General features: G+C 69.4%; 437 protein-coding genes, 9 tRNA genes, 1 other RNA gene and 3 riboswitches (2 of these 450 running past the window's edge). Of the genes, 256 read left to right on the top strand and 191 right to left on the bottom strand.

Annotated features, from left to right (window positions below):
- The 4 genes from AB0M51_RS30360 to AB0M51_RS30345 all read left to right on the top strand — a co-directional run.
- A protein-coding gene (locus AB0M51_RS30360) for a bifunctional aldolase/short-chain dehydrogenase (protein WP_344188971.1) crosses the window boundary here: on the top strand, window positions 1–951 show its 3' end. The gene continues 1083 nt to the left of window position 1, outside the view; the window shows 951 of its 2034 coding nt (coding positions 1084–2034); its start codon lies beyond the left edge, outside the window; it ends in the stop codon at window positions 949–951.
- Between the two features lie 49 nt (window positions 952–1000).
- Window positions 1001–2449 (top strand): rhamnulokinase family protein, encoded by a 1449-nt coding sequence (locus AB0M51_RS30355; RefSeq protein WP_344188972.1) that lies wholly within the window; start codon window positions 1001–1003, stop codon window positions 2447–2449.
- 6 nt (window positions 2450–2455) lie between these two features.
- Window positions 2456–2698 (top strand): LuxR C-terminal-related transcriptional regulator, encoded by a 243-nt coding sequence (locus tag AB0M51_RS30350; protein WP_325036210.1) that lies wholly within the window; start codon window positions 2456–2458, stop codon window positions 2696–2698.
- 61 nt (window positions 2699–2759) lie between these two features.
- Window positions 2760–3206 (top strand): hypothetical protein, encoded by a 447-nt coding sequence (locus tag AB0M51_RS30345; protein ID WP_344188973.1) that lies wholly within the window; start codon window positions 2760–2762, stop codon window positions 3204–3206.
- Here AB0M51_RS30345 and ilvA read toward each other — a convergent pair.
- A complete protein-coding gene (gene ilvA / locus AB0M51_RS30340; protein WP_344188974.1) occupies window positions 3203–4474 on the bottom strand; it encodes a threonine ammonia-lyase IlvA in 1272 nt (423 codons plus the stop codon). The genes AB0M51_RS30345 and ilvA overlap by 4 nt on opposite strands.
- A gap of 232 nt (window positions 4475–4706) precedes the next feature.
- On the opposite strand from ilvA, the gene AB0M51_RS30335 reads away from it, so the two are divergent.
- Window positions 4707–5573, top strand: a complete 867-nt coding sequence (locus AB0M51_RS30335) for an HIRAN domain-containing protein (RefSeq protein WP_344188975.1) — start codon at window positions 4707–4709, stop codon at window positions 5571–5573.
- Between the two features lie 47 nt (window positions 5574–5620).
- Here AB0M51_RS30335 and AB0M51_RS30330 read toward each other — a convergent pair whose 3' ends face one another.
- Window positions 5621–6442 (bottom strand): NAD(P)H-binding protein, encoded by an 822-nt coding sequence (locus AB0M51_RS30330; protein WP_344188976.1) that lies wholly within the window; start codon window positions 6440–6442, stop codon window positions 5621–5623.
- Window positions 6443–6517: 75 nt separating this feature from the next.
- On the opposite strand from AB0M51_RS30330, the gene AB0M51_RS30325 reads away from it, so the two are divergent.
- From AB0M51_RS30325 to AB0M51_RS30310, 4 genes are read left to right on the top strand one after another with little or no spacing between them, the layout of a single operon-like run.
- Window positions 6518–6937 carry a MarR family transcriptional regulator gene (locus AB0M51_RS30325; RefSeq protein WP_344188977.1) on the top strand — a complete coding sequence of 140 codons (420 nt, stop codon included), beginning with the start codon at window positions 6518–6520 and terminating at the stop codon, window positions 6935–6937.
- A gap of 14 nt (window positions 6938–6951) precedes the next feature.
- Window positions 6952–7182, top strand: a complete 231-nt coding sequence (locus AB0M51_RS30320) for a hypothetical protein (RefSeq protein WP_344188978.1) — start codon at window positions 6952–6954, stop codon at window positions 7180–7182.
- Window positions 7183–7186: 4 nt separating this feature from the next.
- Window positions 7187–7768, top strand: coding sequence for a class I SAM-dependent methyltransferase (locus AB0M51_RS30315; protein ID WP_344188979.1), 582 nt, complete (start codon window positions 7187–7189; stop codon window positions 7766–7768).
- A complete protein-coding gene (locus tag AB0M51_RS30310) occupies window positions 7765–8163 on the top strand; it encodes a GNAT family N-acetyltransferase (protein ID WP_344188980.1) in 399 nt (132 codons plus the stop codon). The genes AB0M51_RS30315 and AB0M51_RS30310 overlap by 4 nt, the downstream gene beginning before the upstream one ends.
- Here AB0M51_RS30310 and AB0M51_RS30305 read toward each other — a convergent pair.
- Genes AB0M51_RS30305 through AB0M51_RS30290 form a run of 4 tightly spaced genes read right to left on the bottom strand, consistent with a single transcriptional unit; the run spans window position 8160 to window position 12078 of the window.
- On the bottom strand, window positions 8160–9119 hold the full coding sequence (locus AB0M51_RS30305) for an alpha/beta fold hydrolase (RefSeq protein ID WP_344188981.1): 960 nt from the start codon (window positions 9117–9119) through the stop codon (window positions 8160–8162). The genes AB0M51_RS30310 and AB0M51_RS30305 overlap by 4 nt on opposite strands.
- Window positions 9120–9123: 4 nt before the next feature.
- Complete coding sequence (locus AB0M51_RS30300) at window positions 9124–9582, bottom strand: hypothetical protein (RefSeq protein WP_344188982.1); 459 nt, start codon at window positions 9580–9582, stop codon at window positions 9124–9126.
- Window positions 9583–9616: 34 nt separating this feature from the next.
- The gene (locus AB0M51_RS30295; RefSeq protein ID WP_344188983.1) at window positions 9617–10591 is read right to left on the bottom strand and encodes a hypothetical protein; all 975 of its coding nucleotides are present in this window, start codon (window positions 10589–10591) and stop codon (window positions 9617–9619) included.
- 56 nt (window positions 10592–10647) lie between these two features.
- Window positions 10648–12078 carry an LCP family protein gene (locus AB0M51_RS30290; RefSeq protein WP_344188984.1) on the bottom strand — a complete coding sequence of 477 codons (1431 nt, stop codon included), beginning with the start codon at window positions 12076–12078 and terminating at the stop codon, window positions 10648–10650.
- Between the two features lie 496 nt (window positions 12079–12574).
- Between AB0M51_RS30290 and AB0M51_RS30285 the strand changes: the two genes are divergently transcribed.
- Window positions 12575–12664 (top strand) — tRNA-Ser (locus AB0M51_RS30285).
- A gap of 126 nt (window positions 12665–12790) precedes the next feature.
- On the opposite strand, the gene AB0M51_RS30280 is transcribed toward AB0M51_RS30285, so the two are convergent.
- Window positions 12791–13735 carry an LLM class flavin-dependent oxidoreductase gene (locus AB0M51_RS30280; RefSeq protein WP_344188985.1) on the bottom strand — a complete coding sequence of 315 codons (945 nt, stop codon included), beginning with the start codon at window positions 13733–13735 and terminating at the stop codon, window positions 12791–12793.
- A gap of 194 nt (window positions 13736–13929) precedes the next feature.
- On the opposite strand from AB0M51_RS30280, the gene AB0M51_RS30275 reads away from it, so the two are divergent.
- Window positions 13930–14580, top strand: coding sequence for a phosphoribosyltransferase family protein (locus tag AB0M51_RS30275; protein ID WP_344188986.1), 651 nt, complete (start codon window positions 13930–13932; stop codon window positions 14578–14580).
- A 55-nt stretch (window positions 14581–14635) separates the two neighbouring features.
- On the opposite strand, the gene AB0M51_RS30270 is transcribed toward AB0M51_RS30275, so the two are convergent.
- From AB0M51_RS30270 to AB0M51_RS30255, 4 genes are all read right to left on the bottom strand, one after another.
- Window positions 14636–16522, bottom strand: a complete 1887-nt coding sequence (locus AB0M51_RS30270; protein WP_344188987.1) for a phosphoenolpyruvate carboxykinase (GTP) — start codon at window positions 16520–16522, stop codon at window positions 14636–14638.
- Window positions 16523–16848: 326 nt separating this feature from the next.
- Window positions 16849–18084, bottom strand: a complete 1236-nt coding sequence (locus AB0M51_RS30265; protein WP_344188988.1) for a hypothetical protein — start codon at window positions 18082–18084, stop codon at window positions 16849–16851.
- Window positions 18081–18671, bottom strand: a complete 591-nt coding sequence (locus AB0M51_RS30260; protein ID WP_363751470.1) for a hypothetical protein — start codon at window positions 18669–18671, stop codon at window positions 18081–18083. The genes AB0M51_RS30265 and AB0M51_RS30260 overlap by 4 nt, the downstream gene beginning before the upstream one ends.
- A 328-nt stretch (window positions 18672–18999) precedes the next feature.
- A complete protein-coding gene (locus AB0M51_RS30255; RefSeq protein WP_363751468.1) occupies window positions 19000–19554 on the bottom strand; it encodes a hypothetical protein in 555 nt (184 codons plus the stop codon).
- A 79-nt stretch (window positions 19555–19633) separates the two neighbouring features.
- Here AB0M51_RS30255 and AB0M51_RS30250 point away from each other — a divergent pair.
- The 4 genes from AB0M51_RS30250 to AB0M51_RS30235 all read left to right on the top strand — a co-directional run bounded on the left by AB0M51_RS30250 (window position 19634) and on the right by AB0M51_RS30235 (window position 22130).
- A tRNA-Arg gene (locus AB0M51_RS30250) sits at window positions 19634–19709 on the top strand.
- A 189-nt stretch (window positions 19710–19898) separates the two neighbouring features.
- A complete protein-coding gene (locus tag AB0M51_RS30245) occupies window positions 19899–20456 on the top strand; it encodes a GNAT family N-acetyltransferase (protein WP_363751466.1) in 558 nt (185 codons plus the stop codon).
- 224 nt (window positions 20457–20680) lie between these two features.
- Window positions 20681–21340, top strand: a complete 660-nt coding sequence (locus tag AB0M51_RS30240; protein ID WP_363751463.1) for a hypothetical protein — start codon at window positions 20681–20683, stop codon at window positions 21338–21340.
- Between the two features lie 235 nt (window positions 21341–21575).
- A complete protein-coding gene (locus AB0M51_RS30235; RefSeq protein WP_363751461.1) occupies window positions 21576–22130 on the top strand; it encodes a suppressor of fused domain protein in 555 nt (184 codons plus the stop codon).
- An 18-nt stretch (window positions 22131–22148) separates the two neighbouring features.
- Here the strand turns inward: AB0M51_RS30235 and AB0M51_RS30230 are convergent, their stop codons facing one another.
- Both AB0M51_RS30230 and AB0M51_RS30225 read right to left on the bottom strand, forming a co-directional pair.
- Window positions 22149–22301, bottom strand: a complete 153-nt coding sequence (locus AB0M51_RS30230) for a hypothetical protein (RefSeq protein ID WP_363751459.1) — start codon at window positions 22299–22301, stop codon at window positions 22149–22151.
- A 265-nt stretch (window positions 22302–22566) separates the two neighbouring features.
- Window positions 22567–23274, bottom strand: coding sequence for an isochorismatase family cysteine hydrolase (locus AB0M51_RS30225; protein ID WP_363751457.1), 708 nt, complete (start codon window positions 23272–23274; stop codon window positions 22567–22569).
- 187 nt (window positions 23275–23461) lie between these two features.
- On the opposite strand from AB0M51_RS30225, the gene AB0M51_RS30220 reads away from it, so the two are divergent.
- Entirely contained in the window at window positions 23462–24088 is a 627-nt protein-coding gene (locus AB0M51_RS30220) for a hypothetical protein (protein ID WP_344188992.1), read from the top strand.
- Between the two features lie 98 nt (window positions 24089–24186).
- On the top strand, window positions 24187–25071 hold the full coding sequence (locus AB0M51_RS30215) for a phosphotransferase (RefSeq protein ID WP_344188994.1): 885 nt from the start codon (window positions 24187–24189) through the stop codon (window positions 25069–25071).
- A gap of 111 nt (window positions 25072–25182) precedes the next feature.
- Here the strand turns inward: AB0M51_RS30215 and AB0M51_RS30210 are convergent, their stop codons facing one another.
- Window positions 25183–25875 carry a hypothetical protein gene (locus AB0M51_RS30210; protein ID WP_363751454.1) on the bottom strand — a complete coding sequence of 231 codons (693 nt, stop codon included), beginning with the start codon at window positions 25873–25875 and terminating at the stop codon, window positions 25183–25185.
- A gap of 222 nt (window positions 25876–26097) precedes the next feature.
- Here AB0M51_RS30210 and AB0M51_RS30205 point away from each other — a divergent pair, with 222 nt between their 5' ends.
- Window positions 26098–27123 (top strand): DUF4241 domain-containing protein, encoded by a 1026-nt coding sequence (locus tag AB0M51_RS30205; protein WP_344188996.1) that lies wholly within the window; start codon window positions 26098–26100, stop codon window positions 27121–27123.
- Here the strand turns inward: AB0M51_RS30205 and AB0M51_RS30200 are convergent.
- From AB0M51_RS30200 to AB0M51_RS30190, 3 genes are all read right to left on the bottom strand, one after another.
- Entirely contained in the window at window positions 27108–27983 is an 876-nt protein-coding gene (locus AB0M51_RS30200) for a hypothetical protein (RefSeq protein ID WP_363751452.1), read from the bottom strand. The genes AB0M51_RS30205 and AB0M51_RS30200 overlap by 16 nt on opposite strands.
- Before the next feature lie 196 nt (window positions 27984–28179).
- Window positions 28180–28368: a hypothetical protein gene (locus AB0M51_RS30195; protein WP_363751450.1), complete on the bottom strand. Its 189-nt coding sequence runs from the start codon at window positions 28366–28368 to the stop codon at window positions 28180–28182.
- Window positions 28365–28946: a helix-turn-helix transcriptional regulator gene (locus AB0M51_RS30190; protein ID WP_363751448.1), complete on the bottom strand. Its 582-nt coding sequence runs from the start codon at window positions 28944–28946 to the stop codon at window positions 28365–28367. The genes AB0M51_RS30195 and AB0M51_RS30190 overlap by 4 nt, the downstream gene beginning before the upstream one ends.
- 62 nt (window positions 28947–29008) lie before the next feature.
- Between AB0M51_RS30190 and AB0M51_RS30185 the strand changes: the two genes are divergently transcribed.
- Window positions 29009–30388 carry a serine hydrolase gene (locus tag AB0M51_RS30185; RefSeq protein ID WP_363751446.1) on the top strand — a complete coding sequence of 460 codons (1380 nt, stop codon included), beginning with the start codon at window positions 29009–29011 and terminating at the stop codon, window positions 30386–30388.
- Here AB0M51_RS30185 and AB0M51_RS30180 read toward each other — a convergent pair.
- Together AB0M51_RS30180 and AB0M51_RS30175 are read right to left on the bottom strand one after the other, a co-directional pair.
- Entirely contained in the window at window positions 30381–31055 is a 675-nt protein-coding gene (locus AB0M51_RS30180) for a hypothetical protein (protein ID WP_344189000.1), read from the bottom strand. The genes AB0M51_RS30185 and AB0M51_RS30180 overlap by 8 nt on opposite strands.
- A gap of 2 nt (window positions 31056–31057) precedes the next feature.
- A complete protein-coding gene (locus tag AB0M51_RS30175) occupies window positions 31058–31492 on the bottom strand; it encodes a VOC family protein (protein WP_344189001.1) in 435 nt (144 codons plus the stop codon).
- 82 nt (window positions 31493–31574) lie between these two features.
- Between AB0M51_RS30175 and AB0M51_RS30170 the strand changes: the two genes are divergently transcribed.
- The 3 genes from AB0M51_RS30170 to AB0M51_RS30160 all read left to right on the top strand — a co-directional run bounded on the left by AB0M51_RS30170 (window position 31575) and on the right by AB0M51_RS30160 (window position 34442).
- Complete coding sequence (locus AB0M51_RS30170) at window positions 31575–32327, top strand: phosphotransferase (protein ID WP_344189002.1); 753 nt, start codon at window positions 31575–31577, stop codon at window positions 32325–32327.
- 84 nt (window positions 32328–32411) lie between these two features.
- Window positions 32412–33203, top strand: a complete 792-nt coding sequence (locus AB0M51_RS30165) for a methyltransferase domain-containing protein (RefSeq protein WP_344189003.1) — start codon at window positions 32412–32414, stop codon at window positions 33201–33203.
- Between the two features lie 27 nt (window positions 33204–33230).
- Window positions 33231–34442: a DUF6652 family protein gene (locus AB0M51_RS30160; RefSeq protein ID WP_344189004.1), complete on the top strand. Its 1212-nt coding sequence runs from the start codon at window positions 33231–33233 to the stop codon at window positions 34440–34442.
- On the opposite strand, the gene AB0M51_RS30155 is transcribed toward AB0M51_RS30160, so the two are convergent.
- The 4 genes from AB0M51_RS30155 to AB0M51_RS30140 form a co-directional block, all read right to left on the bottom strand.
- The gene (locus AB0M51_RS30155; protein ID WP_344189005.1) at window positions 34439–35098 is read right to left on the bottom strand and encodes a nucleotidyltransferase domain-containing protein; all 660 of its coding nucleotides are present in this window, start codon (window positions 35096–35098) and stop codon (window positions 34439–34441) included. The genes AB0M51_RS30160 and AB0M51_RS30155 overlap by 4 nt on opposite strands.
- Window positions 35095–35649, bottom strand: coding sequence for a histidine phosphatase family protein (locus tag AB0M51_RS30150; RefSeq protein ID WP_344189006.1), 555 nt, complete (start codon window positions 35647–35649; stop codon window positions 35095–35097). Before AB0M51_RS30150 ends, AB0M51_RS30155 begins: the two co-directional genes overlap by 4 nt.
- Window positions 35646–35990: a ClpX C4-type zinc finger protein gene (locus tag AB0M51_RS30145; RefSeq protein ID WP_344189007.1), complete on the bottom strand. Its 345-nt coding sequence runs from the start codon at window positions 35988–35990 to the stop codon at window positions 35646–35648. The genes AB0M51_RS30150 and AB0M51_RS30145 overlap by 4 nt, the downstream gene beginning before the upstream one ends.
- Before the next feature lie 72 nt (window positions 35991–36062).
- Window positions 36063–36698 (bottom strand): class I SAM-dependent methyltransferase, encoded by a 636-nt coding sequence (locus AB0M51_RS30140; protein ID WP_344189008.1) that lies wholly within the window; start codon window positions 36696–36698, stop codon window positions 36063–36065.
- A 52-nt stretch (window positions 36699–36750) separates the two neighbouring features.
- Here AB0M51_RS30140 and AB0M51_RS30135 point away from each other — a divergent pair, with 52 nt between their 5' ends.
- From AB0M51_RS30135 to AB0M51_RS30125, 3 genes are read left to right on the top strand one after another with little or no spacing between them, the layout of a single operon-like run.
- Window positions 36751–37161, top strand: a complete 411-nt coding sequence (locus AB0M51_RS30135) for a hypothetical protein (RefSeq protein ID WP_344189009.1) — start codon at window positions 36751–36753, stop codon at window positions 37159–37161.
- Window positions 37161–38159 (top strand): AAA family ATPase, encoded by a 999-nt coding sequence (locus AB0M51_RS30130; protein ID WP_344189010.1) that lies wholly within the window; start codon window positions 37161–37163, stop codon window positions 38157–38159. Before AB0M51_RS30135 ends, AB0M51_RS30130 begins: the two co-directional genes overlap by 1 nt.
- A gap of 41 nt (window positions 38160–38200) precedes the next feature.
- Entirely contained in the window at window positions 38201–38575 is a 375-nt protein-coding gene (locus AB0M51_RS30125; RefSeq protein WP_344189011.1) for a hypothetical protein, read from the top strand.
- Window positions 38576–38578: 3 nt separating this feature from the next.
- Here the strand turns inward: AB0M51_RS30125 and AB0M51_RS30120 are convergent, their stop codons facing one another.
- Window positions 38579–39544: a phosphotransferase gene (locus AB0M51_RS30120; protein WP_344189012.1), complete on the bottom strand. Its 966-nt coding sequence runs from the start codon at window positions 39542–39544 to the stop codon at window positions 38579–38581.
- A 20-nt stretch (window positions 39545–39564) separates the two neighbouring features.
- Between AB0M51_RS30120 and AB0M51_RS30115 the strand changes: the two genes are divergently transcribed.
- Both AB0M51_RS30115 and AB0M51_RS30110 read left to right on the top strand, forming a co-directional pair.
- Entirely contained in the window at window positions 39565–40407 is an 843-nt protein-coding gene (locus AB0M51_RS30115) for a DUF72 domain-containing protein (RefSeq protein WP_344189014.1), read from the top strand.
- Window positions 40408–40426: 19 nt separating this feature from the next.
- Window positions 40427–40876, top strand: a complete 450-nt coding sequence (locus tag AB0M51_RS30110) for a hypothetical protein (RefSeq protein ID WP_344189016.1) — start codon at window positions 40427–40429, stop codon at window positions 40874–40876.
- A gap of 110 nt (window positions 40877–40986) precedes the next feature.
- On the opposite strand, the gene AB0M51_RS30105 is transcribed toward AB0M51_RS30110, so the two are convergent.
- Window positions 40987–41478, bottom strand: coding sequence for a methylated-DNA--[protein]-cysteine S-methyltransferase (locus tag AB0M51_RS30105; RefSeq protein WP_344189018.1), 492 nt, complete (start codon window positions 41476–41478; stop codon window positions 40987–40989).
- A gap of 21 nt (window positions 41479–41499) precedes the next feature.
- Window positions 41500–42030: a helix-turn-helix domain-containing protein gene (locus AB0M51_RS30100; RefSeq protein ID WP_344189020.1), complete on the bottom strand. Its 531-nt coding sequence runs from the start codon at window positions 42028–42030 to the stop codon at window positions 41500–41502.
- Window positions 42031–42101: 71 nt separating this feature from the next.
- On the opposite strand from AB0M51_RS30100, the gene AB0M51_RS30095 reads away from it, so the two are divergent.
- Genes AB0M51_RS30095 through AB0M51_RS30085 form a run of 3 tightly spaced genes read left to right on the top strand, consistent with a single transcriptional unit; the run spans window position 42102 to window position 43935 of the window.
- Window positions 42102–42449 (top strand): hypothetical protein, encoded by a 348-nt coding sequence (locus tag AB0M51_RS30095; RefSeq protein WP_344189022.1) that lies wholly within the window; start codon window positions 42102–42104, stop codon window positions 42447–42449.
- The gene (locus AB0M51_RS30090; RefSeq protein ID WP_344189024.1) at window positions 42446–43153 is read left to right on the top strand and encodes an ATP-binding cassette domain-containing protein; all 708 of its coding nucleotides are present in this window, start codon (window positions 42446–42448) and stop codon (window positions 43151–43153) included. The genes AB0M51_RS30095 and AB0M51_RS30090 overlap by 4 nt, the downstream gene beginning before the upstream one ends.
- Window positions 43150–43935, top strand: a complete 786-nt coding sequence (locus AB0M51_RS30085; protein ID WP_344189026.1) for an ABC transporter permease — start codon at window positions 43150–43152, stop codon at window positions 43933–43935. The genes AB0M51_RS30090 and AB0M51_RS30085 overlap by 4 nt, the downstream gene beginning before the upstream one ends.
- Before the next feature lie 46 nt (window positions 43936–43981).
- Here the strand turns inward: AB0M51_RS30085 and AB0M51_RS30080 are convergent, their stop codons facing one another.
- Window positions 43982–44815, bottom strand: a complete 834-nt coding sequence (locus tag AB0M51_RS30080; protein WP_344189028.1) for a carbon-nitrogen hydrolase family protein — start codon at window positions 44813–44815, stop codon at window positions 43982–43984.
- Between the two features lie 296 nt (window positions 44816–45111).
- Complete coding sequence (locus AB0M51_RS30075) at window positions 45112–45435, bottom strand: hypothetical protein (protein ID WP_344189030.1); 324 nt, start codon at window positions 45433–45435, stop codon at window positions 45112–45114.
- A gap of 89 nt (window positions 45436–45524) precedes the next feature.
- On the opposite strand from AB0M51_RS30075, the gene fgd reads away from it, so the two are divergent.
- From fgd to AB0M51_RS30060, 3 genes are read left to right on the top strand one after another with little or no spacing between them, the layout of a single operon-like run.
- Window positions 45525–46529, top strand: a complete 1005-nt coding sequence (gene fgd / locus AB0M51_RS30070) for a glucose-6-phosphate dehydrogenase (coenzyme-F420) (RefSeq protein WP_344189032.1) — start codon at window positions 45525–45527, stop codon at window positions 46527–46529.
- A gap of 10 nt (window positions 46530–46539) precedes the next feature.
- Window positions 46540–47121 (top strand): GNAT family N-acetyltransferase, encoded by a 582-nt coding sequence (locus AB0M51_RS30065; protein WP_344189034.1) that lies wholly within the window; start codon window positions 46540–46542, stop codon window positions 47119–47121.
- Window positions 47118–47483, top strand: coding sequence for a VOC family protein (locus AB0M51_RS30060; RefSeq protein WP_344189036.1), 366 nt, complete (start codon window positions 47118–47120; stop codon window positions 47481–47483). The genes AB0M51_RS30065 and AB0M51_RS30060 overlap by 4 nt, the downstream gene beginning before the upstream one ends.
- Here the strand turns inward: AB0M51_RS30060 and AB0M51_RS30055 are convergent.
- On the bottom strand, window positions 47480–48241 hold the full coding sequence (locus AB0M51_RS30055) for an IclR family transcriptional regulator (RefSeq protein ID WP_344189038.1): 762 nt from the start codon (window positions 48239–48241) through the stop codon (window positions 47480–47482). The genes AB0M51_RS30060 and AB0M51_RS30055 overlap by 4 nt on opposite strands.
- A 111-nt stretch (window positions 48242–48352) precedes the next feature.
- On the opposite strand from AB0M51_RS30055, the gene AB0M51_RS30050 reads away from it, so the two are divergent.
- From AB0M51_RS30050 to AB0M51_RS30015, 8 genes are all read left to right on the top strand, one after another.
- Entirely contained in the window at window positions 48353–49507 is a 1155-nt protein-coding gene (locus AB0M51_RS30050; RefSeq protein WP_344189040.1) for an aldolase/citrate lyase family protein, read from the top strand.
- 9 nt (window positions 49508–49516) lie between these two features.
- A complete protein-coding gene (locus tag AB0M51_RS30045; protein ID WP_344189042.1) occupies window positions 49517–49756 on the top strand; it encodes a thiamine-binding protein in 240 nt (79 codons plus the stop codon).
- Window positions 49749–50114, top strand: a complete 366-nt coding sequence (locus AB0M51_RS30040) for a helix-turn-helix domain-containing protein (RefSeq protein ID WP_344189044.1) — start codon at window positions 49749–49751, stop codon at window positions 50112–50114. Before AB0M51_RS30045 ends, AB0M51_RS30040 begins: the two co-directional genes overlap by 8 nt.
- A gap of 88 nt (window positions 50115–50202) precedes the next feature.
- Window positions 50203–50697, top strand: a complete 495-nt coding sequence (uraD, locus tag AB0M51_RS30035) for a 2-oxo-4-hydroxy-4-carboxy-5-ureidoimidazoline decarboxylase (protein WP_344189046.1) — start codon at window positions 50203–50205, stop codon at window positions 50695–50697.
- Entirely contained in the window at window positions 50694–51011 is a 318-nt protein-coding gene (uraH, locus tag AB0M51_RS30030) for a hydroxyisourate hydrolase (protein ID WP_344189048.1), read from the top strand. The genes uraD (AB0M51_RS30035) and uraH overlap by 4 nt, the downstream gene beginning before the upstream one ends.
- Window positions 51012–51017: 6 nt before the next feature.
- Window positions 51018–51923 carry a factor-independent urate hydroxylase gene (gene pucL, locus AB0M51_RS30025; RefSeq protein WP_344189051.1) on the top strand — a complete coding sequence of 302 codons (906 nt, stop codon included), beginning with the start codon at window positions 51018–51020 and terminating at the stop codon, window positions 51921–51923.
- Window positions 51923–53260 carry an 8-oxoguanine deaminase gene (locus AB0M51_RS30020; protein ID WP_344189053.1) on the top strand — a complete coding sequence of 446 codons (1338 nt, stop codon included), beginning with the start codon at window positions 51923–51925 and terminating at the stop codon, window positions 53258–53260. Before pucL ends, AB0M51_RS30020 begins: the two co-directional genes overlap by 1 nt.
- Before the next feature lie 112 nt (window positions 53261–53372).
- The gene (locus tag AB0M51_RS30015) at window positions 53373–53771 is read left to right on the top strand and encodes a hypothetical protein (protein ID WP_363751438.1); all 399 of its coding nucleotides are present in this window, start codon (window positions 53373–53375) and stop codon (window positions 53769–53771) included.
- A 27-nt stretch (window positions 53772–53798) separates the two neighbouring features.
- On the opposite strand, the gene guaD is transcribed toward AB0M51_RS30015, so the two are convergent.
- The 6 genes from guaD to AB0M51_RS29985 form a co-directional block, all read right to left on the bottom strand.
- On the bottom strand, window positions 53799–55076 hold the full coding sequence (gene guaD / locus AB0M51_RS30010; RefSeq protein ID WP_344189055.1) for a guanine deaminase: 1278 nt from the start codon (window positions 55074–55076) through the stop codon (window positions 53799–53801).
- A complete protein-coding gene (xdhC, locus tag AB0M51_RS30005; protein WP_344189057.1) occupies window positions 55073–55978 on the bottom strand; it encodes a xanthine dehydrogenase accessory protein XdhC in 906 nt (301 codons plus the stop codon). Before xdhC ends, guaD begins: the two co-directional genes overlap by 4 nt.
- The gene (gene xdhB, locus AB0M51_RS30000) at window positions 55966–58293 is read right to left on the bottom strand and encodes a xanthine dehydrogenase molybdopterin binding subunit (RefSeq protein ID WP_344189059.1); all 2328 of its coding nucleotides are present in this window, start codon (window positions 58291–58293) and stop codon (window positions 55966–55968) included. Before xdhB ends, xdhC begins: the two co-directional genes overlap by 13 nt.
- Complete coding sequence (locus AB0M51_RS29995) at window positions 58290–59774, bottom strand: FAD binding domain-containing protein (RefSeq protein WP_344189061.1); 1485 nt, start codon at window positions 59772–59774, stop codon at window positions 58290–58292. The genes xdhB and AB0M51_RS29995 overlap by 4 nt, the downstream gene beginning before the upstream one ends.
- Window positions 59771–61684, bottom strand: a complete 1914-nt coding sequence (uraD, locus tag AB0M51_RS29990; protein WP_344189063.1) for a 2-oxo-4-hydroxy-4-carboxy-5-ureidoimidazoline decarboxylase — start codon at window positions 61682–61684, stop codon at window positions 59771–59773. Before uraD (AB0M51_RS29990) ends, AB0M51_RS29995 begins: the two co-directional genes overlap by 4 nt.
- Window positions 61685–61826: 142 nt before the next feature.
- A complete protein-coding gene (locus AB0M51_RS29985) occupies window positions 61827–63569 on the bottom strand; it encodes a helix-turn-helix domain-containing protein (RefSeq protein ID WP_363751433.1) in 1743 nt (580 codons plus the stop codon).
- A gap of 153 nt (window positions 63570–63722) precedes the next feature.
- Between AB0M51_RS29985 and AB0M51_RS29980 the strand changes: the two genes are divergently transcribed.
- From AB0M51_RS29980 to AB0M51_RS29955, 6 genes are all read left to right on the top strand, one after another.
- The gene (locus tag AB0M51_RS29980; RefSeq protein WP_344189067.1) at window positions 63723–64535 is read left to right on the top strand and encodes a TIM barrel protein; all 813 of its coding nucleotides are present in this window, start codon (window positions 63723–63725) and stop codon (window positions 64533–64535) included.
- Between the two features lie 18 nt (window positions 64536–64553).
- Window positions 64554–65438 (top strand): 2-hydroxy-3-oxopropionate reductase, encoded by an 885-nt coding sequence (locus tag AB0M51_RS29975; RefSeq protein ID WP_344189069.1) that lies wholly within the window; start codon window positions 64554–64556, stop codon window positions 65436–65438.
- Complete coding sequence (gcl, locus tag AB0M51_RS29970; protein ID WP_344189071.1) at window positions 65438–67207, top strand: glyoxylate carboligase; 1770 nt, start codon at window positions 65438–65440, stop codon at window positions 67205–67207. Before AB0M51_RS29975 ends, gcl begins: the two co-directional genes overlap by 1 nt.
- Complete coding sequence (locus AB0M51_RS29965; RefSeq protein WP_363751430.1) at window positions 67207–68388, top strand: glycerate kinase; 1182 nt, start codon at window positions 67207–67209, stop codon at window positions 68386–68388. The genes gcl and AB0M51_RS29965 overlap by 1 nt, the downstream gene beginning before the upstream one ends.
- Window positions 68389–68464: 76 nt before the next feature.
- The gene (gene allB / locus AB0M51_RS29960; RefSeq protein WP_344189076.1) at window positions 68465–69805 is read left to right on the top strand and encodes an allantoinase AllB; all 1341 of its coding nucleotides are present in this window, start codon (window positions 68465–68467) and stop codon (window positions 69803–69805) included.
- Window positions 69802–70617, top strand: coding sequence for a bifunctional allantoicase/(S)-ureidoglycine aminohydrolase (locus AB0M51_RS29955; protein ID WP_344189079.1), 816 nt, complete (start codon window positions 69802–69804; stop codon window positions 70615–70617). Before allB ends, AB0M51_RS29955 begins: the two co-directional genes overlap by 4 nt.
- Here AB0M51_RS29955 and AB0M51_RS29950 read toward each other — a convergent pair.
- Both AB0M51_RS29950 and AB0M51_RS29945 read right to left on the bottom strand, forming a co-directional pair.
- Window positions 70607–71146 carry a GNAT family N-acetyltransferase gene (locus tag AB0M51_RS29950; protein ID WP_344189081.1) on the bottom strand — a complete coding sequence of 180 codons (540 nt, stop codon included), beginning with the start codon at window positions 71144–71146 and terminating at the stop codon, window positions 70607–70609. The genes AB0M51_RS29955 and AB0M51_RS29950 overlap by 11 nt on opposite strands.
- A gap of 50 nt (window positions 71147–71196) precedes the next feature.
- On the bottom strand, window positions 71197–71556 hold the full coding sequence (locus tag AB0M51_RS29945; RefSeq protein ID WP_344189083.1) for a hypothetical protein: 360 nt from the start codon (window positions 71554–71556) through the stop codon (window positions 71197–71199).
- 18 nt (window positions 71557–71574) lie between these two features.
- Here AB0M51_RS29945 and AB0M51_RS29940 point away from each other — a divergent pair, with 18 nt between their 5' ends.
- Window positions 71575–72342, top strand: coding sequence for an SDR family NAD(P)-dependent oxidoreductase (locus AB0M51_RS29940; RefSeq protein ID WP_344189085.1), 768 nt, complete (start codon window positions 71575–71577; stop codon window positions 72340–72342).
- Between the two features lie 466 nt (window positions 72343–72808).
- The gene (locus AB0M51_RS29935) at window positions 72809–74467 is read left to right on the top strand and encodes an ABC transporter ATP-binding protein (protein ID WP_344189087.1); all 1659 of its coding nucleotides are present in this window, start codon (window positions 72809–72811) and stop codon (window positions 74465–74467) included.
- Between the two features lie 34 nt (window positions 74468–74501).
- On the opposite strand, the gene AB0M51_RS29930 is transcribed toward AB0M51_RS29935, so the two are convergent.
- Together AB0M51_RS29930 and AB0M51_RS29925 are read right to left on the bottom strand one after the other, a co-directional pair.
- Window positions 74502–75278 (bottom strand): ABC transporter permease, encoded by a 777-nt coding sequence (locus AB0M51_RS29930; RefSeq protein WP_344189596.1) that lies wholly within the window; start codon window positions 75276–75278, stop codon window positions 74502–74504.
- Window positions 75278–76225 (bottom strand): ATP-binding cassette domain-containing protein, encoded by a 948-nt coding sequence (locus tag AB0M51_RS29925; protein WP_363751426.1) that lies wholly within the window; start codon window positions 76223–76225, stop codon window positions 75278–75280. Before AB0M51_RS29925 ends, AB0M51_RS29930 begins: the two co-directional genes overlap by 1 nt.
- A gap of 96 nt (window positions 76226–76321) precedes the next feature.
- Between AB0M51_RS29925 and AB0M51_RS29920 the strand changes: the two genes are divergently transcribed.
- Window positions 76322–77083: a TetR/AcrR family transcriptional regulator gene (locus AB0M51_RS29920; RefSeq protein ID WP_344189089.1), complete on the top strand. Its 762-nt coding sequence runs from the start codon at window positions 76322–76324 to the stop codon at window positions 77081–77083.
- A gap of 14 nt (window positions 77084–77097) precedes the next feature.
- On the opposite strand, the gene AB0M51_RS29915 is transcribed toward AB0M51_RS29920, so the two are convergent.
- From AB0M51_RS29915 to AB0M51_RS29895, 5 genes are all read right to left on the bottom strand, one after another.
- Window positions 77098–77700 (bottom strand): FMN reductase, encoded by a 603-nt coding sequence (locus tag AB0M51_RS29915; protein WP_344189091.1) that lies wholly within the window; start codon window positions 77698–77700, stop codon window positions 77098–77100.
- On the bottom strand, window positions 77697–78836 hold the full coding sequence (locus AB0M51_RS29910) for an LLM class flavin-dependent oxidoreductase (protein WP_344189093.1): 1140 nt from the start codon (window positions 78834–78836) through the stop codon (window positions 77697–77699). The genes AB0M51_RS29915 and AB0M51_RS29910 overlap by 4 nt, the downstream gene beginning before the upstream one ends.
- Before the next feature lie 118 nt (window positions 78837–78954).
- The gene (locus AB0M51_RS29905; protein WP_344189095.1) at window positions 78955–79290 is read right to left on the bottom strand and encodes a tetratricopeptide repeat protein; all 336 of its coding nucleotides are present in this window, start codon (window positions 79288–79290) and stop codon (window positions 78955–78957) included.
- 48 nt (window positions 79291–79338) lie between these two features.
- Complete coding sequence (locus AB0M51_RS29900; protein ID WP_344189097.1) at window positions 79339–80214, bottom strand: aldo/keto reductase; 876 nt, start codon at window positions 80212–80214, stop codon at window positions 79339–79341.
- 75 nt (window positions 80215–80289) lie between these two features.
- Window positions 80290–81129, bottom strand: a complete 840-nt coding sequence (locus AB0M51_RS29895) for a helix-turn-helix transcriptional regulator (RefSeq protein ID WP_344189100.1) — start codon at window positions 81127–81129, stop codon at window positions 80290–80292.
- An 86-nt stretch (window positions 81130–81215) separates the two neighbouring features.
- On the opposite strand from AB0M51_RS29895, the gene AB0M51_RS29890 reads away from it, so the two are divergent.
- From AB0M51_RS29890 to AB0M51_RS29870, 5 genes are all read left to right on the top strand, one after another.
- Window positions 81216–81962, top strand: a complete 747-nt coding sequence (locus AB0M51_RS29890) for an SDR family oxidoreductase (protein WP_344189103.1) — start codon at window positions 81216–81218, stop codon at window positions 81960–81962.
- Between the two features lie 71 nt (window positions 81963–82033).
- Complete coding sequence (locus AB0M51_RS29885; protein WP_344189105.1) at window positions 82034–82267, top strand: hypothetical protein; 234 nt, start codon at window positions 82034–82036, stop codon at window positions 82265–82267.
- Between the two features lie 5 nt (window positions 82268–82272).
- Window positions 82273–82755, top strand: coding sequence for a GNAT family N-acetyltransferase (locus AB0M51_RS29880; protein WP_344189107.1), 483 nt, complete (start codon window positions 82273–82275; stop codon window positions 82753–82755).
- A gap of 80 nt (window positions 82756–82835) precedes the next feature.
- Entirely contained in the window at window positions 82836–84491 is a 1656-nt protein-coding gene (locus tag AB0M51_RS29875) for a hypothetical protein (protein WP_344189109.1), read from the top strand.
- Window positions 84488–85435 (top strand): hypothetical protein, encoded by a 948-nt coding sequence (locus AB0M51_RS29870; RefSeq protein ID WP_344189111.1) that lies wholly within the window; start codon window positions 84488–84490, stop codon window positions 85433–85435. Before AB0M51_RS29875 ends, AB0M51_RS29870 begins: the two co-directional genes overlap by 4 nt.
- Here the strand turns inward: AB0M51_RS29870 and AB0M51_RS29865 are convergent.
- The 6 genes from AB0M51_RS29865 to AB0M51_RS29840 all read right to left on the bottom strand — a co-directional run bounded on the left by AB0M51_RS29865 (window position 85428) and on the right by AB0M51_RS29840 (window position 92499).
- Window positions 85428–86873: a diguanylate cyclase gene (locus tag AB0M51_RS29865; protein WP_344189112.1), complete on the bottom strand. Its 1446-nt coding sequence runs from the start codon at window positions 86871–86873 to the stop codon at window positions 85428–85430. The two genes, AB0M51_RS29870 and AB0M51_RS29865, sit on opposite strands and share 8 nt — an antisense overlap.
- Window positions 86874–86954: 81 nt before the next feature.
- Entirely contained in the window at window positions 86955–87710 is a 756-nt protein-coding gene (locus tag AB0M51_RS29860) for a sugar phosphate isomerase/epimerase (protein WP_344189115.1), read from the bottom strand.
- A 15-nt stretch (window positions 87711–87725) separates the two neighbouring features.
- Window positions 87726–88541 carry a sugar phosphate isomerase/epimerase gene (locus AB0M51_RS29855; protein WP_344189117.1) on the bottom strand — a complete coding sequence of 272 codons (816 nt, stop codon included), beginning with the start codon at window positions 88539–88541 and terminating at the stop codon, window positions 87726–87728.
- Window positions 88538–89686: a dihydrodipicolinate synthase family protein gene (locus AB0M51_RS29850; RefSeq protein WP_344189119.1), complete on the bottom strand. Its 1149-nt coding sequence runs from the start codon at window positions 89684–89686 to the stop codon at window positions 88538–88540. Before AB0M51_RS29850 ends, AB0M51_RS29855 begins: the two co-directional genes overlap by 4 nt.
- Complete coding sequence (locus AB0M51_RS29845) at window positions 89686–90846, bottom strand: Gfo/Idh/MocA family oxidoreductase (protein WP_344189121.1); 1161 nt, start codon at window positions 90844–90846, stop codon at window positions 89686–89688. Before AB0M51_RS29845 ends, AB0M51_RS29850 begins: the two co-directional genes overlap by 1 nt.
- A gap of 231 nt (window positions 90847–91077) precedes the next feature.
- The gene (locus AB0M51_RS29840) at window positions 91078–92499 is read right to left on the bottom strand and encodes an FGGY family carbohydrate kinase (RefSeq protein WP_344189123.1); all 1422 of its coding nucleotides are present in this window, start codon (window positions 92497–92499) and stop codon (window positions 91078–91080) included.
- A gap of 167 nt (window positions 92500–92666) precedes the next feature.
- On the opposite strand from AB0M51_RS29840, the gene AB0M51_RS29835 reads away from it, so the two are divergent.
- From AB0M51_RS29835 to AB0M51_RS29820, 4 genes are read left to right on the top strand one after another with little or no spacing between them, the layout of a single operon-like run.
- Window positions 92667–93587 (top strand): nucleoside hydrolase, encoded by a 921-nt coding sequence (locus AB0M51_RS29835; RefSeq protein ID WP_344189126.1) that lies wholly within the window; start codon window positions 92667–92669, stop codon window positions 93585–93587.
- The gene (locus AB0M51_RS29830; RefSeq protein ID WP_363751417.1) at window positions 93584–94579 is read left to right on the top strand and encodes a sugar phosphate isomerase/epimerase family protein; all 996 of its coding nucleotides are present in this window, start codon (window positions 93584–93586) and stop codon (window positions 94577–94579) included. The genes AB0M51_RS29835 and AB0M51_RS29830 overlap by 4 nt, the downstream gene beginning before the upstream one ends.
- Window positions 94576–95454 (top strand): transketolase, encoded by an 879-nt coding sequence (locus AB0M51_RS29825; protein WP_344189130.1) that lies wholly within the window; start codon window positions 94576–94578, stop codon window positions 95452–95454. The genes AB0M51_RS29830 and AB0M51_RS29825 overlap by 4 nt, the downstream gene beginning before the upstream one ends.
- On the top strand, window positions 95451–96419 hold the full coding sequence (locus AB0M51_RS29820) for a transketolase C-terminal domain-containing protein (RefSeq protein WP_344189132.1): 969 nt from the start codon (window positions 95451–95453) through the stop codon (window positions 96417–96419). The genes AB0M51_RS29825 and AB0M51_RS29820 overlap by 4 nt, the downstream gene beginning before the upstream one ends.
- Here AB0M51_RS29820 and ribB read toward each other — a convergent pair.
- Window positions 96403–97017: a 3,4-dihydroxy-2-butanone-4-phosphate synthase gene (gene ribB, locus AB0M51_RS29815; RefSeq protein WP_344189134.1), complete on the bottom strand. Its 615-nt coding sequence runs from the start codon at window positions 97015–97017 to the stop codon at window positions 96403–96405. The two genes, AB0M51_RS29820 and ribB, sit on opposite strands and share 17 nt — an antisense overlap.
- 74 nt (window positions 97018–97091) lie before the next feature.
- Window positions 97092–97225, bottom strand: a riboswitch (FMN riboswitch).
- 194 nt (window positions 97226–97419) lie between these two features.
- Between ribB and AB0M51_RS29810 the strand changes: the two genes are divergently transcribed.
- Together AB0M51_RS29810 and AB0M51_RS29805 are read left to right on the top strand one after the other, a co-directional pair.
- A complete protein-coding gene (locus AB0M51_RS29810; RefSeq protein ID WP_344189136.1) occupies window positions 97420–98397 on the top strand; it encodes a sugar-binding transcriptional regulator in 978 nt (325 codons plus the stop codon).
- Window positions 98387–99739 carry a threonine/serine exporter family protein gene (locus AB0M51_RS29805; RefSeq protein WP_344189138.1) on the top strand — a complete coding sequence of 451 codons (1353 nt, stop codon included), beginning with the start codon at window positions 98387–98389 and terminating at the stop codon, window positions 99737–99739. The genes AB0M51_RS29810 and AB0M51_RS29805 overlap by 11 nt, the downstream gene beginning before the upstream one ends.
- Here AB0M51_RS29805 and AB0M51_RS29800 read toward each other — a convergent pair.
- Window positions 99736–101262: a DUF4185 domain-containing protein gene (locus AB0M51_RS29800; protein WP_344189140.1), complete on the bottom strand. Its 1527-nt coding sequence runs from the start codon at window positions 101260–101262 to the stop codon at window positions 99736–99738. The two genes, AB0M51_RS29805 and AB0M51_RS29800, sit on opposite strands and share 4 nt — an antisense overlap.
- Before the next feature lie 269 nt (window positions 101263–101531).
- Between AB0M51_RS29800 and AB0M51_RS29795 the strand changes: the two genes are divergently transcribed.
- The 9 genes from AB0M51_RS29795 to AB0M51_RS29755 all read left to right on the top strand — a co-directional run bounded on the left by AB0M51_RS29795 (window position 101532) and on the right by AB0M51_RS29755 (window position 108240).
- Entirely contained in the window at window positions 101532–102101 is a 570-nt protein-coding gene (locus AB0M51_RS29795; protein ID WP_344189142.1) for a riboflavin synthase, read from the top strand.
- Window positions 102101–102733: a 3,4-dihydroxy-2-butanone-4-phosphate synthase gene (locus AB0M51_RS29790; RefSeq protein WP_344189144.1), complete on the top strand. Its 633-nt coding sequence runs from the start codon at window positions 102101–102103 to the stop codon at window positions 102731–102733. Before AB0M51_RS29795 ends, AB0M51_RS29790 begins: the two co-directional genes overlap by 1 nt.
- Window positions 102730–103425 carry a class I SAM-dependent methyltransferase gene (locus AB0M51_RS29785; protein WP_344189146.1) on the top strand — a complete coding sequence of 232 codons (696 nt, stop codon included), beginning with the start codon at window positions 102730–102732 and terminating at the stop codon, window positions 103423–103425. Before AB0M51_RS29790 ends, AB0M51_RS29785 begins: the two co-directional genes overlap by 4 nt.
- A 32-nt stretch (window positions 103426–103457) precedes the next feature.
- Window positions 103458–104045, top strand: a complete 588-nt coding sequence (locus AB0M51_RS29780; RefSeq protein WP_344189148.1) for a TetR/AcrR family transcriptional regulator — start codon at window positions 103458–103460, stop codon at window positions 104043–104045.
- 101 nt (window positions 104046–104146) lie between these two features.
- Window positions 104147–104743: a VC0807 family protein gene (locus AB0M51_RS29775; protein WP_344189150.1), complete on the top strand. Its 597-nt coding sequence runs from the start codon at window positions 104147–104149 to the stop codon at window positions 104741–104743.
- Window positions 104740–106092 (top strand): FAD-dependent monooxygenase, encoded by a 1353-nt coding sequence (locus AB0M51_RS29770; RefSeq protein ID WP_344189152.1) that lies wholly within the window; start codon window positions 104740–104742, stop codon window positions 106090–106092. Before AB0M51_RS29775 ends, AB0M51_RS29770 begins: the two co-directional genes overlap by 4 nt.
- 41 nt (window positions 106093–106133) lie before the next feature.
- The gene (locus AB0M51_RS29765) at window positions 106134–106532 is read left to right on the top strand and encodes a cyclic nucleotide-binding domain-containing protein (RefSeq protein ID WP_167203823.1); all 399 of its coding nucleotides are present in this window, start codon (window positions 106134–106136) and stop codon (window positions 106530–106532) included.
- The gene (locus AB0M51_RS29760) at window positions 106522–107502 is read left to right on the top strand and encodes an adenylate/guanylate cyclase domain-containing protein (protein ID WP_344189156.1); all 981 of its coding nucleotides are present in this window, start codon (window positions 106522–106524) and stop codon (window positions 107500–107502) included. Before AB0M51_RS29765 ends, AB0M51_RS29760 begins: the two co-directional genes overlap by 11 nt.
- Before the next feature lie 15 nt (window positions 107503–107517).
- The gene (locus AB0M51_RS29755; RefSeq protein ID WP_344189158.1) at window positions 107518–108240 is read left to right on the top strand and encodes a GNAT family N-acetyltransferase; all 723 of its coding nucleotides are present in this window, start codon (window positions 107518–107520) and stop codon (window positions 108238–108240) included.
- Here AB0M51_RS29755 and AB0M51_RS29750 read toward each other — a convergent pair.
- Window positions 108230–109423 carry a hypothetical protein gene (locus AB0M51_RS29750; RefSeq protein WP_344189160.1) on the bottom strand — a complete coding sequence of 398 codons (1194 nt, stop codon included), beginning with the start codon at window positions 109421–109423 and terminating at the stop codon, window positions 108230–108232. The genes AB0M51_RS29755 and AB0M51_RS29750 overlap by 11 nt on opposite strands.
- Window positions 109420–109749 carry a PadR family transcriptional regulator gene (locus AB0M51_RS29745; RefSeq protein WP_344189162.1) on the bottom strand — a complete coding sequence of 110 codons (330 nt, stop codon included), beginning with the start codon at window positions 109747–109749 and terminating at the stop codon, window positions 109420–109422. The genes AB0M51_RS29750 and AB0M51_RS29745 overlap by 4 nt, the downstream gene beginning before the upstream one ends.
- A 92-nt stretch (window positions 109750–109841) precedes the next feature.
- Here AB0M51_RS29745 and AB0M51_RS29740 point away from each other — a divergent pair, with 92 nt between their 5' ends.
- Window positions 109842–110771: a helix-turn-helix domain-containing protein gene (locus tag AB0M51_RS29740; protein WP_344189164.1), complete on the top strand. Its 930-nt coding sequence runs from the start codon at window positions 109842–109844 to the stop codon at window positions 110769–110771.
- A 37-nt stretch (window positions 110772–110808) separates the two neighbouring features.
- On the opposite strand, the gene AB0M51_RS29735 is transcribed toward AB0M51_RS29740, so the two are convergent.
- Window positions 110809–112740, bottom strand: a complete 1932-nt coding sequence (locus AB0M51_RS29735; protein ID WP_344189166.1) for a Xaa-Pro dipeptidyl-peptidase — start codon at window positions 112738–112740, stop codon at window positions 110809–110811.
- A 144-nt stretch (window positions 112741–112884) separates the two neighbouring features.
- Here AB0M51_RS29735 and AB0M51_RS29730 point away from each other — a divergent pair, with 144 nt between their 5' ends.
- Together AB0M51_RS29730 and AB0M51_RS29725 are read left to right on the top strand one after the other, a co-directional pair.
- The gene (locus AB0M51_RS29730; RefSeq protein ID WP_344189168.1) at window positions 112885–113898 is read left to right on the top strand and encodes a LacI family DNA-binding transcriptional regulator; all 1014 of its coding nucleotides are present in this window, start codon (window positions 112885–112887) and stop codon (window positions 113896–113898) included.
- A 14-nt stretch (window positions 113899–113912) separates the two neighbouring features.
- A complete protein-coding gene (locus AB0M51_RS29725) occupies window positions 113913–114815 on the top strand; it encodes a 1,4-dihydroxy-2-naphthoyl-CoA synthase (protein ID WP_344189170.1) in 903 nt (300 codons plus the stop codon).
- On the opposite strand, the gene AB0M51_RS29720 is transcribed toward AB0M51_RS29725, so the two are convergent.
- The gene (locus AB0M51_RS29720) at window positions 114812–115771 is read right to left on the bottom strand and encodes an RICIN domain-containing protein (RefSeq protein WP_344189172.1); all 960 of its coding nucleotides are present in this window, start codon (window positions 115769–115771) and stop codon (window positions 114812–114814) included. The genes AB0M51_RS29725 and AB0M51_RS29720 overlap by 4 nt on opposite strands.
- Before the next feature lie 225 nt (window positions 115772–115996).
- On the opposite strand from AB0M51_RS29720, the gene AB0M51_RS29715 reads away from it, so the two are divergent.
- The 3 genes from AB0M51_RS29715 to AB0M51_RS29705 are packed head-to-tail and all read left to right on the top strand — an operon-like array spanning window position 115997 to window position 122036.
- Entirely contained in the window at window positions 115997–116530 is a 534-nt protein-coding gene (locus AB0M51_RS29715) for a sigma-70 family RNA polymerase sigma factor (RefSeq protein ID WP_344189174.1), read from the top strand.
- Window positions 116527–117564 carry a hypothetical protein gene (locus AB0M51_RS29710; protein WP_344189176.1) on the top strand — a complete coding sequence of 346 codons (1038 nt, stop codon included), beginning with the start codon at window positions 116527–116529 and terminating at the stop codon, window positions 117562–117564. Before AB0M51_RS29715 ends, AB0M51_RS29710 begins: the two co-directional genes overlap by 4 nt.
- Window positions 117555–122036: an FtsK/SpoIIIE domain-containing protein gene (locus tag AB0M51_RS29705; protein WP_363751406.1), complete on the top strand. Its 4482-nt coding sequence runs from the start codon at window positions 117555–117557 to the stop codon at window positions 122034–122036. The genes AB0M51_RS29710 and AB0M51_RS29705 overlap by 10 nt, the downstream gene beginning before the upstream one ends.
- 42 nt (window positions 122037–122078) lie before the next feature.
- On the opposite strand, the gene AB0M51_RS29700 is transcribed toward AB0M51_RS29705, so the two are convergent.
- Both AB0M51_RS29700 and AB0M51_RS29695 read right to left on the bottom strand, forming a co-directional pair.
- Window positions 122079–122387: a hypothetical protein gene (locus tag AB0M51_RS29700; protein ID WP_344189181.1), complete on the bottom strand. Its 309-nt coding sequence runs from the start codon at window positions 122385–122387 to the stop codon at window positions 122079–122081.
- Between the two features lie 18 nt (window positions 122388–122405).
- A complete protein-coding gene (locus AB0M51_RS29695; RefSeq protein ID WP_344189183.1) occupies window positions 122406–123209 on the bottom strand; it encodes a hypothetical protein in 804 nt (267 codons plus the stop codon).
- 133 nt (window positions 123210–123342) lie between these two features.
- Between AB0M51_RS29695 and AB0M51_RS29690 the strand changes: the two genes are divergently transcribed.
- The 3 genes from AB0M51_RS29690 (at window position 123343) to AB0M51_RS29680 (ending at window position 137371) form a co-directional block, all read left to right on the top strand.
- A complete protein-coding gene (locus AB0M51_RS29690) occupies window positions 123343–133860 on the top strand; it encodes an actin cross-linking domain-containing toxin (RefSeq protein ID WP_344189185.1) in 10518 nt (3505 codons plus the stop codon).
- Window positions 133857–136355, top strand: a complete 2499-nt coding sequence (locus AB0M51_RS29685) for a right-handed parallel beta-helix repeat-containing protein (RefSeq protein ID WP_344189187.1) — start codon at window positions 133857–133859, stop codon at window positions 136353–136355. Before AB0M51_RS29690 ends, AB0M51_RS29685 begins: the two co-directional genes overlap by 4 nt.
- 71 nt (window positions 136356–136426) lie before the next feature.
- Window positions 136427–137371 (top strand): hypothetical protein, encoded by a 945-nt coding sequence (locus tag AB0M51_RS29680; protein WP_344189189.1) that lies wholly within the window; start codon window positions 136427–136429, stop codon window positions 137369–137371.
- Window position 137372: 1 nt separating this feature from the next.
- Here AB0M51_RS29680 and upp read toward each other — a convergent pair whose 3' ends face one another.
- On the bottom strand, window positions 137373–138014 hold the full coding sequence (gene upp / locus AB0M51_RS29675; protein ID WP_344189191.1) for a uracil phosphoribosyltransferase: 642 nt from the start codon (window positions 138012–138014) through the stop codon (window positions 137373–137375).
- A gap of 104 nt (window positions 138015–138118) precedes the next feature.
- Here upp and AB0M51_RS29670 point away from each other — a divergent pair, with 104 nt between their 5' ends.
- From AB0M51_RS29670 to AB0M51_RS29650, 5 genes are all read left to right on the top strand, one after another.
- Entirely contained in the window at window positions 138119–138280 is a 162-nt protein-coding gene (locus AB0M51_RS29670; RefSeq protein WP_344189193.1) for a hypothetical protein, read from the top strand.
- Between the two features lie 132 nt (window positions 138281–138412).
- Window positions 138413–138895: a tRNA adenosine deaminase-associated protein gene (locus AB0M51_RS29665; RefSeq protein ID WP_344189196.1), complete on the top strand. Its 483-nt coding sequence runs from the start codon at window positions 138413–138415 to the stop codon at window positions 138893–138895.
- A 31-nt stretch (window positions 138896–138926) separates the two neighbouring features.
- The gene (locus AB0M51_RS29660) at window positions 138927–139355 is read left to right on the top strand and encodes a nucleoside deaminase (protein ID WP_344189600.1); all 429 of its coding nucleotides are present in this window, start codon (window positions 138927–138929) and stop codon (window positions 139353–139355) included.
- 13 nt (window positions 139356–139368) lie between these two features.
- Window positions 139369–139459: transfer RNA gene (locus AB0M51_RS29655), tRNA-Ser, on the top strand.
- Window positions 139460–139567: 108 nt separating this feature from the next.
- Window positions 139568–141079: a potassium/proton antiporter gene (locus tag AB0M51_RS29650; protein ID WP_344189198.1), complete on the top strand. Its 1512-nt coding sequence runs from the start codon at window positions 139568–139570 to the stop codon at window positions 141077–141079.
- 7 nt (window positions 141080–141086) lie between these two features.
- On the opposite strand, the gene AB0M51_RS29645 is transcribed toward AB0M51_RS29650, so the two are convergent.
- Both AB0M51_RS29645 and AB0M51_RS29640 read right to left on the bottom strand, forming a co-directional pair.
- Window positions 141087–141650, bottom strand: coding sequence for a LytR C-terminal domain-containing protein (locus AB0M51_RS29645; protein WP_344189200.1), 564 nt, complete (start codon window positions 141648–141650; stop codon window positions 141087–141089).
- Window positions 141651–141682: 32 nt separating this feature from the next.
- The gene (locus AB0M51_RS29640) at window positions 141683–141976 is read right to left on the bottom strand and encodes a type II toxin-antitoxin system VapB family antitoxin (protein ID WP_209697067.1); all 294 of its coding nucleotides are present in this window, start codon (window positions 141974–141976) and stop codon (window positions 141683–141685) included.
- A gap of 158 nt (window positions 141977–142134) precedes the next feature.
- Here AB0M51_RS29640 and AB0M51_RS29635 point away from each other — a divergent pair, with 158 nt between their 5' ends.
- The 5 genes from AB0M51_RS29635 to AB0M51_RS29615 all read left to right on the top strand — a co-directional run bounded on the left by AB0M51_RS29635 (window position 142135) and on the right by AB0M51_RS29615 (window position 147509).
- A complete protein-coding gene (locus tag AB0M51_RS29635; RefSeq protein ID WP_344189204.1) occupies window positions 142135–143673 on the top strand; it encodes a helicase HerA-like domain-containing protein in 1539 nt (512 codons plus the stop codon).
- Between the two features lie 98 nt (window positions 143674–143771).
- The gene (locus AB0M51_RS29630) at window positions 143772–145094 is read left to right on the top strand and encodes a GGDEF domain-containing protein (protein WP_344189206.1); all 1323 of its coding nucleotides are present in this window, start codon (window positions 143772–143774) and stop codon (window positions 145092–145094) included.
- 21 nt (window positions 145095–145115) lie between these two features.
- A complete protein-coding gene (locus AB0M51_RS29625; protein WP_344189208.1) occupies window positions 145116–145640 on the top strand; it encodes a SigE family RNA polymerase sigma factor in 525 nt (174 codons plus the stop codon).
- A gap of 307 nt (window positions 145641–145947) precedes the next feature.
- Window positions 145948–146502: a hypothetical protein gene (locus AB0M51_RS29620; protein WP_344189210.1), complete on the top strand. Its 555-nt coding sequence runs from the start codon at window positions 145948–145950 to the stop codon at window positions 146500–146502.
- A gap of 140 nt (window positions 146503–146642) precedes the next feature.
- Window positions 146643–147509 carry a hypothetical protein gene (locus AB0M51_RS29615; RefSeq protein WP_344189212.1) on the top strand — a complete coding sequence of 289 codons (867 nt, stop codon included), beginning with the start codon at window positions 146643–146645 and terminating at the stop codon, window positions 147507–147509.
- Window positions 147510–147788: 279 nt separating this feature from the next.
- On the opposite strand, the gene AB0M51_RS29610 is transcribed toward AB0M51_RS29615, so the two are convergent.
- Window positions 147789–148997, bottom strand: a complete 1209-nt coding sequence (locus AB0M51_RS29610; RefSeq protein WP_344189214.1) for a hypothetical protein — start codon at window positions 148995–148997, stop codon at window positions 147789–147791.
- A gap of 168 nt (window positions 148998–149165) precedes the next feature.
- On the opposite strand from AB0M51_RS29610, the gene AB0M51_RS29605 reads away from it, so the two are divergent.
- Window positions 149166–149681, top strand: coding sequence for a SigE family RNA polymerase sigma factor (locus AB0M51_RS29605; protein WP_344189216.1), 516 nt, complete (start codon window positions 149166–149168; stop codon window positions 149679–149681).
- A complete protein-coding gene (locus tag AB0M51_RS29600; protein ID WP_344189218.1) occupies window positions 149681–150718 on the top strand; it encodes a hypothetical protein in 1038 nt (345 codons plus the stop codon). The genes AB0M51_RS29605 and AB0M51_RS29600 overlap by 1 nt, the downstream gene beginning before the upstream one ends.
- Before the next feature lie 38 nt (window positions 150719–150756).
- Here AB0M51_RS29600 and AB0M51_RS29595 read toward each other — a convergent pair whose 3' ends face one another.
- Window positions 150757–151260, bottom strand: a complete 504-nt coding sequence (locus AB0M51_RS29595; protein ID WP_344189220.1) for a DinB family protein — start codon at window positions 151258–151260, stop codon at window positions 150757–150759.
- Entirely contained in the window at window positions 151257–152051 is a 795-nt protein-coding gene (locus AB0M51_RS29590; RefSeq protein ID WP_344189222.1) for a helix-turn-helix transcriptional regulator, read from the bottom strand. Before AB0M51_RS29590 ends, AB0M51_RS29595 begins: the two co-directional genes overlap by 4 nt.
- Window positions 152052–152167: 116 nt before the next feature.
- Here AB0M51_RS29590 and AB0M51_RS29585 point away from each other — a divergent pair, with 116 nt between their 5' ends.
- The 3 genes from AB0M51_RS29585 to AB0M51_RS29575 all read left to right on the top strand — a co-directional run bounded on the left by AB0M51_RS29585 (window position 152168) and on the right by AB0M51_RS29575 (window position 154800).
- Window positions 152168–152530, top strand: coding sequence for a nuclear transport factor 2 family protein (locus tag AB0M51_RS29585; RefSeq protein WP_363751396.1), 363 nt, complete (start codon window positions 152168–152170; stop codon window positions 152528–152530).
- Window positions 152531–152602: 72 nt separating this feature from the next.
- Entirely contained in the window at window positions 152603–154021 is a 1419-nt protein-coding gene (locus AB0M51_RS29580; protein WP_363751394.1) for an alpha/beta hydrolase, read from the top strand.
- A gap of 41 nt (window positions 154022–154062) precedes the next feature.
- Window positions 154063–154800: a phytanoyl-CoA dioxygenase family protein gene (locus tag AB0M51_RS29575; RefSeq protein ID WP_363751392.1), complete on the top strand. Its 738-nt coding sequence runs from the start codon at window positions 154063–154065 to the stop codon at window positions 154798–154800.
- Here AB0M51_RS29575 and AB0M51_RS29570 read toward each other — a convergent pair.
- The gene (locus AB0M51_RS29570; protein ID WP_363751390.1) at window positions 154781–155638 is read right to left on the bottom strand and encodes an aminoglycoside phosphotransferase family protein; all 858 of its coding nucleotides are present in this window, start codon (window positions 155636–155638) and stop codon (window positions 154781–154783) included. The two genes, AB0M51_RS29575 and AB0M51_RS29570, sit on opposite strands and share 20 nt — an antisense overlap.
- A gap of 88 nt (window positions 155639–155726) precedes the next feature.
- Between AB0M51_RS29570 and AB0M51_RS29565 the strand changes: the two genes are divergently transcribed.
- From AB0M51_RS29565 to AB0M51_RS29555, 3 genes are all read left to right on the top strand, one after another.
- A complete protein-coding gene (locus AB0M51_RS29565) occupies window positions 155727–156518 on the top strand; it encodes a methyltransferase domain-containing protein (protein WP_344189228.1) in 792 nt (263 codons plus the stop codon).
- Between the two features lie 300 nt (window positions 156519–156818).
- A complete protein-coding gene (locus tag AB0M51_RS29560) occupies window positions 156819–156947 on the top strand; it encodes a hypothetical protein (RefSeq protein ID WP_363751387.1) in 129 nt (42 codons plus the stop codon).
- Window positions 156940–157692 carry a hypothetical protein gene (locus AB0M51_RS29555; RefSeq protein ID WP_344189232.1) on the top strand — a complete coding sequence of 251 codons (753 nt, stop codon included), beginning with the start codon at window positions 156940–156942 and terminating at the stop codon, window positions 157690–157692. Before AB0M51_RS29560 ends, AB0M51_RS29555 begins: the two co-directional genes overlap by 8 nt.
- Before the next feature lie 360 nt (window positions 157693–158052).
- Here the strand turns inward: AB0M51_RS29555 and AB0M51_RS29550 are convergent, their stop codons facing one another.
- From AB0M51_RS29550 to AB0M51_RS29540, 3 genes are all read right to left on the bottom strand, one after another.
- Entirely contained in the window at window positions 158053–158376 is a 324-nt protein-coding gene (locus AB0M51_RS29550) for a hypothetical protein (protein ID WP_344189234.1), read from the bottom strand.
- Window positions 158373–158555: a hypothetical protein gene (locus tag AB0M51_RS29545; protein WP_344189236.1), complete on the bottom strand. Its 183-nt coding sequence runs from the start codon at window positions 158553–158555 to the stop codon at window positions 158373–158375. Before AB0M51_RS29545 ends, AB0M51_RS29550 begins: the two co-directional genes overlap by 4 nt.
- A gap of 277 nt (window positions 158556–158832) precedes the next feature.
- A complete protein-coding gene (locus tag AB0M51_RS29540; RefSeq protein ID WP_344189238.1) occupies window positions 158833–160035 on the bottom strand; it encodes an MFS transporter in 1203 nt (400 codons plus the stop codon).
- Between the two features lie 62 nt (window positions 160036–160097).
- Between AB0M51_RS29540 and AB0M51_RS29535 the strand changes: the two genes are divergently transcribed.
- The 4 genes from AB0M51_RS29535 (at window position 160098) to AB0M51_RS29520 (ending at window position 162942) form a co-directional block, all read left to right on the top strand.
- Window positions 160098–160499: a helix-turn-helix transcriptional regulator gene (locus AB0M51_RS29535; RefSeq protein WP_344189240.1), complete on the top strand. Its 402-nt coding sequence runs from the start codon at window positions 160098–160100 to the stop codon at window positions 160497–160499.
- 69 nt (window positions 160500–160568) lie between these two features.
- A complete protein-coding gene (locus AB0M51_RS29530) occupies window positions 160569–161345 on the top strand; it encodes a GNAT family N-acetyltransferase (protein WP_344189242.1) in 777 nt (258 codons plus the stop codon).
- Between the two features lie 71 nt (window positions 161346–161416).
- On the top strand, window positions 161417–161926 hold the full coding sequence (locus AB0M51_RS29525) for a SigE family RNA polymerase sigma factor (RefSeq protein ID WP_344189244.1): 510 nt from the start codon (window positions 161417–161419) through the stop codon (window positions 161924–161926).
- A gap of 11 nt (window positions 161927–161937) precedes the next feature.
- On the top strand, window positions 161938–162942 hold the full coding sequence (locus AB0M51_RS29520; protein WP_344189246.1) for a hypothetical protein: 1005 nt from the start codon (window positions 161938–161940) through the stop codon (window positions 162940–162942).
- Here the strand turns inward: AB0M51_RS29520 and AB0M51_RS29515 are convergent.
- Genes AB0M51_RS29515 through AB0M51_RS29505 form a run of 3 tightly spaced genes read right to left on the bottom strand, consistent with a single transcriptional unit; the run spans window position 162939 to window position 166614 of the window.
- Window positions 162939–163505 (bottom strand): helix-turn-helix domain-containing protein, encoded by a 567-nt coding sequence (locus AB0M51_RS29515; protein WP_344189249.1) that lies wholly within the window; start codon window positions 163503–163505, stop codon window positions 162939–162941. The genes AB0M51_RS29520 and AB0M51_RS29515 overlap by 4 nt on opposite strands.
- A 24-nt stretch (window positions 163506–163529) precedes the next feature.
- Complete coding sequence (locus AB0M51_RS29510; RefSeq protein WP_344189251.1) at window positions 163530–164063, bottom strand: dihydrofolate reductase family protein; 534 nt, start codon at window positions 164061–164063, stop codon at window positions 163530–163532.
- A gap of 58 nt (window positions 164064–164121) precedes the next feature.
- Window positions 164122–166614 (bottom strand): Tex family protein, encoded by a 2493-nt coding sequence (locus tag AB0M51_RS29505; protein ID WP_363751381.1) that lies wholly within the window; start codon window positions 166612–166614, stop codon window positions 164122–164124.
- Window positions 166615–166765: 151 nt separating this feature from the next.
- On the opposite strand from AB0M51_RS29505, the gene AB0M51_RS29500 reads away from it, so the two are divergent.
- The 3 genes from AB0M51_RS29500 to AB0M51_RS29490 are packed head-to-tail and all read left to right on the top strand — an operon-like array spanning window position 166766 to window position 167985.
- Window positions 166766–167164 carry a hypothetical protein gene (locus tag AB0M51_RS29500; protein ID WP_363751379.1) on the top strand — a complete coding sequence of 133 codons (399 nt, stop codon included), beginning with the start codon at window positions 166766–166768 and terminating at the stop codon, window positions 167162–167164.
- A complete protein-coding gene (locus tag AB0M51_RS29495) occupies window positions 167161–167595 on the top strand; it encodes a hypothetical protein (protein ID WP_363751377.1) in 435 nt (144 codons plus the stop codon). The genes AB0M51_RS29500 and AB0M51_RS29495 overlap by 4 nt, the downstream gene beginning before the upstream one ends.
- Window positions 167596–167604: 9 nt before the next feature.
- Window positions 167605–167985, top strand: a complete 381-nt coding sequence (locus AB0M51_RS29490; protein ID WP_344189257.1) for a hypothetical protein — start codon at window positions 167605–167607, stop codon at window positions 167983–167985.
- Window positions 167986–168169: 184 nt separating this feature from the next.
- On the opposite strand, the gene AB0M51_RS29485 is transcribed toward AB0M51_RS29490, so the two are convergent.
- On the bottom strand, window positions 168170–169651 hold the full coding sequence (locus AB0M51_RS29485; RefSeq protein WP_344189259.1) for a DHA2 family efflux MFS transporter permease subunit: 1482 nt from the start codon (window positions 169649–169651) through the stop codon (window positions 168170–168172).
- Between the two features lie 60 nt (window positions 169652–169711).
- Window positions 169712–170329, bottom strand: a complete 618-nt coding sequence (locus AB0M51_RS29480) for a DUF624 domain-containing protein (protein ID WP_344189261.1) — start codon at window positions 170327–170329, stop codon at window positions 169712–169714.
- 76 nt (window positions 170330–170405) lie between these two features.
- Between AB0M51_RS29480 and AB0M51_RS29475 the strand changes: the two genes are divergently transcribed.
- From AB0M51_RS29475 to AB0M51_RS29425, 11 genes are all read left to right on the top strand, one after another.
- Window positions 170406–171473: a substrate-binding domain-containing protein gene (locus AB0M51_RS29475; RefSeq protein WP_344189263.1), complete on the top strand. Its 1068-nt coding sequence runs from the start codon at window positions 170406–170408 to the stop codon at window positions 171471–171473.
- A 37-nt stretch (window positions 171474–171510) separates the two neighbouring features.
- Entirely contained in the window at window positions 171511–171918 is a 408-nt protein-coding gene (locus AB0M51_RS29470) for a hypothetical protein (RefSeq protein WP_344189265.1), read from the top strand.
- Window positions 171915–173033, top strand: a complete 1119-nt coding sequence (locus AB0M51_RS29465; RefSeq protein WP_344189267.1) for a hypothetical protein — start codon at window positions 171915–171917, stop codon at window positions 173031–173033. Before AB0M51_RS29470 ends, AB0M51_RS29465 begins: the two co-directional genes overlap by 4 nt.
- A gap of 19 nt (window positions 173034–173052) precedes the next feature.
- Window positions 173053–173193, top strand: a complete 141-nt coding sequence (locus tag AB0M51_RS29460) for a hypothetical protein (RefSeq protein WP_344189269.1) — start codon at window positions 173053–173055, stop codon at window positions 173191–173193.
- Between the two features lie 104 nt (window positions 173194–173297).
- On the top strand, window positions 173298–173711 hold the full coding sequence (locus tag AB0M51_RS29455) for a hypothetical protein (RefSeq protein ID WP_344189271.1): 414 nt from the start codon (window positions 173298–173300) through the stop codon (window positions 173709–173711).
- Between the two features lie 23 nt (window positions 173712–173734).
- Window positions 173735–174826 (top strand): hypothetical protein, encoded by a 1092-nt coding sequence (locus AB0M51_RS29450; RefSeq protein WP_363751372.1) that lies wholly within the window; start codon window positions 173735–173737, stop codon window positions 174824–174826.
- A 150-nt stretch (window positions 174827–174976) separates the two neighbouring features.
- Window positions 174977–176251, top strand: a complete 1275-nt coding sequence (locus AB0M51_RS29445; RefSeq protein WP_344189281.1) for an extracellular solute-binding protein — start codon at window positions 174977–174979, stop codon at window positions 176249–176251.
- Window positions 176248–177183, top strand: coding sequence for a sugar ABC transporter permease (locus AB0M51_RS29440; RefSeq protein ID WP_344189283.1), 936 nt, complete (start codon window positions 176248–176250; stop codon window positions 177181–177183). Before AB0M51_RS29445 ends, AB0M51_RS29440 begins: the two co-directional genes overlap by 4 nt.
- On the top strand, window positions 177176–178078 hold the full coding sequence (locus AB0M51_RS29435; protein ID WP_344189286.1) for a carbohydrate ABC transporter permease: 903 nt from the start codon (window positions 177176–177178) through the stop codon (window positions 178076–178078). The genes AB0M51_RS29440 and AB0M51_RS29435 overlap by 8 nt, the downstream gene beginning before the upstream one ends.
- Window positions 178078–178638, top strand: a complete 561-nt coding sequence (locus AB0M51_RS29430) for a hypothetical protein (protein ID WP_363751369.1) — start codon at window positions 178078–178080, stop codon at window positions 178636–178638. Before AB0M51_RS29435 ends, AB0M51_RS29430 begins: the two co-directional genes overlap by 1 nt.
- A gap of 273 nt (window positions 178639–178911) precedes the next feature.
- A complete protein-coding gene (locus AB0M51_RS29425; RefSeq protein ID WP_363751367.1) occupies window positions 178912–179697 on the top strand; it encodes an endonuclease/exonuclease/phosphatase family protein in 786 nt (261 codons plus the stop codon).
- Here the strand turns inward: AB0M51_RS29425 and AB0M51_RS29420 are convergent.
- Window positions 179684–180226: a TetR/AcrR family transcriptional regulator gene (locus tag AB0M51_RS29420; protein ID WP_363751365.1), complete on the bottom strand. Its 543-nt coding sequence runs from the start codon at window positions 180224–180226 to the stop codon at window positions 179684–179686. The genes AB0M51_RS29425 and AB0M51_RS29420 overlap by 14 nt on opposite strands.
- 170 nt (window positions 180227–180396) lie before the next feature.
- Here AB0M51_RS29420 and AB0M51_RS29415 point away from each other — a divergent pair, with 170 nt between their 5' ends.
- Entirely contained in the window at window positions 180397–181188 is a 792-nt protein-coding gene (locus tag AB0M51_RS29415) for a nitroreductase/quinone reductase family protein (RefSeq protein WP_363751515.1), read from the top strand.
- Here the strand turns inward: AB0M51_RS29415 and AB0M51_RS29410 are convergent.
- Genes AB0M51_RS29410 through AB0M51_RS29395 form a run of 4 tightly spaced genes read right to left on the bottom strand, consistent with a single transcriptional unit; the run spans window position 181183 to window position 185431 of the window.
- Entirely contained in the window at window positions 181183–181923 is a 741-nt protein-coding gene (locus AB0M51_RS29410) for a class I SAM-dependent methyltransferase (RefSeq protein ID WP_363751363.1), read from the bottom strand. The two genes, AB0M51_RS29415 and AB0M51_RS29410, sit on opposite strands and share 6 nt — an antisense overlap.
- Before the next feature lie 9 nt (window positions 181924–181932).
- Window positions 181933–182403, bottom strand: a complete 471-nt coding sequence (locus AB0M51_RS29405) for a hypothetical protein (protein ID WP_363751361.1) — start codon at window positions 182401–182403, stop codon at window positions 181933–181935.
- Between the two features lie 32 nt (window positions 182404–182435).
- Window positions 182436–184739 carry an FtsX-like permease family protein gene (locus tag AB0M51_RS29400; RefSeq protein ID WP_363751359.1) on the bottom strand — a complete coding sequence of 768 codons (2304 nt, stop codon included), beginning with the start codon at window positions 184737–184739 and terminating at the stop codon, window positions 182436–182438.
- Window positions 184736–185431 carry an ABC transporter ATP-binding protein gene (locus tag AB0M51_RS29395; protein WP_344189302.1) on the bottom strand — a complete coding sequence of 232 codons (696 nt, stop codon included), beginning with the start codon at window positions 185429–185431 and terminating at the stop codon, window positions 184736–184738. Before AB0M51_RS29395 ends, AB0M51_RS29400 begins: the two co-directional genes overlap by 4 nt.
- Before the next feature lie 141 nt (window positions 185432–185572).
- On the opposite strand from AB0M51_RS29395, the gene AB0M51_RS29390 reads away from it, so the two are divergent.
- The 3 genes from AB0M51_RS29390 to AB0M51_RS29380 are packed head-to-tail and all read left to right on the top strand — an operon-like array spanning window position 185573 to window position 187820.
- On the top strand, window positions 185573–186349 hold the full coding sequence (locus tag AB0M51_RS29390; protein WP_363751513.1) for a histidine kinase: 777 nt from the start codon (window positions 185573–185575) through the stop codon (window positions 186347–186349).
- Entirely contained in the window at window positions 186346–186996 is a 651-nt protein-coding gene (locus tag AB0M51_RS29385; RefSeq protein ID WP_344189305.1) for a response regulator transcription factor, read from the top strand. Before AB0M51_RS29390 ends, AB0M51_RS29385 begins: the two co-directional genes overlap by 4 nt.
- A gap of 8 nt (window positions 186997–187004) precedes the next feature.
- Window positions 187005–187820 carry a phosphotransferase gene (locus tag AB0M51_RS29380; protein WP_363751355.1) on the top strand — a complete coding sequence of 272 codons (816 nt, stop codon included), beginning with the start codon at window positions 187005–187007 and terminating at the stop codon, window positions 187818–187820.
- A gap of 45 nt (window positions 187821–187865) precedes the next feature.
- Here the strand turns inward: AB0M51_RS29380 and AB0M51_RS29375 are convergent.
- Window positions 187866–187953: transfer RNA gene (locus AB0M51_RS29375), tRNA-Ser, on the bottom strand.
- 70 nt (window positions 187954–188023) lie between these two features.
- Between AB0M51_RS29375 and AB0M51_RS29370 the strand changes: the two genes are divergently transcribed.
- A complete protein-coding gene (locus AB0M51_RS29370) occupies window positions 188024–188536 on the top strand; it encodes a GNAT family N-acetyltransferase (RefSeq protein WP_363751353.1) in 513 nt (170 codons plus the stop codon).
- On the opposite strand, the gene AB0M51_RS29365 is transcribed toward AB0M51_RS29370, so the two are convergent.
- On the bottom strand, window positions 188525–189340 hold the full coding sequence (locus tag AB0M51_RS29365; RefSeq protein WP_363751351.1) for a TIGR03620 family F420-dependent LLM class oxidoreductase: 816 nt from the start codon (window positions 189338–189340) through the stop codon (window positions 188525–188527). The genes AB0M51_RS29370 and AB0M51_RS29365 overlap by 12 nt on opposite strands.
- A gap of 116 nt (window positions 189341–189456) precedes the next feature.
- On the opposite strand from AB0M51_RS29365, the gene ffs reads away from it, so the two are divergent.
- Both ffs and nadE read left to right on the top strand, forming a co-directional pair.
- Window positions 189457–189553, top strand: an RNA gene (gene ffs / locus AB0M51_RS29360) — signal recognition particle sRNA small type.
- Between the two features lie 35 nt (window positions 189554–189588).
- Complete coding sequence (gene nadE / locus AB0M51_RS29355) at window positions 189589–190407, top strand: ammonia-dependent NAD(+) synthetase (RefSeq protein ID WP_363751349.1); 819 nt, start codon at window positions 189589–189591, stop codon at window positions 190405–190407.
- Here nadE and AB0M51_RS29350 read toward each other — a convergent pair.
- From AB0M51_RS29350 to AB0M51_RS29340, 3 genes are read right to left on the bottom strand one after another with little or no spacing between them, the layout of a single operon-like run.
- On the bottom strand, window positions 190400–191248 hold the full coding sequence (locus AB0M51_RS29350; protein ID WP_363751347.1) for an alpha/beta hydrolase: 849 nt from the start codon (window positions 191246–191248) through the stop codon (window positions 190400–190402). The genes nadE and AB0M51_RS29350 overlap by 8 nt on opposite strands.
- Before the next feature lie 9 nt (window positions 191249–191257).
- Complete coding sequence (locus tag AB0M51_RS29345) at window positions 191258–191662, bottom strand: SRPBCC family protein (RefSeq protein WP_344189317.1); 405 nt, start codon at window positions 191660–191662, stop codon at window positions 191258–191260.
- 2 nt (window positions 191663–191664) lie between these two features.
- Complete coding sequence (locus AB0M51_RS29340; protein ID WP_363751344.1) at window positions 191665–192141, bottom strand: MarR family transcriptional regulator; 477 nt, start codon at window positions 192139–192141, stop codon at window positions 191665–191667.
- A 153-nt stretch (window positions 192142–192294) separates the two neighbouring features.
- Between AB0M51_RS29340 and AB0M51_RS29335 the strand changes: the two genes are divergently transcribed.
- The gene (locus AB0M51_RS29335; protein ID WP_363751342.1) at window positions 192295–193923 is read left to right on the top strand and encodes a long-chain fatty acid--CoA ligase; all 1629 of its coding nucleotides are present in this window, start codon (window positions 192295–192297) and stop codon (window positions 193921–193923) included.
- Window positions 193924–193930: 7 nt separating this feature from the next.
- Here the strand turns inward: AB0M51_RS29335 and AB0M51_RS29330 are convergent, their stop codons facing one another.
- The gene (locus tag AB0M51_RS29330; protein WP_363751340.1) at window positions 193931–194746 is read right to left on the bottom strand and encodes a nucleotidyltransferase domain-containing protein; all 816 of its coding nucleotides are present in this window, start codon (window positions 194744–194746) and stop codon (window positions 193931–193933) included.
- Window positions 194747–194911: 165 nt separating this feature from the next.
- Between AB0M51_RS29330 and AB0M51_RS29325 the strand changes: the two genes are divergently transcribed.
- The 5 genes from AB0M51_RS29325 (at window position 194912) to AB0M51_RS29305 (ending at window position 201253) form a co-directional block, all read left to right on the top strand.
- The gene (locus tag AB0M51_RS29325) at window positions 194912–198484 is read left to right on the top strand and encodes a DNA polymerase III subunit gamma and tau (RefSeq protein ID WP_363751338.1); all 3573 of its coding nucleotides are present in this window, start codon (window positions 194912–194914) and stop codon (window positions 198482–198484) included.
- 248 nt (window positions 198485–198732) lie between these two features.
- Window positions 198733–199362, top strand: a complete 630-nt coding sequence (locus tag AB0M51_RS29320) for a YbaB/EbfC family nucleoid-associated protein (protein ID WP_363751336.1) — start codon at window positions 198733–198735, stop codon at window positions 199360–199362.
- A gap of 1 nt (window position 199363) precedes the next feature.
- A complete protein-coding gene (recR, locus tag AB0M51_RS29315) occupies window positions 199364–199963 on the top strand; it encodes a recombination mediator RecR (protein WP_344189327.1) in 600 nt (199 codons plus the stop codon).
- Entirely contained in the window at window positions 199956–200600 is a 645-nt protein-coding gene (locus AB0M51_RS29310) for a DUF5063 domain-containing protein (RefSeq protein ID WP_344189329.1), read from the top strand. Before recR ends, AB0M51_RS29310 begins: the two co-directional genes overlap by 8 nt.
- 2 nt (window positions 200601–200602) lie before the next feature.
- Window positions 200603–201253, top strand: a complete 651-nt coding sequence (locus tag AB0M51_RS29305) for a hypothetical protein (protein ID WP_363751333.1) — start codon at window positions 200603–200605, stop codon at window positions 201251–201253.
- Between the two features lie 161 nt (window positions 201254–201414).
- On the opposite strand, the gene dinB is transcribed toward AB0M51_RS29305, so the two are convergent.
- Window positions 201415–202617, bottom strand: a complete 1203-nt coding sequence (gene dinB, locus AB0M51_RS29300; RefSeq protein ID WP_363751331.1) for a DNA polymerase IV — start codon at window positions 202615–202617, stop codon at window positions 201415–201417.
- 84 nt (window positions 202618–202701) lie between these two features.
- Here dinB and AB0M51_RS29295 point away from each other — a divergent pair, with 84 nt between their 5' ends.
- On the top strand, window positions 202702–203913 hold the full coding sequence (locus AB0M51_RS29295; RefSeq protein WP_363751329.1) for an MFS transporter: 1212 nt from the start codon (window positions 202702–202704) through the stop codon (window positions 203911–203913).
- Here the strand turns inward: AB0M51_RS29295 and AB0M51_RS29290 are convergent.
- The gene (locus AB0M51_RS29290) at window positions 203796–204383 is read right to left on the bottom strand and encodes a dihydrofolate reductase family protein (RefSeq protein ID WP_363751327.1); all 588 of its coding nucleotides are present in this window, start codon (window positions 204381–204383) and stop codon (window positions 203796–203798) included. The two genes, AB0M51_RS29295 and AB0M51_RS29290, sit on opposite strands and share 118 nt — an antisense overlap.
- Window positions 204384–204414: 31 nt before the next feature.
- Window positions 204415–204735 carry a metalloregulator ArsR/SmtB family transcription factor gene (locus AB0M51_RS29285; protein ID WP_344189339.1) on the bottom strand — a complete coding sequence of 107 codons (321 nt, stop codon included), beginning with the start codon at window positions 204733–204735 and terminating at the stop codon, window positions 204415–204417.
- Between the two features lie 217 nt (window positions 204736–204952).
- Between AB0M51_RS29285 and AB0M51_RS29280 the strand changes: the two genes are divergently transcribed.
- Window positions 204953–206224: an aspartate kinase gene (locus AB0M51_RS29280; RefSeq protein ID WP_344189341.1), complete on the top strand. Its 1272-nt coding sequence runs from the start codon at window positions 204953–204955 to the stop codon at window positions 206222–206224.
- A 5-nt stretch (window positions 206225–206229) separates the two neighbouring features.
- A complete protein-coding gene (locus AB0M51_RS29275) occupies window positions 206230–207327 on the top strand; it encodes an aspartate-semialdehyde dehydrogenase (protein WP_363751324.1) in 1098 nt (365 codons plus the stop codon).
- A gap of 31 nt (window positions 207328–207358) precedes the next feature.
- On the opposite strand, the gene AB0M51_RS29270 is transcribed toward AB0M51_RS29275, so the two are convergent.
- Entirely contained in the window at window positions 207359–208348 is a 990-nt protein-coding gene (locus AB0M51_RS29270; protein ID WP_344189344.1) for a helix-turn-helix domain-containing protein, read from the bottom strand.
- Between the two features lie 1090 nt (window positions 208349–209438).
- On the opposite strand from AB0M51_RS29270, the gene AB0M51_RS29265 reads away from it, so the two are divergent.
- The 15 genes from AB0M51_RS29265 (at window position 209439) to AB0M51_RS29195 (ending at window position 226519) form a co-directional block, all read left to right on the top strand.
- Complete coding sequence (locus tag AB0M51_RS29265) at window positions 209439–210305, top strand: ABC transporter permease (RefSeq protein ID WP_344189346.1); 867 nt, start codon at window positions 209439–209441, stop codon at window positions 210303–210305.
- Complete coding sequence (locus tag AB0M51_RS29260; protein WP_344189348.1) at window positions 210292–211110, top strand: ABC transporter ATP-binding protein; 819 nt, start codon at window positions 210292–210294, stop codon at window positions 211108–211110. The genes AB0M51_RS29265 and AB0M51_RS29260 overlap by 14 nt, the downstream gene beginning before the upstream one ends.
- A gap of 4 nt (window positions 211111–211114) precedes the next feature.
- The gene (locus tag AB0M51_RS29255; RefSeq protein WP_344189350.1) at window positions 211115–212209 is read left to right on the top strand and encodes a glycosyltransferase; all 1095 of its coding nucleotides are present in this window, start codon (window positions 211115–211117) and stop codon (window positions 212207–212209) included.
- Window positions 212206–213528: a glycosyltransferase gene (locus tag AB0M51_RS29250; protein ID WP_344189352.1), complete on the top strand. Its 1323-nt coding sequence runs from the start codon at window positions 212206–212208 to the stop codon at window positions 213526–213528. Before AB0M51_RS29255 ends, AB0M51_RS29250 begins: the two co-directional genes overlap by 4 nt.
- Window positions 213525–214271, top strand: a complete 747-nt coding sequence (locus tag AB0M51_RS29245; protein WP_344189354.1) for a hypothetical protein — start codon at window positions 213525–213527, stop codon at window positions 214269–214271. Before AB0M51_RS29250 ends, AB0M51_RS29245 begins: the two co-directional genes overlap by 4 nt.
- A gap of 4 nt (window positions 214272–214275) precedes the next feature.
- The gene (locus AB0M51_RS29240; RefSeq protein WP_344189356.1) at window positions 214276–215460 is read left to right on the top strand and encodes a hypothetical protein; all 1185 of its coding nucleotides are present in this window, start codon (window positions 214276–214278) and stop codon (window positions 215458–215460) included.
- On the top strand, window positions 215433–216068 hold the full coding sequence (locus tag AB0M51_RS29235) for an acyltransferase (RefSeq protein WP_344189358.1): 636 nt from the start codon (window positions 215433–215435) through the stop codon (window positions 216066–216068). The genes AB0M51_RS29240 and AB0M51_RS29235 overlap by 28 nt, the downstream gene beginning before the upstream one ends.
- Window positions 216065–217156, top strand: a complete 1092-nt coding sequence (locus tag AB0M51_RS29230; protein WP_344189604.1) for a DegT/DnrJ/EryC1/StrS family aminotransferase — start codon at window positions 216065–216067, stop codon at window positions 217154–217156. The genes AB0M51_RS29235 and AB0M51_RS29230 overlap by 4 nt, the downstream gene beginning before the upstream one ends.
- 2 nt (window positions 217157–217158) lie before the next feature.
- Complete coding sequence (locus AB0M51_RS29225; RefSeq protein ID WP_344189360.1) at window positions 217159–218157, top strand: Gfo/Idh/MocA family oxidoreductase; 999 nt, start codon at window positions 217159–217161, stop codon at window positions 218155–218157.
- A 3-nt stretch (window positions 218158–218160) separates the two neighbouring features.
- Window positions 218161–219213: a UDP-N-acetylglucosamine 2-epimerase (non-hydrolyzing) gene (gene wecB / locus AB0M51_RS29220; protein ID WP_344189362.1), complete on the top strand. Its 1053-nt coding sequence runs from the start codon at window positions 218161–218163 to the stop codon at window positions 219211–219213.
- Between the two features lie 4 nt (window positions 219214–219217).
- A complete protein-coding gene (locus AB0M51_RS29215; RefSeq protein WP_344189364.1) occupies window positions 219218–220420 on the top strand; it encodes an acyltransferase in 1203 nt (400 codons plus the stop codon).
- 25 nt (window positions 220421–220445) lie between these two features.
- Window positions 220446–221747 carry a nucleotide sugar dehydrogenase gene (locus AB0M51_RS29210; protein WP_344189366.1) on the top strand — a complete coding sequence of 434 codons (1302 nt, stop codon included), beginning with the start codon at window positions 220446–220448 and terminating at the stop codon, window positions 221745–221747.
- Entirely contained in the window at window positions 221744–224374 is a 2631-nt protein-coding gene (locus AB0M51_RS29205) for a glycosyltransferase (protein ID WP_344189368.1), read from the top strand. Before AB0M51_RS29210 ends, AB0M51_RS29205 begins: the two co-directional genes overlap by 4 nt.
- Window positions 224375–225532 (top strand): glycosyltransferase, encoded by a 1158-nt coding sequence (locus tag AB0M51_RS29200; RefSeq protein ID WP_344189370.1) that lies wholly within the window; start codon window positions 224375–224377, stop codon window positions 225530–225532. It abuts the gene before it with no gap.
- 75 nt (window positions 225533–225607) lie between these two features.
- Window positions 225608–226519 (top strand): hypothetical protein, encoded by a 912-nt coding sequence (locus tag AB0M51_RS29195; protein WP_344189372.1) that lies wholly within the window; start codon window positions 225608–225610, stop codon window positions 226517–226519.
- Here AB0M51_RS29195 and AB0M51_RS29190 read toward each other — a convergent pair.
- Window positions 226439–227296: a helix-turn-helix transcriptional regulator gene (locus AB0M51_RS29190; protein WP_344189374.1), complete on the bottom strand. Its 858-nt coding sequence runs from the start codon at window positions 227294–227296 to the stop codon at window positions 226439–226441. The two genes, AB0M51_RS29195 and AB0M51_RS29190, sit on opposite strands and share 81 nt — an antisense overlap.
- A gap of 92 nt (window positions 227297–227388) precedes the next feature.
- Between AB0M51_RS29190 and AB0M51_RS29185 the strand changes: the two genes are divergently transcribed.
- Complete coding sequence (locus AB0M51_RS29185; protein WP_344189376.1) at window positions 227389–228132, top strand: SDR family oxidoreductase; 744 nt, start codon at window positions 227389–227391, stop codon at window positions 228130–228132.
- 34 nt (window positions 228133–228166) lie between these two features.
- Window positions 228167–229216 carry a hypothetical protein gene (locus AB0M51_RS29180; RefSeq protein WP_344189378.1) on the top strand — a complete coding sequence of 350 codons (1050 nt, stop codon included), beginning with the start codon at window positions 228167–228169 and terminating at the stop codon, window positions 229214–229216.
- Here AB0M51_RS29180 and AB0M51_RS29175 read toward each other — a convergent pair.
- Both AB0M51_RS29175 and AB0M51_RS29170 read right to left on the bottom strand, forming a co-directional pair.
- Window positions 229165–230040 (bottom strand): hypothetical protein, encoded by an 876-nt coding sequence (locus tag AB0M51_RS29175; protein WP_344189380.1) that lies wholly within the window; start codon window positions 230038–230040, stop codon window positions 229165–229167. The genes AB0M51_RS29180 and AB0M51_RS29175 overlap by 52 nt on opposite strands.
- A complete protein-coding gene (locus tag AB0M51_RS29170; RefSeq protein WP_344189382.1) occupies window positions 230037–231029 on the bottom strand; it encodes an SPFH domain-containing protein in 993 nt (330 codons plus the stop codon). The genes AB0M51_RS29175 and AB0M51_RS29170 overlap by 4 nt, the downstream gene beginning before the upstream one ends.
- Window positions 231030–231107: 78 nt before the next feature.
- Between AB0M51_RS29170 and AB0M51_RS29165 the strand changes: the two genes are divergently transcribed.
- On the top strand, window positions 231108–231779 hold the full coding sequence (locus AB0M51_RS29165) for an NUDIX domain-containing protein (protein WP_344189384.1): 672 nt from the start codon (window positions 231108–231110) through the stop codon (window positions 231777–231779).
- A gap of 10 nt (window positions 231780–231789) precedes the next feature.
- Here AB0M51_RS29165 and AB0M51_RS29160 read toward each other — a convergent pair whose 3' ends face one another.
- Window positions 231790–232683, bottom strand: a complete 894-nt coding sequence (locus tag AB0M51_RS29160; RefSeq protein WP_344189386.1) for a carbohydrate kinase family protein — start codon at window positions 232681–232683, stop codon at window positions 231790–231792.
- Window positions 232684–232770: 87 nt separating this feature from the next.
- Here AB0M51_RS29160 and AB0M51_RS29155 point away from each other — a divergent pair, with 87 nt between their 5' ends.
- Window positions 232771–234009: a hypothetical protein gene (locus tag AB0M51_RS29155; protein ID WP_344189388.1), complete on the top strand. Its 1239-nt coding sequence runs from the start codon at window positions 232771–232773 to the stop codon at window positions 234007–234009.
- Here AB0M51_RS29155 and AB0M51_RS29150 read toward each other — a convergent pair.
- The 9 genes from AB0M51_RS29150 to AB0M51_RS29110 form a co-directional block, all read right to left on the bottom strand.
- Window positions 233999–234628: a CoA transferase subunit B gene (locus tag AB0M51_RS29150; RefSeq protein WP_344189392.1), complete on the bottom strand. Its 630-nt coding sequence runs from the start codon at window positions 234626–234628 to the stop codon at window positions 233999–234001. The two genes, AB0M51_RS29155 and AB0M51_RS29150, sit on opposite strands and share 11 nt — an antisense overlap.
- A 1-nt stretch (window position 234629) precedes the next feature.
- On the bottom strand, window positions 234630–235391 hold the full coding sequence (locus AB0M51_RS29145; RefSeq protein ID WP_344189395.1) for a CoA transferase subunit A: 762 nt from the start codon (window positions 235389–235391) through the stop codon (window positions 234630–234632).
- A gap of 109 nt (window positions 235392–235500) precedes the next feature.
- On the bottom strand, window positions 235501–236436 hold the full coding sequence (locus tag AB0M51_RS29140) for a tetratricopeptide repeat protein (protein WP_344189397.1): 936 nt from the start codon (window positions 236434–236436) through the stop codon (window positions 235501–235503).
- Between the two features lie 24 nt (window positions 236437–236460).
- A complete protein-coding gene (locus AB0M51_RS29135) occupies window positions 236461–237180 on the bottom strand; it encodes a carbohydrate-binding family 9-like protein (RefSeq protein ID WP_344189399.1) in 720 nt (239 codons plus the stop codon).
- Window positions 237173–237613 carry a hypothetical protein gene (locus AB0M51_RS29130; RefSeq protein ID WP_344189401.1) on the bottom strand — a complete coding sequence of 147 codons (441 nt, stop codon included), beginning with the start codon at window positions 237611–237613 and terminating at the stop codon, window positions 237173–237175. Before AB0M51_RS29130 ends, AB0M51_RS29135 begins: the two co-directional genes overlap by 8 nt.
- 9 nt (window positions 237614–237622) lie before the next feature.
- Window positions 237623–238252, bottom strand: a complete 630-nt coding sequence (lipB, locus tag AB0M51_RS29125) for a lipoyl(octanoyl) transferase LipB (protein WP_344189403.1) — start codon at window positions 238250–238252, stop codon at window positions 237623–237625.
- A gap of 4 nt (window positions 238253–238256) precedes the next feature.
- Window positions 238257–239546, bottom strand: coding sequence for a J domain-containing protein (locus tag AB0M51_RS29120; protein WP_344189405.1), 1290 nt, complete (start codon window positions 239544–239546; stop codon window positions 238257–238259).
- Window positions 239547–239613: 67 nt separating this feature from the next.
- Window positions 239614–239690: transfer RNA gene (locus tag AB0M51_RS29115), tRNA-Pro, on the bottom strand.
- A 24-nt stretch (window positions 239691–239714) separates the two neighbouring features.
- Complete coding sequence (locus tag AB0M51_RS29110; RefSeq protein ID WP_344189407.1) at window positions 239715–240650, bottom strand: metallophosphoesterase; 936 nt, start codon at window positions 240648–240650, stop codon at window positions 239715–239717.
- 26 nt (window positions 240651–240676) lie between these two features.
- On the opposite strand from AB0M51_RS29110, the gene AB0M51_RS29105 reads away from it, so the two are divergent.
- A complete protein-coding gene (locus tag AB0M51_RS29105) occupies window positions 240677–241144 on the top strand; it encodes a GatB/YqeY domain-containing protein (RefSeq protein ID WP_344189408.1) in 468 nt (155 codons plus the stop codon).
- Between the two features lie 39 nt (window positions 241145–241183).
- Here the strand turns inward: AB0M51_RS29105 and AB0M51_RS29100 are convergent, their stop codons facing one another.
- Together AB0M51_RS29100 and lon are read right to left on the bottom strand one after the other, a co-directional pair.
- Window positions 241184–243595: a transglycosylase domain-containing protein gene (locus AB0M51_RS29100; protein WP_344189410.1), complete on the bottom strand. Its 2412-nt coding sequence runs from the start codon at window positions 243593–243595 to the stop codon at window positions 241184–241186.
- 132 nt (window positions 243596–243727) lie between these two features.
- Window positions 243728–246079, bottom strand: coding sequence for an endopeptidase La (gene lon, locus AB0M51_RS29095; RefSeq protein ID WP_344189412.1), 2352 nt, complete (start codon window positions 246077–246079; stop codon window positions 243728–243730).
- Between the two features lie 186 nt (window positions 246080–246265).
- On the opposite strand from lon, the gene AB0M51_RS29090 reads away from it, so the two are divergent.
- Window positions 246266–246607, top strand: coding sequence for a YciI family protein (locus AB0M51_RS29090; RefSeq protein ID WP_344189414.1), 342 nt, complete (start codon window positions 246266–246268; stop codon window positions 246605–246607).
- An 8-nt stretch (window positions 246608–246615) separates the two neighbouring features.
- On the opposite strand, the gene AB0M51_RS29085 is transcribed toward AB0M51_RS29090, so the two are convergent.
- A complete protein-coding gene (locus AB0M51_RS29085) occupies window positions 246616–247737 on the bottom strand; it encodes an ArsA family ATPase (RefSeq protein WP_344189416.1) in 1122 nt (373 codons plus the stop codon).
- Window positions 247734–248684, bottom strand: coding sequence for an ArsA-related P-loop ATPase (locus AB0M51_RS29080; RefSeq protein ID WP_344189418.1), 951 nt, complete (start codon window positions 248682–248684; stop codon window positions 247734–247736). The genes AB0M51_RS29085 and AB0M51_RS29080 overlap by 4 nt, the downstream gene beginning before the upstream one ends.
- Before the next feature lie 50 nt (window positions 248685–248734).
- Between AB0M51_RS29080 and AB0M51_RS29075 the strand changes: the two genes are divergently transcribed.
- The 4 genes from AB0M51_RS29075 to AB0M51_RS29060 are packed head-to-tail and all read left to right on the top strand — an operon-like array spanning window position 248735 to window position 251034.
- A complete protein-coding gene (locus tag AB0M51_RS29075) occupies window positions 248735–248896 on the top strand; it encodes a DUF4177 domain-containing protein (protein ID WP_130386959.1) in 162 nt (53 codons plus the stop codon).
- Window positions 248893–249354: a RidA family protein gene (locus AB0M51_RS29070; RefSeq protein ID WP_344189420.1), complete on the top strand. Its 462-nt coding sequence runs from the start codon at window positions 248893–248895 to the stop codon at window positions 249352–249354. The genes AB0M51_RS29075 and AB0M51_RS29070 overlap by 4 nt, the downstream gene beginning before the upstream one ends.
- Window positions 249355–249397: 43 nt before the next feature.
- On the top strand, window positions 249398–250273 hold the full coding sequence (locus AB0M51_RS29065; protein WP_344189423.1) for an NUDIX hydrolase: 876 nt from the start codon (window positions 249398–249400) through the stop codon (window positions 250271–250273).
- Window positions 250270–251034 (top strand): MBL fold metallo-hydrolase, encoded by a 765-nt coding sequence (locus AB0M51_RS29060; protein ID WP_344189425.1) that lies wholly within the window; start codon window positions 250270–250272, stop codon window positions 251032–251034. Before AB0M51_RS29065 ends, AB0M51_RS29060 begins: the two co-directional genes overlap by 4 nt.
- Window positions 251035–251137: 103 nt before the next feature.
- Here AB0M51_RS29060 and AB0M51_RS29055 read toward each other — a convergent pair whose 3' ends face one another.
- Window positions 251138–251815: a Crp/Fnr family transcriptional regulator gene (locus AB0M51_RS29055; protein WP_141857382.1), complete on the bottom strand. Its 678-nt coding sequence runs from the start codon at window positions 251813–251815 to the stop codon at window positions 251138–251140.
- Window positions 251816–251949: 134 nt separating this feature from the next.
- Between AB0M51_RS29055 and nth the strand changes: the two genes are divergently transcribed.
- The 6 genes from nth to AB0M51_RS29025 all read left to right on the top strand — a co-directional run bounded on the left by nth (window position 251950) and on the right by AB0M51_RS29025 (window position 256715).
- Window positions 251950–252714 carry an endonuclease III gene (gene nth / locus AB0M51_RS29050; protein ID WP_344189427.1) on the top strand — a complete coding sequence of 255 codons (765 nt, stop codon included), beginning with the start codon at window positions 251950–251952 and terminating at the stop codon, window positions 252712–252714.
- The gene (locus AB0M51_RS29045) at window positions 252711–253406 is read left to right on the top strand and encodes a TlpA disulfide reductase family protein (RefSeq protein WP_344189429.1); all 696 of its coding nucleotides are present in this window, start codon (window positions 252711–252713) and stop codon (window positions 253404–253406) included. The genes nth and AB0M51_RS29045 overlap by 4 nt, the downstream gene beginning before the upstream one ends.
- 115 nt (window positions 253407–253521) lie before the next feature.
- Complete coding sequence (locus AB0M51_RS29040; RefSeq protein WP_344189431.1) at window positions 253522–254283, top strand: CoA pyrophosphatase; 762 nt, start codon at window positions 253522–253524, stop codon at window positions 254281–254283.
- Window positions 254280–255452, top strand: coding sequence for a MarP family serine protease (locus AB0M51_RS29035; RefSeq protein WP_344189433.1), 1173 nt, complete (start codon window positions 254280–254282; stop codon window positions 255450–255452). Before AB0M51_RS29040 ends, AB0M51_RS29035 begins: the two co-directional genes overlap by 4 nt.
- 56 nt (window positions 255453–255508) lie before the next feature.
- Window positions 255509–256012, top strand: a complete 504-nt coding sequence (locus AB0M51_RS29030) for a SigE family RNA polymerase sigma factor (protein ID WP_344189435.1) — start codon at window positions 255509–255511, stop codon at window positions 256010–256012.
- A 1-nt stretch (window position 256013) separates the two neighbouring features.
- Entirely contained in the window at window positions 256014–256715 is a 702-nt protein-coding gene (locus AB0M51_RS29025; RefSeq protein ID WP_344189438.1) for a hypothetical protein, read from the top strand.
- On the opposite strand, the gene AB0M51_RS29020 is transcribed toward AB0M51_RS29025, so the two are convergent.
- From AB0M51_RS29020 to nhaA, 3 genes are all read right to left on the bottom strand, one after another.
- Window positions 256716–257504 (bottom strand): alpha/beta hydrolase, encoded by a 789-nt coding sequence (locus AB0M51_RS29020; RefSeq protein ID WP_344189440.1) that lies wholly within the window; start codon window positions 257502–257504, stop codon window positions 256716–256718.
- Between the two features lie 113 nt (window positions 257505–257617).
- Window positions 257618–258064, bottom strand: a complete 447-nt coding sequence (locus AB0M51_RS29015) for a phage holin family protein (protein WP_344189442.1) — start codon at window positions 258062–258064, stop codon at window positions 257618–257620.
- A gap of 46 nt (window positions 258065–258110) precedes the next feature.
- Window positions 258111–259322 carry a Na+/H+ antiporter NhaA gene (nhaA, locus tag AB0M51_RS29010; RefSeq protein ID WP_344189444.1) on the bottom strand — a complete coding sequence of 404 codons (1212 nt, stop codon included), beginning with the start codon at window positions 259320–259322 and terminating at the stop codon, window positions 258111–258113.
- A gap of 262 nt (window positions 259323–259584) precedes the next feature.
- Between nhaA and AB0M51_RS29005 the strand changes: the two genes are divergently transcribed.
- Together AB0M51_RS29005 and AB0M51_RS29000 are read left to right on the top strand one after the other, a co-directional pair.
- Window positions 259585–260031, top strand: a complete 447-nt coding sequence (locus AB0M51_RS29005; protein WP_344189446.1) for a CBS domain-containing protein — start codon at window positions 259585–259587, stop codon at window positions 260029–260031.
- 25 nt (window positions 260032–260056) lie between these two features.
- Window positions 260057–261346, top strand: a complete 1290-nt coding sequence (locus AB0M51_RS29000) for an ArsB/NhaD family transporter (protein ID WP_344189448.1) — start codon at window positions 260057–260059, stop codon at window positions 261344–261346.
- On the opposite strand, the gene AB0M51_RS28995 is transcribed toward AB0M51_RS29000, so the two are convergent.
- Complete coding sequence (locus tag AB0M51_RS28995; RefSeq protein WP_344189450.1) at window positions 261328–261993, bottom strand: haloacid dehalogenase type II; 666 nt, start codon at window positions 261991–261993, stop codon at window positions 261328–261330. The two genes, AB0M51_RS29000 and AB0M51_RS28995, sit on opposite strands and share 19 nt — an antisense overlap.
- A 49-nt stretch (window positions 261994–262042) precedes the next feature.
- On the opposite strand from AB0M51_RS28995, the gene AB0M51_RS28990 reads away from it, so the two are divergent.
- A complete protein-coding gene (locus tag AB0M51_RS28990) occupies window positions 262043–262624 on the top strand; it encodes a helix-turn-helix domain-containing protein (RefSeq protein WP_344189452.1) in 582 nt (193 codons plus the stop codon).
- On the opposite strand, the gene AB0M51_RS28985 is transcribed toward AB0M51_RS28990, so the two are convergent.
- Entirely contained in the window at window positions 262621–263568 is a 948-nt protein-coding gene (locus AB0M51_RS28985; RefSeq protein ID WP_344189454.1) for a glutathione S-transferase C-terminal domain-containing protein, read from the bottom strand. The two genes, AB0M51_RS28990 and AB0M51_RS28985, sit on opposite strands and share 4 nt — an antisense overlap.
- Before the next feature lie 199 nt (window positions 263569–263767).
- Between AB0M51_RS28985 and AB0M51_RS28980 the strand changes: the two genes are divergently transcribed.
- A complete protein-coding gene (locus AB0M51_RS28980) occupies window positions 263768–264526 on the top strand; it encodes a GntR family transcriptional regulator (protein WP_344189457.1) in 759 nt (252 codons plus the stop codon).
- Window positions 264527–264584: 58 nt separating this feature from the next.
- Here AB0M51_RS28980 and AB0M51_RS28975 read toward each other — a convergent pair whose 3' ends face one another.
- Both AB0M51_RS28975 and AB0M51_RS28970 read right to left on the bottom strand, forming a co-directional pair.
- Entirely contained in the window at window positions 264585–265259 is a 675-nt protein-coding gene (locus AB0M51_RS28975) for an SIS domain-containing protein (protein ID WP_344189459.1), read from the bottom strand.
- Between the two features lie 44 nt (window positions 265260–265303).
- On the bottom strand, window positions 265304–265951 hold the full coding sequence (locus tag AB0M51_RS28970) for an NAD(P)H-binding protein (protein WP_344189461.1): 648 nt from the start codon (window positions 265949–265951) through the stop codon (window positions 265304–265306).
- A 75-nt stretch (window positions 265952–266026) separates the two neighbouring features.
- Here AB0M51_RS28970 and AB0M51_RS28965 point away from each other — a divergent pair, with 75 nt between their 5' ends.
- Window positions 266027–266407: a helix-turn-helix domain-containing protein gene (locus AB0M51_RS28965; protein WP_344189463.1), complete on the top strand. Its 381-nt coding sequence runs from the start codon at window positions 266027–266029 to the stop codon at window positions 266405–266407.
- Between the two features lie 39 nt (window positions 266408–266446).
- On the top strand, window positions 266447–266887 hold the full coding sequence (locus tag AB0M51_RS28960) for a MarR family transcriptional regulator (protein ID WP_344189465.1): 441 nt from the start codon (window positions 266447–266449) through the stop codon (window positions 266885–266887).
- A gap of 3 nt (window positions 266888–266890) precedes the next feature.
- Here the strand turns inward: AB0M51_RS28960 and AB0M51_RS28955 are convergent, their stop codons facing one another.
- Window positions 266891–267031 (bottom strand): hypothetical protein, encoded by a 141-nt coding sequence (locus tag AB0M51_RS28955; RefSeq protein ID WP_344189467.1) that lies wholly within the window; start codon window positions 267029–267031, stop codon window positions 266891–266893.
- 249 nt (window positions 267032–267280) lie between these two features.
- On the opposite strand from AB0M51_RS28955, the gene acs reads away from it, so the two are divergent.
- Window positions 267281–269215, top strand: coding sequence for an acetate--CoA ligase (acs, locus tag AB0M51_RS28950; protein WP_344189606.1), 1935 nt, complete (start codon window positions 267281–267283; stop codon window positions 269213–269215).
- A 54-nt stretch (window positions 269216–269269) separates the two neighbouring features.
- On the opposite strand, the gene AB0M51_RS28945 is transcribed toward acs, so the two are convergent.
- Window positions 269270–269479, bottom strand: coding sequence for a hypothetical protein (locus AB0M51_RS28945; RefSeq protein ID WP_363751297.1), 210 nt, complete (start codon window positions 269477–269479; stop codon window positions 269270–269272).
- A gap of 63 nt (window positions 269480–269542) precedes the next feature.
- Here AB0M51_RS28945 and AB0M51_RS28940 point away from each other — a divergent pair, with 63 nt between their 5' ends.
- The 4 genes from AB0M51_RS28940 to AB0M51_RS28925 all read left to right on the top strand — a co-directional run bounded on the left by AB0M51_RS28940 (window position 269543) and on the right by AB0M51_RS28925 (window position 273013).
- Window positions 269543–270184, top strand: a complete 642-nt coding sequence (locus AB0M51_RS28940) for a hypothetical protein (RefSeq protein ID WP_344189471.1) — start codon at window positions 269543–269545, stop codon at window positions 270182–270184.
- A complete protein-coding gene (locus AB0M51_RS28935) occupies window positions 270181–270624 on the top strand; it encodes a hypothetical protein (protein WP_344189473.1) in 444 nt (147 codons plus the stop codon). The genes AB0M51_RS28940 and AB0M51_RS28935 overlap by 4 nt, the downstream gene beginning before the upstream one ends.
- Window positions 270625–270713: 89 nt before the next feature.
- Window positions 270714–272543, top strand: coding sequence for an asparagine synthase (glutamine-hydrolyzing) (gene asnB / locus AB0M51_RS28930; RefSeq protein ID WP_344189475.1), 1830 nt, complete (start codon window positions 270714–270716; stop codon window positions 272541–272543).
- An 11-nt stretch (window positions 272544–272554) separates the two neighbouring features.
- Complete coding sequence (locus AB0M51_RS28925; protein WP_344189477.1) at window positions 272555–273013, top strand: MarR family transcriptional regulator; 459 nt, start codon at window positions 272555–272557, stop codon at window positions 273011–273013.
- Here AB0M51_RS28925 and AB0M51_RS28920 read toward each other — a convergent pair.
- Window positions 273010–273918 carry a superoxide dismutase gene (locus tag AB0M51_RS28920; RefSeq protein WP_344189479.1) on the bottom strand — a complete coding sequence of 303 codons (909 nt, stop codon included), beginning with the start codon at window positions 273916–273918 and terminating at the stop codon, window positions 273010–273012. The two genes, AB0M51_RS28925 and AB0M51_RS28920, sit on opposite strands and share 4 nt — an antisense overlap.
- A gap of 98 nt (window positions 273919–274016) precedes the next feature.
- Here AB0M51_RS28920 and AB0M51_RS28915 point away from each other — a divergent pair, with 98 nt between their 5' ends.
- On the top strand, window positions 274017–275006 hold the full coding sequence (locus tag AB0M51_RS28915) for a winged helix-turn-helix domain-containing protein (RefSeq protein ID WP_363751293.1): 990 nt from the start codon (window positions 274017–274019) through the stop codon (window positions 275004–275006).
- A gap of 46 nt (window positions 275007–275052) precedes the next feature.
- Here AB0M51_RS28915 and AB0M51_RS28910 read toward each other — a convergent pair whose 3' ends face one another.
- The 9 genes from AB0M51_RS28910 to pseB all read right to left on the bottom strand — a co-directional run bounded on the left by AB0M51_RS28910 (window position 275053) and on the right by pseB (window position 286777).
- The gene (locus AB0M51_RS28910; RefSeq protein ID WP_363751291.1) at window positions 275053–278613 is read right to left on the bottom strand and encodes a discoidin domain-containing protein; all 3561 of its coding nucleotides are present in this window, start codon (window positions 278611–278613) and stop codon (window positions 275053–275055) included.
- A gap of 175 nt (window positions 278614–278788) precedes the next feature.
- Window positions 278789–280429 carry a cation acetate symporter gene (locus AB0M51_RS28905; RefSeq protein ID WP_363751289.1) on the bottom strand — a complete coding sequence of 547 codons (1641 nt, stop codon included), beginning with the start codon at window positions 280427–280429 and terminating at the stop codon, window positions 278789–278791.
- A complete protein-coding gene (locus AB0M51_RS28900) occupies window positions 280426–280770 on the bottom strand; it encodes a DUF485 domain-containing protein (RefSeq protein WP_344189489.1) in 345 nt (114 codons plus the stop codon). Before AB0M51_RS28900 ends, AB0M51_RS28905 begins: the two co-directional genes overlap by 4 nt.
- 42 nt (window positions 280771–280812) lie before the next feature.
- The gene (locus AB0M51_RS28895) at window positions 280813–281637 is read right to left on the bottom strand and encodes a class I SAM-dependent methyltransferase (RefSeq protein ID WP_344189491.1); all 825 of its coding nucleotides are present in this window, start codon (window positions 281635–281637) and stop codon (window positions 280813–280815) included.
- Window positions 281638–281674: 37 nt separating this feature from the next.
- Entirely contained in the window at window positions 281675–282412 is a 738-nt protein-coding gene (locus AB0M51_RS28890; RefSeq protein ID WP_344189493.1) for a glycosyltransferase family protein, read from the bottom strand.
- The gene (locus AB0M51_RS28885) at window positions 282400–283215 is read right to left on the bottom strand and encodes a hypothetical protein (protein WP_344189495.1); all 816 of its coding nucleotides are present in this window, start codon (window positions 283213–283215) and stop codon (window positions 282400–282402) included. The genes AB0M51_RS28890 and AB0M51_RS28885 overlap by 13 nt, the downstream gene beginning before the upstream one ends.
- Window positions 283215–284654 carry a hypothetical protein gene (locus AB0M51_RS28880; protein WP_363751285.1) on the bottom strand — a complete coding sequence of 480 codons (1440 nt, stop codon included), beginning with the start codon at window positions 284652–284654 and terminating at the stop codon, window positions 283215–283217. Before AB0M51_RS28880 ends, AB0M51_RS28885 begins: the two co-directional genes overlap by 1 nt.
- Before the next feature lie 10 nt (window positions 284655–284664).
- Window positions 284665–285789 carry an aminotransferase class V-fold PLP-dependent enzyme gene (locus tag AB0M51_RS28875; protein ID WP_344189499.1) on the bottom strand — a complete coding sequence of 375 codons (1125 nt, stop codon included), beginning with the start codon at window positions 285787–285789 and terminating at the stop codon, window positions 284665–284667.
- A gap of 4 nt (window positions 285790–285793) precedes the next feature.
- On the bottom strand, window positions 285794–286777 hold the full coding sequence (gene pseB / locus AB0M51_RS28870; RefSeq protein ID WP_344189502.1) for a UDP-N-acetylglucosamine 4,6-dehydratase (inverting): 984 nt from the start codon (window positions 286775–286777) through the stop codon (window positions 285794–285796).
- 169 nt (window positions 286778–286946) lie between these two features.
- Here pseB and AB0M51_RS28865 point away from each other — a divergent pair, with 169 nt between their 5' ends.
- Window positions 286947–287969, top strand: a complete 1023-nt coding sequence (locus AB0M51_RS28865; protein WP_344189504.1) for a spore coat protein — start codon at window positions 286947–286949, stop codon at window positions 287967–287969.
- On the opposite strand, the gene AB0M51_RS28860 is transcribed toward AB0M51_RS28865, so the two are convergent.
- Window positions 287962–290190: a hypothetical protein gene (locus tag AB0M51_RS28860; RefSeq protein WP_344189506.1), complete on the bottom strand. Its 2229-nt coding sequence runs from the start codon at window positions 290188–290190 to the stop codon at window positions 287962–287964. The two genes, AB0M51_RS28865 and AB0M51_RS28860, sit on opposite strands and share 8 nt — an antisense overlap.
- 70 nt (window positions 290191–290260) lie before the next feature.
- Between AB0M51_RS28860 and AB0M51_RS28855 the strand changes: the two genes are divergently transcribed.
- From AB0M51_RS28855 to AB0M51_RS28835, 5 genes are read left to right on the top strand one after another with little or no spacing between them, the layout of a single operon-like run.
- Window positions 290261–291013, top strand: coding sequence for an N-acetyltransferase (locus AB0M51_RS28855; RefSeq protein WP_344189508.1), 753 nt, complete (start codon window positions 290261–290263; stop codon window positions 291011–291013).
- 33 nt (window positions 291014–291046) lie between these two features.
- Complete coding sequence (locus AB0M51_RS28850) at window positions 291047–293317, top strand: glycosyltransferase (RefSeq protein WP_344189510.1); 2271 nt, start codon at window positions 291047–291049, stop codon at window positions 293315–293317.
- Window positions 293317–294141 carry a hypothetical protein gene (locus AB0M51_RS28845; RefSeq protein WP_344189512.1) on the top strand — a complete coding sequence of 275 codons (825 nt, stop codon included), beginning with the start codon at window positions 293317–293319 and terminating at the stop codon, window positions 294139–294141. The genes AB0M51_RS28850 and AB0M51_RS28845 overlap by 1 nt, the downstream gene beginning before the upstream one ends.
- Window positions 294134–295810: a hypothetical protein gene (locus AB0M51_RS28840; protein WP_344189514.1), complete on the top strand. Its 1677-nt coding sequence runs from the start codon at window positions 294134–294136 to the stop codon at window positions 295808–295810. The genes AB0M51_RS28845 and AB0M51_RS28840 overlap by 8 nt, the downstream gene beginning before the upstream one ends.
- Window positions 295807–297954: a glycosyltransferase family 2 protein gene (locus AB0M51_RS28835; RefSeq protein ID WP_344189516.1), complete on the top strand. Its 2148-nt coding sequence runs from the start codon at window positions 295807–295809 to the stop codon at window positions 297952–297954. The genes AB0M51_RS28840 and AB0M51_RS28835 overlap by 4 nt, the downstream gene beginning before the upstream one ends.
- Here the strand turns inward: AB0M51_RS28835 and AB0M51_RS28830 are convergent.
- From AB0M51_RS28830 to AB0M51_RS28820, 3 genes are all read right to left on the bottom strand, one after another.
- Window positions 297951–299342 (bottom strand): class I SAM-dependent methyltransferase, encoded by a 1392-nt coding sequence (locus AB0M51_RS28830; RefSeq protein ID WP_344189518.1) that lies wholly within the window; start codon window positions 299340–299342, stop codon window positions 297951–297953. The two genes, AB0M51_RS28835 and AB0M51_RS28830, sit on opposite strands and share 4 nt — an antisense overlap.
- Before the next feature lie 92 nt (window positions 299343–299434).
- Entirely contained in the window at window positions 299435–300484 is a 1050-nt protein-coding gene (gene pseI / locus AB0M51_RS28825) for a pseudaminic acid synthase (protein ID WP_344189520.1), read from the bottom strand.
- Window positions 300481–300987, bottom strand: a complete 507-nt coding sequence (locus tag AB0M51_RS28820) for a GNAT family N-acetyltransferase (protein ID WP_344189522.1) — start codon at window positions 300985–300987, stop codon at window positions 300481–300483. Before AB0M51_RS28820 ends, pseI begins: the two co-directional genes overlap by 4 nt.
- 84 nt (window positions 300988–301071) lie before the next feature.
- On the opposite strand from AB0M51_RS28820, the gene AB0M51_RS28815 reads away from it, so the two are divergent.
- Window positions 301072–302637 carry a family 10 glycosylhydrolase gene (locus AB0M51_RS28815; RefSeq protein ID WP_363751278.1) on the top strand — a complete coding sequence of 522 codons (1566 nt, stop codon included), beginning with the start codon at window positions 301072–301074 and terminating at the stop codon, window positions 302635–302637.
- Here AB0M51_RS28815 and AB0M51_RS28810 read toward each other — a convergent pair.
- A complete protein-coding gene (locus AB0M51_RS28810) occupies window positions 302597–305062 on the bottom strand; it encodes a hypothetical protein (protein WP_344189526.1) in 2466 nt (821 codons plus the stop codon). The two genes, AB0M51_RS28815 and AB0M51_RS28810, sit on opposite strands and share 41 nt — an antisense overlap.
- Before the next feature lie 140 nt (window positions 305063–305202).
- Between AB0M51_RS28810 and AB0M51_RS28805 the strand changes: the two genes are divergently transcribed.
- From AB0M51_RS28805 to AB0M51_RS28795, 3 genes are read left to right on the top strand one after another with little or no spacing between them, the layout of a single operon-like run.
- Window positions 305203–305454: an acyl carrier protein gene (locus AB0M51_RS28805; protein WP_344189528.1), complete on the top strand. Its 252-nt coding sequence runs from the start codon at window positions 305203–305205 to the stop codon at window positions 305452–305454.
- Entirely contained in the window at window positions 305451–306692 is a 1242-nt protein-coding gene (locus AB0M51_RS28800) for an AMP-binding protein (protein WP_344189530.1), read from the top strand. The genes AB0M51_RS28805 and AB0M51_RS28800 overlap by 4 nt, the downstream gene beginning before the upstream one ends.
- Complete coding sequence (locus AB0M51_RS28795; RefSeq protein ID WP_344189533.1) at window positions 306685–307428, top strand: SDR family NAD(P)-dependent oxidoreductase; 744 nt, start codon at window positions 306685–306687, stop codon at window positions 307426–307428. The genes AB0M51_RS28800 and AB0M51_RS28795 overlap by 8 nt, the downstream gene beginning before the upstream one ends.
- Before the next feature lie 97 nt (window positions 307429–307525).
- On the opposite strand, the gene AB0M51_RS28790 is transcribed toward AB0M51_RS28795, so the two are convergent.
- Window positions 307526–308992: an MFS transporter gene (locus tag AB0M51_RS28790; RefSeq protein ID WP_344189535.1), complete on the bottom strand. Its 1467-nt coding sequence runs from the start codon at window positions 308990–308992 to the stop codon at window positions 307526–307528.
- Window positions 308993–309139: 147 nt separating this feature from the next.
- Here AB0M51_RS28790 and AB0M51_RS28785 point away from each other — a divergent pair, with 147 nt between their 5' ends.
- Window positions 309140–309730, top strand: a complete 591-nt coding sequence (locus AB0M51_RS28785; RefSeq protein WP_344189537.1) for a helix-turn-helix domain-containing protein — start codon at window positions 309140–309142, stop codon at window positions 309728–309730.
- Here AB0M51_RS28785 and AB0M51_RS28780 read toward each other — a convergent pair.
- A complete protein-coding gene (locus AB0M51_RS28780) occupies window positions 309699–310208 on the bottom strand; it encodes a dTDP-4-dehydrorhamnose 3,5-epimerase family protein (protein WP_344189539.1) in 510 nt (169 codons plus the stop codon). The genes AB0M51_RS28785 and AB0M51_RS28780 overlap by 32 nt on opposite strands.
- Window positions 310205–311398 (bottom strand): DUF2786 domain-containing protein, encoded by a 1194-nt coding sequence (locus tag AB0M51_RS28775; RefSeq protein ID WP_344189541.1) that lies wholly within the window; start codon window positions 311396–311398, stop codon window positions 310205–310207. The genes AB0M51_RS28780 and AB0M51_RS28775 overlap by 4 nt, the downstream gene beginning before the upstream one ends.
- 111 nt (window positions 311399–311509) lie before the next feature.
- On the opposite strand from AB0M51_RS28775, the gene AB0M51_RS28770 reads away from it, so the two are divergent.
- Window positions 311510–312907, top strand: a complete 1398-nt coding sequence (locus AB0M51_RS28770) for an FAD-binding oxidoreductase (protein ID WP_344189543.1) — start codon at window positions 311510–311512, stop codon at window positions 312905–312907.
- Here the strand turns inward: AB0M51_RS28770 and AB0M51_RS28765 are convergent.
- From AB0M51_RS28765 to AB0M51_RS28750, 4 genes are all read right to left on the bottom strand, one after another.
- The gene (locus AB0M51_RS28765) at window positions 312882–313853 is read right to left on the bottom strand and encodes a GNAT family N-acetyltransferase (RefSeq protein ID WP_344189545.1); all 972 of its coding nucleotides are present in this window, start codon (window positions 313851–313853) and stop codon (window positions 312882–312884) included. The genes AB0M51_RS28770 and AB0M51_RS28765 overlap by 26 nt on opposite strands.
- Before the next feature lie 40 nt (window positions 313854–313893).
- Entirely contained in the window at window positions 313894–314922 is a 1029-nt protein-coding gene (locus tag AB0M51_RS28760; protein ID WP_344189547.1) for an alpha/beta hydrolase-fold protein, read from the bottom strand.
- Window positions 314923–314932: 10 nt separating this feature from the next.
- Window positions 314933–316588 (bottom strand): arginine--tRNA ligase, encoded by a 1656-nt coding sequence (gene argS / locus AB0M51_RS28755; RefSeq protein WP_344189549.1) that lies wholly within the window; start codon window positions 316586–316588, stop codon window positions 314933–314935.
- Window positions 316589–316704: 116 nt separating this feature from the next.
- Window positions 316705–318753, bottom strand: a complete 2049-nt coding sequence (locus AB0M51_RS28750; protein ID WP_344189551.1) for a CDP-glycerol glycerophosphotransferase family protein — start codon at window positions 318751–318753, stop codon at window positions 316705–316707.
- A 24-nt stretch (window positions 318754–318777) separates the two neighbouring features.
- Between AB0M51_RS28750 and AB0M51_RS28745 the strand changes: the two genes are divergently transcribed.
- A complete protein-coding gene (locus tag AB0M51_RS28745) occupies window positions 318778–319557 on the top strand; it encodes a cell filamentation protein Fic (RefSeq protein ID WP_344189552.1) in 780 nt (259 codons plus the stop codon).
- Between the two features lie 282 nt (window positions 319558–319839).
- On the opposite strand, the gene AB0M51_RS28740 is transcribed toward AB0M51_RS28745, so the two are convergent.
- The gene (locus AB0M51_RS28740) at window positions 319840–320625 is read right to left on the bottom strand and encodes an HAD family hydrolase (RefSeq protein WP_344189554.1); all 786 of its coding nucleotides are present in this window, start codon (window positions 320623–320625) and stop codon (window positions 319840–319842) included.
- Between the two features lie 416 nt (window positions 320626–321041).
- On the opposite strand from AB0M51_RS28740, the gene AB0M51_RS28735 reads away from it, so the two are divergent.
- Entirely contained in the window at window positions 321042–322718 is a 1677-nt protein-coding gene (locus AB0M51_RS28735) for a glycoside hydrolase family 18 protein (protein WP_344189556.1), read from the top strand.
- A gap of 2 nt (window positions 322719–322720) precedes the next feature.
- Window positions 322721–323617, top strand: coding sequence for a helix-turn-helix domain-containing protein (locus AB0M51_RS28730; RefSeq protein ID WP_344189558.1), 897 nt, complete (start codon window positions 322721–322723; stop codon window positions 323615–323617).
- On the opposite strand, the gene AB0M51_RS28725 is transcribed toward AB0M51_RS28730, so the two are convergent.
- Window positions 323614–324063, bottom strand: a complete 450-nt coding sequence (locus tag AB0M51_RS28725; protein WP_344189560.1) for a YbaK/EbsC family protein — start codon at window positions 324061–324063, stop codon at window positions 323614–323616. The genes AB0M51_RS28730 and AB0M51_RS28725 overlap by 4 nt on opposite strands.
- A gap of 4 nt (window positions 324064–324067) precedes the next feature.
- Complete coding sequence (locus AB0M51_RS28720; RefSeq protein WP_344189562.1) at window positions 324068–325276, bottom strand: MFS transporter; 1209 nt, start codon at window positions 325274–325276, stop codon at window positions 324068–324070.
- A 71-nt stretch (window positions 325277–325347) separates the two neighbouring features.
- On the opposite strand from AB0M51_RS28720, the gene AB0M51_RS28715 reads away from it, so the two are divergent.
- Together AB0M51_RS28715 and AB0M51_RS28710 are read left to right on the top strand one after the other, a co-directional pair.
- Window positions 325348–326235, top strand: a complete 888-nt coding sequence (locus tag AB0M51_RS28715; protein WP_344189564.1) for a LysR family transcriptional regulator — start codon at window positions 325348–325350, stop codon at window positions 326233–326235.
- Between the two features lie 89 nt (window positions 326236–326324).
- Complete coding sequence (locus tag AB0M51_RS28710) at window positions 326325–327071, top strand: hypothetical protein (RefSeq protein WP_344189566.1); 747 nt, start codon at window positions 326325–326327, stop codon at window positions 327069–327071.
- 21 nt (window positions 327072–327092) lie between these two features.
- Here AB0M51_RS28710 and AB0M51_RS28705 read toward each other — a convergent pair whose 3' ends face one another.
- Together AB0M51_RS28705 and AB0M51_RS28700 are read right to left on the bottom strand one after the other, a co-directional pair.
- A complete protein-coding gene (locus AB0M51_RS28705) occupies window positions 327093–328634 on the bottom strand; it encodes a cellulose binding domain-containing protein (protein ID WP_344189568.1) in 1542 nt (513 codons plus the stop codon).
- A 28-nt stretch (window positions 328635–328662) separates the two neighbouring features.
- The gene (locus AB0M51_RS28700) at window positions 328663–330378 is read right to left on the bottom strand and encodes a glycosyl hydrolase family 18 protein (RefSeq protein WP_344189570.1); all 1716 of its coding nucleotides are present in this window, start codon (window positions 330376–330378) and stop codon (window positions 328663–328665) included.
- 204 nt (window positions 330379–330582) lie between these two features.
- Here AB0M51_RS28700 and ssd point away from each other — a divergent pair, with 204 nt between their 5' ends.
- The 7 genes from ssd (at window position 330583) to AB0M51_RS28665 (ending at window position 337611) form a co-directional block, all read left to right on the top strand.
- The gene (gene ssd, locus AB0M51_RS28695; RefSeq protein ID WP_344189572.1) at window positions 330583–331659 is read left to right on the top strand and encodes a septum site-determining protein Ssd; all 1077 of its coding nucleotides are present in this window, start codon (window positions 330583–330585) and stop codon (window positions 331657–331659) included.
- Window positions 331656–332819, top strand: coding sequence for a TadA family conjugal transfer-associated ATPase (locus AB0M51_RS28690; RefSeq protein ID WP_344189574.1), 1164 nt, complete (start codon window positions 331656–331658; stop codon window positions 332817–332819). The genes ssd and AB0M51_RS28690 overlap by 4 nt, the downstream gene beginning before the upstream one ends.
- A gap of 449 nt (window positions 332820–333268) precedes the next feature.
- The gene (locus tag AB0M51_RS28685; protein ID WP_344189576.1) at window positions 333269–333691 is read left to right on the top strand and encodes a hypothetical protein; all 423 of its coding nucleotides are present in this window, start codon (window positions 333269–333271) and stop codon (window positions 333689–333691) included.
- Window positions 333692–333743: 52 nt separating this feature from the next.
- Window positions 333744–334460 carry a type II secretion system F family protein gene (locus AB0M51_RS28680; RefSeq protein WP_344189578.1) on the top strand — a complete coding sequence of 239 codons (717 nt, stop codon included), beginning with the start codon at window positions 333744–333746 and terminating at the stop codon, window positions 334458–334460.
- Between the two features lie 96 nt (window positions 334461–334556).
- Window positions 334557–335405, top strand: a complete 849-nt coding sequence (locus AB0M51_RS28675; protein WP_363751266.1) for a DUF4244 domain-containing protein — start codon at window positions 334557–334559, stop codon at window positions 335403–335405.
- Window positions 335406–335516: 111 nt separating this feature from the next.
- Window positions 335517–335918: a TadE family protein gene (locus AB0M51_RS28670; RefSeq protein WP_344188697.1), complete on the top strand. Its 402-nt coding sequence runs from the start codon at window positions 335517–335519 to the stop codon at window positions 335916–335918.
- Between the two features lie 1072 nt (window positions 335919–336990).
- Window positions 336991–337611 (top strand): response regulator transcription factor, encoded by a 621-nt coding sequence (locus tag AB0M51_RS28665; protein ID WP_344188696.1) that lies wholly within the window; start codon window positions 336991–336993, stop codon window positions 337609–337611.
- Window positions 337612–337660: 49 nt separating this feature from the next.
- On the opposite strand, the gene AB0M51_RS28660 is transcribed toward AB0M51_RS28665, so the two are convergent.
- From AB0M51_RS28660 to AB0M51_RS28620, 9 genes are all read right to left on the bottom strand, one after another.
- Entirely contained in the window at window positions 337661–338089 is a 429-nt protein-coding gene (locus AB0M51_RS28660; RefSeq protein ID WP_344188695.1) for an NYN domain-containing protein, read from the bottom strand.
- Window positions 338090–338144: 55 nt separating this feature from the next.
- A complete protein-coding gene (locus AB0M51_RS28655) occupies window positions 338145–339392 on the bottom strand; it encodes a CehA/McbA family metallohydrolase (protein ID WP_344188694.1) in 1248 nt (415 codons plus the stop codon).
- 47 nt (window positions 339393–339439) lie between these two features.
- A complete protein-coding gene (locus AB0M51_RS28650; protein WP_344188693.1) occupies window positions 339440–340555 on the bottom strand; it encodes an ABC transporter ATP-binding protein in 1116 nt (371 codons plus the stop codon).
- Window positions 340555–341376 (bottom strand): carbohydrate ABC transporter permease, encoded by an 822-nt coding sequence (locus tag AB0M51_RS28645; RefSeq protein ID WP_344188692.1) that lies wholly within the window; start codon window positions 341374–341376, stop codon window positions 340555–340557. The genes AB0M51_RS28650 and AB0M51_RS28645 overlap by 1 nt, the downstream gene beginning before the upstream one ends.
- Window positions 341373–342281 carry a sugar ABC transporter permease gene (locus AB0M51_RS28640; protein WP_344188691.1) on the bottom strand — a complete coding sequence of 303 codons (909 nt, stop codon included), beginning with the start codon at window positions 342279–342281 and terminating at the stop codon, window positions 341373–341375. Before AB0M51_RS28640 ends, AB0M51_RS28645 begins: the two co-directional genes overlap by 4 nt.
- The gene (locus AB0M51_RS28635) at window positions 342281–343714 is read right to left on the bottom strand and encodes an extracellular solute-binding protein (RefSeq protein WP_344188690.1); all 1434 of its coding nucleotides are present in this window, start codon (window positions 343712–343714) and stop codon (window positions 342281–342283) included. Before AB0M51_RS28635 ends, AB0M51_RS28640 begins: the two co-directional genes overlap by 1 nt.
- Before the next feature lie 489 nt (window positions 343715–344203).
- Window positions 344204–344971: a hypothetical protein gene (locus AB0M51_RS28630; protein ID WP_344188689.1), complete on the bottom strand. Its 768-nt coding sequence runs from the start codon at window positions 344969–344971 to the stop codon at window positions 344204–344206.
- A 310-nt stretch (window positions 344972–345281) separates the two neighbouring features.
- Complete coding sequence (locus AB0M51_RS28625) at window positions 345282–345635, bottom strand: hypothetical protein (protein WP_344188688.1); 354 nt, start codon at window positions 345633–345635, stop codon at window positions 345282–345284.
- A 13-nt stretch (window positions 345636–345648) separates the two neighbouring features.
- Window positions 345649–347958 carry a DEAD/DEAH box helicase gene (locus AB0M51_RS28620; protein ID WP_344188687.1) on the bottom strand — a complete coding sequence of 770 codons (2310 nt, stop codon included), beginning with the start codon at window positions 347956–347958 and terminating at the stop codon, window positions 345649–345651.
- Window positions 347959–348149: 191 nt separating this feature from the next.
- Between AB0M51_RS28620 and AB0M51_RS28615 the strand changes: the two genes are divergently transcribed.
- From AB0M51_RS28615 to AB0M51_RS28560, 12 genes are all read left to right on the top strand, one after another.
- Window positions 348150–348479 (top strand): STAS domain-containing protein, encoded by a 330-nt coding sequence (locus AB0M51_RS28615; RefSeq protein ID WP_344188703.1) that lies wholly within the window; start codon window positions 348150–348152, stop codon window positions 348477–348479.
- 237 nt (window positions 348480–348716) lie between these two features.
- Window positions 348717–351023, top strand: coding sequence for a sodium-translocating pyrophosphatase (locus tag AB0M51_RS28610; protein ID WP_344188686.1), 2307 nt, complete (start codon window positions 348717–348719; stop codon window positions 351021–351023).
- Between the two features lie 117 nt (window positions 351024–351140).
- Window positions 351141–352337 (top strand): DUF4142 domain-containing protein, encoded by a 1197-nt coding sequence (locus AB0M51_RS28605; RefSeq protein ID WP_344188685.1) that lies wholly within the window; start codon window positions 351141–351143, stop codon window positions 352335–352337.
- Window positions 352338–352587: 250 nt separating this feature from the next.
- A complete protein-coding gene (locus AB0M51_RS28600; protein WP_344188684.1) occupies window positions 352588–353580 on the top strand; it encodes an ATP-binding cassette domain-containing protein in 993 nt (330 codons plus the stop codon).
- Between the two features lies 1 nt (window position 353581).
- Window positions 353582–354346, top strand: coding sequence for a hypothetical protein (locus AB0M51_RS28595; RefSeq protein ID WP_344188682.1), 765 nt, complete (start codon window positions 353582–353584; stop codon window positions 354344–354346).
- A gap of 158 nt (window positions 354347–354504) precedes the next feature.
- On the top strand, window positions 354505–355296 hold the full coding sequence (locus AB0M51_RS28590) for a DUF2785 domain-containing protein (protein ID WP_344188681.1): 792 nt from the start codon (window positions 354505–354507) through the stop codon (window positions 355294–355296).
- A 268-nt stretch (window positions 355297–355564) separates the two neighbouring features.
- Window positions 355565–356872, top strand: a complete 1308-nt coding sequence (locus AB0M51_RS28585; protein WP_344188680.1) for a cytochrome P450 — start codon at window positions 355565–355567, stop codon at window positions 356870–356872.
- Window positions 356873–356875: 3 nt separating this feature from the next.
- On the top strand, window positions 356876–357352 hold the full coding sequence (locus AB0M51_RS28580) for an NUDIX hydrolase (RefSeq protein WP_344188679.1): 477 nt from the start codon (window positions 356876–356878) through the stop codon (window positions 357350–357352).
- A 63-nt stretch (window positions 357353–357415) separates the two neighbouring features.
- Window positions 357416–357913, top strand: coding sequence for a SigE family RNA polymerase sigma factor (locus AB0M51_RS28575; RefSeq protein WP_344188678.1), 498 nt, complete (start codon window positions 357416–357418; stop codon window positions 357911–357913).
- Entirely contained in the window at window positions 357913–359037 is a 1125-nt protein-coding gene (locus AB0M51_RS28570; RefSeq protein ID WP_344188676.1) for a hypothetical protein, read from the top strand. The genes AB0M51_RS28575 and AB0M51_RS28570 overlap by 1 nt, the downstream gene beginning before the upstream one ends.
- Before the next feature lie 167 nt (window positions 359038–359204).
- Entirely contained in the window at window positions 359205–360785 is a 1581-nt protein-coding gene (locus AB0M51_RS28565) for a GGDEF domain-containing protein (RefSeq protein WP_344188675.1), read from the top strand.
- 14 nt (window positions 360786–360799) lie between these two features.
- Window positions 360800–362362 carry a GGDEF domain-containing protein gene (locus AB0M51_RS28560; protein ID WP_344188674.1) on the top strand — a complete coding sequence of 521 codons (1563 nt, stop codon included), beginning with the start codon at window positions 360800–360802 and terminating at the stop codon, window positions 362360–362362.
- Here the strand turns inward: AB0M51_RS28560 and AB0M51_RS28555 are convergent.
- Both AB0M51_RS28555 and AB0M51_RS28550 read right to left on the bottom strand, forming a co-directional pair.
- Window positions 362356–363792 carry a methyltransferase gene (locus AB0M51_RS28555; RefSeq protein WP_344188673.1) on the bottom strand — a complete coding sequence of 479 codons (1437 nt, stop codon included), beginning with the start codon at window positions 363790–363792 and terminating at the stop codon, window positions 362356–362358. The genes AB0M51_RS28560 and AB0M51_RS28555 overlap by 7 nt on opposite strands.
- A 108-nt stretch (window positions 363793–363900) precedes the next feature.
- Entirely contained in the window at window positions 363901–367536 is a 3636-nt protein-coding gene (locus AB0M51_RS28550) for an NPCBM/NEW2 domain-containing protein (RefSeq protein ID WP_344188672.1), read from the bottom strand.
- Window positions 367537–367692: 156 nt separating this feature from the next.
- Here AB0M51_RS28550 and AB0M51_RS28545 point away from each other — a divergent pair, with 156 nt between their 5' ends.
- Both AB0M51_RS28545 and topA read left to right on the top strand, forming a co-directional pair.
- Complete coding sequence (locus AB0M51_RS28545; RefSeq protein WP_344188670.1) at window positions 367693–369048, top strand: hypothetical protein; 1356 nt, start codon at window positions 367693–367695, stop codon at window positions 369046–369048.
- 289 nt (window positions 369049–369337) lie between these two features.
- Window positions 369338–372037 (top strand): type I DNA topoisomerase, encoded by a 2700-nt coding sequence (topA, locus tag AB0M51_RS28540; RefSeq protein WP_344188669.1) that lies wholly within the window; start codon window positions 369338–369340, stop codon window positions 372035–372037.
- A gap of 4 nt (window positions 372038–372041) precedes the next feature.
- Here the strand turns inward: topA and AB0M51_RS28535 are convergent, their stop codons facing one another.
- Window positions 372042–372440 carry a hypothetical protein gene (locus AB0M51_RS28535; RefSeq protein WP_344188668.1) on the bottom strand — a complete coding sequence of 133 codons (399 nt, stop codon included), beginning with the start codon at window positions 372438–372440 and terminating at the stop codon, window positions 372042–372044.
- 79 nt (window positions 372441–372519) lie between these two features.
- Here AB0M51_RS28535 and AB0M51_RS28530 point away from each other — a divergent pair, with 79 nt between their 5' ends.
- Together AB0M51_RS28530 and AB0M51_RS28525 are read left to right on the top strand one after the other, a co-directional pair.
- Window positions 372520–372951, top strand: coding sequence for a Fur family transcriptional regulator (locus tag AB0M51_RS28530; protein WP_344188667.1), 432 nt, complete (start codon window positions 372520–372522; stop codon window positions 372949–372951).
- A gap of 60 nt (window positions 372952–373011) precedes the next feature.
- Complete coding sequence (locus AB0M51_RS28525; RefSeq protein ID WP_344188666.1) at window positions 373012–375834, top strand: glycoside hydrolase family 2 TIM barrel-domain containing protein; 2823 nt, start codon at window positions 373012–373014, stop codon at window positions 375832–375834.
- Between the two features lie 59 nt (window positions 375835–375893).
- On the opposite strand, the gene AB0M51_RS28520 is transcribed toward AB0M51_RS28525, so the two are convergent.
- The 3 genes from AB0M51_RS28520 to AB0M51_RS28510 are packed head-to-tail and all read right to left on the bottom strand — an operon-like array spanning window position 375894 to window position 378024.
- Window positions 375894–376301, bottom strand: coding sequence for a type II toxin-antitoxin system VapC family toxin (locus AB0M51_RS28520; protein WP_344188665.1), 408 nt, complete (start codon window positions 376299–376301; stop codon window positions 375894–375896).
- Window positions 376298–376573 (bottom strand): type II toxin-antitoxin system prevent-host-death family antitoxin, encoded by a 276-nt coding sequence (locus AB0M51_RS28515; RefSeq protein ID WP_325040415.1) that lies wholly within the window; start codon window positions 376571–376573, stop codon window positions 376298–376300. Before AB0M51_RS28515 ends, AB0M51_RS28520 begins: the two co-directional genes overlap by 4 nt.
- A 38-nt stretch (window positions 376574–376611) precedes the next feature.
- Complete coding sequence (locus AB0M51_RS28510) at window positions 376612–378024, bottom strand: PLP-dependent aminotransferase family protein (protein WP_344188664.1); 1413 nt, start codon at window positions 378022–378024, stop codon at window positions 376612–376614.
- A gap of 63 nt (window positions 378025–378087) precedes the next feature.
- On the opposite strand from AB0M51_RS28510, the gene AB0M51_RS28505 reads away from it, so the two are divergent.
- From AB0M51_RS28505 to AB0M51_RS28470, 8 genes are all read left to right on the top strand, one after another.
- Window positions 378088–379182 (top strand): pyridoxal phosphate-dependent aminotransferase, encoded by a 1095-nt coding sequence (locus AB0M51_RS28505; protein WP_363751252.1) that lies wholly within the window; start codon window positions 378088–378090, stop codon window positions 379180–379182.
- Window positions 379183–379463: 281 nt separating this feature from the next.
- The gene (gene tmk, locus AB0M51_RS28500; protein ID WP_344188662.1) at window positions 379464–381449 is read left to right on the top strand and encodes a dTMP kinase; all 1986 of its coding nucleotides are present in this window, start codon (window positions 379464–379466) and stop codon (window positions 381447–381449) included.
- Entirely contained in the window at window positions 381446–382654 is a 1209-nt protein-coding gene (locus tag AB0M51_RS28495) for a DNA polymerase III subunit delta' (protein WP_363751250.1), read from the top strand. Before tmk ends, AB0M51_RS28495 begins: the two co-directional genes overlap by 4 nt.
- Window positions 382655–382763: 109 nt before the next feature.
- Window positions 382764–383429 (top strand): DUF4190 domain-containing protein, encoded by a 666-nt coding sequence (locus tag AB0M51_RS28490; protein WP_344188660.1) that lies wholly within the window; start codon window positions 382764–382766, stop codon window positions 383427–383429.
- Between the two features lie 25 nt (window positions 383430–383454).
- The gene (locus AB0M51_RS28485) at window positions 383455–384501 is read left to right on the top strand and encodes a DUF4190 domain-containing protein (RefSeq protein ID WP_363751247.1); all 1047 of its coding nucleotides are present in this window, start codon (window positions 383455–383457) and stop codon (window positions 384499–384501) included.
- A 270-nt stretch (window positions 384502–384771) separates the two neighbouring features.
- Window positions 384772–385098 carry a DUF4190 domain-containing protein gene (locus AB0M51_RS28480; RefSeq protein WP_363751245.1) on the top strand — a complete coding sequence of 109 codons (327 nt, stop codon included), beginning with the start codon at window positions 384772–384774 and terminating at the stop codon, window positions 385096–385098.
- A gap of 81 nt (window positions 385099–385179) precedes the next feature.
- The gene (gene ricT, locus AB0M51_RS28475) at window positions 385180–386163 is read left to right on the top strand and encodes a regulatory iron-sulfur-containing complex subunit RicT (RefSeq protein WP_344188702.1); all 984 of its coding nucleotides are present in this window, start codon (window positions 385180–385182) and stop codon (window positions 386161–386163) included.
- A gap of 62 nt (window positions 386164–386225) precedes the next feature.
- Window positions 386226–387737 carry an alpha/beta hydrolase gene (locus tag AB0M51_RS28470; protein WP_344188658.1) on the top strand — a complete coding sequence of 504 codons (1512 nt, stop codon included), beginning with the start codon at window positions 386226–386228 and terminating at the stop codon, window positions 387735–387737.
- On the opposite strand, the gene AB0M51_RS28465 is transcribed toward AB0M51_RS28470, so the two are convergent.
- A complete protein-coding gene (locus AB0M51_RS28465; protein WP_344188657.1) occupies window positions 387734–388363 on the bottom strand; it encodes a hypothetical protein in 630 nt (209 codons plus the stop codon). The two genes, AB0M51_RS28470 and AB0M51_RS28465, sit on opposite strands and share 4 nt — an antisense overlap.
- Window positions 388364–388446: 83 nt before the next feature.
- On the opposite strand from AB0M51_RS28465, the gene AB0M51_RS28460 reads away from it, so the two are divergent.
- Complete coding sequence (locus tag AB0M51_RS28460) at window positions 388447–388797, top strand: sterol carrier family protein (RefSeq protein ID WP_344188656.1); 351 nt, start codon at window positions 388447–388449, stop codon at window positions 388795–388797.
- Between the two features lie 46 nt (window positions 388798–388843).
- Here the strand turns inward: AB0M51_RS28460 and AB0M51_RS28455 are convergent, their stop codons facing one another.
- Entirely contained in the window at window positions 388844–389632 is a 789-nt protein-coding gene (locus tag AB0M51_RS28455; protein WP_344188655.1) for a hypothetical protein, read from the bottom strand.
- 188 nt (window positions 389633–389820) lie between these two features.
- Here AB0M51_RS28455 and AB0M51_RS28450 point away from each other — a divergent pair, with 188 nt between their 5' ends.
- The 5 genes from AB0M51_RS28450 (at window position 389821) to AB0M51_RS28430 (ending at window position 395233) form a co-directional block, all read left to right on the top strand.
- Window positions 389821–391107, top strand: a complete 1287-nt coding sequence (locus AB0M51_RS28450) for an MFS transporter (protein WP_344188654.1) — start codon at window positions 389821–389823, stop codon at window positions 391105–391107.
- A 13-nt stretch (window positions 391108–391120) separates the two neighbouring features.
- Window positions 391121–392083 carry a hypothetical protein gene (locus AB0M51_RS28445; protein WP_344188653.1) on the top strand — a complete coding sequence of 321 codons (963 nt, stop codon included), beginning with the start codon at window positions 391121–391123 and terminating at the stop codon, window positions 392081–392083.
- Between the two features lie 8 nt (window positions 392084–392091).
- A riboswitch (cobalamin riboswitch) is annotated at window positions 392092–392278 on the top strand.
- A 26-nt stretch (window positions 392279–392304) separates the two neighbouring features.
- Window positions 392305–393324 carry an ABC transporter substrate-binding protein gene (locus AB0M51_RS28440; RefSeq protein WP_344188652.1) on the top strand — a complete coding sequence of 340 codons (1020 nt, stop codon included), beginning with the start codon at window positions 392305–392307 and terminating at the stop codon, window positions 393322–393324.
- Window positions 393321–394289 carry an iron ABC transporter permease gene (locus AB0M51_RS28435; protein ID WP_363751241.1) on the top strand — a complete coding sequence of 323 codons (969 nt, stop codon included), beginning with the start codon at window positions 393321–393323 and terminating at the stop codon, window positions 394287–394289. Before AB0M51_RS28440 ends, AB0M51_RS28435 begins: the two co-directional genes overlap by 4 nt.
- Window positions 394286–395233, top strand: a complete 948-nt coding sequence (locus AB0M51_RS28430) for an iron chelate uptake ABC transporter family permease subunit (RefSeq protein ID WP_363751239.1) — start codon at window positions 394286–394288, stop codon at window positions 395231–395233. Before AB0M51_RS28435 ends, AB0M51_RS28430 begins: the two co-directional genes overlap by 4 nt.
- On the opposite strand, the gene AB0M51_RS28425 is transcribed toward AB0M51_RS28430, so the two are convergent.
- Window positions 395226–396731: a PLP-dependent aminotransferase family protein gene (locus tag AB0M51_RS28425; protein WP_363751237.1), complete on the bottom strand. Its 1506-nt coding sequence runs from the start codon at window positions 396729–396731 to the stop codon at window positions 395226–395228. The two genes, AB0M51_RS28430 and AB0M51_RS28425, sit on opposite strands and share 8 nt — an antisense overlap.
- A gap of 28 nt (window positions 396732–396759) precedes the next feature.
- On the opposite strand from AB0M51_RS28425, the gene AB0M51_RS28420 reads away from it, so the two are divergent.
- From AB0M51_RS28420 to AB0M51_RS28410, 3 genes are read left to right on the top strand one after another with little or no spacing between them, the layout of a single operon-like run.
- On the top strand, window positions 396760–397560 hold the full coding sequence (locus AB0M51_RS28420) for a methyltransferase (RefSeq protein WP_363751235.1): 801 nt from the start codon (window positions 396760–396762) through the stop codon (window positions 397558–397560).
- Window positions 397557–397697, top strand: coding sequence for a hypothetical protein (locus AB0M51_RS28415; RefSeq protein ID WP_363751233.1), 141 nt, complete (start codon window positions 397557–397559; stop codon window positions 397695–397697). The genes AB0M51_RS28420 and AB0M51_RS28415 overlap by 4 nt, the downstream gene beginning before the upstream one ends.
- A 20-nt stretch (window positions 397698–397717) precedes the next feature.
- Window positions 397718–399208: a CYTH and CHAD domain-containing protein gene (locus AB0M51_RS28410; protein ID WP_363751231.1), complete on the top strand. Its 1491-nt coding sequence runs from the start codon at window positions 397718–397720 to the stop codon at window positions 399206–399208.
- Window positions 399209–399321: 113 nt separating this feature from the next.
- On the opposite strand, the gene AB0M51_RS28405 is transcribed toward AB0M51_RS28410, so the two are convergent.
- The 10 genes from AB0M51_RS28405 to AB0M51_RS28360 form a co-directional block, all read right to left on the bottom strand.
- Complete coding sequence (locus AB0M51_RS28405; protein ID WP_344188701.1) at window positions 399322–400950, bottom strand: cation acetate symporter; 1629 nt, start codon at window positions 400948–400950, stop codon at window positions 399322–399324.
- 11 nt (window positions 400951–400961) lie between these two features.
- A complete protein-coding gene (locus AB0M51_RS28400; protein ID WP_344188644.1) occupies window positions 400962–401297 on the bottom strand; it encodes a DUF485 domain-containing protein in 336 nt (111 codons plus the stop codon).
- Window positions 401298–401472: 175 nt separating this feature from the next.
- Window positions 401473–403011 carry a cation acetate symporter gene (locus AB0M51_RS28395; RefSeq protein WP_363751229.1) on the bottom strand — a complete coding sequence of 513 codons (1539 nt, stop codon included), beginning with the start codon at window positions 403009–403011 and terminating at the stop codon, window positions 401473–401475.
- Window positions 403012–403392 carry a hypothetical protein gene (locus tag AB0M51_RS28390; RefSeq protein ID WP_363751227.1) on the bottom strand — a complete coding sequence of 127 codons (381 nt, stop codon included), beginning with the start codon at window positions 403390–403392 and terminating at the stop codon, window positions 403012–403014.
- Complete coding sequence (locus AB0M51_RS28385; protein ID WP_363751225.1) at window positions 403389–404123, bottom strand: LytTR family DNA-binding domain-containing protein; 735 nt, start codon at window positions 404121–404123, stop codon at window positions 403389–403391. Before AB0M51_RS28385 ends, AB0M51_RS28390 begins: the two co-directional genes overlap by 4 nt.
- A gap of 17 nt (window positions 404124–404140) precedes the next feature.
- Window positions 404141–404332 (bottom strand): hypothetical protein, encoded by a 192-nt coding sequence (locus AB0M51_RS28380; protein ID WP_344188640.1) that lies wholly within the window; start codon window positions 404330–404332, stop codon window positions 404141–404143.
- Window positions 404333–404402: 70 nt separating this feature from the next.
- Window positions 404403–405617 carry a formaldehyde dehydrogenase, glutathione-independent gene (gene fdhA, locus AB0M51_RS28375; protein WP_363751222.1) on the bottom strand — a complete coding sequence of 405 codons (1215 nt, stop codon included), beginning with the start codon at window positions 405615–405617 and terminating at the stop codon, window positions 404403–404405.
- Between the two features lie 178 nt (window positions 405618–405795).
- The gene (locus AB0M51_RS28370; protein ID WP_344188638.1) at window positions 405796–406926 is read right to left on the bottom strand and encodes a histidine kinase; all 1131 of its coding nucleotides are present in this window, start codon (window positions 406924–406926) and stop codon (window positions 405796–405798) included.
- A gap of 17 nt (window positions 406927–406943) precedes the next feature.
- A complete protein-coding gene (locus AB0M51_RS28365; RefSeq protein ID WP_344188637.1) occupies window positions 406944–407681 on the bottom strand; it encodes a metallophosphoesterase family protein in 738 nt (245 codons plus the stop codon).
- A 57-nt stretch (window positions 407682–407738) separates the two neighbouring features.
- The gene (locus AB0M51_RS28360) at window positions 407739–408899 is read right to left on the bottom strand and encodes a hypothetical protein (RefSeq protein ID WP_344188636.1); all 1161 of its coding nucleotides are present in this window, start codon (window positions 408897–408899) and stop codon (window positions 407739–407741) included.
- A 170-nt stretch (window positions 408900–409069) separates the two neighbouring features.
- Between AB0M51_RS28360 and AB0M51_RS28355 the strand changes: the two genes are divergently transcribed.
- Window positions 409070–410479 carry a serine/threonine-protein kinase gene (locus tag AB0M51_RS28355; RefSeq protein ID WP_344188635.1) on the top strand — a complete coding sequence of 470 codons (1410 nt, stop codon included), beginning with the start codon at window positions 409070–409072 and terminating at the stop codon, window positions 410477–410479.
- Here the strand turns inward: AB0M51_RS28355 and AB0M51_RS28350 are convergent.
- Window positions 410476–411405: a hypothetical protein gene (locus tag AB0M51_RS28350; RefSeq protein WP_344188634.1), complete on the bottom strand. Its 930-nt coding sequence runs from the start codon at window positions 411403–411405 to the stop codon at window positions 410476–410478. The two genes, AB0M51_RS28355 and AB0M51_RS28350, sit on opposite strands and share 4 nt — an antisense overlap.
- A gap of 116 nt (window positions 411406–411521) precedes the next feature.
- On the opposite strand from AB0M51_RS28350, the gene AB0M51_RS28345 reads away from it, so the two are divergent.
- From AB0M51_RS28345 to AB0M51_RS28330, 4 genes are read left to right on the top strand one after another with little or no spacing between them, the layout of a single operon-like run.
- On the top strand, window positions 411522–412856 hold the full coding sequence (locus AB0M51_RS28345; RefSeq protein WP_344188633.1) for a dipeptidase: 1335 nt from the start codon (window positions 411522–411524) through the stop codon (window positions 412854–412856).
- Between the two features lie 43 nt (window positions 412857–412899).
- Window positions 412900–414024 carry an NAD(P) transhydrogenase subunit alpha gene (locus AB0M51_RS28340; RefSeq protein ID WP_344188632.1) on the top strand — a complete coding sequence of 375 codons (1125 nt, stop codon included), beginning with the start codon at window positions 412900–412902 and terminating at the stop codon, window positions 414022–414024.
- Window positions 414021–414326 carry an NAD(P) transhydrogenase subunit alpha gene (locus AB0M51_RS28335; protein WP_344188631.1) on the top strand — a complete coding sequence of 102 codons (306 nt, stop codon included), beginning with the start codon at window positions 414021–414023 and terminating at the stop codon, window positions 414324–414326. Before AB0M51_RS28340 ends, AB0M51_RS28335 begins: the two co-directional genes overlap by 4 nt.
- A complete protein-coding gene (locus AB0M51_RS28330; protein WP_344188630.1) occupies window positions 414323–415693 on the top strand; it encodes an NAD(P)(+) transhydrogenase (Re/Si-specific) subunit beta in 1371 nt (456 codons plus the stop codon). Before AB0M51_RS28335 ends, AB0M51_RS28330 begins: the two co-directional genes overlap by 4 nt.
- 361 nt (window positions 415694–416054) lie before the next feature.
- Here AB0M51_RS28330 and AB0M51_RS28325 read toward each other — a convergent pair whose 3' ends face one another.
- Complete coding sequence (locus AB0M51_RS28325; protein WP_363751217.1) at window positions 416055–417035, bottom strand: helix-turn-helix transcriptional regulator; 981 nt, start codon at window positions 417033–417035, stop codon at window positions 416055–416057.
- 23 nt (window positions 417036–417058) lie between these two features.
- Window positions 417059–418042 (bottom strand): LuxR C-terminal-related transcriptional regulator, encoded by a 984-nt coding sequence (locus AB0M51_RS28320; protein ID WP_363751215.1) that lies wholly within the window; start codon window positions 418040–418042, stop codon window positions 417059–417061.
- Between the two features lie 259 nt (window positions 418043–418301).
- Here AB0M51_RS28320 and purF point away from each other — a divergent pair, with 259 nt between their 5' ends.
- On the top strand, window positions 418302–419864 hold the full coding sequence (gene purF / locus AB0M51_RS28315) for an amidophosphoribosyltransferase (RefSeq protein WP_344188627.1): 1563 nt from the start codon (window positions 418302–418304) through the stop codon (window positions 419862–419864).
- 46 nt (window positions 419865–419910) lie between these two features.
- Window positions 419911–420984 (top strand): phosphoribosylformylglycinamidine cyclo-ligase, encoded by a 1074-nt coding sequence (purM, locus tag AB0M51_RS28310; protein WP_344188626.1) that lies wholly within the window; start codon window positions 419911–419913, stop codon window positions 420982–420984.
- 168 nt (window positions 420985–421152) lie between these two features.
- On the opposite strand, the gene AB0M51_RS28305 is transcribed toward purM, so the two are convergent.
- The 3 genes from AB0M51_RS28305 to AB0M51_RS28295 all read right to left on the bottom strand — a co-directional run bounded on the left by AB0M51_RS28305 (window position 421153) and on the right by AB0M51_RS28295 (window position 423260).
- Window positions 421153–421338, bottom strand: coding sequence for a DUF3073 domain-containing protein (locus tag AB0M51_RS28305; RefSeq protein ID WP_131293116.1), 186 nt, complete (start codon window positions 421336–421338; stop codon window positions 421153–421155).
- Between the two features lie 205 nt (window positions 421339–421543).
- Window positions 421544–422350 (bottom strand): ABC transporter permease, encoded by an 807-nt coding sequence (locus AB0M51_RS28300; RefSeq protein ID WP_344188625.1) that lies wholly within the window; start codon window positions 422348–422350, stop codon window positions 421544–421546.
- 25 nt (window positions 422351–422375) lie between these two features.
- Window positions 422376–423260 carry an ABC transporter ATP-binding protein gene (locus AB0M51_RS28295; protein ID WP_344188624.1) on the bottom strand — a complete coding sequence of 295 codons (885 nt, stop codon included), beginning with the start codon at window positions 423258–423260 and terminating at the stop codon, window positions 422376–422378.
- A 142-nt stretch (window positions 423261–423402) separates the two neighbouring features.
- Here AB0M51_RS28295 and AB0M51_RS28290 point away from each other — a divergent pair, with 142 nt between their 5' ends.
- Both AB0M51_RS28290 and AB0M51_RS28285 read left to right on the top strand, forming a co-directional pair.
- Window positions 423403–424593 (top strand): histidine kinase, encoded by a 1191-nt coding sequence (locus AB0M51_RS28290; protein ID WP_344188623.1) that lies wholly within the window; start codon window positions 423403–423405, stop codon window positions 424591–424593.
- Entirely contained in the window at window positions 424590–425246 is a 657-nt protein-coding gene (locus AB0M51_RS28285; RefSeq protein WP_344188622.1) for a response regulator transcription factor, read from the top strand. The genes AB0M51_RS28290 and AB0M51_RS28285 overlap by 4 nt, the downstream gene beginning before the upstream one ends.
- Before the next feature lie 148 nt (window positions 425247–425394).
- On the opposite strand, the gene AB0M51_RS28280 is transcribed toward AB0M51_RS28285, so the two are convergent.
- Complete coding sequence (locus AB0M51_RS28280; RefSeq protein WP_344188621.1) at window positions 425395–426246, bottom strand: NlpC/P60 family protein; 852 nt, start codon at window positions 426244–426246, stop codon at window positions 425395–425397.
- A riboswitch (cyclic di-AMP (ydaO/yuaA leader) is annotated at window positions 426246–426437 on the bottom strand. It overlaps the preceding gene by 1 nt.
- Before the next feature lie 271 nt (window positions 426438–426708).
- Window positions 426709–427671 carry a pyridoxal-phosphate dependent enzyme gene (locus AB0M51_RS28275; protein ID WP_344188620.1) on the bottom strand — a complete coding sequence of 321 codons (963 nt, stop codon included), beginning with the start codon at window positions 427669–427671 and terminating at the stop codon, window positions 426709–426711.
- Between the two features lie 95 nt (window positions 427672–427766).
- On the opposite strand from AB0M51_RS28275, the gene AB0M51_RS28270 reads away from it, so the two are divergent.
- Complete coding sequence (locus AB0M51_RS28270; RefSeq protein ID WP_344188619.1) at window positions 427767–428129, top strand: YciI family protein; 363 nt, start codon at window positions 427767–427769, stop codon at window positions 428127–428129.
- 57 nt (window positions 428130–428186) lie between these two features.
- Here the strand turns inward: AB0M51_RS28270 and AB0M51_RS28265 are convergent, their stop codons facing one another.
- Both AB0M51_RS28265 and AB0M51_RS28260 read right to left on the bottom strand, forming a co-directional pair.
- Window positions 428187–428387: a YegP family protein gene (locus AB0M51_RS28265; RefSeq protein ID WP_363751209.1), complete on the bottom strand. Its 201-nt coding sequence runs from the start codon at window positions 428385–428387 to the stop codon at window positions 428187–428189.
- A gap of 66 nt (window positions 428388–428453) precedes the next feature.
- Window positions 428454–429119: a TetR/AcrR family transcriptional regulator gene (locus tag AB0M51_RS28260; RefSeq protein ID WP_344188617.1), complete on the bottom strand. Its 666-nt coding sequence runs from the start codon at window positions 429117–429119 to the stop codon at window positions 428454–428456.
- Between the two features lie 95 nt (window positions 429120–429214).
- Between AB0M51_RS28260 and AB0M51_RS28255 the strand changes: the two genes are divergently transcribed.
- The 3 genes from AB0M51_RS28255 (at window position 429215) to AB0M51_RS28245 (ending at window position 432422) form a co-directional block, all read left to right on the top strand.
- Window positions 429215–430639 carry an MFS transporter gene (locus AB0M51_RS28255; RefSeq protein WP_344188616.1) on the top strand — a complete coding sequence of 475 codons (1425 nt, stop codon included), beginning with the start codon at window positions 429215–429217 and terminating at the stop codon, window positions 430637–430639.
- Between the two features lie 238 nt (window positions 430640–430877).
- Window positions 430878–431828 (top strand): serine hydrolase domain-containing protein, encoded by a 951-nt coding sequence (locus AB0M51_RS28250; protein WP_363751206.1) that lies wholly within the window; start codon window positions 430878–430880, stop codon window positions 431826–431828.
- A gap of 84 nt (window positions 431829–431912) precedes the next feature.
- Window positions 431913–432422 (top strand): GNAT family N-acetyltransferase, encoded by a 510-nt coding sequence (locus AB0M51_RS28245; RefSeq protein ID WP_344188613.1) that lies wholly within the window; start codon window positions 431913–431915, stop codon window positions 432420–432422.
- On the opposite strand, the gene AB0M51_RS28240 is transcribed toward AB0M51_RS28245, so the two are convergent.
- On the bottom strand, window positions 432372–433568 hold the full coding sequence (locus tag AB0M51_RS28240; RefSeq protein ID WP_344188612.1) for a hypothetical protein: 1197 nt from the start codon (window positions 433566–433568) through the stop codon (window positions 432372–432374). The genes AB0M51_RS28245 and AB0M51_RS28240 overlap by 51 nt on opposite strands.
- A complete protein-coding gene (locus tag AB0M51_RS28235) occupies window positions 433565–434698 on the bottom strand; it encodes a hypothetical protein (RefSeq protein WP_344188611.1) in 1134 nt (377 codons plus the stop codon). The genes AB0M51_RS28240 and AB0M51_RS28235 overlap by 4 nt, the downstream gene beginning before the upstream one ends.
- 326 nt (window positions 434699–435024) lie before the next feature.
- Between AB0M51_RS28235 and AB0M51_RS28230 the strand changes: the two genes are divergently transcribed.
- From AB0M51_RS28230 to AB0M51_RS28215, 4 genes are all read left to right on the top strand, one after another.
- Window positions 435025–435783, top strand: a complete 759-nt coding sequence (locus tag AB0M51_RS28230) for a hypothetical protein (protein WP_344188610.1) — start codon at window positions 435025–435027, stop codon at window positions 435781–435783.
- Window positions 435784–435891: 108 nt separating this feature from the next.
- Complete coding sequence (locus AB0M51_RS28225) at window positions 435892–437220, top strand: hypothetical protein (protein WP_344188609.1); 1329 nt, start codon at window positions 435892–435894, stop codon at window positions 437218–437220.
- 95 nt (window positions 437221–437315) lie between these two features.
- Window positions 437316–437840 carry a hypothetical protein gene (locus AB0M51_RS28220; protein WP_344188608.1) on the top strand — a complete coding sequence of 175 codons (525 nt, stop codon included), beginning with the start codon at window positions 437316–437318 and terminating at the stop codon, window positions 437838–437840.
- 29 nt (window positions 437841–437869) lie between these two features.
- Complete coding sequence (locus tag AB0M51_RS28215) at window positions 437870–438616, top strand: phosphotransferase (protein WP_363751202.1); 747 nt, start codon at window positions 437870–437872, stop codon at window positions 438614–438616.
- Here AB0M51_RS28215 and AB0M51_RS28210 read toward each other — a convergent pair.
- Together AB0M51_RS28210 and AB0M51_RS28205 are read right to left on the bottom strand one after the other, a co-directional pair.
- Window positions 438599–439228, bottom strand: a complete 630-nt coding sequence (locus AB0M51_RS28210) for a hypothetical protein (protein ID WP_363751200.1) — start codon at window positions 439226–439228, stop codon at window positions 438599–438601. The genes AB0M51_RS28215 and AB0M51_RS28210 overlap by 18 nt on opposite strands.
- A 110-nt stretch (window positions 439229–439338) precedes the next feature.
- On the bottom strand, window positions 439339–440253 hold the full coding sequence (locus AB0M51_RS28205) for a phytanoyl-CoA dioxygenase family protein (protein ID WP_363751198.1): 915 nt from the start codon (window positions 440251–440253) through the stop codon (window positions 439339–439341).
- A gap of 508 nt (window positions 440254–440761) precedes the next feature.
- Here AB0M51_RS28205 and AB0M51_RS28200 point away from each other — a divergent pair.
- Together AB0M51_RS28200 and AB0M51_RS28195 are read left to right on the top strand one after the other, a co-directional pair.
- Window positions 440762–441022, top strand: a complete 261-nt coding sequence (locus tag AB0M51_RS28200) for a hypothetical protein (protein ID WP_344188604.1) — start codon at window positions 440762–440764, stop codon at window positions 441020–441022.
- A 460-nt stretch (window positions 441023–441482) separates the two neighbouring features.
- Window positions 441483–441779, top strand: a complete 297-nt coding sequence (locus AB0M51_RS28195) for a hypothetical protein (RefSeq protein WP_344188603.1) — start codon at window positions 441483–441485, stop codon at window positions 441777–441779.
- A gap of 153 nt (window positions 441780–441932) precedes the next feature.
- On the opposite strand, the gene AB0M51_RS28190 is transcribed toward AB0M51_RS28195, so the two are convergent.
- Both AB0M51_RS28190 and AB0M51_RS28185 read right to left on the bottom strand, forming a co-directional pair.
- Window positions 441933–442004 (bottom strand) — tRNA-Ser (locus AB0M51_RS28190).
- 899 nt (window positions 442005–442903) lie between these two features.
- Window positions 442904–443074 carry a hypothetical protein gene (locus AB0M51_RS28185; protein WP_344188602.1) on the bottom strand — a complete coding sequence of 57 codons (171 nt, stop codon included), beginning with the start codon at window positions 443072–443074 and terminating at the stop codon, window positions 442904–442906.
- On the opposite strand from AB0M51_RS28185, the gene AB0M51_RS28180 reads away from it, so the two are divergent.
- A complete protein-coding gene (locus tag AB0M51_RS28180; RefSeq protein WP_344188601.1) occupies window positions 443073–443549 on the top strand; it encodes a DUF4265 domain-containing protein in 477 nt (158 codons plus the stop codon). The two genes, AB0M51_RS28185 and AB0M51_RS28180, sit on opposite strands and share 2 nt — an antisense overlap.
- Window positions 443550–443957: 408 nt before the next feature.
- Here the strand turns inward: AB0M51_RS28180 and AB0M51_RS28175 are convergent.
- The 3 genes from AB0M51_RS28175 to AB0M51_RS28165 form a co-directional block, all read right to left on the bottom strand.
- A tRNA-Phe gene (locus AB0M51_RS28175) sits at window positions 443958–444030 on the bottom strand.
- Window positions 444031–444075: 45 nt separating this feature from the next.
- A tRNA-Asp gene (locus tag AB0M51_RS28170) sits at window positions 444076–444152 on the bottom strand.
- A gap of 59 nt (window positions 444153–444211) precedes the next feature.
- A tRNA-Glu gene (locus tag AB0M51_RS28165) sits at window positions 444212–444284 on the bottom strand.
- 84 nt (window positions 444285–444368) lie between these two features.
- Between AB0M51_RS28165 and AB0M51_RS28160 the strand changes: the two genes are divergently transcribed.
- The 3 genes from AB0M51_RS28160 (at window position 444369) to AB0M51_RS28150 (ending at window position 446429) form a co-directional block, all read left to right on the top strand.
- Entirely contained in the window at window positions 444369–444719 is a 351-nt protein-coding gene (locus AB0M51_RS28160) for a metallopeptidase family protein (protein WP_344188598.1), read from the top strand.
- Window positions 444720–444807: 88 nt separating this feature from the next.
- Window positions 444808–445794 carry a hypothetical protein gene (locus AB0M51_RS28155; RefSeq protein ID WP_363751195.1) on the top strand — a complete coding sequence of 329 codons (987 nt, stop codon included), beginning with the start codon at window positions 444808–444810 and terminating at the stop codon, window positions 445792–445794.
- A complete protein-coding gene (locus AB0M51_RS28150; RefSeq protein ID WP_344188596.1) occupies window positions 445794–446429 on the top strand; it encodes a hypothetical protein in 636 nt (211 codons plus the stop codon). Before AB0M51_RS28155 ends, AB0M51_RS28150 begins: the two co-directional genes overlap by 1 nt.
- On the opposite strand, the gene AB0M51_RS28145 is transcribed toward AB0M51_RS28150, so the two are convergent.
- Both AB0M51_RS28145 and AB0M51_RS28140 read right to left on the bottom strand, forming a co-directional pair.
- Complete coding sequence (locus tag AB0M51_RS28145) at window positions 446426–447154, bottom strand: polyprenol monophosphomannose synthase (protein ID WP_344188595.1); 729 nt, start codon at window positions 447152–447154, stop codon at window positions 446426–446428. The genes AB0M51_RS28150 and AB0M51_RS28145 overlap by 4 nt on opposite strands.
- A 63-nt stretch (window positions 447155–447217) precedes the next feature.
- Window positions 447218–447601, bottom strand: a complete 384-nt coding sequence (locus AB0M51_RS28140; RefSeq protein WP_344188594.1) for an STAS domain-containing protein — start codon at window positions 447599–447601, stop codon at window positions 447218–447220.
- A gap of 158 nt (window positions 447602–447759) precedes the next feature.
- Between AB0M51_RS28140 and AB0M51_RS28135 the strand changes: the two genes are divergently transcribed.
- Window positions 447760–448503 (top strand): SDR family oxidoreductase, encoded by a 744-nt coding sequence (locus tag AB0M51_RS28135; RefSeq protein WP_344188593.1) that lies wholly within the window; start codon window positions 447760–447762, stop codon window positions 448501–448503.
- An 11-nt stretch (window positions 448504–448514) separates the two neighbouring features.
- Window positions 448515–449143 carry the 5' portion of a DNA alkylation repair protein gene (locus AB0M51_RS28130; RefSeq protein ID WP_344188592.1) on the top strand. Its footprint extends 94 nt past the window's final position, so 629 of the gene's 723 nt are visible here — the first part of the coding sequence; the start codon lies at window positions 448515–448517; its stop codon lies off the right edge, out of view.

Below are 449143 nucleotides of genomic sequence, written 5' to 3'. Positions count from 1 at the left end.
ACCGCGCGGGTGGCCGGCGAGTTCTACGTGAACGCGATCAACGTGATGCGCGGCGCCGAGGCGGTCTCGACGTACGCGCCGATCGACGAGCGGGAGAAGTTCCGGATCGAGTACTGGGCGCTGGAAGAGGCGAAGCTGCAGCGGATGCCTCGCCCCAAGCCGCTGGCTACCCGGGTGGCGTTCGTCACCGGTGGCGGGTCGGGCATCGGCAAGGCGATCGCACAGCGGCTGGCCGCCGAGGGTGCGTGCGTCGTGGTCGCGGACCTCGACCAGGCGGCGGCCGAGGCGGTCGCGAAGGAGATCGGCTCGACCGACGTGGCGGTCGCGGTGGCCGCGGACGTGTCCTCGGCGGACGCGGTCGAGGCTGCGCTGCGGGAGGCCGTGCTCGCGTTCGGCGGCGTCGACCTGATCGTCAACAACGCCGGCCTGTCGATCTCGAAGTCGTTGCTGGAGACAACCGAACGCGACTGGGACCTGCAGCACGACGTGATGGCGAAGGGCTCGTTCCTGGTGTCGCGGGCGGCCGCGAAGATCCTGATCGAGCAGGGCCTGGGCGGCGACATCGTCTACATCTCCAGCAAGAACTCGGTCTTCGCCGGCCCGAACAACGTCGCGTACGGCGCCGCGAAGGCCGACCAGGCGCACCAGGTCCGGCTGCTCGCCGCCGAGCTCGGTGAACACGGCATCCGGGTCAACGGCGTGAATCCCGACGGCGTCGTCCGCGGCTCCGGGATCTTCGCCGGCGGCTGGGGCGCCAAGCGGGCCGCGGTGTACGGCGTACCGGAGGAGGAGCTCGGTGCGTACTACGCGCAGCGGACCCTGCTGAAGCGCGAGGTGCTGCCGGAGAACGTCGCGGCCGCGGTGTTCGCGCTGACCGGTGGGGAGCTCACGCACACGACCGGTCTGCACGTGCCAGTCGACGCCGGCGTGGCTGCCGCGTTCCTGCGTTAGGAGCCGTCCGGATGACCCAGCTGCAGCTCGACCTGACGGTGGTGTCACCGTGAAGCGGGTCGCGGCCGTCGACCTCGGCGCCTCGAGCGGACGGGTGATGCTCGGCGAGGTCGGTGCCGACGTACTGCGGTTGCGCGAGGTGCACCGATTCTGGAACGGTCCGGTCGAGGCCGACGGCACGCTGCACTGGGACATCCACACGCTCTACCGCGAGATCGTCCGCGGGCTGCATCAGGCGGGACCGGTCGACAGCGTGGGGATCGACTCCTGGGCCGTCGACTACGGGTTGCTCGATCGGTCGGGTCGGCTGCTCGGCAATCCCGTTCACTACCGGGACTCGCGGACGGACGGCGTGATGGAGCGGGTGCTCGCACAGGTGCCGGCGGCCGAGTTGTACGCCGTCACCGGGCTTCAGCAGCTTCCGTTCAACACGATCTACCAACTGTCCGCCGAGCCGTTGCTCGGTGAGGCGGCAACGTTCCTGATGATCCCGGACCTGATCGCGTACTGGTTGACGGGTGAGGTCGGGGTGGAGCGGACGAACGCCTCTACTACCCAGCTGTACGACGTGCTGGCCCGGGACTGGAGTGATGAGCTGATCGCTCGACTGGGTGCGGGCGCGGGCGGCTGTGCGCCGGCGGGCGTGCGGGGGATCTTTCCGGCGTTGCGTGAGCCGGGGGACGTGATCGGGGACATGCTGCCGGATCAGACCGGCTTGGCGTCCGGGATCCCGGTGATAGCGGTGGGGTCGCATGACACCGCGTCGGCCGTGGTGGCGGTGCCCGCTGACGGGGAGCGGTTCGCGTACATCTCGTCGGGGACCTGGTCGCTGGTCGGGCTCGAGCTCGACTCGCCGGTGCTGACCGACGAAGCACGCGAGGCGAACTTCACCAACGAGGGTGGTGTCGACGGCCGGATCAGGTTCCTGCGGAACGTGATGGGCCTCTGGATCCTGCAGGAGTGCCAACGGGTCTGGGGCGACGACCTCGACAACCTCCTCCGCGCGGCGGTCGAGGCCCCGCCGTTCGCGGTGCTGATCGACCCCGACGCCCCCGAATTCCTTGCTCCCGGCAACATGCCGGAGCGGCTCGACGAGCACTGCGTACGGACCGGGCAGGAGCCGCCGCGGACCCGGGGCGCCGCGGTACGGTGCATCCTGGAGAGCCTGGCGCTCGCGTACCGCCGTACCGTCCGGTCCGCGCAGACGATCGCCGACCGCGACGTCGACGTACTGCACGTGATCGGGGGCGGTTCGCAGAACGAGCTGCTCTGCCAGTTGACCGCCGACGCGTGCGGCGTACCGGTCCTCGCCGGACCGGTCGAGGCGTCCGCGCTCGGCAACGTACTCGTCCAGGCTCGCGCCCTCGGCGAGCCCCTCCCGGACCTGGCCGCGATGCGCGCCCTGGTCCGGTCCACCCATTCTCTGCGGCGCTACGACCCGCAGGGCAAACCGGCCGACTGGGACGCCGCCGAGTCCCGGCTCTTCGGAACCAGGTGATCAGCAATGACCGTCCTCCCCCAGGAACTTCGACCGGTAGCGCGCCGGGTGCCGCCGCGGGAGATCAGCCACGACGACCTGCAACTGCTCCGGCTGCTCGCCACCGGGCTGCCGGTCGACGGTGTCGCCCGGCGCCTCGACCTGTCCGAGCGCACTGTCCGCCGCCGGACGCGCCTGATCTGTGACCGCCTCGGCTTCAGTACCGCGATCGAAGCCATCGTCTGGGCCGCCCGCCGCGGTCTCGTCTGAGAGGTGTCGGGCGACGACGACCGGGTACCGGTGGTTCTGATCATCGAACCGAGGAGTACCGATGAACGGAATGACCATTGTCTGGATCGTCGTCGCCGTGGCGGTGCTGGTAATCCTGGCCGCCCTGGTGGCCGTCGCCGTGTCGCGGCGTTCGGAGCGTCGCGCCGAACAGGAGGCGTACGAACACGAGGAGCAGGCGCGGGCCGGCGCCGCGCAGGCCGAGAAGCAGGCCGCGATCGCCGACGAGGTGGAAGCCCGGGCGCGGAAGGCGCAGGCGGACGCCGACGAGCAGGCGGCCAAGGCACATCGGCTGGCCGCCGGCGCGACCGAACGCCGGGACGCCGCTGAGCAGGCGCGTGCCGTGTCCGAGGAGCACCGCAGCCAGGCCCAGAACCTCTGGCCCGACGACGGGTCCAGGAACCGTGAGGGCCAGCCGGTCGACCCGAACTGGGACGACGGCACGCACCCGCACGACCCGCGGCACGCGCGGCACTCCAAGCACGACTAGATCAGGTACCTGAACTCCGGGGAGTTCGGGTTGATGCGTTCGATGTCGAGCGGGGCGGCTTCCATCCGGCCGAGCAGGCCGGGGAGGTCGTCTCGGGCGCCGATCTCGATACCTACCAGTGCGACGCCGGTCTCCCGGTTGTTGCGCTTCACGTACTCGAACAGCGTGATGTCGTCGTCCGGCCCGAGCGTCTCGTCGAGGAACGTCCGCAGCGCGCCGGGCTCCTGCGGGAACGTCACCAGGAAGTAGTGCTTCAGCCCTTCGTACACGAGCGATCGCTCGAGGATCTCGCCGTACCGGCTGACGTCGTTGTTCCCGCCGGAGAGCAGGCAGACCACGGTCTCCCCGGGCCGTACGTCGAGACCGTTGCCCAGGGCGCTTGTCGACAAAGCGCCCGCCGGCTCGGCGATCAGCCCGTCCGTCTGGTAGAGCGCGAGCATCTCCGAGCACACCAGGCCCTCGGGCACGGACCTCAGCTCGACGCCGGCCTCCCGCACGAGCGGGAGCGTGACGTCGCCGACCCGGCGTACGGCGGCACCGTCGACGAAGCTGTCCAGCTGCGGCAGCGTCACCGGCGTACCGGCCTCGAAGGCCGCGGCCATACTCGCCGCGCCGCCCGGCTCGACGCCGACGATGCGGACGCCGGGATGCCGCTCCTTGATCCACGTTGCAACCCCTGCAACGAGACCGCCGCCGCCGACCGGAACCACGAGTACGTCGGGCGCGTGGCCGAGTTGGTCGACCAGCTCGACGGCCACGGTCCCCTGCCCCGCAACGGTTCTCGGGTCGTCGAAGGCCGGCACCATCGTCGCGCCGGTGGCCTCGCCTTCGGCGGCGGCTGCCGCGGCGGCGTCGTCGTACGTGTCGCCGGTGACGATCACCGTGATCTGCTTGCCGCCGAGTGCGGCGATCCGGTCCCGCTTCTGCCGCGGTGTCGTCCGCGGAACGTAGACCTTGCCCCGGACGCCGAGGATGTGGCACGAATACGCCAGCCCCTGACCGTGATTGCCTGCGCTCGCGCACACGACACCGGCCGCCTTCGCCGTGTCGTCGAGCTGCGCGATCAGGTTGTAGGCGCCACGAAGCTTGTAGGAGCGGCCGATCTGCAGGTCCTCGCGCTTCAGCCACACCTCGGCGCCGGTACGCTCCGACAGGCGCAGATTGCGTTGTAGCGGGGTCCGGACGGCGACACCGTCCAAGCGCTTGACCGCGGCCTCGATCGCGTCGGCGTCAACCGTCGGTCGAGCGACTGAACTACTGCCCTGCATGACGTTCCTTCCCGTGCATCTGCACGATTCTCGCCGATTCGCTCGCTGCCCAAGACGATCCGCGTCCAGAGTCCGGACGACGGGATTCCTTTTGCGTTTCAGACTCTTGCACCATGCGTGAAACGGCTCTTCACGGGGCAGTCTAGTTTTCATACGCTCACGCGGTGTAACGGCCAGGCCCCTGGATCGGATGAGCCGGGTGAAGCGGGTCAGTGAGGACTGGAGGGCACAGATGGGACTGATTCCGTTCAGTCTGTGGGGAGACGCCCTGTGGTGTGGTCAGGAGGTCGTGCGGGAAGCCCCGCACGAGCAGGCGATCCGTAGCCTGTTCCCGGACCCCATCCCGGCGCGTGGCGCAGATCTGGACACCGAGGCGGACCTCGTCCCGGAACCGCACAACCGTTTCGACCCGCGGTCGATCGCCGTTCGGGTCGAGGGCAAGGTTGTCGGCTATCTGCCGAGGGACGACGCGCACCGGTACCACCCGGTGCTGTCGGAGTTGGTGGCGCAAGGCCTGCAACCGCGGGTGCCGTGCCACCTGTGGGTGAGTGAGTGGGAGCCGGCGGACTGGGAAGGCAGAGGCACCCAGGGCACCGCGTTCCATGCCAGCGTGGCGATCGCCCTCGGGCAGCCGCACATGCTGGTGCCGGTGAACCTGCCCCCGCCAGGCAGTTTTCACCTGCTGCCGCCCGGGAGCGGCATCGTGGTCCCGGGCAGCGAGGTGCATCCCGACGTACTGGCACCGTTCTTCCGTCCGGAGGGCGAGTGCTGGGCGTATGCCACCATGCACGCGATCGAGGAGGAGGACAGCATCCAGGACCGGCACCGGATCGTGGTCGAGATCCGGCTCGACGACGAACCGGTCGGCCGGCTCAGCGCACGGCTGAGCGCCGAGTTCCTGCCGGCGATCCACTACCTCGCCGACATGCGTGCCGAGACCGCCGCCCGGGTGGCCGTCCGCGGCGACCGTTCCGCATCGGAGGTGATCCTGTACGCGGCGCGGAGTCACGACCTGCCGGCCACCTGGCCGGACGGCCTGGCCCGCTCCCCAGTCGCGTCCCCGCAATGGCACTACTGGGCAACGAAAGAAGCCAACTAGGCGGCTGCGCAGTACTGACCATGCCTCACCAGGCCGGTACTGCGGAGCTACTTCAACAACCGCAGGTTGTCGTCGCACCAGGCCGCGAACGTTCGCGCTTCGCGGCCGGTGAGACGGCGTACGACGTCTGTCCGCAGGCCGACCGTGTCCGCTCGCATCAACTGCAGGCCCTCGACGATCGCGGCCGCGAGTTCCGGTGGCGCCCCGTCGGGGTAGCGGAAGCGGACCGCGTCCTCGGGGGTCTCGATCGGTCGTACTTCGAGGGGACGACCAATCGCTCTGCCGAGGATCGCGACCTGTTCGGCGAGCGTGAGCGCCTCCGGGCCGGTGACCGTGTATGCCGGATCGTGGCCGTCCTCCAGCAGTACGGCGGCCGCGACCGCGGCGATGTCCACAGGGTCGACCGGTGCCGCCCGCCCCGGGCCGATCGGGTCGAGGACGTAGCCGCCGGCGTGGATCGTCGGGAGCCAGTCGGCGGTGTTCGTCATGAACCCGGTCGGCCGGAGGAATGTCGCCGGGATCCCCGATGCGCGGATCAGTTGCTCGCGTTCGTGATGCCAGCGGCCCATCGCGGGCACCGGGTCGCCGAGGACGGCGTACGACGAGAGGTACACGATCCGCTGGACGCCGGCTGCCCGGGCCGCGGCGACGGCGTTCGTGGTGTGCGTGAGGCCGGTGCCGGGGACGAGCAGGAACAGCCTCTCGACACCGCGCAGGTCGAGCGGCCCGTCGAGGTCGCCGACCTGTTGCTCGGCGGGCAGGTCCGGGCGGGTGGTGCGGACCAGGGCGCGGAACGCGGCGCCGCGCCGGTTGAGCTCGTCGACGAGGGCCCGGCCGACGTGTCCGGTGGCGCCGGTGACCAGCAGCATGGCAAACTCCTTTACCGGTTAATGATTTCGAAGAACGTTAACCGGTAAACGATCGACTGGTCAAGGAGTACGCCGGTGCCCGAGTTCCTGGAGCTGCACAGCAAGACGTCCAAGCTGCTGCGTGCCGCCGCCGACAACGCCGTACAACGGCACGGCCTGCGACTCGGGCAGGACCATCTGCTCGCCGCGCTGTGGGCGGAGGACGGCCGTACGCCGGGGGAGATCGCCGCCGCGGTGAACGTGACCACGCCCGCGGTCACCAAGCTCGCCACCCGTCTCGCGGAGATGGGACTGCTCGAACGGCGTCCTGACCTCCACGACAACCGGCTCGTCCGGCTCTGGCTGACGCCGGCCGGACGGGCGCTCCAAGCTCCGATCGAGGCCGAGCGCCAGCAGCTCGAGGATCGCATCACCGCGACCCTCACGAAGACCGAACGCGCCCAGCTGATGAAGGCGCTGACGAAGATCAACCAGGCTCTGCTGGACGGTGTGTGACGTAGGTTGGCGGTATGGCGAACACACCGGTGTGCCCGACCTGTGGAGAACCCGGCGTTCCGATCGTGTACGGCCTGCCGACGCGGGGCGCGCGGGCCGCGGCGTCCGCGGGCAAGCTGCGGCTGATGGGTTGCAAGGTGCCATTGGAGCCGGACCGATGGGCTTGTCCGCAGCGCCACACCTGGCGGTCTGGCGACGACGGACAGCTGAGGGCCGCGATCGACGCCGCACTGCGTGAGGACTAGGTGGATGCGCCAACGATGGAACCACAACATCCACTACCATCCGCGGATCCTGCAGACCGTCCCGCCCGGCGCTGAGCGGGCGCTCGACATCGGCTGCGGTGAAGGGATGCTCAGCCGCGAACTGCGCGCCGTCGTACCGCACGTCACCGGGATCGACCTCGACACCCCCAGCCTGGAACTGGCCCGCGGGTACGGCGACGACATCGACTACGTGTGCGGCGACTTCCTCGAGTACCCGCTCGAGTCGTACGACGTGATCGGGTCCGTCGCCACGCTCCATCACGTCGACGCCCGCGCCGGGTTGCTCCGGATGCGCGACCTGCTCCGCCCGGGCGGGGTGATGGTGGTGGTCGGGCTTGCGCGCCCGGTGCTCCCGAAGGACCTCCCGCGCGAGTTGGCCGGCGTCGCCGCGAACTGGGCACACCGCGCGGTCAAGGGCCACTGGGAACACCCGTCACCCGTGGTGTGGCCGCCGCCGGTCACGTACGACGAGATGCGCGCGCTGGCGGCCGAGCTGCTCCTGGGAGCGACGTACCGCCGGCATCTTCTGTTCCGCTACTCGATCACCTGGAAGAAGCCCGCATGATCACGGCCCCGGACGCCGACCTGCTCACCCGCGCCGTTCGCACCTTCATGGACGCCGAGCCCGGCCCCGAGTACCTCGAAACCCCTGGAACACTGGTGTTCGTGGCCACCGACGGCGACGAGGTCACGGGCTGGTGCTGGGGCTCCCAGCTCGCCCGCCCGGACGGTACGTCGATGCTGTATCTCCATCAACTGGAGGTCAGCGACGCACACCGACGGAAGGGCATCGGGCGCGAGCTCGTCAGTGCGTTCATGACCGCCGGTCGCGCGGCGGGAGCGACCAAGATGTTCCTCACCACCGGCGCCCACAACACCCCGGCCCGCAACCTCTACACGTCCTTGGGCGGCGGCCTCGCCACCCAAGGAGCAACCGAGAACTACTGGTTCCTGCTCTAGAGTTTCGCGCCGATGAGTTGGTAGATGTCGTCGTGGGCGCCCGGCAGGTCGTCGTGGCCGAAGTCGGGGTACGCACGGACTTCCTTCGGCGACTGGATCTTGTTGTAGGCGGCGAACTGGGTGGACGGTGGGCAGACCTGGTCCTCGAGGCCGGTGAAGAGGGTTACTTCGGCCTGGATGCGGGGAGCGAGGTGCTGCACGTCGATGTAGCCGAGAGTCGTGAACACCTCGTCCTGGCGCAGATGCCGCGGGTCGCGCTTGCGGAACCAGGTGACGATCTCGTCGTACGGCGCTGTGTCGAGGTTCAGGTCCCACGTGCGCTGGTAGTCGCAGAGGAACGGGTACACGCTCGCGGCGTACTTGATCGTTGGCGTCAGCGCCGCCGCGACCAGCGACAGCCCGCCGCCCTGGCTCCAGCCGGTCGACGCGATCCGGGCCGCGTCGACGTCCGGCAGCGCGCCGATCATGTCGGCCAGCCGCCGCGTGTCCAGGAAGACGTGCTTGTACAGCAGCCCGTCCGGCCCGTCGTCCAGGCCGTGGACCAGGTGGTTGTGCAGCGAGAAACTGTTCGGCGCCTGGGACGGCGTACGGAACCCGACCTGCTCGCGGACGTCGAGCGCCGCGACCGTGAACCCGCGTGCGGCGTACGGCAGCAGATCGACCCACTTCGGCTGCTCGCCGCCGTACCCGTGGAACAGCAACACGGCCGGCCCGGTCGGCTCGGCCGGACGCACAACCTTCGCGTGCACCCGGTACCCGCCGGTGCCGTTGAAGTACAGGTGCTGAGCCTTCGCGGTGGTCAGCGGGAAGTCGTCGGCGTCGACGAACTCGGCATCCGCCGGCACCTCGTCGAGGGCGAGCAGGGCCTTGTCCCAGAACGCGTCGAAGTCCGCGGGCCGCGGGTTCGTGCCCTGGTAGGTCAGGAGTTCGTCGTACGACAGGTCGAAGGAGAGCACCGGATCATTCTGCGCTGTCGGCGTCCTCGGGGGCAGTGCCGTCCCAGATGGTGTACCCGTGCGCCGCGTTCAGCTTGTCGCGGAGCACGGTCTCCAGCGTGCCGACCTGCTTCGGCGGCAGCCAGGAGACCGGTAGCAGGATCGGCTGGTCGGCGTGTTTGGTGCGCAGCACGATCGCCTCGCCGTGCGTGGTCTCGACCCGGCCCACCTCGGTAACGTCGGTCCACGCCGTCCGGACGCCCCGCACGTCGATCTCGTGGTCCCGCAGTTGCGCGACCTTCGGCGGCCGGGCCAGGATCCACAGCCCGGCGAGCGTGATCAGCCCGCCGAGCGTGAGGAACACCGACACCGCGACGGACGGCAGGCCGAACGCCCAGAGCACGGCGGCCACCCCGAGAATGATCACCCCGGCGGCCGGGATCCCGAGGAATCGTCCCGCCCGCATCCGGTACGTCGTCCGCATCGACACAGGATCTCATCCGCTCCGGGCAGCCGGATCAGAAGGCGTCGGTCTCGGACGACGGCGCGTTGCCGAGCGGGGACTTCGTCAGGCTGACCGTCCACGCGTACTGACCGTCGAAGATGTCGTCGAACTTCTGGTAGGCGCAGTTCTCGGTGAACCGGTGGTTCTTCGCGTCCCAGTTCGTCCCGGACTTGAAGTACACGTAGTAGTCCTGGTTCCGGACCCCGCTCAGGGTCGCGGACTTGTTGGCCCGCACGTAGATCGAGGCCTGCGGCTTCCGCGGGTTGCTGGTCGCGACGACGACCACGACGTCGTCACCGGCGTTCCGGATCGTCAGCCGCCCCGAACCGCGCGACCCCGACCGCTGGAACACGTCGCCGTTCTCGCCGCGGCCGCCGATCACGGCCGGCGCGGCCGGCTTGGCCGGTACCGACAACGCGCCGAACTTCACGCCCTTGCCGATCGACTGCTGCACGCTCTGCGCCAGCCCGGCGAACGCGGTCCGGATCCCGGTCTTCGCCTCGTACAGCCGCACGTCGGCCGCCTTCGGCAACCCGCAGCTGGTCTTCGTGTCCCCGGCCTTGCTCAGCTGTGTGGCCGCGTCCCCGGCGTACGCGTCGAATGCATCCAGTACGGCGGGATGCGCGGTCACCAGGCCGCTCGGCGGCGTGATCTTCGCGAGCTCGTTCCGCTCGATCACCACAGCGGCGGCGAGCTGCTTGCGGCCGGCGTCGAACGCCGCGACCGACTGGGCGTTCATCACCCGCGCCACCGACGGCTTGAGGACCTTCTCGACGTTCGTCAACGCCCGCTGGTACATCGGCACCGAGAGCGCTACCGCGGTCGGCGTCGGCTTCGGTGCGGGCTTGGGCGCTGCCGATGTCGGCGGCGTACTGCTGCTCGTCGTGCCGCCGGCCGACGGCGTGCTGCCGCTGTCCGGCTTGGTGTTGCTGCAACCCGCAACGGCCAGGACCGAGATCCCGACCACAACCGCGAACGAACGCCTCACGTCACCCCCAGGTGTGACCAATTTTCATTTTGGTCAATTCTCCCCCGGGGAGGGGTTCAGTTTCCGGTACCGGTCTCGTTCGGGTTGTACGCGCACGCGTCGTTCAGGTTCTGCGCCGTACCCGGGGTCGGTGTGGTCTTCGTCGGCGACGGCTTCTTCGTGGTGCCGGCGGTCGGCTTCTTGGTCGGCTTCGCGGTCGGCGTCGTCGCGACCGGGTTCAGCGACTTCTGGATGATCTGCTGCATCGCCGCGTAGTCCGGGTTCTTGCCGCTCGGGAAGTTCTTGTCCTTGTCCAGGTCGATGTTGGTGACCTTGGCGCTCTTCACCTTCAGCGCCAGCTGGATGAACGCCGGCAGGATCTCCTGCGGGATGTCGGTGCGCAGCAGTTCCTTGCTGGCCTTCGCGATCTCCTGGTAGCTCGTCACCAGAGCCTGCGGGCTCGCGCTGTTCACCAGCGCGTGGATCGTGCAGCGCTGCCGCTCCTGCCGCGACGGGTCGCTCAGCCCGTACCGCCCGCGGGCGAACCAGAGCGCGTGGTAGCCGTCGAGCTTCTGGTTCGGGCCCGGCTCGATGTAGCCGCTCGGCAACTTGTGCCCGTTCGTACCAGGACCCTGGCCGTAGTCGCCGCCGATCGGGACCCGGTAGTTGACGTTCACGGTGATGCCGCCGAGCGCGTCGATGATCTGCTTGAAGCCGGCCAGGTTGACCTGCATGTAGTAGTCGATGTTCAGCCCGAGCGCGGCGCTCGCGGCCAGCTTGACCGCGTCCGCGCCCTCGTTGTCGGTCTGACCGAGGATCCCCGGGTGCTGCTTCGGGATGTTGTCGTACATCGCGTCGAGGTAGTACTCCGGCTGCTCGACGTTGCCCTTGCTCGGGTCCCAGAAGCCGTCTGGGTACACCTTGTGCAGCGGCGAGTTCTCCGGGAACGGCATCCGCATCCAGTTCCGGCTGAGCGAGATCAGCGAGGTGTTACCGGTTTTGGTGTCGATGCTGGCCACGATCACCGTGTCGGTCCGGACGCCGGTCCGGCCGATGCCGTCGTCGGCGCCGAGCAGCAGCAGGTTCAGCCGCGGGGTCTTCTCCCACGGGTCCTTCGCGTTCGTCACCTTCGGCCGGGTCGCACTCTTCGAGTTGCCCTCGGACTGGAACACGCTGCCGACCAGGTCGCGCTGCGCCATCACGGTCTGCGCCGCGACGGTCGTCGGTACGGCGATCGCGAAGCACAGCAGTCCGACCACCATCGAGCCCGCCAGCCGGCCGGTGTAGGTCATGCTGACCGGACGGATCAGCTTGTGCGAGGCCACCACGACCCAGATCCAGCAGGCACCCAGCACGACGACGGCACAGGTCGCGATCAGCAGTTGCCGCGGGGACACCGCGAGTGCGAGCACCGAGTCGCGGTGCGTGAGACCGACGTACGCGCCGATCAGCAGCAGGCCGATGCTGATCGTGAGGACGAACGCGCCGAGCTTCTTCCGGCCGCCCATCAACAGCCCGGACCCGGGGATCAGGGCGCTGAGCAGTGTCAGCCCGATCGCCTTCGAAGCCGTGCGGGCCCGATGAGAGCGAGGCCGGGATCGACCGGCGCGAGGCGCCGACCTCCGGCCGGCTGCGCGAGTACTCCGCGACATAGCTCCGTTTCCCTGATCGACGACGTCACGACCTGCCGTCGGCCGCCGGAGCGACCCACGGTACTTCTGACGCCCACGACACCGATTTGGTTGACGTGATGCTGGCGACCCCCGTCGATGCCCGCCAGCGTACACATCCACCGGCCGACACACCCAAGGTGCCGCCACCGCCACCCAGCGTGGCGCCCGGGTCCCGGCGACTCCTCCCGACCGGCCGCGCGCCTGCCGTGGGCGGCCGCGCGCCGAGGCAGGCCGGTGGGGAGCCGCGTGCCGGGGGGAGCCCGTTTTGGCAGCGGACCGGTCGAGCGGATAGTCTTGGCCGTCGTCGCGTCCCCGGTTGGGGACCGTCGGAGGAGGCGTCGCCTAGTCCGGTCGATGGCGCCCGCCTGCTAAGCGGGTTGAGGGTAACCCCCTCTCGCGGGTTCAAATCCCGCCGCCTCCGCTCTCGTGACCTGTGTCCGCGGAAAGCGCGGACCAGGTCGCGTCGGGTGCTTTCTGGGGGTGCAACCCCCAGACCCCGCCCGGCGGGGCTCCGCCCCCGGACCCCCGGTTGGGGCGCGTGGCTGGGTCAGTCGGGTAACGGCCGCTTTGCTTCTGCGATGCGTTCTACCGTGCGTGGGGTCATCGGGTCCGGGGAGATGATCAGGTGGCTGACGCCCAGGTTCTCGTACGCGGTGATGGCTGCTGGTAGGTCGGCCACCGGGATCGCGTTCGGATTCGGGTCTGTGGATGGTTGGTCCGGGTCGCGGACGAGGATGCCGGCCGTCGTGGTCATCGTGTCGGCCGGGCGGTTCGCCGCCTGGAGGGCTTCGTGGAGGGTCTGCAGGCGTTCCTCGACCGTCGCGGACGGCATGCCGTACCAGGCGGTGTTCCAGGCGTCGGCCCATCGGGCGATCAGGCCGAGCATGCGGGGCCGGTGGCCGGCCACCAGGATCGGGATGCGGTGCGGCGGGGCCGGGTCCAGGGCGGCGTCGGAGACCTTGTAATAGGTCCCGTCGTACGTGACGGTCTCGCCGCGGATCAGGCGGGCCACGATCTCCAGCCACTCGGTGAAGCGGCCGACGCGGTGGTCGGTGGGCAGGCCGAAGGTCTCGTACTCCGGGTCGTGCCAGCCGGCGCCGACGCCAAGGGTCAGGCGGCCGCCGGAGACCTCGTCCAGGGTGACCGCCATCTTGGCCGTCAGCCCGGGATCCCGGAACGAGGCGCAGAGCACCATGTTGCCCAGCTCGACCCGTTCGGTGACCGCGGCGACCGCGCTCAGCAGGGTCCAGCTGTCGTGCATCCCGAAGACCTGGCCGTCGCCGTCGCGGTACAGGAAGTGGTCCGCGATCCAGACCGAGTCCAGCCCGCCCTGCTCGGCCGCCTCGGCGACCGCGCGGACGTCCCGCCACCCCGGCATCCCGCCACCCGGCCCGTCCCCGGCACCGAGCGGAAGCATCACCCCGACCTTCATGTCCGCTGCCCCGAGGGCGTTCGACTCGTGCACGGCCTGTGCGCTCTCCGGGATTCGCATGCGGCCAACCTAGGGCATGTCTGACAATCCAGCGCCTACTGCGGGGCACTCGGCACGGCACCTCGCCGCACGGGGGCAAAGGCCACGATGCTCCGCATCGAGACCTTCGCCCCCGCGCGCCGATGCACCGCACCGAGCACCTCCTCGCTACGGCGCTGGATTGTCAGACATGCCCTAGTTGGATCATGGGGCCTATGAGGAGGCCGTACCCGGATCGGGCGGCCGCGGGTCGTGCAGTGGCCGAGGAGCTCGGCCCGGTCGCCGGGTCCGTCCTGGTACTCGGGCTGGCGCGTGGCGGCGTACCCGTCGCGGCCCCGGTCGCGGACGCCCTCGACGCGGAGCTCGATGTACTCGTCGTTCGCAAGCTCGGCGTCCCATGGCAGCCGGAGCTGGCGATGGGCGCGATCGCCGGCGTCGGCGAGGACCTGTACGTGGTCCGCAACGAGCCGATCGCCACCGGCGTCGACCCGGACGCGATGGAAGCGGTACGCCGGGACGAGGAGGCCGAGCTGCGCCGGCGTGAGCGGACGTACCGCGGCGACCGCCCGCCGATCGACGTGCGGGACCGCGTCGTCGTCCTGGTCGACGACGGACTCGCGACCGGTACGACGATGCGCGCCGCGGTGGAGGCGGTACGCCGGCAACGCCCGGCGCAGGTGATCGTCGCCGTACCCGTCGGCAGTGCGGCCAGCTGTCGTGGACTCGGGGCGGACCGGGTGGTGTGCGCGTGGTTCCCGCAGTACTTCACCGCGGTCGGGCAGGCGTACCGCGACTTCTCCGAGGTCAGCGACGACGAAGTACGACAGGTACTCGCGGAAAGCACAGCGCGGCGCCCCGGGAGGTGATCCGGGGCGCCGCGCTGATCCAGCCGCCGGCTTCCGACTCGGCGGCTGGTGCTTGTCAGCCCAGGCGGGCCTTCAGGTTGTCCAGCTCGACCTTCAGCGAGGCCGGCACGGTGTCGCCGAGCTTCGCGAACCACTCCTCGATCAGCGGGAGCTCGGCCTTCCACTCGTCCGCGTCGACGTTCAGCGCGATCTCGAGGTCCTGCTCGGTCAGGTCCAGCCCGGTGACGTCCAGCGCGCCGGCGGCCGGCACCCGGCCGATCGGCGTCTCGACCGCGTCGGCCTGACCCTCGATCCGCTCGATGACCCACTTCAGCACGCGGCTGTTCTCACCGAAGCCCGGCCAGACGAACTTGCCCGCCTCGTCCTTGCGGAACCAGTTCACGTAGAAGATCTTCGGCAGCTGGGCCGCGTCGTGCTGCTTGCCGACGGTCAGCCAGTGGTCGAAGTACTGCCCCGCGTCGTACCCGAGGAACGGCAGCATCGCCATCGGGTCGCGGCGTACGACGCCGACCTGGCCGACGGCCGCCGCCGTCGTCTCGGACGACAGGGTCGCGCCCATGAAGACACCGTGAGCCCAGTCCCGCGACTCGGTCACCAGCGGTACGGTCGTCGCCCGGCGGCCGCCGAAGATGATCGCGGAGATCGGGACCCCGTTCGGGTCGTCGTACTCGTCGGCGATGATCGGGCACTGCTTGATCGGCGTGCAGAACCGGCTGTTCGGGTGGCTCGACAGCTCACCGCTGTTCGGCGTCCACTCGCGGCCCTTCCAGTCGGTCAGGTGGTCCGGCGGCGTCGGCGAGTAGCCCTCCCACCAGACGTCACCGTCGTCGGTGAGCGCCACGTTCGTGAAGACCGAGTTGCCCTTCTCGATCGTGCGCATCGCGTTCGGGTTGGTCTTCCACCCCGTGCCGGGAGCGACGCCGAACAGCCCGAACTCCGGGTTCACGGCGTACAGCCGGCCGTCCTTGCCGAACCGCATCCAGGCGATGTCGTCGCCGAGCGTCTCGACCTCCCAGCCTTCCAGCGTCGGGTCGAGCATCGCCAGGTTGGTCTTGCCGCAGGCGCTCGGGAACGCCGCCGCGACGTAATGCACCTGCTTCTCCGGCGAGATCAGCTTGAGGATCAGCATGTGCTCGGCGAGCCAGCCCTCGTCGCGCGCCATCGCGGACGCGATCCGCAGCGAGTAGCACTTCTTGCCGAGCAGCGAGTTGCCGCCGTACCCGGAGCCGTACGACCAGATCGCCCGCTCCTCCGGGAACTGCACGATGTACTTCTCGTCGTTGCACGGCCACGGCACGTCCGCCTCGCCCGGCTGCAGCGGTGCGCCGACGGAGTGCAGACAGGGCACGTACGGCGCGTTGTCGCCCATCGTGGCGAGTACCTCGGCACCGGTGCGGCACATGATCCGCATCGAGGCGACGACGTACGCCGAGTCCGTGATCTCGACACCGAACATCGGCTTCTCGGCGGTCAGCGGGCCCATGCAGAACGGGACGACGTACATCGTCCGGCCGCGCATCGAGCCGCGGTACAGCTCGGTCAGCGTCGCCTTCATCTCGCTCGGCTCGACCCAGTTGTTGGTCGGACCCGCGTCCTTCTCCTCGACCGAGCAGATGAACGTGCGCTGCTCGACCCGGGCGACGTCCGAGGGGTCGGTGCGGACCCAGAACGAGTTCGGCTTCTTCTCGTCGTTCAGCCGGACCATGGTGCCGGCCGCGATCAGCCCGTCGGTGAGCTCGGCGTACTCCGTGTCCGAACCGTCGACCCAGTGGATCCGGTCCGGCTGGGTGAGGGCGGCGACCTCGGCCACCCAGGCCAGCAGGCCCGCGTGCCGGGTCGGCGCGCCGCTCAGGTCGTACTGCCGGTCGTTCGCCGGGAGGGGGGCGGTGGTGTCGGCTCGGTGGTCGGCTTTGGTCCGGGTCGGATTGGCGATCGTCGTCATTCGCGGCTCATTCCCTCTCGGCTGCCGGGTCCGGAGACGTCCCGGCGCTCGACGCTGAGCGGCGGGTACGGCGTCCGGCCGCCGGGGTCTCCGGCGGTTCGGTGTAGCTGGCTGGCGGTGTGATCTCTCGCAGACCAGTAAATCCAGTGGATACATACCAGTGTGCAAGTGGTACTAACGTTACGCGACCTCGCCGGGGTCTGAGAACCCCTAGAACGTGAACCCGGTCACAAAGTTTTCGCGACAATCGCTTTCCGGTGTCGCTTGTGAAAATGAGAACGGCCCGCGCGGAATGCGCGGGCCGTTCCAGGAGATTTTCCGGTACTTCAGCTGGTCTGCCGCCAGATGTCGTTGACCAGCCGCTGCACGTCCGGTGCCTCGGCGGTCTGGCCGTAGGCCATCACCCCGACCAGCCACCAGTGACCGCCGCTCTGGAACGCGCGCGTCATCGTGATCGTGTACGGCGTCGCGGTCGACACCGTCAGCCAGGTCCGCGCGTCCTTCGCGGTGGCCGGCACGGTCGTCTTGAAGATCGCCGTCCACTGTTCGTCGAAGGCTGGCCGGTCGGCCAGGCACTTCGCGAGCGTCGCGCACGGGTGCAGCGCGAACTGGGCCCGCATCGCGTTCTTCAGCCCGCCCGGCGCGTAGTCGTTCTTGGTCACGACCCGGCGCAGGATCAGCTGCGACGACTCACCCAGGAACGCCACCTCCGGCGGCCGCGGCCAGCCGAACGCGAACGGCAGCTCGGCGTCCGCGACCACCTGTACGTCGGCGTTCGCCGGGTAGGTCGCGCCGAAGACACCGGCCGAACCGTCCGGGCGCTTGTACGCCGCGGTCGTCGGCCGCTCGATCGGCGGGATCAGCACCCGCGACGGGTACGGCTCCGGGCTGACCGCGGGCGCGGCGGCTGCGGGATCGGTGGGCTTGTCCTTGACGGCGCTGCCGATCGCGGTGCCGACGGAGTACGCGATCGTGAACACGATCAGTACCGCGACGGCGACCACGGCGTACACCCAGGGGCCGATCTTGCGGCGGTACTGCCGGGCGATCTCGATCCTGGACGGCTGCGGCTCCTGCTGCGGCTCCTGCTGTGGCGACTGTTGTGCGTCCGCGGGGCGGTCGACGTACGTCGGGATGCTGCTGGCTGGTGCTGGTGCCGGGGTCGGTGCTTGTGCCGGCGCGACGGCGCCGTACCGGCTGAGCTGTTCACGGACCGCGCGCAGGGACTCCTCGTCGTTGCCGACGATGCCGTCGAGTGGGTCGATGAGTCGCTCGGCGCCGGTCCGGCCCGGGATCAGCTGGGTGATCGCGTACGGGCGTTCGGCGTTGAAGCTGGCGGCCCACAGCGGGGTCTCCTGCTGCCCGGGTACCAGCGCGGCGTCGCGGCTCGCGGCGGCCAGCCGGTCGACGACGGTCTGGTTCCGGGCGCCGTCCTCGCTCAGGACGAGCGCGACGATCTCCATCCCGGTGAACGTCCGTCCGTGCCACAGCTCCGCCAGCGGGTGCTGGAGGATCCGCTGGTCCAGTTGGTAGCCGGGGATCTCCGGTGTGCCGTTGCTCACTTGCTCTCCCAGATCGCGCGGTCCGCGAGCGCCAGCGCCGCCTTCTGCGCGGAGTCCCCGTCGATCGGGTTCGCCGTGTACTCCACCAGTACGACGATGTCGGCGTGCTGCACCAGCGCGCGCACCTTCCACGACTCGCCCGCCAGACCGCTCTCGGTCCGGCTGACCTTCGTCGGGTACGGGCGGTCCTTGTCGTACGACTTCAGCGGCGAACGGGTGAACGTCCGCTTCGCGACCTGCGCCGGCGTGAACGGCGTGTTGCCCGCGCCGGCGTCCTGCCCGCCGTACGGCGTGACCGTGACCGACACACTCGCCGACGTGTACGCCCTGACCTTGGCGCGCGACGTGCCTGCCTGACAGGTGACGTCCGACGTACCGCCCTGGATCATCGCCACCGGCCCGGCCGATGCCTTGGGCAACAGGCTGGACACGTCGCCGATCTTCGCGCAGAGGTCCTTCGGCAGCGTCCTGGGCGGCGGGATGTCCGCCTGCGTCACCGGCTCGCCGACCGCGAACCCGACCCCGCCGCCGACCAGCGCGGCCACACCGCACCCGATCGCCGTACCCCGCACCAGCCGACTAGCCATGCCCGCGACCTTAGCCACGCGGAGGTCCTCCCTCACCCGACGAACACCCCGCGTTAGACGAACGTCACCGAACTCCGGTTCCCCGAACCAGCAACGTCACCCGGCAACAAGCAACGTCACCCGGCAACAAGCAATGGTGCCGGGCAACAGGCGACGGTGTCGGGCGACAGGCGATGGTGTCGGGCGACAGGCGATGGTGTCGGGCGACAGGCGATGGTGTCGGGCGACAGGCGATGGTGCCGGGCGACAGGCAATTGCCTGTCCCACGACACCACGACCTGTCCCCGGTCCCGCTGTTCTTCCCGGTGTGCCGGGTCGGCCTGAGGCGTCAGCCGAGAAGAGTCCGGACCGAGCCGCCGGACTCCGTGAGCTTGGCGCCGAGTCCGTTGAGCGCCTCGCCGACCGTCGCGAGGATCCCGGACAGGTCCTGCAGGTTCCCGGCCAGGCTCTCGATCTCCGTCGCGACCCCGCCGATCTGCCCGCTGCCGTCGTTCAGCTTCTTCGCCGCCGCGTCCCCGATCCCCGGGATCTTGTCCAGCTCCCCCGCCAGCCCCGCCAACATCCCCGCCGCGTCCTGCAGCCGGTCCTTGGCCGCGTGCATCGTCCCCGCACTCCCGCTCAGCGCCTTCCGCGCCCCGCCCTCCCCGTCCTCCCCGACCAGTGCCCCCGCCGCCTTGGCCGCCTGCTCCCCGGCCTCCGCCAACCCCGCCCCGACCGTCTTCAGCAACTCCGGCAACTTCCCGAGGAACCCCACCGCGTCGTCCGGCAACCCCCGCACCAGATTCAGCACCTTCTGGAAGTCGTCCGAGTTCTCCATCACGAACCCGACCGCCTTCTTCACGTCCCCCAGATCCCGCCCACCAAGCAACTCGTCAAGTCCCATCCGCGGATCGTAGAGGCCCCTCGACAGGCCGATTGGCAAACATCCGCCCCCTCCATGTATCGTTACTCGACGTTGTCCAGCGCTCGTAGCTCAACGGATAGAGCATCTGACTACGGATCAGAAGGTTGGGGGTTCGAATCCCTCCGAGCGCGCCACCTGAAAGCCCAGGATCAGCCCGCTGACCTGGGCTTTTGTGTTCGGGAAACAACTGCAGAGAGGGCAAGCTGTCATGCTCGCCGCTCTCTTGGCCCCGGCCCATCACCCCTTCGGCTCCTCGAACAGGAACCCACCCGGTCCCCGAAACTGGAGTGCGTTGAGGCCGCTGTCGCCGGGAGGCTGCGAGCATGGATAGTGCCCGCTTGGTGGTCCCGCATTTGGCTGCTGGTGACAGGTTGGTGCTCCGCGCGTGGGATTTCGATGACCTGCCTCTCGTTCGGGAGGCATCGAGCGACAGCTACATCCCGCTGATCACGACGATTCCCTCGCCGTACTCACAGGAGGCGGGCGAAGCCTTCGTCCGCCGACAGTGGGAGCGGGCATCTACTGGGGCCGGGTACCCGTTCGTCATCGCGCGGGTGGAGGACGGGCGTCCGCTGGGAATGGTCGGCCTCTGGCTGAACGAGCGGGACGAGGGACGGGCATCGTTGGGCTACTGGCTTGCGGGGTCGGCCCGTGGCCAAGGGATTGCGGCGGAAGCCCTCGGGGCGGTCGTCCGTTGGGCCCTCGGTGGCCTGCGGATTCCGCGTCTTGAGTTGTATGTCGAGCCATGGAATGCGGCGTCACAGCGGACGGCTGAGCGAGTCGGCTTTGAGCGAGAGGGTCTCCTCCGCAGTTGGCAGCAGGTGGGGGAGGAACGTCGAGACATGCTCGTGTACTCGATGCTGGGCGTTGACCTGTCCTGACTGGCCCGCTGAGTTCGGTGATGCCGGTGGAGACCCAGGGCGCCGGTGAGGCAATTGCCAGCCGAGGAGCGTTTCCGAGCAACGCACGAAATTGACGAACTGAGTTGCGTCCGGCCAAGGCTCTACCGGCATAGGAGCCCATGGTAGTTAGTGCTCGCTGAGTGGGGGGCGGCAACGCGATTAAGTCAGTGGATCGAGACTGGGGGACCACGGATGATGGCCGGATGACTGAGCCCGGAGAGGTGACGCTGGGAGACCCGGCGGCGGTGGCACGGTTGGAGATAGCCGTTGGCAGGATCGCCGAACTGACTCGCGACCGGGTGGTCACCGGTGCGTCTCATGTGGATGCGGATGGCATCGTCGGCACCATCGGTACCGACGACGCGATCGGGTTTGATCCATTTCCGCTCTTGCGCGCACTGCACCGGTCGGGCGTTCGGGTCGCGGTGATCGGCCAGGTGGCCGGCATCATGCACGGATCGGTCGACCTCACGGGCGATCTTGACCTGCTGTGGGACGGCGATCCTGCCCACGCCGCCGCGCTCGCCTCGGCTTTCGCCCAGGTTGAAGGAGGTCCCGCCGTCCTGGAGGACAAGGACGGTCGGCCCGTGCCTTGCGAGGCCGCCTCTTTCCTCGGCTCCAAGGTGTTGTTCTCCACTGCCACCGCAAGCGGAGACTGTTGCACTCCCGCGCTTCCCTGGGGCGCGATCCCCGTCGCCGACTACCTCGCCCGCAGCTTGCGGACAGTCGCGGACGACGGCCTGGAGATCCACTACCTCCGCCTCGACGACCTGATCAGCATGCGCCGAGCCGCAGGCCGCCCCAAGGACCACCGCCGAGCCGACGAGCTCGATCTCCTGGCTGCGGGCGATGCCACGACATGAACGGATGACCGCCTGAGCAGCATGCACGCAGTGCCTCGACCCGTGGCCTTCCGCTGCCGCAGATCACCTGGCCGACAGGCGCCGCGCATCTGGCAACGGCGACAAGCGAGTCTCGCCCTTGTGATGCCCAACAGATCTGCGACACACAGCGGCACCGGCCAACGCACGGATCTGCCGATGACCGCGCTTCTCAACTGGTCGAGTTGGGTGCCTTCGGAGGCGGCAGAATAACGGCGTGAGTACACGCGTCGAGAGATTCCTCGCACACCTGGACGGACTGAGCGGGGGTGTTGAGCCGCAGTTCTGGCCGATCGAGTCGACCGCACCCGGCCATCATGGCGTGACCGCAATCGGCTACCAGGACATGCTCGAGGAGGGGCTGCTGATCGGCGTCACCTACGGGCTGTCTCTGGCCCGCCAGGAGTTGTGGCGTTTGGGCCGTCCGGAGCTGTCCATCAGCGTGAGGTCTGATGATCCCGCCTGGGTCCTCGCGATCGCATACCTCGCCGAGCAACTGCGGCACGACTGTCCGTTCAGGTACGGCGACACGATCAATTTTGGGGAGCCCGTGGCCGCGGGCTCGGCACTTGACGGCTTCGTTGTGTTCGCTCCTCTTGCATTTGACCCAGACGACGCACGAGTGGACGTTGGAGACGATCTCCCGATCGTGATCGTCGGCATGTACCCGACCTACGCGATCGAGCGGGAGTACATCGCGGAGAACGGGCTGGAAGCCTTCTGGAAACTCGAATGGGACCCGTACGACATTGCTCGGCGCCCAGCGGTCTAGCTCGTTTCCGCGGCAGTGCTAGGTGACTGGCAAGTTCGCAACGAGTTCCCGGATCTTCGGCAGCCCCGTCGCGAGGCCCTTCCAGTGGACATATCGCTCCGCCTCAGAGATGGCTTCGTCGAGCAGCCCCAACAGAAGCGCTTGGCGGTCGCCGACGATCGTCCTCGTCACAGCGGCCGGCCTAACCAGTCGTTGGGAACGCTTGTCAAACCTCCCAGTTCTGACGCCCTCAAAGTCAGTGGGCGCTGATCCACGTCATCGCCTCCCGCACGATCGCTCGCCGCGCCAACGAAGCCGCGACACAGTCGGAGCGGGAAGTGTACGGACATCAGCCGCGGTCCGAGCGTTCGTACCGTCGCAGATCACCTGGCGGGCGACTGTCGCACATCAGTTGACGGAGGACAGACCAGGGCAGCGCAGCTCTACCGGAGTGCGCTTATGGATCAAGCCGTGCCTGATGCGTGGGGTTTGAGGAAGTGAGGAGGTTGAGTACTTCGGTGGTGGGGCGGACGTCGCCGAAGGTGCGGTAGACGGTATGGAGGGTGGCGTTGAGGTCTTGGTCGCGGCGGGCGGCGTTTGCGTCGGCGACCATCAGGACGCGGTAGCCGAGGGTGCTGGCGTCGCGGGCGGTTGACTCGCAGCAGACGTTCGCCACTGTGCCTGTAATCAGGACGGTGTCGACGCCACGCGCCTCGAGCAGGTCGGACAGGTCGCAGCGGCCTGGGAAGAAGGCGCTCGCGGCCGTCTTTTCTACGATCAGGTCTTCGTCTTGTACGTCGAACTCGCGCCAGACTCGGTCCCGCAGCGGACCAGTGCCGCCCGATTCGCTGAACATCTTCGCAATGTCGGCCCCGAGGAACTCCTCTGTCACCGCGGTGATCTCCGTTCGTCCGGGCAAGACCCACGCGACTGTCCCACCCAGGTCACGCAGGGTGCCGGCGAGCTCCTGGATGTTCGGCACGATGCCGCGTGCGTAGTCCCCTTCCGCGACGAAGAACGGCACCATGTCGACCACCACCAGCGCAGTACGCTCCGGTACGAGCTCCTGGTAGGCATGCCGTCTCCCGCGCCGTGCCTCCTGCCGTTCGTACTCACGCGTCTCGATCATCCACTGGTGCAGTCTGGGGACCACCGTCTCTGTCACGTGGATCACCTTGCCAGTCCCCACCGACATTGCCTCCCGCGAGCGCCTCACGACGGGAAGGAGCTCCCTCCGGGCGCCGAACGAGGAGCGCGCCCGGGCCGGCGTTCCCGGCAGGGTGCGGGCATGTTTGCTGCCCTTGCAGCAAATGGGGTGCCTCGGGCGGCCTTCGGCTGACAGAGTTGATGAGATGTTGCTGGTACTGACTGGTTCGAGTTGCTCGGGTAAGACGACCCTGGCGCGCGCGTTGGGCGACCGAGTGGCGGGCGTCGTGATCCATGACCACGACGAGATCGGCGTACCGGAGGACGCGGACACGCAGTGGCGAAATCGGACGACAGAACAGTGGATCGTCCGTGCCTTGGAGTATCAGGCCCGAGGACTGGATGTTCTGCTGACTGGGCAGTCCCCGCTCGGTGAGATTCTGGCCTCGCCCTCCGCGCCTCAACTCGACGGCATCGCGGTGTGTCTGGTGCGCGTCGCAGACGAGGAGCGACGGCGGCGTCTCGAGCGACGTGACGACGGTCGGTGGCCGCCAGCAGCCGTCGACGCTTTCGTCGGTTGGAGTGACTGGCACCTTGGACACGCCGCAGACCCTCGCTATCGGCCTGAGGTGATCATCGACGGTAGCTGGCCGGAGATGGCCTGGGGTCGATGGTCAGCGTGGACCAAGGAAGATCCCCGATGGGACACCTACGTGCTCGATACCACGAGACGATCCATCGTCGAATCTGTGGACGACCTGGAGCGGTGGGTCATGGCGCAGCGAGCCGGCCAACTCGCGCTCTCCAAAGGCTGGGCCTGCACCGGAGCCTGATTGCTGCCGGTACATGCCAAGGTAGGTGGGTGGAGGTCTTTGACGAGTTCGGACGGGTACGACGTACTCCCGACGCTGTCGCGTACCTGCACGACCTGGTGAACAGCGAGCCGGCGCTCGCCGAACTCGCCGCGCCGGTTCCGGAGCTGATCCCCTGGGGAACGTCGGGCATGTACTTCACGGGACAGTGGTCGAACGACGTCGACGTACTGCTGAAGGTCGGCGTCTCGGAGACACAGCGGTTCTGGACCACGATCATCCCGGAGCGGGCGCCTGACCTGGCCCCGCGAGTCTTCGCGGTAGGCGATCGGCTGGCCGGGACCGAGGTCGGCTGGGTTGTGATGGAGCGTCTGCCGAGCGGTCTCCACGACGGTTGGGGTGGTCTGGAATTCAACCTGCTGATGGATGCCGGCGTACGTTTCCAGCGCCTCGCACGCACGGTTGCGGTTGCGCCGTACGCCGACCTGACCGGCGACGCTGTTCACGACTGGCTCGTGCTGGGCAGGGAGCGGAACGCCCCCGGTCCCGTCGATGCTGTACTTGAGCGCTTCGAGGAAGACTGGCATTTCGTCAACCGTGTCTGTGAGCCAGAGATCTGCCACGGCGACCTGCACATGGGGAACGTGCTGATGCGAACTCTGGCACCTGAGGTCAGCCCGGCGCTGCTCATCGACTTCGAGCCCTGCCGGATGCCCTGGGTTTTCGACGCGGCGTACCCCCAGGTGTTGAACTCCGATCCTGCCCGGACGGGATGGCGGGGCATGCCCGAACAGATGGCGGACCACCGTCGCGTACAAGGCCTCCCAGTTTGCGCAGACGAAGACTTGGCCCGAGCCGCCACCATCGCGCTGGCCTGGTATGCGCTGCGGATGTGGGGCATGCTCGGCCCGATTCCGGATCCCGCCTGGCGGGAGACCGCGGTCTGGCGGGAACAGAACAGGGGCTACATCGAGGCCGGCGCTTACGCAGTTCGGCGTACTTGAAGGAGGCGACGGAGGGTGCAGGACTCCGGCGACGTGGCGGCGTTTCGGGGAACGTGGTGGTTGGGCGCCCGCGAAGCCCGTCAACAGCCGACAGACCGAGATCCGCACAGGCTAAGGATCATGCTGGACCCAGCGGGACATCCCTTCTGCCTCTGGACCTGAGGCGTGGACCAAAGACTCTCGCAGCGCCGGGCCGGAGCGGTCCCGTGGTGATCCGGACACGACGAGCTTGGTTCCGTCGTCGGCGAAGGTGTACTCCCGGGCGGTGTCGGACCACTCGCGCCGGTGGATCGGCCGCCGTACCAACTGGTCCAACCAATCGGCAACACACACGGCCTGCTCCGAGACCGGGCCACCAAACGTGGACGGAGACAGCCGTATGTCGTCCCGCTCCAGTTCGAACAGCTGGCCGTGGAGGCTCCCTACCGTCGTCACCGTGCCGTTGTAGTAGGCCCCGACCGTCAGCACCACGCGGTCGTCCGCGCTGAGATCCACCCAGACCAGACACCGTCCATCGCCCGCCCCCACCTCCATACCGTCGTACCAATCGTCAGGCGCCATCGACGGGGCCCACCCGCGGCCCTCCAGCCGAGGCCGAAGGAACTCGATGAACGTTGCCTCATCCTCCGTGAGCGACGGCGGCGGTACGTCGTTACGCGACATGGACAACAGACTGAAAGGTTCGAGGCCATTCCGGCAAGCTGCCGGATGTTGGGCTGGTACGACGCTGCGGCGGCTGAGTAGTCTCGGGCGGTGAGTGCTGATGCGCGGGGTCGGGTCGAGGCGTTTGTTGCGGACTTCCATGGGTGTTGGGAGCGGTCGGGGAAGGTGCCTGCGGATCGGTCGTTGGCGGCGGCTCAGGCGGATGCGTGGCGGGGCGAGCTCGGGCGGTTGGTCGACGTTCACTGTGTGCCTGGAGCGCAGACGGGTGCGGAAGGTGTCCTGTCCGGTGATCCGGCGCACGACCCGGCGAGCGAGACCATCAGTGAGGTCATTGATCAGGGCAACAATGCAACCGTCCGTTCGGTGACCGAAAGCGGAAGGTACTTCGAGTATCGGCTGGAGCTTCGTGAGGGGGAATGGCGGATCGGGCAGATCCTGTCGTTCCTCGACCCGCCCGGTACGCCGTTGGTCGATGCGGCCGAGGCCGAACGGTTGCTGGCGGCACCGAAGACCGACGTACCCCTCGGGGAGATCGCGGCCGACCTGGAGCTGGACATCCCGAGCCTGTTCGAGGCCGGCCGTGAGGTCGCACCCTTCGACACGCCGGCAGCCCTCGCCGTGCATCGGCTCGGCGACCTCACCTGCGCATCGGGCGTCCTGACCGTCCGCGACTTCGGCTACCTCGACTTCGACCTCGAACCGCTCGCCCGACGCATCCCGCCCGGCACCTACCCCGTCGAGGTGGCGACCGCCGCCGGGACGAACGTCGCGCTGCGCCTCCGGCTCTCGGACCTCCCGGCCGAGACCTGGCATCCCGCTCCCCGGACCAACGGCTCCCACATCGTCGGGGTCGACTACGGCAACGTGGCGATCCTCGACCTCGCGAACCTCGTCCGCTGCGATGCGCAGTACGCCGACGAACTGTTCCTCCGGCAATCCGACGAGGCCAACCCAGGTACGGCGTTCAGCCTGCTGGGCGAGGTGGTCGACGGGGCGATGGTCACCAGCGGGTACGGCGACGGCGCGTATCCGTGCTACTGGGGTGTCGCCGCCGACGGCAGCCTGGCCGCTCTGGTGGTCGACTTCCTCGTGCTCACCGACGACCGGCAGGTGATCCTGACGGCGCCGTGGCGGCCCGGGGTGGTCGATGTCGGCGGCCACGACGTCGAAATCGTCGAGCACGACGGCGGCTACACGATCCGCCACCGCAGCGGCCGCATCCGGAAGCTCCGCGCCGTCGCCCCGGACGGCGCCGTACTGATGGACGGCGACCGCTTAGGCCTCTCCGTCACCGGCGACCTCCACACCCAAACCTGGCAGACCCCCACGCCACCCCCTGTGGGCTCACTCCTCGAACTCACCATCAACGCCGGCTACCGCCACATCTGAGTGATGGCGGTCAGGTAGGTGAGGGGGATTCGGGCGCGGGTGCGGAGTTCGGTGGGGTCGGCGTACGGGATGAGGCGTAGCCAGGAGATCAGGCGGTGGGCGTGGAGCAGGGGTCTCGTTGCCTCGAGGTCTTCGCGGAGTACGGCGGGGTCGGCGTCGAGGTGCCAGGTGGTGAGGTAGGTCGTGAGCAGGTCGGCGTGGTCCTCGGGGGAGAGCGGGGCGCAGGTCCATTCCTCGACCGAGTCGAGGAAGCCGTGCAGGGTGACGAACCGGTGTGCCCACAGGGTGTTGCCGAAGTCGAAGAAGCGCGGGCGGAGTACGCCGGTGGTGCGGTCCGCGAAGATGTTGGCCGGGTAGACGTCGTTCACCTCCAGGTCCAGCGGAACCAGGCTGCTGATGCACGCCCGATCCAGCACGTCGGCCGCCCGCTCGACGCGTTCGTGCAGCTCGCGCGAGATCCGCAGCGGATGTGCTGAAGGCAGTGCGGCCCACTCGCGCGCCACCGCCCGTACCCGCACGCCCGCGGCCGAGGGCGCGAGCTCGATCACCCCGGGAGGCGCAGCGACCCGCCCGTACAGGGCGCACTGCATCCGGGCGAGAGCGCGGACCACGGTACGCCGGGTCGCCTGGTCCGCGACGTCCGCGTGGGTGAGCGTCGGGCCCTGGTCGTCCGTGAGCAGCCAGCTGCGTTCGCGATCCACCGTGATCGGCACGACGACGTACTCCGGCGCGACCTCTGCCATCGCCGCCACCAGCCCGGCCTCGAACCGATGCCCCGGATTGTTCGCCTTGAACCAGACGAGCCCTTCATCGGTCGGATAACACCGCACCACCGACCAGAACCGCGCCCGATAAGTCACCGCTGCTCCGACAACCCGCCGCCCACGCTCACCCAGCCGCTGCCCGACCCACGCATCAACCTCCCGCTCCCACCCCGCCGACCCCCACCGCCGAACCCACTGCCCCTCAGCATCCGGCCCCAACGGCCGCGCCTCCGGCACCTCACACACCATCCGGCGACCTTAAAGGTCGTGCGGATACGGTGCCGCCGCCTGATCAGCCTCGTTCGCGCGCCGCCGGCCGATCCCGGCGTACGGCGGGAGCCCGGTCGGTCGGTACGTCGGGCCCCACCGCGGACCGGTGATTCGCGAGCAGGCGTTCGTCTCGGACCGTCAGCAGGTGGAGCTCGCGGTCGAGGTCGTCCCCCTCGGGGATGAGCTCGAGTGCGTGGCGTGGGTCGCTCATGCGGTCACCAGGTCGCGGGCCGGGACGAAGATGTTGAGTTGCGCGAGGTATTCCGGCGTTTGGGCGACGATCTCGTCGGGATCAAGGAACGGGTGCTCGGGGATCCACGGCTCCGGGAGGGCTTGGATCTTGGTCCACTCCGGCGGTTCCTCACCGGCGGCACGGAACTCTTGGGCGGTCAAAGCGGCCAGCAAGGCATCGAATCCCGGCTGGCCGGTGGTTCCGGGTGCTGCCTCCCAAGCGGCTTCGGAACCGTCGCTGCGGTGCAGCAGCAGACGCAGATGGTCGCGGCCCTGCAGCAGCATCCGCCAGGCCCAGTCCTCGTCGCTCGCCTCGCGAATTGCCGTCGCGGTCGCCGGTGCCGTCATGATCCGATACTCACGTGCCGCATGCAGAGCACGGGCGATCCGCCGAGCCCGCAGAAAGAACTTCGCGGTCGGCTGGGTCTTGCCGGAACGGTAGGTGGAGAGGCGAGACGCAGACGTGCCGAGAGCAGTGGCGAACGCGGCCTGCGACAGGCCGCTCTCGGCGAGAGCGATGTCGAGCAATTCGCTGACCGCTCGTCTGTCCTTGTCCATCACGACGCTCCTACGACGGTTATCTAATGAGATAATAGCGCCGGGATTGTTAACGTGCGGGCATGGAGCTGCTGCCGCGGGGTCGGGTGATGGGGGCGGTTGGGGAGTTGCTCGATCGGCTCGCGGTGCGTGGGGTCGAGTGTCATTCGTTGATGGTGGTGCACCGTGGTGCGGTGGTCGCCGAGGGATGGTGGGCGCCGTACACGGCGGAGCGGCCGCATCTGCTGTATTCGTTGACGAAGTCGTTCACGTCGATTGCCGTCGGGATCGCGATCGGCGACGGGTTGCTGTCGTTGGACGATCGGGTCGTGGACGTGCTGCCGGAGCATGTTCCAGGGGATGCGTCGGAGCAGGCGCGGCGGATCAACGTTCATCAGCTGTTGTCGATGACGGTCGGGCACAGCGTGGACACTCTGGAGGAGGCCTGGCGGTTGGAGCCGGGCGATCTGGTGAAAGGCTTCCTGCGGATCCCGTTCGATCAGCCGGAGGGGGACCGGCACACGTACGACAACTCGACCACCTTCCTGCTGGCGCGGATGGTCGAGCGGGTCACCGGGCGCGGCCTGCCCGAGTACCTCGACGAGCGGCTGTTCGAGCCGATGGGCATCGAGCAGCCAGAATGGGACCGAGTGGCGAGTGGCGCCGCGTTCGGGTTCCACGGGCTGCATCTGACCACCGAGGCGATCGCCGCGTTCGGAGAGCTGTTGCTTCGTGGCGGCCGCTGGGGTGACCGGCAACTCGTGCCGCGCGAATGGGTGGAGCTCGCGACCACGCGCCACGTCGACACGCTGCCGCTCCCGAACTGGTCGCAGAACCCCGATTTCCTGTGTGGGTACGGCTACCAGTTCTGGAGGTCGCGGCACGGATACCACGGGCATGGCTCCTACGGTCAGTACTGCGTCGTCGTACCGTCGCACGAGCTCGTGGTCGCGGTGACCGGCGCGATCGAGCAGGAGGACGCGCTGCCCGGCCTCCTCTGGGAATGCCTGCTGCCTGCGCTGGAATCCACCCCGGACGACGACGCGCTCGCCGACCGCTTGCGGCGGCTGTCGCTCGCGACTGTCGAGGGTACGCCGGGACGCTCCGCCGAGGCGAGGATCGACGCCTCGCCCCAGGGTTCGGCCCTACCCGACGGCACCGCGGTGACCGTCGAGCCCGTGGACGGTGGATGGACGCTACAGCTGGGCGCGTCCTTGACCGTCGAGGTCGGGCACGGCGCATGGCGCGAAAGCTCGCCGCTCGGCCGTCCTGTCGTCGCGGCCGGCGCGTGGCAGGGCGATACATACGTCGCCGACCTGTACGTCATCACGACTCCGCACCGGGTCCGGCTGACCGTGAACGGCGAGGCCGCCACAGCGACCTGGAATGTCCAGCCGCTCACCGGACCTGACCTCGTCCTGCATCTCACGGACCCGCTGATGACCCGCCCCGACGTCAGCTGAACCGGCGGGACCACTCCTCAGGCGGGCAATCCAAGAGCTGCCGCGCCATGTCCGCGGCCGCCCGCGCGGGTGTCGGCTCAGCGCTGACGAGATGCAGCACCTGTTGACGGCGTCCTGGTTGTTCGATGGACAGTTCCACGCCCTCCGCGTTCCACGCCGGGCTTACCCACCGCAGGTACGGAACCGAGGCCAACCGTTCCTTCAGCAGGCGAGCCGTGGCGCGGCGTGGGGTCTCCCACGAGCGGTCGGCGGTGGCCCGGCGTACCTCGGTCAGGTACTGCGTTCGGTCGAAGTGCAGGTCGGGTAGGTCCCACGGTCGGCCTTCCCCCGGGGACAGGTCGGTGAGTGGGTCGTTGAAGACGCCGGTGTAGTCGCGGAAGTCGACCCACGAGATCCACCGGCGGTCCGGGGACTGCACGATGTACGGCGCGATCACGCCGCACCCAGGCTCCCCGCAAGAGCACCGGTACACAGCCACCCGCCGCCCGACGTCATCCGGTACCAGCGGCCCATGAGCCGCGGCGGGATCTGGAGTCGGCGGTCCGAGGATCGCGGCGGGGTCGAAGCCCTGCCACTCAGGAGCGACCTCCGCGAACGGGTTCTCCCCGTCCACGCGGATACTGACGACCGGCCGGTCCGGGCGGTCGTCGCGGACCTCGAAGGCCAAGCTCAGTCGAGACAGAAGTCGTTGCCCTCGACATCGTTCATCCAAATGCAGGACTCGTTGACGCCGTCGGCGCGCTGGAGCAGGACCTCCGTCGCGCCGAGCGCCATCAGCCGGTCCCGCTCGGCCACGAGAGCGGCGAGCCGCTCCTCCCCGACAAGCCCGGTGCCGACGCGCACGTCGAGATGCACACGGTTCTTCACGACCTTGCCTTCAGGCACGCGCTGGAAGAACAGCCGCGGCCCCTCGCCGGTCGGATCGGTGCAGGCGAACCAGCTCCCCGCCTCCTCCGGCGGCAGCGTGGCGTTGTACTCGTCCCACGACGTGAACCCCTCCGGCGGCTCCGGGGCGACGTACCCGAGAACCTCGCACCAGAAGCGCGCGACCCGCTCCGGGTCCGCGCAGTCGAAGGTGATCTGGACCTTCCGCACCGTTGTCACCGGACCACGGTAAAGGCGCCGTCGGCGCGAGGTCCACCGTAAATCCCTACCGCGAGCGCGGTCGGCCCACCATCATGGCGTGATGCACGTCGAGGAAGAGCTGACCGGCGGGAACGTCGCGGACCGCGTCGTCCGGATCGGGGCGACGGTGCGGAAGCCGGCGCTCGCGCACACGGCCGGCGTCGAGGCGGTCCTCGAACACCTGGACGGCAAGCCGTTCGCGCCGCGGACCCTGGGGCGGGACGACCAGGGGCGGCACGTGCTCGAGTACATCCCGGGCACGCTGGCGGACACGATGCCGCCGTTCTCCCTCGACGAGCTACGCCGCCTCGGCGGGATGATCCGCGAACTCCACGACGCGATGGCGACGTTCGACCCGCCGCCGGACGCGGCCTGGCACCCCGTCGTACCGGACCCGGCCGGCGGCGACCTGATCCTGCACGGCGACCTCGCCCCGTGGAACCTGGTCTGCAGCGACGACCGCTGGGCCTTCATCGACTGGGACAATGCCGGACCTTCGACGCGGCTGTGGGATCTCGGGTACGCCGCGCAGACGCTCGTACCGCTGCTGCCGACCGGCGACGTCACGGTCGACGCCCCGCGGTTGCGCGCCTTCGTCGACGGCTACGGACTCGACCATGAGCAGCGCCTCGCGTTCCCGGCGCAGATGGCGGCCCGTACGCGCGGTTCGTACGACCTGCTGGTCCGCGGCCACGAATCCGGCGAGGAACCGTGGGCGACGCACTACGCGACCGGCCACGGCGACTTCTGGGGACCCGCCGCGGAGTACTCCGCGAGGCACCACGACGCCTGGGTGGACGCGCTGATCCACTAATACCAGTGGTCTCTTAAACAGTCCAATGGTATGGCTGGTCCTGCCGTAGGGTCAGCATCAGGAACTCACCTGCAAAGGAGCCTGATGAGCACCCTGGAACCCAATAGCACCCGGAAGGCCGACGGCAGCGCCGGCGACGTGGACTACGGCCGGATCGGCGTGGGCTACACGTCGTACCGGCAACCAGAGCCGGAGTTCGAGGCCGCGATCCGCGCCGCCCTCGGACCTGCCCGGACGGTCCTGAACATCGGCGCCGGCGCCGGTTCGTACGAGCCGCGCGACCTCGACGTGACCGCGGTCGAACCGTCCGCGAAGATGCGCGCCCAGCGCCCGGCGGACCGGGTCGCGGCCATCGACGGGACCGCCGAGGACCTTCCGTTCGACGACGACACGTTCGACGCGGCGATGGCGACGTTCACCGTGCATCAGTGGTCCGACCTGAGCGCCGGGCTGGCCGAAGTACGCCGGGTGACGCGCGGCCCGGTCGTCGTACTGACGTGTGACCCGACCGCGCTGCGGAAGTTCTGGTTGCACGAGTACGCACCCGAGGCGATCGACACCGAGGCCCGGCGGTACCCGACCGTCGACGCCATCCTGGCCGGCCTCGGCGGCGGCAGCGCGACGCCGTTGCCGATCCCGCTGAGGTGCGTCGACGGGTTCGGCGAGGCGTACTACGGGCGGCCCGAGCGGCTGCTCGACCCCGGCGCGCGGAGGGCCAACTCGGCGTGGAGCTTCGTCGCGACCGAGGTCCACGAGCGCTTCGAGACCACCCTCGGCAACGACTTGTCGAGCGGCGCGTGGGACGCGAAGTACGGCGGGCTCCGTACCCAGGAGCACTTCGACGGCTCGCTGGTGCTGATCGTTTCACCGGGCTGACCTGCTCGCCCGCGAGAATGGGCCGCGATGGCCAAAGTACTGAGCGGGATACTCGCCGTGGGCGCGGTCGTGATGGCGATCGTTGCCCTCGGCATCGGGGTGCACTGGCCGTACCGGATCGAGGGGCCGGGCGCGTTGTCGGCCGCCTTCGGTGCGTTCAGCACGTGGTTCGTGGTCTATCTGCTCGCGGCGGTGCTCGTTGTCGTCGACGCGGTTCGGTTGTCGCGGCGGCGCGACCTCGACGCGCTGCAGCGGTCGGCGAACCTGGTCAAGCTGTTCGCCGTTCCGTTCTTCGTGGTGAACTTCGTGGCGTTCGCCGAGTCGGTCCTGGTCGCCGGGGCCCGCGAAGGCGATCACCTCGGCATCGACGGGTTCGTGCTGGCGCTGGTCGTGGTCGTCCTGACGTACCTCGTGATGCTGCCGACGTCGGCGTACGGCATCGCTGCCCTGCTACTGCTCCGCAAGGACGACCGGATCGGGCGGACGTTCTGCGGGGTCAACCTGGTGCTGCACTTCCTGTTCGTGGCCGACGTGCTCAGCTCGATCGTGGTCGTGGAGGTCGCCCACTCCATCCTCGGCCGTCGCCCGACGGCGAGGCTGCGGAACCTGCTGCCCGGCGTACTCGCCGCCGGCTCGGCGGTCGCGGTGGTCTGGCTCGTCCTCGTCGCGATCCTCATCTGGCTGGATCTGCCGAGGGGGTTCCTGACGGACTGCGTCTGGTGGCTCGGGTACGGCGTGATCGTGGAGTTCTTGCTGCTCGTAGTGGTGCCCGTGGTACCGCTGGTCGCGTTCCGCGCGGCGGTCCGCCTCTTCGTGCAGAACGACACCGAAGCACTCGCCCGAACCGCCCGCACCGTGAAGCTCGTGATGATCCCGCTCTTCATCCAGAACTTCGTCCTGTGCGCGCTCTTCGTCTACGGCATGACGATCCTCCCGGTCGTCCTCACCGGCGGCCGCCTCGGCCCGAGCATGACCGCAGCCGTCACCATCATGGGCGCATTCACCTTGACGGCCCTGGTGCCCACCGTCATCAGCACCTACCTGATGCTGCTCCCCACCTCGATCTACAGCCTCACCTACCTCGCCGCACGCCTCCGCAACCACACCATCACCCCCAAGTCCTACCTCCTCCACACCGTCCTACAACTCCTCTTCGTCACCGACATCCTCAGCACCCTCACCCTGACCCGAAACCGGCACGCCAAAGTCCCAGGCCAAGCAGGCGAACTAGCTGGCTAGTTGTCGAGGAGGGTGAGGTAGGTGCGGGCGGCGGTGAGGCTGGGGTGGTTTTCGGGGGTGGTCAGGTCGTCCAGGAGTTGGTGTAGGGCGGCCAGTTGGGTGTGAGGGGTGGTGGTTGGGGGGCCGCCGAGGAATTGGATTGTGTGGGGTGCGTCGGGGGAGCGGCGGGCGACCTGTTTGGCGGCGATGGGGATCAGGGCGATTCGCATCGCGTGCTGCTCGGCGGGCGTCTTCGGGGTTGCGGGCTCGCGCGGGCCTTCGTTCAGGTACGTCGCGAAGGTGGCCGGCGTGCGGCGGATCGGGTGGTGCTCGAAGAGGATCGTGCTGTCCGACGGCCAGCTTGCGAGAGACAGCGGGTGTACGTGCCAGTCGACCCAGAGCGGGAGGCCGTCCACGACGTACTGGGCGCTGGTGGCTCGCGTCCCGGCGGGCCCGTTGTGGCGGGCGTCGATCGCGAACGTGCGGCCGGCGCTCGGGAGCGCCACAGCATCTGGGTCCTCGGCCACGACGAGCAGGTCGACATCGCTCCACTCATCCGCCGTCCCAGCCCCAAGCGAACCAACCAGAGCCGCACCGACGACAGCCGAATCCGCTTGCAGAACGGTGGTCGTTGCATCGAGCCAGCGGGTGCGGAGATCCACGAGAGGATGAGTCATCGGGGGAGGAACACCTCGTCGGTCGGGGTGGTGTCAGGGAGGGTGAAGGGGCGTATGCCGCAGTGTTCGATGCCGCGGGTGCCGGTGAGGGCTTCGATGACGACTGTGTGGCAGACGGCTATGAGCGGGGCGGCGTGGCGGTGGAGGGCGTTGAGAGCTCGGCGGCGGACGGAGGTGTGGGGTTCCCAGGTCCGGGTCTCGCCGGGCGGCCAGACGCCGTTGTGCTTGCTGCAGTCGTCGATGGCGGCCAGTGCTTCGGAGGAGCGCCAGGTGAGGGTGTTGTCGGGAAGCCATTCGCGGAGGTCGACGTCGACGGCGGTGAGGGGGAGGTGGGTTTCGGCGGCGATCAGGGCGGCGGTTTGGAGGGCGCGCGTCATCGGTGAAGCGATGATCCGTTCCGCGCCGCAGTCGCGCAGCCGGCGGCCTGCTTCTTGAGCCTGCTGTACGCCGAGTGCCGATAGCGGTGCGAAGTCGCGTGCGGGGCCCCACCAGCCTTCCGCGTCGAGCTGGCTGCCGTCGGCCTCGCCGTGTCGTACGAGCAGGATCATCATTCCTCGCCGGAGTAGCGTTCCCAGGCTGATTGGCGGCTGATGCCGAGGGCTTCGCCGATTTTTGCCCAGGTGACTGAGCGCGAGCGGAGCCGCTGGACACGATCCTGTACGGCGGCCTCGACCTGGCCGCGGGAGGCGTCGAGGCGGGCCATGTCGGCCAGTAGTTCCTCGTCGGTCTTCCCATCCAGCGGTGGGAACGACGGCAGCGGTTTGTCGCTCATCACGCGTTCGCAGAGCTCGACGCATTCGTTGCAGATGAACACGCCCGGGCCGGCGATCAGGTGCTGTACCTCGTCCCGGGCCTTTCCGCAGAACGAGCATCGCAAGACGTTGTCGGACATCTCGACCTCCCATGCGGTCTGTCAGGCTTGCCCTGACAAGTCCTGTCAGGGTAGGCCTGACAGCCGTGGAGGTCAACCCTTCCGGGCGATCACGTAGGCACGCCGCGTGGTCTCCCCCTCGCCAGGCTCGCGAATCGTTGTCGACCAGGTGTCGAAACCCGCCGCGTCCAACAGCTCCACGATCTCGCCGGGCTGCTGCCGGTACCACTCCAGCGAGATCGGCGTGCCGTACAGCTCGGTCCGCCGACTGCACTCACTGCCGACCTGGAACGCCAGCATCAGCACCCCGCCCGGCGCGAGCACCCGGTGGAACTCGGCGAACACCTGAGCTCGCAGCTCCCACGGCGTGTGGATGATCGAGTAGAACGCGAGTACGCCGCCGAGCTCCGCCTCGGGCAGATCGAGCGCCAGCAGCGAGCCCTCCTCGAAGCGCAGCTCCGGGTAATTACGCCGTGCCAGCGCGACCATCCCCGGCGACAGGTCGATCCCGAACGCGTCCAGCCCGAGCCCCGCCAGTAGGGTCGTCACCCGCCCGGAGCCGCACCCGATGTCCGCGACCGGGCTGTTGCCTTCGGCAAGTATTAGCTCGGCGAAGGTCCTCAGCAGCCCGCGCTCCAGCGGCAGGTCGTCCAACCCGGCGCCGACCACGTCCGCATGTCGCTCCGCGAGAACGTCGTACGACTCTCGCGTCGCCGTCAGATCCACCATGACGCGCGAGCGTAGACGGCCTCGCCGACAAAAACCGTGCAGAATCTCAACCGTGCCGACGTACGTGCGCTACCAAAGCCCAGTGCCCGACCGCCGCGGCCGCCGGATCGGTATCTTCGGCCTCGTCAACATGCTCGCGAACCGCGGCTACCTGACCGCCGACGAGGAACGCTTCCGCCGGACGACGAACGACTGGTACGACGCTGCCTACACGAACCCGTCCTCCGTCTACGAGGACAACCCGCACGCCGCCGCCTGGTTCAAACCCACGGCGACCCACCTGCTCGAACCCATCCCGGGCTACCTGAAGATCCTCACCGCCCACAACCTCCCGTGCGCCCGCTACACCGCCACCACCCCCGGCCGAGTCCTGTACGAGGACGAGCACCAACTCGTCGTCGTCCCGCCTCCGGACGACACCGCCCCGACCACGATCATGTGGCTGCGACCGAAGGCGGGCTGATGGGTCTCGTCTATGTGACCGGCTCGTCCGGGGCGGGGAAGACCGGGGTGGGTGACGAGCTACGGCGGCGTGGGTTCCTCGTGTACGACGTCGACCGGGATCGGCTGGCGCGATGGTTCGACAACGGGACCGGGCAGGAGGTGGTGATGCCGCAGCACCGGCACGACGACTGGTTCGCCGCCAACAGCTACCGCCTGCCGCCCGAGACTCTCCGGGACCTGCCGACCGGCGACCGGCCGACGTTCGTCTGTGGAACGGTCGGCAACGACAACGAGATCTGGGACCTCTTCGACACCGTGATCAGCCTGAGCATCGACGCGCAGACGCTCACACGACGGCTCAGTGCACGTGGTGGATTCGGATCGAGCGCCGCGGAACTGCACCGCGTCCTCGGCTGGCACGCCGACGTCGACGCCGACAACGCGCGGTACGGCGCTGTGCTGGTCGACGCGGGCGGCGCCGTACACGAGGTCGCCGATCGCCTCCTCGGCGTATTGAATGTGCGCATGGCCTGGGAAGAGTCGGACCTGCCCCGCGGAATCGTCGGCCTCCTGGCCGAGCCGCACACGCTGACGGAGCTGGCGGACGCACTCGACGTGACGGACGCGCGCGTGCTCTGGTACCTGGAGAAACTCCGCGACACCGGTCGCGTGCTGGAGGACACCGGGCGCTGGCGGCGTACGGAGGCCGGCGCCGAACTGGCCGCGAGCCCGTCCCCGGAACCCGGGCCACGTACGGCGCTTCCCGGATCGAGCGCGCAGAACTACGTGCAGGCGTACGCCGACGCGGCCGCCGGGATGTACGCCGCCGGCTTCGTCCAGGACAGCGGGGAACACGCCGGGAGGGTCCCGGAGGAACGGGTCGTGGAGTTCCACGAGCGGCTGCTCAGCCTGGTCAACGAGTACTTCGCCCCGGACCGGATCGACCGGTCCGCGAGCCCGAAGTACGGCTTCCGCTGGGTGCTCACACCGGTCGATCTGCACCCGCTGGACGACTGATCGGGATGAACTGACGCGGTGGATCACTTACCGTAATGCTCATGGCGTTTGCGGCGAAGGGGAGTAAGGGCGAGTCGTTCCTTACCGTGGTCGTGGGTGGCGGGGCGGCGTTCGGGCTGATCGTGCTCACCTCGCGGGCGTGGAAGGCGTGCCACGTCGACATCACCGGGAAGGTGCCGAACGGGCTGACCCTGCTGTTCCTCGGCGTGCCGATCGCGCTGATCGTCAACCTGGTGCTGTTCACGATCGTCTTCCGGTACGCCGGGAAGGCGTTCCTGTTCTCGCTGTTCGCCGCCTGTATCGCGCTCGCGATCGCGGACCTCGCCCTGTTCTCCTGGCAGGGCACCCCGGCGGGCTCCCCCGGCACCTGCCCGGGCAACGTCCCGCCGTGGTGGCCGAAGATGATCCCGACCTGACGCCTACAACAACCGCAGCAGGGCAGCGGCGCGTTCGGGGATCCCGAGGTGTGCGGCGTCCGGGAAGAGCCGCGCCCACGAGCCCGCGCGCGTCAGCTGGCTGAGCCGGCGGGCGAGGTCTGCGGCGCGCCGCAGGTCCGGCAGCGCGTGACCGTCGGCAGTCCACACCTCCAGATACGCGTCCTCCAGCCTCCCGACGACCTCCGGCCCGTGCAGCTCGGCCGCGCGATCGAGCGTCACCAGCAGACTGAAGAACGGGTGCCCCACGTTCGCGTCACCCCAGTCGAAGAACGTGTACCGCCCGGCACCCACCAGGATCTGCCCGTCGTGCAGGTCCGCGTGGTCCAGCGAATCCGGTACGCCGATCGCCTGCAACTCCTCGCACCACCCGACCAGCCGCGGCCGGAACTCCCGCAACCGCTGCGCATCCGCCCCGCCTACACACGCAGCGACCGCCGCGTCGAAGATCCCCGGCAACGCCGGAACCCGAGCGTCCGGTACGCCGAGCCGCAACATCTCCTCGGCCCGCCCCACGAGCGCCCGCTGCAGGTCGGCGTACTGCGTCAACGCCTCCGTCCACTCCCGCGGACCGGGCGGCACGCTCCGCAGCAGCTCGCCCCCGGACGGCATCAACGACCACCCGCGCGCGGCGTCCACGGCGTACGGCGTGAGCACGTGGCCCGGCGCCCACCGCGCCAACGCGTCGCCCAGCCCCGCCTCGAACGCGGCCCCGGGCGCGCCGGCCTTGAACCAGACCGGGCCTGCCGCCCGGAGCCCGTTCGGGCCGAGCTCGTCGACGTCCACCCGGACGATCACCGACCACGGCCGTACCCGGACCCGCCGCGGCCCGTTCTCCCGTACGCCGATCCGCGCGAGCGCCGCGTCCAGCCAGCCCAGGGCCTCCGAGCGCCACACAGGATCGTCCCAGGGCGTCCGCGCCTCCGGATACGCACCGCGGTCGATCTGCATGACGGGACCATAATCGAGGGATGACGCGCTGGCCGGACTCGCCGTACCGAGTGGGGATCTCGGGCTGGCGCTACCCGCCGTGGCGCAAGGTGTACTACCCGGACGGCCTTCCGCAGCGCGCCGAGCTCGAGTACGCGTCCTCCCGGCTGAACTCGATCGAGCTCAACGGCTCGTTCTACGCGTTGCAGCGCCCGGAGTCGTACCAGCGCTGGTACGGCGAGACGCCCGACGGGTTCGTGTTCGCCGTCAAGGGCCCGCGCTTCGTCACGCACCTGAAACGGCTCGCCGACGTGGAGGCGCCGCTGGCGAACTTCTTCGCGTCCGGAGTTCTTGCGCTGGGCGACAAACTCGGCCCGGTGCTGTGGCAGCTCCCGCCCAACTTCCGGTACGACGCCGCCCGGTGCGCGGACTTCTTCGCGCGGTTGCCGCGCACAACGGTCGCCGCCGCCGAGGTCGCGAAGGGGCACGACGAGCGGATGGAAGGGCGCGCGCTGCTCGAGGCACGGACGGACCAGCCGCTCCGGCACGCGATCGAAGTACGGCACGACAGCTTCAAGACGAGCGGCTTCGTCGAGCTGGCCCGTGAGCACGACATCGCGGTGGTCTGCGCGGACACGGCCGGCAAGTGGCCGATGTTCGACGACGTCACGGCGGACTTCGCGTACGTCCGGTTGCACGGCGCGGAGGAGTTGTACGTGAGCGGATACGACGACAAGTCCCTCGACCGCTGGGCGCGCAAGGTCCGCTCGTGGAAGTGCGACACCTACGTGTACTTCGACAACGACGTCAAGGTGCACGCGCCGTACGACGCGGAGGGCCTGGCCCGGCGCCTGAAGATCAGTTCGGCGCCCGCCGAAGTATGACGGGCTTAGCGTCGGCGGCATGACACAGAACCCGGGAGAACTCGTCGCCGAAGCGGTCCAGCGGTCGTTGCGGCTGGTTGTCACCTGGCCGGCGTGGGACGGCGTACCGCGGACGTCCGACGACGACCGCACGTTCACACCGCACAAGGCGGTCCGCCGGATCGCGGACCATCTGATCGATCACCTCGCGGAGGTCGAGGCGCTGCTGGCCGGCGTACCGACGCAGCCCGACGAGTGGCACGCGAGCGCGCACACCTCGGCCGCGGACCTCGCACCGTTCACCGCGGAGGACGTCCGCGAGGCCGAACAACGGCTGACCCGGCTCGGGCGCACGTTCGTCCTCCGGTACGCCTCCCTCGACCCGGCCGAGTGGGACAAGGATCGCACGCCGAGCTGGACCCTCCGCCAGATCGCCGAACACCTCACCGAACTCGACTGGTACGCCGACCAGGTCGGCGACCTGAGCTGACGAGCGGACGCCCACCACTCACCAACTCCTCCGCCCCGCGCCTCGGCACGCTCAGCCGCAGCGACGAGACGCCCGCATACGGAGGTTGCTGAGTGCTGCAGGTCCGCCGCTCAGAACAACCGCGCCCCGACCGGTTCCTCCAGATCGAGCAGGAACTGCTTCCGTTTCAACCCGCCGGCGTACCCGGTGAGCGACCCGTCCTTGCCGATCACCCGATGGCACGGCACGACCATCGACACCGGGTTCTGCCCGACGGCCTTCCCGACCGCCTGCGCCGGTTCGCCGAGCCGCGCGCCGATCTCGCCGTACGTCGTGGTCTCGCCGTACGGGATCTCCGCGAGCGCCGCCCACACCCGGCGCTGGAACTCGTCGCCCTCCAGCCGGACCGGCAGGTCGAACGAGACCCGCGAACCGGAGAAGTACGCCTCCAACTGCTCGACGACGACCGCGATCAGCGGGTCGGTCGACTCGACCCGCTCACCCAGCGTCTCCGCCGACGGCTTCACCCAATGGTGCGGAAAGTAGATGCCGACCAGCGCATCCTCCGCCACCACCACCGTCAGCTCACCGATCCGGGTGCTGACCACCGCATGCTTGTTCATGCGGATAGAACGCGTCGATAGCTAGTCCTGTGAGGGGATCAGAGCGGTCGTGAGTGTCACTCGACTGCGGCCCTCCCGCTCGGCCCGGTAAGGCGCGAGGAGTTCCACCAGCCCGGCCTGGATCTGTGCGAGGTCGTCCGGGTTGACGTACAGCATCGTCTGCCCGATCCCGAACAGGTTGCGCAGTTCGGGGTCGTCCGCGGCGACGAACCGGTCGAAGTCCTCGGCGAAGTGCCCGAGGAACGTGAGCACGGAGTCCCGGAGCTGGGCGTCGGTCATCGCGCGCAGTTCGTCGTGGTCGACCTGGGCGACGCGTTCGCCGAGTGCGAGGGTCCGCTCGACCGCGCCGCGTACCTTCCGCTCCGCGACCACGGTCAGGATCCGCGCCTCGACCAACGCGGCGACGTGCCGGTAGAGCGTGGCCGGGGTCACGTCCGGCAGCAGTTCGCGCAAGGCGGCCGTGGTCAGTTCGCGACCGCCGAGCTGCTGGATGATCCGCAGCCGCACCGGGTGCATGACGACGTCGGCGACCGACAGGGGCTTCTCGGGCATCTCGTTTCCCACCATTATTATCACTCTGATAATGTTCTCACTGCTAGACCGATCCTATCCGGAGGTGGACGATGACGGTCCTGCAGTACGACGACCGAAGGCTGCGACTCGACTTCGGGCGCTGGGAGGCGCTCCTGCTACGCCGGTCGCACCTGGAGTTCCCGCTGACCGCGATCGCCCGGATCGAGGTGCTGCCGGGCTGGACGTCGGAGGTGCTCGGACTCCGCTCCGGACTGGTGATCAGCGGCTTCCTGAAGATCGCGACGTTCCGGCACCCGTCGGGCGTCCGCCGCCTGGTGTCGATGCACCGCGGGACGCCGGTGCTGCGTATCGGGCTGGCCGGCGCCGAGTTCGACGAGTTGCTGATCAGCACGCCGACAGCGGTCGCGGTCGCCGACGGCCTGCGGGTCGCCCGATGATCGAGGCGGTCGGCCTGGCCAAACGGTTCGGCCCGGTCGAGGCCGTCAGCGACGTGACGTTCACCGCCGGCGCGGGCCGGGTGACCGGGTTGGTCGGGCCGAACGGTGCCGGGAAGTCGACGACGCTGCGGATGCTGCTCGGGCTGGTCACGCCGGACGCCGGGACGGCGACGTTCGGCGGGACGCCGTACCGGGAGCTGCTCGCGCCGGGGTCGACGGTCGGCGCGGTGCTGGACATCGCGGCGGCCCACCCGGCGTCGACGGCGCGCGGTCATCTGGCGACCGTGGCCGCGCTTGCCGGGCATGCTCGGGTGCGAATCGATCAGGTCATCGACACGGTCGACCTGCGCTCTTTCGCGGACCGCCGGGTGAAGGGGTTCTCGACCGGGATGCGGCAGCGGCTCGCGCTCGCGACGGCGTTGCTCGGTGATCCCGCCGTACTCGTCCTCGACGAACCGTCCAATGGTCTCGACCCGGCGGGCATCGTGTGGTTGCGGACGTTCGTTCGTGACTTCGCCGCGTCCGGGCGGACCGTGCTCGTGTCGAGTCACGTGCTGACCGACCTGGAGCACTCGGTCGACGACCTCGTCCTGATCGACCGCGGCCGGACGACGTGGACCGGATCGCTGGCCGAGTTCACCGCGCACGGCACGACGCTCGAGCAGGCGTTCCTCGCGCTGACCACGAAGGAACTGACGCCATGATCCGGGGCGAGGTGGTCCGGCTGTTCGCCGTACGGCTGCATCGGTGGGCGATGCTGGCCGCGGTGTTGTGTGGTGGCGGCCTGACCGGCCTGCTGAGCATCATCGGGCCGGAGAACGCATCCCCGCCGATGCCGGGTATCGGTACGCCGGAAGGCGCCGCCCTCGTCGTCGGGATCACCGGGGTACTGCTGTTCGTACCGGCGCTGATCGGCGCGATCGGTGCCGCCGGCGAATACCGGCATCGTACGATCGCCACCACGTACCTGGCCGTGCCGCGGCGCGGACGGGTACTCGGAGCGAAGCTGATCGTGTACGCCGGATCAGGGCTGGCGTACGGCGTGATCGCCTCGCTCACGTCGGCGCTCGCCCTCGTCGGTGCCGCGCTGTCGCGTGGGGTCGAGCTGACGATCCCGCCGGGTGATCTCGTCGGCCTGCTTGTCCGGCTGGCCGTCGCGGCGGCGATCTACACGATGCTGGGCGTCGCGATCGGCGCATTGACGAGGAACCAGCTGGTTGCCGTTGGCATCATCATCGGCTACTTCTACTTCTTCGAGTACGTATTGCTCGTCATCCCCGGGATCAACGCCGTCTATCCGCTGCTCCCCGGCGGCGCGACCGCGGCACTCACCGATTTCACCTTCGTCACGAGCACCATCGCCGAACAGACCGCTGCGCCGGGCCCGATCCTGTTGCCGGCAGCAGGAGGCGCGGCAGTTCTCCTCGCCTACGTGACCCTCACCGCGGCAGGAGCCGCTGCCGTCCTCCGTCGCGACATCAGCTGAGCCCGCACGGGGCGCCGCTGCAGTCGGCGCCTCGTGCGGATCGTGCTCACGAGCTGATGCGTACTCGCGTCCGCCGCCGGAAGTCCCGCCCGATCTTCGTCCGTTCGTCGTCCTGCAGTTCAGCGACCGCGACCGACGGGGACCCGTCCTCTCCGCACCGTGCCAGCCACTGGCCGCGCGGGTCAGCGACTCCGGAGGCCAGGACGGCCGCCGGGTTCGCGGCGGCGGCCAGGCTCACCCAACAGGTGTTGTTCGCGGCGGCCCCGCGAACCTGGACCTCGATGTGATCGTGGCGGTCCGGACCGTTGCTGGCGTACGACACGAGCAGGACATCCGCGCCCAGCCGGTCGTACTCGGTGAACAGTTCGGGGAACAGCACGTCCAGCCCGAGTGCGAGGCCGAAGCGGACCCCGTCCACTTCGAACGTCACGGGTTCCTTGCCGGCCGAGTACATCCAGTTCACCTTGGTCGCCGAGAGCGTGCGCTCGTCGTACCGGGCGACGGTCTTTCCCTGGTCGGACACGACGTAGATGCTGTTGTACGGACGCGCGTCGGGCACTTGGTGCACCGACGGGATCACGGTCCAGATCCCGAGCTCACGGGACAGCGCGGCGATCTGGTCGAGCTCGGACTGCAGCGCAGTCCAGTCGGCCCTGGTCCAGTCGGACGGGCCGATCTCGTCCGGGCCGAGCGACGACATCACCCGCTTGCTCGGGAAGCAGATCGCTCCCTCGGTGAGGTGCACCAGGCGGGCGCCCGCGGCGGCCGCCTGCCGCATCAGGAGCCGGACCTCGTCTCCGCTCTCACGGAGCATCGCGGCGTCGGTAGGGTCTTCACGGACCGTCGACTGGGTCGTGGCGATCCGCAGGATTTCCGGCATGTCTTCTCCTGTTGGAGTCGGACGGAAGTGCCGGAGGGCAGTCGTATAGGACTCGCCGGTTTTGGCGGCTCGGGCTCGGACCCGTTGTTTGAAGTTCCTGTGCGCTGTCATCTGGCCTTCCACGCACTCGCACGCGATCCCCCAGCGATCCGTCCGAGGCGGGTGACCAGGACGAGCGGCCCGAGACAGGAAGTCCCTTTGCCTTCTCGGTGTGACCGGGCTGGGGCCGGTCGACGAAGGTGAGGCGCGGGCCGCGCCGGACCCACATCCTGTCCGAAGCCCCCAGCCGGAGTCAATCAACGACGCAGTACGTCGTCCGCCGCGTCCATCGCGACGCCGACCAGCTCGGGGCTGAGGTCGACGACGGTGTTCCCGTCGGCGTCGAGCTTCCCGCTCTCGGTGATCGACAGGCCGATCAGCGCGAGCGCTCCGGCGCGGTGCCGTTGCAGGCGGACGTACGGGTCCTCGGCCGGATCCGGGCTGGTCGTGTCGTCGTACTCCCAGGCGGCGACGGCCCGTTCGGCGAGTGCCGCCGGTACGGTCACCCGGATCGCGGGCAGCGCGGCCGCGCGGAACGTCGTACCGATCAGGCCCAGCACTCGTGCGTCATTCGCATACACGTTCTGGATCGTAGGGCTCACGGGCGGCATAAAGTCGGACCTGGACGCAGTTGTTCCGGAGTACGCGCAGACGACGTTGGGAGCAGAGGGTGAGCATTCGGGTCGGGTACAAGGCCTCGGCGGAGCAGTTCGGGCCGCGGGACCTGGTGGAGTACTCCGTGCGGGCCGAGCAGCTGGGACTCGACAGTGTGACCGTGTCGGACCACTTCCTGCCGTGGCGGCACGAGGGCGGGCACGCTCCGTTCGCGCTCGCCTGGATGGCGGCGGTCGGCGAGCGTACCGAGCGGGTCCAGCTGGGTACGTCGGTGCTGACGCCGACGTTCCGGTACAACCCGGCGGTGATCGCGCAGGCCTTCGCGACGCTCGGGATGCTGTACCCGGGCCGGGTGATGCTCGGCGTCGGCACCGGCGAGGCGCTGAACGAGATCGCCGTGTCGGGGATGGAGTGGCCCGAGTTCAAGGAGCGGTTCGCCCGGCTGCGGGAGGCCGTGCAGCTGATCCGCGATCTGTGGACGAAGGACGGCGTCAGCTCCGAGGGGCCGTACTACAAGACCGTCGACGCGTTCATCTACGACCGTCCCGAGACCCCGCTGAAGGTGTACGTCGCGGCGGGCGGGCCGCTGGTCGCGAAGTACGCCGGGCGCGCCGGTGACGGGTTCATCGCGACGTCCGGCAAGGGCATGGAGCTGTACACGGACAAGCTGATGCCCGCCGTTCGCGAGGGTGCCGAGAAGGCCGGGAAGAAGTTCGAGGACCTGGACCGGATGCTCGAGGTCAAGGTGTCGTACGACCGGGACCCGGCGGCGGCGCTGGAGAACACCCGGTTCTGGGCGCCGCTGTCGCTGACGCCGGAGCAGAAGCACAGCGTGACCAGCGCGACCGAGATGGAGCGACTCGCCGACGAGTTGCCGATCGAGCAGGTCGCGAAGCGCTGGATCGTGGCGTCGGACCCGGAGGAGGTCGTGAAGCAGTTCCAGCCGTACGCCGACGCCGGTTTCAACCACTTCGTCGTCCACGGACCGGGGAACGACCAGGAGCGGTTCCTGACCCAGTTCACCGAAGACGTGCTTCCGTTGTTGCGCAAGCTTGGCTGACAATCACCAGATGGGTGATTACGAGATCGTCCAGGACAGTGACCCGCGGTGCGCCGAGCTGGAAGCGGCCGGGTACCGCGTGGTCGCCGAGTCCTGGGCGGTCCGGCTGTTCGACCCGGACCGGGAGCTGCTGGAGTCCGCGGTACGGCGGGCCACCGTCGGCGGGCTGACCATTCGTGAGCTGGGGCCGGAGTCCGCGGCGGCGCTGTACACGCTCGAGTCGACGAACCAGCCCGACTACCCCGACACGCCCGCGACCCACCACCACGTCGGCGAGCTGGCCGACATCGAGGCACTCTGGCCGGCGAACCGCGTCTTCGGCGCCCTCGACGGCAACCGCCTGGTCGGCGCCACGGTGATCCGCGAACACAACGGGTACGGCGACACCGCCTTCACCTCGGTGCTCGCGCAGTACCGCCGCCGCGGCGTCGGCCAAGCCGTCAAGGCCGCCTCGATCCTCGCGTTCCTCGACATCGGCATCACCCGCTTCAGCACCGGCGGCGCCGCCACCAACGAGGCAAGCCTGCAGGCGAACCGCTCCCTCGGCTACGTCCTCACCGAACGCTGGCGCACGTACGCCCCGGCATCGTGAGGTACTCGCACGGCGAACTGGTCGTCGTGGTCGACGTCGCGGACCTCGAGCGCGCCGCGACGTTCTGGACGGCGGTTCTCGGCTATGTCCGAGCAGGTGAGCCGTCGACGTACCAGACCCTGCTGCCGAGTGACGGCGTCGGCGTCGAGGTGTTGCTGCAGCGCGTCCCCGACCGCAAACAGTCGAAGAACCGCGTCCACCTCGACCTCCGTACGCCGGACCTCGACGCGGAGGTCGCCCGCGTCGTCGCCCTCGGCGCCCGGCGGCTGACGACCACGCCGATTCGCGAGGACGGCTGGACCTGGCATGTCCTGGCCGACCCGGACGGCAACGAGTTCTGCGTCTTGCAGCCGCCTGGTTAGTGGAGGTCCTCCGAGAGGGCCTTGGCGGCTTGGGTGAGGAGGGGGACGGCTTGTTCGACCAGGGGTTCGGTCATCCGGCCGGCGGGGCCGGAGATGGAGATGGCCAGGTGGGACGGGGCGTCGGGAACGGCGACCGCGACGCAGCGGACGCCCAGCTCCTGTTCGCCTTCGTCCATCGCGTAGCCGTTCGCCTCGGCCTGGTGGAGCTGGGCGGTGAACGCGTCGGGGTTGGTGAGCGTGTTGTCGGTGTGCTTCGGCATACCCGTGCGGTGCAGCAGCTCGCGGACCTCGGCGTCCGGGAACTGGGCGAGGATCGCCTTGCCGACCGCGGTGCAGTGCGGGAGCACCCGGCGGCCGACCTCGGTGAACATCCGCATCGAGTGCCGCGACGGCACCTGCGCGAGGTACACGATCTGGTCGCCGTCGAGCATCGCCATGTTCGCGGACTCGCCGAGCTCGTCGACGAGCCGCGCGAGGTGCGGCCGGGCGAACACACTGAGCATGTGCGACGAACTCTCGCCGAGCCGGACCAGCTTCGGGCCGAGCACGTACTGCCGGGACGGCTCCTGCCGCAGGTAGCCGAGGTCGACGAGCGTGCGGACCAGCCGGTGGATCGTCGGCAGCGGCAACCCGGAAGCGGCCGCGAGCTGCGACAGGCCCATCATGCCGCCGGCGTCGGCCATCGTCTCGAGCAGCCCGAAGGCACGCTCGATCGACTGCACGCTGCCGGTCCGGCCCTTGCCGTTCGTCTCTGCCATGTCTCCACCTTTCCGGATCACGGAAGTTTAGCGCCAGATCCCGGAACACCGGATCTTGTGTCTTCCGCAAGGTAGATATTAGTCTCCACAATACGGAAAAAGGAGGCCGGAGTGGATGACCTGATGACCGAGCTCGACCGTCGGCTGGCAGCCGCGGACGCGGCCCTGATCGCCGACTACCGCGGTGACCGCGGCGTCCGGCAGCCCGTCCACACCGTCTACGTCCCGGCCGACCGGTACGACGAGAACACCGTCGCGGACTGGGGTGCCCGGGCGCTGGAGGCACTCGACGAGCACCCGGAGTTCGGGAAGGTCCTGGACCTCCCGGACGAGGTGTACGAGCGGGTCCGCGGCAAGCTCGCACGCGAGCCGATCGAGGATCTCCGGATCGACTTCGAGGACGGCTACGGCAACCGCCCCGACGAGGAGGAGGACGCGGCCGCGATCGCCGCGGCCCGGATCGCCCGGCGGTCGCCGTACTTCGGCCTCCGGATCAAGTCGCTGGAAGCGCCGACCCGGCGCCGGGGCGTCCGGACGCTCGACCTCTTCCTCCAGCACCTGGGTACGGTCGACGACGGCTTCGTCATCACGCTCCCGAAGGTGACGTCGGTCGAGCAGGTCGAGGCGATGGTGTACGTGCTGGAGACGCTGGAGCGCCGGCATCAGCTGCCGCGGTTGACGTTCGAGATCCAGGTCGAGACCCCGCAGGCGATCCTCGGTGCGGACGGTACGGCGCTGATCGCGCGAATGGTCAAGGCCGGCGGCTCGCGCGTCACCGGTCTGCACTACGGCACGTACGACTACTCCGCCTCGCTGGGCGTCGCTGCGGCGTACCAGAGCATGGAGCATCCGGTCGCGGACCACGCGAAGGACGTCATGCAGCTCGCCGCGGCCGGCACCGGCGTCTTCGTATCCGATGGGTCGACCAACGTTCTCCCGGTCGGCGACGCGATCCACGACGCCTGGCGCCTGCACTTCCGGCTGGTACGCCGTTCGCTCGCGCGCGGCATCTACCAGGGCTGGGACATGCATCCCGCGCAACTCCCGACCCGGTTCGCGGCGACGTACCTGTTCTACCGCGAGGGCTTCGACCAGGCCGCGCTCCGGCTGCGCGCGTACCTCGGCCACGGCGAGTCCGGGTACCTCGACGAGCCGGCGACCGCCGTCGCGCTGGCCGGATTCGTACTGCGGGGCATCGAATGCGGTGCGATCGACACCACGGAGTTCGACGTGAAGGACCTCGCGAAACTCGCTCGGCGCGCCTAGCCTCGCGTCATGCGACTTGTAGCGGAGTTCACCACGGAACCCTTCGACGTGGAGGGGGCGCCGCCCGCGCACGCCACCGAGGCGCTGCGGGCGGCGGAGGCGGCCGGGCTCGACTGCGAGTTCGGTCCGCTCGGGACGCAGGTGAGCGGCGAGCAGCACCTGCTGCTGCCCGCGCTGCCGAAGGTCCTCGAGGCGGCGTTCGCCGGCGGCGCGAGCCAGGTGACCCTGCAGGTACGGCGCGATGGCTGACCAGCACCCGCTCGTCGAGGCGATCACCCCGCTGGTCGAGCGGCTGAACGCCGAGCTGATCGCGCCGGCGGACGCCCGCGACGACGACATCCCACTGAAGTGGGAGGGGGAGCCGGTGGTCGCCGTACGCCTGCCCTCTTCGAAGGCTTCGGAGGGTGGCGTGCAGAGCTTGCTGGCAGACGTCGCGGCAGAGCTCGGCGGTCCGCTGCGCGACCTGTCGCGGCACGACAAGCAGCAGGCGGTGCTGCTGCTGGAGTCGCGCGGTGCCTTCGAGTACCGGAAGTCGGCGGAGATCGTGGCCGAGGCGCTCGGCGTCACCCGCTTCACCGTCTACAACTACCTGAACCGCTCCCGCTGAAATTCAACAAACTGTTGACGGCGGGCCCGGCGGATGTCACGCTCTCGTCATACGGAAAGTTGATTTCGGGATTCGAGAAGGTGTGATCGTGAACCTGGAGGAGTTCAACTCCGCTCCGGCCGACCGCGTGCGGCCGGCGCTGGCGGCCTGCTGCGACGTACCGCGGTGGGTCGACGCGATCCTCGCCAAGCGGCCGTACGGCGAGGTCGCCGCACTGACCGCGGTCGCCGACCAGGTACTGCGGGAGCTCGACGACGACGAGGTCGACCGGGCCCTGCAGGCGCACCCGCGGATCGGCGACCGGCCGCAGGGCGCGAGTACCGAGGCGGCCTGGTCGCGGTCCGAGCAGTCCGGGGTCGGCGACGACGCCGGCGTCCGCCAAGAGCTTGCCGAGGGCAACCGTCAGTACGAGGACCGGTTCGGCCGGGTGTTCCTGATCTGCGCCACCGGACTGTCGGCGGCGCAGATGCTGAGCAGCCTGCGGACCCGGCTCACGCACGACGACGCGACCGAGGCGGCAGTTGTCCACGAGGAGCTGCGGAAGATCGCGCTGCTCCGGTTGAGCAAGGTGGTGACGGCATGAGCTCCTTGTCCACGCACGTACTGGACACCGCACTGGGCCGACCGGCTGCCGGCGTTCCGGTGCAGCTGTATCGCGGTGACGTTCCCGAAGCGTCGGGTACGACGGACGCCGACGGCAGGATCGGCGAGCTCGCGCCGAAGCTCGAGCGCGGGACGTACCGGCTGCGGTTCGACGTCACGACGTACGCGGAATCCACCGGCCAGGACATCTTCTTTCCCGAGGTCTCCGTGACCTTCACGGTCGCCGACGAGCGGCACTACCACGTCCCGTTGCTGCTCAGCCCGTTCGCGTTTTCCACCTACCGAGGGAGCTGATCTCAGATGGCCATCCACCTGGGAGCCAACCAGTACGGCAAAGCCGAGAACCGCGTCGTCCGCATCTACCGTGACACGCCCCGCCACCAGATCCGCGACCTGAACGTGTCGACCGCGCTCCGCGGCGACTTCGAGGCCGCGCACACCACCGGCGACCAGGCCGGCGTACTGCCGACCGACACGCAGAAGAACACCGCCTTCGCGTTCGCCAAGGAGAAGGGCATCGGCGCGATCGAGGACTACGCGCTGACCCTCGGCGACCGGTTCCTGGAGGCGTCGCCGGCCGCGTCCGGCGCCCGGATCGCGGTCGAGGAGTACTCCTGGGAGCGGATCCTCGTCGACGGTCAGGAGCACGACCACTCGTTCGTCCGGAGCGGCGCCGGCGTCCGGAACACGGTCGTCAACATCGACGGCCGCGGCGCGGACCGGAAGGCGTACGTGGTCTCCGGGATCAGCGACCTGATCGTCCTGAAGTCCACCGGGTCCGAGTTCCACGGGTTCCTGAAGGACGAGTACACGACGCTGCAGGAGACGGACGACCGGATCCTCGCGACCTCGCTGGTGGCGCGCTGGCGGTACGACCACACGGAAGTCGACTGGGACAAGTCGTACGACGCGGTCAAGGCGCTGCTGCTGTCGCGCTTCGCCACGATCCACAGCCTCGCGTTGCAGCAGACCTTGTACGGCATGGGTTCCGCCGTACTCGAAGAGCATCCGGAAGTTGCCGAGATCAAGTTCTCGGCGCCGAACAAGCACCACTTCCTGGTCGACCTGTCGCCGTTCGGGGTCGAGAACCCGGGCGAGGTCTTCATCGCCGCGGACCGCCCGTACGGCCTGATCGAGGCCACGGTGACCCGCGACGACGCCGGCGACTCGGGCAGTGCCTGGGTCAACATGGCCGGCTTCTGCTGATGTCCCGGATCGTGATCGAGGGCGCCTACGTGGCGACCCTCGATCCGGCCCGGCGCGAGTTCACCGGCCACGTGGTTGCCGAGGGCAATCGCCTGGTGGCGGTCGGGCCCGGGCCCGCTCCGACGTACGACGATGCCCGGGTGGTCGACGGGCGCGGCTGCCTGGTGACGCCGGGGTTCGTGAACACGCACCAGCATCTGTACCAGTGGGTGACGCGCGGGCTCGCTGCCGACGCGACGCTCTTCGAATGGCTGACAACGCTCTACCCGGTCTGGGCGCGGATCACCCCGGACACCGTGAACGTCGCGGCCCGGGCCGCGCTCGCCCAACTGGCGCTCACCGGGTGTACGACGGTCGCCGACCACCACTACGTCTTCCCGGGTGGGGATCTGCTCGCGGCCGAGATCGAGGCGGCCCGCGAGATCGGGCTGCGCTTCCATCCCGCGCGCGGGTCGATGGACCGCGGTCAGAAGGACGGCGGGCTGCCGCCGGATTCGGTGGTCGAGGACCGGGACGCGATCCTGATCGCGACCGAGGACGCCATCGACCGTTGGCACGACCCGGCATCCGACTCGATGCTGCAGATCGTGGTGGCGCCGTGCTCGCCGTTCAGCGTGAGCGGCGAGCTGATGCGCGAATCGGCCGAGCTCGCCCGGCGTCGCGGCGTACGGCTGCACACGCATCTCGCGGAGACGACGGACGAGACGTCGTGGTGCCGGGAGACGTACGGGTGCACGCCGCTCGAGTACGCCGACCGCCTCGGGTGGACCGGGCCGGACGTGTGGTTCGCGCACGGGATCCACTTCGACGACGCGGAGATCAAGCACCTCGGCGGTACCGGCACGGGCGTCGCGCACTGCCCCAGCTCGAACGCCCGCCTCGGCGCCGGTATCGCCCGTACCGCTGATCTCCGCGCCGCCGGATCCCCCGTCGGCCTCGGCGTGGACGGTGCCGCCAGCAACGAATCCGGCAGCCTCGTCGAGGAACTCCGCCACGCGCTGTTGTTCGCCCGAGCCCGCGGCGGCCCCCAGGCGCTGACGGTCCGCGCCGCCCTCGAGATGGCCACCCTCGACGGTGCCCGCATCCTCGGCCGCAGCGACGACATCGGCTCGCTCGAACCCGGCAAACAGGCCGACCTGGCCCTCTGGGACCTCACCGGCCTCCCCCACGCCGGCATCCCCGACCCGATCACGGCCCTCATCCTCTCCACACCCCCACCCCTCGCACTCCTCCTCGCGAACGGCCACCCCGTCGTCGAACACGCCGTACTCCAAACCGCCGACTCGCACACTCTGGCTGCCGAGGTCGCCCGCACCCAGGCCGCGCTTCTGCGCTGACAACGACAACCGCCGGGGTCGTCCACAACTGCGATCTGCCTGTCCGGGTGGGAGCTGAACGCCTGCACCTTCTTGGGCATGAACAGGAGACTGGAAGTCGTCGCGGCCGCCCGTGGCGGGTGGTTCACGCCCGGACGCACGCGCCGCCGCACAGTTCGCCGACGGCCGGAGCGAGTCGGTCGGGGAGTCCCGCTTCCGCGTCCTGATGGCGAACCACGGACTCCCCGCACCGGAGCTTCAGGTCGAGATCCGGGACGACCACGGCCGGCAGATCGCGCGCGTCGACTTCCTGGTCGCGGGCGTGCTGGTGATCGAGTTCGACGGCGCCCTGAAGTACGCCGACGGCCCGGGCGCGGTGGTCGCGGAGAAGTGGCGCGAGGGCCGCCTGCGCGAGCGGGGGGACGGCGTACTCCGCTTCGGCTGGGCGGATCTGAACCGTCCGCACGAGACGGCCGCGCGGATCTGGCGGGGGATCGCGAGACATACGCCGGGGTCGCACGACAAGCAATAGCGTGTCGCGCGACCCCGGCGGGGGTGCTCAGTGGAGCAGGTCGCCGTTGAGCCAGACGGCTTGGATGTCGGCGGGGGTGCCGAGGGTGAAGATTCGGGCTAGGGCCTCGTCCGTGTCTTCGGCGTGGGTGATGGCTACCGAGAGGGGGGAGCCTTCGGCGGGGCGGAGGAGTTGGGCGTCGAAGTACTGGCCGACCGAGAGGTGGCCTACCCGCGGGAGGTCGAGGGCCTCGGCGCCGGCGGTGGTGGCGAGGTAGAGGAGGTGGGCGGCCGTGAGCGGGCGGCCCTGGTCGCCGAGGAGTTGCTGGCAGAAGTACGCCTGCAGGCCTTCCTTGAGGAGGGAGAAGCCGGTGCCGGCGCCGACGTCCGACCCGAGCGCGACGCGTACGCCGTACTGCAGGTGGCGCGTCAGCGGGAACAGTCCGCTGCCGAGTGCGGCGTTGCTTGTGGGGCAATGGGCGACGGTGGCGCCGCTGGTCGCGAGGGTCTTGAGCTCGACGTCCGTCGGGTGCACGTTGTGGGCGAGCACGGTACGCCGGTCCACCAGCCCGTGCCGGTCGTACGTCGTCACGTAGTCGCTGCCGCCGAACAGGTCGGCGACTGTCGCGATCTCGGCCTCGTTCTCGTTCACGTGCGAGGTGAACAGCGCGCCGGGGATCGCGTCCATGAGGTCGCGGCAGGTGGCGAGCAGGTCGTCGGTGCAGGACAACGAGAAGCGCGGCGTGACGGCGTACCGGTTCCTGCCGACGTTGTGCCAGCGGTTCGCGAGCGCGAGCGATTCGGCGTACGCGCGGACCGGGGTGGTGAGCAGCTCCGGCCGCAGCAGCCTGTCGCTCAGGACGAGGCCACTCGTCACCCGCAGGCCGACCTCGGACGCGGCGTTGAAGAGTGCGTCGACGGCGTCGGCGTAATGCGCCCCGAAGACGAGCGCGGACGTCGTACCGGCCGCTGCCAGTCCGCGGACGAACTCCTGCGCGACGCCGGTCGCGTAGGACACGTCGGCCATCCGCGCCTCTTCCGGGAGCGCGTATCGGTCCAGCCACTCGAGCAGCGGCAGGCCGAGGCCGCCGACCGCGCGGATCTGCGGGAAGTGCACGTGGGTGTCGACGAACCCGGGGAGCACGACGCCGTCGCGGAGGTCCACGACCTGCTCGGCGGGGTGTGCCTCGCGGATCTGCAGGTACGGGCCGCGGGCAACGATCAGGCCGTCCTCGACGAGCAGGCCGGCGTCGCTGTCGACCCGCAGCCCGGCGCCCGCGAACGGGCTCTCCGGGGTGTCGATGAACGTGCCACGGTAGAGAGTCATGCTTGTGCCTTACGCTGAGCCGAGGCGGGGCGACGCTCGGCAGATCGAGCCGACACGGGAAGCCGCGCGGCGGACTGCGCCGCGGCGGACGACGCCCCGGCTGTTTGTTCGGTGAAGCGTTCGAGGAGCCAGGCGGCGACGCTGACGGCGATCACGGCCGGCTGCTTGCCGATGATGCTCGGGATGCCGATCGGGGTGGTGATCCGCGCGATCGCCTCGGCCGGGTTGCCGTCGTCGGCGAGCTTGCGCTGGAACCGGGTCCACTTCGCGCTCGACCCGATCAACCCGATGGTGGCGAGCTGGTCGTTCCGGATCGCGGCGTCGCAGAGCGCGGCGTCCTCGGCGTGGTCGTGCGTCATGATCACGACATGTGTACCGGGCGGCAGCTCACCGACGACCAGCTCGGGAAGCACCGGCACGTTGTGCACATGGACCTGCGCGACCGCATCGTCCAGTACGCCGAGCCGCTCGCCCGTCAGCTGGTCCGCGCGCGAGTCGACGAGGTGCAGCTCGATGTCGTGCCGCGCGAGGATCCGCGCCAGCTCGAGGCCCACATGCCCGACCCCGAAGATCGCCACCGACGGCACCACAGGCAACGGCTCCAGCAGCAACCTCACCTCACCACCACAACACTGAACCCCGTGCTGGTACGGCGCTTTGTCCGACAACGCCGCGGTCAATACCTCAGGAGCAGCCGCCCCGCCGGCGATCATCTCCCGGGAGCGCTCGACCCCCAGCGCCTCCAGATTGCCGCCGCCGACCGTCCCCCAGACGTGGTCCACGGCAACAACCATCTTCGCCCCGGCCTCGCGGGGCGCATGTCCACGAACAGACAGCACGGTCACCAGCACCCCGGCCTGACGCCGAGCCCGGAGCCGTTGCACAGCCTTCACCCACTCCATGAGGCACCTCCGCGGGCCCGATCGAGCGCCCAGTAGACCGCTTCCGGTGTTGCGGGGGAGGCGAGGTCGACGCTGGTGCCAGGTGGGCCGAAGGCAGCGGCTGCCTGGCGTAGCGCCTCGCGGACGGAGAAGGCCAGCATCAGCGGCGGTTCGCCTACTGCCTTCGAGCCGTAGACGACACCTTCCTCGTGCGCCTTCTCCAGCAGCGTCACGTTGAAGACCTCCGGCATCTCCGAGAAGCTCGGGAGCTTGTAGGTGCTGGCGGCCTGCGTGGACAGCCGGCCGGTCTTCGTGTCCCAGCGGAGGTCCTCCAGCGTCAACCACCCGGCGCCCTGCACGAACCCGCCCTCGATCTGGCCGATGTCGATCAGCGGGCTGAGGCTGTCGCCGACGTCGTGGACGATGTCGACGCGCCGCAGCGTGTACGAACCGGTGAACCCGTCGACCTCGACCTCCGCCGCGGCCACGCCGTACGCGAAGTACTTGAACGGCTCGCCACGCATCGCGTTCGCGTCCCAGTGCAGCCCTTCGGTCCGGTAGAACCCGGCCGCCCACAGTTGCACCCGCTGGTGATACGCGAGATTGACCAGCTCGTTCCAGTCCACGCCGTCGCCGGACAGCCCGCGGACGACGCCGTCGGCGAAGCGCACATCCAGAGGACTGATCCCGAGCTTCCCGCCGGCGACCTGCGCCAGCCGCTCGCGGATCTGCTCGCACGCGTTCTTGATCGCCGCGCCGTTCAGATCAGCACCCGAAGAGGCGGCGGTCGCGGACGTGTTCGGCACCTTGTCGGTCCGTGTCGGAGCCAGTCGCACCCGGGACAGCGGTACGCCGAGGGTGGTCGCCGCGACCTGCAGCATCTTCGTGTGCAGGCCCTGCCCCATCTCGGTGCCGCCGTGGTTGATCAGCACCGACCCGTCCTTGTAGACGTGCACCAGCGCACCCGCCTGGTTGAACGCGGTCAGGTTGAACGAGATCCCGAACTTCACCGGCGTCATCGCCAACGCACGCTTCACCTGCGAATGCGCAGCGTTGAACTCGGCAATGTCGGCAGCCCGTCGCTCCACGTCCCCGGCAGCGAGCACCTGCGACCAGCAGGACTCCAGCCGATCCGCGTGCCGCACCGGCTGGCCGTACGGCGTGGAGTCGCCCGGCTGGTAGAAGTTCCGCCGGCGCAGCTCCAAGGCGTCGTACCCGAGCAGCGGCGCGCACCGTCCGAGGATGTCCTCGATCACGAGCATCCCCTGCGGCCCGCCGAATCCGCGGAACGCGGTCTGCGACGTCTTGTTGGTCTTCGCGATCTGCCCGTCGACGCGAACGTGCGGGATCTCGTACGCGTTGTCGATGTGGCACATCGCCCGCGCCAGCACCGGCTCGGAGAGGTCGAGGCTCCATCCGCCGTCCGCGGTGATCGTCGCGTCCAACGCCAGCAACCGGCCGTCGGACGAGAAGCCCACCGTCCAGCGGCTGTGGAACCCGTGCCGCTTGCCCGACATCGTCAGGTCCTGCGTCCGGTTCAGCCGCAACCGCACCGGCCGCCCGGTCAGCGTGGCACCGAGCGCCGCGATCGCCGCGAACCCGTGCGGCTGCATCTCCTTGCCGCCGAACCCGCCGCCCATCCGCAGGCACTGCACCGTCACCGAGTGACTGGCCAGCCCGAGCACATGCGCGACGATCTCCTGCGTCTCGGACGGGTGCTGCGTACTCGACTGCACGAAGATCTGCCCGTACTCGTCGACCTGGGCCAACGCCGCGTGCGTCTCCAGGTAGAAGTGCTCCTGGCCCGCGAACTCGAACTCGCCGTTGAATACGTAGGCAGCCTTGCCGAGCGCGTCGGTGACGTCGCCGCGCTCCAGGTGCCGCCCGATGCCCTGGAAACTCCCGGCCGCGATCGCCTCGCGGACGGTCACCAGCGACGGCAGCGGCTCGTACTCGACCTCCACGGCCGCCGCTCCGAGCCGCGCGGCCTCCAACGTCTCCGCGAGTACCCAGCACACTGCATGCCCGTTGAACATCACCTCGTCCGGGAACAGCGGCTCGTCGTGCTTCACGCCCGCGTCGTTGACCCCTGGTACGTCGTCCCCGGTCAGCACCCGGACAACCCCGGGCACGTCGTACGCCGGCTTCACCCGGAGCGCGGTGATGCGTGCGTGCGCGTGCGGCGACTGCACCGGCCATGCGTGCAGTACGTCGCGAGTACGCATCACCAGATCGTCTGTGTACAAGGCGGTTCCGGTCACGTGCAGTGCGGCGCTCTCATGCGGCAGCGGTACGCCGACAACCGCGGCGGCCGGCCGTTCCGACAGCGAGCTCATGCTCCGACCTCCTGGAAGTAGAAGCGCAGTAACGACTGGCCGAGCATCGCGGAGCGGTACGACGAACTCGCGCGGTGGTCGTCCATCGGCGTACCCTCACCGGCCAGCACCGCGGCGGCGGTCCGTACGGTCGTCTCGTTCCATGGCCGGCCGATCAGCGCGGCTTCGGTCGCACCGGCTCGCAGCGGGGTGGCGGCGACACCGCCGAGGCCGATCTTCGCGTCCCGTACAACACCGTCCACGACGTCGACGGCGTACCCGATCGCGACACTGGAGATGTCGTCGAAGCGCCGCTTCGCGATCTTGTGGAACGCGGTAATCGGTGCCAACGGCAACGGAATCACGATCGACTTGATCAGCTCGTCCGGCGCCTTCACCGTCTGGCGGTATCCGGTGAAGTAGTCGGCCAACGGCACCAGCCGCTCGCCGCGGCCGGAGGCGAGAACGAGCTTGGCGTCCAGTGCCAGGAGCGCGGGAGGTGTGTCTCCGATCGGTGATCCGGTCCCGAGGTTCCCGCCGATCGTCGCGCCGTTCCGGATCAACCGCGAGGCGAACTGCGGAAACAGTTGCGCGAGCAACGGCACCCGTCCGTTCAACCGACGCTCGATCTCCGTCAACGTCAGCGCGGCGCCCAGTCGCACCTCGTCGGACCCGAAGCTAAACTCACGGAGTTCTTCGAGCCGGTCGATCGCGATGGTCAACGGCGGGCGTGACCCGAAGATGTTCACCTGGACGCCGAGGTCGGTCGAGCCGGCGACTACCACCGCGTCGTCCCGCTCACCCAGAACCGTCAAGGCAGCTTCCAGCGTGGGCGGCCGGAGGAACTCGCCCTCGGGCGAGACCATCCCGGTCGCCGCCGGAGCCGGGGGCGGCGAGTCGCGGCGTACGGCGAACGCGTCGTCCTCCGCCGGCTGGTCCAACGCATATGCAGCATCCCGAATAGGCCGATACCCCGTGCAACGGCACAAGTTCCCGCTCAGAGCATGAAGGTCGAACCCGTTGGGCCCGTGCTCGTGATCCGGAGCGCCGGCTGCGCCGGCGGGAACGGAGGAGGCGGCTTGTTCATCTGCCGCGGATGCGGCGCGACCCGGGCGGTAGTACTCGGCTGCCATGCTGCAGATGAAGCCGGGGGTGCAGTAGCCGCATTGGGATCCGCCGCGGACGGCCATCTCCTTCTGCACCGGGTGCAACTCGGCGGCCGACCCCAGACCTTCAGAGGTGATGAGCTCCTGGCCGTCCAGCGAGGCGACCGGCAGCAGGCAGGCGTTCACGGCTGTCCACTCGGTCGCCGACGATGTGCCGGGGCGGGCGACCAGCACCGAGCAGGCGCCGCACTCGCCTTCGGCACATCCCTCCTTGGCGCCGGTCAGACCCCGGTTGCGGAGCCAGTCGAGGACGGTGGTGTGGACGGAGACGTCACCGATCGGGGTGACGTCGCCGTTCACGGTCAGAGCGGGTGTGCGCAGGGCTTGCATGGTCATCGGTTGCTGCTCCATCGGGTACGCGCGGAGTGGATCGGGTTGGCGTCGGACACGAAATCGTCGAACCGGTAGCCGGCGATCTTCGCGATCTCGAGCAGGGCGGCCGCGTGCTCCTGGTTCTCGCAGTTCCCGAGCCGTTCGCGGCCCTGCTCGACGATCCGTTCGTACGACTCGGCGTCCCGCACCGAGATCACCAGCGGGAACCCGAAGCGTTCCTCGTACGCCGACGTGATCGCGGTCAGCTCGTCCCGCTCGGGATCGCCGAGGAACGTCAGCCCCTTGTCGGACTGGTCCCGCAGCGACGCCTCGCCGCTCAGCCCGTCGGCGACGAACTGCGACCCGAGCTGCGGGTACGCCTGGATCAGCTCGACCTGCTCGTCCTTCGAGCCGGAGAACAACGCCTCCTGGAACGACCGCCGCAGCGCATGCGTATCGGCGTACGGCCGCATCTCCCACGCCCGCTCGACCGCCCAGCGCGGGCCCTGGAACAGGCCGCCGAAGGTCTCGACGAACTCGGCCTGCGTCATCTTGTTCACCTGGTCCAGCCGGACCGTGTCGCCGGGCTGCCCCGCGACCGCCGGGCCGAAGTTCTTGCCGACGTGGTGGAACAGGATGTTCAGGAAGATCGCGGTCAGGCTGCCGAGCGTGATGCCGCTGCCGAAGATGATCTGGGCCCAGTGCGGCACCGCCTGCGCCACCTGCGGCTGCGCGGTGACGTACATCGCCAGCCCGACGCTGGTCGCGACGATCACCACGTTGCGGTGGTCGTGGAAGTCGACCTTGGCGAGCGTCTGGAACCCGACCACGGCGACCGTCGCGAACATCGCCAGCGCCGCGCCGCCGAGCACCGGATGCGGTACGCCGGCCACGATCGCGCCGGCCTTCGGCAGCAGCCCGATCAGGATCATGATCGCCCCGGCGGTGGCGACCACCCAGCGGCTGCGGATCCGGGTCAGCCGGACCAGTCCGACGTTCTCCGCGAAGCACGTGTACGGGAACGAGTTGAAGACGCCGCCGATCGTGGTCGCCAGGCCGTCGGCGCGCAGCGCCCGGGCGATGTCCTCGCGGCCGATCCGCTTCTCGACGATCTCCCCGGTCGCGAACACGTCACCGGTGGTCTCGACCGCGGTGATCAGCATGACCACGATCATCGAGATGATCGCCGCGACCGAGAACTTCGGCCAGCCGAAGTAGAACGGCTGCGTCACCCCGACCCAGGCCGCGTCGTGCACCGCGCCGAAGTGCGCGTCACCGAACGCCCAGGCGACCAGCGTCCCGGCCACCAGGCCGACCAGCACCGCGATGGTCGCCATGAACCCCTTGAACACGCGCTGGATCAGCACGATCAGCGCCAGCGTGCCGAGCGCGTACGCCATGTTCTTGCCGCTGGTCGGTGCCGCCGTCGGTCCCGCCCCGCCGACCGCGTCCCCGGCCGCGACCGGCAGCAGCGCCAGGCCGATGATCGTGATCACCGAGCCGGTCACCACCGGCGGGAAGAACCGGATCAGCTTGCTGAAGTACGGCGCGATGAAGAAGGTGGCCAGGCCGGCGACCAGGACGGAGCCGTAGATGACGAGCAGACCGTTGGTACCGCCCCCGGCCGCGAGCCCGATCGCGATCATCGGCGAGACCGCGGTGAACGTGACGCCCTGGAGCAGCGGCAACCGGACGCCGACCTTCCAGAAGCCGACGGACTGGATGATCGAGGCGATCCCGCAGGTGAAGAGGTCGGCGTTGATCAGGTGGATCAGCTGCTCGGTGTTCAGGCCGATCGCGCCGGCGAGCAGGATCGGTACGATCACCGCTCCGGCGTAGAACGCCAGCACGTGCTGGGTGCCGTACACCGCGAGCTTTCCAGGGGGCAGCACCTGGTCGACGGGGTGGCGGCTGGGCCGCAGGTTTGCCTTCATCGGGGACACGCTCCTCGGCTGCGTGGGGCGGCGGGGGATTTGAACCTGCCCCTGAGCATCGGCTCAACAGACTGTGGATTGCACCCGGCGAACCTCCGAAGATGAACAGCTGGAGAACGCCCTGTTTTGTGTGATCACACAACTACAGCGATTTGAGCGCCAGGAACACGTCGACCCGGTCCTCGAGGCTTGACAGATCGCGTCCGGTCAGTTGCTCAACGCGTTCGATCCGGTAGCGAACGGTGTTGACATGCAGGTGCAGCGCCTCGGCCGTCCGGGTCCACGAGCACGAGCAGGCCAGGAACGCCTGCAGCGTCGTGAGCAGGTCGGCGTGGGTACGCCGGTCGTGGTCGAGGACCGCCCCGAGGACGCGGTTGCTGTAGGTACGCCGTACGTCGTCGGGCAGCGTGGCGAGCAGCAGGACGTGCGAAGCGACCTCGTCCGACGTGACGACCGAGACCGGTGCGCGGGCCGCGCCGGCCGCACGCTGGGCGAACCGTGCCTCCTCGAGCGCCCCGGCGAGCGCGTCGATCGCCGTCTCGCCGCTGATCCCGACCGCGAGATGCGCCCGGTTCAGCCCGGGAGCGAGCCGGCCGATGGCGCGCCGGAGGTGCTCCGCGAGTTCCGGCGTGTACGGCAGGAAGCCGACGAGCAAACCGTCCCGCCCGGGCGCGACGACCGCGGGACCGACCGTCAGCGCGACGTCCTCGAGCAGCGTCAGCGCGACCTCACTGGGGCCGTGGTCGCTGCCGTCGTCGCGGAGACCGGCGACCGCGACGACCAGCGGTCGCTCCGAGTGTGCGCCGGCCTGCCGCAGGCGCGCGGCGACCTCGGTCTGTGGCGCGCCGGACTCGACGAGCGCCAGCGCGTCCGCGACCAGCGGGCGAAGCGCCCGGCGCCCCTCGTCGCGACGGGCGCGATCGAGGGCGGCGATCGCGCACAGCTCGTGAACCGCCTCGACGTGGTCGTGCGACCAGGTCGTGTGGTCACCGTCGATCGCCAGGAACCACGCCGTCAGCCGGTTCCCGAACCCAGACCCCACCGGAAACAAGCTGTACGCCGCCCCGCCCCCGCTCGCCCCGCCCCCAACCGCCCCGCCCCCGCTCGCGCCGGCCCCGGACGCCCCGGCCCCGGACGCGCCGGCCCCGGTCGCGCCCGCCCCGCCTGCCCTGCCTGCCGCGCCCGCCCCGCCCGTCCTGCCTGCCGCGCGGGCGGCGGGGACGGCACGCGCCGAGCCAGCTGCACTTGTCGTGCCGGTCGCGGCCGGTGGGGCGGCGACTGCCGGCAGTCGGTCCGCGGTCAGGAACCGATGGGTCACTGCGTCGAGCGTGTCGGGGTCGAGCTCACTCGGTCCTGGTACGACGTGCCGCCCGGTCGGCGTCAGCACCCGGCAGTCGTGCCCGATCTCGGCGGAGATCCGGGCCGCGAGCTCGTCCAGGCTGCGCCCGGCGGCGATCGACGACAACAGCTGCCGCTGCCGGACCAGGCTGGCCGACAACCGCGCGCCGGTCTCCGCCGACCCGGCCGCCGCGACGTACTCCGTGACGTCCGCGAACGCGACCTCGATCGGCACCTCGACAAGCGTCATCCGATGCTGCCGGCACGCCGCCAGCAGATCCTCCGGTACGTCGCCCAGTTGCGCCTTGCCCGCGAGGATCGTGGTCGCCCCGCGGGCCGCGACCGACGCCACGAACACCTCGCTGTCCTCCGGCTGCCGCCGCCAGACGAGCCCGGTCAGCACCACCTCGCCACCGCTCAGGTACCGCCCCGGCTCCAGCAGGTCGGTCGTCACCAGCCGCCCGATCGGGCGATCCAGCACGCCGCCCGCGGCGTACAGCAGGCGCAACCCGAGCTCGGGCGCGTCAAGCAGTTCGGCAAGCAGCACGGCGACCTCCTTTAGAGGAACGTACAACGCGCGCGTACGCGGGGGACAGCCCTCATATAGGACGCCCGGGCGCTTGACGGCCCGCACCCGTCGACTTATGGTCATTTCGCAGAACAGAATTCAAGTTCCACAATGCGGAAAGTTGGAGACGGGATGAGTCACCAGTTGCGGTACACGGTGAACTGTTCGTTGTTGTTCACCGAGCTGCCCCTGCTCGAGCGGCCCGCGGCTGCCCGGCGGGCCGGGTTCAGCGCGGTGGAGTTCTGGTGGCCGTTCGTCGAGGCTGTCCCCCCGGACCGCCAGGTCGACGCGTTCGTGACCGCGGTCACCGACGCCGGCGTGCAGTTGACCGGCCTGAACTTCTTCGCCGGCGACATGCCCGGCGGCGACCGCGGCCTGGTGTCCTGGCCGAAGCGGTCCGGCGAGTTCCGCGACAACATCGACGTCACGGTCGGCATCGGCGAACGCCTCGGCACCCAGGGCTTCAACGCCCTGTACGGCAACCGGGTGGACGGCGCGACCGAGCAGGAGCAGGACGAGGTCGCGGTCGAGAACCTCGGGCTCGCCGCGCAGGCCGCCGCGCGGATCGGCGCCACCGTCCTGCTCGAGCCGGTCAGCGGCGCACCGCGGTACCCGCTGAAGCTCGCCGCGGACGCGCTCGCCGTGATCGACCGCGTCCAGGCGGCGTACGACGTACCGAACCTCGGGCTGCTCGCGGACCTGTACCACCTCGCGGTCAACGGCGACGACGTCGACCGGGTGATCGCCGAGCACACCGACCGGATCGCACACGTGCAGATCGCCGACCACCCGGGCCGCAACGAGCCCGGCACCGGCACCCTCCCGCTCGACGCCCAGCTCAGCGCCCTGGAGGCGAACGGCTACGCCGGCTGGGTCGGACTCGAGTACAAGCCGTCCACCACCACAGAAGCAAGCTTCGGCTGGCTGCCGTACGAGCGCCGCTGAATCCTCTAGGAGACGAAAATGACGAACATCGCCTTCATCGGCCTCGGCATCATGGGCAACCCGATGGCCGTCCACCTCGCCAACGCGGGCCACTCCGTGACCGGCGTCGACCGCAGTCCGGAGCGCGCCGCCGCACTCGTCGAGGCCGGCGGCCGCGCCGTCGGTTCGATCGCCGAGGCGGTCAAGGGCGCCGACGTGATCTGCGTGATGGTGCCCGACTCGCCGGACGTCCAGGACGTCCTCGAAGGTGAGAACGGCGTCTTCCAGAACGCCGACACCGGAGCGCTGATCATCGACTTCTCGAGCATCCGCCCGGACGTCACGCAGCAGCTCGCCGAGCAGGCCCGCGCACTTGGCTTCCGGCTGCTCGACGCCCCGGTCTCCGGCGGCGAGGCGGGTGCCAAGAACGCCGTGCTCTCGATCATGGTCGGCGGCGAGGCGGACGACTTCGCGCAGGCCAAGCCGGTGTTCGACGCGGTCGGCAAGACCGTCGTCCACGTCGGCCCGAGCGGCTCCGGCCAGACCGTCAAGGCCGCCAACCAGCTGATCGTCGCCGCGAACATCCAGGCGGTCTCCGAGGCCGTCGTCTTCCTGGAGGCGTACGGCGTCGACACCAAGGCGGCCCTCGAGGTACTGGGTGGCGGTCTCGCGGGCTCGACCGTGCTGAACCAGAAGAAGGAGAACATGCTGTCGCGCTCCTTCGAGCCAGGGTTCCGGATCGACCTGCACCACAAGGACATGGGCATCGTCACCGCGGCCGCCCGCGAGGCCGGTGTCGTCGTACCGCTGGGTGCCCTGGTGGCGCAGCTGGTCGCGTCCGCCCGGGCGAACGGCGACGGCAAGCTCGACCACTCCGCGCTGCTCCGCGGCGTGGAGCGGCTGTCCGGGAAGGACGTCAACTGATGACTCGCATGCGGGCGGTGGACGCCGCCGTACTGATCCTCGAGAAGGAAGGCTCGACGCAGGCCTTCGGGCTGCCGGGGGCCGCGATCAACCCGTTCTACAGCGCGATCCGCGCGCACGGCGGGATCAAGCACGTGCTCGCCCGGCACGTCGAGGCCGCGTCGCACATGGCCGAGGGGTACACCCGGGCCCGGGCCGGCAACATCGGCGTCTGCATCGGGACGTCGGGGCCGGCCGGCACCGACATGATCACCGGGCTGTACTCCGCCGCCGCGGACTCGATCCCGATCCTGTGCATCACCGGGCAGGCGCCGGTCGCGAAGCTGCACAAGGAGGACTTCCAGGCCGTCGACATCTCCGCGATCGCCAAGCCGGTCGCGAAGTGGGCGGTCACCGTGATGGAGGCCGCACAGGTCCCGGGCACCTTCCAGAAGGCGTTCCAGGTGATGCGCGAAGGCCGTCCGGGCCCGGTGCTGATCGACCTGCCGATCGACGTCCAACTGACCGAGATCGACTTCGACATCGACACCTACGAACCGCTGCCCGTCTCCCGGCCCGCGGCCACCCGGGCGCAGGCGGAGAAGGTGCTCGACATGCTCGGGGCCGCAGAGCACCCGCTGATCGTCGCGGGCGGCGGCATCATCAACGCCGACGCGGCCGACCTGCTGGTCTCCTTCGCGGAGCTGACCGGTGTTCCCGTCGTACCGACGCTGATGGGCTGGGGTGCGATCGCGGACGACCACCCGTTGAGTGCGGGCATGGTCGGGTTGCAGACCTCGCACCGGTACGGGAACGCGACGCTGCTGGCGTCCGACCTGGTGCTCGGGATCGGCAACCGGTGGGCGAACCGGCACACCGGCGGGCTGGACGTGTACCGCGGTGAGCGCAAGTTCATCCATGTCGACATCGAGCCGACCCAGATCGGGCGGGTGTTCGCGCCCGACTACGGCGTGGTGTCGGACGCCCGGGCCGCGCTCGAGGTGTTCGTCGAGGTCGCCCGCGAGCGGGCCGGGTCGCTGCCGGACCGTACGGCGTGGGCCGCGGAGTGCCGGGAACGTCGTACGACTCTGCAGCGGAAGACGCACTTCGACGCGGTGCCGATCAAGCCGCAGCGGGTGTACGAGGAGATGAACCGCGCCTTCGGGCCGGACGTCCGGTACGTGTCGACGATCGGGCTGTCGCAGATCCAGGCGGCGCAGATGCTGCACGTGTACCGGCCGCGGCACTGGATCAACGCCGGCCAGGCCGGTCCGCTCGGCTGGACCGTGCCGGCGACTCTGGGTGTTGCCACTGCCGATCCCGAGAGCACGGTCGTGGCGCTGTCGGGCGACTACGACTTCCAGTTCCTGATCGAGGAGCTGGCGGTCGGGGCGCAGTTCAACATCCCGTACATCCACGTCGTGGTGAACAACTCGTACCTCGGCCTGATCCGCCAGGCGCAGCGGAACTTCGACATGGACTACTGCGTGCAGCTGTCGTTCGAGAACATCAACAGCCCCGAGGTCGCGGGGTACGGCGTCGACCACGTGAAGGTCGTCGAGGGCCTCGGCTGCAAGGCGCTGCGGGTGTCCGAGCCGGACGGGATCCTGCCGGCTCTCGAGCAGGCGAAGAAGCTGATGGTCGAGCACCGGGTCCCGGTCGTCGTCGAGGTCATCCTGGAGCGGGTCACGAACGTGTCGATGGGGGTCGAGATCGACAACGTGATCGAGTTCGAGGACCTGGCGATCGCGCCCGAGGACGCGCCCACGGCTCTCGCGTTGCTGGACTGATGGGTACGGCGTCGTTCGAGGGGTTCGGCCTCCGGATGGTGGTCGCCTCGGACAAGTTCAAAGGAACGCTGACCAGCGCCGAGGTCGCGGAGGCGGTCGGCGTCGGGGTACAACGAGTCTGCCCCGACGCCACCGTGATCTCGGTACCAGTAGCCGACGGCGGCGACGGCACCCTGTCGGCCGCCGTCGCCGCCGGCTACACCTTGTTCCCCGTCGCCGCCTCCGGCCCCACGGGCGAACCGGTCCGGAGCGGCTACGCCCGCCTGGGCGACACCGCGGTCGTGGAACTCGCCGACGTCTCGGGCCTGGTCCGCCTTCCCGACGACAGGCCCGCTCCCCTCACGGCAACGTCGTACGGCACAGGAGAGGTCATCGCCGCGGCCGTAGACGCCGGCTGCACCCGGATCATCCTCGGTATCGGCGGCAGCGCCTCCACCGACGGGGGCCGAGGCATGATCAGCGCCCTCGCCGGTGAGCCTCACCCGCACTCCGGAAACAATTCGGCGCTGGGCGACGAAAAACTTCCGGAAACCGGGGCGTCTCTTGCAGCACTTCGTGGACGACTCGAAGGCGTACGGGTGGTCGTCGCGTGCGACGTCGACAACCCGCTGACCGGACCCCGGGGCGCGGCGGCTGTCTACGGGCCGCAGAAGGGTGCGACCCCGGAGCAGGTGGTGCGGTTGGATGCCGCCTTGACCGAGTGGGCGGATCTGGTCGCCCGGGAGACGGGGAGGGATCTGCGGGACGTACCGGGCGCGGGCGCCGCCGGTGGGGTCGGGTTCGCGGCGATCGCGCTGCTGGGGGCGGAGCTGAGGCCCGGGATCGACCTGGTGCTGGAGATGGTGCGGTTCGGCGAGAAGGTTGCCGGTGCGGACCTGGTGGTCACCGGCGAAGGTGCTCTCGACGAACAGACCCTGCACGGAAAAGCCGTCGCCGGGGTAGCGGCCGCCGCAGTCGGATCCACCGCTGGAGGTCTTCCAGTGGTTGCCGTTTGCGGCGTGAACAAGCTGGCGCCGGAGCAGCTCAAGGGGATCGGCGTCGCCGCGGCCTACGCGCTCACCGACATCGAACCCGACGTACGGCGGTGTATCGCCGAACCCCGCCCGCTCCTCGAGGCGCTCGGAGAACGGATCGCGGTGGAGCACCTTACGATGACACGAAGAGAGAAAGGCATCGCATGAACGAGCGAAGCGAGTTCATCATCAAGTACAGAACGCTTCGTGCCTCATCCGCGCCCGCAGCGAAGCGAGGACGTGGATGAGTCTTCTGGATCTCGTGATACGAGCCCGTCGGGTCGTGCGTGGCGGAGGCGAGCAGGCGGCAGCCATCGGGGTGCGGGACGGGCGGATCGCCGTGGTCTCGCCGTACGACGCCGAGCTCGACGCCGCGGCCGATCTCCGCCTTGCCGACGACGAGGTACTGCTGCCAGGGCTCGTCGACTCCCACGTGCACGTGAACGACCCGGGCCGCACCGACTGGGAGGGCTTCACCTCCGCGACCAAGGCCGCCGCGGCGGGCGGTGTCACGACGATCGTCGACATGCCGCTGAACAGCATCCCGCCGACCTGCGACGTCCCGGCGCTCACGCTCAAGCGCAAGACCGCCGAGACCCAGGCGTACGTCGACGTCGGCTTCTGGGGCGGCGCGATCCCGGGCAACGTCCCGGACCTGCGCCCCCTGCACGAGGCCGGCGTGTTCGGGTACAAATGCTTCCTGCTGCACTCCGGCGTGGACGAGTTCCCGCCGCTCGACGCGGATCAACTGGCGGCCGCGATGCGCGAGATCGCGAGCTTCGACGGGCTGCTGATCGTGCACGCCGAGGACGCGCACCGAATCGACGAGGCGACCCAGCCCGACGGCGCGAGCTACCGGGCCTTCCTCAACTCCCGCCCCCGAACGGCGGAGAACGAGGCCGTCCAGCATGTCGTCGACCTCGCCCGCGAGACCGGCTGCCGGGTCCACATCCTGCACGTCTCCAGCGCCGAGGTCCTCCCGCTGCTCGCGAAGGCCCGGGCCGACGGCGTCCGGATCAGTGCGGAGACCTGCCCGCACTACCTCAGCTTCGACGCGGAGGACATCCCGGACGGCGCCACGCAGTACAAGTGCTGTCCGCCGATCCGCGAGGCCGCGAACCGCGAGCTGCTCTGGGACGGCCTCCGCGACGGCACCATCGACCAGATCGTGTCCGACCACTCGCCGTCGACGATCGACCTCAAACACCTGGAGACCGGCGACTTCGGCACCGCGTGGGGCGGGATCGCCTCGCTCCAGCTCGGCCTGTCCGCGATCTGGACCGAGGCCCGTCGTCGCGGGTTCACCCTTCCGGACGTGGTCCGCTGGATGGCGGAGGCACCCGCCGACCAGACGGGCCTGCGGACGAAGGGCCGGATCGAGGTCGGGTACGACGCCGACCTGTGCGTGCTCGCCCCGGACGAGACGTTCACCGTCGACGCGCGCCAGCTCCAGCACAAGAACGCCATCACGCCGTACGACGGCCGCACGCTGACCGGTGTCGTCCGGAGCACCTGGCTGCACGGCGTACCCGTCGACCTCGCCGCCGACCCGCGCGGCCGGCTGCTGACCCGAGGAGAACGATGACCTTCTATGCCCCGAAGGGCGGGCTGCCCCCGCAGACCGACCTGACCACCGACCGCGCGGTCTTCACCGAGGCGTACGCCGTACTGCCGCGCGGGACGATGACGGACATCGTCACCAGCAGGCTGCCGTTCTGGGACGACACCCGGTTGTGGGTGATCGCGCGGCCGCTGTCCGGGTTCGCGGAGACGTTCTCGCAGTACATCGTCGAGGTCGCGCCGGGCGGTGGCAGCGACAAGCCGGAGACCGACCCGGCCGCCGAAGCCGTGCTGTTTGTTGTATCGGGCAACATTGTGCTGACGGTCGCGGGCGAGAAGCACACGCTCAGGTCGGGCGGGTACGCCTACCTTCCGCCGGGCGGCGACTGGACCGTGCGGAACACCAGCGACGCGCCGACGACGTTCCACCTGGTGCGGAAGGCGTACGAGCGGGTCGAGGGGATCGACGTACCGCCGGCGCTGGTCACCAACGAGGCGGACGTCGAGGGCCGGGAGATGCCGGACACGAACGGCGCCTGGCAGACCCAGCGGTTCGTGGACCCGGACGACGTACGTCATGACATGCACGTGAACATCGTGACGTTCGAGCCCGGCGGGGTGATCCCGTTCCCGGAGACGCACGTGATGGAGCACGGGCTGTACGTGCTCGAGGGCAAGGCGATCTACCTGCTGAACAAGGACTGGGTCGAGGTCCGGGAGGGCGACTTCATGTGGCTCCGCGCCTTCTGCCCGCAGGCCTGCTACGCCGGAGGGCCGGGGCGTTTCCGGTACCTGCTCTACAAGGACGTGAACCGGCACCCGAAGCTCACGCTGTGACCCGCACCCGGCGCTGAGGGGCGGGCAGGGGGTCGGTGACCAGGCGGGCGTGTCGTTCGACGTCGTACCGGGTGCCGTCGAAGGCGAGGCGTTGGCGTTCGACGCCTTCGGAGAGGAAGCCGGCACCGGCCGCCACCGCGCAGGAGGCCGGGTTGTCGAGTTGGTGGCCCAGCTCGAGGCGGTAGAGCCCGGCCTCGTGGTGGGCCCAGTTCGCGAGCGCGCGGAGGGCGTCCCGCGCGACGCCGTGGCCGCGGACGTCGGCGAGCGTCCAGTACCAGGTCCAGCCGACCCGGTGCCGGTCGATGTTCGTCACCGCCACGCACCCGATCGGGTGGTCGTCGGCGTCCGCCACGGCGTACACGTGCCCGTTGTCCAGATCCGCGACCCGGCCGATCCAGTCGACCGCGGACGCCCGGTCCACGATGCCACCCTGGCTCACCATCGCCGGATCCTCGTGCGCCGCCGCCAGCCGCAACGCGTCACCAGTCCGCCACCGCCGGAGCCCGAGCTCCCCGAGCGCGTATCCCATCCATCGAAAATACCCCCGCCACCGACTCACCATCCCGGCGCACGGCGCGTTCACCCCCACTTCAGCGAGACGCCGCCGCAGACCGCGACCAGCGCGCTGAGCACCTCGACCAGCCGGTCGCCCCGCGGGATCTTCCCGTCGTACGCCCAGTACGTCGTCTCCGGATCATGCCTGGGCGTCAGTCCGTGCCCGGTGTTCAGGCACATGAAGACTGCGATCAGCCCACCGAGCATCAGGCCCAACGGAACCGCTACCACCGACGGTGTGGCGGTCGTCGCGATCACGAGCGCGATCAGGTACCCGACCCCGGTGAAGACCAGGCAGCGCCCGCGGGCGTGTGCGGTCAGCCGGAGCAGCGCGACGCCGACCGGCCATACGACATACGCGGCGACGAGAACAGTACGCGGCACTGGTAGAGGATAGGGCGCATGGGATATCTGGATTTCAGGGATCAGGTTGTGGTGGTGACCGGGGCCAGTAGTGGGATCGGGGCTGCGGCGGCGGTGGGGTTTGCGGAGGCTGGGGCGACGGTCGCGCTGCATTACCACCGGAACGAGGAGGGGGCGAAGCACACCGTCGGGGCGGTGCAGACCGCGGGTGGTACGGCGTCGTTGCACCAGGCGGATCTCGCCGACCCGAAGGCGGCGGACGCGTTCGTCGGCGAGGTGCTCGCGCAGCACGGGCGGATCGACGTACTCGTGAACAACGCCGGCGACCTCGTGCACCGCTCCCCGATCGCCGACGTACCGGACGAGGAGTTCCACCGGATCCTGGACGTCAACCTGACCTCGGTGTTCGCGCTCAGCCGGCGGATCGTGCCGGTGTTCAGGGAGCAGGGCAACGGGTCGATCGTCAACGTCACGTCGATCGCCGGACGGACCGGTGGTGCGGGTGGTTCGGTGGTCTATGCCACGTCGAAGGGTGCCGTCAGTACGTTCACCCGCGGTCTGGCGAAGGAGTTGGCGCCGGACGGGATCCGGGTGAACGCGATCGCGCCGGGCGTGATCAAGACCCCGTTCCACGACCGGCACACCGGTGACGAGCAGATGCAGGCGATGCTGGCGACCATCCCGATGGGCCGCACCGGCACGCCGCACGAATGCGTCGGGACGATCCTGTTCCTCGCCTCCGAGCGGATGGCGTCGTACGTCACGGGCCAGATCATCGAGATCAACGGTGGACAGTTGACCCCGTAGCAACAAAAGACCGCGCTCCGCGCGGGGTACTGGAGGGGCGGCCACCTGACCCCGTAGCAAAAGAGAAAAGCAGCCGCGCTTCGCGCGGGGTGGTGAGGGGGTGGACAGTTGACCCCGTAGCAACAAAAGACCGCGCTTCGCGCGGGGTAGTGGAGGGGCGGCGCGGGTGGTCTAGGTGTTCCAAGGATCTTGCCAGTCAGGGCTGATGGTTTCGCCAGCCTGGCTGGCTAGCTTCGTGGTTGTCGCAAGCAGTTGACCGCGGCAACAACCAACACGAAGGAGAAGGATCATGAGCCTGAAGAAGATCACCCCGCTCCCGAAGAAGCACCGGGCCCCGAAGCCCGGTGCCTGCCACAAGAAGCCGGCCAAGAAGGCGCCGCGCCGCCGGCCGATCGCACGCTAGTCCTTCGACGGTGGGGCCTGCAGTTCGCGCAGGCCCCACCGGCGTGTCCGACGGGAGACGGCGATGACGATCCGGCAGGCGTTCGCGCGGTTCTGGCCGCTGACTCGCGGCGACCGGCGATGGTACGTCCTGGTGTGTTGCTGCGTGATCGCGGCAGCGGTCTGCGAGACGGTCGCGATCCTGCTCTTCGGCAACCTCACCGATCACGCCCTGGAGCAGGGCTCGCTGGCCGCGTTCTGGAGTCCGGCGGGCGCCTGGCTCGGGGTCGCGGTAGTCGGCGCGATCATCGGGTACTTCGGCAATTCGCTCGCATTCTGGAGCGGTGAACGGTTCGTACGGCGACTGCGCGCCCACGTGTTCGGGCATGTGCAGGAGTTGCCGCCGGACTTCTTCCAGCGGTACCGGCGTGGGGATCTGGTCGAGCGACTGAGCGGCGACGTCGAGGCGATCGAGCAACTGGTCGTGTCCTCGACGATCGGCCTGGTCTCGGCGATGTTCCGCGTCGTACTGTTCTCGGCCGCTGCGTTCTGGCTGCGGTGGGACCTCGCGCTGCTCACGTTCGTACTGGCACCGTTGCTGTGGCTGACGGCGAAGGTGTTCTCCGGGCCGATCCGGCGCTTCGCCCGCTCGGAGCGGGTCGCGGACGGCGCGATCACGTCCGTACTGGAGGAGTCGCTCGGGGCGATCGAGCTCACGCAGGCATACAACCGGACCCCGGCCGAAGAGCAGCGGCTGGACCGCGAGGCGGTCGCGTGGATGCGGGCGTCGGTGGGTGGTGCGCGGCGGAGCGAGCTGTACGAACAGGTCGTCGAAGTGCTGGAAACCCTGTGTGTGCTCGGGGTGATCGGGCTCGGCGTGTGGGAGATCTCGCACGGGCGGATGACGCTCGGGGCGCTGCTGTCCTTCGCCGCGTTCCTCGGGTACCTCTACCCGCCGCTGCGCAGCCTCGGCGAACTCAACCTGACCGCGACCGCCGCCACCGCCGCAACCGAGCGGCTGGAGGAGGTCCTGGCGGCCAGGGCGGCGGTGAGCGATCCGGAACACCCGGTCGAACTCGCACAGGTGCACGGGCGGGTCGAGTTCGACCGGGTCAGCTTCCGCTACCGGGGCGCGGACGTGCTGACGGACTTCGACCTGACCGTGGAGCCGGGGGAGTTCGTCGTACTCACCGGTCCCAGCGGGATCGGCAAGTCGACCGTCGCGAAGCTCCTGCTCCGCTTCTACGACCCGGCGGCCGGCCAGATCCGCCTCGACGGTGTACCCCTCCCGGAACTGGGGGTACACCGCCTCCGCGAATCCATCACCCTGCTACCACAACAAACCCACATCCTTCCCGGCACCGTCCGAACCAACCTCACCTACGGCAATCCGAACGCCACCGAGGAGGAGATCGTCGGCGCCGCACAAGCAGCCCAGGCCCACAGCTTCATCACGTCCCTCCCCGACGGTTACGACACTCGTCTCACCCCGACGACCCTCTCGGGCGGCCAGCTGAAGCGCCTGACCCTGGCCAGAGCCCTCCTCCGCAACACCCCCGTCCTGCTGTTGGACGAGCCAACCACCGGCCTCGACCTGCACACCGCCCACCAGCTGATCCAGTCCCTCCCCACCACCCCCACCAAGATCCTCATCACCCACGACCCAACCCTGCTCCAGTACGCCGACCGCGTCGTAGACCTCACCGCGCCGCTGGAACTGCTGACCGCCGCCCGCGGCCTCTGAACTCGTAGGCGGCCCGCTGTGGCCGCCTTCGTGATCAGCGGGACAGGGTGCGGAAGCGGTGGGCGGACAGGGGGAGGAAGATCGCGGTCAGCAGGAGTGGGGCGATGACTGCCGCGAGGCCTGCGTGGGAGCCGATCCAGGTCGTGGTGGTTGAGGGGTCGGGGTTGCCGAACAGGCCGCGGGCTGCGGTGGCTGTGGCAGACAGGGGGTTCCACTGGGCGATCGTGCCCAGCCAGGCCGGCATGGTCGAGGTGGCGACGAAGGTGCTGGACAGGAAGCCGATCGGCCAGACCAGGACCTGTACGACGGTGACGCTCTGGGCGTTCTTGACCGACAGACCGATGAAGATGCCTACCCAGAGGAGCGCGAAGCGCAGCAGCAACAGCAGTCCGAACGCGGCCAGCGCGGACGGCAGCCCCTCGTGCCAGCGCCAGCCCAGGGCGAGCCCGGTCGCGACGAGCACCGCCAGAGTGACGACCGAGTCGAGCAGGTCCGCGATGCACCGCCCGAGCACCACCGCCGCGGAGCTCATCGGCAGCGACCGGAACCGGTCCGTCACCCCCTTCGACACATCCGTGGCGACCGCCGTCATCGTGCCCTCCAGCCCGAAGAGCATCGCCAGCGCGAAGATCCCGGGCACGAGCAGCTCGTAGTACGACGCGTCCGACGCCATCGCTCCGCCGAGCAGACCGCCGAACAGCAACAGCATCAGCACCGGGAAGAACCACGTGAACACCACCAGCCCGGGCTGCATCCGCCAGTGCAGGAAGGTCCGTCGCGCGATCGTCCAGCTGTCCGCGAACACCCACATCACGCCGCCACCTCCGCCCCGGTCAGGTGCAGGAAGACCTCGTCGAGCGTCGGCCGCCGCAACGTGATGTCCTCCGGCTCGATCTTTGCCTCGTGCAACGAGTTCGCCATCACCACCAGCGCCTTCGTCCGATCCCGCACCGGGATGCTGATCCGTACGTCGGTCACCTGCACCTCCCCGTCCGCCAGCGGCGCGGCCAGCTGCACGACCCGCGGTACCTCGGCCGGATCCGCGAGGACCAGCTCCAGCCGGTCCGATCCGAGCTGCGTCTTCAACTCGTCCGGCGTCCCCTCCGCGACCACCTGTCCCGCCTTGAGCATCGAGATCCGGTTCGCCAGCTGATCCGCCTCCTCGAGGTACTGCGTCGTCAGCAACACCGTCGTACCGCCGTCGACCAGTTGCCGTACGGCGTTCCACACCTCGGTCCGTCCGGCGGGGTCCAGGCCCGTCGTCGGCTCGTCCACGAACAGCACCCGCGGCGCCACGATCAGGCTCGCCGCGAGGTCGAGCCGGCGCCGCATGCCGCCGGAGTACTTGCTCACCGCTTGCCCGGCCGCGCCGACCAGTCCGAACCGCTCGAGCAACTCGTCCGCCCGGGCCTTCGCGTTCCGCAGGTGGTTCAGCCGCCCGAACATCACCAGGTTCTGCCTCCCGGTGAGTACCTCGTCCACGGCGGCGTACTGCCCGACGAGCCCGATCCGCCGTCGTACCTCCGCCCCCTGCCGGCGTACGTCGTACCCGGCGATCGTCGCCGTACCGGAATCCATCTCGAGCAGCGTGGACAGGATCCGCACCGCTGTCGTCTTGCCGGCGCCGTTCGGGCCGAGCAGGCCCGTCACGGTGCCGGCCGTGACCTCCAGGTCGAAGCCGTTCAGCCCGGCGCCGTCCGTGCCGCCGCGGTAGTTCTTCCGTACGCCGGCGGCCTCGATCACTCGCTCCGTTGCCATTCCCACCTCTCGCAGTCGTCGAGCCGTAGAGTGTACCGTACATTGTACGGCTCAGGTACGATTCCTCCAACGACGAGCGCTGGAGGAAGGTTCCGAGTGGCGGGAAGAAAGGCGGCGGCGCCCGATCCGGCGCGCAGTCTGGCGCTGCTCTGGGGCAGCCACACCAAGCCCGGCCGGTCCGGCCTGACGGTCCGCGCGATCGTGGACGCGGCGATCGACCTCGCGGACGTCTCCGGGCTGGACGCGCTGTCGATGCGGATGGTCGCCGACCGGCTGAAGGTCGGCACGATGTCGCTCTACACGCACGTCCCCGGCAAGGGCGAGCTGACCGACCTGATGTTTGACCAGGCGTACGGCGACCTGTACGCCGACGCCGAACCGGCCGACCAACCCGGCGGCTGGCGCGGAGCCCTCGAATTCATCGCCCGCCGAAACTGGGACGTGCTCAGCGCCCACCCCTGGATCCACGACGTCCCGACGGTGCGAACGGCGCTGGGCCCGAACATCACCCGCAAGTACGAGATCGAACTCCGCCCGCTGGACGGCCTGGGCCTCACCGACGTGGAGATGGACTCCGCGCTGGCTCTCGTCCTGACGCACGTCCAGGGCACCGCCCGGGCCGGCGCCGAACAACTCCGCACCCAGCGCGACTCCGGCCTCACCGACCAGGAATGGTGGCGCCAGATCTCCCCCACCCTGACCGCGGTCATGTCCAACACCCACTTCCCCCTGGCCGGCCGCGTAGGCACCGCGGTAGGCGAACACTTCCAGTCCGCCCTCGACCCCGCCCACGCCCTAACCTTCGGCCTCACCACCATCCTCGACGGCCTGGCTCAGCTCATCGAAGGTCGCGGTTGAGGATCTCCAGGCCATCACCCGTTGAGTAGGTCCTCGAAGGGGGTTGGGTTGGCGAAGGGGTCTGTGGTGGCGGGGGTTTCGTGGTGGAGGGCGGCGACGAGTTCGCCGGCGGCTTGGGTGATGCGGGGGCGGAGGGTGGCGGCGTTGGGGCCCCAGTCGGTGGAGGCGGCGTAGACGGCGGTGGGGACCGGGAGGGCCTTCAGGTAGGCGAACAGGGGGCGGAGGGCGAACTCGAGGACCAGGGAGTGGCGTTCGGTGCCGCCGGTCGCGGCCAGCAGGACGGGCTTGCCGGCCAGGGCCTTGTCGTCGAGTACGTCGAAGAACATCTTGAACAGGCCGGAGTACGACGCGCTGAAGGTCGGGCTGACCACGATCAGGGCGTCGGCGGACGCGACGGCATCCAGGACCTCGCGCAGCTTGGCGGGCGGGAACCCGGTCAGCAGGTTGTCGGTCAGTTCGTGGGCGTGGTCGCGGACCTCGACCAGCTCGATCCGCGTGCCGATGCCGCGACCGGACAGCTCGTCGCGGACCGCCTCCGCCAGCTGATCGGCGAGCAGCCGGGACGACGACGGCGTCGTCAGCCCGGCCGTCACCACGGCGATCACCTTGTCCGTCATCGGGTCGGCTCCTCGACCGCCGGGACTGCCGGCGGCTCCTCGATCGTCTCCAGTTCGCGCGCCCGCTCGGCGGCGGCCTTCAGCGACGCGTGCGTCGGTGCGTCCGGTACGTGTGTCGGCTTCAGCGCCGCGAACTCCTTCCGCAGCACCGGCACGACCTCCTCACCCAGAATGTCGAGCTGCTCCAGCACGGTCTTCAACGGCAGTCCGGCGTGGTCGATGAGGAACAGCTGCCGCTGGTAGTCCCCGAAGTGCTCGCGGAACGACAGCGTCCGCTCGATCACCTGCTGCGGGCTGCCGACCGTCAACGGCGTCTCCCGGCTGAAGTCCTCCAGCGTCGGCCCGTGCCCGTACACCGGCGCGTTGTCGAAGTACGGCCGGAACTCGCGTACCGCGTCCTGCGAGTTCTTCCGCATGAAGACCTGACCGCCGAGTCCGACAATCGCCTGGTCCGCCGCGCCGTGCCCGTAGTGCTCGAAGCGCTGCCGGTAGAGCTGGATCATCCGCTTGGTGTGCGTGATCGGCCAGAAGATGTTGTTGTGGAAGAACCCGTCACCGTAGTACGCCGCCTGCTCGGCGATCTCGGGCGACCGGATCGACCCGTGCCAGACGAACGGCGGTACGTCGTCCAGCGGCCGGGGCGTGGCGGTGAACCCCTGCAACGGCGTCCGGAACTTGCCCTCCCAGTCGACGACCTCCTCGCGCCAGAGCCGGCGGAGCAGCGCGTAGTTCTCGATCGCGAGCGCGATCCCGTTCCGGATGTCCTGCCCGAACCACGGGTAGACCGGCCCGGTGTTGCCGCGCCCCATCATCAGGTCCACCCGGCCGTCGGCCAGGTGCTGCAGCATCGCGTAGTCCTCGGCGATCTTCACCGGGTCGTTGGTGGTGATCAGGGTCGTCGAGGTGGACAGGACGATCTTCGACGTCTGCGCGGCGACGTACGCCAGCTGCGTCGTCGGCGAGGACGGCACGAACGGCGGGTTGTGGTGCTCACCCTGCGCGAAGACGTCCAGCCCGACCTCCTCGGCCTTGAGCGCGATCCGCACCATCGCCTTGATCCGCTCACCCTCGGACACGGTGGTCCCGGTGGTGGGGTCCTCGGTTACGTCCCCGACGCTGAAAACGCCGAACTGCATCGGTCCTCCTCCAAGATGATTAACTATTAAACTACGAGAACGCGGGGCAGCCGCAACTCATTCCAGACGCACCGAAGGCCCGCGATCAGCGGATCACGGGCCTTCGGCAAGGTACAGCTCAGACGGTATGTGGCTTCAGCAGCTCGTCGTCGCCGGTGAGCGCGGCGGCGATTCGCCGGTGCTTTCCGGCTTCGTCCGGTCGGGACAGCCGTTCCAGGGTGCGAGCCATCATCAGGTGCGCGTAGTACTCGGTGGGCTCGCGTTCGATGACCGCCAGGAGTTGTTCCTCGGCGGGCTTGAGCAGTGCGGCGTGGTAGTACGCCCGCGCCAGCAGCAACCGGGTGCCGACATCCTCAGGGGTCTCGTCGACAACCGGCTGCAGCGCCCGGATCGCGCCGCGGTAGTCACGATCCTCGAAGTACTGCTGTCCGAGTCCGTAACTCAATGCGCGCATGTCTTCCATGCGCCTCTCAACACCCGCGGCGCGGCGAATATGCCCAGGTCAGGCGGCATCCAGTGCGGCGACCTGGTCCGGCGTGAGCCGGAGGTCGACCGCGGCGTACGAGTCGCGGATGGTTTCCGGGCGGCTGGAGCCGGGGATCGGGATGACGTGGGGGGACTTGGCGAGCATCCAGGCGAGGGTGAGGCGTTGGGGTGAGACGCCGAGCTCGGCGGCGAGGGTGTGGAAGGCGGGGTGCTTGGCGCCGAGGTCGCCGGCGCGGGAGATGCCGCCGAGCGGGGACCAGGGGAGGAAGGCGATGCCGAGCTGGTCGCACAGGTCGAGTTCGGGCTCACTGGAGCGGAAGGCGGGCGAGAACTGGTTCTGCACCGACACCAGCCGGCCGCCGAGGATCTCCTGGGCCTGGGTGATCTGCTCCGGGTTCGCGTTCGAGATACCGGCCATCCGGATCTTGCCGGCGTCGAGCAGGTCGCGGATCGCGCCGATCGAGTCCTCGTACGGCGTCTTGGGGTCCGGCCGGTGGAACTGGTACAGCCCGATCGCCTCGACTCCCAGCCGCTTCAGCGACGCCTCGGCCGCCTCGAACAGGTGCTTGGGGGAGCCGTCCTGCGTCCAGCTTCCGTCGCCGGGCCGCAGGTGGCCGCCCTTGGTGGCGACGAGGACGTTCGACGTGTCGCCGCCGTACGACGCCAGCGCCTTGGCGATCAGGGTCTCGTTGTGGCCGTCGTCGGTCGCGGTCAGGTGGTACGCGTCGGCGGTGTCGATCAGCGTGATCCCGGCGTCCAGCGCGGCGTGGATGGTCGCGATCGACCGGGCCTCGTCGGGCCGGCCCTCGATCGACATCGGCATCCCGCCGAGGCCGATCGCGGACACCTCGACGTCACCGATCCGGCGGGTCTTGTTCGTGTCAGCTGCCATGTCTCCAACCTCCCGCGCAGCTGGCGACAATTCCAACAGGAATATCCGCACACAGTGAGCAGTACGAGTGCTTAATCACCCTGGTACGTCGAGCCGCTGGGTGCCGACGACCGACAGCAGCCGGAGCGCCTCCTCCGACGGTGAGCCGGGTGTCGCGGTGTAGATGACCACCTGCTGGTCGCAGTCCGGGATCGCGAGCGCGTCGCAGTTCACCGTCACCAGGCCGACGAGCGGATGCCGGAACGACTTGCACAGCGTCGGCTCGCCCACGATCTCGTGCGCCTCCCACAGCGCGGTGAACTCCGGACTCGCCGACAGGTCGGCGATCAGTTCCCGCAGCTCCGGGTCGTCCGGGTACCGCGCCGCGACCGCCCGCAGGTGATTCACCGCGCTCCGGGCGAAGCGTTCACCGTCGACCACGGAGTACACATGCTTGTCGCCGCCGAGGAAAGCGCGCCGGAGCAGGTTCCGCTCGGCACGGGAGCGGACGGAGAAGTCCTCCATCAGCGCGGCCGCGAGGTGGTTCCAGGCGATCACCTCGCAGTACGCCGAGAGCACGATCGCGGCCGCGTTCGGCAGCCGGTCGAGCAGGTCGAGGATGCTCTGCCGTACCTCCCGCGGCGGCCCGACCGGCCGGACCGGCGGCACGCCCGCGAGGTGGTGCAGGTGGTTGCGCTCGGCATCGTTCAGCCGGAGCGCGCGGGACAGCCCGGCCAGTACTTCCACGGACGGGTGCGGCGCCCGTGCCTGTTCCAGGCGGGTGTAGTACTCCGTGGAGATGTACGCGAGCTGCGCGACCTCCTCCCGGCGGAGTCCCGGCGTACGACGTCTGCGCCCGGCCTGCAGGCCGACGTCCGCAGGGGCGAGCCGCTCGCGCCGACTGCGCAGGAACACCGCAAGCTCCGCCTTGTCCACGTTCTCCAGTCTGCCCCTTCGCCGGGCGTTAGCCAGGTACAACCGATGCCTGGTTACCGCTCCGGCGGTCGCGAAGGCTCGAAGACATGAGCAAACTTCTCGACAACAAGGTCATCTTCATCACCGGCGCCGGACGCGGGATCGGCGCCGCGGCGGCCCGGCTGTTCGTCGCCGAGGGCGCGCAGGTGATGCTCGCCGCCCGTACCGAATCCGAGATCGCGGCCGTCGCCAAGGAACTCGACGCACGGTACGTCGTCTGCGACCTGGCCGACCCGGACGCGATCCGCGCCGCCGTCGACCGCGCCGTGGCGGAGTACGGCCGCCTGGACGCCGCGTTCAACAACGGCGCCGCCGGCCAGCAACCCGGCCCCATGGACGGGCTCACCCCGGCCGAGTTCGACCAGGTGTACGCCGTGAACCTGCGCGGCGTCTGGTCGTCGATGGTCGCCGAGGTCACCGCGATCCGGGCCACCAGCGGCCACGGCAGCATCGTCAACACGTCGAGCGTCGGCAGCTTCGCGGGCAACCCGGCGCTCCCGGCGTACGGCGCGCTGAAACGGGCCGTGAACAGCCTGACGGAGTCCGCCGCGATCACGTACGCGCCCGAGAACATCCGGGTGAACGCGATCGCGCCCGGCACCACGCTGACCGAGATGCTGCAGGACTGGGACCGCGCGCAGCCCGGCGTGATCGACACGCTGATCGCCCGGGCCCCGATCGGCCGCGGCGCCGAACCGGCCGAGGTCGCCGAGGCCGCCGCCTGGCTGCTCAGCGACCGCGCCTCGTACGTCACCGGTGCCGTACTGCGGGTGGACGGCGGGCTCGGCGTGTGAGCTGAGCTACCCGGCGGCGGGCGACGACTTATGTAGGGTGGTTCGAATTGCTCGCGACCCGGGAGTTACCGATGGCCTACGAACCGTGCCGTTACGCGCAGCGCTGGCCGGAGCTGTTCGAACCGCTCGACGACGACCAGAAGCAGCACGTCAGCGACGCGCTGGCGAACAACCGCCTGGAGAACTGGGAGCCGGACCGCAGCGACGTCTCGGACCTCGTCGACCGGGAGCTCGGCCGGATCGACACCGCCGAGTACATCCGCCGGACGCTGTCCAAGGTCCCGGGCGGCGACACGGCAGGATAAGGCGCATGCAGATCGACGAGCGGATCCGCCGCGCGCGGCCGGACGACGTACCGGCGCTGGTGGAGCTGGTGTACGCGCTGGCGGAGTACGAGCGGGCTCCGGAGGAATGCCACCTGACCGAGGAGCAACTGCGCACCGCGCTCTTCGGCGACAACCCGGCCACTTTCTGCCACGTCGCGGAGCACGAGGGTCAGGTCGTCGGCTGCGCGATCTGGTTCCTCAACTTCTCCACCTGGCGCGGTGTCCACGGCATCTACCTGGAGGACCTGTTCGTCCGCCCGGAGACCCGCGGCACCGGTCTCGGCAAGGCCCTCCTCACCGCCCTCGCCCAGGAATGCGTCCGCAACAACTACGAACGCCTCGAATGGTCCGTCCTCAACTGGAACACCCCCGCCATCGACTTCTACAAGTCCCTCGGCGCCCACCCCCAGGACGAATGGACCGTGTACCGCCTGACCGACGAAGCCCTCACGAAGCTCGGTTCGTAAGAGCCGTGTGCCCGACTGCATGTCAATAGGTGCAAAAGGGGGCGCGGGCGTGCCGTAGATCCGACAGGATGGTGCGCCTTATGAGTGGCGAGTTGCGCGAGACCGAGGTGGACGGTGTTCCCGTCTACTGGGTGCCTGGTGAGCGGCGGATGCGCGGAAGTCTGTGGTTCCGGGCCGGGGTGGCGGACGAGGCGTTGCCGCGGCACGGGTGGTTGCACCTGCTCGAGCATCTGGCGTTGCACGGGCGGGACTCGATCCGGGCGCCGATCAACGGGTCGGTCAGCATGCTGCACACGACCTTCGACGTCGAGGGGGAGCCCAACGATGTGGCGGAGTTCCTGCAGCGGCTGTGCGGCTGGCTGAGTGCGCCGGACTTCTCCGACCTCGAACACGAGCGTCGCGTCCTCCGCGCGGAGAGCGCCACCCGGCGCCCCGGTCAGGTCGACCTGCACATGCTCTGGCGGTACGGCGCCCAGGGCCCGGGCCTGGTCGCGTACGACGAGTACGGGCTGCACACCGCGGAGCCGGATCGCCTGCGTGCGCTCGCCGCGGAGGCCTTCGCGCGCGGGAACGCCGTACTGGCGCTGACGGGTCCGCCGCCGGCCGGGCTGCGGCTGCCGTTGAACGACGGCGCGCGATGGTTGGCCCGACCCGCGGTTCCGTGCGAGCAGCCGCTGCCGGCCGGCTTCGCCGGTCCCTCCGGTGGCGTGGCGCTGTCCGGCGCACTGTCCCGCTCGACGGCCGGCCCGTCGCTGGCGCGTGCCTTGCGGCGCGGCCTGGAGACCGGCTTCCGGCACGGTACGGGCGTCGGGTACTCCGCGTGGGCGTCGTACGAACTGGTCGACCCCGACACCGCGATGCTGACCGCGGGAATGGACATCCTGCCCGAGGCCCGGACGACCGTTGTCGGCGAGACGATGGCCGTACTGCGGGGTCTCCGCGACCGCGGCCCCGACCCGACCGATCTCCGGGACGAGCTCGACGAGGAGGTACGGCGGCTGAAGGCCGAACCGGCCGAGACGTGGATGCCGTACCTCGCGGCCCGGGAGGTGCTGCTCGGCCGTCCGGTGCGGGACCGCGACGACCTGATCGCCGAGGCCGCGGGCACCACAGTCGAGGAGGTCCGGCAGGCAGCGCTGTCGATGTGGGGCAACCTGCTGCTGTCGGTCGACCCGGAGACCGTCGTCGATCCGCAGCTGACCTGGCTCGACGGCCCGAAACCGGCCGTGGGCGCGGAGACCGGGCAGCACTTCCGGCCGGCCGGCTGGCCGGTGACCAAAGGCCGGCTCACGGTCGGACGCGACAGCGCCCGGATCAAGACGCCCACCAGCGAGACGTCGGCGACGTTCGACCAGTTGGCGGTCGTGGTCGCGTACCCGGACGGCGGCCGGCACCTGATCCGGCGGGACGGCTACCAGGTGCCGATCGAGCCGGCGCAGTGGAAGAACGGCCGGCAGGCGACGCTGGCCGTCGACGCGGCGACCTCACCGGCGCTCCGGGTGCCGATGCCGGACCGGGACGCCGCCACGATTCCCCGCAGCTCGGTGACCTGGGCGATGAAGGCGGCGTACTGGCTCAAGCGCCCCGAGCTCTGGGTCCTGACGGCGCTGGTGGCCGTGGTGGTCATCGCGCTCGCGACGTCGACGGAGATCGGCGACCTCCTTCCCCGGGCAGTGGGCGTCGGAGTAGCCACCTGCCTGCTGGTCTTCTTCCAACGCCGTAAGGATTCGCGATGAAGTTCGTACGCCGCAAAGCGTCGCCACCCGCGCCGCCCGCCGACCCGTGCCTCGGCGACCCCACTGCTCGCCGGCTGTACGACGCGCTGGCGAACCGCGAGTGGATCGAGGCGCGTGGCCTGCTGGACGCGGCCGAGCACCCGGACGACCGGACGTTCTACCTGGAGGTGTGCGGCGCCGTGCCCGGCGTACAGAATTGGATCGGGCGGCTCGCGGACGAGGATCCGCTGGCGCAGCTCGTTCGGGGCGCCCATGCGGTGCAGTGGGCGTGGGACGCGCGCGGCGGGTACCAGGCGCAGTACACGGCCGAGCAGCGGTTCGAGGTCTTCTTCGAGCGCCTACGGCTCGCGGAGTCCTGCCTGTACGACGTCGTCGGCAAGAACCCGGACGAGGTCTCCGCCTGGGCGTTCCTGGTCCGGACAGCACGCGGTCTGCAGCTGCCGGTGGCCGACGGCGAGTTCCGGTACCGCGAGGCGGTGCAGCGCTTCCCGCAGCACTGGAAGGCGAACTTCGAGCTGCTGCAGACGCTGTGCGCGAAGTGGTTCGGCAGCCACGAGCAGATGCACGGGTTCGCCCGCCACGTCGCGACCCGGGCGCCGGCCGGCAGCATGCTGCACGCGCTGGTTCCGCTCGCGCACCTGGAGACGGCGATCGAGGCCCCGGCGCAGGTCGCGGCGTACATGACGCGGGCCGACGTACGCTCCGACCTGCGCATCGCGGCGAACCATTCGATCTGGCATCCGGAGGCCGAGCTGCGGCCGGGCTCGCCCAACGTGCTCAACGTGTTCGCGATGGCCTTCTCACTGAGCGAGGACCCGGCGGCGGCCGCGCCGGTCTTCCAGCAGCTCGGCAGCAGGCCCACGCCGGTCCCGTGGTCGTACCTCCCGGGTGACTTCGCCGCGAACTTCCGGACCGCCCGCGACCGGGTGCTCGGCGTCAGCTGAGCCGGCGGTTCTTCTTCGCGACGTACATCGCCTGGTCGGCCTCGTGCAGGAGCACGTCGAGGTCGCTGCTGGTGGGCATGATCGGGACCGTGCCGACGCTGGTGGTGACCCGGATGTCGATGCCCGGCAGCGGCCGGCTGACCGCGTCCTCGAGGCGGGCGATGAGGGTGTCGAGGTCGTCGTCGGTGATGTCCTCGGCGAGTACGGCGAACTCGTCGCCGCCGAGCCGCGCCACGGTGTCGCCGTGCCGGACCGCCGTACTGAGCCGGGTGGCGATCTCGCGCAGCGCGTGGTCGCCGGCCTCGTGCCCGTAGCTGTCGTTGACCAGCTTGAAGTGGTTGAGGTCGCAGAACAGCAGCGCACCCGGCCGGCCGGTGAACCGGGTCTGCTCCAGGACCTTCGCGAACCGCTGCTGCAGGAGCCGCCGGTTCGGCAGGCCGGTGAGCGGGTCGTGCGCGGCGTGGTGCCGGAGCTGGCGTTCGGCGTCCTTGCGGGCCGTGACGTCGTCGATCTGCACCAGCAGGATCCGCGGCTGGCCGGCGCCCTGCTCGACCAGCGACGCCGTACCGCCGAGCCAGATCGCGTTGCCGCTCGGCTGCGTGAAAACCCGCTCGAACCGGTACGCACCGTTGCTGGCGGCAACATCCTCGAGCTCGGCCCGGGTCTGCTCCGGCTCGTCGTCGCGCAGGAAGCTGACCAGTCGCATCCCGACCAGCTGATCCGCGGTGTAACCGGTGATCCGGCAGAACGCGTCGTTCACCCGGAGGACCCGGCCCAGGTCCGGCCCGTCGAACGCGATCGTGGCCATCCCGTTGCCGGCGCCCTCGAAGACCAGCCGGAACGTCGCCTCGCTGGCCTCCAGCCGGGTCTTCTCGGCGAGCAGCTGATCGGTCAGCCGGGCCTTGTCGATCGCCACGCCCGCCTGGGTCGCGAAGATCTCCAGCAGCTCCCGGTGGATCGGCCCCGGTCGCCGCTGGTCCTCGGGCAGGTCGACCGAGAGCATCCCGACCAGCTCGCCCTCGGACGAGTACAGCGGCGCGAACAGCGCGTCCAGCGGATGCCACGCGTCCGGCGCGTCGGACACCGGTACGTCCGGCACCCAGCCGGTCACCTCGCCCTCGGGCAGCCGCTCGTGCGGCACGAACCGGAGCTTGCCCCAGACGTCCGCGATCGCGAACTCGGCGTCGAACAGGTCCGCCGCGCTCACCCGGCCGAGGAGCGCGGCCCGGGCCTCGGGGGACCCGGCCACCGCGATCACCTCGAACTTGCCGTCCGGGTAGCGCAGGTTCAGCACCGCGATGCCGAACCCGAGCCCGTCCACGACACCGTCGACGACAGCTTGCAGCGTCTCGGCAAGGCTGCGCCCGGCGCCCATCCGCGCACTCACCTCGTACAGGCGCCGGACGGCGGACAGCCGGACCGCGGGCTCGTTCTGCACCCGTTGAGAATAGGCCGATTTCACCCGTCGTGAGCAGACGTATCCACAGCTGACCCGGTTAAGCGTTTGTTGTCACAGCTCTCAGTACCGCAGTTCGGTCAGGCCCCGGTAGCTGCGCTCGGCCGACTGCCAGGCGTCCGTCGGCTTGTCGTGCTCGACCAGGTACTGCTGTACGCCGCCGGATTCCGCGTGCGCGAACATCGCGCCGAAGTCCAGCTTGCCCGCGCCGACGTCCTCCCAGGAACCGTCCTCGGCCATGTCCTTCACGTGCAGCGCGGGGAACCGGCCCGGGTGCTCCTGGAACAGCTTCGCCGGGTCGTGCCCGCCGTCCACCGCCCAGTACAGATCCAGCTCGAACCCCAGCAGCTCCGGATCGACGTCCAGCAGGATGTCGTACAGCACCCGCCCGTCGACTTCGTCGAAGTCGTGCCCGTGGTTGTGGAACAGCAGCTTCAGCCCCGCGTCCCGCGCCGCCTTGCCGGCCTCCACGAACGCCGCCGCCGCGGTCTTGAACCCCTCCACCGAGTGCAGCTCCGACGGGATCGACGGTACGACGGCCCACTGCCCGCCGAGCGTCCGTACGTCGGCCAGCGCCCCAGCCCAGTCGTCGCTCATCCGCGCGTACCCGACGTGCTCGAGCACGATCGCCAGACCGGCGTCGTCCGCGAAGCCGCGGATCGCCTCCGCACTGTGCTCGAACCGCCCACTCACCCCCACGGTCCGATACCCGATCTCCGCGAGCCGCTTCAGCGTCCCCGGATAGTCCTGGGCCAGCAGGTCTCGCATCGTGTACAGGTGCATCCCGATACCGTCGGCGGGGATGATCCGGTCAGTCATACAGGTACTCTCCTTTTAGAGGACGTGTTCCTGATACCTCGCGTACGCCAGGTCGAAGACTTCTTGGCCCGGCGCGTCCCACAGTTTCTGGTTGAAGATCTCGACCTCGATCGGGCCGTCGTACCCGGCCGCGTCGCAGGCCTCGCGGAGCCGGCGGAGCTCGATCGCGCCGTCGCCCATCATGCCCCGGCTGAGCAACGTATCGGCCGGCAGCGGCACCACCCAGTCGCTGACCTGGTACGACACGATCCGCGCGCCGGCCCGCTCGATCTGCCGGTACACGTCCGCGTCCCACCACAGGTGGTACGCGTCCACGATCACGCCGACCTGCTCGACCGGGAACTGCTCGGCCAGGTCGAGCGCGCCGCCCAGCGACGACACCACGCAGCGGTCCGAGCAGAACATCGGGTGCAGCGCCTCGACCGCGAGCGTGACCCCGCGTTCGGCGGCGTACGGCGCGAGTTCGGCCAGCCCGTCGCGGACCATCGCGCGGGCGCCGTCGAGGTCCCGCGAGCCGGGCGGCAGGCCGCCGCTGACCAGTACGAGGACCGACGTACCGATAGTCGCGGCTTCGTCGACCGCGCGCCGGTTGTCCTCGATCTTCGCCTGCCGTTCGGCGGCGTCGGTCGAGGTGAAGAACCCGCTGCGGCACAGCGAGGAGACCTTCAGTCCGGCGTCGGCGACCAGCTTCGCCGCCTTGTCCACGCCGTACTCCTGGATCGGCTCGCGCCACAGCCCGACCCACTCCAGCCCGGCCTTCGCGCTGGCCCCGACGACGTCCTCGAGCGGCCAGTACTTCGTGGTTGCCTGGTTCAGGCTGTACCGGTTCATGCGTCGATTCCGCCCACGCGCAGGAGCTGACGGAAGCGGTCGACGGCGAGCTCGGGATTCGTCAGTACGCCGGCCTGGTCCGCCAGCCGGAACGTGTCCGCCAGATGCGGCAACGACCGCCCCGTCTGCAGCCCGCCGACCATCGTGAAGCCGGGCTGGAACCCGTTCAGCCAGGCGAGGAAGGCGATGCCGGTCTTGTAGTAGTACGTCGGCGCGGAGAAGATCTGCCGGGCGAGCGGAACCGTAGGCGCGAACACCCGCTCGTACTCCGTTCTGTCACCACGATCCAGAGCACTCAGAGCGGCCGCTGCCGCCGGGGCGATCGCCGCAAAGATCCCGAGCAGCGCGTCGCTGTGCCGCCCGCCGTCCCCGCGGATCAGCTCCGGGTAGTTGAAGTCGTCGCCCGTGTAGAGCCGGACGCCGTCAGGGAGCTGATTGCGTAGGGCAACTTCCTTCGAGGCGTCGAGCAACGAGATCTTGATCCCGTCGACCTTGTCCACGTTGTCGTTGATCAGCTCGACAACCGTCTGCAGTGCAGCGTCGAACGATCCGCTGCCCCAGTAGCCTTCCAGCGCAGGGTCGAACATGGGGCCGAGCCAGTGCAGGATGACCGGTTTGGTGGACTGTGTGAGGAGCCGGTCGTACACCTTGCGGTAGTCGTCCGGCGATTCCGCGGCCGCACACAACGCCCGGCTGGCCATCATGATCGGCTGTGCGCCGGCGTTCTCCGCCACTGCGAACTGTTCTTCATAAGCTGCCGTGACCGCATCGATCGAATGCTTGCCTTCAGCAAGCTGATCGGTCCCCGCGCCGACGGCGATCCGCCCGTCGGGCGCCTCCGCGGCCGAGCGGCGGATGAGTTCCTGGGTGGCGGCCCAGTCCAGGCCCATGCCGCGCTGCGCGGTGTCCATCGCCTCCGCGACCGACAACCCGAGCGACCACAAGTGCCGCCGGAACTCCAGCGTGTGCTCCCAGTCCACCACCGCCGGCGCTCCCGGCGAGTTGTCCCCCAACGGATCTGCCACTACATGTGCCGCCGCGAACGCCAACCGCGAGGTGGCAGGCGCATAGGTGCCCTGAGCAACCGGTTCGCCGACCAGTTGATAGTTCTTCAACCCACCCTCGGCGGGAAGTTTCAGTTCCATCAGTTCGCCTGCAGATCGAGCGTCGGGACCTCGAGCTTGCGGCCTTCGTGCCAGGACTTCAGGCCGAGCTCGGCCAGCTGGACGCCCTTGGCGGCCTCGACGAAGTCCCAGGTGAACGGGGTGTCGTCGACGACGTGCCGCAGGAACATCTCCCACTGCACCTTGAAGCCGTTGTCCATCACCTCGTTGTCCGGCACGGTCGCCCACTGGTCGCGGAACTTCTCGGTGGCCGGGATGTCCGGGTTCCAGACCGGCTTCGGCGTCGCCGAGCGGTGCTGCACCCGGCAGTTCCGCAGCCCGGCGACCGCCGACCCCTCGGTCCCGTCCACGTGGAACTCGACCAGCTCGTCCCGGAACACCCGGGTCGCCCACGACGAGTTCAGCTGCGCGACGATCCCGCCCTCCAGTTCGAACACGCCGTACGCCGCGTCGTCCGCGGTCGCGGCGTACTCGTTGCCGCTCTCGTCGACCCGGGTCGGGATGTGCGTGGCGCCCTGGCAGTACACGGACTTGACCTCGCCGAACGTCTGGTCGAGCACGTACCGCCAGTGGCAGAACATATCCAGGATGATGCCGCCGCCCTCTTCGGACTTGTAGTTCCAGGACGGCCGCTGCGCCTCCTGCCAGTCGCCCTCGAAGACCCAGTACCCGAACTCGCCGCGCACGGAAAGGATCCGGCCGAAGAACCCGCCGTCGACCAGCCGCTTCAGCTTCCGCAGGCCGGGCAGCGACAGTTTGTCCATCACCACGCCGTTCTTCAGCCCGGAGCCGACGACCAGTTTCGCCAGGTCGACGGCCGCGTCCAGGCTCTCGGCGATCGGCTTCTCGCAGTAGATCGCCTTGCCGGCCTCGACGGCGGCGCGGACGCCCTTCTCACGGAGCTGGGTGAGCTGGGAGTCGAAGTAGATCTCGACGTCCGGCGCGGCCAGCGCCTCGGCGAGGTCGGTGGTCCAGCGCTCCAGCCCGTACTGCTCGGCGATCCTGCGCAGCTTCAACTCGTTCCGGCCGACCAGGATCGGCTCGGGGATGATCATCGTGCCGTCGGCGGCGGGGATCCCGCCCTGCTCGCGGATCGCCACGATGGAACGCTCGAGGTGCTGGCGCAGGCCCATCCGGCCGGTGACGCCGTTCATCACGATGCCGATGCGTCGCTCGTTCACAGTCTGACCTCTCACGTTCGGCCCGTCCCCGCTCGGAAAGGGCTTTCCAAAGATTCTGCCGCAACCATAGGTGGGCCGTCGAGACCCAGTCAACCTCTTGTGGAAAGCGATCTCCGGGGGCTCGTCCGTACGCGCCGACAGGACATGTCCCTCCAAGGTCTCTCGGCCTGAGCCTGATCGAAGCCCACTGCGGGCGCCGATGGGCGTATATGTCCTGTCGTTCTGTACGCGTCAGGCCGTGCGGGTGGTGGTGACGGCGGCGGACCAGCCGGCGCGGCGGTCGGTGCGGGCCTCCGGGGTGAGGTGGGGCTCGAAGCGGCGGTAGGTGCGGGTCTTCGACCAGCCGGTGGTCGCGCCGAGTGTGGACCAGGCCAGCTCGGCCGCGCCGAGGGCGGAGATCTCCGGTACGTCGGCGGCCTGGACCGGCCGGCCGAGGAGATCCGCCTGGGTCTGCATGAGCAGATCCGAGATCGTCGCGCCGCCGTCGGCGCGCAGGGTGCTGAGTCCGCCGGGGATCGTGTCGGTGATGTCGCAGATCTGGTGTGCGACCGCGTCGACCGCGGCCCGCGCGAGGTGGGCGCGCGTCGTGGAGCTGCTCATGCCGGTGAGGGCGGCACGCGCCTCGCGGTCCCAGTGCGGCGCGCCGAGCCCGGCGAAGGCCGGCACGAGTACGACGCCCTCGGCCGCCGCGACGGTTGCCGCGAGCTCCATCAGTGCGCCGACGTCCGGGAGGCCGAGCAGGTCGGCGGTCCAGGCGAGTGCCGCGCCGGAGGAGACGATGTTTCCTTCCAGCGCGTAGACGGGCCGATCGGTCTGCCAGGCGAGCGTGCAACCGCTCGGGACGAACTCCGCGACCGGCGTCATCACCGACGATCCGGTGCCGTACGTCGCCTTCACCATCCCGGTCCGCGTACACCCCTGGCCGTACATCGCGGCGTGCGAGTCCGCGAGGACGGCGACGATCGGGATCCCGTCCGGTAGACCCGGCACGTCCTTCGTGGACCCGAAGCCGGCATCGGACGGCCGCACCTCGGCGAGAGCCGAACGCGGCACACCGAACGCATCCAGCAACTCGGCGGACCAGTCCAGCGTCGTCAGGTCGTACAGCAAGGTGCGTGACGCGTTCCCCGCCTCGGTCAGGTGCTCCCGTCGGCCGGTCAGCCGGTGAATCAACCAGCTGTCGACGGTGCCGACGTACGCGTCGGAACGGTCGAGCAACCAGCGCATCTTCGGTGCCGAGAACATCGCGTCGACCCGGAGCCCGGTACGTCGGCGTACCAGCTCGTCGACCGCTGCGGGCAATTGCGCACACCAGCTACTGGTCCGAACGTCCTGCCAGCCCAGCACCGGCCCGACCGGGCGTCCGGAGCGATCCCACCCCACAACAGACTCCCGCTGAGTGGAAAGTGCAATCCCCACAATCTCCACCCCACCACCGCCCGCGCCCCCGGGGGCGGTGGTGTGTAGGCAGGTGGTGATCGCGTTGAGGGTGCTTTGCCAGACGTCCTCGGCGTCCTGTTCCACCCAGCCGGGTCGGGGGTGGGAGATCCGGACGGGGTGCGAGCCGGTGCCGAGGATCGCGCCGTCCGCGGTGATCAGAGCGGCTTTGGAGTTGGTGGTGCCCTGGTCGATGGCGAGTACGGCCTGGTGCATCGGCGCTCCAAGTTTCAACTGAGGTCTTGACGGGACTCTAGCCTCGTGGCGACACTCAATGCGACAGATTATGCACTAGTGAATATCTATTCAATCTCGCTCCGCTCGCTGAAGGAAAGAGCAGCCGCCTTCGGCGGCGGGGTGATCGGGAGAAGCGGGAGTCAAGGGTGAAGCCGAGCAGACGCCGGGTGATCATCGACACCGATGCCAAGAACGAGGCCGACGACCAGTTCGCGATCGTGCACGCACTGTTGTCGCCGACCTTCGACGTCCGCGGGCTGATTCCCGCGCACTTCGGCACCCACCGGTCGGACCGGAGTATGGAGGAGTCCCGCGAGGAGATCGACCTGCTGCTGGATCTGACGGACCTCACCGGCAAGGTCACCGTCGCGAACGGCGCGACCACCGGCATCCCGGACGAACGGACCCCGCTGGACTCGCCCGGCGCGCGGCTGATCATCGAGGAGTCCGAGCTGGCCTCGAAGAACGACCCGCTGTTCGTGGCGTTCCTCGGCCCGATCACCGACATGGCGTCGGCGATCCTGCTCGAGCCCGACCTGGTGAACCGGGACGTGATCGTGATCTGGATCGGCGGCCGCGGCTACAACGGCTACGCGGCCGACCACCGGATGGAGTTCAACCTGTCGAACGACATCCACGCCGCGAACGTCGTGTTCGGCTCGGGCATCACCGTCTGGCAGGTCCCGAGCGACGTCTACACGATGGTCTCGGTCAGCTATGCGGAGCTCGAGGACAAGATCGGCGACGCCGGCCCGCTCGGTCGCTACCTGATCGACCAGCTGGTCGAGTGGAACGCGACGTACCACGGCGAGCCGATCGAGTCCCGCTCGCTCGGCGACTCGCCCGCGATCTCCCTGATGCTCTACCCGCACAGCGGCAACTTCCGGACCCGTCCGGCGCCCCGCTTCGGTGTCGACGGCTGGTACCTGCCCGGCACCGACAACCCGATCCAGGTCTGCGAACAGGTCGACGTCCGCTTCCTGCTGGAAGACATGTTCGCCAAGATCCGCCGCTTCGCCCGCTCACGGGCTGAATCCGCCCCACACCAAGGAGAATCCAAACCATGACTGAGATGCCGGTCTTCGGCGCAGGTATCTGGCACTTCGCCACCTACAAGGACCGCTACGCCACCGACGGGTACGGCGAGCCCGTCGGTCTGCTGGAGCAGATCGACCGGGCCGGCGCGGTCGGCGACCTGTCCGTCGTCGACCTGAACTGGCCGTTCGCCGGGTACGACGGAACGCTCGACGACGTGAAGGCCGCGCTGCGGCGGAACAACCTGAAGGCGATCGCGATCACCCCGGAGATCTACACCAAGGACTTCGTCAAGGGATCGTTCACCAACCCGGACCCCGCCGTACGCAAGCAGGCGCTGGAACTGTTGCACCAGGCAACCGAGCTGGCGAAGGACCTCGGCTGCTCGTACGTGAAGCTGTGGCCGGGCCAGGACGGCTGGGACTACCCGTTCCAGGTGAACTACCACGACGTCTGGAACCTGGCGCTGGACGGGCTGAAGGAGCTGGTGTCGGCGCATCCCGACATCAACTTCGTGATCGAGTACAAGCCGCGTGAGCCGCGGGTGAAGATCATCTTCCCGAACGTCGCCCGGACCCTGCTCGGCATCGAGAAGATCGGTCTACCGAACCTCGGCATCCTGCTCGACTTCGGCCACTCGCTGTACGGCCTGGAGACGCCGGCGGACGCGGCGCAGCTGGCGATCGACTACGGCCGGCTGTTCGCGATCGACGTGAACGACAACCTGCGCGGCTGGGACGACGACATGGTGGTCGGCTCGGTGCACCTGGTGGAGACGTTCGAGTTCTTCCACACGCTACGGAAGAACAACTGGGACGGCGTCTGGCAGCTCGACCAGTTCCCGTTCCGCGAGGACAGCGTGCAGGCGGCGAAGCAGGCGATCACGTTCCTGAAGGCGATCCACCACGCGCTCGACGTCCTCGACGACGACGCGTTGGCCGCCGCGCAGGCCTCCCACGACGCACTGGCCGCGCAGAAGCTGGTCCAGAAGGTCCTGCTGAGTTCGATGGCGGAAATCGTATGAGTTTGACTGTCGAGCACGCGACACTGCCGGTGCTCGGGCGGTTGCCGGTCCACAGCAGCCGTGCCGAGCAGATCGCGCACATCGCCGAGGCCGCCAAGCAGATCCGGATCCAGGACCTCAAGCTCGTCCACCACGCCGGCGCCGGGCACATCGGTGGCGATTTCTCCGCGATCGACATCCTGGCCACGCTGTACGGCGCGGTCCTGGACATCTCACCGGACACCGTGAACGACCCGGAACGCGACCGCTTCATCCTCAGCAAGGGGCATGTCGCGGGCGCGCTCTACACCACGCTGGCGGCCTTCGGTTTCCTGCCGGTGGAAGAACTTTCCACGTTTCTGAAACCGTTGTCCGCGCTCAACGGGCACCCGAACCGGAACAAGGTGGCCGGCGTCGAGGCGAACACCGGCCCGCTCGGGCACGGCCTCCCGGTCGCGGTCGGGCACGCGCTGTCGGCGAAGCTCGACGTCTCGTTGCGCCGTACGTACGTGCTGGTCGGGGACGGCGAACTGCAGGAGGGCTCGAACTGGGAGGCGATGATGGCGGCCTCGCAGTACCAGCTCGACCGGCTGACCGTGATCGTCGACCGGAACCGGCTGCAGCAGGGCGCGACCACCAAGGAGACCAACGACCTCGACCCGCTGCCGGAGAAGGCGGCGGCGTTCGGGTTCGCGGTCGTCGAGGTGAACGGGCACGACCACGGCGAGCTGCTCGACGTGCTGTCCGCGGTCCCGTTCCGGCCGGGCAAGCCGACCTTCGTGATCGCGCACACGCACAAGGGCCACCCGATCTCGTTCATGAGCAACAACGTCGCCTGGCACCACCGCGTACCCGATGCCGCTGAGTACCAGCAGGCCCTGAAGGAGCTTCGATGACCGTCCTTGAGACCCGGTCGATCGCCGACCAGCCGCGGTACGACTGCCGGGACGCGTACGTCGAGACGCTCGCCGAGCTCGCGCACGCCGACCACCGGATCGTTGGCGTCGTCAACGACTCGGTCGGGTCCAGCAAGTTGACCAGCTTCCGGAAGGCGTTCCCGGACCGGTTGATCAACGTCGGGATCGCCGAGCAGGACATGGTCGGCGTCGCCTCCGGGCTGGCCAACGGCGGCCGGATCCCGTTCGTGTCGGCTGCGTCCTGCTTCCTCACCGGCCGCGCGCTCGAGCAGATCAAGGCCGACGTCGCGTACTCGAACACCAACGTGAAGCTCTGCGGGATGAGCCCCGGCGTCGCGTACGGCGAACTCGGCCCGACGCACCACTCGATCGAGGACATCGCCTGGCTGCGGGCGATCGCGGGGATCCGGATCATCGTCCCGGCGGACCCGATCGAGACGGCGGCGGCGCTCCGCTGGGCGGCCGCGACGGAGGGACCGGTGTTCATCCGGGTCAGCCGGATGAGCGTGCCGAAGGTGTACCCCGAGGACTACACGTTCGAGCTCGGCAAGGCGATCACGGTGCGCGAAGGCAGCGACGTGACCGTGATCAGCAACGGGACCGTGCTGTGGCGGGCGCTGGCCGCCGCCGAGCTGCTGGCCGCGGAGGGGATCTCGGCGCGGGTGCTGTCGATGCCGACGGTGAAGCCGTTGGACGTCGACGCTGTCGTCGCTGCGGCGCGGGAGACGGCCGGCATCGTGACCGCCGAGGAGGCGGTGGCCGGCGGCGGTCTCGGCGGAGCGGTGGCCGAGACCGTCGTACAGCATCATCCGGCGCGGGTGTCGATGCTCGGCTTCACCGAGTTCGCACCGACCGGGTCGGCCGGTTACCTGCTGGACCGGTACGGGCTGTCGGCCGAGGGCATCGCCGGAGCCGCCCGCACGCTGGTCACGACAGGTAGCTGACGAGATCCGCGATCGAGATCATCGCGAAGCCATGAGCGTCGGCGAACGCGCGCAGGTCCGCACCTGTCATCAGCGTGCCGTCGTCGTTCATGAGCTCGCCGATCACACCGACCGGCGGGAGACCGGCCAGCCGGACGAGTTCGACAGTGGCCTCGGTGTGACCGGGCCGCTGCCGGACTCCACCGTCGACGGCCCGCAACGGCAGGATGTGACCGGGCCGGATCAGGTCCGCGGGCCGCGCCGTCGGATCGGCCAGTACGCGGACGGTCCGCGCCCGGTCCGCGGCGGAGATGCCGGTACCGACACCGGTCGCCGCGTCCACGGAGACGGTGTACGCCGTTCGCAGACTGTCCTGGTTGTCCGGGACCATCAGCGGGAGCTCGAGCCGGTCCAGGACCTCGGAGGTGGTCGGCGCGCAGACGTATCCGCTGGTGTGACGGACGAGCAGCGCCATCAGTTCGGTAGTCGCGAGGCTCGCGGCGAAGGTCAGGTCGCCTTCGTTCTCACGGTCCTCGTCGTCGACGACCACGACCGGCCGTCCGGCGGCGATCTCGGTGACGGCGTGTTCGATGGTGTCCAGGCTGGTGATGGTGTTCACGTTCGTTGTCCTCTCGGCCTGGCACTCCGGGGCAACGACAGACCCCACGCCCCGGTTTCAGGGACGTGCGGTTGCCACGTGCGTCTTCCCATCCGGACTTTCACCGTCGGTCCCGGAGTTCCACCAGGTCAACCGCTCCTTCTTGCGAAGTCACGGGTCGCGGACTGTCACCGCCGGCTCGGAATTTCACCGACCCCAGAGCACGTGTGTTCTTCTCCTCCTCAGCTTAACGGCAACCAGCACCCCGGGAGTGTCATGTCCATCTCATCCCCGTCTGGCACGACGCGGCGCGTTCGGGACCGAGCCGCGGGACACGCCGGAGAGTCCATTGCCTGATGTTGGTGGCGCACCGAGGGTCTACATCTGCCTATAGTCCAGTTTGATCGTGTTGAGAGGGGTGTCGTGAACAGCAACCGCGCGGTGCGCCAGCCGGGGCTGGACGAGCTGCGGCTGCTTGCGAAGGTGGCCCGGATGTACCACGAGAAGGGCATCCGGCAACCGCAGATCGCCGCCGAGCTGAACCTGTCCCAGGCGCGCGTCTCGCGGATGCTCAAGCAGGCCGTCGAGGTCGGCATCGTGCACACCGTGGTGACCATGCCGAGCGGGGTGCACAGCGACCTCGAGGACGAACTGCAGGGGCGGTACGGCCTGCGGGACGCGGTCGTCGTGGACACGATCGGCGCCGGCGACGAGGTCCTGCCCGCGCTCGGGTCGGGCGCGGCGGCGTACCTGGACATGACCCTCACCGGCGGGCACGTGGTCGGGATCTCCTCCTGGAGCGAGACGCTGATCTCGGCCGTCGACCGGATGCCGCGCAAGAGCGTGCCGGTGGTCGACAAGGTGGTGCAGATCGTCGGCGGGCTGGGCGACGCGGCGGTGCAGATGCAGGCCACCCGGCTGACCGCGCGGTTCGCCGAGCTGACCGGCGGGATGCCGGTCTACCTGCCCGCGCCCGGCCTGGTCGGGACCCCCGCCGTACGCCGGGCGATGATGAACGACGTGTCAGTTCGCGACGTTCTGGGCACGTGGGGACAACTCACCGATGCCCTGGTCGGGATCGGCAGCCTCGAGCCCTCGCCGCTGCTGCAGCGCAGTGGGAACGCGGTTGCGGAGGCCGACCAGGACGAGCTCCGCAGGCTCGGTGCCGTCGGGGACGTGTGTTTCCGGTTCTTCGACGAAGAGGGAAAGCTCGTGCGCTCAACGTTCGACCAACGGGTCATCGGGGTGACCGCGAAGGAGCTGCTGGCGGTGCCGCGCCGGATCGGCGTGGCCGGCGGCGAACGCAAGTACTCCGCGATCCGCGCCGCCCTGCTCGGCGGCTGGGTGAACATCCTGATCACCGACCTCGCGATGGCCCATCGTTTGATCGATGGAGCCTGACGAGCAGCGGGAGGTCTACGCCACCATCGACCTGGCGTTGCGGGTCGGTGAGGTGCTGCTGTCCAGCGGCGCCGGTACGGCGGACGCGACCGCGACGATCCTCGGTGTCACCGCGGCCGGCGGGTTGCGCGGGTGCGAGGTCGACATCACGTTCACCTCGATGGCCGTCTCGTACCAGGAGGCGCCCGACGTCGCGCCCGAGACCCACATCCGGCTGGTCCGGTACCGCTCGCAGGACTTCTCCCGGCTGACCGACGTCGACCGGCTGGTACGGCGGTTCGCGCGCGGCGACCTGAGTCGCGAGGAGGCGTCTCGCGAGCTGGCCCGGCTGACGTCCGCGGGACCGCCGTACCCGCGGTGGAGTTCGGTGCTGGCCTGGGGCGTGATGGCCGGCGGCGCGACGCTGCTGCTCGGCGGCGGCTGGCTGATCACGCTGGTCGCGGTGCTGACCGCGATCGTCATCGAGATGAACAACCGCTGGTTCAACCGCCAACGGTTGCCCGCGTTCTACCAGCAGGTCGCCGGCGCGTTCGTCGCGACCGCGGTCGCCCTGGTGCTGTACTCCGTCCACGCGCCGGTGAAACCATCGCTGGTCGTTGCCGCGGGCATCATCATGCTGCTGGCCGGGATCGCCCTCACCGGTGCCGTCCAGGACGCGATCACCGGGTACTACGTGACCGCGGCGGCCCGCAGCCTCGAGGCGATGCTGCTCACCGGCGGGATCATCGCGGGCGTCTCGCTCGGACTCGCGCTGGCGCTGCGACTCGGGCTGAAGGTCGGGATCGAGCCGCAGACGATCCAGCTGGCGAACCTCCCGGTGATGGTGATCTCCGGCGCGGTGATGGCGGTCGCGTTCGCGTACGCGTCGTACGCGCCGCTGCGTGCCCTGCTGCCGGTCGCGGTGATGGGTGCGCTGGCCTCGCTGATCTTCACGTTGATGACCAGGGCGTCCTTCGGTCCGGCCTGGTCCACCGCGGCGGCTGCCTTCGTCGTCGGTCTCGGCGGGTACTCCGGCGGCCGGCGGACCGGCGTACCGCCGCTGGTCGTGGTGGTCGCCGGGTCGATCCCGCTGCTGCCGGGACTGACGATCTACAAGGGCCTCTACGAACTGACCGCGGGCGGCCAGCTGATCGGCATCGTCAGTCTCACCACCGCGGTCGCCATCGGCGTCGCGCTGGCGTCCGGGCTGATCCTCGGCGAGTACGTCGCCCAGCCGATCCGCCGCGAAGCCCGCCGCCTGGAAGACCGGTTGGCCGGCCCGCGCCTCGTCGGCCCGCGCCGCCCGGTCCGTCGCCGCACCAACCGCACCGGCCGACGCCGGCGCCGTACCCAGGACAGTTAGGAGACTTCCTCCAGGACAACGTCGTCGAGTTGCAGCCAGACGTCCTGGCTGTGCCCGAAGAAGCCGGCGTACAGCTGGATCAGCGACTGCTGCCCGGAGTTGAAGTCGACGCTGACCTGCGTGTACTGCGGATGGGCGCCGCCGGTCTGCTGCGCGATCGTCCGGCCGCGCAGGGTCCGGACGCCGAGCATCGTCTCGGAGTTGTTCTCCGCGGTCCGGACCCAGGCGGACAGCCGGTACCGGTGATTCGGCCGTACGGCGACCGTCTGCTGGAGCTGGTGGGCTCCGATCGAATCGCGGACGTACGCGTTGTTCGTGCCGCTGTGCGAGAGGTTGCTGCGGTCGATGCCGCCGGTGCCGCTCAGCTGCCAGGGCGCGGACGGCGTACCGCTGGTCTGGGCCTCGAAATCGGGATCACTGACCAGGTTGGTCGTCCGGCCGTCGTCGGTGAGCTTGGTGTGCATCAGGAACACGTTGTACGGATCCCACTGCGCCATCGTGAAGTACAGGTCCGGGCCCTGCGACCACGGATGCATGAAGGATCCGTAGAGCCCGGGGAAATCGGTGCCTTTGACAACGACCTGTTCGCCGCTCCACGGGCCGGTCAGGTCGGTCGCCGAGCGCAGCACGATCGAGGCGCGGTGCTCGTCGAGGTACATCATCAGCCACTTGCCGGTGTAGGCGTTCCACTGCACCGAGACCTCGCCGATCGGACCCGCCGCGACCGGTACGGCGGCGTCCTCCAGTGGTGACCAGGTCCGGCCGTCCCAGTAGCGCCACGCCTTCTTCTGCAGGACCTGCTGCTCGGGAACCCGGGCGAGGTGCGCGCTGCCGAACCGGCCGTTCGGCGTGCCGACCATGTATACGTATCCACCGCTCTTGGTGAGCGCCGTCATCTGGAAGTTGTCGTCCCAGGCCTTGGTGTTCTGCCAGCGGGCGCCGGCGTCCTTGGTCCAGGTCTCGCCGTTGTCGTCGGAGTACGCGAAGCCGGAGTAGTTCGTGAACCAGCTGCCGGCCGGTCCCCAGTAGTTGACCGACATGTACTGCACGTACTGGCGTTTACCGACCGAGATACCGGCGGTCGGGATCACCGTGTGCTCGTCGCGGTCGATCTTCTTGCAGGGCAGGAACTCCTTGGCGTGACCGGGCCGGTCCTCGGCGGCCGAGTCGAACGACATCCCGTCGCTCAGCTCGCGGTCGGTACTGCGGAGCAGCAGGTTGCACCGCCAGTCGATCGTGGCCTGGTCGCCGGCGCCGCCGCCCGGTCCGGTCCAGCCGCTGCCGTAGCTGTCGCCGAACGCGCTCAGGATCTCGCCGGAGCCGTTGTCCCAGAGGATGCCGAGGTCGGTCGCCTTCAACCCGAATCGCGCCTCGGTGTCGTTGATCGACTGCGGCCCGGTCAGCTTGGCGACGCGGTCGACGGGGGACGGTACGGCCGAGGCTTGGGCCGGGGTCGAGCGGTCGGCGGGCACCACGGCGGCCGCGATCAGGGCAGGGACGACCAACAACCATCGCTTCCGCATCAGGGTCTCCTCGGGCGGGTGGAGGTGTAGCCAGAAATCGATTTCCGCCACCGTAACCGGGGCTTTCGGCAGGGGTCAACGGGTGGCGTGTGCTTTACTGTCGATCGGTGCGATTCCACGGTGTGACGGTTGGACATTGTTGTCCGGGCCCGTCGGCTCTGCCGGGAGGCGGAGTGACCCGGATGTGACCGGGGCCATGCGGTGATACCCCGCTCTCAGCTCGGACCCCCTGAGGTCCCTGGCCATCGTTGAGTGATGGAGAGCGAAGCATGTTCACAGGACGTATCGAGAACGTGGGTACGGTCGCCGAGGTAGCCGGCGACGTTCTGCGGGTCGCGTCGGAGGTGCCGGTCGCAGCCGGCGGGGCGGTCTGTCTCGACGGGATCCGGTTCACCGCGGAGCCGGCGCCGCCGGGTGAGCTCCGGGTGGTCGTGACGGACGAGACCCGGCGACGTACGACGCTGGACCGGGTTGCTGCCGGTCTGCGAATGAACGTCGAACTGCCCGTGGCGGTCGGCGACCGCATCGACGGGCACTTGATCCAGGGACACGTCGAGGGCGTCGGCAGGGTGCTGCGCGTCGATGCGGAGCCGGCCGGACATCGGGTGTGGCTCAAGCCGCCGGAGCGGTTGCTGAGCCGGTTGGTGGCGAAGACGTCGATCGCGGTCGACGGCGTGAGTATCACGGTCGCGGAGGTCCTGAAGGATCGGTTCTCCGTCGTACTCGTACCGAACACGCTGACCAAGACCACCCTCGGCGCGCTGGCCGCGGGCGACCGCGTGAACCTCGAGAGCGACCTGCTCGTGCGGATGGCGCGGGACGGCACGGGCCTGAGTTGATGCGCGCCGTTGCGCAACTGCCGTGGGCGGGACAGCTCAGCGGCGAGGCCGGCGTACAGAAGGTGGTTGCCCAGATCGCCGCCGGCGGTGGGGTTGTCGTGTGGGATCCGACCGCCGAGAGCGAAGGGGACGTCGTCTTCGCGGGCGAGCGATTCCGGCCGGAGGCGATGCGGTTCCTGCTCACGCAGGCGTGCGGGCACACGACGGTCCCGTGTGCGCCGGAAGTGCTGCAGCGGTTGAAGATCGGGCCGATTCCGGGCGACGGGGATCGGCAGGGTACGGCGATGCACGTGCCGGTCGACCTGGCGTCGTCGGACGGCACCGGGGTGTCGGCGGCGGAACGGGCCGCGACGATCCGGCGGCTGGCGTCGCCGGATGCGGTGGCCGAGGACTTCCTGCGGCCAGGGCACGTCTTTCCGTTGGCGGCGCGGCCCGGTCTGCTGGCTGAGCGTGGCGGTCATACGGAGGCGACTGTCGCCCTGTGCAAGGCCGCCGGGCTTGCACCCGTCGGCGTTTGCTGCGAGGTGATGCGGACCGACGGGGTGATGGCGGGGCCGGCCGATCTGGAGCAGTTCGCGCTGCGGTGGGAGCTGCCGATGATCGACATCCACGATCTGGCGCGCTGGCTGTGAAGGGCACCGAGCTGTACGACGATCCCGAGTTCCTGCGCGGGTATCGCGAGCTGCGGCAGGCTCGGCTGGGGATCAACGACGCGTTGGAGATTCCGGCGATGGCGGCCGCGCTTCCGCCGGTCGAGGGGTTGCGCGTCGTGGATCTCGGGTGTGGCGAAGGGGATTTGGCGGTTCGGCTGGCTGAAGCGGGCGCTGCCGAGGTGATGGCGGTGGACGCCTCGGCGCAGATGCTCGCGGCGGCCGTACCGCATCCTCGGGTCCAGTACGTGCGGGCCGACCTCGCGCAGTTCAACGTGCCGCGTGGGTTCGCCGACCTGGTGGTGAGCAGTATGGCGTTGCACTACGTCGCGGACTTCGACGCCTTGGCCGGGCGGGTCTTCCGGTGGTTGAGGGACGCCGGGGCGTTCGTGTTCACGATCGAGCACCCGATGGTGACGGCGCCGATGGTGGCGGCTGACTGTGTGGTGGACGACTACGCCGACGAGGGGCGGCGGGAGCGGACGTGGTTCGTCGACGGAGTGGTGAAGTATCACCGGACCATCGGGACGGTGGTCGGCGTCCTGCGGCGGCACGGCTTCCGGCTGGAGCTGCTCGACGAGCCGCTCCCGACGGTGGACCAGGTCGCCGCCCAACCACATCTCGCGCTGCATCGCCGGCGCCCGCCGATCCTGCTGGTGTCGGCGCGGGCTTGACGAAATTTTATCCACGCGGGTAACTTTTACCCATGCGGATAAAACAGGGGACCGATCGAAGCCGTGGTACGGCGGCGCGGCGGGATCAGATCGTCGCGGCGACGATCGCGGTGCTCGCGCGGCGTGGGTACGCCGCGACGTCGTACGACGCGATCTGCGAGCAGGCCGGGCTGAGCAGCAAGCGGCTGATCTCGTACCACTTCACGACCAAGGACGAGCTGCTCGCCGAGGTGCTCCGCCGGGTCACCACCGACGCGGCGGAGCGCATGCGGCCCGCGATCGAGGCGGAACCGCGGCCGGACGGGAAGCTGGCGGCGTACATCCGTTCCAACATCCAGTTCATCGCGGAGCACCCGGAGCACGTTCGGGCGGTCCAGCAGATCGTGTACGCCGCCGTTCCCACGGAGGAGGCGGATTCGGCGGTAGCGCGGCTGGCGGTGCTGTTCGAGGACGGCCAACGCGCCGGGGCCTTCCGTGCGTTCGACCCGACGCTGATGGCGTACACCGTGCGGGCCGCCATCGACGCGTCCGCCGGCCGCCTGATCGCCGGCGCCGACCCCACCCACTACGCCGAGGAACTGACCGAACTGTTCCACCAGGCCACCAGGGCCGCCCGATGAGCCGCTCCGAGAGAAGGGCTGCTGGGGTGGTGGGCGCCGCGCGTCCGACGGAGGCCGATGGGCGAACCGGGGCGGGTGCCGGCAAGGCTCGGTGGGGCGCTGTGTTGGCCCCGGTGCTGGTGGATCTGGTGGTGCCGTTGGTGATCTTCTACGGGCTGCGGCGCGCAGGTGTCGGGGTGGTGGGGGCGACGCTTGCCGGGTCGGTGATTCCGGTGCTGCGGACGGTGTACTCGGTTGTCCGCGGGCGGAAGGTCGACTGGATGGCGGTGTTCGTGATCGTGGCGTTGGCGGTCGGGACCGTCGCGTCGTTGGCGATGCACAGCCCGCGCATGCTGCTCGCGAAGGATGGCGTCATCACTGCGTTGTGCGGCCTGTGGATGCTCGGGACCGTTGCCCTCGGCAAGCCGTTGTTGCTGGCGATCGGCCGCGGGATCGCGGAGGCCAAGCGGGGCAAGGGCGGCGGCGAGGTGTGGGCGAGCCGGTGGGATCGCGAACCGCGTTTCCGGCACGGGATCCGGCTGATCACGATCGTCTGGGGTGTCGGCCTGGTCTTCGACGCGGTCGTCCGCGTGGTGCTCGCGTACGCGCTCCCGCTCGACGCGGTCCCCGGTGTGACGACCGTGCAGTGGATCGTGCTGTTCGTCCTGCTCTACGGCTTCATGATGATCTACTCCCGCAAGAACGACCTGCTCGCATGAACGTACTCGTCGTAGGCGCCGGCCCGACCGGCCTGCTGCTCGCTGCCGAGCTGACCCTCGCCGGGGTGGACGTGCAGATTGTCGACAAGGCGACGAAACGCTCCGGCCAGTCGAAGGCACTCACCCTGCAGCCGCGTTCGATCGAGATCCTGCACTCCCGCGGCCTCTTGAACGACGTGCATGCCCCACAGTTGCCCGCCGGCCACTTCGCCGGCCTTCCCGTCCCTCTCGACTACACAGCCCTCGACACCCGATTCCCTTACCAGCTGGGCATTCCACAGCGCCGCGTGGAGCAACTCCTCGAAACCGGTCTCGACGTACGCCGTGGTCTCGAGCTGACCGGTCTGCAGCAGGACGAGTCCGGCGTCGACGCAACGTTCGCCGACGGTACGACGATCCGCGCGGACTGGGTCGTCGGCTGCGACGGTGCCCACAGCGCCGTACGCACCCTGACCGGCATCGACTTCCCCGGCCGCGACGGCAGATTCACCGCGGTGGTCGCCGACGTCGTCATCTCCGGCGTAGAACCAGGCTGGCAACTCCCCGCCCTCGTTCCCCGCGACGGCGCCGTGATGACGCTCGTCCCGCTCGACGACGGCGTACACCGAGCCCTCTTCACCGGTCCCGAGCAACAGCACCTCCCGAAAGAGCAGCCCGTCACCCGCGACGAGGTCGCGTCCGCGCTGCGGTCCTGGTACGGCGACGACGTCGTACTGCGGGAGCTCCGGCACGCCTCGCGCTTCACCGACGCGGCCCGCCAGGCCGACCGGTACCGGGCCGGCCGGGTGTTCCTCGCCGGCGACGCCGCGCACATCCATTCCCCGACCGGCGGGCAGGGGATGAACCTCGGCCTGCAGGACGCGTTCAACCTCGGCTGGAAGCTCGGCGCGGTGGTACGGCGTGACGCGGACGAGCAGCTGCTCGACAGCTACCACGACGAGCGCCACCCGGCCGGTGCCGCCGTACTGGCGAACACCCGGGCGCAGGGCGTGCTGATGGTGCCGGACGACGACATCGCCTGTCTGCGCGAGACGTTCGTCGACCTGCTCGGCGTACCGGAGGCGAACCGCCGGCTGGCCGGAGTGATCTCCGGCGTCGGCCTCGCCTACGCGCCGGGTGCGCACCCGCTGATCGGCCGCCGGATGCCGGACCTGACGCTGACCGACGGTACGACGGTCGCCGAACGGCTCCGGGCCGGGCGTCACGTGTTGCTGGACGAGCCGGACCTGCCGGCGGCGCGGATACTGGTGCGGCCGGACGGGTACGTGCAGTGGGCAACCGACGACCCGAACGCCGCGCCGCCGCCGACTTTCGGCCACCGGATGACCTCGGCGGCGTCCAGCCGTTAGAGTTACCGACTGGAAACATCGGCGCGACGAGGAGGATCGACGTGGCACTGGGTAGGACGTCCCCACGGGACCTGCCGCTGTTCGCGGATCTGTCCGGACGCGACATCAGGGACATCTTCCGGGCCGGCGAGGAGGTTTCGGTGCCGGCCGGCTGGTCGCTGATCCTGGAGCAGACGCCGCCGGACGCGGCGTACCTGATCCTGAGCGGCACCGCCGCGGTCCGGGAGAAGGGCGAGGAGATCGCCGAGCTCGGGCCGGGCGACATCGCCGGCGAGGTCGCGGTCCGGAAGAACACGTTGCGGACGGCAACCGTCACGGCGAAGTCGCGGCTGCAGCTGCTGCACTTCACCCGGGAGAAGTTCGACGACCTGACGCGGCGGCTGCCCGCGTTCCGGGACGCCATCGACGCCACCATCGCCGAGCGCCGCGGTGGCTCCTGAACCTGATCTCGCCGGGGTGCAGCGCGAGTTCGAGCGCACCCTGCTCGGTGGCGAGCGGAAGTTCACCCGGGTGCAGGTGTCCGAGCGGGCCGGGATCTCGATCGAGCGCGCCGAGCGGATGTGGCACGCGCTCGGGTTCGCCACGGTGCCGGACGACGAGGTCGCCTTCACCGACGACGACGTCGAGGCGCTGCGGGTGGTCGCGGCGCTCGAGGACGACGGGTTCATCGAGCCCGAGATGGAGTCGTCGCTGGCCCGTAAGCTCGGCCAGACCCAGTCCCGGCTGGCGTCCTGGCAGTCGGCGATGTTCCTCGACTTCCTCGGCGGCTCGAAGCTGTCCGCGGACGAGTCGATCGAGGTCGCGGCGCTGCTGCTGCCGGCCATGGAGCGGCTGCAGACGTACGTCTGGCGCCGGCACCTGGCCGCGGCCGCGGGACGCGCGATGGCCGGGTCGGACGAGCTCGCGCGCGGCGTCCGCGCGGTCGGGTTCGCGGACATCGTCAGCTACACGCGCCTGACCCGGCGGCTGACCGAGGTCGAGCTCGGCGAGCTGATCGAGCGCTTCGAGGGCACCGCCGCGGACGTCGTGGCACTGAACGGCGGCCGCGTGATCAAGTCGATCGGCGACGAGGTCCTGTTCGTCACCGACACCGCCGCGCAGGGTGCCGCGGTCGCACTGGCGTTGCAGGACGCGGTCATTGCTGACCCCGACCTGCCCGAACTTCGGATCGGCCTCGCCTACGGCACCATCCTGATCCGGCTCGGCGACGTGTACGGCGAGGTCGTCAACCTGGCCGCCCGCCTCACCGCGGAGTGCAAGCCCGGCCGGGTCCTCGCCGACCGTGAACTCGCCGCCGCCCTCGACGGCCATGCGGCGTACACCGTGCACCGCCTGCGCCGGGTCGCGGTCCGCGGCTACCGCCACCTCGTCCCGTACGCCATCCAGCGTGCGGACGGACCACCGGCATGACATACGGTTTGATCCGTGCGGGAGATCAAGACGCCGGCCGCGCTGAAGCTGGCGAGTGGGGACGACTCGATCGTCGGATGGGCTGCCCAGGGATTCACCACCGGGGCGCGGGCATGGAGCGCCGGATCGGCGGTCGTCGTCGCGTCACCGGACGTGTCGAAACATGACCGCCTCGCAGTGGTCGGACCGGTGGCCGAAGCGGTCCGGCTGGCCGCCGTCGTACTGACCGAGGTCGGTCCGTCGTTCCGGCCGTTCGGCGACGAGGACGTGATCCGTGCGCTGGCGGAATACCTGCCAGGGCTGGAGTTCGCGGCCACGTTCGGCTGGATGGACACGGACCGGGTGCCGGACGTGACGACGACCGCGACCTGGCTGGACGGAGACGCGGGTGTGGAGGCGCTGCTCGAGGCAGCCTCACCGTCGTCGTATGCGTGGCCGGGGCATTCCGGCGTACGGCGCTGGGCCGCGGTGACCGGTGACGACGGCGAGCTGCTGAGTGTCGCGGCGGACGCGTGGAGTGCACCCGGTGCCGGGTTCCTGGCCGGGGTCGCGACCCATCCTGTTGCCCGAGGCAAGGGATTGTCCGGGCAGGTGTGCGGGTTCGTGACCGCCGAGCTGGTGAAGCGGTACGGGCGGTGCTCGTTGATGGTGGACGGCGACAACGCGGCCGCGATCGCGGTGTACCGGCGGCTCGGGTACAGCTACCGCCAGGTGGCCGCGGCCGGGCCTAGCGCGTAGGTTTCACGGTCAGCTTCGAGCCCGGCTCGGTGGGCGTAGGCGTGGGCTTGACGGTGGGCGTCGGTGACGTGGCCGGCGCCGGCGGCGGCGCGAACGGTGCCTTCGTGGTGTCCTTGCAGTTCTCCGAGTCCGTGACGACACCGTTCTCGTCCGGCACGATCACCGCCTGCGGGAACTGGTTGCTCGTACCGCCGCGCTGCCCGTCCCCGTAGGTCGCCGCGCAGTCCTGCCGGTCCAGGTCGATCGGGTTGCCGTCCTGGTCGTATAGCCGGACGTCGACCTGCTTGCCCTGGGCATCGAACGGGTAGATGTTCGTCACCGTGACCCCGTTCAGCCGCAGCCCGTTGTCCGGCGGGTTGTACGCCGAGCTGCCGTGCCGGGCCTGGTAGTTGTTCAGGAACCCGAACGATGTACCCATGTACGCCGCCGCCAGGAACGCCGGCACCGCGACCGCGGCAACCACGTTCAGCGGTACGACGTACCACAGCCAGCGGCCGTCCTGCTGGGTGCGCCGGCCGATCCAGATCGACACCGCCGCGCCCGCGAACGCCCCGACCACGGTTACCGCCGGGGCGCCGAACAGCGCGAAGAACCCGCCCGCGCCGATCATGCCGCGGGCGACCCACCAGATCGGCTGCCCGATCGTCACCAGTTCGTGCCGGATGTTCGGCGGGATCTGGTCGATCCAGCCCCGGATCGCCCTCGCGCCGCGCGTGCCCTGCGGGGTGTCCAGCACCACCCGCGGGTCGTTCCCGCGCAACGCGACCACGCCGAGGAAGGCCGCGGCGAACAGGACGCCGAACCCGAGCAGCCCGAACAACGACGTCTGGCGCCGCGACCACGCGAAGATCGCGACCGCGACGAAGAACGGGCCGACGGTGGCCGCGATCAGGCCCCACCGCAGCGCGTTCCAGCCGGCGTCCAGGCGGTCCTTGTGGCTCTGCCCGACCGGACCGGTCCGTGCGGGGTACCCGGCCGCGGTGCGGAGCTCGTCGGCGTACTGGCGTGGGGTCCCGAGGCGGTCCTGAAGCTGGCCGATCGTCGGCTCGGCGCCGAACTCGCCGGCGACTTCGCTGAGATGGCCGCTGACGTCCTGGAGCACGTCCTCCAGCTCCTCCGGCGGCAGGTCGCTGAGCTCGGATCGCACCTGTGCCAGATAGATCGCCGCCGTCCCGGTGTTCACGCCGCCTCCTTGTCCACTAGCAGCAGCGACATGGTGCCGGCGAAGTGGTTCCAGGTCTCGGTGGAGCGGGCCAGCAGCTCACGGCCGGTCTTGTTCAGCCCGTAGTACTTCCGGTGCGGGCCTTCCTCGCTCGGTTGCACGTACGACGTCAGCGCGCCCGCCTGGAACAGCCGCCGCAGCGTCCCGTACACGGAGGCGTCCGCGACGTCCTCCAGGCCCGCGGCCCGCAGCCGGCGGAGTACGTCGTACCCGTAGCCGTCGGCCTCCCGCAGTACGGCGAGTACTGCGAGATCGAGAACGCCTTTGAGCAACTGACTGCTGTCCATGTCGTCACGCTACTACACAAAGCGGAGTACTCCGCGAACCAGCGCAATTTCGATCAAGTCGGAGTGCGCCGGATGGGGGCACAGTGGTGGACATGGCAGCAGATGTGTTCGAGGAGTTCGTGGCGGTCGTCGCCGCCGGTCTGAGCGGTCCCTGCGACGCGGTGAACGGCCCGGGGCTCGCGGACCGGGTGCATCTGTCGCGGTTCCACTTCGACCGGGTGATCGGCGCGGTGGCCGGGGAATCCCCGTTCGCGTTCCGGCGGCGCGTGCTGCTGGAGCGGGCGGCGTACCGGTTGCTGGCCGAGCCGGTCGCCGTACTGGATGTCGCTGTCGAGGCCGGGTACGGGTCGAACGAGGCGTTCACGCGCGCGTTCGCCCGGGCGTACGGGATGCCGCCGCGGGAGTGGCGGCGGGAGGCGTCGCGGGTGTTCTTCCTGGCGGCGCCGAGCGGAGTGCATTTCCAGCCGCCGGCCGGGCTCCGGCTGCCGGCCCGTAGAAAGGTGAGGGGCATGGACGTACTTGTCAGGATGGTCGAGCACCACGTCTGGTTGACCGGCGAGATGATCGAACGCGGAGCGCGGCTGGACGCCGCCACCCTGGACCGGCCGATCGAGCTGTCCGTCGAGGGGATCGACGACGACATCTCGATCCGCTACCTGCTGGACCGCCTGGTCTGGCAGGAGGAGATGTGGCTGGCCTCGGTCGAGGACCGCCCGTTCCAGGTCCCCGAATGCGGCCGCCAGGTGGTCACCCCGATCCCCGAGCTCCGCACCCGGCACGCCGAGGCCGGCGCCCGCTTCGTCGCCCTGGTCGCCCAGCTCAACGAGGAAGGCCGCTTCGACGAGTCCTTCGTGGACACCACCTGCGAACCCCCGAGAGTCTTCACCTACGGCGGCATGGTCGCCCACGTCCTCACTTTCGCCGCCCACCGCCGCTCCCTCCTGATCGGCGCCTTCCACACCGCCGGCATCACCGACCTGGCCTTCGGCGACCCCATGCACTTCGTAGCCGAGAGCAACTAATCCCCCCGGGCCGGGTGGCACGACTCGGGGCTGGGGGTTAGTTCTTCGGGTCGTGGAGGTTGGGGCGTTGGGTGGGGGTGGTGATCTCGACGTCGATGGGTTGGGGCTTGGTGGGAGCGGTGATCTTGCCGCCGGTTACCGGGATGTTGAGCTTGGTGGCCGAGAGGTCGATGTCGATGGTGGCGCCGGTGTCGTTGGGGGTGGTCCACTCCGTGTCGGAGAGGGTGATCGCGAGGCCTACGACGTGGCCCTTGGGGATGATTTCGTCCTGGGCGCGGAGGGGGACGTTGACCGTGGTCCAGGTGCCGGGCTTCAGCGGGGTCGGGTTCGACAGCGACTTGCTGTGGGCGGCGTCGATCCAGCCGCGGCTGACGATGCCGTGATCGCTTCGCGTGGTGAGCTTCTGCACGGTGAAGTAGCAGCTGTCGTCGTAGTCCGTGCTCTCACCTTCGCAGGTGCTCTGGTCGGTACGGCGGATGCCCGAGTACCGCTGGCCGTCGCCGTACTCGATCAGGCGGGCCGTTACCGGCGTCGTCGCCGAGTCGGACTTCAGCCGCAGCGTGACCGACGGCGTACCGCTGATCCGCAGCGGGGCGGCCAGCGGGGCGGAGAGGAACATCTGCCGGCCCGCGATCACCTCCGACGGATCCGCGACGATGTCGTCCTCGCTGAGGTCCGGGTCGTCCGTGATCGTGACGGTCCCCTTGCCTGCGGCACCTAGTTTGCCGGCCGCCACGGGCACCGACATCGGCCGGTTCACGGCCGGCCAGGTCTTGTAGTCGCGCCACACGTCCGGCGTCGTCTCGACCGAGACCATCGGCTCCTTCATCACGCCGTTCTGCAGGCCCTGCAGCCAGTAGTCGAACCACTGGTGCAGCTCGTCCACCCACTCGTCGCGGCGGAACTCGAACGGGTCCACGTGGTCCTCGAGGCCGAGCCACAGCTTGCGCGGCACGTTGTTGCGGGCCAGCGCCGACCACCACTGCGAGAAGTGGTTCGTCTGCACGTTGTAGTCGCTGAGCCCGTGCGTCATGAACACCGACGCCTTCACCTTCGAGGCGTTCTTCGTGTAGTCACGCGCCGCCCAGAACGACGTGTAGTCGCCGGTGTCGTCATCGTCGTCGTCGCCGAGCTCGCCGCGCACTTCGTCGCACGCCGGGGTGTCGTGGCCGACGTACCCGCCCAGCCAGGGCATGTAGTCGTCCGAGTACGGAACGCCGCCGGAACGGGTGTAGTCGTACCACGAGGAGATCGCCGAGATCGGCACGATCGTCTTCAGGCCCGCGACCCCGGTGGCGGCGACCCCGTTCGCGAGCGTGCCGTCGTACGACTTGCCGATCATCCCGACCGCGCCGGTGGTCCAGGTCGCCTTCACCTGCTGCCCGTCGGCGGTGTGCGCGGTGTTGCGGCCGTTCAGCCAGTCGATCACGTCGACCACGGACTGGATCTCGTCCGGGCCGCCCACGTCGCCGCAGCCGGTCGAGCGGCCGGTGCCGAGCACGTCCACGCCGACCATCGCGTACCCGCGCGGCACGAAGTAGTTGTCGTAGAACAACGGCATCTTCTGGATCACGCCGTCGGCGTCGTACGACTTCTTCTCGTTCTCGTTCCCGCGGCCGCAACAGGTGTAGTACGGCGAGGCGTCCATGATCACCGGGATCTTCGTACCGCTGAGCGCCGGTTCGCTGGGCCGGACGATGTCCACCGCAACCACGTCGTTCTTGCCGTCGGAGTCGGTGTCCATCGTGGTGTCGACGTACACCGACTCGCGGATCGCGTCGGAGTAGTCGTAGACCGGCTGCGTGCTCCTGGTGCGCGCGTCGACGTGCTGCGGCACACTGGGTGCTGCGGGGGCCGGCGTACCGGGCCCGTCCGGCAGCGGGGCAGCCATCGCGGGACCGGTGAGGGTCGTCAGGCTGAGCACGGCGGACGAGACCAGGATCGTCACCCTGGCGCGGACGGTCCTCATGGCTGGGAAGGCTAGTCACTCGGGCGCCGCAACGCCAGGTTCTGCCGAGATTGGCAGCGACCTGCCCGATACTCAGCGTGAGATGGGGTCAGTTCGGTAGGGTGACCGCCACCGCCTCCGGGGGGACGCAAGGAAGGGTAGGCCATGAATCTGCGAGCACCGGTGACACTGCTGGACGTGGCGCAGCGTGCGGGCGTGTCGGTCGCGACCGCCTCCCGCGTGCTGAACGGCGGGGACCGCGTGCCCCGTCCGGAGCTGCAGGAACGGGTCAAGGCCGCGGCCGACGAGCTCGGCTACACGCCGAACGCGCAGGCCCAGGCGCTGGCCAAGTCGTCCACCAACGTGGTCGGCATCCTGGTGCACGACATCGAGGACCCGTACTTCGCCGCGATCGCCAACGGCGTGTTGCGGGCCGCGGACGAGCGCGGCCTGCTGGTGATGATGGCGAGCACGTTCCGCGACTCCGACCGCGAGATCGCCTACCTGTCGTCGCTGCGGGCGCAGCGGGCCCGGGCCGCGGTGATGATCGGCAGCCGGCGGACCGACGCCGACAGCCTGGCGCGGACCGCGACCGAGGTGCAGAGTTTCCTCAACTCCGGCGCGGGTCTGGCGCTGGTCAGCCAGTCCGGGATGCCCGCGCACACCGTTGAGCCGGACAACGTTTCCGGGTCGGCGGACCTGGCCCGCGCGCTGGTCGGGCTCGGCTACCGGAAGTTCGCCGTACTGGGCGGCCCGGAAACCCTCGCCACCGCACGCGATCGGCGGGCCGGGTTCGTGGCGGGGCTGGCCGAGGCGGGGCTGGAGGCCGTACTGGTCGAGGCCGGTGAGTTCACCCGGGACGGCGGGTACGTCGCCGCGGAACAGTTGCTCGACCGGAAGACCGACGTGGACTGCGTGTTCGCGGTGAACGACGTGATGGCGGTCGGCGCGATGTCCGCGTTCCGGGACCGCGGCGTCGACGTACCGGCGGAGCTCGGTGTCGCCGGGTTCGACGACATCGCGACGCTGCGGGACGTCTGGCCGGGGCTGACGACCGTACGGCTGCCGTTGGAGCAGATGGGCCGCCGGGCGCTGGAGCTGGCCGTCGAGGGCGGCGCGCCGACGACCGAGAAGTTCAAGGCCGAAGTAGTACTGCGGGAAAGCACGGCGAGGCGCTGAAATATGCTCGCGGGGTGACTGTCTCCGAGATCTTCGACCCGTCGGCCTGGAAGCAGGTGGACGGCTTCGAGCTGACCGACATCACCTATCACCGGGCGGTCGACGCCGGTGTGGTGCGGATCGCGTTCAACCGGCCGGAGGTGCGGAACGCGTTCCGCCCGCAGACCGTGGACGAGCTGTACCGGGTGCTGGACCACGCGCGGATGTCGTCGGACGTCGGCTGCGTGCTGCTGACCGGCAACGGCCCGTCGCCGAAGGACGGCGGCTGGGCGTTCTGCTCCGGCGGCGACCAGCGGATCCGCGGCAAGGACGGTTACAAGTACGCCGAGGGCACGACGGCGGACAGCATCGACCCCGCGCGGGCCGGCCGGCTGCACATCCTCGAAGTACAACGGCTGATCCGCTTCATGCCGAAGGTCGTGATCTGCGTCGTCCCGGGCTGGGCCGCGGGCGGCGGGCACAGCCTGCACGTGGTCGCGGACCTGACACTGGCGTCCGCGGAGCACGCGCGGTTCAAGCAGACCGACGCGGACGTGGCGTCGTTCGACGGCGGGTTCGGGTCGGCGTACCTGGCCCGGCAGGTCGGGCAGAAGTTCGCGCGGGAGATCTTCTTCCTCGGTGACGAGTACTCGGCCGAGGACGCGTACCGGATGGGCATGGTGAACAAGGCCGTCCCGCACGCTGAGCTGGAGGCGACCGCGCTGGAGTGGGGCAAGAAGATCTGTGCGAAGTCCCCGACCGCGCAGCGGATGCTGAAGTACGCGTTCAACCAGATCGACGACGGCCTGGTCGGGCAGCAACTGTTCGCCGGTGAGGCGACCCGCCTCGCCTACGGCACCGACGAGGCCGCCGAAGGCCGCGACTCCTTCCTCGAGAAGCGCCCCGCCGACTGGTCCAAGTATCCCTACGCTTTCTAGGGTTTGTGCCACTTCTGGTTGGCGGTGCCGCTGCAGGCGCGCAGCGTCAACCGGCCGCCGTTGCCGGGGGCATCGGCTGTCACGCACTTGCCGGCGCTCGGATTGACCAGTTCGTTGTTGTTGCTGAGGGCAAACTTCTGCGCCCAGCCGCCGTTGCAGTTGACCAGCTGCACCTGGGTGCCGTCGGCGGTCGAGGCCCAGGCGAGGTCCATGCACAGGCCCATCGAGCGGACCGTGCCGTCGGGCCGGAAGACCCACTGCTGGTTCGCGGCGCCGGCGCCGCAATCCCAGACCTGCAACGGCGTTCCGTCGTGACCGATGCCGTCGGCGGCGTTCGGTACGTCGATGCAGCGGTTGCTCTGGTCGCTCTGTAACGCGATCGGCGCGGCGGCCGCGGCGGGCGGCCCAGCAGTGTTCGAGTCGGTGGTCCGCACGGGCGGCTTCGCGGTGACGGTCGTGGTCGTTGTCGCGGTTGCGGTCGTCGTGGTCCGCGCCGTCGCGGTCCTGGTCGCCGTGGCAGTCGTGGTGGCGGTCGCGGTGACCGTCGCGGTCGGCGGCGTACCGGCGAGCGGCGGCTTCGCGGTGACCGTGGTCGGCGGCAGCGTGACCGTGACGCCCGGCATGATCACGGTCTTCACGACCTGCCGCGGATCGCCCTTGACCGTCTTCGTCGCCGTCAGGCCCGCCACCTGCTCGGGGTCCGGCGTGACGGTCACGGTCGGCGTCACGGTCGGCCGGCTCTGCGGCACGTACGCGACGTCGGTGGTGTACGCCGGCCCCGAACCGCCGCCGGCGATCGCCGACGCGCCGATCGCGATCCCGCCGATCAGAGCGGCGACCACCGCGGTCGTCGACCAGGCCCGTCGGTCGGGCAGCCGGGTGATCCGGGGCAGCCCCGGACGGCTGGCGAAGGTGTCCGAGAAACGGGACGAACCGGGGGATCGGCGTGACCGCACGTCGGGCTCCTGGGATCTGGGGCGGAAGGGCGAAGGCGTGTCTGCTGCCGAGGATCGCCCGGGTGACCGCCTGTCGTCAAACATTGCGCGAAAAGGTGACTCCGATCACGGCGTGAGATCAGATTGTTGCTGAGTGTTCATCCATTGGCGTTGCCATGAGAGCGTTCTCAACCTATTTTGAGCCGAGCCAGGTTCTCCGCTGCCGTATCGCCCCGAGGGAGATCCATGATCGACGAGCGCGCGTGCCGGACCACCGTCATGGAGCTCTGTCTGGCGGAGCGGGAAAGCCTTCGCCGCTATGTGACCAGCATTCTCGGCCGGGACAGCCACGCCGTCGAGGACGTGGTCCAGGAGACGCTGCTGCGCGCGTGGCAGCTGGCAGACCGGATCGAGTGGCAGGACCGGCCGGTACGGATGTGGCTGTTCCGGGTCGCCCGGAATCTGGTCGTCGACCACCACCGGCGCGCCGGGCGCGCGCTGCCGATGGGGCTGGGCGCGTCCGAGCTCGCGGAGCCGGCCAGCCAGCCGGATCCGGCCGAGCAGGTGATCGACCGGCGGGTGCTGGTCGAGATCCTGCAGCGGCTGTCGCCCGCGCATCGCGAGGTGGTCGCCCGGGTGCACCTGCTCGGTCACGCCGGCGAGGAGGTCGCGGCGGTCCTCGGCGTACCGGTCGGGACGGTGAAGTCGCGGGCGCACAACGCGGTCCGGCAGCTCCGCGCGGAGCTCGCCCGGACAGGCTGGGCCGGAGCCGCCGCATGACGGCGCTCGGCGGTGGCGGCGGGATCCGCGGCTACCTCGGGTACGCCGGTCTGGTCCTGCTCGCCCTGGTGCTGCTGAACCTTCTGGTCCGCCGGCTCGGTGGCTGGCGCAAGCTGCTCGGCTGGATCGGCCGCCAGATCCGTGGCACGGTCCGCGCGTTCACCGAGCCGATCGCGGCCCGCCGCCGGTACCGTCGCCGGCTCCGGCTGCTGATCCAGGTACTGCGGGACACCGCCGGCTGGGACCAGGCCGAGAGCGCGATGGTCGCCGCCGCGGACATCAGCCCGGGAATGGCGCCGTACGCCGTCGCGCTGGCCAAGCGCCGGATCGGCGTACTGGTCGCCGGGGCGTCCGACCTGGAGCCGCCCGCGCCGTGGAGCGCGGACCCGCAGGACCCGCGGCTGTGGTGGATCGACCGGGCCGCCCTGCCGGAGAGCGCCGCGGTGCGCGAGATGCCGCTGCTGGTCTGCGTCGGCACCGACAGCACCGGCGGGTACGTGATCATGCTGGACCTGCTCTCCGGCCCGCGGACGCTGTCCGTGTACGGCGTCGACCGGACCGCGCGCGCGGTCGTGCAGGCGATGGCGGCGCAGCTCGACGTCCGGCTGCCGGTGGGCGCGATCGAGGTTGCCGAGGGCATCCATCCGCGGCACGACGGGATGCCGCTGGAGGAGGCCGCGCGGCGGCTCGGGGCCTGGTTCGTCGTCGGCGCCGGGCCGTTGGCCGGACCGCTGCCGGCGGGCCGCCGGATGCTGACGCTCGGCGTCGCGCGCGGCAGCAGTCGGTTGCTGGAGGCATTGCCGGACCAGAGCCTGCGGCTGCACGGCGGGGCGACCTGGCTGCGGATCGACCCGTTGCCGTTGGCAAAGGCCGTCGCGCGGTCGATCCGCCGGCTGCCACCGCACGAGTTCGAGAGCGGCGTACCGTTCAGCCCGGAGACGGTGCCGGCCGACGACCTGAGCGACCTGGACGTACCGGCCGGCTCGGTCGGGGTGTCCGCGGTGCCGGACGGGAAGGCGGCGTCGTGGAGCTGAACCTGACCACGGTCGACTCGCGCTCCGGTTCCCGCGCGGACCAGCGGGTGAAGATCCCCCGCGGCCTGTCGGTCGGCGGCCTCGCGGACGGTCTCGGCAAACCCGGTACGACGTTGTTCCTGGGCCGCCGGCGCCTCGACCCGGCGCAGCCGCTGGCCCGGTCCGGCGTCCGGGAGGGCGGCGTGCTCGGGTTCGGCGGGCCGGTCGACGTACCGGATCTGCTGCAGGGCACGCCGCCCGGGCACGCACCGGTCGTTGTCGAGTTGCATGCCGTGTCCGGTCCGCAGGCCGGGCGGGTGTGGCGGGTCGGGCCGGGCAGCCACGAGATCGGCTCGGACCCGCAGTGTGCGATCCGGCTGGACGGGACCGACGTACCCGAGCGCGGCCTGTGGGTGACGGTCGGGCCGGGTGGCGATGCGTTCTGGCACCGGACCGAGGAGGTGCCCGGCGATATCGTCAGCCGCCGGATCGGCCCGCCGGAGGACGATGCCGCAACCAGCGCGATCCGGGTGAACGACCCGGAGACGGCGCACGAACCCGTTCCGCTGGCGGCCGAGGACGTACCGGTCGGTGAGGTCCGGGCGTGGCCGCCGGACGAGGACCTCGCGGTCGGGTCGGTGCTGTTGCGGTGCAGCGGTTCGCTGGAGCCGCCGGCCGCCGTACGGCTGGCCGACGACGGGTTCACGCTGGACTACAACCGGCCGCCGCGGCTCGCGCCGCACCTGGACGACGAGAAGGTCCGGCTGCCACCGCCGCCGTCACCGCCGCAGAAACGCCCGTTCCCGTGGCCGGTGGTGCTCGCGCCGGTCGTCCTCGGCCTGGTCATGGTCGGGCTGTTCAACTCGTACTACTTCCTGGTCTTCACCCTGCTCAGCCCGCTGATGATGGGGATGAACTTCTTCACCAGCCGGAAGACCAACCGGGCCGACCACATCGAGGCCCGGCGCAAGTACTTCGCCCGCAAGGCCGCGCTCGAGGAGGAGATCTCCACTGCGGTCACCCGGGAACGCCTGATCCGCAACCTGACCGCGCCGGACCCGGTCCGGATCGCCCAGCTCGCGACCCGCCCGGGCAGCCGGCTGTGGGAACGCCGCCGCAACGACCCGGACTACCTGCTGTTGCGGGTCGGCACCGCCGACCAGCCGTCGCTGAAGGAACTCGACGACCAGGGCCGGGAGGAGAACCACCGGACGATCCGCTGGACGATCCCGGACGCGCCGATCTGCGTCCCGCTGCGCGGGCACGGCGTCCTCGGGATCGCCGGGGCGCCGGCGACCACGCGGGCGTTGGCCCGCTGGCTGACGATCCAGGCCGCCGTACTGCATTCGCCGCAGGCGTTGCGGATCGTCGTACTCGCCGAGGCGGACGACGCGCAGGACTGGGACTGGGTCCGGTGGCTGCCGCACCTGCGGCCGGACAAGACACCCGCCGCGGTGCTGATCGCGAACGACGACGCGACCACCGCGGCGCGGATCGGCGAGCTGGTGTCCCAGGTGCAGGGCCGGCACCGGAAGGCGACGGCGTCCAGTACGCCGGAGCCGGTCGACACCGAGATCGTGGTGATCGCGGACGGCTCGCGCCGGCTGCGGGACGTCCCGGGCTTCGTACAGGTACTGACCGACGGGCCCGCTGTCGGGGTGTACGCGGTCTGCCTGGACAAGGACGAGCGGCTGCTGCCGCAGGAGTGCAGCGCGGTGGTCGCCGCCGGCGAGGAGACGCTGACCGTACGCCGGCCCGGGCTGCCCGACCAACGGACCGTCCGGGCGGACCTGGTGTCGCCGGAGTGGTGCGAGCAGATCGCCCGCGCGCTGGCGCCGGTCCGCGACATCAGCCCGGACCACGACGCCGGCCTGCCGAAGCTGGTGAAGCTGCTCGACGAGCTGGACCTGGAGCCGCCGACGCCCGAGGCGCTGCTGACCCGCTGGATCCGCCGCCCGGCGAGTACGTCGTTCGTGCTCGGCACCGACTTCGACGGGAAGTTCACCGTCGATCTCGTCGCCGACGGCCCGCACGGGCTGATCGCCGGTACGACGGGTTCCGGCAAGTCGGAGTTGCTGCAGACGCTGGTGGCGTCGCTCGCGGTCGCGAACCGGCCGGACGAGCTGACCTTCGTGCTGGTCGACTACAAGGGCGGCAGCGCGTTCAAGGAATGCGCCGGGCTGCCGCACACGCTCGGCATGGTGACCGACCTGGACGCGCACCTGGTCGAGCGGGTGCTGGAGTCGCTGGACGCCGAACTGCGCCGCCGGGAGCGGATCCTGGCGAACGCCGACGCCAAGGACCTCCCGGACTACCAGGCGAAACGGGCGGTCGATCCGGGGCTGGCGCGGTTGCCGCGGCTGCTGCTGGTGATCGGCGAGTTCGCCGCGATGGTGCGGGAGATCCCGGACTTCGTGCCCGGGTTGATCGGGATCGCGCAGCGCGGCCGGTCGCTCGGCATCCACCTGATCCTCGCCACCCAGCGGCCGGCCGGCGTGGTGACCGCGGACATCCGCGCGAACACCAACCTGCGGATCGCACTCCGGGTCACCGACCAGTCCGAGAGCCAGGACGTCGTGGACGTCAACGAGGCGGCGTCGATCAGCTCGGGGATCCCGGGCCGGGCGCTGATCCGGCGCGGACCGCGGCTGGCCGACCTGTTCCAGACGGCCTGGGTCGGCGCGGAGCGGACCGATGACGCGGAGCCGACCGGGCCGGTCGATCCGAAGCGCGTGCAGGTCACCGAGCTGCCGTGGTCCGACCTCGGGCGTACGGTCGAGCGGGACGCCGTACCCGAGCCCGAGGAGGACGCGAAGAACGGGCCGGCGGCAACGGATCTGCAGGTGCTCGTGGAAGCGGTCCGTGCGGCCGCGGGCGAGCTGCCGGACTTCGCCGTACAGCCGAAGCCGTGGCAGCCGGCGCTGGAGCCGCAGATCCTGCTCGAGGAGTTGCCGGAAACCGAGCGGGAGATGTTCGTCCCGTACGCGCTGGAGGACATCCCGGCGTTGCAGCAGCGGCGGGTGGCCGGGATCGACTTCGACACGTTCGGGCATCTGTACGTCATCGGGGCGCCACGGTCCGGCCGGACGCAGGCGCTGCGGACGATGGCCGGCTCGGCCGCGAAACACCTGAGCGTCGCGGACCTGCACATCTACGGCATCGACGCGGCCGGTGGCGGACTCGCGCCGCTGGAGACGCTGCCGCACTGCGGTGCGATCGTCTCGCGCCACGACATGGAACGGATGGCACGGCTGCTCCGGAAGCTCAACCAGGAGCTGAGCGAGCGGCAGGAGCTCGCCGGACAGCACAACGCGACGGGCCTCAACGAGCTCCGCAAGGTGCTGCCGAAGTCCGAGCGTCCGGCCCACGTGCTGGTGTTCATCGACGGCTGGGACGCGCTCTCGGTGCTGCTCGACGACCACGACCACGGGCAGCTGCTGCAGGACGTGATGCGGTTGCTGCGCGAGGGCGGCGGGCTCGGGATCCACCTGATCGCGACGTCCGAGCGCTCGCTCCTCGGTGGCAGGCTGGCCTCGCACAACGACCACAAGCTGCTGCTCCGGCAGGCCGACCGGACGGACTACCAAGCGGCCGGGCTGCGGCTGGCGAAGGTGCCTTCGATGGTCATGCCCGGACGAGGCTGGCACGTACTGACCGCGACCGAGACGCAGGTCGCCGTACTCGCCGCCGGCGGGGGATCCGAGCAGGTGGGCGCGATCCGGGCGATCGCGGCCGAGGCCGTCGAGCGGGACGCCAAGATGCCGGCCGCGCGCCGGCCGTTCAAGGTCGCGGAGCTGCCGTCGTCGGTGGAGTTCGCGCAGGCCTACGAGCGGGTCCCGGCCGCGGAACGACGGCCGCAGTGGGGCCTGATCGGCCTCGGCGGCGACGAGGGCGGCGCGATCGGCGTCGACCTGGCCGGAGTCGGTTCGTCGTACGCCGTCCTGGGACCGCCGGGGTCCGGACGCAGCAACGCGCTGTCCTGTCTGGCGGTGTCGCTGCTGGCCGGCGGGTCGTCGTTGATCGTGATCACGCCCAGGGAGTCGCCGCTGCGGATGCTCGCCCGGCACCCGAACGTCGTCCTGATGAGCCAGGCGGACCCGGCCGAGGACGTACTGCGGGGCACGCTCGACCAGGTCCCGGGCCCGAAGGTGGTCGTGATCGACGACGCGGACCTGGTGATGACGGCGGCCGCGGACAAGGTGCTCAAGGACATCGTGGTGTCCGGCCGCGACCAGGGCACGGCGGTGATCTTCGGCGCCACCACGGACGGCTTCCAGTCCGGGATGAGCGGCTGGGCCTCGGCCGCCCGGCGGGCCCGGCGCGGACTGTTGCTCGAGGCCCGTTCGATCTCCGAGGGCGACCTGATCGGCGTCCGGGTCGGCCCGAACGTCGTCCGCGCCACCCCGCGCCCCGGCCGGGCCTGGACCACCGGCCCGGCGTCGCAGCCGCTGGCGGTCCAGGTGCCGCTGACGGTTCTGCTCCCGGAGCAATAGAAAAGGTGCTCCAGGCAACTGCCTGGAGCACCTTCCCGGGTACTACTTGGCCTGGTTCAGGCTGTTGCTGATGCCCTGGTCGAACTCCTCGGCGTTCTTCTTGATGCTGTTGAACATGTCCGAGAAGTCCTGGATGCCCTTGACCGCGGCCTTCAGGCTGGTGTCGAAGTTGTTGTAGGTGTTCCGGATGACCTCACTCGACTGCTTGAAGACCATGCCGTCGTCGACCAAGGTGTTCACCCGCGTGCGCAGGTTCTCGATCATCGGGGAGATCTGGTCATGGGCGTTGGTCATCAGGGTGGTGACCTCGACGATCTTGCCGTAGTCGAGGTTGATGCCGTCGTACGCCATGCTGCGCTCGCTTTCTGGTCAGTTGTCTTCGTTGTCGGCGTTCGCCGCGACGCTCTCCGGCGTCTCGACCCATTCGGCGGGTGAGCCGTCGGACTTGTTCGGGCCCCGGGTGAACTCGCTCCAGGTGCCGTCGCTGTTGGTGGTCTTCATGGTTCCGCTGCCGTCGGACTTCAGTTGGGTGTCGTTGTGCACCGTGCTGCCGTCCGGGTAGTCGCTGTCGGTGATGATGTGGTGCCGGTCGTCGCCGTACGTCGTGACCGAGTGGTACGTCTTGCCGTCGTACGTGACCGTGGTCTCCTCGCGGGTGACGTTGCCCTTGTCGTCCACGTCGAGATGCGTGTGCACGTTGCCGCGGTCGGTGGTGATGGTCTGGTCCAGCGGTGGGTGGTCACCGGGGTTCGTGGCCTTGCAGAAGTCCGGCTGGTCCGCGACCGGTCCGGTGCACTGGTCCTTGTGGGCCTGGTAGTAGTCCCACTGCGACTTGTCCCGGTAGTAGTTCGACAGCGCCAGGTTGCTGTTGGTCGCGTTCATCCCCTGGGAGATCTCGGCGTCGAACTGCAGGAACGCCTCGCCGACCGAGCCGAACGAGTTCGCGAGCTCCTTCAGGCCCTTCTCGGCCTTGGTCATCGTGCCCTCGGCATTCGAGTGCAGGTCGGTGATCGCCGACGCGATCACGCTGCTGCCGAGGACACTGCCGTCGTCGTACGCCAGCGTGCTGAACAGGCTGTCGTCGAGTGTCGGCTTGATGTTCGACGCGAGTTCTTCCAGATCCGTCTTGGCGTCGTTGAGCAGGTTGTAGTCCATCTTGAGTCGATCCGGCACAACCCCTCCTCGGCGTCGGTTGGTTCCGTACTGACCACGCCGCAGTACGGCTCCGGGTTCATTTCGATCTGAACCTGATCGATGCCTCCGGCGTGGTCGGGGTAGAGGGTCTGGACGAACCGGGAGGGTACGCATGCCACGGCCGAGCGACTGGGACGCCATCGGGCTCGGCGGGGACCCGACGCCGGGTGATCCGGACCAGATCGGTCAGCTGGCCGAGGTACTGCAGAAACTCGGCGGCAAGGCGCGGGAGATCTTCAACGCGATCGAGACCGTGATGAACACGAACAACGACAGCGTGTTCGTCGGTCAGACCGCGGACGCGCTGCGCGGCAAGGTGGACAAGCGGCTGCGCGGGCACGTCGAGGACGTCGCGAACGCGTTCGAGACCTCGGCACAGGCGCTCCGGGACTGGCGCGGGGTGGTCGAGGAGCAGCAGCGCAAGGCCGACGCCGCGCTGAGCGCCGGCCGCGGGCTGGCCGAGGACGACCCGGACCGGGACACCCAGAAGGGCATCGCCGAGCAGGCCGGCCGGGACCAGTCGGACGCGGCCTCGACGTACGCCGGGAAGATCAACGGGGTCTCGGACATCTCGCTGCCGATCTCCGCCTGCGAGGCGTTCTGGGAGGCGTTCAAGTGGCTGGCGATCATCCTGATCATCCCGGCGCTGATCTTCGGCGGTCCGATCGCACTGCTCGCGCTCGGCGTCAACCTGGCGCTGTTCATCAAGACGATCGTCGACGTCGCGAACGGTGACGCCACCTTCCTGGACCTGTTCCTGGCCGGCCTCGGGCTGATCGCGCCGACCACCAAGGCGCTGCCGATCTTCAGCATCCTGAAGGGCATCGCGAAGGGGATCGGGGCCGGCGTCAAGGGCATCGTGAACACCTTCAAGACCGTGTTCAGCAAGGACTTCCTGTTCAACGGGCTGATCGCCGGGCTGAAGGCGATGCCGGTGCTGGCCACGATCGCGATCAAGGAGACCGGCCTGTTCGTGGTCTCGAACATCCGGAACTTCGCGATCACCACTGGGGCCTTCGTCGGCAACTTCGACAAGATCGCGGTGAATGCGTTCAACGCCTTCAAGACCGGGATCAGCACATTCCGGCCGGGCTCGGTCCTGACCGGGTTCAAGTCCGCGTGGAACGGTGTCGCCACCTCGAAGTTCGGCCAGTTCGTCAGCGCGCACCTCGGCGGGCTGCAGTGGACCCGGATGATCCTGCCGGTCGCGGCGGACGAGATCCGCGCGTTCAAGGCGCTCGGGATGAGCGACTTCAAGGCGTTCACGCAGGCGCTGAAGGTCGGCGTGCTCGGCCGCGGTGTGTTCGCCCAGCATGTGTTCGGGCTGCCCACGGTGGGCGCGATCGGCCGCGGGATCGGGGCGATCCCGATCGAGACGGGCGGTGTCGGCGGGGCCGGGAAGACCAGTTTCCTGCAGCAGCTGATCAAGCCCGACATCCGGATCCCGTCGGTACACATCAACAGCATCGGGCTGGCCACCACCGACGGGTTCAAGGGCGGCCAGGTCTTCACCGCGCTCGACGAGCTGCACCTGGCGCCGCTGCAGAACATTGGCAACACCAACATCGGGGTCAGCGTGCACACACCGACCTCGGTCACCACCGGCGGCGTCCACATCCCGGCCACCGCCGGTACGCCGAACGCCGTCAACGTGATCACGAACATCCCGTCGCCGCACGTCGGCACGCCGGCGGTGAACGGGTCCACGTTCGGGCACCTGAACAGCACCCACGTCGCGCAGCCGGTGAACGTGAACATCAGTTCGCTGCACATCTCCACGCCGGGTTCGACGAGTATCAGCGACCTGGTCGGGTCCGGGCTCCGGAACAACCCGCCGACGATCTCGTCGCACTTCGCGAACACGATCGGCGAAGGCACCTCGCACGGCTTCCAGGCGAACCACATCCGGCTGTCGATCGACGAGATCGTCAACCTGCCGACGGCGTCCGCGCACGGCAGCACCCACGTGGTCAGCCCGCCCAGCGTCGACCGGGTGAACGCAGCGCTCGACCTGCTCACCGGCGGCCCAGCGAACCTCAAGGTCGGTACGCCGGGCAGCCTGCACGTCGACACCCCGACCCCGGTCGGCGTCCAGAACGTGTCCGCTCCGCCCGCCGCGCACGTCCAGCCGGTCGGCGTGCCGAAGTCCGACGTACCGATCCAGACCGCGACCGTGCACACCGGCAGCACCCCGGTCGCGCCGAACCTGCCGAACCTGCCGACCGTGCACGGCACCGGTGGGTCCGGCGGGCACTCGTTCACGCCGGGGAAGACCGAGATCCCGTTGACCGGGTTGCCCGATCATCCCGGCGCTGTGGTCAAGGTGGAACGGTTCGAGGGCGGCGTTACCCAGTTCAACCTGCACGGCGGCGGACCGAACGGGCGGCTGGACCCGCTCGGCGGCGGCCACGTCCGGTTCACCGACACCTCGACCGGGGTCACCACCCGCTTCGACAGCAACGGGATCGCGGTCGACCACGGCATCCGGCTGACCAGGGCCGACGGGATGCCACGGATCGACGACCGGGTGCTGGTCAAGCAGCCGGACAGCCAGTTCCACGTCACCAGCCTGGACGGCAAGGTGGTACCGGAGAACCTCAGCGTCCGGCAGCTCGACACCGGCGGCGTGCAGATCCACGGCAAGGACGGCACCGGCTGGCACTACGCCGCGAACGGCAAGCTCGAAGGCCAGAACATCACCGCCTCGTGGAACGGCGACGTCGCCGGGAAGGCCGGCGTGTTCCGCAAGCCCGGCGACACCGACGCCGCGGTGAACGCCCGGATGGACGACTTCACCCAGGTCCAGCGAGCCCAGCAGAACGTCGACATCGCGCACGACAACGTCGCGGTCCACGGCGACCGGGTCGACGGTCCGTCGAACGCGCCGTCGGTCGGCGAGCAGGTCCACCTCGACCTGCACGTCGCGCAGAACGACCTGGACGCGGCCAAGAACGCGTTCGGGGACAAGCACGGGATCAGTGCCGACGGCATCCAGCAGCACCTCGACAAGGTCGTCCTCGACTCGCTCAAGGAGCGCCCGCGACTGCTGGGCGGCGCCGGGCGGACCTACGACCTGCCAGGGAACGCCGGGGTGACCTTCCAGGTCAGTGGCAAGAACGTCGCGATCGACGGACCGGGTGCGGAGAAGTTCCTGCCGGTCGTCGACGGACGATCGCTGACCATCACCGGCGCCGACGGGCACGTCTGGTCGTACCGGCTCGGGTTCGGCGGGAGCGCGAACCTGGTCGGCGAGTCGTTCCCGTTGAAGGGCGGGCTGTTCGGCGGGCACTCCGCGACGCTCGAGGGCAAGCTCGGCAGCCTCGACCACGGGCTGGTGACCGACAGCGCTGGGAAGCAGTGGCCGGCCAAACTGGTCGACGACTCGCTGGTCGTCGGCTCGCCGCAGGGACCGTTGCGGTACGACCTCGACGGGAGCTTCCGGGTCGCCGACCCGACCGCGACCGGGCACCTGCCCGCGCCTGCGACGCCCCCGCACCTCAGCGGTACCGACGCCGTGCGGTGGAACGCTCAGGTCGACCTGAGTCGCACGCATCTGACCGCGGCCGCGTCGGACAAAGCGGTCGAGGCGGTGATGCGGGACGTGGTCGGCGGCTCGTTCACGTCCAAGCGTGGGTTCGAGGGGTACGTGAACCCGAGCGCGCTCGCCGACAACACGCTGATCGCGAACGTCCGGCGCTTCGACACGGTCACGAAGGACCTGCTGTTCCAGGGGCCGACGGACAACATCACCGTGTACCGCGGGGTGTCGATGGATCCGCTCAGCGCGCAGGCCGACACGTTCGTCGAGCGGCTGCCGATCTCCACGTCGAACTCGCTCGAGTTCCAGCACGTGTGGGCGAAGAACGGTGTGCAGTCGAACCGGGTCGTGTTCGAGATCGACGTACCGCCGGCGCACGGGAAGCTCGCGATGGCGTACCCGGAGCACTACGACTTCGCCGGGCAGGCGCGGCCGTGGAACCAGAGCCAGGCGGAGATCACGCTGTCGCCGACCACGCTGGTACGGACCGGTCCGGACAAGCTGGTCGGGGACCTGCGGGTGATCCCGGTGCGGGCCGAGCAGATTCCGGTGGAGCGGCTCGACGAGGTGATCCGGGCGCAGTGGCCGGGGATGTCGTCGGAGGCGGCGTTCGGCGACTTCGTGAAGTCGTTCGACCTCGGGAACCTGCGGCAGTTCGAGGGACTCGAGGACGTGGCCACGCGCACGAACACCAGCGCCGACGGGCTGATGCACACGGTGCACGTCACGAAGCCGCACTTCAGCGGCGAGGTGACGATCACGGTACTGCGGAACGAGCCGGCCGACTCCGTACGGGTGACGGTCGCGGTGAACGGCGCGAACAAGTTCGACGAGACGTGGAGCAAGCAGGCGTTCTCTGCGCTGGCGAGTGACCTGCGCGGCCATGTGCTGCACAACAACGAGCTGTTCGCGAACCTCGCGCGGCCCGCGCACTGGCCGAAGGCGTCGGGCGGCGAGGCGCTGGAGCTCGCGTGGCAGAGCGACCTGGCCGCGAAGGCGGCGGTGTTCCGGGTCGGCGACGACACCGACGCGATCGTGAACGCGAAGATGACCGACTTCGGCCGCATCCAGCAGGCTCAGGCCAAGGTCGACGCGGCTCTCGGGAACGTTGCTCTCAACGGCCACCGCGCCGACGGCCCGTCCACCGGCCCGTCCGTCGGCGAACAGGCCCATCTCGACCTTCACGCCGCCCAAACCGACCTGACCACGGCGAAGCAGTCCTTCGAGTCCAAGTACGCCCTGCAGGTGGACACACTCCAGTCGCACCTGGACGCCCTTACCGCCCAGTCCCTCAAAGACCGCCCCCGCCTCCCCGGCGGCCACAACGGCCCCACCCCACCCCCACCACCCGGCGCGGGGCACCCGCCGGTGGGCGCCGGCCACCCCACGCCAACCCCCGGCGGAGCCCTCCACCCGAACACCCACGCGACCCCGCCGCCACCGCCACCTCCTCCACCGGCGGGACATCATCCAGCCGGCGCCGGCCACCCCACGCCAACCCCCGGCGAAGCCGGGCACACCTTGCCGCACCCGGCGACTCACGCGGCTCCGCCGCCTCCGCCGCCTGCGGTGAGGCACAATCTGCCTGGGACGTCTGCTCACCCGGCGGTGCGGGTGCAGCGGGTGGGGGCTCCGGAGTTTCGGAAGGAGTTCGACGGGGCCTCGTTCGGGAGTGAGAGTGAGCTCGGCGGGTTCGTGGTCGCGATGCCGGAGGGGGCGAACCGGACGTTCGCGTTCGTCCGCGAGACCGGGACCAAGGACCCGCTGGTGATGGTCACCAAGGACATGGGCAACGGCGCGTACCACAACCCGGCCGGCCTCGAGCACGTCAACCGCGGCAACTGGCAGACGCACACCGTCGAGCTGGTCAGCTACCCGGCGAAGGTCGGCGACACCGCCGGGATCGCGCTCCGCGACGACGCCACCCAGTTCCTGCTCGACGTCTTCAAGGGCCGTATCACCAACCAGAACCACCACGCGATGGAGAACGTCACCAGCCTGGACGGCCGCTTCGAGCTGGTGATCACCAACGACCGCCACGTGATTGCCGGTGGCAACGGTATGAGCCTGGACGGGCCGGCCTCGGTGAAGATGCCGCCGGCCGGCCAGCAGATCACCGTCGGCGTGAAAGCCTCCGACTTCGGCACCCCCGCCGCACAGGACCTCCGCCTGCTCGACGACAACCCGTGGTTCAAGCCGGAGTTCGCCGACGACCCCAACCTCCGGTCGGTCCTGCACACCGTCGACAACCCCGACGGCGTTCAGAGCGCGTACACCTACCTGAAGTCGATCGTCACCTTCACCGCCCGCCAGGTCGACAAGCACGGCCTGCCGATCGGCGAGTACGGCGGGCGCCCGCCGTACCGCGGGCTCACCGACCCGGCGGTGAAGAACGACTGGAAGATCCTGCCCCGGACCCGGCCGAACATCGTCCTGGAGTCGCTGTCCGACGCCGACCGGCTCGCCACCCTGAAGCTGATCCGGGACCTCCCGCCGACCGGCGACGCCGAGATCTGGAAGGAGACCCGCCAGTACCTGCTGAACGGCGGCGAGGTCGCCGGCCACGGCATCAACAACGCGACCATCGGCGGCGAGAAGGCCCTGCTCTTCGAGTTCCGCGCCGTACCGGACGGCCTGAAGCACCTGGTCCCGGCGCAGAAGCTGCAGACCGTCGAGGTGACGGACGTCCTGGCCGGCCTCGGCGACCGCCGCGGTCCGGTGGTCCGCCAACTGCCGGACGTCCTCAAACGCCCGGAGAACCGCGACGACTTCGCCGCCTGGTTCACCGAGCTGAAGCCGAACCTGGCCGGCCGCCCGCCGGAGAAGCTGGTCGACTTCGCCAGCGCGACGCAGCGCGCCGAGTGGCTGATGACGCACCGCCCAGAGACCTGGCAGGCCATCGCTCAGGACCCGATCGTCGTCAACACCGTGCACATCGCACCGCCGCCGCCACCGGTACGTCAGCACCGGCTGACCGGTGCCTTCGACAACCACACCGTCGTCCGCCCGACGGGAGCCCAGCCGTACGTAATCGACTCGGCCGGAACCACGGTTCCGAATCTGAGGGTGTTCACCGGCCAGGGCGGTGATCTCCGGGTCGTCGGTCCGCGCGGTCAGATGCAGCGGTACGCCGCCGACGGCACGCAGTTCGGCCGCGGGACGTTGCTGAACGATCCGTTCCGCCTGCAACCGCACCTGTTCGCCGAGGTCGACGGCAACGGCGCCTGGCGCGCGGTCGACGTGAACGGCGCACCGTTGCCGCACACAACCGTCGACCAGTTGCCGAACGGGCAGTTCCGGGTCACGGACACGGTCACCGCCGACGTCCGCTGGCACGGGCAGGACGGCCTGTACCGCGGCTCGGGCTTCCAGGTCGCGGATCCCGCGCACAACGGCCACGTCTTCGTCTACAACCGACCCGGCCACGACCCCGTACTCGTCGACAACGCCGGTAGCCAGCTGCCCGGCACGATCACCCCGTTCGAGGGCGGCTTCCGGGTCACCGAGGCGAACGGTATCGCCCGGACCTTCGACGACGTCGGCAACTACCTCGACCGGCGGATCCCGCTCGGCGGGCCGAACGCGCAGCAAGTCGTCGTCCACGGCGTCGACAACCACCTCACGCTGCACGACCCGACCGGCGCCGGCCGGACGGTCGACCACGTCCAGGGTGGCGGCTACCGGGTCGTTGATGGCGGCAACTACCACGTGTACGACGGCGACGGCGCGCTGCAGGCCAACGGCCACACCGTCAACCTGCCCCGCGAGACCGGCTTCCTGGAGATCGCCGGCAACACCGCGCGCCGGTTGGACGTCAACTACCAGCCGATCCAGGGGCGTATCGTCACGGTCAATGCCGGCGAGATCACGGTCACCCGGGCCGGCGGGCACGACGTCTTCGACCTGCAAGGCGGCGTACTGCGGGAAGTCACCGACCTCGACGGCCACGGCCTCGGCGTCGGCGGTACCCGGGTCACCCGCGACCAGAACGGTGTGGTCACGTTGACCGACCGCGCGGGCGTCCCGGTACCGACCCCGCACCGGGTCACGATCGATCAGCACGGCGGCGTACGGCTGGAGGTCAACGTCCCGGGCAGCCCGCGGAACGGCGAGTTCCACGTGTTCTCCCGCGAAGGCCACCTGACCGAGCAGGGCTTCCCGGTGGTCCGCAACGGCCGCCCGACCGAGTTCACGTACGTCGTGAACCGCACCGACAACACGTGGCGCCGGGTGGATGGCGCGAACCTCGACGGGACCGGCAACTTCCAGCACGGCACGCTCGACGTCGTCGGCCTGGACAACGGCCGGATCCGGCTGCAGAGCACGACCGCGAAACAGGTCGAGGTCTTCGAACGCCGCTGGCTCCCCGACGGCTCGATCCTCGACAGCTTCCGCAAGACCGACACGCTCGGCTACGGGTACTTCGACCGCCGCACGACGTGGGCGACGTACGACGCGAACGGTGCGCTGACCAACTGGGGCAAGCGACACTTCAGCACTGGCGGCTCCGCGTGGCGGGACTACGACCACCACGGCAACGCCGTACGCGACTACCAGCAGGGCCTGCAGAAGTACGCGAATCCGATCGCCGAGCAGCCGACGCCACTGGGCAAGGCCGACAAGGAGATCACCGGCCACGTGCTGGCGATCAAGGACGGCCGCAACTGGACCTGGCACCGCTACGACGCGGACGGCGTCCACATCGCCGAGGGCAACCGAACCCTGGAGGCGATCGGCGAAGGCTGGACCGACACCGTGAAGGTGATGGAGAACGGCGCCGAGGTCGACCGGGTAGCGCAGCAGAAGTGGGGCACCTGGCACGGCCCGGACACGGCCCGGCAGTACCAGGAGTTCAAACTCACCGCCGGCGACGGGCATCCGGTCCGGTCGGGGGAGTTCGAGGTGCAGTCGCCGCAGCTGAAGTCGATCGGCAAGGGCGAACTGCTGGACAGCGGCGCGCTGCTGAAGACGGTCCGGCAGGGCGACCAGCGGCCGCCGGTGTGGGTCCGGAAGAACTTCCTCGACAACCCGCCGACCACCGGCAGCCTCGCGCACATCTCCGGCGACAACCGGTTCCAGATCTTCCGCTGGGACACCTCCGGCGACGGCATCGCCGGCGAGCGCGGCGTCCGGTACGTCGGGACCGACGAGTCGGTCGTCGACGTGAACCTGAACGGCGAGTTCGTCCGCTCGAAGGGGAAGCTGCACGACGGGACCGAGCTGAAGGTCGGCGACCAGGCGACCGCGCCGGGGACCGCGCACCCGAACTCGACGACCCCGTGGACCGCGGGCGACCTGAACGGCTGGCGGGTCTTCGACAACAACAACGGCTGGCAGGACGTCGCGGAGGTCGACGGGCTGCGGGGCTGGACCGTGGTCCGCGAGAGCAGGCCCGGCGGTGTGGTCCGCGAGTACCCGCGGCCGGCAGACCGCAACATCTGGGTGCAGCGCGACGCCCACGGCAACCTGGTCGGCAGCGCCCACCAGACCCCGGCACCAGTCGGCGGGAACCGCCGGTACGTCGTCGCGAACGGGGCCGCCGACTCCGCGCGCTGGCGGTGGCAGGAGCTCGACCACAACGGCGTACCGATCCCCGGCCGGGAGGGCGACCGGTTCCATTTCAAGGGCTCGCCGGACGAGCGGATCAGCTGGGACAACTCGTTCCGCGACTTCCACGACGGCAATCTGGTCCGGGACCGGCACATGCTGGACGAGCGGCGCTTCGTCGAGGCATGGCAGGACGGCAACCAGTGGAAGGTCGCGGAGTTCGACAAGACCGGCCAGGAGGTCGTCGGCACGACCCGGCTGGACCGGCAGTGGCTGGATGCCGACGGCAACTGGCAGCAGAACTGGACGGCCGGCTCGCAGCACTTCCGCGACAGCCTGCCGCAGAACGGGCAGGTCCCGCCGCAGCTCGTCCGCGAGACCCCGACGCACATCGGCGAGGGGCGCCCGATCCGGGTCCGGGAGTACACGCTGGACAACGGGCAGACCGATCTGCGGCAGTGGAAGGAGTTCGACCTCGACAAGGTCGTCCGGGAGCGGGTGAAGTCCGGCGACAACTACCTCGAGACCGACAAGGTGCACGGGCAGTGGAAGCTGTACGACGAGCACGGCGCGGTGATCGGCGAACGGTCCGACAACGGGCTGGTCTTCGAGCTGCGGGACGGCAAGCTGACGCTGACCGGCAACGAGTTCGACTTCCGCGGCGCGATGACGGAGTACCGCGGCTGGAACACCCGGATCGGGGACGCGCAACGGCAGCCGTGGCTGATGCAGTCCGACTGGACGCTGGCCGACAAGACACTGACGCCGGGCGGGAACGTGTTGCGGGAGGCGAACTACGCGCCGTTCTCCCGGCTGCTCACCCAGAAGGTGCTGCTGCAGATCGGTACCGAATTCTTCCTGGACTACGCGGCCGGCCTGATGATCGCGGGGATCGTCGCGGAGGCGCAGAACAAGCCGTTCACCGGGAACGACGCGTTGAAGGCGCTGATGAACGCGGCCGTCGGCGCGACGCTGAAGTCGGTGGCCGGCGCGGCACTCACCGAGACCAGACTCGGCGGCTCGCTGCGGGACCTCAAGCAGAGCATGGGCAACGTCGACGGCGGCAAGTTCGTCACCAAGCGGCCGAACAACAACGACGCCACCTGGGGTGTGGAGTGGGCCGGCAACACCAGCCCGATCCGCTGGCGCGGCGGCATCTTCGACTACAGCCTGAACATGATGCTGCTGCCACTCACCGGCTTCGTGAACGGCGCCATGAACGCGGCGATCTTCGGCGTCCCGAACGCCGACGGCAAGACCGTCAAGCTGTCCGGCTGGGAGGCCGTCGGGGAGGGCGGCATCGCGGTGCTGACCGGGTACGCGATCGGCAACAGCCTCGGCCTGGCCAAGCTGATCGGCGGCAACTTCGCGATCGGCCGGTTCTACCAGAAGGGCGGGCTCGGTGAGATCGTGCTGACGATGCCGCTGCGGCTGTTCGAGAAGGGCATCGGCGGCGTCTTCCTGACCCCGGCCGTCCGGGCCTCGATCAACCCGTCGTGGTATCAAGTTCCGCTGACAGTTCCTCCGGTCGAAGGAGCCCCGTGACGAACCGCTACGTGACCCCGCGCGGCCGGGGCGGCTATCGCCGGATCACCGAGGCGCTGCGGGCCGCGGCGCCCGGCGACGTGATCGTGGTCGGCCCCGGCGAGTACGCCGAGCAGCTCCGGCTCGATCGGTCCGTCGCGATCGTTGCCGAGGGCACCGTCGAGCTGATCGGCGTACCCGGGGAACCGGTCGTGGTCGCCGAGGGGCTGGAGTGTTCGCTGCGCGGGCTGGTGATCCGGTCCGCGGGCGGGGACGGGCCGGCGGTCGGGGTGGCGCCCGGGGCCGGGCTGCTGCTGGACGACTGCACGGTGACCGGCGGCCGGATCCATGCCAGGGGCAACGAAAGTGCCGCCGGCTCCGCGGACCTGACCGGGTACGGCGTGACCACGCTGATGGTGCGCCGGTCGCGGATCGAGAAGGGTCGGCTGGCGGCGCTGCACCTGTCCGGACGGGTCCGCGCGAAGGTCGAGGACTCGGTGATCGACACGATCGACGGGATCGGCGTGGTGCTGTCCGGCAACGCGTTCCTGGACGCCTCCCGGATCCGGCTGACCGCGACCTCCGGATACGGGTTCCGGCTGCGCGGGGCGAGCCGGCTGGAGGCCACCGACGGCGTGGTCCGGCAGACCGGGATGGCCGGCGTACTGCTGGAGGACGCGGCGACGGCGGTGATGACCGACGTACGGATCGAGCAGGCGGGCGGGCCGGGGATCCACGCGGCCGGGACGGCGAAGGTGCAACTGACGGACTGCCGCGTGCGGAACGCGCGGGCCAGCGGTCTGGTCGCGCAGGACCAGTCCGACCTGACGGGGTCCGACTGCCTGGTCGCCGACGCGGGCGCGAACGCGTTGCTGGCGTCGGATTCGTCGACCGCGACGCTGACCGGAACCAGGTTCGACCGGTCCGTGTACAGCGCTGTCCACCTGACCGGTACGGCGGTGGTGCGGCTGACGGACTGCGCGGTCCGGGAAGGCGCCGAGCACGGGGTGCACGCCACCGCGTCGTCGCGGGTCGAGCTGAACCGGTGCGGGATCGCCGACGTCGGGCTGACCGGGCTGTCGGTCGTCGACGGCGCGACCGCGGAGGCCGTGGACTGTCGGATCAGCGGCGGCGGTACCGGCGTACACCTGGAGTCGAGTGCGGCGACCGGGTTGCGTGGGTCGTCGGTGAGCGGGACGGTCGGGACCGCGATCGAGCTGGCGGGCGTGGGGCCGGCGACCGTCGACGCGGTCCGGGTGAGCGGGTCGAAGGCGGCCGGGATCGTCGTCGGCACGGGCGCCGCGGCCGAGGTGTCGGGATCCGCGATCGAGGACTGCGGCGGGTCCGGCCTGGTCGTCTGGGCGTCGGCGGCGCCCGCCGTCCGGGGGTTGCGGATCGCGGGGGTGGCGAAGAACGGGATCTATCTCGCGGAGCAGGCGGCCGGGAAGTACTCCGACTGCGACGTGAACGGGACGAAGTACCCGGCGCTGCATCTGAGCAAGGCCGCCGCTCCGGTGTTCCAGCACCTGCGGATCCGGGACTGCGTCGACGCGATCGGGCAGGACGACGGCGCGCGCCCGACGTTCGAGGACTGCACGGTGGACGGCGTACCGATGGTCACGCCGGCGCCGGCTGTCGCTGCCGGCGCACCGGCCGCCGTACCGACCGTGGCCGGTCTCGACGAGAGCATGCCGCCGGACGACGAGACGCTGGAGGACGTACTCGCCGAGCTGGACGAGCAGGTCGGCCTGGACCGCGTGAAGCGCGACGTCCAGTCGATGGTGAAACTCATGCAGGCGGTCCGGATGCGGCAGGAGGCCGGGCTGCCCGCGCCGCCGCTGTCGCGGCACCTCGTCTTCGCGGGCAACCCCGGCACCGGCAAGACGACCGTCGCCCGGCTGTACGGGCGGGTGCTGAAGGCGCTCGGGCTGCTCCGGAAGGGCCACCTGGTCGAGGTCGACCGTACGGCGCTGGTCGGCGAGTACGTCGGGCACACCGGGCCGAAGACGACCGCGGCGGTGAACCAGGCGCTCGGCGGGGTGCTGTTCATCGACGAGGCCTACTCGCTGTCACCCGTTGGCATCGGCAACGACTTCGGCGCGGAAGCCATTGCCACGCTGGTGAAACTCATGGAGGACCACCGCGACGACCTGGTGGTGATCGTGGCCGGCTACGTGAACGACATGGACCGCTTCATCGGGTCCAACCCCGGCCTGTCGTCCCGCTTCACCCGCACACTGCTCTTCGAGGACTACACCGCCGCGGAACTCGTCGCGATCGTCGAACACCAGGCCGGCGGCCACCAGTACGAGGTCACCGCCGACGCCCGCACCGCGCTCTCCGACCTCTTCGAACGCATGCCCCGCGGCGAAGGCTTCGGCAACGGCCGCTCGGCCCGCCAGATCTTCCAGGCGATGACCGAACGCCAGGCCCACCGCCTTTCCGAACTGACCGCCCCCACCCCCAACCAACTCGTCGCCCTCGAGGCGGCCGACCTTCCACTCTTAACGCCATGAGTTGAGATTTTCACAGAAAGTATCGTTCGAAGTGCTGACAGTTCGCGGTAGATCGCTTACGGTCTGGCGGCATGGAGAAACTGTCGCGTCGTGGGTTGCTGGCTGGGTTCGGTGCGGTTGCAGTGGGTGGGGCGGTAGGACTGCCTGCCTCGGCGGCGGTGTGTGGGTTGCCGCCGTCGCAGCGGTTCGTGTTGGGCGGGGCCGGCGGCGAGGTGTTCCGGAGCAAGCCGTTGGCGGACGTGACCGTGATGCAGTCGGTCGCGTTCGACAACCGGAATCAGCGGCTGTTCGCGGGGCAGCTGCGGGCCGGGTCGCCGTCCAGCAGCGGGGATCTGACATTGACGCAGCTCACGCCAGCGGGTGACGTCGTCGGGCACATGTACCTGAGCGGCTTCGGCCACGCCGTGTCGATCGGGGCGGAGAGCGTCGGAAGTACGACGTACCTGTGGACCGAGACCGACGTCGACACCACGAACGCCCGTGGCCGGCAGGTCGCGCGGTTCCGCTGGCAGGACGGCGCGACGTTGACGAAGGACTCGCCGGGGCTGCGGAGCTGGAAGCCGGTCGCGGACGGTGCGCTGTTCACGCCGTCGGTCGATCAGCAGCACGGGCGGATCGGGATCCGGCAGACGCAGGCGGACGGGTTCCACATCAACGTGTACTCACTGGCCGCTGCCCGGGCCGGCGACTTCTCCCGGGTGCTCGCGTCGTTCAAACAGCCCGCGATGACCGAGGGCATCGACTTCCAGGGCTGGGTGCTCTACGGCTCGTACGTGTACCTCTGGGAGGGCGAGGCGAACACCAGTACCTCGAAGCTGTGGACGTACGACATCAACAAGGGCGAGGTCGTCGAGTCGGTGCAGATCCTCGACGGCGCCGACCTGGTGTACCGGGAGGCCGAGGGCATCGGCGTACAGCACCTGCCGAACGGCCGCCCGCGGCTCTGCTTCGGTTTCGCGTCGGGCGTCGCCGGTGACCGCCGGGCGAACCTCTTCTACCGCGACACCCTCGTGTGACCTACTGGGCGACGCCGTACAGGCGGTCGCCGGCGTCGCCGAGGCCGGGGACGATGTAGCCCCTGTCGTTCAGGTGCGAGTCCATGCCGGCGATCACCAGGTTGCACGGTACGCCGAGGCCGGTCAGCTCGCGTTCGACCCGCTCGACGCCTTCCGGGGCGGCGAGCAGGCAGATGGCGGTGATGTGGTCGGCGCCGCGGTCGACCAGGAACTGGATGGCCGCGGCCAGCGTGCCGCCGGTGGCGAGCATCGGGTCCAGGACGTAGCACTGGCGGCCGGACAGGTCCTCGGGCAGGCGTTCGGCGTACGTCGACGCGGTCAGGGTCTCCTCGTTGCGCACCATGCCGAGGAACCCGACCTCGGCCGTCGGCAGCAGCCGGGTCATGCCCTCGAGCATGCCGAGACCGGCGCGCAGGATCGGCACCACGAGCGGCTTCGGGGCGGCGAGCTTCACGCCCTGCGCCTCCGCGACCGGCGTCCGGACGGTGACCGGACCGGTGCGCACGTCCCGGGTCGCCTCGTAGGCGAGCAGCGTGACGAGTTCCTCGGTCAGCCGGCGGAACGTGGGTGAGTCCGTCTGTTCGTCGCGCAGCGCGGTGAGCTTGTGGGCGACGAGCGGGTGGTCCACGACGAGGATCTGCATAAGGCCGAACGGTACCGTCGGCGATTCGGAGCGGGGAAGCGCGCCCGCTGTCACACTGGAAACTGCATTGGATTCTGCCCTGTCGCCCTCCAGGGAGTGAGCCGATGACCGACAAGTCGCCCGAGCAGCTCGACCGCCTTCGGCGCCGTGCGGCGTTCCTCCGCGAGCGCGAGGAGGCCCGGGCCCTCCGCGACCGGATCGCCCCCCGCCGAGCCCGCGCCCGCCAACTCCGCGAAGCCATGCGCTGGGCGACCTACCACCACTGAGCGGATCGCCAGGCCGTCACAATCCGCACGGCCGGGCCGCTCCCCGGCGGGAGCGGGCCGAAGAGACGCAATTGTGATGGCCTGGACATCCGCAACCCCCCACAACCCCCGCGACTCTGCGACCATGAGTTCGTGTCTGATACGGCTACGGACCTCGACTTCGCGGTCGCTGCCTACACCGAGGACGGGCATTGGACCGTCACTCCGCTGGTTCTGCGTGGTGAGCCGGACCTGGCCACGCTGGTTTCGGCGCTCCGCCGGTTCCCCGGTGACGGAGGGGTGCTCGGGCTGGCTTCGGTGGACGAGGACTTCTTCGTCCTGGTCCGGGTCCAGGGCGGGCGGGCCCGGCTGCTGATCTCCGACGTCACGGCCGCGACCGAGTGGCCGCTGGCCCGGCAGATCGTCGACGAGCTGGACATCCCGCTGGCCGATGACGACGACGAGCAGGTTCCGGCCGGCGACCTGGCGATCGTCGCCGACCTCGGGATGACCGCGATGGACCTCGGCGCGCTCTGCGACGACGTCGACCTCTACCCGGAGGAGATGCTCGAGGAGATCGCCGAGGAGCTCGGGTTCGGCAGCCAGTTCCACGACGCGGTCGAGGCCGTTGGCTAGCCCGCTGCTGCGCCGGGAGTGGTCGCGGTTGATGGCGCTCGCTCTCGAGGAGGGCGAGCGGGCGCTGCCCGACGTACCGATCGGTGCGCTGGTGGTGGCCGAGGACGGCGAGATCATCGGGCGCGGGCACAACGAGCGCGAGGCGACCGGCGACCCGACGGCGCACGCCGAGGTGCTGGCGATCCGTGAAGCCGCCAAGCACGTCGGCGAGTGGCGGCTGACCGGCTGCACGCTGGTGGTCACGCTGGAGCCCTGCACGATGTGCGCCGGAGCGATCGTGCTGTCCCGGCTGGAGCGGCTGGTCTTCGCGGCGTACGACGAGAAGGCCGGTGCGGTGGGGTCGTTGTGGGACGTCGTACGGGACCGGCGGCTGAACCACCGGCCCGAGGTGGTGGGCGGTGTGATGGCCGACGTGGCGGGTGCCCGGCTACGCGATTTCTTCATCGGCCACAGACCTTGATATTGTCCTCGGCGGTGGCGTGTCCGAGCGGCCGAAGGAGCGCGCCTCGAAAGCGCGTGACGGGCAACCCCCGTCCGAGGGTTCAAATCCCTCCGCCACCGCCAACCGCCTTCGGGCGGCAGATAGCCGGAGACCCTGATGCTGTGTGATGCGTCAGGGTTTTCGTCTCTCTGGACCTGACTCGGGACCCGACGCTCGACGAGAGGCCCCCAATGGACGTAGCTGAGCTCGACCGGATCCTTCTCGGGAGCGCGGCTGTCCTCCTGGTGGCCGTGGTCGCGGTTCGGCTGTCCGCCCGGATCGGGCTCCCGTCGCTGCTGATCTACCTCGGTATGGGCCTGCTGCTGGGCGAGTCCGGGCCGGGGCACATCCACTTCGAGAACGCCCAGCTCGCGCACGCGCTCGGCTTCGCGGCGCTGGTCGTGATCCTCACCGAGGGCGGCCTGACCACCCGGTGGAACGAAGTACGGCCGGTGATGCCGCTCGGGCTGGTGCTGGCGACGGTCGGGGTCGCGGTCAGCGTGGCGGTGGTCGCCGGCGTCGCGCACTTCGTCCTCGGGCTGAGCTGGCAGCTGTCCGTGCTGCTCGGTGCGGTGACGTCGCCGACGGACGCGGCGGCCGTGTTCTCGGTGCTGCGACGGGTGCCGATCCGGCCGCGGCTGCGCGGGGCGCTGGAGGCGGAGTCCGGGCTGAACGACGCCCCGACCGTGCTGCTGGTGACGCTCGTCAGCACCGGCGAGGTCGGTGAGAAGGGCCTGCTGGCGTTCTCCGGCCTCGTTCTGTACGAGCTGGTGGTGGGAGCGCTCTTCGGGCTGGCGATCGGCTGGGTGAGCGTCCGTCTGATCCGGCGGATGGCGCTCGGCTCGGCCGGGCTGTACCCGGTCGCGGTGCTCGCGGTGGCGTTCATCTCGTACGCCGGGGGCTCCGTGTTGCTGCACGTGTCCGGATTCGCCGCGGTGTACGTGACGTCGCTGGTGCTCGGGCGCGCGGAGCTGCCGCACCGGATGGCGACCCGGTCGTTCGTCGACGGGATCGCCTGGCTGGCGCAGATCGGGCTGTTCGTGATGCTCGGGCTGCTCGCGTCACCAGGCCAGTTCAAGCTGAACGACGTACTGCTGGCGCTCGTGATCGGGGTCGCGGTGACGGTCGTCGGCCGGTTCGCGTCGGTGGCGATCTCGGCGGCACCGTTCCGGCTGCCGTGGGCGGAGCGGACGTTCATCTCCTGGGCGGGGCTGCGCGGCGCCGTACCGATCGTGCTGGCGACGATCCCGCTCTCCGAGGGAGTGCCGCACGCGGACCGCATCTTCAACGTGGTGTTCGTGCTGGTGCTGCTGTTCACGCTGCTCCAGGGGCCGTCGCTGCCGTGGCTCGCCAAGCGGCTGAACGTCCTCGACGAGAACGCGGCCCACGAGGTCGACATCGACGTGGCGCCGCTGGAGTCACTCGGCGCGGACATGCTGCAGGTCTACGTCCCGAGCGAGTCGCGGCTCGCCGGTGTCGAGATCGGCGAACTACGGCTGCCGCCGGGCGTGTCGGTCTCGCTGGTGATCCGCGCCGACCAGGCCTTCGTCCCGGACCGCCGTACTGTGCTCCGGGCCGGGGACTCGCTACTGATCGTCACCCCCAGCCCGGTCCGCGAACAGGCCGTACGCCGCCTCCGCGCCGTCTCCCGGGCCGGCCGCCTGGCCGGCTGGTTCGGCGAACGCGGCCGCGAGCAGCACTGACTAGGACCTAGTTCGGGTTCTGTCCCGAGGGGATCGGCTGCGGGGTGCGGACGACCGGGAGGCAGACCGTCGTACCGGCCTTGACGGCGACCGACGGGATGCCCTTGAGCTTCACCGAGCCGAAGCCGGCGCCGATCACCAGGTCGACGGTGTGGTCGGTGCGGCCGTCGCCGATCATCTCGGCCTTCTGGTTCAGCTGACCCGCGACCAGCAGCATCTCGGGCGCTGTCGCGCTGGCACCGCGGAGCGCCACCACCTGGGTCTTGTCGCCCTTCGGCTCGTTCGCGATCTTGTCGATGTTGAACCCGCGCTTCTTCAGCACGTCCGCGACCCGGCCGGCCGAGCCCGCGCGGGCGCCGCCGTTGTAGACGTTCAGCACGACCTGCTTGGGCAGGAGCCGGTTGTTGGTGAGCTTCTGCTCGGTGCAGGTCGGGTCGGCGCTGGAGCTCATCAGCGACTTCCAGCCCCACCAGCCGCCACCGGCCAGTATCCCGAGCAGGATCACCATCGTGATCGGCGTACGCCACCGGATCCGCGAGTGCGGTCTCGGTTGCGGATGGATCGCTGTCATTTGCTCCACCCCCCGTGAGCGGCAGCCATAGGTCAGTCCACTACCAGTACCCGTGCGTGAAGGACCTGACGCTGCTGCAGCGCGGCACGCAGTGCGCGGTGCAGGCCGTCCTCGAGGTACATGTCGCCCTTCCACTCCACGACATGCGCGAACAGGTCGCCGTAGAAGGTCGAGTCCTCGTCAAGCAGCGCGGTCAGGTCCAAGGTGCCCTTGGTCGTGACGAGTTCGTCCAGCCGTACCTGCCGCGGAGGCAGGGCGGACCAGTCCTTGGGCCGCAGCCCGTGGTCCGGGTACGGCCGATCGTCCCCGACGCGCTTGAAGATCACCCCCCGGAGTCTAGCCGGGGATCAGGTCCCACGAGGAGGTCGTGAATGTCACCGGAACAGTCCACAGTGATTTTTCAACCTTTTGGAGGAGTACGGCGTCACCGGAGGGCTAGCATTCGAGCTGGTTATTTCCGTCAACCGGGGAAAGGCACGCTGAGATGGCCGAGAAAGCCGACGTCGTCGAGACCGTCAAGCAGGGGTACGCGTTCGAAGGAGCGGCTCTCGAGCTGGGTGCGCTGCTGGTCGACGGCGAGCCGAAACCGGAGGCGGCGGTCCGTATCCCGCTCGGGATGATGAACCGGCACGGCCTGGTCGCGGGTGCCACCGGTACCGGTAAGACGAAGACCCTCCAGCTGATGGCCGAGCAGCTGTCGGCGGCCGGGGTCGCGGTGTTCGCGGCCGATGTGAAGGGCGACCTGTCGGGTATCTCGCAGCCGGGCGCCGGCGGCGACAAGCTGCTCGCCCGGACGAAGGCGATCGGCCAGCAGTGGACCGCGAGCGGCTTCCCGACCGAGTTCTACGCGCTCGGCGGGCAGGGCACCGGTATCCCGATCCGCGCGACGATCACGTCGTTCGGGCCGGTCCTGCTGTCCAAGGTGCTCGGGCTGAACGACGTCCAGGAGTCGTCGCTCGGGCTGATCTTCCACTACGCCGACAAGGCCGGGCTCACGCTGCTCGACCTGAAGGACCTGCGGTCGGTCATCCAGCACCTCACCTCGGACGAGGGCAAGGAGGACCTGAAGGAGCTCGGCGGGCTGTCCGCGGCCACCGCGGGCGTCATCCTGCGGGCGCTCATCGGCTTCGCCGACCAGGGCGCCGAGGCGTTCTTCGGCGAGCCCGAGTTCGACACCGCGGACCTGCTGCAGCAGCGCGACGGCAAGGGCGTCATCTCGCTGCTCGAGCTGCCGAACCTGCAGGACCGGCCGGCGCTGTTCTCCACCTTCCTGATGTGGCTGCTCGCGGACCTGTTCCACGACCTGCCCGAGGTCGGCGACGTGGACAAGCCGAAGCTGGTGTTCTTCTTCGACGAGGCGCACCTGCTGTTCAACGACGCCTCGAAGGCGTTCCTGGACTCGATCGCGCAGACCGTCCGGCTGATCCGGTCGAAGGGCGTCGGCGTGTTCTTCGTGACCCAGACCCCGAAGGACGTGCCGGACGCGGTGCTCGCGCAGCTCGGCTCTCGCGTGCAGCACCAGCTCCGGGCGCACACCCCGAACGACGCGAAGGCGCTGAAGGCGACCGTGTCGACGTTCCCGAGTTCGGCGTACGACCTGGGCGAGGTGCTCACCCAGCTCGGGATCGGCGAGGCGATCGTGACCGTGATGAACGAGTCCGGCGCGCCGACCCCGGTCGCCTGGACCCGGCTCCGGGCGCCGCAGTCGCTGATGGCGCCGGCGACCGCCGAGCAGCTGACGGCGGCGGTGCAGGCCTCGGCGAACAACGCGAAGTACTCCGCGACCGTGGACCGCGAGTCGGCGTACGAGCTCCTCGCCGCGAAGGTCCAGGCCGGCGCGGCCCAGGCCGAAGCGGAGGAGCAGCAGCAGGAGCAGGCCAAGGAGCCGGCGGCGCCGCGGCCGCAGAAGCACGAGAAGTCGATGGTCGAGCAGGTGATCGGGTCGACCGCCTTCAAACAGTTCGCCCGCTCCGCCGGCAAGGAAATCGTCCGCGGGCTCTTCGGCGCCGCCCGCCGTCGCTGACCTGGGACGCAGTACCGCCGATCGTTCTCAACTCGTCATCCGCAGCCGCGCCGTGAGCGATTGGGCCTGGGCGCCCGGTCGTCGTACCGTGTGAGGTGATGGTTGCACAGAGTAGGCAGGCGATCCGGTCCTGGGCGCTCTGGACCCTGACGGTCCCGGCGTTCCTGCTCGTCGTGCTCGTCGACCTCGGTGCCATCGCTTATGGCGGGCACGAGCTCACCGAGCGCCCCGGCTGGCGCGGGCTGGACGTCGTGTTCGCGCTCACCGTCTCGGCGCTGATCGCCGTCGAGGGCGCCCGCCGGGTGGAGAGCCGACGGCGCCGCGGCGGGGCGCTGCACAAGGACCTCGCCCCGGCCTGGATGATCGCCGCGGCCGTCGTCCTGCATCCGACGCTCGCGATCCTGGTCGTCGTACTGCTCCGGAGCTGGTGGCGGATCCGGGCCGGCAAGTGCATCCCGTACCGCTGGGCCTTCTCGACCGCGGTCTGCGTCCTCGCGGTCGGCGCCGCGCACGCGGTGTTCGTCTCCGCGCGGCAGCTGACCGGCGACAGCGGCCTCGGCCTGGTCGTCGCGATGGCCGCCGGCGCCTTCGCGTACGTCGTCACCGACACCCTGCTCTGCGGCCTGGCGATCTCGCTGATCGTCCCGGGCAGCAACCGCCGGGAGACGGTCGGCGACCTCGACGACCTGTGCACCGACGCGACCGCGGCCACGCTCGGCTGCCTGCTCGCGGCGGCCTGCCTGGTCACCCCGTGGTTCGCGTTCGCCGCGATCCCGATCACGCTGACCGCGCAGCGCGCGCTGCTCCTCGGCCAGTTGGAGACCGAGGCGCAGACCGACCCGAAGACCAGCCTGAGCAGGGTCGACTGGTGGCGGCGCCGCACCGAGCAGATGCTGCGTACCGCGCGGAACCAGCGCGAGCCGATGGCCGTGCTGCTGATCGACATTGACCACTTCAAGCACGTCAACGACCGGCACGGCCACCTGGTCGGCGACGAGGCGCTGCGGGCGGTCGCGACCATCCTGCGCAGCGCGATCCGGGCCAAGGACGTGATCGGCCGGTTCGGCGGCGAGGAGTTCGTGATCGCGCTCCCGGACACCGGCATCGACGAGGCCACCGTGACCGCGGACCGGCTGCGGAACGCGGTCGCCAACAGTCCGCTGGCCGCGATGTGCGCCGGCGTGCTCGATGATCCGGACCTGGACCCGGACACGTTCCAGTTGACCGTGAGCATCGGGGTCGCGGTGTACCCGAACGACGGGTCGACCGTCGACGACCTGCTGCTCCGCGCCGACCGGGCGATGTACGCCGCGAAGGCCGCCGGGCGGAACCGGGTCCGGCTGGCCGCCGACACGGTCCTGTTGCACCAATTCCCGGAACCGGCAGAACCTTTGGCTCCTGCCCAGCGTCCTGTGAGGTGAGGACGGCAGGACGGAGCACGCATGGCGGCAACGGGGAGTCGTGACGACGACTTCACGGCATTCGTGCTGGCCAGATCCGCGCGGTTGGTGCACTTCGCGCGGATGCTCTGCGGCGATGCCGGCCTCGCCGAGGACCTGGTCCAGACCGCGCTCGAGAAGGCGTACCTGCGCTGGGACCGGATCGAGATGGCGGATCCGTTCGGGTACGTCCGGCAGGCCGTGGTCAACCAGCATCTGTCGTGGGTACGCCGGCGCCCGTGGCGGGAACGCCCGAGCGGTGACGCGGCCGAACTCGACCTGTTCCTGGAAGCAGAGGCCGACCCGAGTAGCGGCGTCAACCGCCGGGTCGCCGTCCGCGCCGCCCTCCGGACGCTGAGCCGGCGCGAGCGCGCAGTCGTCGTACTGCGTTACGTCGAAGACCTCACCGAACGCGAAACAGCAGCAGCCCTCGGAGTAGCAGTCGGAACAGTAAAGAGCGCCAACGCCCGTGCCCTCCTCAAACTACGCACAGCCCCAGAACTGAGCGAAGCGGGAGAACGCGCATGACCAACAACCTGCGACCAGGGCGGCATGGGGTGCCGCAAGCGGCGTTCGAGGGATCGGGTATGAGGGGCGGCCTGCGGGGCGGACTGGGCTGGGCGATGCGCGCGGTGAGTGGGAGATCGGGTGTGTGGGGCGGCCTGCGGGGCGGACTGGGGTGGGCGGTGCGCGCCGTGAGTGGGGGATTGGGTGTGGGCGGACTGCGGGGCGGAGTGGCGCAGGTGACGTGCGCGGTGAGCGGACGATCTGGTGTGAGGGGACTCTGGTTGGGGCTGGGTGAGGTGCTGTGGGTGCTGTCGGGAAGGAGGCGGGGATGAGCGACGAGCAGGGGAATGCGGTGGAGGAGGAGCTTCGGGTTGCGTTGGCGCCTGATCATTCGATCGCGCCGCTCGATCCGTCGCGGGTGATCGCGGGCGCGCGGCGGCGGCGAGTCCGCGGCCGGGTGACGGCTGCCGCGGCTGCTTCGGTTGCTGTTGCCGGGGCGGTCGTACTCGGAGGTGTCTTGGGCAACGGCTCACCGCGCGGCGACGTACCGCAGCCCGCCGACCCGCCGTCCACCGTGCCCGCCCACCCGACCACGCCGGCCCCCACGCCCCCACCGATCACGCCGACCCCGACCGTACCGCCCACGGAGCCACCGTCCGTCCGCCCGACCGCGACCCGCACCCGCGCCGTACCGGCAACCCCCACCAACCTCCCGACCCCCACCGGCGCCCGCACCAACAGCCCCACCACCCCCCGCACCAACAGCCCCACCGACGCCCCGACCGCAACCCCCACCGGCACCTCGACCGACCTGCCCAGCATGACCACGCCCCCGGCCCCCACCTCCCGCCACCGCTCCACCCCAACCCGCACCCCGAACTGACCACCCCACGGAACCGCCGGCTCACCCCGGCCAACATCCGGGTGGGATCCTCGAACGACTCGCCCGACGCGCAGAACCATTTCGGTTGCCGTCGGCGTCCTTCAGCCCGACCGAACATCACATAGGTGCGGAGGGCAACAATGAACGAGGTAGGCCGGAACCGGCGTACGACCCGAATCATGCTCGGCGGACTCGCCGCCGCGGCGGTGGTCGGCGTCGCCGTCGCCGGTACGGCGATGGCGCGCAGCGACAACGCCGAGACCGACGCGGTGGTCCAGGGCGGCCCCGTAGCCACCCCAGCCCGCCCAACGACCAGCCCCACCGACGCCACCCCCACCTGCTGGACACCCCGCACCTCAGCAACCCCAACCCGCGCCGCGATCCCCACGCCCACAGTGGCCACCCCAACCCGCGCCGCCACCCCACCGACCTCCCACCCGACCCGCCGACCGGCCACCCGCCCGACCCCGACGGATCCAGCCACCGCGAGCCCGACCCGTCGCGCGGTACCTACTCCGACCGAGCCGCCGACGGTGAGCCCGACGCGCCGCGCAGTACCTACTCCGACCGAGCCGCCCACGGTGAGCCCGCGGCACGCCGGGACCCCGACGCAACCGCCGAGCCTGCGCCCGACGCGCGGAACGGTGCCGACAGCAACAGTCTCGCCGAGTGCCGTGCCGAGCGCCCGCCGGGTCGCGACCCCGACCCTCCCGCCGACCGTCGCACCGACCGCGGTACCAAGCGCGGTCCCGAGCTGCGAGCCGTCTGACACACCGACCGCCTCCCCCTCCGCCCCGCCGACCCGCACCCCCGGTCCGCGCCCGACCCCCACCGACGAACCGACCCGCACCCGAGCCCCCCGCCCCACCCCGACCGAACCGCCGACGGTCGCACCGCCCCGCGCCACCCCCACCGGCCCTCCGACCCGCACCCCGGGCCCGCGCCCAACGCCGACCCGCACCTCCGACCCCACCGACCCGCCCACGGTCTCCCCACGCGGGAAGTAGAAGCCGGGCCGGTCAACCAATCCGCCTACGGTCTCGCCGGGCCAGCCGGCGGATGGGTCGGGGGTCGGCGGCTGGTGGGCCGCCGGTACTCGCCAAGCAAGCAGTCGCACCTCCGCTGGGAGGGCAGCGGGGGTGCGGCTGTCTTGTTGCTGCGGTCGTGGTCCGCGGATCTGCAGGCCATCACAATCGATGGCGCGGAGGGGCGTTACGCGGGGGACGGTGGGTTGGTGGGGATTGTGATGGGCTGGGCGTCCGCCTCGCGGGGCCAGGTGGTGGCGGTCAGCAGGTGCCGAAGGTGCCGGCGTTTACCCAGGCCTTGGCTACATACATGCCGGCGTTCACGCGCAGCCACACATTGCTCGTGCCCTGCGAGCCGGTGACGGACTCCCCGGTTGTCTGGCATTCGACGGTGACCTGCGCGGACTTGCCTGCCATGCCGACGACCGCACCGGTCGAGTTCGGCGCGTTGCGTACGTTCAGGTAGCCGGACGAGATCGACACCGTGCCGCGGCCGCCGTCGCCGGTCCACAGGTAGGTAACGTCGACCCACCCGTTGTCGGCGAGCTTCAGTGCGTCCCAGAACACGCCGTCGGCCAGGTCGATCCCCGCCGGGTTCGCGACCGTACGTCCGAACTGGTCCTTCCCGCCGTTGTACCCGTTCTGGTACGCCGCCTGCGCCTCGGGCTTGCCCTGCGGGAGGTCCGTCCACATCTCACGGGTTGAGCTCGGGTTCCAGTAGTCGTCCTTGGTGTTCCACGGGCCGACGTCCCACACGGGCTCGAACGCACAGCGCGTCGCCGTGCAGACCTTGACGGAGTACGTGCCGGATCCGTTGCCGGACAGCCCGCGCCGTGACGGCAGCGCGACGAAGTGGTCCCGGCTCGCGATCACGTGGCCGTTGGCCGTCGTACCGCCGACCAGGCCCTCGCGGGTGGCGTACACGTGCGACGTCAGCGGAGCGGCCTGGATCGTCATCCGTGGCGCGGCGGCCTTGTCGGTCGGCTGGACGGTCACGTCGCCGACCCACGGCTTCGCGCCGGTCGGCGGTGCCAGCACGATGATGCGGAGCTGCACCTGGTCGGATGCCGCAGGCAATGCGGTCGGCGTACCGGACGCGACCGCGGTCCACTCGGACCACCGGTCGTTCGACCACGCCCGTACGTCGACCTCGGCCGACGAACCGGCGGGTGCGCCGCTCGTGTAGCCGACGATCACCGCGGACGTGGGCGAACCGAAGCGGACCGGGGCCAGCTCGGCCAGGCCGGAGCGCTGCTTGATCTCGGCCGCACCGATCGTGGCGGCCGCGTCGCCGAGGATGATCCGGTTGCCGTCGAGCTTGACGTTGCTCGAGACAGCCGGCCGGGCGGAGACGGCGACCGGTGAGGGCGAGGCCGCGGTACTGGGCGGCGCCAGCGTAAAGGTCGCGGCAAGGATGGCCGCGGCAGCCGCGAGACAGGCTGCGGACGTGCTTCTACGGGTGATACGCATGGGCGGAACCTCCGGGGCGGTGAAGGTGTGTGCTCACCCAATGTGACTCATGAACGTCACTCGTGGCTAGCCCGTCAATAAATTTCTTCCAAGGAGTTGGTGACGAAACAGAACCCGATCGGTCGCTCACCGGGTTTGGACCGGTGTGACAGAGGCTGAGGAGAATCGATGACCCGGACCGCGGACGCCGACTTCGAGCGCTTCGTTCAGGCGCAGTCGACCCCCTTGCTCCGCTTCGCGGAGATGCTGTGCGGCGATCGGCACACCGCCGAGGACCTGGTGCAGCAAGCGTTGATGCGGTCCTACCCGAAGTGGCACCGGCTGGAGGGCGACCCGTTGCGGTACGTCCGCCGGGTGCTGGTGAACCGCTTCCTCAGCCAGGCCCGCCGGCGCTGGAACAACGAAGTACCCAGTGATCCGGTGCTCAACGATTGGGACCAGCGAGCGGTGGCGGACTTCGCCGGGGCGGTCCAGACCAGGGAGGCCGTGCTCTCGGCCCTCCAGGGCCTGACCGTCCGGGAGAGAGCCGTGGTCGCGCTGCGCTACTCGCAGGATCTCTCCGAGGCCGAGACCGCCGAGCTGCTCGGCATGGCACCCGGGACCGTGAAGAGCACGGCTTCCCGCGGGCTGGCCAAGTTGCGTCTGGCACCCGACCTGATCGACAGCGGAGTTGGAGGAAACTGATGAGTGACGAGCAGCGGGTACGCGAAGCTCTCACGTACGACCTGGAGCCCTGGCAGCCGGACACCGCCGACCTGATGCGGCGCGGCAAGCGGCTCACCTGGCTGCGCCGCGGGCTGGCCGCGGCGGGTGTCACCGCGCTCGCCGGAACCGTCGCGACGGTGTCCGCGGCGGTGGGCGGACCGGCCCCGGTGAAGAACCTGCTGGCGGGTGGCGGTAAGCCGCCGGTGCCGGCGGTGGTCCCGACCGACACCCCGAAGGCGCCGACGGTCGATCCGACCTGCCTGCCGCAGCCGCCGCAGAAGCCGCAGTTGCCGAAGGTGACGGTGTCGGTGAACAAGACCGTCGATCCGAACACCCCGCCCTCGGTCCCGGCCAAGCCCACGCTGCCGACCAGCAAGCCGAGCCTGCCGTCGAAGCCGAGCCTGCCGTCGAAGCCGAGCCTGCCGAGCAAGCCGGGCCTCCCGACCGCGACGCCGAGCCTGCCGGGCGGCAAGCCGACCTGGCCGACGACCGAGCCGTCGCTGCCGGGCAAGCCTGGTACGCCGACCCTCCCTGGCAAGCCGTCCCTGCCGGGTACGCCGACCCTGCCGGCCAAGCCCACGCTTCCGACCGCGAAGCCGACGCTGCCGAGCATCCCGTCGACCAAGCCGGCGAAGCCGAACCTGCCCACCAAGCCGTCGCTGCCGCCGAAGCCCACGCTCCCGACCGCGAAGCCGACCACGATTCCGTCGGCCAAGCTCCCGGACTGCGTGCACGGCGTACCGACCGAGAAGCCGTCGCTTCCGGAGCCGACCGTACCGGGCAAGCCAACCGACAAGCCCTCGCTGCCGAAGCCGTCCGCTTCCGTCTCGGCCGGCGTCGAGGTGACCGTCGACCCGGGCAAGCCGTCGATCCCGACCGCCAAACCGACGCTTCCGTCCGCGAAGCCGACGCTGCCGAGCCGGCCGACGATCCCGGCGCCGACCGGACAGCCCAGCTTCCCGACCCCCAGCGTCCCGACGTCGTTCCCTACCGGCCACCCCTCCACCGGCCGGTAGGGCTCCCCGCCACCGGCGGGTAGGCCAACCCTGCAGGCCTACTCGCCGGTGGCCCCGTCAATCAGTTCGCGGGCCACGTCCAAGTGGCCCGCGTGCCGGGCGTATTCCTGGAGAACGTGAAACAGGATCCAGTTCAGCGTCGGCCGGTCGTCGGTCCCGAAACGGCCCCCGGCCGGCGCACGCTCCGCCGGATCCCGGCCGCTCACCACCCGGCGGGTGAACTCCCCGCCCGCGTGCAACTGAGCCAGCAACCCGTCGAGGGTGTCCTCCGGTGCGAGTGTCCAGCGGCCGTCCGGGTCGTCGGCCGAGTCGCCCCACGGATGCTCGACCTGCTCGGCGGTGAATCCCCAGCGCAGCCAGCGCCGCTCCATGTAGACCAGGTGTTTCAGCAGTTCGAGCGGCGTCCAGCCGGATGGCAGCCGGCTGCTCCGCAGGTCGGCCTCGCTCAAACCCGTCAGCTTCGCCGAGATGATCCCGCGGTATTGGTCGAGGTACTGCAGATGCAGCTCGATCGTGTCCGCGACCTCGCGGGCCGGCTTCACGACAGCGCCCGCAGGTACTCGGCGGTCGCGTCGTCGGCCGGATAGAACGACTCGATCATCAGCTCCGACACCGTCACATCCAGCGGCGTGCCGAACGTCGCGATCGTGGTCAGCAAGGACAACTCCCGTCCCTCGTGGGTGAGTTCGAACGGTACGACGACATCGGTCGGACCGGGTGCCGCCGGCCGGTCGTGGACGGCGTACCCGCGGAGTTCGTCGTACAGGTCCTGCAACTCGGGATCCGCCGTACTGGCGACCTGGCGTTGCAGGCCAGTGAGGGCCGCGGCGCGGACGTCGGCGATGTTGCCGATCCGCCGGGCCAGGCCGTCCGGGTGCAGGGTCAGCCGGAGCGCGTTGATCGGTGCCTGCAGCAACTTCTCGTCGACGCCCGCGGTGAAGATCGCGATCCCGGCGTTCGCCTCGACGATGTTCCACCAGCGGTCGACGACGAGCGCCGGATACGGCTCGTGGGCCTGTAGCAGGCGGCGCAGCGTCGTACGGATCGCGAGCATCGCGGGCGAGTGCAGCGACGCCTCGCTGTAGATCGGCGCGAACCCGCCGGCCAGGAGCAACTGGTTGCGGTCCCGCAGCGGTACGTCGAGGTGCTCGGCGAGTCGCAGCACCATGTCACGACTGGGCTTCGACCGCCCGGTCTCGACGAAGCTGACGTGCCGCGTGGACACGTCGACCCGGTTCGCCAGCTCGAGCTGACTGAGCCGCCGGCGCTCCCGCCAGCCGCGCAGAAGCTGACCCACCGGGCGCTGGAAGGTCTCCTCGATCGTCGCTGCCATAGCTCTGACGTTATCGGGTCGCGTAGACACTTCCATTACCTGTGAGGTCATCGACGGTACGCCGGGCGCGGCGGCAAGGTTCTGGTCAGCAGAACCCGATCGAGGAGGAGAACACCATGAACGCCAAGGATCTCGCCGACCAGTACTTCACGATGTGGAACGCCGCCGACGCGGACCGCCGGGCCGAGCTGATCGCGGCCGCCTGGACCGCGGACGCCACCTTCCAGGACCCGAGCTTCGAGACCACCGGTCACGACGAGCTGAACAAGCTGGTCGGCGCCGCGCAGCACATGTTCCCGGGGCTGAGCTTCGTCCGGATCGGCGACATCGACGAGCACCATAACTACCTGCGCTGGACCTGGCACCTGAAGGCCGAGGGGCAGGAGCCGGTGGCGGGCGGTACCGACATCGTCGTCCTGGACCCCGACGGCAAGATCCGGAAGCTGATCGGCTTCCACGACTTCGCGCCGGCGCACTGATACCGGGGGATGACGCCGTACTAGCCGAACGGTTGATGTGATCAGCGTGACCCGGCGCATAGGTTGGCGGGCATGTGGAGATCGTTGACAGCGGCATCGATTGCGGGCGCCGTGGTGTTCGCCGTCGTACCGGCAGGTACGGCGGCGGCCGCGGAATCCCTGTCCTGGAAGGAATGTAAGCCCGGTGCGGTCGAGCAGTGCGCGACGCTGACCGTGCCGTTGGACTGGTCGAGACCGTCCGGTCCTACCATGAAGGTCTTCGTCGCCAAGGTGCCGGCGAAGGACCAGAAACACAAGCTCGGTGCGCTGTTCTTCAACCCAGGTGGGCCGGGTGGGGCCGGCGGGTCGATCTTCGCGGCAGGGCTGGCGGATGCGGTGCTGCCGCAGTTCCGGGACCGGTACGACCTGGTCAGTTTCGATCCGCGAGGGACTGGGAGCAGTAGTCAGCTCGACTGCGGCCCGGTGCTGCGCCGCGGCGTACCGGTGTTCCCGAAGTCCAAGGCGCAGTACGACGCTCTCGTGGCGTCGAGCCGGGCGGCGGGTGAGCAGTGCCTGAAGCAGCACGGCGACCTGATGCGGAACCTGGACACCCGGACGGTCGCGCACGACATGGACGCGATCCGCGCGGCGCTCGGCGAGTCGAAGTTCAACTACATCGGGCTGTCGTACGGGTCGTACCTGGGCACGCTGTACGCGCAGCAGTTCCCGCAACGGGTCGGCCGGATGGTGCTCGACGGGATCGTCGACCACAAGCAGGACCCGGCGAAGTTCATGCTCGACGAGGCGAAGGTGATGGAGAACGGCTTCAACCGGTTCGCTGCCTGGTGCACGAAGGACACGTCCTGTGCGCTGCACGGGCAGAACGTCGGCGCAGTCTGGGACCGGACCGTCGCGAAGGCTGACAAGGCCCCGCTGCCCAGCCCGAGAGGCCCGGTGAACGGCGACGTCCTCCGGATGGCGCTGCCGAGTTTGTTGCCTTTGACCTCAATGGTGTCGGACAACTGGCCGGCGCTCGCGACCGCGCTCGCGAAGGCGGTGAAGGGCGACGGCACCGACTTCGCGAACATCAGCTACGTAGGCGATCCGGAGACGGCGTACGCCGCGGTGTCCTGCATGGACCTGCCGGGTGAGCTACGTGGGTACGCCGATGCGCGGGCGCGGCTCGCACTGGCGAAGGCGGTCGCGCCGCGGGTCGGTGCGGCGGTCGAGGGATGGGCGATCACGGCCGCCTGTGCAGGCTGGCCGATCCCGCCGAGCAACCCGTGGCAGGCGACGCCGGTGCACGGCGCGCCGCCGATCCTGATCACGTCGACGCTGCACGACCCTTCGACACCGGTCGTCAACGCCCGCAGCCTGGCGCGGCAGATCGACAACAGCCGGCTGCTCACCGCCGACACGTTCGGGCACACAGCGTACTTCAACTCGGCCTGCGCGCGGGACCGGATCACCGACTACCTCCTGGAGGGCAAGCTGCCTGTGCACAACTGTTAACTGGGTGGCAGGCCTCGTGGCATGAGCGCACGATGGACCGCATGCTCACCACCGAGGAGCTGGAAATCTTCGAGCGGGACGGGATCGTGAAGATCCCGTCCGCGTTCTCCGCCGACGAGGCTGCTGGGATGCGCGACGTGCTGTGGCGCGAGCTCTCCGAGCGGCACGGGATGGAGCGGGACGACCCTACGACGTGGACGGTGTTGCGGCCGACCGGTCTGAAGACGACCAAGTTCGACCGCCGGGCGCACGCGATCCTCGGGCCGCGGGTGCGGTCCGCGCTCGACGGTCTGCTCGGTGAATGGCTGGAGCCGAAGCACCAGGGACAGGTGCTGGTCACGATGCCGGAGGGCGTGCCGTGGGCGGTGCCGCATCGGCAATGGCACACGGACGTTGGCTTCGAGGAGCCGTTGCACGCGGTGAAGATCTGGGCGTTCTACGACTCGGTCGGTCCAGGAGGCGGTGGTACGCCGCAGGTCGCGGGCTCGCACCGGGTGTTCGAGCGGTTCCTGACCACGACCGGCGAGCGCGAGTTCAAGGCGGTGCGTGATCAGCTGCTGCGGTCCGATCCGTGGTTCCGGAACCTCACGTCCGAGCAGCGTACGGTCGACCCGATGGAGCCGGTCGACCTCGACGGTCTGCCGGTGCGGGTCGTCGAGCTGACCGGTCAGGCGGGGGACGTGTACCTGACGCATCCGTGGATCCTGCACTCGATCGCGCCGAACGCGGCCGACATACCGCGGATGATGCGCAGCCGTTTCATCTACCAAGCGCGCTGACCAACCGCGCACAGCGCACCGGGTCCTCGGTCAGGCCCACGTCCAGCCCGTACAACCAGTAGTCGACGGTCCGCCACAGCACCCAGTCACGCGCCCGGTCCCGGTCGAGCGCGGCCTCGGTGACGGCGATGTCGAAGTACCGGACGATGTCGTCCATCTTGTCGAGGTCCCACCACAGCACCCGGCCGAGGTCGTACTCGATGTCCCCGCGGAACAGCACCGGGTCGACGGTCAGCCACTGCTCCCGGTGCCCGGCGAGCACCTGACCGGAATGGAAGTCGCCGTTGACCGCGAGCGTCGAGGTGGTCTCGGACGGGGCGACGGCGAGCGCCTCACGCAGGATCGCGGCGTCGAACGGGCGGCCGAGGCGTTCCCACTGCGGCTCCAGTTCGGCCGATCGCGTCGTGACGATGTCCGCGGTCGAGCGCGCGTCCTCCGGCGCGGGGACAGCGAGCCGGCGCATCAGTTGCCCGAGTACGGCGACGGCCTCGTCGATCGGGCGGGTCGTCAACGGCGTGGACAACCGCTCCAGCAGCATCGCGCCGGCCTCGACGTCCGCGTCGTGTAGTTGGGCCATGCCCCGACCTGCCCACCAGTTCAGCGCCCAGACCTGCTCCGCGACCTCGGAACCCGGCGGCGACATCCGCAGCACGAACTCGTCCGCACCTCGGCTGACCGGGACGACGAGCGCGTTCGACCCGTGTGCAACCGCTCCCACGACGCTCAGATCCCACTCGCGACACTGCCGCTCGACCGCCGCCGGCAGCCCCCGCAACCACTCGCCGCCCTCCGTCCACCACCGCGGCATCGCCAAGAACGACTCCGGCAAACTGATCATCACGTCAACGTATCGGGGCATCTCGGGGCATTTCATCTGATTTCGATCTGCCCTCCCCGGCGGCGGGATCGGGGATCATGATGTGGGGATGGTTGACGTTGACGGGTTGAAGTTCGACGCGCAGGTGTCGCGGCGGATCGAGGCGGTGTACACGACGCCGGACGTGGTCGAGCAGCGGCAGGCGGTGCGGGCGGCGCTGGCGTTGCGGCCGGGTGACCGGGTGCTGGACATCGGCGTCGGGCCGGGGCTGCTGGCCGCGGAGATGGCCGGTGAGGTCGGGCCCGACGGGCGGATCTGCGGGATCGACATCAGCGACAGCATGCTGGCGATCGCGCGCACCCGCGCCGACGTACCGGGCGGACCCGGGATCGAGCTCGAGCAGGCGTCGGTGGACCGGATCCCGTATCCGGCGGAGAGCTTCGACGTGGTGGTCTCCACCCAGGTCTTCGAGTACGTCGAGGACGTGGCCGGCGCGCTCCGCGAGGTACGGCGGGTGCTGCGGCCGGCAGGTCGCGTCGTACTGCTGGACACCGACTGGGGTTCGGTGGTCTGGCGGTCGAACGACGACACACGAATGGCGCGGGTGCTGACCGCGTTCGAGGACCACCTGGCGGATCCGCACCTGCCGCGGACGTTGGCCGACGTACTGGTGAAGACCGGATTCACGCCGACGCACCAGCAGGTCGTCCCGATTCTGAACACCGGGTACGACGAGCGCACGTTCAGTGCCGGGCTGATCGACATCGTGTCGGACTTCGTCCCCGGGCACGGCGACGTGACGGCCGAGGAGACCGCCGCCTGGGCGGACGACCTGCGCGGCCTCGGCGACAGTTACTTCTTCAGCCTCAACCGGTATCTGTTCGTCGCGTCGGCGCTCTGAGACTCACCGGTCTCGGCGGGTGCATCCTGGGAGTGACACACCCGCCGGGCCGGTCGTTCTCCCGCCCCTCAGTGGGAGAACTCGCGGCTCGGTGACCACCACCCATGCCCGAATGGCAATGACCGAACCGCGGGACCACTTACTGGTACCCCAGATTCCGGCCCGACACACCTTCCGGCACGCTGGACGGCCGGAAAACTTCACATTCCTCAAACCTTCGGGGGTCCCTGACCCGGCATCGGCCTACGCTGTACGCCGATTTCGCCGCACCGGGGGTCGGTGCGCGGGGGAGGATCCGCCATGCCGCAAGTGTTCGACGACGAGCTGACCGAGGACCAGCTGGACGAACTGGAGGCGCGCGGCGCGGCCGACGACGCCGACCTCCTGCTCGGGTCCGAACTGCCCGGGTCCGGAGAAATAGATGCCTGAGGCAAGGATCAGCTGGCGCGGGTTCACCGTGAACAAGCGCACCGTGGCGATGGTCGAGGCCGCCGAGCGGCTGTACCACTCGAAGTTCGCGATCCTGCAGGGCTCCTACAACAAGGGCGGCGTCGAGGCGTCCGCCGGCACCCACGACGGCGGCGGCGCGGTCGACGTCGACGTACGGACGAAGAGCGCCGCGCAGCGGGTCGCGGTGGTGAAGGCGCTCCGCGAGGTCGGGTTCGCCGCCTGGCTGCGGACGCCGGCGCAGGGCAACTGGCCGTACCACGTGCACGCGATCGCGGTCGGGGACAAGGACCTGTCCCGGGGCGCTGCCGTGCAGGTGGCGGAGTACCACCGGAAGCTGAACGGGCTGGCGAACCGCGGGAAGGACGACGGGCCGCCCGGGTACTACGGGATGACCTGGGAGCTGTACCTGAAGGCACACCCGCCGAAGCAGCCGGTCCCGGACTCGACGATCTCGCTGGCCGCGATGGCGTACGCGCGGACGCACGACGCGATGACCGGGGTGTGGGGCGCGGACCGGGCGCGGGTGATCGCCTGGGCGGCGCATCCGCGGGTCGGGGCGATCACCAAGGCGGAGACGGTGCCGGCGGCGGGAGTCCCGTGGCACCTGCACTTCCAGCGGGTGATCCGAAAGGTGCAGCTGCACTTCAAGCTCGAGGTCACCGGCATCTTCAACACCGCCGTAGCCGACCAGATGAAGCGCTACGGCTACAAGATAGTCGCGTAACCCCACACCAAGGCCCGCCCCCTCACATCCCGTTCCCACGCGAACGACAAGGCCCCACTCCCTCACATCTCGTTCTCCACGCGAACGACAAGGCCCCACTCCCTCACATCTCGTTCTCCACGCGAACGACAAGGCCTCACCCCCCTCACATCTCGTTCCCCAGGCCAACGACAAGGCCCCACCCCCTCACAACCCTCTTTTCTTTCCTTCCTTAAACCGACGACAAGGCCCCACCGGTAGCAGCCGGTGGGGCCTTGGTGGTCCACTACCGCCCGGGCATCCCCGGTGCAGCTGTGGAGGTGGAGAGCGGAACCGACGCCGATGCAGGGGTCAAGACGTCAGCTCCGCTTGTCTGTGGAGTTATCTCGGATCCACCGCCCAGACATGCGCGTGATGGAACTCGAGGTGCTGCTGCAGTGCGGCCGGAGAGCCGCCGGGGTTCCCGAGGCCGAGGTGGTTCATCGTCGGTACGACGACCGCCCGGACGTCCGAGCGCTTCACCTCGTCGAGCAGTGCGTGGAAAGCCGCGGACTCGGCCGCATCGCGCTCGGTGTAGACGGTCCCGAGGGTGAACCCCTCGGCGCTGGCGAACGCGGCGAGCGAATCAGTCGCCGCGGCCAGCTCCTCCGCGCAGCTCAGCGCGTCGGCCCGTACGTACCCGAGCAGCGTCGGCCGGGTGGTCATCGCTCGGCGTCCACCGCCACCGGCTCGCTCGTCACCCGGAGGGAGGCGAAACGGCGCCGCATGGCTTCCTCGTACTGCACTGCCTGCTCCGCGTAGGCGGTGTGGTCCGCGATGGGATGCGCGCCGAACCAGACCCGCACCCGACGGTGCGTTGCGGGGGCTTCGAGCGTCTCGGTCATCGCGGTTCCTTCGGCAGTCTCGGTCTCACCCCGGACGGCTTTGTCCGGCGTTGAGATAAAGAACACCAAACCTGACAGCCCTTCGGAACACTTCGGAAGGGACCTTTACAGAGCCTTGACGCAGAGTAGGGAAACCTTCGAACGTGCAGGTCAACGCCCTCTCCGGAGTGTCGTCGACCCTGCGGGAAAGGTGTCAAGAATGTTTGCAGCTATTCACCGGTAACGATTCGGAGACGCCCCGGGTTATTCGACCGCAGGCGAAATCTATGACGTCCTGCTAACCCTTTGCGCGCGTCTGCTTACGGACTGGTAGCAAATGGGCCGGATGCCGCGGTACGACGACCAGCGTGACGCCCGCGGCGCAGACCGCGAGCACTGCCAGCAGGTTCAGTGTCAGGTGCAGACCGATGGCGAGCGTGATCGCCGGTGCGACCAGGCCGCCGAGCAGCAGTGCCAGGGAGTCGGCGGCGAAGAAGATCGCTCCGACACTCGCGAGGACCTCAGGCGGTGCCGCGCGCTGGATGGTCGTGCCGGCGGTGATCAGCAGGATGCTGCCAGGGAAGCCGATGAGGCCCGCGGCCGCGACGGCGATCGGGACGCTCGGGGCGTTGAAGAGTGCGAAGTACGCCGCGGCGCTGGCGAGCTGGGTGATCGTCAGGAGCTCGCGCGTGCCCAGGAGGCGGGTGGCGCGAGTGCTGAGGGCGGCGCCGACGAGATACCCGGCGCCGAGGCCGGAGATCAGGTAACCGACGACGTACCCGGGCGCGTGCAGGCGCTCGACGGTGAACGGGACCAACAGCGCGGTGAGGCCGGCGTTCGCGGTGAGGAAGACGGTTTGACCGATCAGGATGCCGCGGAGCGCGCGGTGGTCGACGGCGGCGCGGAGGCCCTCGAGGGGGCGCGGCGGTTCGGCGCTGGTCGCGTGGCGACGGGTGCGGACCGTGGCGATGACGACCGCCGAGAGTACGTAGCTGGCGATGTCGAGCGCCAGTACGAACTCGATTCCAGGGCCGGCGAGAAGCAGAGCGCCGAGTGGTGGCGCGGCTAGGCGGAGGACGCTGCCGGTGACGGCGTTCAGGGCATTGGCCGCGGCGAGTTCGTCGCCGGTGCCGACAACTGCCGGCAGCAGAGCGCGGGCGGCCGGGCGGAACACCGTGGTGGCGGTGTTCTCCAGCAGGATCGCGAGGTAGATCAGCCAGACGTGGTCGCGGTCGGCGAACAGGATCAGCGCGACGGTGGCCGCGCTGACCAGGTCGGCGATCCACATTGCGCGGGCGAGGTCCCAGCGGTCGAGGAGCACGCCGGCCCACGGGCCGATGACCAGCGCCGGGAGCGCCTCCAGGGCGAGGGTCAGGCCGGTGGCGACTGTGGAGCCGGTGAGCGCGAAGACGTACACCGGGATCGCGACCACCAGTAGCCATGATCCGATGCCGGACACGGCTCCGCTGAGCCAGAGTCGCCGGAAGTCTCGATTCCTCACGGCTCGAGAATCTATCTTGAGGAGATAGGCATCGGCAAGACTGTTTTGTGAGAATAGGTTGCATGGAGCTGGGTGACGTACTGCGGGACCGTCGGAAGGCCGCCGGCCGAACCATCGCGTCGGTGGCCGTCGACGCGGGACTGTCGGTGCCGTACATCGCGAACCTGGAGAACGGCCGCGGCAACCCGACTCTCGCCGCCCTGGACCGCCTGGCCACCGCCCTCGGCGCCCGCCTCGAAATCCGCATCGACGACGAGGCACCCGCCCCGCCCCCGTCCGCTGCCACCGACCTCGTCACAGCTTCTGACCGAGCGGACAAAGTCCTCGCGACCCTCGACCGCCCCCGCGCCGCCGCACGGCGCGACCTCATCACCACCCTCGACGCCCTCCAGTCCCTCCTGGGCCGCCCGCCCACCCCCACAGACCTGAACCGTCTCCTCGACCTCCTTCAACTGGCCGACTGACCGCCCCACCGGGGGAGGCCGGAGGGAAGTCGGCTGACGGGGGTGCGAGGGTCGCGTAGGGTCCGGCGTGTGGAGATCGGGGCGCGGGTGGCGCGGGCGCAGGTGGAGGGGCTGGGGCGATCGCGGCGGCAGGTTGTCGCAGGGCCGCTGGCGGGGATGCTGCACGACCGGGACGACTGGTACCTGTCGACGATGGTCGCCGCCGAGCCCGGACAGCCGTTCGGCGTGGACGACCTCCCGTGGGCGCTCGAGACGATCCGCCAGGCCTTCGCCGCCGAGGGGCGCTGGCTGAGCGCGGAGCTGGTTGAGGAGGCGAACCCCGGCCTGGCCGAAGCTCTCGTGGCGAACGGCATGACGATCGCCTCCCGTCTGCCACTCCTCGTCGTCGAGCCCGTCGGCCTCGTCGTGCCCGACCTGCCGAACGACGTCACTGTGCGGGTCGTCGCGACCGAGGCCGACCAGAAGATCGCCGACGCGGTCTCCTCGGAGGCGTACGAGATGCCCGGCTCCGGCTTCGCCTTCAAGCCCGACCCGGCCGACGGCGGCGCGGTCCTGGTGTACGTCGCCGACGTACCGGTCGCCACCGCCGCGTGGACCGCGGTCGCGGACGCGGTGACCGAGGTCGCCGGTGTCGGCACCCTCCACAGTCACCGGCGCCGCGGGTACGGCGGCATCGCAACGGCGTACGCGACCGCGAAGGCCTTCGAGCTCGGCGGCGCGACCCTCGCCTGGCTGACTCCGGGCGACGACGGGGCGGACCGCGTGTACCGCCGCCTCGGCTACGCACCCAAGGCAACCGCCGTCCACCTCGGCGACCCCGGCGGGCACCTGGCCGACCTCCGCTGACCTGCCCGATGCAACACCGCGACCTCCCCGACTCGTATCGAGGGGGACAGCGGAGAGCGGGAGGGCGAACGGTGGACCGGGACCAGGAGTACGTCGAGTTCGTCGCAGCGGCGGGCGGTGCGTTACGCCGTACCGCGTTCCTGGTGTGCGGGGACTGGCACCGGGCCGACGACGTCGTACAGGAATCGCTGGTCAAGCTCTACCGGTCGTGGGCAAAGATCGACAGGCAGGGCAACCCGCTGGCGTACGCGCGGCGGATCGTCGTCAACACGGCCCTGGACAGCGGCCGGCGCTCCTGGCGCCGGGAAGTGCCGACCGCTGACCTGTCGACCGCTCAGATCCGGCCGGGTGACCATGCCGACGAACACGCTGCGCGCGACGAACTGCTGACCGCGCTCGGCACGCTCGCGCCCCGGCAGCGCGCCTGCGTCGTGCTCCGGTACTACGAGGACCTGTCGGTCGAGCAGACCGCCGCGGTCCTCGGGTGCTCGGCGGGTACGGTGCGCAGCCAGTCGGCCCGCGGCCTCGAAACTCTCCGGAACGCCATCGATCGGGCCCGGCAGATCGGCCGGGCCCGGTGAAGGAGAACGAGATGGATGACATCGGCGCCGAACTCAGGCGGCTGGCGAGCACCGACCCGCTGGGCGCGATCGACGGCCACGACCTGCTGGCCCGCGGACGGCGCAGTCGTCGCCGGCGAAGGTTGCTGTCCGCCGGCGGAGGCATCGCGGGTGTCGCGGCGGTCGCCGTCGCCGCCGGCCTGCTGCCGCACCTCGGCACCGCCTCCGATCATCCGGCGGTCAGCGGGCCGCGGACCCCGGCCGCCACCACGAAGTCGGCCGACTTCACGGCCGTTCCCGGTGTCCCACGCGGCGAGGCGGGGATCGACCTGAAGCTGTCGAAGGCTGACGCGATGCGGCTGTGCGAGGTCAGGTATCCGCAGTACCACCAGCCCTTCCGGTTGAACTATCCGTGGCGGACGACCATGACCGTCATGCGGCAACTGAAGGTCGGCGATCCCGCCGCCGCCTCGCTGTGCACGATTCCCGGCGGCGACCGGCCGTCGGCCGCGCTGATCGCGGCCGCGCAGCAGGACCCGGTGCCGACGACCGAGGCAGAGCAGTTGCGCAACTGCTCGGTGCAGTTCTGGAGCGACCTCACCAGGTGGAAGGTGATCGCCCGCGAGACCCAGCCGGGCGCGGGTGCGACCCTGGTCGCGCTGTCGCCGTCGGGTCGCCTGGTTGCCGAGTGCGAACTGCGGACGAAGTGGACGCCGGCCGCCGAGCCCGGCTCGGGGATCTACAAGGTCGCGACGTTCAGCCCGCAACCCTTCGACGACAACTTCGACCTGCCCGGCGGTCAGGAGTGCGCGACCATCAGGCCCTGCCCGGGCTGGGCGTACCTGGCCAGCGGCCGGGTGGCGTCGAACATCGCCAGGATCCGGATCGAGCCGGTGGCCGGGGGCAAGCACGACATCACAGTCACCGACGGCTGGTACGCCGTGGCCTGGCTGAACGGCGACAAGCAGGGACGACCCGACGCGAAACTGACCGCCTACGACAAGCACGGAAACGTGCTGAAGGTCGTCAACGACTAAGGCTGCAGGACCCGGGTGAGTGTGGTGTGGAGCGTCTTGTAGGCGGTCCGCGCCGTGAGGCGGCCGGCGGCGATCGAGTCGCCGGTCGCGCGGCCGAGCGAGATCAGCGTGCTGACCAGCCAGTGCACCGGCAGGTCGCGGGTGATCTCGCCTTCGTGCTGACCGCGGCGGATCAGATTCTCGAGGCGCTCCGCGACCGGGTCATGGCGCGCTTCCGGGCGGTTGGCCGGTACATGCAGCAGCAGCGGGTGCCGTTCGTACATCCGCCAGGCCAGGTCGATCAGCCCGAGCGCATTGCCGAACGCCGAACCGTGGTCGAGGTCCAGGTCGTCGATCGCCCGCACCGTCTCGGCGGTCAGCTCGTCGACTACGGCGTCCAGCAGCGCGTCGCGGGACCGGAAGTGCGCGTACACGGTCTGCCGGGTGACGTGCGCGGCCTCGGCAATCCGTTCCAGCCCGGCCTCCGGGTCCTCGTCGAGCAACTCGAGCGCCGCGGCCAGAATCGCCGTACGGCTGCGCTCCGCATCCGCGCGGCGGCGACGTACCGGCTCGTTCTCTGACACCTTGTCAAGGTTAGGGCATGTCTCCTAATCGCGGCGGCGGTAGATCAGCAGGGCCACGCCGCTCGGGAACGAGCTGCAGCTGTGCAAGCTCAGAGGCTGTGCCTCGAGGAACAGACGGCGACCGGTAGCGACCACGGTCGGGTAGACGAACAGGCGGTACTCGTCGACGAGCCCGGCGGCGATCAGCTGGTGGGTCAGGTCGATGCTCCCGGTGCAGACGATCTCGCCGCCGACGGTGTCCTTGAGACGGCGTACGTCGTCCAGACCACGGAGTACGGTCGTCGGCGTCCAGCCGGGATCCTGCAGCGTCGAGCTCACGACGTACTTCCGCACCTGGTTGAGGTATGCCGAGATCCCGGTCGGGTCGTCCGTCTGCGTCGGCCAGTAGCTGCGCAGCTGCTCGAACGTCACCCGTCCGGTCAGGAACCCGTCCGCCCGCGCCATCTGCTCGCGGAGCGCCGCCAGCACTTCCGGCCCGCCGTCGGCCGGGCCGAACCAGTCACCGGCCTCGACCACCCCGTCGACGGTGATGTTCTGGGTGACGACCAGGTCGCGCATCAGGATCCTCCTTGCTGGATTTACCCGGTACGTCGGACCCGGCCGGCACCCTTCGACATCAGCGGACGGTGAACCCGGCCTTGCGGAAGGCGTCGGCGAGGGAGGTCTCGTCCATCGGGGTGTCGGCCTGGCGGCCGCCGCGGTTGCCCTGGTTGCCCGAACCGCCGCGACCTTGACCGCCCTGGCCACGGCCCTGGCCGCCTTGGCCACGGCTCTGGCCGCCCTGGCCGCCGCCACCCGGCCCTCGGCCCTGGCCACCTGGACCCCGGCCACCGGCACCGCGCCCGCCGCCACCCTGACCGCCGCTACCCTGTCCGCCGCGGCCTTGCCCGCCGCCCTGGCCACGGTTCTGGCCGCCGCGACCGCCTGAGCCGCCGGCGGAGCCGACCTCGTCGTCCAGGCGCAGCGTCAGCGAGATCCGCTGCCGCGGGATGTCGACCTCCAGGACCTTGACCGTGACGATGTCCCCGACCTTGACGACCTCGCTCGGGTCTTTCACGTAGTTCTTCGACAGCGCCGACACGTGCGCCAGCCCGTCCTGGTGCACACCGATGTCGATGAACGCACCGAACGCGGCCACGTTCGTGACCTGACCCTCGAGCCGCATCCCCGGCTTCAGGTCCGCGATCTTGTCCACACCCTCCGCGAACACGGCGGTCTTGAACGCCGGCCGCGGGTCCCGGCCGGGTTTCTCCAGCTCGGCCAGGATGTCCGTGACGGTCGGCAGCCCGAACATGTCGTCGACGAAGTCCGCCGCCTTCAGCCGCTTCAGCTCGGCAGATCCGATCAGCGCCTTCACGTCCGACCCGGTCGCGTCCAGGATCCGCCGTACGACGGGATACGCCTCCGGGTGCACGCTGGACGCGTCGAGCGGGTCGTCGCCGTCGGGGATCCGGAGGAACCCGGCCGCCTGCTCGAACGCCTTCGGGCCGAGCCGTGCCACCTCGCGCAGCGCCGTACGGGACTTGAAGGGACCGTTGACGTCGCGGTGCTGGACGATGTTGTCGGCCAGGCCCGGCGTGATGCCCGAGACCCTGGTCAGCAGTGGTGCGGACGCCGTGTTCAGGTCGACGCCGACCGCGTTCACACAGTCCTCGACGACCGCGTCCAGCGAACGGGACAGCGAGTTCTCCGGGAGGTCGTGCTGGTACTGCCCGACGCCGATCGACTTCGGGTCGATCTTCACCAGCTCGGCCAGCGGGTCCTGCAGCCGGCGCGCGATCGAGACCGCGCCGCGCAGCGACACGTCCATCCCGGGCAGTTCCTGGGACGCGAACGCGGACGCCGAGTACACGGACGCGCCGGCCTCGCTGACGACGGCCTTCGTGAGCTTCAGCTCGGGGTGCTTCGCGATCAGCTCCGCGGCCAGCTTGTCGGTCTCGCGGGACGCCGTACCGTTGCCGATGGCAATCAGCTCGACGTTGTGCGCGGCCGCCAGCGCGGCCAGCGTGGCGATCGACTTGTCCCACTGGTTCTGCGGGACGTGCGGGTAGATGACGCCGGTGTTCACGACCTTGCCGGTCGCGTCCACGACGGCGACCTTCACCCCGGTCCGGAAGCCCGGGTCGAGGCCCATCGTGGCGCGGGTGCCGGCCGGGGCGGCCAGCAGCAGGTCCCGCAGGTTCGCCGCGAACACCCGGATCGCCTCGTCCTCGGCGACCTGCCGCAACCGCATCCGCAGGTCGATGCCGAGGTGCACCAGGATCTTCGTCCGCCACGCCCAGCGAACCGTCTCCACCAGCCACTTGTCGGCCGGGCGGCCCTGGTTCTCGATGCCGACCTTGCGGGCGATGGTCGTCTCGTACTCCGTCGGGCCGTCGACCTCGACGCCGGCCGGCAGCGGCTCGACGGAGATCGTCAGTACGTCCTCCTTCTCACCGCGGAACAGCGCGAGGATCCGGTGCGACGGCATCTTCGTGAACGGCTCGTCGAACTCGAAGTAGTCCGAGAACTTCGCGCCCTCGGTCTCCTTGCCCTCGCGGACCGCCGACGCCAGCCGGCCCTGCTCCCAGAGCCGCTCACGCAGCTCACCGATCAGGTCGGCGTCCTCGGCGAACCGCTCGACCAGGATCGCCCGGGCGCCGTCCAGCGCGGCCTGCGGGTCCGGCACCTCGGCGTTCACGAATACCGCGGCGGCCGCGATCGGCTCGACGTCCGGGTCCGCCATCAGCCCGTCGGCGAGCGGCTCCAGGCCGTTCTCCCGGGCGATCATCGCCTTCGTCCGGCGCTTCGGCTTGAACGGCAGGTAGATGTCCTCCAGCCGGGACTTGGTGTCCGCGGCGAGGATCTGCTCCTTCAGCGCGTCGTCCAGCTTGCCCTGGCTGTCGATGGACTCCAGCACGGTCTGCCGGCGTTCCTCCAGCTCCCGCAGATACCGCAACCGCTCCTCGAGGGTCCGCAGCTGGGCGTCGTCCAGCATCCCGGTGACCTCTTTGCGGTACCGCGCGATGAACGGGACCGTCGAGCCCTCGTCCAGCAGCGCCACCGCTGCCCGCACCTGGTTCTCCCCGACCTCCAACTCGCCGGCGATCCGCTGCTCGATCGACTGCACCACCACGTCCGTTCCCCTCTACGTCCACCAACCGCCGAGCATTCTGCCCCGGCCAGGCCCCATATCCTTCCCCATCCCACCCCCCACCCCGAAACCCGTCCCATTCCCCCTGTGGACAACCCATGCGATCATCCCGCTGGGGAGGAGTCACATGGGCCAGTTCAGCAGGTACGTCGAGAGCGGCGACCCACCGCCAGCGCTGAGGCGCGGGTTCTTGATCGTCGCGCCGTGCGTTGCCGTTGTGAACGCGATCTACACCCGCCAGCTCGACGACACTCTGATCGCCGTCCTGGTCACCGCGCAGTTCCTCCTCGCCGGCATCGCACCGAAGCGACACCGCGCCGTGGTCGGGGCGCTGAACCGGCGCCCGGCCCTCTTCCTCGCGGTCTTCTTCCCGCTGGGCACCGGTTGGCTCTTCGTGTTGCTGTCCCGGTCCCTCAGCAGACTGACCAGCCTCTCCGTCGCGGTTCCGGTAGCCATCCTGCTGGCGGCGGTCGCCGGCGGATTCCGCTACAGACGCCTCCGCTCGGCCTTGACCGAGCAGGCGTGAGAGCCGTCGTACGGCGCCTCGCCGACCGCTTCCAGGCCTTCGACGAAGCCTTCACTCGGCGCGCCATACAAAGACCCGGCCGCTCGCGACGGCTGATCGCGCTGTCGATCTTCCTGTTCAGCCTGTACGCGCTCACCGGCACCTATCACTGGCACGACGGCCTGGTAGCCGTCTCGATATGCGTGTGGGCAGCTCTCTATGCGATCGCACCACGCAGCCTGTACGACGGGCGGGCGCAGGCATGGTCGGAGAAGCACACGGTCCTCTCCTGGCTGACGACCGTGGTGTTCCTGGCGGCCGCGGCCTTTCCCGCGGTGTCTGCACTCGGCGACGACTGGCCCTTCGCCCTCACGGTTCTTGGCGGCGCCGTCTGTCTGATGGTCGCCAGAAGCCTGGGTTCCCGCATCAAACAACGACGCACGTCCGCCTGAAGGAGCCGCATGGGGCAGATCACGAAGTACGTCGAGGGCTATCAGCCGCCGTTGGTCAATCGAATCTTCGGAGTGGTGGTGTCGGTGACGTTCATCGTGCGCGCGGCAGTTGTCCACACCTTCGAGAACAGCCTGTGGGCAATCCTCCTCGCCGTCACCATGCTCCCGTATGCCATTGCCCCGGAGGCAACCAAGAATCGAGGTGTGCGCTGGGAACGCGATCACCCCATCCAGGTCGTAGCGTTCATGACGCTGACAGCCGTCTGCGGCTTCTTCCTGATTCTCAGGTGGTTCCTGGACCGCCCGCACAGCCTCCTGATTGCGGTACCGCTGGCACTCGCCTACGCCACCGTCCTCACCTACGCCATGGTGCACAGACGCCAGCGATGAGCGCCAACGTCGACTGGCCGGGGCGAGGGCCTCTGCGGATCCGGTATCAGCCGTCGGACCCGTCCACGGCTCGTACTGCTCAGCGTCGGAGCGCGGCGGCGGGGGCTTGCTTGGTGGAAGTGGTATTCGGCTGGTACGACGAACTCCCCGTGAGTGGTCACGGGGAGTTCGTCGTACTGACAGGTCAGGCGGCTTCGCAGAGGAGTTCGGGCTTTGGGTCCTCGGTTGCGGTTGCCTGCTTGGCCGGGCGCATGACGGTTGCGGCGATGGCGACCGAGGCGGCCACGATGGCGGCGGCTACCCCGAACGAGAAGTGATAGCCGGCGGTCAGGGCTTCCAGCGGGGACTTCGTGCTGGTGGCGGTACGGGTCGCCGACAGCGTCGCCAGGATCGCCAGGCCGAGCGCGGCGCCGACCTCGCCCATGGTGCCGATCAGGCCGGACGCCAGGCCCGCGTCCTCCGGCTTCACGTCGGACATCGACAGGCCCATCAGCGCCGGGAAGCAGATGCCGCCCCCCAAGCCCAGCAGTGCCAGCACCGGCAGTACGTGGACGAAGTAGTTGCCGCCAACGGGCGCCTGGGTGAACAGGGCCAGCCCGACGACGATCAGTGACAGCCCGGCGATCAGCGGACGGCGCGGGCCGAACCGCATCACCAGCTTCTCGGAGTACTTCACCGACAGCAGCCCCATCACCACGGTGGTCGGCAGGAACGCCAGGCCGATCTCCAGGGCGTCGTACCCGAGCACACGCTGCAGGTAGAGCGAGCCGAGGAAGAAGATGCCGAACATCCCCGAGCTGGACAGCGCCTGCACCAGGTTGGCCCCGGTCAGCGTGCGGGAGCGGAAGATCCGCAGCGGGACGAGCGGGTTCGCGGCGGTCGCCTCGCGGACGATGAACGCGGCAAGCAGCACCAGCGTCACCCCGGCCAGCACCAGCGTCCGCGGTGCGGTCCAGCCCAGCTCAGCGGCCGGCTTGACGATGGTGAACACGCCGACCATCAGCGAGCCGGTGATCAGCACAGCACCCGGCACATCGGTCCCGCGTCCCAGCCCGAGGCCCTTGTCCTTCTCGATCAGCCTGAGCGCCAGGACGGTCGTCAGTACGCCGATCGGCAGGTTCACGAAGAAGATCCAGTGCCAGCTGATCGCCTGCGTCAGTACGCCGCCGGCCAGCAGACCAATGGAACCACCGGCGGACGCCACGAACGCGTACATGCCGATCGCCTTCGCCTGCTCGCGCGGCTCGGGGAACAGCGTCACGATCATGCCCAGGATCACCGCGGACGTCAGCGCACCGCCAACGCCCTGGATGAAGCGTGCGATGACCAGCACCTCCTGCGAGCGTGCCAGGCCGCACAGCACCGAGGCGGCGGTGAAAACGACCAGCCCGGCCGTAAAGACGTTCCGCCGGCCCAGGAGGTCACCTAGGCGACCAGCCAGCAGCAGGAGCCCGCCGAACGCGATCAGGTACGCGTTGACCACCCACGCGAGCGAGGAGCTCGTGAAGCCCAGGTCGTCCTGGATGGCCGGCAGTGCCACGTTCACCACGGTCACGTCGAGGACGATCATCAACATGCCCGCACAGAGTGTGTAGAGCGCCAGCCAGCGCGAGCGGCCGCCCTGCGCGGCCGGCGTCGTCGCCAGGGTCTCGGTCGTCGCGTACATTCCGGTTCTCCTTGCAGTTCGTCGTAGTGGCCTTACACCTCTACGTCGAACCGGGAGAGCTCAGATTGACACGTCTTCAGAAGTTTTTTGCCGCCGCGGTCGTGACAGCCAGTACGCCGTGAGCGCCGGGACCAGGCCGCTCCCGACGACGAGCAGTGTCGGCACCTGCGACGCCAGAGCGAACCAGGTGAGCAGTATGACGACGCTGCCGGCCACCGGAAGCGGGCGGCGCAGCAGGAACAGGTTGGCCGACTTGAACAACGTCTTCATCGTGGCCGTGGCAGGTGCTTCCGGAAGGATCGCCAGTCCGCTCAGATAGAGCCCCAGGATCATTCCGGTGAGCGGAATCAGGATGGCGAGCGCGACGATCCGCACCGGCCCCGCGGCGTACGCCCAGAACGAGATGCCGAACGCGAGCATCAGACCGCCGGTCCACAGGCCGAACCCGGGCAGCCAGTGCTGCTTCATCATCTGCCGGAACTCCGCGAAGAACCGCCGCAGCAGCTTCGGCCGTTCCTGGCTGATCGCGTCCGGCACCACCCGCTGCATCGCGAACGCGGCCGGGAACAGGGTCAGGATGCCGATGCTGAGCACCAGGAACACCAGTTGCAGCATGAGCAGATCGCCGACCACAGCCAGCTTGGTCAGCACGGCACTCGTCCGGTTGGCCTTCTGCACCGATCGTCTCCTCGTTCCATCCGGGCGGGTCCTGATCGTATGATCACGAACAATCACTGACAGATCAGGGGGCTGCATGCTTGCACAGGAGCGCCACGAGCTGATCCTGCGCAGCCTGCGGCGGCACGGGCGGCTCCGGGTCGCCGATCTGGTCGACGAACTCGGCGTCTCCGCGATCACAGTACGCCGCGACCTGGCCGAACTGGACTCCGCCGGCCTGCTCCGCCGCGTGCACGGCGGCGCGATCGGGACCTCAGCCGCCGACCAGGCGAGCCCCGGCAACCGGCTCACGATCGGCATCGTGGTGCCGAGCGCGACCGCGTACTACTCGGACGTGATCCGCGGCGCGGAGGCGACCGCCGACCGCTACGGCGCCCGCCTGGTGCTCGGCGTCTCCGGGTACGACGTGGCCACCGAGCGTGAACGGCTGGACAAGGTGCTCGGCATCGGGGTCGCCGGCCTGCTGATCAGTACCGCGCTCGGCGACGGGGGCGCGGACCGGATGGACTCCCGCCTCGACGACATCGACGTACCGGTGGTGCTGATGGAGCGCGCGTTCGGGTTCCCGCACGTGCGCCGCGAGTACGACCACGTCCGCACCGACCACGCGTACGGCGCGATGCTGGCGCTGCGGCACTTCGTCGCCCTCGGCCACCGGCGGATCGCGATCAACCTGCAGGCCACGGTCACGGCGTACTGGCTCCGGCTCGGCATCGAGGCCGCCGCGAAAGCCCTCGGCGTCGAGGTCTTCCTCTCCCCGGTCGACCTCCCCGCCCGCGGCGACGACCCCGGCGCGGTCGCCCAACTCGACGCGTTCCTCGCCGAATGCGAGTCCTTCGGCAGCCGCGCCGTCCTCGTCCACTCCGACGAACACGGCGCCAGCCTGGTCGAACGCGCCATGGACCTGGGCCTCCGCGTCCCCGAGGACCTGGCCGTCATCGCCTACAACGACGTCACCGCCTCCCTCGCCGTCGTCCCGCTGACCGCCGTCTGCCCACCCCGCCGCCCCCTCGGCGAAACCGCCTGCGACCTCCTCCTCCGCAAACTCCAGTCCCCGACCACCCCCACCCAGCACCTGAGCCTCCTCCCCACCCTCAACACCCGAACCTCCTGCGGCGCTGCACAGCACCCCCTACCCCGGTAAATTCAGAGGACTGCACCAGAACCGGGGAGAACCAAAGATGGAGTACGCGGACTTCGAGGCCGAGTACCAGCAGGTCGTGCTGATGCTGCGCGGCGACCGCTCCGGCCTGCCCACCGCGATCGCGCACCTCAAGGACCTGGCCACCACGATCGAGGACGACGATGACCGCGAGGAAGCCGGCTGGGACATCGTGGCCCTCGAAGACGCCATCGAAAAAGAAAAAGACGAACAGCCGCCGTCCGACCTCGTCAGGCAGGCCCGCAGAATCTACGCTGCCGCCGCCCGGAGAGAGGGCACGACAGCCGATCGCCTGGCTCGTGCGGAGAGAGGGGTGCAAGCACTGACGGAGCTCTCGGGTGCAGACAGGGATGAGGAGCAGGCGATCAGCTCGATGTCGCACTCGCTCGACATGATGATCGACGGCTTTCGGACCGAAACGCGATGAAGGTCGCGAGCTTCCGGGACTTGATGCGCGAGCAGGCGAACGCCGCCGTGCAGGTCTCGGGCGCTCATCATTCGTCCTGGAACGGCCGGTTCGGAGCGCGGATCGACCCGTCGAGCAACACCGCTGGTATGGCGCACTGGGGCCACACGATCTCTTACAACTCGCGGTCCGTGGAGGAGCCGCTTCAGGAGATGTTTCGCAACAACCGGGTACATCTCCAGGAACGTGACACCCTTGTCGGGTACCGCGACGCGATGCGGGTTGTGCTGCACGAGAACGTACATCTCCTGGCATCCGAGGGTAATGACCACTCGCAGGCAGAGGCCGCGTACAACCATGCGCCTGGGGTGCACGCCATCGAGGAGGGCGTGACCGAGCTCTACTCGCATCGGCACCTGGACGACTACATCGACGAGCTCGGGATCGACCAGGTCGCACCCGGGATCAAGGACGTCAGAAGCGGGCAGGTCTACAAGGACCTGACGCCCGCGGTCGAGGGTTTCGCGGAGACGATCGAGCGACGGTCGGGGGTGTCACGCGACCAGCTCGTCGATCAGATGGCGGTCGTCCCAGCTGACCAGAAGTTCTCGGTGGCTGCCCAGGCCATCTACGACAACAGCGAGTTGCCGGGCCTGATCCCTTCGGACCAGCGCGATCGGGCAGTTGCACAGATCGCACAGGCGCTGGGTCGCGAGCTTCACGAGGTCGAGCGGCTTCCCGACGACGCCGGCGGAGCAGAGCGACGCACGGTCGGCGCGAAGGCGGCCGGTGCGGGGTACAAGGCGGTCAGCCAATTGAAGAAGCAGTGGCAGATGCCGGCGCCAGGGCATCAGGTGCAGCGTGGGGTGGGTGCTGAGCAGCAGCAGACTGCGCAGCCCGGTCAGGGTGCGCAGGCGGGGTCGGGACAGGTGTCGCAGCCAGGTCGTGGGCAAGGAACCCAGGGGCCGGTGAGTCCGGGTGCGCTTCCTCCGGACATTGCTGCGGCGGCTCGAGCCGGGCTGTCGGGCCCGCCGTTGACGTCCGCCAGCCGCCTCAGTGCAGACCGCCAAGGGTTCCGGGGCACCACGTCAACCACCCCGGCCGTCCAACGCCAGGGCCCCGAAACCCAACGCTGACAGAGCCGAGAGACGGGAAGTGCAGCACGACGAGATCAGGGCGGCGTACGACCCCGTGTTCGACGTTCTCGATGCCAAGACCTTGCCCGACTGGCTACCCGACGGCATAGCCCGGTTGAGGGAACTCGCGGCCGGATCGCCCGCGCCGAAGCCGGCATGACCAGTGGTTCCCCGCTGACGGCACGTGGGACGTTCGCGGCACTGCAGAGGCCTATACCACCAGGTAACGTGAGAGGAATCCTGATAACGGAGCGAGGGCGAGCAGTGGACTACGAGGCATTCAGGGCGGAGTACAAGCCGGTATTCGATGTTCTGGACGCCAAGACGCTTCCTGATTGGCTCCCGGCGGCCATCGCGCGGCTCAAGGAACTCGCGGCCAGTATCGAAGACCCGGGCGATCGTCGTACCGCCGAGAATCAGATCGCCTCGATCGAGGACATTCTTGACGAGGAGATGGACGGCCCACCGATCTCCGAGGCGATGATGGAGGCGATCCGTGTCCACAGCGCGGCCGGCGCGAGCCACGGAACGCCGGCGGAACGCATCGCCCGCGCTGAGGCCGGTATGGCTGCCATCGGACGCATCGCCGAGGCGAACCCGTCCGAAGAGGCGTCGATCATGAACTTGAACGAGTCGCTCTACATGCTCGTCCTGTCCTTACAGCCGCCCGCCAGATGAGCGTCTCCACCTACCGGGAGCTGATGGCCGAGCAGGCCGGTGCCGCTGTCCGGGTTTCCGGTGCCGACCACTCGTCGTGGAACGGCAGGGTTGCTGTCGCCGCGCCCGAGCGCAAAGTGCGGGGAGCGGTGACCTGGAACAACACAATCGAGTACGCCGACGAGAAGACGACAGTTCCGCTGAAGGAGATGTTCGCCAACGCTCGCGTGCACAACCAGGACCGGGAGACGCTGAAGTCGTATCGCGAGGCCGTCAAGACGGTGTTCCACGAGAACACCCACCTCCTGGCAGCGGCGGGAAGCAATCACAGCGATGCGCAGCAGGCCTTCCAAGACCCGAGCGTCCGGGCGCTGGAAGAAGGAATTACCGAGGTCCACAGCTACGACAACCTGAATCGTTATATCGACGACCTGGGTCTGGAACAGGTCGCTCCCGGAATCAGCTCGGCCGACGCGGATCCTTCGTACCGGGAGTACACCCCGGCGGCTCGCCGGTTCGCGGCCGACCTCGGCCGGCAGACAGGCCAGGAGTCGGAGGACGTCGTACGTCGCCTGGCCGTCGTCAACGCGGAACAGAAGTTCCGGGTAGCGGCCGAAATGATGTATGACAACAGCGATCTCCCCGGATTGGTGCCGGATCAGGAGCGGGCTGCCGCGGTCTCCCGGATCGAAGAAGCAATGAAGCCGGCGTTCGCCGGGGTGGCCGATCTCGACTCCTCCGACCGTCAGCAGTTGCGGCGGCAGTCCGCCAAGGCCGGGGCAGCCTCCGTAGAAGCCGGCAATGCCGAGATCATGTCTCTCAAGCAGCAGTGGAGTATGCCGGCTCCGGAGCAGCAGGTGCAGCGTGGGAGTGCGGCGGAACAGGGGCGCGACACGCAGCAGACCCAGTCTTCGCGGCAGTCGACAGGTTCGGGTGGACAGCAGGAAGTGCAGGTGCCGCGGGAGCCGAATGCATCGGCGTTGCCCCCGGATCTCGCTGCAGCGGCGCGTGCTGGGCTCACGGGTTCGCGGCCGCTCTCGTCTGCATCGCGACTGTCGGAGGATCGGCAGGGCTCGCGTGGGGCTGCAACCTCCGCCGTCGGGCAGCAGCGGCAGGGGCCTGAGACTCAGCGCTGACGGGGCGTTGGTTGGAACTGCGATCGATTCGGTTCCGATCTTGATCGAATGTGATCGTTCGAGCGGTGAGGTATTGACTGGGAAAGCCCTTACCCATACCTTCGCTGCACTTGGGTCCGGCTGAAGGACAGTGCGCGAAGGAGTTGCCCGGTGAGACGTGGAGTGGGACTGACTCTGCTGGCCGCTGCGCTCAGCGTTGTGGTCAGTAGTTGTGGCAACGGGGTGATCGACAAGAGCACCGACGGAGTGCCCCCGGCGGAGGCGACCGGGACGTTGCGGGTGCTGATTCCGTCGTTCCCGCCGAGTACCAAGGGACGGGAGGCGTTCCAGAAGGTCGTCGACGACTTCCACAAGACCTATCCGAAGATGAAGGTCGAGCCGGACTTCGCGACGTACAAGAACCTGAACGAGAAGATGTCGACCTCGATCGCGGCCGGCATCCCGTACGACGTGATGGTGACCGGTGTCGGCTGGGTCCAGCCGTTCGCGTCGAAGCGGATCTTCGAGGATCTCGGCAAGTACGGCGTGACGCCCGACTTCATCAAGGAGAAGAGCACCCCGGCGCTGATCCCAGCGGTCACGTACGACGGCAAGCTGTACGCGTACCCGCTGGTCGCGGACGCCCGCGCGGTCGCGCTCCGTAAGAGCGCGTTCATCGAGGCCGGCCTGGACCCGAACAAGCCGCCGACGTCGCTCGAGGAGATCAAGGCCGACGCCGAGAAGCTGACCAAGCGGGACAAGAACGGCAACATCACCCGCAGCGGCTTCGACCTCGCGTCGGCGACGGGTTTCCGGCAGTCGTTCACCACCTTCCTGGCCTCGACCGGTACGCCGTTGTACGTCAAGGGCGAGCCGAACTTCGACAACAAGGCCGGCCTGGACACGCTGCTCTGGATCAAGTCGATGATCAACAACGTGCAGCCGTACGGGCAGACCAACGCGGCGCAGCAGCCGCTCGTGCTGACCGGCGAGGCCGCGATGGGCATCGTGAACGGCGGCGTCGACTGCTCCGCGGACGGCATCGGCCAGAAGAACTGCGACGACCTGAAGTTCTTCCGCTTCAACAGCGGCAAGGAGATCGAGTACGTCGGCGGCGACCTGGCGTCGATCGGGTCCCGCAGCCGGCACAAGGACGCGGCTTGGTCGTTCATCCAGTCGCTGACGAAGCCGTCGAGCCTGGACACCCTCGCCAAGCTGAACAAGAAGGTCCCGGCCTACAAAGACGCCAGCAACTCGCCGCAGGCGAAGTCGAACCCGCTGAGTCAGTTCGTCGCCGACGGCCTGGTGTACGCGGTCAACGAGAACGAAGTACCGGGCAACTGGCTCGAGATGCGCGGCAACTTCGACATCCAGCTCACCCAGGCGGTCCTCGGTCAGAAGGATCCGGCGAAGGTGCTGCACAACCTGGCAGGACAGTCCCGATGAGTACAACTCTTGAACGGCCCGCGCTCACGTCCGCCAAGGTCTCGTCGTCGAAGGGGGATCGGACCCTGGTCCGCGGCCAGGTCCGCGCCGGCTGGGCACTGCTGACCCCCGCGCTGCTGCACTCCGGCATCTTCATCGTGATCCCGGTGATCGCGGTCGTGGTGCTCAGCCTGACCGACTACAGCTTCGGCGACTCGTTCGACTGGGTCGGTTTCACCAACTACACCGACCTGTTCAGGGATCCGAACTTCCTGGCGTCGCTGTGGCACACCGTGCTGTACGCGGTCGTGGTGATCCCGATCTCGATGGCGATCTCGCTCGCGGTGGCGATCGGCCTGAACCAGAAGATCCGCGGTCTCGGCTTCTTCCGTACGGCGTTCTACATCCCGACCGTGACGGCGACGGTCGCGGTGGCCACCATCTGGCTGTGGATCTACAACCCGGGCTCCGGCCTGGCGAACGGGTTCCTCAGCCTGTTCGGGTTCGCGCCGAACCGCTGGCTGGCCGACCCGGGGACCGCGCTGCCGTCGCTGATGGTGGTCGGCATCTGGCAGGGCCTCGGTACCAAGATCATCATCTACCTGGCCGCGTTGCAGGGCGTGTCCCGCGACCTGGTCGAGTCCGCGCAGCTGGACGGCGCGGGCCGCTGGCAACGGTTCGCGAACGTCACCTGGCCGGCCATCGGCCCGGTCCAGTTCTTCGTGCTGATCACGTCGATCGTCGGCACCTTCCAGGTGTTCGACCTGGTGTACGTGATGACGCAGGGCGGCCCGGGTTCGTCGACCCGGGTGCTGGTGATGGACATCTACCAGAACGCGTTCCAGAACCTGAAACTCGGCTACGCGTCCGCGGAGACCGTGATCATGATGATCGTGATCGCGATCTTCATCGCGGCCGGGCGCCGGCTCCAGAAGGCGGATACCAATGACTAGTGTTTCGTTGCCGGCCGTCGGTTCCGCGAAGCCGCCGGCGGTCCGGGCAGGCCGGATCCTGCTGTACGTCGTACTCACCGTCGGCGCGCTGCTGATGATCGTGCCGTTCGTGTGGATGCTGCTGACCGCGTTCAAGAGCAACGGGGAGATCGCGAAGTTCAGCTGGCTGCCGTCCGAGCTGCGCTGGCGGAACTTCGTCGAGGCGATGCAGACCGCGCCGTTCCTGCGGTACTTCCGGAACAGCCTGCTGATCGCGGTCGGCGAGACGGCGTTCACGCTGGCGGTCTGTACGACGGCCGGGTACGCGCTCGCCAAGCTCCCGTTGCGCGGCGGCAAGGCGCTGCTGAACTACTTCATCGTGCTGCTGATGGTGCCGTTCCAGATCATCCTGGTGCCGCTGTTCCTGATCGTGAAGTCGATCCCGCTGTTCGGCGGCAACAACATCCTCGGCCAGGGCGGCATCGGCTGGCTGAACTCGTGGTGGGGCCTGATCATCCCGCTCGGTGCGGCGCCGCTGTTCACGTTCCTGGCACGGCAGTTCTACGTGTCACTGCCGGACCAGTTGGCGCAGGCGGCGCGGGTGGACGGGCTCGGCGAGTTCGGGATCTTCTGGCGGATCATGACGCCGCTGGTGAAGCCGGCGCTGATCACGATCGCGGTGTTCCAGATCGAGGCCGCCTGGAACGGGTTCCTCTGGCCGCTGATGATCACCACGTCGGACGAGATGCGCCCGCTGCAGCTGGGGCTGGCGATCTTCTCCCAGAACCCGGCCGAGATCCAGTGGCCGTACCTGATGGCGGGTACGGCGCTCGCGACGCTGCCGATGATCGTGCTGTTCGTGTTCGCCCAGAAGCGCTTCGTCGAGGGTATGGCGAACGTGGGGATCAAGGGCTGATGCCGATCGTCTTCGTCGACCTGGAAACCACGAGCGTCCGGGAGCCCTGGCTCCCGGACGGCCGCCAGATCTGGCAACTCGCGGTGATCCGCCGCGAGGACGACGGCCGCGAGACGGCCTACAACCGGTTCATCCAGCTGGACGAATTGGACCTGTCGACGTCGACGGAACGCGCGTTGGAGATCAGCCGCTTCGACCGCCACCCGTCGCTGAACGGCTCCACCGAGAACGTCTGTAGCGGGCGGGAGGCGGCGCAGTTGATGGTCGACCTGACCGCCGACGAGCCGGTGTGGGTCGGCGCCGCACCGTGGATGGACGCGACCGACGTACTCCATCTGATGGATCGGCACGGACTGGTCGGCGCCGCACCCGACGTGCCCTGGGACTTCCGGCTGGTGTGCGTGATCAGTCAGTTGCTGGGGCGGACCAAGGCCGCGCCGACCGCCGAGGTCGGGGAGATGGCTGCGGCTGTCGGGATCGACCAGTCGTCGTACGCGATCCACGACGCGCTGGCGGACACGTACTTCGTGCGCGACCTGTACGACGCCCTGCAGCGCTAGACGATTCCTCGAACAGGTGCTCACCCCGCCCCGGGCGAGCACCTGCGAGGCCCCCTCCACTGCGGTGGTCCCGAAGAAACACCGGAGCTTCCCCACGGCCCCCCGCTGGGTCACTCACCCGTTTATCGGTGCAGTGTGCCGTCCGTTACAGCGTTCGTGCGCCTTTTTCGCGAGTTGCCGAAATGATTTCAAGAACTCCGACGTTTTGTACGACGTTCCGCACGCGGCGCGCGACCGTGGGTAAGTAGTTCCGTTGCCGGGCACCACGACAACATGCGGATCACCGTCCTCACCCTCAACGTCCAGCGCCGCACCGCCTCGATCAACGCGGAACTGCGTCGGCTCGCGCCCGATCTGGTAGCTCTCCAGGAAGTCGGCTACTCCAGCCAGCTGGCCGAGCTGACCGACGGCACCGGCCTGCAGCACACCACCCACCAGGCGGGCGTCATCGACCTGCCGTCAGCCACGGACGGATCCGTGTTCGCGAGCCGCTGGCCACATCGTGTCGTCGAGATCCTGGACCACCGCCCCTCGTCCGACTCTGACTGCCACTGGTGGACACTGGGCGCCGCAGTCGACGTGCCAGGTCTGGGCGAGCTGCTCGTCATCCTCCCGACGACCCCGTGGCAGCTCGACCAGTCGGCTGCCCGCGAGGACCAACTGATCGCGGTGGCCGATCTCGACGCGCGCCGGCGTCGTGCTCTCCCCACGATCATCGCCGGCGACTTCAACGCCGCCCCCGACTCCGCGGGCATCCGCTTCCTGTCCGGCCTGCAGTCCCTCGACGGTCGGAGTACGGCGTACTTCGACGCCTGGGCGACCGCCGGGGAAGGCCCGGGCCACACGTGGACGACGAACAACCCACTGGGCGCCCAGGAGATCGACCAGCTGCTCGGCCAGTCCAGCCACCATCGCCGCATCGACTACGTCTTCGTCGGCACCCCGCACGCGCACCCACACGCGCGAGCCCGGATCGTCAATACCCGTCTCGTCGGCCTGGAGAAGCCGTTCAGCGATCACTACGGCGTACTGGCCGAACTCGACGTCACGCTGGCGTGACGTGGGCGTGGACGACGTACCGGACGATCGGTTCGAGGTCCGCCGTGCCGAGGAGCTCGAGGGCGTTCGTGGCGCGAAGTACGGCGATGCCGTGCAGGTTCATCCACAGGGCGGTGGCGCGCAGTTCGGCGTCCTGGGGCTGCAGCCGGGCGACGAGATCGACGAAGGTCTTGAACAGCGGCAGTGACGTCGCGCGGAGATTGCCGCCCGCGCCGGCGAGCAGGTCGTGGCGGAAAATCAGGTCGAACATGCCGGGGCGTTCGGCGGCGAACTCCAGGTACTTGCGCGCACCGGCCAGCAGCTGTTCCTCGGGGCCCGCGCCGGCAGGCGGCTGGAGCCGGGCGGCGAGGTCCTGGAGGCCCGTCGCTGCGATCGCCGAGAGCAGGGAGTTGTGCGTGGGGAAGTACCGCCGGGGTGCGCCGTGCGAGACGCCGGTACGGCGGGCGATCGCGCGCAGCGTGAGACCGGCGAGGCCTTCCTCCTCGAGGAGATCGACCCCGGCCTGGACGAGCCGATCGGGCAGGGACACGGCGCTATTGTCTCCTGCCCGGACTGGGGTACTATCACCGACGTGACTGCCGGGTCGGCTTCGAGCCATTACCGAGTTGGGTCCCCGGCTGCGTTCTGAGCGCCGCGCGGGCCCCGCCCGCCTTCTCTGATGTCTGCGTTTCCCCTTCACGACACCAGAGAAAGAAGCGAATCCTGAACGATTTCACCGCACAACTCATCGCGGAGTTCAAGGCGAACTCCGGCCGCGTCGGCGGCCCGTTCGAGAACTCCAGGTTGTTGCTCCTGACAACCACCGGCGCGCGCACCGGCGAGCCGCGGACCGCGATCCTCGGCTACTACCCGGACGGCGACCGGGTGCTGGTCGTCGGCTCGGCCGGCGGCAGCCCGAAACACCCGTCCTGGTACCACAACCTGCTGGCGAATCCGCAGGTCAGCGTGGACACGGGGCTGTTCAGCTACCCGGCGACGGCAGTCGTTCTGCGGGACGCCGAGCGCGACGAGGTCTTCGCCCGACTGGTCGAGGCGGACGCCGGGTGGGGTGACTACCAGGACCGTGTGACCCGCACGATCCCCGTCGTCGCGCTCGTCCCGGGTGGACCGCCGGGCGGGCGAGGCTCGCTCGCTGAGGCACTGAAGAACATCCACGCCGCGTTCCGGCGCGAGCTGGACCTGATCCGCCACGAGATCGCCACGTCCGGCGCCGCGGGGCTGGGCGCACAGCTCCGCATCAACTGCCTGACCGTCTGCCAGGGCCTGCACTACCACCACACCGGCGAGTCGACGATGCTGTTCCCCGGCCTGTTGGAACAGCATCCGGAGCTGACGGACGTGGTCGCCGTACTGCAGAAGGAACACGACCAGCTCGCCGTACTGCTGGGCGAGCTGGAACAAGCCGTGACCCTGGAACAGGTGGACGAGCTGATCGCCCAGCTCAACGCCCACCTGAACCGCGAGGAGGAGGCGCTCCTTCCTTATCTATAAGGGTTTCCTGGCCAACAGCGCGTAGGAGTTGGGCAGTCGGCCGGACCAGGCGGCGGCGTTTGTGCCGTCTTGCGGTCGCCAGAACGGTTCGGCGTACTCCTCGAGGACTTGGAGGTGCAGGCCGGCGGTGGTGATCGCCGTGACGATCTGGCCGAGCGTCCACTGCCACTCCTGCGCGCCGTTGCCCGGGAATGTGTCGTTGACGTGGGTCTTGGCGAAGTAGCTCCGGTCCGGGCGGATCCGCGCTTCGTCCTCGTCCCACGTCCACAGCGGCACGGCCGGGTGGCCCTCGTACACGAACAGGTGCCCACCCGGCCGTAGCACGCGCGCCACGTCGCGCGCCCACGCGTCGATGTCCCGCATCCAGATCAGCGCGCCCTTGCCGGTGTACACGAGGTCCGCAGCCGCGTCCTTGACCGGTACGCCGGGCACTTCCGCCACGACGTACCGGCAATCGACGCCCACGTCCCGAGCTCGCCGCTGCGCTGCTCCGGCTGCGGTCGAGCTGTAGTCGACACCGACAACTCTCCGCGCTCCGGCCTTCACCAGCCCCACATCGTCGAGCCCGTGTCCACTCTGCAGGTGCACCACGAACGGCCCGGCCGCCAGCACGGGAGCCAGTAGCTCATGCTCCCGCTCCACCAGCAGCCCGTCACCCCGCGCCGCCTCCAGCAACTCGTCATACTCCCGCACATGCTTGGCGGAGGCCTGCTCCCAGATCGCCCGATTTCCCATACCTACAAGTCAGCCCGGCCCCATCGCTTCTAGCAACTGCATATCGTGTACGTCGACAGGCCGCAGCTCGTATCCCTGGTGTGACCGGAGCTGCGCACTCAGCGGCATACACCGCACCAGTTGCCCACCGATCCGCCCCCCGACCGGAGGCGGGATGAAGTACGTGTTTCCGTCGAAGTCCAACTGCTCGGTCCCACCACCGGCCACCGGCGTGCTCGGATGCAGGTCCACCCGATGTCCGTCCGCCACGTGCGTCAACTGCACCGTCACCTCCACGAACCGGGCATCCGTCACGCCGTACCTGGCTCCCTCCAACACCCGAACCACGTCATCCAACTGCGGCCGAACCACCCCGAGGTCCAGGTCACCATGCACCCGCGTTTGCCGCCCGACTAACGCATCCACCCCCCACCCCCCGTCGACCCAAACGTCAAACGATGCGAGCACCTCCAACAACTCCAACACCCGCTCCGGCGTCATGGATGTCTTTCTACCAAGGAGTTCCGACAATTTCACTCGTTGTGGAGGACTTGGGCGATCGTCGTACGGGCGGCTGTCCGTGCGGGGAAGTATGCGCCGGCGGCGGCGATCACGACGCCGGCGAGTACCAGGAGGACCAGAAGCCCAACGGGGTAGACGTGAAGCATGAAGGCGGGCAGTTCGATCTGGGCGCCCTTTGCCATCGCCGGTACGACGAGGCGGTGGGCTATGACGCCCAGCGGGATACCCAGGAGGCCTCCGACGACACCTAGTGCGCTCATTGAGGTCACGACCATCACTGTCACCTGTGCAGGCGTCATACCGATCGACTTGAGCATGCCCAGGTCCCGGCGACGTTCGCGGGTGTTGAGCACGACGGTGTTGAACACACCGAGCGCTGCAACGGTCCCTAGCATCAGGGTGAGCAGTACTACGGTCGCGACGACGACGGCCACGAACGTACCGGCGTCCTGGCCCTCGCCTTCCGCCAAACCCGAGTCTTTTGCCTGCACAGCCTTCACGACCGCGTCCAGGTCGGTCCCGGGCTTCACGTTGATCTCGTAGAGGTTCGCGCGCTGCTTGGGAGCGACCAGCGCGAGCGTCGACCAGTTGGAGAGCACTTCGTCGCCTGAGTTGTACATCGCCTTGCCGACGATCTGCACGCGCACGCTCTTGCCTTGAGCCTGCAGGGTGATCGTGTCACCGAGCTTCAGCCCACGTTGCTGCAGGAAGCGCTCCGAAACGACCACCTGGCCCGGGCCGTCGAACCAGCGGCCCTCCAACATCAGGAAGCCGAGCTGCTGGAAGTCACCGCGGTAGAACGACACCCGGACGTCCGTCTGCGCCCCGGCCACGCGCATAGGCAGATCTGTGCTCGCTGCAACAGAAGTGACGCCCGGCGCGGAGCGTACAGCCGCTTCGTCCTCGGTATCGGACAGCTTGGCGCCTGGCGGTGCTCCTGGACCGGGGCCAGTCGGCCCAGCGAACATCGTGAGGTCAACGGCGTTCACACGGCTCGCAGCGGTCTGGTACGTCGTCAGCGACTTCCCGAGGCCTACGGCCAACGTCACACTGGTGACCCCGAGCACGATAGCCGCCAGAGTCAACGCCGTACGCCCAGGGCGTGCGAACGGCAACCCCAGGCCGAGACTCGTCGACCGTGGCAGCCGCGTCCCGCTGAGCCACCGCTGCACCCGCAGCCCTCTGCCGGCTCGCGGCGCGCTTCCGGCGCTGATCGCCTGAGATGCAGACAGACTCCGAGCCCGCAGCGCAGGTACTAAGGCAGACAGTGCCACTAGCCCAGGTACCCCGAGCAGGCTGGCGACGTCCACCCAGACCGGGACGCCCGTGGCACCAGCGCCGTAGTTCTCGAACGCCTTTGTCAGTAAGGAGGTGGCAAGGACGTTGCCTAGCACAACGCCACCGGCACAGCCGATCACAGCAGGGATCGAGACCATCCCGAGGTACACCGTGAGCACCTGTGTCGGTGTGAAGCCGAGCGCTTTCAGTATGCCGATGTGCTTGAAGCCGGCGACCACAGCACCACTGACCACGTTGGCCACGATCAGCACCGCCACAGCGAGGCCCAGCCACCCGAACACCATCAGGAACGGCACGAACGTGTTCGGCTGCGCTGCGACCTGCGCCCGTAAGGCCAGGTAGGACTGCGTCCCGATCACCGCGCTGCTAGGGATTCCCTGTGTCACGGCCTCCTGGCCGGCCGTCACTTCAGCGTTGGTGGCTGCGTGCGTGAAGCGGTAGAGCATCTGGGTAGACGTGGGCCGCAGCGCGTTCAGCTGCTCAGGTGTCACCCACGCGTCCGCCGACTGGCTGACGCTGTAGGCGAACCCGACGACCGTGAAGGTCTGCCCGCCGGCCGTGATGGTCCCGTTCAGCTGCGGAGCACCGCGACGGTTCTTGTCCGTAGGGTTGCGGTTGAGCACGATCTCACCCGTTTTGGTTGCCCAACGCCCCTGCCACACGTTGAGGCGGTCCACAGCACCACCTGGATCCGCACGGCCCACGGTGTCGAGTGAGTCCGCCATCGGCCCGCCGAGCTCCAGCGTCTTCTGCGCGAACGGTCCGGCAACAGCCGCCGCACTCTTCGCCGCTTGTGTCAGTTGCGCGTCGGTGACCTTGCTCCGGTCGTACGACGCCGTCAGTTGCGAACCGCTCTGTTTCGCGTACGCCTGGTCGAACGGGCCGCTCGACGCCGCCAGCAGGCCGAGCGCGACCACGATCATCGTTGTGGAGAGCAGGACGACCACACTGATCACCACCGTCTGCACACGGCGTCGCCGTACCGCAGCACGGGCAACCGGCCAGACGGCGCTCACGACGTACGCTCCAGGCTGCGTTCGGCCGCGACCTGCCCGTCGACGAAGTCGATGACGCGGCTGGCGCAGCGTGTCGCGAGTTGCTGGTCGTGGGTGACCAGGAGGAGCGTCTGGCCGATCTGGTTGAGGTCCAGCAGCAGGTCCATCACCTGTTCGCCTGCGCGAGTGTCGAGCGCTCCTGTCGGTTCGTCTGCCAGCAGGATGGCCGGCCGGTTCATCAGCGCGCGGGCAACGGCTACGCGTTGACGCTCACCGCCGCTCAGCTGCGCCGGATACGTGTTCCGGCGACTCGCGATGCCGAGCTCTTCGAACAGCTCGAGCGCACGCTTCCGTGCGGGCGCGGCCGACGTACCTGTGAGCTGCGCGGCCAGTGCCACGTTGTCCAGCGCCGACAGGTCGTCCAGCAGGTTGAAGAACTGGAAGATCATCCCGATCCGCCGTCGCCGGAACAGGGCGAGCCCCTTCTCGTCGAGCGCGCCCAGATCGTCGCCGTGCACCACGACCGAGCCCGACGTCGGCCGGTCGAGTCCGGCGACCATGCTGAGCAATGTCGACTTGCCGCTTCCGGACGGCCCCATCACGGCGACCGCCTCGCCGGCGTGGATCTCCAGTGAGACTCCGTCGAGTGCGACCGATTCGCCGTATTCCTTGCGTACTGCGGTGAGCTGTACGACCGCGTTGTCCTCCGTCATGGCTCTCACGCTAGGGCTGCTCCGTGGCTCACGGCGTCAGCCTGCCGGGCTAATGTGCCGGGGCTGTCATCCTGGAGATGTACGGCGTGCTCCTGGCGGATGATGCGATCCGGGGGGAGCGTTTGGGACAGTGGTCTCGTGATGTGGTTACTGGTCGCGCTGCCGACCGCGGTCGCGGTGCTGCTCGCGTTCGCGTACGTCCGGGCGCGGCGTGCGCATACGCAAGCTCTGGAGGAGCGCGGCTGGCTGCTGGAGCGCGAACGCGAGACGGCCGCCCAGAGCGCCGTCGACGCGGAACGGGCCCGGATCGCTCACGATCTGCACGACATCGTGAGCCACAACGTCAGCGTGATGGTCATCCAGACCGGTGCGGCCCGGCAGGTGCTGGCTACATCCTTTGAGCAGGCTGAGGCAGCACTGCTGGCAGTGGAGGCCGCAGGCCGCGACACTATGGCTGAGCTCAGGCACCTCCTCGGAGTCCTCGCTCCCAAGGGTGACGACGGCACCCTGTCGCCGCAGCCGAGTCTGACCCGTCTGACCGAGCTGATCGACCGTATGGCCTTCGCCGGCCTGGCTGTCGACGTACGGATCTCCGGCGACCCTTGTCCGCTGCCGACCGGTGTGGACGTCACGGCGTACCGCATCATCCAGGAGGCGCTGACGAACGCCTTGAGGCACGGGGACGGGGTGAAGGCTGAGGTGACGGTCCGGTACGCGTCTCACGCGCTGCGGGTCGAAGTACTCAACACAGGCCAGAGTGTGCTGACCGGTGGGCGGCCTCCTGCTCCGGAAGGGGACGGCCGGGGGCTGCTGGGGCTCAAGCAGCGTGTCGCGGTGTACGGCGGCCAGTTCGACGCCAGGCGTCGTCTCGGCGGTGGCTACCGTGTCCGCGCCAAGCTGCCGCTGGAGCGCCCGTGACCAGGGTCGTGATCGCGGACGACCAGGCCCTGGTGCGTACCGGTTTCCGGATGATCCTCAACGCCCGCGGCATCGAGGTCGTCGGCGAGGCCGCGGACGGGGCCGAGGCAGTGGCCGCCGTACGGCGGTCGAACCCGGACGTCGTACTCATGGACATCCGGATGCCGACGATGGACGGGCTCGAGGCGACCCGGCGCATCCTCGCGACGTCGACGACGTGTCGCGTGCTGATCCTCACCACCTTCGACCTGGACCGGTACGTGTACGCCGCCCTCGCCGCCGGTGCCAGCGGGTTCCTCCTGAAGGACGTGACCCCCGAGCACCTGGCCGCCGCCGTACATCTGGTGACCACCGGCGACGCGCTCCTGGCCCCCTCCATCACCCGCCGCCTCGTCGAACGCTTCGCCACACCACAGCCGACCCTCCATCGGGACCTGTCCACCCTCACCCCACGCGAACTGGAAGTCCTCACCGTCATGGGCCAAGGTCTCTCCAACGCCGAGATCGCCACCGCACTGACCTTGAGCGAGGCCACCGTGAAGACCCACGCGGCCCGGATCTTCGCCAAACTCAACCTCCGCGACCGCTCCCAGGCCGTGGTCCTCGCCTACGAAACCGGCCTGATCACCCCCGGGGAGGGGAGGTAGCCTCTGGCATGAGGGAAGACCTACTCGCCTGGGCAACCGCTATCGTCGGCCCCATCCTCGAAGTCCACCCGCTCCACGACGACCAAGGCCCTTGGCGCCTGGTCACCCGCGACCGCTCCGTCGTACTGCGCGCTCCGACCCCACGCATTGGCCCCGCCATGATCGCCACCGGCGCCACCGCGTTGCGGGTAGCCGAGCGCCACCACCTACCCGCACCCCGCCTCATCGCCGCGGACCTGTCAGCATCCCTCGAAACCGACTTACCCGGCACCACTTCCTGGCCCGTCGGCACCCCCGAGACTCTTCGAGCCGCCGGTGCTGCCCTGACCCGCCTGCACGCGATCGAGCTCCAGCCGGCCGACCACCTACCGTTCCGCCCACGTCCCATCGCCGTCGACGATTTCGCCACCGACCGCCGTACCGGCCGCATGCCCACCACCGCCCTGCTGGACGAGGCCGACACCGTCGTCCGCGCCCACGGCCTCCCGCCCGGCCCCTCGGTCTTCCTCCATGGCGACGTCTGGCCCGGCAACATGCTGTGGTCCGCCGGCACCGTCGCCGCCCTCATCGACTGGAAAACCGCCGGCGTCGGAGCCCCCGGCGTAGACCTCTCCGAACTCCGCAAACAGACAGCCATAACCTTCGGCCCAACCGCTCCCGCCCACGTACTTGAGGGCTGGCAACAAGCCACCGACCGCGAAGCTCTCCACGTCTCGTACTGGGACGCAGTAGCCGCCCTCAACACCCGGACCACCCTCTACTCGCCCTTGGCAACCACCCGCCGCGACGACTTCCTCCGCGAGGCCCTGTCCCAACTCCACTGACCCCAGAAACACCGAAGGCCCGGACCGCAGTCCGGGCCTTCAAGGTGGCGGAGGATACGAGATTCGAACTCGTGAGGGGTTGCCCCCAACACGCTTTCCAAGCGTGCGCCCTAGGCCTCTAGGCGAATCCTCCAAGCGGAGAGGATACCGGGCGGTGGTGGGGAATCCGAAATCGGGGCGGTGGGCGGGCTAGGGTCGGGTGGGTGGCTGAGTTGGGGTTGCGGGCGATCGGGCCTGCGGACGTGGATGCGGTGCAGGAGCTCATCGAGGCGGATCCGGGGTACACGGAGCGGATCACGGGGTATCCGCCGGGGGCGGCGGATGCGCAGAGTCTGTTGATGATGCGGCCGGAGGGGCTGGCGGAGGACGCGAAGGTGGTGCTGGGGGCCTTCGACGGTGAGGCGCTCGTGGCTGTTGCCGACCTGCTGCGGGGGTACCCGAAGGACGGTACTGCGTTCATCGGCCTGCTTCAGGTCCACGCGGAGCACCAGGGCCGCGGCTACGGCAGTACGACGTACAGCCTCGTCCAGCAGTACGTCGAGAGCACCTGGCCGGAGGTACGGACGATGCGCCTGGCTGTCGTCGACACCAACGCGGAGGTTGCTACCGGCTTCTGGGAGCGGCAGGGGTTCGTGGCCACCGGTGAGGCGCGCCCGTACCGGTACGACAAGCTCGAGTCGACCGCACGCCTCTACGAGAAGCAGCTAGCCGAGTAATACGGGCGTCAGCGCTCGCCACTGCTCTATCGGCTGCGGCCCTGTCTCACCGGTGATGACGTTGACGGCCACGTGGTCGGCGCCGGCGTCCAGGTGTTCGGTGAGCTTGGCCTTGATGTCGGCAGGGCTGCCCCACGCGGCCAACGCGTCGATCATGTGGTCGGGGAGTTCAGACAGGTCGCTCTGACGGAACCCCTGGCGCTGCAGCGAAGCGACGTACCCAGGGATCGTCGTGAAGAAGCTGATGGTGTCGCGGGCGATCGCCCGGGCCCTGTCCGCGTCCGTTTCGAGTACGGCGAGGTGGCTGACGGCGAGGAGCTTGTCCGGCCCCAGGACCTTCCGTGCCTCGGCGGAGTACTCCGCACGGGTCAGGAACGGGTACGCACCCGCGGTGCGCTCCGCAGCGAGCTTGAGCATCCGCGGGCCGAGTGCTGCGAGCACCCTGCGCTCGACAGGTACGTCAAGTTGGTCCAGGTAAGTGGTGAGCCGGGCAATCGGCTTGGGACCATGCGCTCCGCCCAGACCAACGGTGAACCGACCGGGCGCAGCTGCCTCCAAGGCGGCGTACGTCTCGTCCACGTCGGCTGCGGCGTACTTCACCACCGCGAGGATCCCGCTCACGAACTTGATCGCCGACGTACCGTCCACCAGGTTCGTGATCGCCTGCAGTCCGGGCAGCGGTCCGCCGGACAGCCAGATCACCGGCCATCCCAGCTCCTCGGCCGCCCGCGCCGCAGCCACCGCCTCCGCGCCGCCGTCCAGCCCCGTGGTGATTCCGAACCGCCCAAATTGATGATCCGTCACCCAACAAGCTTGACCCGAGAAACCGCCGACCGCACCCCTGTTCGCTCACAGCGAGCGCGGTACCTCGTGTCCGGAGTCCGATTCCCGGTTGGCCAGGTGCATCCCGTACACTCTGTCCTGGTTCCCCGCGTGGCGGTATCTCGCCCAATCCCCCCAGGGCCGGAAGGCAGCAAGGGTAAGTGAGCTCTTCCGGGTGCGCGGGGAATCCTCATGTCTAGGCTTGGTCTTCCCGAGACAAGAGGAGCCAGATGAACCCCGAGAGCCGTTACCTGCAGGATCTGATCATCGCCGAGCTCGATGTGCCTGCGACGTTCGACGTGGACAGCGAGATCGAGCGGCGGGTGGAGTTCCTGGCCGACCGGCTCCGGCGGACCGGTGCGTCGGCGTACGTGCTCGGGATCAGCGGCGGCGTCGACTCCTCCACCGCGGGACGGCTCTGCCAGCTCGCCGTGGAGCGGGTGCGTGCGGAAGGGGGTCAGGCGACGTTCGTCGCGATGCGGCTGCCGTACGGCGTGCAGGCGGACGAGGACGACGCCCAGCGCGCGCTCGAGTTCATCAAGGCGGACGAGACGCTGACCGTCGACGTGAAGCCGGCCACCGACGCGATGGTGGAGTCGGTGCGGCACTCCGGGCTGGGCGACCGCGAGGACTTCCACGTCGGCAACATCAAGGCCCGCCAGCGGATGGTCGCGCAGTACCTGGTGGCCGGCGCCCGCGGCGGTCTCGTGGTCGGCACGGACCACGCGGCGGAGGCCGTGATGGGGTTCTTCACGAAGTACGGCGACGGGGCGTGCGACCTGACGCCGTTGTCCGGTCTGACCAAGCGCCGCGTCCGCGCGGTCGGTGAGCGGCTCGGGGCGGGGCCGGAGATCACCGGGAAGGTTCCGACCGCGGATCTCGAGACGAACAACCCGGGCGTGCCGGACGAGGCCGTGCTGGGCGTGACGTACGACGAGATCGACGACTTCCTCGAGGGCCGTGAGGTCGACGAGAAGGCCGCGAGCACGATCATCGCGACGCACCGCCGGACGGCGCACAAGCGGGCCGTCCCGCTCGCCTTCAGCTGAGGAACTCGGTGACCAGCCGGGCGTACACGTCCGGCTGCTCTGCATGCATGAAGTGCCCGACACCGGCCGCGTAGTAATAGGTGCCCTGCCGCACGTCGGAGCGGAACAGCTCGATCTCCTGCTGGCTGGTGGCCGGGTCGTACTCGCCCTTGATCAGCAGGGCCTGCTGCGTGAGCCGGCTGATGTACGGCAGCACCTCGTCGGTGAAGCTGGACGAGCTGGTGATCTGCTCGGAGAAGTGGCCGGAGCGCTGGTGGAACTCGCTGTCGATCTCGGTGTCCGCCGGGAGCTGGAGGTCGCGGGCATCGGGGCCGGTGTAGATCTCCATCCGGTGCTCACCGAGCTGGATGAGCAGTGCGATGCGCTCGTCCCACATGGCCTTCGTCGCCGGACCTGTGTGCGGCGGTAGCTCGGCTCCCGGGAGTAGGGGCAGGGCGGCACGGACGAGGGTGTCGGTGGCGAGCACCATGTCCCAGGCAGGGTTCTCGAAGACGACCTTGGTGATCGCCTGCGGGTACGCCGCGGCGTACCTGAGCGCGATGCGGCCGCCGTACGAATGGCCGATGACCGACCACTGCGCGATGCCGAGCTGCTCGCGCAGCGCCTCGTAGTCGGCGATCAGGTCGAGCTCGCTGACCGGACCGGCGAGTGGGTCGGACTGTTGTACTCCGCGCTGGTCGACGCCGATCAGGCGGAAGCTGCGGGCGAGCCGGTCACCCTGGAACTTCATGAAGTCGTACGAGCCCGCACCCGGACCGCCGTGGACGAACAGCACCGGCGGAGCGTCCGCGGCTCCGCGCTGGTCGACGTACAGCCTGGTGTCGCGGATCTCCGTCAGCATGGGGCGAGCCTAAGCGGTATGCGCCAGTTGCATCTGCCGGATGCGGTTCGCGAGGCGGGCCAGGCGGATGGCGGCGATGTTCCGGTACGCCGGGCGCAGGACGGTCGCGAGCGGCCCGGACTGCTCGAACGTGTGGGTGACCCGGCTGTCGTCGCCGATCGTCCAGGTGCCGACCTCGCGGAAGCCGGGGACCTGCCAGACGATCTCGACCCGGTCCGCCTCGACGACCGTGTACTGCAACTCACCGGTGAAGCCGGGCCGCACGCGGAGCGCGTACCGGGTGCCGGGGTTGGTCTCGCGGGGGCCTTCGACGGCGAGGAAGGCCTCGTTCCACTCCGGCAGGCCGAGGGCGTCCAGCAGCACCTGCCGGATCGCCGCCTGGCCGGCGTGGATGGTCTCGGTGGCCTGTTCCATGACTAGTTCTCCTGATGGGCGAGTTCGGGACCCCGGCGGCGGGCCAGGGCGGCCCCGGTCGGGAAGGCGTCGGCGAGCGAGCGAAGCGTGGTGATGGTCTCGTCGAGCGCCTGGCCGGCGAGACGGTCGTGCATGGTGCGATGCAACCGGTTCTCCGCGGTGACGATGCGGCGGTGCAGTGCCCGGCCCTGCGGTGTCAGGCTGAGTGTGAGGTAGCGCCGGTCGATCTGGTCGACTCCGCGTTTCACCAGTCCTTGGGCGACCAAACGATCGACGAGCCGGCTCGGGCTGTTGCCTGTCTCGCAGACCAGTAGCCCGCCGAGCGCGTTCAGCGTCATCGGGCCGTGGTCACGGAGGACCCGCAGAACCTCTGCCTGGGAAGGCGTGATGCCCAGCGGGCGCAACTCGGCGGCGAGCAGCCGATTGCCCTCGCGCTGGATCGCCAGCACGAGATAGCGAAACTCCTCGACAACCTTCATGACCGACATATTACACGACATGTATGTCGTGTCATCTATTGGTTGCGAGTGTCGCCGGTTGTTGTTGCCTGCGGCTCCAGTTCCGGAAGAGTGCCGGAGAAAGTCCGGTTGAGGTCATGGTCAAGGGCAGGTCGCGGCTGGCACAGTGTCTTCATGAAGGGTCTGATGCAGAACTACCAGCTGTCCCTGGACACGATCTTCCGCCGGGCCGAGCAGTTCTACCCGGACAAGACCGTCTACACAGGCGGTCCGGCGCCGACCAAGCTGACGTACGGCGAGTGGGCCGACCGGACCAGACGCCTGGGCGGGGTGCTGGACACGCTCGGGATCACCGCGGACGGCCGCGTCGCGACGTTCGCCTGGAACTCGGGACGCCACCTCGAGCTGTACTTCGCCGCGCCCTGCACCGGCCGGGTGCTGCACACACTGAACATCAGACTCTTCCCGGACCAGGTCGTGTACATCGCGAATCACGCCGAGGACGAGGTGGTCTTCGTCGACCGTTCGTTGCTGGGGCTCTTCCTCCCGCTGCTCGAGCGAATGCCGCGGCTCAGGCACGTGGTCGTGATGGACGACCTGCCGCCGGGCGCTCCGACGGCGGCGGAGATCCCGGACGATCCGCGGTTCCACGACTACGAGGAGCTGCTGGCCGCCGCGTCCCCGGTCGAGTTCCACGTCGAGGACGAGAACCAGGCCGCCGCGATGTGTTACACGAGCGGTACGACGGGCAACCCGAAGGGCGTCGTCTACTCGCATCGGTCGACCTGGCTGCACTCGGTCGGTGTGCTGACCAACGCCGGGATCGGGCTGGCCGAGACGGACACGGTGATGCCGGTGGTGCCGATGTTCCACGCCAACGCATGGGGCCTCGCGCATGCGGCGCCGATGGCCGGCGCGTCGCTGGTGTTCCCGGGGCCGGACATGACCCCACAGGGGATCCTCAAGCTACTGGTGGAGCAGGAGGTGACGCTGTCGGCCGGCGTACCGACGATCTGGCAGGGACTGCTGCCGTTGCTCGACGGGGTCGAGTTGCCGAAGCTGCGGCGGATCCCGTGCGGCGGTTCCGCAGTACCGGAAGCGCTGTCCGAAGCGTTCCGGAAGAAGCTTGGCCGGCCGATCCTGCAGGCGTGGGGGATGACCGAGACGAGCCCGGTCGCGACCGCGTCCCACGTTCCGGCGCGGAACAAGGACCTTCCCGAAGAGGAGCAGGCACACCTGCGTGCCCGGGCCGGGCTGCCGTTGCCGGGCGTCGAGGTGCGGATCGTCGAGCCGGGTTCGACCACGCCGCTGCCCTGGGACGACGAAGCGACGGGCGAGCTGCAGGTGCGCGGCCCGTGGATCGCCGCGGAGTACTACCGGCCCGACGACGGCGTGCAGCTGAACACCGAGGACGGCTGGATGAAGACCGGCGACGTCGCGGCGATCGACGGGTTCGGTTCGGTGCGGATCGTTGACCGGACCAAGGACCTGGTGAAGTCCGGCGGCGAGTGGATCAGCTCGGTCGAGCTCGAGAACCTGTTGATGGCGCATCCCGCGGTCAAGGAGGCGGCAGTCATCGGGGTGCCGCATCCGAAGTGGGACGAGCGGCCGCTCGCCTGCATCGTGGTGCAGGAGGGTTCGACCGTGACCGGCGAGGAGATCCTCGACTACCTGCGGCCGCTGGTCGCGAAGTGGTGGCTGCCGGACGCGGTCGAGTTCATCGAGGAGGTTCCGAAGACCTCGGTCGGCAAGTTCTCGAAGAAGGACCTCCGGACGCGGTTCGCCAACTACCACCTGCAGTGAGCCGCCGTCAGGCGAAGTCGGTCCCGAAATGGTTGTGGAGGTGCTTCAGCGTCGCGTCGACGAATGCGGTCGGCCAGGGATTGCCGGTGCGCTCGGCCAGCGCGGTGCCACGGGTGATGAACTCGCGGCAGATGTACCGGTTGGCCGCGATGATGTCCGCCGGGTCGGAGCCGGCGGCCGGGACGGCCTCGAGCGTCGCGCGTTGCTCTTCGGACAGCAACGCGTTCAGGCGCTTGGCCCCGCTGGTCCGGCGGACGCCGCGTTCGGCGAGCATGAGCGTCACGAGCTGGTCGCGGACGACCCCGACGCCCTGGTTGCCGACCACCCGTTCGTCCCGCCCGAGCACCGTGACCAGGTTGCCGAGGAAGTAGAAGAAGAGGTGTACGGCGCCGGCGGGCCAGTACGGCTCGGCGGGGCGGCCGCCCTTCGGCTCGATGTCGCCCTCCGGAAACAACGTCCCGTCGCGGTCGAACAGCACCTTCACGCCGTCGTACTGGAACCGGTCGAACCCGGCCAGCGGGTGGATGATCAGATCCACGTGCAGCCAGTTCGGCGTGATTCCGAGCCCGCCGATCAACCCGGGCAGCCGGTCCGCCCAGACGGTCGGCCCGGTGAGCTCCCGCAGTACGTCGTCCCAGTGCTCCGCGTACCACTCGGTGCTGTCGTCCGTGACCACCAGATGTACGTCGACGTCGCTGAACCGGTCGGCGGCCCCGGTGGCGTAGCTGCCGATCAGGTACACCCCCAGCACCCGCTCGTCCGCGGGCAGCACCTCGGCCGCCCGCTTGATCACCGCCTGCTGCTGCTCGTCCCCAGCCGTCATCCAACCCACAGTAGGCGTCCCTGCGGTCACGTCGCCGGGCGTCCGCGCGCCTCGTCGGCCGGGCCACGCGTTCGGACCAGCGACGTACGGGGTGTTGCGGGTGTGGGGCGGGGTGCGGTGGGTGTGGGGCGGGGAAATGTCCGGGGTCGGCGCTAGGGTTGCCGCGTGGAAGCGCCCCTTGCCTTGTATCGCCGGTACCGCCCGGAAACGTTCGCGGAGGTGATCGGGCAGGACCATGTCACCGCGCCGCTTCGGAACGCGTTGAGCAACAACCGGGTGAATCACGCCTACCTGTTCTCCGGGCCTCGCGGCTGTGGAAAAACCACCAGCGCGCGGATCCTCGCCCGCGCGATCAACTGTGAGAAGGGCCCGATCGCGGAGCCGTGCGGGGTGTGCAAGTCCTGCACCGACCTGGCCCGCGGCGGGCCCGGCAGCATCGACGTGATCGAGATCGACGCCGCGTCGCACGGTGGTGTGGACGACGCCCGCGACCTGCGGGAGCGCGCGTTCTTCGCGCCGGTCGAGAGCCGCTACAAGATCTACATCATCGACGAGGCGCACATGGTGACCACGCAGGGCTTCAACGCCCTGCTGAAGCTGGTCGAGGAGCCGCCGCCGCACCTCAAGTTCATCTTCGCGACCACCGAGCCCGACAAGGTGATCGGGACGATCCGGTCGCGGACGCATCACTACCCGTTCCGCCTGGTGCCGCCGAAGGCGCTCGCCGACTACATGGCGACGCTGTGTGAGTCCGAGGGCGTGGCGATCGAGCCGGCCGCCCTGCCGCTCGTCGTACGGGCCGGCGCCGGGTCGGTGCGTGACTCGCTGAGCGTTCTCGACCAGTTGATCGGTGGCGCCGGGCCCGAAGGCGTGACGTATGAGCTGGCGGTCGCGCTGCTCGGGTTCACGCCGGACTCGCTGCTCGACGCCTGCGTGGACGGGTTCGCGGCGCATGACAGCGCGGCGGTCTTCGAGACGGTCGAGAAGGTCATCGAGACCGGGCAGGACCCGAAACGGTTCGCCGAGGACCTGCTGCGGCGGCTGCGCGATCTGGTGGTGCTCTCCGCCGTACCGACCGCTGTGACGTCGGGTTTGATCGAGGCGGCTGAGGACCAGGGGGAGCGGCTGCAGACACAGGCCGCCGGGATCGGCCCGGCGGAGCTGACCCGGGCGGCGGACATCGTCGCCGCGGGTCTGTTAGAGATGCGCGGGGCGACCGCGCCGCGCCTCCAGCTGGAGCTGATCTGCGCCAAGGTGCTGCTGCCAGGCGCCGACGACTCGACGAACGGCATCCAGGCCCGCTTGGACCGCATGGAACGCCGACTCGCCATCGGCGTCCCCGGCGGCACTCCGGACGCCGGCGGAGTTCCGGGTACGCCAGCTGGCGGAGTCGCGGGTGCGCCGGCTGCAGGAGCTGCCGGTACGACGGGGATGGCAGGCGGCGCGGGTACGACGGCAGCCGCCGGGGGCGCGGGTACGACGGGATACGCCCAGCCGGACGCCCCCGCTGGACCTGCAGCCGACGCTGCGTCCAGCCGAGCCGCGGCCAGAGCAGCCGCAACCGCGGGCAGTCGCCCGTCTCCCGGCGCCCCAGCAGGTGGCGCCCCCGCGGGCCATGCTCCGGATGGCGGGCCTGCCGGCGCTGCGGGTGGTGCCGCCGGTGGTGCGGGTACGGCTGACGCAACTGGTGCTCAGGGTGGTCCGCTTGCTGACGCTGCGGGTGGTGCCGCTGGTGGTGCGGGTATGGCCGACGCAACTGGTGCTCAGGGTGGTGCGCCTGGCCGTGCCGCAGGTGGTGCCGCCGGTGGTGCGGGTGCAGGTGACGCAGCTAGTGCTGCAGGTGGTGAGGCTTCGGGTGGGGCTGGTGCCGCCGGTGGTGTGGGTGGCGGTGGTGGCGCTGCGGGCGCGACTGCCGGAGCGGCGGCCGGTGGCGTGGCTGAGGCTGCTGGGTCGCACGCGGGTAGCCCGGCCGGTGGTGGCCGGTCGGCGGCTGATGGAGCGGCCGGAGCGCCGTCTGGTGCCTCGGGCGGTCGGTCGTCGGCTGGCGCGGGTGTAGCTGCGGCGGGGGCGTCGGGCCGTGGGGCGCGTACTGGTGCCTGGGGTGATGACGCGGAGGTGACTCCTGCCGGGTCGGCGGGAGCGGCTGGTGGTTCTGCGGCAGGTGGCGGTCCGGTCAGCGGTGGCGGTCCTGCTGCGGGTGGGGCTGCCGCGGGTGCGCCGGCGGGTACCTCGGCAGCGAATGTTGCTGCTGCGGGTGCCTCGGCGGCGAATGTTGCTGCTGCGGGTGCCTCGGCGGCGAATGCTCCTGCTGCGGGTGCTCCGGCGGGTACTGGGGCTGGGAGTGTGGGGCTGGGGGATATTCGGCGGTTGTGGCCTGAAGTGTTGGAGGCTGTCAAGGCCAAGCGGCGGTTCGCCTGGATCATGTTGAGTCAGAACGCTCAGGTCATTGCGATCGATGAGCAGACGCTGACTCTTGGGTTGGTGAACGCCGGGGCGCGGGAGAGTTTTGCGCGGTCCGGGAGTGACGAGATTCTGCGGCAGGCGATGATCGACACGATCGGTGTGAACCGTCGGGTCGAGGCGGTCGTGGATCCGTCGACCGATCCGGGTGCGGGCGGGGGCGGCGGCTCGGCCGGTCGTCCTGGACCGCAGGCTGGCGGGCCGGGCGGTGCTGGCGTTGGCGGTCCGGCTGGTGGTTCAGCAGGCGCGCCAGGAGTTGGCGGTGCAGCCGTGGGCGGACCAGCTGCGGGCGGGCCGGGCGCAGGCGGCCCAGGCGGCGGTGGCGCGGGTGCGCCGGGTGCCGGCGGCTGGCCGGGTGCTGGTGGGCCGGATGCTGGTGGACCAGGGGCAGGTGGGCCAGGGGGCGGTGGCGTGGGCGCGCCGGGTGCTCGTGGACCGGGTGCTGGTGGTTCCGGTGCGGGGGCTTCGGTGGCTGACGGGGCTGGGGTTGGCGGCTCGGGCGTAGGTGGTCCGGACGCCGGCGGATCAGGCGTGAGTGGGTCTGGGTTTGGTGGATCAGGTGTCGGTGGGCCCGGTGCTGATGGGCTTGGCGCTGACGGGTCAGGTGCTGGCGGATCGGCTGTGGGTGCGGCGACAGCGGGCGGTCCTGGTGCCGGTGGGCCGGGCGTAGGTGGCCCGGGTGCTGGCGGAGCAGGTGTAGCCGGAGCGGGTGTAGCCGGAGCGCGTGCTGGTGGTCCGGGTGGTGCTGGCTCGGGTGCTGGTGGGGCCGGTGCTGGTGGCTCGGGTGTTGGTGGTCAGGCTGGTGGGGGTGGTGCTGGGGCTCAGGGGGCCGGTGCTGGTGGGCGTGGGGCGACGGGCGGGGCCGGTGGGGCGGCGGGCTCGGCGGGGCGTGTGGATGGTGGGGGGCGGTCGGGACAGTGGGATGGCGGGGCGGTGGCTTTGCAGGAGCCGCCGGACTCTGAGTACGACGTACCGCCGGAAGATCCTTGGGACGCCGGCCCCGTGGATCCTCGGCCCGGGGCGGGGCAGGCAGGGCAGGCGGATCGGCGGGAGCAGGCCGCCAGTAAGCGGCGGGCTGCGGAGGCGGCGGTGGCTGCTGAGCAGGCGCGAGCGGCTGCGGCTGCGGCTGCGGCGGCTCCGGACGTGCCGTTGACGCCGGAGGAAGAGGCGGATGCGATCGGGGAGGACGACATGGTGCTCGAGGACGACTCGCGGTCGCACACCGATCTGCTGCGGGACACGCTCGGTGCCCAGATCATCACCGAAGAGCCGAACTGAGTTCACCCGCGCGCCATCCGATGGCAAACAGGTTCGTCCACAGGACTCACGGCACCGTCGCGCTGTGTATCCACACAATCCACAGGCCTGTGGATAAGAGTGCCCACAAGGTTGTGGATAACCTGTGGGGAGAACGGCCGGTTTCGGCCGTGAGTGGGGTTGTCCGGGCGACCGGCTAGTGTTGAGGCTCCGGCTGACGGTGTGTCCGGTGCCGGGGTCAAGGAAGCGGTTCGGACGAGGAGATCGCAGTGTTCGACGGTGGCGGTGCTGGGGGCTTCGACATGTCCAACCTGCTCGCGCAGGCGCAGGCGATGCAGAACCAGCTGATGGAGGCGCAGGCCGACCTCGAGGGGCAGGAGATCGAGGGCTCGGCGGGTGGCGGTCTGGTGACCGCCCTGGTGTCCGGTACGGGTGAGCTGCTCAGCCTGGACATCAAGAAGGAGGCCGTCGACCCGGACGACATCGAGACGCTGGCCGACCTGATCGTCGCCGCGGTCCGGGACGCCTCGGAGAACGCGAAGCAGGCCGCGGCCGCCGCGATGGGACCGCTGGCCGGTGGGCTGGGTGGGGCGTTCGGTGGTGACGCAGGTGGCTTCCCGGGGTTCGGCGGCGATGCGCCGTCGGCGCCGGCCGGGTTCGGGCTACCGGGTGCGACGCCGCCCGCGGTTGAGCCGGGCGACGCCGGACCCGTGACCCCCGAAGGCGACAAGACCACGGACGGCCGGCGAGACGGCGGGCAGCCGGGCGAAGAGCGGGCCGGCGGGCAGCCAGGTGGTCGGCTCGGTGGGCAGCCGGGCGGCGGCGCGGCAAGTACTGGTGGTGTCGGGTTCGTGAACCCGGGGAGCGCGGCCGGCGAGTCCGGTCAGAACCCGGGCTGACGTGTACGAGGGGGCCGTTCAGGATCTCATCGACGAGCTGGGGCGGTTGCCCGGAGTGGGGCCGAAGTCCGCGCAGCGGATCGCGTTCCACCTGCTCGCGGCCGACGAGACCGACGTACGGCGGCTCGCGCACGTGCTCGTGCAGGTGAAGGAGAAGGTCAAGTTCTGCGAGATCTGCGGCAACGTCGCGGAGGACGTGCAGTGCCGCATCTGCCGGGATCCGCGCCGCGACCTGAGCCTGATCTGTGTGGTCGAAGAGGCCAAGGACGTGGTGGCGATCGAGCGCACCCGCGAGTTCCGCGGCCGGTACCACGTGCTCGGCGGCGCGATCTCGCCGATCGAGGGCATCGGCCCGGACGAGCTCCGGATCAAGGAGCTGCTCCAGCGGCTGGCCGGCGGTGAGGTGACCGAGATCATCCTGGCCACCGACCCGAACCTCGAGGGCGAGGCGACCGCGACGTACTTGAGCCGCTTGTTGCGGCCCATGGGCTTGCGCGTCACCCGATTGGCTAGTGGACTTCCAGTAGGCGGTGATCTCGAGTACGCCGACGAGGTCACACTCGGACGGGCGTTTGAAGGGCGACGATCGATCGATGACTGAACCAACCGATATTGCAGCACGGGCCTTGGCCACCGACAGCGAGGACCTGACCGAGTTCGCCGAGCAGATCGCCGACCAGGTCCGCAGCTTCTTGATCTCGGTGCGCGACATCGCCGCGCAGCCGGATGAGGACGGGGTCGACGAGGGCCTCGCCTCGCTGCCGTACCTGCTGCTCGAGGTGAGCCAGTTGCTGCTGGCCGGCGGGCGGCTCGGGGCGTTCGAGGACTTCGTCCCCGAGGAGCGCTTCGAGAGCGACGCCGGCCCGGATCCGGACCTGGACGCGATGCGGGACCGGCTGGCGGTGCTGTTCGAGGGCCTGGACGAGTACGCCGAGGTCTTCGACCCGTACGCGGCGCCGCCGGAGATCACCGTCAACCGGCTCTCCGACGACCTGACCGCGATCGCGACCGACCTGGTGCACGGCCTCGCGCACTACGAGGACGGCCGGGTCGTCGAGGCGCTCTGGTGGTGGCAGTTCTCGTACGTCTCCACCTGGGGTGCCGCCGCGAGCGCCGTACTGCGGGCCATCCAGTCGCTGATCGCACACGACCGGCTGGAGCCGGCGCACGACGCGGAGACCGAGGCCACCGACCGCGAGCTCGTCGAGGTCGCCGAGGAAGCCGTCCAGCGCCGGTAGCTGTGTCTGTTCTCGAGCTGGTACGGCGGTTGCCCGAGCCGGCGGTTGTCCGGCGCGTGAGCCGGGCACTCGCCGTCCTCGACGTGGTGCTGAACGACGACGAGCGGACCAGGTACTTCGAGTTCGATGCGCGGTGGTCCGCGACCGAGGAAGCCGCCTTGATGCGGGACGGGTCCGGGAACGAGTACTCGGTGGTGTTTTCCCCGGACGGGGTGTTCGGGTACGGGTTCGACCACGAGTCGCCGGTGTCGCCGTACGCGAACGGGATGCGTTCGTGGCCGGGGTTGCTCGACGGCGTACCCGAGGTGTTTCAGGAGCAGCGGGACGACAAGGCGTTCAGCGACGACGGTGTGCCGCGTGCGACCGTGTGCTTCTGGCGTACGACGGAGGACGACGCCTGGCGGTGTGGTCCTGTGGAGAACGTCGGGGCCGACGGTGCGGACGAGTTGTTCGAGTTGATCGCGGACGGCCGGCCTGAGGCGTACCTGACGTTCGCCGAGGAGTACTACGAGGTCGCCCTCGACCTGGAAGCGATCCGCCACGTGTACGCGCTGATGCCGTTGACGGAGTACGTCGTCACGTCCCTCAACCGCCACCGCCGCCTCACGGACCTCGCCGAAGACATCGCCGAAATCGGCTACCCCCGCAGTTAGGGCGTGTCTGGTGATTCCCCGCCTACTGCGGGGCACTCGGCACGGCATCTCGCCGCACGGGTGCAAAGGGAACGATGCTCCGCATCGAACCCTTCGCCCCCGCGCGCCGAGCTACCGCACCGAGCACCTCCTCGCGACGGCGCGGAATCACCAGACACGCCCTAATCGGGAAGCATCGGCATCTCGAGGCCCTGGGGCTTGCCGAGGAGGATGCCGCGGGTGATGGCGGCGGTGCCGAACTTGTCCTTGACCTGGTCGAGGGCGCTGTCGAGCTCGTTGTTCGCTGCCTTGTCGAACGGGAGCGCCAGTTGCAGGGCGGCGTCGTTCTCGAGGTTGCCGACCGAGATGCCGATCATGGTCAGGCCTTGCGCGGCGATCAGCGGCTGGGCGCCGCGGAGCAGTGCGCGCGCCGTGACCAGCAGGGCGCGCGTCTGATCGGTTGCTTGAGGCAACGTATGGGAGCGGGTCGCCCGGCTGAAGTCGTCGAAGCGCAGGCGCAGCGTGACCGTCCGGCCGGAGCGGCCCGCGGAGCGCATCCGCCGGGTGACGCGGTCGACGAGCCCGGCGAGCACGGCGTCCAGGGTGGCCGGCGACTTCGGCGAGCGGCCCAGTGCACGTTGGGATCCGATCGACCGGCGCCGCCGGCCGACCTCGATCGGCCGCGGGTCGCGGTTGTGCGCGAGCGCATGCAGATGCCGGCCGGACGCCCGTCCGAGCATCGCGACCAGCGCCGCCTCGGGCAGCATCGCGACATCGCCGACCTTGGTCAGTCCGCGGCTCCGGAGCTTCTCCGCGGTCACCTCACCGACGCCCCACAGCCGCGAGACGTCCAACGGATGCAGGAAGTCCAGCTCGCCCTCCGGCGCCACCTCGAGCAGCCCGTCAGGCTTCGCGACCCCGCTCGCCACCTTCGCCAGGAACTTCGTCCGCGCCACCCCGACCGTGATCGGCAGCCCGACCCGGGACATCACCTCGGCACGCAGCCGGACCGCGATCTCCACCGGCGTACCGCGGATCTTCCGCAGCCCGCCGACATCCAGGAACGCCTCGTCGATCGAGAGGCCCTCGACCAGCGGCGTGGTGTCCTCGAAGACCTTGAAGACGGCCCGGCTGGCCTCGGTGTACGCCGACATCCGCGGCTCCACCACGATCGCCCCGGGGCATCGGCGGAGCGCCTGGCCGCCGTTCATCGCGGTCCGCACGCCGTACGCCTTCGCCTCGTAGCTGCAGGCGAGCACCACTCCGGCGCCGACGATCACCGGCCGCCCGCGCAGGCGTGGGTCGTCGCGCTGCTCGACCGACGCGTAGAACGCGTCCAGATCGGCATGCAGGATCGTCGCCGCGCCTGGCAAGGACACGAACATATGTTCGCATAATCCCCCGACACAAAGCGAGATAGGGAGAATTCCCGAAGCGCCGGACATCGATGTCAGGAAACAATGCACGGTATGGACCTGTCGGCGTACCGCGACCTCTGGAAGACCCGTGGCGTGATGGCGCTGCTCGCCTCGGCGCTGGTCGCCCGGCTGCCGGTGCTGGCGACGATGGTCCCGCTGTCCTTCCTCGCCAAGGACGCGGCCGGCAACTTCGGCTGGGCCGGTGTGGTGGCCGGCGCCTACTCCGTCGGTACGGCGGTCGCGAGCGTGGTCTGGTCCCGGATGGCGGACCGGAAGGGCGCCCGCAAGGTCGTCATCGGCACCGGCATGGCCTGGGGCGCTTCGATGGCGGTCGTCGCGCTCCTCCCGTACAGCTGGTACCGGCTGCTCCCGGTGGCCGCCGCGGTCGCCGGCGTCTGCGTCGCCCCGGTCACCTCGGCCCTGCGGGCGAACTGGCCGCGGATCGTGCACGGATCGCGGCTGCGTGCGGTGTACTCGCTGGACGCGACCGCGCAGGAGCTGCTGTTCGTCATCGGCCCGATGTCCGGCGCCGTGATCGTCAGCTTCGCGAGCCCGCGCGCCGGCCTGCTCGCCTGTGCCGTGACCGCGGCCGCGAGCATCTGGTGGTTCGGCCTCAGCCAGCAGTCCGGGTCGCACCATGACGAGAACTCCGGCCCGCGCCCGACCGCCCGCGAGCTGCTGTTCCATCCGCATCGTGCCCCGCTGCTCGTCGCCTGGGCGTGCCTCGTGATGGCCTTCGCGGCGATGTCGCTCGGTATGGTCGCGGTCGCGGACCAGCACGGGAACCGGCTGATCGCGGGCGTGCTGGAGATGGTCGCCGCGATCGGCAGCGTCAGCGGCGGCGTGATCAACGGCGCACTGCCCGGCCGGCGGAACTCGTACGTCTGGCGGCGGATGCTGGCGCTCGCGGTCCTGGTCTCCGGCTGTGTCTTCGTGACCTCGTCGGTGGTCGCGCTGGCGGTGATGATGTTCGCGGCCGGCTGCCTGATCGCGCCGACGATCGCCGCGGTCTACGAGCGGATCGGCGAGCTCACCCCGCAGTCCGCCCACACCGAGATCTTCGGATGGGCGCAGAGCGGCGGCATGGTCGGCTCGGCAGTCGGGTCAGCCGTGGCCGGCGCGGTGGTCGAGGCGTTCGGCGTCCGCTACGCGTGGGTCCTGGCGGCCGGTCTCGGCGTACTGGCGACCCTGTCCCTGCTGCGCGTGCCTCCCCACCGCCCGTCGGACATCAGCGTGGTCGACGGTACGGCGGTCGCCGCGTAGCGGACCCGGTAGTTCGCCTCGAGTACGCCGCCGTCGCGCGCGCACATCGAGATCAGCCGCAGCTGCCGGCGGTCCAGCAACGTACCGCGGCCGGCGGCGACCGGGTGGACCAGCAGCGACACCTCGTCGATCAGGCGCCACTTGAGCAGCGAGCGGATCAGCGTCAGGCTGCCGATCACGTGCAGCTCCTCGCCCGGCACGGACTTCAGCGCGGTCAGCACGCGGCGGGTCTCGCCCTGCAGCATCTCTGTCCCCGGGCGGGCGACCACCGGGCGGGAGGCGACCACGAGGTTCCGGGTGTGTTGCGGTACGCCGAGCGAACCGGCGTACCGCTCGAACGTCCGGCGGCCGAACAGCACGGTCCCGGACGCGGGCATCAGCTGTCCGAGCGCGGCGCGCGGCAGCCACTGCTCCGGGCGCTCCACGATGCCGTCCTCGGACATGCACAGCCTGGCCACAATGTTCCGCATATCAACCCAGATGCAGGCACGGACGCAAAGGTTATGAGCGGCGGCCGCGATGCAGTTCGGTCTCCAGCGCGTCCAGCCGGTTGGTCCAGAACTTCCGGTACCGGTCCAGCCAGGTGTCGATCTCCCGCAGTGGCTCGGGCGCGACGGCGTACAGCCGCCGGGTGCCGTCGACGGTCACGGTCGCGAACCCGTTGTCACGCAGCACCTTCAGATGCTGGGAGACGGCCGGCTGGCTGATCCCGAACTCCGTGCCGATGGTGCCGGCGATGCTGCCGGCCGGCAGCTCGCCCTCGGCGAGCAGCTCCAGGATCCGGCGCCGGACCGGGTCGCCGAGGATGTCGAAGGCGTGCACCCGGCAATTATTTCAGTGTTGGCTTATATGAACAAGAACCATTTCCCGCTTGAACCGCGCGGCGTCGGGGAACGTTCGGTGCGGAGGGTGATCTGCCGGACCGGGTGCTGGTCAGCCGGTAGGCAACGGTCAGGTCACGGCTAGAATGACCACCGAGACTACGCCTGGTGCAACGCCGCACGGCGTACCGCAACCAGTGGTTTGAGGAGACAACACTGTGGGACGCGTCGTACACAAGTACGGCGGTTCTTCGGTCGCCGACGCCGATGGCATCAAGCGCGTGGCCCAACGGATCGTCGCGACGAAGAAGGCCGGGAACGACGTGGTGGTCGTCATCTCCGCGATGGGGGACACCACCGACGAACTGATGGACCTGGCCCAGCAGGTCTCTCCGCTGCCGCCGCCGCGCGAGCTCGACATGCTGCTCACCTCGGGTGAGCGGATCTCGGCCGCGCTGCTCGCGATGGCGATCGCCAACCTGGGGTACGAAGCACGCAGCTTCACCGGCTCGCAGGCCGGCGTGATCACCACCTCCGCGCACGGCAACGCCCGGATCATCGACATCACCCCGGGCCGGATCGAGGAGTCGCTGGGCGAGGGGCACATCGCGATCGTGGCCGGGTTCCAGGGCGTCGCCCAGGACACCAAGGACATCACCACGATGGGCCGCGGCGCCTCCGACACCACCGCGGTCGCGCTCGCCGCCGCGCTGGAGGCGGACTACTGCGAGATCTACACCGACGTGGACGGCATCTTCACCGCGGACCCGCGGATCGTGCCGGCCGCGCAGCAGATCCCGAAGATCTCCTACGAGGAGATGCTCGAGATGGCGGCCTGCGGCGCGAAGGTGCTGCACCTGCGGTGTGTCGAGTACGCCCGCCGCTACAACGTCCCCGTCCATGTGCGTTCCTCCTTCTCGCAGAAGGAAGGCACCTGGGTCGTCGATGCGAAGGAACTGGATCAAACGATGGAACAGGCGATCATCTCCGGCGTGGTGCAGGACACCAAAGAGGCCAAGATCACGGTGGTCGGGGTCCCCGACAAGCCGGGTGAGGCGGCCCGGATCTTCGAGACGGTCGCCGGTGCCGACACCAACATCGACATGATCGTGCAGAACGTGTCGGCGGTGGCCACCAACCGCACCGACATCTCGTTCACGCTGCCGCGCGCCGACGGCGCCCGGGCGATGTCCGCGCTGGCCCGGATGAAGGACGAGGTCGGCTACGAGCAGTTGCTGTACGACGACCAGATCGGCAAGGTCTCGGTCGTCGGGGTCGGAATGCGCTCGCACCCGGGCGTGTCCGCGAAGTTCTTCTCCGCGCTCGCCGACGCCGGCGTGAACATCGAGATGATCTCCACCTCGGAGATCCGGATCTCGGTGGTCGTGGACGAGAACCTGGTGAACGCCGCCGTGACCGCGGCGCACACCGCATTCGATCTGGACGACGAGCACACCCAGGCTGTCGTGTACGGAGGAACGGGACGGTGACCCCTGTGAGCGCTGTGGAGAACACGATCGAGGACCGGACGGGTCTGCCCTCGCTGGCGGTGGTCGGTGCGACCGGCGCCGTCGGGACGGTGATGCTGACCCTGCTCTCGACCAGGCAGAACGTCTGGGGCGAGATCCGGCTGATCGCCTCCGAGCGCTCCGCGGGTAAGCAGCTCGTGGTCCGCGGCGAGACCGTCGAGGTGATCGCGCTCAGCGAGGACGCCTTCGACGGCATCGACGTCGCGATGTTCGACGTACCGGACGAGGTGTCCGCGCACTGGGCGCCGATCGCGGCCGCCAAGGGTGCGGTCGTGGTGGACAACTCGGGCGCGTTCCGGATGGATCCCGACATACCGCTGGTGGTTCCGGAGGTGAACGCCGAGGCGGCCCGGAACCGGCCGAAGGGCATCATCTCGAACCCGAACTGCACGACGCTCTCGATGATCGTGGCGATGGGCGCGCTGCACCACCGGTACGAGCTCGAGCAGCTGGTCGTCGCCTCGTACCAGGCCGCGTCCGGGGCCGGGCAGTCCGGGATCGACGCGTTGTACGACCAGCTGGCGAAGGTTGCCGGCAACCGTGAGCTCGGGAGCTCGCCGGGCGACGTACGGCGCGTCGTCGGGAACGACCTCGGCCCGTTCGCGGCACCGCTGGCGCTGAACGTCGTACCGTGGGCCGGCTCGCTGAAGGACGACGGGTGGTCGTCGGAGGAGCTGAAGGTGCGCAACGAGTCGCGCAAGATCCTCGGCCTGCCGGATCTGAAGGTGTCCGCGACGTGTGTCCGGGTGCCGGTGGTGACGACGCACTCGTTGTCTGTGCACGCGCGGTTCGTGCAGGAGGTCGACGCCGACGGGGCTCGTGAGGTACTGCGGGACGCGCCGGGCGTGCTGCTGTTCGACAACCCGGCCGAGGGCGAGTTCCCGACCCCGGCGGACGTGGTCGGCACCGACCCGACCTGGGTCGGCCGGATCCGCAAGTCGCTCGACGACCCGAACGCGCTGGAGCTGTTCGTCTGCGGCGACAACCTGCGGAAGGGCGCGGCGCTGAACACCGCGCAGATCGCCGAGGTCGTCGCCAAGGAGTTCATCCCCGCCGAAGCCTGACGGAGGGGCCCACAGCGGGCCCCTCGTTCATTTACAGCCAGTTCTCGCGGGCGGCGTGCAGGGCCAGTTGGAAGCGGGTGCTGGCGCCTGTGCGGTTCATCAGGCGTTCGAGGTAGCGGAAGAACGTGCGGCGGCTGATGCCGAGCGTGCGGGCGATGGTGTCGTCCGCGGCACCGGTCGCGAGGAGGGCCAGTAGGCGGCGCTCGATCGGCTCGAGTCGGTCGTCCTCCGTGCCGACCGACGCGTGTAGCGGGAGCGCGTTCCGCCAGCACAGCTCGAACATCCCGATCAGCGCGGTCAGCAGACTGCTCGGCCGGATGATCAGCAGCGAACGGTTCACCTCGGTGTCGCGCACCGACATCGACACGTAGGCGATCGAGCCGTCGATGATCGTCAGCTTCGCCGGTACGTCGGGCAGCACCCGGGCCTGCTCGCCCGCCTCCACGCACGGGAGGATGTTCTCGGTCAGGTACCCCGGCACCTCGACGGACTCCGGCGAGTAGACGACCCGGTAGGCGACGCCGCGCTTCAGGTGGTCGATCTCCTCCTGGTTCGGGCCGCCGATGTAGTACGGCGGGGAGTCGATCGCCAGGATCTCGCGCTGGACGCTGTTCTTGATCTGGTGGATCCGCTCGACGATCGCGTTGCCGGTGACGACCTCGATCAGGTGTGTCGTCGACTCGCTGTGCACGGTCCGGCGGAACTCGTCGTACGCGTTCAGCACCTCGATCCGGGCCTGCTTCAGCTCGGACTCGCGGCGCAGCGTCATCGCTTCCAGGCCGGCGTCCGGCGGCACCGGCAGGTACCGGGAGTGGTCCGAGCCGGACCGCCGCGCGAGACCGGCCTGCACCAGCCCGCTGAGCGTGCTGTCGATCGAGCCCGTCCGGTCCGGGACCGCGTCGTCCAGTTCGACGATCGACGACGGCCCGGTCCGCAGCAGGTGCTGGTAGACCCTGATCTCGTCGTCGTTGAGCCCGAGCACTCGCAAATGGTCGGCACGCTCCGTGTCCGTTGTGCTCACGACTCTTCCCTCCCTGCCGATTGCCGTCACCTCCCGCTACCGTCCCTCCAGGTTAGAGGGGTCGTTCCAGCACGGAAGGCACTGTCCGTGTCGGGGCAGCTGCGCGCAGCGATATTTGTTGTCCTGTCAGCATTCTTGTGCCGTGTCACCATCTGGCCACCATTTCCGCGCGGTCGTGAGCGAGAATTGAGGTCCAGCAGCCCGGCGACGGACCACCTGAGCGCCGCCGGGCTGCTGTTCCAATTCTGGCCCGTGCCGGCTGTCCCGTCAGCGACCCCGGTTTCGGTTGGATCTCGATCCGGCGCATCGGTGCCCTCGCACTTCCGTGCCATCACCGGCTGTGCCGGAGGGTGTACAAACTGTGGCATCTCCCATCGTGAGGCCGATTGAGGAGGAGTGCCCGATGCGACCGGTTCCGCCGTGTGCAGCCGCCCGTCGTGTCCGGTATGCCGCCCCCAGCGCGAAGGCATCTTTGCAGGGATCCCGCGTAGCGCTGTCCTCCGCTGTCGGCCCCGAGAGGCCGATGACCGCCGCCCTGGTCATCGCGCCGAAGGATCCGGTGCCACCGTTCGCGACCGCCCAGCGCGGACAAGGGCCCGGATCGATGGTGGAACCCCGGGAGCTGCCGACGGGTGCTCCGTGGACGGTGAGGCTGTTCACGGCGACTCCGGACGTGCTGTTGCGCGATACGTCCGGCCCACGTCCGCGGCTCTCGGGGTCCTGCCACTGAACTGGTGTGCCGCGTCACGCCAACTTCGCGCCGGAGCGTAGCGTCGTACCTGATGATTTGACCGCGATTTGACTTGCCTGGAAGGCGTTTTGGCCGTCGCTGGCTGTCAAATGTATATTCCGGATAACGATCGGCGAAGGACGACGCAGGTGTTGTGGATGCAGCGGGGCACGACGTTCGGTAGCCGTCCGTACGTCGTTGCTCACTAAGGAGGACCGCTGTGTCGTCGGCGTCCGAGCGGATCCGCTACTCTGCTTCCCGGTCTGCGTGGGCCGCCGCCGTACCCCGTGCGGTGTCCGCCGAAACCCAGGTGATCGGCCATCGTGGATCCAATTTCCGGCAGAGAGAGGCATCGCCTGCATGAACGCGACTAGCGTCGACGAGGAGTTCAACCCGTCGGTGCATGTGTACGAACCGCACAAGGTCGGACTGCCGGCTCTGCGCCCGTACTTCAAGGCGCTCTGGCAGCGACGGGAGTTCGCGGCGGAGATGTCCCGGACGAACATCCGGGGTGCGCACACGAACACCTTCTTCGGCCAGGTGTGGCTGGTGCTGAACCCGCTGCTCCTCGCCCTGGTGTACTACCTGCTGACCGACATCATCGCCGGTGGCGGTGCCCGGGTCGACGCAGGACTGCGGTTCGCTCACATGTGCGGCGGCCTGTTCGCCTTCTATTACTTCTCCGGTGCGATGACGGCCGGGGCGGCCAGCGTGGTCGGCGGCGGCAAGCTGCTGATGAACCAGTCGTTCCCGCGGATGCTGCTGCCGCTGTCGGCGGTGCGGACCGCGTTCTTCCGGTTCGTGCCGACCCTGCTGGTCTACCTCGTCATCCACGTGCTGATGGGCCAGAAACTGCGCTGGCAGATGCTGCTGGCTCCGGTCTTCCTGGTCATGCTGACGGTGTTCGCCGCCGGCATGGGGATGATCTTCGCCGCCCTGCAGGTGTACTTCCGGGACACCGCGAGCTTCCTGCCGTACTTCGTGCGGATCTGGCTGTACATGTCCCCGGTGCTGTGGTTCATCGAGCAGGCTCCGCCGAGGTTCAAGGGCTTCATCCAGTACAACCCGCTGTACCCGCTGCTCGGCGGCTGGACCGACCTGCTGGTCAAGGGACACATCCCGCCCATGCAGCTGTGGATCGCCGGTGCGTTCTGGGCGGTGCTGGCCTTCGTCGTGGGTTCTTTGTTCTTCATGTCGAGGGAGCGTGATTTCGTTGTCCGTCTCTGAGACCGAGAAGAAGCCGATGCAGAAGACCCCGTCCTCCATGCCCGCCGTCAAGGTGCAGGACGTGTCGATCACCTACCGGACCACGTTCGAGCGGGTCCCGACCTTCAAGAGCGCGATCGTCCGGCTCGGCCGCGGCGAGCGCGCGGTCCGCGAGGTCGAGGCCGTCCAGCACGTGTCGTTCGACGTCAACCACGGCACCACGATCGGCATCATCGGCGCGAACGGTGCCGGCAAGTCGACGCTGATGCGTTCGATCGCCGGCATCCTGCCGCCGACCTCGGGCCGGATCGAGGTACACGGCCGGGTCTCCACGCTGCTGTCGCTGGGTGTCGGCTTCAACGCCGCGCTGTCCGGCAAGGAGAACGTGGTCCTCGGTGGGCTGGCGGCCGGCCTGAGCCGCAAGGAGATCGAGGCCCGGTACGAGGAGATCGCCGAATTCGCCGAGCTCGGCGACTTCATGGAGATGCCGATGCGGACCTACTCGTCCGGCATGTTCAGCCGGCTGGCGTTCTCGGTCGCGGTGCACATGGACCCGGACATCCTGCTGATCGACGAGGCGCTGTCCGCCGGTGACGCGTCGTTCAAGACCAAGGCCGCCGCGAAGATGTCGGAGCTGGTCACGAACAGCCGGACGATGTTCCTGGTCAGCCACGCGATGAGCAGTGTCCGCGAGATGTGCAACGACTGCATCTGGCTGCACAAGGGCAAGCTGATGATGCGCGGCGAGCCCAACGAGGTCATCCAGGCCTACACGAAGTTCCTGCAGGTCGGGGAAGCAGAAGCAGTCTCACTCGAGGACCTCTGAGGCGATGTCACGCAGTACGGCGCCGGACGTGGGGATCATCACGACCGGCCACGACGTGGCCGATGCGCGCCTGCACAAGATCACCGCGGCCCTGCAGCACCGCGACCTCACGGTCGAGCTGTGGGGCCTCGGCGATGCGGACGGCGGTCCGGCCGGTGCGACCGTGCACTCCGGACCGCGCGGCAACCTGGTGCAGCGCCTGGCCCGGACCGCCGTACTGCCGTGGCGGACCAGCGCGAAGGTCGTCATGACCGTCGACCCGGACATGATCCCGGTCACCCGGCTGGTCACCGCGCTCCGGCGGCGCAAGCTGGTCGTCGACGTGCACGAGGACTACGAGCGGCTGCTGGCCGACCGCGCCTGGGCGAAGGGTCCGGCCGGCTTGCCGGCCCGGCTGATCGTCCGCGCGGGGTCGAAGCTGGCCGCGGGCGCCGACCTGACGGTGGTCGCCGACTCGCATCTCGCACCGCACCAGGCGAAGCACCGCCTGGTGGTGCAGAACCTGCCCGACCACGGCTTCCTGGCCCCGTCCCCGCCGACCGGCACCCCGCGCGCGGTGTACGTCGGGGACCTGCGCACCAGCCGTGGACTGTTCGACATGGTCGAGACCGTCGCCGCGGCGCCGGAGTGGTCTCTCGACCTGGTCGGCCCGGTCGCACCGTCGGACCGGGACCGGATCGAGGCCCGGATCGCTCAGCCCGACCTGGACGGCCGGGTCCGGTTGCACGGGCGCCAGCCACCCGCCGACGCGTGGCGGATCGCACACGGCGCCTGGGCGAGCCTCGCCATGCTGCAGCCGACCCCGGCGTTCATCGAGGCGATGCCGTCGAAGATCTACGAGTACCTCGCCAGCGGCCTTCCCGTGCTGTCCACCCGGCTGCCCCGGCAGTCGAAGGTGATCGAGGAGTCCGGTGGCGGAGTCCTGGTGGACTCGGTGGCGGAGGCGTCCGAGACCCTGCGGCGCTGGTCCGCGGACCCCGGTGAGCTGGAGAAGCTGCGCGACCACGCGCTGCAGTGGGCGAGCACGAACCTGCCCACGAACACGCCGTACGACGACCTGGCCGACGCAATTCTCAATTTGCTAAGAGGAACTGCATGACCGACCGCCCACACCTGTTGTACGTCGCCTGGGGCTTCCCGCCCTGCCGGGGCGGCGGTGTCTACCGGGCACTGGCCACGGCCAACCGGTTCGCCGCGCTCGGCTGGAAGGTGACCGTGCTGACGGCCGACCGCGACACGTTCTTCCGGTTCACCGGTGCGGACCTGACCCTCGAGGAACGGGTCGACCCGTCCGTCGAGGTCGTCCGGGTGCCGTTCGAGTGGCCGATCCTGGAGGCCGACCTGCGGCGCTGGTCCAAGCGCCGCGCCTCGAACCCGAAGCTCTGGGCCAAGTGGCGCACCAAGCAGGACCAGATCCCGTTCCCGGAGAGCGGGTACGGCCCCTGGCGCTCGGTGATCGAGAAGGCCGCCGAGCGGATCCACCGCGCGCACAAGGTCGACCTGACGGTCGCCACGGCCAACCCGCACGTCGCGTTCACGGCGGCGTACCACCTGCACAAGAAGTTCCAGGTGCCGTACGTGATGGACTACCGCGACGCGTGGCTGCTGGACGTCTTCACCGGTGACCGGCTGCACGAGCCGAACAGCCGCGCCGCCCGCTGGGAGAAGAAGCTGGTCGAGTCCGCTCGCGAGGTCTGGTTCGTGAACGACCCGATCAAGGAGTGGCACGAGAAGCTCTACCCGGCGCAGGCGTCGAAGATGCACACGGTCGCCAACGGGTTCGACCCGGACCTGGTGCCGGACACGCAGGACCGCGGCGCGGTCACCGATCGCCCGCTGGTCTTCGGGTACGTCGGGACCGTGTCGCCGAAGGTGCCGCTGAAGGAGTTCGTCGAGGGCTGGCAGCTCGCGAAGGAGCAGTCCGAGGAGCTGGCCGGCGCGAAGGCCAAGATCCACGGGTACCTGGGGTACTACGCCCAGCCGCGGGCGGACATGCTCGCCACGATCAACGCCGCCGCGGATGCCGGGGTCAGCTACGAGGGCCCGGTCGGCAAGGCCGAGATCGCGAAGGCGTACGACGAGTTCGACGCGCAGCTGCTGATGCTGGGCAAGGGGCGGTACGTCACCAGCGGGAAGGTGTTCGAGTACCTCGCGACCGGCCTGCCGGTGGTGTCGGTGCACGACCCGGAGAACGCGGCGTCCGACGTACTGCGCGGGCATCCGTTGTGGTTCCCGGTGAGCGACGTGACGCCGGAGGCGATCGCCGCGGCACTGATCGAGGCGGCGCACGCTGCCAGGACGGCTGATGAGGGTATCCGCGCGAAGGCGCGCGAGTTCGGTGCGTCGTACCGGCGGGACCTGCAGCTCGATCCGCGGATCGAGTCGCTGGCCGCGAGTGTGAAGGGAGTCGCCGCATGAGTAACGTCGTACTGCTGTCGACGCGGCGGCTGCCGCCGACGTACTTCGACCAGGTCCGCGAGGACCTCGGTGACCAGGACATCACGATCGACGTGGTCGGCTGGGTCGCTCCGTCGGCGTGGGTCGCCGACAAGGTCAACACGTTCACGCTCATCGGCCCCGGTCGGATGCCGGCCGCCCCGGCCCCCGAGCCGGAGCCCAGCACCGAGCCGACCGACGAGGCCCCCGACGCCGTCATCGCCCCCGAGGCGGTCGCCGCCCCGGAAACCGTCGTCGAGGACGAGGCAAAGGTCGCCCCGGCCGCCTCCCAGGTGGCAGCCTCCGCCGAGGAGGCGCCCGCCCCGCCTCCACCCCCGGCCGCGGCGAGCAGGCCGGCTGCGGCGAAGCCGCGGCCTACTGGGGCGAAGCGCGTGGTGAAGGCTGTGGAGTGGCGGGCGCGGAAGGCTCGCAAGGTGGCCGGCAGGATGTTGCCGCCGGCAATCAAGGGTTCGGCGCCGGTGAAGTTCCTGCGTGGTCAGCGCGCCACCAGCGACCTCGGCAAGAACTACTGGGAGCGCGTCCTCAGCCGTCGTGACGTGCTGGCGACCATCGACCGGGCGGACGTCGTGATCGCGCTGGACGCCGGCGCGATCTGGGCCGGCTGGAACCTCGGTCAGCGCAAGGCCAGCACCCCAGTCGTGCTCGGTCTGCCGGCCGCCCGCCGTGAGCTCGACATGATGAAGGCCCCAGCAGGTAATGGATGACACAGTGACGGTGACGCGTGCGATCCGCGAGCACCTGCCGGCGCCACTGGCCCGGACCGCGGGAGCGGTCCGGCGGCGCCTGCGGGGCGTGCGGTACTCGTTCGCGCAGCTGCCGGCCTTCCCGCCGGTACCGACGACGCCGGTGCGGATGCTGGTCGGACCGACCAACTCCGCCGGGCAGGGGCACGCCTGGGCACAGGCCGCGAACACCCTGCCGGACGTCGCCGCCGTCACGTTCGCCTTTCACCGCAAGGGCCGCTTCCAGTTCGCCGACGACTACGGCGTACCGCTGGCGTGGTTCGGCCAGCCGCGCTGGCAGCGCGCCCAGCAGCAGTACGTCGCGCAGTACACGCACGTGATGGTCGAGTCGCTGCGCCCGCTGTTCGGCGCCCGCGGGTACGCCGACGCGCAGCCCGACATCGAGGAGCTGCTCGGCAAGGGCGTGAACGTCGCGCTGCTCTTCCACGGCTCGGACATCCGCCTGCCCAGCCGGCACGCGAAGCGTGAGCGCTGGTCGCCGTTCGCCCCGGGCGACGACCTGACCGAGCGGCTCGAGCCGCAGGCCCGCCGGCACGCCGAGCTGGTGGAATCGTTGGGCCTCCCCGTCTTCGTGTCCACGGTCGACCTGCTGGACGACGTACCGAACGCCCAGTGGCTGCCGGTCGCGATCGACCCGGCGCCGTGGCAGCGCGCCGCACGGCCCTTGTTCAGTACGGCGAAACCGGTCGTCGCGCACGTCCCGTCGAACGCGAAACTCAAAGGCACACAGGAGATCGACGAGATCCTCGGCGATCTCCAGGACCGCGGCCTGGTCGAGTACCGGCGGATCACCGGCGTCCAGCACCAGGACATGCCGGCGGTGATCGGCGACGCGGACATCGTCGTCGACCAGCTGCACATAGGCCTGTACGGCGTGGCGGCCGCGGAAGCCCTGGCCGCCGGGCGGATCGTGGTTTCGTACGTCGGTGACGAGGTGCGCCGGCGGGTGCGTACTCTGACTGGGCGAGAGATACCGATCGTCGAGGCGGATCCCGGCACCCTGGGTGATGTCCTCGGCGGCCTGATCGCCGACCGTGACACCGCTGCCGAGCGGGCCGCCGCCGGCCCCGGTTTCGTGACCGAGCTGCACGACGGACGCCGCTCGGCCGAAGTACTGAGAAGTTGGCTCATCACGAAGGAGACCCTGTGACGTCCCGCATCGCGCCCTCCGCCGACGTCGACGACAGCGCCCGGATCGGCGACGGTTCGTCGGTCTGGCACCTGGCCCAGATCCGCGAGAACGCGGTCCTCGGCAAGAACTGCATCGTCGGCCGCGGCGCCTACGTCGGGACCGGGGTCCGGATGGGCGACAACTGCAAGATCCAGAACTACGCGCTGGTGTACGAGCCCGCGTCCCTCGAGGACGGCGTGTTCATCGGCCCGGCGGTGGTGCTCACCAACGACTACTTCCCGCGCGCGGTGAACCCGGACGGGTCGCCGAAGAGCGGGCACGACTGGGAACCGGTCGGGGTGACGATGAAGGAAGGCTGCTCGCTCGGTGCGCGCAGCGTGTGCGTGGCCCCGGTCACCATCGGCCGCTGGGCCACCGTCGCCGCGGGTGCGGTCGTGACCAAGGACGTGCCAGACTTCGCGCTGGTCGCCGGGGTCCCGGCGCGCCGGCTCAAGTGGGTCGGCAAGGCCGGGGTTCCGCTGCTCGACGTCGGGGACGGCGAGTGGAAGTGCCCGAACACGGGCGAGATGTACATCGAAACCGACGGACGGCTGCGGCCGGCCGACGAAACTCAGGAGGAGAACTGATGGTGCAGCCGATTCCGGCCGCGAAGCCGATCATCGGGAAGGAGGAGCGCGAAGCCGTCGACCGGGTCATGCAGTCCGGGATGCTGGCGCAGGGCCCCGAGGTTGCGGCGTTCGAGCAGGAGTTCGGCGCAGCGCTGGTCTCCGGCCGGGCGTGCGTCGCGACCAACTCCGGGACCTCCGGTCTGCACCTCGGCCTGCTGGCCGCCGGTGTCGGCCCGGGTGACGAGGTCATCGTCCCGTCCTTCACCTTCGCCGCGACCGCGAACAGCGTCGCGCTGACCGGGGCGAACCCGGTGTTCGTCGACATCGAGCCGACGTACTTCTGCCTGGACCCGGCCGCGGTCGAGGCCGCGATCACCGAGAAGACCAAGGCCGTCATGCCGGTGCACCTGTTCGGTCACCCGGCGAACATGACCGCGCTCCAGGCGGTCGCCGACAAGCACGGCATCCAGATCTACGAGGACGCCGCGCAGGCGCACGGTGCGACCTGGAACGGCGCCCCGGTGGGCACCTTCGGCGAGTTCGCGATGTTCAGCCTGTACCCGACCAAGAACATGACCTCCGGTGAAGGCGGCATGAACTCGGTCGCGAACGCCGACCTCGAGCGCCGGATGCGGCTGTTCCGCAACCAGGGCATGCTCAAGCAGTACGAGAACGAGGTCGTCGGCCTGAACAACCGGATGACCGACCTGCACGCCGCCATCGGCCGGGTGCAGCTGACCAAGGTCGGCGGCTGGACGAAGCAGCGGCAGGAGAACGCGGCCTTCCTGGACGCGAACCTGCAGGGCGTCGGCGTCCCGGCGGTGGCCGCCGAGGCGACCCACGTGTACCACCAGTACACGATCCGCGTGACCGACGACCGGGACGGCTTCGCGAACGCGCTGCGCACGGAGTACGGCGTCGGCTGCGGCGTGTACTACCCGATCCCGAACCACCGGCTCCCGTCGTTCCAGCGCGAGCTGGACCTGCCGGAGACCGAGAAGGCCGCGGCCGAGGTGCTCTCGCTGCCGGTCCACCCCTCGCTGTCCGAGGACGACCTGAACCGGATCGTGGCCGCGGTGAACACCGTGGCGAAGGCGGGTGCGTGAGCATGGCGAACCTGCGTGCGGGCCTGATCGGCCTGGGCATGATGGGGCGGCACCACGCCCGCGTCCTGGCGTCCCTCGAGGGCGTCGACCTGGTCGCGGTCGCCGACCCGGGCGGTGACAAGTTCGGTGTCGCCGGCGGTCGTCCGGTGCACGAGAACATCGAGCAGCTGATCGCCGAGAAGCTCGACTACTGCATGGTCGCCGTACCGACGCAGTACCACGCCGAGATCGCGAAGGCGCTGGCCGAGGCCGGCGTGCACGCGATGATCGAGAAGCCGCTGGCCGGGTCGTCGGCCGAGGCGACCGAGATCGCGAAGGCGTTCGAGGCGGCCGGCCTGGTCGGCGCGGTCGGTCACATCGAGCGGTACAACCCGGCGCTGCAGGCGCTGCGGGTGCGGCTGGAGGCCGGCGAGCTGGGCGACATCTACCAGATCACCACCCGCCGCCAGGGCCCGTTCCCGGCCCGGATCGCCGACGTCGGCGTGGTGCTGGACCTGGCCACCCACGACATCGACCTGACCGCGTGGGTGACGCAGTCGCCGTTCGTCACGGTGGCCGCGCAGAGCGCCCACAAGTCCGGCCGGCAGTACGAGGACCTGATCGCGGTGACCGGCAAGCTGGCCAACGGCACCGTGACCAGCCACCTGGTCAACTGGCTGTCCCCGATGAAGGAGCGGCTCACCGTCGTCACCGGTGAGAAGGGCGCGTTCATCGCCGACACCCTGACCGCCGACCTGACCTTCCACGCCAACGGCACCGTGCAGACCGCCTGGGACGACGTCGCGCACTTCCGCGGTGTCAGCGAGGGCGACATGGTCCGGTACGCGATCAGCAAGCCCGAGCCGCTGAAGACCGAGCACGAGCAGTTCCGCGACGCGGTGCTCGGCAAGGAGGCGGACATCGTCACGCTGCAGCAGGGTCTGACCACCGTCAAGGTGGCCGAGGCCGTCCTGCAGTCGGCCTCCGAGGACCGGACCGTCGCCATCGCCGGGGAGAGCTAGTCGATGAAGGTCCTCAGCGTTGTCGGTGCGCGCCCGCAGTTCGTGAAGCTGGCGCCGGTGGCGGAGGCGTTCGCCGCGACCGAGCACCAGCACGTGATCGTGCACACCGGGCAGCACTACGACAAGAACATGTCCGACGTGTTCTTCGCCGACCTGCGGATCCCGGACCCGGACGTCCACCTGGGCGTCGGGTCCGGTAGCCACGGTGTCCAGACCGGCGCGATGCTGGCCGCGATGGACGCCGTCCTGGACGAGCACAAGCCGGACTGGGTGCTGGTCTACGGCGACACCAACTCGACGCTCGCCGGCACGCTGTCCGCGGTCAAGATGCACCTGCCGGTCGCGCACCTGGAGGCCGGGCTGCGCTCGTTCAACCGGCTGATGCCGGAGGAGCACAACCGGGTGCTGACCGACCACGCGGCGGACCTTCTGCTGGCCCCCACCCAGGTGGCGATGGACCACCTGGCCAACGAGGGCCTGAAGGACAAGTCGCGGCTGGTCGGCGACGTCATGACCGACGTGTGCTTCCGGGTGCGGGACGCCGTCGAGGGCAAGCCGCTGGACGGTCCGTTCAAGCAGGGCGAGTACGTCGTCTCGACGATCCACCGGGCCGAGAACACCGACGACCCGGAGCGGCTGGCCGCGATCGTCGACGGTCTCGCCGCGGCCGGTACGCCGGTCCTGCTGCTGGCCCACCCGCGACTGGTCGCGAAGTGCGCGGAGCACGGCATCAAGCTGGAGCGTCCGGACGGGTCGCTGCACGTCCGGGAGCCGCTGGCGTACCCGGAGATGGTCCAGGCCGTGCTCGGCTCGGCCGGTGTGGTGACCGACTCCGGCGGTCTCCAGAAGGAGGCCTTCCTGCTCGGCCGGGTGTGCACCACACTGCGCACCGAGACCGAATGGGTAGAGACGGTCGCGGACGGATGGAACGTATTGACATCCGACGTGAGTAAGCTGCCCGAGTTGGCTGCACGGCCGGCTCCCACGGGGGGACGCCCAATGCCGTACGGCGACGGTCACGCTGCAGAGCGTGTCGTCGCCACTCTCGCGGAGTAACCATATGACGAAGGCCGCCGAAGAGAACCAGACACAGCCGACCCAGGACGCCCCTGGGTCGGTTGCTGTCCCGACCCCGTCTCCCGGCGCGCCTGTCAGTCCGTCCGCAGCGGACGTGGGCCCGCCGCGTTCCAACGGACGCCTGCCACGAGTCGAGTCGCTCACCGGTCTTCGCTGGTGGGCGGCCTTCTTCGTGTTCTGCCATCACATGACCCAGCTGGCGCCGCTGCCGATCTTCGACTTCCTGAAGTACGGCACCTCCGGCGTGACGTTCTTCTTCGTGCTGTCCGGGTTCGTGCTGACCTGGTCGGCGCAGCCGGGGACGAAGATCCGGACGTTCTACCGGCGCCGGTTCGCCCGCATCTTCCCGCTGTACATCCTGACGCTGGTGGCGGCGTTCTTCGTCTTCTACCGGGTCGACCCGCCGGCCGGGATGGCCTGGATCAAGCCGATCTCGGTCACCGTGCTGGTGCTGTCGGCGCTGCTGCTGCACGGCTGGTCGAACAACCCGAACATCCTGTACGGCGGTAACCCGGCAGGCTGGACGCTGTCGGTCGAGGCGTTCTTCTACGCGTACTTCCCGTTCGTCTGGCGGGCCACGCGAAAGCTGAAGACGGCCGGCGGCCTGATCCTCTGCGTCGTCGTGGTCGTGCTCAGCGGCGCTTATCGGCTGGCGCTGTTCCACTACAAGACCCAGATACCGATCCTGCCGCAGCCGGTGCTGCACTCGGTGGCGTTCTTGTTCGGTATCGGTCTGGCGATCGCGCTCCGGTCCGGGTGGAAGCCACGGATCCCGGTGTGGTTCGCGTTCCTGGTCACCGGCGGTGGCCTGTACGTGCTCTGGTACTCCGGCTCGCACCCGACGCAGTTTCCGGGCGCTGTCACCATGGGGTTGTGCCAGAAGGAGATCCTCACGCTGCTGTACGGCTTCCTGATCCTGGCGGTCGCGGCCCGCGACATCCGCGGCGGCCGGTCAGTGCTGCGCAGCAAGCCGCTGGTCGCCCTCGGCCAGTGGTCGTACGCGTTCTACCTGGTCCACGCGACCATCCTGTACGCGATCAAGGAGTACCACGGCATCGCCGGACCGATCGGCTGGTCGAACCTGACCTGGTACGCCGGCGTACTCGCCCTTTCGATCTTCGCCTCGGCGCTGCTCTACAAGTTCGTCGAGCACCCGATGGAGCGCCTGCTCCGAGGCCCCCGATGAAGAATCACTACCTAGTGGAGTTGCTGTGCGTGTCAGTGTTGTTGCCTTAGGCAAGATCGGACTGCCGTTGGCGGTCCAGTTCGCGGCCAAGGGCCATCAGGTCGTCGGCGTCGACATCAACGAGAAGTTCGTCGAGCTGGTGAACGCCGGTCAGGAGCCGTTCCCGGGTGAGGCCCACCTGCAGGAGCTGCTCGCCGAGACCGTGGCCGACGGCCGCCTGCGGGCGACCACGGACTACGCGGACGCCATCCCGAACAGCGACGCGGTGGTCGTCGTCGTACCGCTGTTCGTGGACGAGAAGACCGGGCAGCCCGAGTTCGGCTGGATGGAGAACGCGACCCGTTCGCTGGCCGAGCACCTCACCCCGGGGACCCTGGTCAGCTACGAGACCACCCTGCCGGTCGGCACCACCCGGAACCGCTGGAAGCCGATGATCGAGGAGATCTCCGGTCTCACCGAGGGCACCGACTTCCACCTGGTGTTCTCGCCGGAGCGGGTGCTCACCGGTCGCGTGTTCGCGGACCTGCGGAAGTACCCGAAGCTGGTCGGCGGCCTGTCCGAGGAGGGCGCGAAGCGCGCCACCGCGTTCTACGAGGCCGTGCTGGACTTCGACGAGCGCCCGGACCTGCAGCGCGCGAACGGCGTCTGGGACCTGGGCTCGGCCGAGGCGGCGGAGCTCGCGAAGCTGGCCGAGACGACGTACCGCGACGTGAACATCGGCCTGGCGAACCAGTTCGCCCGGTTCGCCGGACAGAACGGCATCGACGTGCACGCGGTCATCGAGGCGTCGAACTCGCAGCCGTACAGCCACATCCACCGGCCGGGGATCGCGGTCGGCGGGCACTGCATCCCGGTGTACCCGCGGCTGTACCTGTACACCGACCCCGAGGCCACCGTCGTCCGGGCCGCCCGCGAGGCGAACGCCGGGATGCCGGACTACACGATCGGCCTGCTCGAGGGCGCGTTCGGCGAGCTGAAGAACGCCAAGGTCGTCGTGCTCGGCGCGTCGTACCGTGGTGGTGTGAAGGAGACTGCCTTCTCCGGCGTGTTCCCGGCCGTGGAGGCGCTCAAGGCGCGCGGCGCGGAGGTCTTCGTGCACGACCCGATGTACACCGACGAGGAGCTCCAGGGGCTCGGCTTCACGCCGTACGCGCTGGGCTCGCCGGTGGACGCGGCGGTGCTGCAGGCGGATCACGCGGAGTACGCGCAGCTGAGCCCGGCGGACCTGCCGGGCGTGAAGGTGCTCGTCGACGGTCGTGACCGCACCGACCCGGCCAAGTGGGCCGGTGTGCGGCGGATTGTGATCGGAAGGTCGGTCAGCCAGTGACAGATGCCGGCCTGCGGGTCGTGATGATGGTCGCCAACGACGTCACCAACGACAGCCGGGTCCGCAAGGAGGCCGCAGCACTGGCCGAGACCGGAGCAGAGGTGACTGTGCTCGGGGTCTCGGCCAATGGCCTCCCGTCGAGAGAGATGCTCGACGGTGCGCTGATCGTCCGGGTGGCGGTGCCCTACGCACTGCGTGAGGAACGGAAACGAAGCCGTACGGCGCACCGCAACTGGCGGCCGCCGTTGGTGGGCTATCGGTACCGCGCGACCTATGTGGCGCGTAGCCAGCGGATCGCGGCCGAGCTCAAGGAGCTCAAGGCCGACTCCGGGCACGCGATCGCACGGGCCAAAGCGGGCCAGGGAAACCCGATCAAGTACAAGCTCGGCGTGGCTACCCGTCTGCTCCGCCGGGCGCGCTGGAAGGCGGCCGAGCGGGCCGCCTGGGTGCGGAAGGGCGTCGGTAACAAGGCGGACGCCCCGTTCAAGTTCAGTTGGCGGGCGTACGACGGTGTCCTGCACCGGCTGCCCTGGCCGGCACCGTGGCGCAAGCTGCACCCCGAGGCGCTGGACCTGGAGATCGCGTTCGGCGACCTGATCGACCGGATCGAGCCGGACGTGGTGCACGCCCACGACATGCACGTCATCGGTGTCGCGGCCCGCGCCGCCGGCCGGGCGAGCCTGCGCGGCCGGAACCTGAAGGTCGTGTACGACGCGCACGAGTACGTCGCCGGGTTGTCGCAGTACGGCGCCCGGACCCGGCGCTCGATCGCGGCCTGGGCGAACCACGAGCGGGAGTACATCGGCGACGCCGACCGGGTGATCACGGTCTCCCCGGCGATCGCCACCCGGCTCAAGGCCGAGCACAAGCTGCCGCACCTGCCGACCGTGGTGATGAACACACCGAACCCCGCTGACGTGTCGGTCGAGGTGTCCGACATCCGCAGCGTGATCGGGCTCGGGTCCGACGTACCGCTGCTGGTGTACAGCGGCGGCGTCACCCGGGCGCGCGGCATCCACACCGCCGTCCAGGCGCTCGTGGACCTGCCGGACGTGCACCTGGCCGTCGTCTGCGTGCCCGCGGTCGCGAACGACGCGGTCCGGGCGCTGCAGAAGGAGGCCGCCGAGCTCGGCGTCGAGGACCGGCTGCACTGCGTGGACCCGGTGAAGCCGGACGAGGTGGTGGCGTTCCTGCGCACCGCCGACGTCGGGCTGATCCCGATCCTGCGGTACCCGAGCCACGAGATGGCGTTGCCGAACAAGCTGTTCGAGTACGCCTTCGCCGGGCTGCCCGTGGTGGTCAGCGACATGCCGAGCATGAAGGACTTCGTCGGGCGTACGCGGATCGGAGAGGCCTTCGTCGCGGAGGACGCGCACGACCTGGCGTCGAAGGTCCGGACCGTGCTCACCGACCTGGACGACTACCGCGAGCGGGTCGCCGATCCGGCGTACCAGCAGGAGGTGTCCTGGGCCGGGCAGGCTGCCAAGCTGCGGGAGCTGTACGGCGAGCTGACCGGGCAGCAGCTGGAGGTCCGGCGGCCGGGCGGCAAGATCGAGAAGACCGGGACGCACCTGCTGCTCGGTCCGGTCAACAGCGCCGGCCAGGCCTGGCTCTGGGCGACCGCGCTCGAGCGTGCGCATCCGGAGGTCAAGGCCGAGTCGCTCACCACGGGCAGCGGCGCGTTCGACTTCCGCGTGCACCGGACCGGTACGTACAAGCAGTACCGGTCGGACCTGCGCTGGCAGCTGGAGCTGACGGCGTACGCGTTGCGCGAGGTCACGCACGTCCTGTTCGAGGCCGGCAGGCCGATGTTCGGGCAGCTGCCCGGCGACATGTGGACGGCCGACGTACCGGTGCTCGACCAGGCCGGGATCAAGCACGGCCTGGTGTTCCACGGGTCGGAGATCCGGGACCCGGCGCAGCACCGGGCCCAGTACCGGTTCTCGCCCTTCCGGGACCCGGAGGACGAGCTCACCCAGCGGCTGCAGTCGGCGAACAACAACGTCCGCCGGCACCTCCGCCGGTACAACGGCGCCGGTCCGGTCTTCGTCACCACGCCGGACCTGCTGGAGTTCGTGGACAACGGCATCTGGTTGCCGCTGACCGTCGACATCGACACGTTCGCCTCGACCCAGCCGGTGCTGGAGCGCGAGGTCCCGGTGGTGCTGCACGCACCGTCGGCGAGCGCGTTGAAGGGCTCGGCGTACGTCGACCCGGTGCTGAAGGACCTGGACGCGCGGGGACTGATCAAGTACCAGCGTGTGCAGGACGTTCCGCACAAGGAACTGGCCGAGATGGTGAAGAGCGCCGACATCGTGGTCGACCAGATGCTGCTCGGCTCGTACGGCGTGTTCGCGTGCGAGGCGATGGCGGCCGGCCGGGTCACCGTCGGGCACATCGCGGACCCGGTCCGGGACCTGCTGCCGACCGACCTGCCGATCGCCGAGGCGACACCGGACGACCTGGCGGAGGTGATCGAGCGGCTCGTCGCGGAGCGCGACACCGCCCGGAAGATCGCCGACGCGGGGCCGTCGTTCGTCCGCGACCTGCACGACGGACGGAAGTCGGTCGAGGTGCTGCTGCCGTTCGTCCGGAACGAGTGGGTTCGCGAGGACGAGAGCGAGTAAGTGCGGATTCTGATGATCGCGCAGTCCCCGATCGCCGGGGACTCGCGGATCCTGCGGGAGGCGACGGCGCTCGCCGCGGCCGGTCACACCTTGCATGTGATCGGCCGGGACGTTCCTGAAGGCTTCGAGGTGGGGCCCGGGATCACGGTGGAGTCCGTCTCCCGCTCCTCCGGTCTGCGGACCGGGAGCGGCGGGCTGACGGTCGGCCACGGGCATTCCGGGCCGAAGGTGCTGGCCAAGCGGTTCGGCCGGTGGCTGTTGCTACCGGAGCACCGGTCCCGCACCGAGAAGCAGTGGCGGATCGCCGCGGCCCCTCGGGTCGCCGCGGCCGGTCCGGTCGACGTCGTGCACGCGCACGACTTCAACACGCTGGAGCTCGCCGCGGAGTACGCCGCTCGCTGGTCCGCGGCGTTGGTGTACGACAGCCACGAGCTGTGGTTCGACCGGGCGCTGCCGGGGCGGCCGACCCCGTTGTGGCGGGCGCGCGGGCGGAAGTACGAGCTGTCGCTGGCGGCTCGCGCGCGGGTCGTCTTCACGGTGTCGGACGGGATCGCCGCGCGGCTGCGGTCACGTGGGCTGCCGGATGTGCGCGTCGTACGGAACACGTTCCCGCGCGCTGACGACGTACCGCCGGCTCCGTCGCGGCCGGAGGGCCTGCTGTACGCCGGACGCGTCGGCGCCGGGCGGGACCTGTCGACCGTCGTCGCGGCTGCTCGTGAGCTGGCGCCGTTCCGGACGGTCCTGATGGGGTCGGTGGATCCCAACTACCGCTTGGACCTGGGGCCGGTCGAGACGGTGCCGGAGCGGTCCATCGACGAGGTCGACGACACGCTGCGGACGTACGGCATCTCGTTGGTGACGCTGACGAACACCTGCGAGAACCATCGCCTTGCCCTCCCCAACAAGCTCTTCCACGCCGTTCGCGCCGGGGTTCCCGTCGTGGCCGCCGACCTGCCGGAGCTTCGCGCGGTGGTCACCGAACACACTCTCGGCACCCTGTACGAACCCGGCAACGCCCACTCCCTGACGGCTGCCGTCCGGACTCTCATCGACGACTACCCCACCTATACCGAGGGTGTCCGCACCGCCGCCAAAACCCTCAACTGGGAACAAGACGCCACCACTCTGGTCAACGCGTACGCAGAGCTGGCAAGCTGACACCACGCGCAACTTTTGCTCTCCGCCCGGTATCAAGTGTTCTGAGAGGTCCTACGACTCGGCGGACGGAGAATCATGATCCGAACGGTAATCGGTGTCGGCGCGCTCGCGCTCTCGTTGGGTACGGCGGTCCCACCCGCGGTCGCCGCTCCGGAGGCGCAGGCGGCTGCGACCGCGGCGTGCGCGCTCGGGCTCGGGTCGCTGGACGTGAACATCAGCGGCGTGAACAGCCGGGTGCTGACGTCGGCGGGCGCGGGCGCGGTGGTCAGTACGCCGAACGTGTACAACACGCCGTACAACGTCGGGCAGCCGACGTCGTTCACCGCCGTACCGGCCGGGAACGGGCGGACGACGCGCAGCGGGAAGGTGGTGTGGGGCAGCGGCTACCTGATGCAGAGCACCTACACCGTCGGGCGCGACGGGAAGGTCGTCGGGACGCCGGTGTTCCAGCGGATCGGTAACGGGTGGGGTGGGCGGTTCCTGATCCAGTCGCAGTACAAGGCGTCTGCCGGGAGCAAGCCGACGCGGACGATGCTGTACCAGCAGGATCAGTACGGGCTGTTCGGGCGGTGGACGGACGTCGGGAAGGGGCTGCGGAACACCGGGTACGTGAGCGGGATGAGCTCGATGAAGTCGTTCACGCTGATCGCCGCGACGCCGACGTACGACATGTTCCTGGCCAACAACCGGGCCGGTGGTCTCTACACGGTCAAGATCCCGGTCACCGTCCCGTTGAAGCCGATCATCACCCCCGTCCGGACCTCCAGCTGGCAGGTCTTCGAACAGCTGGTCTCCGCGCCTTGCGGCCAGTACGGGTCACTCCTGCTCGGCATCGACAAGGACACCGACACGGGCTACCTGTACGCCGTCGGCCACGCAGCAGGCGGCAAAACCGTCATCAAGTCCCTAGGCAAAGTCCCCACCACCTTCCGCGACTGGCAGTACTTCCGCTTCACCCCGGCCTACGACCCCCTGAACGGCGGCTGATCCAAGCCAAGCTTTCGTGGTGGGGTCGGCGGGGGTGTAGGTGATGACGTGTTGGTCGGGGTCGGCCGGGAGTTGTAGGGACTCCAGGGTGAAGGTGAGTTGGCCGGACGGGTGGTTGAGGGTCTTGGCGCAGTGGGAGCGGTCCTGGACATCCTGTGAGGTCCAGAAGCGGTCGAAGTCCGGGCTGGCAGCACGGAGTTCCGTCACCAGCGCAGCCAGTTCGGTGTCGTCGGCGTACTCGGCGGACGCCCTCCGCAGCAACGCGACAGCGTCCTGCGCGACCGCCTCCCAGTCGGCGTAGTACTCACGCGACACCGGATCGAGGAAGTACAACCGCGCCAGGTTCCGCCGCCCCGGATCCGTGAAGTCCGCGACCACCTCCAACGCCGCCGCATTCCACGCCAGCACATTGCTCAGCCGGTCGACCACGATCGCCGGCAGCTCCCGCATCGCGTCGATCATCGCCTGCAGCTGCGGACGTACGGCGCTCTTCCCCGGTGCGGCCGGCGGCGCCGCGCACGCCAACTGCCGGAGGTGGTCACGCTCGGTCCGGTTCATCCGCAGCGCATCCGCGACTGCCGTGAGCACAGCAGTAGAAGGATTCCCGGCCCGCCCCTGCTCCAGCCGCACGTAGTAGTCGACGCTGACGTTCGCCAGCAGCGCGACCTCCTCCCGGCGCAGCCCGTGGACCCGGCGGTCCCGCCCGGGGCGCAACCCGACATCCTCAGGCCGCACCCGCGAGCGCCGGCTCTGCAGGAACTCTCCCAAAGCACTCACCGGACCAGTATCCCCGGCCCCTGGGTAGGACTGGCAGACCTACGGTCACAGCGGATCTTCTGCGTCCGTCACGCCCGCAGCAAGGTGAACCCATGACCAATCGCATCGCACTCGTCACCGGCGCCGCCAGCGGAATCGGTGCCGCCATCGCCCTCCGCCTGGCCGCCGACGGCGCCTCCGTCGCGCTCCTCGCCCGGCGCCGCGACCGCCTCGAGAAGGTCGCCGCGGAGATCGTCGAGTCCGGCGGTACGGCGCTCGTCGTACCGGCCGACGTCACCTCGCCGGAATCCGTCGCCGCGGCCGCTGCCAACGTACAGCAGCACTTCGGTGACCTCGACCTGCTGGTGAACAACGCCGGCCTGATGCACGTCGTGCCGTTCGCGGACGGCCCGCTCGACGACTGGCGGCGTACCGTCGACGTGAACCTGACCGGCGTCGTCAACGTCACGCATGCGTTCCTTCCCGCGCTCAGGCGCTCGGCCGCGACCCGTACGACGGATCTGATCAACGTGTCGTCCCTCGCGGGCGACCGGATCAACCCGGGCATGGCGACGTACGGCGCGACCAAGGCTGCCGTCAGCCACCTGACCCGCGCGCTGCGCGCCGAACTGGCTCCCGAAGGCATCCGCGTCACCGACCTGGAGCCGGGCATGATCGACGGCACCGAGCTCGCCGACGCCTTCCCGGCCGAACTCCGGACGATGGTGGACGAACTCCGCACCAACCTGCCGGCTGTCCCGGTCGCGGAGGTCGCCGAGCTGATCGCGTACGTCGTGAGCCGCCCTCGCAACGTCAACCTCCCGCGCCTGATCATCCAGCCGTCGAAAGAGGTCTAGCGCGCGTTCACCCAGGGTTCGTACCCTCGCGCGCATGATCACGACGCGACGGACGATTTTGAAGGCTGGGGCTCTGGGGATCGGGCTGGCGGCGACGCCGGGATTGTCGTCGGCGGCTCGGCCGCGGCCGACGCGGGTGCTGTTGGCAACCAACGAGCCGTGGGGGACCTATCACGCTCAGCCTCTGCTGGCCGAGGCTCAGCGGCGTGGCTGGGAGCTGGTTCAGGTCGTGCCGGATCTCTCCCAGATCAAGCCGGGTGATCCGGTGCGGGTCGCGACGTTGAACGACGTACCGCAGGCTGATCTACTCGTGGTGAACGGCGCCGAGCCCTGGCCCGCGGATGTCGCGGTGGCGTTGAAGCGGCTCCCGATGGCGGCCAGTTCGCTCGCGTACCTGAAGCCGGTGGAAGCACCGCGCGCGAAGGAGTTCCGGTCGCGGCTCGAGCTGGTGACGGCGGCGTCGCCCGCGGAGTCGGACGTGTTCGCGAAGTACCTCGGCTGGAAGCGGCACGTCCGGATGGTCGGATCGGCACAAACCGACAACCTGCCGGCCTACGCCCCGCAGAAGGACCGGGTGCTCGTGCTCACCAGCGTCACGCACCCCGACCAGACCGGCAACGCCGCGCCCGGCACCCAGCTCCTGCTCGACGCCGCCGCGAAGCTGCAGGCCGCGGGCAAGCACATCGTGGTCGGCCTGCACCCGCGCGAGGACCGGACGCTCTGGGACCAGTACGAGATCAGCGCGCTCGGCTCGGTCCCGGAGTCGGCCACCGCGGAGTGCGCGGTCGGGATCCCCGGCACCGTGTTCCCGATCGTCGCCGCGGTCGGCGTACCGCTGGTCGGTTGTGTGGATCCGAAGCTGCAGGTGCCGGACTACATCCTGAGCGTCTGCTCGTCGACGATCGACGCTCCCGAGCAGGCGGTCGCCGCGATCGCGGACGCGAAGCCGGCCGGCCGGGGCGCGGTGTTCGACGCGGTCGGTCCGATCGGCGGCTCGGCGCGACGGCTGTACTCCGCTTGGCACGCGACGATTCAGAGCACCAGGTGCAACTTCACCGCGGCGACGCCGACCTCGATCCGCTGACCCCAGCCGACGCTCAAGGTGTCGGACTCGATGCCGTCACCGAACACCACCAGGTCCGACTCGGCGGTGATCGTCAACGAGTCCGGTGCCTTGAGCAACCCTTCGGTGTTGTCGGTACCGGTCGCCGGTGACGGCCAGGCCTCGCGGACGAACCAGCACAGCACCGGGTCGGTCGGCGCCGGCAGAGCGAGCGGGCTGCGCCGTTCCTGCCACGCCGAGCGGCACCAGCCGGTCGACCCGGTGCCGGTGCCGACCAGGATCCCGGACGACGACTGCCGCTCGGGCCGCCCGTCCGGGGAGGCCAGCCGGTAACGCGCGGATTGGTGCGTACGGTGCCCGACGTACACCTCGTTCAGGGCCAGCAGCTGCTGACCATCATCGGTGCTCGCGGCAACCATCGTTTGTTCGGCAACGCTCGTGCAGGACAGCAGGTCCGCGATCGCCGCAGGCTCGTGCGGGACGAGTACGCCAGGATTCCGCGACGGCTCAGGGTTGATGCCGATCACCGGCTGCCCGTCCAGGTACTTCGCCACGTTCGCGACCAGCCCGTCCTGGCCGACCGCGATCACCACGTCCTCCGGCCCGAACCCGAACCTGTCGAGATCGTTGCGCTCGGCAACCGCGCGGCGCCAGTCCAGCGGGATGGCGGCCGACACCGTCGCCAGCGCCTCCTGCTGCGCCTGGTGCCGCGCGTCCAGCTCGGCCAGGTCCCGCCCGCGCCCGGCGAGGAAGAACCCGGCCTGCTGGCGCGTCCCGTGCCGAGCGATCAGCTCGGTGAGCTCGGTGGCCCGATGGACGACCACAGCCCGTGGCGGGAGGCTCATCGCTGCTCGGTCAGCTTGGTCAGCAGCGGCGTGATCAGGTCCGGCGTCAGGTTCAGCGTGCCGATCTCCGGCAGCGCGCCCTGCTTGATCGCCATCGCGAGGATCGTGCCCTGGTCGAGTTCGGCGTACGCGTCCAGCAACGCCTTCTCGGCGGCCGCCTCCGCCGCACCGATCACGCGCTTGGCGTCGGCTTCGGCCTCGGCCAGTGCACGCTGCCGGCCGGCCGCGGCGTGGGTCTCGATCTGGCCGGCGGCCGCGGCCTCGGTGGCGCGGGTCCGTTCGTTCTGCCCGCGCTGGTTGACGAGCTGCTCCTCGCGGCGGGCGAGCTCGATCTGGTTCTGCAGTTCGTTCTCCGCGATCGACCGTTCGCGTTCGACGGCGAGCGCGCGCCGTTCGTACGTCGCCTTGTCCGCCGCCTGCTGCACCATCTCGCGGGTGGGGGTCTGCAGTGCCTTCTCGACGTCTCGCTCCGCACGGACAGCGACCACGCGGACGTCCTCGACGCCGATGCCGAGCCCGGTGAGCCGCGCGTCCTCGCGCAGCCCGGTGCCGACCGCCGTACGCAGCGCGGTCATGCCCTCGGACAGCGCCTCGGTCAGCGTCATCCGGGCCAGCAGGTCGAGCGCGGTCTGCTGGGCCAGCTCGGTCAGCAGACCGCCGAGCTGTTCGAGCGGGGTCGACCGCCACTGCCCGGTGTTCGGGTCGATGCCGAAGTCCAGCCGGCTCGCGGCCAGCGCCGGGTCGGTCACCCGGTACGTGACGGTGGCCTGCACAGCGACGTCCTGGAAGTCCTGTGTCCGCCCGTGGAACAGCAGCGGCTGCTCGCGGTCGTCGATCGGGATCTCGCTGAGCGACGAGTTCAGCGCCCGGAACCAGAACGCCTGGCCGGCGCCGTCGTGCGCAAGCTTGCCGTTCCGCAGGTGCCGCACGTGGGTGGTCGGGTTGGCCCGCAGGTGGTTGATGAGGCGGAACCGGGTGATGTCTGCCATCTCTTGCTCTCCTTGTCGTCAGTATGACGATAAGGGTCGAGGTGACTTCTCGTCAAGGTGACGATTAGAGTGGTCGGTATGGATTTCGTGCCGCTCGGGCTGGCTACCGACCTGGTCATCCTGACCGTCCGCGACGGCCGGCTGCAGGTGTTGCTGATCCGCCGCGGCATCCCGCCGTACGTCGGGCAGTGGGCGCTGCCAGGCGGGTTCGTGCGGCCGGACGAGGACCTGGAGACGACCGCCCGCCGCGAGCTGGCGGAGGAGACCGGCCTGTCGGCGGAGCGCATCCACCTCGAACAGATCGCGACGTACGGCGCTCCCGACCGCGACCCGCGTGGCCGGGTGGTGAGCGTCGCGTACCTGGCGCTCGTCCCGGATCTGCCCGTCCCGGTGGCCGGATCGGACGCGGCATCCGCCGGCTGGATCGACGTACGGGACGCGGGCGAGCTGGCGTTCGACCACGGGAGGATCCTCACCGACGGTGTGGAACGGGCCCGCGCGAAGCTGGAGTACTCACCGCTCGCGACCGCGTTCTGCCCGCCGGAGTTCACGATCTCGGAGCTCCGGGGGGTCTACGAGGCCGTCTGGGGTACGCCGCTCGACCCGCGCAACTTCCACCGCAAGGTGACCAAGACCCCCGACTTCGTCGCACCGGCAGGCGCCACCACAACCCGCGACGGCGGACGCCCCGCCCAACTCTTCCATCGCGGCACTGCCACGACTCTCCATCCGCCGATGACGCGAACGTGAGCTCGACGGATCAGGACAGTTGGCGGGTCAGGAGGGCCAGGGATTCGGCGGTGATCAGGTTCGTGTGGGTGCCGGGGGAGGTGCAGGACCAGGCGGCGGCGATCGTGGCGGCTCGGGCGGCTTCGGGCCAGGGGGCGCCGTCGAGGTAGCGGGCCAGGAAGGCGGCCACGTACGCGTCGCCGGCGCCGTTGGTGTCGACGATCGGGCGGTCGGGGAGGTCGATCGCGGGGAAGTGCCGGACCTTCTCCCCGCGGACGTGCAGGTAGCTGCCGTCGGCGCCGGCCATCGCGACCACGACGTCCGCGCGACCGTTGGCGAGGATCCACTCGACGCCGTCGTCGGGGAGCGCGGCCTTCGACACGAACACGATGTCGGACGCGGTCGCGAAGTCCTTGTGGTGGTCGTTGCGGCCGTCCCAGTCGTGCAGGTCGGTGGAGATCGAGCGGTCCGCGGCGATCGCGTCCCCGAGCGCGTCGCGGGCGAAGTCCATGATCGAGACGTGCACGTGCTCGGCGCGGCGGATCAGCGGGCGCCAGAGGTTCGGGTCGACGCGCAGGCCGGCCGGGTGCCGGGCGTCGTACATCGACAGCCGGCGGCCGTCCGGGGCGACCAGGTTGACCGACCGGCGGGTGCCGCTCGGGTGCAGGACGACGCGCAACGGGATGCCGAGCTCCTCGTACGCACGCCGGATCCGCGCGCCCTCCGGGTCGTCGCCGATCACGTCCACCAGCCCGGCGTTCAGCCCGAGCAGGTGGCAGCCGAGCGCGACACCGTGCCCGGTGTGCGCCAGGTATGTCTCGATCGGCTCCACCGGAACCGTGTCCACATCCGCCAACGGCAGGCTCGGCACCCGCACGATCGTGTCGATGCCTACTCCGCCGATGACCAGCACATCCAACTCCACGGGTCCCGTAATACCCGACTTTCGGCAAGGATCACAGGTTTCTTTCGCCAGCTGAACGGACAGTCCACATCCGTACACACTCAGTCCATGCTCAACCGCCGATCGCTCCTGACCTCAGTCCTCCTGACACCGCTCGGCGCCTTCGGCGCCTCACTCGAGAGGGGAGGAGAAGCCACGCCCGCCCCAGGTGGTTCGGCGGCGGGAGTGCCGGTTCGGCTGCCTCGGCCTACTGGGGTGTTTCCTGTTGGGACCACGGAGCTCCATCTCGTGGATCGGGGGCGGGAGGATCCGTTCGTGGGTGGGCGGGACCGGGAGCTGATGGTCAGCGTCTGGTATCCGGCGGCGCGGCGGACGGCGCCTGCGGCGTACCTGCCGCCGCTGACCGCCGAGGTGTACGCCGAGGGCGCGGCGATCGCGCTCCAGCAGCCTGTGGGGACTGTGGACTGGGTGGGAGCGCGGAGCCACGCGGGTCTGCTGGCCCCGGTGCTGCCCGGGAAGCGGCCGGTGGTGTTGTTCTCGCCGGGGTTCGGCGTACCCCGTGGCCTCGCGTCGATCAGCGTCGCCGAACTCGCCAGCCGTGGGTACGTCGTCGTCACCGTGGACCACACGTACGAGGCCGCCGCCGTCGAGTTCCCCGGCGGGCGCGTCGCACTCCAGACCCTCCCGCCCGCGCCGTACGCCCTCCGCGCCCGCAGCACCCGCTACGACGACCTGCGGTTCGTCCTCGACTGTCTCGAGCAGCTCGCCCGCGGCGACAACCCCGACGCCGACCGGCGCCACCTCCCGCCCGGCCTCGGCACGGTCCTCGACCTGCACCGGATCGGCGCGTACGGCCACTCGGCCGGCGGGCTCAGCTCGATCGACCTGCTCGTCGGCGACCCGCGGATCCGCGCCGCGATCGACCTCGACGGCGAACTCGGCTACGGGTACGACGACCCGGCCGACTGCCCGACCGTCGCGAAGGGCACCGGCCGCCCGTTCCTCCTGATGGGCTCCGGCGCCATCGGCCCGGGCCCGCACGACCACCGCACGGACCCGTCCTGGGGCCTGTTCTGGAACAACTCGAACGGCTGGAAGCGCGACCTGAACCTCCCCGACGGCCGGCACTACAGCTTCGTCGACCACCAGGCCCTGATCCCGTGGTTCCAGCGGTTCTTCCCGGTCCCGCCGGACCTTGTCGAGAACACCGTCGGTACGGCGGACGCGGGCAAGGTACTCCGCGCCCTCCGCAGCTACGTCCCGGCGTTCTTCGACCAGCACCTCCGGCACCGCCCGACGCCGGCGATCTGGCGCCGGGCGCTGCCGGAGACGGCGTTCATTGCTTGATCGGCGCCCCGGTCTTCTCCTGGAGCTCGTCGAACGTGACGCCTTCGGCGAGCTCCACCAGTCGCAGGCCGTCGTCGGTCACGTCGAGCACCGCGAGATCGGTGATGATCCGGTTGACCACCCCGCGGCCCGTGTACGGCAGGTCGCACTCCGCGAGGATCTTGTGCGAGCCGTCCTTGGCGACGTGCTCCATCAGCACGATCACCTTCTTGGCGCCGTGCACCAGGTCCATCGCGCCACCCATCCCCTTGACCATCTTGCCGGGGATCATCCAGTTCGACAGGTCGCCGGTCGCCGACACCTGCATCGCACCCAGGATCGCGGCGTCGATCGCGCCGCCGCGGATCATCCCGAAGGACAGCGCCGAGTCGAAGAACGATGCCCCGGGCAACGTCGTGACGGTCTCCTTGCCGGCGTTGATCAGATCCGGGTCCTCCTCGCCCTCGACCGGGTACGGCCCGACGCCGAGGATCCCGTTCTCGGACTGCAGGACGACCGTGACGCCCTCCGGGATGTAGTTCGGCACCATGGTCGGCAGCCCGATGCCGAGGTTCACGTACTGCCCGTCCTCGAGCTCGGCCGCGGCCCGGGCCGCCATCTGCTCACGCGTCAACGGCATCTCAGGCATCCTTCCGGGGTTGGACCGTACGCTTCTCGATCGGCTTCTCGATGTCCTTGCCGACAGCAACGACACGCTGCACGTAGACGCCCGGCAGGTGGATCGAGTCCGGGTCCAGCTCACCAGGCTGGACCAGCTCCTCGACCTGCGCGATCGTCACCCGGCCTGCCATCGCGGCCAGCGGGTTGAAGTTCCGCGCGCTGCGGTCGAAGACCAGGTTCCCGTGGGTGTCGCCCTTGAGCGCGTGCACCAGCCCGAAGTCGGTGGTGATCGACTCTTCCAGGACGTACGTCGTCCCGTTGATCTCCCGGGTCTCCTTCGGCTCCGACGCCTTCGCGACCGACCCGTCGGAGTTGTACTTCTGCGGCAGGCCGCCCTCGGCGACCTGGGTGCCGACGCCGGCCAGCGTGTAGAAGGCCGCGATCCCGCAGCCGCCCGCGCGCAGCTTCTCGGCCAGCGTGCCCTGCGGCGTCAGCTCGACCTCGAGCTCGCCGTGCAGGAACTGCCGGGCGAACTCCTTGTTCTCCCCGACGTACGACGAGGTCATCTTGGCGATCCGCTTGTCGCCGAGCAGGATGCCGAGGCCCCAGCCGTCGACGCCGCAGTTGTTCGACACGACGGAGAGTCCGGACACCCCCTTGTCGTGCAGCGCCCTGATCAGCTCCATCGGGTTGCCGGACAACCCGAATCCGCCGACCGCGAGGCTCGCCCCGTCCTCGATGTCCGCCACCGCTTCCTGCGGCGACCCGTACGTCTTGTCCATCAGCTGCTCCGTTGCAGTCGGTCCGATTCGCTCCCGACTCTAACCAGCACGGCAGCCCGCCGCGATGTGGCTGACCACACAGTCGTGCCCGGGGATATCCCGGCCGCTCCTACGCCGACGCTTCGGACGCGTTCAGGGCGGCCAGTTCGTGCAGCGCCTCGAAGTGCGCGTCGGGCAGCTCAGGGATCGTCAGTACGGCGGACAGGTGCGCCCGTGCCGCCGGGAGGTTCCCTGAACCGCGCAGAGCCCGCCCTAGCCCGATCCGGGCAGCTGCCACGGTCTCGGGGAGGTCCGCGTGCTCACCGATGGACAAGGCCCGGCTGTAGTCCTCGTGAGCGTCCTCGAGCTTGCCCAGCCGCCGGTAGAGGTCAGCACGCTCGCACAGCAGCAGTGCGGTCTCCTCAGTGAGGCACAGGTGCTCTGCCTGCTCCAGGGCCTCGGTAGTGACGTCCAGGGGCTCGTCAACGACCTGTCGGAGCGCAGTGAGCGCCAGGAACATGCCCCAGCGGTCCTCCAGCATCCGGAACCGGCCCAGCGCCGTACGTAGCGCCTGTGCAGCCTCACCGGGAGGCCCTGGCGTCGTGAGACCCGGGTACCCGCGGCACAGCTCCACAGCGGCCCGTGTCCACGCGTCGCCGCTCTCGTTCCGCTCCAGCACCTCGTCGACCACCTCGGCCGGCTCGAACGGCCCGAAGACGAGTGACCACAGCAGCACGGTCACGGAGTACTGGAACGGCCCAGTGGCCGTGAGGACGATCTGCTGGGCGAGCTCGACCTGCTCCTGCTCCGCGGAGGCGGCGCCGTGGATCACGGCCAGCAGGTACTCCTCGTCCAGGCCGACCGGGACCGTCCGGCCGAGCATGCTGAGCACGCGCTCGGCCGCCGCCGCAGCCTCGTCCTGGAGCCCGTGCGACCACCAGTACGCCGAATAGCGCGCGACCAGCCGGAGGGCGGTCCGCAGGTCGCTCTCGCACGCGCGTTCGATCGCGCTGACGACCTGGTCCGCCTCCAGCCCGTGTGGTTCGCCGGAGCCCCCCAAGTTCACGTGCTTCATTGTCTCCCGGTCGTGTTAACGCCGTGTCACGGGCCCCTGGAAACGGAGCACACCCCACGTCGACGGCTGGTGCATGTCCTCGATTCCCTGCGGTGACCAGACCCAGAACTCGATCTCCTCACCCTTCACGTAGGCGCCGTCCACGACCTCGTGCGGCCACTGGCAGCGCATCAGGTTCATCCGCCACTCGTCCCCGGGGTCCGGGGGTGTGGCGCGCCCTTCGTTGTACGCCGCCAGGTCCGCCCACGGTACGGCGAGCTCCACGGTCCAGCCCTTGTCCGTGTCCGACGGGTCGTTGAGCGTGCCGTCGACGTGGATCGCGGTCCGCAGGCCGGGCAGGTTCGTCGGGTCGATCGGGACGCCGCCGTCGACGTACGGCTTGGGCAGCGTGAGCTCCCAGATCGTGCCGAGCGGGTTGATCTCGAACTCGTAGTAGTTCTGGCCGTCGCCGTCCGGGTCGAGGAACAGCTCGAAGTTGTTCTCGAAGTACAGCCGGCTGTTGTGCTCGGTCATCGTCGACCAGACGTGCGGCTCCTCGAGCTCGCCGCCGACGTACAGGTACTGGTCGTCGTACATCAGCTTCGACCGGGTCCGGAACCGCGGCGCCGGGCCGTCGGCGATCGGCACGAAGTCGGTGGTCCAGGCAGCGGACTCCCACGCCGGGTCGGTCAGGGTGCCGTCCAGGTTCGGCGCGGTGGCCGTCCGGCGGCACTCGTAGACGGGCAGGTCAGGCATCGGCACGCTCCAGCAGTCGGGCGACGAGATTGGCGAGCAGGAAGGTGATCGCGGTCAGCACCGGCACGACGGCGATGATCCACGGCGAGTCCAGGTGACCGGTGAGGAACGCGACGACCAGCGCGACCATGAAGGCCACGCCGAGGAACGGGATCAGCCGCGGGTGCGGCATCGCCAGCCGGCTCAGCGCGAGCCCGCCGAGCACCATCGTGACGACCACGATCAGCACCAGCAGCGGCAGTCCCAGCGCACCGCAGTTCGTGGTGTCGCGGAACCGCTCGCAGCCGCGTTCGCTCAGCCAGATCCCGGCGATGGTCGCGAACCCGCAGAGCAGCCCGACCACGGCCAGAATCAGTGCCGGCGGCAACGGCGGGGCGTCGTACCGTCCCGAACGCTGCTCTTCGGCCTCGTCGCCGTCCTCCTCCTGGCTCATTGCCGCAGGTTATCGGGCTCCCAGAGAGTTAGCGATGGCATCGCGCACGTCGGTTTCACTCGGTACGGCGATACCCTGCTCGGCCGCGAGCTCCGCGAGCGAGACCATCGTCACGTCGTGCAGCCCGCAGCTCGTGAACGTGTGAAACACGGTCATGTCCGGGGCGACGTTCACCGAGAACCCGTGGCTGGTCACCCCGCGCCGGATCCGCATGCCGATCGAGCACAGCTTCCGCCCGTCCGCGGTCCACACCCCGACCAGGCTGCTCGCGCCCTTCGGCGTGTCCCGGCGTACCAGCGGGAACCCGAGCGAGCCGAGCGCCTCGATCAGGCCGTTCTCGACCCAGCGGACGACGTCCACCGGGCCGCGCCGGTGCAGGTCGATGACCAGGTACCCGACCAGCTGGCCGGGGCCGTGGTACGTCGCGAAGCCGCCGCGGTCGACCTCCACCGTCGGAATGCCGGCCGCCTCCGCGGGCAGGTCGTCGAGGACCGTCCGCGGGCCGTACGTGATCACCGGCGGATGACTCAGCAGGAACAGCCGGTCCTCGGCCTTCCCCGCGACCCGCTCCTCGACCCAGCCGCGCATGTCCTTCGCCGCGACGTCGTACTCCACCTCACCGAGATCAACCCGCTGCATACGTTCAGGTTAGGCCGTACGGTGCGCGGTGCAGGATGTCGTACAGCACCTGGCGGTAGACCTTGCTGCCTTCCGGCTGCAGCCACGCGTGCAGCTCGCGTGCGGCGGACTGCGACGCCAGACAGGTGACCTTGGCATCAGCACGGTCCTGGGTCCGGACTGTGCCGCCCGTGTCCGGGTGAACGACCAGGAAGCCGCGGACGTCCACCTGGCGCAGCCGGCCGCGCCAGGACTCGACAGCAGCCTCGAGAGCGGGTGCCGGGCTCTGCAAGGGCTGCCCGTTGAGCTGGAGGCCACCGTAGGCGTCCAGCGAGTACGTCCCGCCGGGGCCGACGATCGAGACGATCAACGCGGCACGGTGGCCGTTGAGCAGCAGGTGGTCGACAACCATCGCCCCGAGCTGCGCACCGTTCACCAGCTTCGCCCCGGGCAGCGCGGTGAGCACCGGGTCCAGGAGGTTCGCCGTACGTCGCTGGAGCAAGGCGTCGTACGGCGAAATCGACGCGGCCAGCGTGTCGTCGACGAGCGGCTCGCCCGGCTTACCCCAGAGATTGAACTCGAACGCCGCCTGCCGATCGATAACGCGATCCAGCTCGTGGTACTTCGACCACCGGCCGGTCAGGAAGCGGGTGATCACGAGCCCGGCGACCAGTGCGGCGATCACAACTCGATCGAGGACGGTCACCCCGTCCTTCGCGAACAGCAGCATCAGCAGATACAGGACTGCGGTCAGGACGCCGAGCACCTTGAGCAGCAGGCGGAGCGGCAGTCGCCGGCTCCAGTGGGGCGGAGCCGCGAGGACGATCATCCCGACCACGCCGACGCCGAGGGCGACGTCCCAGGCATCGTGAACACCGGTGCTGACGAAGACGCCGACGGCCAAGGCGGTCCAGCCCACCAGCGCCACCAGGGCGGGGATCCGCCACTGGCCGAAGGTCGGGTAGATCAGCACCGGGCCGACGCCGTCCGGCCGCACCGGGTCCGGGCCGGACGGCTCGCTGGACCACGGTTGGTCGGTCGACCAGGTCCATTGCGGTTCAGGCTGCCGCGGTGGCTCGGGCGCCGGCGGGGGCGGCGGTGGGGTCGCGTGGCCGGCGAGAGAGCGGTCGTACGCGGCCCGCTTCGCCGGATCCGAGAGCGTGCTCCACGCCTCCTGCACGAGCCGGAACAGCGCCGCGTTGCCGCCCTGGTCCGGGTGCACCTTCAGGGCCATCTTCCGGTACGCCGACTTGATCTCCGCCGCACTGGCCGAGCGCTCGACGTTCAGCACCTCGTAGTGATCGGCCCCGCTCAACCCCGCACCTCCGAGACACGTCCGAACGCACTGAGGGTCAGTCACCGCAGTGACTGACCCTCAATGGTGGTCGGGCTGACAGGATTTGAACCTGCGACCTCTTCGTCCCGAACGAAGCGCGCTACCAAGCTGCGCCACAGCCCGAAGTCGCGAGTAGCTTACATGGGCTCAGCGTCCGGACGAAATCGGGTTTGTCCGGGGCACCAGAGTGAGCAGCGTCGCCTCCGGCCGGCAGGCGAATCTGACCGGCGCGTACGGCGACGTACCGAGGCCCGCCGAGACGTGCAGATCGGCCTGGCGGCCGTTGTATCCCCAGGTCGAGAGGCCCTTCACGCGGGACGTGTCGAGGTCGCAGTTCGTCACCAGCGCGCCGTAGACCGGGACCGCCAGCTGGCCGCCGTGGGTGTGGCCGGCGAGGACCAGCGGGTACCCGTCGCCGACGAAGCCGTTCAGCACCCGCTGGTACGGCGCGTGCGTGACGCCGATCGACAGGTCCGCCGCCGGGTCGACCTCACCGGCGACCTCGTCGTACCGGTCGCGCCTGATGTGCGGGTCGTCGGTGCCGGCGAAGTCCAGGCGCAGGCCGTTCACCTTGAGCGTGGCCTTCGCGTTGTTCAGGTCGGTCCAGCCGGCGCCGGTGAACGCGCGGCGCATCTCCTCGAACGGGAGGTCCGGGCCGTGCGGCTTGTGGCGCTGCTTGTTCGCGGGCAGCAGGTACTTGCCCGGGTTCTTGAAGTGTGGCTTCCAGTAGTCGTTGGAGCCGAACACGAACACGCCGGGCAGGTCGAGCAGGTCGCCGTACGCCCGGAGCAGCGGACGGACCGACTCCTCGTTGGAGATGTTGTCGCCGGTGTTGACGACCAGGTCCGGCTCCAGCGCGGCGAGATCGTTCACCCAGCGGATCTTCCGCTCCTGCGTCGGCATCAGGTGCAGGTCGGACAGGTGCAGCACCTTCAGCGGCGCCGTACCCTCCGGCAGCACCGGCACGGTGAAACGCCGCAGCGTGTACCACCGCACCTCGATCCCGGCGGCGTACGCGACACAGGCGGCTCCGAGCGCTGTGACCGCCGCGGTGGTCTTCAGGGCGGTCCTCGCGAAACTCATTCCTCCAGCCTGCCACAATCTCTGGTATGTCCAACTCCGGAATGAAGCAGCGCCTGCACGACGACATGACCGCCGCCCTGAAGGCGCGCGACGAGATCCGCAAGTCCACGCTGCGGATGGCGCTCACCGCGATCACCAAGGCGGAGGTGTCCGGCAAGGAGGCCCGCGAGCTCAGCGACGCCGAGATCGTCGACGTGCTCAGCTCCGAGGCGAAGAAGCGCCGCGAGTCCGTCACCGCCTACCGTGACGCCGGCCGCGCCGAACTCGCCGACAAGGAACAGGCCGAGGCGGACATCCTCGCCGAGTACCTCCCCGAGCAACTCACCGAGGACGAGATCAAGGCCCTGGTCACCGAAACCATCGCCGCCACCGGCGCCGCCGAACTCGGCCCCCGCGGCATCGGCAAGGTCATGGGCGCCCTCCAACCCAAGACCAAGGGCAAGGCCGACGGCGCCGTCGTCTCCGCCGAGGTGAAACGCCAGCTCGGAGCATGAGAAAGGGCCTCGTCCGTCGCCGGACGAGGCCCTTCTGCTTTAACCGTGACCGCGGCCGCCACCACCGCCGCCCCCACCGCAGTTGGGGTACTTCGGGTTCCACGGTGGGCAGTTCGGGTTGATGGTGGTGGTGGTCTTCGGGGGTTTCGGGGTGTTGGTCGAGCTCGGCTGGTTCTTCTTGCTGCCGTTGGAGATGTAGATCGTGACCAGGGAGCCGGCCGGGGCGCCGTCGCGTTGGCGCGGGTCGGTGTAGGCGACGGTGCCGGCGGTCTCCTCGGAGTTCACCGTGCCGGAGGCGATCGTGACCTGGAAGCCCATCTGCTTGAGCTTGTTCGAGGCGTCCTGCGGGCTCATGCCGTTCACGAACGGCAGGTCCGTGACGTCACCCCGCTGAGTCTTGTCCGACGGCGCCACGAAGTGCGTGGTCGGGTACCCCTGCAGCGCGGCCTTCATCGCGGCTTCCCAGATCGGTCCGGCAGTGCCGGATCCGGATGCGTCGTTGATCTGCTTGCCGTTGAGTGTCTGGCCCTCCAATTCCGAGTACGGCAGCGAGGCGTCGGCCACTGTCGCGGCCGCGGCGAGCTTCGTCGAGTAACCGGCGTACCAAACGGCCTTTGCCTGGTTGATGGTTCCGGTCTTGCCGGCCAGGTCGCTGTTGCCGAACTTCAGCTTGCCGCCTGTGCCGTCCGGCTCCATGACCTGGTGGAGGACGGCGTTGACGCCGTCGGCAACCCCCTGTGCCAGCACCTGCTTGCAGTTCGCGCCCGGGAGGTTGACCGCCTTGCCTGCCGAGTCCTTGACCGAGGTGACCACCCACGGGGAGCAGTACATACCGCGGGCGGCGAAGGCAGCGTAGGCGTTCGCGAGCTGCAGCGGTGTGACGTAGTCGACGCCCAGGGTCATCGATGCAACCTGCTGCAGCGGTTGGAGGTTCTGCGCGTTGTACATCCCCAGGTCGCCGGCCAGTTTCGCGATGGGGCACAGGCCGACCCGGAGCGACAGTTGCAGGAAGTAGGTGTTGGTCGACTTCTGCGCGGCCTGGATCATCGTCGGATCCGGAACGTTGTGCGTGGAGTTCTTCGGCGAGTAGCCCTCCGGGATCTTCCGCGGGCCGTCACACGTCGTGTACTTCATCCCGCCCATGTCCAGCGGGCTGGGAGAGTTGATCTTGTAGTTCAGCGGGATACCCGCCTGAATGGCGGCGGCGATCGTGAACGCCTTCATCGTCGAGCCGTTCTGGAAGCCGCCGTACCCGCCCTGGTAGGTCTTCGGGGCGTTGTAGTTGTACGCCGTCTGCCCGCGCTTGCTGCCGTACTGCCGGCTCTGCGCCATCGCCTTCACCAGGCCGGTGCCGGGCTCGACGATCGTGATCGCGGCGATCGCGTCGTCGGTCGGCTTCGAGTGGGTGTCGATGGAGCGCTGCGCGTCCGCCTGGATCTTCGGGTCCAGCGAGGTCTTGATCGTGAGGCCGGCGGTCTTGATGTAGTTGGACCGGTCGGTCTTGGTCTTGCCGAAGGTCGGGTTGTTCTCGAGTTCACCGACGACGTACTCGCAGTAGAACGGGTACGGGCCGTTGGCGCAGCCGAGTTTGTTGGGGCGGACCTTGTTCGGGTCGATGACCGGGGTCTTGAGGGCCGAGTTGGCCTGGGCGACCGAGATCACGTTCAGCTGCAGCATCCGGCGGATGACCACGTCGCGGCGCTCCTTGGCGCGCTTCGCGTTGTTGGTCGGGTCGTAGCCCGTCGGGTTCTTCACCAGGCCGGCGAGCATCGCGGCCTGCGGGAGCGTGAGGTTCTTCGCGTCCACCGAGAAGTAGTGCTGGGCGGCGGCCTGGATGCCCCAGGCGCCGTCGCCGAAGTTCGCCAGGTTCAGGTACTTCTCGAGGATCTCGTTCTTCGAGTACTGCTTCTCGACCGCGATCGCGTACCGCAGCTCGGCGACCTTGCGCTGGTACGTGTCGGCGGTCGCGGCGGCGACCTCCTCGGGGGTCTTCGCCTTCTCGACCAGGCTGACCTTCACGTACTGCTGGGTGATGCTCGAACCGCCCTGCTGGATGCCGCCCGAGGACTGGTTCTGCAGCAGCGCGCGCAGGGTGCCCTTGAGGTCCAGCGCGCCGTGCTCGTAGAACCGGTCGTCCTCGATCGCGACGATCGCCTTCTGCATGATCGGCGCGACGTCCTTGAGCTTCACCGGCACCCGGTTCTGCTCGGCCAGCGTCGCGATCACCGTGCCGTCCGCGGCCAGGATCGTGCTCTTCTGTTTCAGCGGTACTTCGTCGAACTGCTGCGGCAGGTCCTGCAGCGTCGCGGAGGTCTTCTCCGTGGTGAATCCGGCAAGGCCGGCGAACGGGACGGCGAGACCGGCAGCCAACGCCCCCGACAGCACGCTCACCCCGAGGAACAGAACCACAGATTGGACGACTCCCCGGTCGCCCTTTTCCCTGACGCGCATGGTTATAGAGACTACGGGATCGCCCGTTTGGGTTACGGCCACGCGTATGAGTTCAGTCACAGCCGCTGGACAAAGTTCATCCAAAAGGAGGAAAGGGCCCGGCGACACGCCCGGGCCCTTCTCCGTACTGCGTTATGCGGCGTACTGGTGTGCCTGCACCTCGGCCGGCTCCAGCGCCAGGTCCAGCACCTCGCGGACGTCGCTCACCGGGTGAACGGTCAGCTCCGCGAGCACGGACGCCGGTACGTCCTCCAGGTCCGGCTCGTTCCGCTTCGGGATCAGGATCGTGGTGAGCCCGGCCCGGTGCGCGGCGAGCAGCTTCTGCTTCACGCCACCGATCGGGAGCACCCGTCCGGTCAAGGACACCTCACCGGTCATCGCGACCTCCGAACGGACCGGCCGTCCGGACAGCAGCGACGCCAGCGCCGTTGTCATCGTCACACCCGCCGACGGTCCGTCCTTCGGGACGGCACCGGCCGGTACGTGGATGTGGGCGTTCCGCTCGGCGAGGTCGCCGACCGGGAGTCCCAGCTCCGCGCCGTGCGAGCGCAGGTACGACAGGGCGATCTGCGCCGACTCCTTCATCACGTCACCCAACTGCCCGGTCAGCGTGACTCCGGTCGGGCCGGTCTCCTTGTCGGCCAGCGACGCCTCCACGAAGAGCACGTCACCACCCGCACCTGTCACCGCGAGCCCGGTCGCCACACCCGGCAGCGCCGTACGCTCCGCCGACTCCGGCGTGAACTTCGGCGAACCCAGGTACTCCTTCAGGTTGTCCGCGCCCACCGTCAGCGCACCGAGGTCTTCGCCCAGGGCCAACCGAGCCGTCACCTTCCGCAGTACGCGCGAGATCGAGCGCTCCAGCTGCCGTACGCCGGCCTCCCGGGTGTACTCACCCGCGAGCACCCGGAGTGCCGAGTCCTCGACGGACACCTCGTCCGCCGTCAGGCCCGCCCGCTCCAGCTGACGCGGGAGCAGGTGGTCACGGGCGATGGTGACCTTCTCGTCCTCGGTGTATCCGTCCAGCTGCACCAGCTCCATCCGGTCCAGCAACGGCGCCGGGATGGAGTCCAGCACGTTCGCCGTGGCCAGGAACACCACGTCGGACAGGTCCAGCTCGACCTCCAGGTAGTGGTCCCGGAAGGTGTGGTTCTGCGCCGGGTCCAGGACCTCCAGCAGAGCCGCGGTCGGGTCGCCCCGGTAGTCCGCGCCCACCTTGTCGATCTCGTCCAGCAGTACGACGGGGTTCATCGAACCGGCCTCGGTGATGGCCCGGACGACCCGGCCCGGCAGCGCACCGACGTACGTCCGCCGGTGACCGCGGATCTCGGCCTCGTCCCGCACACCACCCAGAGCGACCCGGACGAACTTCCGTCCCATCGCCCGTGCCACGGACTCACCCAGCGAGGTCTTACCCACACCAGGAGGCCCGACCAGGGCCAGTACGGCGCCACTGCGGCGGCCGCCGACGACACCGAGACCACGGTCCGCGCGACGACGCCGTACGGCCAGGTACTCCGTGATGCGCTGCTTCACGTCGTCCAGTCCGGCGTGGTCCGCGTCCAGCACGGCCCGCGCCTCGCGGATGTCGTAGCTGTCCTCGGTCCGCTCGTTCCACGGCAGCTCGAGGACGGTGTCCAGCCAGGTCCGGATCCAACCGACCTCGGGGGACTGGTCGGACGTCCGCTCGAGCTTGTCGACCTCCGTGAGCGCGGCCTTGCGGACGTGCTCCGGCAGATCGGCCGCCTCGACGCGGGCCCGGTAGTCCTCCTCCTCGGACTCGGCCTTGCCGTCCAGCTCGGCCAGTTCCTTACGGATCGCGGCCATCTGCTGGCGCAGCAGGAACTCCCGCTGCTGCTTCTCCATACCCTCCTGGACGTCCTTCTGGATCGTCTCGGAGACCTCGAGCTCGGCGAGGTGGTCCTTCACCCAGCCGATCAGCTTCTCCAGCCGCTCGGAGACGTTCGCGTTCTCCACCAGCCAGGACTTCTGCTCGTTGCTCAGGTACGACGCGTAGCCGGCCAGGTCGGACAGCTCCGACGGGTCGTCCACCTGCTTGATCGAGTCGATGACCTGGTACGCGCCGCGACGCTGCAGCACGGAGGTCGTCAGGGTCTTGTACTCCCGGGCCAGCTCCGCCGAGCGGTCGTCGGTGATCTCGTGCATCACCGTCGCGCCCACCCAGAGCGCAGCACCCGGTCCGGTCGTCCCGGCGCCGATCCGGACCCGCTGGGCACCCCGGATCACGGCCGCCTGGGCACCGCCCGGCAGCCGGCCGATCTGCTCGATCTCACCGAGCGTCCCGGCCTTCGCATATTTCCCGTCCAGTCGCGGCACCAGGAGTACCTGGTCCTGACCCGCGGCCTGCGCGGCGTCGATCGCCGCCCGGGCCTCGCTGTCGGCGAGTCGGACCGGCACGACCATCCCGGGCAGGACCACGACGTCGTCCAGCGGCAGTACCGGAAGATTCAACGTATCGGTCACGCTGTCACACCCTTTTCCAAGATTGAGTCTGACTGGCTCAACCATGGGTGTAAGCAAGTAATTCCCGGCCCGGTTTCACCGTGGGCGAACGTTGTCGGATCCGGGCTGTCGGATCCGCCGGGTTCTGTTCGTGGAGATATCGACGCGGGCAACGAGTCCGCTACCGAGACCACTTACGGAGCAGCCATGAGCCAATACATCATCTACTTCAACCAGCAGTGGGTGGGCGGTCACAGCGAGGAGTGGTTCAAAGGGCGCGGTCCGCTCGCCAAGGCGGTGGTGCAAGAGATGAAGGACGCCGGCGTCTATGTGTTCGCCGGTGGACTGGAAGAGGACATCGACAAGGCCTTCAGTGCCGACGCGACGAGCGGCAGGCTCGAGCTCACCGACGGCCCGTTCGCCGAGACCAAGGAGTTCCTGGGCGGCCTCACCGTCGTCGACGTCGCCGATGACGACGCGGCCAAGCTGTGGGCCGGCAAAGTCGCCGAGGCGTGCGGCTGGCCCCAGGAGGTCCGCCAGATCGGCTGACGTCCGCGCTACCGGGTGAGCAGCTCCCCGATCGTCCGCAGTCCCGCGAGGTCGTGCACGTCGTCGGCCAGGGCGGGCACCTCGACGGTGCGGATCGCCCGGTGGCCGCGGCGGAAGCGGTCGGCCCGCTTGTGGTCGCCGACGACCTGCTGCATCTTGTCGGCGTGCAGACGCAGTACGGCAGCCGTCAGCGGCGACTTGTCCGCTTCCTCGAGCTTCTCGGCCGCCGCGAGTGACCGCTCGGCCGACAGCTCCGGCGCCTGCGTGGTCGTGACCCGGTTCAGCACGACGCCGGCCAGCGGCATTCCCTCGGCCCGCAGGCGCTCCGCGAAGTACGACGCCTCCCGCAGCGCGTCGTTCTGCGGAGCGGCCACCACGAGGAACGCGGTGTGCGGCTCGCGCAGCAACGCCACCGTCTGCTCGGCCCGCTGCCGGAACCCACCGAAGAGCGTGTCGAAAGCAGCAACGAACGTCTGTACGTCGGTCAGCACCTGGGCGCCGAGCACCTTGTTCAGCACCGACATCGCCATGTTCACGCCGGCCGACATCAGCTTGAACGGACCTCTCGCGGGCGCCAGGAGCAGCCGGAGGAAGCGGCCCTCCAGCAGCGAGGCCAGCCGCTCGGGGGCGTCCAGGAAGTCCAGTGCGGACCGCGACGGCGGAGTGTCGACGATGATCAGGTCCCAGTCGCCGGTCCGCTCGGCCTGGTGGTGCAGCTGCCCGAGCTTCTCCATCGCCATGTATTCCTGCGTCCCCGCGAACGACGACGACAGTGCCTGGTAGAACGGGTTCGCGAGGATCTGCTCGGCCTTCTCCGGCGTCGCGTGCTGCAGCACGACGTCGTCGAACGTCCGCTTCATGTCGAGCATCATCGCGTCCAGCCGGCCGCCGTTCTTCGGGTTCGCCCCGGCCACCGCGCGCGGGACGTTGTCCAGCTCGGTCAGCCCGAGCGACTGCGCCAGCCGCCGGGCCGGGTCGATCGTCAGTACGACGACCTTCCGCCCGCGCTCGGCCGCCCGCAGCCCGAGGGCGGCCGCCGTCGTGGTCTTGCCGACGCCGCCCGCACCGCAGGTGACGACGATCCGCGTCGTGGGGTCGTCGATCAACGCATCGAGATCAAGCTCGCTCATCCGCGCAACTCCTCGGCGAGGTCGAGCAGGGCCCCTTGGTCGATTCCCTCGGGCTGGAGCCTCAGCTCGGTCACCTTCTTGCCCAGGGCATCGATCCGGTCGCGGTTCTCGCGTTCCAGCCCGACCCGGACGGCGTGGTCGTGGGCTTCGGCCCCGAGCGTCCCGACCAGGCCGTCGCCGATCGTCAGCCCGGCCGCCTTCAGCCCGCGGGTGAGCTCGGCGGCGGGCAGTTTCTCCTTCACCGCAAGGGCCAGTGCGTCGTCGTCGAGCGGGCTCTTCCGGACCATGTTCACCACGATCGACCCGATCCGCAGGTCCAGCTTCTCCAGTTGCTCGGCCGCGTCCAGCGTCTCCTGGACCGGCATCTCCTCGAGCAGCGTGACCAGGTGGATCCGGGTGATGTCGGAGCGCATCATGCCCATGATCGCGTCCGCCTGGTTCCGGATCGGGCCGACCTTGGCGAGGCCGGCGACCTCGGTGTTCACGTTCAGGAACGGCGCGATCCGCCCGGTCGGCGGCGCGTCCAGGACGACGGCGTCGTACGCGAGCTTCCCGTGCACCTTCCGGCGGGTCGCCTCGTACACCTTGCCGGTCAGCAGTACGTCGCGCAGGCCCGGGGCGATCGTGGTGACGAAGTCGATCGCGCCGACCTTCTCGAGCGCCTTCCCGGCGCGGCCGAGGTGGTAGTACATGTCGAGGTACTCGAGCAGCGCGGCCTCGGCGTCCACGGCCAGCGCGAACACCTCCCCGCCGCCGGGGCCCTGCGCGATGCGGCGTTCGACGTACGGCAACGGAGGGACGTCGAAGAGCTGGGCGAGGCCCTGCCGGCCCTCCACCTCGCAGAGCAGCACCCGCTTGCCCTCCTCGGCCAGGGCCAGGGCCATAGCGGCCGCAACGGTCGTCTTCCCGGTGCCCCCCTTACCGGTGACCACGTGCAGTCGCGCCATAGGTCCCAGGGTAGGGCGTGGCCCAGGACACAGCGTTAGAGTCCCGTCCTATGAAGAAGTTCGAGTACTTCACCGCGCCGCTGCTGGTCCACTCGACCAAGGAGATCCTGGACAACTTCGGCCAGGACGGCTGGGAGCTGGTCCAGGTCGTCCCGGGCATGAACCCGGAGAACCTGGTCGCCTACTTCAAGCGGGAGATCGAGGACAAGTGAGCCACCCGGAAGAGAAGCTGGCCGAGCTCGGCCTGAAGCTGCCCGAGGTGGCCAAGCCGGTCGCCGCGTACGTCCCGGCCGTCCGGACCGGAAACCTCGTCTACACGTCGGGCCAGCTGCCGCTCCGCGAGGGCACCCTGATCGCCACCGGCAAGGTCGGCGACGCCGTCACGCCCGAGGTGGCCAGCGAGTGCGCCCAGCAGTGCGCGCTGAACGCGCTCGCCGCGGTCAAGGCGGAGATCGGTGACCTGGCGAACGTGAAGCGGATCGTCAAGGCGGTCGCGTTCATCGCCTCCACGCCCGACTTCACCGGCCAGCCGCAGGTCGCCAACGGCGCCTCCGAGCTGTTCGGCCAGGTCTTCGCCGAAGCCGGCGCCCACGCCCGCAGCGCCGTCGGCGTCCCGGTCCTCCCCCTCGACGCCCCCGTCGAGGTCGAACTGATCGTCGAGGTCAACTGATCCGCCGGTGTCGGCGGGCCGTCCCGCGGGGATCCGGCCGGTGATGCGCGACCTGCGGTCGCAGCTGATGACCGGCCGGATGGCCGAGGTCGCCCTCGAGTACGCCCGCGGCACCCGGACGCCGTCCGCACCCCGGCCGGCGTCCACCGTCGTCCTGCTCCGCGACGTGTCCGCGGGGCCCGGGGACGCGGCGTCGGCGGCGGGGCTCGAGCGCTCGGCGAGTGGGGTGGAGGTGTACTTGTTGCGGCGGCAGCGGACGATGGCGTTCGCGGCGGGGATGACCGTGTTCCCGGGCGGGCGCGTCGACCCGACCGACTCGACGGTGGCGGACTCGTGGTCCGGGCCCGCGCCGGAGTGGTTCGGGGAGCGGCTGGGGTGTTCCGCGGAGACGGCGGCGGCGTACGTCGCGGCGGCGGTGCGGGAGACCTTCGAGGAGTCCGGCGTACTGCTGGCCGGCCCGTCGCCGGACGCCGTGGTGGGGGACACGACCGGCGACGACTGGGAACGTGACCGGGTCGCGCTGGAGTCCCGCGAGCTCGGGTTCTCGGAGTTCCTGCACCGGCGGGGGCTGCTGCTCCGCGCGGACCTGCTCGCGCCGTGGACGCACTGGATCACCCCGGAGTTCGAGCCGAAGCGCTACGACACCGCGTTCTTCGTCGCGGCCCTTCCCGCCGGGCAGGTCACCCGGGACGTGACCAGCGAATCCGACCAGGTCACCTGGATCCGCCCGGCGGACGCGGTGACGGCGGTCGACGCGGGCGAGATGCTGATGCTGCCTCCGACGTACATCTGCTGCCACGACCTCACGCGGTACGGCGACGTACCGGCGATCCTGGCCGCGGCCGGCGACCGCGAGATCCGCGCGATCATGCCCACGGTGCGCGTCGACGGCGACCAGGCCTATCTGGAGACGACATGAGAGTCACCGACTTCGCGACCCTGATCCGCGCCGCCAACCCCGGCCCGATGACGCTGGACGGCACCAACACCTGGATCCTGCGTGCCCCCGGCGCCGAGCAGTCCGTGGTCGTCGACCCGGGCCCCATGCTCGAGGACCACCTCCGCGCGGTCCTCGACGAGGCCGGCCCGGTCGCCGTCGTACTGCTCACCCACAAGCACCACGACCACTCCGAGGGCGCCGCGTGGTTCGCGAACCAGGCGGGCTGCGGCGTCCGCGCGGTGGACCCGGAGTTCCGGATCCCGACCGACCACGCGCACGGTCTCGCCGAGGGCGACGTGATCACCGCCGGCGACCTTCGTGTCGAGGTCCTCCCGACCCCCGGTCACACCCTCGACTCGGTCTGCTTCTGGCTCCCGCAGGACGGCTCGCTGCTCACCGGCGACACGGTCCTCGGCCGCGGTACGTCGGTCGTCGCGTACCCGGACGGCGCCCTCGGCCCGTACCTGGACTCCCTCGACCGCCTCCAGGCCTTCGCGAACTCCGCAGCCGACGTACTGCGTCTGCTCCCCGGCCACGGTCCCGTCGTCGACGCCCCCGCCGACGTCCTCACGTACTACGTCAACCACCGCCAGGACCGCCTCAACCAGGTCCGAGCCGCCGTAGCCGAGGGCCACACCACCCCGGCCGCGGTCGTCGAACACGTCTACGCCGACGTCGACAAGTCCCTCTGGCCCGCCGCCGAACTCTCGGTCCGCGCCCAGCTCGACTACCTCCAATAGGCGGTTGCTCCCTCAGCTGGAGGGTTGCCTCCTCAGGTTTTCAGGGGGGCAACCCTCCAACTCAGGGGATGCCCGTCGAGTTGGAGGGTTCGCCGGCCGGGCGTCAGCGGGCTCGGCGTTGGAGGCGGTCTACGTCCAGGAGTACGACGGAGCGGGGTTCCAGGCGGACCCAGCCGCGGGAGGCGAAGTCGGCCAGGGCCTTGTTGACGGTTTCGCGGGAGGCGCCGACCAGTTGGGCGAGCTCCTCCTGGGTGAGGTCGTGGTGGACGTGTACGCCGTCGTCGGCGGTCCGGCCGAAGCGGCTGGCGAGGTCCAGCAGCGCCTTCGCGACCCGGCCCGGTACGTCGGAGAAGACCAGGTCGGCGACCACGTCGGAGACCTTGCGGAGCCGGCCGGCCAGCTGCAGCAGCAGGCCGCGGGCGACCGCCGGGCGGCCGTCCAGCCAGCGGAGCAGCTCGTCGTGGGTCAGCGACATCAGCGAGGCGTCGGTGACCGCGGTCACGGTCGCGGACCGCGGGCCCGGGTCGAACAGCGACAGCTCACCGAACATCTGGCCCGGCCCGAGGACGGCGATCAGGTTCTCCCGGCCGTCGGCGGAGGTGCGGCCGAGCTTGACCTTGCCCTCGACGACGACGAAGAGCCGATCACCGGAGTCACCCTCGTGGAACAGCACCTGACCGCGGCGCAGCCGACTCTCGGTCATCGAAGCAGCCAGTGCGTCGGCGGCTTCGTCGTCGAGCTGACTGAACAGCGGTGCCTGTCGGAGCACTGCGGCATCCACTTTTGGCCTCCTAGGACCTTCGACCACGACTCCGGACGTGGGATCCGCCACGTCCGTCGACCGATATGTGTACACCCGGTCGCCACAAAACCGTAGCCCCTCCGGTGTCGGCACCGCCACGTAGGCTTGCCTCCATGCCATCCCCGCGTGTCGCGGAACCGCTCTCAGCGGTCCCGCTGAAGCTCCCCCGCAAGGCTCCCGTGTACGTCGGCGAGACCCACACCCAGCTGGTCCGACGGGCCCGGAAGATGCACAAGGTGCTGACCGAGACGTACCCCGACGCGCACTGTGAGCTGGACTTCACCACCCCGCTCGAGTTGCTGGTGGCCACCATCCTGTCGGCGCAGACCACCGACGTCATGGTGAACAAGGTGACCCCGACGCTGTTCGCGAAGTACCCGACCGCCCAGGCGTACGCCGAGGCCGACCGGGACGAGATGGAGACCATCCTCAAACCCACCGGGTTCTTCCGGGCGAAGACCAACAGCGTGATCAAGCTCGGCCAGGCGCTCGTCGACGACTACGACGGCGTCGTACCGGGCAAGCTGGAGGAGCTCGTGAAGCTGCCCGGCACCGGGCGGAAGACCGCGAACGTCGTCCTCGGGAACGCGTTCGGTGTGCCGGGGATCACGGTCGACACGCACTTCGGCCGGCTGGTCCGCCGGTTCGGGTGGACCACCGAGGAGGACCCGGTCAAGGTCGAGCACATCATCGGCGACCTGTTCCCGAAGAAGGACTGGACGATGCTGTCGCACCGCCTGATCTTCCACGGCCGCCGCCGCTGCCACGCGAAGAAGCCGGCCTGCGGCGCCTGCCCGATCGCCCAGTGGTGCCCGTCCTACGGCGCCGGCCCCACCGACCCTGAGGCCGCGTCGAAGCTGGTGAAGACCCCGGCATGAGTCCACGCAACGGCCCGCAGTCCCATACCCGGCGACCGCTCCGCGGAGCAGGTGTGGGTACGCCGCAACGCGGCGCGCGAACGCTCCGCGCGTGGCTGGGTGGTGCGGGCCGCGGGCTCCGGTTGGGCGCCGCGTGGTGGGTGCCGGTCGTGATGGTCGGGGTCCTGGCGGGGTGTGGGTCTCAGCAGGCCGACGGGGCGGCCAAGCCGCCTGTGAAGGTGGCCGGGGCGGATCAGTTGGCAGCTTGTCCGGCGACTCCTTCGAAGCCCGCCGTCGGCGACGGGCTGCCGGATGTCAGCCTGCCGTGTCTGGGGGACGGGCCGGACATCCGGCTGGCGGACCTCCGCGGCCCGCTCGTGCTCAACGTCTGGGCCCAGTGGTGCGGCCCCTGCCGCGAGGAAGCGCCGTACCTCGCGAAGCTGGCGAAGTCCGGCAAGGTCAGCATGCTCGGAATCGACTACGACGACCCGCGCCCGGAGCTGGCGGTCAAGTTCGCCGTCGCGGAAGGCCTCGCCTACCCGCACCTCAAGGACCAGGACAAGTCGATCCAGCGCGCCCTGAAGGTCGGCGGGCCGCCGCTGACCGTTTTCGTCGCCAAGGACGGCTCGATCGCCTACGTGCACCGCGGCGTACTGACGTCCCAGCAGCAGCTCGACCAGCTGGTCCAGGACAAGCTCGGGGTGACGCCATGACGGTATTGAGGTCGCGACTCCGTCGCGACGGGTCATGGGGCTGTTGCTCCTGGTCTTCCCTCGTCGCTCCGGTCGCTTCGCTCCCTGCGCTCCTCAGTCCAGACCGGGAGGCCCCATGACCGGGATCCCGGACTGGTTGCAGCCGCTGGCGAAGGCGTCCGAGAACGTCGACCCGAACCTGCTCTCCCGTTTCCTCCCGCCCGACGACCCGTCGGTGCGGAAGTCCGCCGTCCTGATCTTGCTTGCCGACGGCAACGAGGAGGGTCCCGAGGTGCTGCTCACCGAGCGCGCCTGGACGCTGCGCAAGCACGCCGGCCAGATGGCGTTCCCGGGCGGCGGCGCGGACCCGGAGGACGGCACCGGCGACGCGGGTCTCGTCCGTACGGCGCTCCGTGAGGCCGAGGAGGAGACCGGCCTGGACCCGGCCGGCGTGGTTCCGTTCGAGATCTGGCCGGCGCTCTGGGTGCCGGTGAGCAACTTCGGCGTGTCGCCGGTGCTGGCCTGGTGGCGTACGCCGTCACCGGTCGCGGTCGTCGACCCGGCCGAGGTGGCGTCCGTGCACCAGGTGCCGTTGAGCGTGCTCGCCGACCCGGCGAACCGGATCAGCTGCCTGCACCCGAGCGGATTCACCGGCCCGGCGTTCACCGTCGGCGACCTCTACATCTGGGGGTTCACGGCGGGGCTGCTGGACAAATTGCTGCTGCTCGGCGGCTGGTACCGAGACTGGGACCCCTCGAACGTCGTACCGTTGCCCGACCGGCTGGTCGAGACGGCGTGGCGCAGCGAAGGGCGCCGGTCGGAGGACGTCCGCCGGATGACGGCGATCGAGCACGACCTCGGCCACGGGCAGAGGCCTGATCCGAAAGGTGTGGAGTGAGCCACCTCGACTGGGCGTTGCTGATCGTTACCGCGCTGGTGGCGATCTCGGGGTATGTCGAGGGCTTCGTGCTGGGCGCCTGCGCCACCGTCGGCCTGCTGGTCGGTGCCGGGGTCGGGGTCTGGGGCGTGCCGAAGATCCTCGACAACTTCTCACCGAGCGTGACGGTCTCGTTCGTCGCGCTCGTCCTCGTCGTACTGCTCGGCGCGGCCGGCCGGACCGTCGGGGCGATGATCGGCACCCGGGTCCGGAACCGGCTGTCCTGGAAGCCGATCCGGTTCCTGGACGCGCTCGGCGGCGCCGCGCTGGCGGCCGCCTCGGTGCTGATCGTCGCCTGGGTGCTCGGCGTCGCGGTCAGCGGAGCGCGGATCCCGAGCGTGACGTCGGCGGTCCGCGGGTCGCACGTGCTCGCCAAGGTCGACGAGGTACTGCCGGCCAGTGCGGACCGGGCGCTGGCGTCGTTCAACGACGTGGTGAACACAGACCTGTTCCCGCGGTTCCTGGACCCGTTCGTGCCGGAGCGGATCCGCGAGACGCAGCCGCCGGACGCGGCGATCTCCCGACAGCAGCCGGTCAAGGACGCGTACACCCGGATCGCGAAGGTCACCGGAGTCGCGAACTGCTCCCGCGGTCTCGAGGGCAGCGGTTTCGTCTACGCCCCGCAGCGGGTGATGACGAACGCGCACGTGGTCGCCGGCGTCAGCTCCCCACAGGTCGAGGTGAACGGCAAGAAGTACGACGCGAAGGTGGTCGTCTTCGACCCGGAGACCGACATCGCCGTGCTGTACGTGAAGAACCTGAACGCGACCCCGCTGTCCTTCGACCTGACCGGCAAGGCGGACGCGTCGGCGGTCGTCCTCGGCTACCCGGAGAACGGCCCGTTCGACGCCGAGCCGGCCCGGATCCGCTCCGAGGAGCGACTCCGCGGTCCCGACATCTACGGCGACAAGACGGTCACCCGGGACGCGTTCTCGATCTGGGCCTCGGTCCGCCCCGGCAACTCCGGCGGCCCGCTGCTCTCCAACAAGGGCACCGTGTACGGGGTGGTCTTCGCCGCCTCCGTCGAGGACAACCGCACCGGCTACGTCCTCACCGCCCAACAGGTCGCGGCCGACGCCCGCACCGGTGCCACCGCCACCCAGGACGTCTCCACACAATCCTGCACCTGAGTGGATGCAGCAGCCCGCCGCGGTCGCCGCGTTGAGGTGGTGTGACGGTGCTGATGATGAGTGATCTGGAGCCGGCGCTCTCGTACGTCGAAGTCGTGCGTGCGACCGAACGCCGGCTGCTACGACTGGGCGTGATGCTGACCGGGAACACGCACACCGCGGAGGATCTGGTCCAGACAGTGCTGGCCCGCGCGCACCGCAAATGGGCGCGGATCAGCAGAGTCGACCGGCCGGAGGCGTACCTGCGGACGATGGTGGTCAACGAGTTCCTCAGTTGGCGGCGTCTGCTGAAGAACAACGAGGTACTGCTGGCCGAGCCGATCGAGCGGCCGGCGCACGACGACCTGGGCCTCCGGCAGGCACAGCGCGACGCGACGTGGCAACTGCTGGCCACGTTGCCGCGCAAACAACGCGCCGTTCTGGTCCTGCGGTACTACGAGGACCTCCCGGACGCCGAGATCGCCGAACTGCTCGGCGTCGCGGCCGCGACCGTCCGATCGAACGCCGCCCGCGCGCTGGCGACCTTGCGCGAACACCTGACTGCCGAGGAGGCGAGCTGACATGCCTGATCCGACCGACGAAGAGCTCGGCGCCTTGCTCCGGGAGACGTTCGCGGACCGCGAGGCCCTGGTCGGCCGCGCGGTCCAGGACGACCACTACGTGCCGACGGCAACAAAGCGCCGCAGTGCGCTGCCTGTCCTGCTCGCAGCGGCAATGATCCTGGTGGTGCTCGCGGGAGTCCTGTACGGCGTCCAGCGCGTGCGCCCGGCCGATACCGCCGAGCCGGCCGCGGCGGTGACCGCGACCACATCACCGGCTACCTACTCGACCAGGGACGCCGACGTCTGGGGTCTGGCGATCGGGGTGATGCTCCGGTCGTTCCAGCTGCCGGGGAAGCCGACAGGCTTCAGTCCGTTCACTCGGGCCGTCGTCGTGGACGGCCCGACCACTGCGGCAGGCCAGGTGCGATCCGGGCCTCAGTTCTCCTCGGCCCAGCGCGTGAGGATGTTCTCGCACACGCTCCGGATCATGCCGGTGACGATTCTCGACCGGCCGCTGCCGGCCGGCGCGAGCTGTACGGCGTACCCCAAGACAGCGATCCTGCGGGTCGGTGAGGTGCTCGACAAGGGCGACCATCTGGAAGTCGGCGTGGCGCTGTCGATGCCGGTCGGATGCCACGGGGCGACCTCGGCCAGGTATCGGGTGGAGCCCCGAGGCGCGCACTGGGTCATCACGCAGAACCTGGGCGCCTGGAACCGCTGATCACCTGGCAGTGCTCAGCCAGTCCACCAAGAGCGTGTTGAACACGGCCGGCGCTTCCTCGTGCGGGAAGTGGCCGGCCGTGGCAATGAGTTCGTGCCGTAGGGGTGCCGTGACCAGGTCCGGAGGAGTGGTCGCGGTGGGGGAGACGGCCGGGTCCAGGGCGCCCTGGATTTGCAGAACGGGTACGGCGACCGGCGTACGCATCAGGTTCGAGTACTTCCGTCCGTCCGGGCGCAGGCGGGAGCGGGCGAACCAGCGGTGGTACTCCAGCGCACAGTGCGGTGCCGGCCAGACCTGGAGGGCGGCGCGGTACCGGCGGGAGGCCTCGGCGTCCGGGAACGGGCCGCCCGGTGCGGCCCAGGCGCGGAGCAGGCGTTCGATGTGGATGCCGTCCTGGGCGAGCAGCCGGCGTTCGGGCAGGACCGGCAGCTGGAACCAGGCGGTCCGGGTCACCGCCTTCGTCTGCCCGGAGCGGGTCAGCAACAGCGGGTGCGGCGCGGACACCGCTGCCAGTGCACGCACCTGGCGCGGCGCCAGTACGGCGGCCGACCACCCGAGGAAACCGCCCCACCCGTGACCGACGACGATCGCGTCCGTCGCCCCGAGCGAGCGGATCACGCCGGACACGTCCGCGGCGGCGGTGTACGGGTCGTAACCGCGCGGCGTCTTGTCGCTGGCGCCGTACCCGCGCAGGTCCATCGCGACCGCGCGGTACCCGGCGGCGGCGACCACCGGCAGCTGATGCCGCCAGGCCCACCAGAACTCCGGGAAGCCGTGCAGGAACAGCACGAGAGGATCATCCGCCGCGCCACATTCCGCGACGTGGAACCGGGCCCCGTTGGCCGCGACCAGCGAGTGCGACCAGGGGCCGTCGACCAGCAGGTCGACGACTCCTGCCGGGCTCAGCGCCGTACGCCCGGCTCGGGCAGCGCGTACGTGGTGTCCTCGTCGTGGCCCTTGCCGATCGCCTTCAGCACCTCGACCGACTCCCTCGAGGTCTCGATCGTCCGCGTCGGGCCCTTCGCGCTCTTCAGCGCCCGGAGCCCGATGAAGACCAGGATCGCGCCGATCAGCAGGAACGCGCCGGCCACGATCAGGAACGCGATGGCCGGGTGGAGGCCGGCCGCCACCAGTCCGTACGCCGCGGAGATGCACAGCAGGATGACCGCGAGCAGCGCCAGGAAGGCCGCCGCGGCGAACATTCCCGCCCCGGTACCGGCCGCGACCGCGGTCTTCTTCAGCTCGGTCTTCGCGAGCTCGACCTCGCTGCGGATCAGGCTGGACAGTTCCTTGCTGACGTTCGCGACCAGTTGGCCGACCGTGGGCTCGTCGTCCCCGTTCATCGACATCGCAACTCCTTCCGGACAGGCCTGACACTACCGTCAGTGCCCGCGCTCAATCGGCGTACGCGCGGTTACGGCGAGCCAGCAGCAGACTCGCGATCAGTGCCGCGAGCACCGACGCGACCAGTACGGCGGCCTTCGCGCGCTCGATCTGGGCGAGGTCGGAGCCGAACGCGAGCTGCGCGATCAGCAGCGCGACGGTGAATCCGATCCCGGCCAGCACCGACACGGCGGCGACGTCCCGCCAGGCCAGGTCCGAGTTCAGCTCGGCCCGGGTGAACCGGGCGGTCAGCCAGGACCCGCCGAAGACCCCGATCGCCTTCCCGAACAACAGCCCGGCCGCCACCCCGATCGCGACCGGGTCGGTGACCATCTCCCGTACGGTGTTGCCGCTCAGCGTGACGCCCGCGGCGAACAGCGCGAACAGCGGTACGGCGACGCCCGCGGACCACGGCCGCAGCCGGTGCTCGATCCGCTCGGCCGGCGCCTCCTTCTCGTCCGGGTCCGCGACCACCCGGGTGACCAGACCGAGCGCCACCCCGGCGATCGTGGCGTGGATCCCGGACTCGTGCATGAACCACCACGCGCCGATGGCGATCGGTACGTAGAGGAACGGCGTACGGACGCGACGCCGCTGCAGGAGGTACCAGAGCGCGATCAGCACGAACGCCGCGAGCAGTGACAGCAGGTGGAAGCCGTGCGAGAAGAACACCGCGATGATCAGGATCGCGCCGAAGTCGTCGACCACCGCGAGCGTCAGCAGAAACGCGCGCAACGCGCTCGGCAGTGATGAGCCGACGATCGCGAGCACGGCCAGCGCGAACGCGATGTCGGTCGCGGTCGGCACCGCCCACCCGTGGAGGTTCCCGCCGGCGCTGACGTTCGCCACCAGATAGATGATTGCCGGAAGCACCATTCCGGCGAGTGCCGCGACGACGGGTACGACCGCCTCGCTGAACCTCGACAGCGAGCCGACCATCAGCTCACGCTTGAGCTCGACGCCGGCCAGGTAGAAGAACAGCGTCAGCGCGCCGTCCGAGGCCCAGCCCTCGACGGTCAACGGACCGAGCTGTGCGTCCCGGAGGTGGTGGTAGCCGTCCTGCCACGGCGAGTTCGCCCAGAGCAGCGCGACGGCCGCGGCCGCGAGCAGCAGGAGGCCGCCGGTGGTCTCGGCGCGCAGTACGTCGGCGAGAAACGCGCGCTCCCGGCCGAGGACGCGCGGGAAGGCGCGCTTCTTCTGCCGGATCCGTGGGTGCTGGCTCATGGGTCGGCCCTTCGTTTCGGGGTCGGTCGGGCGAATGCCGACCAGACTTCCCGGCGCACCGCTCTCATTGTAACGGCTCGTGTTTGCCTGGGGGACGGGTTTGCGGCAGGGTTGGGCGCGGTGCGCCGGGAAGTCTGGTCGGCAGAACTCGTGCCCAGCCAGGGGTTGCGAGGTGGTCCGCCGTTCCCGGGAGGTGCCGTGCACTGTCAGAGCCCTGTGAGAGACGTCACCGCGTCGCCTCGTTCCGACGTACGCTGCAGACGTGCACGGAGAGCAGATGGCCGAGGAATTCCCGGTCGTGAGCCTGGACGACGACGCGCTGGAGGCGGCGCGGTTGCTCGCCGGCCGGCGGTTGCCGGGCCTGATCGTGACCCGTCCGGACGGGTCGCCGTACGCCGTCCTGCCGGCGTCGCAGGTGGTGCGGTTCCTGGTGCCGAGCTACGTGCAGGACGACCCGTCGCTGGCCCGGGTGATCGACGAGCCGCTGGCGGATCGCGTCGCCGACAAGCTGAGCGGTGTGTCGGTGCGGAAGCTGCTGCCCGACGAGCCGCGGGAGATCCCGGTCGTCGCGGCCGACGACACGCTGCTGGAGATCGCGGCGACGATGGCGCGGTTGCGGTGCCCGCTGGTCGCGGTGGTCCGCGACGGCCGGATCGTCGGCGCCGTTACTGCCTCCCGACTGTTGGAGCTGGCCGTCACTCCGCACTAGGGCACGTCTCCCGAGGGCCGGCCGCATGACGGCCGTTGCAGTCGTGGTGTTCGTCGTCGCGTACGTGCTGATCGCGACCGAGTGGACGCACAAGCTGCTGGCCGCACTCGGCGGTGCCGGTGTCCTGCTCGCGCTCGGGGTGACGGACGCCGAGCACGCGTTCTACTCGCCGGACACCGGGATCGACTGGGACGTCGTGTTCCTGCTGTTCGGGATGATGGTGATCGTCGGCGTGCTCCGGCGTACCGGCGTCTTCGAGTACGTCGCGATCTGGGCGGCGAAGCGGGCCAAGGGATCACCGCTGCGGGTGATGATCCTGCTGACGCTGATCACCGCGATCGCGTCGGCCTTCCTGGACAACGTGACCACGGTGCTGCTGATCGCCCCGGTCACGCTGCTGGTCTGCGACCGGCTCGGGATCGACCCGGTGCCGTTCTTGATCGCCGAGGTGATGGCGTCGAACATCGGCGGCGCGGCGACGCTGATCGGTGACCCGCCGAACATCATCATCGCCAGCCGCTCCGGCCTCACCTTCAACGACTTCCTGATCCACCTGACACCGCTGGTCGCGCTCGAACTGGTGGTGTTCACGCTGGTGCTGCCGCGGTTGTTCAAGGGTTCGTTCGCGGCCGACCCGGACCGCGTGGACGACGTCCTGCGGCTGAACGAGAAGGAAGCGATCCAGGACCGGCGACTGCTGGTCAAGTGCGGTGTCGTGCTGCTGCTGGTGTTCACCGGCTTCGTCGGGCATGCCGCGTTCCACATCGCGCCGTCGGTGGTGGCGCTGCTCGGTGCCGGCGTCCTGGTGCTGATCTCGAAGGTTCCGACCCGCGACTACATGTCCGGTGTGGAGTGGCAGACGCTGCTGTTCTTCGCCGGGCTGTTCGTGATGGTCGGCTCGCTGGTGAAGACCGGTGTGATCGAGCACCTGGCCGGCTGGGTCGGCTCGCTGACCGGCGGGCACACGCTGTTCGCGACGATGCTGGTGCTGTTCGTGTCGGCGCTGCTGTCCGGCGTCATCGACAACATCCCGTACGTCGCCACGATGAGCCCGGTGGTCCTCGATCTGACCCACGGCATCGCGGACCCGGCGCAGGCACACGCGCTCTGGTGGGCGCTCGCGATCGGCGCCGACCTCGGCGGCAACGCCACCGCGATCGGCGCCAGCGCGAACGTGGTCGTGATCGGACTCGCCCTCCGCGCCGGCCACCCGATCAGCTTCTGGCAATTCACCCGCAAAGGCATCGTGATGACCGCGATCACGATCCTGGTGGCGGCACCGTACCTCTGGTTGCGCTACTTCGCCTTCTCCTGAAGGACTCCCGCCAACGCCTCGAAGTCCGGAACGCTGAGATCAGGTGCGCGGAAAACCTTCGGGTACGGCGTTTTCCTGCGGTCGATGTACGCCGTCTGCAGCCCGGCTCGGGCGGCACCGTCGATGTCCCACGGGTGTACCGCCGCGAGTGCCATCCGCTCCACGGGGACGCCGCAGACCTCGGCGGCGTACCGGTAGGCGGCCGGGTGCGGCTTCCAGCGTCGCGGCACCGAGACGTCCAGCCGGTGCTCGAGGAGCGACAGAATTCCGCCGTTTCGGAACACGTTTTCGGACATTCCTGCCGCGCCGTTCGTGAGCGTGATGATCCGGATCCCCGCCTCGTGGATCTTCTGCAGACCGGGGGCGACGTCCGGGTGCAACGGCAGCCGGGTGAATCCGGAAACTACTTCGGAAACTGTTTCGGCAACGTTTTCCTCGGCGCCGAGCCGGTCCGCCAGGAGTTCGGCGGCCAACTCACCGAAGGCGGCGTACGCGTCGACCGCGGTCAGCGCGAACCCGTCCCGCAGGATCGCCGCGAACCACTCGTCGAGCCCGTGCCGAGGCAGGCCGGCCGCCTCGAACCCGTCCCGCAACGGCTCCATGTCGGTCAGGGTCTCGTTGACGTCGAGCACCAGTACGTCGATCATCAGGACTCCTCATATCTTAGATCGGTCGTTCCAAGATATGATGCGGGGTATGCCCGATGTCAAACATTTCGACGAGGCGGAGGCGCTGGCCGCGGTCGAGCAGCTGTTCTGGCGGCGTGGGAGCGCGGCGACCGGGATCCAGGACGTGGTCGCGGCGACCGGGCTGAGCCGGTCCAGCCTCTACAACGCGTTCGGCGGCAAGGACGCCCTGTACGCCGCGGCGGCCCGGCGGTATCTCGAGCACCGGTCCCGGCCGATGTTCGACCAGCTCGCCGCGGACGGTCGCGGGCTGGCGGCGGTCCGCGCGTTCTTCGACAAGCTGCTGCGGCTGCGGCTCTCGGGTGAGTACGCCGGCTGGGGCTGCATGATGGCGAACGCGAACACCGAGAGCCCGCCGGACGCCGTACGAGCGGTGCTGTCCGAGCATCACGCCGTACTGCGGGACTCGCTGGCCGCCGCGTTGACCGTTGCGCAGGGCAATGGGGAGCTGCGAGCCGGGACCGAGGTGGAGGGCGCGGCCGAGTTGCTGACGCTCCTCGCCTACGCGATCAACTTGCGGTCGAGGTCCGGGGCGACGCGGGCCCAGCTCAAGGCCGCGGTGAATGCGGCACTGACCGCGCTCGGTACCTAGGCCGTCCAGACGCGCGGGTCGGGGCCCTTCGGGACGATGCCGGTCGGGTTGATGTTGTCGTGGGTGACGTAGTAGTGCCGCTTGATCTGGTCGAAGTCGACGGTCTCGCCGAAGCCCGGGTGCTGGTACAGCCGGCGCGCGTACGCCCACAGGTTCGGGAACTCGGTCAGCTTCTGCCGGTTGCACTTGAAGTGCCCGTGGTAGACCGCGTCGAAGCGGACCAGCGTTGTGAAGAGCCGGACATCCACCTCGCGGAGCGTGTCGCCGAGCAGGTACGGGCGGTCCCGCAGCCGCTCCTCGAGTACGTCGAGCCGTGCGAACAGCACGTCGTACGCAGCCTCGTACGCCTCCTGGCTGGTGGCGAACCCGCAGCGGTAGACGCCGTTGTTCACGTCCCGGTAGATCTCCTCGATCAGCTGGTCCATCTCGGCCCGGTCGTCCGGGATCAGTTGCGGCGCGCCCGGCCGGTGGAAGTCGACCCACTCCGTGGAGAGGTCGAGCGTGATCTGCGGATAGTCGTTCGTGACCACCTCGCCGGTCAGCGTGTCGACGATCGCCGGCACCGTCACGCGGCCGTCGTACGCCGGGTCGGTGCGCAGGTACGCCTCGGAGAGGAACGCGATGCCGAGCGCCGGGTCACGGCCGTCCGGGTCCAGGGTGAACCGCCAGCCGCGCTCGTCGCGGATCGGGTCGACGACCGCCAGGCTGATCGCGTCCTCCAGCCCGAGCAGCCGGCGGACGATGACCGACCGGTGCGCCCACGGGCAGGCCAGGCTGACGACGAGCCGGTACCGGCCTGGCTCGACCGGCCAGCGTCCCTGGTCGTCCGGTCCCGCGCCCGGCGCGGACGTCGAGTCCCGGCTGATCCGGCCGGTGAACCTGTTGCCCTGCCGCTTCCACTCGCCGGTCGACGACGTCTCCTGTGCGAACTGTGCCGGGGTCATACCGCTAAAACTACCCTCGCTGGGAATTGGCTGAGGCTGTGCAAGGTCACTGGCCGTGAAGCGGCAGCGGACGTTACAGTCAGACTGACATGGTCGGCCGGGACAACGTCGTCGCGGGCGGCCTGCGCGGTACGACACACCGCGGCCCGCGTTCCCCGGCAACCGGTTTGCCGGGCAGATCTCCAGGGATACTTGACTCATGGCCCGCCCACGGAACAACCCAGGCGACCTCGCCGAGCTCCCTACCGAGCTGCGCACCGACCGCCCGAAGGGTGACCAGATTCGCGAGATTCTGGAGAACCTCACCCGCTCGCTGGCCGTCGGCACCGTACTGCCGTCCGAACGCGTCCTCGCCGAACGGTTCGGCGTCGCCCGGATGACCGTCCGGCAGGAGGTCGACCGCGTCGTGGCCGAAGGGCTGGCCAACCGCCGCCCCGGCGGCGGCACCTTCGTCGCCGAGCCGCGCCCGTCCCGGATGCTCGCCTCCTCGTTCAGCCAGGACATGGCGAACCGCGGCATCCGTCCCGGCGCCAAGGTCCTCGAACACCGGGTCGGCGCCGCCGACGAGCACCTCGCCCGCGAGCTCGAGGAGCCGGTCGGTACGCCGGTCCTGCACCTGGTTCGTCTCCGCACCGCCGACGGCGACCCGATGGCGATCGAGCGCACCACCCTGTCCCTCAACCGCTACCCCGGCCTGGACGAGATCGACTTCACCGAGAAGTCCCTCTACACCGAGCTCTCCACCCGGTACGGCGTCACCCTCGGCATGGTCTCCGCCTCCATCGTCGCCGCCCCGCCCGAGCCCGCCGACGCCGAACTCCTCGAGATCGACAGCACCACCCCCTGCCTGATCATCACCTCGGCCCCCCGCACCGCGACCGACCAGGTCATCGAGTTCGGCATCTCCATCTACCGCTCCGACCGCTACGACATCACCGTCGCCTACCGCGCCACCTGAGAAGCCGGCCGTACTGCCCGCGTGCGGGTGGGAGGCGGTCAGCGCTGAGGTGTGCGGGCTAGACGTTCAGGCTGCGGAGGACGTTGGGTGGCCGGCCGCGGTCGGTCAGACGGGATACGACCTCGACGGTGAGCGCCTGGACGAGTAGTGCGCCTACGACGGTCGAGGTGGCGCCGGTGGGTTCCGGCGTACCGGGGACGGTGATGAGGGCGTCGCCGGGGATGCCGCAGTTGTCGAGGACGACGTCGGCGGTTTCGAAGAGACGCCGGCCGTTGGGGGCGCGGGACGTGGTGGCGTTCGAGTGTGCGAGCGAGGTCAGGGCGATCACCTTGACGCCGCGGGCGCGGGCGCCCAGGGCGAATTCGACCGGTACGGCGTTGCGGCCCGAATTCGAGGCGATCAGCAGGACGTCGCCCGATTCGAGCGGGTTGATCTCGAGCAGTACGTCGGCCAGGCCGGGGAGACGTTCGAGGAGGGAGCTCTTCTGGAGGCCCTCGTGAAGCATCAGGCCGGGCTCGAGGATGGCGCGGACGTCGGCGAGTCCGCCGGCGCGGCCGTACAGTTCCTCGGCCAGGGTGTGGCTGTGGCCGGTGCCGAACACCCAGAACGTCCGGCCGTCGGCGAGCGCGTCGGCGACCAGCTCCGCCGCCACCCGGATCGCGCCCAGTTGCGTCTCGGCCGCCCGGTGCGCGATCGCCAACGCCTTGTCCAAGTACTCCTCGGCCCCAGCCATGCCCCGAACCTATCGTCCGTACGCCGGACCTCGCGAGACCCTATCTAGACCAGTACGCCGTGGGCCGCCCGGTGCCGCGTCGGGTGGTCTGCCTCGTCGACGAGCGCGACCGCGAAGTCGGCGTACGAGATCCGTGCCCGCGCATCCGCCGGGCCGACGCGATACCCGCCCTTCGCGGACGGATCCGCGTGGTCGAAGTCGCCCGCCGGGGCGAGCGAGACCCAGTCGAGGTCCGACGCCGCGAACACGTCCAGCGCGGTTTGATGCGCGCGGAAGAACGATCGGTACTCCCGCGGGTAGCCGTCGGTGTCCATCAGCAAGGTCCCGTCCGCGGTAGGCAGGATCGACGCCAGCCCGACCCACACCAGCCGCCGTACCCCCGCCTTCCCCAGCCCCTCCACCAACGCCCGCGCAGCCCGCGGGAAGAAGTCCGGTGCGGCGTCGTAGACCCCGGCGATCACCGCATCCCGCCCAGCGGCCAACTCCGCGATCCGCCCTACATCCAACACGTCCCCAGCGGCCAGACCCGCACCACCCGAGCCCGCACCACCGGCGGTCCCGCCGGCCGCCGGGCCGGGCGTGGTGGACCGCGGGCGAGCGGCGCCGAGGACGTCGTGCCCTCGGCCCCGCGCCTCGGCGGCCGCCGCCGAGCCGGCGCGTCCGCGGGCTCCGATCACCAGAATCTTGCTCACCGCAACCTCCTCGAGAAATGAGTACGGCGCGACCGTAGAAGGAGAGGTGGTTACCGATTGGATACCTTGGACGGCATGCAGGCGCTGCGAGCGGACATGTTCGAGGAGATCTGCCCGTCGACGGTGCTGCCGTTCCGGATCGGCGGCGACAAGTGGGCGGGGATGGTGCTGCGCTGCCTGGAGGACGGGCCGCGCAGGTACTCCGAGCTCCGCGTCCCGCTCGCCCGGATCAGCCCGAAGATGCTGACCCAGTCGCTCCGCGCCCTCGAGCGGGACGGGTTCGTCAGCCGGGCGGAGGACGCGCGCCGGGTCACGTACGAGCTGACGGCGCTCGGCCGCAGCCTGCTGGAACCGCTGCGCGCGCTGTGCGAGTGGGCCGAGGACCACTGGGACGAACTCCTCGATGCACGGGAGCCGGCGTCGGCCGCCACGTCAAATCGTAGGCCTGGCCAATAGATCGCCGACGGCGAACCGTTGACGACCTAGACTGCGCGGGTGGATGAGCAGACGCCGAGCGCCCTGACCCAATTACCGAGCTGGTTGCTGACACAGAGTGCGGCCCAGGCACACCGGATCGTCACCGAGTCGTTCGCCGCCGGAGGTGCGCGGGCGTACCACTTCCGCCTGCTCGCGACGCTGGTGGAGTTCGGTCCCGCCAGTCAGGCGGAGCTCGGGCGACGCAGTTCGATCGACCGCAGCGATGTGGTTGCCGCGCTCAACGAGCTGGAGGCCGAGGGGTACGTCGAGCGCAGCCCCGACCCGGCCGACGGCCGCCGGAACATCATCACGATCACCACCGCCGGCAAGCGGCACCAGCGCCGGCTGACCAACCTGGTCGGCAAGGCGCAGGAGGAGATCTTCGCCCCGCTCTCGGCGACCGACCGGAACAAGCTGAGCACGATCCTCGGCAAGCTCCTCACGTACCACCAGGAGTAGGGCTCAGGCGGCCGGCAGCTGGGCCCGGAGCGCTGCCTGGGTCCGGCGTACCCGCAGCTCACGGGCGTGCACGCGGCGCCGGGCGGCGCGGGAGATCTTCCGGCGTTCCTCGGTCGCGGCGGGCATCTGCGTGGTCGGCTGCATCGGGTTCACATCTGGTCTGATGCGGGATCCGCCGGTTTGGTTCCGCCGTACGCCGGAAAATTGACCGTCGGGCCCGGGAACGGTCCTGTTCGGCGCAGATTCGGCGCTGCTGGGCGATACCGCGGTTCCTTGCAAGGGGTTGCATTGGTAGAAAGGTAACCGGGCGCGCGGCCGCGCCGAAGCCAGCGAGGAGGAGTCGTCGACGTGACGAATCAAGAACCACCGCAGTCCGAGGCACTGTCGAACCTGATGCACGAGGAACGTCGGTTCGAGCCGCCGGCCGAGCTCGCCGCCAACGCGAACCTGAAAGCCGACGCCTACGAGAAGGCCGCGGCCGACTTCGAGGGGTTCTGGGCGGAGCAGGCCAAGCGGCTGACCTGGGCCACCGAGCCCACCGAGACGCTCGACTGGAGCAACCCGCCGTTCGCCAAGTGGTACGCCGACGGCAAGCTGAACGCGGCGTACAACTGCGTCGACCGGCACGTCGAGAACGGTCTCGGCGACAAGGTCGCCTACTACTTCGAGGGTGAGCCCGGTGACACCCGCGAGATCACCTACGCGCAGCTGAAGGACGAGGTCAGCAAGGCCGCGAACGCGCTGCTCGAGCTGAACGTACGGGCCGGCGACATCGTCGCGATCTACATGCCGATGATCCCCGAGACCGTGGTCGCGATGCTCGCCTGCGCCCGGATCGGCGCCCCGCACACGGTGATCTTCGGCGGTTTCTCGTCCGAGGCGCTGAAGGACCGCATCCTGGACTGCGACGCCCGTGTCGTGATCACGTCGGACGGCGGCTACCGTCGCGGCGCACCGGCGGCGCTGAAGCCGGCCGTGGACGCCGCGTTGGCGGACTGCCCGGACGTACGCAACGTGCTCGTGGTGAAGCGCACCGGCCAGGAGACCGCGATGACCGACGGCCGCGACCTCTGGTGGGAGGACTTCGTCGGCAAGCAGTCGGCCGAGCACACACCGGAGGCGTTCGACGCCGAGCACCCGCTGTACGTGATGTACACGTCGGGCAGCACCGGCAAGCCGAAGGGCATCCTGCACACGACCGGCGGCTACCTGGTCGGTACGGCGTACACGCAGTGGGGTGTGTTCGACCTGAAGCCGGACACCGACGTCTACTGGACGGCCGCCGACATCGGGTGGGTCACCGGGCACAGCTACATCGTGTACGGCGCACTCGCGAACGCGACCACGTCCGTACTGTACGAAGGCACCCCGGACACCCCGCACCAGGGCCGCTGGTGGGAGATCGTCCAGAAGTACAAGGTGTCGATCCTGTACTGCGCTCCGACCGCGATCCGGACCTTCATGAAGTGGGGCGCCGACGTCCCGGCGAAGTTCGACCTGTCGTCGCTGCGGGTGATCGGGTCGGTCGGCGAGCCGATCAACCCGGAGGCGTACGTCTGGTACCGCGAGCACATCGGCGGTGACAAGGCGCCGGTCGTCGACACCTGGTGGCAGACCGAGACCGGGATGCACATGATCTCGCCGCTGCCGGGCGTCACCGCCGGCAAGCCGGGCGCCGCGATGAAGGCGATCCCGGGTGTGTCCGTCGACGTGGTCGACGACGCGGGCAACTCGGTGCCGGACGGGTCCGGCGGGTACCTCGTGATCACGAAGCCGTGGCCGGCGATGCTGCGCACGCTGTGGGGCGACGACCAGCGGTTCGTCGACACGTACTGGTCGCGCTGGCCGGGCGTGTACTTCGCGGGTGACGGCGCGAAGAAGGACGAGGACGGCGACCTCTGGCTGCTCGGCCGGGTCGACGACGTGATGAACGTGTCCGGGCACCGGCTGTCGACGACCGAGATCGAGTCCGCGCTGGTCTCGCACCCGAAGGTCGCCGAGGCGGCCGTCGTCGGCGCGTCCGACCCGACCACCGGTCAGGCGATCGCGGCGTTCGTGATCCTGCGCTCGGAGGCCGGCGACGGCGGTCCGGACGTGGTGCAGGAACTGCGCAACCACGTCGCGAAGGAGATCGGCCCGATCGCGAAGCCGCGGCAGATCATGGTCGTCTCGGAGCTCCCGAAGACCCGCTCCGGCAAGATCATGCGCCGGCTGCTCCGCGACGTCGCGGAGAACCGCGAGGTCGGCGACGTCACCACGCTGGCCGACTCGACCGTGATGGACCTGATCAAGTCCAACCTGGAGTCCGGCAAGTCCGACGAGGACTGAAACTCTCCACGGCGATCGCCCCCGGGGATCATCCCCGGGGGCCGATTGCTGCCCTCAGAACGCCGGCAACATCTCGAGCGCCACAACTTCGGCCGGCGGAAACACCGCGGACGGCCCGTTCGGCCCTTCCTCAGGGCCACGGAGATACCGGTGCACGAACTGCTGGGTGGCGGTCAGCGCGTCGGCGCATTGCCCGGTGCTGATCTTCCCGTCCGTGAGCGCCCCGGCGAGCTCCTCCAGATCCAGCACCTGCACATCCCTCACGTCGACCTCGCCATGCGCGTGAGGGTACCGGTCGTTGCACCTGTTGGGACCTAGTGTCGGAGGGTGACGATCGAGGCCAAGCGGATCGAGAAGACGAATCGGGAGCGTTACGAGCTGGCTCAGCAGTGGGGATGGCAGTTCCGCCCCGAGGCGCCGGAGTTTGCGGATGCCTGGCAGGTGTTGCCGTTCACCGAGCGTGGGGACCAGCGGATCGCCTTCGGCGTGGTCACCGGGCAGTTCAACGGGATGCCGTTCCTCACGTTCGACTTCCACCGGCGGCCGAAGGTGACGCACTACCACGACGCCTGGACGGACCGGGAGCTGAGCTCGCGGGACACGGTCACGATCGACACGGTCTGGGTGGTGAAGCTGCCGCGACCGCTGCCGTTCTTCCAGATCGCCTCCAGTATCGACCCGGCGTTCGACGTCGACCCGTTCCCGGAGCCGCAGACACCGGACACCAAGTTCAACCGCTGGTACAAACTGGTCGGCACCGACCCGAACGTCGCCGCCTACTACCTCCACCCGCAGCTGATGCAGCTGATGCGTAACGCCAAGCTGCACACCTGGGCGGTCGCCGGCGACGACCTGCTGTTCATGGAGCACCCGATCTTCGGCCGGACCAAACCCGACGAGATCGTGGAGACGCTCGGCAAGCTCGGACAGCTGGTCGGGCTGCTGCCGTTCCAGGCGTTCGCGCAGTGATCACCGCGATCCTGGCGGTCGTGCACGCGGGGTTGGCGGCGGCCTGGGTGGGCGGGATGGCCTATTCGCTGTTCGTGGTGCAGCCGAAGGTGAAGAAGTACTTCGGGGCGGATCGCGAGGGCCGGGAGATGCTGACCGCGGTGATTGCTTCAGGCAACCGTTGGAAGGTGATCGGGCTGGTGGCGGCGATCGCGCTGACCGGGGTGGGGATGCTGCTGATCGACCACCGGAACTGGCAGCTCCACGCGGTCAAAGGGCTTCTGTTGCTGATCGCCACCGGGATCTTCTGGTACGTGTCCTGGCGGCACTGGCCGCAGCGGGTGTTCGCGACCGCGGCCGAGCTGCCCGTGCTGCAACGCCGACTGGTCAAGCTGGCGAGCGCCATGCTCGTTCTCGCGGGGCTGGCGTTCGCGCTCGGGGTCGTCGCCACGCACGTCTGAGAGTTTGATCACGGATTCGAGCGTTGTCGTCACTCTCTGCCAGAAATACATTGGAATGGAATGTATCTCTGGCAGACGGGAGCGACCGGATGTGTGGCATCACCGGATGGGTGGCGTACCGGCAGGACCTCGAGGGGCAGCGGGCGGTCGTCGACGCGATGACCGAGACGATGTCCTGCCGCGGGCCGGACGCGCGAGGCACCTGGTACGCCCGGCACGTGGCGCTCGGCCATCGCCGGCTCGCGGTCATCGACCTGCCCGGCGGCGAGCAGCCGATGACGACCGAGGTCGGGGACGCCACGCTCGGGATGGTCTACAGCGGTGAGGTCTACAACTACACCGAGCTCCGTGACGAGCTCCGCCGCCGCGGTCACCCGTTCACGACCGACTCGGACACCGAGGTGGTACTGCGGGCGTACGCCGAATGGGGCACCGCGTTCGCGGAACGGCTGAACGGCATGTACGCGCTGGCGATCTGGGACCCGCGGAACGAGACCCTGGTGATGGTCCGCGACCGGATGGGCATCAAGCCGTTCTTCTACTACCCGACCGCGGACGGCGTCCTGTTCGGCTCCGAACCGAAGGCGATCCTCGCGAACCCCGCCGTACCGGCCGTGGTCGAGGTCGACGGACTGCGCGAGCTGCTCACCGTGTCGAAGACGCCCGGCGCCGCGCTGTGGGCCGGGATGCACGAGGTCGAGCCGGGGACCGTCGTCACGGTCGACCGCAACGGCGTTCACGCCAACGTGTACTGGCGTCTCGAGACCAAGCGGCACGTCGACGACCAGGACACCACGGTCGCGCACATCCGCGAACTGCTCGACGACATCACCCGCCGCCAGCTCGTCGCCGACGTACCGAAGTGTGTGCTGTTGTCGGGCGGCCTCGACTCCAGCGCGATCACCGCGCTCGCCGCCGGCCAGCTGGCCGAGGAGGGGCGGAAGGTCCGCAGCTTCGCGGTCGACTTCGTCGGGCAGGAGGAGAACTTCCAGCCGGACGAGCTCCGCGGTACGCCGGACACGCCGTACGTGCACGACGTGGCGGACCTCGTGCGCTCGCAGCACTCGGACATCGTGCTGGACAACACCGCGCTGACCGATCCGGAGATCCGGCGGAAGGTTGTCCGCGCCAACGACGCCCCGCTCGGCGGCGACATCTTCGGATCGCTGTACCTGCTGTTCTCGGCGATCCGCGAGCAGTCGACGGTCGCTTTGTCGGGCGAGTCGGCCGACGAGGTGTTCGGCGGGTACCTGTGGTTCCACGACCCCGAGGTACGCAACAAGCCGATCTTCCCGTGGATCGCGTACCTGGCGTCGCGGCGCAGCGGGAGCCAGACCCACGTACTGCGGAAGGACGTGCTCAAGCAGCTCGACCTCGGTGGGCACCTGCGCGACCGGTACGCCGAAGCGGTCCGGGAGGTCGAACGGCTGGACGGTGAGTCCGACGACGAGTGGGCGATGCGCAAGGTCTGCTACCTGCACCTGACCCGGATGGTGCGGATCCTGCTGGACCGCAAGGACCGGATGAGCATGGCGGTCGGGCTGGAGGTCCGGGTTCCGTTCTGCGACCACCGGCTCGTTGAATACGTATACAACACCCCGTGGTCGATGAAGACGTTCGACGGCCACGAGAAGAGCCTGCTCCGGGCAGCCACCCAGGACGTGTTGCCGCAGTCGGTGGTGGACCGGCGGAAGTCGCCGTACCCGCAGACGCAGGACCCGGCGTACGTCGCGACGCTGGCCGGCCAGGTCCGCGAGCTGCTGGCCGAGCGGCATCCGGTGTTCGAGCTGGTGGACCGGGACAGCGCGCAGCAGTTGACGACCGCGGCCGACGGCTCGGCTCGCCGCCTGCTGGAACAGACGCTGTCGCTGGCCACCTGGCTGGATCTCTACCAGCCGGAGATCAAGTTGCCGCGGTAGGAGAAATTTGGATGACTGTGCCAGGATGGCGCTTCCCGACGGAGGTGATCGCGATGGCGAAGGAAGCGTTGCAGCTGCTGGTCAGCATGCACCGGATCGTCCGGCATCTGCGCCGGAGCCGGACCACCACCCTGATGCACCCGACGCAGTTCCTGGCCCTGATGCTGATCGCGGACGAGCAACCGATCCGGATCGGTGAGATCGCCGCCCGGGTGCCGTGTTCGCAGCCGACCGCGACCACCACGGTCGCGGGCCTGGAGGAGGCCGGCCTGGTCCGGCGCGAACCGGACCCGGTCGACGGCCGCGCGACCGCCGTCGTGCTCACCGACCTGGGTGCCGAGACCGTGGAGGCGTCCGGACGGCAGGCGGCCGAGGAACTCGCCAAGCTTCTCAGCCGCCTCGACGACGCCGACCGGGACCTGGTCCTCCGGGCCGGCGCGGTGCTGACCAGGGTGACCGACGACCTCTAACGCAGACCCGGTACGACGCTGACGGTGTAGGGCGGCGTACCGGGCGCGACGTCGAGCTGGCTGTTCACCCACAGCAGTCGCCCACGGTCGCAGGCGATCGTGGTCGGGGTGGCACCGGCCGCGCCCGGGCTGGAGTCGGCGATCAGCGTCGCCGTCGTGAGGTCGTCGTTCAGCAGCGCGAACCTGGTCACGTACTTCCCGCCGCCCGCGTTGTAGACGGCGTACAGGCGGTGTCCTTCGAGCAGGTAGCCGTCGCCGGAGAGGATGCCGTTCGGGACGTTCACGACGCGGACCTGCTTGGTCCGCAGGTCGACCCGGTACGTGACGTCCTGACCCTGCTCGCCGACCAGCAGCACCTTGCCGTCGGTGACGATGCCGTTCAGGTAGTACGGCGTCGGCTGGATCTTGTCCCGGGTGATCCACGGTTCGAGCTCGCCGAGTCCGTCGCGGGTCAGCGGCGCCCGCCAGATCTGGTTGTGCGCGGAGTCCGTCACGTACACGGCGTCGCCCGCGATCGTGAAGTCGTTGAGGAACGAGCCGTCCGCGGCGCGCCGGACGGCCAGCAGCCGGCCGTGGGCGTCGTACAGGAAGAGCTTCGAGGTGCTCGCGCCGGCGATCAGGACCCGGCCCCAGCGGTCCACGTGGATGCCGGTGGCCGACGTACGGCCGTCGCTGCCGGGTGCCAGGAAGCGGGTCAGGTGCGACGTGCGCGTGCTACCGCGGTACACGGCGCCGCTGCCGACGCTGGTCACGTACATCGTGCCGTCCGGCGTCACCGCGATCCCTTCCAGGGTTTCGCCGGGCGTGGTGGACACGACGTACTCCGTCGGCCGGTGGACGGTGGTCGCCGCGGCCGTCGGTGCGGCCAGCAGCAGGAGGGCGGTGAGGAGCGCCAGACGTTTCATCCGGCCAGCGTCGAAGGGTACGCCGGGGCGCCGCGACCGGATTCGGCCTGAACCGAAGAGGTCTGTCGCGCGCTCCTCGCGGCGTTCACAATCGGGGGATGATCAGGGTCCACTTCACCGCGGCGGACCTCGGCCGGATCACGTTCCCGGTCGAGCCGCACCCGCTGTGGGAGACCGCGCTCGCGGCGCGGGCCCTGGGGGACCGGTCGATCACACCGGCGGTACGGCGATGGCGGCGGTCGGCGGCGCCGCGGGTGCAGGGGTCGATGCGCCCGCTGTTCAAGCTGATCTCGCCCGGCGGGCTGTTCCCGGACTTCCTGACCCCCGAGGTGCCGGGGCCGGGGCTGGAGTCGTCCGTCGAGGTGTTGACGGACACCCCGGCGGACGTCATCCGGGAGGAGCTGGAGCCGTATCTTCCGCCGGAGATCGACCGCTATCTGCGCGGGTTGCTGGAGGGACAGGCCGGATCGCGGCGGGCACTGGGGATCGCCGTCCGGGAGTTCCACCAGCAGGTGCTCGCGCCCACGTCGGGGGAGTTGCAGCGGCGGTACGGCGCCGACCTCGGGATCCGGTCGCAGGCGCTCCTGCACGGCGGGATCGACACGCTGCTGTCGTCGCTGCACCCCGACGTCGAATGGAACAGCCCGGTCCTGACGACGTACGGCCACACCGAGGGGCCGACCTCGGACATCCACCTCGAAGGCCGCGGGCTCGAGCTGTACCCGTCGCCGCTGACCACCACCTGCCTGGCGATGGACGCCCACGGCCGCCGCCCCGTCCTCGTGTACCCGTGCACCGACCTGCCCGAATCCGACGAGGACCCGAGCACCAACGACGCGCTCGCCGACCTCCTCGGCCGCACCCGAGCCGCCGTACTCCGGTCCCTCGTCCACCCGGCCACCACCACCCAACTCTCCCGCCGGGTAGGCATCTCCCTCGCCTCCACCTCCGACCACACCCGAATCCTCCGAGCCGCCGGCCTCATCACCACCCACCGAACCCAAGGCACCGCCCTCCACACCCTCACCCCCGCGGCCCGGCCGTTGCTGACCGGCGAGTCCAGAGGCGTCCCAGGACAGCTCGGGTAGGGGCGGGTAGGGGCCGCGAGGTGGTTGCTCGCGGCCCCTGGCTGGCTCAGTTGCGGTGGATGGTGAAGGTTGTGGTGGTGTTCCGGATGTCGGTGCTGTTGTCGGTGAGGGTCAGGTTGTCGAAGGTGACCTCGCCGACGGCGGGGCCCTGGCCGGGTTCGGGGAGTTCGTTCGCCCAGATGCCGAAGCCGGACTTGCTGTCGAAGGCGTCGCCGGACTTGTGCGCGCCGGTGATGGTCGTGTCGGTGAAGATCGTGTCGGCGACCGGGAACTGCGGGCTGCCGTTCGCGTAGTTGGTCTGGAACATGATTCCGGAATACGTCGGATCGGTGATGTCGAGGTCGGACACCCGGATGCCCTGGAAGATCTTCGACGCCGAGAACACCCACACCGCGGGGAACGCCTGGTTGCCCCAGAAGTGCCCGCCGGAGCGGACCACGGACGCGTTCTGGAACTGCGTCGGTGGCGTCGCGCCGAAGCCGTTCATCGGGATGCCGAAGTCCAGCGAGCTGATCGTGATCCCGGGGTAGGTCAGCATGTCCGCCGCGTACAGGTTCCGGAAAACGTTGTTCGTGCCGCCGTACACCGCGAATCCGGCGGCCCGCCAGGTCAGCATCGCGGACAGGTTCTCGAAGACGTTGTCCCGCACTTCGCCGCCGCCGTTGTCGGTGGCGTTGAAGAGCGCGAAGCTGTCGTCACCCGTCGACCGTGCCTCGTTGTTGCTGACCGTGTTCCCGGCCGACCCGTTCGTCATGTTGATGCCGTCGGCGAAGGTGTCCCGGATCCGGGAGTTCTTGATCGTCGACGTGTCGGTGTTCGAACCCCAGTACAGGCAGACCATGTGCTCGACCCAGATGTTGTCGATGGTCATGTTCGCCGTACCGGAGAAGTCGAACACCTTCCCCGGGCCGTCGATCCGGGACGTGTAGTTGCCGAAGTACGCGAACCCGCTGAACGTCGACCCGTTCGCCGACGCCTCGGACCGGAACCCGACGTCGGTGTTGTCCTGGGTGTCCGGTGCGTGGAACCGGGTGAACCACGGCCCGGCCCCGACCACCTTCACGGCTTTCCCGTACACCTGGAACTTCGACGACGTCTGGTAGTCGCCCGGCGGCAAGTACACGCCCTGCAGCGTGCTGTCCTGCCGGACCTGGTCGAGCGCGTTCTGCACGTCCTGCTGGGTGAACCCGGCCGGCGTCACGAAGCCCGCACCGGGATTAGGGATCGCCACCACCGCCTCGGTGTCGAGGAAGTCGATCGAGTACGTCGTACCGTTGGCCGGGTCCTTCTGCAGCCGGATCTTGGTCCCGGCCGGGTACGTCTGGTCGAGCATCAGGTTCGCTTCGTCGTAGATGTGCCGGGCCGGACCCGACCCGGGGGAGTTGTTCGGCGACGCCTCCGCGCCGTACAGCCAGGCGTACTTCGAGGTGAGCGGCAGCGTCTTCGCGAAGGTCCCGTTCACGTAGACGCTGAGCGTCGACGACTGCCCGCCGCCGCCCGCGGAGTCCGGGATCGAGAACCGCGTGACCAGCGTGTTCGTCGCGGCCCGCGTGGTGAACTCGACGTACGCACCGTTGCTGTTCAGCGTGACCGCGCGCCGCCCGGACGCCTCGCCGGCCAGGTCGCCGATCGTCCGGTTCGGCCCGATCACGGTCGCGCCCCCGCCGACCGCGGCGTCCTCGGCCTCGAGGTGGTCGTACGGCATGTTCGCGCCGCGCCCGACGAAGAACGGCCGCTCGCTCGTGTTGTTCGCGCGCTTCACGGGCAGTTCGTTGGCGTCGTCCGCCAGGACGACGCGTACCGTGTAGCGCCCGTTCACCGCCGTCCAGTTGCCTAGGGCAACGGCGGGGGCGGTCGCTCCGGCCGCGATCGAACCGTTGTACGAACCGGTCAGCGTGGTCACCACGGACGAGCCGTTCAGCACTGTCAGCGTGATCCCGTGGGCGCCGGACGCCGACGCGACACTGCCCTGGTTCTTCAAGGAAACGGAGAAGGAAACGGAGCTTCCGGCGGACGGATTGTTCGGCGTCCAGTTCACCGCGGAAGCGACGAGATCCGAGCTCGCCACCGGCGTCACCACCAGTGGTCCGGAGGCGTTCGCCGTGTTGTTCCCGTCGTTCTGCTCGATCACGGAGTTCGCTTCGTCGACCTTCGCGCTCACCGCGTACGAGCCCGCGTCCCGGGTCCCGATCGACGCGCTGACGGTCGTCGAGGCGCCCGCGGCCAGCGCGCCGACTGCGGCCGTACCGACCTTGGTGCCGCCGAGGTAGAAGTTCACGTCGGTCGCGCCTGAGCCGGCCGTACCGCCGTTGTTCACCGTCGCGCGCACCGTGATCGAGTCGGTCTCGACCGGCGCCGTCGGCGTCCAGGAAACTCCGGAAAGCGTGAGATCCGGATTCGGAGCCGGTACGCCGAGCACCTGCAGCTCGGCCACCTGCCCCGCCGGCGCGCCGGTGTTCCCGGTGAAGTTCAGCCGTACGTCGGCCACCCGCGCGCTGACCGGGATCGTCACCGAGTTCCCACTCGCCGGATCGAACGAGTAGTTGGCCGATCCAACAAGCGTGGTGAACCCGGAAGCGCTCTGCTCACGCCCGAGGATCGAGAACGTCTGCGTCCGCGCGCCCCACGCCGGATCCGGGTTCAGCCGGACGACGACCGAGCTGACGTCCGCGTTCGCCCCGAGCTGCGTCGTCAACGTCGCCGGCTCGGCGTTCCCTTCCCAGTACGTCGTGACGTCGTCGTCGTTGGCGTTCGCCGGAACGTAGGTGAACGTGTACCCGGACGCCGAGATCGGCTTGTGCAGCGCGAGATTACTGCTCGGCCCGCCGCTGCCGTTCCGGGTGACGGTGTTGCTGTTCGGCGATTGGTTGCCTGCGGCATCCTTGGCGCGGACGTAGTACGACACCGACACGTTGGCCGGCTGGTCGTCCGTGTACGTCAGCCCGGTGACGCTCGTCCGCAGTTGGCCGTTCGCGTAGACGTCGTACCCGGTGACGCCGACGTTGTCCGTCGCCGCGTTCCAGGTGAGCTTGATCTGCCCGGCGCCGGGTTCGGTGAAGGCCAGGCCGCCCGGGGCGGTGGGAGCCTGGGTGTCACCGGTCGCCGGTCCGTAGACCTCGAGTTCGGACAACTGCCCCGCGGGCCAGCCGGTGTTGGCCGTGATCCGGACCCGGACGTACCGCGTGGTCGCCGTACCGTAGTCGACCGTCACCGTGTTGCCCGGCGGGCTGAAGGTCCGGGCCGCGGACGCCGACAGGTCGGTGAAGTTCTGTCCGTCGGTGCTTCCCTGGATCGCGAGGGTCTCGTCCCGGGCACCCCAGTCGGTCGTCGGGAGCTTGAGCACGACCTGGTTGGTGGGGACGGACGAGCCGAGATCGACCTGCACCCACTGCGGGAACGCGTTGTTCGCGCTCTCCCAGTAGCTGCTCTGGTTGCCGTCGGTCACGTTCGACGCGACGTAGTTCTGCGTGACGCTGCTCGCGGAGGCCGGTTTGCCGGCGGCGAGATTGCCCGCGGCCTCGGCCGCCTGGGCGGGGGAGACGAGTGGTGCGGCCGCGAGACTCGCGGCCAGCAGGGCGGTCAGCAACCGCCAACGGGGTATGCGCATGAGACCTCTCCTGATGGGGCGGACAGAGAAGAGTTAAAAACTTTCGCCGGCTTGCTCATTTCTTGCGTGACGTGGGGCTCATTGTTACGGCACGGCTACTCGGGCGTCAACGGCTCGTGACCAACGAAAAGGGCCGGCTCGCGCAGTGCGAGCCGGCCCTCCGAGAGGTACTGCGTCAGTGCTTGGCGGCACCCTCCGCGCCCGCGCCGGTGAACGCGCGGACCGACAGCTCGCTGTACCGCTGCTCACTGGACCGGTCCTTGCCGAGGTACGTCCCGAGGACACCGAACAGGAAGCCCAGCGGGATCGACACGATGCCCGGGTTGGAGAGCGGGAACCAGTGGAAGTCCGCGCCGGTGATCATCGACTTCTCACCGTTGCCGGACACCACCGGCGAGAAGATCACCAGCACCACGGCGGAGACCAGGCCGCCGTAGATGCTCCACACGGCGCCCGAGGTGTTGAACCGCTTCCAGAACAGGTTGAACAGCAGCGCCGGCAGGTTCGCCGAGGCAGCGACCGCGAACGCCAGCGCGACCAGGAACGCGATGTTCAGCTTCTGCGCCGGGATCGCCAGTGCGATCGCCACCGCGCCGATCCCGATCGCCGCGAACCGCGCGACCCGCAGCTCCTGTTTCTCGGTCGGCTTCTCCTTCGAGATCACGTTCGCGTACAGGTCGTGGGCGAACGACGACGCCGACGTCAGCGTCAGGCCCGCGACCACCGCGAGGATCGTCGCGAACGCGACCGCCGCGATCAGCGCCAGCAGGATCGACCCGCCGAGCGACCCGGCGCCGCCGCCGACCGACTCCGCCAGCAGCGGCGAGGCGACGTTGCCCTTCGACGTCGCGACCGCCGAACCCTTGCCGGTGTCCAGCAGCGCCGCGGCGCCGAACCCGAGGGCCAGCGTCATCAGGTAGAACACGCCGATCAGGCCGATCGCCCACTGCACCGAGCGCCGCGCGGAGCGGGAGTCCGGCACCGTGTAGAAGCGGATCAGGATGTGCGGGAGTCCCGCCGTACCGAGGACCAGGGCCAGGCCGAGCGACAGGAAGTCGATCTGGCCGGTGAAGTCCTTGCCGTACAGCAGACCCGGCTGCAGGAACGACTCACCGTGGCCGGACTTGGCCGCCGCCGAGCCGAGCAGCGACGAGAGGTTGAAGTGGAACTTCAGCAGCACCAGGAACGTGATCACGACGGTGCCGGCCATCAGCAGCACGGCCTTCACGATCTGCACCCAGGTGGTGCCCTTCATGCCGCCGATCGTCACGTAGATGATCATCAGCGCGCCGACCAGGATGATCACGGCCGCCTTCACGCCCTCGCTCTTCACGCCGAGCAGCAGCCCGACCAGCGAACCGGCGCCGACCATCTGGGCGAGCAGGTAGAAGATCGACACCACGATCGTCGAGGTGGCCGCCGCGGTCCGGACCGGCTTCTGCTTCATCCGGAACGCGAGCTGGTCGGCCATCGTGAAGCGGCCCGAGTTCCGCAGCAGCTCGGCGACCAGCAGCAGGGCGACCAGCCAGGCCACCAGGAAGCCGATCGAGTAGAGGAAACCGTCGTACCCGTAGAGGGCGATCTGGCCGGAGATGCCGAGGAACGACGCCGCGGACATGTAGTCGCCCGCGACCGCGAGGCCGTTCTGCGCGCCGCTGAACGAGCGGCCGCCGGCGTAGTAGTCGGCCGCGGTCTTGTTCTGCCGGGACGCCCACCAGGTGATGTACAGCGTCACGGCAACGACCGCGGTGAACAGCGAGATGGTCAGCGCCCGGTTGCCCGGCTCGGCGGCCAGGGGCAGCAGGAGGGGATTCACCGGCGACGCTCCCTCTTGTACTTGGCGTTCAGGCCGTGGGCCAGCGGATCGAGCTTGCGGTTCGCGAACCGGCCGTACAGCGCGGCGATCACGAACGTCGAGACGAACTGCAGCAGGCCGAAGACCAGCGCCACGTTGATGTGGCTCCCGCCGATCTTGTGGCTCATGAAGCCACGGGCCCAGTTGTTGCAGGCGACGTACGCCAGGTACCACGCCATGAACGCGATCGTCCACGGTACGACGAAGTTCTTGTAGCGCCGTTTCAGCTCGGTGAAGTCGGCCGCGTCGTGGACCGCTTCGTACGCGCGGGCGTCCCGCTCGCGCACCATCTCTTCGCCCATGAGTTCCCCTTCACTGGACTGAACAGGTGCACGTTAGCGGCTTCAGAGGTGCGGCGCCACGGGACCGGTGATCGTCCGGCGGTAGTTCGCGAACTCGCTCGGGTGCGCCCGGAAGCAGTCGGTGAAGTACGGCATCCGGAGCGGCTCCGGCGGGCGGGCGGTGTGTTCGTAGATCAGCTCAACCTGCTCGAGCACCTGGTCCCGCCGGGACTCCTTGAGTACGGCGACCCGGGAGTGCGACTGCGCCAACTGCCGCAGGCCGCCGCGGTCAACGTCGTGCCAGTGCCGGAACCGCGCCTGCTCGATCATCGCGAACAGGTTCGACTGCTCCAGGATCGGCATCGGCTCGAACCGGTCACTGCCGCCGAAGCCGTCGCCCTGGATCACCTGCATCATCCGGCGTACCCACGGCACCACCGTGTCGGCGTTGTTCCAGAACAGGCCGAGTACGCCGTTCGGCCGCAACACCCGGGCGATCTCCGGCAGCGCCCGGGCGTGGTCGAACCAGTGGAACGCCTGCCCGACGATCACCGCGTCCACGGACGCGTGCGCGAGCGGGATCGACTCGGCCGCACCCACCATCGTGTCGATCCCGGGCCGCCGGCGGCAGACCTCGAGCATCTCCGGCGACGGGTCGACCGCGATCACGTGGTGCCCGAGCCCGGCGGCGACCGCGGCCAGCTTGCCGGTACCGGCGCCCAGGTCGAGCACCTGCAGCCCGCGGCCGGGGCCGAGGACCCAGGTCAGCGCCTCGAACGGGAACGTCGGCCGGCCCGCGTCGTACGCGGCCGCGACGGCGCCGAAGGACTTGGCGCGCGCCGCGTTCACGCCGTTGTCGGCGTCCCCGGCCGGATCGTTGGTGGTCATCACGGCAATTCTGCCGTAGCCGAGGGCAGGAAACCTGCTATTCGCCGAGTTTCTTCTGTTCGATGTGCGCGTTCAGCGCGGCCAGCTCCGGGTGCTCGTCCAGGATCTTGACCAGGTCGGCGCAGCCCAGCCGGGGAGCGTCGAAGTCCTCGATGAGTGCGTCGAGCAACTTCCAGTCGTCCGCGGTGTCCAGCGTCAGCCGGTACTGCGACCCACCGCCGGACCAGGGGAGATTCAGCAGCCGTATCTCGCCCGACCGGTTCTGGTGCAGGTACGACGTGACGTGCTCGCGATCCGCCTTCAGCGTGGCCTTCCGCTCCGCGTCGTACAGCCGGGCCGCGGAGAAGATCTCGAAGTCCATGCCGCGCGGATAGGTCCGCTCCAGGCAGTTCGAGATGTAGAGGTCGGGATCGTTCTCGGCGCGCCACCGATCGACGCCCGCGGCAACGATCTCGGGATCGATCAGCGGACAGTCCGAGGTGACCCGGACGATGCCGTCCAGGTCGTGCTCCCGGGCGGCACCCGCGAACCGGCTGAGGACGTCGTCCTCGCTGCCCCGGAACACCGGGAAGCCGTCCTCGTCGCACAGCTGGACGACGAGGTCGTCGTTGAAGTTCGTGGTGGTCGCGACGATCACCGGCAGGCCGGTGCGGCTCAGCCGGTCCAGGTGGTGTTCGAGGTACGAACGGCCGGCGACGGTCAGCAGGACCTTCGCCGGCAGCCGTGTGCTCGTCACGCGAACCTGCGTGACGATCCCGATCTTCAGCTGTTCCATCGGAACATCTCCCGGATTTCTGCGGGTCCGGCGACGTGGTCGACGCCCAGTTCGGTGGCTGTGAACTCGCGGACGACCTCGGCCGGGACGTACGGCTGGTCCATGTCCGGCCACAGCCGCTTGATCCGCGCCTGACCGCCGAACGACGGGTGCTCGTTCTCCAGCACCATGGGATCACCGTAGACCCCCGCCCGCAGACCGAGCGAGCCGCCGTACAGAACGGCCGAGCTGAGCCGGTTCGAGGCGACGCGCTCGTGCCTGCGCAGTTCGCGGAGCTGGTTGACCAGGAACTTGGCGTTGGTCTGCCGCCAGTGCAGGCCGCGGTAGCCGTGCGTGATCACCCGGAATCCGGCGTCCTTGTAGACCTTGCGGATCGCCGGCTTGTCGTACTCGTTCCAGTACAGGCAGACGGTCACCGGGCCGGTCTCGTGCTCGTTGATCGAGGCAACGATCCGGCCGTGGTCGCCGAGCACGTGCTGGCCCTCCCAGCCGTGGAACGGGTAGAAAATGGTGCCCTTGGCTCGTTTGTCCGGGGTGGCGAGCTCCGGGTGGGTCTTCAGCAGGTACAGCCAGACGGAGCCGATCACCGAGTAGTTGCGCAGCCCGAGCGCGTGGCCGCGGCGCCGGACGCTGTCCGACCAGACGAACTTCGGCATCCCGGGCGCGAAGTTCGTGCCGTACGCGAACCCGTCGAGGATGTTCCAGCCGTGCTGCAGGTAGCCCCAGATCCGCGGCGGCTTCTTCAGCCCCGCGTACGTCGCCATGATGTTGGCGTGCCCGTAGAAGTGGTTGGCGTGGTGCATCAGCGCCGGACCTTCTTCAGTACGCGCTTCAGCCGCCGGCGGATCACACGGGCCGGGTTCATCACGGCGTGGCCGACGCGGTACGGGCGGGACCGCCGGATGCCGCTGACGGTGCCTTCGAAGAGGATCGCGCGGGCGCTCGCGTGCGCCAGCTCGTCCGCCAGGCGGGCGACGGTCTGCAGTTGCTCGGCGCTACCTCGCGGTCTGATCACCTCGTCCGGGGTGAAGTCCGGCTCCGGCACGGTGATACCCGCCATCGCCGCCAGCCGCGCCGTCAACTGATGCGCATCGGCCGCGGCCGGCCACGGTACCCGCCCTCCGCCTTCCAGCACCCGGTTCGCGAACCGGCGAAGGTGCTCGACGACGTCCAGTTCCTGCGGCTCGCCGAACAGCCGGTACGAATCCCCGTCGAGGATCACGTTGTCCGGAGAACCCGCCCCGCCGGTGCCCAGCCAAGCCACATACTGCGGAATCACCCGCCGCAACTCTGCCTGGTCGTCACAGCGCAGGGCCGTCAGCAGGTGTTCCTCCAGTAGGACGCCTTCGCCGTCGGGTACGACGCCGTCCGGCAGGACCGCGGGTGCCTCCGCTCCGACCACGAAGTACCAGGCCGGCGCCAGCTCGAACGCAAGCCCGGCCTCGGCCGCGTCCAGCACCAGCCGGTACGGATCCATCAGCACCGGGCCATCGTTGCGTGAGGCAACAGCTCGTGCGGCTACCACGGCCGCCGGCCCGTCGACCGCGGCCAGGGCAACGTCTGCCTGCACCAACGAGGGAAACACCGCGTACGTCTGGTGGACCTGCAGACCGGCGCTCTCGACAGCCACCGTCACCCGCTTGAGCCCCGCGGGCGCCCGATCCCCGACGTCCCGCCCCCAGTCCTCGTCCCGCGGCAACGCCGCCGCGATATCCGGCTGCACCAACCGCTCGAACCCAAACCCGTTCGCCGCCCCCAACAACAAGCTCCCGCCGGACCGCAGCACCCCCACCAGCCGGTCGAGACTGTCAGCCCAGGTGAACCCAGCGGTGTCAGGCCCCACCAGCCGCTCAAGCCCGTCGAGCACCACAACCACGTCATACCCGCCGTGTACCGCACCCACCCCGGGCGGAGATGGGTGGACGCCGCCCGTCTTCTCATCTACCGCGAAGCGGTCGAGGGAGCCGCAGAAGACTTGGCCTTTGGTGGTGTCGAGGAGCTCGGCCAGCTCCTCGGCGTCCGGTGCCGAGCGGACCAGCAGGTCGACCGACGTGACCTGCGACGCGACGAACTCGACCAGTTCGGCGGCGTGCGGGCCGGCGAGCAGGACGTTCGCGTCGGGTGTCAGGACGGCGGCCAGGAGCGCTTCGGCTGCGGGTCCGGCGGCCGCGGGCCGGGCGTCGCCCGGGTGCAGGTCCGACCAGTTGAGCATCTCCCCGCCGACCAGGTTCGATCGGGTCACATCGGTCACGTTATCCAACCAATTGCAGAAGGGTCTCGATCACCCGGTCGGCGTCACCGTCGGTGAGGTCCGGGTAGAGGGGAAGGGACAGTTCCTCGGCGTAGAACCGTTCGGCGTTCGGGCAGAGGCCGCGCTGGTACCCCTGGCGGGCGAAGACGGGGTGCCAGTACACCGGAATGTAGTTGACCTGTACGCCGATCCCGGCCGCGCGCATCCGCTCGAAGATCTCCCGTCGCCGCCCGCCGAGGACGCGGAGCGGGTACAGGTGCCACATCGGGTCGACCCCGGCGCGCTGCACCGGCGTACGTAGTCCGTCCACTCCGGCGAAGGCCGCGTTGTAGCGTGCGGTGATCTCCGCCCGGCGGCGCTTGAACTCCGCGAGCCGGCGGAGCTGGGACAGGCCGAGCGCGGCGCCGAGGTCGGTGAGGCGGTAGTTCACGCCGTACTCGTGGACCTCCTGGTGCCACGGGCCTTCGTCGGTGATCTCGAAGCGCGACGGGTCCCGGACGAGCCCGATGAAGTGGAACTCGTGGGCGCGCCGGCCGACGTCGGCGTCGCGGCAGACGACGGCGCCGCCTTCGCCGGTCGTCAGGTTCTTCGTGGGGAAGAACGACATGGTGGTGACGTCGGCCAGGTCGCCGACGGGACGGCCGTACGCCGATCCGCCGACGGAGTGGGCCGCGTCGGCGAGGGTCTTCGCACCTACCTGATCGGCCAGGGACTGCAGGGCAGGGTAGTCGGCGGATTGGCCGGCATAGTCGACCGCGCTGATGACCTTGGACCGTTCGGTGAGAACGTCCGAGACGGCCGAGGGGTCGATCAGGCCGGTTGCGTAGTCGATGTCGGCGAAGGCCACCCGGGCGCCCAGGATCGCGGCACAGGAGGCCGTGGCCACGAAGGTCATCGGGGTGGTGATCACCTCGTCGCCGGGGCCGACGCCGAGTGCGGCGTACGCGATGTGCAGCGCGGCCGTGCCCGACGTACAGCTGACTGCCCGGTGGCCGCCGGACAGTTCGGAGATCGCGTTCTCGAAGGCCGTCACTGCCGGCCCGGTGGTCAGCCAGTCGCCGCGCAGTACCGCGGTGACCGCCTCGATGTCCTCCTCGGAGATCGACTGGCGCCCGTACGGCAGCACGGGGTCACGCGTCGCTTTCGAGGATCTTGCGGATCTCGTCGATCGAGTACCACTGGTCGTTGGTGTCGGAGGCGTAGTGGAAGCCGTCCGCGACCGGGTTGCCGTCGGCGGGCGGCTGGTAGCCCCAGGTGGCGAGGTCCGGCTGCAGGACGAAACGGTTGCCGAGGGACACCGCGCGGCGGCCTTCCTCCGGGCTGATCATCTCCTCGTGCAGCTTCTCTCCGGGGCGCAGGCCGACGTCGTGCATCGCCGCGCCGGGCGCGATCGCCGCGGCCAGGTCGGTCACCTTCATCGACGGGATCCGCGGTACGTACAGCTCGCCGCCGGTCATCAGGTCGAACGTGTCGACCACGAACTCGACCGCCTGCGGCAGCGTGATCAGGAACCGGGTGCAGCGCAGGTCGGTGATCGGCAGCGAGTGGCCGGCCGCGTGCAGCGCCCGGAACTTCGGGATGATCGAACCCCGGCTGCCCATCACGTTCCCGTACCGCACGACGCTGAAGCGGGTGTCGTACGCGGCCGCGTAGTGGTTGCCGTTGATGAACAGCTTGTCGGCGGTCAGCTTGGTCGCGCCGTACAGGTTGATCGGGCTGGACGCCTTGTCGGTGGACAGCGCCACGACCCGCTTCACGCCGCTGTCGATGGCCGCCTCGATGACGTTCTGCGAACCGATCACATTGGTCTGCACGAACTCCCACGGGTTGTACTCGCCGCTGTCGACCTGCTTCAGCGCGGCGGCGTGTACGACGTAATCGACCCGGTGCATCGCCCGCAGCAGCCGGGACCGGTCGCGGACGTCGCCGAGGAAGAACCGCAGCCGGGGGTCGTCGCCGAACGACTGCCGGACCTCCCACTGCTTCAGCTCGTCGCGGCTGAAGACGATGATCCGCCGCGGATCCAGCTGCTCGAGCGCATGCCGTACGAAGGTCCGGCCGAACGACCCGGTACCGCCGGTGACCAGGATGTCGGAGCCGGTAAGGATTGACACGCGAGCGGGACCCCTTCTGACGGACAGTTCCGAACTGCGCACACGCGGTGCGGACCTCGAAACAATAGCTGCCCCGTGAGCGACCCGTTCAATCCCCATCTCAACTCGGTGTAATCAAACGTACGTTCCGGAGTCGGGCCCGGTCGCGGGACCCGGTACGGTCTGGGGCGTGAAGCGCGTCGGGGTGCGATGTGATGTGGGCCCGGCCCGGGGGATCGGGCATGTGATGCGGTGCCTGGCGCTCGCCGAGGAGGTGCGGCGGCGCGGGGCGGAGGTGGTGTTCGTCTGCGACGCGCCCACCGTGCCGTGGGCCGCCGCGCAGATCGCCGCACGCGGGATCGACGTACACCCGGCGGTCTGGGAGGCGAAGGAGCACGTCGAGCTGTTCCGGCGGCTCGGGCTGGACGCGGTGGTGTTCGACTCGTACGACCTGGACGGGGCGGTCTACCGGGCGGTCCGGGCGAGCGGCCTGCCCACGCTGGCGATCGTCGACGGCGACTTCCGCGGCGCCGAGGCCGACGTACTCGTCGACCAGAACCTCGCGGCCGAGCTCGACCGTCCGGAGCTGCCGGCGGGCACCCGGCGGCTGGCCGGCTTGCCGTACGTGATGATCCGCGACGAGATCCTCGCGCACCGCCCGGTCGAGGCACCGGCCGACCGGCAGCACGGCGTACCGCAGGTGTTCGCGTTCTTCGGCGGCACGGATGCCTTCGGCGCCGGGCCGTACGTCGCCCGTGCGCTGGCCGCGACCGGTCTGCCGTTCGAGGCGACGGTGGTCGCGCCGGGGCCGGACCTCGCGGCGCGCATCGGCGAGGTGGAGCTGCAGCCGCATCAGCAGTTGCAGGTCATCGGGCCGACGGATCAGCTGGCCGCACGGGTACGGGAGGCTGATCTGACGATCAGTGCTTCCGGTACGTCGACGTGGGAGTTGCTGTGTCTCGGGGCGACGGCCGGCCTGGTGTGCGTGGTCGACAACCAGGTGATGGGGTACGAGCGGGCCGTCGACACGCGCGCGGCCGCGGGACTCGGGTTGCTGAGCGCGCTGCAGGAGGATCCGGCGTCGGCCGATCAGATGCTCAAGCGACTGTTGACCGACCCCGCAGAACGCGGCCGGCTGGCCCGCGCGGGCTGGGAGTTGGTCGACGGCCGGGGCCGAGAACGAGTAGCCGACGCCTTGCTCGGTCTTATCTGAGTTCGTAGATCGTGGCGTCCAGGGTTGCGTGGCGGAGGCGGACGTAATTGCGGAGGGCGGGCGAGACCGTGCCGGCCCGGTTGTCGGCGTACAGCCAGCGGACGCCGGCCTTGCGGAGGCGTTCGACGGTCGTGGGCGACGGTGCCTTGAACACGACGTCGTTGGCGGCGAGCTGCTCGCGGTTCCAGTACGGGATCAGGCTCGGGTTGCCGTCCTCGGCGAGGGCGATCCGGTTCGCCTGGTTGGAGTACGACCAGCCTTCGACGAGCACCGGCCGCTCGGACAGCGCGGCCAGCCAGAAGTGCCGGCTGTCGCAGAGCCCGTCGCGCTCGATGATGCAGTGCGCGTTGGTCGCGATCAGCTCGCCCGGCTTGCTGTTCCGCCGCAGCCACTGCGCCGCACCCGCCTCCGCGGCCGTCGCCCCGCCGCGGAACGGGTGGGCGAACACCAGGTTCGACGCCGAGTCGGAGACGAAGGCCTGTAACGGCACCAGCGCGGCGCCGATCATGCACGCCGCCACCGCGCCGCCGAGCAGTGCCACGAAGAAGTTTCCCGGTCGTCGCGCCAGCTTCCAGCCCGCTGCGACCAGCACCGCAACCGCGGCAACCACCGCGATCGTCCACAGCCACGGCCCCTTGACCCCGTGCAGGTCCGCCGACTCCGACCGCGCGACCGCGAACCCGATCAGTCCGAGCAGCCCCGCGGACCCCACCAGTACGACGGCCTTCCGGTCGCCGAGCCGCCCGACCAGGTTCGCCAGCCCGGCGGCCGCGAGTACGGCGATCATCGGGAACGCGGTCCGCAGGAAGTACAGCTGACTGACACCCGACTGGGTCGTCAGCACCGTCCCGAGCAGCCCTGCCACCGCGACCCCGACCAGGAACACCGCACCGGCGTCCTGCCACTTCCGCCCCAGGAAGAACAGGCCGGAGGCGGCCAGCGCCCAGCTCAGCAAAGTCGTTGCCCCGGTCAACAACTGGGCATGGGGGTTCGAGGCCAGCATCGAGAACGGCGCCAGCTGCACGAACGTCTCGAACGGCTTGATCTGCGTCCCCCAGGTGCTGCCGCCGAAGATCGTGACCAATGCCGCCACGAACACCGCCAGCGAAACCAGCCCGCCGATGAACGCGGGCCGCGTGGGCTTCCGTAGCAGCCCCAACTGCAGGAACGCGAACGCGAACCCCACCCCGACCACGGGAAGGATCGTCGACTTCGCCCCGGCCGCGACCAGCGCGAGCAGCACCAGCAACACCCACCGCGCCTTCGGCCGACCGTCGGTACGCAACAGGTCGACCGCCACCACACAGATCGCCAGCGCGATCAGTACGCCGAGATTCTGCGTCGGACTCAGGTACGCCGCCACTGCCGTCGAGATCCCGCCCAACCCGGCCGCCGCCAACGGCTGCACCGCCCCGCCGAGCCCTGCGACGAACACCGCGAGCGGCCCGGCCCAGGTCGCACCGGACTCCGGCGTCGGGGAGAGCCGGGAGGCGAGCGCGAACACCAGCCCGCACCCGGCGAGGAACAGCGGCAGCCAGCTCAGCGAGTGGATCAGGTCGGTCAGGTCGATCCGCGTCCCCCACTGCGTCGCGGCGGTCGCCTGGTGGAAGAACGTGTGGTACTTCATCGGCTCGCCGCCGAGCCACAAGGTCCTGATCGGTACGTCGTACTTCGCGCTCGCGGCCAGCGCCTGCTGGAACGCGAGATCCGGGTAGGCCCGCAACGGATCGGTGTACGCCGGCAGAAACTGCCCCGGGCCGCGCCGGTACACGATGAGCAGCACGACCGCGGTGGAGGCCGCCAGCAGCCACGCCTGCAGCGGACGCAACGGCTGCTCGACCCGGCGCCAGACCCGCGCCCGGGCGTCGCGATCCAGGAAGGCGACCACGAGTACGACCGGCGCCCAGGCCCATGACCACGCCTGCAGACCGATCGACGCGCTGGCGAGGTACACCAGCACCTGTCCCGCCGTACCGACCGCGAAGCCGGCGGACAGGTCCTCGACCAGGTTCCGCCGGTAGCCGCCGATCAGCCGCCAGAGCGCGAACCCGGGCAGCGTCACCGCGACCAGCGTGAACAGGACGAACCGGCCCAGTTCGAAGACGGTCGAGTGCAGCGCGAGCAGCACGATCGCCAGCACGCCGACGGCCACCCCGGCAACCAGCCCGGACAGCGAAGGACCCGCAGTCCGCGGCCCCCGCCGCCTCGCTTTCGCGCGCATGTCGTAACACTAATGTGAAATCCATCGCGCCACGAACGCAACGTGTCACTCCGTGTAGGCTTTGCGGCCTATGAGTTGGTACGAGGCGCTTGAGGCTGGTGAGCTGACGGTGCGGCCGTCGGTTGATGCAGCGAAGCGGTTCGGGGTCTCGATCGATCGGATGTCGGTGTCCGCGTCGGCCGGTACGCCGCTGGCGGACGTGCTGGCCGCGGTCGAGAGGTCGACCGCCGACGTGATCGTGCTGCGGTACCCGGCCCGCGAGACCACCTGGTTCGCGGCGCTGGCCGACGGTCCGCGGCGGGCGCTGCTCGCCGACACGGTCGTCTGCTGGGCGCTCCCGGTCGGCAAGGGCCGGCGCCCGGCGCCGCTGGCCGGATTCAGTACCGAGGTCGAGGCCGACGTCGACGACGAGCTGGTGGACGACCTGGTCGCGGACGTCTTCGGTGACTCCGGCAACCACTACTGCTCCGACCCGGTGTTCGACCGGTCGAAGGCGCTGGCCGGCCGCCAGGAGTGGGCCAGGCAGCGGATCGCCGAGGCGGGTGCCGTCGTACTGCGAGGTCCGGACCGGCGGATGCTCGCGCTGGCGGCGCTCGACCAGCAGCACTCGTGGACCGAGATCCAGCTCGCCGGTGTGGTCCCCGCCGAGCAGGGCCGTGGCCGGTACGGGCATCTGCTCGCCGCGGTCGAGGACGCCTGTACGACGCGGCGCCTGGTCGTCACCGCCCAGGCCCACCAGACCGGCATCCAGCGGATCTGGTCCCGGTACGGTTTCGAACCCGTGCATAACCTCCTGACGGTGCACCTCGTTGCCGCTACGTAGACGAGTAACTACGGCGAGGGAGGGCACACCGGAGTGACGCCGCGGTTGAGCGTGGTGGTGCCCTTCTACGGGGTCGGCGAGTACCTCGGAGACTGCCTGGAGTCGATCGCCCGGCAGGCCTGGGGCGACTTCGAGGCGATCCTGGTGGACGACGGATCGCCGGACGACAGTGCGGTCGTCGCGAAGGAGTTCTGCGCCCGGGACCAGCGGTTCCGGCTGATCCAGCAGGACAACGCCGGTCCCGGCCCGGCCCGCGATGCGGGGATCCGGGAGGCGACCGGGGAGTACCTGGCGTTCGTCGACGGCGACGACCTGGTGTCGACGTACGGGTTCGCCGCCCTGGTCCGGACGTTGGACCGGACCGGCTCGGACTTCGCCGGCGGTAACGCGCGGCGGTTCAACAACAGCTTCGGCGTCCGGCCGTCCTGGTTGCACAAGCAGCCGTTCGCGCGGGTCCGGCACGCCACGCATGTCACCGAGTTCCCCGACCTGGTCCTGGACCGGATGCTGTGGAACAAGGTGTACCGCCGCTCGTTCTGGACCGAGTACGGCTACACCTTCCCGCCGATCCGGTACGAGGACTACCCGGTCGCGCTCAAGGCGCACCTGGACGCGGTCACCGTGGACACGATCACGCAGGCCGTCTACTACTGGCGCGAACGCGAGTCCGGCGAGTCGATCACCCAGCAGAAGTTCCAGCTCGGCAACATCCGGGACCGGGTGACCTCGGCCGGGATGGTTCTCGACCTGGTCGAGGACGCCGTACCGGTGGTCCGCCGGCGGGTGCACGCGCACCTGGCGCAGATCGACGTACTGACGCTGATGTCCGCGTTCGGGTCGGTGCCGGCCGACGACGAGCAGGCGCTGGTGGACCTGTCCCGCGAACTGCTCGACCGGCTCGACGAGGACGTACTCGCGAAGACCCACCGGTACGACCGGATCCAGCACGCCGCGCTCCGCTCCGGCGACGTCGACCTGCTCCGCCGGCTCGCGGACTTCCGCAACGCCGGCGGTCTGCGCGGCGGGGCACGGGCCGCGCAGCGCGGGCGGCGGCTCGAGTACAACTACCCGGGCCTCGGCGAGTCCGCCGTACCGCGTCGGCTGTACGGCGTGCGCGACCAGGACCTGTCGCTCGCGACCAGCGTCCGCGAGGTCGGCTGGGTCGACGGCCGGCTGTCGATCAAGGGCACGGCGGAGATCCGGCACCTGGAGACCGACCGTACGTCGACGCTCGAGATCGCGCTCGCCGTCGGCGCGACGTCGTACCCGCTGGAAGTGCGCCGGTACACCGCCCTGGACCTGCACGGGACGCAGACGCTGGTCGGGTTCGAGGTGCTGCTCGATCCGGCGCTGCTCGCCGAGTGCACCGGAGCTCCGGCGCATTTCGAGGTGCTGATGCGATCCGGGCGGCGGGAACGGAAGGGCATGCTCGGCGGTCAGGGCCCCGGCAGCCCGGGCTGGCCGCCGGGTGCCTGGATCGACGCGACGAACTGGATCCAGCCCGGCCCGGGGAAGTACGGCTGGTTCTCGCTGCGGCGGCTGACCGATCCGTGCCGGCTGACCGCGGCCGAGCAGGTCGGCGACGACCTGGTGCTGCACGGGCGGTCCTCGTTCGACGAGCCTGCGCTGTTCCTGAGCCGCCCGGTCGTCGGCGGCGAGGAGGAGATCCCGCTGGAGGTCGACGGGCGCGACTTCACCGCCCGGCTGCCGCTGCGGGACATCCTCGACGCGGCCAACCACGACGACCCGTTCGGCCGCCGGACGACCCGCGTGTTCCGGGTCCACGGGCCCGAGGAGGAGCAGCGCGTGCTCTTGTGGACCGCGGGCGACACCGCGCTGACGCGGGTCGTGGACGATCGGATGGTCACGCTGACCCGGTCCACCGGCGGCTACGTGAACCTGCACGAGTCGCCGATCCGGACGACCGCCTTCGCGGCCGCGGTCGAGGGCGACGAGCTGGTGGTGCGCGGCGCGGGCGGCGACGCGACCTTCAGCTGGCGGCGGTACCTCACCGACTCCGACGACCACCTGGACGTCGCCTGCCGTCGTACGACGACCGCCGACGGCTGGAGGGTGGCCGCCGACGTGGCCGCGCTCGTCCCGGTGACCGCCGTCCAGGTCTCCGTCGATCCACTGGCCGCGCTGGCGGACTGGATCCTGTTCGCAACGTCCGCCGACGGTACGGCGCACGCCGTCCAGTGTGAGCCGTTCCTGTGCAGCCGGTTGCCCTTGGCAATTACCCACGGCGCGCACGCGCTCGCCGTCCGACCCCATGCCGGCACTCTGCACGTCGAGGTGCGCTGATGCATCACCACAACCACTACTACGGTCAGACGCACATCCTGTCCCGGTACGCCGGGTTCGACTTCGACCACCCGCCGCGGCTGCGGGGGTACCTGCAGCACGGGTGGAACATCGGCTGTGGGTGGAACCCGGTGCACGAGTTCTACGACGGCGCCTGGCGGTTCACCTGGAGCGACGCTCCGAAGCGCCGCGGGCACTCGCTCGGGCGGCGGAACTACCACAGCATCGGCGCGCCGTTCCTGTACCTGACCGAGCTCGAGCCGGAGCCCGAGGAGCCGGTCGAGCGTGAGGGCACACTGTGGTTCCTCTTCCACGGGTGGGAGGGCGGCAAGATCCACGGCGACCACCAGCGGCTGATCGACGAGATCCGCGAGACCGAGCCCGGCCCGGTGACGTTCAGCCTGTACTACACGGAGTACGACCGGCCCGAGGTGCGCGGGTTCTACGAGGACGCCGGGTTCCGGGTGGTGTCGTTCGGGCGTCGCGGGTTCTCGTACGAGGGGACCGATCGGCGGTTCCTGTTCAAGCAGCTCGCCGAGCTCCGCAAGCACAAGCGGGTCGCCGCGAACCGGTTGTCGACGGCGATCTTCTACGGCATCGCGGCTGGCTGCGAGCCCGCGGTGTACGGCGACCCGATGGAGATGGACGGCGAGAACCCGCTGTTCGGCGGGCAGAGCCGGATCGAGCGGCTGTGGCCCGAGATGCTCGGCAAGTCGATCGACCTCGAGGCCGCGCGCGCGACCACCGACCTGGAACTCGGCCGCCCGTGGATGATGCCGGCCGCCGAACTACGCAGTCTGTTCGATTGGAGAGAGCGTGTCTGAGGTTCAGGTTGTCCGCGGGGAGATGCAGCCGTGGACCGATCGCACGTCGCCGCGGCCGGCGCTGGCCGCGTTGCTGACCGACGTCGTCCCCGCGAACCGGCGCACTCTGATCCTCGGACCGCACGCGCCGCAGCTGATCGAGTCGGTGCTCGCGCACTCGGCGGACGTGACGATCCTGGTCCGGTCGGTGGCGGACGCGCAGCAGCTCGGCGAGGACTTCGGGCCGTGCCTGCAGGTGATCGCGGGCGCACTCGACGGTCTGCAGACTCCGCCGTACGACGTGGTCATCGCCTCGGACGGGCTCGACCGGGTGCTCGGGTACGACAGCGCCGACCTGTCGTGGAGCGAGCGGCTCGCGGCGGTCGCCGCGCTGGCCGCGCCGGACGCGGTCGTCGTCCTCGGCCTGGAGAACGAGTTCTCGCTGCTGAACCTGCTCGACAGCCGCCCCGCCGCCGAACGCCACGGTGACGACGAGTGGCGCCCGCTGCACGACGACCCTTCGCGGCCGGTGTCGGTGGAGCAGTTGCGTACGGCGTTGCCGTGGACGGCGGAGGTGTACGCCGACTTCGCGTCGCGCACGTATGTCCGGGCCGACGTGGCGGCCAACGCCCGCCCCGGCGAATTCCCCACCCGGTTGGCCGTAGCCGCGCTGGAACAGACCGACGTACCGCTCCTGTCTCCCGCCCACGAGGGCGTCGACACCGCCGCCCGGGCCGGGCTCCTCGGTTCGATCCCCACCGGTTGGCTCGCCGTCATCGGCGCGCAACCGTCCCACGACATCTACACGGAGACAGCAGACACCGTCCTCACCGCAGACCAGAACCTCACCGGTTGGGACACCACCATCTCCGGGGAGCCTGTCCCGGCGACCGAGCTCTCGTTCGACCCCGGCGTCGTCCCCGCTACCGTCTCCGCCGGCGTGTCCGTGGAGAGCGTGCTGTTCCGGCTGGCCTCGGCTGAGGACGTGCCGGGGTTCAGGAAGCTTGCGGCTGACCTCGGGGACTGGGTGACCGAGTCGCGGGTCGTGCTGCGGTGGGACGACGTGGTGTACGACGGCGAATCCTTCGCACACGGGGTCTCGGGGTGGGTGACCGAGGAGCCTGTGGAGAAGGAAGATCTGCTGGCCGCTGCCTGGGTGCGGTTCCACGAGCGGTTGGTGGGGCAGCATCGGCGGCACCCGTGGCCGCCGTGGATGCTCGGGGACGACCTGGTGTCCGCATGGCTGGGGATGTCGGGGGTGGAGGCGCCCGAGCAGACGCCCGCCACCTCGCCGGACACGCCGCCGGCGACCAGCGAACAAGTTGCCCGAGGCAAGGAGATCGCCCGGGCCCTCGACGAGGTGCTGGGTACGGCCACCGGCACGGTCGACGTACGGACGGCCCTGGCCGAGGCCGAGGCGGCCAAGCACGAGCTGTTCGAGCTGAAGGGCCACGTCTACGGTCTCGAGCGTACGCTCGGCTTCCGCAACAAGGCGATGAAGACCCGCGAGAACCGCATCCGCGAGCTCCGCGGCCAGCTCCAGAAGGTCACCGCCGCGCACGAACGGATCCGCGGATCCCGCACGTACGCCGTGTCCCGGGTGATCTTCCACGCCGCTCAGGTCCGCAAGCCGAAGGTCGTGGCCCGCAAGATCTCCCGCAAGATCGACCGCAAGATCCGGAAGAGATGAGCGGGCCACGCCTGAGCGTGGTAGTGCCGTTCTACAACGTGGGGGCTTACATCGGGGACTGTCTCGACTCGATCGCGCGGCAGACGTTCGCGGACTTCGAGGCGATCCTCGTCGACGACGGTTCACCGGACGACAGTGCGGTGGTGGCGAAGGAGTTCTGCGGCCGGGACCCGCGGTTCCGGATCGTGGAGCAGCAGAACGCGGGGCTCGGCCCGGCGCGCAACACCGGCGTCGAGCACGCCACGGGGGAGTACGTCACGTTCGTCGACAGTGACGACCTGGTCACCCGGCACGGGTTCGGGCTGCTGATCAAGGCGCTCGACCGGACCGGGTCGGACTTCGCCGCCGGTAACGCACGGCGCTTCAACAACAGCTACGGCGTACGGCCGTCCTGGCTGCACGCGCAGGCGTTCACCGCCGAACGGCTCGCGACGCACATCTCCGAGACGCCGCAGCTGGTGCTGGACCGGATGGTGTGGAACAAGGTGTACCGGCGGTCGTTCTGGGACGAGTACAGCTACCGCTTCCCGGCGATCCGGTACGAGGACTACCCGGTCACGCTGAAGGCGCACCTGGACGCGGTGACCGTCGATACGCTCGCGGCGCCGGTGTACTTCTGGCGCGAGCGGGAGTCCGGCGACTCGATCACCCAGCAGAAGTTCCAGCTGGCGAACCTCCGCGACCGGGTCGCCTCGGCCGGGCTGGTGCTGGACCAGGTCGAGGACGCCCTGCCGGTGATCCGGCACCGCGTGCACGCGCACTTCCGGCAGATCGACCTGCACGCGATCCTCTCGGCGTTCGGCACCGTGCCCGCCGAGGAGGAGCAGCACCTGGTCGAGCTCAGCACCGAGTTGCTGGACCGGCTCGACGAGGCCGTGCTGGTGAACTCGCCGCGTCTCGCCCAGCTCCAGTTCGACGCGCTGCGGGCGGGCGACCTCGAATTCCTGCACGCGGTCGCGCTCGATCCCGACACGGCGCAGCACGCGTTGCCGCGGACGAAGACCGACTACACGCTCGCGACCAGCGTGCGCGAGGTGTGCTGGATCGACGGCGAGCTCTCGATCCGCGGGACGGCCGAGCTGCGGCACCTGCAGGCGAAGCCGTCCAGCCTGCGCATCGGCCTGGTGATTGCCGGCCGCAACCATCGGCTCCCGGTGCGGCGGTTCCCCGCGGAGGACCTGCGCGGCGACCAGAACCTGGTCGGGTTCGAGGTCCGCGTGAGCCGGGAGCTACTGGCGAAATGCCCGGCCGGTCCGTCGCACTTCGACGTTCGGTTGCGTACCGGCGGGATCCGCCGGCGGGACATGCTCCGCGGGCCGAAGGCCGGCAGCCCGGGCTGGCCGCCCGGCGCGTGGATCGACGACACGAGCTGGATCCAGCCGGGGCCGGGCAAGGACGGGGCGTTCGCCGTACGGCGGCTGGTCGACCCGTGCCGGTTGACGACGGTCGAGCAGACCCCGGACGCGCTGGTCCTGCGCGGGCGGTCGGCGTACGACGAACCGTCGCTGTTCGTGAGCCGGCCGCTGTCGGGCGGTGAGGAGCAACTGCCGTTGGAGCTGCACGGGCGGGACTTCACCGCCTGGTTGCCGATCCGGCCGATCCTCGAGGAGATCAACCCGGACGACCCGTTCAGTCAGCGGACGACGCGGGCGTTCCGGATGCGCGAACCTGGCGGCCGCGAGCAGGTGCTGCTGTGGACGGCGGGCGACCGACTGGTGTCGCACGCGGAACGCGGCCGGGTCGTGATGCTGACCCGTTCGACCGGCGGGTACGTGAACCTGCACGAGTCGCCGATCCGGACGACCGCGACCGCTGCGGTTGCCGCGGGCAACAAGTTGGTGGTGCGCGGGCCGGACTGGGGCGACGTGGCGTTCAGCTGGCGACGGTACCTGCCGGACTCCGACGACCACGTGGACGTCGAGTGCCGCCGTACCGTCTCCGACGACGGCTGGGCCGCGGTGGTGGACATGGAGGCGCTGGAACCCGCCGAGTGGATTCTGTTCGCGACGGCCCCCGACGGTACGGCCCACGCGGTCCAGTGCGAGCCGTTCCTCTCCAGCAAGCTCCCCTTGAGCGTCACCCGCGCCCCGAACACCCTCACCGTCCGCCCGCTGGCCGGCACGCTGCACCTCGAGGTGCGTTAGCGGCGCGCCACCATCAGTTGGTGGGTGACCGGCCAGTCGACCGGGTCGCCGGTAGGGGTGGTGATGGCGGCGACCGGGGCGATGCGGTTGCTGATCACCCAGTCGTTGCGCCAGGCGCGGGACGCGGGGTCGACGGTGAAGCCGGCCTGTTCGGCGACGGCGGTCCAGCCGGCGAAGTTCAGGCCGCAGAACTGTTCGTGGGTCTCGCTCAGCCAGTTGTCGACGTAGTCCTTGCGGGTCAGGAAGTCCATCGCGTCGGCCAGCCGGAGCCGGAGGCCGTTGCCGCGGACGTCGTACCCGAACGGGACCTTCGCGTTCCGCCGGAAATCGTGGGCGAACTGGAAGAACCGCGCCCGCGTGGACAGCTTGCCGACGTACGCCGCGGGGTCGTCGAGGGCTTCCAGCTCCGCCACGTCGTCCGGGTTGGCGCCGTCGCTGTCGTCCAGCCGCAGTACGACGGAACGGTCCGGCTCGTCCGGGCCGCAGACGTCGGAGTTGATCCAGACGCCGTGCGGGGCCGTGTGCGCGAACAGCGCGTCGGCGAACCGCTGCACCGTCGCGGGCCTCGACCCGTCGGCGTAGGACCAGATCTCGTGGGTGAGCGCGAGCGTCAGCGTGGTGTCGATCGACCTCGGCGGGAAGACCGCGGAGCCGAGCATGTTGCGCTGGTAGAAGTACACGTTCGGGTTGCTGAAGAGGCCCTGCTCCTTCTTGTGCACGCATTCCGCGTACAGGTGCCGGGCAACCTCGACGCCGATCAGGTCCGACTCGTGGAACCGCGGGTCCTGGTCGACGAGCTGCAGCGTCGCGCCGGTCGCGCAGCCGATGTCGAGGATCCGCCCCGGCCGCACGAAGTCCTTGATCTGCAGCCACTTCCGGTCGGCGGCGGTCTCGAAGGCGTCGGCGTACGTCTTGTAGTCGCGGGTCGTGGTCAGCCCGCCGTCGTCCCCGACCACCGGGTCGTTCACGCAGCGCGCGACGTGCGCGTCCAGGGCGTACCGCTCGAACACGTCCACGGTCGCCGGATGCGCGAGCTGCTTCCACGCGTCATTGCCGGCAGCAATCATCAGCAGCACGTCCCACGGCCGCGCCGTACCCTCCGGCTCGACCCCGATCACCTGGTACCCGAGCCGCTCGTACAACTTGCTCACCTCAGGCGTCGAACACGCCACCACGGTGTTCGCCGGCGTCAACCGGACGAGATCGTCGGTCCCCGCCTCGATCGCCTTCACCGTCACCTCGGCGAACTCGTCCGTCGGCGGCGTGTCCACCACCCCCACCACCAGCGACCGGATCCCCTCCGCCACACTGAACCGCTCGATCGCGGCTTCCCGCCGATCGAACCCCACCGGATTCCGCTTCGTCGTCTGATGATTCGCCGACGTCACCGCCCACACCACGGTCCGCCCGGCAAACCCCCGCAAAAACTCCCCTTGAAACCGAGTCAACACATGATGCCGCCCAGGAAACAGCAGGTACATCAGAGCAGGTCCCAGGTGAGGGGGGTGCCGGCGGGGGCGGCGGTGCGGAAGGGGCGGCCTGCTACCTGGGGGTAGAGGTCGGGGGCGAGGCCTCCTGCGGGGCGGATGGAGCGGACGTTGTCGGGGGTGATGAGGTCGCCGGGCTGGACGTCCTGGGTGACGTACAGGGAGCGGCGGAAGCGGAGGACGTTCTGTTCGGCCTGTTTGGGGCCGATGACCGGCTTGCCGAGGGAGAGCTGGGCCACCCGGGTGCTTTCCACCAGGAGCTCGAGTTCCCAGGGCTCCAGCGAGAAGGCCGAGTCGACGCCGCCGTCGATCCGCTTGAGCGTGACGTGCTTCTCGATGACGGTGGCGCCCAGGGCGACCGCGGCCACGGCGGCGCCGATGCCCATCGTGTGGTCCGACAGACCTACCTGTACGTCGAGGGCGTCGCGGAGGACCGGGATGCCGCGGAGGTTGGACTGTTCCGGCGGGGCGGGATAGCTCGCCGTACAGGAGAGCACGATGATCTGCTCGTTGCCGGTCGAGCGCGCGGCACGGACGGCGGCGTCGATGTCGGTCAGCGTCGCCGAACCGGTGGAGATGATGATCGGCTTGCCGGTCTCCGCCATCCCGCGGACCAGCGGCAGGTCGCCGATCTCGTTCGACGCGACCTTGTACGCCGGCACGCCGAGCTTCTCCAGGAAGTCGATCGCGGTCGGGTCGAACGCGGACGAGAACGCGACCATCCCGAGCTCCGCCGCCAGCTCGAAGATCGGCTCGTGCCAGGCCCAGGGGGTGTGCGCCTCCTTGTACAGGTCGTACAGCCGCGCGTCGCTCCACAACTCGTGCTCGGACGGCAGCCGGAACGCCGGCAGGTCGAGGTCGAGCGTCATGGTGTCCGCCGTGTACGTCTGTAGCTTCAGCGCCTGTGCGCCGGTCTCCGCGACCGCCCGGACGATGTCCTTCGCGCGCTCCAGGTCGCCGTTGTGGTTCCCGGACATCTCCGCGATGATGAACGGCTGCTGATCCGGCCCGACCGGGACGTCGCCGATCTCGATGGTCTTCACGCTTTTCCCCTTCGGCGATTCTCTTTGCGCAGGCTGATCGGTATCACGGTGAGTTCGCGTCCGCCCGCGTACCGAGTCTCCGGCGTACCTTCGGTGAACCGGAAGCGCCGGTTCATCTGCCGGACCACCGTGTTGTGCTCCAGCACCTCACCGGTGAGTACGTCGAGACCGAGCTCGTCGAACGCGTATGTCGTGGCCTCCCGCATGAGCTCGATCCAGGCCGGCAGCGTCTCGCCGCGCTCGGCGAGCCCGTCCGCGTCCAGGAAGAACCCCCACGCACCCGACGTACCGTCGAGGTCGAAGAAGTTCACCACGCCCGCGGTCGCACCGGCACGCGTGTAGATCAGCACCCGCCGCGACGGGTCGGCCGACGTCTTCGCCCACCAGGCGGCGTGCTCGTCCGCGCTGATCTCGTGGGAGGTGATGCTCACGTCCCGGTTCGCCTGCTGGTTCCGCAACCGCCGGATGGTGTCTACATCGTCGTCAGTGGCGGTCCGCAGCATGGTCCTAACCTAGCGTCTTCTCATCAAGCACCTGCGTGTGTAAACATCTTTCGACTTCACCTTGAACGACGGTCGGAGAGTGACATGAGAGTCTGGCGAGCTATGGGTGTTCTCGGCGCGACAGCGGGGCTGTTGCTGGGCGGATTGACCGGTACGGCGTCCGCCGCGGATCAGCAGACGTGCACCCCGAGCACGTCCACCCCGCTCCGGCAGTTCCGGGCGAGCTGGGTCTCGTCGGTGGTGAACATCGACTGGCCCTCGAAGACCGGCCTGAGCGCCGCGCAGCAGCAGGCCGAGCTGATCGGCTGGCTGGACGACGCGGTCCGCCAGCACCACAACGCGGTGGTCCTGCAGGTCCGCCCGACCGCGGATGCGTTCTGGCCGTCGAAGGTGGAGCCCTGGTCGCAGTACCTGACCGGGCACCAGGGCGGCGACCCCGGCTACGACCCGCTGAAGTTCGCGGTCGCGGAGGCGCACAAGCGGAACCTGGAGCTGCACGCCTGGTTCAACCCGTACCGGCTCTCGATGGGCACCGACCTGAACGCGCTCGTCCCGACGCACCCGGCGCGGCTGCACCCGGACTGGGTGGTGAAGTACGGCGGCAAGCTGTACTACAACCCCGGCATCCCCGCGGCCCGCAAGCTGGTCGAGGACGCGATCATGGACGCGGTCGAGAACTACGACATCGACGGCGTGCACTTCGACGACTACTTCTACCCGTACCCGGTGGCCGGCCAGACGTTCGACGACGCCGCGACGTTCGCGCAGTACAACGACGGCTACACGAACCTGCAGGACTGGCGGCGGCACAACATCGACCTGCTGATCAGCGAGCTGAGCCAGAAGATGCACGCGATCAAGCCGTGGATCAAGTTCGGCATCTCGCCGTTCGCGGTCTGGCGGAACAAGGCGACCGACTCCGACGGCAGCGACACCACGGCCGGTGTGCAGACGTACGACGACCTCGCCGCCGACACCCGCAAGTGGGTCCGCGAGGAGTGGATCGACTACATCGTGCCGCAGGTCTACTGGGCGCGCGGGTTCGCGCCCGCCGACTACGACAAGATCGTCCCGTGGTGGGCGGACCAGGTCCGCGGTACGCACGTCCACCTCTACATCGGCGAGGCGACGTACAAGGTCGGTACGTCGACGCAGTCGCCGGGCTGGTCGGTGCCGACCGAGCTGAGCGACCACCTGGCGCTCGACAGCACGATCCCCGAGGTCAAGGGGAACATCTACTTCTCCGCGAAGGACGTCCGCGCGGACCGGCTCGGCGCGACCTCGCTGGTCAACAAGACCTGGTACTCGAGGCCGGCGCTGATTCCGGCGATGCCCGCGCTCGACTCGCGAGCGCCGCTCCCGGTGCACGCGGTGCACGCGTCGCGGACCGCGGACGGCGTCCAGGTGAAGTGGTCGCGGACGTCGGCGGACACCACGTCGTACGCGATCTACCGGCGCGAGTTGAACGGCGGCGACCACTGCCCGGACAACGACGCGCGCAACCTGATCGCGACGGTGCGGTCGACGGGCGCCGTGCAGTCGTACGTCGACCCGACGGCGGTCGCGGGTACGGCGTACCTGTACTCCGTAACCGCCCTGGACCGGCTGTCTAACCAGAGTGTGGCGATCCCGGCGGTGTCGATCCGCTGACCGTCGCGGGGCTGCTTGGCTGGTACGGCGGCAGGCTGGTCGGGAAGCTCCCGGTCGGGATCGGCTGGGTCCCGGTCGGGAGGCTGACCGACGGGAACGGCACGGTCGGTTGGGTCCCGGTCGGGACGCTCGGCGTCGGGAACGGACTGGTCGGGTACGGCGTGGCCGGGTCGCCGGGGGAACCGCTGGTCGACGAGGACGGGAACGGCGTCGAGGGGTCCGCGCTCGGGCTCTGGGTCGGCGACTTCGACGGGTACGGGTTGGCGGGCGGCGGCGGGTAGATCTGGTAGACCCGCACCGTCCCGAGCTGGAACCGCAGCTCGGTCAGCTTGTCCAGGTTCTCCGGCGGCGCCCCGACCCGCTCGTCGAGCAGCAGCCACTGCACGTCGTACTTCGTCCGCAGCGTCTCGATCGTCTGCCGGGTCGGGTTGCTGAACACCTCGTCGTTCAGCTCCAGCAGGTCCTGGTCGCGGTACGGCCCTTGGACTCCGGCAGGGTAGCTGTCGTCGACCCGAGCCTGGTGCGACCAGCCCTCCACCAGCACCCGCCGCTCGGCGTACCCGGCGATCCAGTACGACCCGCTCTGGCAGTGCGACGCCCGCGCCTGCAGGCAGTGCACGTTGGTGGCGATCCGATCGTCGGAGCCCGAGTTGCGGCGGATGAAGCGGGCCGCCTCGATCCCGCCCGGAGCGATCGACTCGTACGACGTCAGCGGCGGGCTCGCGAACCGCCGTACGGACGCGACCGTCGGGGACACCGTGGTCCCGACCAGCACTGCGACCGCGATCACCCCCCAGGTACGGCGAGACCCGCGCAGCACCAGGCCGAACACGCCGATCCCGAGTGCGGCGATCACGAGCGCGACCACGAGCGTCTGCCCGAAACAGTTCGCCGAGGTGCACGAACGCGGCGACTGGTGCCGGCCCCAGTAGATCGCCGCGACGCCGATCGCGACCGCCACGCCGGCGATCCAGTACTGCCGCCGTTCCAGCGACCCCAGCCCCCAGGTCGCGAGCAGGACGCCGAGGACGAACCCGGTCCGCACGAAGAACAGTTGGGTGTCCCCACGATCCGCGAGCAGGGCCGCGCCGAGCACGGCGGCGACGAACCCGGCGAGCAGGAACACCACCATCACGTCGCCCCGCCTGATCAGCAGCGCGCCGACCAGCGGCATCACCCATCCGACCACGACCACGGCCGCGATCACGGTCACCGCGGACCCGCCGCCCATCCGCTCCGCCAGGCTGTGGAACGTCGCCCCCGGATCGAACCGCACGGACGACGCCGCACCCCGCAGTACGAAGAAGAACGTCAGCGCGTACGCCGTCGCGACCCCGACGCCCAGGACCAGCGCGCGCAGGTTCAGCCGGCCGCGGCGCACCGTGAGGTAGATCCACGCAACGGCCAGCCCGGTCGCGTACACGGGCAGCGTCGTCGCCTTGGTCAACGCCAGCGCCGCGACCAGCACGCCGGCTGCGACGTACAGCCGGAAAAGCTGCGTCCGTGTCGTCCCCGGACGTCGCCGCAACAGCAGAGCGGTCACCGCGATGAGCGGCAGCAGCAACACCGTCGAGAACGCCTGCGGCGGATTGGTCAGCCCGCCCAGCGAGAACGGCCCGTCCGCGAACACCCGGTCCGACACGGCCCACGGCCACGGGACCAGGTCGCCACCGGCCACCACGAGGCCGGCACCGAGCGGGGCCGCGACCGCGCGACCGGTCAGCAGCATCCCGACGGCGGCCGCGCCGAGCACGATCAGCAGCATCCACGCGAACGGCGCCATCCGATGCGTCAGTACATCGAGCGGCACCGTGGTGATCCAGTGCGCGGACGCGATGTGCTCGTACGCCGCCCAGTGACTGGTCAGCCGGCCGCTGTCGGCGTACGGGATCCGCGGCGGGAAGTGGTGGGTCAGCTCGGCCGCGATCGCGAGGTTGTGCGGCGCGTCCGAGCTCGGCCGGAGCGCGTCCGGCCCGGTCAACGGGACGAGTTGCGAGCCGACCCGGACGAACCAGGCGGCCGCGATGCCGACCGCGACCATCACGCCGGCCACCGACCACCACGGCGTCCGCCGCTCCGGGAGCTTGTTCCGCGGCAGCGCCCGCCACATCCCGAACGCCAGCGCCGGCATCAGTAGCGCCGCGAACGGCACCTTGAACAGCATCCCGAGCGGATACACCAGCGCTTCGGCCGCCATCCCGAACGCCGTACCGAGGACGACGTCCGCGGACCGCCACCCGACCCCGCCGGTGAGCCGGCGCCAGAACATCGTGCCCGGGATCACGATCACGACCAGCAGATAGGCCAGGTACGCCGCCGGCATCCACACCGGGTGCTCCTGCAACGCCACGAACCACGCGATCGGCAGCACCGGCAGGGTCACCATCGCCGCGGTCAGCTTGCCCCGTCCGGCCGCTCTGATCATCGGGGAAGTCTATGGGGCGGCGGACCGCCGCCACTCACCAACATCCGCCTGTGGCGGCGGGCCGGACGGAGCTGAGCGTGACGAGATCGGCACGCGAATCATTGGTGAGTGCTGGAGGTCCGGCGCTAGGCTGCGGGACTATGAGTTCGGTGGATCGGGGTCGGGTCAGGGAGTTGATGGGCGCGGTGCTGTCGGCGCAGGGCCGCACGTTGCCGGACGACGACACGGCGGACCTCCGGGAGATCGGGTTCCGGTCGCTGGACTTCTCCGAGCTGGCCCTCCGGGTCGAGGACGAGCTCGGCGACGAGCTGAACTTCGACGCCCCCGGGCTGCGCCGGATCGCGACGGTCGGCGACGTACTGGACTTCATCGAGCAACTCCAGTCGGCGTGACCGGCCGCCGGCGGACGACCGCTCTGATCGGCGACGACAACACCGTCGTCGTCGGCGGCCGGCGGCTGACCTGGCGGACGCTGCACAAGCTCCCGCAGCTGCCGTCACCGGCGGCCGTGCTGGTCACCAACGGCGCCGACGCGCTGGCAGCGCTGCGACACCATGCGGTGCACGGAACCGAGCTGCTGGTCGCCACCGAGTCCCGCGTCGACGAGTTGATGCGGGAGGAGCTGGGCGAGTCCGGATTCGCGATCGTCGGGTCCGACGGGGAGGTCACCCCGGCGAAGCTGAAGCGCGTCGAGGAGTCGGGCCGCGCCTGGCTGCTGACCTCCGGCTCCACCGGGCGCCCGAAGCGGATCGGCCACACGCTCGAGTCCCTGACCACGGTCACCGCCGACCAGCCCCCGCGGACCTGGCTGCTGCCGTACTCGCCGGGCACCTACGCCTGGTGGCAGGTCGTCACGCTCTCTCTCACCCAGGCCGACCAGGGCCTGGTCGTCATCGAGCCGCACGAGCTGGAGACCTGGCCCGCGATCGCCGCGGAGCACGGCGTCACGGCGGCGTCCGGTACGCCGACCTTCTGGCGGCAGGCGATCTACCGCGACGCGGACGCGCTGGCCGCCGTACCGCTGGAGCAGATCACGCTCGGCGGCGAACCCGTCGATCAGGCGATCCTGGACCAGCTCCGGGAGCTCTTCCCGAAGGCCAGGATCTCCTGGATCTACGCGTCCTCCGAGGTCGGCGCGTCGATCGTGGTGCACGACGGCAAGGCCGGCTTCCCGAAGTCCTGGCTGGACCGCGACCCGGATCCGGAGCGGCCGGTGCTGAGCGTCGAGGGCGACGAACTGGTGATCCGCTCGCCGCACCACGGCGCCGGGCTGGTCGGCGCGGTGCACACCGGTGACCGGGTCGAGTACGACGGCGACCGGGTGCTGATCACCGGTCGCCTGGACACCGACGAGATCAACGTCGGCGGCTCGAAGGTGTCGGCCGGTGTGGTGCGGAACGTGCTGATGGGCCACCCGGGCGTCTCCTGGGCGCGGGTGTTCGCGCGCAAGGCGCCGCTGGTCGGCCGGATGGTGGCGGCCGAGGTGGTCACCAACGAGTCGCTCGGCCCGATCACCGACGCCGACCTGGTCCAGTGGTGCTCGAGCCGGCTGCCGGACTTCGGCGTACCGCGGCGGATCAGGTTCCTCGACGAGATCCCGCAGAAGGAAACGCTGAAGAGTGATGTCTGAAACTGTGGTGCCGCCCGCGTCGGTCGTGCTGGTCTCCGGCGGGTCGCGCGGCCTCGGGCTGGCGATCGTCACCGATCTGCTCGTCGCGGGTGTGAAGGTCGCCGCGTTCGCCCGTACGGTCACGCCCGAGCTGGCCGCGCTGGGCGAACGGTACCCGGACCGCCTGTACTACGGCTCCGTCGACGTGAACGACAGCGCCGCGGCGCAGGCGTTCGTCAAGGAGGTCGAGACCGCGCTCGGCCCGATCGACGCCTTGGTCAACAACGCCGCGATCGGCCAGGACTCGCTGCACGTCCACACGTCCGCGGAGCACCTCGCCGACATCATCCAGACCAACCTGACGTCGCCGCTGGTGCTGACCCGCTTCGTCCTCCGCCGGATGCTCGCGAAGGGGCTGAAGGGCCGGATCGTCAACATCACCTCGATCTGCGCCCAGCGCGGCTACCCGGGCCTGGTCGCGTACTCCGCGACCAAAGGCGGCATGGACGCGGCCACCCGTTCGCTCGCGCGCGAACTGGGCGGCCGCATCCTCGCCAACGCCATCGCCCCCGGCTTTTTCGCCTCCGAGATGTCCGCGGTCCTCGGCCAGACCCAGCTCGACCAGATCACCCGTCGTACCCCGACCGGCCGCCTGACCGAGCCGGAGGACGTCCTCCCCCTGCTCCGGATGCTGCTCCTGGACAACACCAACCTCAACGGCCAGGTCTTGGTAGTAGACGGCGCCGCCTCCATCTGACCCCCAGTTCGCGGGGGTGTGAACAAGGACCGGGGGTAGTGCACCGGCGATAACCTGTGCACTGCCCCCGGCGCGCGAGTCCGGCCCCAACTCGTGGTCAGTCGGCCGCGACCGCCTCCACCGGTGCCGGCGTGGGGCGGAACCAGTTCCACGGGCGGACGGTGACGATGATCATCGTCAGGCTGAGCGCCGCGTAGACGAGCGAGCCGATGAAGGCGGCGTGGACGCCGTCCACCAGCACCTCGCGCGGGATCCGGGACGTCGAGTTGCGGCTCGCCGTACCGAAGATCGTGACCAGGATGCCCAGGCCGAGTGCGCCGCCGACCTGCTGGACGACGTTCAGCATGCCTGATGCAGCGCCCGAGTCCTCCGGGGCGACGCCCGAGATCGCACGGCCGACCAGCGGGATGAAGATCATGCCCGCGCCCGCGCCGAACAGCAGCAGCGGACCGACCACGTCGTGCAGGTACCGGCTGCTCGCGTCGAGCTGCGTCAGCCAGATCGTGCCGAGCGTCACCAGCGTCGACCCCGCCAGCAGCAGCTTGCCGCCGTCGATCCGCTGGACCAGCTTCGGTACGACGCGGGACGCGGTGAACAGCAGACCCGTCATCGGCAGGAACGCCAGCCCGGCCGCCAGCGGGTTCAGCGCGAGCACACCCTGCAGGTACTGCGTCAGGAAGAAGAACATCCCGAACATCGTCCCGACCACGAGCAGCATGGTCAGGTACGACGCCGACCGGACCGGCGACCGGAACAGCCGCAGCGGAACGATCGGGTGGCTCACCCGCCGCTCGACGAGGACGAACGTGACCAGCAGTACGACGCCGACCGCGAACGCGGCCAGAACCTCCGGCGACGACCAGCCCTTCTCGGCGACCCGGATGAACCCGAACACCAGCGAGGTGATGCCGAGCGTCGAGGTGAGCGCGCCGGCGAGGTCGAACCGCCCGGTCTCCCGCTCGGTCTCGGTCAGCACCCGCCGCGCGGTGAAGACCAGCGCGATGCCGATCGGCACGTTGATGAACAGGCCCCAGCGCCACGACACCCAGTCGGTGAGCATGCCGCCGAGCACCAGACCGACGCTGCCGCCGCCGGACGAGATCAGGCTGTAGTAGCCGAGCGCCTTCATCCGCTCGGGACCTTCGCGGTACGTGAGCATCAGCAGCGTCAGCGCCGCCGGGGCCGCGATCGCGCCGCCGATGCCCTGCAGGACGCGGGCGGCGAGCAGCAGTTCGGCGTTCGGGGCGAGACCGCCGAGCAGTGAGGCGAGTGTGAAGATGCTGACGCCGGTGACGAACACCCGGCGGCGGCCGAGCAGGTCGCCGGCCCGGGCGCCGAGCAGCAGCAGGCCGCCGAACGCGAGCGCGTAGGCGTTCTGCACCCAGGACAGGCTCGACGGCGTGAAGTGCAGGGCCTGCTGGATATGCGGCATCGCGATGTTCACCACGGTGCCGTCGAGGATCACCATCAGCTGGGTGACCAGGATGACTGCGAGTACTACCCCGGGACGCCGGGTGCGCGCGCCGGGATCGGCGCTCGCCGGCGCCGCGGTTGTTGCCGACATAGTGCTCCTTACCCCTGAGGGGCTACAGTTGTGAGAAAAGCGGAGACTTCCTCCGGATACGATACGGAGGCATCCTCCGCTTTGCAAGCCATTTGCGGAGCAAAGCAATCAAGTACTGTTTGTTGGCGGACCTCGGGAGGAGGCTGGATGGCGCCGGAACCACTGCCTTGTACGCGGCCGACCCGCGCGGACGCGGCCCGGAACTACGACCGCCTGGTGACGGCCGCCCGGGACACGTTCGCCGAGCACGGCACCGACACCTCGCTGGAGGAGATCGCCCGCCGGGCCGGCGTCGGGATCGGCACCCTCTACCGCCGCTTCCCGAACCGGACCGCCCTGCTGGAGGCGGTCTACGTCGACGAGATCCAGTCGGTCGTGGACCGCGCGTACGACTTCGACAAGGAACTCGAGCCGTTCGAGGCGCTGGAGGCCTGGCTGCGCAGTTTTCTCGGGTACGGCCTGTCCAAGGGCACTCTTGCCCAGGAGCTGACGGTTGCCTTGGGGAAAGAGTCGCCGTTCTTCCAAGTCTGTAAGACGAGGGTGCAGGAGGCCGGCAAACTCCTGCTGGAGCGAGCGAAAGCGGCCGGTGAGGTCCGGCCGGAGCTCGAGCTGGGGGACATCCTGCGGCTGGTCGGGAGTATCAACATGGGGCGCGACACCGAGCCGGAGCAGGCGCACCGCCTGCTGGACATCGTGTTGTGCGGACTCAGGCCCGCAGCGCAGCCAGTGCAGGGTTAGCGGCGTCCCGCTCGGTGTACTTGAGCGGCAGGTCCGGCCACGCGATCGCGAGCTCCGGGTCGAACAGGTCGACCGCGACCCGCTCCGGCGACCAGTGCTCGTTCACCAGGAAGTTGTACGTCGTGTGCGGCGCCAGCGTGCAGAACGAGTTGCCCACGCCGCGCGGCACGTAGAGCGCGTCCGCCGTACCGAGCTCGAACGCCTCCACCCGGCCGAACGCCGGAACGGGACGCAGTTCGACGATCGCGGCGAACACCCGGCCGGAGGTCGGCGACAGGTACTTGTCCCACGGCTCGGCGTGGATCCCGCGGACGATCCCGGCCTCCTCGAAGTGCGCGACGTTGTGCTGGACGACGTCCATCCCGAGCTCGGCGAGCTTCCCGCGGTGGAAGTTCTCCTTGAACCAGCCGTCCGGGTTCGGCTGGAGCTCCAGCTCGATCCGCAGTACGCCGTCGATCGACGTCTCGTGCACCCTCATCGGCGCACCTGCCGGCGGGCGTCGAGCTTGGCCTGATCCGCGGCAGTCAGCCCGGCCTCCCAGCCGGCGCCGTTGGTGATCCGGGTCCGCCGGGTCGTCGTGTTCGGGAACAGTCTGGTGAACAACGCCTCCACCCGCTCCTCGCGTTGACTCAACGCCGGCAGCAACCGCTGCGCGTCGGTCTCCGGTACGGCGGCTTCCGCGGCGGACGCGGTCGCCTGCAGCCGCTCGCCGATCCGCATCGCGTACGCCATCAGGAAGGACTGCCGGAACGATCGGGTCCGTCCGGCCTGCTTGCCTGCGGCAAGCATCGCGCGATTCGCCTGCACCAGTAGGGATGTACTGAGAATTTCGGTGTGCTGCAGATCCAGCTCGGCGCCGACGACCGTGACCACGGCCAGCGAGTCGATCACGACCGTACGGCACCGGTTCGCGGCCGCGACCGCGCCGACGAGCTGTGCCTTCGCCGACACGTACGGCGTGTCCACCCACAACCGGCGGGCCGCCGAGTCGTCCGGGAGCTCCTGCTCCGCCTCCACCAGCGCACTGTCCAGGGAGAACTTCGCCATCAGCTCCTGTGCCTTGCCCGACAGCGCCTCCGCCTCGTCCGGGAACTCGGTCGCCTCGGCCTTCGCGAGCAGCGCCCGGATCCGCGCGAGCATCTTCCCGTTCGCCGGCACGGCGGTGCTGCGTCCGGCGCGGGCCGGCGTACCGGGCAACGGGAACAGCCGGGCCATGATCGGGAGCGTCTGCAGGAATCCGGCGAGGGACAACGCGTGATGCAGCAGGAGGTACCGGCCGACGCGGGCGTCGGCGGCCCAGGACGTGAGGTCCAGCGGCGCGAAGGGCTGGGTGACACCGACGTCGGTGAGCTGGTCGAGCCAACGGGGGTCGATCGTGTCCACGCCGTACGCCTGGTGCTCCGCGGAGATCGCGGCGAGCAGCAGCGGCTCGATCCCGGCATCCAGCTCGCGACGGCCGTACTGCACGACGTCGGCGGGTGCCCAGCCGCGCTCCCACGCCGCGCGGACCAGACTGGCGAGAAACGCGTGCAGGCAACGATCCACCAGCGCCCGGTCGCGCTCGTCGTACGCCCCGAGCCGCGCCAGCTGCGCATCGGCCCGGTCGTCACGCCGGGCGACGCTCGCCGCCGCGATCGGTAGCAGTCGCAGCACTTCCTCGTCACTCACGCCGCAGAGTCTGACACCGCGAGTGTTTCCCGCTCAACCGGGATCACGATCCCTTGTGGACAACTCCCGGGCTCTGAATCCTGACAGCAGGAACCCAGGGGAGGGGGAGCAATGTCCCAGCTTGCGGAAATTGGGGTCGACGCACTGCGCTCGACCATGGAGGGGCCGGTACTGCTGCCGGGCGACGAGGGCTACGACGAGGCCCGCCGGGTCTGGAACGCGGAGCACGTCCGGCAGCCGGCGGTGATCGCCCGGGTACGGTCGGCCGCGGACGTCCAGGCCGCCGTCCGGTACGCGGTCGCCGGCGGACTGGAGATCGCGGTCCGCGGCGGCGCCCACCACACTTCGGGCATGGCGTCGGTCGACGGCGGCCTGATGATCGACCTGAGCCTGCTGAACCAGGTCTCGGTGGACCCGGTCGTCCGGCGGGCGCGGGTGGGCGGCGGTGCGCTGCTCGGCGACCTCGACGCGGCCGCCCAGGAGCACGGCCTGGCGGTACCGGCCGGCATCGTCAGCCACACCGGCGTCGGCGGACTGACGCTGGGCGGCGGCATGGGGCTGCTGACCCGGATGCACGGGCTCAGCCTCGACAACGTGGAATCGGTCCGGATCGTCACCGCGGACGGCAGCCTCCGGCGCGCCGCGGCGGACGAGAACGCCGACCTGTTCTGGGCGGTCCGCGGCGCGGGCGGCAACTTCGGCGTGGTCACCGAGTTCGAGTTCCGGCTGCACGAGGCGGGTCCGATCGTCCAGTACGGCCTGATGTTCTGGGAGGACGGCGCGACGATGCTCCGGCATGCGCGCGAGGTGATCCCGGCGCTGCCGCGCGAGGTGAACGTCGTGATCGCCTGCGTGAACGCGCCGCCGGCCCCGTTCGTGCCGGCGGAGCACCACTTCAAGCCCGGGTACGGGCTGGTCGTCGTCGGCTTCGGGTCGGCCGAGCAGCACGCCGAGGCGGTCGAGGCGCTGCGCGGATCGTCGCCACCGCTGTTCGAGTTCAGCACGCCGATGCCGTACGTCGCCGTACAGCGGCTGCTCGACGAGGCGAACGCGTGGGGGACGTATCACTACGAGAAGGGGTCGTACCTCGAGACGCTGTCCGACGGGGCGATCGACGTGATCACCGAGCACTTCCCACGACGGACCTCACCGAGCTCGGTGCTGATGGCGTACCACCTGGACCAGGGCTACCTGGAGACCGCCGACGACGCGACCGCGTTCGGCGGCCGGCGGACCGAGTGCTACGCGCTGTTCGCCATCGCGACCACGCCGACCCTGGAAGGCCTGGCCGCGGAGCGTGCCTGGGTGCGGAGCGTCTGGGATGCGCTGCAACCGCATTCGACCAACATCGGCAGCTACGTCAACGGCCTGATCGAGTCCGACGAGGCCCGGCTGCGGGCGACGTACGGCGCGAAGTACGACCGGCTCGCGGAGGTGAAGCGGAAGTACGACCCGGACAACGTGTTCCACCGGAACCAGAACATCAAGCCAGCGCCAGTTGGTAGTTGACGTACTTCTGGTAGGTGCTGAAGCCGAGCTTCTCGTACAGGCCCAGCGCGCCGGTCGGGTTCTCGGCGTCGACGCCGAGTGCGGCCTGCTGGTACCCGGCCTCCGCGCCCTTGGCGAGGACCTTGGCCAGCGCCGCACGGGCCAGACCGCGGCCGCGGTACGCCCGGCGGGTTCCGACCTGTCCGATGTACAGCTGGCGGACGCCCGTCACCTCGGTGTCGGCCTCGTACTCGTAGCAGTTCACGTACGCCGCCACGGTGTCGCCGTCCATCACGACGTACGACTGGAGGCCGCGGAACGCCCGTGAGCCGACGTTCCGCGACCTCCACGTCTCCACACTCGGCGGGGTCCAGCCCCAGTGGTCCGAGAAGGCCTCGAAGTGCGCCTCGCGCAGCGCATCCTCGTAAGCGGTGTCGAACGGCTTGAGCCGGAGCGCTTGCGGCAACTGGGCCGCGGGCACCGGCTGGTCGAGCGGGCGGCGCATGTCGAAGAAGTACCGCACCGGCTCGAAACCGAAGTCGCGCATCATGGCGGCCGCGCCGACGTTGGTGCTGACCGCCCCGACGGTGGTGTACCCCGGGACGTCCGGATGCGTCGCGAGGTGCAGCTCGCCGGTCCGCCCGATCAGCCAGCGCATCAGCTGGGTGCCGAGGCCGCGACGGCGCCACTGCGGATGCACGGTGCCCTCGGCGCGCACCCGGTCGACGTCCACCACGGACTCCCGGGCGTGAGCGATGCCGTACCCGATCATCCGGCCGTCCGCCCAGAGCGCGATGCTGTCGCGGGCCAGGTCCAGACCGGGCAGCCGCAGCTCCTCGGCGAGATCCTCGGCCTCGAAGTTCTCGCCCTCCTGGTCGGCCCGCTCCTTGGCGGCGTGCAGCTCCGCCCACGCCTCGACGTCGTCCAGTGTCAGCGGCCGCGCCGCGATCCCATCCGGCCAGTTCATGCGTCGAAGGTACGGCGTCCGGCCTGCCGGAGCACGCAAATTAGCGGAGTTGTTCCGCGAGCCAGCGCACCGCCATCGGGTACCGGTACTCGATCCCGCCGTGCGTCCCCTCGAACAGCTCGAAGTGCATTCGCTCGTCCGGTACGCCGCCCTGCTGAACGGCCCGGTGGAACGCCGTGGCGCCGAGGTCCAGGTAGTACTCGTCCTGCCGGCCGGCGTCGATCCACACCGCCCGCAGCGAGCGGAGCGCGTCGGCGTACTGCTCCTGCCTCGCCATCTCGACCGGGTCGAAGGACATCCACCGCGACCACACCTCGGGGACGATCGCGCCGAGGTCGTCGAACGGCAGCAGGACGGTCCCGTCGGGCTCGGCGGAGTACGCCGACGCGTACCCGTACATCTCCAGCAGGTGCAGGTCCTCCATCGTGGTCCGCCCCGTGCGGGTCTCGAGCGCCTCGAAGTACTTCTCGAAGCTCCCGTCGTACTTGTCCCGCAGCGTCCGCGCCCGCTCCGGGAACTCCGGCCGGTAGCAGACGTCGAACAGCGCATCACCCGCGTGCGTCGCGAGCGCGCCGAACACGTCCGGCCGCAGCAACGGCGTCACCATCGCGGTGTAGCCGCCGCTCGACTTGCCGGTGATCGCGCGGTGGTCGCGGTCCGGGATCGTCCGGTACGTCGCGTCGATCCACGGCACGATCTCGTCGCACAGGTACGACTGGTACTGCCCGGTCCCGGGGGAGTCGAGGCACTGGCTGCCGCCGTACTTCGTCCACGAGTCCACGAACACCACGACCGCCTTCGGTGCGCCCTCCTCCGCGAACATCGCGTCCAGCAGCTCCGGGTACGGCTGCCGGAACGGCGACCGGTTGAACCACATGCCGACGTGGCCGGTGTAGCCCATCGTCACGTAGATCGACGGGTAGCGTGCGTCTTCGTCGTCGTAGCCCGGCGGCGTGTAGACCAGCACCGGCCGCTCGTGCGGATCGCCGAGCGGGTTCCCGCGCAGCAGTTCGCTGGTGTACGTCGTCTGGTCCAGGCGTCCTCGGTACTCGGCGGACCACGGCAGCATGCGGTTCCTCCTACATCGCGTCGGGGGCCTCGATCCCCAGCAGGCCGAGTCCATCCTGCAACACCTTGCGGGTTGCCGCGCAGAGGGCGAGCCGGCTTGCTCTGGTGTCGCCTTCACTGCTCAGCACCGGGCACTGCTCGTAGAAGACCGAGAGGGCGGACGCGACGTCGTACAGATAGGTGCAGAGCCTGTGCGGCTGGAGCGTCTCGGCGACCTGCTCGACCGTACCGGCGAAGCCGGTGAGAAGAAGCGCGAGCCGTTTCTCGGCAGGCTCTGCCAGCTGGGTGACCTCGGTGACCGGACCGGCCTTCGACAGCAGCCTGGTCAGCCGGGCGTGGGCGTACTGCAGGTACGGCCCGGTGTTGCCGGTCATTGCGACCATCCGGTCCAGGTCGAACACGTAGTCGTTGCCCCGGTCGCTCGACAGGTCGGCGTACTTCACTGCCCCGATACCCACCGCCCGGGCAGTTGACTCCCGGTCGACGGATCCGGCTCTCTCCACTGCGCTGTTCAACAGGTCGACGAGCTTGACCGTGCCGCCTTCTCTTGTTTTGAAGGGTTTCCCGTTCGGCCCCAGCACCGTGCCGAAAGACACGTGTTCTGCTGGTACGTCCAACCAGCCGGCTGTTCTCGCCAGCGTGAAGATCATGTCGAAGTGCAACGCCTGCCGGTGGTCGACGACGTACACGATCCGATCCGCGTGAAGTGTGTTGACCCGGTGGCGTACGGCGGCCAGATCGGTTGCGCTGTAGCCGAATCCGCCGTCGGACTTCCGGACGATCACCGGCAGCGGACTGCCGTCGCGCCCCTGGAACCCGGGAAGGAAAGCGCACAGGGCGCCCTCGGACTCCGTCAGCAGGCCCTGCTCGTCCAGCTCCTTCACTACCTGCGGCAGGTCGTCGTTGTACGCACTCTCGCCAACCACGTCCGTCCGCTTCAGGCCCGTCCCCAGCAGTGCGTAGACCTTGTCGAAGTCGTCCAGCGACACGTCGACCATGTGCCGCCACATCGCCCGCGTCTCCGGGTCGCCGGACTGCAGGGCGACCACCCGCAACCGGGCCTTGTCCGCGAAGTTGCCATCGGCATCGAAGTGCTTCCGGCTCCGCTCGTACAGATGCTGCAATCCCTCCAGATCAAGGGATTCCGCCGCGATGTCCTCCTCGAGCAACTGCTCGATCATCATCCCGTACTGCGTGCCCCAGTCGCCGACGTGGTTCTGCCGGATCACGTCGTACCCAGCGAACGCCAGTACGTTGCAGAGCGCGTCGCCGATCACCGTCGACCGCAGGTGGCCGACGTGCATCTGCTTGGCGACGTTCGGCTGCGAGTAGTCGACGACGACCCGTTGGCCGTTGCTGCTGAACGTCTCCGGCTCGTTGACCGCCTTCGCCAGCGTCCGCGGGAGCAGCGTCAGGTTGATGAAACCGGGCCCGGCGATCGCGGGCTGCTCGCAGAGGTCGTCCAGCCGCACGGCCTCGACGAGACGTGCAGCAACCTCCCGCGGCGGCTGCTCGAGCTCGTTGGCGATCCGGAGCGCGAGGTTGGTCTGGTAGTGCCCGAACTCGGGCTTGGTCGCCGACCGCAGCTCAGGGTCGTACGGCGTACCGAAGACCGCTTCGGCGGCGGACGTGATTCTGGCAGACAGGACAGGCAGCAATGCGGACATGACAGAGTCCTTCGAGAGACGCGACTGGAACAGGCTGAGGTGTTCAGACAGTGCGTCGTCGTCGCAGGCTGAAGCGCACGCGAAGGGCGTGGGACGGCTTCAGGCTGATCGACATGTCAGCCATTATGCACGAAGTACGCCGACGGCGCCGGAGTCCGGTCGGCCAGCGGCACGATCGCCGGTACGTCGGTCTCGCCCAGCAGCACCCGCCGGACCACCCGCTCGGCCGCGTGCCCGTCGTCGAACTCGCAGAACTTCTCCCGGAACAGGTGCCGGTGCTTGGCTGCCTCGGGCGCGGAGTACGCACCGCTGCGGAGGGTGGCGAACAGCTCGTCCGCGGACCGCGCCACCACCCCGGGCGGGAACTCCGTGACGTCGAAGTACGTGCTCCGCCGGTCCTCGTCGTCCACGTGCAGGACGATCGGCCGGTCGAGGTTCGCGTAGTCGAAGGTGATCGACGAGTAGTCCGAGACCAGGACGTCGGCCGCCAGCATCAGCTCCTCGACCGGTGCCCTCGGCAACAGCACCCGGGCGTTCCGGCCCGCGGCGAGGGCCAGTTGGCCGGGGTCGAGGCCGTCGCCGGACGGTGCGTAGAGGATCACCAGGTGCGAGTCGTCGTACCCGAGGCCGGCCCGGATCGCCCGGACTTCGTCGAGGGTCGCGGTCAGCAGCCGGTCGTTGCGCGGGTAGCCGTACTCGAGCTCCACGAAGTACGACGGGTAGGTGCGCTCCCAGATCTCCGAGGAGTACCGGTTCGAGGACAGGTTGAAGTCCCAGCGGTCGACCTCGCGCATCAGCTCCTCCTGGCCCTCGGCCGGCAGCCGCACCGTCGTCAACGGCGTACCGTGCTGGGTCTGCAGGTGGATCTGGCCCTCGCGCTTCTCCAGGTCCTTCGGCCAGTTCGTGTTGCTGACGAAGTACGTCGCCCTGCCGAGCAGCTTCTCGTACGCCGGGGAGCCCGCGACGACGTACTCGACGCCCTCCGGGATCGCGCTCAGGTGCTCCGCGTCGACGACCCAGACGCCGCGCAGGTGCGGCGCGAGTTCGGCGGCCTTGAGGTAGATCGCGCGCGGGTTCCCGGCGTACTGCCGGAAGGAGTACGAGCCGTAGGCGACCAGATTCGGGTCGAGCCTGCCGCGGCGCAGCAGTTTGCCGACCGTCTTCCGCGGGCTCGGGACCTGCAGCATCCGCGCGCTCAGCTTCAGCGTCGAGTAGGTCGCGTAGTCGTCGTGGATCACCAGCCAGCGCTTGAACCCGCGCGCCGTCCGGTCGGTGCTGTACCCCTCCGGCTTCCAGCGCCTGGCGAACGCGTGCGCGGCGTGGAAGAACTCGGCCCGGTCGTCGGGGTCGATCCGCTCGGGTTTCGCGAGGACGGCGAGGATGTGGTCGAGCGACCGGTCGAACGCGAACCGCCGCCAGCCGGTCAGCTCCGGGTCGGACTGGATGAACGCGTGCACCCGGTCGTACTGGTCGAAGATGTCCCACTGCCGGCGGCCACTGGTCGCGTGGATGTTGCCGCCGGTGCGGTGCTGCCGGTAGTGCACGACGATCCGGTCGAGGGTCGCGATCCGCTCGGCGGTCAGCATCGTCGAGTACGTCCACGGCGCGTCCTCGTAGAAGCCGGAGGTGAACGCGAAGCCGTGCCGGGTGAGGAACGCCCGCCGGTAGGCCTTGTTCCAGACGACCTCGAGGAAGGTCAGGAAGATCGGCCGCTCGGCCGCCGTGAACACACCGGCGCCCTCGCGCGCGAACGCGTCGTGCCGCTGGCTGCCGAGCACCCGGCCGTCCCAGAAGATCCGCTCGTAGTCGAACATCACGATGTCCGGGCGGTCGGTGTCGTCGATCCGGCCGGCGATCGCCGCCAGCGAGCCCGCCGAGTAGGTGTCGTCGGCGTCCAGGAACAGCACGTACTCGCCGCGGCACTCCTTCAGCCCGGCGTTCCGGGCCGGTCCCAGCCCGACGTTCTCATCCAGGTGCAGCACCCGCACCCGAGGGTCCGCCGCGGCGTACTCGTCCAGGATCCGCCCCGACCCGTCCGGGGCCGCGTCGTCCACCCCGATCACCTCGAAGTCGGTGAACGACTGCCCGAGCACCGAGTCCAGACACGGCCGCAACCACGCCCGCGAGGCGTGACAGGGAACCACGATGCTGAACTTGGGGGCCATGCCTGGTCATCTTAAGGTCAAGGTATGAGTGTTGATGTGTTCGAGCCGTTGGCGGGGCTGGAAGGGGTCGGGTCTGCGGCGCAGGCGGCCCGGGACGCGGTCGACGTACTGCTCCGGGACCGCGGGCTGCGGCGGGTCGGCTCGGACCTGACGGCCGAGGCGCTGCTGCGCGGCGCGCACGCCTCGGCCGCGCTGGCCGGCAGCACCTCGGCCGAGGACCAGGTACGGCGCGGGGACGCGGACGGGCTCGCCTCCGGCGCGGTGCGGATGACCGGCGAGCTGATGGCGCTGGCGCGGCAGGTGGACAAGGCGCCGGTGCAGGTCTGGACCAGACTGCACCAGTTGGCCGCGGCAGATCTGGCCGGAGAGGACCAGTTGGGTCACCTGCGGACCAGTGCGGAACCCGTGCCCGACGACATCCCCGGACTGCCGCCGGCGCCGGCCGCCGACGAGATGTGGGAACGGCTCAGCGCGCTCGCGCAGAACCTCACCCGCCCGACCAGGGCACCCGGTCTGGTGGTGGCCGCGATCGTGCACGCCGAACTCGCCGTACTGCGCCCGTTCCCGACCGCCAACGGGCTCGTTGCCCGGGCTGCCGAGCGCTGCCTGTTGGTTGCCCGGGGCATCGACCCGGTCGCGGTCACGGTACCCGAGGCTGGTCACTATGTGTTGCGGGCGACCTATGCGCCGGGTCTCACCGACTACACAGCGCAAGGTCTGACCGGGGTTCGTGATTGGTTGCTGCGGTCCTGTGAGGTCGTGACAAAAGGTGCCGAACTCTCCCCGCTGGCAACGTCCTCCTGAGCTGCCTCGAGAACATGCGAGCGGCGCTCTCACGGGGAGAGCGCCGTCGCTGGCACGTCGCCCTGGTTACCATGCGTGCACCGGTTTGCCGCCTCAGGACGATGCCTGGGTCGCGCTGCCCCTTTGGGATGGGCTGGTCGCCGCGTGGGTGCCTGGGTTGTCGTGCAATCTCTACCGGACCCGAAGGCCCTTTGTTGATTCCTTTGTACTCCTGAAACGCCTTTCTGTGAAGGGGATCCGGCGTCTTCATGGAGTTGAGAACAATGAAGCTATCTTCAGCTTTCAGCGTGTCCGGGTGCGCCGCCGGGAAGCCATCAGAAGTGCTCCCGCGGCCACCGCGGCGATCACGCCGGCCGCTACAGCGGGTCGTCGTACACCCTCGAACCCAGTGTGCTCCGACGGCTCGGCGAATTCCAGGATCGGCCAGCCGCGCTCGATCGCGACCCGCCGCAAGGCCTTGTCGGGATTGACCGCGAACGGGTGCCCGACGGCGGCCAGCAGCGGTTCGTCGGTGATCGAGTCGGAGTACCCGTAGGAGGTCGCGAGGTCGTAGCCCTCGGCCGCGGCCAGCGCCTCCATCGCGGTCACCTTGTGCGGACCGTACGCGTACTCGGCGATCTCACCGGTGTACTTGCCGTCGGCAACGACCATCCGGGTGGCGATCACCTTGTCGGCGCCGAGCATCGCGCCGATCGGCTCCACCACCTCGGCGCCGGACGAGGACACGATCACCACGTCCCGGCCGGCCCGGTGGTGCTCCTCGATCAGCTCGACCGCCTCGGCGTGGATCATCGGCCGGACGATGTGGTCCAGGGTGTCGGCGACGATCGCCTTCACGGTCGAGACGTCCCAGCCGGTGCACATCGCCGAGATGTACTCGCGCATCCGTTCCATCTGGTCGTGGTCCGCGCCGCCGAGCAGGTAGACGAACTGGGCGTACGCGCTGCGCAGCACGGTCCGGCGGTTGATCAGCCCGCCCGCGTAGAACGGCCGGGAGAAGGCCAGGGTGCTGGAGCGCGCCAGAATGGTCTTGTCCAGATCGAAGAATGCCGCCGCTCGAGCCGTCATGCAGTCGAGGATAAGCAGTCTCGCGAAACGCCCGGGGGACCCGGGCTTTTGCGTGGGCCGGTATCCCGTTAGACTGGTGAGCAGTGTGACAGTGACACTGGCCGGAACCACCCGATCGGGTGGGTTCAGCGCCTGGGTGAAGCATTTCGGTCGAAACCGAACTGAGATGTGTGAAGCCTGGTCTTGGGGGGTACATACCCCCTGACAGTGGCAGACTGTCGCCTCCTGAACGGCCCCCGGCTCCTCCCCCCGAGCCCGTGGCCGAAGACGGCCCCCGGTCACCCCCCCGCCGGGGGCCGTCGCCTTTCCCGGGACAGCCAAGAACTCGTAAAGATCCTCGCTTTTCTGCGCGTGGGAGCGTTCTCACTTTATGCAGGGTCTTGACAATGTAATTGACTGGTCACAGGTTGTAAGGCATGAAACCGCCTGCACACCGCCCCCAGGCAGCGGTCGTCATCAGCCTGATTGCCGTAGTCATGGCCTTCCTGGTCCCCGGTTCCGCCTCCGCGGCCACCAATCTCGTCACGAACTCCGGCTTCGAGTCCGGCACGCTCTCCGGCTGGAACTGTCCGGCCGGCGTCGTCACCACGTCGGACCCGCACTCCGGCTCGTACGCCCTGTCGGCGACGCCGAGCTCGAGCGACATCGGCCAGTGCTCACAGTCGATTGCGGTCCAGCCCAATACGGCGTACACCTTGTCGGCCTGGGTCAAGGGGTCGAACGTCTACCTCGGGGTGGACGGTGGTGCTTCGACGTGGACGACCAGCTCAGGCTGGTCTCAGCTGACGGTTCCGTTCACCACCGGCAACGTCACGTCGGTCACGATCTACGTGCACAGCTGGTACGCGCTCCCGGCGTACCAGGTCGACGACGTCGTCCTGGACGGCCCCGGCGGTGCTGCGGACACGACGCCGCCCTCGACGCCGGGAGGTCTGGCCATCGGTAGTCCGACGTCCAGCTCGCTGCAGCTGACCTGGTCGGCCGCGTCCGACGCGAACGGGATCGACCACTACGACGTCGTACGGGGAACCGCGGCTGCGCAGAGCGTCGGCAACGTGACCAGCTGGACCGCTACGGGACTGGCTGCGGCTACCACGTACTCCTTCAAGGTCCGGGCCTGCGACCCGAGCGGCAACTGCTCGCCGTACGGCGCTGCCGTCTCGGGCACGACGTCCGATGGCAGTACCAACCCACCCGTCAGCAGCCTGCCGGCGCACGCGCTCACCGGCTACTGGCAGAACTTCAACAACGGTGCGACCGTGCAGAAGATCTCCGACGTGCCGGCTGCGTACGACTTGATCGCCGTGGCCTTCGCGGACGCCGACGCGTCCAAGCCAGGCGGCATCACGTTCAACCTGGACAGTGCCGGGCTGGGCGGGTACACGGTCGACCAGTTCAAGGCGGACATCAAGGCGAAGCAGGCGGCCGGCAAGAAGGTCATCCTGTCGGTCGGCGGCCAGAACGGGAGCATCGCGGTCGGCGACTCCACCGCCGCCGCCAACTTCGCCTCGAGCGCGCTCTCGGTGTTGCGGACGTACGGGTTCGACGGGATCGACATCGACCTGGAGAACGGCGTCAACGCGCAGTACATGGGCCAGGCGCTGAAGAGCCTGCAGAGTCAGTTCGGCAGCGGGCTGGTGATCACGATGGCGCCGCAGACGATCGACATGCAGAGCACCTCGACGGAGTACTTCAAGCTCGCGCTCGCGATCAAGGACATCCTGACCATCGTCAATGTGCAGTACTACAACTCGGGCTCGATGAACGGCTGCAACGGTCAGGTGTACTCGCAGGGCTCTGTGGACTTCATCACCGCACAGGCCTGCATCATGCTGCAGGGCGGCCTGCGTCCCGACCAGGTCGGCCTGGGCCTGCCGGCTTCGTCCCGGGCAGCCGGCAGCGGGTACGTCGACCCGTCGGTCGTCAACAACGCCCTGGACTGCCTCACCAAGGGCACCGGGTGCGGCGGCTACAAGCCGAGCTCCCCGTGGCCGTCACTGCGTGGGGCGATGACCTGGTCGACCAACTGGGACGCCGCGAACGGCAACCAGTTCGCCTCCCAGGTCGGCGGCCACGTGCACGGTCTGCCCTGATCATGCACAACTATCGACCGGCTCCGGTGCTGGAGGCGCTCGGTGTCTGCTCGGAGGACGAGCAGCTCTACCGGGTGCTTCTGGCCCGCCCGGAGTCCACTGCAACCGACCTGGCCGCTTCCGCCGACTGGCCCGCCAACCGGGTCAGCCGGCACCTACGGTCGCTGTTGTCGCTCGGCCTGGCGTCCCGTACGCCGGGCCGCCCGGCCAGGTACGTGCCCGCCGTACCGGAGGCTGCCGTCGAGCTGCTCGCGCTGCGGAAGCAGGCCGCGATCGTGGAGGCTCGGCTGGGCGCTGCGATGCTGTCGGCCGAGTTCCGGCAGCCGGATGCGTTCACGGTGATCCGGGGGACCGAGGCGATCGCGCAGCGGTTCTACCAGGCACACCAGTGCGCACAGGACGAAGTGCTCGTGCTGGACCAGCTGCTCGTGTCCACGCGTCACGGGGTGACGTATCGGACGATCTACGACATGGACTCGCTGTCTCAGCCGGGGGATCTGGCCGCGGCACGGTCGTCAGGCTGCTGCCGGATGCTGCGCGATGTCCCGCTCAAGCTGGTGGTCGTGGACCGCCGCATCGCTCTCCTGCCGACGGGTGCGGACGTGGTCGTGGAGCTCGGTCCGTCCAGTCTCTTGGACGCTTTGCTCCGCCTCTTCGACCTCCTGTGGCATCAGGCCAGCCCGCTGACCCCCGCGGTCTCCGAAGGCCCGCTGACGTCGGATGACAGGCAGCTCCTGTCGCTCGCGGCAGCAGGCCTCACGGACCAGGCCATCGCCCGTCGCCTCGGCGTCGCCCAGCGAACTGTGGAACGCCGCATGCAGCGCATCCTGAGGGCCCTGGACGCCACGACCCGCTTCCAGGCAGGTCTCCGAGCCGGCCAGCAGGGCCTGCTCGTCTAGTCCGTCACATCGGCCACGGTGGCGCCCAGGGCCTTCGTGAGCGCCTGGGCGTCCACCGTGATGCCGACGCCGTGGTCACCGCCGCCGATGGAGATGGTGCCGGTGATCCGCTCGTCCGCGATCACCGGCCAGTCGTGCGTGCTGCCGAGCGGCGTGATCGTGCCGCGCACGTACCCGGTGACGTCGTACGCCGTGTCCTTGTCGGGCATGGAGATCCGGTTGACCCCGAGCAGCGCACGCAGCTTCGGCCACGCGATCTCGCGGTCGCCCGGCACCAGGACGAACCGGTAGTCGTCGTCCGAGAGCCGCACCACGATCGTCTTGATCAGCCGGGCCGGCTCGATCCCGCGCGCGGCAGCGGCCTCCTCCAACGAGTTCACGCGACCGTGCCTGGTCACCTCGTAGCTGAGCCCCAACTGGTTCGCTGCATCCGTCGCCTTCGTCACCGGATCAGTTTTGCACCCGGCTGGGAACGTTCTTCAGCAGCAGCGCCAGGATCAGCGTGACGACGAACAGCGCACCGGCCTCTCCTGCGACCCCGGCCCACGCCGCCCGGCTCCACGCCGTACCCGCGAGTCCTCCGAAGACCGAGGAGCCGAGGTAGAACGAGAACAGGTACATGCTCGATGCCTGCCCGGTCCCGACGCCGCTGGCGTGTGCCCGTGCCGGTACCCATCCGCTGGCAACCCCGTGCACCGCGAAGAACCCGGCAGTCATCACGGCGAGCCCCAGCACGATCAGTGGGAGCGGAGCGGCCAGTGTGATTGCTACACCGGCCAGGGTGATCAGACAGCCGATCGGAACCACTTTGCGCCGACCGTAGCGGTCGGCCAGTGTCCCTGCGGTCGCCGATCCAGCCGACCCGAGCAGATACACACAGAACACCAGCCCTGCCGCGCCGGCACTCAACAGGTAGGGCGAGCCGGACAGCCGGAACACCGCGCCGTTGTAGACAGCGACGAACGCGCCGACCGCCGTCGCGGCGATCCCGTACAGCGCGAGCAGCGCCGGATCCCGGAGGACCTTGCTCGAGAACAGACGCGCCTTGCTGGGACGGAAGTTGCGCGACGCGGGCAGGAGCAGCCAGACGACGGCGGCACACAGTACGCCGACCAGTGCGATCCCACCGGTCGCGAAGCGCCAGCCGCCGACGTCCGACAACCCGCCGGCGATGAGGCGGCCCGCCATACCGCCAACTGCCGTACCGGCGATGTACAGACCGCTGGCGCGAGCGTGGCTGTCCTGGTGCACCTCCTCGCGTAGGTAGGCCATGGCTACCGCGGGAAGGCCGGCCATCGCGATCCCCTGGAGAGCGCGTAGGGCCAGCAACAGGTGCCAGCTCGGCGCGAAGGCGCTGAGCAGGGCGAAGAACGAGGTCGCGGCGACCGACCAGCGCATCAGGTTGGTACGGCCGAGCACCTCTGAGGCCGGACCGGCGACCAGCAGCGCCAGACCGAGACCGAACGTGGCGAAGGACACGCTGAACGCACTCTGGCTCGGGGAGACGTGGAAGGCTGTGACCAGCTCGGGCAGCAGCGGCTGGGTGCTGTAGAGCAGGGCGAACGTCGCGAGCCCGGCCGCGAACAAGGCGACGGAGAGCTTGCGGTACTCCGGGTCGCCGGGCAGGTATCCGGGCAGGCGCGCGACGGACTGGTGCATGTCTTCGACGGTCGCACTGTTCGAGCGATACGTAAAATGTCGATCTCAGCAGAAATCGATACGATTTCCGTATGCATGTCGAGGACCTACGGTGGTTCGTGGTGCTGGCCGAGACCGAGCACCTCACCGAGGCGGCCGCCGCGCTCGGTACCAGCCAGCCGAACCTGACCCGGTCGCTGCAGCGCGTCGAGCGGGCCTTCGGGGTGCCGTTGTTCGAGCGCGAACGGCGCGGCGTACGGCTGAATCCGTACGGGCGGCTGGTGCTGGAGGCGGCGCGCGCCGGGAGCGCGGCGATGGACACCGCGCGGCGCCGGATCGACGCGCTGCTCGACCCGGAGTCGGGAACGGTCCGGCTGGCGTTCCTGCACTCGGTGGCGACCAGCCTGATGCCGGACCTGCTCAAGGCGTTCCGGGCGGTGGCGCCGCGGGTCGAGTTCGAGCTGCGGCAGGAGCCGGCGCACGACATCGTCCAGGACCTGGAGAGCGGCGAGGCCGAGATCGCGATCGTGGCGCCCCGGCCGGACCCCTCGCGGTTCGGCTGGCATCTGCTGGAACGGCAACGCCTGCTCCTGCACGTACCTCCTGGGCATGCGCTCGCCTCGCGGCGCCGTGTCGAGCTGGAGGCGGCCCGCGACGAGGCGTTCGTCGGGTTGCAGCCCGGGTTCGGGTTCCGGCGGGTGACGGACCGGTTGTGCCGGGAGGCAGGGTTCAGCCCGCAGCTTGCGTTCGAGGCGACCGACCTCGCGACGATCGACAGCCTGGTCGGAGCGGGGCTCGGCGTGGCGATCCTCCCGGCCGGGGCGGTTCGCGGGAACGACAGCGGTGCGGTGGCGGTTCCACTGGCCGGCGTACGGGCGCAGCGGGAGATCGGGATGGCGTGGCGGTCGAGTACCCCGTTGACGCCCGCGGCGGAGCGTTTCCGCGCGTTCGTGCGCTCCCGCCAGGTGACGACCAGCTGACTGCCGGGAGCACTGACTTCCGTAGCGTTCGTCTGATTTTCCCGGTGTCGACTTGCAGAAAGAGGGCATTCCGCCGCACCCTTGCCTGCGTGAGGAAGCGTCTGGGTGGGTTCCGGCCGAGTCGTCGGATGTTGTTCGCCGCGGGGACCGCGGCAGCTGCGTCGACGGTTGCGGCCGGCACGGCTGCGGCCGCTCCGAACTTCTCCCCGGGCGCGTACGGCTCCGGGGTGCTCAGCGCCTGGGAGGGTTTCGCCAAGGCGATCTCGAACGAGGCACAGATCCGCCGGACGCGGGAGACCGACGGCGTCTTCATGTTCGGCGACAGCATCGGTGTCCAGGACGGCCCCGCGCTGGCCCGGCAGCTGGCTCAGCTCGGGATCAACATGGCCGTCCACAGCTGGGCCGGCCGTCCGGTCACTCCCGCGGTCGACGCGCTCGAGGCCTGGGCGGCGCAGTACGGCCTGCCGCACCGGATCGTGATGTCGGTCGGCTCCAACGACATCTTCGTGCCGCCCGCGGTCGCGGCCCAGATCGAGCGGACCATGCAGATCGTCGGTGACGAGCGGACCGTGTACTGGGTGAACATCCAGGCGGCGCGTACGGCGCTCGGACCCGACGTCAGGGTCGCGGACCAGCGCAACAGCGCGTGGATCAACCTGCAGCTGGCGGACGGGGCTCGCCGGCACGACAACCTGCGGATCGTGCACTGGGCCGAGCACCTGGCCTCCAGCCCGAACCGGCTGTCCCGGCTGCTCAGGGACGGTCTGCACCCGTCGAGGCCGCTCGGACAGAACGCGCGCAACGGGCTGATCGTCTCAGCCATCAAGTCCGGCTGAGACGATCAGACCGTTCGTTTCTCAGAACCCTGCAGTGATCCGTGTGAAGTCCCAGTCGCCCTGGGCGATCCCGCTGCAGTTCGAGACCACACCGCCGCCCGCGCAGCCGCGGTCCCGGTTCACCGACCAGAACGCCAGCCGGCCGAGCCCGTTGCTCTTCGCCCAGTTGGTGATGTTCTGCCAGGTCGCGGTGGTCGTCATCTCCTGCTGGTCCGACAGACCGTTCATCCCGGAAATGCCCTGGTGCGCGTAGGCCTCCGCGGTTGACCAGCCGAAGGTGGACTTCAGCTTGTTGTTGAGGCCCTGCTCCGCGGCCACGGTGTCGTTGTAGATGTTCGAGCTGCCGAAGTCGAACGGCATCAGCGTGAACACGTCGATGTTCGCGCCGAGTGCCTTGGACTGGTCGATCAGCCGGTTGCCGTAGTAGTTCGGCCCGGTGGTCGACGTACCGAACGTGACGATCGTCCTGATGCCCGGGTTGTTCTGCTTGACGATCTTCAGCGCGGTCAGGATCCGGTCCTGGACGACCTCGTTCTCGAACTCGTCGGAGTTCTCGATGTCGATGTCGATCGCCTTCAGGCTGTAGGCGTTGATCACCTGCTGGTACGCGCCGGCCAGGGCTTCCGGCGTACTGCAGTTCGGGCCGAGCTTGTTACCGCTCCAGCCGCCGAACGACGGTACGACGTCACCGCCGGCTGCCCGGATCGCCGCGATCGCGTTGGCGTCGGCGCTGCCCTGCAGGGGACGGCTGCCGTCCCAGGCGGGGTTGCAGCCGCCGGAGGAGAGTACGAACGCCATGGTGAAAGCCTTGATACCGGTCGAGCTCATCACAGTCGCCGGGTTCGGCGGGTCGCCCCAGCCCATGTACAGGTACGGCGCGGCCTGCGGGGACCCGGTGTTGGTGCCACCGGTGCCGGTCTTGACGGAGACGGTGCTGCTCTTCGCGCCTTCTCCTGCGCTGTTGGACGCGCTGACCTGGTAGCTGTACGACGTGCTCGCGGACAGGCCTGAGTCGGTGTACGACGTACCGGTCGGCGAACCTACCTTCGTACCGTTGCGGTAGACGCTGTAGCTGGTCGCTCCGGACACTGCGGACCAGCTCAGGTTCACCGACGTACCTGAGGCTGTGCCAGACAGACCTGTCGGTGCGCCGGGGACGGTGCCGCCACCGCCTCCTGAGCACGAGCCGCTGTTCAGGCGACAAGAGGCGATGCCGGGGAAGTTGCCGGGGCTGCCGTTGAAGCCGAAGGAGACGGTCGCGCCGGGGGCGAGCGGGCCGGCCCAGCTCGGCGGGGTGAACGTGTGCGTCTGGCCGCTGCTGGTGTGGTTGGCGTCCCACGTGCTGGTGACGCTGTAGCCGGACGGGAAGTCCAGTGCGACCGACCAGGTGCTGAGCGAGCTGGTGGTCCCGTTGGTGATGGTCACCTTCCCCTCGAAGCCAGTACCCCAGTCCTGCACCTTGGTGAAGCTGGCAGTGATGCCTGCCGCGCTGGCCGCTTGTGCGGTCAGTAGGGCGACAACCACCGCAGTGATGGCCGCGATCGCCAGAGAGATGCGTTTCATGATGCTCCGATCAGTGGGCGGTACGTGATCAGACCCGTCCCCAGAGTGCGGGGACGTTCGGCGGCTCCCAGCCGACCAGGGAGGTGTGCCCCTGGATGCACTTGTAGGTGACGCCGTCGTAGGTCACGAGCGCACCGGTCGCGTACGTCGTGTTCGGCGCCCATGGGGTGGCCGTCGGGGGCGTGGGAGTCGGCGTGGGAGTCGGTGTCGGCGTCGGTGTGGGAGTGGGAGTGGGGGTGGGCGTTGGGGTCGGCGTCGGTGTGGGGCCGCCCGAGCAGCCCGCGGTGTCTGCGTTGACGGAATCGACCACGTTGTTGAAGAGCGTGACGCCCGCGTCCAGTGCCTCGAGCGAGTACATCATCGCGCCGGCCAACCCGTTGCAGTGCTGGTAGTCGGCCTTCGCCTTGATCGACTGGGCGTTGTCACCCGACCAGAACGTGCCGTTGCTGTAGAACCAGCTCGACTGCGTGGCATCGTCGAAGTGCGTAGCGGACGGGTTGTCCACAAAACCCGTCAGCTCCTTGTAGAACGAGACTCCAGGCACGTTCCCGCTCAACGCATGCCCGTCGGCCGGCCCGGTCGCCGTCTGGTACTTACCGTTGTCGGTGGCCGGAACCCCCTTCCATCCCCTGTAGTAGAAGGGATAACCGATACTCAGCTTGTTCGCCGGGAACCCGCCCGGGATGCCGTACGCCGAGTCTCCGGTGGTCCACGCCTTCACCGCGGAGTCGACCGAGTACTTGCCCTGCCCCGGCGGGATCGGGCTGCTCGGGTCGTTCGGTGCCGTGTACAGCGGGTCCTGGAAGTTCGTCGGCCCGGTGGCCTCCCAGCCGCCGTGCATGTCGTACGTCATCACGTTGTTGTAGTCGAGGTACTGCCCGACCTTGTTCGTCTCGATGTTCGCGATCTTGTCCTGGCCGGCCGGGGTTGCGGCGGTCAGGTAGTACTTCTTGCCGGTCTGACTGCCGTACGCGTCGAGCTGCGCCCGGAACTCGGCCAGCAGCAGCGTGAAGTTCTGCTTGTCGGCGGCGCTGTAGTGGTTGCCGACGTGGCCGTTCGGCGAGCCCGGGTACTCCCAGTCGATGTCGACACCGTCGAAGATGCCGGCCGCGGAACCCGCACCGCCGAAGCCGTCGATCACCGGCAGGTCGCCCTTCAGGAACATGTTCACGCAGGAGCTCACGAAGGCCTTGCGTGAGGCGTCGGTGGCTGCGGCGTCGGAGAAGTACTTCGAGTACGTCCAGCCGCCGATCGAGATCAGGATCTTCAGGTTCGGGTACTTCGCCTTGAGCTTCTTGAGCTGGTTGAAGTTCCCCTGGATCGGCTGGTTCCAGACGTCACCGACCCCGTCGACGCTGATGTCCGCGCCGTACGACTTGCCGTAGTCCGCGAACGCGTCGCCGGCGCCGTCACCGGCGCTCGGGTTGCTCTCGTCCTGGGACGCGGCCTTGTTGGCCATGAAGCAGGTGTGGCTGGTCGGGTCGATGTTCGCGAAGGCGTAGTTCAGGATGTCCAGCTTGCCGGCGGCGCCGGTGGTGACCAGGTTCTTCGGGTAGAAGGCGTTGGCGTAGATCCCCCACTGGGTGAAGTACGCCGTCTTGACGCCTCCGCTGGACGCCTGGGGCGCCGCGGTGGCTGCGTTGGCCGCGGTGACGTCCGGGGTCGCGAGAGAGACGCCGGCGGCGGTGATCAGGGCGGTCGCCGCGACGGCGGCGGTGGCTGCGAGCGTGCGCAATCGACTCATCAGGTTCCTCCGGAGCGATGGGACGGAAGCGGTCCGGTGAAATTTAGTTAAAGACGCTTCGAAAGGAACGGTAACCGTTCGGGGCGGGTTGGTCGCCGGCTCGTCGTGGCGGGTTCCCGCTGCTGACGGAAACCCGACAGCCCTTTGTCCACAGGGATCCGATCCCGTGTCCGCAACGCCCCGAACAACGGCATGTTCTAGGGCATGGACACCAACCCACCACCCCCATCGGTGCTGATGGCAACCACCGACGAAGCCCTGCTCGAGGACTTCCTCCGGCTCGCCGCGGCGGCCGCCGTGACGCCCCAGGTCCAGAACAACCTGGCCGGCCTGCGCCGGCACTGGCATGTGGGTTCGCTGGTCGTGATCGGCCGCGACCTGGCCGAGCCGCTCGCGCGGTGCCAACCCGCCCATCGCCCGGGCGTCGTCGTGGTCGGCTCGGCCGCCGACGGCGACGACCTCTACCGATCTGCCTTCGACATCGGTGCCGACCTGGTCTGCCGGCTGCCCGCCGACGAGCCGCTGCTCGCCGGCAAGTTGGCGGACGCGCTCGACGGCGTCATCCGCACTGCCGTCACGTTGGCCTTCGTCGGCGGTTGCGGGGGAGCGGGGGCCACCACCCTGGCCGCCGCGGTCGCGTTGCTCGGCAACCGTCGCGGGCTCCGGACCATGCTCATCGACGGTGATCCGCTCGGCGGCGGTATCGAGCTGGCCCTCGGCATCGAGCGGGATCCCGGCGACCGCTGGCCCAAACTGCTGAACGCCTCCGGCCGGGTGAGCGCCGCCGCCCTCCGTTCAGCCCTGCCGTCGGTCGACGGCCTGGCGGTCCTGTCCTGGGATCAGTCCGACGTCACGGTCCTGCCGCCGGACACGATGAGCTCGGTGATCGGCGCCGCCCAGCGGAGCGCCGACCTGGTCGTCCTCGACCTGCCGCGCCGCGCCGATCCCGCCGTGGAGGAGGGCTTCGTCCGTTCGACGGTGACCCTCCTCGTGGTGCCGTGCGACGTCCGCTCGGTCGCCGCCGCCAAACGTCTCTCCGGCCCACTCCGCTCCGTCGCCGGCGACGTCCGCGTGGTCGCCCGAGACTCCCACCCCGGCCTGGCACCCGCGGACGTCGCCGCCCACCTCTCCTTGCCATTAGCAACAAAACTCGGCATCGACCCCAAGATTCCCGCGGCGATGGACGAAGGCCGCTTCGCTCCGCACCGCCGAAGCCCGCTGAGCCGCGCCGCCGCCGAGATCCTCAACCTCGTCGACCATCCCTCCCTGGAGCCCGCATGACCATCACCGCCGTACCCGACGGCCTGCTCGACCGCGTCCGGGGCACCCTCGCCCTCACCGGAGCCGCGCCGACCCCCGTGCACGTCGCGGCCGCCCTCCGCGCCGACGGCACGGTCTGCGGCGACGCGATGGTCCTCGCGGTCGTCACCGCGCTCCGACGCGAGGCGCTCGGGGCCGGACCGCTCGACAGCCTGCTCGCCGAGCCCGGCGTCACCGACATCCTGGTCAACGGACCCGACGAGGTCTACATCGACCGCGGCCAGGGCCTCGAGTTCGTCGCGATCCGCACCGGCGACGAGCAGGCCCTCCGTCGCCTGGCCACCCGCCTCGCCGCCGCAGCCGGCCGCCGCCTCGACGACTCCACGCCGTACGTCGACGTCCGCCTCGCTGACGGCACCCGCTTCCACGCGGTCCTCGCCCCGATCGCCGCCCCCGGCACGTGCCTGTCCCTGCGCATCCCGTCCCGCAAGGTCTTCACCCTCGACGACCTGATCGCCGCCGGCGCTCTACCTCCCGCCGGAGCCGCCATCCTCCGCGACCTCCTCGACTCCCGCGTCGCGTTCCTGATCAGCGGCGGCACCGGGACCGGCAAGACCACCCTCCTCAATTCCCTGCTGTCGTTGACGAATCCCGCCGAACGCCTGGTCCTGGTGGAGGATGCCAACGAGCTCCGCCCCGACCATCCTCACGTGGTCCGCCTGGAAGCCCGCCCACCCAACATCGAAGGCGCCGGCGAGATCTCCCTCCGCGACCTTGTCCGCCAGGCCCTCCGCATGCGCCCCGATCGCCTCGTCGTCGGCGAGGTTCGCGGCCCCGAGGTAGTAGACCTCCTTACCGCACTGAACACCGGCCACGAAGGCGGCTGCGGCACCATCCACGCCAACTCCGCCGCCGATGTCCCCGCCCGCCTGGAAGCTCTGGGCGCCCTCGCAGGCCTAACTCAACCCGCCATCCACAGCCAGGCAGCCTCAGCCCTCCGTGCCGTGATCCACCTGACCCGCTCCCCGACCGGCCACCGCCGAATAGCCGAGATCCACACCCTCACGAAACCCCCGAACGCCCCACTGACCACCCAACCGGCCATCACCTTCAACCCCGACAACACTCACATCGTCCACCCCGCCGCCCACCTCTTCACCACGCCCCGGCGCACCCCATGACCCCACCCCTCCTAGCCGCCGCCCTGACCCTCCTGACCACCACCCTCGCCCTCCCACCCCGATCCCCGGGCCTCCACCGCCTAACCGCCCAATCCCCGAGCAAACCCACCCCCACCCCACGCTTCCCCGGCGCCCAGCCCACTCACCTCGATCCGACCGGTCCAGAGCTCGCCCGCCTCCAACCGCCCAGCCGACACCAGCGGCCCCGACTAGCCCGCCCCTGGCTCCTCATCCCGCCAACAGCCGCAGCTCTCATCAGCACCCAAGCCCTCGTCTCCACCCTCGCGATCACCGCCGTCCTTCTCCTGGCAGCCAACCAACGAGCCCATCACCACCGCCAAAAGACAATCGCCACCCGCCGCGCCACCATCATCGAAGCCCTGGACGTCCTGTCCGCCGACCTCACCGCGGGCCGCCCACCAATCGCCGCTCTGGAAGGCGCCGCCTCCGTGAGCCCCGACCTCCAACCGGTCCACGCCGCCGCCAAACTCGGCGCCGACGTCCCCACCGCCCTCACCAAAGCCGCCGCGACCCCCGGCGCTACCAGCCTCCGAGCCCTGGCCGCCGCCTGGCGAGTCACCGAACAGTCCGGCGCCACCTTCGCCGCCCTCACCGAACGCCTGGCCAACTCCCTCCGAGCCGACGAAGCCATCCACCGCCAAACCGAAGCCAGCCTCGCCACGGCCCACTCCACCGCCCGAATCCTCGCCATCCTCCCCATCGTCGGCATAGCCCTCGGCTACGCCCTGGGAGCCCATCCCTTGACCTTCCTCACCACCACGCCACCCGGCTACTTCTGCCTAACCACAGGCCTCCTCCTCACCACCACAGGCCTCCACTGGACCACTCGCCTGTCCACTCCGACCCCCTAACCCACTCACCTCGCACGCCCGGCGTCAGCCGCCGTACCCAACGAGACCCCACATGCCCAAAGCCCTCGCCGCCGCAGCAACTGTTGCCCTAAGCACCTACTTGTTCATCCCGCCGCGCCCCGATCTCCGTCGGCTAACCCCGCCCCGCCCACGTACCAGCCCTCGCCCTCCACGCACCCACCGCCTGGCCGCAACCGCCGCCGCCCTGGGCGCGCTAACCCTCCTCGGTCTCCCGTGGGGACTGATCCCAGCAGCCGTCGCGTACTACGCGATCCCCAAAGCCCTGTCCCGCCTGAAACCCGTAGCCACCAAACAACGCAACCTCCAAATCTCCCGCGACCTCCCCCTGGCCATAGACCTCCTGACCGCCTCTCTGCGAGCCGGCCGCCCACCCCAACAAGCCCTGGCCCTCATAGCAGAAGCCCTCCCGGGCCCACTGGCCGACATCTTCGCCAAGATCGCCCACCACCTGGCCCTCGGCGCCGACCCAATCACCGCCTGGTCCCACCTCAACTCCGAACCTTCCTGCGCCCCCATGGCGCGAGCAATCTCCCGCTCCCTCCGCTCCGGAGCCCCGCTCTCCAAAACCCTCGAACACCTCGCCGACGAAACCCGCCGCGCCAACCACCACGCCGCCGACCAACAAGCCCGCTCAGCCGAATCCCGAGCCACCCTTCCCCTGGGCCTCTGCTTCCTCCCCGCCTTCGTCCTCCTCTCGATAGTCCCCACCATCGCCGACGCCCTGATCCCCTTCCTCCTCCACCCCTGACCACTTATCCACACCCCTCAAAACCCCCACAAACAAGGCGATCCCCCAACGGCATGTTCTTGTCGACCCGCCCCACCCCACCCACCAGGAGGCAAAATGCCCACCCCACCCCCACCCACCAGCACCCACCAACCAACCCCCACAAGCCCCCACCCGCCAACCACTCCCACCACCCACCCAACCGCCGCCCCCAACACCCACCCGGCAACCACTCCCAGCGTCCACCCGGCAACCATCCCAAGCACCTACCCGGCAACCACTCCCAGCACCCACCCGGCCGCCGCCCCGAGCACCTACCCGGCAACCACTCCCAGCGTCCACCGGGCAACCGTCCCAAGCACCTACCCGGCCGCCGCCCCGAGCATCCGCCTGGCAACTGCCCCAAGCACTCACCCGGTAACCGCCCCAAGCACCTACCCGGCAACCACTCCCAGCGTCCACCCGGTAACCGCCCCAAGCACCTACCCGGCAACCACTCCCAGCGTCCACCCGGCAACCGTCCCAAGCACCCACCCGGTAACCGCCCTCAGCGCCCACCCGGCAACCACGCCCATGACCTGCCCCTCAACTGCACCACGCACCTACTCGACCGCCGCCTGCAGCACCCGCTCGGCAGACGCTGCCGGCACCTTCCCGACAATCGGCGCCGGCGCGCACCCGACCTGCAGTTCGACCCTCCCCGACACACACATTCCCGACAGGTCCGCCCCGAGCAAGGCCATCGCCACCGCGGAGATTGGCCCTCCCAGCAAGACAATCCGGCATCGCAGGTCCCGCACAGACCGAGGAGCGATAACCGCCGAGTACGCCGTACTCATCGTCGGCGTCTGCGGCTTCGGCGGAGCAATGGTCGCCCTCCTAAGATCCCCCGCGATGCAGGCCGTCCTCAAAGGAATCGTGAACTTCGGCCTCAAGCTCGCCGGCGTAGAAGGCGTCCACCTCTAAGCCAACCACCCCAACTGAGCCGGTACCTCAAACCTCCTCGGCTCTACCCCTCGATCCGGCGGCCGGTCGGCGCTCCCCCTCCCCCCGACCGGCCGCCACCCAGGAGCCCCGATGCATTCCCGAACACCCCTGACCACACTGCCACCCGCCAAGAGCCGCAGAAGAGGTGACCGAGGAGCCGTCACCGCCGAAATGGCACTGGTGCTCCCTGTGCTGATAGCCCTGCTGATACTGGGAATCTGGTCCATCGGCCTGGTCGTGATGAACATCCGGTGCATCGACGCAGCCCGCGACGTAGCACGTGCCGTGGCACGCGGCGACTCACCCGAGCAGGCAGAGGCAATCGGCCATCGCACAGTGCCGACCGGAACGATCACCATCACCCGCGACGACTCCGACATCTACGTGACCGTGACGACGAAGCCCACCCACAACCCGCCCCTCCTGACCTTCATCACCCCCACCCAGCTCACCGCCAGGGCCACCCTCCAAGCCGAACCGGGCACGCCGTGATCCACTCCCACAGAGCGCATTACGGCGAACGGCGGCCCGGCAAGGCGGGCTCCGACAAACTGCCCTCCGCAGCCGTCCACGCTGAGAAGGCTCCCGCTAACACGACCTGCACCGGGTCGGCTCGCACTGGATCGGCTCGCACTGGATCGGCTCGCACTGGATCGGCTCGCACTGGATCGGCTCGCACTGGATCGGCTCGCACTGGATCGGCTCGCACCGGGTCGGCTCGCACCGGGTCGGCTCGCACCGGGTCGGCTCGCACCGGGACGGCCCGTGCTGGGTCGGCTCGCGTCGGGTCGGCTCGCAAAGGGGCGGTCCGTGCCGGGTCGGCTTGTGCTGGGGCGGCTCGTGCTGGGGCGGCTTGTGCTGGGGCGGCGGGAGCCGGAATGGGTCGTCTTGCGAGGGGGTGCGTTGGGGAGGTTGGGGTTGGTTCGGGGCGTGGTCGGGTGGGGCGGTCTGAGCGTGGTAGTGCGACGCTGCAGGTGCTGTTCGCTTCGGTGCTGTTGTTGGCGGTGTTTGGGGTGGCGATCTTGTGGTCGGCGATCTCCACTGCACGCCACAAGGTGAGTGCTGCGGCGGATCTGACTGCACTCAGCGCGGCACAAGCCCTCAACGCTCCGACCGCCGGTCTTACGACTCCGTCGGGGGTGCCGGGTGCGGCAGGTGATCGGGCGTCGGGTGCTTCGGTTGTAGCGACCACGCAGGGCGTGCTTGGTGTTTCGAGTGTGGAGGCCTGTGTGGTGGCGGGGCGGGTGGCTGTGCGGAATGGGGTTCGACTTACTGGGTGTGAGGTTGTTGCTGATGCAGTGAGCGTTGAGGTTTCGGTGGATGTGGATCTTCGGGTGGTGCGGGCGCCGCTTACTGCAAGTGCTCGTGCTGGGCCGGTGTAAGCCTGTGGTGTCAGGGAGATGGTGCGGTGGGTTCTGGTGTGGTCGCGATCTGGTCGCAATCTGGTAGAGATGCCGCGTTGATGTGGACGGCGTATGCGACAGCGTTCCATCATCGGGAACCGAGTACTGCTCATTTCCGGACGTACTTCCCCGGCGCCCGGACAGTTACCTCGGAGGCTCGCTTGCCCGACCGGATTCGGCTGCTGCTGGTCGATGACCAGATCCTCAGCCGAGGCTTGCTTCGTAGCGGTCTGGAGCGTGAGCGCGATCTGGAGATCGTTGCCGAGCTCAACCGTTCCGACGACGTCGTGGGTGCCGCGAAACGGCATCGGGCGAACGTTGCGCTGGTCGACGCCGGCGGGCCGGGGAACGACAGCATCACGGTCACCACGAAGTTGCGGACGTCGATGCCAGAGTGCCGCGTCGTCATGTTGACGACGTACGGGCGTCCGGTGCACATGCGTCGTGGGCTCGACGCGGGTGCGAAGGGGTTCGCGTTGAAAGGGAGCCCGGCGCCGCAGTTGGCTGACGCGGTACGGCGGGTGCACCTGGGGTTGCGGGTGGTCGACGCGAATCTCGCGGCGGAGAACTTGCGGTACTCGGAGACTCCGCTGAATGAGGAGGAGACGGATACGCTGCGTGCCGCGCGTGACGGTGGATCGGTGTCGTTGATGGCGCGGAAGCTGGACGTGTCGGAGCGTGTGGTGCGTACGCGGCTGTGGTCCGCGATCGGTAAGACAGGCGCTCGGACACGGTCCGACGCTGTCCAGGTAGCTGAACAGAACGGCTGGTTGCTCGACTAGCTGTACAACTACCTGTCGGTCGGCTGGCTCAGGTGCTGGGCGCGCAGCGTCATGGGTGAGCCGGGGGTTGTTCGGGGAGGGCGTCCAACTGGGACAGGAGCCAGTTGGGTCCGGTGGGGGTGGCGCCGGTGGAGGCTAAGCGGTCGCGGAGGGCTCGGTCGGCGGTGACCACCGTGATGGTGGGATGAGTTGGGTCGGCGGCGGCTTCCTGGGTGACGGTGACGATGGTGTCGTCGCCGGAGCCGGGGGCCAGGACTACCTGCAGGTTCGCGGGCGCCTTGTCACCTGACGTGGCTTGGCGGGCGGCGCCTTCCAGGACGACGATCACGGTCGTGTCAGGGGATTGGGCCTGGAACGCGGCGAGGCGGGTCAGGAGGCGGCGGGCCGCGCCGGCGCGGTCTCGCCACCAGCCGTCGGGCCGTGAGCCGATCACGTTCGCGGCGTCGACGACGATGACTTGGCTCGGCTCGCTGTCCATCGGTCCAGTGTGCACGTGAGCGGGTGCGGGGTGCCCGGCGCCGCCGGTGGGTGGGCTAGGCGCAAGCGGAGAGGAACTGGCCGGTGTGAGTTATCAGGAGGTGGGGACCGGCGCCGGCCTTTAGGTGGGTTCGGGGAGTGGTGACGGGGTGGCGGCTGCCGTCGGGGGAGATCACGAGGGTATTGGGGGCGTTCAGGGCGATCAGTTCGTCGTCGGCTCGGACCAGGACGGGAGCGTTGTAGGACCAGGAGAGGGCCGTGCGGCCGGCTCGAAGACCTTCCAGAGCGGCGGTGGGGAGTTCGTCGGGGCCTTCGGCGGAGGCGTCCACGGCGATCCAGGTGGTGGGAGTGCCAGGTGGAGTGAGCGACGTGGGGTTGTGCCAGTCGCTGCCGCCGATGGGGGTGGTGGCTTCGAGGCCCCAGGCCTGCCACCAGGCGACCGGGCCGCCCCAGGTGTGGTCGAGCCAGGAGGAGTGCCAGATTTCGGCGAGCGGCGGGTGGTCGGGGAGCGGGTGGCGCCAGGAGCAGTCGCCGCCGAGCGGGTGGTTGATGGAGAGCAGGCCACCGCGGGAGGCGACCTCCGAGACCCAGGTGGCGGCGGGGCGGCGGAAGTCGATGAAGCCGATGTCGCCGAACGCGTTGGCGTGGCCGGTGTCGGTGGTGACCTCCTGGCCGGGGATGAGGCCGATGCCGAAGCGGCCGCTGAGCGCGGGGAGTTCGGCGTGATGGGCGACGGTGTTGTGATCAGTGACGGCGAGTACGTCGAGACCGGCCGAGACGCCGAGTGCCGCGAGGTTGGCGATCGGGGTGGAACCGTCGGAGTGCAGCGAGTGCGCGTGGAAGTCACCGGCGATCCACTTCAACCCGGCCGAGGCAGGCAGGGTACGGCGAGGTGGACGTGGCGGTACGGCGATGCCCGCCGAAGCGTCGGCGTACTCCGCGAGGCCGGGGATCACGTCGACGGGGCCGGTGACGGCTTCGACCAGGAGTTCGACGCCTTCGACGGGTACTCGGTGGAGGCCGAGGACGATCGACCAGGTGCCGGGTTCGAGTGCGCCGGGCAGGTAGCCGGGGGTGGCGGCGTCGGGGGTGATCGCGAACGTCCGGCGGGCGCCGCCGGACCAGCCGCGCCAGCCGGCGGCACCCTCGCAGCCGATGTCGATGACGGCGCCGTCGACCGCGGGGACGGTGAGGGTGACGAGCAGGCCGGGGCAGTCCGGTGGGATGTCTACGGGCAACGAGTGCCAGACGGATTCGGCGCGGTCGTCGAGGGTCCAGCGCCGGCGGTACGACGTGACTGCCATCAGCTAGGTCTCCAGAGCCGGGGTTGTGGGTTCAGTAAGGCGCAGGGTCAGGCGACGGTTGCTGGTTGGCGGGTCAGGAGTTCGCCGGAGTCGCGGTTGTAGAGGAGGACACGGGAGGCGGGAGCTGTGAGAGTCACGGGCGCGCCGGCGGCGGGCTCGGCCTCTTCGGGGACTGTGACGCCGACCAGGGTGCCGTCGCAGTCGACGGTGACCAGGGACTGGGTGCCCAGGTTCTCGGCCACGACAACCGTGCCGCGGAGGGCGGGGCCGTTGACGTCTCCGGTGGTCAGGGTCAGGTACTCCGGACGGATGCCGACCGTTACCTCTGCGTCCGCGGGGGTGGAGAAAGTTGTCGCGGGCAACGAGCCGCCGGCGACCGCGACGGTGCCGTCCGCAGCAGCACCGTCCGACCGGCCGGACGTCACCTTGCCGGGTAGCAGGTTCATGGGAGTGGAGCCGATGAAGTTGGCCACGAAGGTGTTCGCCGGGCGGGCGAAGACCTCCCGCGGTGAGCCGAGTTGGCGGAGCTTGCCGGACTCCATCACAGCGATCCGGTCGGCGAGCGCCAGTGCCTCGGCCTGGTCGTGCGTGACGAAGACGGTGGTGATGCCCAGGTCACGCTGCAGCTTCTTCAAAAACGTCCGCGCTTCCAACCGCAACCGGGCGTCGAGGTTCGACAGCGGCTCGTCGAGGAGCAGGACCTTGCCTTCGGACGCGATCGCGCGGGCCAGCGCGACCCGCTGCTGCTGGCCGCCGGACAGCTGGCCGGGCTTGCGCTCCAGCAGCCCGTCCAGGGAGAGTTCCCCGGCGGTACGAGAAGCCACCGACGTACGTGTTGCGGCGGGAACCCGTCGTACCTTCAACGGATACGTGATGTTCTCGGACACGCTCATGTGCGGGAAGAGCGCGTAGTCCTGGAACACCATCGCCACGCCGCGCTTCCCGGGCTCGAGACGCGTCACGTCCGCCGCGTCGATGCGGACCGTGCCCTCGGTCGCGGCCTCCAGGCCGGCGATCGTCCGGAGCAGGGTTGTCTTGCCGCACCCGGACGGGCCGAGCAGGGCGAAGAACTCGCCGTCGGCAACCTGCAGGTCCAGCCCGTCGACGGCGCGGACGCCGTTCGGGTAGACGGTTGCCAGGCCCTCGATGTCGATGCCCGCCATCAGCTCTTGATCCCTCCGTGGAAACGGAACCCGTAACGCGAGTTCACCAGCAGGTACAGCACGACGACCGGGATCGAGAACAGCAGCGAGAACACCGGCAGCACCTGCAGGTTCACGCTGCCGCCTTCGTCGGTGAGGGTCTGCATCAGCACCGCACCGGGCTGCTTGTCGATCGACCGGATCAGCAGGAAGGGCACCAGGAAGTTGCCCCAGGAGTTGACGAACGCCCAGACCATGATCGTGGCCAGGCCGGGACGGGCGACCGGAAGTACGACGTCCCGCAGGATCTGCAGCGTGGACGCACCGAAAACCCGCGCCGACTCCTCGTACGACTTCGGCACCGCGTCGACGAAGTCCTTCAGGATGAAGATCGCCGCCGGCAACAGCCCGCCGGTCATCACCAGCGCGACGCCGAACCGCGAGTCGATCAGCCCGAGCTGGAACATCATCACGAAGATCGGCACCATCGCCGCGGTCCCGGTGACCACCGACGAAAGCAGCAACAACCCGTAGAGCAACGCGTCCCGCCCCGGGATCCGTACCCGGGACAGCGCGTACGACGCCAGTGCGGCGAAGGCGGTCACGGCCACCGCGGTGGTGATGCAGATCAGCAACGAGTTGACCATCGAGTGCATCGCGTACGGGTGCGCGAACGTCTTCCGGAAGTTCTCCAGCGTCCAGTCCGGCCAGTGCACTCCGAGCCCGGGCGACGCGTCGAACGGCGCCGACGCGATCCACAGCATCGGTACGGCGAAGAACAGTGTGATCGCGCAGATCAGCACGTAGAAACCGATCCGGCGCACGACATAAGCCCCAGTCATGAGCGCCTCCGCAGCAGCCGCAGGTAGACCAACGAGACCAGCAGGTTCGCGATCAGCAGCAGGAACGAGATCGCCGACGAGTACCCGAGCTCACCGCCCTGCAGCGCGACGTTGTAGATGTAGACCGGCACCGTCTCGGACTCGTGGTTCGGCCCGCCCTTGGTGAGCAGGAACGGCGAGAAGTCGTTCGCCGTCCACAGCGAGATCAGCAACGTGTTCGTCAGGACGTGCCCGCGGATGTGCGGGAACACCACGTCCCGGAGCGTCTGCCAGCCCGACGCGCCGACCATCCGCGCCGACTCGAGCTGCGACGGCGGAACGGCCTGCAACGCGGACGAGTAGAGCATCATCGAGAACGCCGTACCGCGCCACGTGTTGAACACCACCAGACACGCCATCGGGTAGTCGATCAGCCATGCGGTCCCCGGCGTACCGAGCAGGCTGTTCAACGTACCGCCGTCGCGGTCGTAGAACGCGACCCACAGGTACGCGACCACCGTCGACGGCAGGATCCACGCGAGCAGCGTCAGGGCCTCGACGGTACGCCGGACCGCCGGGCGGGCGCGCCGCAGTACCCAGGCGAGCGTGAAGCCGAGGATGTTCTGCCCGATGATCGCGGAGCCGAGGACGAACAGCATCGTCAGCCACAACGCGTTGTGGAACAGCGCGTCGTCGAGAGCGCGGGTGTAGTTCGACAGTCCGACCATCGACGGCGACACGGCCTCGACACCGGTCAGCCGGTAGTTCGTGACGCCGATGTAGATGGTCCAGAGCGCGGGGAAGATCAGGAACGCGCCGATCAGCAGGAGCGCGGGCGCGATGAAGCCCAGCGCGCGGCCGACCCCGAGCCCGGCGACGTCCCGCGCGGGGCCCCGACCCCGCGCGGATTCGGTCACAGAGGCCATCAGTTGCTGGTGACCTTGTCCTTGCCGCCGGCCGCGGTCTCGACGGCCTTCTGGTACGCCGCTGCCGCGTCAGCGGTGCTCTTGCCGCTGATCACGTCGGCGGTCGCCTGCTGCAGCGCGGCCGACACCTTCGGGTACTCCGCGCGGCCCGGACGGTACTGCGTGACCGGCAGCACCTTCTCGGCGACGAAGCTCAGCATCGGGTCGCTCTTCAGTACTTCGCTGTTCACGTCGGACCGCTGCGTGATCTTGGCAGCGCCGGCCAGCGACTCCTTCACCATGTCGGCGGAGTTCATGAACTGCAGGAACTCCCACGCCTGCTGCGGGTACTTCGTGTTCGGGTTGATGACGGTCGCGCCGCCGCCGGACATCGAGACGAAGTCCTGGCCCTTCACGCCGGCGCCGGGCTTCATCGCCGGGATCATCGCCCAGCCGACTGCGGTGTCCCGGTCGGCCATCTTGGCGACGCCCTCCTTGGGCTCCACCACGCTGCGCCAGAAGTAGTCGCTCTCGAGCAGGATGCCGATCTTGTTCGCGGCGAACTCGGCGAACGACTTGTCCCGGCCCTTGGCCTCCTTCTGCAGCACCGGGTCGCCGAGACCGGTCGAGTAGATCTGGTGGTAGAAGTCCAGCACCTGCCGCAGCTGCGAGGTGTTGCCGAGCCACTTGCCGTCGGAGTTCACGGTGGCGCCGGTGCCGACCAGCAGCGGCAGCACGCCCTGCATGGTGGTCGCCTCGCCCATCGCGGTGCCGGCGTTGATCTGGATCGGGGTGACCCCGGAGATCTTCTTCAGCGCCTGACCTGCGGAAATGATGTCGTCCCAGGACTTCGGCTGCCAGTCGGCGGGTAGTCCGGCCTGGGCGAAGAGCTTCTTGTTGAAGTACAGGACGCGGCCGTCGGTGCCGCCGGGGACGCCGTACCGCTTGCCGTTGTAGCTGCCGAGTGCCTGGACCGCCTCCGGGATCTGCTGCCAGCCGTCCCAGTTGTCCACCTTGGAAGCGTCGCCGACCGTGTCGGTGAGCGGCTTGATGTAGTTCGCCTGGGCGAACTCGCCGACCCAGATGCCGTCGATCTGGAACAGGTCCGGTCCGGACTTGTTCGACAGGTCGAGGGACAGCTTCTGCTTGTAGACCTCGTCGTCGGAGCCGTCACCCTGGAACTTGACGGTGACGTCGACGCCCTTGCCCTTCTGCTCGGCGACGAACTTCGGGATCAGTACGTCCTGGATGAAGGTGGCGCCGGCGCTGCTCTTGCCGCCCTTGACCGAGTTCGAACCGAAGGTGAGCTCGACCTTCTTGGCGTCGGCGTTCCGGTTCGCGTCCTGACCGCCGTCGCTACTGCCCGAGCCGGAGGACCCGAGGCATCCGGTGAGGAGGGCGAGAGCCGCGGCGCCGAGGACGCCGGCGGTCGTGAACCGCGAGAGTGATCGCATCAGGGCTCCTTGCAAAGTGGTCCAGCGAGCGTGCCGGTCAAACATTGGCATCATCGGGCGACTATGTGAAGACTTTTACCCAACCCGGTGGCGAACGTTTGCCAAGCGCAATCAACCAGGAGGTGTCAAGCCGGGATCCCACGGGACGGATTGCGAAAGAGTTAAAGGTCGCTCAAGGTTGTGTGGCAACAGGTAGTTGCCTAGATACACACGGTGATCGAGCGAGCTACATTCATGCCGTTCGTTTCAGTGGGATCGGAGGTGAAATGACGTGAGACTTCTCCACGGAGTTGCTTGCCTGGTCGACGAGCTGCTGGGTTGCTGGTGCTGGTGGTGACGGCCAGGGCGGTGACGACGACGCCGGGCTCCCGCTGACGCGCAAGCAGCGGGTATTCCGGTCATCGTCCCGAGCACCGCCCCGACAGAGGAGAAGACAACAAGCGGCCGGCCCCGACGATGTCGGGGCCGGCCGTCCTCTCGTTGGTCTGTTCAGCTCTGGGCCAGTTGCATCATCTGCTTCGGTAGCGTGGTCATCTGGGCCGGGACCGGGACCTGTGGCCGGATCAGCGACAACAGGCTGGCAGCTGCGCCGGCGATCGGCAGCGGCAGTGCCAGGCCGAGCGAGGCGAGCAGTGCGTTCACCAGCGCGAGTACGGCGCCCAGGATGTCCAGGCTCGGGACCGGGAGTCCGCTCCAGGCCTCGATCGGAGTACTGGCGACGCTCATGCTGCCGGTCGGTTGCGCCTGCTTGGCCTTCCCCTTGCCAAGCAGCGACGTCAGGGCGAGGCCGCTGGCGGCGTTCACGAACGTCCCCGAGCTCTCGTCGTAGGTCCACTTCTGCCCGTCACCGTTGCGGCAGGGCAGGACCAGTAGTGGCGCTGCGGCCGGCACCTTCGCCAGGTCCGCCCCGCTGTCCAGACAGGCGCCGGTCGTCGCAAGGGCGCCACCGACGCTCTTGCTCATCGCGACCTGCAGCTGGCCGGACTCGGTGTAGATCCACTCCTGGGTCTTGCCCTCCTTGCCCGGGGCACACGCCATCATGACCGCCATCGGGACCTTGTCGGCCGCGACGAACGTCAGGCAGTAGCGGGTGTCGGACCTGGTGGCGATCTGTTGGGCCACGCCCACCGTCACGCCCGGAGCCTTCGAACCGCTGGGTGCCGGGTTCGCGGCCTGGGCCGGTACGGCGGTGGCGATCGCGACACTGACCGCGAGCACCACCACTCCGGTGCGGCTGAACAGCTTTCGGATGATCAAGACAACCTCCAGAGGTCGTGCTATCTCACGGCGTCAGGTCGTCGGGACCCCGTGGCGCGAGCCGGTATGCCGGCAGTGACTCAGCGCGACGTTGACGCCACAACAAGTAATGCACAGGACCGGCCGCGGAGGTTATGCCGATTTCCGGAAACTTGATGCCAATGGCAACTAACTGCCAGCGCAAAGTCGTTGCGTAAGGCATCGGAATCGATTCGCCGGATCGCCGAGGGATCATCGAGCGAAGGCTGAGATACTACAGCAATACAAGCGCTTTCCGGTTACTTTTCATGCTGTCGGCAACGAACTGGGATCAGTGTGGCCGGTGGTCCTCGGTCGGCCGTTCCTCGAGTGCCGCCGGTTCGTCGTCGCGCTCCGTGGGCGGCTCGGCGGGCAGTTCGGGGGAGTCGTCACCGTGGGTGACTTTGGCCCGCAGCTCGCGCATCTCCTTACGGCGCCGCAGATCCCGGCCGAGGCCCTTCTTCAGGAACCACAGGCCGGCCACCAGGGCGGCGCCGGCGATCGCGCCGAGGAAGAACACGGTCGTCACCGAGACGCCGAAGTGGACGCCGAAGACCTCGAGCTTCGTGGCAGTACCCGACGACACCGAGACGCCGAGCCCGAACAGCACCGCAAGCGCGATCAAGACGATTCCAAGAACAGCCATGGTGACCCGCCTTTCAGGCCTCACTGCTCAGTAGTGCGGTGAGCAGCGCCACCGCGCCGCTCTTGTCGAGTGGGTTGTTCTGGTTCCCACACTTGGGCGACTGTACGCACGACGGGCATCCGTCCGTGCATTCACAGTGTGCAATCGCCTCGCGTGTCGCGGTCAACCACTCGCGCGCCGCGGCGTACCCGCGTTCGGCGAAGCCCGCGCCGCCCGGGTGGCCGTCGTACACGAAGACCGTCAGCCGGCCGGTGTCGGCGTGCCGGGCGGTGGAGACGCCGCCGATGTCCCACCGGTCGCAGGTCGCGAACAGTGGCAGCAGTCCGATCGACGCGTGCTCGGCCGCGTGCGCCGCTCCCGGTACGTCGGCCAGCCCGAGCGACTCGACGACGCTGTCGGGCACCGTCCACCAGACCGCCTTGGTCCGCAGCGTCCGCTCCGGCAGGTCCAGCGGCTGCTCGTCGAGTACGTCGCCGGTCGCGATCAGCTTGCGCTGGAACGAGATCACCTGGCTGGTCACCTGGACCCAGCCGCGCGACAGTTCCGCCGTACCCCAGGTGCAGGTCTCCTCGGTGGCGAGGATGCCGATCTCGGTCACGTCGCGGGCGAACGTCGTGTAGTCCGGCGAAGCCTGCTCGACGATCGCGGCGTGCCCCTCGAGGTCCAGCGAGCGCACCAGGTACGACTCGCCGGCGTGCACGTAGACCGCGCCCTCGTGGACCGAGGAGTGCGCCGAGCCGCCGTCGACCGTGCCGAGCAGCCGGCCGGTCCGGTCCTCGACGATCTGGACGGTCTTCCCGCCGGCCGAGCGGATGTCGATCGCGTCGACAGCTCGCTCCCGCCGGGTCCAGAACCAGCCGTGCGGCCGCTCGCGCAGCACGCCCTGCCGGACCAGTTGGGCGATGACGGACGCCGTCGTACTGCCGAACACCTCGTAGTCGTCGGTCGTCAGCGGGATCTCCTGCGCCGCCGCGCACAGCTGCGGACCCAGAACGTACGGGTTCTCCGGGTTGAACACCGTTGCCTCGACTGGACGGCCGAAGATCGCAGCCGGATGCCGTACGAGGTACGTGTCCAGCGGATCGTCCCGGGCGATCAGCAACGCGACCGCGTCCCCGCCGGCCCGCCCTGCGCGTCCGGCCTGCTGCCACAGCGAGGCTCGCGTGCCAGGCCAGCCGGAGAGCAGTACTGCGTCCAGCCCGGCAATGTCGATGCCCAACTCGAGGGCGTTGGTTGCGGCGACACCCGTGAGCTCGCCGCTCTGCAGCATCCCCTCGAGCCGCCGACGTTCCTCCGGCAGGTAGCCGGCCCGGTACGCCGACACCTGCTCGGTGAGCGCCGGGTCGACCTCGGCCAGGTTCTCCCGCGCTGTCATCGCCACCGCTTCGGCCCCGCGGCGCGAACGGACGAAGGCGACAGTACGGACGCCCGTGACCACCAGGTCGGTCAGCAGGTCAGCCACCTCGGCCGTTGCGGACCGGCGTACCGGGGCGCCGTTCTCACCGTGCAGAGAGGTCAGGGGCGGCTCCCACAGACCGAACGCGACCCCGCCGCGCGGAGAGCCGTCTGCCACGACCTCCTGCATCGGTAGGCCGGTCAAGCGTTCGCCTGACAGTGCGGGCTCGGCAACGGTCGCCGATGCGCAGACGAAGATCGGATGCGCGCCGTACAGCGCACAGACCCGTCGCAGTCGTCGCAGTACGCCGGCCACGTGGGCGCCGAACACCCCGCGGTAGTGGTGGCACTCGTCGACCACGACGTACTGCAGGCAGCCCAGGAACCGGGCCCAGCGTTGGTGGTTCGGCAGGACGGAACGGTGCAACATGTCCGGATTGCTGAGCACGTACGTCGCGTAGTCGCGAGCCCAGTCGCGCTCGGTCAGCTCCGAGTCGCCGTCCAGTGCGGTCGCCCGCAGCCCGGGCACGGTGTACGACGAGACCGCGCGGAGCTGGTCGTGCGCCAGCGCCTTGGTCGGCGACAGGTAGAGCACCGACGCCGTACGGCGATGCGGCGAAGCGGCCTGGGCGATGCTCAAGGTGGCAAAGGCGGGCAGCAGGTACCCGAGCGACTTGCCCGAGGCGGTCCCGGTCGCCACGACCACGTGCTTCCCGGCGTACGCCGCTTCCGCGGTCGCGACCTGATGGGTCCACGGCGCCGTGATGCCGGCGTCGCGCAGCTGGCCGAGGACCTCGGCCGGAACCCAGCGCGGCCAGTCGCAGGTCTGCCCGAGCCGGGGCGGGACGGACTCGACATGGGTCAACCGGTCGTCGCGCCCGGCGGCCAGCCGTTTCAGGACAGCCGCCGCCTCACCACCTGCACGCATACAGGGAGACTAGTCGTCGGTACGGACAGCTGCTCGCTGAGTGTGAGCTGAGAATGCACGTTCCGATGCACGTGGCATTTTCCGGAGGGGAATCGACTTCCCCCGGCCGAGATGAAAGAGTTTTCGGCAACGGGTCTTACTCACGGTCCGTACATGGTTGAATGCAGCAGTTCACGGGATCGGAGGCCGAAGTGGATCTGTCGCTGACCGCGCGCGCCGAGGGCGGGCGCACCGTCATCGAGGTCGCGGGGGAGATCGACGTCTACACCGCACCGAAGCTCCGCGAGAAGATCGCCGCGCTCGTCGACGAAGGGGTGTACGACCTGGTGATCGACCTGGAACGCGTGGAGTTCCTGGACTCCACGGGGCTCGGCGTCCTCGTCGGCGGGCTGAAACGGGTGCGCACCCACGACGGGTCCCTGTCCCTGGTCTGCACCCAGGAACGGCTGCTCAAGATCTTCCGGATCACCGGCCTGACGAAGGTCTTCGACATCCATCCGGACATCGCGTCCGCCGTCTGATCAAGGGGAAACGTAACACCGGCAGCACGCTGGGTGACGGTTCCGCCCGGGTTCCGGCAGGGGGCTTGCCGTTTCGGTCCGGTATGGCGTAGACCACCCTGTCGTCAGGTCTGGTTCGGAACCCGTTAGAGTAACCCACCGCGCCAGTCCCCTGGCGCTGTGTCGTATTTTCCCAACCCTTCGGTTGCGGCAGACGGGGGCCGTCAAGCCCGGATGGGTTGCCTACAAGGAGGACGGATGTCCGCGCTGCTTGCTGCACAAGCGGTGGATCTTTCGTCGAGCAACACCACACTGGTGATCGTCGTCGGAGTGATCGCGATCCTCGCGGTCGCCATTGCGATGGTCTTCCGGGGCCAGGTGCTTGCCGCGAACGATGGCACCGAGAACATGAAGACGATCGCCGCCGCGGTCCAGGAAGGCGCATCCGCCTACCTGAACCGGCAGTTCCGGACGCTGTCGATCTTCGCCGTGGTCGCATTCCTGCTGCTGTTCCTGCTGCCGGCGCACACCGACGGCGGCAACGAGACCACGCTGAAGATCTTCCGCTCGGTCTTCTTCCTCGTCGGCGCGGGCTTCTCGGCCCTGATCGGCTACCTGGGCATGTGGCTCGCGACGCGGGCGAACGTCCGGGTCGCCGCGGCCGCCCGGGCCGAGGGCCGGGACCCGGCGATGCGGGTCGCGTTCCGGACCGGCGGCACCGTGGGTATGGCGACCGTGGGCCTCGGCCTGTTCGGCGCCGCGCTCGTCGTACTGATCTTCAAGGGTGACGCCCCGACGGTGCTCGAGGGCTTCGGCTTCGGCGCCGCGATGCTCGCGATGTTCATGCGGGTCGGCGGCGGTATCTTCACCAAGGCTGCCGACGTCGGCGCCGACCTGGTCGGCAAGGTCGAGCAGAACATCCCCGAGGACGACCCGCGGAACGCCGCGACGATCGCCGACAACGTGGGTGACAACGTCGGTGACTGCGCCGGTATGGCGGCCGACCTGTTCGAGTCGTACGCCGTGATGCTGGTGGCCTCGCTGATCCTGGGCAAGGCCGCGTTCGGCGAGCAGGGCCTGATCTTCCCGCTGATCGTGCCGGCCATCGGTGCGATCACCGCGGTCGTCGGTGTCTTCCTGACCCGCCCGCGGACCGGCGAGAACGGCCTGCGCACGATCAACCGCGCGTTCTACATCTCCGCGGTGATCTCCGCCGTGCTGTGTGCGGTGGCGGCGTTCGTCTACCTGCCGGGCAGCTTCAAGGAGCTGACCGGCGCGGCCGGCACGGCGATCGCGGACAACAGCGGTGACCCGCGGCTGATCGCGACCGTCTCGGTGATCATCGGCATCGTGCTGGCGGCCATCATCCTGGCGCTGACCGGTTACTTCACCGGCACCGAGGACAAGCCGGTCAAGGACGTCGGCAAGACCTCGCTGACCGGTGCCGCGACCGTGATCCTGTCCGGTATCTCGGTCGGCTTCGAGTCCGCCGTCTACACCGCCGTGGTGATCGCGGCGGCCGTGTACGGCGCGTTCCTGGTCGGCGGTTCCGGCATCGTCGCGCTGTTCGCGATCGCGCTCGCCGGTTGCGGTCTGCTGACCACGGTCGGCGTGATCGTCGCGATGGACACCTTCGGCCCGGTCTCCGACAACGCGCAGGGCATCGCCGAGATGTCCGGCGACGTGGACGGCGAGGCGGCCCAGATCCTCACCGAGCTGGACGCCGTCGGCAACACCACGAAGGCGATCACCAAGGGCATCGCGATCGCGACCGCGGTGCTGGCCGCGACCGCGCTGTTCGGGTCCTTCACCGACGCGATCCGGTCGGCGCTGTCCGAGAACTACGCGAAGTTCGAGGCGGACGCGCTGGTGTTCAACCCGGGCACGCTGGTCGGCCTGATCCTCGGTGCCGCGGTCGTGTTCATGTTCTCCGGTCTGGCCATCAACGCGGTCGGCCGCGCCGCCGGTGCGGTTGTCTACGAGGTGCGCCGGCAGTTCCGCGACATCGCCGGGATCATGGAGGGCACGGCCCGTCCGGAGTACGGCAAGGTCGTCGACATCTGCACCCGGGACTCGCTGCGTGAGCTGGCCACCCCGGGTCTGCTGGCGATCACCGCGCCGATCGCGGTCGGCTTCGGCCTCGGTGCCCCGGCGCTGGCCGGCTACCTGGCCGGTGCGATCGGCGCCGGCACGCTGATGGCGGTCTTCCTGGCCAACTCCGGTGGTGCCTGGGACAACGCCAAGAAGCTGGTCGAGGACGGTAACCACGGCGGCAAGGGCTCGCCCGCGCACGAGGCCACGATCATCGGTGACACCGTCGGCGACCCGTTCAAGGACACCGCCGGCCCGGCCATCAACCCGCTGATCAAGGTGATGAACCTGGTTTCGGTGCTGATCGCCCCGGCGATCGTCGGGATGTCGAAGATCGGCGACAACCCGAACACCGCGCTGCGGATCGTCATCGCGGTTGTCGCGGTGGTCATCCTGGCCGCGGCGGTGTACGTCTCCAAGCGTCGCGAGTCGGTCATCTCCGACACGCCGGCGGAGGCGAAGGCAGCCGCCTGACGTAGGCAACTCCACGCAACGGCCCGCCGGTCCACACCGGCGGGCCGTTCCGTTTCTCTGGACCCGGCACACCCGCCCCGATTACTGTCGTCGTACGACGGACTGCGGGAGGTAGGGGTGCGACGACTGCCTGCTCTGCTGCTTCTCGTGCTCGTCGGGCTGCTGGTGACGGCGCAGCCGGCGAACGCGGTGCCGACGCAGCCGGATCCGACGTACCTGAACGCTGCCCATCAGCTCAACCTGACCATCATCGAGGCCGCGCACGCGGCGACCACGTCCGCGAAGACCGCGTGTGTACGGCGGGCCGGTGCGCAGCTCGAGAGCGATCATCGCAAGCTCGCCGCGCAGGAGCTGGACGTCGCAACCCGGCTCGGCATCGTGCTGCTGACCGTGCCGTCGCTGGCCCAGCGGCAGCAGCTCGACGCACTCGCCGCGAAGGGTGGGAAACCGGGGTACGACGCCGCGTGGCTCGCGTTGCAGCGGCAGCAGCACCAGAAGTACCTGACGCTGGTCAACGGCGATCTGCCGAAGAACGCGTCGCCGGCCGTGGAGTCGGTGGCCGACGCCGCCCGGCCCGTGATCGTGATGGACCAGCGGCTGGTGGCCGGCCAGTGCAAGTCCAGTACCGGCAAACCGGTGGTGGCGACCGGAAGCGGCGGTCAGCAGGCGGATGCGCAAAAGGCCAGGTCGCGGGCGGCCCTGATCCTGCTCGGGCTCGGCGCGGTCCTGCTGCTGGTCGGCAAGTCGATCTCGGTACGCCGGCGGCTGCTCGGGATCGCGGCGCTCGCGGCCGGGCTGGTGATGATGTTCGGCGGTCAGCCCGGGAACGCCGGGAAGGTCCCGGACACGACCGCGTCGGCGTCCGACCGGGAGGCCGCCGTTCCGCCGGTCAAGCTCAAACTGCCCGGCTACCTCGAGGCGACGGTGCGGCCGGTCGCGACCGGTGCGGACGGGCAGCTCCAGGTGCCGAAGACGGCCGACGTCGGCTGGTGGGCCGCGGGTGCGGCGCCCGGCGCGGCCGGTGGCACCGTACTGCTCGCGGGCCACGTGGACACCACCCAGGGCCTCGGGGTGTTCGCACCGCTGTCCGGGGTGCCGGTCGGCGCCAAGGTCGCGGTGACCGCCGGGGACGGCGACGTGCACTGGTACCGGATCGTCGCGCGCCGGACGTACAAGCAGAGCGCCCTGCCGTCGGACCTGTTCCACGGCGCCGTGAAGCCGCGGCTCGCCCTGGTGACGTGTACCGGGACGTACGACCACAAGGCCCACCGCTACAGCGACAACCTGGTGCTGTACGGCGTACCGATGGACTGAAGTACGCCTGGCTGTCGACTTTCGGCTGATGTGCTCACCCCCGGGATGGGGGATCGTCGGGGTCGTGGTCAGGGTTTCAACCGATGGCAGCCGCCGTCGCGCGGAGGGCAGAATCAACCCACGGGTGGACACACCGGATCCGCCCGGGGTCCGATGCCTTGCCCCGTACGGACCTCGATACTGATCTCATTACGACAAGACCCGACCGCCCGGGAACGGTTCTCACGCCACCGAACGAGGAGTTACGGCGATGATCGAGGCAAAAGGCCTCACCAAGCGATACGGCGAGACAGTTGCCGTTGACAACCTGTCTTTCGAGATCAAACCCGGTAAGGTGACCGGATTCCTCGGTCCGAACGGTGCCGGCAAGTCGACCACCATGCGGATGATCCTCGGACTCGACACCCCGACGTCCGGCGTGGTCACGATCGACGGGCAGCGCTACCGCGACCTGAAGCGGCCGCTGACCAAGGTCGGCGCGCTGCTGGACGCGAAGTGGGTGCACCCGAACCGCTCGGCCCGCGCCCACCTGGCCTGGATGGCGGCCTCGAACAAGCTGCCGAAGTCGTCGGTCGACAAGGCCCTCGACCTGGTCGGCCTGCACTCGGTCGCGAACAAGCGGGCCGGCACCTTCTCGCTCGGTATGTCGCAGCGGCTCGGGATCGCCGGTGCGCTGCTCGGGGACCCGGAGGTGCTGCTCTTCGACGAGCCGGTGAACGGCCTCGACCCGGAGGGCATCGTCTGGATCCGGACCTTCATGCACCGGCTGGCCGACGAGGGCCGGACCGTGCTGGTCTCCAGCCACCTGCTGTCCGAGATGGCGCTGACCGCCGAGGAACTGGTCGTGATCGGCCGCGGCCGGCTGATCGCGCAGAGCAGCACCCAGGAGTTCGTCGACCGCGCCAGCGGTACGACGGTGAAGGTCCGGACGCCGCAGCTCGACCAGCTGGTCGGCATCCTCAACGAGCAGCAGCTGACGACCCGGATCGAGGACGTCGAGAACGAGGGCAAGGTGCTCTTCGTCGAGGGCGACCTGAAGACCGACCAGATCGGTGAGACGGCCGCGGTGCACGGCATCGTGCTGCACGAGCTGACGCTGCAGCGCGGTTCGCTGGAGCAGGCCTTCATGCGGATGACGGGCGATTCCGTCGAGTACCACGCGTCGGAGGACATCGCCGCTGTCACCCACCTCGATGCGCCGTCCGGTGCCGAGGTGGCCGCGGGTCCGAAGGAGGACAACTGACATGTCGGTCATCAACGTTGAGCGGATCAAGCTCTTCTCCACCCGCTCGCCGTGGTGGTGCATGGTGGTCGCGGCCGCGGTGACGCTCGGCCTGGCCGCGCTCGCGACCGGCTTCCTCAAGGGGGCCGACGAGCAGCGCGCGACGATCTTCATCACCCAGGGCGGCACGTCGATCAGCCAGATGGTGATGATGGTGATGGCGGCCCTCGCGGTCACCACGGAGTACCGCTTCGGCACCATCCGGACCAGCTTCCAGGCCGTCCCGCAGCGCGCCCAGCTGCTGCTCGGCAAGACCGTCGTGGTCGCCACCCTGGCCGGTATCGTCGGCGAGATCGCGGCCTTCGGCGGCTGGGGGATCGGCAAGCTGCTGGCCAGCGGTGCCGACCTGTCGATCAACACCGGCGCGGAGTGGCGAATGCTCGCCGGGCGCGGTATCGAGTTCTTCCTGTCCGCGGTGATCGCGGTCGCGGTCGCGATCCTGCTCCGGCACACCGCCGGTGCGATCGCGCTGCTGATCCTCTGGCCGCTGGCGGTCGAGCAGCTGTTCAGCCTGATCCCGAAGGTCGGCGACGACATGACCAAGTGGTCGCCGTTCCAGAACGCCAGCGCGTTCATCGCCCAGGGCAACGACGGTGGCCTGGCCGGCAGCGTCGGCGACGCCAGCAACTACGCGCTGGGGCCGTGGATGTCGCTGCTGTACTTCGCCGGCTGGGCGGCAGTCCTGATGGCCATCGCCCTGTTCACCGCGAGCAAGCGCGACGCGTGACAAGTCCACCCCGGTCGGAGGTTGAGGGGCCCTGACCGGGGCGCGGGGCCCGGCCGGGCTGAGGGGTCCTGGCCGCGAACGGCCCGTGGTGCATCCGGGAGACCGGACCCACCACGGGCCGTTTCCCTTGCCCCCGGCGACCGAATACGGTGCCACGCATGACCGATTGGGTGCAGGTGCGGGAGGCGGGGTACGCCGTACCGGAGGGCCGGCCGGTGCGGGAGCTGGTGGCCGAGCTGGTGGGGATGCTGCGGTCGCCGGATCCCGCCGTACGGGATCGGCAGGCGTACTCGACACTGGCGAACTGGATCGACCGCGGGGTGCTGTCGGAGCAGGAGCTGCGGGAGCTCGGCGACGAGCTGGTGCCGCGGTTCGGGGACGCCGAGGTCCAGGCGCGGACGTTCGTACCGCTGATCCTCGACGTGATCGTGTCCAGCGGTGTCTTCGAGCCCGGCTGGGTGCCGCCGTTCGAACGCTGGTACGTCGGGGAGCAGGACCTGCGCGGGTACGACGAGAAGCTCGGCTGGGTGCATGCGGTGGCGCACGGCGCGGACCTGCTCGGGACGCTCGGGCAGCATCCGGCCGTGGAGCCGGTCCAGATGCTCCGGCTCGGGATCGGGCGGTTGCTGACGCCGACGTCGTACGTGTTCCGGGACATGGAGGACGACCGGCTCGGATACGCGCTGGCCGCGACGCTGACCCGCGCCGACCTCACCGGGAACGACGCGACCGACTGGCTGGAGCCGGCGTTCCGGTCGCTGACCGCACCGGCGGAGAGCATCACGCCGATGCTGACGAACACGGTCCGGACCTTGCGGGTGCTGTACGTGTTCGCGGACCACGGGCTCCGGATCGGCGATGCGAAGAACCTCACATCGGTTCCGCATCGTGAGCAGCTCAAGGCCAGGCTTGCGGATCTCTTCCGGACCATCACACCGTACTGGCTCTGAGGCATCCGACTTTCGTCTGGTTTTTCCCTGAATCCTCCCCGAGACACGGCATGTCGAGGTCCAGGGCCACGTACAGGTGGTATCAGGTGGCAGTGGAGCCTCGGTCCATGACAAGGTTCTCTGCTGGTACGCCACGGCCCCCTCCCGTGGTGGTGCCAACGCCACTACCGGAGTAGTGCCAACACCATCAGATCTGGTCCCCGACAACGTTAACTTTGAGCCACAAGAGCCGTGCGGGGGCGCAGTCGAGAGAGGGCGCGTAGAAGTCATGGTTGCGACATACCTGAAGCGTTGGGTCGGCAACCGGATCCTCAACAGGGCCACCCGGAAGGGCGGTCTGGACCTGTCGAAGATGCGGATGTTCCCCGACTCGGTCTCGATGCCGCTGCGCCGGCGCGGCCTGGACCCGGTGCCGCAGCTGGCCACCGTCCGCGAGACCGAGCCGGTGCACAAGCTGGCCCATCTGTTCGGGCTGAACATCTGGGTCGTGAGCGGACATGCCGAGGCGAAGTACGTGCTCTCCAACGAGGAGGACTACAGCCACGACATCCGCCCGCTGGTCGGATCCGACCCGAACAAGCCGTCGGAGGGGATCGGCGGCCTCGGGTTCACCGACCCGCCGGACCACACCCGGCTGCGGAAACTGCTGACGCCGGAGTTCACCAAGCGCAGGCTGGCCCGGCTGGAGCCGGCGATCGAGAAGATCGTCAACGACCAGCTGGACCTGATGGAGGCCAAGGGCCCGGTGGCCGACATCGTGTCGGACTTCGCGTTCAACGTGCCGTTCCTGCTGATCGCGGACCTGCTCGGGGTCGAGGAGCAGGACCGCGACCGGTTCCGCGCACTCGGTCCGGCCCGGTTCGACATGTCCGGTGGTGGGATCGGGCTGTTCGGGTCGGCGTCGGAGTCGCGCGAGTTCCTCTTCGAGATCGTCCGCAAGCAGCGCGCGAACCCCGGTGACGGGCTGATCGGGTCGATCATCCGCGACAAGGGTGACGACATCGACGACGTCGAGCTGGGTGGGCTCGCGGACGGGGTGTTCCTCGGCGGGTACGAGACGTCGGCCAGCATGCTTGCCCTCGGCACGCTGGTGCTGCTGCGCGACCCGGAGAACTTCGAGCGGATCCGGAACGAGCCGGGTGCCGTCGACGTGATCGTCGACGAGTTGCTGCGGTACCTGACCGTCGTCCAAGTGGCGTTCCCGCGGTTCGCGCGGCACGACCACGAGCTGTTCGGGCAGCAGGTGACGAAGGGCGACCTGGTCGCCGTGTCGCTGTCCGGCGCGGACCGCGACAAGGGCGTCTTCGGGTCGGACGCCGAGGACTTCTACCCCCGGCGTACGGTCTCCTCCGCGCATCTCGCCTTCGGCCACGGCATGCATCGTTGTGTCGGCGCCGAACTCGCCCGGATGGAGCTCCGCGCGGCGTTCACCGCCCTCGCGCACCGTTTCCCGGATCTGGCCCTGGCCGTTCCGGAAGACCAACTCCGGTTCCGTGACTTCTCCATCGTGTACGGCGTCGACTCCCTCCCGGTCCAACTCCACGCCGCCGCCGGCACCGAACAAGCGGCCGGCTAGCCGGTGCCGGACGAAGGCTACGCCGCCCGGCTGCCGCGAAAACGCGCGGCAGCCGGCGTCCTCTTCCGGTCGGCGGACGGACGAGTGCTCCTGGTCGAGCCCTCGTACAAGCCGAACTGGGAGCTGCCGGGCGGGGTGGTCGAAGCCGGCGAGGCGCCGTGGGACGGCGCGGTCCGGGAGTTGGACGAGGAACTCGGGACCGATCGGCCGGTGGGACGGCTGCTCGTCGTCGACCACGTGCAGGCGTACGACGGCCGCCCGGACGGCATGCTCTTCGTCTTCGACGGCGGGGTGCTGGACGACGCCGACGTCGCGGACTTCGTGTTCCGCGACGGGGAGATCCTGTCCGCCGGGCTGTACACGCTCGAGCAGGCCCGCCGACTCGGGAAACCGATGCTCGTGGAGCGGGTGAAGGCGGCGCTGGATGCGGTGGGTGAGGGGTCGGTCGCGCTCTGCCGGGATGGCGTGCGAATCTCCTGACAACGTTTTGGCGGTCCCACTGCGTCTGGGTGGGCGTCGGGACGGGCTGGGAAGGGATTCGGTATGGGATCGGAGTTCGAGGCGTTCGCCGTGGCGCGGCAAGGGGCGTTGTTCCGGTACGCCTACCTGCTCGTCGGCGACCGCGGGCACGCCGAGGATCTGCTGCAGGAGGCGTTGACCAAGACCTTCATGCGCTGGCACCGGCTGCGGGACTCCGCGAACGCCGAGGCGTACACGCGCCGGGTGATCACCAACACCGCGTTCAGCTGGTTCCGCCGGAAGGGCTGGGCCGAGAAGCCGCGGGACGACGTACCGCCGCTGCCGCACACCGACGACACCACGACCCGGATGTGGCTGCGGGCCGAGGTCCGGAAGCTGCCGCCGCGGCAGCGCGCCGTGCTCGTACTGCGGTACTTCGAGGACCTCAGCCTCGCCGAGACAGCGCGGATCCTCGGGTGCAGCGAAGGCACCGTGAAGAGCCAGGGCAACCGGGCACTCGCCCGGCTGCGCGCCGCCCTCGGGCCGGAACAGACGCTGATCATCGAAGAGGTGGTGCTGTGATGAACGCCCTGCTCAAGGACGCCTTCACCGAAGAGGCCGCGGCCGCGGGCGAGCCGAACCTGGACCTCGGCGCGATCGTCGGCAACGGCCGCCGGCGGGTGCGACGGCGCCGGATCACGACCCTGGTGGCAGCCGTGACAGCGGTCGTGGCGATCGCCGGCGGCGTGACCGTGGTCCGGGAGACAACCCGGACAGACTCGGTGGTGCAGCCGGCCGGCGCGTTCGCGGAGGTCCGCGCGACCTGGGCGTCCGGAAAGGTCATCCACTACGGCGGCACGACGTACGAGTCGCCGGTCGCGATCGCGTCGTTCGTACAGACCACGGCCGGCTTTCTCGTGGCGGGTGCGGACGGCACCGTGTACGTGCTCGACGGGAACAACCCGGCGGCGGTGCTCGGCCGTGGTGACACGTCCAAACTGCTCGCCGCCGAGGGCCCGGTCGCCGGCTGGGTCGACACGCGGCCGGCGGTGCCGGAGTTCGTCCTGTACGACGTCGGCGCCCGCCGGGAGCTGGTCCGTACGGCGGAGGGCAACGACCGGGAGGGCGACAGCGGCCGGGCGGCGACCGGCTCCGACCCGCTGCACGTGGTCGCGATCGACGGCGGCACGGCGTACCTCGCGGCCTCGGACGGTCTCCGCCGACTCGATGTCGCCACCGGGCGGAACGAGCTGATCAAGCCCGGCGCGAGGACGAGCTTCCTGCAGGCGGCGCGCGGCGGGCAGTTGGTCTGGGAACACCCGGCCGAGAACGCCGGGAACGACCTTGCCGTCGCGATGGACCTCGGCGCGAAGACGCCGGGCATCTTCGAGGGCTGGCACCCGTACCTGTCGCCGTCCGGGCGGTACCTGCTCACCGACAAGGCTGACGAGATACGGATGTTCGACGTCGCCACCGGCCGGCAACTGCCGCTGACCTTCGCCGCATACGCGTTGATCATGCCGACGCAGTGGTCCAGCGAGGACGCGTTCTACGCGGTCGGTTACCGCGCGACGGAGAGCGAACCGGTAGACCTCCTGAGCTGTTCGGTCGCGTCCGGGAGCTGTGCGGTGGCGGTCCCCGGGATCGCGTCGTCGAATACTGCGCCGTCGCGCTTCCAGGTCCCGATCGGCGTTCCGATCGGCTGACTCGCCCTGCACCGAGACCCGCGGGTGCCACAACGCGCAGTACGGTGGTTGTGGCACTAAGTGGCCGTTGGCTGGTTCGGGCCGTGACAGGACGTGGAGAGCGTGGTCACAATGGGCGGTCCGGCCCGAGAGGCGGGTGTCGGATCAGGGAAGGGCCGTCGGCGGAGATGGGGAATGGCGAGATGGCGGCGGGCCGGATGAACGTGCCGCTGACCGCCCGGATCGCCGCCGCGATGACCGCGGCCCAGTCGGGCGGGCACGCGACCGCGGCGGCTGAGATCGACGCGATCCGAGCCGAGCTGGGCGGGGTGCCGAGCTACACGCTGGCGGCCGCGGAGTACGTCCGCGGGGTGACCGCGCACCACGCCAGCGACGCCGACGAGGCGCTGCGGGCGGTGGACGCGCTGATCGAGGTGGCGCGCGCGATCGACGAGCCGGGGTGGGAGGCGAACGCGCTCCCGATCCGGATCATCAACCTGGCCCGCAGCGGCCGCGGCGGCGACACCGTGAACGACCTGGTCGCGGCCGAGGCGGCGTTGAACCGGACCAAGGACGCCGGCCTGATCGCCTGGGCGCACACCGGCCTCGGCTACGCGTACGACGTACTGCGGCTGTTCGAGCTGGGCATCCCGCACTACGAGCTGGCGACCCAGCTGGACGAAGACGTGTTCGAGCTGGCCGAGTCGCCGGCGATCGACCGGCTCAACCTCGCGGAGACGTACCTGCGCTGGGCGCACGAGCTCGAACGTCTCGGTGATCCCTTGTGCGCAAAGGAGATCGAGGAACGGCTGGCGTCCGCGGCGTACTGGGCACGTGAGGCCGAGCGGGTGATCGTCGACGACGAGAGCCAGGAGTTCTGGCGGCTCAGCGCCCGGCTCTGGCTGGCCGCGGCCGGCACCGAACAGGACCCGGAGCAGTCGGTCGCCGAGCTGACCGAGATCCGCGACGAGATCAGCAAGCTCGGCGAGACCGAGCGGCTCGCGATCGCCGGTGCGTATCTGGCCCGGGCGTTGCGCGCGAACGGCCGGACCGAGCAGGCGAAAGCGGCCGCGGACCGGGCCGCCGCGGACCTGATTCCGTTGGCCGACCCAGCGACCCACATCCTGGTCCTGCAGACCCGCTCGGAGATCGACGCCCTCGACGGTACGCCGGGATCCGTTGCGGGACTGGCCTACGCGCGGTCGGTGGCGCGCGGCTGGTGGAAGGAGCGGCAGCGGGCGCTGAACGCCGTACGGCATGCTCTGGCCGCGCACGATCTGCCGGCCCGGCACGATGCCGAGTGGCACGCGGCGCGACAGGATCCGTTGACCGGGGTGGGAAACCGGCGCGCCCTCGACGAGCGGCTGACCGCGGCCCGGGATTCGGGACGTGCGGTGACCCTGCTGGCGCTCGACGTCGACGACCTGAAGACCGTCAACGACACGTTCGGGCACGCCTGCGGCGACGAATTGCTGCAGGTTGCTGCAAATCTGCTGGTAGAGCAGGCGCGCGCGACCGATGCCGTGGTTCGATCGGGGGGCGACGAGTTCTTCGTGGTGCTCGACCAGCCCGACGCCAAGGGCGGCGCGCAGCTGGCCGAGCGGATCCGGGTCGCGGTCGAGGCGATCGCGGCGACGACGGAGAAGCCGTGGTTGCGCCGGCTCGGGCTGAGCATCGGGTACGCCGCGACCGCCGAAGGGCTCGGTGTGGAGCAGTTGGTCCCGCACGCGGACCGACGGCTGTACGAGGACAAACACCGGAACACGTGAGATCGGGGGGTGTGGTGCGGGAGACGTCGGGGGTGACGGCGCGGATCGCGGCGGCGATGACCAGGGCCCAGTCGGGCAACGCGGTCGACGCGATGGCCGAGATCAACGACCTGCTCGCCGAGCTGGACCCCGCGCCGAGCCACGAGCGCGCCGCGGCCGAGTACGTGCGGGCCGTCGCGGCGCACCACGCCACCGACTCGGTCGAGGCCCTGGACGCGGTCGACGGCTGCATCCGGGTCGCCCGGGCGATCGACGAGCCCGGCTGGGAGGCGAACGCGATCGCGCTCCGGATCGTCACGCTGATCCGGACCGGCGAGGGCGGTGACTCGGTCGCCGACCTGGTCGCCGCGGAGAACGCGCTGTCCCGGACCCGGGATCTCGGGCTGGCGGGCTGGGGGCACACCGGCCTCGGGTACGCCTACGACCTGCTCCGGCTGTACGAGCTGTGCATCCCGCACTTCGAGCTCGCCGCCGAGGGCAACCACGACCCGCTCGGTCTGCCCGAGTCCCCGGCCATCACCCGGCTGAACCTGGCCGAGTCGAACCTGCGCTGGGCGCACGAGCTCGAGCGGCTCGGCGACCCGTCGTACGACGACGAGATCCAGGAACGCCGGCGTGCCGCGCACCGCTGGGCCGGCGAGGCGGTCGAGGCGATCCTCGCGGCCGACCTGCTCGGGTACTGGCCGATGGCCGGGCGGATGTGGCTGGCGGCGAGCAACGACGACGCGGACGCGGCCGAGGCGGCGGTGATCCTCAAGGACTGCCGGGACCAGCTGGCGAAGCTCGGTGACCTGGAGCTGGCGGCGATCGCCGGCACCTATCTGGCCAAGGCGTACCTGACGCTCGGCCGGACCGGTGACGCGCTGGACGCCGCGGACCGGGCGGCGAGCGACCTGCCGTTGACGTCCGACCCGCCCGTGGAGGCGCTGGTCCGGCACACCGTCGTCCAGGTGATCGCGGCCTCCGGTGACTCCGGCGCGACGACCGGGCTGCAGTACGCGCGGGCGATCAGCCGCGGCTGGTGGGCGGAGCGGCTGCGCGGGCTGTACGCCGTCCGCAGCGCACTCGCGAACCACGAGCTGTCGATCCGGCACGACGCCGAATGGCGGGCCGCCCGCGAGGACCCGCTGACCGGCGTCGGGAACCGGCGCGCGCTCGACGAGCGGATGTCGGCCGCGCAGGACTCCGGCCGTTCGATCGCGGTGGTCGCGATCGACGTCGACAACCTGAAGGTGATCAACGACAGCTTCGGGCACGCCGGCGGCGACGAGGTACTGCGACGGGTCGGCGCGCTGCTCACCGAACAGTGCCGCGCCGAGGACGTGGTGGCGCGGGCCGGCGGGGACGAGTTCGTCGTCGTCCTGGACAACCCGGACGAGCGTGGCGCGCCGGAGCTGGTCGAGCGGATCAAGAGCGCCGCGGACCGGGAGGCGTCGGCTGCCGAGGCGCCGTGGTTCGCGATGCTCCGGCTGAGCGTCGGGCAGGCCAGCAGTACGGACGGCACGCAGGTCGCAGACCTGCTGAAGGAGGCGGACCGCCGGATGTACGCCGAGAAGCGCCGACGGCGGCGTCAGTAGTCCAGGAACCCTTCCACCACAAGGTTTCTGACCTGCGGAAGGTAGTCGGAGAGGACGTCGACCACCGGGCGGTCCGTGAGGTCGGCGAGGGCCGCGAGGATCTGTCCCGTGCTCAGGTCGCCGTCGCAGGCGCCGACGAAACCGGCCAGCACCGTGTCGACCTGCTCGGCCCGGCGCATGCCGCGTTGCCTGCGGAGCACGATCGTCGCGGGGTCCTCCGCGCCCGGCCGGCCGGCGGTCTCCTGGACGACGTCGTCGGCGACGCGCAGGTGCAGCGCGGTCAGGTCCTTCGGCAGCCCCTCGCGCCGTTCGAACCGGTGCAGGACGTGCGGGCCGATCGGCCGCTCGATCTCGTACGGCCAGGACTCCGCGTCGAGCTCGCCGGGAACGTTGTGCAGGGTGATCCAGCCCATGCCGATCGCCTCGACGTCGTACTGGTCGAGGTAGCGCATCCATTCGTCGTACCGCGTCGTGTACTGCGGGGTGCCGTGCAGGCCGGCGTCGCGCAGCCAGAGCTCGACGTACTCCGAGGTGTCGAGCTGCTCGCGCTGGACGGCCCAGGCCTCGCGGTCCGTCGTCCACGTGGCGAGGCGGTCCTGCCAGTTCTCGCCGCGGACGCAGGTCCAGTTGGCGAGCAGTTGGCACCAGCCTCCGTCCGTCAGGTGGCCCGGCGCCTGGCGGACGAGTTGCTCCACCACGGCGTCACCGGTGAACCCGGTCTCGCGGTAGGTCAGGTCGCCGCCGGGCGGGGAGATCACGTACGGCGGGTTGCTGACGATCAGGTCGAACCGCTCGTCGCGGACCGGCTCGTACAAACTGCCGTCCCGCAGGTCGAGCTCGACATGGTTCAGCGCCGCCGTCGCCCGCGCCAGCTGCAGCGCTCGCGGGTTCACGTCCGTCGCGGTGACACTCGCCGCTCGCCCCGCGAGGTGCAGCGACTGGATCCCACACCCCGTCCCGATGTCCAACGCCCGCTCGACCTTCACCGGCACCGTCAGCTGCATCAAACTCAGACTGGCCGGTGCGATCCCGAGCACGTAGTCGGACCGCATCGCCTCCCGCCGCCCGTCCAGCCCCGGCGTCAGGTCGGCAACCACCCACCACTCCCGCTCGTCCTCCGCGAACGGCCGGACGTCGACGGCGGCGCGCACCTCACCGCCACTCCGCACAAGGATGCCCAGAGCAACCAGATCGACACCTGGAAACGCCTTGTCCACAAGGTTTTCCGGGACGGGCTGCTGTAGCAGGAACAGCCGCACCATCGTGTCCAGCGGGTCCCCCGAACCGGTACGTGCGAACGCCGGCGCCGTCTCGTTCCGCGCCAACGCCCCGTTGGCCTGCTCCCCGAGCCGCTCCGCGACCCCGTCCACGGAGTACCCCGCCCCGGCGAACGCCGTACGCAAACCCTCCACAGCACTCCCCGTCAGCATGCCCACATCCTCGCACCGAAGCTCGCCCTCCGAACTGGAGGGTTGCCCCGCGAAATTCTCAGGGGGCAACCCTCTAGCTCGAGGGTTGCCCCCTGGGTTGGAGGGTTGTTACGGGTTGCAGGTGAGTTCGGCGGCGGCCCAGTCGGCGTGGTCGCTGGTGTTGCCGTCGCCGGCGTCGGTGACCTGGAGGGTCAGGGTCTGGGCGTTGGTGACGTCGACCGTGGTGGCGGCGGTCGGCGAGGTGCCGGTCAGTTGGTCCGAGGTGTACTTCGCGGTGCCGTCGGTGAGGACCTTGAAGGTGACCTTTCCGCGGTCCTCGACCTCGTCGTCGACGCCCAGTTTGCTGGTGAAGGTGGTGCAGTTGCCGCCGAGGCGGATCGACACCGAGGACGGGGCGTGGGCCCCGAGGCCCTTCGCGTACTGGACGCCGTCGAGGGTGATCGGGCCGCCGTCGCCTGCGGCGTCCTCGCCGTTGCTGTGGTCGCGTTCCACCGGGCCCCAGCCGTTGGTGGCGTCGAGGAACTCCAGGTCGCTGACCCAGTTCTTCCCGGTCGGTGCCGGCGGCAACGGTTTGTCGGCGATGGTGGCGGCGAAGAAGCCCAGTCCGCCGCCGGGAAGCTTGATCGCCTTCACGGTCTTCCCGGGATCCAGCGGTACGGCGGTGTAGAAGACCCGGTAGTCCGTCGTCGTATTGCTCAGACCGGCTGCTGTGTAACGGCCCTTGACCGACACCGCGAGCTTGGCGCCGCCGGTGGTCGGGTCCTGGCAGCACCAGTTCGGCAGCTGGAACGTGCCCTCGGACGTGGTCCCGTCCGTGTAGATGATCGTGACCGTACCGCGCGCGTTCAGGCTTGCCCCGGCGCCGAGGAGTGCCAGGTGCGATCCGGTACCGGAGACGAGGATCGGTGCGGACTGGTTCTTGACGAGGTTCGGCGTACCGGGAGCGCCGGTCGGCCAGGTGAAGTTGGCGCCCTGCACGGAGACCGTTGCGCCCGGCGTGTATCCGGCGGCCGCGAGTGCCTCGCCGTTGAAGCTGTTGCCGGAGCCGTCGAAGTTGCCCTGCTTGTACGTCGACGCGTCGCTGACACCGACCACGTTGGCGGCTTGCGACAACGAGGCGTACGGCAACTGTGCCGTGCCGCTCGCGGCGTTCGTATAACTCTTGCTCTGGGCAACGTACGACGCCTGCAAGGTCAGAGTGAAGCTCGCCGGCTTCACGTCGGCGCCTGGTGTCACCTGGAGTTTCGTGGTGACGCTTTGGCCGGGGGAAATTTCGGAGAACGTGTTCTTGCCGGCGACGGTCCAGCCGGACGGGACCCGTACGTCAAGGGTCACGTTGCGGACCGTCGTACCGGTCCCGTTGCGGAAGGAGGCCGTTACCTCAGTGGGTTGGCCGGGGGCGTTCCAGAGCGACGGTGTGGTCAGTTCGGGGGTGCCGAAGGTGTTGGTCACGTCCGGGCCGCCCACCGCGGAGGAGCCGGTGATCAGGACGACGGCGTTGCGGTTGGTGGGGATCGACCCGGTCGGGATCCGGATCACTCCGTCCGAGTAGGTCCAGGCGACCGCCTTGCCGTCGACGAAGACGTTGTGCGGAGCGCTGCCCGTGTGCAGGGTCAGGTCGTACGGGCGGGTGGCCGGCTTGCCCGCGTACGTGCCGATGCTCGGGCCGATGTCGACTGTGATGTCGCCCCGGCCCTCGGTGGGAGCGTCGACGCCGAAGGTCTGCGTGGCGGACTCGGTCGAGCGCGTCACCCGGTCGTCCTCGTACATCGCGAACGACGACCTCCCGGACGGGTAGATGTCGACGCTGATCGGATCGCCCGGCTTCTGCTCGACCGCGTTGTCGACGCCGGGCTTCCACATCGGCACCACGGCGCCCGCCTTCACGAACAGCGGCAGCGTGTCGAGCGCCGCGTGGTACCCGTTCACGGTCGTCGGGCCCTGGTACACCCGCCCGGTCCAGTAGTCGATCCACCGGCCGGCGGGAAGGTAGATCCCGTTCTTCACCTCGTCGGCGTCGTACATCGGCGCGACCAGGAACTCCTTGCCGGCCAGGAACTCGTACTTCGTCGTGTCGTCCCACGTCTTCGGGTCGTCCGGGTACTCGAGCACCAGCGACCGGTCCAGCGGCGCGCCGGTCCGGTGCGCCTCGGCGGCGTAGGTGTAGAAGTACGGCAGCAGCCGCTCGCGGAGCTTCAGGTACTTCCGGTTGATCGAGGTGTACGGCTCGCCGTACGCCCAGGGCTGCTTGTACGCCGGCGTCGACCAGCCGGACATGCTCATCAGCGCCGGGTTGAACACCTTCCACTGCAGATCACGCACGTACGACGTCGGGCTGCCGCCGAAGATGCCGTCCACATCGCCGGCGCTGTAGGCGATCCCGGAGTTGCCGGAGCCGGTGATCGCGGGGATCTGCCACTTGATCGCGTCCAGCGAACCGCTGTGGTCGCCGGTCCACTGCACCGCGCACCGCTGCGCGCCGGCCCAGCCCTCGACCATCCACGCGAACCCGCGGGCGTTGCTGTACTGCTCGATGCCGTCGTGCGCGGTGTCGCAGGCGCTCAGCGCGTACCGGTACCCCGGGCCGACCCAGGCGACGTCGAGCTTGCGGATGCGGACGCCGGCGTCGCCGACCTCGGCGGGCTGGCGGTCCAGGTTCGACTGCGTCCACAGGCCCATCTGGAGGTTGCGCGCCCGCAGTTCGTCACCGGTCTGCTTCAGCGCGGGGATGTCGCGCTTGCCCCACCAGGTGCCGTCGACCTGCTCGGAGTCGGTGTTCGCGGAGTACCCGCAGCCGTAGTCGTCGTTGACGAGCATCCAGCCGCCGGGCATGTCCTGGTCCTTGAAACGTTGGGCGACCTTCACCGCGTCCAGCGTGGTGACCTTGTCCGGGTTGACCTTCCAGTCGTTGCTCGGGTCGGGGTCGGTCGCGTAGTGCCCGCGGTTGTAGCAGTCCGAGTCGCCGTACTCGAGCCCGTAGATCGGCGGCATGAACGGCCGCCCGGTGAGCTCGGTGTAGCGGTCGAGGGAGGTCTTCAGGTCGCCGACGAAGTAGTAGGCGTCGAAACGCTTCTCGTCGTGGGTGCTCACCACCGGATCGGTGAAGCTGTAGCTGCCGGGGCTGAACGTGTTGCGGAGTACGCCGTACCCCGCGGTGCTCATGTAGTACGGCGAGGCGTTCGGGTTGCCGCCGTCCTCCCAGTTGAAGTCCCTGGAGATCTTGATCGTCTGGTCGCGGTGCGAGAACCGCCCGTTCTGCATGCCGCCGCCGAAGAACTGCTCGTCGGCGCCGCGGCTCAGGGTCTGCGTCGTGGACGTGTCGGTCCAGGCCAGCGGGGCGGCCTCGGACCAGACGAGCTGCCCGTTCGTGCGGTACAGCGAGAACTTGAGCGGTTGCTTCTGGGCACGTACTTCGATCTTGCCGGTGCTGAGCGAGTAATACGTGCCGCGGTCGCGCCAAGTCGTCCGCGGGGTCCCGTAGTCGGTCTTGGTGACGATGTTCGAGCCCTCGCCGGTGTTGGCGGGGTCGGTGAAGTTTCCGTCGGGCGCCATCCAGAGGCGGAACACGTCGTCCTTCAGGAAGACGACGCGGACCTTGGCCGGGCCGGCGGTGAGGGTGTACGTCGCCTGATCGGCGGAGAACGCGGTGACGTCACCGAGAGTGGTGCCGGCGGCCCGGGCAGGACCGGCGGTGTAGACGAGTGCACCGGCGAGTAACGCCAGCGCGACTACTGAACGTTTCATGCGGACAAAGATGCTCATGACTGCCTCACTTCACGCATCAATGAACAAGATGTGCACAGTGAAGCTCATCGATCGCGGATTGTCATCAGGTCAGCTTCATCAAGTTGAGACGGTGTCGCCATCACGGGGTGAAACGGGAAGATGACGATGAGTCGCATGGCGAACTCGCGTCCCACCAGCCTCAGCAGTCACAACCTCACCAGGCGCGCACTGCTGCTGGCCGGCCTGGCCGCCGCCGGGACAGTAGTAGGAGCAGGCACCGCGCACGCCTCACCCTTCGACCCGGGATACCCGCTCCCCTCCGGGCCGGACGGGGTCGGTGGTGCGGCGGGGGACCCCAACTTTCATCCGGTGCGGTTCACCTTGCCGGCGCCTACTGGGCGGAAGGCGTTGGGGACCACGGCGGTGCATCTGGTCGACCGAGGGCGGATCGATCCGGCGATGCCGAGCGGGCAGCGGGAGCTGATGGTCAGCTTCTGGTATCCGGCCGGCATGTCCGCGACGGCGCCGTTCGCGAAGTACATGCCGGCGCGGACCGCGGTCGAGGTGGACGCGATCTGGACCGGCGAGGACGGGCTGGCGCTGCCGACCGGTTCGTTCGACTTCGGCAACACCGTGACGCACGCGCGGACCGACGTACCGATGCAGCCGCTGCGGCACCCCGTCGTATTGTTCTCGCCCGGCTACCAGACCAGCCGGTTCCTGAACACCGCACAGGTGGAGGACCTGGCCGGCCGCGGATACGTCGTGGTGACGATCGACCACTCGCACGAGACGCCGGTGGAGTTCCCGGGCGGACGCTTCCTCCCGGGTACGGAGCAGGACCCGGCCCGGCCGTCCGACATCCGCACGGCCGTCGGCACCCGGACCGCGGATGTGAGGTTCGTCCTCGACCAGTTGCAGCGGATCGCCGACGGGGAGAACGTCGACGCGGACGGGAAGCAGTTGCCGGACGGGTTCGCGGACGGGCTCGACGTCCGCAGGATCGGCATGTTCGGGCACGCGCTCGGCGGTTACACGACCGGGAACGCGATGCTCGCCGACGAGCGGATCCTGGCCGGCGCCGACCTCGACGGCACGCTCCAGGACGACCGGTTGAAGGGCCCGCTCGGTGACGTCGCCGAGCATGGGCTCGACCGTCCGTTCCTGCTCTTCGGCTCCGCCGAGACGCAGCGCACGGAGCCGGGCAAGGACTATTACGACAAGTCCTGGGCGACGTTCTGGGCGGCGCAGCGCGGCGGCCGTCTCAACCTCACGCTGAGCCGGTCCAAGCAGAAGGCCTTCACCGACTACCAGTTCATCTTCTCCCAGCTGTTCCACGCCATCTACGGCGAGGACCCGATCGTCACGACGGTGATCAAGGCTCTCGTCGGCAGCGCGAAGCCGGCCCGTAGCGTGCTCGCGCAGCGCGAGTACCTGGCCGCGTACTTCGACCTGACACTCCGCCGGCGGCCGGCGCTGCTGCTCCGCGGCGACTCCCCGAAATTCCCCGAGGTACGGTTCGTCCGCTGAGACGGCGTACGCTCGTAGCGGTCGGCGGGGGCACACTGTGCTGGGACGGCAACGCGCCGTGACGGTGGGGCGTTCACCACTTTCTGGCACCCTCGGAGGCATGTACGGGCCGATTGCGGTTACCGTGCGTTGAGAAAACGCGTTGCCGTCGGCCGTACTCTGTCCTCGGGCGGGGTCGGTCTGTGCTCGGGGGAACAGGCGTCGGACGAGGAGCGTTGTCAGCGGGACGAGAGTAGGGAGCGCAGTGGCAGGGGCAGCAGGGACTAAGACAGCCGCGGGGACCCGTCTGGTGATCGTCGAGTCGCCGAAGAAGGCGCGGATGATCGCCGGTTTCCTCGGGTCCGGGTACGTGGTGGAGTCCAGCTTCGGCCACATCCGGGACCTGCCGAGCGGCGCGGACGAGATCCCCGCCAAGTACAAGGGCCTGCCCTGGGCACGGCTCGGGGTGAACGTCGAGGACCACTTCGACCCGCTGTACGTCGTGCCGGCCGACAAGAAGGCGCAGATCCGCAAGCTCAAGGACCTGCTCAAGGGCGCCGACGAGCTCTTCCTGGCGACAGATGAGGACCGCGAGGGCGAGGCGATCGCCTGGCACCTGCTCGAGGAGCTGAAGCCGAAGGTCCCGGTCAAGCGGATGGTCTTCCACGAGATCACCCCGAAGGCGATCCAGGACGCGGTCGGCAACGCCCGGGACATCGACGAGGACCTGGTCGACGCCCAGGAGGCGCGCCGGATCCTCGACCGGCTGTACGGGTACGAGGTCTCCCCGGTGCTGTGGAAGAAGGTCATGCCGCGGCTGTCGGCGGGCCGGGTGCAGTCGGTCGCGATCCGGATGGTAGTCGACCGGGAGCGTGAGCGGATCGCGTTCCGCAGCGCGTCGTACTGGGACCTGGACGCCACGCTGGACGCCGGCGAGACCCGCAGCCCGCAGTACTTCCCCACCCGCCTGGTCTCGGTGGACAGCAAGCGGGTGGCGCAGGGCCGGGACTTCAGCTCGACCGGTGAGCTCAAGGGCGCGAACACCGTCCACCTGAACGAGCAGACCGCGACCGCGCTGGCCGCCGCGCTGCGGGAGTCGCAGTTCACGGTCCGGTCGATCGAGTCCAAGCCGTACACCCGCAAGCCGTACGCGCCGTTCCGGACCACCACGCTGCAGCAGGAGGCCGGCCGCAAGCTCGGCATGTCCGCGTCGCAGACCATGCAGGTCGCCCAGCGGCTCTACGAGAACGGCAACATCACCTATATGCGTACCGACAGCGTCACGCTGTCGGAGACCGCGATCACCGCGGCCCGGGCGCAGGTCCGGGAGCTGTACGGCGCGTCGTACCTGCCGGACAAGCCGCGTGTCTACACCTCCAAGGTGAAGAACGCCCAGGAGGCGCACGAGGCGATCCGGCCGGCCGGCGAGACGTTCCAGACGCCCGCGCAGACCGGTCTGAGCGGTGCCGAGTTCCGGCTGTACGAGCTGATCTGGATGCGGACCATCGCGTCGCAGATGCGGGACGCGGTCGGGAACAGCGTCTCGATCAAGATCGACGCCACCGCCGGGACCGGCGAGCGGTGCGAGTTCACCTCGTCCGGCCGGGTGATCACGTTCCACGGGTTCCTCAAGGCGTACGTCGAGGGCGCGGACGACCCGTCCGCCGGGACGGACGACCAGGAGACGCGGCTGCCGGACGTGGCCGAGGGCGACGTACTGCCGGCCACCGAGGTGATCGCGTCCGGGCACGAGACGAAGCCGCCGGCGCGGTACACGGAAGCGACCCTGATCCGCGAGCTGGAAGAGCGCGAGATCGGGCGGCCGTCGACGTACGCGTCGATCATCGGCACGATCCAGGCCCGCAACTACGTCTACAAGAAGGGCCAGGCGCTGGTGCCGGCCTGGCTGGCGTTCGCGGTGGTCCGGCTGCTCGAGGAGCACTTCACCCGGCTGGTGGACTACGCGTTCACCGCGACGATGGAGGACGTGCTCGACGAGGTCGCGGCCGGTGACCTGCAACGCGAGGGTGTGCTGGCCCGGTTCTACTTCGGCGACGACCAGCTCGAGGGCCTGAAGTCGATGGTCACCGACCTGGGCGACATCGACGCGCGCGAGATGTCGACGTTCCCGGTCGGCGGCGACGACAGCGGGATCGTCGTCCGGGTCGGCCGCTACGGGCCGTACGTCGAGGACAAGGACGAGCGGCGGGCGAACGTACCCGAGGACCTGCCGCCGGACGAGCTCACCGTCGACAAGGCGAAGGAGCTGCTGGAGCAGCCGTCGGGGGTCGAGCACGAGCTCGGTACGGCGCCGGACACCGGGCTGCGCGTGGTCGCGAAGGCGGGGCGCTTCGGTCCGTACGTGACCGAAGTACTGCCGGAGGACGCGCCGAAGAGCGCCAAGCCGCGGACCGGGTCGTTGCTCAAGTCGATGACGCTGGACTCGATCGGCCTCGACGACGCGATGAAGTTGCTGTCGCTGCCGCGGGTGGTCGGGGTCGACCCGGACAGCGGCGACGAGATCACGGCGCAGAACGGGCGGTACGGGCCGTACCTGAAGAAGGGCACGGACTCGCGGTCGCTGTCGACCGAGGAGCAGATGTTCGACATCACGCTGGAGGAGGCTCTGAAGATCTACTCGGAGCCGAAGCAGCGTGGTCGCCGGGCCGCCGCGCCGCCGTTGAAGGAGCTGGGCGAGGACCCGGAGTCCAAGAAGCCCGTGGTGGTGAAGGAGGGCCGCTTCGGCCCGTACGTCACCGACGGCGAGACCAACGCGACCCTCCGCAAGGACGACTCGGTCGAGACGATCTCGCTGCTCCGCGCGGCCGAACTGCTGGCGGAGAAGCGCGCCCGCGGGCCGGTGAAGCGGACCGCGAAGAAGGCCGCGGCCAAGAAGACGACGGCTGCCAAGAAGACGGCTGCCAAGAAGACGACGGCCAAGAAGGCGACGACGAAGAAGGCGGCGACCAAGAAGACCGCCGCCAAGAAGTCGACCGCGAAGAAGTCCTGAGGGATCAGCGGCCGAGACTGGCGGCGCCGTGGAGGACGAAGTAGACCACGAGCGCGAAGAACACCAGAAACGCGATCGCGACCGGAACCGCCAGCCACCACGGCGGCTTCCGGCCGCGGACCGCAACCCCGGTGCTCTCACTGACGATCTCCCGCGCAACCAACCGCCCCCCACGCCACCTGCCGGTGACAGTCACGTTCTCACCCTCGACGACCTGGCCCTTGAGCGCGAGTGCGCGCAGTTCGACCTGCACGGGCTGGAGTCCGGGCTGTTCGAGCCGGAACGTCAGGACCTGGACCGCGCCGTTCTCCGAGCGCATCTCGGAGCGGTACTGGACGTTCTGTGCGACCCCGTGTAGTTGGGTCGGGCCGCGTCGGGGCGTTGCGTTCGGCTGATCAGTCATGGGAGTTCCCCCGGAGGTAGGACGTGGTAGGAACGTACATTGGGTGAGGTCAGAGCCGGCGGATTTGCGAGGAGCGCGGATGACGAGTGCTGTCGAGGTCAGCGCGCAGCGGTTGCGGGAGCGGGGGGAGCGGGTCACTCCTGCTCGGCTCGCAGTGGTGGAGGTGCTGGCCGGTACTGAGGAGCACCTGAGTGCGGAGCAGATCGGCGAGCGGGCCGAGCAGTTACGGCCGGGGATCCATCGGGCGACCGTGTACCGGGCGCTCGACGCACTGGGCGAGTTCGGGCTGGTGACGCACGTCCACCTCGGACGGGCGGGTACGACGTACCACCTGGCCGGGGATCTCGCGCCGCGGCACCTGCATCTGCGCTGCTCCGAGTGCGGCACCGTGTACGACGCTCCCGGCGACATCCTGGAGTCCGCCCGGAAGAAGCTGTCCCGCGATCTGGGCTTCCACCTCGCCCCGGAGCAAGTCGCCCTGGTCGGGGTGTGTCAGAACTGTCAGGCCTGACTGTCCATATCTGTTGATCGGTGTGGAGTTGTGAACAATTAGGCCTTAGGGTCGACTTTCGTGACTCACTACGTCGAGGACTTTGCTTCCGGGGCGAACGTGCTGCCCCCGCGTTCGTGGCTGGATGACGACTCCGGGCGGCTGCCGCTCAGCGGGGACTGGAGCTTCCGGCTGTCCCCGAGCGTCGCGGATGCGCCGGACGACCTGAAGGATCCGGACACCTCCGGTTGGGACACCATCGCGGTTCCTGGGCACTGGCAGTTGAGTGGCTACGGCAAGCCCGCGTACACGAACGTGGTGTACCCGTTCCCGCTGGAGCCGCCGTACGTGCCGACCGACAACCCGACCGGCGACTACGTCCGAACGGTCACGGTGCCGGCCGACTTCGCGGGCGCCCGGGTCGTGCTCCGGTTCGAGGGCGTGGACTCGCGGTTCGCCGTGTACGTGAACGGCGAGTGGGTCGGCTGGTCGTCGGGCTCCCGGCTGGTGAGTGAGTTCGACGTCACCGAATTGGTTGCTCCGGGCAAGGAAGCGCGGATCGCGGTCCGGGTGCACCAGTGGTCGACCGGCAGCTACGTCGAGGACCAGGACATGTGGTGGCTGTCCGGCATTTTCCGCGAGGTGAACCTGCTCGCGCTGCGCCCGGACGCGCCGACCGACGTGTTCGTCAAGGCGGCCTGGGACCACGTCGACGGCGTCGGCACGCTGCTCGTCGAGTCCGACGTACCGGGAACCGTGTCGGTGCCTGAGCTGGGGCTGTCGGTCGCGACGGGTGAGCACACGCGGGTCGAAGGCGTGCAGCCGTGGAGTGCCGAAGCACCTCGGCTGTACGACGCCGTACTGCGGACGGCGGGCGGCGACGTACGGCTGCGGATCGGGTTCCGGACGGTCGCGATCGTCGACGGGATCTTCACCGTCAACGGCAACCGGGTGCTGTTCAAGGGCGTCAATCGGCACGAGTTCCACCCGGACCGCGGCCGGACGCTGACCGAGCAGGACATGCTCGACGACGTACTGATCATGAAGCGCGCCGGCATCAACGCGGTCCGCACCAGCCACTACCCGCCGCACCCGCACTTCCTGTCGCTGTGCGACGAGTACGGGCTGTACGTGATCGACGAGTGCGATCTGGAGTCGCACGGTTTCGGGTACGAGCCGCAGCCGCCGAAGCTGCCGAACCCGGTGATGGACCCGCGCTTCCGCGACGACCTGGTCGACCGGATGCGGCGGACCGTGCACCGGGACAAGAACCACCCGTCGATCGTGATCTGGTCGCTCGGCAACGAGTGCGGGATGGGTTCGAACCTGAAGGACATGTACGACGCCGTGAAGGAGCTGGACCCGTCGCGGCCGGTGCACTACGAGCGCGACACCGAGGCGGAGTTCGTCGATATCTACTCGCGGATGTACACCTCGCCGGAGGGCTGCGCGGAGATCGGTGCCGACAGCAACCTCTACCGGAACCTGCCGTTCATCCTCTGCGAGTACGGGCACGCGATGGGGAACGGGCCGGGCGGGCTGCTCGACTACCGCGAGGTGTTCGAGAAGTACCCGCGCTGCCAGGGCGGGTTCATCTGGGAGTTCATCGACCACGGCCTCCGGACGACGATCGACGGGCGCGAGGTCTACGCGTACGGCGGCGACTTCGGCGAGACGATCCACGACGGGAACTTCGTCTGCGACGGGCTGCTGTTCCCGGACCGGACGCCGTCGCCGGGCATGCACGAGTACGTGAAGGTGATCGAGCCACTGCGGATCGTTGCTGATGGCAACCGCGTGGCGATCACGAACCTGTACGAGGTGCTGGACACGAGCCACCTGACGTTCAGCTACGTGGTCGAGGTCGAAGGTGTGCGGGTGGACGCCGGGAGTCTGCAGGTTCCGGTGATCGCCGCTGGTGAGACCGTGACGGTCGACCTGCCGGACGTTGACGCGTCGAAGCCCGAGACGTGGGTGACCGTCACTGCGTCGCTCACCGAGGCCGCCTCGTGGGCGGACGCCGGTCATCGGATCGCCTGGGGACAGATCCGGCTGGACGAGCCGGCTCTCCGGCCGGCTCGCCCAGCCGGGGTGGGTGCGGACGGCGAAGCAGCTGCGGGTGCGGCCGGGGTCGGGGCCGGTGGTGCGCCGGCTGAAGGTGTTGCTGGGGTCGGCGGGATCTCCGTCGGTGGGCTGCGGAACGTGCGGCTCGACGTCTGGCGGGCGCCGATCGACAACGACACCAACCCGGGTGTCGCGGCCAAGTGGCGCGAGGAAGGGCTGCACCGGGTGCAGCACCGGATCGTGTCGCAGGGCGAGCGCGACGGGGCCTGGGAGGTCGTCACCCGGACGGCGCCGCCGCAGCTGCAGTGGGGTCTGCGCAGCACCTGGCGCTGGACCGCCGTCGACGGTGCGGTCGTCCTCGAGTTGAGCGTCGTACCGGAAGGACTGATCCCGGAGGTGCTGCCGCGGCTCGGCATCACGTTCGAGCTGCCGAAGGCCGAGCGCGTCGAGTGGTTCGGCACCGGCCCGAACGAGGCGTACGTCGACACCCGCGCGGCCGCCGCGGTCGGGAAGTACTCCGCCACGGTCGCCGAACTGCAGACGCCGTACGTCCGACCGCAGGAGAACGGCCAGCGCATCGACACCCGCTGGGCCACGATCGACGGCCTGCGCATCGAGGCGGTCGGCGAACTCTTCGGCCTCACGGTCCGCGACTGGACGACCCATGACCTGGAAACCGCCCACCACGCGGCCGAACTGGTCCCCGGTGACACCACCTACGTCACCCTCGACATCGCCCAGACCGGCGTCGGCACCGCAGCCTGCGGCCCCGCCCTCCCGGACCGCGACAAGCTGAAGACGGCCCCCGCCACCCTCGCCGTCCGCTTCACCACCCACTGATCCCACCCCGCCGCGCCCGCCTACCCCTCCTACAGGGCCGGCGCGGCGGGGTAGGTCATTCAGATTGCGCCGGGCGCGGCTGTCGGCAGACCGATGTCGGCGGCCGCGGCCAGCAGGCGCTTGTCGTAGGTGACCAACGCCGTGAGTTCCATGCCTTCGAGAACCATGGACTGGGCAGACGCCAGGTGGATGGCGTCGAGGGTTCGCAGCATCGGATCCGCGTACGCCGCCGCGGTCGCGAGGACCGTGTCGTCGATCGGGATCCTGTCGAGCCTGGCCAGAACGGTGGGGACGGCCGCGAGCCGGCCAGGGTCCGACCGGCGCAGGGCGCGCGGGACCTCGGTCAGCACCAACGACGACGCGACGAGTTCCTTGTCCGGCTGCTGTGTGAGCCAAGACTCGAGCGCCGCGCTCTCCTTCTCCCGCCGGATCATCTTCACGATCGCGGCCGAGTCGAGGAAGATCACAGCCGTTCCTCCCGCAGGTCCGAGATGACCTCGGTGGAGTCGGTTGTCAGGTCCGGTTCGCCCGGCGGCAGAACCAGCGGACCGGGGTTGGTCGCGGGGACCAGCCGGCCGCGACGAATCAGGTCGGTGCGCAGGTTCGTGCTGTCCTCGATCGGCACCAGCCGCGCCGCCGGGTGGCCGCTGACGGTGATCTCGAGCGATTCGCCGTTGGCCACGCGTGCCAGAACGGCGCTCGTGTGCTGATTGAGCTCGCGTACCGGGATGCTGTCCATGAACCGAGTGTAGAACGTTGTGTTCTACGCCGACCAGCTCAGATGGCGATGGATGGGCGTATGCGGGTTGGGACTGCTGGTGGGTGGTAGGCGTGCCAGGCGTTGGTGAGGCGGTGGACTGCTTCGGTGAGGTCTGTGGGGTGGGCGCGGAAGTGTAGGCGCAGGTGGGTGTTGCTGGCGCCGGTGATGTCGAGGCCGGCGCCGGGGAGGACTGCTAGGCCGTGTCTTAGGGCGGTTTGGGCGAAGGAGTTGGCGTCGCCGTACGGAAGACGAACCCACAGGCACTGGCCGCCTTTGACTGGTGGGATGTGCCAGTCGGGAAGGGCTTGGGTCAGCTGGGAGTGCAGGTGGTCGTGGCGGGCCTTGAGAGTGTGGTGCAGCTCAGGAGCGTCCAGCAGCGGCAGCAGGTGTACGGCGGCCAGTTGAGTGGGCACGTTGCCGCCCAGGTCGTGTACGGCGCGCAGCCGGGCCAGCCGGTTGACCAACGGTGGCGCGGCGCGTATCCAACCAATCCGTAGACCGCCCCAGATGCTCTTGCTCAGTGAGCCGATCGAGATCACGGCATCGCCGTACGCCGCCATCGGCGTGACCGCAGGCTCACCCGGGAACGCGAGGTCGGCGGGGACCTCGTCCTCGATCAGCGGCACGCCCGCACTCACCAGCCGCTGCCGGGCCAGCGCGGACAGCACGACGCCGGTGGGGTTGTGGTACGTCGGGATCACGTACGCCACCGCCGGACGCCGCTCCCGGATCGCGGCCTCTAACCCGTCCAGCCCGACCGGTAGCCCGCGCAGTACGGCGCCCTCCTCCCGGAAGACCTCCAATGCTCCCGGGTACGTCGGCGCCTCCACGATCACCTGGTCACCCGGTGACACCAGTGCGTGGGCCAGCAACGAGAGGGCCTGCTGGCCGCCGTTCGTGACCATGATCTGCTCCGGACGCGTTGGCGCCCCGCGAGACGTGTACCGGTCGGCCAACGCCTGCCGCAGTGACGGATGGCCGTACGGGTAATACCCGATGTCGTTGTCGAGGTGCGCCAGTTCGGGCGCGATCTGAACGAACGCCTCCGCCAGTTGCGGCGGCGGATCCCCCGGCGCAGCACACACGGCCAGCAGTACGTCGTCGTCCCGCGCCTCCAGCGAGTCCAGGAACAGCGGGTCGACCGGTGCGTCCTCCACCAACTCGTCACGCGGTACGCCGGCCACGCGCGTACCGCTGCCCTGACGGCGGGTGATCCGCCCCTCGGCGCGAAGCAGGTCGTACGCCGCGACGACCGTCGTACGGCCGACCGCCAGCGCGGCCGCGAGGACACGGTCCGGCGGTAGCAGCACGCCGGGCGGGAGCTCGCCGTCGTCGATCAGCTGCCGCAGGCGGGCCGCGAGCAGCAGGTAGAGCGGGCCGCGGCCGGACGACCAGCGGCCCAACCGGTCAGCCACCTCGATTGGTCTCATCTGCGAACCAATTCTGCCGGATTGGCTCTCCAACGGCGAGCGGAGGCGCTGAACGATGGCGGTATGCCGAAGTTTCCGCGTCACCAGATCATGTCCCTGACCGCCGACCAGGCCCGCCACGAACTGGGCGAGAGCTACGGACCGGACCTCCGGCTCGCGGAGCTGCTGACACCTGAGCTCGGGGATCTGGAGCTCGGCTACGGTACGGCGGCCGGCGACGTGCAGCTGCGGACCGCGATCGCGGAGCGGCACGGCGTACGGGCCGATGACGTCGTCGTGACGGTGGGCGGGATGCACGGGATCTTCCTGCTCGCCTATCTGCTGGCGGAACGGGGTGAGGTGGTCACGACGGCCCCGGAGTTCCCGATGACGCGCAGCGCGTTCGAGACGGTGGGGGCCTCGGTGCGCGTGATCCCGGTGGGCTTCGACGACGGCTATCAGGTGCGGGCGGAGGCGGTCCGCGCGCAGCTCACGCCGGAGACGAAGCTGGTCAGCTTGGCGACACCGCAGAACCCGTCGGGGGTCGCCGTACCGCTGTCGGTGCTGCGGGAGATCGTCGCGGCGATGGACGAGATCTGTCCGGACGCGTATCTGCTGGTGGACGAGACGTACCGGGTGGCGACGTACGGGGACGACGAGGTCGCGGGGACGGCGGTCGGGCTCGGGCCGCGGGTGGTCTCGGTCGCGTCGTTGTCGAAGTGTCACGGGGCGGCCGGGTTGCGGATCGGGTGGGTGATCAGCACGGATCCGGAGTTGGTGGAGCGGCTGGTGACGGCGAAGTTCAGCACGGTCGTGTCTGCGTCGCCGGTGTGCGAGGCGTTGGCGGTTCGGGTGTTCGAGCAGGAGAACCTGGCCGAACGAAGCAGTTGGCTGGAGGAGAACCTTCTGATGACCCAGGACTGGGTGGACGCCAACAGCCGGTTCGTGGAGTGGGTCCGGCCGTCGGCGGGAGCCTTGTGTGTGGTCCGGGTGAAAGTGGACCTCGCGCGGTTCAAGCGGGCAGCGGCGGAGGCCGGCGTACGGCTGGCCGACGGGGACTGGTTCGGGGACGAGCCGCGGGTGTTCCGGCTCGGGTTCGGCTATTTGCCGGCGCCGGAGCTGAAGGCCGCGTTGCAGGCGTTGACGGGCGCTTTGGAGCACGCGGCCTTGGGGATCTGAACGGTCGGGCTCGGGTCCGGCGCGTGCGGCTTCGGTGCTGAGTCGGAGGGGCTGAACAGGGCGGTCCCGGCGATGCCCACGGTCCCGACGAGGGTGGCGATCGCCGCGACGCCGATCGGTCCGCCCGAGCCGCGTCGGGGCATCCGGTGCCGGCTGTGGTGCGCTTTGACGTGGCTCATCAGGCCCCCGAACGCTCGACTACTTTCAGTGTGGACCCGACGCCGGAGAGTCGCGATCGGGACGCGTGTCGGGCTGTCCGCAGCGCCCACTAGGCTTGCGGTGTGCCGGAGGCCTACGACCCGCTGACAGATCCTGCACCGGCGCACGACGTGCGGGCGGTGCTGCGGATCCGGGCGTTCCGGCGGTTGTGGATCGGCTTCGGGCTGTCCAGCCTGGGCGACTGGATCGGCCTGCTGGCGCTGACCGCGATGGCGAAGTCGTTCGCCGGCGACAACTACCAGCTGGCGAACTTCGCGATCGGCGGCGTGCTGTTCCTCCGGGTGCTGCCGGCGCTGGTGATGGGACCGGTCGCGGGCTGGATCGCCGACCGGCTGGACCGGCGGTCGACAATGATCGTCGGCGACCTGGTCCGGGCCGCGTTCTTCGTCACGATCCCGATCGTCGACACCCTCACCTGGCTGCTGATCGCGACCGTGCTGATCGAGATCGTCAGCCTGATCTGGGGCCCCGCCAAGGACGCCAGCGTGCCGAACCTGGTGCCCCGGCACCGCCTCGAGGCGGCGAACCAGCTCAGCCTGATCACGACGTACGGCTCGGCCCTCCCGGCCGCCGTGATCTTCACCGCGATCACGCTGGTCACCCGCTGGGCCGGCGACTTCTCGATCGAGCTGGCCGTGTATGTGAACGCCGCGACGTTCGCGATCTCCGCGTTCGCGATCGTGTCGGTGTCCGAGATCGGCCGCGCGGTGCACGAGCACGAGGACCATCCGACGCTGTGGCGGACGATGGTCGAGGGCTGGTCGTACGTCACCGGTACGCCGGTGGTCCGCGGGCTGGTGGTCGGTATCTCCGGGGCGTTCGCGGCGGGTGCGGTCGTGGTCGGCCTCGGCCGGACGTACGTCGAGGACCTCGGTGCCGGCGACCCGGGGTACGGCCTGCTCTTCGGCGCCGTGTTCGGCGGCCTCGCGCTCGGGATGGGCTTCGGGCCGCGGATCTTCTCCGGGCTGTCCCGGCGCCGGCTGTTCGCGGCCGGGCTGGTGGGCTCCGGGATCTGCCTGGCCGGGCTGGCGCTGATCCAGCAGATCGAGATCGCCACGATGATCGCGATCCTGCTCGGGTTCTGCGCGGGCGGCTCCTGGGTGTCCGGGTACACGCTGCTCGGTCTCGAGGTGCCGGACGCGGTGCGCGGGCGGACGTTCGCGTTCGTGCAGTCGGCGGTCCGGACGGTGCTCGCGATCACGCTGGCGATCGCGCCGTTCGCCGCGGGCGCGATCGGCCGTCACACCTGGACGATCGCGGGCCACTCGGCGACGTACAACGGCGCCTCGATGACGATGGTGATCGCCGCGGTGGTGGCGGGCGTGATCGGGCTGCTCGCCTGGCGGCAGATGGACGACCGGCCGGGCGTGCCGTTCTGGCGCGACGTCCGGCGGAGCTTCGGCAAGACCCGCGGCGACTACCCGACCACCGGGCTGTTCATCGCGCTCGAGGGCGGCGAGGGCGCCGGCAAGTCGACGCAGTCCGCGCTGCTGGTGAAGTGGCTGCAGGAGCAGGGCCAGCAGGTGCTGCTGACCCGCGAGCCCGGCGCGACCGACCTCGGCAAGACGCTCCGCCAGATCGTCCTCGACCCGGCGACCGGCGACATCTCGCATCGTGCGGAGGCGCTGATCTACGCCGCCGACAAGGCCGAGCACGTCGACTCGGTGATCAAACCGGCGCTGAAGGCCGGCGCGGTGGTGATCACCGACCGGTACGTCGACTCCGCGCTGGCGTACCAGGGGTCCGGGCGGGACCTCGACCTGTCCGACGTCGAGCGGGTGAACCGCTGGGCCACCGACGACCTCCGGCCGAACCTGACGATCCTGCTCGACCTGCCGCCGACGAGCGGGCTCGGCCGGTTCGAGGAGCGGGACCGGATCGAGGCGCAGGGCGACGAGTTCCACGAGCGGGTCCGGCACGCGTTCCTCGAACTGGCCGCCGCCGAGCCGCAGCACTACCTGGTCCTGGACGCCTCCCAGGACCGCGAGGACATCGCCCGGCAGATCCGTGCGCGGCTGGAACCAATGCTCCCGAAGGTGGACCTATGAGTGTTTGGGATGACCTGGTCGGCCAGGAGCCCGCGGTCGCCGTACTGCGGAAGGCCGTCGACGGTGCGGCCGCCGGGCTGCGTGGCGAAAGCGGGCCGGCGGTCGCCGGGATGACGCACGCCTGGCTGATCACCGGACCGCCGGGGTCCGGCCGGTCGAACGCGGGACGCGCGTTCGCGGCCGCGCTGCAGTGCGCGGACAACGGCTGCGGCGAGTGCAAGGAGTGCCGTACGGCGCTCAGCGGGGCGCACCCGGATGTGTCGCTGATTCGCACGGAGTTGCTGTCGATCCGGGTCAGTGAGGTCCGCGAGCTGGTCCGGCGGGCAGCGATGAGCCCGACGCAGGGCCGCTGGCAGGTGATGGTCATCGAGGACGCGGACCGGCTCACCGAGCAGGCCGCGGACGCGCTGCTGAAGAGCATCGAGGAGCCCGCGCCGCGGACCGTCTGGGTGCTGTGCGCGCCGACCGTCGAGGACGTCGTACCGACGATCCGTTCGCGGTGCCGGCTGTTGGTGCTGCGGACACCGCCGGTGGCGGCGGTCGCGGAGATGCTGAGCGCGAAGCTGGGCGTGGACGCGGACCTGGCGTGGTTCGCGGCGCGGGCCGCGCAGGGGCACATCGGGCGGGCGCGGGCGCTGGCCCGGGACGCCGAGGTCCGGGACCGGCGGACGCGGGTGCTGGAGGTTCCGTTCGCGCTGCGTGACCTGGGGGCCTGCCTGAAGGCGGCGCAACAGCTGGTCGACGCGGCCAAGGAGGAGGCCAAGGCCAGCGCGGAGAAGGTCGACGAGAAGGAACGCGCTGCCCTCGAGCAAGCGCTCGGTGTCGGTACCAAGGGCGCCAGGCCGCGCGAGGCGAACGCGGCTCTCAAGGAACTCGAGGACCAGCAGAAGGCCCGGGCGAAGCGGTGGGAGCGTGATGTGCTGGATCGCTCGCTGGTCGACCTGATGGCGCTCTACCGGGACGTCCTGGTGGTGCAGACCCGCTCCGGCGGCGAGCTGATCAACGCCGAGCTGCACCGCAACATCGAGCAGCTCGGGAGCCGCACCACGCCCGAGCAGACGATCCGCCGGATCGACGCGATCGCGATGGCCCGGGAGGCGATCGACGCGAACGTGGCACCGCTGGTCGCGCTGGAGGCGATGACGGTCTCGCTGTTCGAGGGCCGCAGCGACGGGTTCACCATCCCGCGTCGCGTGCTCCGCTGAGGCGCGACTCACGTCCGATAACTGGGCGGCGGGTGTAACACCGAGACGCGCGAGTCCGATGACTGGGTGACCGGGCGATGTGCCCGGCGCCTTCCCCGAACGGACCCAGATGAACCAGCCGCCCTCCCCGATCCAGCCGGTGCGGCAGCCGTTGCCGTCGGCTGAGTCCTGGCTGGAGGGCGTCCCGGACCCGGTCAAGCGCCAGGACGGGTACGCGGTCGCCGCGCTCGCGGTCAGCCTTCCCGGGCTGGTGCCGCTGGCTGTGGTGCTGGCCGGGGTGGCGCTGCGCCGGATCAAGCGGCTCGGCGGGCACGGGAAGCGGCTCGCGTACGGCGCGTTGCTGGTGTCGCTGTGCTGGGTGATCGCGATCGGCGTCGCGGTCACGCTCAACCTGGTCGCCGAGCACCGCCGCGGCATCGGCCGGACCGTGTCGATCTCGCAGGTGGACGTCGGCCGCTGCTTCGACGCGGACCTGGAGTCCGACTCGCTGCGGTTGGTACGGATCGCGGACTGCGCCGGGCCGCACACCGGTGAGGCGTACGCGAAGGTGCAGGCGGCGCTGGTCGGCCTCTCCGGCACCCAGGCCGGCGCCGAGGCGACCCAGCAGTGCGCGGGCGCGTTCGTCGATTTCGTCGGGAAGCCCTACGAACGGTCCGAGCTCGACATGTACTACGTGGTGCTCGAGAACCACGCGGTTGCTGACGGCAACGTCCTCTGCCTGCTCGGGATGCCCGGAACGCACCTGAGCGGTACGATGCGCGGAGCGCAACGGTAGCGCCTGCGGGGGATTGGGAGACGACGTGACTCAGCCGCCGTACGAGTCGGACCCGCCGGAACGGCCGCAGGACGTGCCGCACGACCCGACCCGCACGTTCCCGACGTACGGGCGTCCGGAGGACCTGACGGAGCCGCTACCGACGGCACAACACACAACAGGTACGTCGTGGACCGCGCCGGGGCCGCAGCCGGTGTACGGGCAGCAGCCGCCACAGCACGGTCAGCCGCCTTACGGCCGGCAGCCCTACGGGCAGTCTCAGCACGGGCAACCGTCTTACGGGCAGCCGCAGTACGGGCAGGTTCCGTATGGGCAACCGCAGTACGGGCCTTCGGCTTATGGGCAGGCGCCGTACGGGCAGGCGCCGTACGGGCAGGGGTACGGTCCTGGGCAGTATCCGGCGGCGTACGGGCAGCCGCCGGCGGCGTACGGGTACGGCTACACGGGTGGGTCCGGCGGGACGAACTCGCTCGCGACCGCCTCGCTGGTGACCGGCCTCGGCGGCATCGTGATCGGCGTCTCCGCGCCGGTCGCGGTCGGACTCGGCATCGCGGCGCTCGTCCAGCTCAGCCGCCGCCCACAGCAAGGCAAGGGAATGGCGATCGCCGGCATCATCATCGGCGCGCTCGTGACCCTCGGCTACCTCGCCCTGATCGCCCTCGTGATCGCCTTCGCCTCGTCCGCCGACACCTCGGGCGCCCCCGACCCGGGCTCCTCGAGCGTGTACGTCGACGAGCTCGCGGTGGGCGACTGCTTCGACGAGACCAGCGTCGAGGACGAGGTGATCCGCCGCGACTGCCCGGTCGAGCACGACGGTGAACTCGTCGCCTCCGTCGACCTCCCCGCCGGCGCGTACCCCGGCGACAAGGCGATCGACGACGCCGCCGACCAGGCCTGCGCCGGCCCGTTCGGCGCGTACGTCGGCAAGTCCCGCGACGAGTCCGAGCTCGAACTCGCCTGGTGGACCCCGGACAAGCCCACCTGGAACTCCGGCGACCACCGGGTCCTGTGCGCGGCCTACGGGCCCGGCACGGACAAGCTCACCGGCACCGTCAAGAACAGCCACCGCTGACCGGTTGCTGACAGCAACATCCACCGGCAGGCCCCCGCCCGCCCGGTACGATGCGCGGAAACTGGTACCTCTGGGAGTAGCGTGACGCAGCCACCGTACGGGTCAGACCCCAACCGCCCACAGGACGTGGTCCGCCCACAACCGCCGTACCCGGGCCAAACGCCGGGCTACGGCCAACAGCCCGGTTACACCCAACCTGGGCAGGGCCAACCACCGTACGGCCAGCCTGGGTACGGCCAACAAACGGGCTACGGCCAGCAGCCTGGCTATGTGCAGCAGCCGTACGGACAGCAGCCATACGGACAGCAGCCGTACGGTTACGGATACGGCTATGGCTACCAAGGCTCCTCAGGCGGAACGAACAGCCTGGCCACCGCCGCCCTCGTCTGCGGCCTCGGCGGCCTGGTCATCGGCATCACCGCGCCGGTAGCCATCGGCCTGGGCATCGCCGCCCTCGTCCAGATCAAACGCCGCAACCAAGAAGGCAAAGGCATGGCGATCGCCGGCCTGGCCATCGGCGCCATCCTCACCCTCGCCTACCTGGCTCTCTTCACCGTCATGATCATCCTCGGCGCCTCATCCAGCTCCGACTACTAACCGCAAGCCCTCCGCGTGCTGAGCAGGCGGGGCTGTTCGTGTGGCGGTGTGGAGGTCTGCAAGTAGTCTGGCGGCGTGGGCATGGTGATGGCGGTGTCGTTCGAGCGGTACGGGCGGCTTTATTACCTTGATCCGGGGGAGTTCCGGCCTCGGGTGGGGGACAAGGTCCTGGTGCCTACTGATGACGGGCCCGAGGTTGCGGAGTGTGTGTGGGCGCCGCAGTTCGTGACCGAGGAGATCGGTGGGCTGCCGGCCTGTGCGGGGATCGCGACGCCGCAGGATCTGGAGCGGGACGAGCAGAATCGGCAGCGGCGGGCGGATGCCCGGGTGATCGCGAAGCGGACGATCCGGCAGCACGGGCTGCCGATGAAGGTGGTCGGGATCGATTTCGTCGATCGGCGGCCGGATATCGATCAGCTGGTGATCGTGTACTTCTCCGCGCCGCACCGCGTCGACTTCCGCGAACTCGTCCGCGATCTGGCCCGCGCGCTGAGAGCACGGATCGAGCTCAGGCAGGTCGGCGCGCGGGACGAGGCGCGGTTGCAGGGCGGGATCGGGCCGTGCGGGCGGGACCTGTGCTGTGCGACGTTCCTGAAGGACTTCGAGCCGGTCAGTGTGCGGATGGCGAAGGACCAGGACCTGCCGCTGAACCCGTTGAAGATCTCCGGCGCCTGCGGGCGGCTGATGTGCTGCCTGAAGTACGAGCACCCGCTGTACCAGGAGTTCAACGCGCAGGCCCCGGCGGCCGGAACCGCGGTGGAGACCCCCGCGGGTGATGGAGTGGTGGTCGGGCACAACGTGCCGAGCGACACCGTGGTCGTCCGGCTGGCGGCTTCCGGCCGGCGGTGTGCGTGCAGCCGCGCGGACGTGTGTTCGCCGCGGCAGCAGTACGAGGCGTCCGGTACGACGACGCCCGACGCGCCACCGGTAGTACCAGAAGAAGTGCCAGAAGAAGCAGGTCCTGAAGAAGAAGGTCCAGAAGAGACGCGCGAGGAACGCCGGGCGAGGAAACCGCGCCGGCGGCGCCGCTTGCATCACGACGACGAGGGAGACACCGCCCCGTGAGATTCCGCACTCGACCCGCCCCTCGCTTCGCTCGGGGCGGGGTAGGTCGGTCGGCCGTACTGGTGGCAGCTCTTGCGGTGCTCGCGAGTGGATGTGGGATAGCGAGTCGTGCGCAGGACGCCGGCGACGGTACGGCGACCGGGGTCGGGAGCAATCCGCCGAGCGGACCGGTGGGGCCGATCCCGGCGGGGCTGGAGAAGTTCTACCAGCAGCGCCCGGACTGGCAGCGCTGCGGGACCAACCAGGAGTGCGCGACGATCCAGGTGCCGCTGGACTACACCAAGCCGGCCGGCCAGACCATCGAGTTGCGTGCCCGGAAAGTGCTGGCGAAGGACCGCGGCGGCCGGATCGGCACGCTGTTCATCAACCCGGGCGGGCCGGGCGCGAGCGGGCAGGAGTTCGCGGCGCAGGCGCCGATGCTGTTCGGGTTGCCGGTGCTGCGGAAGTTCGACGTCATCGGCTGGGATCCGCGCGGGGTCGGCGAGTCGACGCCGGTGAAGTGCCTGGACACGGCGCAGCTGGACGCGATGATCGCCGCCGACGGCAGCCCGGACAACGCGGCCGAGATCGCCGACCTGGACAAGCAGTCGAAGACCTTCGCGGCCGGCTGCGAGCAGCGGTCCGGCCGGTTGCTGCCGCACGTCAACACGAAGGACGCGGCCCGGGACATCGACGTACTGCGGGGCATCGTCGGCGACCCGCAGCTGTACTACCTCGGCATGTCGTACGGGACGTATCTGGGCGCGACGTACGCCGAGGAGTTCCCGAAGAACGTCGGCCGGATGGTGCTGGACGGCGCCGTCGACCCGGCGATCACCTCCGAGCAGATGGGGATCGAGCAGGCGAAGGGGTTCGACAAGGCGCTGGACGCGTTCGCGGAGGACTGCGCGCAGCGGTCCTGCAAGCTCGGCAGCAGCAAGGAGGAGGTGCTCGCCAAGGTCGACCAGCTGATCAAGGACAGCGACGAGCACCCGCTGCCGGGTGACGGGCAGCGGCAGGTCACGCAGGCGCTGGTGATCCTCGGCATGGTCTACCCGCTGTACCTGAAGGACTTCTGGCCGCGGCTCGAGGACGCCGTCGCGGCGGGGTTGTCGGGCGACGGGAGCCCGTTGCTCGCGCTCGCCGACGAGTACACCGACCGCAAGCCGACCGGGTACGCCGACAACTCGAACGAGGTGCAGATCGCGGTGAACTGCAGCGACCGCCCGGACGCCACCTCGATCGCGCAGATCAAGGCGGAGATCCCGAAGTTCAAGGCGGCGTCACCGCGGTTCGGGGAGTTCATGGCCTGGTCGTCGGTGTCCTGCGCGAACTGGCCGGTGAAGCCGACGAACACGCCGCACCCGATCAAGGCGGCCGGCGCGAAGCCGATCATGGTGCTCGGGACGACCCGGGACCCGGCGACGCCGTACGAGTGGGCGGTCGGGCTGGCGCACGAGCTGGAAAGCGGTGTCCTGGTCACCCGCGACGGCGACGGGCACACGGCGTACCTCTCCGGAAACGCCTGCGTGAAGAACGTCGTAGAGAGCTACCTCGTACAGGGCAACACCCCCGCCGCCGACATCAAATGCTAGTTGGGCCGGTTGTCGCCCGGTGAGACCGGCAGTTTGAGGGTGTCGACGGCGTGTTGGAGGACGGCCCGGAGGCCGGTTTCGTCCTGTGGGCGGCCGCCGACGGTGATCTCGACGGCGGACGACTTGCCGCCGTCCAGCGAGATCCAGCGCGACAGGCCCATCCGCGGCCCGCGGGTCCTGTCGACGTACGTGTAGACGAGCAGGCCGTTGTCGCGGCTCAGCACCTTGAGGTCCTTCTCGTCGATGCTGCGCTCGCGGTTCCGCACGAGCTCGTCGGGGCTCTGCTTGCTGCCGCGGGTGTCGAACCGGAGCTGCCAGACTCCGGTCGGGTCGAGGAACTTCGGCCGGGTGCCGCTCTGCGCGCTCTTCCAGCCGGTCGGTACCTCGGCCGAGACCGGGTCGTTGTCGGTGCCGAAGTTCTGTACGACGTACTGCAGCCCGTCCGCCTGCAGCCCGTTGCCGTGGGTCGGCGTACTCGACGGGGTCGGGCTGATGATGCCCACCGGCTCGTCGTGCGCTGCGAACGGGTTGCCGCCGTTGACGACGACGACGGTGCCGAACGCGACGACACCGACGGTCATTCCCGCCAGTGTCATCAGCAGCGCCTGGTGCCTGGGCGTGAGCATCCCGACCTCGCTTCCCTCTCTCCGGGCTGATTATCCCCGACGAAAGGGGCGTCTCCGCAAACCGCCGCGTACGCTGGCACGTCGTGGAGACGTCAGACACCGCTTTCCAGCAGGCCTTGCAGCGTTACGACGACGGTACGGCGGAACGCGCCGACCTGAAGCTGCTCACCAAGGCGTTGCTGAACCGCCTGGTCGCGAAGGCGCCGGGGCACGCGGTCGAGGTACGGATCCCGCCGTACGGCGCTGTCCAGTGCATCGAAGGCCCGCGGCACACCCGGGGTACGCCGGGCGCGGTGATCGAGATGCCGCCGGAGCTGTGGATCGAGGTCGCGCTCGGCCGGACGAGCTGGGCGGACGCCCGGATGTCCGGAAAACTCCGCGCCAGCGGCGAACGGACGGACCTCAGCGCACTGCTCCCGCTGACAAACAGCTGAGCCGCGGCGCCCCGAAGGACACCGCGGCTCAGACCTGAGGAGATTCTCAGCTGACCCAGACCGTGGTCCGGCCGTAGATGACCGCGAGTTTGCCGTCGTTGCGCATCTGCAGCACGGAACCCCGACGGGTGGTCTTGGTGGCCCACAGCGGCTTCTTGGCGGCGCTGTAGACGACGAAGTTGCCGTCGGTCTGCATCGTGGCGAAAGCACCCTTGCTGATCGTCTTGGTGCTCCAGATCGGCGTCTTGCCGTACTTCACGATCACCAGGTTGCCGTCGGCCTGCATCTGCGCCCGGTATACCCGGTTCTGCGAGTACAGCGCGACCGGCCAGCTCAGAACGCGGCCCGGGTTCAGGGTGACCATCACCATGTAGCGGTCCCAGACCGGCTTGCGCCGGACGTTGTAGATCACCAGGTTCGAGTCGTTCTGGACGTTCAGGATCGCGCCGGTGCTGCCGGCCGTACCGCTGGCCCAGACCACGGTGCGGCCGGAGATGACGACCAGGTTGCCGTCGGACCGCATCATCAGCGTGGACGCCTTGCGGTTGGTCATCGTGGCCCAGATCGGGGTCCGGCCCTTGATCAGGACCGCGTTGCCGTCGGTCTGCATGACGAGCGTGTAGACCTTGTTGAGCGAGCGGAGGTACTGGCCGGGCTTCAGGTACTGCCCCGGACGCAGCAGGCCGCCCGACGGTGTGGCGGTGACAGCGGTGGCAGCCGTCTGCGCCGCGGGGGCGGCGTGCGCGGCCGACGGAACAAGCAGGGTGGCACCGGCCGCCGCAGCTACGGCGAGGCTGGCGAGCAGCCGGGTGCCGGCCGACTTGATCGAGATCATGCGGTTTTTCTCCGATTCCCGAGGATGGCCGGGTCCGTTCCCGGCCGCCGAGATTGACGCCGTGGGCAACCAATCGGTTGTCACGCTAGGACGGACCCGGGGTCGCTTCCGGTTCCTTTCGATGCTGGTGGAAAGGCTGGCGGAAAATCAGGTTCGTCCGTAGCGGTCGGACCTGTCACCATGTTGCGGTGGCAGCAAGTCTTCGCTCGCGGCTGGCCCGGTTGCGTGTCGATCTGACCCCGTGGCGTGGTTCCCGCGACTTCCGCATCCTGCTGGTCGCCGGCTCGGTCTTCTTCCTCGGCGGCATGGTCGGGTACGTCGCACTCCCGTACCAGCTGTACCAACTCACCGGGTCGAACTTCGCGGTCGGCGCGATGGGTCTGGTGACGATCGCACCGCTGGTCGTGTTCGGCCTGTACGGCGGTGCCCTCGCGGACCACGTGCAACGCCGGAAACTGCTCGTCGGCACCGGCATCGCGCAGGTCGTGATCTCCGCACTGATGGTGACGAACACGCTGCTCGCGCATCCGCAGGTCTGGCTCATCTACGTCTGCGGCGCACTGAACGCGGTCGCGTCGTCGCTGCAGCGGCCGTCGCGGGAAGCGCTGCTGCCGCGGGTGGTGAAGCACGAGGAGATCCCGGCCGCGGTCGCCCTGAGCTCGCTGACCTCGCAGATCGGGCAGCTCGCCGGTCCGGCGCTGGGCGGCGTACTGGTCGGGTCTGTGGGCGTGACCTGGGCGTTCTCGGTCGAGCTGGCCGGGATCGTGTTCGCGACTCTGCTCTACGCCCGGCTGGGCTCCTACCGGTCGCGGGAGCACGCCACGGCGCCGAGCCTGCGGGCGATCGGCGGCGGCATCGTGTACGCGTTCCGCCGCAAGGACCTGCTGGCGACGTACCTGGTGGACATGGTCGGGATGTTCCTCGCGATGCCGATCGTGCTGTTCCCGGCGTTCGCGACCGATGTATTGAAGGAGCCCAAGCTGCTCGGGCTGCTCTACAGCGCGGAGGCGATCGGGGCGATGTGCGCGTCGCTCACCAGCGGCTGGGCGAAACACGTCCATCACCAGGGGAGGGCGGTCGTCCTCGCGACGATGGGCTGGGGTGCCGCGGTCGGGATCGCGGGGCTGGCGCCGAACATCTGGTTCGCGATCGGGTTCTTCGCGCTGGCCGGCGCCTGCGACATGGTGTCGGTGCTGTTCCGGTCGGTGATCTGGAACCAGACCATCCCGGACGAGATGCGCGGGCGGCTGGCCGGGATCGAGATGCTCGGGTACTCGCTCGGTCCGCTCGGCGGTCAGGCCCGGTCCGGCCTGGTCGCGGATCTCACCACGGTCCGGACCGCGATCGTCAGCGGCGGCGTGCTGTGCGTCGCGGGCGTGATCGCGACCTCGGCCTGGCTGCGCGAGTTCTGGCGGTACGACGCCCGCACCGACGAACACGCCGTCCGCGAAAGAGAGCTCCGCGCGGCCGGTTAGGCTCAGTGGCATCATGCGTACCTTGATCGCCGCCGGGCTGGCCGTCGTCCTGCTTGCGGGGTGTGGTGGTCACGGGCAGGAGACCGCGCCGAGTGTGGCGCCGCTGGTGTCGGTGAGCGGGTTCGACACCCCGTCCGCGACGCCCTCGGACACGCCGTCGCCGACCGCGTCGGCGACACCTGCCGAGACCGCGTGCACGCAGATCGACGAGACGTTGGTCCGGACCACGCTGGCCGTGCCGGTGGTGAAGATCGAGCGACAGAACCCGCCGGCCGAGCTCGACATCCCGTCGTACGACGTCTGCCAACTGAGCCTGAGTACGGCGTCGAACGGGCCGGTGCTGCGGATCGGGGTCTCGGTGCTGCAGGCAACCGCGGCGACGCTGGCGGCGGCCCGGAAGGCGTACACCGCGCACCGGCGCGAGCCCGCCGTGACCGCGAACGTCGGCGCGGGCGGGTACGGGACGAGTCAGTTCGTGGTGTTCCTGCTCGACGGCAGGCTGTACAAGATCTCCGGGCCGCAGGCCACGCTCGCGAAGTACGTCGTACTCGGCCAGGAGGTCGCGCGGCTGGCGCCGGAGCTGCCCGCGCCGGCGCTGGAGATCACCCGGCCGGAGTGCGATCGAGGTTCGGACGCGGCCGAGCAGGTGATGGGCGTGCCGGCGACGGCAAGGCGCGACGGGGAGACCCTCGTCGGCGATCCGGTGTGCGGCTGGATCACCGCGACGAGCGTGCTGTACTCGACGGTCCGCCGGGAGACGGATGCCAAGGCGTTGATGGCGCCGCTCCGCAACGCCCCGACCTCGCAGTCGATCCCGCTCGGCGACGAGGGGTACATCGACACCGCGACCGGCCGGACCACGATCCGGGTCGGCGACGACAAGCTCGTCGACCTGGTCCCGCTGCCGGCCCGCGCGCTGAACCCCGACCTGATGACCCAGTTCGCGCTTGCGCTCTCGTCGCTCTACACCCACTGAGCCGGGTGCTATGGTGACCGCGCCGTGGTGTTCGGGAAGCCGGTGAAGTACCGGCGCGGCCCTCGCCACTGTGATCGGGATGTGCACCTGTCGTACCCGTGAGGGGACCACTGGCCGTGTGAGCGGCTGGGAAGGTCAGGCCGGTGGACGCGGTACCCGTCAGCCAGGAGACCGGCCACGGCGCTGACCCGTCCACGAGGTGCTGGAGGAGCGGTCCGCTCATGGCCGTCGTACGTGTGCTTGCTGTTGCCCTGTCGTTGAGCCTGCTGGCCGGCTGCGCGCCGTCCGCCGCGGAGAGCCGTGGGGCCGCCACCACGGTGAAGAACTGCGGGATCGACGTCTCCGTCGACGGCCCGCCGAAGCGGGTGTTCGCGGCGTACCAGCCGGCGATCGAGCTGGCCCACGCGCTGGGTATCTCGGACCGCCTGGTCGGTACGGCGTACCTCGACTCCCAGGTACTCCCGGAGTACGCCGCCGCGCAGTCGAAGGCGAAGTACTTCAAGAACCTGCCGAGCCGCGAGGAACTGCTCAGCCTGAACCCGGACTTCGTGCTGTCCGGGTTCAACGACGTGTTCAGCGCGGGCGGGAGCGACGCGAGCTTCGGCAGCCGGAAGAGCCTCGCCGACCTCGGGGTGCGGACCTGGATCTTCAGCCCGCTGTGCCCGACCGCGGACGGCAAGGGCGACGAGGCGATCGACCCGGCGACGGTCTCGATGGACAACGTGTACGCCGACCTGCGCGATCTCGGCCGGCTGTTCGGCGTCTCGGACCGCGCGGAGCAGGTGATCGCCGACCAGAAGAAGCGGATCGCCGCGGTCTCGGCCGCCGTCAAGGATGCGCCGCGTCCGACGGTGGCGATCGTCCGCCCGGGGCTCGAGGGCGGCGGGATGACCGTGTCCGGCGGCCCGGACTTCGGTACGGTGCTGATCCGCCAGGCGGGCGGCGTGAACGCGTTCGCGGACCTGACCTCGAAGCGGAACGTGAAGATCAGTGTCGAGGAGTTCATCAAGCGCGACCCCGACTACGTGCTGATCAGCGGATGCTGCGACGCCTCGCTGACGGCCGCGGACTCGGAGCCGGACGTTCGGAAGATGCTCGCCAATCCGGCGTTCGCGAATCTGAAGGCGGTGCGGTCGAAGCACGTGATCCCGTGGCTGTTCGCGAACCACTCGGCCGGGGTGCGCGGCGCGTACACCACGGAGAACCTCGGCCACCTCTTGCACCCCGATCTGGTCAAGTGAAGCGCGCGACCGGTCTGGTCGCGGTGCTGGCGGTCGTCGTCGTGCTGTCCTTGTGCGTCGGTGACCGCTGGATCGGGCCCGGGGAGGTCTACCGGGCGCTGGCGGACTTCAGCGGCAGCGACAGCGATCGGGTGGTCCGGTACCTCCGGATGCCGCGGACCGTCGCGGGCGTGCTGGTCGGCGCCGCGTTGGGGCTGTCCGGTGCGGTGATGCAGGGCGTCACCCGGAACCCGTTGGCCGATCCGGGGATCCTCGGCGTGAACGCAGGTGCCGCGGTCGCGGTGGTCGCAGCGATCGGGCTCTTCGGCATCCACAGCCTGACCGGTTACGTCTGGTTCGCGATGGTCGGCGCGCTGGTGGCCACGGTGGCCGTCTACCTGGTCGGCACGGTCGGCGGGATGACGCCGGTGAAGCTCGCGCTGGCCGGTGCCGCGGTCTCGGCGCTGCTCGGCTCGATCACGTCGGCGGCGACGCTGATGGATCTCTCGACGCTGAACGAGTACCGCTTCTGGGTGGTCGGTTCGTTGTCCCTGGCTGACGAAGGCGTCGTCGCCCAGGCCGTACCGTTCGTTGCTGTCGGCATCGTCCTTGCGCTGGCGCTCGGGCGCTCGCTGAATCCGCTCGCGCTGGGCGACGACTTGGCGCGGGCGCTCGGCACCCGGGTGCTTCTGGTCCGCGTACTGGCCGGTCTCGCGGTGGTGGTGCTGGCCGGTACGGCGACCGCGATCGCGGGCCCGATCGGCTTCCTCGGGCTCGCCGTACCGCACGTCGCGCGGTTGGTGGTCGGCCCGGACCAGCGCCGGATCCTGCCGTCCTCGATGCTGCTCGCGCCCGTCGTACTGCTGCTCGCCGACATCCTCGGGCGGATCGTCGCACGCCCGGCCGAGTTGCAGGTCGGGATCGTCACCGCGCTGATCGGCGCGCCGCTGTTCATCGCGCTCGTCCGGCGAACGGCCGCATCGTGAGGGTCGGTGTGCCGGCGTCCGTGCTGACCGTCGTCGTCGGCGCGTACGCCCTGACCCGCGGCGACTACACGCTGTCGATCGCCGAGGTACTGCGGACCTTGTCCGGGCACGGCACCTTGATCACGTACGACGTGGTCGTCGGCAATCGGCTGCCCCGGGTCCTGACCGGGATCGGCGTCGGGGCGGCGTTCGCGATGTCCGGCGCGATCTTCCAGCGGCTCGCCCGGAATCCGCTGGTCAGCCCGGATCTGATCGGTGTCAACGCCGGCGCCGCGCTGGCCGCCGTACTGATCATCACCGTGATCGGCAGCGGCTGGATCCCGCTCGGCGCGCTGCTCGGATCGTTGCTGGCGGCAACCAGCGTCTACCTGCTGGCGTACCGGAACGGGGTGTCGGGGAATCGGCTGGTGCTGGTCGGCGTCGGGGTGACGGCGATCGTCGGGGCGTTGACGGCGTACCTGCTGACGCTCGCGGACATCTACACCGCGAAGAGCGCGTCGATGTGGCTCGCCGGAAGTCTCGCGGGGCGGTCCTGGACGCACGTCGTACTGATCGGTGCGACGCTGGTGGTCGGGACGCCGGCGGCCGTGCTGCTGACGCGGCAGTTGCGGCTGCTGGAGCTCGGCGACGACGTGGCGCGAGCGCTCGGCGGGCGGGTGGAGTTGGCGCGCGGGGCGTTGATCGCGCTCGGCGTAGGGCTGGCGGCGTTTGCGACGGCGGCGGCCGGGCCGGTGGGGTTCGTGGCGTTGGTGGCACCGCAGCTGGCTCGCCGGTTGGTTCGGCGGCCCGGGCTCGTGGTGCCGGGGGCGATCGGGGCGTTGCTGGTGGTCGCGTCGGACCTGCTGGCGCGGACAGTGGTCGCGCCGACCGTGCTGCCGGTGGGGGTGGTGACCGCGTTCCTCGGAGCGCCGTACCTGCTGTATCTGTTGACCCGTCCTACCTGACCTTCGCGATGGTGGCGATCGCGTCGGCGATCTCGGTCGGGGTACGGGCGGCGTACCCGAGGACCAGGCCGGGCGCGTGCGGGAGTTGGCAGTGCCAGGACAGCGGGTGGCATTTCACGCCCGCCTCCAGGGCGGCCGCGGCGAGCGCGACGTCGTCGCCTTCGTCGAAGGTGATGGTCAGGTGCAGGCCGGCGGCGGCGCCGTGGATTGTTGCTGTCGGCAAGTGGGTGCGGATCGCGGCGACCATCGCGTCCCGGCGGGTCCGGTGCCGGCGGCGGAGCAGGCGGAGTTGGCGTTCGAGTTCGCCGGACTCCATCAGCTGCGCGAGCGTGAGCTGCGGGAGGACCGCGTTGCCGAGATCGGCCAGGCGCTTACGGCCGACCACTTCTTCCTTGTACTGCGGGGGCGCGAGCATCCAGCCGATCCGCAGCGCGGGTGCGAGCAGCTTGGAGACGCTGCCGAGGTAGAACACCTGCTCCGGGAGCATCGCGCGGAGCGCCGGCACCGGCGGGCGGTCGTACCGGTGCTCGGCGTCGTAGTCGTCCTCGATGATCAGGCCGCCGTCGCCGGCCCACTGGACGAGTTCGCGGCGGCGCTCGCCGTCGAGGACGACCCCGGTCGGGAAGTGGTGCGCCGGCGTCGTCATCACCACCGCCGCCTCGGACTTCCGCAGTACGTCGACCTGGAGCCCGCGGTCGTCGACCGGGACGGGCGGGGTCCGCACGCCCCAGTTCTGCAGGTGCTGGCGGGAGCCGAGCGAGCCCGGGTCCTCGACGGCGATCTCGTGGATGCCGTGCCGGTCGAGCAGCTGCGCCACGATCGCGATCGCCTGCGCGACGCCCGCGACGATGATCAGGTCCTCCGGGTCGGCCGCGATCCCGCGGTACCGCGCCAGCCAGCCCGCCACCGCCCGCCGGAGCGCCGGCGCCCCGGCCGGATCGCCGTACCCGAAGGCGGTCGTCTCCAGGTCGGTCAGCACCGCCCGCTCGGCCCGCAACCAGGCTGTTCGCGGGAACGCGGCGAGGTCGGGCACGCCCGGCGTCAGGTCCACCCGGGCCGGGGCCGCTCGCAGGTCGTCGAAGATCTCGACGTCGGGTACAGAACGACAGGAGGTGGCCGCGATTTCCGCCGCCCGGCCGGGCGTGCCAGGCGGGCGAGGCCGTGTAAGTAGACGACTACGTCCTGTCGAACTGTCCGCTAACGGCACGGCTCCGACGACAGTCGTACCCCGTCGGCGCTGCCCCGAGATGTGCCCGTCCTCGGTCAGCCGCTGGTACGACTCGGTGACCACGCCGCGGGAAATGCCCAGGTCGGCGGCCAGGGTGCGGGTCGACGGCAGCCGCGTGCCGACCGGGAGTTGCCCGTTCGCGATCGCGGCCCGCAGCCGGTCGGTGAGCCAGTCGGCCAGCCCGCCGGCGGGTGCCTCGGACGGGTCGAGCTGGAGGAAGTCCGCGCCGCCTTTGGACCTGCCACTTGGTGCCGGATTGGACCTGTTCACTGGACCATTGTGGCGCGACCGTGGAGGTATGGGAACCGACTACGTCCACGGTTACACCCCGGCGGAGACCCGCCGGCTCACCGACCAGGCCGGCACGCTCGCCGACCTCCTGCACGGCGGTACGACGTACCCGGCCGGCAGCCGCGTCCTCGAGGCCGGCTGCGGGGTCGGCGCGCAGACCGTCCAGCTCGTCACCCGCAGCCCGGGCATCGACCTGGTCGCGATCGACATCTCCGAGGCCTCGCTCGCGCAGGCGAAGGCCCGGGTCGCCGAACATGCGCCGTACGCCGTGGTCGACTGGCGGCACGCGGACCTGCACGAGCTGCCGGACGAGAAGTTCGACCACGTCTTCGTCTGCTTCGTCCTCGAACACCTCGCCGACCCGGTCGACGCGCTCATCCGGCTCCGCGGCCTGCTCAAGCCCGGCGGCACGATCACCGTCATCGAGGGTGACCACGGGTCCGCGTTCTTCCACCCGCACAGCGCCCGCGCCCAGGCCGTCGTCGACTGCCTCGTCGACCTGCAGGCCGCGGCGGGCGGCGACGCGCTGATCGGCCGCCGCCTCCAGCCGCTGCTCGAACAGGCCGGGTACGACGACGTACAGGTCGAGCCACGGACCGTGTACGCCGACCAGAACCTGCCGCACCTCGTCGACGGGTTCACCCGCAGGACGTTCGTCGCGATGGTCGAGTCGGTCCGCGAACGCGCGATCGCCGCCGGCCTGCTGACCGCCGCCGAGTGGGCCGCCGGCATCGCCGACCTGGAGAGGTCCGCGGCCCCCGGAGGCACCTTCCACTACGCGTTCTTCAAGGGAGTGGGCCGAAGATGATCGGCTTCCTGATCCTCGTCGCCGCGATCTGCCGGGCCCTGCACCGCAACCAGCGCCGCCAGCTCCGCCCGACGGTCGGCGGGGTCACCGATCGGGATCTGCAACGATTGGCGGACGATCTCAGGGCGTGTTCATGAACGCCTGGTAAACAAGGGAGATGGACCCGACTGAGCAGCTCGAGATCGAGACGAAGTACGACGTCGGCGACGACGTGATCGTGCCGGCGCTGCACGAACTGCCCGGCGTCGCGAGCGTCGCGCAACCGGTCGAGCTCGACCTGGAGGCGGTGTACTACGACACCGCCGACTACGACCTGGCCGCCCGCAAGGTCACGCTGCGGCGGCGGACCGGCGGCGAGGACGACGGCTGGCACGTGAAGTTCCCCGGGTCGGCCGGGCGGCTCGAGGTCCGGTTCCCGCTCGGGCGTTCGGTGCGCAGCGTCCCGCTCGCGGTCGTCCGCACGGTCCGGGTCCACGTGCGGGACCACAAGCTGGAGCCGGTGGTCACGTTGTCGACCCGGCGGGTGGTGCACCGGCTGCTCGACGCGGACGGTGCGGTGCTCGCGGAGCTGGCCGACGACCACGTGACCGCGACGGTCGTCGGCGCGGAGCCGGAGAGCTGGCGGGAGTGGGAGGTCGAGCTGGCCGGCGGCGACAACCTGCTGCTCGAGGACGCGGGCGAGCTGCTCCGGTCGGCCGGCGCTCGTCCGGCGAGCGGCCCGAGCAAGCTGGCCAGGGCACTCGGCGACCGGGTCCCGGCGCTCGAGGATGCGGTCCTGCCGAAGAAGCCGCGGACGTCGGACCTGTTCCGGGCGTACGCCGGCGCGCAGGTGCAGGCGATCCGGGAGCGGGACCCCGAGGTACGGCGGGACGTGCCGGACTCGATCCACAAGTTCCGGGTCGCGACGCGGCGGCTCCGGTCGGCGCTGGCGACGTACCGTCCGGTGATCGACCGCACCGTCGGCGACCAGCTGCGCGTCGAGCTGAAGTGGCTCGCCGGTGAGCTCGGCGTGGCGCGGGACGCCGAGGTCCAGCGCGAACACTTCGCGGCCGAGGTCGCGGAGCAGCCCGTCGAGCTGGTGATGGGCCGGGTCGCGGGCCGGATCGACGACCACCTGCGCCAGGTCTACCGAGAGGGTCGCACCGGCGCGCTGGCCGCGCTGGAGAGCCCGCGGTACTTCCGGCTGCTCGACGCCCTCGACGACCTGATCGCGAAGCCGCCGGTGATCGGCGACGACCGCAAGGCCGGCAAACAGATCGCCGACCTGCTCACCCACGACTACCGCCGGATGCGGAAGGCCGTACGCCGTTCCCAGCAGGCGGAGACCGTCGCGGAACAGGACCACGAGCTCCACGAGGTCCGCAAGGCCGCCAAGCGCCTCCGCTACGCCGCCGAGTCCGCCGTACCCGTCCTGGGCGACGCGGCCTCGGATCTGGCCGCCCGCGCCGAACAGGTCCAGGAGATCCTCGGCGAACACCAGGACTCGGTCGTCTCCCGGGAACTCCTCCACGCCCTCGCCCTCCAGGTCTACGCCGAAGGCGGCAACCCCTTCACCTACGGCCGCCTGCACGCCGCCGAGGAAGCCCGGGGCAACACCTCCCGCGAATCCTTCTACGACCTCTGGCCCACCCTCGAGTTCAAGCTCTAGCCGAAAACAGGAAACGGACCCGGCGGGAGGGTGCCGGGTCCGTTTCCTGGGGCGGGGGTGGGGCTGTCAGGCAGGTTCGCGTCGACTCAGCAGGGCCTGCCTGACAGGTCTTTCTAGTGCGCCACCGCCTTCTCGGCGCCGGCGCCGGTCAGGGAGCGGACCTCCATCTCGGCGAACTTGTCGACGTCGACCGGCTCCTTGCTGGTGATCGTGCCCAGCCAGCCGAGGACGAACGCGAGCGGGATCGAGACGATGCCCGGGTTGTCCAGCGGGAACCAGTGGAAGTCGATCCCGGTGTCGGTGATCATCGACAGGCTCGCGCCGGTCTTCTTGTCCACCTTGCCGGAGACGACCGGGCTGAAGACGATCAGGATGATCGTCGAGGCCAGGCCGCCGTAGATGCTCCAGAGCGCACCGCGGGTGTTGAACCGGCGCCAGAACAGCGAGTACAGGATCGTCGGCAGGTTCGCACTCGCCGCGACCGCGAACGCGAGGGCCACCAGGAACGCGATGTTCTGCCCGTTCGCGAAGATCCCGCCGATGATCGCGACGATGCCGATCACGACCGCGGTCAGCCGCGCCACCCGGACCTCGCCGTCGCCGCTGATCTGGCCCTTCTTGATGATCTGGCCGTAGATGTCGTGCGCGAACGACGTACTCGCGGTGATCGTCAGCCCGGCCACCACCGCGAGGATCGTGGCGAAGGCGACCGCGGAGATGACGCCGAGCAGGACCTCGCCGCCGAGTTCGTAGGCGAGCAGCGGGGCGGCGGAGTTCGCCTTGCCGGGGGCCGCCTTGATCCGGTCCGGTCCGACGATCGCGGCCGCGCCGTACCCGAGCACCAGCGTGAACAGGTAGAACACGCCGATGATCCAGATCGCCCAGCTGACGCTGCGCCGGGCCTCCTTGGAGTCCGGCACCGTGTAGAACCGCATCAGCACGTGCGGCAGGCCGGCGGTACCCAGTACCAGGGCGAGCGCGAGCGAGATGAAGTCCAGCTTGGTGACGCCGGTCAGGCCGTACTGCAGACCCGGGCTCAGCAGCTTCTCGCCGGCCGCCGGGCTCTTGTCGACCGCCGCACCGAGCAGGCCGGACAGGTTGAAGGTGTACTTCGCGAGCACCCAGAGCGTCATGATCCCGGCGCCGATGACCAGCAGGACGGCCTTGACGATCTGTACCCAGGTGGTGCCCTTCATCCCGCCGACGAGCACGTAGGTGATCATCAGGATGCCGACCACGGCGATCACGATGCTCTGCCCGGCACGCCCGGACACCCCGAGGAGCAGCGCAACAAGACCCCCGGCGCCTGCCATCTGCGCCAGCAGGTAGAAGAAGCAGACGCCGAGGGTCGAGATCGCGGCCGCCATCCGGATCGGCCGCTGCTTGAGGCGGAACGACAGTACGTCGGCCATCGTGAACCGGCCGGTGTTCCGGATCAGCTCGGCGACCAGCAGCAGCGCGACAAGCCACGCCACCAGGAAGCCGATCGAGTACAGGAAGCCGTCGTACCCGTTCAGCGCGATCGCGCCGGCGATGCCGAGGAACGACGCCGCGGACAGGTAGTCGCCGGAGATCGCGATACCGTTCTGCGGACCGGTGAAGTTCCGGCCGCCGGCGTAGAAGTCCGCGGCGGTCTTGTTGTTCCGGGAGGCCCGGAACACGATCGCCAGCGTGGCCAGCACGAACAGCGCGAAGATCAGGATGTTCACGGTCGGGTTGCCGACAGTTGCCAGCGGCAACATCAACGGGGCGGTCACTGCGGTGCTCCCTCGATCTGGTGGCGCAGCTTCTCGGCGTCCGGGTCGATCCGGCGGTCCGCCCAGCGGACGTAGATCATCGTGATCGCGAACGTCGACACGAACTGGCCGAGGCCGAACAGCAGCGCGACGGTGATGTTGCCGCCGATCTTGTGCGACATGAAGCCGTGCGCGTAGTCGGCGAGCAGGACGTAGACGAAGTACCAGACCAGGAACAGCGCGGTCATCGGGAACACGAAGCGCCGGAACCGGCGACGTAACTCGGAGAAGTCCGGTGAGATCTGGACATCCCGGTACGTGGTCAGCTCCGGATCGCGAGTGGACTCGCTCATCGCGGGACCTCCAAGGGGGATCACGCCGGGCGGTATCGAGCCGGCTGCCCCGTACTGTGGCCTGGCTCACGCCCGGCCCGACAGCACCGGCGCGCACCGGTCGCTCAGCGGAGCAGACCAGTCGACCGGTGGATCACCGCGCTGCGACGAACGGTAGGAACAGCACGACGAGCGGTCAGCGCGACGGGAGACCGCGATCGACGTCGACCGCCTCGGGGGTGTGCAGGCGGACCATGCTGCGGGCGGTGCCGGCCGGGATCCTGTCCGGGGTGAGCTTCGAGACCACGATGACGGTGAGGAACGCGAGCGGCATCGTCCACGCCGCCGGTTGACCGACGAGCGCCCGCGGCCAGCCGCCCTGCGGACCGCCGGACACGTTCACCAGGGCGGCGGCGCTGGCCGCGATCCCGCCGACGACCAGCCCGGCCGCGGCACCGGTCGTCGACATCCGCCGCCACCAGATCCCGAGCACCAGCAACGGGCAGAACGTCGACGACGCGAGCGCGAACGCCAGCCCGACGGTGTCCGCGAGACTCAGCGCGCCGGTGACCGTGAACGCCAGGTACGGCACGATCATCGCGATCAGCGCCGCGATCCGGAAGCTGTTCACCGCGACGTAGTCCCCGCCGGTCCACCGGTGCAGCCGGCTGCGCAGCAGGTCCTGGTCGATCACGCCGGCGATCGCGACGGTCAACCCCGACGACGTCGACAGGAACGCCGCGAACGCGCCCGCCGCGACCAGCGCACCGAGCAGATCCCCTGCGGTGCCAGGGAAAACCCGCCCGGGCAGCTCGAGTACGACGGTGTCCCCGCCGGTGCTCACCAGGTCCGGCGCGAACGTCCGCCCGAGCACGGCGTACATCGGCGGGAACAGGTAGAACAGGCCGAGCAAGGCCAGCACGACCACCGTGGTACGCCGGGCCGCACGACCGTCGGGGTTGGTGTAGAAGCGCACCAGGACGTGTGGGAGGCCCATCGTCCCGAAACAAAGGGCCAGGAGCAACGAGTACGTCGCGTACAGCGGGTGGTCGCGCCCGCCCGCGCGGGACAGCGGCTCGGCCCACGCCGCGGCGGCGCCGTGCAGTGAATCGAGGACACCTGTCGGCTGGTGCCAGACGAGCAGGATGACGAAGATCGGTGCGGCGAGCGCGGTCAGCTTGAGCCAGTACTGGAAAGCCTGCACGAACGTGATCGAGCGCATCCCGCCGGCGGCGACGTTGATCACGACGATCACCGTGACGACCGCGGCCCCGACCTGGGGCGGCGCGCCGGTCACGGTCTGGACGGCCAGGCCCGCACCTTGCAGCTGGGGCAGGAGGTACAGCGTCCCGATGCCGACCACCAGCCCGGCGCAGATCCGTCGTACGGCGGCGGACTCGAAGCGGGTCTCGGCGAAGTCCGGCAACGTGTAGGCGCCGGACCTACGCAGCGGGGCGGCCACCAGAACCAGCAGCATGAGGTAGCCGACGGTGTAGCCGACGGAGAACCACAGCATGTCGGCGCCGTTCACCAGTACGAGCCCTGCGACGCCCAGGAACGACGCGGCGGACAGGTACTCGCCGCTGATCGCGGAGGCGTTCCAGCGTGGTGAGACCGCGCGGCTGGCGACGTAGAAGTCGCTGGTGGTCCGTGAGATCCGTAGACCGAACAGGCCGATCCCGATCGTGGCCACGACTACCAGGCTGATCGCGGTCACGCTGAGCGCGGGGGACATCTACTGCCGTCCTACGAACTCGGTGAACTCCGTCTCGATCCGCTCAGCGTTACGGACGTAGATGCGGGCCGCTGTGTACACCACGGGGTACACGAGGATGCCCAGGATCACCCAGGGCAGCGGGAGGCCCAGTACGGAGAGGGTGCGCGTGGGAGGGACCAGCCAGAACAGCAACGGGATGCTGCCCAGGATGAGCAGCACGCCGCCGATGACCGCCAGCGTCAGCCGCAGCTGGGACTGCACCAGCGACTGCATGTAGACCTCACCGAGCCGGGTCTGCTCGTCGATCTCACGGGTGCCTGTGGGAGTCAGCGGACGGCGTGCAGCGCTTGCTCGCGGGCTCGTGACGCGGACCCGCTTCGGTCCTTCAGGGGTACTCATCGTGAGCGGACCAGGAGGTCACGGAGCTCGCGGGTGTGCCGTCGGCTGACCGGGAGCCAGTCGTCGCCGACCCGGACCGAACAGCGGCCGCCGTCCACCCGCATCTCGTCCACGTGCTGCAGAGCGACCAGGGTGCTCCGGTGGATCCGGGTGAAGCCCGCGTCGCGCCAGCGCTCCTCCAGCGTGCTCAGCGGGATGCGTACGAGATGGGAGTTCTGGCCGGTGTGCAGGCGCGCGTAGTCACCCTGGGCCTCGACGTACCGCACCGTGGAGCGCTGGACGAACCGGGTAATACCGGCCAGCTCGACCGGGATCACCTCGTCATCCGTCTCGTCAGGGGTCTGCAGCGCGGCCGGAGCGCCCTGGGTGACGACCCGGCGTACGGCCTCCGCCAGCCGCTCCTGCCGGACCGGCTTCATCACGTAGTCGGTCGCCTCGAGGTCGAACGCCGCGACCGCGTGCTCGTCGTACGCCGTGACGAAGACGATCTGCGGGCGGCTGGCGAACTTGGACAGCACCCGCGCCAGGTCGATGCCGTCCAGTCCGGGCATCTTGATGTCGCAGAACACCACGTCCAGGTCGGTCGCCTGCAGGATCTTCAGCGCGTCCGGGCCGTTCGCGGCGGTCCGGATCTCCCCGATCCGCGGGTCCTGGCCCAGCAGGTACACCAGTTCGGCCAGCGCAGGCTCCTCGTCGTCCGCAACCAGCGCGCGCAGTGGAGTCTCCGCCATGCTGCGAACACTAGCTCCTACGACAGCATGTGAGGCAGATGGTCGGGCGGGTGCTCCCAGCGCAGGCGATGCGCGCCGTAGCCGGCCGCATGTACGCCGTCGTGCCCGCGCGGGCGCCGGCAGAAGTAGTACGGCGAGTACAGGTCCTTGCAGGAGTCGTCGTAACTCGTGTAGGCGAACTCGAGGTCCAGCCGGTTGTCATTCGCCATGCAACCTCGTCCCCAGCAGGACTCGCCCCGGCGGGAACGGTACGTGTCCCGCTCCCGCCGGGCGGCCCGGCTACTTGATCAGTCCGTGCGGGTCCAGCACGTACTTGCGCGCCGCGCCCTGGTCGAACTCGGCGTACCCCTGGGGTGCCTGGTCCAGCGAGATGACCGTCGCGTTCACGTTCTTCGCGATCTGCGTCCGGTCGTGCAGGATCGCCTGCATGAGCTGACGGTTGTACCGCATCACCGGGCACTGCCCGGTCGTGAACGCCAGCGACTTCGCCCAGCCGAGGCCGAGCCGGATCGACAGCGAACCGGTCTTCGCCGCTTCGTCGCCGGCGCCCGGGTCACCGGTGACGTACAGCCCCGGGATGCCGACCGCACCACCGGCCCGGGTGACGTCCATGACCGTGTTCAGCACCGTCGCCGGCCGCTCGGCCTTCGCGTCGCTGCCGTGGCCGTGCGCCTCGAAGCCGACCGCGTCGATCGCGCAGTCCACCTCGGGCGTCCCGAGGAGCTGCTCGATCTGGTCCTTCGGGTCGCCCTGCGACACGTCGATCGCCTCGCAACCGAAACTGCGGGCCTGGTCGAGCCTTTCCTTCTGCAGGTCGGCCACCAGGACGACGGCGGCGCCGAGCAGGAACGCCGCGGTGGCCGCGGCCAGCCCGACCGGACCCGCACCCGCGACGTAGACGGTCGACCCGGTGGTCACGCCGGCGGTGATCGCGCCGTGGTACCCGGTCGGGAAGATGTCCGCCAGCATTGCCAGGTCGCGGATCTTCTCCAGCGCCTGCGCCTTGTCGGGGAACCGCAGCAGGTTCCAGTCGGCGTACGGCACCAGCGCGTACTCCGCCTGGCCGCCGACCCAGCCGCCCATGTCGACGTAGCCGTACGCCGACCCCGGCCGGTCCGGGTTCACGTTCAGGCAGACGCCGGTCTTGCCCTCCTTGCAGTTCACGCACCGCCCGCAGGCGATGTTGAACGGCACCGACACCAGGTCGCCGACCTTGATGAACTCGACGTCCCGGCCGACCTCGACCACCTCACCGGTGATCTCGTGACCGAGTGCGAGCCCGGCCGGCGCCGTGGTCCGGCCGCGGACCATGTGCTGGTCGCTCCCGCAGATGTTGGTCGCGACCACCTTCAGGATCGCGCCGTGCGGGATCTGCCGGCCGACGTTCGCCGGGTTGACGCCCGGCCCGTCCTTGAGTTCCAGGGTCGGGTAGTCGATGCTCTCGACCGCCACGGATCCTGGCCCCTTGTAGATGACTGCCCTGTTTCCTGGCACGAGTCGTGCTCCTCTCCAGGGTTTCCCACCGCGCACGGTGGGACGTGCGCTGTCGCAGGCCGAGATCGCCGCTGGGAGAGAAGGCGATCCGGTCGTCGCCTGCCCCGGTCGATGTCATCTCCGGGATGCTGCCGACGCTAGTCCGCACTGTCCGCACCGTCAACGAAACAAGGGGTTCCTACGGTGTGGCGTGCACACCCGAGGAGTACTTCGGGATCCTGAAAGTCACCTTGGTCCCGGCGTCCAGGGCGGTCTCCACGATCAGCCCGTACGTGTCGCCGTACACCTGGCGGAGCCGGGCGTCGACGTTGCCGAGGCCGACGGAGTCGCTGCTGGAGACGCCGGACAGGGCCGCCCGGATCACCTCCGGGTCGCTGCCGGCGCCGTCGTCCTCGACGCTGATCTCCGCCTCGTTGATCCGGTCGCGGGCACGGATCGTGATGTTGCCGACCCCCGTCGTACCTTCCAGACCGTGCCGTACGGCGTTCTCCACGAGCGGCTGGACCACCAGGAACGGGACGACCACCGGCAGCACCTCAGGAGCGATCTGCAGCGACACCTTGAGCCGCTCGCCGAAACGGGCCTGTTCCAGCACCAGGTAGCGCTCTACGTTGCGCAGTTCGTCCGCCAGCGTGGTGTACTCGCCCCCGCGACGCAGTGCGTACCGGGAGAAGTCGGCGAACTCCAGCAGTAGCTCACGCGCCCGCTCCGGGTCTGTGCGGACGAACGACGCTATCGCCGCGAGAGCGTTGTAGATGAAGTGCGGGCTGATCTGGGCACGCAGAGCCCGCAGCTCGGCCTCCATCGCGCGTGTCCGTTCCTTGTTGAGCTCTGCCAGCTCCACCTGGCCCGAAACCCAGCGTGCGACCTCGTCCGTCGCTCTGACGAGCGCAGCCGACGTGTTGTTGCTGTACGCGACCAGCACCGCGACAACCCGTTCCTCGGTGACGATCGGAGCGACCACCGCCGTACGGATCGGGCACTGCGGGTCCCCACAGGCCACGTCGTGGGCGCCCAGCACGGCGGTACGGCCCGAGCGGAGCGTCGGGGCGGACAGCTCCTTGGCGTCACGGCGGTGGTTGCTCTCGTACGGGCCGCCGACACCGTCCCAGGCCAGTACGCCGGACGCGTCGCAGATCGCGATGGCCGCCGTACCCAGGAGGTCCCGGAGGTGCCGGCTGGCCTTACCGGCCGCGGCGGGGGTCAGGCCTTCGCGCAGGTGCGGGCTGGCCAACGAGGCGGTATGCAGGGTCGCGTACGTCGCCTTGTCGGCCGGAGTCCCGAAATGCTTCCGCCGGCGCGTGAACACCCCCTGACGGTAGCCGGTCAGCCCTCCGCGCGCGGCCTGAACGCCTCCAGGGCCTCCGTGTCGGAGTACGTGTGCAGCAGGTACTCCTCGACCCACTCGGTCCGGCCGGGGTACGCCGACTCGCTGACGATCCGCTCAGCCGCCTTCGCCGCGTCAATGGGTGTGTAGCGCAGTTGTACGCCGTTCTCGGACAAGAGCGCCCAGGTGGGACCAGGAGCGCCGTACGGCATCCCCACGCTGCCCGCGTTCACCACCTGCCGCCGGTCGACCTGCCGGACGTACGGCATGTGCGTGTGCCCGCAAACGACAGTCCTGACCTCGTCAGGCAGTCCGGAGAACACCTGCGCCCACCGGGAGATCGGGCTGTCCACCAGCACCATCTCTACGTCGTCCCGTGGCGTGGCGTGGCAGAACAGCACGTCCCCGATCGTCACCGTCAACGGCAGCCCCGCCAGCAGCTCCACCTGATCCGGCCGCAACTGCTCGGCCGCCCACGGAGACACCGCGTCCGGCGGCTCCTCGTCGTACGTCCCGCGAACCATCTCCACCAGCTCGCGGTCTGCGTTGCCCCGCACCCACACCACCCGATCACCCAGGCCCGTCAGTACGTCCAACGTCTCCACAGGCATCGGCCCACTGACAATGTCACCCGCCAGCACGACGGCGTCAGCCCCCTGCACCTCAGGCTCGGCCAACACAGCCTCCAGCGCAGGCAGCACCCCATGGACATCCGCAAGCACAGCAATCCGCTCCATACGGACCAGTCTGCTGCCCAACCACGCCAGAGGACTGCTTGGTTTGCTCAGGGCAGATCAGGCGCCGATCTGCAGCTCACCCTTGGCGAGAGGCGTTGCGCGTTCGCAGGCTCCGGTCGTGATCGTGCAGCGGACTATGGCGGCCGGCGTGCCTTCGCCGTCGTCGGCGAGCAGCAGGAGGTGCTGGTCGTCCTCCGGAACGGTCTGCCGGAAGACACCGCTCCACTCATGGATCAGGTTGCCGGTCTTGGCGTCCAGCGCGGCCGCAACGCCCTGGCCGTAGCCGTCCTCGTACTTCGGGCCGGCGATGACCGTGGCGGCGTTCGGGGTGAAGCCCCCGATGATGTAGTCGCAGGTGCGCCAGAGCCGCGTCCCGGCCGGCACCGTCAGCAGGCTGCTGCAGCTGTTCTGGTTCGCCAGGGTGGTCAGGGAGCCGGCCGTGTCGATGCTGGAGACGGCCATCGCGGACGGGATCGCCTTCAGCTGGGTGGCCGTCGAGTCGCCCGGCGTCCACTCGTAGAGAGTGGTCGTCCCGTCCTGTGTCGTCGACGCGTCGAAGTACACCTTGCCGTTGGTGTAGCCGCGGAGCGTGGCGTTCCAGACACCGGGCACCTGGAGCTTCTGGATGTCCTGCGTCTTGGCGTCCTCGGCGTACACGGTCGCGCCGGCGACCGCTTCGCCGGTGGACCTCAGCTTGCTGCCCAGGTACGCCGCTGCCGTGCCGTCGGCGGTGGTGAGGATCTGGGTGACGTCGGGGGTGTGGCGGACGATCTTGCCGTTGTCGTCGAACGTGAGCAGTTCGTTGCCGAAGCCCTTCGTGACCACGGCGAGCGAGGTGATGCCGAGCCGGGCGACCTGCTGGATGTCCGTCGTGCCGGGGATCGTGATGTCGTTGCCGGCGCCGCCGCGGATCGTGCGGCCGCTCAGGTACGCGACCTGCGGCGCCCGTCCCTGGGTGAGCTTCTTCAGGTCGATCTTCGTCTTGGGCCGGGTCGCGGACGTGCTGGTGGTCTGCGACGGTGTCGGCGTACTGCTGGGTGTGCCTGGGGTCGTCGCCGAGGGGATCGTCGCCGAGGGGGAGGTCGAGAGCGGGGCGGCTACGGCGCCTTCGGCGTTCGCCTGCGGGCCCTGGCGGTACGCCAGCGCTCCGCCGCCCGCCACGGCGGCTACGGCGACAGCTGCGACGAGGGCGGCCAACCCGCCGTTCGGCACGCGCATCGAAGATCTCCTTGCACAGTCGTGGTCTGGTCACGGTCGGTACGGACCGTGCGGCGGACCACGGTCGGAGCAGGGAGTCAGCCCCCGCTGTCGAGGACTGTGACGCCCGGAAATGCCGCTTTGTTCACTCCCGCGAACGGGTCGCAGGTCAGATCGAGCATAATTGCGCCATGGACCAGCCTGACCGGATCGGCCGGTACTCCCTGGTCCGCCGGGTGGGTGCCGGAGGTTTCGCGACCGTCTGGCTGGCCCGGGACGAACAGCTCGACGCCGAGGTCGCGGTCAAGATCCTGTCCGAGAACTGGGTCGAGGACGAGGACGTCCGCCGGCGGTTCCTGGCCGAGGGCCGGTTCCTGCGCAGGGTCGACTCGCTGTACGTCGTCGGCGTGCACGACATCGGCGAGGCCGACGACGGCCGCCCGTTCATGGTGCTCACCTACGCCGACGGGGGCACACTCGCGGACCGGATCAAGGCCGGCCCGCTCGAGTTCGGCGAGGCGGTCCGGATCATCACCCAGGTCGGCCGCGGCCTCAAGCACCTGCACGCCCGCGGCGTCCTGCACCGGGACGTGAAGCCGGCCAACGTGCTGTTCCGCTCCGACCCGAACGGCGACCGCGCGATGCTGTCCGACCTCGGGCTGGGCAAGTCCCTCGCCGAGGTCTCCCGGATCACCATGCCCGGCGGCACCCCGGCGTACGTCGCTCCCGAACAGGTGATGGGCGAACGCCTCGACCACCGCGCCGACCTGTACTCGCTCGGCGCCGTCGCGTACGCCGCGTTCACCGGCCAGGCGCCGCACGGGGTCGCCACGCTCGGCGCGGTGATGCAGATCGACAAGCCGCCGCCCTCGATGACCACCCTGCGCGCGGACATCCCGGACGCGATCGACGTCGTCGTACGGCGTGCCCTGGAGCCGGACCGGGACCAGCGCTGGCCGGACCTCGACAGCTTCCTCGACGCGCTGCGCGAGGCGCACACCACCGGCAAGGTCCCGGCGCGGCTGGTGCCGGCCGCCGAGATGCCCGCGCCGACCGGGACGACCGCCCCGGTCGACCAGGAGACGGCGTTGTCCAGCGCCAACGAGCCGACCGTCTCGGCGAAGCCGAAGCGCCGGCGGGCCGGGGTGATCACCGCGCTGGCGGCGGTGGTGCTGGCCGTGGGCGGTGGGTACGGCGGGTACGAGTACGTGCTGACCCGGCCGGTGAAGGTGGTCGATTCGCCTTTCTCGGTGGAGGTTCCGCGGTCGTGGGGGCAGAAAGCGGTCAACGATCAGACCTCACTGCTCGTCAGCTCGGACACCCGCGCGTGGCAGTCGAGCGCGAGCGTCGAGGGCGTGTACGTCGGGCTGGTGCAGGCGAACACACTGCCGCGCGCTGTCACTCCGCCGGACGGTTGTACGGCGGGCGGCCCGGATACCCAGGGCAATACGGTGACCTTTCAGCTCACCTGCGGCAGCGGCCCCGCGGTCGTCGAGCAGTACCGGCAGGAGAACGGCGTACAGGTGCACGTCCAGGTCCGGGCCGCCGACGCGAAGACCCGGACCGACGTACTGAACTCGGTGCGCTACACGGCGCCCTAGGGCACCAGCGAGGTCAACGACGAGATCGACGCCTTGTGCAGGCGCGGGATCACGTTGAGCGTCGCGGGATCGGACGAGTACAGGTACGACCCGGACTCGTAGACCAGGTAGGCCGTCCCGTTGTACTCCGTGATCCCCTCGGCCATGCTCGGCGCCCGGAAACAGCTCAGCGCCGCCGCGTCCAGGTCCTTCTGACCGCGCTTCACCACGTAGATGTTGCTGCGGTTACCTCGTCCGTACGACGTGCTGTAAATGAAGTGGTTGGCCGTCACGGTGACGCCCTGCGTCTTCGTCGGGATCTCCCACGCGCCGGACACCGTGGTCAGCGTGCCGTCGTCGGCGATCTTGTACTCGTACATCGTCCCGCGGCCGGTGTCGTTGAACGTCCCGGCGAACAGCGAGTCCCCGTAGCTCCCGATGAACGACGACCCGGCCACGTCGCGGGCGGTGCCGACCTGCGCGAGGTACGGCGTACCGGCGGCCTTCAACGCGTCCCGCAGTTCGGTGAGCCGGTACTTCCGGATGCTGCTGCCCTGACCGGACACGAACGCCCAGCCCTTGCTCACGGTGATCCCGCCGACATGTGACTCGGCGATCGCCACCACGCCGACCGTGGAACCTGTCGACGGGTCGATGCCGTAGATCTCGGAGTCGGCGCCCTCGCGGTACGCCGCGACCAGCAGCAGGTTCTTCCCGGAGCCGTCCCAGTTGTACCAAGTGCCGGCGCCTTGCGGGGTGTACGTGCTGAGGTTCGGGATGCTCGCGCTGTTGCTGAAGCGGGCGTCGTACTTGTAGGACGCGGACGGGCCGTCGTAGAACGTGGAGCCACCGCTGGTGGAGGTGTCGCAGCTGATGGCGGCGCTCGCCGGGAGCGCGGGCGTGAGGGCGGCGGCGGTGACGGCGAGGGCGATCGTGAGTCTGATCATGAGATCCTCTTCGGTTGGGCGGAAACCTACGAGAATTTCAGAGTAGGACGGAATTTATTGACACGGCTAGGTGAACTGGGCGTCGGTTCCGCGAACGGACGCCGTACGGTTGTCGCATGACCGATCTGTCAGCGGCGATCGACCGCGTTCTGCCCAGTGTCCGTGCCGACCTCGAGGACCTCATCCGGATCCCGTCGGTCAGTTACGAACCGGCCCGTGCGGCCGACGTCCAGCGGTCCGCCGAGGCGACCGCGCGGTTGTTCGAGGCCGAGGGCTTCACCGCGAAGATCGTCCGGGTGAACGACGGCGCGCCGGCCGTGATCGCGAAGAAGCCGGCACCGGCCGGCAAGCCGACCGTGCTGCTGTACGCCCACCACGACGTCCAGCCGACCGGCCCGGTCGAGCAGTGGACCTCCGACCCGTTCGAGCCGACCGAGCGCGACGACCGGCTGTATGGGCGCGGCGCGGCCGACGACAAGGCCGGGATCGCCGCGCACCTGGCCGCCGTACGGGCCTTCGGCAACGATCTGCCGGTGGGCGTGACGGTGTTCGTCGAGGGCGAGGAGGAGATCGGCTCGCCGACCCTGCTGCAGTTGCTCGACGAGTACGCCGAGGAGCTCGCCGCGGACGCGATCGTGATCGCCGACTCCGGCAACTGGGAGGTCGGGCGGCCGGCGCTGACGGTGTCGCTGCGCGGTCTGGTCGAGTCGTACGTGGAGGTTCGAACGCTTGAACACGCCGTCCACTCCGGGCTCTTCGGCGGCCCGATCCCGGACGCGCTGTCCGCGCTGTGCCGGCTGCTCGCGACGCTGCACGACGACAAGGGCGACGTCGCGGTCGACGGCCTGCACGCGTCCCGCGCCGCGGACGTCGTGTACCCGGAGCACCGGCTGCGCGCCGAGTCGTCCGTGCTCGACTCCGTCCGGCTGACCGGCTCGGGGTCGCTGGTCGACCGGCTGTGGACCCGGCCAGCGGTCGCCGTGGTCGGCATCGACGCGCCGTCGGTGGCCGAGGCCAGCAACACGTTGGTGCCGGTCGCTCGGGCCAAGGTCAGCCTGCGGGTCGCCCCCGGTGACGACGCCGTGAAGGCGAGTGCCGCGCTGCGTGACCACCTGGAGAACAATGCGCCGTGGGGTGCGCAGGTCACCGTGACCGAGGGCCAGACCGGCCAGCCGTGCAGCGTGAACGCCCGCGGCGCCGGCTACGAAGCAGCGCGTTCGGCGTTCCAGGAAGCCTGGGGCGTGGAGCCCGTGGACATGGGTATGGGCGGCTCGATCCCGTTCATCGCCGAGTTCCAGGAGGCCTTCCCGGCGGCCACCGTCCTGGTCACCGGCGTCGAGGATCCCGACACCCGCGCACACGGCATCGACGAGGGCCTGCACCTCGCCGAGTTCCGCAAGGTCTGCCTCGCCGAAGCGCTGCTGCTTCAGAACCTGGCAAACCAGAGCTGACCGGGCTTTCCGGCGACCCAGTGTTTGGCATAGGTTTCGGCGAGTGAAGATCGCAGTCGTACGGGAGACCAGGCCGGCCGAGCGCCGGGTCGCACTGGTGCCGGAACATGTGGCGAAACTGATCGAGCTCGGCTACGAGGTCGCGGTCGAGCCGGCCGCCGGTGAACGCGCGCTGTTCTCCGACGACCAGTACCGCGAGGCGGGCGCCGAGGTTGCCTGGGGCGCCGATCACGCCGCCACCGTGGTGGCCTCCGTCCAGCCGCTGGAACGCGAACGCCTGCAGCGGCTGCACGCCGGTACGGCGCTGATGTCGTTCCTGCCGACGAACCCGCCGGATGTGGTCCGCACCGCAACGCGGGCCAAGCTGACGGCGTTCGCGATGGAACTGATCCCGCGAATCTCCCGGGCCCAGTCGATGGACGCGCTGTCCTCACAGGCGCTCGTCGCCGGGTACCGGGCCGCGATCGTCGCCGCCGAACGGCTGCCGCGGTTCTTCCCGCTGAACATGACCGCGGCCGGCACCGTCCCGCCGGCCCAGGTCCTGGTCCTCGGCGCGGGCGTCGCCGGCCTGCAGGCGATCGCCACCTGCAAGCGCCTCGGCGCGGTGGTGAAGGCGTACGACGTCCGGACCGCCGCCGCCGAGGAGATCGCCTCGATGGGCGCCGTCCCGATCGAGCTCGAACTCGGCACCCTCGACGGCCCCGGCGGGTACGCCCGCGAGATGACCCCCGAACGCGCGCAACTCCAGCGCGAACTGCTCACGCCGTACGTCGCCGCGGCCGACGCGCTGATCACGACCGCCGCCGTACCGGGCCGGACCGCGCCGATGCTGGTCACCCGCTCGATGGTCGAGCAGATGAAGCCCGGCTCGGTCGTCGTCGACCTGGCGTCCGAGCAGGGCGGCAACGTCGAGGGCTCGGTCGCCGGTACCGAGCTCGCGATCGGCGACGCGCTCGTCTGGGGCGGCGCGAACGTCCCGTCGCAGATGGCCGGCCCGGCGTCCCGCCTGTACGGCCAGAACATCGCGAACCTGATCCGGTTGATGACGCGGAACGCCGCGTTCGACCCGGACTTCGAGGACGAGATCGTCCGCGGCTGCTGCGTGACCCACGACGGCAGCGTGCTGCACGAGCCGACCCGTGCCCTCCTGGAAGGACCCCAGGCATGAGTGAATCGATTGCGCTGCTGACGATCTTCGTCCTCGCGGCCTTCGTCGGCGTGGAGGTGATCAGCAAGGTCTCCTCGACGCTGCACACCCCGCTGATGTCCGGCGCGAACGCCATCCACGGCGTCATCCTGGTCGGCGCCATCATCGTCACCGGCGCCACCGATTCGGTGATCGTGATGATCGTCGGGCTGCTGGCCGTCGTACTGGCGACGGTCAACATGGTCGGCGGCTTCGTGGTCACCGACCGGATGCTGGAGATGTTCAAAGGTCCGGGGGCTCGCAAGAAGGAGCTGCACAAGTGATCCCCACCTGGGCCCAGATCGGGTATCTGGTCTCCGCGGTCTGCTTCATCGTCGCGCTGAAGGCGCTGTCGTCGCCGCGGAGCGCGCGAACCGGCAACCTGATCGGTGCCGCCGGTGCGGTGCTCGCGGTGCTGATCACGTTCGCGGCGTACAAGCCGCACCACCTGGCGCCGATACTGATCGCGCTGATCGTCGGCACCGTCGGCGGAGTGGTCGGCTCGCGGCGCGTGCAGATGACCCAGATGCCGCAGCTCGTTGCCTTGTTCAACGGTGTCGGCGGCGGCGCGGCCGCACTCGTGGCGCTGCTCGAGCTCGGCGAGGTGACCGCCGACGCGACCGTCGCGGCGATCGCCACCGCGTTCACGATCCTGGTCGGGGCGATCAGCTTCGCCGGCTCGGTGGTGACGTTCGCGAAGCTGCAGGAGCTGATGACGACCCGGCCGGTGACGTTCCCCGGCCTGCCGGTGCTGTTCGTCGCTTCGTTGCTGGGCGGCATCGCGCTCGGCGTCTGGCTGGTGTCGGACCCGCGCGTGTGGGTCGGCGTACTGCTCTGCCTCGTCGGCCTCGCGATCGGCGTGATGCTGGTGCTGCCGGTCGGCGGTGCCGACGTACCGATCGTCATCTCGTTGCTGAACGCCTTCACCGGTCTGACGGTGGCCGCGGGCGGTTACGTGCTCGGCAACACCCTGCTGCTGGTGGCCGGCACGCTCGTCGGCGCCGCCGGTACGTTGCTGACCAAACTGATGGCGGACGCGATGGGGCGGTCCGTCTTCAACATCCTCTTCGGCGCCGTCCGCGGCGGATCGACCCTCGGCGCCGGTACGGCGTCCGACCGGCCGGTGATCTCGGCCGGCCCGGAGGACGTCGCGATCCTGCTCGGGTACGCGAACAAGGTCATCATCGTGCCCGGGTACGGCCTGGCCGTCGCCCAGGCTCAGCACACGCTGCGTGACCTCGTCGAGGAACTGCACAGCCGCGGCGTGAAGGTCGACTACGCGATCCACCCGGTCGCCGGGCGGATGCCCGGTCACATGAACGTGCTGCTCGCCGAGGCCCAGGTCCCGTACGAGCAACTCCGCGAGATGGACGACATCAACGGCGACTTCAAGACCACCGACGTGGTCCTGGTCGTCGGCGCCAACGACGTCGTCAACCCCGCCGCCCGCAACACCCCGTCGGCCCCCATCTACGGCATGCCGATCCTGAACGCCGACGAGGCCCAACGCGTCATCTTCCTGAAACGCTCCATGCGCCCCGGCTTCGCCGGCATCGAGAACGAACTCCTCTACGACCCCAAGACCACCCTCCTCTTCGGCGACGCCCGAGACACCCTCACCAAACTCCTCGCCGCTCTGAAGACGGTCTAGCCACCCGCCGACGGCCCATCACCATCACGCACCCGCCCCACACTGCCCCGCCTTCAGCCGCCTGCCCACCGAGCCTTTCCGGAAAATTCCTGCCACCCAGCGCCCAAAAACTTCCGCAAAGCGCCCGAGGCCACACAGCAGGCGATCAGACGGCAGTCGACCGGGTGGCGCATCCGCCTGGCCGCCCCCGGCCAACGACCGCCCCCGGCCAGTGTCGTTCGTTGTCCGACGACGGTTCCCCCTGTTTGACTTTCCGTATCGAGAGGCCGGGCGGCGCACCCATTCCTCTCACCCTTCCCCGCACCAAGGAGAACCCTTTGCCCTGCTTTCCCGCACCCGTCTCCCGAGCCTGGGACTGGGGCTAATCCACCCACCCCCGCTGCGCCGCCCGAACCCCCAGTTCAAACCGCCCCGAAGCCCCCACCTGCTCACTGAGCTTCGCGACAATCCGTCGAACTGTTCGCATAGAGACCGCGAGCTTGCGGGCGACCTGCTCGTCGGTTGCGCCCTGAACAAGGAGCTTCAGCAGCTCGCCTTCCTGAGGCGTGACTCCGCGGGTCCTGCGTGGTGTCGAATCACCGAATGCGTCGTCTGCGTTCTCCCAATACTTCAGGAACATTTCCTCCGCGAGCCGTACCACGGTGCGGCTGTGGTGAACGACCGCGCCGACCGAGGTGTCGTCCGGGTCGATTCCCATTACCGCCGATTCGCCGTCGAAGATGAGTAACTTCATCGGCAGTGAGGGAGTGGTTCGCACCTTCGCGCCGTACTCGCTGAAGTAGAAGAAGTAACCTTCCTTGAACACACGATGCTTCATCTGTGTTTCGGCGACGAGATAGCGGGTTTCGACGCCTCGCTCGAGGAGAGGTTGATCCGGGCTTTGGTTGGGTTTCGCATCTGGGAAATCCCCATCGACATAGGGCAGCATCCCCCAGGCAGACTTGGTCGGACGGAACTGCTGCATCCGCTCGTACGCCAGCTCGCGGCCCTCGAAGACCTCGACATCGCGGGCTGTTCGCTCGGCCAAGAACTCGGTGTAATCGGCGACAAATTGCCCAGCGGTGAGCCTGTCGTGCTGCAGTTCGTCGGTGAGTGCATCAAGCTGCTTCTGCCGTTGAGTCGCGAGGCGCTCCAGGCCGACTGAGGGATGCAACGGGTACTCCTCGTCCCGCGTGTTCCACCGGGGGACGAGCAGCCCGAACTCTCGTAGGCGGCCGAGCTCGACAGTGACTGCTTCTTCGGGCAACTTCAGATACGCGCAGAGGTCTGAGAAGCGCGAGCGAAGGAGAAAGGACGGCTGTTCGAGCAGGACGCGGTAGACCGCAAGCGTGTCGCCGCTCACGCCAAGTGACTCGAACAAGCGCCTTACACCCAGCCGCGCTTCGCCGCGGCTACCCCGAGTTCGAACCTGCTGGCCGCGTCGAGGCGTTCGGAGAGGTTGGCGGTGATGCGGCGGGCGGTGCGGAGGGAGATGCCTAGGAGGCGGGCGACCTGCTCGTCCTTGGCGCCACCGGCGAGGAGACGCAGTACTTCGGACTCGTGAGGCGTCAGCGGCGTCTCGTCGTCGCGGTCGTCGGCGTCGAACATTTCCGTTGCCCGGGACCAGTACGCGTCGAACAACGCGAGAGCGACGGAGACGACTGCTGGTGTGCGGTGGATGACTGCGCCGGCGGTCGGGTTCTCGGGGTCCATCGGCATGATGGCGATTTGCTGGTCGAAGAGAATGAGACGCATTGGCAACGTAGGCGTTACCCGGATCTCCCCGCCGTGCCGATGGATCGTCTCTGCGTACTCCATCGCCTGCTTCGACGCAGTCATGCTCTGCAAGTAGACCGTGCGCATCCGAACGCCCCGGTCGAGAAGCTCCATGTCAGGGGAGCGCACTGACGTCGAGACTGAGTCGTCGAAATGAGCCGGCACGAGGCCCCAGGACGTTTCCTTGGTCTTCAGTGCGAGCTCCTCGATCCGACGCGATGCGTTCGCCCGTCCCTTGAGGATCTCGACGTCTCCGCTGCTCCGCGAGGTCAGCAACTCGTTGTACTGCTCGGCGATGATCTCGGCGGACGCTTCAGCCTCTTTCAGCTCGCCGAGCGCCTTGTTCAACTCGGTCCGGCGCCGTTCTGCCAGTCCGGTCAGCCCGACACGCGGGTGAACTGCGTGTTCGCCGTCCGGGTTGGTCCACGTCGGCACCAACAGTGCCAGCCGTCGGAGCTTGTCCAGCAGTTCCTGGACTTCGCTCGTCGAGCGATCTACTAGCGCTGCTATCTGCTCGGGCGTACTGTCTGGGTGGTTGAGAAGGGCGTGATAGACCGCGAAAGTGGCTTCGTCCACCCCCAGCGGCTCGAGCACGATCCCTCTCCTCCAGAAACTTGTCGGAACCGACCATATACAGAGTGCGTCGACATTGAGCACCAAATGGTGGTTCGGATTATTTCTGAAGGGACGATACGTGATCAAGAAGGTGCTGACGGTAGTCGGTGTCGCGGCGTTTCTCTTCGCGGCGGCGCCGACGGCCTCGTTCGCGACTCCGGATCAGCCCGACTGCGTGGGTCACGTCTGCTGGTAGACGCTGGTCTTCAGTCCAACCCGCGTCCCGTAGACTGCTCGTGTGGCTCGTGGCGATGGTCGGCTTACTCATGAACTCGACCCGCAGGATCTGGGTCCGCAGGACGCTTGTGGCGTCTTCGGGGTCTGGGCGCCGGGGGAAGAGGTTGCCAAACTGACGTACTTCGGGCTCTACGCCTTGCAGCATCGGGGGCAGGAGTCGGCGGGGATCGCGGTCAGTAACGGGAGCCAGATACTCGTCTACAAGGACATGGGGCTGGTCAGCCAGGCCTTCGACGAGGCGACGCTGGCTTCGCTCAAGGGGCACATCGCGATCGGTCACTGCCGGTACTCGACGACCGGGTCCAGCGTCTGGGCGAACGCGCAGCCGACGTTCCGCAGTACGGCGACCGGGTCGATCGCGCTCGGGCACAACGGCAACCTGACGAACACCAGCGAACTGGCCGCCAGTCTCGCCGGTGAGGGTGATCTGGATCTCGGTCTGGACGCCGAGGTCGACCACGCGAAGGCGAACGCCAAGCACGGCGCGTCGAGCGACACCGACATCCTGACCTCGATGCTGGCCGGTTACCCGGACCTCACCATCGAGGAGGCGGCCGCGAAGATCCTCCCGAAGGTCAAGGGTGCGTTCAGCCTGATCTTCATGGACGAGAACACGCTGTACGGCGCCCGTGACCCGCAGGGCATCCGCCCGCTGGTGCTGGGCCGGCTGGAGCGCGGCTGGGTGATCGCGAGCGAGACGGCGGCGCTGGACATCGTCGGCGCCTCGTTCATCCGCGAGGTGGAGCCCGGCGAGATCGTCGCGATCGACGCCGAGGGGCTGCGGTCGACGAAGTTCGCCGAGCCGGACCCGAAGGGCTGCCTGTTCGAGTTCGTGTACCTGGCCCGCCCGGACACCCAGATCTCCGGCCAGCGGATCTACTCGACCCGGGTCGAGATCGGCCGCAAGCTCGCCCAGGAGCACCCGGCCGAGGCCGACCTGGTGATCGCGACCCCGGAGTCCGGTACGCCGGGCGCGATCGGGTACGCCGAGGAGTCCGGCATCCCGTACGGCTCCGGCCTGGTCAAGAACGCGTACGTCGGCCGGACGTTCATCCAGCCGAGCCAGACGATCCGCCAGCTCGGCATCCGCCTGAAGCTGAACCCGCTCCGCGAGGTGATCGAGGGCAAGCGGCTGGTGGTCGTCGACGACACGATCGTCCGCGGCAACACCCAGCGTGCCGTGATCAGGATGCTGCGCGAGGCCGGCGCGAAGGAGATCCACGTCCGGATCACCGCGCCGCCGGTGAAGTGGCCGTGCTTCTACGGAATCGACTTCGCCAGCCGCGCCGAGCTGATCGCGAACGGGCTGAACACCGAGGAGATCTGCCGTTCGCTCGGCGCCGACTCGCTCGGGTACATCAGCCTGGACGGGCTGGTCGAGGCGACCACCGTGCCGATGGACCGGCTGTGCCGCGCCTGCTTCGACGGTGTGTACCCGGTGGCGCTGCCGGATCCCGAGCAGCTCGGCAAGCACCTGCTCGAGGACCCGCTGCGCACCGACGCGGACGGACTCGCGACGGTGGCCGGTGGAGCCGGTGCCGCCGACGCCCTCAGCCGCCCGTAGTCCTAGTACGTACGGGACCCAGAGCCGCGACAGGAAGAGAAGAACAGTGAGCGAAGGCGCGAGCTACGCCGCCGCCGGGGTCGACATCGAGGCCGGTGACCGGGCCGTCGAGCTGATGAAGGAGTGGGTGGCGAAGGCGACCCGCCCGGAGGTGGTCGGCGGGCTCGGCGGGTTCGCCGGGCTGTTCGACGCGACCGCGCTGACGTCGTACCGGCGGCCGCTGCTGGCGACGTCGACGGACGGGATCGGGACCAAGGTCGCGATCGCGCAGAAGCTGGACAAGCACGACACGATCGGGTTCGACCTGGTCGGGATGGTCGTCGACGACCTGGTCGTGTGCGGCGCGGAGCCGCTGTTCATGACCGACTACATCTGCACCGGCAAGGTGGTGCCGGAGACGATCGCGCAGATCGTGAAGGGCATCGCGGAGGCGTGCGTCGAGGCCGGTACGGCGCTGGTCGGCGGCGAGACCGCCGAGCACCCGGGCCTGCTGGAGGCGGACGAGTACGACGTGGCCGGCGCCGCGACGGGTGTGGTCGAGGCCGACGAGGTGCTCGGCGCGGAGCGGGTGCGCGCGGGGGACGTCGTACTGGCGATGGCGTCGTCGGGGCTGCACTCGAACGGGTACAGCCTGGTGCGGCACGTGTTCTTCGACCGCGCGAAGTGGACGCTGGACCGAACCGTGCCGGAGCTGGGTACGTCGCTCGGCGAGGTGCTGCTGACGCCGACCCGGGTGTACGCGAAGCACTGCCTGGAGCTCATCCAGGAGCTGAACGACGGCGACGACAAGCCGCTGCACGCGATGTCGCACATCACCGGCGGCGGGTTCGCGGCGAACCTGGCGCGGGTGATCCCCGACCAGCTGTCGGTCCGGATCGACCGGTCGACGTGGACGCCGGCGCCGATCTTCGGGCTCGTCGGACTGCTCGGCGACGTACCGCTGCCGGAGCTCGAGAAGACGCTGAACATGGGTGCCGGCATGGTCGCCGTCCTGGACCCCTCGTCGGCAGACGCCGCGATCCAGGCGCTGGCGGCACGCGACATCCCCGCCTGGGTATGCGGCGAAGTCACCGCGACCGCAGGCGGCACCGTCACCCTCGAAGGCACGTACGCCAAGTAATCACCGCGCCACCTGCGAGCGGGTCCCGATCGGGCAGTCCGACGCCTCGGGCTGTCCGATCTGATGATCCTCCACAGGTGGTGCCGGTGTGTTGGAACACGTCGGGCGCACGGTGAACTGCTCAGCCACCCCGCGAGGGGCGCCTGAGCAGCTCAGCCGGGCTAATGCTTACCGACGGGGGTGGTAGTCGTCGGCGTCGTCTCCGTCGCCGTCGTTGTCACCGTTCGCAGAACGGTCGCCACCCTGGTCACCGGACAGCTCACGCTTGAGCTGGTCCAAGTCGGTGTCCCAGGTGCGGTACTTCAGGTCGCGTGCGACCTTCGTCTGCTTGGCCTTTGCACGGCCGCGCCCCATAGCGTCGACCCCCTCGCACAAGTCAACCGGGTACGCTGCGTGGCGCCCACGGATCAGTCGTCAGTAATCGTGGTTCAAGGATACCCGGAGCGGCGGATCGACACACGCACCGCCCCCTCGTCGGACCCCTCAGAGGTCCGATCACAGCATCGGCGAGGTGGGCCGATCCCCTCATCCCGGCCCACCTCGCCGCGTCCGGTCCCCGCTACTTGACCTCGCGACGTGAGCTTGCCCACAGTCCGACGACGGTCGGCAGGACGATCCAGACCGCCACCGCGGTCAGCGTCTCGGCGGCCATTCCGTGCAGGTCGCGCGCCGAGATCCGGCCCAGCGCGCCGAACACGTCGAGCCACTTCGCGTTGTCCTTGAACAGCGCCGGCCCGGCCAGCGACCAGGCGGTCGGCGCGATGAAGTAGATCAGGATCGCGACCGCGGTCTGCGGGACCACGGCACCGAACGCGGCACCCATCACGACGTTCAACGCGACGGTCAGGTACGCGCCGGCCAGCTGCCCGCCGAGCCCGGCGTACGACACCGTGTGATCGGTGCCCGCTCCGGTGACCGCGGTGGCCGCGAGGGTCAGTACGACGACCCCGGTCAGCACCACGGCGCTCAGCACGACCGCCGACACGAACTTCGCCAGCTGCACCCGCACCCGGCGCGGTGACAGCGTGAACGTGGTCAGCGCGGTCCGCTGGGTCCACTCCGAGGTCATCGTCATCACGCCGATGACCGGCAGCAACAGCATCACGCCGGTGATCGCGGCGCCCAGGAAGAAGTCGAAGCCGACCGGTCCGGAGGGCAGGTGGGTCAGCTGCCAGGCCAGCGCGGCCACCGCGATCAGCAGGATCGCGGCGATCAGTACCCGGCCGCTGCGGGTGTTCACGGACTTGCGGAGCTCGATCGTGACGAGCTTCAGGAAGGACTGGCCGCGGGCGGGCGGCAGGCTGGTCGCCACCTCGCTGCGGTGCTTGGCGTTCGTCTCCGGCGCGAGGTCGGTCACGGTGGTCATGAAAGTCTCCAGAAGGAAGAGGTGGTCAGGCGGCGACGGGGGTGGCGGTGAGCTGGAAGAACAGGTCCTCCAGGCCGGCGCCGTCGCTCTGCCGGAGCTCGAGAAGGATCTGACCGGCAGCGGCGGCGGCCCGCCCGACCTGCTCGGCGGTGGCGTCGACGCGCAGCGCGCCGTCGGCCGTCGGGTCGACCTGCAGGCCGGCGGCGGTGAGCGCCGTACGCAGCCCGGCCGGGTCGAGACCGCGGACCAGCGTTCCGGAACCGGCCAGCAGTTCGTCCAGCGAGCCGTTGGCGACGATCCGGCCGCCGCCGATCACGACCAGCCGGTCGACAGTCGCCTGGACCTCGCCGAGCAGATGGCTGGACAGGATCACGGTGCCGCCGCGGGCGGCGAAGTCCTGCAGCAGCCCGCGCATCCAGCGGATGCCCTCCGGGTCCATCCCGTTCGCGGGCTCGTCGAGGATCAGTACGGCGGGGTCGCCGAGCAGCGCGCCGGCGATGCCGAGCCGCTGCCGCATGCCCAGCGAGTACTGCCCGACGCGGCGCTTCGCGGCATGGCTCAGCCCGACCGCCTCGAGCATCTCGTCGACGCGGGCCTTCGGCACCCCGAGCAGGCTCGCGTTCAGCAGCAGCGTCTCGCGGCCGGTGCGGCCCGGGTGCTGTGCGGCGGCGTCGAGCATGACCCCGACGACGCGACCCGGGTTCGGCAGGTCGGCGTACCGTTTGCCGCTGATGGTGGCGGTGCCCGAGGTCGGCGGCGTCAGCCCGGTCAGCATCCGCAGCGTGGTGGACTTGCCGGCCCCGTTCGGCCCGAGGAAGCCGGTGATGCTGCCCGGCTGGACGGTGAACGAGACGTCCTGGACAGCCGTGGTGCTGCCGTAGCGCTTGGTCAGGTTCTCGACGGTGATCATGGCAACGAGTCAACCGCCGGAGACCCCTTCCGCACATCGGACGACCGGTTGCTCCGACCCCCTACGAAAGTCGCCGGTGCGGGCCCGGAACGTACCCGGAAGGGGGACGTGATCGCGTCGCCGGTCGAACTACAGTGACTGAATGCGACGGTTGCGCCGGTGGTACGCCTGGTGGGTCAGGCATGCCCCGCGCCTGCGCGACATCCTGTACGTCGGCTTCAGCCTGCTCACCATCGTCCTGCAGGCCGCGTCCGGTCCAGGGGGCTGGCACCCCAAGGACTGGTGGGTGCTGGCTGCCGGCATCGTGGCCTCGGTCGCGCTCTTCTGGCGCCGGCGCTTCCCGGTCACCGTCACCGCGATCACCGTGCTGGCAATGCTGACCGCGGCGATCTTCGTCCCGATGGGCCTGGCGCTGCTGACGTTGTCGATCCGCCGCCGCGACTACGCACTGGCGATCCTCGGAGTCGCGGCGTACGCCGCCTATGTGCTGAACAGCTGGGGCAACCGGAACCAGATCTGGGTGTCGACGTTCACCGGCCCGTTCCTGGTCGGCACCTGGATCGCGATCGGTGCGTACGTCGGTGCCCGCCGCGACCTGATGGCGTCGCTGCGGGACCGCGCCGAGCGGGCCGAGGCGGAACGCGAGCTGCGCAGCGAGCAGGCCCGGCTCGGCGAGCGCTCCCGGATCGCCCAGGAGATGCACGACGTGCTGGCCCACAAGGTCTCGCTGATCGCCCTGCACGCCGGCGGCCTCGAGGTGAATCCGGCCGTCGGCGCGGAAAAGGTCGAGGGCTCAGCCCGGCTGATCCGCGAGACCGCCCGGCAGGCGATGGAGGACCTCCGCGAGGTCCTCGGCGTACTGCGGACCGACGTGAGCGTGGCGGGCGCCGACCTCGCCCCGGTGCCGAGGGCCTCCGACCTGGAGCGGCTGATCAGCGCGTCCCGGGACGCCGGCGTGACCGTGGGGTACGACGGCGCGCTGCCGGACGACGTACCGGTGGCGCTCGGCCGGACGGTCTACCGGGTCGTGCAGGAGTCGCTGACCAACGTGCACAAGCACGCCCGCGGCGCCGCGACCGACGTACAGGTGCACGGTTCCCGGGGGCGCGGCGTGACGGTCCGGGTGACGAACGTACGGCCGGTGGCGGCCGGTTCGCTGCTGCCCGGAGCCGGCGCCGGGCTGGTCGGCCTGCGCGAGCGGGTGGAGCTGAACGGTGGCAGGTTGTCCACAGGGCCGACCACCGACGGCGGCTGGCGGGTCGAGGCGTGGATACCGTGGGACGACCATCGGCAGGACAGCGAGCCGGTGCTCGTGGACGAGGGAGAACGATGACGCGGCTGCTGATCGTGGACGACGAGGCGCTGGTGCGGGCCGGGCTGAAGATGATCCTCGAGTCCGACGAGGAGCTCGAGGTGGTCGCCGAGGCCGAGGACGGCGCGGACGCTGCGGCGATGGTCAAGGAGCACCGGCCGGACGTCGTACTGATGGACATCCGGATGCCGCGGCTGGACGGTCTGGCCGCGACCCGCGAGGTGCAGGCGCTGCCGGAGCCGCCGAAGATCGTCGTACTGACGACCTTCGACCTCGACGACTACGTGTTCCGGGCGTTGCAGGCCGGGGCGAGCGGGTTCCTGTTGAAGGACACCCCGCCCCGGGAGTTGGTGCAGGCGATCAAGGTGGTGGCGGCCGGAGACGCGATGCTCTCGCCGGCGGTGACCCGGCGGCTGATCGGGCACTTCGCCGGGGACCCGCGCGCGGACCGGCGGCGTACGGCGCAGGAGCGGATCAGCAGGCTCACCGAACGCGAGCGGGAGGTCCTGGTCGAGGTCGGCCGCGGCCTGCAGAACGCCGACATCGGCCGGAAGCTGTTCATGAGCGAGGCCACCGTGAAGGCCCACGTTTCCCGGGCCCTGGTGAAGCTGGACGCGAGCAACCGCGTCCAGGTGGCGATCCTGGCCTACGAGGCAGGACTCCTGGACGGCTAGGCCCGAGGCCAGGACAAAGGAAACCGGCCCGGGGCCGTCGGAGGGGTGGGGGCGACGGCCCGGACCGGTTTCGAAGTCAGCGTTCCTGGGGGGAGTGGACGCTGACGACCGGCGGCGCCCAGGGGGAAGGACGGCCGCCGGTCAGGACTCAGACCCGGCCGAAGCTGACGGCGCTGGTCCAGATCTTCGACTTCGCCACCGGACGTCCCGGCTTCGAGGCCTGCCACAGCATGTTCCCGCCGGCGTAGATGCCGACGTGGTACACACCGCCGCCGCCGTTGTGGAAGAACACCAGGTCGCCCGGCTTGGCAGCGCCGCGGCTGATGTGCTTGGTCGCGGCGTACTGCTGACGCGACGTGCGGGGCAGCTTGTGCCCGGCGTACTTGTACACGTAGCCGGTGTAGCCGGAGCAGTCGAAGCCGCGGGTGCTGGTGCCGCCGTAGCGGTACGGCGTGCCCTTGAGCTTGGCTGCTTCCTTGAGCACCTTGGTCCGGAACGTGCCGACCGCGGCCGAGCCGGAACCGTGGTTGCCGTAGAGCACCTTGTGCTTCGCGGCCCAGGTCAGCCGGCCCCACGTCTTCTTGTCCGTGTAGCCGGTGGCCTTCAGGCCCCAGGACGTCTGGAACTTCTTCAGGATCCGGACGGTGCTGTTGCCGAAGTAGCCGTCCGGACCCAGGTGCAGGGCCTTCTGGACGTACTTCACGGTCGGGCCGGAGTCACCCTTCCGGAGCAGCGGCCGGCTCGGGATGCTCATGTGACCGCGCTGCTGAGCGGCGGTCATGGCGGCCGCGGACGCGGTCGCGGGGGTGGTGCTGACGCTCAGCGCGGCTCCACCACCGACAGCGAGACCGACCGTGAGGACGGCGGCCGCGGCGCGGGGCGCACCGGACTTGCTGGTCCTGCGGTGCTTCGCCAGGGTCCGGCCCGCGGGCCGGTCAGTACTGGACTCAGCGGAGTTGACGGCGCGCAGCAGCGACGTCCGTCGGGCAGTGACGGGCATGGTTGTCTCCCGACGCCTGTGAAGTTAGCTGTCGGGTTCGGGCTGGGATTCATAGCCCGGTCCGCTCCCGCGGACTTCACCCCAGGGTTTCGACCACTCACGGTCGAGACCCAACTTCCTGGGTCCCCCACCTCCGCCATTGGTATTCGAGGGGAGCACACGAGCCTGGCGGAGCTCGGCGTTGACTCGTGTGCGGTTCGTGTTGTTTACCGAACCGCCGACGACTGTATAACAGAACGATCACGGCGCAAACCCTCAGATCCACAAAGTCGTTGCTGAAAGGGCCTGAATCGGCTTCTGACGGATCAACAAGCCTGGGTGAACACCAGGTGTCCTGAGCGCGTCTGAGCGCGGCGCAGGCGGCACGTGAGGGTCTTGGTGTGACCTCAGTCACATTCAATGGTGGCTTTCTGTGACAACCGGCACAGAGGGTGGTCAGGGCACCCTAAAGTCCTTGCGTGTTCAGCTACTTCCGAGCAGCTCCTGGAAGCGTTCCAGGCCCACGTTTCCGCCGGAAAGCACCACTCCGACGCGCTCCGGCAGCCCGTGGATCCGGCCTGCCAGCAGCGCGGCCAGCGCACTCGCCCCGCTCGGCTCCAGGACGATCTTCAGCCGCTCGAACGCGAACGCCATCGCGGCCACGATCTCCGCGTCGCTGACCAGCTCGAACGACTCCACCAGTCGCCGGTTCACCGCGAACGTCAGCTCGCCGGGCATGGCGATCGCCTGCCCGTCCGCGATCGTCCGCGGTACGTCGATCTGTACCCGCTCGCCGGCCGCCAGCGAGCGGGCGTGGTCGTCGCCGGCCGCGGGCTCGACGCCGATCATCCGGATCCCCGGCGACAGCAGCGTCGCCGCGGTCGCGCAGCCGGCCATCAGGCCGCCGCCGCCGACCGGGACCAGCAGCGCGCCGAGATGGCCGACCTCCTCGATCAGCTCCAGCGCGACGGTCCCCTGGCCCGCCATCACGTCGTAGTGGTCGTACGGCGGGATCAGCGTCCGCCCGCGCTCCGCAGCGAGCTCCTGCGCCAGGGCGGTCCGGTCCTGCGTGTACCGGTCGTACGTCACCACCTCGGCGCCGTACCCGCGGGTCGCGGCCAGCTTCGTCGGCGGGGCGTCCTCAGGCATCAGGATCACCGCCGTCGTACCGGCCAGCCGGGCCGCCAGCGCGACCGCCTGCGCGTGGTTCCCCGACGAGTACGCCGCCACTCCGGCCGTGAGCTGCTCCGGGCCGAGCCGGCTGATCGCGTTGTACGCGCCGCGGAACTTGAAGGCGCCGATCCGTTGGAAGTTCTCCGCCTTCAGGAACACCCGCGTCCCGACCCGTTCGTCGAGCGTCCGCGAGGTGAGTACCGGCGTACGGTGCGCAACCCCGGCGAGCCGGTCGGCGGCGGCCTGCACATCTGTGAGACTCAGCCCAGTCATGGAAAGAAGTTAGAGCATGTCAAGGAGCGCCGGCCCGCTCCGTACTGATGGATGAAGGCGCCCGATCGGCGGGGGCCGGTCCCGAAGGAGACACCGTGAAGTACGTACTGGTCCTGAACGTCAACACCGAGGTTCTCGAGGCGCTGCCCGAGGCGGAGCAGCAGGCCATCGGTGCCGGTCACCAGAAGTTCATGGACACCATCAAGGCGTCCGGGGAGTTCGTCGGCACGCTGGCGCTGACGCAGCCGGCCGAGTCCGCGGTGGTCAAGGTGCGCAACGGCGTACCGGCGGTCACCGATGGGCCGTTCGTCGAGTCGAAGGAGTTCCTCGGCGGCCTCTACCTGATCGACGTGCCGTCCCGCGAGCGGGCGGCCGAGCTGGCCGCGATGATCCCGGACGCCGGCATCGAGGGCCTGGGGGTCGAGGTCCGCGGCGTGGTGTTCTCGGAAGGGCTCTGAGACGACCGAGGGGGTTCTCCGCGCAGCTGTGGAGAACCCCCTTGTTTTCTTGAGGTTTCAGTCGGTCTGGTCGTCGAGGTTCGCCTCGGCGGCGTTCTTCTTGATCGACTCGATCCCGTTCAGCGCGGAGGCCTTGGTCTTGTAGCTCTCGCTGCTGGTCGCGATCACCTCGCCGTTGCCGGCCTTCAAGCGGAACCGGAACTCGCCGGACTTGTCCTTGTACAGCTCGAACTTCCCCGCCATTCGATGTACCTCCATAGAGAGTGTTATCGCTCCGTGTCGGAGCGTAGTCCTCTCGCGCCGCAACGTGGCGTCAGACACACATCACTGGTCGAGTACGCCGCGGATCCCGGCGACCACCAGATCCACGCCGACCGCGTAGTACCGCTCCTGGGACGACGGGCAGACCAGCGCGCCCGCGGCCGAGGTGACCAGCGGGTACTGCGTCGGCGACAGCGCGCCGAGCGACGCCCGCTTGCGGCGCAGCGAGGCCTCGCGTGCCTCCGGGTCGCTCACCTCGCGGGCGATCGGGTCGGTGGTGACGAGCGCGATCAGCGAGCAGATCGACTGCCGGCCGATCTCCGCCGCGTCGTCGACCGCGAAGCCGCCCTCGACCAGTAGGCCAAGCGCCCGCTCGGCGAGCGCGAGACCCGGCTCGGCCACCAGGATCCGGGCCAGCGTCAGGTCCGCCAGTCGCGGGTGCGCGCGGAGCGCCGCCACGAACGCGCTCAGCAGCGCGTGCATCTGCTGGTCCCACGGCTCGTCGGTCGGCTCCGGCAGTACGACGTCCGCGAGCAGCCGGTCGCCCAGCGCGGCCAGCAGATCGTCCTTGTCCTTGAAGTGCCGGTACAGCGCCATCGGCGTGACGTCGTGCTGCGCGGCGAGCTTCCGGAACGAGACAGCGGCCGGTCCCTCGTCGTCGGCGATGGCCAGTGCGGTGTCGATGACCCGCACCGGGTCGAGCCGGCGGGCGGTCTCCTTGGTGATCACGTTGACAAGTCTACACCGTAGACCTACTGTCTACTCCGTAAGCTTACGCCGTATACATACGGTGTAGACCTGACTTCGAGTAATGAGGTACGGCGATGCGACGCAGTCCTTGGGCCACCCTGGCGGTGCTGGCCCTCGCGCAGTTCATCGTGGTGCTCGACGTGACGATCGTGAACGTCGCGCTGCCCCACATCCAGGCGGATCTGCACTTCTCCGCCGACTCCCTGCAGTGGGTGATCAACGCGTACACCCTGCTCTTCGGCGGCTTCCTGCTGCTCGGCGGGCGGATGGCCGACCTGCTCGGGCCGCGCCGGGTGTTCACCGCGGGCCTGCTGCTCTTCGGCGCGACTTCGCTGATCGCGGGGTTGTCCAACTCACCCGAATTCCTGATCGGGGCCCGGGCCGTCCAAGGTCTCGGCGGTGCTCTGCTCTCGCCGGCGGCGCTGGCCATCCTCACGATGACCTTCGCCCACGGCCGCGAACGCAACATCGCGATGGGCGTCTGGGGTGGCCTGGCCGGCCTCGGCGGGACGCTCGGCGTGGTAGCCGGCGGGGTCCTGGTGGACTCCCTGAGCTGGCAGTGGGTGTTCTTCGTGAACGTCCCGATCGTGCTCGCTCTGGTTGCCCTGATCCCGGTCTTCGTCCGGGACGTACGGCATTCGACGGGCCAACGCTCCTTCGACACACTCGGCGCCGTACTGGGCACTGCTGGGCTCATGGCTGTTGTGTACGGCGTAGTGCGCTCGGAGCCTTCCGGTTGGGGTTCTTTCGAGGTCATCGGCGTACTGACGGCCGGTGTCGTCCTGCTGGGCGCCTTTGTCCTGGTCGAATCGCGGTCCGCTTCACCGCTCGTCCCGCTGAGGTTGTTCCGGTCGCGGGCGCTGAGCGTCTCTGGTGCCTCGCTCGCGTTGAACGGGGCCGGGTTCCTGTCGATGTTCTTCCTGACCGCGATCTACCTGCAGCAGGTGCGCGGCGACAGTGCGCTCGAGGCCGGTGTCCACTTCCTGCCGATGGGTGGCGCGGCAATCGTCGGCGCGGTGCTCGCGTCGCAGTTGGTGCAGCGGCTCGGTACCCGTACGGTGCAGCTGGCCGGCGCGGTGCTGAGCGTCGGCGGTCTGCTCCTGCTCTCGCAGGCCGACGCCACGGGCAGCTACACGAGTCAGTTGCTCCCCGGCCTGATCATCTTCGGCTTCGGCATCATCGGCGTCGGCGTACCGGGTCAGATCAACGCGGTCTCCGAAGTACGTCCGGTCGAGGCGGGCGCCGCGTCGGGCGTGGTCAACGCGATGTACCAGGTCGGCGGCGCACTCGGGCTCGCGATCGTCACCACGCTGTCGATCACGCACACCACCAACGAGCTCACCCACGGCGCGACCCAGCTGCAGGCACTGCAGGCCGGCTACGAACGAGGCCTGCTCGCGGCCGCCGCCTTCGCGATCGCCAACGTCCTGCTGACCCTAGCGACCCCACAACTCCAGCCCACCCCAGAACAACTCACCGAAGCCACCGCCGCCGCCTGAAGTTGCCAATGGCAACCACCACGACCATCTCCTCCAGCCGGCTGCTGGACAAGTGGGGGAGCGCGCGGGCGCTTCACGGGGTGATCCCTGATGTTCGAGGGGCTCGCGGACGGGAGGGTTAGGGCAACGACCTTGTGAGGAGATGGTGATGTTCGTTGCGTTGGTGACTGCCGGGGTTATGGCGATGGGGCCCGGGGTTGTGCAGGGTGGGTTGGATGCGGTGCCGGCTGTTGGGGCGGTGGCTGAGGTACGGGACGGGGGGCGGGTCTGGCGGGGGACCAGTGGGGTTGCGGAGCTGGGGACTTCGCGGGCGGTTCCGGTGGCGGCGCGGTTCCGGGCCGGGAGTATCAGCAAGACGTTTGTTGCCACCGTCGTACTGCAACTTGCCGCCGAGGGACGGATGCGGCTGGACGACCCGGTCGAGCGGTGGCTGCCCGGTGTCGTGCCGAACGGCGAGAACATCACCGTGCGCCAGCTGCTCAACCACACCAGCGGGCTGTACGACTACAAGGACACCCTCGTGATGCCGCCGAACGCGGAGTTCTACACGTACCAGTACCGGACGTGGACGGCGGCCGAGCAGATCCAGCGGGCGCTCGCGCATCCGCCGGTGTTCGACAAGCCAGGGTCGCGGTACGACTACTCGAACACGAACTACCTGCTGCTCGGCGAGATCATCGAGAAGGTCACCGGGCAGACGTACGGCGAGCAGATCGAGCGTCGCCTGATCCGCCCGCTCGGGCTGCACGGTACGTCGATGCCCGGCACGTCGACGTACATCCGGGGAGCGCACCTGCACGGGTACGTGCCGAAGGACGGCGGGCTCATCGACTTCACCGAGATGAACCCGTCGCTGTTCGGTGCGTCCGGCGAGCTGATCTCGACCACGCACGACCTGAACCGGTTCTTCGCCGCGCTGCTCGGCGGACGGCTGCTCCCGGCACGGCTGCTCGACGAGATGAAGACGCCGGGCACCGAGGGCGGTACGTACGGGCTCGGGCTGTCGTGGCACGACACCTCCTGCAAGGTGCGGGTGTACGGCAACGACGGCGACGCGCTCGCGTACCAGGCGTACTCGTACGCCACCGAGGACACCCGGCGGCAGGTCACCGTTGCCGTCACGCCCGACTTCACGGCGAACCCGGACGCCGCCGTCGACGCTTTCGTGGACCGGGCGATCTGCCATTGAAATCCGGCACTGAAACCGGTCACCCGATGTGACATTGTCGGCGGGTCGGTTTGGTGATCGGGCGAAACGGCGACACTGGTATGGATGCTGTGCCGCCATCTCCCGAAGGGGTCCGGGACCTTGGAACTCGCCATGCTCGGTGCCGACGACTGGCCGATCGCCCGAGAGGTACGCCTCCGGGCCCTCAAGGACTCACCGTCGGCGTACATCGCCGACTACGAGGACGAGGTGACCGTCGGTGAGGACGGCTGGCGGGAGCGGTTCACCCGGATGCAGTGGGTCGTCGCCCGGGACACTGCCCGGATCGTCGGCATGGCAAGCTCCGTCCGGGTCGCCGGGCGCCCGGCGGACGAACGGCACATCGAGTCGGTCTGGGTGGACCCGCGGTACCGCCGCAACGGCGTACTGCGGGCCATCCTCGCCCAACTGGCCGCCGCCGAACCCGCCGTCACCGAATGGCGGGTCTGGGTCCTGGACACCAACACGGTCGCACGCCAGGTGTACGACCGCCTCGGCTTCAGCCCCACCGGCGAACGCCAACTCCTACCCGACGGCTCCGGCCGCCGCGAGATCCGCCTGCGATTCGGTTCGTAGCCCGTACCCGCAGGAGACCCAGTTGGTCAGCTTCAGCCGGCTCAACGCGTCTTCCTTGCGCTGCCGCGACGGGAGGTTGGCGAGCATCTTCTGCCAGTGCTCCTCGTCCTCCTGCCAGCTCTTGATGAAGTCCACACACAGTTCCGCGGAGATGCGGTTCGTCCACAGCGTCGCGGTCTCCAGCGATCGGACGACGTTCGGGAACTCGTCGATCGACGCCTCCGCTCGCCGCACGGCCGCGAGCGTGTCCCGAATGGTCTCCAGCCGGATGCCCTTGAAGCGATCCCAGTACGTCGTCTCCATCGCGATCCGCAGCTGCTCCTCGAAGGGCCTGCCCGGCTCGCTCTCGAACGCGGCGTAGAGCCCCTCGGCGAGCAGGTCGCCGAACTCCTCGCGGGCCGCGCGCTGCGGATCCTCGAACGGCCTGTACTGGAGCTGCCGGACCTCGCCGATCTTCGGGATCGCGCGGCGGGCGGCGTACCGGGCGAAGAAGAACCAGTCCTCGTTGTAGATGTCGGCGAAGAAGGACAGCTCCGGGCGCTGCAGGTCGACGCCGAGCACCGCGCCGCTGACGAACACGTCCTGGGGCGCGACCTTCCCGCGTGCGTGGCAGACCACCGAGTTGTCGGGAAACTCCCGGCTCGCCATCGACGCCACCGGGTGGCGGTCGAGGTACCCGGTCAGACGGTTGACGTCGGTGGACCTGAGGCGGCGGATGTCGTCGTCGACGAACAGGATCTTGTTCCAGCCGCGCAACCGCCCGTACAGCAGGCCGATGTTCCGTTTCGCGCTCAGGTCGCTGGACCGGTCGGCCGAGGCCTCCCGGAACCTCCGCGCCGACGTCTTCGGGGTGGGGCACGGCGGCCGGTAGTCCTCCGGTACCTGGATGACCAGCGCCTCGGCGTACAACGTGCTCTTCACTCGCTCGACGACCTTGTCCAGCAGCGCTTCACGGCTGCAGAGGATGACGAGTGGTACTCGGAGGTCGGCGGCCAGCGTGATCACGGGCTGCAGTTCGGCAGCCCGCCGTGCGGCCGGTACGACGATCGCGTCGAGCTTGGTGCTCGCCGACAGTCCCGCCGGCGCGGAGCCGTCGCACAACAGGTCGGCGTGCGACGCCCTGATTTGTCGGGATCGGCGGCTCATTCGGTGTCGTCCTCCGGTGACCATTCGAACAGTCGGTTCTCCTCGATCTCGAGGTCCGGCGTGACGGCCTCGCCGTTCACCACCGGGACGCGCATCAACAGACCGAAGACGCCGCCCGGGAACCGGTTGGCCAGGTACGTCTCGTTGCGCTCGCGGACCGCTTCGTCGGTGAGCGTCCGGACCGCGCCCAGGACGCCGCGGCTGTAGACACCGTTGCAGATCGTGATGGTCCGGCTGTGGTTGAACGGGTTGGGCAGCCGGGCGAGCAACGCGACGTCCTCGACCAGCTCGCGCGGCTTGTCACCCCGCCACGCGTCCTGCATCTGGTCCGCCTCGAGAGCGGCCCTCGACGGCGCATCGAACTCAGGGTCGATGTCCTTGCGGTCCTCCCACTGCGGCCGGTACTCCTGGCCGTCGCGGGACCGGAAGATCTCGCCGTCGGCCAGGTCCCGCACGGACATCTGCCGGATCGGCAGGTTGTCGAGCACCTTCAGCAGCCTGCTCGTGACCCGGTTCCAGGCGATGCCGCCGATCAGGATCAGGTGGCCGGACAAGTGGTCCGCGCTCACCTCGGACGGCAGCCGGTGCCGGACCCGGAGTTCCGGGTTGGACGCGCGGACGTGGCCCCACATCTCGATCAGTGCGTCGAGGTCGGCGTACCGGTAGAGCTTGGTGAAGTTCGGGTTGGTCAGCTCGGCGAGCGGCGTACGTCCTTCCTCCGGGATCTCCGGGCAGATGAGCGTGATCCGGCCGGACTCGAAGTCGAACGTGTAGGAGCCCCCGGAGGTGGGGGAGCCGGACGTCTGGTGGTGGCGGATGTCGTCGCGGAGGCCGGTGAGCTCGCGGTACAGGGCGGTGAAGCGTTCGCGTTCGGCGTTGTTGAGGTCCTGCTCGCGGGGGACGTGGTCACCGAGGACCGTCATCGCGAACAGCAGTGCGTACGAACGCAGCCGCTCCTCCGGGGGCAGCTTCGGGTTGGTCTGCGATTCCCAGGAACTGATCGTCGCCACCGCGACGCGGACCTCGCCGGTGCTCAACGCGTTCGACAGGTCCTTCTGGGTCAGTCGCTCGGATTCCCGAAGGTCCCGGAGTCGTCTGGCGAGTCGTACGGCCTCTGCAGTGGGGGCCACTCTCACTCCCGAAATGGTCGACCAACAGCGGGTGCGGCGGATCGGCTGATCGTACACCCGGCTCTACCCGACTTCACCGTGCCCCACTGTAGTGCGGCGTCCGAGGGTCGCTCGGGCGCCGTGCCGTCCGTGAACCGGCGGGGCATTCGGCAGGAGATCGCTCACCCATTGTTCCTGACAAACTTGGTGATTGACCGTAGTTACACCGTAGCTCTACCGTAGTACTGAAGTCGACCTGAAGCCAACTGAAGCCACGCCGAGTCGCGGGCAGAGGGGAGAAACCGAGGATCCGGACGGGGTGTTCGTTCAACCTGAGCAGGTGCCCGATGCGCAGATCATCAGTCGTGCCGACGATCGCCGCAGGCGATCTCGAGGTGATCGGGGCATTGGAATCGGGGAACTGGCGCACCGCACTGCGGACCCTCGGGACCGGCCCGGCCGGCGACGCGTACGTCGGCGCGAACCTGCGGACCGTCGCGCGCGCGATGGAGTTCCGCGCCGCTGGAGCGCACGGCCGCGCCTGGGACGCGCTCGGGATCGCGGCGGCCGGGATCGCGCGCCGGCAGCCCGGTGTACCGATGCAGCAGACCGACGGTACGGCCCGGCTGGCGCTGCCGCCCGAGCACGACGGACCGGCGTACCGGGTGATCAGGTTGATCTGGCGTGAGCAGAGTGAGCTAGCGCGGTTGCGCCGGCTGGCGGCGGACCGGCCGAGCGGGATACCGCAGGACCGGCACATCCTGGTGCTGGCGTTCGTCGAGTACCTGACCTGGCTGGAGTTGGACGGGGAGACGGGGCTGACCGAGCTGCCCGCCGATGGCGAGCAGGTCGTGGAACTGCGCGAGCGCCGCCGGGACGGGTACCTGCGGAGCGCGACCGATCTGCGGCACCTGCCATCGCCGCGGGCCGGATCGATGACGAAGACGGTCTGGGACCGCGCCGGCGGCTACCACGGTCTGCGCCGGCTGGCGTTGCTCGAGCTCGCCGAACGACCCGAACCGCCCTGGACCGATTCCTCCGCGCCGGCGAGCTGTCCGGCCCGGAGCGGTGCGCGGATGGCCTGGACGCTGGCTCGGGCCGCCTGACGCCTTTACCAGACGGGGCTGTGGTCTTAATCTTTTGGGATCGTCTCCATCCTCGGGATCGTTGACCTCGACAACGATGTCGCCGCGCGCGAAGGAGGGTCCGACCTGATGCTGACCCTTCGCACGGGGTCGGAGACCGACCTTCGGCTGACCCGGCCCACGGCCGCCGATCTGGTCCGGACGACCGAGCTCGCTCCCGGGCTCGCGGTCGGCATCGACCTCGCGGATCCGTCGCACTGGCACGCGATCGACGTACGGCGATGGGCCGCGGCGGATCCCGCGCTGCTCGGGGCGGTGTTGGGGCCGCCCGCGGTTCGGCAGCTGTCCGCGGGGGCGGCGCGCGGCGTCCCGGTCGAGGTGGCGTCGGCGCCCGCGTGGCGACGGCTGGCGGTGATCGACGCGCTGGACTGGTGGCTGCAGCTGCCGTTGAACCAGGGGCTGCTGGATGCCGAGCGGGCGATCGCGCGGGCGCGGGCCGCGGCGTCGCTGCCCGCCGGGTTGTTGCGACGTGCGCTCGTCGACCGTGCGATCGTGAGCGCGCGTCGTTCGGCGGACGAGTTGACCGTTTATCTGAACGGGTTGACTGGCGCATCGTTGCCTAGGGCCCTTTTTTCGGGGTTGTCGCGGCTGGCCGGCGGGTACGCGGCGCTGCGTCAGGAGGTCGACGGCCCGGACGACGCGTTCGCCGCCGTACAGAGCGCCTGGGAGCGGGTGCGGTCGGCGTCAGTGGTCGGCACGATCCGGGACGCCGCGGCGGCTTCCCTGGGTGCGGTCCCAGGTCCCGCCCTGGGTGCGGTGCCGGGCGCGCTCCCGGGTGTGGGAGCGGTCGCGGCGACGGCGGGGCCGGCCGTGGGGCGGGTCGATCCGCGGCAGTTGCGGGCGCGCGTCGTCGGATCCGACGTACGGATGCTGCCCGCTGCGGACGGTACAGCGGTGCGTGTCGTCGTCCCGTCGTACGCGCCGCGGCCGTCGGCGCTGGTGGCGGACCGGGTGATGGTGCGGCTGGTCGACCGGCGGTCGGGGGAGGCGCAGGAGCCGGTGCTGCTGACGTTGCGGTCGGGGGTGTTCAGCGAGGTCGTGCCGCTGGGGTCGACGCCGGTCGAGTACCTGCGGGCGGACCTGTTCGACGCCGACAGCGAGGTCGCCCCTGCAGAGGACATCGGGCGGGCCTGTCGGGCGCAGCTCGTCCTGAGCGAATGGAGGCGGGCTGTCGCGGAGTCGCGGGTGTCCCGCAGCGTACGGACGCGGAACGGACGGCTTACCCGGCTGCTCGACGCACTCACCCCGGCGAAGGGGCCGTTGTTCCGCGGCGGTCCGGCGCGGGCCGACATCGTCGACGCCATGAACGGGACCGCCCGGCATCCGTGGTTCCGCAGTACGACGGCAGCCGGAGCGCCGTTGGTGGCGGAGTTGGCCGCCGTACACGCCGACCGCTGAACCACCGCGGTGCCCTCGCGGCATCGTTGTTCGCCCTGTGTGGACAGGTCATCGCGTAATGGACACGCGACCGATCCATCCCCGAGGAGCGAGCAATGACCGTCGTCTCTCGACCCGCCCACCCCCGCCGCCCCGCGGCCACCCGCGGCTCGCGCACCACCCGCGCCGGCCGCAGCCCCCGCGCCGGCCGTGGCCCCACCCGCGATCCCGCACGGACGCCCCGGCGCTACCTCGCACCGGCGTTGCTCTCCGGTACGTCGACCCGCCAGGACGCCTCTGTGCGCAAACCGTCGTACACCCTCTGGTTCGTCATGGCCGCCGACCTGGCCGCGGTGATCTGGCTCTACACCTTCGGCGACTGGCTGGACCACGCCTCCAAACTCACGGCCACCGCAACCCTCGGCGGCCACCACTACATCGTCCTGGCCGCAGCCGCCATCGCCTTTCTGACGCTGGCCGCGGTAGCCATCCTCACCGACGGCTTCACCCGAACCACACGCACGCTGACGATCCTCAAAACCGCAGCGTGCATCCTCTCCCTCACAGTCCTGACAGGCCTGGCCGCACTCCTCCTGGCAGCCCTCCTGAGCCGACTGCTCTTCGGCTCCCTCCGCCCCTGACCCCGGCCGGCCCGGCATAGTGGTCGGCTGTGGATCAGGTAAGCATCGTGACAGCCCACTCCGAGCGCGCGACCTTGCGCGTCGGTGGCACGTTCCTGAAGATCGACGCCGACGAGGCGCGAATCGACCGCGAGGCCGAGGCGATGCAACTGGCCCCGATCCCAACCCCAAAGCTGCTGTGGCGCAAACCGCACGTCCTCGCCCTCTCAGTCCTCCCAGGAATCGCCCTCGCCCGCGTCGGCCAACCCTCGCCTGCGTCCCCAGAAGCATGGGCTGCCGCGGGCGCCGCCGTACGCCGACTCCACGACGCCCCCACACCACCCTGGCTCGGCCGCGCCGGCCGCCCTCTCGACGAGCTGACGCCGGACCTGGACCGCGAATGCGATCGGTTGATCGCCGACGGCACGCTCCCCGCCGCCCTCGTCACTCGCAACCGGGAACTCGCCGAAGCCGCCCTCCGCCCCTGGTCCCCGGCCTTCACCCACGGCGACCTACACGTCGCCCACGTCTTCACCGACAACGACGAGGTCACCGGCATCATCGACTGGTCCGAAGCCGGCCAAGGCGACCCCCTCTACGACCTGGCCAGCCTGACCGTCGCCCACCAGAACCACCTCACCGATGTCCTCACCGGCTACGGCACCACCGTCGACCTCAAGGTGATCCACGCCTGGTGGTTCCTCCGTACCCTCCTGGTAGTCCGCTGGCTGACCACCCACGGCCACAACCCGCACACCCCCGGCGGCGCCGTCGACGTACTAAGAGCCCAGCTCTAGTACGCCGATCCACGGGTGGCTGTCACCCTTCGTCTCCGCCAACGCCCGCGCCAGCCAACCGCGGGCGTCAGCAGTCAGGTGCGGCACGGTCGCCTCGAAGTCAGCCTGATCCTTCGGCCGGGTCTGCAGCCCCTTGAACAGCAGCACCAGCTCGGGCCGCAGGTACGGGATCCCATCAGCCGTGAGGGCGATCGCCTCGTCGTACGGCCGGCGGATAGTCCGGTCGAGCGAACAGATCCAGTTCGCACCATCGTCGGGCACGCGCATCACGTCAACGCACCACAGACCCGTCGAAGGATCCCGCGCCATCGTCTGCTGATACTCGAAGTACGCCGCCCCGGCACCGTCGACAGGCCAGAACCCCTCTCGCCCGGCAACGAAGAACTCGTACGCCGACAACCGCTCGCGAATCAGGCCGAAATCCCCCAGCGGAGTAGCGATCTCCAGATCCTCGTGCTCACGAGTCTGCCGCCCCCGAAACAGATCCAACGCCCACCCGCCGACCACCCACCACCGAGCACCGGCCCCCGCCAGCAGCCCCGCCACCGTCCGCGGATGCCACGCATCCCACGTCCCAGGACCCCAATCAAGCTCCACCGGCTCCGACACCACCCACCAACCCTAGGCCGCGCCCCGGCCAACGATCAGGACCAGAGGTGAAAGCGATGGAAAAAGAAGATCCCTCCCCGCGATCGGAGAGGGGCTGATGGTGGTCAGAAGGCTTAGCGCGGTGCCTTGGCTTGCCAGGGCGTGATATCGAGCTTCGGATACCTCTGCCTGATGCCGACGAGCGTCTCGTCGGTCCAGAACGGATGGCCGGGTGGAGGGAAGCCGAACAGTTCGAGCTGGCGTGGCGTTGCGCGGTGGACGAACTCGTACCAGGCCGGTTCGTGGCTGCGGATCGCCCATCCGAGGCGCTGGCCCCAGTCCGCCTCCGCAGGTCGATAGATGAGCTGCATCGAGTACCGTGCGCCCAAGGCTTTCCGCAGTCCGGTCCCGCGGTGGAAGGTGCGGGTGTTGAACGCGATCACTGTTCCTGCTGGAGCGGAGCCGGATTCCTCGACGTCGTACAGGCTGGTGTTGTCGTCCGGGGAGACGAAGTCGCCGCTGCCGCCGTTGCGTGGGTAGAAGTTCGGGTTCATCGGCAGGTCTGCGGTGTGCTCGTACGGCACCAGGTGCGGCGGCCCGAGCTCCTCCGGGACATCGACGAGAAAGATGAACAGTTCGAGGTGCTGGTAGCGGTCCTCGGTGGATGGCACGAGGATCGTTTGGTTGAGGTAGTCGCGGTGCAGTCCCTGGTCGTACGACGTGGCACCTGTGTACTTCGCCCATGCCTCAGCCGAGGACAGCCGCAGGTCGGTCTGTCCGAGCAGCAGCTCCGCAAGCTCCACGATCCTTGGATGTACGGCAAGCATGCTGAACTCGGTGCTGGCGAACGGAAAGACGTCGATACCGTCGAACTCGTCCTCGACGTACCTTGACCGGCGATCGTCCGTCCCGTCGTGGAATCCCTCGGGCGTCGGAAACATTGTCTCCAGTTCGCCGAGAGCCGGCGACAGATCCTCGGTCGACAAGAACCCAGGGAGGATCACAAACCCACGCGTTCGCCACTCGTCCACGACGTCCCCAGGCCACATGACTTCCACTGTGTCGAGGTGCCGACCCAGCGCGCAATCGCTTTTCATCAGTTCCTGCCGAGCCACTGTCCGCCAACTGATGCCGCCGTTCGCCCAATACGCCGCGTTGCAGCGATCCAGGGGCATCCCGCCAATCACCGACGTCCGCCTCGCGGCGGCGAAACTTGGACTTGTACCGGTGTAAGTCCAGGTTAGATAGATAACCTGGACTTAACGACGAGGAGATCGCTGAAGGGTGGTCAGGGGGCGGTCTCGAACCGCCGACCTTCCGCTTTTTCAGTTCGACCGAGTGCCCGTCGGCGGTTGCAGATGGCCTGCTGACGCAGGATTTGCCGTCGTACCGCGGTTGTCGTTGGCCGCTGGTGTTGCTGGACCTCTCGCTGGACTCCGTCGGGGGATGTGGATTGGTCGAACCACCCTCGCGGGCCTAGAAGCGTTCTTGGAGGGGTACCACCAGCATTCCTTGCGCCACGGTGGTCCAGGGCTGACGGGGTGGCGGGACTGGTTGATGGATCGACGAGGCGAGTACTGCAGCCACGCCTGGCCCGGTCAGGTGCGTCATCTTGCGCTTCCTGATGGATGGGACGGTCCTGATGATTGGGACGGAAGCAGCCTTTCGGCAGATCAGGAGCAGCACGTCATCAAAGTGCTCTTCGAGCTGCTGGACCAGTTCCTCGCGGAACGTGAGGCCGGCTGCGATGAGGAGCGCCGCGGGTATGGCGGCTCTGCTTCTGCCGCGAGGTCTGAAGTTGAAGGCGAGTACACGTGACGAATCGATCCGCTTCATCGACGCTTGACGGTGCATTGAGCCGTCTTATCGAGACATTTCGCGGGATGACCGCTCGCGCGGACGAGTACAACTGCGAATGCCACTGGGGTTCGGCAGAGGAACTCGCGAGCCTCAAGGTTCCGGACATCGAGCTCGAGCCGGATCTGTTGCGCCGCACGTGGCAGGCACCGGACTGGCTCGACCATGCGGCGGTAATGCGACGCGTGCTGCCTCAACTGGCGGGCGCTCTTGTCACAGGTGGCGTCAGCGACTACGACCTGGTGGACGTCGGCGACTCCCTCGCCCGGGCCAGCTGGCAGCAGTGGCCGGCCGAGCGGGCCGAGGCCGTCGGGGGCTTCCTGCACGCGTGGTGGACGCATTGCCTCACCGCCGCCGCTCCGCCTGCGCCGACTCACGAAGCACTCGCTCTGTGTACGGAGGCATCAGGCTCGGTCGGCCCTTGGCTCGCCGACTGGAGGCGGTCCGTCATCCGCTGGCCGACCAGCGCCTCGCCGAAGCCCTCACCCAATGGGATTTCCACCTTCTGCAGGACATGCTCCCCTGGTCCACGTTGGCCCACGAGGAGGAGAAGCGACGCGACCTCACCACGTGGCTGCTCCGTGTTGCCCCCAGCCGACTCGGCAACAACGGTGACGCCGATCATCTTCGAAACGTTCTGCGGCTCATGGCGATCACCGGCCTCGCCCGCTTCGACGACCCTCGCTGGCCATTCCCTGCTTACGAAAGGAACGACTAGCAGTCTCGCGCCCGATGGATCTGGTGACCTGGAAACATGTGGCGCCATCACACATCAGGATCGGCGATCGACCACTGACCGTCCGCTCCACGAATGAGCGCGGTTGCTGGACCAGCGGATAGATGACGATGCGAGAAATCGCAGGTCAGAAGGTGGTCAGGGGCGGTCTCGAACCGCCGACCTTCCGCTTTCCAGGTCGCGACACCGTGGCGCACCATCTCGGCGATGACTGCGGCTGCGGTCGCTGGGTGGTCATGAAGAGGGGTAGCAGTAGCCCTATGTTGCTGCACCAACTGCTACACCTGCCGCTCACCTCTCCCCCTATGTTCCAGCCTCGGTCTGTGATGGCTGGAACATAGGGGGGAGCGAGGGTGGCAGCAACGTGATCATCAAGGAGTGCGTGCGCAACGTCTTTGGCGCTGGCGAACTGGGCCTGACCCAGGTCGTCAAGGCTGTCCAAGCCCGGGTCCCGAACCGATTCACATGCGACGACTTCCAGCGCGCATAGAGAACCTCAAGTGTCCGGCCGCCGACCAACTCACCGCACCCGGAGCGGACCGACGAGACGTACCCAGGAGATTGAGGGCTACAGCACTCGTCCGGATCAGCCGAGATCAGGACGTCATGCTCGCGTCGCCGACTCCAGCGCTCGAACGCCATCGATTGTTGACGGCTAGCCCCGTGTCACTAGCCGTGCTTAGAGGACGGCTTGCTCAAGCAATCGGCCAGCCGGGTCTCAGCCGCTAGTGATCCTCACTCATCATCGCTTCGAGGTCGCCGGTCATCTTTGCGAACTCTGCGCCCAAGTCGACTCCGTACCGGTCGGCAAGCACAAGCACCGACCAGAGGCGCGCGAAAGCCACTCGTCATGGGAGACTCGCGAGCGAACAGCAGGGGTGATCGGCGGGCAGATGAGTCACTCGGCGGGCATCCAATCAGGCTCGCCGACCTGACCAAGCCGCTCTGCCTCGTGGCCTCGGAGTCCTGCTCCTGTCGCCGGCTTCCTGAGCACTCTGGTCCTGGAACGTCCGGATTTGCCGCCGAGCGGGAAGCGGCCCATACAGTCGAGCTCGCCAGCGAAGGTTGGCCAGATGTCGGCAGGCAAGTCCTTGCCCGGACACTGTCTAGGTACTCCAGTTGTCGGTCGTGACCTTGCTGATGAGCGTCCGGTGACTGCGCACCTTGAGCACATGCCGGCGAAGGCTCGTCCACTGCCGCTTGTGATGGCGAAGATTGATCACATCGTTGAGGCCGATGTGACGTGCCTTGACCTGGTGGCGCATGATGCCCGGCATGGAAAGCGCGGTCGAGATGATCAAGGTCTGGTTCCGGTTCGTTCCTCGTGAGGGGTGGTTCCCGCAGGACACCGAGGGCCTCTGGGCTGGGAGGCTCAGCCCTGACACGGCTCGCGTGCAGAACGTCCCCTTTCTTCAAGATGGAGTGGCTGAGGGTGATGTTGTGCGGTTCGAGACCGACTCGCGCGGGCTCCATTGGGCCGTGGGGCGGGTCAGTGCCTCCGGCAACTGCACGATTCGCGTGGTACCTGATCCTTGCGGACCGCTGGGTCGCAGCCCTCAGGCAGTTCATCAGCTCCTTGCGAGATTTGGGATCGCTGGTGAGGTCTTCAGTGAAGACTTCCCAATGGTGGCCTTCAACGCACCATTCGGCGGCGACTTCCACGGGATCAAGGCGCTCCTGATCCAAGGAGAAGAGGAGGGATGGTGGCACTACGAAGTCAGCTGTGCCACCGATGAGTGGTGGAACGCCTGATCTTCGCGCCCTCCGATGAGCAGCACGGAAACGCCGATCAGCGGCTCACAGCAATGCTCGCCACCCACATCGACGTCGCGGGAGCCCTGGGTAGGAGAGAACGCGCGGATTTGCCGCGATCCGGAACGAGGGGCCGCCTAATCACGTCGCGCAGCGAGCGGCTGTGTATGAGTCGCACGGCTTGGCCGCTAAGGAACTTGGGCCGAGGATCTTCGAGTCGAGAGCGCCAAGCTCGCGGACCGCACCGCACCCTGAAGGAGACCGGACGCCCTGTGCGCACGCGTCACCGCAGGAGAAGCCCTCGAGCGGCTGCAGGAACCCTCATCTGCGGTTTACTGCAGCAACGTCGTTGCTGCACTAGGTGAGTGATTCGGATCGTTTCCGACGCAAACGTGCAGGTCAGAAGGGTGGTCAGGGGCGGTCTCGAACCGCCGACCTTCCGCTTTTCAGGCGGACGCTCTACCAGCTGAGCTACCTGACCGGGGAGAAAGTTCGGCGGCGGTGTTTGGACACCGCCGCCTTCTCCTGGCGACCCAGACGGGACTCGAACCCGCGACCTCCGCCGTGACAGGGCGGCACGCTAACCAACTGCGCCACTGGGCCTTGCAACTCGATGATCCTACAGCATCTTCGAGCTAGGTTTTGCACCGGCCTTTCGGCCGTATCCCCAACGGGATTCGAACCCGCGTTACCGCCTTGAAAGGGCAGCGTCCTAGGCCACTAGACGATGGGGACTCGGACCCGCGGGAGCCGAAGCTCCAGGGACAGCCGTAAGCATAGATGAGACCGCGCCAGCTTCCAAAACGAGATACTGGTGAGGTGATCGAGATGAGCCGGGCCGCGTTCGAGGGGCTGGTCGCGCAGGCGCTGGACGAGGTGCCGGAGGAGCTGGCGGGGCTGATCGACAACGTGGCGGTGTTCGTGGAGGACGAGCCGCCGGCGGGGGATCCGGAGCTGCTCGGGATCTACGAGGGGATCCCGCTGACTGAGCGCGGGCACTACTACGGCGGCGTACTCCCGGACCGGATCACGATCTACCGCAACCCGACGCTGAAGATCTGCGAGACCGTCGACGATGTGGTGGAAGAGGTGCACATCACAGTCGTCCACGAGATCGCGCACCACTTCGGCATCGACGACGCCCGGTTGCACGAGCTCGGCTACGGGTAGGCCGGACGGCCGAGAGTGGGGTAGCCTCGGCGCGGCCGGGTCGGGGTCCGGTACAGCCCACTTTTGAACGATCTAGCGAGGCTTCGCCATGAGCGATCCCCAACCGCCCGGCTGGAATCCGCAGCACCGTCCGTCCCAGCCGTACGACAGCCCGCCGCCGCACACCGCGCCACTGCCACAGTACGGCCGCCAGCCCTCGCAGCCGGCCCACCCGCAGTACGGCAACCAGCAGTACGGCAACCAGCAGTACGGAAACCAGCCGTACGGCGCGCAACCGCAACCGCCGTACGGCGCGCAACCGCAGTTCGGCGGGCCCGGTCCGCAGTACCCCGGGAGTCAGCCGCCGCCGAACAAGCCCAGGCGCCCCTGGCTCCCGATCGCTGCCGTCTCGGTGGCGCTCGTCCTGGTGGCCGGTGTTGTCGCGTTCGTCACCACCCGCGGCGAGCACGACACGGCCGACGCAGGCATCCCGACGGCCACCTACTCCGACGCCGTGACCACCCCGAGCGCCGACCCGACCAGCGAGCCCCCGAGCCCGACGTACACCCAGTCCACCACCCCGGAGCCGACACCGACGGTGACGCCGGAGCGGCGGAGGACGTTGAAGGACATCGACAAGGGCCTCCTGGTGTACGACGACGTGTATGTGCAGCCGGTCAAAGGCTGGACGAAGTTCTGGGGTTCGAAGGACGGACTCGTGCTCCGATCCGTACAGACTGGCTCCTTCGTCTCGGTGATCGTCGAGCCGTTGGGCGTCCCAGCGGCAACCTACGTGGTGAACGTCGTCGACGGCTTGAACAAGGGTGCGAAGATCACCGCCGTACGGAAGGCGCCCGTCAAGACGCTCCGTCCGGCGAACTCGAACATCGGCGACCAGGCAGAGTTGTCGTACACGGGCCGCCTGAAATCCTCCGGCATCACGGTGTCCGTGGTCGGTCGCTGTACGACGATGACCGGTGTCGACTCGATTCACAACGTGACGGTGGCCGTCTGCGTCACCACCCGGCCGGACGTCAAGGACAGCGTCTACCGCGACGCCGACCGGATGATCGCGTCAGTGGCCCGGTCGATCTGATGCGGGCCCGGGTTGTGGTGCTCTCCGGTGGGCTGGCGGCCGTGCTCGTCGGTCTGTTCGCGGTCGTCGGGCAGCTGCTGCCCCGGGCGGAGCCTGAAGCCGAGGTTCGGTTCAACGACCCGCGACCGGTGCAGGTGACGCCGTCGCGCAAGCCCCGGCGTGAGCCGGACGTCGACCGGGGTACGCCGGTCAGCAACGGGGTGTTCGTCGACGTCCCGGACGGCTGGAAGCGGGTGAGCATGGGCGGCTTCACGCTCGGGCTGGTCTCCTGGGGCCGGGGCGCCGCGTTCGTGCTCACCGGGTCGACGCATCCGGTGACGTCGGTCCCGCTGTTGCGTCCCGATGCCGAGGGTTTCGCGCAGACGATGCAGCTGTACGGCGTTCAGGTCGGCCGGGTTCGTACTCTCCCGGTGCCCAACCGCAACGTTGTCGAGGCGGTGGCGATCAGTTTCACCGGGCTGCGGAAGATGGACGGCCTGACGTACTCGTTGAGTGGCGAGTGTGTTCGGTTGCGGGGTGCTCCGGACACCAACGACATCAGCCTGAGCCTCTGCTGGTCGGCGTACGTGCAGGACCTCGGGACGGTGCGTCCCGAGGTTCAGCGGATGATTGCGTCGGTTGCGCTGTCGGTCTAGGAGCGGCCGAAGAGGAGTTTCCAGGGCATTAGGGCCGACTCGAGTTGGACCTTGAGGGACATCTTGGAGACGCCCTCGGTGCGTTCCTCGAAGCGGATCGGGGTTTCGGCGATCTTCAGGCCGCGCTTGACCGTCCGGTAGTTCATCTCGACCTGGAACGAGTATCCGTTGCTGGCGATCGACGCGACGTCGATCCAGCGCAGCGTGTCGGCCTTCCAGGCCTTGAAGCCGGCGGTCGCGTCCTTCACGTGCAGGCGCAGGATCGCGTTCACGTAGAAGTTCGCCCAGGCGGACAAGGCCCGGCGGTGCCAGCCCCACTCGGCCGCGGCGGAGCCGCCGGGGACGTAGCGGGAGCCGATCACCACGCCGGCGTCGGTGGTCCGCAGCATCTCGACCATGGTCGGGATGACCGAGGCCGGGTGCGACAGGTCGGCGTCCATCTGGATGACGATGTCGGCACCCTCGTCGAGCGCGCGGGTGATCCCGGCGACGTACGCACGGCCGAGGCCGTCCTTCACCGTCCGGTGCAGTACGCCGACCTTCTCCGGCGACTTCTTCGCCAGCTCGTCGGCGACGTCGCCCGTACCGTCCGGGGAGTTGTCGTCGACGACCAGAAGTTCCAGGCCGGGCAGGTTCAGGTCGGACAGCAGTCCGGCCAGCACAGGCAGGTTGTCCCGCTCGTTGTAGGTCGGTACGACGACCACGATCTTGGCTAGCTCACCCATGACTTTCCTTCGTCGGAGACACCGGAGGCTACCGCACCTGGTGGCCTCGAAGGTTCAACGACCTTACAAGTCCGCGAGTGCCTCGGCTGCGGTGCCGTAGATCCGGAACTGGCCGCCGAGGCCGGTGACACTGAGCGGGCGGTCGACCGGACGGCCGACGCCGACCAGGGCGAGGGTGATGTCGTGCTGGCCGGCCAGGTTCCGGGCCTCGACCAGGTTGCCGAGGCCGGCCGAGCTGCAGAACGTGACGGCGGACAGGTCGATCAGCACCAGCCGGGCCGGCGGTGCGACGGCGGCGCGGATCGCCTCGGCGGCGAATTCGGTGCTCGCGATGTCGATCTCCCCGGACATCCGGATCAGCAGTACGCCCGGTTGCAGTTCCTCGGTCAGAGCGTCGAACGTGGTCTTGATCATGTCGCCGTCCCGCGGCTCTGGCTGGCTTGTCACGCGGGTGTCTCCCCCGGGGTAGCGCCACGAACGCGGGTCCTGGCGGAAATGGAACTGCCCTGCCCCCACACCGTATGCCTGATCGCGCAGGCGTCACAACGGGTCTCACGACGATGGAACCCGGAGCGTGATCTGAGAGTAGTGGTAGACAAGGCGGTATGGGTGTCCTGGACGGCAAGGCAGCGCTGGTGACCGGCGGTTCCCGGGGGATCGGCGCGGCGATCGTACGGCGGCTCGCCGCGGACGGCGCCGTGGTCACTTTCACGTACGCGAGCAGCGGATCCGCCGCGGACCAGGTGGTCGCCGACGTCGAGGCCACAGGCGGCCGGGCGATCGCCGTACGGGCGGACCAGTCCGACCTGTCCGCGATCGACGGCCTGTTCGAGCGCGCCGCCGAACCCACCGGCGCACTGGACGTCTTCGTCTGCAACGCCGCGCAGGCGATCGAGAAGCCGATCGCGGACGTCACGGTCGACGACTACGACCGGCTCTTCGCGACCAACGTGAAAGGCCCGTACTTCGCGATCCAGCGGGCGGGCGAGGTGCTGGCCGACGGCGGCCGGATCGTCGCGCTGTCGACGCTGAACACGGTGGTGCCCGGCCCCGGGATCTCGCTGTACGCCGCGAGCAAGGCGGCGCTCGAGCAGTTCGTGAAGGTCGCGGCCCGGGAGTACGGTCCGCGGGCCATCACCGTCAACACCGTGTCGCCCGGCGCGACCGACACCGACATGTTCCACCAGCACAACCCGCCGGAGGCCGAGGCGATGCTGGTCGGCATCACCGCGCTCGGGCGGATGGGCGAGCCGGCCGAAGTCGCCGATGTGGTCGGGTTCCTGGCCGGCCCGGACTCCCGCTGGATCACCGGGCAGAACCTGCGCGCGAGCGGAGGGATGCTGGTCTGAGTACGAGGCAGTTGCTCGCCGACGTCGACGCGGCCGCCGACCCGGCGGCCGCGGTGCTCCTCGCGCGCTACTTCAAGTTGGGACCCGGCGAGTACGGGTACGGCGACCGGATGATCGGGGTGAAGCTGTCCACGATCCGCGGCATCCTCAAGCCGTACCTGCGCGCCGGCCTCCCGCTCGACGATCTCGAGCAGGCGCTGGCCAGCCCGATCCACGAGCACCGCCTGACGATCCTTTGCGTGCTGGCCGATCGGGCGACGCGGGCGCTCAGGCCGAGTACGGCGGATCCGCTCGAGCTGCAGGCGCTGTACGAGCTCTACCTGCGGAACACGGCGTACATCAACAACTGGGATCTGGTGGACTGCAGCGCCCCGCAGGTCGTCGGCGGGTACCTGCTCGACAAGCCGCGGGACCCGCTGTACGAGCTCGTCCGGTCGACGTCCCTCTGGGAGCGGCGGATCGCGCTGGTCGCCACGCAGTACCTGATCAACCAGGGGCAGACCGCCGACACCTACAAGCTGGCCGCCGCGGTGCTCGACGACCGTGAGGACCTGATCCACAAGGCGTCCGGCTGGATGCTCCGCGAGGCCGGCAAGCGCGTCGACGAGACCGAACTCCGCGCGTTCCTCGACCGGTACGC

Origin of the sequence: Kribbella sp. NPDC051137 (assembly GCF_040682535.1) — a bacterium.
GTDB classification, from domain to species: domain Bacteria; phylum Actinomycetota; class Actinomycetes; order Propionibacteriales; family Kribbellaceae; genus Kribbella; species Kribbella karoonensis.
Note: the sequence above shows the minus strand (reverse complement) of the source record. Positions and strands in the feature narration are given on the sequence as shown.

Bases quoted from the DNA above. Each gene is read 5' to 3' on its own strand.
- AB0M51_RS28545 (WP_344188670.1), top strand. From the start codon at position 367,693: ATGGCGAACTCGCGTCCCACCAGCCTCAGCAGTCACAACCTCACCAGG.
- AB0M51_RS29855 (WP_344189117.1), bottom strand. From the start codon at position 88,541: ATGAACCGGTACAGCCTGAACCAGGCAACCACGAAGTACTGGCCGCTC.
- AB0M51_RS28750 (WP_344189551.1), bottom strand. From the start codon at position 318,753: ATGGCCCCCAAGTTCAGCATCGTGGTTCCCTGTCACGCCTCGCGGGCG.
- AB0M51_RS28815 (WP_363751278.1), top strand. From the start codon at position 301,072: ATGAGAGTCTGGCGAGCTATGGGTGTTCTCGGCGCGACAGCGGGGCTG.
- AB0M51_RS28885 (WP_344189495.1), bottom strand. From the start codon at position 283,215: ATGCACCACGCCAACCACTTCTACGGGCACGCCAACATCATGGCGACG.
- AB0M51_RS30150 (WP_344189006.1), bottom strand. From the start codon at position 35,649: ATGATGATCCTGCTCGTACGACACGGCGAGGCCGACGGCAGCCAGCTC.
- AB0M51_RS28555 (WP_344188673.1), bottom strand. From the start codon at position 363,792: ATGCTGACGGGGAGTGCTGTGGAGGGTTTGCGTACGGCGTTCGCCGGG.
- AB0M51_RS28690 (WP_344189574.1), top strand. From the start codon at position 331,656: ATGACCATCACCGCCGTACCCGACGGCCTGCTCGACCGCGTCCGGGGC.
- allB (WP_344189076.1), top strand. From the start codon at position 68,465: ATGAGTCTTCTGGATCTCGTGATACGAGCCCGTCGGGTCGTGCGTGGC.
- AB0M51_RS28650 (WP_344188693.1), bottom strand. From the start codon at position 340,555: ATGGCGGGCATCGACATCGAGGGCCTGGCAACCGTCTACCCGAACGGC.
- AB0M51_RS29030 (WP_344189435.1), top strand. From the start codon at position 255,509: ATGAGTGATCTGGAGCCGGCGCTCTCGTACGTCGAAGTCGTGCGTGCG.
- AB0M51_RS29100 (WP_344189410.1), bottom strand. From the start codon at position 243,595: ATGCGCGTCAGGGAAAAGGGCGACCGGGGAGTCGTCCAATCTGTGGTT.
- AB0M51_RS28910 (WP_363751291.1), bottom strand. From the start codon at position 278,613: ATGCGCATACCCCGTTGGCGGTTGCTGACCGCCCTGCTGGCCGCGAGT.
- AB0M51_RS29680 (WP_344189189.1), top strand. From the start codon at position 136,427: ATGGAGAAACTGTCGCGTCGTGGGTTGCTGGCTGGGTTCGGTGCGGTT.
- AB0M51_RS30330 (WP_344188976.1), bottom strand. From the start codon at position 6,442: ATGCTGCTGGTCACCGGCGCCACCGGACACGTCGGCCGGGCCCTCGTC.
- AB0M51_RS29860 (WP_344189115.1), bottom strand. From the start codon at position 87,710: ATGACTGACCGGATCATCCCCGCCGACGGTATCGGGATGCACCTGTAC.
- AB0M51_RS30095 (WP_344189022.1), top strand. From the start codon at position 42,102: ATGACGGTCCTGCAGTACGACGACCGAAGGCTGCGACTCGACTTCGGG.
- AB0M51_RS30145 (WP_344189007.1), bottom strand. From the start codon at position 35,990: ATGTCCGACAACGTCTTGCGATGCTCGTTCTGCGGAAAGGCCCGGGAC.
- AB0M51_RS29450 (WP_363751372.1), top strand. From the start codon at position 173,735: ATGGCCGAGCAGGCCGGTGCCGCTGTCCGGGTTTCCGGTGCCGACCAC.
- AB0M51_RS29915 (WP_344189091.1), bottom strand. From the start codon at position 77,700: ATGACGGACAAGGTGATCGCCGTGGTGACGGCCGGGCTGACGACGCCG.
- AB0M51_RS29180 (WP_344189378.1), top strand. From the start codon at position 228,167: ATGATCACGACGCGACGGACGATTTTGAAGGCTGGGGCTCTGGGGATC.
- AB0M51_RS29780 (WP_344189148.1), top strand. From the start codon at position 103,458: ATGCGGATAAAACAGGGGACCGATCGAAGCCGTGGTACGGCGGCGCGG.
- AB0M51_RS29610 (WP_344189214.1), bottom strand. From the start codon at position 148,997: ATGCGTATCACCCGTAGAAGCACGTCCGCAGCCTGTCTCGCGGCTGCC.
- AB0M51_RS29850 (WP_344189119.1), bottom strand. From the start codon at position 89,686: ATGGAACTGAAACTTCCCGCCGAGGGTGGGTTGAAGAACTATCAACTG.
- AB0M51_RS29080 (WP_344189418.1), bottom strand. From the start codon at position 248,684: ATGGCGCGACTGCACGTGGTCACCGGTAAGGGGGGCACCGGGAAGACG.
- AB0M51_RS29110 (WP_344189407.1), bottom strand. From the start codon at position 240,650: ATGAGTTTCGCGAGGACCGCCCTGAAGACCACCGCGGCGGTCACAGCG.
- AB0M51_RS28280 (WP_344188621.1), bottom strand. From the start codon at position 426,246: ATGCCCGTCACTGCCCGACGGACGTCGCTGCTGCGCGCCGTCAACTCC.
- AB0M51_RS30290 (WP_344188984.1), bottom strand. From the start codon at position 12,078: ATGGGCGGCCGGAAGAAGCTCGGCGCGTTCGTCCTCACGATCAGCATC.
- AB0M51_RS29830 (WP_363751417.1), top strand. From the start codon at position 93,584: ATGACTGAGATGCCGGTCTTCGGCGCAGGTATCTGGCACTTCGCCACC.
- AB0M51_RS28205 (WP_363751198.1), bottom strand. From the start codon at position 440,253: ATGTGGCCTGGGGACGTCGTGGACGAGTGGCGAACGCGTGGGTTTGTG.
- AB0M51_RS29130 (WP_344189401.1), bottom strand. From the start codon at position 237,613: ATGAGCCAGGAGGAGGACGGCGACGAGGCCGAAGAGCAGCGTTCGGGA.
- AB0M51_RS29575 (WP_363751392.1), top strand. From the start codon at position 154,063: ATGCTCACCACCGAGGAGCTGGAAATCTTCGAGCGGGACGGGATCGTG.
- AB0M51_RS28625 (WP_344188688.1), bottom strand. From the start codon at position 345,635: ATGGCTGTTCTTGGAATCGTCTTGATCGCGCTTGCGGTGCTGTTCGGG.
- AB0M51_RS28980 (WP_344189457.1), top strand. From the start codon at position 263,768: ATGGCCCGCCCACGGAACAACCCAGGCGACCTCGCCGAGCTCCCTACC.
- AB0M51_RS28510 (WP_344188664.1), bottom strand. From the start codon at position 378,024: ATGAGACCAATCGAGGTGGCTGACCGGTTGGGCCGCTGGTCGTCCGGC.
- AB0M51_RS28295 (WP_344188624.1), bottom strand. From the start codon at position 423,260: ATGATCACCGTCGAGAACCTGACCAAGCGCTACGGCAGCACCACGGCT.
- upp (WP_344189191.1), bottom strand. From the start codon at position 138,014: ATGCAGATCCTCGTCGTGGACCACCCGCTCGTCGCCCACAAGCTCACC.
- AB0M51_RS28760 (WP_344189547.1), bottom strand. From the start codon at position 314,922: ATGCTGCCGTGGTCCGCCGAGTACCGAGGACGCCTGGACCAGACGACG.
- AB0M51_RS28360 (WP_344188636.1), bottom strand. From the start codon at position 408,899: ATGCGCGTGCCGAACGGCGGGTTGGCCGCCCTCGTCGCAGCTGTCGCC.
- AB0M51_RS29490 (WP_344189257.1), top strand. From the start codon at position 167,605: ATGGGGCAGATCACGAAGTACGTCGAGGGCTATCAGCCGCCGTTGGTC.
- AB0M51_RS29395 (WP_344189302.1), bottom strand. From the start codon at position 185,431: ATGACGGAGGACAACGCGGTCGTACAGCTCACCGCAGTACGCAAGGAA.
- ricT (WP_344188702.1), top strand. From the start codon at position 385,180: ATGGTGATGGCGGTGTCGTTCGAGCGGTACGGGCGGCTTTATTACCTT.
- AB0M51_RS28225 (WP_344188609.1), top strand. From the start codon at position 435,892: ATGCTGACCCTTCGCACGGGGTCGGAGACCGACCTTCGGCTGACCCGG.
- AB0M51_RS29390 (WP_363751513.1), top strand. From the start codon at position 185,573: ATGTGGTTACTGGTCGCGCTGCCGACCGCGGTCGCGGTGCTGCTCGCG.
- AB0M51_RS28405 (WP_344188701.1), bottom strand. From the start codon at position 400,950: ATGTTGCCGCTGGCAACTGTCGGCAACCCGACCGTGAACATCCTGATC.
- AB0M51_RS28705 (WP_344189568.1), bottom strand. From the start codon at position 328,634: ATGAAACGCATCTCTCTGGCGATCGCGGCCATCACTGCGGTGGTTGTC.
- AB0M51_RS29950 (WP_344189081.1), bottom strand. From the start codon at position 71,146: ATGGGATACGCGCTCGGGGAGCTCGGGCTCCGGCGGTGGCGGACTGGT.
- uraD (WP_344189063.1), bottom strand. From the start codon at position 61,684: ATGAAGGCAAACCTGCGGCCCAGCCGCCACCCCGTCGACCAGGTGCTG.
- AB0M51_RS29885 (WP_344189105.1), top strand. From the start codon at position 82,034: ATGGCCTACGAACCGTGCCGTTACGCGCAGCGCTGGCCGGAGCTGTTC.
- AB0M51_RS28955 (WP_344189467.1), bottom strand. From the start codon at position 267,031: ATGCAGCCGACCACGCAGATGCCCGCCGCGACCGAGGAACGCCGGAAG.
- AB0M51_RS28590 (WP_344188681.1), top strand. From the start codon at position 354,505: ATGACCGATTGGGTGCAGGTGCGGGAGGCGGGGTACGCCGTACCGGAG.
- AB0M51_RS30055 (WP_344189038.1), bottom strand. From the start codon at position 48,241: ATGGCAGAGACGAACGGCAAGGGCCGGACCGGCAGCGTGCAGTCGATC.
- AB0M51_RS28810 (WP_344189526.1), bottom strand. From the start codon at position 305,062: ATGATCAGAGCGGCCGGACGGGGCAAGCTGACCGCGGCGATGGTGACC.
- AB0M51_RS29245 (WP_344189354.1), top strand. From the start codon at position 213,525: ATGAGTAACGTCGTACTGCTGTCGACGCGGCGGCTGCCGCCGACGTAC.
- AB0M51_RS29150 (WP_344189392.1), bottom strand. From the start codon at position 234,628: ATGCCGTTGACGCGTGAGCAGATGGCGGCCCGGGCCGCGGCCGAGCTC.
- AB0M51_RS28415 (WP_363751233.1), top strand. From the start codon at position 397,557: ATGATCGGCTTCCTGATCCTCGTCGCCGCGATCTGCCGGGCCCTGCAC.
- AB0M51_RS29965 (WP_363751430.1), top strand. From the start codon at position 67,207: ATGGGTACGGCGTCGTTCGAGGGGTTCGGCCTCCGGATGGTGGTCGCC.
- AB0M51_RS28925 (WP_344189477.1), top strand. From the start codon at position 272,555: ATGACTGTGCCAGGATGGCGCTTCCCGACGGAGGTGATCGCGATGGCG.
- AB0M51_RS29060 (WP_344189425.1), top strand. From the start codon at position 250,270: ATGAGAGTCACCGACTTCGCGACCCTGATCCGCGCCGCCAACCCCGGC.
- AB0M51_RS29630 (WP_344189206.1), top strand. From the start codon at position 143,772: ATGGTTGCACAGAGTAGGCAGGCGATCCGGTCCTGGGCGCTCTGGACC.
- AB0M51_RS28290 (WP_344188623.1), top strand. From the start codon at position 423,403: ATGCGACGGTTGCGCCGGTGGTACGCCTGGTGGGTCAGGCATGCCCCG.
- AB0M51_RS29560 (WP_363751387.1), top strand. From the start codon at position 156,819: ATGCCGCAAGTGTTCGACGACGAGCTGACCGAGGACCAGCTGGACGAA.
- AB0M51_RS29935 (WP_344189087.1), top strand. From the start codon at position 72,809: ATGACGATCCGGCAGGCGTTCGCGCGGTTCTGGCCGCTGACTCGCGGC.
- AB0M51_RS29550 (WP_344189234.1), bottom strand. From the start codon at position 158,376: ATGACCACCCGGCCGACGCTGCTCGGGTACGTACGGGCCGACGCGCTG.
- AB0M51_RS28805 (WP_344189528.1), top strand. From the start codon at position 305,203: ATGAGTTCGGTGGATCGGGGTCGGGTCAGGGAGTTGATGGGCGCGGTG.
- AB0M51_RS29195 (WP_344189372.1), top strand. From the start codon at position 225,608: ATGATCCGAACGGTAATCGGTGTCGGCGCGCTCGCGCTCTCGTTGGGT.
- AB0M51_RS28700 (WP_344189570.1), bottom strand. From the start codon at position 330,378: ATGAGTCGATTGCGCACGCTCGCAGCCACCGCCGCCGTCGCGGCGACC.
- AB0M51_RS29065 (WP_344189423.1), top strand. From the start codon at position 249,398: ATGCGCGACCTGCGGTCGCAGCTGATGACCGGCCGGATGGCCGAGGTC.
- AB0M51_RS30170 (WP_344189002.1), top strand. From the start codon at position 31,575: ATGCACGTCGAGGAAGAGCTGACCGGCGGGAACGTCGCGGACCGCGTC.
- AB0M51_RS29770 (WP_344189152.1), top strand. From the start codon at position 104,740: ATGAACGTACTCGTCGTAGGCGCCGGCCCGACCGGCCTGCTGCTCGCT.
- AB0M51_RS30165 (WP_344189003.1), top strand. From the start codon at position 32,412: ATGAGCACCCTGGAACCCAATAGCACCCGGAAGGCCGACGGCAGCGCC.
- AB0M51_RS29135 (WP_344189399.1), bottom strand. From the start codon at position 237,180: ATGCCTGACCTGCCCGTCTACGAGTGCCGCCGGACGGCCACCGCGCCG.
- AB0M51_RS28515 (WP_325040415.1), bottom strand. From the start codon at position 376,573: ATGGACAGCATCCCGGTACGCGAGCTCAATCAGCACACGAGCGCCGTT.
- uraH (WP_344189048.1), top strand. From the start codon at position 50,694: ATGAGCTCCTTGTCCACGCACGTACTGGACACCGCACTGGGCCGACCG.
- AB0M51_RS29955 (WP_344189079.1), top strand. From the start codon at position 69,802: ATGACCTTCTATGCCCCGAAGGGCGGGCTGCCCCCGCAGACCGACCTG.
- AB0M51_RS29580 (WP_363751394.1), top strand. From the start codon at position 152,603: ATGTGGAGATCGTTGACAGCGGCATCGATTGCGGGCGCCGTGGTGTTC.
- AB0M51_RS28350 (WP_344188634.1), bottom strand. From the start codon at position 411,405: ATGATCAGACTCACGATCGCCCTCGCCGTCACCGCCGCCGCCCTCACG.
- AB0M51_RS28985 (WP_344189454.1), bottom strand. From the start codon at position 263,568: ATGACCCCGGCACAGTTCGCACAGGAGACGTCGTCGACCGGCGAGTGG.
- AB0M51_RS28900 (WP_344189489.1), bottom strand. From the start codon at position 280,770: ATGGGCGAAGAGATGGTGCGCGAGCGGGACGCCCGCGCGTACGAAGCG.
- AB0M51_RS30140 (WP_344189008.1), bottom strand. From the start codon at position 36,698: ATGGTGGATCTGACGGCGACGCGAGAGTCGTACGACGTTCTCGCGGAG.
- AB0M51_RS30045 (WP_344189042.1), top strand. From the start codon at position 49,517: ATGCGACTTGTAGCGGAGTTCACCACGGAACCCTTCGACGTGGAGGGG.
- AB0M51_RS29340 (WP_363751344.1), bottom strand. From the start codon at position 192,141: ATGAAGGTTGTCGAGGAGTTTCGCTATCTCGTGCTGGCGATCCAGCGC.
- AB0M51_RS28895 (WP_344189491.1), bottom strand. From the start codon at position 281,637: ATGACCACCAACGATCCGGCCGGGGACGCCGACAACGGCGTGAACGCG.
- AB0M51_RS28965 (WP_344189463.1), top strand. From the start codon at position 266,027: ATGCAGGCGCTGCGAGCGGACATGTTCGAGGAGATCTGCCCGTCGACG.
- AB0M51_RS29255 (WP_344189350.1), top strand. From the start codon at position 211,115: ATGTCACGCAGTACGGCGCCGGACGTGGGGATCATCACGACCGGCCAC.
- pucL (WP_344189051.1), top strand. From the start codon at position 51,018: ATGGCCATCCACCTGGGAGCCAACCAGTACGGCAAAGCCGAGAACCGC.
- AB0M51_RS29735 (WP_344189166.1), bottom strand. From the start codon at position 112,740: ATGAGGACCGTCCGCGCCAGGGTGACGATCCTGGTCTCGTCCGCCGTG.
- AB0M51_RS28995 (WP_344189450.1), bottom strand. From the start codon at position 261,993: ATGATCGACGTACTGGTGCTCGACGTCAACGAGACCCTGACCGACATG.
- AB0M51_RS30120 (WP_344189012.1), bottom strand. From the start codon at position 39,544: ATGCAGATCGACCGCGGTGCGTATCCGGAGGCGCGGACGCCCTGGGAC.
- AB0M51_RS30320 (WP_344188978.1), top strand. From the start codon at position 6,952: ATGGCGAACACACCGGTGTGCCCGACCTGTGGAGAACCCGGCGTTCCG.
- AB0M51_RS28740 (WP_344189554.1), bottom strand. From the start codon at position 320,625: ATGACGGCTCGAGCGGCGGCATTCTTCGATCTGGACAAGACCATTCTG.
- AB0M51_RS29520 (WP_344189246.1), top strand. From the start codon at position 161,938: ATGGATGACATCGGCGCCGAACTCAGGCGGCTGGCGAGCACCGACCCG.
- AB0M51_RS28785 (WP_344189537.1), top strand. From the start codon at position 309,140: ATGGCGCCGGAACCACTGCCTTGTACGCGGCCGACCCGCGCGGACGCG.
- AB0M51_RS29025 (WP_344189438.1), top strand. From the start codon at position 256,014: ATGCCTGATCCGACCGACGAAGAGCTCGGCGCCTTGCTCCGGGAGACG.
- AB0M51_RS30190 (WP_363751448.1), bottom strand. From the start codon at position 28,946: ATGGACAAGGACAGACGAGCGGTCAGCGAATTGCTCGACATCGCTCTC.
- AB0M51_RS28490 (WP_344188660.1), top strand. From the start codon at position 382,764: ATGAACCAGCCGCCCTCCCCGATCCAGCCGGTGCGGCAGCCGTTGCCG.
- AB0M51_RS29745 (WP_344189162.1), bottom strand. From the start codon at position 109,749: ATGGACAGCAGTCAGTTGCTCAAAGGCGTTCTCGATCTCGCAGTACTC.
- AB0M51_RS29165 (WP_344189384.1), top strand. From the start codon at position 231,108: ATGGATTTCGTGCCGCTCGGGCTGGCTACCGACCTGGTCATCCTGACC.
- AB0M51_RS29670 (WP_344189193.1), top strand. From the start codon at position 138,119: ATGACCGACAAGTCGCCCGAGCAGCTCGACCGCCTTCGGCGCCGTGCG.
- AB0M51_RS29565 (WP_344189228.1), top strand. From the start codon at position 155,727: ATGGTTGACGTTGACGGGTTGAAGTTCGACGCGCAGGTGTCGCGGCGG.
- AB0M51_RS29890 (WP_344189103.1), top strand. From the start codon at position 81,216: ATGAGCAAACTTCTCGACAACAAGGTCATCTTCATCACCGGCGCCGGA.
- AB0M51_RS29590 (WP_344189222.1), bottom strand. From the start codon at position 152,051: ATGGCAGCGACGATCGAGGAGACCTTCCAGCGCCCGGTGGGTCAGCTT.
- AB0M51_RS29795 (WP_344189142.1), top strand. From the start codon at position 101,532: ATGTTCACAGGACGTATCGAGAACGTGGGTACGGTCGCCGAGGTAGCC.
- ssd (WP_344189572.1), top strand. From the start codon at position 330,583: ATGGACACCAACCCACCACCCCCATCGGTGCTGATGGCAACCACCGAC.
- AB0M51_RS29215 (WP_344189364.1), top strand. From the start codon at position 219,218: ATGACGAAGGCCGCCGAAGAGAACCAGACACAGCCGACCCAGGACGCC.
- AB0M51_RS29730 (WP_344189168.1), top strand. From the start codon at position 112,885: ATGAATCTGCGAGCACCGGTGACACTGCTGGACGTGGCGCAGCGTGCG.
- AB0M51_RS28730 (WP_344189558.1), top strand. From the start codon at position 322,721: ATGCACAACTATCGACCGGCTCCGGTGCTGGAGGCGCTCGGTGTCTGC.
- AB0M51_RS28795 (WP_344189533.1), top strand. From the start codon at position 306,685: ATGTCTGAAACTGTGGTGCCGCCCGCGTCGGTCGTGCTGGTCTCCGGC.
- AB0M51_RS28855 (WP_344189508.1), top strand. From the start codon at position 290,261: ATGAGTTGGTACGAGGCGCTTGAGGCTGGTGAGCTGACGGTGCGGCCG.
- AB0M51_RS29090 (WP_344189414.1), top strand. From the start codon at position 246,266: ATGAGCCAATACATCATCTACTTCAACCAGCAGTGGGTGGGCGGTCAC.
- AB0M51_RS29335 (WP_363751342.1), top strand. From the start codon at position 192,295: ATGAAGGGTCTGATGCAGAACTACCAGCTGTCCCTGGACACGATCTTC.
- AB0M51_RS28770 (WP_344189543.1), top strand. From the start codon at position 311,510: ATGTCCCAGCTTGCGGAAATTGGGGTCGACGCACTGCGCTCGACCATG.
- AB0M51_RS28715 (WP_344189564.1), top strand. From the start codon at position 325,348: ATGCATGTCGAGGACCTACGGTGGTTCGTGGTGCTGGCCGAGACCGAG.
- AB0M51_RS29910 (WP_344189093.1), bottom strand. From the start codon at position 78,836: ATGCAGTTCGGCGTTTTCAGCGTCGGGGACGTAACCGAGGACCCCACC.
- AB0M51_RS28595 (WP_344188682.1), top strand. From the start codon at position 353,582: ATGTCGGTCATCAACGTTGAGCGGATCAAGCTCTTCTCCACCCGCTCG.
- AB0M51_RS28420 (WP_363751235.1), top strand. From the start codon at position 396,760: ATGGGAACCGACTACGTCCACGGTTACACCCCGGCGGAGACCCGCCGG.
- AB0M51_RS29825 (WP_344189130.1), top strand. From the start codon at position 94,576: ATGAGTTTGACTGTCGAGCACGCGACACTGCCGGTGCTCGGGCGGTTG.
- AB0M51_RS28275 (WP_344188620.1), bottom strand. From the start codon at position 427,671: ATGACTGGGCTGAGTCTCACAGATGTGCAGGCCGCCGCCGACCGGCTC.
- AB0M51_RS29440 (WP_344189283.1), top strand. From the start codon at position 176,248: ATGAGTACAACTCTTGAACGGCCCGCGCTCACGTCCGCCAAGGTCTCG.
- AB0M51_RS30080 (WP_344189028.1), bottom strand. From the start codon at position 44,815: ATGCCGGAAATCCTGCGGATCGCCACGACCCAGTCGACGGTCCGTGAA.
- AB0M51_RS30185 (WP_363751446.1), top strand. From the start codon at position 29,009: ATGGAGCTGCTGCCGCGGGGTCGGGTGATGGGGGCGGTTGGGGAGTTG.
- AB0M51_RS29510 (WP_344189251.1), bottom strand. From the start codon at position 164,063: ATGCGCGACCTGGTCGTCACCCAGAACATCACCGTCGACGGGGTGGTC.
- lipB (WP_344189403.1), bottom strand. From the start codon at position 238,252: ATGCAGCGGGTTGATCTCGGTGAGGTGGAGTACGACGTCGCGGCGAAG.
- AB0M51_RS28410 (WP_363751231.1), top strand. From the start codon at position 397,718: ATGGACCCGACTGAGCAGCTCGAGATCGAGACGAAGTACGACGTCGGC.
- AB0M51_RS30125 (WP_344189011.1), top strand. From the start codon at position 38,201: ATGGCGTTTGCGGCGAAGGGGAGTAAGGGCGAGTCGTTCCTTACCGTG.
- AB0M51_RS29345 (WP_344189317.1), bottom strand. From the start codon at position 191,662: ATGGAACAGGCCACCGAGACCATCCACGCCGGCCAGGCGGCGATCCGG.
- AB0M51_RS29425 (WP_363751367.1), top strand. From the start codon at position 178,912: ATGCGGATCACCGTCCTCACCCTCAACGTCCAGCGCCGCACCGCCTCG.
- AB0M51_RS29105 (WP_344189408.1), top strand. From the start codon at position 240,677: ATGTCCAACTCCGGAATGAAGCAGCGCCTGCACGACGACATGACCGCC.
- AB0M51_RS30260 (WP_363751470.1), bottom strand. From the start codon at position 18,671: ATGGCTAGTCGGCTGGTGCGGGGTACGGCGATCGGGTGCGGTGTGGCC.
- AB0M51_RS28385 (WP_363751225.1), bottom strand. From the start codon at position 404,123: ATGGCGGAGACTCCACTGCGCGCGCTGGTTGCGGACGACGAGGAGCCT.
- AB0M51_RS29715 (WP_344189174.1), top strand. From the start codon at position 115,997: ATGATCGACGAGCGCGCGTGCCGGACCACCGTCATGGAGCTCTGTCTG.
- AB0M51_RS29900 (WP_344189097.1), bottom strand. From the start codon at position 80,214: ATGGCAGCTGACACGAACAAGACCCGCCGGATCGGTGACGTCGAGGTG.
- AB0M51_RS29350 (WP_363751347.1), bottom strand. From the start codon at position 191,248: ATGCTGACGGAGATCCGCGACACCAGGCTGTACGTCGACCAGCGCGGA.
- AB0M51_RS29545 (WP_344189236.1), bottom strand. From the start codon at position 158,555: ATGACCGAGACGCTCGAAGCCCCCGCAACGCACCGTCGGGTGCGGGTC.
- AB0M51_RS28820 (WP_344189522.1), bottom strand. From the start codon at position 300,987: ATGCTGCGGACCGCCACTGACGACGATGTAGACACCATCCGGCGGTTG.
- AB0M51_RS28495 (WP_363751250.1), top strand. From the start codon at position 381,446: ATGAGTGTTTGGGATGACCTGGTCGGCCAGGAGCCCGCGGTCGCCGTA.
- AB0M51_RS29535 (WP_344189240.1), top strand. From the start codon at position 160,098: ATGGAGCTGGGTGACGTACTGCGGGACCGTCGGAAGGCCGCCGGCCGA.
- AB0M51_RS29635 (WP_344189204.1), top strand. From the start codon at position 142,135: ATGGCCGAGAAAGCCGACGTCGTCGAGACCGTCAAGCAGGGGTACGCG.
- AB0M51_RS29485 (WP_344189259.1), bottom strand. From the start codon at position 169,651: ATGTACGCGACGACCGAGACCCTGGCGACGACGCCGGCCGCGCAGGGC.
- AB0M51_RS28135 (WP_344188593.1), top strand. From the start codon at position 447,760: ATGGGTGTCCTGGACGGCAAGGCAGCGCTGGTGACCGGCGGTTCCCGG.
- AB0M51_RS28860 (WP_344189506.1), bottom strand. From the start codon at position 290,190: ATGCGCGCGAAAGCGAGGCGGCGGGGGCCGCGGACTGCGGGTCCTTCG.
- AB0M51_RS30105 (WP_344189018.1), bottom strand. From the start codon at position 41,478: ATGAACAAGCATGCGGTGGTCAGCACCCGGATCGGTGAGCTGACGGTG.
- AB0M51_RS30240 (WP_363751463.1), top strand. From the start codon at position 20,681: ATGACTGAGCCCGGAGAGGTGACGCTGGGAGACCCGGCGGCGGTGGCA.
- AB0M51_RS29265 (WP_344189346.1), top strand. From the start codon at position 209,439: ATGAACGCGACTAGCGTCGACGAGGAGTTCAACCCGTCGGTGCATGTG.
- AB0M51_RS29740 (WP_344189164.1), top strand. From the start codon at position 109,842: ATGGCAGCAGATGTGTTCGAGGAGTTCGTGGCGGTCGTCGCCGCCGGT.
- AB0M51_RS29690 (WP_344189185.1), top strand. From the start codon at position 123,343: ATGCCACGGCCGAGCGACTGGGACGCCATCGGGCTCGGCGGGGACCCG.
- AB0M51_RS28530 (WP_344188667.1), top strand. From the start codon at position 372,520: ATGACGAGTGCTGTCGAGGTCAGCGCGCAGCGGTTGCGGGAGCGGGGG.
- AB0M51_RS28465 (WP_344188657.1), bottom strand. From the start codon at position 388,363: ATGCTCACGCCCAGGCACCAGGCGCTGCTGATGACACTGGCGGGAATG.
- AB0M51_RS28670 (WP_344188697.1), top strand. From the start codon at position 335,517: ATGCATTCCCGAACACCCCTGACCACACTGCCACCCGCCAAGAGCCGC.
- AB0M51_RS30040 (WP_344189044.1), top strand. From the start codon at position 49,749: ATGGCTGACCAGCACCCGCTCGTCGAGGCGATCACCCCGCTGGTCGAG.
- AB0M51_RS29840 (WP_344189123.1), bottom strand. From the start codon at position 92,499: ATGCACCAGGCCGTACTCGCCATCGACCAGGGCACCACCAACTCCAAA.
- AB0M51_RS28550 (WP_344188672.1), bottom strand. From the start codon at position 367,536: ATGAAACGTTCAGTAGTCGCGCTGGCGTTACTCGCCGGTGCACTCGTC.
- AB0M51_RS28255 (WP_344188616.1), top strand. From the start codon at position 429,215: ATGCGACGCAGTCCTTGGGCCACCCTGGCGGTGCTGGCCCTCGCGCAG.
- AB0M51_RS29980 (WP_344189067.1), top strand. From the start codon at position 63,723: ATGAGTCACCAGTTGCGGTACACGGTGAACTGTTCGTTGTTGTTCACC.
- AB0M51_RS28200 (WP_344188604.1), top strand. From the start codon at position 440,762: ATGGATCGACGAGGCGAGTACTGCAGCCACGCCTGGCCCGGTCAGGTG.
- AB0M51_RS28975 (WP_344189459.1), bottom strand. From the start codon at position 265,259: ATGGCTGGGGCCGAGGAGTACTTGGACAAGGCGTTGGCGATCGCGCAC.
- nth (WP_344189427.1), top strand. From the start codon at position 251,950: ATGCCATCCCCGCGTGTCGCGGAACCGCTCTCAGCGGTCCCGCTGAAG.
- AB0M51_RS29175 (WP_344189380.1), bottom strand. From the start codon at position 230,040: ATGAGCCTCCCGCCACGGGCTGTGGTCGTCCATCGGGCCACCGAGCTC.
- AB0M51_RS28240 (WP_344188612.1), bottom strand. From the start codon at position 433,568: ATGAGCCGCCGATCCCGACAAATCAGGGCGTCGCACGCCGACCTGTTG.
- AB0M51_RS30090 (WP_344189024.1), top strand. From the start codon at position 42,446: ATGATCGAGGCGGTCGGCCTGGCCAAACGGTTCGGCCCGGTCGAGGCC.
- AB0M51_RS29155 (WP_344189388.1), top strand. From the start codon at position 232,771: ATGCTCAACCGCCGATCGCTCCTGACCTCAGTCCTCCTGACACCGCTC.
- AB0M51_RS29380 (WP_363751355.1), top strand. From the start codon at position 187,005: ATGAGGGAAGACCTACTCGCCTGGGCAACCGCTATCGTCGGCCCCATC.
- AB0M51_RS28220 (WP_344188608.1), top strand. From the start codon at position 437,316: ATGACCGTCGTCTCTCGACCCGCCCACCCCCGCCGCCCCGCGGCCACC.
- AB0M51_RS28645 (WP_344188692.1), bottom strand. From the start codon at position 341,376: ATGACTGGGGCTTATGTCGTGCGCCGGATCGGTTTCTACGTGCTGATC.
- AB0M51_RS29015 (WP_344189442.1), bottom strand. From the start codon at position 258,064: ATGTCGATGAACGGGGACGACGAGCCCACGGTCGGCCAACTGGTCGCG.
- AB0M51_RS29290 (WP_363751327.1), bottom strand. From the start codon at position 204,383: ATGCGGAACATTGTGGCCAGGCTGTGCATGTCCGAGGACGGCATCGTG.
- AB0M51_RS28305 (WP_131293116.1), bottom strand. From the start codon at position 421,338: ATGGGGCGCGGCCGTGCAAAGGCCAAGCAGACGAAGGTCGCACGCGAC.
- AB0M51_RS29700 (WP_344189181.1), bottom strand. From the start codon at position 122,387: ATGGCGTACGACGGCATCAACCTCGACTACGGCAAGATCGTCGAGGTC.
- AB0M51_RS28505 (WP_363751252.1), top strand. From the start codon at position 378,088: ATGCCGAAGTTTCCGCGTCACCAGATCATGTCCCTGACCGCCGACCAG.
- AB0M51_RS28640 (WP_344188691.1), bottom strand. From the start codon at position 342,281: ATGGCCTCTGTGACCGAATCCGCGCGGGGTCGGGGCCCCGCGCGGGAC.
- AB0M51_RS28920 (WP_344189479.1), bottom strand. From the start codon at position 273,918: ATGAAACGTCTGGCGCTCCTCACCGCCCTCCTGCTGCTGGCCGCACCG.
- AB0M51_RS28365 (WP_344188637.1), bottom strand. From the start codon at position 407,681: ATGGAGCGGATTGCTGTGCTTGCGGATGTCCATGGGGTGCTGCCTGCG.
- AB0M51_RS28575 (WP_344188678.1), top strand. From the start codon at position 357,416: ATGGGATCGGAGTTCGAGGCGTTCGCCGTGGCGCGGCAAGGGGCGTTG.
- AB0M51_RS30275 (WP_344188986.1), top strand. From the start codon at position 13,930: ATGAGGAGGCCGTACCCGGATCGGGCGGCCGCGGGTCGTGCAGTGGCC.
- AB0M51_RS29820 (WP_344189132.1), top strand. From the start codon at position 95,451: ATGACCGTCCTTGAGACCCGGTCGATCGCCGACCAGCCGCGGTACGAC.
- AB0M51_RS30085 (WP_344189026.1), top strand. From the start codon at position 43,150: ATGATCCGGGGCGAGGTGGTCCGGCTGTTCGCCGTACGGCTGCATCGG.
- AB0M51_RS28790 (WP_344189535.1), bottom strand. From the start codon at position 308,992: ATGTCGGCAACAACCGCGGCGCCGGCGAGCGCCGATCCCGGCGCGCGC.
- AB0M51_RS28765 (WP_344189545.1), bottom strand. From the start codon at position 313,853: ATGAACTGGCCGGATGGGATCGCGGCGCGGCCGCTGACACTGGACGAC.
- AB0M51_RS29040 (WP_344189431.1), top strand. From the start codon at position 253,522: ATGACCGGGATCCCGGACTGGTTGCAGCCGCTGGCGAAGGCGTCCGAG.
- AB0M51_RS30255 (WP_363751468.1), bottom strand. From the start codon at position 19,554: ATGGGACTTGACGAGTTGCTTGGTGGGCGGGATCTGGGGGACGTGAAG.
- AB0M51_RS28245 (WP_344188613.1), top strand. From the start codon at position 431,913: ATGCTGTGCCGCCATCTCCCGAAGGGGTCCGGGACCTTGGAACTCGCC.
- AB0M51_RS29880 (WP_344189107.1), top strand. From the start codon at position 82,273: ATGCAGATCGACGAGCGGATCCGCCGCGCGCGGCCGGACGACGTACCG.
- AB0M51_RS28890 (WP_344189493.1), bottom strand. From the start codon at position 282,412: ATGGAACAGCTGAAGATCGGGATCGTCACGCAGGTTCGCGTGACGAGC.
- AB0M51_RS28600 (WP_344188684.1), top strand. From the start codon at position 352,588: ATGATCGAGGCAAAAGGCCTCACCAAGCGATACGGCGAGACAGTTGCC.
- AB0M51_RS28395 (WP_363751229.1), bottom strand. From the start codon at position 403,011: ATGTCCCCCGCGCTCAGCGTGACCGCGATCAGCCTGGTAGTCGTGGCC.
- AB0M51_RS28445 (WP_344188653.1), top strand. From the start codon at position 391,121: ATGCGTACCTTGATCGCCGCCGGGCTGGCCGTCGTCCTGCTTGCGGGG.
- AB0M51_RS30130 (WP_344189010.1), top strand. From the start codon at position 37,161: ATGGGTCTCGTCTATGTGACCGGCTCGTCCGGGGCGGGGAAGACCGGG.
- AB0M51_RS28180 (WP_344188601.1), top strand. From the start codon at position 443,073: ATGGAAAGCGCGGTCGAGATGATCAAGGTCTGGTTCCGGTTCGTTCCT.
- AB0M51_RS29045 (WP_344189429.1), top strand. From the start codon at position 252,711: ATGAGTCCACGCAACGGCCCGCAGTCCCATACCCGGCGACCGCTCCGC.
- AB0M51_RS29185 (WP_344189376.1), top strand. From the start codon at position 227,389: ATGACCAATCGCATCGCACTCGTCACCGGCGCCGCCAGCGGAATCGGT.
- AB0M51_RS29085 (WP_344189416.1), bottom strand. From the start codon at position 247,737: ATGAGCGAGCTTGATCTCGATGCGTTGATCGACGACCCCACGACGCGG.
- AB0M51_RS29500 (WP_363751379.1), top strand. From the start codon at position 166,766: ATGGGCCAGTTCAGCAGGTACGTCGAGAGCGGCGACCCACCGCCAGCG.
- AB0M51_RS28300 (WP_344188625.1), bottom strand. From the start codon at position 422,350: ATGACCACCGTGACCGACCTCGCGCCGGAGACGAACGCCAAGCACCGC.
- AB0M51_RS28230 (WP_344188610.1), top strand. From the start codon at position 435,025: ATGCGCAGATCATCAGTCGTGCCGACGATCGCCGCAGGCGATCTCGAG.
- AB0M51_RS29410 (WP_363751363.1), bottom strand. From the start codon at position 181,923: ATGGGAAATCGGGCGATCTGGGAGCAGGCCTCCGCCAAGCATGTGCGG.
- AB0M51_RS29430 (WP_363751369.1), top strand. From the start codon at position 178,078: ATGCCGATCGTCTTCGTCGACCTGGAAACCACGAGCGTCCGGGAGCCC.
- AB0M51_RS29145 (WP_344189395.1), bottom strand. From the start codon at position 235,391: ATGGACAAGACGTACGGGTCGCCGCAGGAAGCGGTGGCGGACATCGAG.
- AB0M51_RS29875 (WP_344189109.1), top strand. From the start codon at position 82,836: ATGAGTGGCGAGTTGCGCGAGACCGAGGTGGACGGTGTTCCCGTCTAC.
- AB0M51_RS28915 (WP_363751293.1), top strand. From the start codon at position 274,017: ATGATCAGGGTCCACTTCACCGCGGCGGACCTCGGCCGGATCACGTTC.
- AB0M51_RS28990 (WP_344189452.1), top strand. From the start codon at position 262,043: ATGCCCGATGTCAAACATTTCGACGAGGCGGAGGCGCTGGCCGCGGTC.
- AB0M51_RS29585 (WP_363751396.1), top strand. From the start codon at position 152,168: ATGAACGCCAAGGATCTCGCCGACCAGTACTTCACGATGTGGAACGCC.
- AB0M51_RS30220 (WP_344188992.1), top strand. From the start codon at position 23,462: ATGTTGCTGGTACTGACTGGTTCGAGTTGCTCGGGTAAGACGACCCTG.
- AB0M51_RS28380 (WP_344188640.1), bottom strand. From the start codon at position 404,332: ATGGCGAATGACAACCGGCTGGACCTCGAGTTCGCCTACACGAGTTAC.
- AB0M51_RS29940 (WP_344189085.1), top strand. From the start codon at position 71,575: ATGGGATATCTGGATTTCAGGGATCAGGTTGTGGTGGTGACCGGGGCC.
- xdhB (WP_344189059.1), bottom strand. From the start codon at position 58,293: ATGAGCTCGCTGTCGGAACGGCCGGCCGCCGCGGTTGTCGGCGTACCG.
- argS (WP_344189549.1), bottom strand. From the start codon at position 316,588: ATGTCCGCATTGCTGCCTGTCCTGTCTGCCAGAATCACGTCCGCCGCC.
- AB0M51_RS29975 (WP_344189069.1), top strand. From the start codon at position 64,554: ATGACGAACATCGCCTTCATCGGCCTCGGCATCATGGGCAACCCGATG.
- AB0M51_RS29435 (WP_344189286.1), top strand. From the start codon at position 177,176: ATGACTAGTGTTTCGTTGCCGGCCGTCGGTTCCGCGAAGCCGCCGGCG.
- AB0M51_RS29930 (WP_344189596.1), bottom strand. From the start codon at position 75,278: ATGTGGGTGTTCGCGGACAGCTGGACGATCGCGCGACGGACCTTCCTG.
- AB0M51_RS30335 (WP_344188975.1), top strand. From the start codon at position 4,707: ATGGGACTGATTCCGTTCAGTCTGTGGGGAGACGCCCTGTGGTGTGGT.
- AB0M51_RS29605 (WP_344189216.1), top strand. From the start codon at position 149,166: ATGACCCGGACCGCGGACGCCGACTTCGAGCGCTTCGTTCAGGCGCAG.
- AB0M51_RS28585 (WP_344188680.1), top strand. From the start codon at position 355,565: ATGGTTGCGACATACCTGAAGCGTTGGGTCGGCAACCGGATCCTCAAC.
- AB0M51_RS29295 (WP_363751329.1), top strand. From the start codon at position 202,702: ATGGACCTGTCGGCGTACCGCGACCTCTGGAAGACCCGTGGCGTGATG.
- xdhC (WP_344189057.1), bottom strand. From the start codon at position 55,978: ATGGAGTGGGTGAAGGCTGTGCAACGGCTCCGGGCTCGGCGTCAGGCC.
- AB0M51_RS29555 (WP_344189232.1), top strand. From the start codon at position 156,940: ATGCCTGAGGCAAGGATCAGCTGGCGCGGGTTCACCGTGAACAAGCGC.
- AB0M51_RS28335 (WP_344188631.1), top strand. From the start codon at position 414,021: ATGAGTGAATCGATTGCGCTGCTGACGATCTTCGTCCTCGCGGCCTTC.
- AB0M51_RS28535 (WP_344188668.1), bottom strand. From the start codon at position 372,440: ATGACTGATCAGCCGAACGCAACGCCCCGACGCGGCCCGACCCAACTA.
- AB0M51_RS28680 (WP_344189578.1), top strand. From the start codon at position 333,744: ATGCCCAAAGCCCTCGCCGCCGCAGCAACTGTTGCCCTAAGCACCTAC.
- AB0M51_RS30280 (WP_344188985.1), bottom strand. From the start codon at position 13,735: ATGCGAATCCCGGAGAGCGCACAGGCCGTGCACGAGTCGAACGCCCTC.
- AB0M51_RS30350 (WP_325036210.1), top strand. From the start codon at position 2,456: ATGACCGTCCTCCCCCAGGAACTTCGACCGGTAGCGCGCCGGGTGCCG.
- nhaA (WP_344189444.1), bottom strand. From the start codon at position 259,322: ATGAGCCAGCACCCACGGATCCGGCAGAAGAAGCGCGCCTTCCCGCGC.
- AB0M51_RS28345 (WP_344188633.1), top strand. From the start codon at position 411,522: ATGACCGATCTGTCAGCGGCGATCGACCGCGTTCTGCCCAGTGTCCGT.
- AB0M51_RS28565 (WP_344188675.1), top strand. From the start codon at position 359,205: ATGGGGAATGGCGAGATGGCGGCGGGCCGGATGAACGTGCCGCTGACC.
- AB0M51_RS29330 (WP_363751340.1), bottom strand. From the start codon at position 194,746: ATGACGGCTGGGGACGAGCAGCAGCAGGCGGTGATCAAGCGGGCGGCC.
- AB0M51_RS30115 (WP_344189014.1), top strand. From the start codon at position 39,565: ATGACGCGCTGGCCGGACTCGCCGTACCGAGTGGGGATCTCGGGCTGG.
- AB0M51_RS29475 (WP_344189263.1), top strand. From the start codon at position 170,406: ATGCTTGCACAGGAGCGCCACGAGCTGATCCTGCGCAGCCTGCGGCGG.
- AB0M51_RS28720 (WP_344189562.1), bottom strand. From the start codon at position 325,276: ATGCACCAGTCCGTCGCGCGCCTGCCCGGATACCTGCCCGGCGACCCG.
- AB0M51_RS28455 (WP_344188655.1), bottom strand. From the start codon at position 389,632: ATGATCTCGATCAAGTCGGCCGGCACCCGGCTGCTCGCCAGCCTCGCC.
- AB0M51_RS29465 (WP_344189267.1), top strand. From the start codon at position 171,915: ATGAAGGTCGCGAGCTTCCGGGACTTGATGCGCGAGCAGGCGAACGCC.
- AB0M51_RS29405 (WP_363751361.1), bottom strand. From the start codon at position 182,403: ATGACGCCGGAGCGGGTGTTGGAGTTGTTGGAGGTGCTCGCATCGTTT.
- AB0M51_RS29600 (WP_344189218.1), top strand. From the start codon at position 149,681: ATGAGTGACGAGCAGCGGGTACGCGAAGCTCTCACGTACGACCTGGAG.
- AB0M51_RS30315 (WP_344188979.1), top strand. From the start codon at position 7,187: ATGCGCCAACGATGGAACCACAACATCCACTACCATCCGCGGATCCTG.
- AB0M51_RS28735 (WP_344189556.1), top strand. From the start codon at position 321,042: ATGAAACCGCCTGCACACCGCCCCCAGGCAGCGGTCGTCATCAGCCTG.
- AB0M51_RS28610 (WP_344188686.1), top strand. From the start codon at position 348,717: ATGTCCGCGCTGCTTGCTGCACAAGCGGTGGATCTTTCGTCGAGCAAC.
- AB0M51_RS28265 (WP_363751209.1), bottom strand. From the start codon at position 428,387: ATGGAGGTACATCGAATGGCGGGGAAGTTCGAGCTGTACAAGGACAAG.
- AB0M51_RS28635 (WP_344188690.1), bottom strand. From the start codon at position 343,714: ATGCGATCACTCTCGCGGTTCACGACCGCCGGCGTCCTCGGCGCCGCG.
- AB0M51_RS29170 (WP_344189382.1), bottom strand. From the start codon at position 231,029: ATGGCAGACATCACCCGGTTCCGCCTCATCAACCACCTGCGGGCCAAC.
- AB0M51_RS30310 (WP_344188980.1), top strand. From the start codon at position 7,765: ATGATCACGGCCCCGGACGCCGACCTGCTCACCCGCGCCGTTCGCACC.
- AB0M51_RS28675 (WP_363751266.1), top strand. From the start codon at position 334,557: ATGCCCACCCCACCCCCACCCACCAGCACCCACCAACCAACCCCCACA.
- AB0M51_RS28845 (WP_344189512.1), top strand. From the start codon at position 293,317: ATGCATCACCACAACCACTACTACGGTCAGACGCACATCCTGTCCCGG.
- ilvA (WP_344188974.1), bottom strand. From the start codon at position 4,474: ATGCAGGGCAGTAGTTCAGTCGCTCGACCGACGGTTGACGCCGACGCG.
- AB0M51_RS29470 (WP_344189265.1), top strand. From the start codon at position 171,511: ATGGAGTACGCGGACTTCGAGGCCGAGTACCAGCAGGTCGTGCTGATG.
- AB0M51_RS30155 (WP_344189005.1), bottom strand. From the start codon at position 35,098: ATGACTCATCCTCTCGTGGATCTCCGCACCCGCTGGCTCGATGCAACG.
- AB0M51_RS29625 (WP_344189208.1), top strand. From the start codon at position 145,116: ATGGCGGCAACGGGGAGTCGTGACGACGACTTCACGGCATTCGTGCTG.
- AB0M51_RS28285 (WP_344188622.1), top strand. From the start codon at position 424,590: ATGACGCGGCTGCTGATCGTGGACGACGAGGCGCTGGTGCGGGCCGGG.
- AB0M51_RS29710 (WP_344189176.1), top strand. From the start codon at position 116,527: ATGACGGCGCTCGGCGGTGGCGGCGGGATCCGCGGCTACCTCGGGTAC.
- AB0M51_RS28620 (WP_344188687.1), bottom strand. From the start codon at position 347,958: ATGCGTGCAGGTGGTGAGGCGGCGGCTGTCCTGAAACGGCTGGCCGCC.
- AB0M51_RS30245 (WP_363751466.1), top strand. From the start codon at position 19,899: ATGGATAGTGCCCGCTTGGTGGTCCCGCATTTGGCTGCTGGTGACAGG.
- AB0M51_RS30270 (WP_344188987.1), bottom strand. From the start codon at position 16,522: ATGACGACGATCGCCAATCCGACCCGGACCAAAGCCGACCACCGAGCC.
- AB0M51_RS30065 (WP_344189034.1), top strand. From the start codon at position 46,540: ATGGGTGATTACGAGATCGTCCAGGACAGTGACCCGCGGTGCGCCGAG.
- AB0M51_RS30020 (WP_344189053.1), top strand. From the start codon at position 51,923: ATGTCCCGGATCGTGATCGAGGGCGCCTACGTGGCGACCCTCGATCCG.
- AB0M51_RS28185 (WP_344188602.1), bottom strand. From the start codon at position 443,074: ATGCCGGGCATCATGCGCCACCAGGTCAAGGCACGTCACATCGGCCTC.
- AB0M51_RS29250 (WP_344189352.1), top strand. From the start codon at position 212,206: ATGACCGACCGCCCACACCTGTTGTACGTCGCCTGGGGCTTCCCGCCC.
- AB0M51_RS29645 (WP_344189200.1), bottom strand. From the start codon at position 141,650: ATGACAGCGATCCATCCGCAACCGAGACCGCACTCGCGGATCCGGTGG.
- AB0M51_RS30100 (WP_344189020.1), bottom strand. From the start codon at position 42,030: ATGCCCGAGAAGCCCCTGTCGGTCGCCGACGTCGTCATGCACCCGGTG.
- AB0M51_RS30110 (WP_344189016.1), top strand. From the start codon at position 40,427: ATGACACAGAACCCGGGAGAACTCGTCGCCGAAGCGGTCCAGCGGTCG.
- asnB (WP_344189475.1), top strand. From the start codon at position 270,714: ATGTGTGGCATCACCGGATGGGTGGCGTACCGGCAGGACCTCGAGGGG.
- AB0M51_RS28835 (WP_344189516.1), top strand. From the start codon at position 295,807: ATGAGCGGGCCACGCCTGAGCGTGGTAGTGCCGTTCTACAACGTGGGG.
- AB0M51_RS29660 (WP_344189600.1), top strand. From the start codon at position 138,927: ATGGCGCTCGCTCTCGAGGAGGGCGAGCGGGCGCTGCCCGACGTACCG.
- AB0M51_RS28440 (WP_344188652.1), top strand. From the start codon at position 392,305: ATGGCCGTCGTACGTGTGCTTGCTGTTGCCCTGTCGTTGAGCCTGCTG.
- AB0M51_RS28780 (WP_344189539.1), bottom strand. From the start codon at position 310,208: ATGAGGGTGCACGAGACGTCGATCGACGGCGTACTGCGGATCGAGCTG.
- AB0M51_RS29570 (WP_363751390.1), bottom strand. From the start codon at position 155,638: ATGATCAGTTTGCCGGAGTCGTTCTTGGCGATGCCGCGGTGGTGGACG.
- AB0M51_RS28745 (WP_344189552.1), top strand. From the start codon at position 318,778: ATGAGTGTTGATGTGTTCGAGCCGTTGGCGGGGCTGGAAGGGGTCGGG.
- AB0M51_RS29000 (WP_344189448.1), top strand. From the start codon at position 260,057: ATGACGGCCGTTGCAGTCGTGGTGTTCGTCGTCGCGTACGTGCTGATC.
- AB0M51_RS29620 (WP_344189210.1), top strand. From the start codon at position 145,948: ATGAGCGACGAGCAGGGGAATGCGGTGGAGGAGGAGCTTCGGGTTGCG.
- AB0M51_RS29650 (WP_344189198.1), top strand. From the start codon at position 139,568: ATGGACGTAGCTGAGCTCGACCGGATCCTTCTCGGGAGCGCGGCTGTC.
- AB0M51_RS29075 (WP_130386959.1), top strand. From the start codon at position 248,735: ATGAAGAAGTTCGAGTACTTCACCGCGCCGCTGCTGGTCCACTCGACC.
- AB0M51_RS29615 (WP_344189212.1), top strand. From the start codon at position 146,643: ATGAACGAGGTAGGCCGGAACCGGCGTACGACCCGAATCATGCTCGGC.
- AB0M51_RS28155 (WP_363751195.1), top strand. From the start codon at position 444,808: ATGAGCGATCCCCAACCGCCCGGCTGGAATCCGCAGCACCGTCCGTCC.
- AB0M51_RS30195 (WP_363751450.1), bottom strand. From the start codon at position 28,368: ATGAGCGACCCACGCCACGCACTCGAGCTCATCCCCGAGGGGGACGAC.
- guaD (WP_344189055.1), bottom strand. From the start codon at position 55,076: ATGACTCTCTACCGTGGCACGTTCATCGACACCCCGGAGAGCCCGTTC.
- AB0M51_RS29790 (WP_344189144.1), top strand. From the start codon at position 102,101: ATGCGCGCCGTTGCGCAACTGCCGTGGGCGGGACAGCTCAGCGGCGAG.
- AB0M51_RS29870 (WP_344189111.1), top strand. From the start codon at position 84,488: ATGAAGTTCGTACGCCGCAAAGCGTCGCCACCCGCGCCGCCCGCCGAC.
- AB0M51_RS30160 (WP_344189004.1), top strand. From the start codon at position 33,231: ATGGCCAAAGTACTGAGCGGGATACTCGCCGTGGGCGCGGTCGTGATG.
- AB0M51_RS28400 (WP_344188644.1), bottom strand. From the start codon at position 401,297: ATGAGCGAGTCCACTCGCGATCCGGAGCTGACCACGTACCGGGATGTC.
- AB0M51_RS28655 (WP_344188694.1), bottom strand. From the start codon at position 339,392: ATGGCAGTCACGTCGTACCGCCGGCGCTGGACCCTCGACGACCGCGCC.
- AB0M51_RS30210 (WP_363751454.1), bottom strand. From the start codon at position 25,875: ATGGAAGTCCGCAACAAACGCCTCGACCCGACCCCGCGCATCAGCACT.
- AB0M51_RS28390 (WP_363751227.1), bottom strand. From the start codon at position 403,392: ATGAGTACCCCTGAAGGACCGAAGCGGGTCCGCGTCACGAGCCCGCGA.
- wecB (WP_344189362.1), top strand. From the start codon at position 218,161: ATGAAGGTCCTCAGCGTTGTCGGTGCGCGCCCGCAGTTCGTGAAGCTG.
- AB0M51_RS28570 (WP_344188676.1), top strand. From the start codon at position 357,913: ATGAACGCCCTGCTCAAGGACGCCTTCACCGAAGAGGCCGCGGCCGCG.
- gcl (WP_344189071.1), top strand. From the start codon at position 65,438: ATGACTCGCATGCGGGCGGTGGACGCCGCCGTACTGATCCTCGAGAAG.
- acs (WP_344189606.1), top strand. From the start codon at position 267,281: ATGCACGAGGAACGTCGGTTCGAGCCGCCGGCCGAGCTCGCCGCCAAC.
- AB0M51_RS28355 (WP_344188635.1), top strand. From the start codon at position 409,070: ATGGACCAGCCTGACCGGATCGGCCGGTACTCCCTGGTCCGCCGGGTG.
- AB0M51_RS29995 (WP_344189061.1), bottom strand. From the start codon at position 59,774: ATGACCATGCAAGCCCTGCGCACACCCGCTCTGACCGTGAACGGCGAC.
- AB0M51_RS28145 (WP_344188595.1), bottom strand. From the start codon at position 447,154: ATGGGTGAGCTAGCCAAGATCGTGGTCGTCGTACCGACCTACAACGAG.
- AB0M51_RS30300 (WP_344188982.1), bottom strand. From the start codon at position 9,582: ATGCGGACGACGTACCGGATGCGGGCGGGACGATTCCTCGGGATCCCG.
- dinB (WP_363751331.1), bottom strand. From the start codon at position 202,617: ATGTTCGTGTCCTTGCCAGGCGCGGCGACGATCCTGCATGCCGATCTG.
- AB0M51_RS30345 (WP_344188973.1), top strand. From the start codon at position 2,760: ATGAACGGAATGACCATTGTCTGGATCGTCGTCGCCGTGGCGGTGCTG.
- AB0M51_RS29905 (WP_344189095.1), bottom strand. From the start codon at position 79,290: ATGCGCGCATTGAGTTACGGACTCGGACAGCAGTACTTCGAGGATCGT.
- AB0M51_RS29310 (WP_344189329.1), top strand. From the start codon at position 199,956: ATGACTGAACCAACCGATATTGCAGCACGGGCCTTGGCCACCGACAGC.
- AB0M51_RS29925 (WP_363751426.1), bottom strand. From the start codon at position 76,225: ATGGCAACGGAGCGAGTGATCGAGGCCGCCGGCGTACGGAAGAACTAC.
- AB0M51_RS28660 (WP_344188695.1), bottom strand. From the start codon at position 338,089: ATGGACAGCGAGCCGAGCCAAGTCATCGTCGTCGACGCCGCGAACGTG.
- AB0M51_RS29805 (WP_344189138.1), top strand. From the start codon at position 98,387: ATGGAGCCTGACGAGCAGCGGGAGGTCTACGCCACCATCGACCTGGCG.
- AB0M51_RS28150 (WP_344188596.1), top strand. From the start codon at position 445,794: ATGCGGGCCCGGGTTGTGGTGCTCTCCGGTGGGCTGGCGGCCGTGCTC.
- AB0M51_RS29225 (WP_344189360.1), top strand. From the start codon at position 217,159: ATGGCGAACCTGCGTGCGGGCCTGATCGGCCTGGGCATGATGGGGCGG.
- AB0M51_RS29800 (WP_344189140.1), bottom strand. From the start codon at position 101,262: ATGCGGAAGCGATGGTTGTTGGTCGTCCCTGCCCTGATCGCGGCCGCC.
- nadE (WP_363751349.1), top strand. From the start codon at position 189,589: ATGAACCCCGAGAGCCGTTACCTGCAGGATCTGATCATCGCCGAGCTC.